This window comes from Devosia sp. CN2-171 (genome assembly GCF_049354815.1).
GTDB lineage: Bacteria > Pseudomonadota > Alphaproteobacteria > Rhizobiales > Devosiaceae > Devosia_A.
Genome location: NZ_CP186479.1, coordinates 1,571,594 through 2,024,084, shown reverse-complemented (window position 1 = coordinate 2,024,084; position 452,491 = coordinate 1,571,594). Strand labels below are relative to the sequence as shown.

The 452,491-nt window shown below is 64.4% G+C and carries 434 protein-coding genes, 4 tRNA genes, 1 pseudogene and 3 riboswitches (2 of these 442 cut by a window edge); of the genes and pseudogenes, 218 read left to right on the top strand and 221 right to left on the bottom strand.

Features of this window, described 5'->3' with window-relative positions:
• The 6 genes from pstA to ACOYW5_RS09990 form a co-directional block, all read left to right on the top strand.
• Positions 1-969, top strand: partial view of a phosphate ABC transporter permease PstA gene (pstA, locus tag ACOYW5_RS10015; protein WP_423069107.1) — the 3' portion only. The gene continues 351 nt to the left of window position 1, outside the view; 969 of the gene's 1,320 nt are visible here — the last part of the coding sequence; its start codon lies off the left edge, out of view; the stop codon is at positions 967-969.
• 12 nt (positions 970-981) lie between these two features.
• On the top strand, positions 982-1,800 hold the full coding sequence (gene pstB, locus ACOYW5_RS10010) for a phosphate ABC transporter ATP-binding protein PstB (protein WP_423069106.1): 819 nt from the start codon (positions 982-984) through the stop codon (positions 1,798-1,800).
• Between the two features lie 109 nt (positions 1,801-1,909).
• On the top strand, positions 1,910-2,608 hold the full coding sequence (phoU, locus tag ACOYW5_RS10005; RefSeq protein ID WP_423069105.1) for a phosphate signaling complex protein PhoU: 699 nt from the start codon (positions 1,910-1,912) through the stop codon (positions 2,606-2,608).
• An 11-nt stretch (positions 2,609-2,619) separates the two neighbouring features.
• Positions 2,620-3,321 (top strand): phosphate regulon transcriptional regulator PhoB, encoded by a 702-nt coding sequence (gene phoB / locus ACOYW5_RS10000; RefSeq protein WP_423069104.1) that lies wholly within the window; start codon positions 2,620-2,622, stop codon positions 3,319-3,321.
• Positions 3,322-4,132: 811 nt separating this feature from the next.
• Positions 4,133-5,344 (top strand): efflux RND transporter periplasmic adaptor subunit, encoded by a 1,212-nt coding sequence (locus tag ACOYW5_RS09995; protein ID WP_423069103.1) that lies wholly within the window; start codon positions 4,133-4,135, stop codon positions 5,342-5,344.
• Between the two features lie 10 nt (positions 5,345-5,354).
• Entirely contained in the window at positions 5,355-7,307 is a 1,953-nt protein-coding gene (locus ACOYW5_RS09990) for a MacB family efflux pump subunit (RefSeq protein WP_423069102.1), read from the top strand.
• On the opposite strand, the gene ACOYW5_RS09985 is transcribed toward ACOYW5_RS09990, so the two are convergent.
• From ACOYW5_RS09985 to ACOYW5_RS09970, 4 genes are all read right to left on the bottom strand, one after another.
• Positions 7,308-8,009 carry a methyltransferase family protein gene (locus tag ACOYW5_RS09985; RefSeq protein ID WP_423069101.1) on the bottom strand — a complete coding sequence of 234 codons (702 nt, stop codon included), beginning with the start codon at positions 8,007-8,009 and terminating at the stop codon, positions 7,308-7,310. It lies immediately after the preceding gene.
• A gap of 119 nt (positions 8,010-8,128) precedes the next feature.
• On the bottom strand, positions 8,129-9,127 hold the full coding sequence (locus tag ACOYW5_RS09980) for an Hsp33 family molecular chaperone (protein WP_423069100.1): 999 nt from the start codon (positions 9,125-9,127) through the stop codon (positions 8,129-8,131).
• A 108-nt stretch (positions 9,128-9,235) separates the two neighbouring features.
• Positions 9,236-10,168 (bottom strand): ornithine carbamoyltransferase, encoded by a 933-nt coding sequence (gene argF, locus ACOYW5_RS09975; protein WP_423069099.1) that lies wholly within the window; start codon positions 10,166-10,168, stop codon positions 9,236-9,238.
• Between the two features lie 75 nt (positions 10,169-10,243).
• Positions 10,244-11,431 (bottom strand): aspartate aminotransferase family protein, encoded by a 1,188-nt coding sequence (locus ACOYW5_RS09970; RefSeq protein ID WP_423069098.1) that lies wholly within the window; start codon positions 11,429-11,431, stop codon positions 10,244-10,246.
• A gap of 405 nt (positions 11,432-11,836) precedes the next feature.
• Between ACOYW5_RS09970 and ACOYW5_RS09965 the strand changes: the two genes are divergently transcribed.
• On the top strand, positions 11,837-12,397 hold the full coding sequence (locus tag ACOYW5_RS09965; protein ID WP_423069097.1) for a GcrA family cell cycle regulator: 561 nt from the start codon (positions 11,837-11,839) through the stop codon (positions 12,395-12,397).
• Positions 12,398-12,456: 59 nt separating this feature from the next.
• Complete coding sequence (locus tag ACOYW5_RS09960) at positions 12,457-13,017, top strand: DUF1697 domain-containing protein (protein WP_423069096.1); 561 nt, start codon at positions 12,457-12,459, stop codon at positions 13,015-13,017.
• A gap of 28 nt (positions 13,018-13,045) precedes the next feature.
• On the opposite strand, the gene ACOYW5_RS09955 is transcribed toward ACOYW5_RS09960, so the two are convergent.
• The 5 genes from ACOYW5_RS09955 to metZ all read right to left on the bottom strand — a co-directional run bounded on the left by ACOYW5_RS09955 (position 13,046) and on the right by metZ (position 17,145).
• On the bottom strand, positions 13,046-13,441 hold the full coding sequence (locus ACOYW5_RS09955) for a hypothetical protein (RefSeq protein ID WP_423069095.1): 396 nt from the start codon (positions 13,439-13,441) through the stop codon (positions 13,046-13,048).
• 13 nt (positions 13,442-13,454) lie between these two features.
• Entirely contained in the window at positions 13,455-14,129 is a 675-nt protein-coding gene (locus ACOYW5_RS09950; protein ID WP_423069094.1) for a dienelactone hydrolase family protein, read from the bottom strand.
• 55 nt (positions 14,130-14,184) lie between these two features.
• Positions 14,185-15,222 (bottom strand): aldo/keto reductase, encoded by a 1,038-nt coding sequence (locus ACOYW5_RS09945; protein ID WP_423069093.1) that lies wholly within the window; start codon positions 15,220-15,222, stop codon positions 14,185-14,187.
• Positions 15,207-15,848, bottom strand: coding sequence for a ThuA domain-containing protein (locus ACOYW5_RS09940; RefSeq protein WP_423069092.1), 642 nt, complete (start codon positions 15,846-15,848; stop codon positions 15,207-15,209). Before ACOYW5_RS09940 ends, ACOYW5_RS09945 begins: the two co-directional genes overlap by 16 nt.
• Positions 15,849-15,936: 88 nt before the next feature.
• Positions 15,937-17,145 carry an O-succinylhomoserine sulfhydrylase gene (gene metZ, locus ACOYW5_RS09935; RefSeq protein WP_423069091.1) on the bottom strand — a complete coding sequence of 403 codons (1,209 nt, stop codon included), beginning with the start codon at positions 17,143-17,145 and terminating at the stop codon, positions 15,937-15,939.
• Between the two features lie 42 nt (positions 17,146-17,187).
• A riboswitch (SAM riboswitch) is annotated at positions 17,188-17,266 on the bottom strand.
• Positions 17,267-17,373: 107 nt separating this feature from the next.
• Between metZ and ACOYW5_RS09930 the strand changes: the two genes are divergently transcribed.
• The 4 genes from ACOYW5_RS09930 (at position 17,374) to ACOYW5_RS09915 (ending at position 21,151) form a co-directional block, all read left to right on the top strand.
• Positions 17,374-18,480 carry a 2'-deoxycytidine 5'-triphosphate deaminase gene (locus ACOYW5_RS09930; protein ID WP_423069090.1) on the top strand — a complete coding sequence of 369 codons (1,107 nt, stop codon included), beginning with the start codon at positions 17,374-17,376 and terminating at the stop codon, positions 18,478-18,480.
• 138 nt (positions 18,481-18,618) lie between these two features.
• Positions 18,619-19,380: a sulfotransferase family 2 domain-containing protein gene (locus ACOYW5_RS09925; RefSeq protein WP_423069089.1), complete on the top strand. Its 762-nt coding sequence runs from the start codon at positions 18,619-18,621 to the stop codon at positions 19,378-19,380.
• A 128-nt stretch (positions 19,381-19,508) separates the two neighbouring features.
• Positions 19,509-20,234, top strand: a complete 726-nt coding sequence (locus tag ACOYW5_RS09920) for an FkbM family methyltransferase (RefSeq protein WP_423069088.1) — start codon at positions 19,509-19,511, stop codon at positions 20,232-20,234.
• Positions 20,231-21,151 carry a glycosyltransferase family 2 protein gene (locus tag ACOYW5_RS09915; RefSeq protein WP_423069087.1) on the top strand — a complete coding sequence of 307 codons (921 nt, stop codon included), beginning with the start codon at positions 20,231-20,233 and terminating at the stop codon, positions 21,149-21,151. The genes ACOYW5_RS09920 and ACOYW5_RS09915 overlap by 4 nt, the downstream gene beginning before the upstream one ends.
• Before the next feature lie 34 nt (positions 21,152-21,185).
• On the opposite strand, the gene ACOYW5_RS09910 is transcribed toward ACOYW5_RS09915, so the two are convergent.
• Positions 21,186-23,519, bottom strand: coding sequence for an Ig-like domain-containing protein (locus ACOYW5_RS09910; RefSeq protein ID WP_423069086.1), 2,334 nt, complete (start codon positions 23,517-23,519; stop codon positions 21,186-21,188).
• 299 nt (positions 23,520-23,818) lie between these two features.
• On the opposite strand from ACOYW5_RS09910, the gene ACOYW5_RS09905 reads away from it, so the two are divergent.
• The 6 genes from ACOYW5_RS09905 (at position 23,819) to ACOYW5_RS09880 (ending at position 28,729) form a co-directional block, all read left to right on the top strand.
• Positions 23,819-23,892: transfer RNA gene (locus tag ACOYW5_RS09905), tRNA-Gly, on the top strand.
• Positions 23,893-24,264: 372 nt separating this feature from the next.
• Positions 24,265-25,086 carry a cytochrome c oxidase subunit II gene (locus ACOYW5_RS09900; RefSeq protein WP_423069085.1) on the top strand — a complete coding sequence of 274 codons (822 nt, stop codon included), beginning with the start codon at positions 24,265-24,267 and terminating at the stop codon, positions 25,084-25,086.
• A 48-nt stretch (positions 25,087-25,134) separates the two neighbouring features.
• Positions 25,135-26,904, top strand: coding sequence for a cytochrome c oxidase subunit I (locus ACOYW5_RS09895; protein WP_423069084.1), 1,770 nt, complete (start codon positions 25,135-25,137; stop codon positions 26,902-26,904).
• Positions 26,901-27,608, top strand: a complete 708-nt coding sequence (locus tag ACOYW5_RS09890; protein ID WP_423069083.1) for a cytochrome c oxidase subunit 3 — start codon at positions 26,901-26,903, stop codon at positions 27,606-27,608. Before ACOYW5_RS09895 ends, ACOYW5_RS09890 begins: the two co-directional genes overlap by 4 nt.
• 17 nt (positions 27,609-27,625) lie before the next feature.
• Positions 27,626-28,333, top strand: a complete 708-nt coding sequence (locus tag ACOYW5_RS09885; RefSeq protein WP_423069082.1) for a heme-copper oxidase subunit III family protein — start codon at positions 27,626-27,628, stop codon at positions 28,331-28,333.
• Between the two features lie 9 nt (positions 28,334-28,342).
• A complete protein-coding gene (locus ACOYW5_RS09880) occupies positions 28,343-28,729 on the top strand; it encodes a cytochrome C oxidase subunit IV family protein (RefSeq protein WP_423069081.1) in 387 nt (128 codons plus the stop codon).
• Here ACOYW5_RS09880 and ACOYW5_RS09875 read toward each other — a convergent pair.
• Both ACOYW5_RS09875 and ACOYW5_RS09870 read right to left on the bottom strand, forming a co-directional pair.
• Entirely contained in the window at positions 28,723-29,091 is a 369-nt protein-coding gene (locus ACOYW5_RS09875; protein ID WP_423069080.1) for a c-type cytochrome, read from the bottom strand. The genes ACOYW5_RS09880 and ACOYW5_RS09875 overlap by 7 nt on opposite strands.
• A 136-nt stretch (positions 29,092-29,227) precedes the next feature.
• Positions 29,228-30,931, bottom strand: coding sequence for a hypothetical protein (locus ACOYW5_RS09870; RefSeq protein ID WP_423069079.1), 1,704 nt, complete (start codon positions 30,929-30,931; stop codon positions 29,228-29,230).
• A gap of 145 nt (positions 30,932-31,076) precedes the next feature.
• On the opposite strand from ACOYW5_RS09870, the gene ACOYW5_RS09865 reads away from it, so the two are divergent.
• Entirely contained in the window at positions 31,077-32,333 is a 1,257-nt protein-coding gene (locus tag ACOYW5_RS09865) for a D-amino acid dehydrogenase (RefSeq protein ID WP_423069078.1), read from the top strand.
• On the opposite strand, the gene ACOYW5_RS09860 is transcribed toward ACOYW5_RS09865, so the two are convergent.
• Complete coding sequence (locus ACOYW5_RS09860) at positions 32,308-32,769, bottom strand: hypothetical protein (RefSeq protein WP_423069077.1); 462 nt, start codon at positions 32,767-32,769, stop codon at positions 32,308-32,310. The genes ACOYW5_RS09865 and ACOYW5_RS09860 overlap by 26 nt on opposite strands.
• Positions 32,770-32,934: 165 nt before the next feature.
• Between ACOYW5_RS09860 and ACOYW5_RS09855 the strand changes: the two genes are divergently transcribed.
• The 5 genes from ACOYW5_RS09855 (at position 32,935) to ACOYW5_RS09835 (ending at position 38,438) form a co-directional block, all read left to right on the top strand.
• Positions 32,935-34,188: a tyrosine-type recombinase/integrase gene (locus ACOYW5_RS09855; RefSeq protein ID WP_423069076.1), complete on the top strand. Its 1,254-nt coding sequence runs from the start codon at positions 32,935-32,937 to the stop codon at positions 34,186-34,188.
• A gap of 122 nt (positions 34,189-34,310) precedes the next feature.
• Complete coding sequence (locus ACOYW5_RS09850) at positions 34,311-35,093, top strand: hypothetical protein (protein ID WP_423069075.1); 783 nt, start codon at positions 34,311-34,313, stop codon at positions 35,091-35,093.
• Entirely contained in the window at positions 35,086-36,789 is a 1,704-nt protein-coding gene (locus tag ACOYW5_RS09845; protein ID WP_423069074.1) for a hypothetical protein, read from the top strand. The genes ACOYW5_RS09850 and ACOYW5_RS09845 overlap by 8 nt, the downstream gene beginning before the upstream one ends.
• Positions 36,790-36,911: 122 nt before the next feature.
• Positions 36,912-37,142 carry a helix-turn-helix domain-containing protein gene (locus tag ACOYW5_RS09840; RefSeq protein ID WP_423069073.1) on the top strand — a complete coding sequence of 77 codons (231 nt, stop codon included), beginning with the start codon at positions 36,912-36,914 and terminating at the stop codon, positions 37,140-37,142.
• A gap of 660 nt (positions 37,143-37,802) precedes the next feature.
• Positions 37,803-38,438 (top strand): hypothetical protein, encoded by a 636-nt coding sequence (locus ACOYW5_RS09835; RefSeq protein WP_423069072.1) that lies wholly within the window; start codon positions 37,803-37,805, stop codon positions 38,436-38,438.
• A gap of 439 nt (positions 38,439-38,877) precedes the next feature.
• Here ACOYW5_RS09835 and ACOYW5_RS09830 read toward each other — a convergent pair whose 3' ends face one another.
• From ACOYW5_RS09830 to ACOYW5_RS09820, 3 genes are all read right to left on the bottom strand, one after another.
• A complete protein-coding gene (locus ACOYW5_RS09830) occupies positions 38,878-39,018 on the bottom strand; it encodes a hypothetical protein (protein WP_423069071.1) in 141 nt (46 codons plus the stop codon).
• A 119-nt stretch (positions 39,019-39,137) separates the two neighbouring features.
• A complete protein-coding gene (locus ACOYW5_RS09825; protein ID WP_423069070.1) occupies positions 39,138-40,556 on the bottom strand; it encodes a 4-hydroxyphenylacetate 3-hydroxylase family protein in 1,419 nt (472 codons plus the stop codon).
• A gap of 3 nt (positions 40,557-40,559) precedes the next feature.
• Positions 40,560-42,167, bottom strand: coding sequence for an AMP-binding protein (locus ACOYW5_RS09820; RefSeq protein WP_423069069.1), 1,608 nt, complete (start codon positions 42,165-42,167; stop codon positions 40,560-40,562).
• A gap of 193 nt (positions 42,168-42,360) precedes the next feature.
• Here ACOYW5_RS09820 and ACOYW5_RS09815 point away from each other — a divergent pair, with 193 nt between their 5' ends.
• The 3 genes from ACOYW5_RS09815 to lepB all read left to right on the top strand — a co-directional run bounded on the left by ACOYW5_RS09815 (position 42,361) and on the right by lepB (position 43,932).
• Positions 42,361-43,146 (top strand): DUF169 domain-containing protein, encoded by a 786-nt coding sequence (locus ACOYW5_RS09815; RefSeq protein WP_423069068.1) that lies wholly within the window; start codon positions 42,361-42,363, stop codon positions 43,144-43,146.
• Positions 43,147-43,156: 10 nt separating this feature from the next.
• Positions 43,157-43,348, top strand: a complete 192-nt coding sequence (locus ACOYW5_RS09810) for a hypothetical protein (RefSeq protein WP_423069067.1) — start codon at positions 43,157-43,159, stop codon at positions 43,346-43,348.
• 62 nt (positions 43,349-43,410) lie between these two features.
• Complete coding sequence (lepB, locus tag ACOYW5_RS09805) at positions 43,411-43,932, top strand: signal peptidase I (protein WP_423069066.1); 522 nt, start codon at positions 43,411-43,413, stop codon at positions 43,930-43,932.
• An 8-nt stretch (positions 43,933-43,940) separates the two neighbouring features.
• Here the strand turns inward: lepB and ACOYW5_RS09800 are convergent, their stop codons facing one another.
• The 14 genes from ACOYW5_RS09800 to ACOYW5_RS09735 form a co-directional block, all read right to left on the bottom strand.
• On the bottom strand, positions 43,941-45,350 hold the full coding sequence (locus ACOYW5_RS09800; RefSeq protein ID WP_423069065.1) for a CUAEP/CCAEP-tail radical SAM (seleno)protein: 1,410 nt from the start codon (positions 45,348-45,350) through the stop codon (positions 43,941-43,943).
• Between the two features lie 18 nt (positions 45,351-45,368).
• Positions 45,369-46,613 (bottom strand): ATP-grasp domain-containing protein, encoded by a 1,245-nt coding sequence (locus ACOYW5_RS09795; RefSeq protein WP_423069064.1) that lies wholly within the window; start codon positions 46,611-46,613, stop codon positions 45,369-45,371.
• Positions 46,614-46,616: 3 nt separating this feature from the next.
• Entirely contained in the window at positions 46,617-47,429 is an 813-nt protein-coding gene (locus tag ACOYW5_RS09790) for a DUF692 domain-containing protein (protein ID WP_423069063.1), read from the bottom strand.
• The gene (locus ACOYW5_RS09785; RefSeq protein WP_423069062.1) at positions 47,430-48,155 is read right to left on the bottom strand and encodes a hypothetical protein; all 726 of its coding nucleotides are present in this window, start codon (positions 48,153-48,155) and stop codon (positions 47,430-47,432) included.
• Between the two features lie 106 nt (positions 48,156-48,261).
• Entirely contained in the window at positions 48,262-48,960 is a 699-nt protein-coding gene (locus tag ACOYW5_RS09780; RefSeq protein WP_423069061.1) for a hypothetical protein, read from the bottom strand.
• An 86-nt stretch (positions 48,961-49,046) separates the two neighbouring features.
• Positions 49,047-50,294: a glycosyltransferase gene (locus ACOYW5_RS09775; protein ID WP_423069060.1), complete on the bottom strand. Its 1,248-nt coding sequence runs from the start codon at positions 50,292-50,294 to the stop codon at positions 49,047-49,049.
• A gap of 4 nt (positions 50,295-50,298) precedes the next feature.
• Complete coding sequence (locus tag ACOYW5_RS09770) at positions 50,299-52,020, bottom strand: hypothetical protein (protein WP_423069059.1); 1,722 nt, start codon at positions 52,018-52,020, stop codon at positions 50,299-50,301.
• Between the two features lie 9 nt (positions 52,021-52,029).
• Positions 52,030-53,580, bottom strand: coding sequence for an AMP-binding protein (locus ACOYW5_RS09765; RefSeq protein ID WP_423069058.1), 1,551 nt, complete (start codon positions 53,578-53,580; stop codon positions 52,030-52,032).
• Positions 53,581-54,289: 709 nt separating this feature from the next.
• Positions 54,290-55,345: a hypothetical protein gene (locus tag ACOYW5_RS09760; RefSeq protein ID WP_423069057.1), complete on the bottom strand. Its 1,056-nt coding sequence runs from the start codon at positions 55,343-55,345 to the stop codon at positions 54,290-54,292.
• Positions 55,346-55,352: 7 nt separating this feature from the next.
• Positions 55,353-55,589: a hypothetical protein gene (locus ACOYW5_RS09755; RefSeq protein ID WP_423069056.1), complete on the bottom strand. Its 237-nt coding sequence runs from the start codon at positions 55,587-55,589 to the stop codon at positions 55,353-55,355.
• A gap of 177 nt (positions 55,590-55,766) precedes the next feature.
• Complete coding sequence (locus ACOYW5_RS09750; protein WP_423069055.1) at positions 55,767-56,378, bottom strand: hypothetical protein; 612 nt, start codon at positions 56,376-56,378, stop codon at positions 55,767-55,769.
• A 239-nt stretch (positions 56,379-56,617) separates the two neighbouring features.
• Positions 56,618-56,863, bottom strand: a complete 246-nt coding sequence (locus ACOYW5_RS09745) for a hypothetical protein (RefSeq protein ID WP_423069054.1) — start codon at positions 56,861-56,863, stop codon at positions 56,618-56,620.
• Positions 56,856-57,872 carry a non-homologous end-joining DNA ligase gene (gene ligD / locus ACOYW5_RS09740; RefSeq protein ID WP_423069053.1) on the bottom strand — a complete coding sequence of 339 codons (1,017 nt, stop codon included), beginning with the start codon at positions 57,870-57,872 and terminating at the stop codon, positions 56,856-56,858. The genes ACOYW5_RS09745 and ligD overlap by 8 nt, the downstream gene beginning before the upstream one ends.
• Positions 57,873-58,019: 147 nt before the next feature.
• Positions 58,020-58,520 carry an SH3 domain-containing protein gene (locus ACOYW5_RS09735; protein WP_423069052.1) on the bottom strand — a complete coding sequence of 167 codons (501 nt, stop codon included), beginning with the start codon at positions 58,518-58,520 and terminating at the stop codon, positions 58,020-58,022.
• Positions 58,521-58,892: 372 nt separating this feature from the next.
• Between ACOYW5_RS09735 and ACOYW5_RS09730 the strand changes: the two genes are divergently transcribed.
• The 4 genes from ACOYW5_RS09730 to ACOYW5_RS09715 all read left to right on the top strand — a co-directional run bounded on the left by ACOYW5_RS09730 (position 58,893) and on the right by ACOYW5_RS09715 (position 60,982).
• Complete coding sequence (locus ACOYW5_RS09730) at positions 58,893-59,372, top strand: hypothetical protein (RefSeq protein WP_423069051.1); 480 nt, start codon at positions 58,893-58,895, stop codon at positions 59,370-59,372.
• Positions 59,373-59,639: 267 nt separating this feature from the next.
• Complete coding sequence (locus ACOYW5_RS09725) at positions 59,640-59,837, top strand: hypothetical protein (protein ID WP_423069050.1); 198 nt, start codon at positions 59,640-59,642, stop codon at positions 59,835-59,837.
• A gap of 22 nt (positions 59,838-59,859) precedes the next feature.
• Positions 59,860-60,168, top strand: a complete 309-nt coding sequence (locus tag ACOYW5_RS09720) for a hypothetical protein (protein WP_423069049.1) — start codon at positions 59,860-59,862, stop codon at positions 60,166-60,168.
• 535 nt (positions 60,169-60,703) lie between these two features.
• Complete coding sequence (locus ACOYW5_RS09715; protein ID WP_423069048.1) at positions 60,704-60,982, top strand: DUF6894 family protein; 279 nt, start codon at positions 60,704-60,706, stop codon at positions 60,980-60,982.
• 813 nt (positions 60,983-61,795) lie between these two features.
• On the opposite strand, the gene ACOYW5_RS09710 is transcribed toward ACOYW5_RS09715, so the two are convergent.
• Positions 61,796-62,488 carry a hypothetical protein gene (locus ACOYW5_RS09710; RefSeq protein WP_423069047.1) on the bottom strand — a complete coding sequence of 231 codons (693 nt, stop codon included), beginning with the start codon at positions 62,486-62,488 and terminating at the stop codon, positions 61,796-61,798.
• A 471-nt stretch (positions 62,489-62,959) separates the two neighbouring features.
• On the opposite strand from ACOYW5_RS09710, the gene ACOYW5_RS09705 reads away from it, so the two are divergent.
• Genes ACOYW5_RS09705 through ACOYW5_RS09690 form a run of 4 tightly spaced genes read left to right on the top strand, consistent with a single transcriptional unit; the run spans position 62,960 to position 66,764 of the window.
• Positions 62,960-64,456: a sensor histidine kinase gene (locus tag ACOYW5_RS09705; RefSeq protein WP_423069046.1), complete on the top strand. Its 1,497-nt coding sequence runs from the start codon at positions 62,960-62,962 to the stop codon at positions 64,454-64,456.
• On the top strand, positions 64,453-64,812 hold the full coding sequence (locus ACOYW5_RS09700; protein ID WP_423069045.1) for a response regulator: 360 nt from the start codon (positions 64,453-64,455) through the stop codon (positions 64,810-64,812). The genes ACOYW5_RS09705 and ACOYW5_RS09700 overlap by 4 nt, the downstream gene beginning before the upstream one ends.
• 29 nt (positions 64,813-64,841) lie before the next feature.
• Entirely contained in the window at positions 64,842-65,192 is a 351-nt protein-coding gene (locus tag ACOYW5_RS09695; RefSeq protein ID WP_423069044.1) for a response regulator, read from the top strand.
• A gap of 12 nt (positions 65,193-65,204) precedes the next feature.
• Positions 65,205-66,764 (top strand): sensor histidine kinase, encoded by a 1,560-nt coding sequence (locus ACOYW5_RS09690; protein ID WP_423069043.1) that lies wholly within the window; start codon positions 65,205-65,207, stop codon positions 66,762-66,764.
• 294 nt (positions 66,765-67,058) lie between these two features.
• Here ACOYW5_RS09690 and ACOYW5_RS09685 read toward each other — a convergent pair whose 3' ends face one another.
• Positions 67,059-67,229, bottom strand: a complete 171-nt coding sequence (locus ACOYW5_RS09685) for a hypothetical protein (protein WP_423069042.1) — start codon at positions 67,227-67,229, stop codon at positions 67,059-67,061.
• A 383-nt stretch (positions 67,230-67,612) separates the two neighbouring features.
• Between ACOYW5_RS09685 and ACOYW5_RS09680 the strand changes: the two genes are divergently transcribed.
• The 3 genes from ACOYW5_RS09680 (at position 67,613) to ACOYW5_RS09670 (ending at position 70,557) form a co-directional block, all read left to right on the top strand.
• On the top strand, positions 67,613-68,395 hold the full coding sequence (locus ACOYW5_RS09680; protein WP_423069041.1) for a hypothetical protein: 783 nt from the start codon (positions 67,613-67,615) through the stop codon (positions 68,393-68,395).
• A 267-nt stretch (positions 68,396-68,662) separates the two neighbouring features.
• Positions 68,663-69,766, top strand: coding sequence for an endonuclease/exonuclease/phosphatase family protein (locus tag ACOYW5_RS09675; RefSeq protein ID WP_423069040.1), 1,104 nt, complete (start codon positions 68,663-68,665; stop codon positions 69,764-69,766).
• Positions 69,767-70,032: 266 nt separating this feature from the next.
• Positions 70,033-70,557, top strand: a complete 525-nt coding sequence (locus tag ACOYW5_RS09670; protein WP_423069039.1) for a CAP domain-containing protein — start codon at positions 70,033-70,035, stop codon at positions 70,555-70,557.
• Positions 70,558-70,634: 77 nt separating this feature from the next.
• Here the strand turns inward: ACOYW5_RS09670 and ACOYW5_RS09665 are convergent, their stop codons facing one another.
• Together ACOYW5_RS09665 and ACOYW5_RS09660 are read right to left on the bottom strand one after the other, a co-directional pair.
• Positions 70,635-71,186 (bottom strand): hypothetical protein, encoded by a 552-nt coding sequence (locus ACOYW5_RS09665; protein ID WP_423069038.1) that lies wholly within the window; start codon positions 71,184-71,186, stop codon positions 70,635-70,637.
• 4 nt (positions 71,187-71,190) lie between these two features.
• Positions 71,191-71,466, bottom strand: a complete 276-nt coding sequence (locus ACOYW5_RS09660) for a hypothetical protein (RefSeq protein WP_423069037.1) — start codon at positions 71,464-71,466, stop codon at positions 71,191-71,193.
• Positions 71,467-71,590: 124 nt separating this feature from the next.
• On the opposite strand from ACOYW5_RS09660, the gene ACOYW5_RS09655 reads away from it, so the two are divergent.
• Both ACOYW5_RS09655 and ACOYW5_RS09650 read left to right on the top strand, forming a co-directional pair.
• Positions 71,591-72,313, top strand: coding sequence for an SOS response-associated peptidase (locus ACOYW5_RS09655; RefSeq protein WP_423069036.1), 723 nt, complete (start codon positions 71,591-71,593; stop codon positions 72,311-72,313).
• Between the two features lie 14 nt (positions 72,314-72,327).
• Positions 72,328-72,756, top strand: coding sequence for a PAS domain-containing protein (locus ACOYW5_RS09650; RefSeq protein ID WP_423069035.1), 429 nt, complete (start codon positions 72,328-72,330; stop codon positions 72,754-72,756).
• Between the two features lie 101 nt (positions 72,757-72,857).
• Here the strand turns inward: ACOYW5_RS09650 and ACOYW5_RS09645 are convergent, their stop codons facing one another.
• The 3 genes from ACOYW5_RS09645 to ACOYW5_RS09635 all read right to left on the bottom strand — a co-directional run bounded on the left by ACOYW5_RS09645 (position 72,858) and on the right by ACOYW5_RS09635 (position 76,162).
• Positions 72,858-73,511: a hypothetical protein gene (locus tag ACOYW5_RS09645; protein ID WP_423069034.1), complete on the bottom strand. Its 654-nt coding sequence runs from the start codon at positions 73,509-73,511 to the stop codon at positions 72,858-72,860.
• A 342-nt stretch (positions 73,512-73,853) separates the two neighbouring features.
• On the bottom strand, positions 73,854-74,372 hold the full coding sequence (locus tag ACOYW5_RS09640) for a hypothetical protein (RefSeq protein ID WP_423069033.1): 519 nt from the start codon (positions 74,370-74,372) through the stop codon (positions 73,854-73,856).
• A 380-nt stretch (positions 74,373-74,752) separates the two neighbouring features.
• Positions 74,753-76,162, bottom strand: coding sequence for a glycosyltransferase family 2 protein (locus ACOYW5_RS09635; protein WP_423069032.1), 1,410 nt, complete (start codon positions 76,160-76,162; stop codon positions 74,753-74,755).
• A gap of 95 nt (positions 76,163-76,257) precedes the next feature.
• On the opposite strand from ACOYW5_RS09635, the gene ACOYW5_RS09630 reads away from it, so the two are divergent.
• Complete coding sequence (locus ACOYW5_RS09630) at positions 76,258-77,139, top strand: transporter substrate-binding domain-containing protein (RefSeq protein WP_423069031.1); 882 nt, start codon at positions 76,258-76,260, stop codon at positions 77,137-77,139.
• On the opposite strand, the gene ACOYW5_RS09625 is transcribed toward ACOYW5_RS09630, so the two are convergent.
• Complete coding sequence (locus ACOYW5_RS09625; protein ID WP_423069030.1) at positions 77,140-77,544, bottom strand: tellurite resistance TerB family protein; 405 nt, start codon at positions 77,542-77,544, stop codon at positions 77,140-77,142.
• Positions 77,545-77,688: 144 nt separating this feature from the next.
• On the opposite strand from ACOYW5_RS09625, the gene ACOYW5_RS09620 reads away from it, so the two are divergent.
• On the top strand, positions 77,689-79,302 hold the full coding sequence (locus ACOYW5_RS09620; RefSeq protein WP_423069029.1) for a lysine--tRNA ligase: 1,614 nt from the start codon (positions 77,689-77,691) through the stop codon (positions 79,300-79,302).
• A gap of 86 nt (positions 79,303-79,388) precedes the next feature.
• On the opposite strand, the gene ACOYW5_RS09615 is transcribed toward ACOYW5_RS09620, so the two are convergent.
• The gene (locus ACOYW5_RS09615) at positions 79,389-80,033 is read right to left on the bottom strand and encodes a S24 family peptidase (protein WP_423069028.1); all 645 of its coding nucleotides are present in this window, start codon (positions 80,031-80,033) and stop codon (positions 79,389-79,391) included.
• A gap of 117 nt (positions 80,034-80,150) precedes the next feature.
• Between ACOYW5_RS09615 and ACOYW5_RS09610 the strand changes: the two genes are divergently transcribed.
• The 3 genes from ACOYW5_RS09610 to ACOYW5_RS09600 are packed head-to-tail and all read left to right on the top strand — an operon-like array spanning position 80,151 to position 82,916.
• Positions 80,151-81,395 (top strand): MgtC/SapB family protein, encoded by a 1,245-nt coding sequence (locus ACOYW5_RS09610; RefSeq protein WP_423069027.1) that lies wholly within the window; start codon positions 80,151-80,153, stop codon positions 81,393-81,395.
• Between the two features lie 49 nt (positions 81,396-81,444).
• Positions 81,445-81,810: a DUF952 domain-containing protein gene (locus ACOYW5_RS09605; protein ID WP_423069026.1), complete on the top strand. Its 366-nt coding sequence runs from the start codon at positions 81,445-81,447 to the stop codon at positions 81,808-81,810.
• Positions 81,807-82,916 carry a quinone-dependent dihydroorotate dehydrogenase gene (locus tag ACOYW5_RS09600; protein ID WP_423069025.1) on the top strand — a complete coding sequence of 370 codons (1,110 nt, stop codon included), beginning with the start codon at positions 81,807-81,809 and terminating at the stop codon, positions 82,914-82,916. The genes ACOYW5_RS09605 and ACOYW5_RS09600 overlap by 4 nt, the downstream gene beginning before the upstream one ends.
• 19 nt (positions 82,917-82,935) lie before the next feature.
• Here the strand turns inward: ACOYW5_RS09600 and ACOYW5_RS09595 are convergent, their stop codons facing one another.
• A complete protein-coding gene (locus tag ACOYW5_RS09595) occupies positions 82,936-83,616 on the bottom strand; it encodes a hypothetical protein (protein WP_423069024.1) in 681 nt (226 codons plus the stop codon).
• Positions 83,617-83,844: 228 nt separating this feature from the next.
• On the opposite strand from ACOYW5_RS09595, the gene ACOYW5_RS09590 reads away from it, so the two are divergent.
• Positions 83,845-86,352 (top strand): ligase-associated DNA damage response DEXH box helicase, encoded by a 2,508-nt coding sequence (locus tag ACOYW5_RS09590; RefSeq protein ID WP_423069023.1) that lies wholly within the window; start codon positions 83,845-83,847, stop codon positions 86,350-86,352.
• A complete protein-coding gene (gene pdeM, locus ACOYW5_RS09585; protein ID WP_423069022.1) occupies positions 86,349-87,080 on the top strand; it encodes a ligase-associated DNA damage response endonuclease PdeM in 732 nt (243 codons plus the stop codon). Before ACOYW5_RS09590 ends, pdeM begins: the two co-directional genes overlap by 4 nt.
• A gap of 3 nt (positions 87,081-87,083) precedes the next feature.
• On the opposite strand, the gene ACOYW5_RS09580 is transcribed toward pdeM, so the two are convergent.
• The 3 genes from ACOYW5_RS09580 to ACOYW5_RS09570 form a co-directional block, all read right to left on the bottom strand.
• Positions 87,084-87,839: a TIGR02186 family protein gene (locus ACOYW5_RS09580; protein WP_423069021.1), complete on the bottom strand. Its 756-nt coding sequence runs from the start codon at positions 87,837-87,839 to the stop codon at positions 87,084-87,086.
• A complete protein-coding gene (locus ACOYW5_RS09575; protein ID WP_423069020.1) occupies positions 87,839-88,771 on the bottom strand; it encodes a sulfite exporter TauE/SafE family protein in 933 nt (310 codons plus the stop codon). The genes ACOYW5_RS09580 and ACOYW5_RS09575 overlap by 1 nt, the downstream gene beginning before the upstream one ends.
• A 265-nt stretch (positions 88,772-89,036) precedes the next feature.
• A complete protein-coding gene (locus ACOYW5_RS09570) occupies positions 89,037-92,783 on the bottom strand; it encodes a peptidoglycan-binding protein (protein WP_423069019.1) in 3,747 nt (1,248 codons plus the stop codon).
• A gap of 201 nt (positions 92,784-92,984) precedes the next feature.
• Here ACOYW5_RS09570 and ACOYW5_RS09565 point away from each other — a divergent pair, with 201 nt between their 5' ends.
• A complete protein-coding gene (locus ACOYW5_RS09565) occupies positions 92,985-93,644 on the top strand; it encodes a response regulator (RefSeq protein ID WP_423069018.1) in 660 nt (219 codons plus the stop codon).
• 84 nt (positions 93,645-93,728) lie between these two features.
• Here the strand turns inward: ACOYW5_RS09565 and ACOYW5_RS09560 are convergent, their stop codons facing one another.
• Positions 93,729-95,345 (bottom strand): PAS-domain containing protein, encoded by a 1,617-nt coding sequence (locus tag ACOYW5_RS09560; RefSeq protein ID WP_423069017.1) that lies wholly within the window; start codon positions 95,343-95,345, stop codon positions 93,729-93,731.
• A 199-nt stretch (positions 95,346-95,544) separates the two neighbouring features.
• Between ACOYW5_RS09560 and mscL the strand changes: the two genes are divergently transcribed.
• Together mscL and ACOYW5_RS09550 are read left to right on the top strand one after the other, a co-directional pair.
• Positions 95,545-95,973 carry a large conductance mechanosensitive channel protein MscL gene (mscL, locus tag ACOYW5_RS09555; protein ID WP_423069016.1) on the top strand — a complete coding sequence of 143 codons (429 nt, stop codon included), beginning with the start codon at positions 95,545-95,547 and terminating at the stop codon, positions 95,971-95,973.
• Between the two features lie 104 nt (positions 95,974-96,077).
• Complete coding sequence (locus tag ACOYW5_RS09550) at positions 96,078-96,398, top strand: hypothetical protein (protein ID WP_423069015.1); 321 nt, start codon at positions 96,078-96,080, stop codon at positions 96,396-96,398.
• Between the two features lie 99 nt (positions 96,399-96,497).
• On the opposite strand, the gene ACOYW5_RS09545 is transcribed toward ACOYW5_RS09550, so the two are convergent.
• Positions 96,498-97,445 (bottom strand): hypothetical protein, encoded by a 948-nt coding sequence (locus tag ACOYW5_RS09545; protein ID WP_423069014.1) that lies wholly within the window; start codon positions 97,443-97,445, stop codon positions 96,498-96,500.
• 241 nt (positions 97,446-97,686) lie between these two features.
• Between ACOYW5_RS09545 and ACOYW5_RS09540 the strand changes: the two genes are divergently transcribed.
• Together ACOYW5_RS09540 and ACOYW5_RS09535 are read left to right on the top strand one after the other, a co-directional pair.
• Positions 97,687-98,325 (top strand): response regulator transcription factor, encoded by a 639-nt coding sequence (locus ACOYW5_RS09540; RefSeq protein WP_423069013.1) that lies wholly within the window; start codon positions 97,687-97,689, stop codon positions 98,323-98,325.
• A 55-nt stretch (positions 98,326-98,380) separates the two neighbouring features.
• A complete protein-coding gene (locus ACOYW5_RS09535; RefSeq protein WP_423069012.1) occupies positions 98,381-99,136 on the top strand; it encodes a class I SAM-dependent methyltransferase in 756 nt (251 codons plus the stop codon).
• Between the two features lie 70 nt (positions 99,137-99,206).
• Here the strand turns inward: ACOYW5_RS09535 and maiA are convergent, their stop codons facing one another.
• Together maiA and ACOYW5_RS09525 are read right to left on the bottom strand one after the other, a co-directional pair.
• On the bottom strand, positions 99,207-99,842 hold the full coding sequence (gene maiA / locus ACOYW5_RS09530) for a maleylacetoacetate isomerase (RefSeq protein ID WP_423069011.1): 636 nt from the start codon (positions 99,840-99,842) through the stop codon (positions 99,207-99,209).
• Between the two features lie 51 nt (positions 99,843-99,893).
• Entirely contained in the window at positions 99,894-100,373 is a 480-nt protein-coding gene (locus tag ACOYW5_RS09525; protein WP_423069010.1) for a flavodoxin family protein, read from the bottom strand.
• A gap of 236 nt (positions 100,374-100,609) precedes the next feature.
• Between ACOYW5_RS09525 and ACOYW5_RS09520 the strand changes: the two genes are divergently transcribed.
• Complete coding sequence (locus ACOYW5_RS09520; protein WP_423069009.1) at positions 100,610-100,807, top strand: hypothetical protein; 198 nt, start codon at positions 100,610-100,612, stop codon at positions 100,805-100,807.
• A 90-nt stretch (positions 100,808-100,897) separates the two neighbouring features.
• On the opposite strand, the gene hemA is transcribed toward ACOYW5_RS09520, so the two are convergent.
• Entirely contained in the window at positions 100,898-102,178 is a 1,281-nt protein-coding gene (gene hemA, locus ACOYW5_RS09515; RefSeq protein WP_423069008.1) for a 5-aminolevulinate synthase, read from the bottom strand.
• A gap of 358 nt (positions 102,179-102,536) precedes the next feature.
• Here hemA and ACOYW5_RS09510 point away from each other — a divergent pair, with 358 nt between their 5' ends.
• Positions 102,537-103,862 carry a hypothetical protein gene (locus ACOYW5_RS09510; RefSeq protein ID WP_423069007.1) on the top strand — a complete coding sequence of 442 codons (1,326 nt, stop codon included), beginning with the start codon at positions 102,537-102,539 and terminating at the stop codon, positions 103,860-103,862.
• Between the two features lie 13 nt (positions 103,863-103,875).
• Here ACOYW5_RS09510 and ACOYW5_RS09505 read toward each other — a convergent pair whose 3' ends face one another.
• A complete protein-coding gene (locus ACOYW5_RS09505; RefSeq protein WP_423069006.1) occupies positions 103,876-104,868 on the bottom strand; it encodes a S1C family serine protease in 993 nt (330 codons plus the stop codon).
• A 172-nt stretch (positions 104,869-105,040) separates the two neighbouring features.
• Between ACOYW5_RS09505 and ACOYW5_RS09500 the strand changes: the two genes are divergently transcribed.
• Positions 105,041-105,625 (top strand): response regulator transcription factor, encoded by a 585-nt coding sequence (locus ACOYW5_RS09500; RefSeq protein ID WP_423069005.1) that lies wholly within the window; start codon positions 105,041-105,043, stop codon positions 105,623-105,625.
• Positions 105,626-105,680: 55 nt separating this feature from the next.
• Here the strand turns inward: ACOYW5_RS09500 and coaA are convergent, their stop codons facing one another.
• The 6 genes from coaA to ACOYW5_RS09470 form a co-directional block, all read right to left on the bottom strand.
• A complete protein-coding gene (gene coaA / locus ACOYW5_RS09495) occupies positions 105,681-106,622 on the bottom strand; it encodes a type I pantothenate kinase (protein WP_423069004.1) in 942 nt (313 codons plus the stop codon).
• On the bottom strand, positions 106,619-107,821 hold the full coding sequence (gene coaBC, locus ACOYW5_RS09490) for a bifunctional phosphopantothenoylcysteine decarboxylase/phosphopantothenate--cysteine ligase CoaBC (RefSeq protein WP_423069003.1): 1,203 nt from the start codon (positions 107,819-107,821) through the stop codon (positions 106,619-106,621). The genes coaA and coaBC overlap by 4 nt, the downstream gene beginning before the upstream one ends.
• Positions 107,822-107,892: 71 nt before the next feature.
• Positions 107,893-109,248, bottom strand: a complete 1,356-nt coding sequence (locus ACOYW5_RS09485) for an aspartate aminotransferase family protein (protein ID WP_423069002.1) — start codon at positions 109,246-109,248, stop codon at positions 107,893-107,895.
• A 103-nt stretch (positions 109,249-109,351) separates the two neighbouring features.
• A complete protein-coding gene (locus tag ACOYW5_RS09480; RefSeq protein ID WP_423069001.1) occupies positions 109,352-109,732 on the bottom strand; it encodes a RidA family protein in 381 nt (126 codons plus the stop codon).
• A gap of 15 nt (positions 109,733-109,747) precedes the next feature.
• Positions 109,748-111,232, bottom strand: a complete 1,485-nt coding sequence (locus ACOYW5_RS09475) for a M81 family metallopeptidase (protein WP_423069000.1) — start codon at positions 111,230-111,232, stop codon at positions 109,748-109,750.
• On the bottom strand, positions 111,229-112,056 hold the full coding sequence (locus ACOYW5_RS09470) for an IclR family transcriptional regulator (protein ID WP_423068999.1): 828 nt from the start codon (positions 112,054-112,056) through the stop codon (positions 111,229-111,231). Before ACOYW5_RS09470 ends, ACOYW5_RS09475 begins: the two co-directional genes overlap by 4 nt.
• A 197-nt stretch (positions 112,057-112,253) precedes the next feature.
• Here ACOYW5_RS09470 and ACOYW5_RS09465 point away from each other — a divergent pair, with 197 nt between their 5' ends.
• Both ACOYW5_RS09465 and ACOYW5_RS09460 read left to right on the top strand, forming a co-directional pair.
• Positions 112,254-113,552 (top strand): amino acid aldolase, encoded by a 1,299-nt coding sequence (locus ACOYW5_RS09465; RefSeq protein WP_423068998.1) that lies wholly within the window; start codon positions 112,254-112,256, stop codon positions 113,550-113,552.
• A gap of 17 nt (positions 113,553-113,569) precedes the next feature.
• Complete coding sequence (locus ACOYW5_RS09460) at positions 113,570-114,346, top strand: IclR family transcriptional regulator (protein WP_423068997.1); 777 nt, start codon at positions 113,570-113,572, stop codon at positions 114,344-114,346.
• 34 nt (positions 114,347-114,380) lie between these two features.
• Here ACOYW5_RS09460 and ACOYW5_RS09455 read toward each other — a convergent pair whose 3' ends face one another.
• From ACOYW5_RS09455 to ACOYW5_RS09415, 9 genes are all read right to left on the bottom strand, one after another.
• Positions 114,381-114,866 carry a hypothetical protein gene (locus ACOYW5_RS09455; protein WP_423068996.1) on the bottom strand — a complete coding sequence of 162 codons (486 nt, stop codon included), beginning with the start codon at positions 114,864-114,866 and terminating at the stop codon, positions 114,381-114,383.
• Entirely contained in the window at positions 114,863-115,324 is a 462-nt protein-coding gene (locus tag ACOYW5_RS09450; RefSeq protein WP_423068995.1) for a hypothetical protein, read from the bottom strand. The genes ACOYW5_RS09455 and ACOYW5_RS09450 overlap by 4 nt, the downstream gene beginning before the upstream one ends.
• Positions 115,321-116,496: an N-acetylglucosamine-6-phosphate deacetylase gene (locus ACOYW5_RS09445; RefSeq protein WP_423068994.1), complete on the bottom strand. Its 1,176-nt coding sequence runs from the start codon at positions 116,494-116,496 to the stop codon at positions 115,321-115,323. The genes ACOYW5_RS09450 and ACOYW5_RS09445 overlap by 4 nt, the downstream gene beginning before the upstream one ends.
• Complete coding sequence (locus tag ACOYW5_RS09440) at positions 116,493-117,254, bottom strand: SDR family NAD(P)-dependent oxidoreductase (RefSeq protein ID WP_423068993.1); 762 nt, start codon at positions 117,252-117,254, stop codon at positions 116,493-116,495. The genes ACOYW5_RS09445 and ACOYW5_RS09440 overlap by 4 nt, the downstream gene beginning before the upstream one ends.
• On the bottom strand, positions 117,251-118,087 hold the full coding sequence (locus tag ACOYW5_RS09435; RefSeq protein ID WP_423068992.1) for an ABC transporter ATP-binding protein: 837 nt from the start codon (positions 118,085-118,087) through the stop codon (positions 117,251-117,253). The genes ACOYW5_RS09440 and ACOYW5_RS09435 overlap by 4 nt, the downstream gene beginning before the upstream one ends.
• Entirely contained in the window at positions 118,084-119,067 is a 984-nt protein-coding gene (locus tag ACOYW5_RS09430; RefSeq protein WP_423068991.1) for an ABC transporter ATP-binding protein, read from the bottom strand. Before ACOYW5_RS09430 ends, ACOYW5_RS09435 begins: the two co-directional genes overlap by 4 nt.
• The gene (locus ACOYW5_RS09425; RefSeq protein WP_423068990.1) at positions 119,064-119,939 is read right to left on the bottom strand and encodes an ABC transporter permease; all 876 of its coding nucleotides are present in this window, start codon (positions 119,937-119,939) and stop codon (positions 119,064-119,066) included. Before ACOYW5_RS09425 ends, ACOYW5_RS09430 begins: the two co-directional genes overlap by 4 nt.
• Before the next feature lie 10 nt (positions 119,940-119,949).
• On the bottom strand, positions 119,950-120,897 hold the full coding sequence (locus tag ACOYW5_RS09420; protein WP_423068989.1) for an ABC transporter permease: 948 nt from the start codon (positions 120,895-120,897) through the stop codon (positions 119,950-119,952).
• 82 nt (positions 120,898-120,979) lie between these two features.
• Positions 120,980-122,503, bottom strand: a complete 1,524-nt coding sequence (locus ACOYW5_RS09415; RefSeq protein WP_423068988.1) for an ABC transporter substrate-binding protein — start codon at positions 122,501-122,503, stop codon at positions 120,980-120,982.
• Between the two features lie 416 nt (positions 122,504-122,919).
• Here ACOYW5_RS09415 and ACOYW5_RS09410 point away from each other — a divergent pair, with 416 nt between their 5' ends.
• The 10 genes from ACOYW5_RS09410 (at position 122,920) to ACOYW5_RS09365 (ending at position 133,994) form a co-directional block, all read left to right on the top strand.
• Positions 122,920-123,969 carry a Gfo/Idh/MocA family protein gene (locus ACOYW5_RS09410; RefSeq protein ID WP_423068987.1) on the top strand — a complete coding sequence of 350 codons (1,050 nt, stop codon included), beginning with the start codon at positions 122,920-122,922 and terminating at the stop codon, positions 123,967-123,969.
• Positions 123,966-125,045, top strand: a complete 1,080-nt coding sequence (locus tag ACOYW5_RS09405) for an NAD-dependent epimerase/dehydratase family protein (protein ID WP_423068986.1) — start codon at positions 123,966-123,968, stop codon at positions 125,043-125,045. Before ACOYW5_RS09410 ends, ACOYW5_RS09405 begins: the two co-directional genes overlap by 4 nt.
• Positions 125,046-125,357: 312 nt before the next feature.
• Positions 125,358-126,557, top strand: a complete 1,200-nt coding sequence (locus tag ACOYW5_RS09400; protein ID WP_423068985.1) for a tyrosine-type recombinase/integrase — start codon at positions 125,358-125,360, stop codon at positions 126,555-126,557.
• On the top strand, positions 126,554-126,820 hold the full coding sequence (locus ACOYW5_RS09395; RefSeq protein ID WP_423068984.1) for a hypothetical protein: 267 nt from the start codon (positions 126,554-126,556) through the stop codon (positions 126,818-126,820). The genes ACOYW5_RS09400 and ACOYW5_RS09395 overlap by 4 nt, the downstream gene beginning before the upstream one ends.
• Complete coding sequence (locus ACOYW5_RS09390; RefSeq protein ID WP_423068983.1) at positions 126,817-127,620, top strand: hypothetical protein; 804 nt, start codon at positions 126,817-126,819, stop codon at positions 127,618-127,620. The genes ACOYW5_RS09395 and ACOYW5_RS09390 overlap by 4 nt, the downstream gene beginning before the upstream one ends.
• A gap of 101 nt (positions 127,621-127,721) precedes the next feature.
• Positions 127,722-128,033: a helix-turn-helix transcriptional regulator gene (locus tag ACOYW5_RS09385; protein WP_423068982.1), complete on the top strand. Its 312-nt coding sequence runs from the start codon at positions 127,722-127,724 to the stop codon at positions 128,031-128,033.
• A gap of 195 nt (positions 128,034-128,228) precedes the next feature.
• Positions 128,229-128,624: a winged helix domain-containing protein gene (locus tag ACOYW5_RS09380; RefSeq protein ID WP_423068981.1), complete on the top strand. Its 396-nt coding sequence runs from the start codon at positions 128,229-128,231 to the stop codon at positions 128,622-128,624.
• Positions 128,625-128,837: 213 nt separating this feature from the next.
• Complete coding sequence (locus ACOYW5_RS09375; RefSeq protein WP_423068980.1) at positions 128,838-129,611, top strand: hypothetical protein; 774 nt, start codon at positions 128,838-128,840, stop codon at positions 129,609-129,611.
• A complete protein-coding gene (locus tag ACOYW5_RS09370; RefSeq protein WP_423068979.1) occupies positions 129,535-129,921 on the top strand; it encodes a hypothetical protein in 387 nt (128 codons plus the stop codon). The genes ACOYW5_RS09375 and ACOYW5_RS09370 overlap by 77 nt, the downstream gene beginning before the upstream one ends.
• 602 nt (positions 129,922-130,523) lie before the next feature.
• Positions 130,524-133,994 carry an AAA family ATPase gene (locus ACOYW5_RS09365; RefSeq protein WP_423068978.1) on the top strand — a complete coding sequence of 1,157 codons (3,471 nt, stop codon included), beginning with the start codon at positions 130,524-130,526 and terminating at the stop codon, positions 133,992-133,994.
• An 11-nt stretch (positions 133,995-134,005) separates the two neighbouring features.
• On the opposite strand, the gene ACOYW5_RS09360 is transcribed toward ACOYW5_RS09365, so the two are convergent.
• From ACOYW5_RS09360 to murA, 12 genes are all read right to left on the bottom strand, one after another.
• Entirely contained in the window at positions 134,006-134,359 is a 354-nt protein-coding gene (locus ACOYW5_RS09360) for a winged helix-turn-helix domain-containing protein (protein ID WP_423068977.1), read from the bottom strand.
• 49 nt (positions 134,360-134,408) lie between these two features.
• Positions 134,409-136,046, bottom strand: a complete 1,638-nt coding sequence (locus ACOYW5_RS09355; protein WP_423068976.1) for an AAA family ATPase — start codon at positions 136,044-136,046, stop codon at positions 134,409-134,411.
• Positions 136,047-136,052: 6 nt separating this feature from the next.
• Positions 136,053-140,075 (bottom strand): Eco57I restriction-modification methylase domain-containing protein, encoded by a 4,023-nt coding sequence (locus ACOYW5_RS09350; RefSeq protein WP_423068975.1) that lies wholly within the window; start codon positions 140,073-140,075, stop codon positions 136,053-136,055.
• Complete coding sequence (locus ACOYW5_RS09345; RefSeq protein WP_423068974.1) at positions 140,039-143,287, bottom strand: helicase-related protein; 3,249 nt, start codon at positions 143,285-143,287, stop codon at positions 140,039-140,041. Before ACOYW5_RS09345 ends, ACOYW5_RS09350 begins: the two co-directional genes overlap by 37 nt.
• A gap of 546 nt (positions 143,288-143,833) precedes the next feature.
• Positions 143,834-143,909 (bottom strand) — tRNA-Phe (locus tag ACOYW5_RS09340).
• Between the two features lie 203 nt (positions 143,910-144,112).
• Positions 144,113-144,322 carry a DNA gyrase inhibitor YacG gene (gene yacG / locus ACOYW5_RS09335; RefSeq protein ID WP_423068973.1) on the bottom strand — a complete coding sequence of 70 codons (210 nt, stop codon included), beginning with the start codon at positions 144,320-144,322 and terminating at the stop codon, positions 144,113-144,115.
• Positions 144,323-144,328: 6 nt separating this feature from the next.
• Positions 144,329-144,967, bottom strand: coding sequence for a Maf-like protein (locus ACOYW5_RS09330; protein WP_423068972.1), 639 nt, complete (start codon positions 144,965-144,967; stop codon positions 144,329-144,331).
• Positions 144,968-144,975: 8 nt separating this feature from the next.
• Positions 144,976-145,194, bottom strand: a complete 219-nt coding sequence (infA, locus tag ACOYW5_RS09325; protein WP_035082742.1) for a translation initiation factor IF-1 — start codon at positions 145,192-145,194, stop codon at positions 144,976-144,978.
• 155 nt (positions 145,195-145,349) lie between these two features.
• Positions 145,350-146,315, bottom strand: a complete 966-nt coding sequence (locus tag ACOYW5_RS09320; protein ID WP_423068971.1) for a UPF0262 family protein — start codon at positions 146,313-146,315, stop codon at positions 145,350-145,352.
• Between the two features lie 2 nt (positions 146,316-146,317).
• Positions 146,318-147,610, bottom strand: coding sequence for a histidinol dehydrogenase (gene hisD, locus ACOYW5_RS09315; RefSeq protein WP_423068970.1), 1,293 nt, complete (start codon positions 147,608-147,610; stop codon positions 146,318-146,320).
• A complete protein-coding gene (locus ACOYW5_RS09310; protein WP_423068969.1) occupies positions 147,611-148,039 on the bottom strand; it encodes a DUF2948 family protein in 429 nt (142 codons plus the stop codon). It lies immediately after the preceding gene.
• Positions 148,040-148,158: 119 nt separating this feature from the next.
• Positions 148,159-149,445, bottom strand: coding sequence for a UDP-N-acetylglucosamine 1-carboxyvinyltransferase (gene murA / locus ACOYW5_RS09305; protein WP_423068968.1), 1,287 nt, complete (start codon positions 149,443-149,445; stop codon positions 148,159-148,161).
• A gap of 410 nt (positions 149,446-149,855) precedes the next feature.
• Between murA and ACOYW5_RS09300 the strand changes: the two genes are divergently transcribed.
• A tRNA-Thr gene (locus ACOYW5_RS09300) sits at positions 149,856-149,930 on the top strand.
• A gap of 200 nt (positions 149,931-150,130) precedes the next feature.
• On the opposite strand, the gene ACOYW5_RS09295 is transcribed toward ACOYW5_RS09300, so the two are convergent.
• From ACOYW5_RS09295 to ACOYW5_RS09285, 3 genes are read right to left on the bottom strand one after another with little or no spacing between them, the layout of a single operon-like run.
• Positions 150,131-150,877 (bottom strand): copper homeostasis protein CutC, encoded by a 747-nt coding sequence (locus tag ACOYW5_RS09295; RefSeq protein WP_423068967.1) that lies wholly within the window; start codon positions 150,875-150,877, stop codon positions 150,131-150,133.
• A complete protein-coding gene (locus ACOYW5_RS09290) occupies positions 150,874-152,316 on the bottom strand; it encodes a M81 family metallopeptidase (protein ID WP_423068966.1) in 1,443 nt (480 codons plus the stop codon). Before ACOYW5_RS09290 ends, ACOYW5_RS09295 begins: the two co-directional genes overlap by 4 nt.
• Positions 152,316-153,467 (bottom strand): MFS transporter, encoded by a 1,152-nt coding sequence (locus ACOYW5_RS09285; protein ID WP_423069438.1) that lies wholly within the window; start codon positions 153,465-153,467, stop codon positions 152,316-152,318. Before ACOYW5_RS09285 ends, ACOYW5_RS09290 begins: the two co-directional genes overlap by 1 nt.
• Before the next feature lie 370 nt (positions 153,468-153,837).
• Between ACOYW5_RS09285 and ACOYW5_RS09280 the strand changes: the two genes are divergently transcribed.
• The 7 genes from ACOYW5_RS09280 (at position 153,838) to ACOYW5_RS09250 (ending at position 162,246) form a co-directional block, all read left to right on the top strand.
• Positions 153,838-154,992, top strand: coding sequence for a Gfo/Idh/MocA family protein (locus ACOYW5_RS09280; RefSeq protein WP_423068965.1), 1,155 nt, complete (start codon positions 153,838-153,840; stop codon positions 154,990-154,992).
• A gap of 10 nt (positions 154,993-155,002) precedes the next feature.
• A complete protein-coding gene (locus ACOYW5_RS09275) occupies positions 155,003-155,890 on the top strand; it encodes a carbohydrate ABC transporter permease (protein WP_423068964.1) in 888 nt (295 codons plus the stop codon).
• Positions 155,891-155,985: 95 nt separating this feature from the next.
• Positions 155,986-156,828: a carbohydrate ABC transporter permease gene (locus ACOYW5_RS09270; RefSeq protein WP_423069437.1), complete on the top strand. Its 843-nt coding sequence runs from the start codon at positions 155,986-155,988 to the stop codon at positions 156,826-156,828.
• A gap of 74 nt (positions 156,829-156,902) precedes the next feature.
• Positions 156,903-158,126: an ABC transporter substrate-binding protein gene (locus tag ACOYW5_RS09265; protein ID WP_423068963.1), complete on the top strand. Its 1,224-nt coding sequence runs from the start codon at positions 156,903-156,905 to the stop codon at positions 158,124-158,126.
• An 80-nt stretch (positions 158,127-158,206) separates the two neighbouring features.
• Positions 158,207-159,286, top strand: coding sequence for an ABC transporter ATP-binding protein (locus ACOYW5_RS09260; RefSeq protein ID WP_423068962.1), 1,080 nt, complete (start codon positions 158,207-158,209; stop codon positions 159,284-159,286).
• A 22-nt stretch (positions 159,287-159,308) separates the two neighbouring features.
• Complete coding sequence (locus ACOYW5_RS09255; RefSeq protein WP_423068961.1) at positions 159,309-160,175, top strand: MurR/RpiR family transcriptional regulator; 867 nt, start codon at positions 159,309-159,311, stop codon at positions 160,173-160,175.
• A gap of 49 nt (positions 160,176-160,224) precedes the next feature.
• The gene (locus ACOYW5_RS09250; protein WP_423068960.1) at positions 160,225-162,246 is read left to right on the top strand and encodes a beta-N-acetylhexosaminidase; all 2,022 of its coding nucleotides are present in this window, start codon (positions 160,225-160,227) and stop codon (positions 162,244-162,246) included.
• Positions 162,247-162,266: 20 nt separating this feature from the next.
• On the opposite strand, the gene ACOYW5_RS09245 is transcribed toward ACOYW5_RS09250, so the two are convergent.
• From ACOYW5_RS09245 to ACOYW5_RS09220, 6 genes are read right to left on the bottom strand one after another with little or no spacing between them, the layout of a single operon-like run.
• Positions 162,267-165,350, bottom strand: a complete 3,084-nt coding sequence (locus ACOYW5_RS09245; protein ID WP_423068959.1) for an alpha-mannosidase — start codon at positions 165,348-165,350, stop codon at positions 162,267-162,269.
• Between the two features lie 11 nt (positions 165,351-165,361).
• Positions 165,362-166,180, bottom strand: coding sequence for a carbohydrate ABC transporter permease (locus ACOYW5_RS09240; RefSeq protein WP_423068958.1), 819 nt, complete (start codon positions 166,178-166,180; stop codon positions 165,362-165,364).
• Positions 166,180-167,118, bottom strand: coding sequence for a carbohydrate ABC transporter permease (locus ACOYW5_RS09235; RefSeq protein WP_423068957.1), 939 nt, complete (start codon positions 167,116-167,118; stop codon positions 166,180-166,182). Before ACOYW5_RS09235 ends, ACOYW5_RS09240 begins: the two co-directional genes overlap by 1 nt.
• 4 nt (positions 167,119-167,122) lie before the next feature.
• Positions 167,123-168,361 carry an ABC transporter substrate-binding protein gene (locus ACOYW5_RS09230; protein ID WP_423068956.1) on the bottom strand — a complete coding sequence of 413 codons (1,239 nt, stop codon included), beginning with the start codon at positions 168,359-168,361 and terminating at the stop codon, positions 167,123-167,125.
• Between the two features lie 12 nt (positions 168,362-168,373).
• Positions 168,374-170,170: an amylo-alpha-1,6-glucosidase gene (locus tag ACOYW5_RS09225; RefSeq protein ID WP_423068955.1), complete on the bottom strand. Its 1,797-nt coding sequence runs from the start codon at positions 170,168-170,170 to the stop codon at positions 168,374-168,376.
• Positions 170,167-171,294: an ROK family protein gene (locus ACOYW5_RS09220; RefSeq protein WP_423068954.1), complete on the bottom strand. Its 1,128-nt coding sequence runs from the start codon at positions 171,292-171,294 to the stop codon at positions 170,167-170,169. Before ACOYW5_RS09220 ends, ACOYW5_RS09225 begins: the two co-directional genes overlap by 4 nt.
• A 228-nt stretch (positions 171,295-171,522) precedes the next feature.
• Between ACOYW5_RS09220 and ACOYW5_RS09215 the strand changes: the two genes are divergently transcribed.
• The 3 genes from ACOYW5_RS09215 (at position 171,523) to ACOYW5_RS09205 (ending at position 175,503) form a co-directional block, all read left to right on the top strand.
• Positions 171,523-172,725 carry an ROK family transcriptional regulator gene (locus ACOYW5_RS09215; protein ID WP_423068953.1) on the top strand — a complete coding sequence of 401 codons (1,203 nt, stop codon included), beginning with the start codon at positions 171,523-171,525 and terminating at the stop codon, positions 172,723-172,725.
• A 204-nt stretch (positions 172,726-172,929) separates the two neighbouring features.
• Positions 172,930-174,024, top strand: a complete 1,095-nt coding sequence (locus ACOYW5_RS09210) for an ABC transporter ATP-binding protein (protein ID WP_423068952.1) — start codon at positions 172,930-172,932, stop codon at positions 174,022-174,024.
• A gap of 222 nt (positions 174,025-174,246) precedes the next feature.
• The gene (locus ACOYW5_RS09205; RefSeq protein WP_423068951.1) at positions 174,247-175,503 is read left to right on the top strand and encodes a glycoside hydrolase family 28 protein; all 1,257 of its coding nucleotides are present in this window, start codon (positions 174,247-174,249) and stop codon (positions 175,501-175,503) included.
• Positions 175,504-175,659: 156 nt separating this feature from the next.
• On the opposite strand, the gene aceA is transcribed toward ACOYW5_RS09205, so the two are convergent.
• Both aceA and ACOYW5_RS09195 read right to left on the bottom strand, forming a co-directional pair.
• A complete protein-coding gene (gene aceA / locus ACOYW5_RS09200; RefSeq protein WP_423068950.1) occupies positions 175,660-176,955 on the bottom strand; it encodes an isocitrate lyase in 1,296 nt (431 codons plus the stop codon).
• A 33-nt stretch (positions 176,956-176,988) separates the two neighbouring features.
• Positions 176,989-177,216 carry a hypothetical protein gene (locus ACOYW5_RS09195; protein WP_423068949.1) on the bottom strand — a complete coding sequence of 76 codons (228 nt, stop codon included), beginning with the start codon at positions 177,214-177,216 and terminating at the stop codon, positions 176,989-176,991.
• Between the two features lie 143 nt (positions 177,217-177,359).
• Between ACOYW5_RS09195 and ACOYW5_RS09190 the strand changes: the two genes are divergently transcribed.
• Together ACOYW5_RS09190 and ACOYW5_RS09185 are read left to right on the top strand one after the other, a co-directional pair.
• Positions 177,360-178,751, top strand: a complete 1,392-nt coding sequence (locus ACOYW5_RS09190; protein WP_423068948.1) for a helix-turn-helix domain-containing protein — start codon at positions 177,360-177,362, stop codon at positions 178,749-178,751.
• Positions 178,752-178,844: 93 nt separating this feature from the next.
• Entirely contained in the window at positions 178,845-179,900 is a 1,056-nt protein-coding gene (locus tag ACOYW5_RS09185) for a Gfo/Idh/MocA family protein (RefSeq protein WP_423068947.1), read from the top strand.
• 27 nt (positions 179,901-179,927) lie between these two features.
• On the opposite strand, the gene ACOYW5_RS09180 is transcribed toward ACOYW5_RS09185, so the two are convergent.
• The 3 genes from ACOYW5_RS09180 to ACOYW5_RS09170 all read right to left on the bottom strand — a co-directional run bounded on the left by ACOYW5_RS09180 (position 179,928) and on the right by ACOYW5_RS09170 (position 182,930).
• On the bottom strand, positions 179,928-180,707 hold the full coding sequence (locus ACOYW5_RS09180; protein WP_423068946.1) for an SDR family oxidoreductase: 780 nt from the start codon (positions 180,705-180,707) through the stop codon (positions 179,928-179,930).
• Between the two features lie 10 nt (positions 180,708-180,717).
• The gene (locus ACOYW5_RS09175; protein WP_423068945.1) at positions 180,718-181,920 is read right to left on the bottom strand and encodes an amidohydrolase/deacetylase family metallohydrolase; all 1,203 of its coding nucleotides are present in this window, start codon (positions 181,918-181,920) and stop codon (positions 180,718-180,720) included.
• Between the two features lie 140 nt (positions 181,921-182,060).
• Entirely contained in the window at positions 182,061-182,930 is an 870-nt protein-coding gene (locus tag ACOYW5_RS09170) for a hypothetical protein (protein ID WP_423068944.1), read from the bottom strand.
• Positions 182,931-183,109: 179 nt separating this feature from the next.
• Here ACOYW5_RS09170 and ACOYW5_RS09165 point away from each other — a divergent pair, with 179 nt between their 5' ends.
• Entirely contained in the window at positions 183,110-183,709 is a 600-nt protein-coding gene (locus tag ACOYW5_RS09165; protein ID WP_423068943.1) for an SH3 domain-containing protein, read from the top strand.
• A gap of 1 nt (position 183,710) precedes the next feature.
• Here the strand turns inward: ACOYW5_RS09165 and ACOYW5_RS09160 are convergent, their stop codons facing one another.
• The 9 genes from ACOYW5_RS09160 to ACOYW5_RS09120 form a co-directional block, all read right to left on the bottom strand.
• On the bottom strand, positions 183,711-184,433 hold the full coding sequence (locus ACOYW5_RS09160; protein WP_423068942.1) for an ABC transporter ATP-binding protein: 723 nt from the start codon (positions 184,431-184,433) through the stop codon (positions 183,711-183,713).
• Positions 184,434-184,436: 3 nt separating this feature from the next.
• Positions 184,437-185,282 carry an ABC transporter ATP-binding protein gene (locus ACOYW5_RS09155; RefSeq protein WP_423068941.1) on the bottom strand — a complete coding sequence of 282 codons (846 nt, stop codon included), beginning with the start codon at positions 185,280-185,282 and terminating at the stop codon, positions 184,437-184,439.
• The gene (locus ACOYW5_RS09150) at positions 185,279-186,178 is read right to left on the bottom strand and encodes an ABC transporter permease (RefSeq protein ID WP_423068940.1); all 900 of its coding nucleotides are present in this window, start codon (positions 186,176-186,178) and stop codon (positions 185,279-185,281) included. Before ACOYW5_RS09150 ends, ACOYW5_RS09155 begins: the two co-directional genes overlap by 4 nt.
• Complete coding sequence (locus tag ACOYW5_RS09145) at positions 186,175-187,218, bottom strand: ABC transporter permease (RefSeq protein ID WP_423068939.1); 1,044 nt, start codon at positions 187,216-187,218, stop codon at positions 186,175-186,177. Before ACOYW5_RS09145 ends, ACOYW5_RS09150 begins: the two co-directional genes overlap by 4 nt.
• A 191-nt stretch (positions 187,219-187,409) precedes the next feature.
• Positions 187,410-189,020, bottom strand: a complete 1,611-nt coding sequence (locus ACOYW5_RS09140; RefSeq protein ID WP_423068938.1) for an ABC transporter substrate-binding protein — start codon at positions 189,018-189,020, stop codon at positions 187,410-187,412.
• A gap of 56 nt (positions 189,021-189,076) precedes the next feature.
• A complete protein-coding gene (locus ACOYW5_RS09135; protein WP_423068937.1) occupies positions 189,077-189,595 on the bottom strand; it encodes a hypothetical protein in 519 nt (172 codons plus the stop codon).
• Positions 189,592-190,200, bottom strand: a complete 609-nt coding sequence (locus ACOYW5_RS09130; RefSeq protein ID WP_423068936.1) for a helix-turn-helix domain-containing protein — start codon at positions 190,198-190,200, stop codon at positions 189,592-189,594. Before ACOYW5_RS09130 ends, ACOYW5_RS09135 begins: the two co-directional genes overlap by 4 nt.
• Positions 190,201-190,340: 140 nt before the next feature.
• Positions 190,341-191,309: an NAD-dependent epimerase/dehydratase family protein gene (locus tag ACOYW5_RS09125; RefSeq protein WP_423068935.1), complete on the bottom strand. Its 969-nt coding sequence runs from the start codon at positions 191,307-191,309 to the stop codon at positions 190,341-190,343.
• Between the two features lie 143 nt (positions 191,310-191,452).
• A complete protein-coding gene (locus tag ACOYW5_RS09120) occupies positions 191,453-192,700 on the bottom strand; it encodes an ROK family transcriptional regulator (protein ID WP_423068934.1) in 1,248 nt (415 codons plus the stop codon).
• Positions 192,701-192,820: 120 nt separating this feature from the next.
• Between ACOYW5_RS09120 and ACOYW5_RS09115 the strand changes: the two genes are divergently transcribed.
• The 8 genes from ACOYW5_RS09115 to ACOYW5_RS09080 all read left to right on the top strand — a co-directional run bounded on the left by ACOYW5_RS09115 (position 192,821) and on the right by ACOYW5_RS09080 (position 200,978).
• Entirely contained in the window at positions 192,821-194,095 is a 1,275-nt protein-coding gene (locus ACOYW5_RS09115; RefSeq protein WP_423068933.1) for an ABC transporter substrate-binding protein, read from the top strand.
• An 87-nt stretch (positions 194,096-194,182) separates the two neighbouring features.
• On the top strand, positions 194,183-195,103 hold the full coding sequence (locus tag ACOYW5_RS09110; protein WP_423068932.1) for a carbohydrate ABC transporter permease: 921 nt from the start codon (positions 194,183-194,185) through the stop codon (positions 195,101-195,103).
• Entirely contained in the window at positions 195,096-196,004 is a 909-nt protein-coding gene (locus ACOYW5_RS09105; RefSeq protein WP_423068931.1) for a carbohydrate ABC transporter permease, read from the top strand. The genes ACOYW5_RS09110 and ACOYW5_RS09105 overlap by 8 nt, the downstream gene beginning before the upstream one ends.
• The gene (locus ACOYW5_RS09100; RefSeq protein ID WP_423068930.1) at positions 196,005-197,111 is read left to right on the top strand and encodes an ABC transporter ATP-binding protein; all 1,107 of its coding nucleotides are present in this window, start codon (positions 196,005-196,007) and stop codon (positions 197,109-197,111) included. It begins immediately after the preceding gene.
• Entirely contained in the window at positions 197,075-197,875 is an 801-nt protein-coding gene (locus ACOYW5_RS09095) for an SDR family NAD(P)-dependent oxidoreductase (RefSeq protein WP_423068929.1), read from the top strand. Before ACOYW5_RS09100 ends, ACOYW5_RS09095 begins: the two co-directional genes overlap by 37 nt.
• Positions 197,876-197,910: 35 nt before the next feature.
• Positions 197,911-198,894 (top strand): sugar phosphate isomerase/epimerase family protein, encoded by a 984-nt coding sequence (locus ACOYW5_RS09090; protein ID WP_423068928.1) that lies wholly within the window; start codon positions 197,911-197,913, stop codon positions 198,892-198,894.
• Between the two features lie 13 nt (positions 198,895-198,907).
• Positions 198,908-199,717, top strand: coding sequence for an SDR family NAD(P)-dependent oxidoreductase (locus ACOYW5_RS09085; protein WP_423068927.1), 810 nt, complete (start codon positions 198,908-198,910; stop codon positions 199,715-199,717).
• A gap of 205 nt (positions 199,718-199,922) precedes the next feature.
• Positions 199,923-200,978: an MraY family glycosyltransferase gene (locus ACOYW5_RS09080; RefSeq protein WP_423068926.1), complete on the top strand. Its 1,056-nt coding sequence runs from the start codon at positions 199,923-199,925 to the stop codon at positions 200,976-200,978.
• Here the strand turns inward: ACOYW5_RS09080 and ACOYW5_RS09075 are convergent.
• Complete coding sequence (locus tag ACOYW5_RS09075; RefSeq protein ID WP_423068925.1) at positions 200,928-201,086, bottom strand: hypothetical protein; 159 nt, start codon at positions 201,084-201,086, stop codon at positions 200,928-200,930. The genes ACOYW5_RS09080 and ACOYW5_RS09075 overlap by 51 nt on opposite strands.
• Before the next feature lie 267 nt (positions 201,087-201,353).
• On the opposite strand from ACOYW5_RS09075, the gene ACOYW5_RS09070 reads away from it, so the two are divergent.
• Positions 201,354-201,872 carry a CAP domain-containing protein gene (locus ACOYW5_RS09070; RefSeq protein WP_423068924.1) on the top strand — a complete coding sequence of 173 codons (519 nt, stop codon included), beginning with the start codon at positions 201,354-201,356 and terminating at the stop codon, positions 201,870-201,872.
• Between the two features lie 72 nt (positions 201,873-201,944).
• Here ACOYW5_RS09070 and glpK read toward each other — a convergent pair whose 3' ends face one another.
• Positions 201,945-203,435 (bottom strand): glycerol kinase GlpK, encoded by a 1,491-nt coding sequence (glpK, locus tag ACOYW5_RS09065; RefSeq protein ID WP_423068923.1) that lies wholly within the window; start codon positions 203,433-203,435, stop codon positions 201,945-201,947.
• Positions 203,432-204,952, bottom strand: coding sequence for a glycerol-3-phosphate dehydrogenase (gene glpD / locus ACOYW5_RS09060; RefSeq protein WP_423068922.1), 1,521 nt, complete (start codon positions 204,950-204,952; stop codon positions 203,432-203,434). The genes glpK and glpD overlap by 4 nt, the downstream gene beginning before the upstream one ends.
• 165 nt (positions 204,953-205,117) lie before the next feature.
• Between glpD and ACOYW5_RS09055 the strand changes: the two genes are divergently transcribed.
• On the top strand, positions 205,118-206,053 hold the full coding sequence (locus ACOYW5_RS09055) for an AEC family transporter (RefSeq protein WP_423068921.1): 936 nt from the start codon (positions 205,118-205,120) through the stop codon (positions 206,051-206,053).
• A gap of 145 nt (positions 206,054-206,198) precedes the next feature.
• On the opposite strand, the gene ACOYW5_RS09050 is transcribed toward ACOYW5_RS09055, so the two are convergent.
• The 3 genes from ACOYW5_RS09050 to ACOYW5_RS09040 are packed head-to-tail and all read right to left on the bottom strand — an operon-like array spanning position 206,199 to position 209,392.
• Positions 206,199-206,999, bottom strand: coding sequence for a transglutaminase family protein (locus tag ACOYW5_RS09050; protein ID WP_423068920.1), 801 nt, complete (start codon positions 206,997-206,999; stop codon positions 206,199-206,201).
• Positions 206,999-207,943 carry an alpha-E domain-containing protein gene (locus ACOYW5_RS09045; RefSeq protein ID WP_423068919.1) on the bottom strand — a complete coding sequence of 315 codons (945 nt, stop codon included), beginning with the start codon at positions 207,941-207,943 and terminating at the stop codon, positions 206,999-207,001. Before ACOYW5_RS09045 ends, ACOYW5_RS09050 begins: the two co-directional genes overlap by 1 nt.
• A gap of 54 nt (positions 207,944-207,997) precedes the next feature.
• Positions 207,998-209,392: a circularly permuted type 2 ATP-grasp protein gene (locus tag ACOYW5_RS09040; RefSeq protein ID WP_423068918.1), complete on the bottom strand. Its 1,395-nt coding sequence runs from the start codon at positions 209,390-209,392 to the stop codon at positions 207,998-208,000.
• A gap of 190 nt (positions 209,393-209,582) precedes the next feature.
• On the opposite strand from ACOYW5_RS09040, the gene ACOYW5_RS09035 reads away from it, so the two are divergent.
• Both ACOYW5_RS09035 and ACOYW5_RS09030 read left to right on the top strand, forming a co-directional pair.
• Entirely contained in the window at positions 209,583-210,512 is a 930-nt protein-coding gene (locus ACOYW5_RS09035) for a 2-hydroxyacid dehydrogenase (RefSeq protein ID WP_423068917.1), read from the top strand.
• 56 nt (positions 210,513-210,568) lie between these two features.
• Positions 210,569-211,351, top strand: coding sequence for an SDR family NAD(P)-dependent oxidoreductase (locus ACOYW5_RS09030; RefSeq protein WP_423068916.1), 783 nt, complete (start codon positions 210,569-210,571; stop codon positions 211,349-211,351).
• Positions 211,352-211,479: 128 nt separating this feature from the next.
• Here ACOYW5_RS09030 and ACOYW5_RS09025 read toward each other — a convergent pair whose 3' ends face one another.
• Positions 211,480-211,881, bottom strand: coding sequence for a DUF1761 domain-containing protein (locus ACOYW5_RS09025; protein ID WP_423068915.1), 402 nt, complete (start codon positions 211,879-211,881; stop codon positions 211,480-211,482).
• 154 nt (positions 211,882-212,035) lie between these two features.
• Here ACOYW5_RS09025 and ACOYW5_RS09020 point away from each other — a divergent pair, with 154 nt between their 5' ends.
• Positions 212,036-213,691 carry an alpha-glucosidase family protein gene (locus ACOYW5_RS09020; RefSeq protein ID WP_423068914.1) on the top strand — a complete coding sequence of 552 codons (1,656 nt, stop codon included), beginning with the start codon at positions 212,036-212,038 and terminating at the stop codon, positions 213,689-213,691.
• Between the two features lie 49 nt (positions 213,692-213,740).
• On the opposite strand, the gene ACOYW5_RS09015 is transcribed toward ACOYW5_RS09020, so the two are convergent.
• The 3 genes from ACOYW5_RS09015 to ACOYW5_RS09005 all read right to left on the bottom strand — a co-directional run bounded on the left by ACOYW5_RS09015 (position 213,741) and on the right by ACOYW5_RS09005 (position 216,596).
• Positions 213,741-214,052, bottom strand: a complete 312-nt coding sequence (locus ACOYW5_RS09015) for a hypothetical protein (protein ID WP_423068913.1) — start codon at positions 214,050-214,052, stop codon at positions 213,741-213,743.
• 104 nt (positions 214,053-214,156) lie between these two features.
• Positions 214,157-215,209 carry an AbrB family transcriptional regulator gene (locus tag ACOYW5_RS09010; RefSeq protein ID WP_423068912.1) on the bottom strand — a complete coding sequence of 351 codons (1,053 nt, stop codon included), beginning with the start codon at positions 215,207-215,209 and terminating at the stop codon, positions 214,157-214,159.
• Positions 215,210-215,435: 226 nt separating this feature from the next.
• Positions 215,436-216,596 (bottom strand): M20 aminoacylase family protein, encoded by a 1,161-nt coding sequence (locus ACOYW5_RS09005; protein ID WP_423068911.1) that lies wholly within the window; start codon positions 216,594-216,596, stop codon positions 215,436-215,438.
• Between the two features lie 209 nt (positions 216,597-216,805).
• Here ACOYW5_RS09005 and ACOYW5_RS09000 point away from each other — a divergent pair, with 209 nt between their 5' ends.
• From ACOYW5_RS09000 to ACOYW5_RS08970, 7 genes are all read left to right on the top strand, one after another.
• Positions 216,806-217,564 carry an electron transfer flavoprotein subunit beta/FixA family protein gene (locus ACOYW5_RS09000; protein WP_423068910.1) on the top strand — a complete coding sequence of 253 codons (759 nt, stop codon included), beginning with the start codon at positions 216,806-216,808 and terminating at the stop codon, positions 217,562-217,564.
• Complete coding sequence (locus ACOYW5_RS08995; RefSeq protein ID WP_423068909.1) at positions 217,564-218,490, top strand: electron transfer flavoprotein subunit alpha/FixB family protein; 927 nt, start codon at positions 217,564-217,566, stop codon at positions 218,488-218,490. The genes ACOYW5_RS09000 and ACOYW5_RS08995 overlap by 1 nt, the downstream gene beginning before the upstream one ends.
• 104 nt (positions 218,491-218,594) lie before the next feature.
• Positions 218,595-219,779 (top strand): aromatic amino acid transaminase, encoded by a 1,185-nt coding sequence (locus ACOYW5_RS08990; protein ID WP_423068908.1) that lies wholly within the window; start codon positions 218,595-218,597, stop codon positions 219,777-219,779.
• Between the two features lie 82 nt (positions 219,780-219,861).
• Positions 219,862-220,515, top strand: a complete 654-nt coding sequence (gene fsa, locus ACOYW5_RS08985) for a fructose-6-phosphate aldolase (RefSeq protein WP_423068907.1) — start codon at positions 219,862-219,864, stop codon at positions 220,513-220,515.
• A gap of 206 nt (positions 220,516-220,721) precedes the next feature.
• Positions 220,722-221,795 (top strand): Mrp/NBP35 family ATP-binding protein, encoded by a 1,074-nt coding sequence (locus ACOYW5_RS08980; protein ID WP_423068906.1) that lies wholly within the window; start codon positions 220,722-220,724, stop codon positions 221,793-221,795.
• 4 nt (positions 221,796-221,799) lie between these two features.
• The gene (locus tag ACOYW5_RS08975; protein WP_423068905.1) at positions 221,800-222,213 is read left to right on the top strand and encodes a GNAT family N-acetyltransferase; all 414 of its coding nucleotides are present in this window, start codon (positions 221,800-221,802) and stop codon (positions 222,211-222,213) included.
• A 144-nt stretch (positions 222,214-222,357) separates the two neighbouring features.
• Positions 222,358-223,665, top strand: coding sequence for a GH1 family beta-glucosidase (locus tag ACOYW5_RS08970; protein WP_423068904.1), 1,308 nt, complete (start codon positions 222,358-222,360; stop codon positions 223,663-223,665).
• Between the two features lie 189 nt (positions 223,666-223,854).
• Here ACOYW5_RS08970 and ACOYW5_RS08965 read toward each other — a convergent pair whose 3' ends face one another.
• From ACOYW5_RS08965 to hisS, 4 genes are read right to left on the bottom strand one after another with little or no spacing between them, the layout of a single operon-like run.
• Entirely contained in the window at positions 223,855-224,607 is a 753-nt protein-coding gene (locus ACOYW5_RS08965; RefSeq protein WP_423068903.1) for a TSUP family transporter, read from the bottom strand.
• Positions 224,604-225,338 carry an ATP phosphoribosyltransferase gene (gene hisG, locus ACOYW5_RS08960; protein WP_423068902.1) on the bottom strand — a complete coding sequence of 245 codons (735 nt, stop codon included), beginning with the start codon at positions 225,336-225,338 and terminating at the stop codon, positions 224,604-224,606. Before hisG ends, ACOYW5_RS08965 begins: the two co-directional genes overlap by 4 nt.
• Positions 225,335-226,420: an ATP phosphoribosyltransferase regulatory subunit gene (locus tag ACOYW5_RS08955; protein WP_423068901.1), complete on the bottom strand. Its 1,086-nt coding sequence runs from the start codon at positions 226,418-226,420 to the stop codon at positions 225,335-225,337. The genes hisG and ACOYW5_RS08955 overlap by 4 nt, the downstream gene beginning before the upstream one ends.
• A complete protein-coding gene (gene hisS, locus ACOYW5_RS08950) occupies positions 226,417-227,943 on the bottom strand; it encodes a histidine--tRNA ligase (protein ID WP_423068900.1) in 1,527 nt (508 codons plus the stop codon). Before hisS ends, ACOYW5_RS08955 begins: the two co-directional genes overlap by 4 nt.
• A 423-nt stretch (positions 227,944-228,366) precedes the next feature.
• On the opposite strand from hisS, the gene ACOYW5_RS08945 reads away from it, so the two are divergent.
• From ACOYW5_RS08945 to ACOYW5_RS08935, 3 genes are all read left to right on the top strand, one after another.
• The gene (locus ACOYW5_RS08945; RefSeq protein ID WP_423068899.1) at positions 228,367-228,585 is read left to right on the top strand and encodes a hypothetical protein; all 219 of its coding nucleotides are present in this window, start codon (positions 228,367-228,369) and stop codon (positions 228,583-228,585) included.
• A gap of 78 nt (positions 228,586-228,663) precedes the next feature.
• Positions 228,664-228,891: a hypothetical protein gene (locus ACOYW5_RS08940; protein ID WP_423068898.1), complete on the top strand. Its 228-nt coding sequence runs from the start codon at positions 228,664-228,666 to the stop codon at positions 228,889-228,891.
• A 78-nt stretch (positions 228,892-228,969) separates the two neighbouring features.
• On the top strand, positions 228,970-229,116 hold the full coding sequence (locus ACOYW5_RS08935; protein WP_423068897.1) for a hypothetical protein: 147 nt from the start codon (positions 228,970-228,972) through the stop codon (positions 229,114-229,116).
• A gap of 131 nt (positions 229,117-229,247) precedes the next feature.
• On the opposite strand, the gene ACOYW5_RS08930 is transcribed toward ACOYW5_RS08935, so the two are convergent.
• On the bottom strand, positions 229,248-229,844 hold the full coding sequence (locus tag ACOYW5_RS08930) for a DNA-3-methyladenine glycosylase I (RefSeq protein WP_423068896.1): 597 nt from the start codon (positions 229,842-229,844) through the stop codon (positions 229,248-229,250).
• Between the two features lie 54 nt (positions 229,845-229,898).
• Here ACOYW5_RS08930 and ACOYW5_RS08925 point away from each other — a divergent pair, with 54 nt between their 5' ends.
• The 3 genes from ACOYW5_RS08925 to ACOYW5_RS08915 all read left to right on the top strand — a co-directional run bounded on the left by ACOYW5_RS08925 (position 229,899) and on the right by ACOYW5_RS08915 (position 233,042).
• A complete protein-coding gene (locus ACOYW5_RS08925; RefSeq protein WP_423068895.1) occupies positions 229,899-230,333 on the top strand; it encodes a response regulator in 435 nt (144 codons plus the stop codon).
• 144 nt (positions 230,334-230,477) lie between these two features.
• A complete protein-coding gene (locus ACOYW5_RS08920; RefSeq protein ID WP_423068894.1) occupies positions 230,478-231,095 on the top strand; it encodes a L,D-transpeptidase in 618 nt (205 codons plus the stop codon).
• 63 nt (positions 231,096-231,158) lie between these two features.
• A complete protein-coding gene (locus ACOYW5_RS08915; protein WP_423068893.1) occupies positions 231,159-233,042 on the top strand; it encodes a pilus assembly protein TadG-related protein in 1,884 nt (627 codons plus the stop codon).
• Positions 233,043-233,199: 157 nt separating this feature from the next.
• Here ACOYW5_RS08915 and ACOYW5_RS08910 read toward each other — a convergent pair whose 3' ends face one another.
• The 5 genes from ACOYW5_RS08910 to ACOYW5_RS08890 all read right to left on the bottom strand — a co-directional run bounded on the left by ACOYW5_RS08910 (position 233,200) and on the right by ACOYW5_RS08890 (position 236,628).
• Positions 233,200-233,409 (bottom strand): hypothetical protein, encoded by a 210-nt coding sequence (locus ACOYW5_RS08910; RefSeq protein WP_423068892.1) that lies wholly within the window; start codon positions 233,407-233,409, stop codon positions 233,200-233,202.
• A 92-nt stretch (positions 233,410-233,501) separates the two neighbouring features.
• Positions 233,502-233,891: a DUF2147 domain-containing protein gene (locus tag ACOYW5_RS08905; protein ID WP_423068891.1), complete on the bottom strand. Its 390-nt coding sequence runs from the start codon at positions 233,889-233,891 to the stop codon at positions 233,502-233,504.
• 93 nt (positions 233,892-233,984) lie between these two features.
• Complete coding sequence (locus ACOYW5_RS08900; protein ID WP_423068890.1) at positions 233,985-234,518, bottom strand: AAA family ATPase; 534 nt, start codon at positions 234,516-234,518, stop codon at positions 233,985-233,987.
• A 155-nt stretch (positions 234,519-234,673) separates the two neighbouring features.
• Positions 234,674-235,870, bottom strand: a complete 1,197-nt coding sequence (locus tag ACOYW5_RS08895) for an MFS transporter (protein ID WP_423068889.1) — start codon at positions 235,868-235,870, stop codon at positions 234,674-234,676.
• A gap of 143 nt (positions 235,871-236,013) precedes the next feature.
• A complete protein-coding gene (locus ACOYW5_RS08890; RefSeq protein WP_423068888.1) occupies positions 236,014-236,628 on the bottom strand; it encodes a TetR/AcrR family transcriptional regulator in 615 nt (204 codons plus the stop codon).
• A 127-nt stretch (positions 236,629-236,755) separates the two neighbouring features.
• On the opposite strand from ACOYW5_RS08890, the gene ACOYW5_RS08885 reads away from it, so the two are divergent.
• From ACOYW5_RS08885 to ACOYW5_RS08875, 3 genes are read left to right on the top strand one after another with little or no spacing between them, the layout of a single operon-like run.
• Positions 236,756-237,496 carry an ABC transporter ATP-binding protein gene (locus tag ACOYW5_RS08885; protein ID WP_423068887.1) on the top strand — a complete coding sequence of 247 codons (741 nt, stop codon included), beginning with the start codon at positions 236,756-236,758 and terminating at the stop codon, positions 237,494-237,496.
• Between the two features lie 5 nt (positions 237,497-237,501).
• Complete coding sequence (locus ACOYW5_RS08880) at positions 237,502-239,886, top strand: FtsX-like permease family protein (protein ID WP_423068886.1); 2,385 nt, start codon at positions 237,502-237,504, stop codon at positions 239,884-239,886.
• Positions 239,887-239,906: 20 nt separating this feature from the next.
• A complete protein-coding gene (locus ACOYW5_RS08875; protein ID WP_423068885.1) occupies positions 239,907-240,044 on the top strand; it encodes a hypothetical protein in 138 nt (45 codons plus the stop codon).
• A gap of 72 nt (positions 240,045-240,116) precedes the next feature.
• On the opposite strand, the gene ACOYW5_RS08870 is transcribed toward ACOYW5_RS08875, so the two are convergent.
• Both ACOYW5_RS08870 and nirK read right to left on the bottom strand, forming a co-directional pair.
• Complete coding sequence (locus tag ACOYW5_RS08870; protein ID WP_423068884.1) at positions 240,117-241,022, bottom strand: SUMF1/EgtB/PvdO family nonheme iron enzyme; 906 nt, start codon at positions 241,020-241,022, stop codon at positions 240,117-240,119.
• Positions 241,023-241,081: 59 nt separating this feature from the next.
• Positions 241,082-242,230, bottom strand: coding sequence for a copper-containing nitrite reductase (gene nirK / locus ACOYW5_RS08865; protein ID WP_423068883.1), 1,149 nt, complete (start codon positions 242,228-242,230; stop codon positions 241,082-241,084).
• 221 nt (positions 242,231-242,451) lie between these two features.
• Between nirK and ACOYW5_RS08860 the strand changes: the two genes are divergently transcribed.
• From ACOYW5_RS08860 to ACOYW5_RS08845, 4 genes are all read left to right on the top strand, one after another.
• Positions 242,452-242,892, top strand: coding sequence for a pseudoazurin (locus ACOYW5_RS08860; protein WP_423068882.1), 441 nt, complete (start codon positions 242,452-242,454; stop codon positions 242,890-242,892).
• 40 nt (positions 242,893-242,932) lie between these two features.
• Positions 242,933-243,385 carry an NnrU family protein gene (locus ACOYW5_RS08855; protein ID WP_423069436.1) on the top strand — a complete coding sequence of 151 codons (453 nt, stop codon included), beginning with the start codon at positions 242,933-242,935 and terminating at the stop codon, positions 243,383-243,385.
• A gap of 207 nt (positions 243,386-243,592) precedes the next feature.
• A complete protein-coding gene (locus ACOYW5_RS08850) occupies positions 243,593-243,934 on the top strand; it encodes a hypothetical protein (protein ID WP_423068881.1) in 342 nt (113 codons plus the stop codon).
• Between the two features lie 212 nt (positions 243,935-244,146).
• Complete coding sequence (locus tag ACOYW5_RS08845; RefSeq protein ID WP_423068880.1) at positions 244,147-244,863, top strand: Crp/Fnr family transcriptional regulator; 717 nt, start codon at positions 244,147-244,149, stop codon at positions 244,861-244,863.
• Here the strand turns inward: ACOYW5_RS08845 and ACOYW5_RS08840 are convergent.
• On the bottom strand, positions 244,829-245,017 hold the full coding sequence (locus ACOYW5_RS08840; RefSeq protein ID WP_423069435.1) for a hydrid cluster protein-associated redox disulfide domain protein: 189 nt from the start codon (positions 245,015-245,017) through the stop codon (positions 244,829-244,831). The genes ACOYW5_RS08845 and ACOYW5_RS08840 overlap by 35 nt on opposite strands.
• Before the next feature lie 170 nt (positions 245,018-245,187).
• On the opposite strand from ACOYW5_RS08840, the gene ACOYW5_RS08835 reads away from it, so the two are divergent.
• On the top strand, positions 245,188-246,408 hold the full coding sequence (locus tag ACOYW5_RS08835) for an NnrS family protein (protein WP_423068879.1): 1,221 nt from the start codon (positions 245,188-245,190) through the stop codon (positions 246,406-246,408).
• Positions 246,409-246,578: 170 nt separating this feature from the next.
• On the opposite strand, the gene ACOYW5_RS08830 is transcribed toward ACOYW5_RS08835, so the two are convergent.
• From ACOYW5_RS08830 to hemN, 5 genes are all read right to left on the bottom strand, one after another.
• On the bottom strand, positions 246,579-248,156 hold the full coding sequence (locus tag ACOYW5_RS08830) for a carboxylesterase/lipase family protein (protein ID WP_423068878.1): 1,578 nt from the start codon (positions 248,154-248,156) through the stop codon (positions 246,579-246,581).
• Between the two features lie 159 nt (positions 248,157-248,315).
• Positions 248,316-249,119 (bottom strand): DUF6544 family protein, encoded by an 804-nt coding sequence (locus ACOYW5_RS08825; RefSeq protein ID WP_423068877.1) that lies wholly within the window; start codon positions 249,117-249,119, stop codon positions 248,316-248,318.
• Positions 249,120-249,161: 42 nt separating this feature from the next.
• Entirely contained in the window at positions 249,162-250,364 is a 1,203-nt protein-coding gene (locus ACOYW5_RS08820; RefSeq protein ID WP_423068876.1) for a hypothetical protein, read from the bottom strand.
• A 41-nt stretch (positions 250,365-250,405) separates the two neighbouring features.
• Positions 250,406-251,053: a helix-turn-helix domain-containing protein gene (locus tag ACOYW5_RS08815; RefSeq protein ID WP_423068875.1), complete on the bottom strand. Its 648-nt coding sequence runs from the start codon at positions 251,051-251,053 to the stop codon at positions 250,406-250,408.
• A 102-nt stretch (positions 251,054-251,155) separates the two neighbouring features.
• Positions 251,156-252,505: an oxygen-independent coproporphyrinogen III oxidase gene (gene hemN / locus ACOYW5_RS08810; protein ID WP_423068874.1), complete on the bottom strand. Its 1,350-nt coding sequence runs from the start codon at positions 252,503-252,505 to the stop codon at positions 251,156-251,158.
• A gap of 120 nt (positions 252,506-252,625) precedes the next feature.
• Here hemN and ACOYW5_RS08805 point away from each other — a divergent pair, with 120 nt between their 5' ends.
• Complete coding sequence (locus ACOYW5_RS08805; protein WP_423068873.1) at positions 252,626-253,324, top strand: Crp/Fnr family transcriptional regulator; 699 nt, start codon at positions 252,626-252,628, stop codon at positions 253,322-253,324.
• Here the strand turns inward: ACOYW5_RS08805 and ccoS are convergent.
• The 8 genes from ccoS to ccoN form a co-directional block, all read right to left on the bottom strand.
• The gene (gene ccoS / locus ACOYW5_RS08800) at positions 253,290-253,466 is read right to left on the bottom strand and encodes a cbb3-type cytochrome oxidase assembly protein CcoS (RefSeq protein WP_423068872.1); all 177 of its coding nucleotides are present in this window, start codon (positions 253,464-253,466) and stop codon (positions 253,290-253,292) included. The genes ACOYW5_RS08805 and ccoS overlap by 35 nt on opposite strands.
• A complete protein-coding gene (locus tag ACOYW5_RS08795) occupies positions 253,463-255,721 on the bottom strand; it encodes a cation-translocating P-type ATPase (RefSeq protein ID WP_423068871.1) in 2,259 nt (752 codons plus the stop codon). Before ACOYW5_RS08795 ends, ccoS begins: the two co-directional genes overlap by 4 nt.
• 2 nt (positions 255,722-255,723) lie before the next feature.
• The gene (locus ACOYW5_RS08790; RefSeq protein WP_423068870.1) at positions 255,724-256,215 is read right to left on the bottom strand and encodes a FixH family protein; all 492 of its coding nucleotides are present in this window, start codon (positions 256,213-256,215) and stop codon (positions 255,724-255,726) included.
• The gene (ccoG, locus tag ACOYW5_RS08785) at positions 256,212-257,801 is read right to left on the bottom strand and encodes a cytochrome c oxidase accessory protein CcoG (RefSeq protein ID WP_423068869.1); all 1,590 of its coding nucleotides are present in this window, start codon (positions 257,799-257,801) and stop codon (positions 256,212-256,214) included. Before ccoG ends, ACOYW5_RS08790 begins: the two co-directional genes overlap by 4 nt.
• A gap of 107 nt (positions 257,802-257,908) precedes the next feature.
• Positions 257,909-258,775 (bottom strand): cytochrome-c oxidase, cbb3-type subunit III, encoded by an 867-nt coding sequence (gene ccoP, locus ACOYW5_RS08780; protein WP_423068868.1) that lies wholly within the window; start codon positions 258,773-258,775, stop codon positions 257,909-257,911.
• A complete protein-coding gene (locus tag ACOYW5_RS08775) occupies positions 258,772-258,957 on the bottom strand; it encodes a cbb3-type cytochrome c oxidase subunit 3 (RefSeq protein WP_423068867.1) in 186 nt (61 codons plus the stop codon). Before ACOYW5_RS08775 ends, ccoP begins: the two co-directional genes overlap by 4 nt.
• A 12-nt stretch (positions 258,958-258,969) precedes the next feature.
• Entirely contained in the window at positions 258,970-259,701 is a 732-nt protein-coding gene (ccoO, locus tag ACOYW5_RS08770; RefSeq protein ID WP_423068866.1) for a cytochrome-c oxidase, cbb3-type subunit II, read from the bottom strand.
• Between the two features lie 11 nt (positions 259,702-259,712).
• Complete coding sequence (ccoN, locus tag ACOYW5_RS08765; RefSeq protein WP_423069434.1) at positions 259,713-261,302, bottom strand: cytochrome-c oxidase, cbb3-type subunit I; 1,590 nt, start codon at positions 261,300-261,302, stop codon at positions 259,713-259,715.
• Positions 261,303-261,460: 158 nt separating this feature from the next.
• On the opposite strand from ccoN, the gene ACOYW5_RS08760 reads away from it, so the two are divergent.
• Entirely contained in the window at positions 261,461-261,898 is a 438-nt protein-coding gene (locus ACOYW5_RS08760; RefSeq protein ID WP_423068865.1) for a hemerythrin domain-containing protein, read from the top strand.
• A gap of 35 nt (positions 261,899-261,933) precedes the next feature.
• Here the strand turns inward: ACOYW5_RS08760 and ACOYW5_RS08755 are convergent, their stop codons facing one another.
• From ACOYW5_RS08755 to ACOYW5_RS08745, 3 genes are all read right to left on the bottom strand, one after another.
• Positions 261,934-262,278, bottom strand: coding sequence for a hypothetical protein (locus ACOYW5_RS08755; protein ID WP_423068864.1), 345 nt, complete (start codon positions 262,276-262,278; stop codon positions 261,934-261,936).
• Between the two features lie 120 nt (positions 262,279-262,398).
• Positions 262,399-263,016 (bottom strand): response regulator FixJ, encoded by a 618-nt coding sequence (fixJ, locus tag ACOYW5_RS08750; RefSeq protein WP_423068863.1) that lies wholly within the window; start codon positions 263,014-263,016, stop codon positions 262,399-262,401.
• Entirely contained in the window at positions 263,003-264,358 is a 1,356-nt protein-coding gene (locus ACOYW5_RS08745) for a two-component system sensor histidine kinase NtrB (RefSeq protein ID WP_423068862.1), read from the bottom strand. The genes fixJ and ACOYW5_RS08745 overlap by 14 nt, the downstream gene beginning before the upstream one ends.
• A gap of 199 nt (positions 264,359-264,557) precedes the next feature.
• Here ACOYW5_RS08745 and ACOYW5_RS08740 point away from each other — a divergent pair, with 199 nt between their 5' ends.
• A complete protein-coding gene (locus ACOYW5_RS08740) occupies positions 264,558-264,719 on the top strand; it encodes a hypothetical protein (RefSeq protein WP_200940474.1) in 162 nt (53 codons plus the stop codon).
• 309 nt (positions 264,720-265,028) lie between these two features.
• On the opposite strand, the gene ACOYW5_RS08735 is transcribed toward ACOYW5_RS08740, so the two are convergent.
• Positions 265,029-265,105, bottom strand: a tRNA-His gene (locus tag ACOYW5_RS08735).
• Positions 265,106-265,439: 334 nt separating this feature from the next.
• On the opposite strand from ACOYW5_RS08735, the gene ACOYW5_RS08730 reads away from it, so the two are divergent.
• From ACOYW5_RS08730 to ACOYW5_RS08715, 4 genes and pseudogenes are all read left to right on the top strand, one after another.
• Complete coding sequence (locus ACOYW5_RS08730; RefSeq protein ID WP_423068861.1) at positions 265,440-268,244, top strand: histidine kinase dimerization/phospho-acceptor domain-containing protein; 2,805 nt, start codon at positions 265,440-265,442, stop codon at positions 268,242-268,244.
• 120 nt (positions 268,245-268,364) lie between these two features.
• Positions 268,365-269,066, top strand: coding sequence for a hypothetical protein (locus ACOYW5_RS08725; RefSeq protein ID WP_423068860.1), 702 nt, complete (start codon positions 268,365-268,367; stop codon positions 269,064-269,066).
• The gene (locus ACOYW5_RS08720; RefSeq protein ID WP_423068859.1) at positions 269,063-269,875 is read left to right on the top strand and encodes an ABC transporter permease subunit; all 813 of its coding nucleotides are present in this window, start codon (positions 269,063-269,065) and stop codon (positions 269,873-269,875) included. The genes ACOYW5_RS08725 and ACOYW5_RS08720 overlap by 4 nt, the downstream gene beginning before the upstream one ends.
• Positions 269,862-270,938: pseudogene (locus ACOYW5_RS08715) on the top strand (ATP-binding cassette domain-containing protein); the annotation flags it as partial. The gene ACOYW5_RS08720 and the pseudogene ACOYW5_RS08715, both read left to right, overlap by 14 nt.
• Positions 270,939-271,442: 504 nt before the next feature.
• Here the strand turns inward: ACOYW5_RS08715 and ACOYW5_RS08710 are convergent.
• The 3 genes from ACOYW5_RS08710 to ACOYW5_RS08700 all read right to left on the bottom strand — a co-directional run bounded on the left by ACOYW5_RS08710 (position 271,443) and on the right by ACOYW5_RS08700 (position 275,321).
• On the bottom strand, positions 271,443-273,095 hold the full coding sequence (locus ACOYW5_RS08710) for an alpha-glucosidase family protein (RefSeq protein ID WP_423069433.1): 1,653 nt from the start codon (positions 273,093-273,095) through the stop codon (positions 271,443-271,445).
• A gap of 241 nt (positions 273,096-273,336) precedes the next feature.
• Entirely contained in the window at positions 273,337-274,977 is a 1,641-nt protein-coding gene (gene groL, locus ACOYW5_RS08705; RefSeq protein ID WP_423068858.1) for a chaperonin GroEL, read from the bottom strand.
• A 56-nt stretch (positions 274,978-275,033) separates the two neighbouring features.
• The gene (locus ACOYW5_RS08700; RefSeq protein ID WP_423068857.1) at positions 275,034-275,321 is read right to left on the bottom strand and encodes a co-chaperone GroES; all 288 of its coding nucleotides are present in this window, start codon (positions 275,319-275,321) and stop codon (positions 275,034-275,036) included.
• 274 nt (positions 275,322-275,595) lie between these two features.
• On the opposite strand from ACOYW5_RS08700, the gene ACOYW5_RS08695 reads away from it, so the two are divergent.
• Positions 275,596-276,747 carry a glycosyltransferase gene (locus ACOYW5_RS08695; protein ID WP_423068856.1) on the top strand — a complete coding sequence of 384 codons (1,152 nt, stop codon included), beginning with the start codon at positions 275,596-275,598 and terminating at the stop codon, positions 276,745-276,747.
• Entirely contained in the window at positions 276,738-276,923 is a 186-nt protein-coding gene (locus tag ACOYW5_RS08690) for a hypothetical protein (RefSeq protein WP_423068855.1), read from the top strand. Before ACOYW5_RS08695 ends, ACOYW5_RS08690 begins: the two co-directional genes overlap by 10 nt.
• Before the next feature lies 1 nt (position 276,924).
• On the opposite strand, the gene ACOYW5_RS08685 is transcribed toward ACOYW5_RS08690, so the two are convergent.
• A complete protein-coding gene (locus tag ACOYW5_RS08685; RefSeq protein WP_423068854.1) occupies positions 276,925-277,734 on the bottom strand; it encodes a helix-turn-helix domain-containing protein in 810 nt (269 codons plus the stop codon).
• A gap of 244 nt (positions 277,735-277,978) precedes the next feature.
• Here ACOYW5_RS08685 and ACOYW5_RS08680 point away from each other — a divergent pair, with 244 nt between their 5' ends.
• From ACOYW5_RS08680 to ACOYW5_RS08640, 9 genes are all read left to right on the top strand, one after another.
• On the top strand, positions 277,979-279,205 hold the full coding sequence (locus ACOYW5_RS08680; RefSeq protein WP_423068853.1) for an EAL domain-containing protein: 1,227 nt from the start codon (positions 277,979-277,981) through the stop codon (positions 279,203-279,205).
• A 16-nt stretch (positions 279,206-279,221) separates the two neighbouring features.
• On the top strand, positions 279,222-280,076 hold the full coding sequence (locus ACOYW5_RS08675; protein WP_423068852.1) for a TIGR01459 family HAD-type hydrolase: 855 nt from the start codon (positions 279,222-279,224) through the stop codon (positions 280,074-280,076).
• Between the two features lie 263 nt (positions 280,077-280,339).
• Positions 280,340-281,311 (top strand): bifunctional riboflavin kinase/FAD synthetase, encoded by a 972-nt coding sequence (locus ACOYW5_RS08670; RefSeq protein ID WP_423068851.1) that lies wholly within the window; start codon positions 280,340-280,342, stop codon positions 281,309-281,311.
• Positions 281,312-281,448: 137 nt separating this feature from the next.
• Positions 281,449-284,415, top strand: a complete 2,967-nt coding sequence (ileS, locus tag ACOYW5_RS08665) for an isoleucine--tRNA ligase (RefSeq protein ID WP_423068850.1) — start codon at positions 281,449-281,451, stop codon at positions 284,413-284,415.
• A 154-nt stretch (positions 284,416-284,569) separates the two neighbouring features.
• Positions 284,570-285,055, top strand: coding sequence for a signal peptidase II (lspA, locus tag ACOYW5_RS08660; RefSeq protein ID WP_423068849.1), 486 nt, complete (start codon positions 284,570-284,572; stop codon positions 285,053-285,055).
• Between the two features lie 150 nt (positions 285,056-285,205).
• Positions 285,206-285,841, top strand: a complete 636-nt coding sequence (locus ACOYW5_RS08655) for a hypothetical protein (protein ID WP_423068848.1) — start codon at positions 285,206-285,208, stop codon at positions 285,839-285,841.
• 103 nt (positions 285,842-285,944) lie between these two features.
• Positions 285,945-287,912, top strand: coding sequence for a pseudouridine synthase (locus tag ACOYW5_RS08650; protein ID WP_423068847.1), 1,968 nt, complete (start codon positions 285,945-285,947; stop codon positions 287,910-287,912).
• Positions 287,913-287,915: 3 nt separating this feature from the next.
• Positions 287,916-288,470: a 16S rRNA (guanine(966)-N(2))-methyltransferase RsmD gene (gene rsmD, locus ACOYW5_RS08645; protein WP_423068846.1), complete on the top strand. Its 555-nt coding sequence runs from the start codon at positions 287,916-287,918 to the stop codon at positions 288,468-288,470.
• 8 nt (positions 288,471-288,478) lie between these two features.
• The gene (locus ACOYW5_RS08640) at positions 288,479-288,913 is read left to right on the top strand and encodes a YdeI/OmpD-associated family protein (RefSeq protein ID WP_423068845.1); all 435 of its coding nucleotides are present in this window, start codon (positions 288,479-288,481) and stop codon (positions 288,911-288,913) included.
• A gap of 2 nt (positions 288,914-288,915) precedes the next feature.
• On the opposite strand, the gene mutL is transcribed toward ACOYW5_RS08640, so the two are convergent.
• Positions 288,916-290,718, bottom strand: a complete 1,803-nt coding sequence (gene mutL / locus ACOYW5_RS08635; protein WP_423068844.1) for a DNA mismatch repair endonuclease MutL — start codon at positions 290,716-290,718, stop codon at positions 288,916-288,918.
• 183 nt (positions 290,719-290,901) lie between these two features.
• Between mutL and ACOYW5_RS08630 the strand changes: the two genes are divergently transcribed.
• The gene (locus ACOYW5_RS08630) at positions 290,902-291,342 is read left to right on the top strand and encodes a nucleoside deaminase (protein ID WP_423068843.1); all 441 of its coding nucleotides are present in this window, start codon (positions 290,902-290,904) and stop codon (positions 291,340-291,342) included.
• On the opposite strand, the gene ACOYW5_RS08625 is transcribed toward ACOYW5_RS08630, so the two are convergent.
• Positions 291,339-292,316: a patatin-like phospholipase family protein gene (locus ACOYW5_RS08625; protein WP_423068842.1), complete on the bottom strand. Its 978-nt coding sequence runs from the start codon at positions 292,314-292,316 to the stop codon at positions 291,339-291,341. The genes ACOYW5_RS08630 and ACOYW5_RS08625 overlap by 4 nt on opposite strands.
• A 40-nt stretch (positions 292,317-292,356) precedes the next feature.
• On the bottom strand, positions 292,357-293,637 hold the full coding sequence (purD, locus tag ACOYW5_RS08620) for a phosphoribosylamine--glycine ligase (RefSeq protein WP_423068841.1): 1,281 nt from the start codon (positions 293,635-293,637) through the stop codon (positions 292,357-292,359).
• Between the two features lie 124 nt (positions 293,638-293,761).
• Here purD and ACOYW5_RS08615 point away from each other — a divergent pair, with 124 nt between their 5' ends.
• From ACOYW5_RS08615 to ACOYW5_RS08605, 3 genes are all read left to right on the top strand, one after another.
• Positions 293,762-295,750, top strand: coding sequence for a DUF5107 domain-containing protein (locus ACOYW5_RS08615; RefSeq protein ID WP_423068840.1), 1,989 nt, complete (start codon positions 293,762-293,764; stop codon positions 295,748-295,750).
• Positions 295,751-296,033: 283 nt separating this feature from the next.
• Positions 296,034-297,446 (top strand): exodeoxyribonuclease VII large subunit, encoded by a 1,413-nt coding sequence (xseA, locus tag ACOYW5_RS08610; protein ID WP_423068839.1) that lies wholly within the window; start codon positions 296,034-296,036, stop codon positions 297,444-297,446.
• 94 nt (positions 297,447-297,540) lie between these two features.
• Complete coding sequence (locus tag ACOYW5_RS08605) at positions 297,541-297,765, top strand: DUF2093 domain-containing protein (RefSeq protein ID WP_423068838.1); 225 nt, start codon at positions 297,541-297,543, stop codon at positions 297,763-297,765.
• Here the strand turns inward: ACOYW5_RS08605 and ACOYW5_RS08600 are convergent.
• Positions 297,762-299,201, bottom strand: a complete 1,440-nt coding sequence (locus ACOYW5_RS08600; RefSeq protein WP_423068837.1) for a glycosyltransferase family 39 protein — start codon at positions 299,199-299,201, stop codon at positions 297,762-297,764. The two genes, ACOYW5_RS08605 and ACOYW5_RS08600, sit on opposite strands and share 4 nt — an antisense overlap.
• Before the next feature lie 129 nt (positions 299,202-299,330).
• Between ACOYW5_RS08600 and ACOYW5_RS08595 the strand changes: the two genes are divergently transcribed.
• A complete protein-coding gene (locus ACOYW5_RS08595) occupies positions 299,331-300,281 on the top strand; it encodes a hypothetical protein (RefSeq protein WP_423068836.1) in 951 nt (316 codons plus the stop codon).
• Here ACOYW5_RS08595 and ACOYW5_RS08590 read toward each other — a convergent pair.
• Genes ACOYW5_RS08590 through ACOYW5_RS08570 form a run of 5 tightly spaced genes read right to left on the bottom strand, consistent with a single transcriptional unit; the run spans position 300,268 to position 304,303 of the window.
• On the bottom strand, positions 300,268-301,053 hold the full coding sequence (locus tag ACOYW5_RS08590) for a hypothetical protein (RefSeq protein ID WP_423068835.1): 786 nt from the start codon (positions 301,051-301,053) through the stop codon (positions 300,268-300,270). The genes ACOYW5_RS08595 and ACOYW5_RS08590 overlap by 14 nt on opposite strands.
• Before the next feature lie 4 nt (positions 301,054-301,057).
• The gene (gene kdsA, locus ACOYW5_RS08585; protein WP_423068834.1) at positions 301,058-301,891 is read right to left on the bottom strand and encodes a 3-deoxy-8-phosphooctulonate synthase; all 834 of its coding nucleotides are present in this window, start codon (positions 301,889-301,891) and stop codon (positions 301,058-301,060) included.
• A complete protein-coding gene (locus ACOYW5_RS08580; protein WP_423068833.1) occupies positions 301,891-302,496 on the bottom strand; it encodes a histidine phosphatase family protein in 606 nt (201 codons plus the stop codon). The genes kdsA and ACOYW5_RS08580 overlap by 1 nt, the downstream gene beginning before the upstream one ends.
• The gene (locus ACOYW5_RS08575) at positions 302,493-303,311 is read right to left on the bottom strand and encodes a 3-deoxy-manno-octulosonate cytidylyltransferase (RefSeq protein ID WP_423068832.1); all 819 of its coding nucleotides are present in this window, start codon (positions 303,309-303,311) and stop codon (positions 302,493-302,495) included. Before ACOYW5_RS08575 ends, ACOYW5_RS08580 begins: the two co-directional genes overlap by 4 nt.
• Positions 303,311-304,303, bottom strand: coding sequence for a KpsF/GutQ family sugar-phosphate isomerase (locus tag ACOYW5_RS08570; protein ID WP_423068831.1), 993 nt, complete (start codon positions 304,301-304,303; stop codon positions 303,311-303,313). Before ACOYW5_RS08570 ends, ACOYW5_RS08575 begins: the two co-directional genes overlap by 1 nt.
• Positions 304,304-304,431: 128 nt before the next feature.
• Between ACOYW5_RS08570 and ACOYW5_RS08565 the strand changes: the two genes are divergently transcribed.
• Positions 304,432-305,685, top strand: coding sequence for a 3-deoxy-D-manno-octulosonic acid transferase (locus tag ACOYW5_RS08565; RefSeq protein WP_423068830.1), 1,254 nt, complete (start codon positions 304,432-304,434; stop codon positions 305,683-305,685).
• 1 nt (position 305,686) lies between these two features.
• Here the strand turns inward: ACOYW5_RS08565 and ACOYW5_RS08560 are convergent, their stop codons facing one another.
• Both ACOYW5_RS08560 and ACOYW5_RS08555 read right to left on the bottom strand, forming a co-directional pair.
• A complete protein-coding gene (locus ACOYW5_RS08560) occupies positions 305,687-305,938 on the bottom strand; it encodes a DUF4170 domain-containing protein (RefSeq protein WP_423068829.1) in 252 nt (83 codons plus the stop codon).
• Positions 305,939-305,941: 3 nt separating this feature from the next.
• Positions 305,942-306,781 (bottom strand): 3'(2'),5'-bisphosphate nucleotidase CysQ, encoded by an 840-nt coding sequence (locus ACOYW5_RS08555; protein ID WP_423068828.1) that lies wholly within the window; start codon positions 306,779-306,781, stop codon positions 305,942-305,944.
• Between the two features lie 299 nt (positions 306,782-307,080).
• Between ACOYW5_RS08555 and ACOYW5_RS08550 the strand changes: the two genes are divergently transcribed.
• On the top strand, positions 307,081-307,608 hold the full coding sequence (locus ACOYW5_RS08550) for a DUF6101 family protein (RefSeq protein ID WP_423068827.1): 528 nt from the start codon (positions 307,081-307,083) through the stop codon (positions 307,606-307,608).
• 191 nt (positions 307,609-307,799) lie between these two features.
• Here ACOYW5_RS08550 and ACOYW5_RS08545 read toward each other — a convergent pair whose 3' ends face one another.
• Both ACOYW5_RS08545 and ubiA read right to left on the bottom strand, forming a co-directional pair.
• On the bottom strand, positions 307,800-307,961 hold the full coding sequence (locus ACOYW5_RS08545) for a hypothetical protein (RefSeq protein ID WP_423068826.1): 162 nt from the start codon (positions 307,959-307,961) through the stop codon (positions 307,800-307,802).
• Positions 307,962-308,056: 95 nt separating this feature from the next.
• Complete coding sequence (ubiA, locus tag ACOYW5_RS08540; protein WP_423068825.1) at positions 308,057-308,992, bottom strand: 4-hydroxybenzoate octaprenyltransferase; 936 nt, start codon at positions 308,990-308,992, stop codon at positions 308,057-308,059.
• Positions 308,993-309,049: 57 nt separating this feature from the next.
• Between ubiA and ACOYW5_RS08535 the strand changes: the two genes are divergently transcribed.
• From ACOYW5_RS08535 to ACOYW5_RS08525, 3 genes are all read left to right on the top strand, one after another.
• Positions 309,050-309,799, top strand: a complete 750-nt coding sequence (locus ACOYW5_RS08535) for a 16S rRNA (uracil(1498)-N(3))-methyltransferase (RefSeq protein WP_423068824.1) — start codon at positions 309,050-309,052, stop codon at positions 309,797-309,799.
• A gap of 83 nt (positions 309,800-309,882) precedes the next feature.
• Complete coding sequence (locus ACOYW5_RS08530; RefSeq protein WP_423068823.1) at positions 309,883-311,247, top strand: glutamate--cysteine ligase; 1,365 nt, start codon at positions 309,883-309,885, stop codon at positions 311,245-311,247.
• Between the two features lie 73 nt (positions 311,248-311,320).
• Complete coding sequence (locus ACOYW5_RS08525) at positions 311,321-312,121, top strand: endonuclease/exonuclease/phosphatase family protein (protein ID WP_423068822.1); 801 nt, start codon at positions 311,321-311,323, stop codon at positions 312,119-312,121.
• 57 nt (positions 312,122-312,178) lie between these two features.
• On the opposite strand, the gene ACOYW5_RS08520 is transcribed toward ACOYW5_RS08525, so the two are convergent.
• Positions 312,179-312,937, bottom strand: coding sequence for an ABC transporter permease (locus ACOYW5_RS08520; protein WP_423068821.1), 759 nt, complete (start codon positions 312,935-312,937; stop codon positions 312,179-312,181).
• A 103-nt stretch (positions 312,938-313,040) separates the two neighbouring features.
• Positions 313,041-314,009, bottom strand: a complete 969-nt coding sequence (locus tag ACOYW5_RS08515; RefSeq protein ID WP_423068820.1) for an ATP-binding cassette domain-containing protein — start codon at positions 314,007-314,009, stop codon at positions 313,041-313,043.
• Between the two features lie 64 nt (positions 314,010-314,073).
• Here ACOYW5_RS08515 and ACOYW5_RS08510 point away from each other — a divergent pair, with 64 nt between their 5' ends.
• Both ACOYW5_RS08510 and ACOYW5_RS08505 read left to right on the top strand, forming a co-directional pair.
• A complete protein-coding gene (locus ACOYW5_RS08510) occupies positions 314,074-314,241 on the top strand; it encodes a hypothetical protein (RefSeq protein WP_423068819.1) in 168 nt (55 codons plus the stop codon).
• A 9-nt stretch (positions 314,242-314,250) separates the two neighbouring features.
• On the top strand, positions 314,251-314,853 hold the full coding sequence (locus ACOYW5_RS08505; RefSeq protein WP_423068818.1) for a MarR family winged helix-turn-helix transcriptional regulator: 603 nt from the start codon (positions 314,251-314,253) through the stop codon (positions 314,851-314,853).
• 197 nt (positions 314,854-315,050) lie between these two features.
• Here ACOYW5_RS08505 and ACOYW5_RS08500 read toward each other — a convergent pair whose 3' ends face one another.
• A complete protein-coding gene (locus ACOYW5_RS08500; protein WP_423068817.1) occupies positions 315,051-315,938 on the bottom strand; it encodes a LysR family transcriptional regulator in 888 nt (295 codons plus the stop codon).
• Between the two features lie 158 nt (positions 315,939-316,096).
• Here ACOYW5_RS08500 and ACOYW5_RS08495 point away from each other — a divergent pair, with 158 nt between their 5' ends.
• On the top strand, positions 316,097-316,369 hold the full coding sequence (locus ACOYW5_RS08495) for a hypothetical protein (protein ID WP_423068816.1): 273 nt from the start codon (positions 316,097-316,099) through the stop codon (positions 316,367-316,369).
• A gap of 110 nt (positions 316,370-316,479) precedes the next feature.
• Here the strand turns inward: ACOYW5_RS08495 and ACOYW5_RS08490 are convergent, their stop codons facing one another.
• Together ACOYW5_RS08490 and ACOYW5_RS08485 are read right to left on the bottom strand one after the other, a co-directional pair.
• Positions 316,480-317,166 (bottom strand): gamma-glutamylcyclotransferase, encoded by a 687-nt coding sequence (locus tag ACOYW5_RS08490; RefSeq protein WP_423068815.1) that lies wholly within the window; start codon positions 317,164-317,166, stop codon positions 316,480-316,482.
• Between the two features lie 27 nt (positions 317,167-317,193).
• Positions 317,194-317,697 carry an invasion associated locus B family protein gene (locus ACOYW5_RS08485; RefSeq protein ID WP_423068814.1) on the bottom strand — a complete coding sequence of 168 codons (504 nt, stop codon included), beginning with the start codon at positions 317,695-317,697 and terminating at the stop codon, positions 317,194-317,196.
• Between the two features lie 359 nt (positions 317,698-318,056).
• Here ACOYW5_RS08485 and coxB point away from each other — a divergent pair, with 359 nt between their 5' ends.
• The 12 genes from coxB (at position 318,057) to ACOYW5_RS08425 (ending at position 330,924) form a co-directional block, all read left to right on the top strand.
• Positions 318,057-318,980 (top strand): cytochrome c oxidase subunit II, encoded by a 924-nt coding sequence (coxB, locus tag ACOYW5_RS08480; RefSeq protein WP_423068813.1) that lies wholly within the window; start codon positions 318,057-318,059, stop codon positions 318,978-318,980.
• Between the two features lie 59 nt (positions 318,981-319,039).
• A complete protein-coding gene (ctaD, locus tag ACOYW5_RS08475) occupies positions 319,040-320,743 on the top strand; it encodes a cytochrome c oxidase subunit I (protein ID WP_423068812.1) in 1,704 nt (567 codons plus the stop codon).
• 57 nt (positions 320,744-320,800) lie between these two features.
• Positions 320,801-321,730: a heme o synthase gene (locus ACOYW5_RS08470; RefSeq protein ID WP_423068811.1), complete on the top strand. Its 930-nt coding sequence runs from the start codon at positions 320,801-320,803 to the stop codon at positions 321,728-321,730.
• The gene (locus ACOYW5_RS08465; RefSeq protein WP_423069542.1) at positions 321,721-321,900 is read left to right on the top strand and encodes a hypothetical protein; all 180 of its coding nucleotides are present in this window, start codon (positions 321,721-321,723) and stop codon (positions 321,898-321,900) included. Before ACOYW5_RS08470 ends, ACOYW5_RS08465 begins: the two co-directional genes overlap by 10 nt.
• Positions 321,900-322,454: a cytochrome c oxidase assembly protein gene (locus tag ACOYW5_RS08460; RefSeq protein WP_423068810.1), complete on the top strand. Its 555-nt coding sequence runs from the start codon at positions 321,900-321,902 to the stop codon at positions 322,452-322,454. Before ACOYW5_RS08465 ends, ACOYW5_RS08460 begins: the two co-directional genes overlap by 1 nt.
• 2 nt (positions 322,455-322,456) lie before the next feature.
• Positions 322,457-323,296, top strand: a complete 840-nt coding sequence (locus tag ACOYW5_RS08455) for a cytochrome c oxidase subunit 3 (RefSeq protein ID WP_423068809.1) — start codon at positions 322,457-322,459, stop codon at positions 323,294-323,296.
• Between the two features lie 150 nt (positions 323,297-323,446).
• Positions 323,447-323,824: a DUF983 domain-containing protein gene (locus ACOYW5_RS08450; protein WP_423068808.1), complete on the top strand. Its 378-nt coding sequence runs from the start codon at positions 323,447-323,449 to the stop codon at positions 323,822-323,824.
• Positions 323,817-324,581 (top strand): SURF1 family protein, encoded by a 765-nt coding sequence (locus ACOYW5_RS08445; RefSeq protein ID WP_423068807.1) that lies wholly within the window; start codon positions 323,817-323,819, stop codon positions 324,579-324,581. Before ACOYW5_RS08450 ends, ACOYW5_RS08445 begins: the two co-directional genes overlap by 8 nt.
• 101 nt (positions 324,582-324,682) lie before the next feature.
• Positions 324,683-326,089: a threonine synthase gene (thrC, locus tag ACOYW5_RS08440; RefSeq protein WP_423068806.1), complete on the top strand. Its 1,407-nt coding sequence runs from the start codon at positions 324,683-324,685 to the stop codon at positions 326,087-326,089.
• Entirely contained in the window at positions 326,086-327,348 is a 1,263-nt protein-coding gene (locus ACOYW5_RS08435) for a M16 family metallopeptidase (RefSeq protein ID WP_423068805.1), read from the top strand. The genes thrC and ACOYW5_RS08435 overlap by 4 nt, the downstream gene beginning before the upstream one ends.
• Positions 327,349-327,365: 17 nt before the next feature.
• Positions 327,366-327,968, top strand: a complete 603-nt coding sequence (locus ACOYW5_RS08430; RefSeq protein ID WP_423068804.1) for a GNAT family N-acetyltransferase — start codon at positions 327,366-327,368, stop codon at positions 327,966-327,968.
• A gap of 73 nt (positions 327,969-328,041) precedes the next feature.
• A complete protein-coding gene (locus ACOYW5_RS08425; RefSeq protein ID WP_423068803.1) occupies positions 328,042-330,924 on the top strand; it encodes an EAL domain-containing protein in 2,883 nt (960 codons plus the stop codon).
• Positions 330,925-330,930: 6 nt separating this feature from the next.
• On the opposite strand, the gene ACOYW5_RS08420 is transcribed toward ACOYW5_RS08425, so the two are convergent.
• Positions 330,931-331,509 (bottom strand): YqgE/AlgH family protein, encoded by a 579-nt coding sequence (locus ACOYW5_RS08420; RefSeq protein WP_423068802.1) that lies wholly within the window; start codon positions 331,507-331,509, stop codon positions 330,931-330,933.
• Between the two features lie 152 nt (positions 331,510-331,661).
• Here ACOYW5_RS08420 and ACOYW5_RS08415 point away from each other — a divergent pair, with 152 nt between their 5' ends.
• The 7 genes from ACOYW5_RS08415 to gcvPB all read left to right on the top strand — a co-directional run bounded on the left by ACOYW5_RS08415 (position 331,662) and on the right by gcvPB (position 338,300).
• Positions 331,662-332,456 (top strand): protein-disulfide reductase DsbD domain-containing protein, encoded by a 795-nt coding sequence (locus ACOYW5_RS08415; RefSeq protein WP_423068801.1) that lies wholly within the window; start codon positions 331,662-331,664, stop codon positions 332,454-332,456.
• Between the two features lie 59 nt (positions 332,457-332,515).
• Positions 332,516-333,013 (top strand): redoxin family protein, encoded by a 498-nt coding sequence (locus ACOYW5_RS08410; RefSeq protein ID WP_423068800.1) that lies wholly within the window; start codon positions 332,516-332,518, stop codon positions 333,011-333,013.
• Complete coding sequence (locus ACOYW5_RS08405) at positions 333,010-333,588, top strand: hypothetical protein (RefSeq protein WP_423068799.1); 579 nt, start codon at positions 333,010-333,012, stop codon at positions 333,586-333,588. Before ACOYW5_RS08410 ends, ACOYW5_RS08405 begins: the two co-directional genes overlap by 4 nt.
• Before the next feature lie 55 nt (positions 333,589-333,643).
• Positions 333,644-333,732, top strand: a riboswitch (glycine riboswitch).
• A 3-nt stretch (positions 333,733-333,735) separates the two neighbouring features.
• Positions 333,736-333,819, top strand: a riboswitch (glycine riboswitch).
• Between the two features lie 65 nt (positions 333,820-333,884).
• Positions 333,885-335,054: a glycine cleavage system aminomethyltransferase GcvT gene (gene gcvT, locus ACOYW5_RS08400; RefSeq protein ID WP_423068798.1), complete on the top strand. Its 1,170-nt coding sequence runs from the start codon at positions 333,885-333,887 to the stop codon at positions 335,052-335,054.
• Complete coding sequence (gcvH, locus tag ACOYW5_RS08395; RefSeq protein WP_423068797.1) at positions 335,051-335,404, top strand: glycine cleavage system protein GcvH; 354 nt, start codon at positions 335,051-335,053, stop codon at positions 335,402-335,404. Before gcvT ends, gcvH begins: the two co-directional genes overlap by 4 nt.
• Before the next feature lie 8 nt (positions 335,405-335,412).
• Positions 335,413-336,765, top strand: a complete 1,353-nt coding sequence (gene gcvPA, locus ACOYW5_RS08390; RefSeq protein WP_423068796.1) for an aminomethyl-transferring glycine dehydrogenase subunit GcvPA — start codon at positions 335,413-335,415, stop codon at positions 336,763-336,765.
• Complete coding sequence (gcvPB, locus tag ACOYW5_RS08385) at positions 336,765-338,300, top strand: aminomethyl-transferring glycine dehydrogenase subunit GcvPB (protein ID WP_423068795.1); 1,536 nt, start codon at positions 336,765-336,767, stop codon at positions 338,298-338,300. Before gcvPA ends, gcvPB begins: the two co-directional genes overlap by 1 nt.
• Before the next feature lie 2 nt (positions 338,301-338,302).
• On the opposite strand, the gene ACOYW5_RS08380 is transcribed toward gcvPB, so the two are convergent.
• Positions 338,303-339,163: an alpha/beta fold hydrolase gene (locus ACOYW5_RS08380; protein WP_423068794.1), complete on the bottom strand. Its 861-nt coding sequence runs from the start codon at positions 339,161-339,163 to the stop codon at positions 338,303-338,305.
• Positions 339,164-339,353: 190 nt separating this feature from the next.
• Here ACOYW5_RS08380 and ACOYW5_RS08375 point away from each other — a divergent pair, with 190 nt between their 5' ends.
• Positions 339,354-339,920 carry a methyltransferase family protein gene (locus tag ACOYW5_RS08375; protein WP_423068793.1) on the top strand — a complete coding sequence of 189 codons (567 nt, stop codon included), beginning with the start codon at positions 339,354-339,356 and terminating at the stop codon, positions 339,918-339,920.
• A 669-nt stretch (positions 339,921-340,589) separates the two neighbouring features.
• Here ACOYW5_RS08375 and ACOYW5_RS08370 read toward each other — a convergent pair.
• The 9 genes from ACOYW5_RS08370 to ACOYW5_RS08330 form a co-directional block, all read right to left on the bottom strand.
• Positions 340,590-341,279 (bottom strand): TIGR02117 family protein, encoded by a 690-nt coding sequence (locus tag ACOYW5_RS08370; RefSeq protein WP_423068792.1) that lies wholly within the window; start codon positions 341,277-341,279, stop codon positions 340,590-340,592.
• A gap of 76 nt (positions 341,280-341,355) precedes the next feature.
• Positions 341,356-341,859, bottom strand: coding sequence for an ATP F0F1 synthase subunit B (locus tag ACOYW5_RS08365; RefSeq protein WP_423068791.1), 504 nt, complete (start codon positions 341,857-341,859; stop codon positions 341,356-341,358).
• A 5-nt stretch (positions 341,860-341,864) separates the two neighbouring features.
• Positions 341,865-342,530 carry a F0F1 ATP synthase subunit B gene (locus ACOYW5_RS08360; protein ID WP_423068790.1) on the bottom strand — a complete coding sequence of 222 codons (666 nt, stop codon included), beginning with the start codon at positions 342,528-342,530 and terminating at the stop codon, positions 341,865-341,867.
• Between the two features lie 82 nt (positions 342,531-342,612).
• The gene (locus tag ACOYW5_RS08355; protein WP_423068789.1) at positions 342,613-342,840 is read right to left on the bottom strand and encodes a F0F1 ATP synthase subunit C; all 228 of its coding nucleotides are present in this window, start codon (positions 342,838-342,840) and stop codon (positions 342,613-342,615) included.
• A gap of 68 nt (positions 342,841-342,908) precedes the next feature.
• Complete coding sequence (locus tag ACOYW5_RS08350; protein ID WP_423068788.1) at positions 342,909-343,664, bottom strand: F0F1 ATP synthase subunit A; 756 nt, start codon at positions 343,662-343,664, stop codon at positions 342,909-342,911.
• 28 nt (positions 343,665-343,692) lie between these two features.
• Positions 343,693-344,082, bottom strand: coding sequence for an AtpZ/AtpI family protein (locus ACOYW5_RS08345; RefSeq protein WP_423068787.1), 390 nt, complete (start codon positions 344,080-344,082; stop codon positions 343,693-343,695).
• 204 nt (positions 344,083-344,286) lie between these two features.
• Positions 344,287-347,742: a chromosome segregation protein SMC gene (smc, locus tag ACOYW5_RS08340; RefSeq protein WP_423068786.1), complete on the bottom strand. Its 3,456-nt coding sequence runs from the start codon at positions 347,740-347,742 to the stop codon at positions 344,287-344,289.
• Positions 347,743-347,766: 24 nt separating this feature from the next.
• Positions 347,767-348,426, bottom strand: a complete 660-nt coding sequence (locus ACOYW5_RS08335; RefSeq protein WP_423068785.1) for a thioredoxin domain-containing protein — start codon at positions 348,424-348,426, stop codon at positions 347,767-347,769.
• Positions 348,427-348,572: 146 nt separating this feature from the next.
• Positions 348,573-349,094 (bottom strand): DUF721 domain-containing protein, encoded by a 522-nt coding sequence (locus ACOYW5_RS08330; protein WP_423068784.1) that lies wholly within the window; start codon positions 349,092-349,094, stop codon positions 348,573-348,575.
• Between the two features lie 64 nt (positions 349,095-349,158).
• Between ACOYW5_RS08330 and ACOYW5_RS08325 the strand changes: the two genes are divergently transcribed.
• A complete protein-coding gene (locus tag ACOYW5_RS08325; protein WP_423068783.1) occupies positions 349,159-350,223 on the top strand; it encodes an A/G-specific adenine glycosylase in 1,065 nt (354 codons plus the stop codon).
• Positions 350,224-350,291: 68 nt separating this feature from the next.
• Here the strand turns inward: ACOYW5_RS08325 and ACOYW5_RS08320 are convergent, their stop codons facing one another.
• The 3 genes from ACOYW5_RS08320 to ACOYW5_RS08310 all read right to left on the bottom strand — a co-directional run bounded on the left by ACOYW5_RS08320 (position 350,292) and on the right by ACOYW5_RS08310 (position 353,567).
• The gene (locus ACOYW5_RS08320) at positions 350,292-351,374 is read right to left on the bottom strand and encodes a site-specific DNA-methyltransferase (RefSeq protein ID WP_423068782.1); all 1,083 of its coding nucleotides are present in this window, start codon (positions 351,372-351,374) and stop codon (positions 350,292-350,294) included.
• A gap of 133 nt (positions 351,375-351,507) precedes the next feature.
• Complete coding sequence (locus ACOYW5_RS08315; RefSeq protein ID WP_423068781.1) at positions 351,508-352,158, bottom strand: ribonuclease HII; 651 nt, start codon at positions 352,156-352,158, stop codon at positions 351,508-351,510.
• Positions 352,159-352,406: 248 nt separating this feature from the next.
• Positions 352,407-353,567 (bottom strand): PA0069 family radical SAM protein, encoded by a 1,161-nt coding sequence (locus tag ACOYW5_RS08310; RefSeq protein WP_423068780.1) that lies wholly within the window; start codon positions 353,565-353,567, stop codon positions 352,407-352,409.
• Between the two features lie 276 nt (positions 353,568-353,843).
• Here ACOYW5_RS08310 and ACOYW5_RS08305 point away from each other — a divergent pair, with 276 nt between their 5' ends.
• Complete coding sequence (locus ACOYW5_RS08305) at positions 353,844-354,266, top strand: VOC family protein (protein ID WP_423068779.1); 423 nt, start codon at positions 353,844-353,846, stop codon at positions 354,264-354,266.
• Here the strand turns inward: ACOYW5_RS08305 and ACOYW5_RS08300 are convergent.
• Positions 354,263-354,655 carry a DoxX family protein gene (locus ACOYW5_RS08300; protein ID WP_423068778.1) on the bottom strand — a complete coding sequence of 131 codons (393 nt, stop codon included), beginning with the start codon at positions 354,653-354,655 and terminating at the stop codon, positions 354,263-354,265. The genes ACOYW5_RS08305 and ACOYW5_RS08300 overlap by 4 nt on opposite strands.
• A 124-nt stretch (positions 354,656-354,779) precedes the next feature.
• Here ACOYW5_RS08300 and ACOYW5_RS08295 point away from each other — a divergent pair, with 124 nt between their 5' ends.
• Positions 354,780-355,664 carry a LysR family transcriptional regulator gene (locus tag ACOYW5_RS08295; RefSeq protein ID WP_423068777.1) on the top strand — a complete coding sequence of 295 codons (885 nt, stop codon included), beginning with the start codon at positions 354,780-354,782 and terminating at the stop codon, positions 355,662-355,664.
• A gap of 9 nt (positions 355,665-355,673) precedes the next feature.
• On the opposite strand, the gene glyS is transcribed toward ACOYW5_RS08295, so the two are convergent.
• From glyS to ACOYW5_RS08250, 9 genes are all read right to left on the bottom strand, one after another.
• Positions 355,674-357,698, bottom strand: a complete 2,025-nt coding sequence (glyS, locus tag ACOYW5_RS08290; protein ID WP_423068776.1) for a glycine--tRNA ligase subunit beta — start codon at positions 357,696-357,698, stop codon at positions 355,674-355,676.
• 457 nt (positions 357,699-358,155) lie between these two features.
• Positions 358,156-360,030 carry a DUF2207 domain-containing protein gene (locus tag ACOYW5_RS08285; RefSeq protein ID WP_423068775.1) on the bottom strand — a complete coding sequence of 625 codons (1,875 nt, stop codon included), beginning with the start codon at positions 360,028-360,030 and terminating at the stop codon, positions 358,156-358,158.
• A 197-nt stretch (positions 360,031-360,227) separates the two neighbouring features.
• The gene (locus ACOYW5_RS08280) at positions 360,228-360,785 is read right to left on the bottom strand and encodes a LemA family protein (protein ID WP_423068774.1); all 558 of its coding nucleotides are present in this window, start codon (positions 360,783-360,785) and stop codon (positions 360,228-360,230) included.
• A 174-nt stretch (positions 360,786-360,959) separates the two neighbouring features.
• Positions 360,960-361,154 (bottom strand): DUF7230 family protein, encoded by a 195-nt coding sequence (locus tag ACOYW5_RS08275; protein WP_423068773.1) that lies wholly within the window; start codon positions 361,152-361,154, stop codon positions 360,960-360,962.
• 4 nt (positions 361,155-361,158) lie between these two features.
• Positions 361,159-361,695 carry a molybdenum cofactor biosynthesis protein B gene (gene moaB / locus ACOYW5_RS08270; protein WP_423068772.1) on the bottom strand — a complete coding sequence of 179 codons (537 nt, stop codon included), beginning with the start codon at positions 361,693-361,695 and terminating at the stop codon, positions 361,159-361,161.
• 3 nt (positions 361,696-361,698) lie between these two features.
• Positions 361,699-363,081, bottom strand: a complete 1,383-nt coding sequence (locus tag ACOYW5_RS08265) for an MFS transporter (RefSeq protein WP_423068771.1) — start codon at positions 363,079-363,081, stop codon at positions 361,699-361,701.
• A 318-nt stretch (positions 363,082-363,399) separates the two neighbouring features.
• Complete coding sequence (locus ACOYW5_RS08260; RefSeq protein WP_423068770.1) at positions 363,400-364,170, bottom strand: nuclear transport factor 2 family protein; 771 nt, start codon at positions 364,168-364,170, stop codon at positions 363,400-363,402.
• Positions 364,171-364,357: 187 nt separating this feature from the next.
• Entirely contained in the window at positions 364,358-364,783 is a 426-nt protein-coding gene (locus ACOYW5_RS08255) for an Rrf2 family transcriptional regulator (protein WP_423068769.1), read from the bottom strand.
• A 281-nt stretch (positions 364,784-365,064) separates the two neighbouring features.
• Positions 365,065-365,958: a LysR family transcriptional regulator gene (locus ACOYW5_RS08250; protein ID WP_423068768.1), complete on the bottom strand. Its 894-nt coding sequence runs from the start codon at positions 365,956-365,958 to the stop codon at positions 365,065-365,067.
• Positions 365,959-366,218: 260 nt separating this feature from the next.
• On the opposite strand from ACOYW5_RS08250, the gene ACOYW5_RS08245 reads away from it, so the two are divergent.
• The 3 genes from ACOYW5_RS08245 (at position 366,219) to ACOYW5_RS08235 (ending at position 368,640) form a co-directional block, all read left to right on the top strand.
• On the top strand, positions 366,219-367,424 hold the full coding sequence (locus ACOYW5_RS08245; RefSeq protein ID WP_423068767.1) for an MFS transporter: 1,206 nt from the start codon (positions 366,219-366,221) through the stop codon (positions 367,422-367,424).
• Positions 367,421-368,164 (top strand): SDR family oxidoreductase, encoded by a 744-nt coding sequence (locus ACOYW5_RS08240; RefSeq protein ID WP_423068766.1) that lies wholly within the window; start codon positions 367,421-367,423, stop codon positions 368,162-368,164. Before ACOYW5_RS08245 ends, ACOYW5_RS08240 begins: the two co-directional genes overlap by 4 nt.
• Positions 368,165-368,289: 125 nt before the next feature.
• Positions 368,290-368,640 carry a cyclophilin-like fold protein gene (locus ACOYW5_RS08235; protein WP_423068765.1) on the top strand — a complete coding sequence of 117 codons (351 nt, stop codon included), beginning with the start codon at positions 368,290-368,292 and terminating at the stop codon, positions 368,638-368,640.
• Between the two features lie 89 nt (positions 368,641-368,729).
• Here ACOYW5_RS08235 and ACOYW5_RS08230 read toward each other — a convergent pair whose 3' ends face one another.
• On the bottom strand, positions 368,730-369,554 hold the full coding sequence (locus ACOYW5_RS08230; RefSeq protein WP_423068764.1) for a uracil-DNA glycosylase: 825 nt from the start codon (positions 369,552-369,554) through the stop codon (positions 368,730-368,732).
• Positions 369,555-369,609: 55 nt separating this feature from the next.
• Here ACOYW5_RS08230 and ACOYW5_RS08225 point away from each other — a divergent pair, with 55 nt between their 5' ends.
• From ACOYW5_RS08225 to ACOYW5_RS08215, 3 genes are all read left to right on the top strand, one after another.
• On the top strand, positions 369,610-371,262 hold the full coding sequence (locus ACOYW5_RS08225; RefSeq protein ID WP_423068763.1) for a 4Fe-4S dicluster domain-containing protein: 1,653 nt from the start codon (positions 369,610-369,612) through the stop codon (positions 371,260-371,262).
• A gap of 107 nt (positions 371,263-371,369) precedes the next feature.
• Positions 371,370-373,115 (top strand): tetratricopeptide repeat protein, encoded by a 1,746-nt coding sequence (locus tag ACOYW5_RS08220; RefSeq protein WP_423068762.1) that lies wholly within the window; start codon positions 371,370-371,372, stop codon positions 373,113-373,115.
• Positions 373,115-373,999 carry a 4-(cytidine 5'-diphospho)-2-C-methyl-D-erythritol kinase gene (locus ACOYW5_RS08215; protein ID WP_423068761.1) on the top strand — a complete coding sequence of 295 codons (885 nt, stop codon included), beginning with the start codon at positions 373,115-373,117 and terminating at the stop codon, positions 373,997-373,999. Before ACOYW5_RS08220 ends, ACOYW5_RS08215 begins: the two co-directional genes overlap by 1 nt.
• Before the next feature lie 12 nt (positions 374,000-374,011).
• Here the strand turns inward: ACOYW5_RS08215 and ACOYW5_RS08210 are convergent, their stop codons facing one another.
• Positions 374,012-374,587, bottom strand: a complete 576-nt coding sequence (locus ACOYW5_RS08210) for a hypothetical protein (protein ID WP_423068760.1) — start codon at positions 374,585-374,587, stop codon at positions 374,012-374,014.
• Positions 374,588-374,666: 79 nt separating this feature from the next.
• Positions 374,667-375,686: a polyprenyl synthetase family protein gene (locus tag ACOYW5_RS08205; RefSeq protein ID WP_423068759.1), complete on the bottom strand. Its 1,020-nt coding sequence runs from the start codon at positions 375,684-375,686 to the stop codon at positions 374,667-374,669.
• Between the two features lie 70 nt (positions 375,687-375,756).
• On the opposite strand from ACOYW5_RS08205, the gene ACOYW5_RS08200 reads away from it, so the two are divergent.
• From ACOYW5_RS08200 to ACOYW5_RS08180, 5 genes are all read left to right on the top strand, one after another.
• Complete coding sequence (locus ACOYW5_RS08200) at positions 375,757-376,539, top strand: tRNA1(Val) (adenine(37)-N6)-methyltransferase (RefSeq protein ID WP_423068758.1); 783 nt, start codon at positions 375,757-375,759, stop codon at positions 376,537-376,539.
• Between the two features lie 55 nt (positions 376,540-376,594).
• On the top strand, positions 376,595-377,419 hold the full coding sequence (locus ACOYW5_RS08195) for a S49 family peptidase (RefSeq protein ID WP_423068757.1): 825 nt from the start codon (positions 376,595-376,597) through the stop codon (positions 377,417-377,419).
• A 3-nt stretch (positions 377,420-377,422) separates the two neighbouring features.
• A complete protein-coding gene (locus tag ACOYW5_RS08190; protein ID WP_423068756.1) occupies positions 377,423-377,638 on the top strand; it encodes a hypothetical protein in 216 nt (71 codons plus the stop codon).
• 61 nt (positions 377,639-377,699) lie between these two features.
• Entirely contained in the window at positions 377,700-378,890 is a 1,191-nt protein-coding gene (locus tag ACOYW5_RS08185; RefSeq protein WP_423068755.1) for a low temperature requirement protein A, read from the top strand.
• 69 nt (positions 378,891-378,959) lie between these two features.
• The gene (locus ACOYW5_RS08180; RefSeq protein ID WP_423068754.1) at positions 378,960-379,883 is read left to right on the top strand and encodes a glycine--tRNA ligase subunit alpha; all 924 of its coding nucleotides are present in this window, start codon (positions 378,960-378,962) and stop codon (positions 379,881-379,883) included.
• 40 nt (positions 379,884-379,923) lie between these two features.
• On the opposite strand, the gene ACOYW5_RS08175 is transcribed toward ACOYW5_RS08180, so the two are convergent.
• From ACOYW5_RS08175 to ispH, 5 genes are all read right to left on the bottom strand, one after another.
• Positions 379,924-380,700 (bottom strand): hypothetical protein, encoded by a 777-nt coding sequence (locus ACOYW5_RS08175; RefSeq protein ID WP_423068753.1) that lies wholly within the window; start codon positions 380,698-380,700, stop codon positions 379,924-379,926.
• 117 nt (positions 380,701-380,817) lie between these two features.
• Positions 380,818-381,144 carry a hypothetical protein gene (locus tag ACOYW5_RS08170; protein WP_423068752.1) on the bottom strand — a complete coding sequence of 109 codons (327 nt, stop codon included), beginning with the start codon at positions 381,142-381,144 and terminating at the stop codon, positions 380,818-380,820.
• 50 nt (positions 381,145-381,194) lie between these two features.
• A complete protein-coding gene (gene rnhA, locus ACOYW5_RS08165) occupies positions 381,195-381,695 on the bottom strand; it encodes a ribonuclease HI (RefSeq protein WP_423068751.1) in 501 nt (166 codons plus the stop codon).
• Positions 381,662-382,189 carry a GNAT family N-acetyltransferase gene (locus ACOYW5_RS08160; RefSeq protein ID WP_423068750.1) on the bottom strand — a complete coding sequence of 176 codons (528 nt, stop codon included), beginning with the start codon at positions 382,187-382,189 and terminating at the stop codon, positions 381,662-381,664. Before ACOYW5_RS08160 ends, rnhA begins: the two co-directional genes overlap by 34 nt.
• The gene (gene ispH, locus ACOYW5_RS08155; RefSeq protein ID WP_423068749.1) at positions 382,186-383,160 is read right to left on the bottom strand and encodes a 4-hydroxy-3-methylbut-2-enyl diphosphate reductase; all 975 of its coding nucleotides are present in this window, start codon (positions 383,158-383,160) and stop codon (positions 382,186-382,188) included. Before ispH ends, ACOYW5_RS08160 begins: the two co-directional genes overlap by 4 nt.
• A gap of 147 nt (positions 383,161-383,307) precedes the next feature.
• Here ispH and ACOYW5_RS08150 point away from each other — a divergent pair, with 147 nt between their 5' ends.
• Both ACOYW5_RS08150 and ACOYW5_RS08145 read left to right on the top strand, forming a co-directional pair.
• On the top strand, positions 383,308-385,560 hold the full coding sequence (locus ACOYW5_RS08150; protein ID WP_423068748.1) for a putative PEP-binding protein: 2,253 nt from the start codon (positions 383,308-383,310) through the stop codon (positions 385,558-385,560).
• Positions 385,561-385,769: 209 nt separating this feature from the next.
• Positions 385,770-386,798 carry a cell wall hydrolase gene (locus ACOYW5_RS08145; RefSeq protein WP_423068747.1) on the top strand — a complete coding sequence of 343 codons (1,029 nt, stop codon included), beginning with the start codon at positions 385,770-385,772 and terminating at the stop codon, positions 386,796-386,798.
• A 1-nt stretch (position 386,799) separates the two neighbouring features.
• Here ACOYW5_RS08145 and ACOYW5_RS08140 read toward each other — a convergent pair whose 3' ends face one another.
• Positions 386,800-388,050, bottom strand: a complete 1,251-nt coding sequence (locus ACOYW5_RS08140) for a sensor histidine kinase (RefSeq protein WP_423068746.1) — start codon at positions 388,048-388,050, stop codon at positions 386,800-386,802.
• Between the two features lie 180 nt (positions 388,051-388,230).
• A complete protein-coding gene (gene pepN / locus ACOYW5_RS08135; protein WP_423068745.1) occupies positions 388,231-390,873 on the bottom strand; it encodes an aminopeptidase N in 2,643 nt (880 codons plus the stop codon).
• Positions 390,874-391,188: 315 nt separating this feature from the next.
• Between pepN and ACOYW5_RS08130 the strand changes: the two genes are divergently transcribed.
• From ACOYW5_RS08130 to ACOYW5_RS08115, 4 genes are all read left to right on the top strand, one after another.
• On the top strand, positions 391,189-393,051 hold the full coding sequence (locus tag ACOYW5_RS08130) for an ABC transporter ATP-binding protein (RefSeq protein WP_423068744.1): 1,863 nt from the start codon (positions 391,189-391,191) through the stop codon (positions 393,049-393,051).
• 179 nt (positions 393,052-393,230) lie between these two features.
• The gene (locus ACOYW5_RS08125; RefSeq protein WP_423068743.1) at positions 393,231-395,096 is read left to right on the top strand and encodes an ABC transporter ATP-binding protein; all 1,866 of its coding nucleotides are present in this window, start codon (positions 393,231-393,233) and stop codon (positions 395,094-395,096) included.
• A 119-nt stretch (positions 395,097-395,215) separates the two neighbouring features.
• Positions 395,216-397,084: an ABC transporter ATP-binding protein gene (locus ACOYW5_RS08120; RefSeq protein ID WP_423068742.1), complete on the top strand. Its 1,869-nt coding sequence runs from the start codon at positions 395,216-395,218 to the stop codon at positions 397,082-397,084.
• A gap of 70 nt (positions 397,085-397,154) precedes the next feature.
• Positions 397,155-397,571, top strand: coding sequence for a cupin domain-containing protein (locus ACOYW5_RS08115; protein WP_423068741.1), 417 nt, complete (start codon positions 397,155-397,157; stop codon positions 397,569-397,571).
• A 121-nt stretch (positions 397,572-397,692) separates the two neighbouring features.
• On the opposite strand, the gene ACOYW5_RS08110 is transcribed toward ACOYW5_RS08115, so the two are convergent.
• The 6 genes from ACOYW5_RS08110 to ACOYW5_RS08085 form a co-directional block, all read right to left on the bottom strand.
• Positions 397,693-398,298 (bottom strand): dihydrofolate reductase family protein, encoded by a 606-nt coding sequence (locus tag ACOYW5_RS08110; protein ID WP_423068740.1) that lies wholly within the window; start codon positions 398,296-398,298, stop codon positions 397,693-397,695.
• 80 nt (positions 398,299-398,378) lie between these two features.
• A complete protein-coding gene (locus tag ACOYW5_RS08105; protein WP_423068739.1) occupies positions 398,379-398,936 on the bottom strand; it encodes a TetR/AcrR family transcriptional regulator in 558 nt (185 codons plus the stop codon).
• Positions 398,920-399,330 (bottom strand): DUF4260 domain-containing protein, encoded by a 411-nt coding sequence (locus tag ACOYW5_RS08100; RefSeq protein WP_423068738.1) that lies wholly within the window; start codon positions 399,328-399,330, stop codon positions 398,920-398,922. Before ACOYW5_RS08100 ends, ACOYW5_RS08105 begins: the two co-directional genes overlap by 17 nt.
• Before the next feature lie 174 nt (positions 399,331-399,504).
• Entirely contained in the window at positions 399,505-399,813 is a 309-nt protein-coding gene (locus tag ACOYW5_RS08095; RefSeq protein ID WP_423068737.1) for a YciI family protein, read from the bottom strand.
• Positions 399,814-399,845: 32 nt separating this feature from the next.
• Positions 399,846-400,592: an ArsR/SmtB family transcription factor gene (locus ACOYW5_RS08090; protein WP_423069432.1), complete on the bottom strand. Its 747-nt coding sequence runs from the start codon at positions 400,590-400,592 to the stop codon at positions 399,846-399,848.
• A 69-nt stretch (positions 400,593-400,661) separates the two neighbouring features.
• Positions 400,662-401,144 carry a methyltransferase family protein gene (locus ACOYW5_RS08085; protein ID WP_423068736.1) on the bottom strand — a complete coding sequence of 161 codons (483 nt, stop codon included), beginning with the start codon at positions 401,142-401,144 and terminating at the stop codon, positions 400,662-400,664.
• 177 nt (positions 401,145-401,321) lie between these two features.
• On the opposite strand from ACOYW5_RS08085, the gene ACOYW5_RS08080 reads away from it, so the two are divergent.
• From ACOYW5_RS08080 to ACOYW5_RS08065, 4 genes are all read left to right on the top strand, one after another.
• Positions 401,322-403,814: a beta-mannosidase gene (locus tag ACOYW5_RS08080; RefSeq protein ID WP_423068735.1), complete on the top strand. Its 2,493-nt coding sequence runs from the start codon at positions 401,322-401,324 to the stop codon at positions 403,812-403,814.
• A 39-nt stretch (positions 403,815-403,853) separates the two neighbouring features.
• The gene (locus ACOYW5_RS08075) at positions 403,854-404,384 is read left to right on the top strand and encodes a DUF6580 family putative transport protein (protein WP_423068734.1); all 531 of its coding nucleotides are present in this window, start codon (positions 403,854-403,856) and stop codon (positions 404,382-404,384) included.
• A 97-nt stretch (positions 404,385-404,481) separates the two neighbouring features.
• Positions 404,482-405,393: a DMT family transporter gene (locus ACOYW5_RS08070; RefSeq protein ID WP_423068733.1), complete on the top strand. Its 912-nt coding sequence runs from the start codon at positions 404,482-404,484 to the stop codon at positions 405,391-405,393.
• A gap of 2 nt (positions 405,394-405,395) precedes the next feature.
• Positions 405,396-406,316: a DMT family transporter gene (locus ACOYW5_RS08065; RefSeq protein ID WP_423068732.1), complete on the top strand. Its 921-nt coding sequence runs from the start codon at positions 405,396-405,398 to the stop codon at positions 406,314-406,316.
• Here ACOYW5_RS08065 and ACOYW5_RS08060 read toward each other — a convergent pair.
• From ACOYW5_RS08060 to ACOYW5_RS08045, 4 genes are read right to left on the bottom strand one after another with little or no spacing between them, the layout of a single operon-like run.
• Positions 406,313-407,167, bottom strand: coding sequence for a metal ABC transporter permease (locus ACOYW5_RS08060; RefSeq protein WP_423068731.1), 855 nt, complete (start codon positions 407,165-407,167; stop codon positions 406,313-406,315). The two genes, ACOYW5_RS08065 and ACOYW5_RS08060, sit on opposite strands and share 4 nt — an antisense overlap.
• The gene (locus ACOYW5_RS08055; protein ID WP_423068730.1) at positions 407,167-408,024 is read right to left on the bottom strand and encodes a metal ABC transporter permease; all 858 of its coding nucleotides are present in this window, start codon (positions 408,022-408,024) and stop codon (positions 407,167-407,169) included. Before ACOYW5_RS08055 ends, ACOYW5_RS08060 begins: the two co-directional genes overlap by 1 nt.
• Positions 408,021-408,920 carry a manganese/iron ABC transporter ATP-binding protein gene (locus tag ACOYW5_RS08050; RefSeq protein ID WP_423069431.1) on the bottom strand — a complete coding sequence of 300 codons (900 nt, stop codon included), beginning with the start codon at positions 408,918-408,920 and terminating at the stop codon, positions 408,021-408,023. Before ACOYW5_RS08050 ends, ACOYW5_RS08055 begins: the two co-directional genes overlap by 4 nt.
• Before the next feature lie 14 nt (positions 408,921-408,934).
• On the bottom strand, positions 408,935-409,777 hold the full coding sequence (locus tag ACOYW5_RS08045; RefSeq protein WP_423069430.1) for a metal ABC transporter substrate-binding protein: 843 nt from the start codon (positions 409,775-409,777) through the stop codon (positions 408,935-408,937).
• Between the two features lie 196 nt (positions 409,778-409,973).
• On the opposite strand from ACOYW5_RS08045, the gene ACOYW5_RS08040 reads away from it, so the two are divergent.
• Both ACOYW5_RS08040 and ACOYW5_RS08035 read left to right on the top strand, forming a co-directional pair.
• Positions 409,974-411,362 carry a M24 family metallopeptidase gene (locus ACOYW5_RS08040; protein WP_423068729.1) on the top strand — a complete coding sequence of 463 codons (1,389 nt, stop codon included), beginning with the start codon at positions 409,974-409,976 and terminating at the stop codon, positions 411,360-411,362.
• A 199-nt stretch (positions 411,363-411,561) separates the two neighbouring features.
• Positions 411,562-411,771 (top strand): cold-shock protein, encoded by a 210-nt coding sequence (locus ACOYW5_RS08035; RefSeq protein WP_423069429.1) that lies wholly within the window; start codon positions 411,562-411,564, stop codon positions 411,769-411,771.
• Between the two features lie 62 nt (positions 411,772-411,833).
• Here ACOYW5_RS08035 and ACOYW5_RS08030 read toward each other — a convergent pair whose 3' ends face one another.
• From ACOYW5_RS08030 to ACOYW5_RS08005, 6 genes are all read right to left on the bottom strand, one after another.
• Positions 411,834-413,114 carry an NAD(P)/FAD-dependent oxidoreductase gene (locus ACOYW5_RS08030; protein ID WP_423068728.1) on the bottom strand — a complete coding sequence of 427 codons (1,281 nt, stop codon included), beginning with the start codon at positions 413,112-413,114 and terminating at the stop codon, positions 411,834-411,836.
• A gap of 106 nt (positions 413,115-413,220) precedes the next feature.
• A complete protein-coding gene (locus tag ACOYW5_RS08025) occupies positions 413,221-413,571 on the bottom strand; it encodes a winged helix-turn-helix transcriptional regulator (RefSeq protein ID WP_423068727.1) in 351 nt (116 codons plus the stop codon).
• On the bottom strand, positions 413,552-414,085 hold the full coding sequence (locus ACOYW5_RS08020; RefSeq protein WP_423068726.1) for a TetR/AcrR family transcriptional regulator: 534 nt from the start codon (positions 414,083-414,085) through the stop codon (positions 413,552-413,554). Before ACOYW5_RS08020 ends, ACOYW5_RS08025 begins: the two co-directional genes overlap by 20 nt.
• Positions 414,086-414,142: 57 nt before the next feature.
• A complete protein-coding gene (locus tag ACOYW5_RS08015) occupies positions 414,143-415,696 on the bottom strand; it encodes a DHA2 family efflux MFS transporter permease subunit (protein ID WP_423068725.1) in 1,554 nt (517 codons plus the stop codon).
• Entirely contained in the window at positions 415,697-416,860 is a 1,164-nt protein-coding gene (locus ACOYW5_RS08010; RefSeq protein ID WP_423068724.1) for an HlyD family secretion protein, read from the bottom strand.
• Between the two features lie 2 nt (positions 416,861-416,862).
• Complete coding sequence (locus ACOYW5_RS08005) at positions 416,863-417,327, bottom strand: MarR family winged helix-turn-helix transcriptional regulator (protein WP_423068723.1); 465 nt, start codon at positions 417,325-417,327, stop codon at positions 416,863-416,865.
• Between the two features lie 202 nt (positions 417,328-417,529).
• Here ACOYW5_RS08005 and dld point away from each other — a divergent pair, with 202 nt between their 5' ends.
• The gene (gene dld / locus ACOYW5_RS08000; protein ID WP_423068722.1) at positions 417,530-419,239 is read left to right on the top strand and encodes a D-lactate dehydrogenase; all 1,710 of its coding nucleotides are present in this window, start codon (positions 417,530-417,532) and stop codon (positions 419,237-419,239) included.
• 112 nt (positions 419,240-419,351) lie between these two features.
• The gene (gene dusA / locus ACOYW5_RS07995; protein ID WP_423068721.1) at positions 419,352-420,359 is read left to right on the top strand and encodes a tRNA dihydrouridine(20/20a) synthase DusA; all 1,008 of its coding nucleotides are present in this window, start codon (positions 419,352-419,354) and stop codon (positions 420,357-420,359) included.
• 6 nt (positions 420,360-420,365) lie between these two features.
• Here the strand turns inward: dusA and ACOYW5_RS07990 are convergent, their stop codons facing one another.
• The 3 genes from ACOYW5_RS07990 to ACOYW5_RS07980 are packed head-to-tail and all read right to left on the bottom strand — an operon-like array spanning position 420,366 to position 422,508.
• Positions 420,366-420,857, bottom strand: coding sequence for a nucleoside deaminase (locus ACOYW5_RS07990; RefSeq protein WP_423068720.1), 492 nt, complete (start codon positions 420,855-420,857; stop codon positions 420,366-420,368).
• Positions 420,858-420,893: 36 nt separating this feature from the next.
• Positions 420,894-421,622, bottom strand: coding sequence for a retropepsin-like aspartic protease family protein (locus ACOYW5_RS07985; protein WP_423068719.1), 729 nt, complete (start codon positions 421,620-421,622; stop codon positions 420,894-420,896).
• Positions 421,623-421,632: 10 nt separating this feature from the next.
• Positions 421,633-422,508, bottom strand: a complete 876-nt coding sequence (locus ACOYW5_RS07980) for a LysR family transcriptional regulator (RefSeq protein WP_423068718.1) — start codon at positions 422,506-422,508, stop codon at positions 421,633-421,635.
• A gap of 137 nt (positions 422,509-422,645) precedes the next feature.
• Between ACOYW5_RS07980 and ACOYW5_RS07975 the strand changes: the two genes are divergently transcribed.
• On the top strand, positions 422,646-423,281 hold the full coding sequence (locus tag ACOYW5_RS07975; RefSeq protein ID WP_423068717.1) for a glutathione binding-like protein: 636 nt from the start codon (positions 422,646-422,648) through the stop codon (positions 423,279-423,281).
• Here ACOYW5_RS07975 and ACOYW5_RS07970 read toward each other — a convergent pair.
• The gene (locus tag ACOYW5_RS07970; protein ID WP_423068716.1) at positions 423,278-424,114 is read right to left on the bottom strand and encodes an adenosylcobinamide-GDP ribazoletransferase; all 837 of its coding nucleotides are present in this window, start codon (positions 424,112-424,114) and stop codon (positions 423,278-423,280) included. The genes ACOYW5_RS07975 and ACOYW5_RS07970 overlap by 4 nt on opposite strands.
• 68 nt (positions 424,115-424,182) lie before the next feature.
• On the opposite strand from ACOYW5_RS07970, the gene cobT reads away from it, so the two are divergent.
• A complete protein-coding gene (cobT, locus tag ACOYW5_RS07965) occupies positions 424,183-425,193 on the top strand; it encodes a nicotinate-nucleotide--dimethylbenzimidazole phosphoribosyltransferase (RefSeq protein ID WP_423068715.1) in 1,011 nt (336 codons plus the stop codon).
• A gap of 61 nt (positions 425,194-425,254) precedes the next feature.
• On the opposite strand, the gene ACOYW5_RS07960 is transcribed toward cobT, so the two are convergent.
• On the bottom strand, positions 425,255-425,674 hold the full coding sequence (locus ACOYW5_RS07960) for a hypothetical protein (protein WP_423068714.1): 420 nt from the start codon (positions 425,672-425,674) through the stop codon (positions 425,255-425,257).
• A 163-nt stretch (positions 425,675-425,837) separates the two neighbouring features.
• On the opposite strand from ACOYW5_RS07960, the gene ACOYW5_RS07955 reads away from it, so the two are divergent.
• Together ACOYW5_RS07955 and ACOYW5_RS07950 are read left to right on the top strand one after the other, a co-directional pair.
• Positions 425,838-426,050 (top strand): nicotinate-nucleotide--dimethylbenzimidazole phosphoribosyltransferase, encoded by a 213-nt coding sequence (locus ACOYW5_RS07955; RefSeq protein ID WP_423068713.1) that lies wholly within the window; start codon positions 425,838-425,840, stop codon positions 426,048-426,050.
• Positions 426,051-426,207: 157 nt separating this feature from the next.
• Entirely contained in the window at positions 426,208-427,263 is a 1,056-nt protein-coding gene (locus ACOYW5_RS07950; protein WP_423068712.1) for a glycosyl hydrolase, read from the top strand.
• 16 nt (positions 427,264-427,279) lie between these two features.
• Here ACOYW5_RS07950 and ACOYW5_RS07945 read toward each other — a convergent pair whose 3' ends face one another.
• Positions 427,280-428,812 carry a sensor histidine kinase gene (locus tag ACOYW5_RS07945; RefSeq protein ID WP_423068711.1) on the bottom strand — a complete coding sequence of 511 codons (1,533 nt, stop codon included), beginning with the start codon at positions 428,810-428,812 and terminating at the stop codon, positions 427,280-427,282.
• Positions 428,813-428,946: 134 nt separating this feature from the next.
• On the opposite strand from ACOYW5_RS07945, the gene ACOYW5_RS07940 reads away from it, so the two are divergent.
• From ACOYW5_RS07940 to ACOYW5_RS07920, 5 genes are all read left to right on the top strand, one after another.
• Positions 428,947-429,591, top strand: coding sequence for a thermonuclease family protein (locus ACOYW5_RS07940; RefSeq protein ID WP_423068710.1), 645 nt, complete (start codon positions 428,947-428,949; stop codon positions 429,589-429,591).
• Positions 429,592-429,699: 108 nt separating this feature from the next.
• Positions 429,700-430,179 carry an Lrp/AsnC family transcriptional regulator gene (locus tag ACOYW5_RS07935; RefSeq protein WP_423068708.1) on the top strand — a complete coding sequence of 160 codons (480 nt, stop codon included), beginning with the start codon at positions 429,700-429,702 and terminating at the stop codon, positions 430,177-430,179.
• Position 430,180: 1 nt separating this feature from the next.
• Positions 430,181-431,062, top strand: coding sequence for an alpha/beta hydrolase family protein (locus ACOYW5_RS07930; RefSeq protein WP_423068707.1), 882 nt, complete (start codon positions 430,181-430,183; stop codon positions 431,060-431,062).
• 107 nt (positions 431,063-431,169) lie between these two features.
• Positions 431,170-432,816 (top strand): GMC family oxidoreductase, encoded by a 1,647-nt coding sequence (locus tag ACOYW5_RS07925; RefSeq protein ID WP_423068706.1) that lies wholly within the window; start codon positions 431,170-431,172, stop codon positions 432,814-432,816.
• Between the two features lie 11 nt (positions 432,817-432,827).
• Positions 432,828-433,598, top strand: a complete 771-nt coding sequence (locus ACOYW5_RS07920; RefSeq protein ID WP_423068705.1) for an SDR family NAD(P)-dependent oxidoreductase — start codon at positions 432,828-432,830, stop codon at positions 433,596-433,598.
• 13 nt (positions 433,599-433,611) lie between these two features.
• On the opposite strand, the gene moaA is transcribed toward ACOYW5_RS07920, so the two are convergent.
• Both moaA and ACOYW5_RS07910 read right to left on the bottom strand, forming a co-directional pair.
• Positions 433,612-434,652 carry a GTP 3',8-cyclase MoaA gene (gene moaA / locus ACOYW5_RS07915; protein WP_423068704.1) on the bottom strand — a complete coding sequence of 347 codons (1,041 nt, stop codon included), beginning with the start codon at positions 434,650-434,652 and terminating at the stop codon, positions 433,612-433,614.
• A gap of 80 nt (positions 434,653-434,732) precedes the next feature.
• Entirely contained in the window at positions 434,733-435,293 is a 561-nt protein-coding gene (locus ACOYW5_RS07910) for a L,D-transpeptidase (RefSeq protein WP_423068703.1), read from the bottom strand.
• Between ACOYW5_RS07910 and ACOYW5_RS07905 the strand changes: the two genes are divergently transcribed.
• The 6 genes from ACOYW5_RS07905 to ACOYW5_RS07880 all read left to right on the top strand — a co-directional run bounded on the left by ACOYW5_RS07905 (position 435,292) and on the right by ACOYW5_RS07880 (position 441,781).
• Positions 435,292-435,501: a hypothetical protein gene (locus ACOYW5_RS07905; RefSeq protein ID WP_423068702.1), complete on the top strand. Its 210-nt coding sequence runs from the start codon at positions 435,292-435,294 to the stop codon at positions 435,499-435,501. The genes ACOYW5_RS07910 and ACOYW5_RS07905 overlap by 2 nt on opposite strands.
• Before the next feature lie 61 nt (positions 435,502-435,562).
• Positions 435,563-436,255: a ribose-5-phosphate isomerase RpiA gene (rpiA, locus tag ACOYW5_RS07900; RefSeq protein ID WP_423068701.1), complete on the top strand. Its 693-nt coding sequence runs from the start codon at positions 435,563-435,565 to the stop codon at positions 436,253-436,255.
• Between the two features lie 55 nt (positions 436,256-436,310).
• Positions 436,311-436,835: a DUF2059 domain-containing protein gene (locus ACOYW5_RS07895; RefSeq protein WP_423068700.1), complete on the top strand. Its 525-nt coding sequence runs from the start codon at positions 436,311-436,313 to the stop codon at positions 436,833-436,835.
• Positions 436,836-436,903: 68 nt separating this feature from the next.
• Positions 436,904-438,280 (top strand): glutathione-disulfide reductase, encoded by a 1,377-nt coding sequence (gene gorA, locus ACOYW5_RS07890; protein WP_423068699.1) that lies wholly within the window; start codon positions 436,904-436,906, stop codon positions 438,278-438,280.
• 64 nt (positions 438,281-438,344) lie between these two features.
• Positions 438,345-439,730: a class II 3-deoxy-7-phosphoheptulonate synthase gene (locus ACOYW5_RS07885; protein WP_423069428.1), complete on the top strand. Its 1,386-nt coding sequence runs from the start codon at positions 438,345-438,347 to the stop codon at positions 439,728-439,730.
• A 122-nt stretch (positions 439,731-439,852) separates the two neighbouring features.
• Entirely contained in the window at positions 439,853-441,781 is a 1,929-nt protein-coding gene (locus tag ACOYW5_RS07880) for a PAS domain-containing protein (RefSeq protein ID WP_423068698.1), read from the top strand.
• Here the strand turns inward: ACOYW5_RS07880 and ACOYW5_RS07875 are convergent.
• Positions 441,741-442,208, bottom strand: coding sequence for a response regulator (locus ACOYW5_RS07875; RefSeq protein ID WP_423068697.1), 468 nt, complete (start codon positions 442,206-442,208; stop codon positions 441,741-441,743). The two genes, ACOYW5_RS07880 and ACOYW5_RS07875, sit on opposite strands and share 41 nt — an antisense overlap.
• A 178-nt stretch (positions 442,209-442,386) precedes the next feature.
• Between ACOYW5_RS07875 and ACOYW5_RS07870 the strand changes: the two genes are divergently transcribed.
• The 3 genes from ACOYW5_RS07870 (at position 442,387) to gltX (ending at position 446,709) form a co-directional block, all read left to right on the top strand.
• Positions 442,387-443,508: a hypothetical protein gene (locus tag ACOYW5_RS07870; protein WP_423068696.1), complete on the top strand. Its 1,122-nt coding sequence runs from the start codon at positions 442,387-442,389 to the stop codon at positions 443,506-443,508.
• 154 nt (positions 443,509-443,662) lie between these two features.
• Positions 443,663-445,378, top strand: coding sequence for an NAD+ synthase (locus ACOYW5_RS07865; protein WP_423068695.1), 1,716 nt, complete (start codon positions 443,663-443,665; stop codon positions 445,376-445,378).
• Positions 445,375-446,709 (top strand): glutamate--tRNA ligase, encoded by a 1,335-nt coding sequence (gene gltX / locus ACOYW5_RS07860; protein ID WP_423068694.1) that lies wholly within the window; start codon positions 445,375-445,377, stop codon positions 446,707-446,709. The genes ACOYW5_RS07865 and gltX overlap by 4 nt, the downstream gene beginning before the upstream one ends.
• Here gltX and ACOYW5_RS07855 read toward each other — a convergent pair.
• Positions 446,654-447,811 carry a DUF2865 domain-containing protein gene (locus ACOYW5_RS07855; protein ID WP_423068693.1) on the bottom strand — a complete coding sequence of 386 codons (1,158 nt, stop codon included), beginning with the start codon at positions 447,809-447,811 and terminating at the stop codon, positions 446,654-446,656. The two genes, gltX and ACOYW5_RS07855, sit on opposite strands and share 56 nt — an antisense overlap.
• A 299-nt stretch (positions 447,812-448,110) precedes the next feature.
• Here ACOYW5_RS07855 and ACOYW5_RS07850 point away from each other — a divergent pair, with 299 nt between their 5' ends.
• The 6 genes from ACOYW5_RS07850 to pip all read left to right on the top strand — a co-directional run.
• On the top strand, positions 448,111-448,578 hold the full coding sequence (locus ACOYW5_RS07850) for a c-type cytochrome (protein WP_423068692.1): 468 nt from the start codon (positions 448,111-448,113) through the stop codon (positions 448,576-448,578).
• Between the two features lie 192 nt (positions 448,579-448,770).
• Complete coding sequence (locus ACOYW5_RS07845) at positions 448,771-449,199, top strand: hypothetical protein (RefSeq protein ID WP_423068691.1); 429 nt, start codon at positions 448,771-448,773, stop codon at positions 449,197-449,199.
• A 211-nt stretch (positions 449,200-449,410) separates the two neighbouring features.
• Entirely contained in the window at positions 449,411-450,829 is a 1,419-nt protein-coding gene (cysS, locus tag ACOYW5_RS07840; RefSeq protein WP_423068690.1) for a cysteine--tRNA ligase, read from the top strand.
• Positions 450,826-451,209 (top strand): VOC family protein, encoded by a 384-nt coding sequence (locus tag ACOYW5_RS07835; RefSeq protein WP_423068689.1) that lies wholly within the window; start codon positions 450,826-450,828, stop codon positions 451,207-451,209. The genes cysS and ACOYW5_RS07835 overlap by 4 nt, the downstream gene beginning before the upstream one ends.
• The gene (locus ACOYW5_RS07830) at positions 451,196-451,702 is read left to right on the top strand and encodes a GFA family protein (RefSeq protein ID WP_423068688.1); all 507 of its coding nucleotides are present in this window, start codon (positions 451,196-451,198) and stop codon (positions 451,700-451,702) included. The genes ACOYW5_RS07835 and ACOYW5_RS07830 overlap by 14 nt, the downstream gene beginning before the upstream one ends.
• On the top strand, positions 451,699-452,491 hold the 5' portion of the coding sequence (gene pip / locus ACOYW5_RS07825; protein ID WP_423068687.1) for a prolyl aminopeptidase. Its footprint extends 167 nt past the window's final position; the window shows 793 of its 960 coding nt (coding positions 1-793); it begins with the start codon at positions 451,699-451,701; the stop codon falls past the right edge of the window. The genes ACOYW5_RS07830 and pip overlap by 4 nt, the downstream gene beginning before the upstream one ends.

Genomic DNA, 452,491 nt, shown 5'->3' with positions numbered 1-452,491 from the left:
GCAATGAAGGAAGTCTCGAAGTTCATCTCCGACGGTAGCCGCGCCGTCCTGCGCCAGATCGTGGTCAGCGATCCCTCCGTGATCGGCACTACGCGCCCGGTCACGCTGCTTGCCACGGCCGATATCGATAGCGCCAACAAGGGCCAGATCGACCTCAACGTCGCCGAGGTCAATCGCAAGGTCTCCGACCAGCAACTCGCCTGGCTCGACCAGCTCAGGGCCGAGGGCGCCATCTCGACGCCGTTCAACTGGGGCCTGCTCACCTTCGGCGCCTCCTCGCGGCCGGAGACCTCCGGCCTCGGCGTCGCGCTCATCGGCTCGTTCTACATGATGGGCATCGTGCTGCTCTGCGCGCTCCCCATCGGCGTCGCCGCCTCGATCTATCTCGAGGAATTCGCCAAGAAGAACCGCTTCACCGACTTCATCGAGGTGAACATCAACAACCTCGCGGCCGTGCCCTCGATCGTCTTCGGTCTCCTCGGCCTTGCGGTGTTCATCAACTTCTTCGGCATGCCGCGTTCGGCGCCGATCGTCGGTGGCCTGGTCCTCACCCTGATGACCCTGCCCACCATCATCATCGCCACCCGCGCCGCGCTGCGCTCGGTGCCCCCCTCGATCCGCTCTGCCGCCCTCGGCATCGGTGCGTCGAAGATGCAGATGGTGTTCGACCACGTCCTGCCGCTGGCGACGCCCGGCATCCTCACCGGCACCATCATCGGCCTCGCCCGTGCGCTCGGTGAGACCGCGCCGCTCCTCCTCATCGGCATGGTGGCCTTCGTCGCCGACGCCCCGACGACGCCCTTCGATCCGGCGACCGCGCTGCCCGTCCAGATCTACATGTGGTCGAACGAGGCCGAACGTGCTTTCGTCGAACGCACTTCGGGCGCCATCATCGTGCTGCTCGCCTTCCTCGCCCTCATGAACATCATCGCCATTCTGCTGCGCCGCCGCTTCGAGCGTCGCTGGTAAGCCAAATCACGGATGAACCACATGACCACCGAAGCCTTCGCTGCCAGCTCCGCTCCCGCCTCGATCCCCAACGCCCCGCCCAAGATGCGCGGCGAGAAGGTCGGCGTCTTCTACGGCGAGAAGCAGGCCCTGTTCGACGTCGATTTGCAGATCGAGCAGTTCAACGTCACCTCGCTGATCGGCCCCTCGGGCTGCGGCAAGTCGACGTTCCTGCGCTCGCTCAACCGCATGAACGACACCATCGACGGCTGCCGCGTCACCGGCAAGATCAGCCTCGACGACGACGACATCTACGATCCCTCGATCGACGTGGTCGAGCTCCGCGCCCGCGTCGGCATGGTGTTCCAGAAGCCCAATCCGTTCCCGAAGTCGATCTACGAGAACGTCGCCTACGGCCCGCGCATCCACGGCATCGCCCGCAACAAGACCGACATGGATGAGATCGTCCATTCGTCGCTGCGCCGCGCTGGCCTCTGGAACGAGGTCAAGGACCGCCTCCAGGAACCGGGCACCGGCCTTTCCGGCGGCCAGCAGCAGCGCCTCTGCATCGCCCGCGCCATCGCGACGCGTCCCGAAGTGCTGCTGATGGACGAGCCGTGCTCGGCACTCGACCCCATCGCTACCGCCGTCATCGAGGAACTGATCGACGAGCTGCGTGAGAACTTCACCATCGTCATCGTCACCCACTCCATGCAGCAGGCCGCCCGCGTCAGCCAGAAGACCGCGTTCTTCCACCTCGGCAAGCTCATCGAGGAAGGCAAGACCGAGGACATCTTCACCAATCCGCGCAACAAGCAGACGCAGGACTACATCACCGGCCGTATCGGCTGACGTCAGGAGCGCTTGCAGGTTTCCGGTTCGGAAGCGCGACCACATATTAACTCGGAGCCATTCGGCGGCTCCCGGCCGGCGAACGGCTCCAGACAAGGACTCGACCACCATGGCGACCACGCTGAACGAGCATATCGTCACCTCCTACGAGGACGAACTGACCAACCTGAACACCGCCATCTCCGAGATGGGCGGCATGGTCGAGCAGGCGATCACCGAAGGCGCCGGCGCGCTGCTGAAGCTGGATCACAAGCAGGCCCAGGATGTCCGCCTCTTCGACAAGAAGATCGACGACATGCAGCAGCGCATCAATGATGCAGCCGTTTCGATCATCGCCCGCCGCCAGCCCATGGCCGCGGACCTGCGCATGGTGGTGACGGCCATCCAAGTGGCCAACGATCTCGAGCGCACCGGCGACATGGCCAAGCAGTTGGCCAAGCGCGCCCTGCAGATCGAGTCGCTCAGCCTCGCGCCGAAATTCTACAACGGCGTCAAGCACATGAAGGAGCTGGTCGCCCGCCAGCTGCAGACCGCTCTCGATGCCTACCTCACCCGCGACAGCAAGGCCGCGGTGGATGTCTGCTCGCGCGACGACGAAGTCGACGCCATCTACAACTCGCTGTTCCGCGAACTCCTCACTTATATGATGGAAGACCCGCGCAACATCACGCAGTGCACCCACCTGCTCTTCTGTGCCAAGAGCCTCGAGCGCGTCGGCGACCACGCGACCAACATCGCCGAAGCCGCCTACTATCTCGAGACCGGCCGGCACCTCGGTGCCGAAGAACAGCAGCGTCAGCCCCGCTAGGATAGACCGAGATGAGCGCAACCATCCTGATCGTCGAAGACGAAGACGATGTCGCCGTGCTGCTGCGCTACAACCTCGAAGCCGAGGGCTTTCGCGTCGCCACCGCCGCATCGGGTGACGAAGCCGTTGAGCGCATCCGCGACGGCGTGCCGGACCTGATCCTGCTCGATTGGATGCTGCCTGGCCTCAGCGGCATCGAACTCTGCCGCCGCTGGCGCGCCCGCGAGGAAACCGCCCGCACCCCGATCATCATGATCACCGCGCGCGGCGAGGAAGAAGAACGCGTCCGTGGCCTCGCCACCGGCGCCGACGACTATGTGGTCAAGCCTTTCTCGATCCCCGAGCTGCTCGCCCGCATCAACGCTCTGCTCCGCCGCTCGAGCCCGCAGCTCGTCACCGCCGTGCTCAAGGCCGGCGACCTCGAGCTCGATCGCACCAGCCATCGCGTCCGTCGCGGCGGCCGCGAAGTGCACCTGGGCCCGACCGAGTACCGCCTGCTCGAGTACCTGATGCGCCACCCGGGCCGGGTCTACTCGCGCGAGCAACTGCTCGACGGCGTCTGGGGCAACGACGTCTATGTCGACGAACGCACCGTCGACGTCCATGTCGGGCGCCTCCGCAAGGCCATCAACCGCCACCGCGACGCCGACCCCATCCGCACCGTCCGCGGCGCCGGCTACGCGTTCGACGAGCGGTTTGCAGCACTGAGCTGAGGGACGGCGCGTCGGGTGCCCTCTCCGCCGTGGCGGCCCTGCCGGCCTAAAGTCGCTCCGCTGGAGCGATCTTGCCTTCGGCTCGACTCGAAGCCCATCAAAGAAGCATCAGTCAGGTCTCCCTCCCCCTTGTGGGGAGGGTAGCGCAGCTCGGCGAAGCCGTAGCGAAGCTGGGGTGGTGGTGAGCCGCACGCACCGCCCTCACGATTCTTATCCTCCCAGCTCCAATCCGTGCGATTCTCTCCCTCGTCCGCTGCACCGAAGCGAGATCATGACGAGTGGTTGGTGCGGTGGAGATTGGGTGATGGTGGAGTCGTTCGCCATCAGGCCGAAAGCACGACGGCATGATCCGGTTCGCCGGGGACGCCGCTAGCACGCGGGAGCCGTCCGATGCGGGATGGCTCGAAGGGACAAGGCTGCCACGCATGAGGCAGCCGCAGAGGCGGGACGGTATCCGGTGGATTCCGGCCGTTTGCAGCCGGCAGGTTCCTCGCGATGCGGCACGGGATGCGCCCGAGCCATCGTGCCATACGCCCAAAACCCCGATCGGCCGGCGAGGCGTGAGCCTCACTTACATTGCGGACTACCCGCGAGGGGCAAACGCCTCGCCGGCACGTCGCTTCATCTCTCGAAGGGAGATGCGTTCTATGAAAACTCCGACGCCTCTGGCGGTCGGACGTATCAGCACGCCCTCCGTTTCCCAACGTTTCCAGCCTGTCCAAGATTTCACCCAGCTTACCAAGCTCTAAGGCGACATCGCTGCCGGCCGTTCTTATGTGTGAGGCGGGCGAATGGGCATTGAGGTGACGTGATGAAGCGCTGGATAAAGTGGATTGTGCTGGTTGTGCTGCTGGGTGGTGCCGCAGCGGGCTGGCTGGTTTATGGCGCGCCCGCCAAGGACGAAGTACCGCGCACGACTCCCGTGGCGCGTGGCGATGTCGAGGAGACCGTGCTCGCCACCGGCACGATCGAAGCGAGCTCGCTGGTCAGCGTCGGTGCCGAGGTCTCCGGCCGCATCAAGATGCTGAACGTCCAGCTCGGCGACGACGTGAAATCCGGTGATGTTATCGCCGAGATCGATTCTCTCAACCAGGAAAACGCGGTCAAGGCCGCCCAGGCCTCGCTCGCCAATATCGAGGCGCAGAAGGGCGTCAAGGCGGCCAGCCTCGCCCAGGCCAAGGTTGCCCTGACGCGTGCCGAAAAGCTCAATCCGGACAAGCTCGTCTCCGACGCCGACTTCCAGGCCGCCCAGCTTGCCGTAGAGACCGCCGAAGGCGACCTCAAGGCCATCGACGCGCAGATCCAGCAGGCACAACTGAGCGTCGAGTCGGCGCAACTGGACCTCGACCGCACGAAGATCGTCGCCCCTTCGGACGGCACCATTGTCGCCGTCTCGGTGGAGGTCGGCCAGTCGGTCAATGCCTCCAATTCCTCCCCGACCATCGTCAAGATCGCCAACCTCGACAAGATGGTGGTGAAGGCCGAGATCTCGGAGGCCGACGTGCCGCGCGTCCAGCCGGGCCAGAAGGTGTATTTCACCATCCTCGGCGACCCCGACACCCGCATCGACGCCACGCTGCGGGCTATCGAGCCGGCCCCCGAATCCATCGCCGATGACTCAACCAGTTCGAGCACATCGACGGCCATCTACTATAACGGCCTGTTCGACGTGGATAACCCGGACCACAAGCTGCGCATCTCGATGACCGCACAGGTCACCATCGTGCTGCAAGACGCCACCAACGTCCTGACCATCCCGGCCTCGCTGCTGAGCCCCAGAATGCGCGACGGCAGCTACATCGTACCTGTCTGGGACCAGACCGCCGAGAAGGTCGAACCGCGCAAGGTTTCGGTCGGCCTCAACAACAAGGTCACCGCCGAGATCACCTCCGGCCTCGACGAAGGCGACCTCGTCGTCACCACCGCAGCGACCACCGCCATTCGCCCGACGGGCGCGGCCCGCCAGGGCGGACCGCAGAACGTCCTCGCCGGCGCCGGCCCGCCGATGATGATGATCCGCTGAGGTTCCGGCTATGACCGAACCGCTTATCTCCATCAAGAAGCTCCGGCGCGAATTCCCGGCCGGCGGCGAGAGCATCACCGTACTCCGGGACATCGACCTCAGCATCGAGGCCGGCGAGATGGTTGCGATCATGGGCCAGTCCGGCTCGGGCAAGTCGACGCTGATGAACGTTCTCGGCTGCCTCGACAACGGCTGGACCGGTGAATACCACCTCGCCGGCCGCGATGTCGCGAAGCTCGCGCCGGACGAAATGGCCGAACTGCGCCGCGAGCATTTCGGCTTCATCTTCCAGCGCTACCAGTTGCTGCCCGATCTCGACGCGCTCGAAAATGTCGAAGTCCCCGCCATTTATGCCGGAGCCAAGCGGACCGAGCGGCGCGAGCGCGCGCATCGCCTGCTCGATCGGCTCGGGCTGGCCGACCGCCTGACGCACCATCCGAACGCCCTTTCCGGCGGCCAGCAGCAGCGCGTCAGCGTGGCGCGCGCGCTGGTCAACGGCGGCAACGTCATCCTCGCCGACGAGCCGACCGGCGCGCTCGACTCCCGCAGCGGCAAGGAACTGCTCGGCCTGCTCAAGGAGCTGCACGCCGAAGGCCATACGATCATCATTGTCACCCACGACGCCGCAATCGCCGCGCAGACCGAGCGCATCGTCGAGATCAGCGACGGCGTCATTATCGCCGACCGGCGCAATGAAGGCGCGTCAGCACCGGCGCGTAAAGCACCAGTGGAGATCAAGCGGGTGCCGCGCTGGCGCGAGGCGCTCGATCGCGGCTTGGAAGCGCTGCAGATGGCGGTGCGCGCGCTGTCGAGCCATCGCCTCCGCACCTTCCTCACCATGCTCGGCATCATCATCGGCATCGCCTCAGTGGTGTCGGTCGTCGCATTGGGGCAGGGAAGCCAACAGACCGTGCTCGATCGCATCAGTTCGATCGGCACCAACACCATCAATGTCCTGCCCGGCGCCAGCGCGGCCGACCGGCGCCGCGATGCCATCCGCACGCTTGTGCCCGCCGATGCCGCCGCCATCGCGGCGGAGGACTATGCCGACAGCGTCACGCCGCAGGTCTCGAGCAATGGCGCGGTGCGCTATCGCAGCGTCTCCGCCAATGCCCAGATCCAGGGCGTCGGCTCGGACTACTTCCGTGTCAACAACCGCTCCTTCGTCGACGGCACGAACTTCGATGCCGACAGCGTCAGCGAGCTCGCGCAGGAGGCGGTCATCGACACCACGGCCCGCGACACGCTCTTCACCGATGGCGAAGAGGCGGTGGGGCAGGTCGTGCTCGTCGGCAATGTCCCGCTCCGGATTATCGGCGTCGTCGAAGCGAGCACCAACAATTTCGGTCCGCAGTCGAACGCAATCAGCATCTGGATGCCCTACACCACGGCTATGTCGCGCATCCTCGGCCAGAGCTGGCTCTCGACCATCACCGTGCGCGTCGCCGACAGCGCCGATGTGACCGAGGCTCAGGCCAAGATCGAAGCTCTCCTGATCCAGCGCCACGGTACAGTCGATTTCAGCCTCCAGAACACCGACACCATCCGCGAAACCATCCAGTCGACCTCTCAGACTCTCTCACTGCTGATCTCGGCCATCGCCGTGATCTCGCTGGTGGTCGGCGGCATCGGGGTGATGAACATCATGCTGGTGTCGGTGCGCGAACGGACCCGCGAGATCGGCGTCCGCATGGCCGTCGGTGCCCGTCAGGGCGATATCCTGCAGCAGTTCCTGATCGAAGCGGTGCTGGTCTGCCTGATAGGCGGCACCATCGGCGTGCTGCTCTCGCTCGGCATCGGCTTCGGCGTCGAGAATCTGGTGAGCGGCATGACCTTCATCTACTCGCCCACGACGATCATCGCCGCCTTCATCGCCTCGACAGTCATCGGTGTCGCCTTCGGCTTCATGCCCGCGCGTTCGGCGGCCCGGCTCGATCCCGTTGTGGCACTGGCGAGCGAGTGATCACCAGACGCCCGGCACCCAGCGGAAGCGGACCTTGCGCATGTACTCGGCATAGCCCGGCAGTTCCTCGCTGAGCGTCTGTTCCTCGGCCAGGGTGCGGAGCGCCAGGGCGACGATGCAAATGAGCGCCGGGATCACCGCAACAGCCGAGCCAAGCGCGAGCGCGGTGCCGATTCCAAGGGCGGCCCCGCCGACATAGCCGGGGTGCCGAACCATCGCATAGGGGCCGCTCTCGACGACCTTATGCCCGCGATCGGTCTGGATGCGAATGGTGAGTTCGAAATGCCGATTCACGCCCTGCGCCCACGCCGTCAGCCAGAAGCCGCCAAGGAACACCAGGTACCCCAACCAGATAATCCCCACCGGCAGTTGCCACCACGAAAACCGAAAATCGAGCCCGGCCACGGGCAGGATCGCCGCCATCGAAGTCAACGTCACCGCGACGAAGGCCAAATCCCAAGGCTTCGTCCCCGCTTGCGGCTTTCGCCTCACGACGAACAGCTCGGGGTCGACCCGCCATATATAGACCATCGCAACCACACAGGCGGCCACGAACAAGGCGAGATACAGCCACGCTTGCGTCCAGCCCAGCTTTCCCGCGGGCCACAACAGCAGCAGCGCCATGACGATAAGGGTGCCAGCAAGCGAACCGAGCGACCTGAATTCGTCCGCGCCGAAGCTATGATGGGTCGTGTCAGCCATGGCGACCTTCCCTGGAAGAGCTTCGATTTTACTCCCGCGGACCCGTCGATGTCACGTCAATGCTGTGACCTGCCAAGCATGAAAAAGGGCCCGAACCTTGCGGTTGGGCCTCTTCTTCCTCAGTGCTGGTGCGACGGGTGGTCGTCGAACTCGTGCGGCTTGAAGTGGTAGTCAGCGGAACAGAACTCGCACACCACCTCGATCTCACCGTCGATCACCATGTCCTCGCGCTCTTCGGGCGAGAAGTTGTCGCGCAGCATCGCTTCGATGCGCTCGGCCGAGCAGGTGCAGCGCTCTTCGAGCGCGATCGGCTCGAACACCCGCACGCCCGGCTCGTTGAACAGCCGGAACAGCAGGCGCTCGGCGCTGAGGTCCGGGTCGGCGAGCTCGTCGTCGGCGACGGTTGAGAGGTACGCCCGCGTCGTCGTCCACTTGTCGTCTTCGACGAAGTCGGGGTCGGCAGTCTCGGGGTTGTCGAAATTGCCGTCGCCCGGCAGATCCGGCATCACCGACTGGCCGTGCGGCGGCAGGAACTGCACCAAGGCGCCACCGGCCCGCCAATGCGGGCCCGCCGTGCCGCGCACCGAATGCTGGGCGACCGCCAGCCGGACCAGCGTCGGGATCTGCTCGGACTGCTGGAAGTAGGTGTGCGCCACGTCTTCGAGCGTGCCGCCATCGAGCGCGACGATACCCTGATAGCGCTCCATGTGCGTGCCTTGGTCGACGGTCATGGCGAGGTGGCCCTTGCCGAGCAGTTGCGCCGGTGAGGTCTCGCCGCGCTGGATCGCCTGCATCACCGCATCGGCGTCGAAGCGCGCGTAGCCGCGCAGGCCATCGGGCGCATCGAGATCGACGACGATCAGATTCACCGGCCCGTCGGTCTGCGTCTGCAGAATGAACCGGCCCTCGAACTTCAGCGACGAGCCGATCAGCGCGGCAAGCACCACGGCTTCGCCGAGCAGGCGCGCGACCGGCTCGGGATAGTTGTGGCGGTTGAGAATATTGTCGAGCGCAGCGCCGAGCCGGACCACGCGGCCGCGGCTGTCGAGCCGGTCGAGGGTGAAGGGCACCACGACATCATCGCCCGATTCCGGACGATCGAGGCCGTAGGTGCTCATGTCAGTCTGCGTCATCATCCAAACCCGATCTCGCGGAGCAACACCGCTCCTCCTTGGGGACCGGGTTCCGCGCCTTACATCATAGTGCGCATCAGATTGGCAGAACGGCTAGATGTTCTGCCGGTCCTGGCCCAGGGCCCAGCACAGGATCGCCTTCTGGGCGTGAAGCCGGTTTTCGGCTTCATCAAAGACCACCGATTGCGGCCCGTCTATGACCTCGTCGGTCACCTCGTCGCCGCGATGGGCCGGCAGGCAGTGCATAAACAGCGCGTCCTTGTCGGCAAGTCCCATCAGATGGGGGTTCACCTGGTAAGGTTTCAAGGCCCTGCGGCGCTCAGCAGCATCGGTGTCGCCCATCGACACCCAAGTGTCGGTGATGATGAGGTTCGCGTCCTTCACCGCCTCCTCGGGATCCTCGATCAGGCGGACCAACGGGCCTGCCTTCCTGATGTCGGCGAGGAGGTCCTTTTCCGGCGCGTATTCCTCCGGCACGGCGATGGTCAGTTCGGCCCCGAACAGTTCGGCAGCGTTCACCCAGCTGGCCAGCACATTGTTGCTGTCGCCGACCCAGGCGACCTTGGCGCCCTTGATGTTGCCGCGGTGCTCTTCGAAGGTCATCACGTCCGCCATAACCTGGCAGGGATGGGCGCGGCGGGTGAGGCCGTTGATCACCGGCACCGTCGCCGCTTCGGCGAGATCGAGCAGATCCTGATGGGTCAGGATGCGGATCATGATTGCGTCGACATAACGCGACATGACGCGAGCCGTGTCGGCCAGCGTCTCTTCGCGGCTGAGCTGCATTTCCTGGCCGGTAAGAAAGATGGTCTCGCCGCCGAGTTGTCGCATGCCGACATCGAAGCTGACGCGGGTGCGGGTCGACTGGCGCTCGAAGATCATCGCCAGCACCTTGTCCTTGAGAAGCTGCGGGCGATCACCCTTCTTGAGGCGGTCCTTGAGTTCGACAGCCTGGCTCAGCATGCCGCGCAGCGTTACGGCGTCGAAATCATCGAGATTGAGAAAGTGGCGAGGGGTAGCGGTCATCGGACCTCTCCTTTGCGAAACGCGCCAGGCGGGAGCTGCTGTCTCCCGCCCTTCAGCTCGCGTTCGTGTAATTGGTCAGGCGGTGGCCTTTTCGGCTTCGATCTCTTCGAAGACGGCGGCAAGCTTTCCCATCGCCTCTTCGATATCGGCTTCGGTGACGACGAGCGGTGGCAACAGCCGGAGCACGTTCTCGTTGGCGGTCATCGCCAGGAGGTGCTGCTCGTCGCGAAGTTTTGCGGCCACGTCGCGCACCGGCGTTGCAATGCGGATGCCGGCGAGGAGGCCCTTGCCACGCAGCTCCAGCACCTGGTCCGGGAAGCGCTGCGCCAGCTGCTGCAGGTGCCATTTCAGCCGCTGGCCCATGCGGTCGACTTCATCGAAGAAGCCCGGCGCCAGCATGCGGTCGAGCACGGCGTTGCCCATGGCACAGGCCAGCGGATTGCCGCCATAAGTCGAGCCATGCGTGCCCGGGACCATCGACTTCGCCACCTCGCCCTTGGCGAGGCAGGCGCCGAGCGGGAAGCCCGCGCCGATGCCCTTGGCGACGGCCATGATGTCGGGCTCGATCCCGGTCCATTCATGGGCGAAGAATTTGCCGGTCCGGCCATAGCCGCACTGCACTTCGTCGAGGATGAGCAGGATGCCGTGCTTGTCGCAGAGCGCCCGCAACCCGCGCATGTAGTCGCCCGTCATCTCGGTGCAGCCGCCCTCGCCCTGTACGGGCTCGATCAGGATGGCGGCGGTCTGCGGCGTGATCGCTGCCTTGACCGCCTCGAGATCGTTCGGGTCGAGGTGCTTGAAGCCGGCGAGCGGGGGGCCGAAGCCTTCGAGATAGTGCTCGTTGCCCGATGCCGCGATCATGCCCATCGTCCGGCCGTGGAAAGAGCCGGTGAAGGCGATGATCTCGTAGCGCTCGGGCTGGCCCTTGGCCCAGAAATAGTGCCGGGCGGTCTTGACCGCGCATTCCACCGCCTCGGTGCCCGAGTTGGTGAAAAAGCACGCGTCGGCGAAGGTGTTCTCGACCAGCCGCTGCCCCAACCGCTCCTGCTCGGGGATGGTGAAGGTGTTGGCCGTGTGCCAGACCTTCTCGGCCGCTGCCTTCAGCGCCGCCACCATATGCGGGTCGCCATGGCCGAGCGCGTTCACTGCGACGCCAGCGTGGAAATCGAGGTACTCGGTGCCGTCCTGCGCGAACAATCGCACGCCCTCGCCCCGCTCGAAAGCGAGGTTGGACCGGGCATACGTGCCGTACAGCGCAGACATTTTCGCACCTTTCAGGGTTCGTGGACGGGACTGTTGCAAAAGCCCCACAGAAACCAAAAACGCGCTGCGGTTGAGCGGCGCGTTCCGGGGCTTTCCGTATGCCCTTGTGGAGTAATTAAGTCAACGGAAACGGCCCTGGCAGGGGGCAAGTGACTGATTTGACTCAGGCTTTGCCGGGTGTCTGACGGCTGCCTGAATCCCGCCGCGTTTTCCCCGTGTAAAACCTCCCCGACTCTTGCACCGGATTCCGCGACCCGTGTAGTATCAAGGCGTTGGGACACGATATCTCGTGTGGCGGACCCATCAGACCTACGACGCGTAGTAGCGTATCAGGCTGTTGTCTCGGCAACGGCACGGTCAAGGAGTCCGTCCACGCCTAAATGGCGGTTAGGAGCATTTGATTTGATGGGCTGGACTGAAGAACGCGTCGAGCTGCTCAAGAAACTATGGCTTGAGGGGCTGAGCGCCAGTCAGATCGCGGGCGTTCTGGGTGAAGGCGTCACCCGCAATGCGGTGATTGGCAAAGTACATCGCCTCAAGCTCTCCGGCCGCGCCAAGCCTGCGACGTCCGCTCCGCGCGTTCGCACGGCCCCGCGGCCGGCGCCCCGTCGCATGTCGTCGCCGGCCAGCACCTCGCGTTCGAGTGGGCTCGGCTCGGTGATGAAGACTCGCAACACCATGAGTTCGGGCGGCGGTGGCGGCGCCATCCAGGGCGCCACGGCGCTCAAGATGGACGAGGAATTCGCGGTCGAGATGGTGATGGCGCCCCAGGCGCAGGAGCTGTTCATCCCGGTCGAGCAGCGGCTGACCCTGCTGCAGCTCAGCGAACACACCTGCAAGTGGCCGATCGGCGACCCGCTGACCCCCGATTTCTACTTCTGCGGCCAGCACTCGGATGACGGCAAGCCCTACTGCGATTTCCATAGCCGCCGCGCCTACCACCAGGTGGACAAGAAGCGCCGCTGAGACAGCGTCAGGAATAACGAGGCCGGGAGAGATCCCGGCCTTTTGTTTTGGAGGAGGCAATGTCGGCCAAGACCACCTATCTCGCCCTGTTGCGTGGCATCAATGTCGGCGGCAAGAACAAGGTGCCAATGGCGGGGCTGAAGAAGCTGCTCGAGGAAATGGGCCTCGAGGACGTCAAGACTTACATCCAGAGCGGCAACGTCATCTTCCGTTCGGCACTGGCGGCGAGGACCATCGGCCGCAAGATCGAGGAGGCGCTGACCTCGACCTTCAAGCTCGATGACGAGCTGATCAAAGTGCTGGTCCTGAGCCGCGATACGCTGAAGGCGGTCGTCGACAAGCGCCCGAAGGGGTTTGGCGACGAGCCCGGCAAGTACCATAGCGACGCGATCTTCCTGATCGGGATCGATCGCGACGAGGCCTTCGCCGTGTTCAAGCCGCGCGATGGCGTCGACAACGTCTGGCCGGGCGAGGGGGTGATCTACTCCCAGCGTCTCAGCGCCGAGCGCACCAAGAGCCGGCTCGGCAAGATCGTGGCATCGCCGCTCTATAAGTCGATGACCATCCGCAGCTGGCAGACGACGCAGAAGCTGATGCAGCTGATGGACGAGGGCGAGTAGCTCGGAGATTGGGCTTGCGGCCAAGGCACTACTGCCCTCGCAATGCCCTCACCGCCTCCTCCAGTACCTCGTGCACATCATGCCGAGCGTCGGCCGTCACGATCCGCACCCGCTGCACGCTGTGCTGGTTGTAGAGGCTGACCATGAAATCCTCGACGCTGAGCTTGCCGTATTCAGCGAGCGGCACCTCCACCGCCTCGGTGACCAGTTCCGCCCGGCCGGCGACCAGCTCCAAGACCAGCGCCAGCGCGGGGTTGGCAGCAGCTAGCTCGGCGCGGAACGCCAGCACATCCCCCGCCGGCTCGTTGCGTGCCGCAAACAGCCGGTCGGCATAGGCGTCGATCAGATAGGCCGCCAGCATCGCCTTCTTGCGCGACAGCATGGCCTGCCGCGCCTCGGCGATCGCCTCTTCGAGATAGGCCAAATGCCGACCGAGCTCAGCCGAGGTGCTTATGGAAGAACTCCAGCGAGCGGGCCGAGGCCTTGGTGCATGAGGCTTCGTCGAACTTCTCCGGACGGTCGCTGTTACAGAAGCCGTGGTCGCCATTGTAGACGTAGATGTTGGCCCCGGGGTGTCTCGCCTTCAGCTGCTCGACCTGCTCCAGTGGGATGCCCTGGTCTTTGTCGCCGAAATGCATCTCGATCGGAATGCGCGGGTCCAGCTCGATGTAATTCGGCACGCCGCCGCCGTAATAGCCCGACGCCGCACAGAGTCCGCTCGCCCGGCTCGCCGCGATCCAGCTCACGCGACCGCCGAAGCAATAGCCGGTAATGCCGACCTTGCCGCCCTCCGCGGCTGATTTCACCGCGGCTTCGACATCCAGCATGGCGTTGTCCATCGAGAACGACTTCATCAGCTCGCCGACGATGGGGAAGTGATCGGGACCGTAATTCTCGCTCTCGAACCCCGGCTGCATGCGGTCGAACATGGACGGTGCGATGGTGAGGTAGCCGTGCTTGGCCCAGCGGTCCGCGACGCTGCGGATCCAGTTATTGAGGCCCCACACTTCCTGGATCAGTACAACGCCACCCCGCACCTTACCCTCGGGCCGGGCGCGATAGGCGTTGAGTTCGAAGCCGTCCGAGGCGGTGAGTTTGAAGCGTTCGCCCATGATGCAGTCTCCTGATGACGTGTTTTGTGCCCCGGCTCGGCGGCCAGTGCTGCAGTTAGATGAGGGCGGGCGTCGCCGGCGGTGGCGCCTTGGGATGGAGGAGGCCCGCTGCCTTGAGGTCGCGCCACAGCGCGTCGGGGATGGCCTCGTGATAGCCGGCAAGGTTGTCGGCGAACTCGGCGGGGTTGGAAAAGCCCGGGATGATCGAGGTCACCGCCGGGTGGCCGAGCGGGAGGTTGAGCGCGGCGCGGATCAGCGTCGTGCCGTGCTTGTCGGTCAGTTCCTTGATCCGCCGGGTTTTCTCGATCATCTCGTCGCTGGCCTGCGCATAGTCGTACATCGCCGTAGGGATCGGCCCGGTGGCGAGGATGCCGCTATTGAGCGGCGCGCCGGCGACGATGGAGACCCGTTCCCGCAGGATGCGCGGGAACAGCGTGTCGATCACCCCTTGGTCGAGCAGCGTGTAGCGGTTGGCGAGGAGGAACACGTCGAACTGCGCGTGGTTCATTAGCTCGTCGATGATCTGCCATTCGTTCACACCCGCGCCAATGGCCCTTACCGCGCCGGACCTGCGCAGCTCCTCGATGGCCTTGAGGCCGCCATTGAGCAGCTGCCGCATGGCTTTGGCGTGGTTCTTCTTCTGGCTGAAGGCCCCGATATCGTGGAGGAACAGGATGTCGATGCGCTCGAGCCCAAGCCTCTGCAGCGAATTCTCGTGGCTCCGCATCACGCCGCGATAGGTGAAGTCGAACTGCGGCCGGAACGGCATGGCGCGCGGGTTCTCGTGCTTCTCCATCGCCCAGGCGCGGTCCGGCACGAGGAGTCGCCCGACCTTGCTCGAGAGCACATACTCGTCGCGCGGCTTGTCGCGCAGGAAGTCGCCGATACGCCGCTCGGAAAGGCCGGAGCCATAGAACGGGGCCGTGTCGAAATAGCGGATGCCGGCGTCCCAGACGGACTGCAGCAGCTTCTGCGCCGCCGCATCGGACGGCGCGCGCTTCAGGTCGCCGATCGGCGCACCGCCAAAGCCGATCCGACTGATTTCAAGGCCGGTCGCGCCGATTGCGCGCTTTGGAATCAACGCGCCGCCCACAGCAGCCCCCGCTTCAGGATCGTCATAATCTCAGGCTTCTCCAGTTCCGCCGGCTTATGGCCAAGCGCCGTATAGAATACCCGGCCGTTGCCATAGGCCGACTTGTAGACCACGGGCATCTCGGCGCCCTTCTTCCAGAAGGCGTGCTCGCCGCTGAACGTGGTGGTGGCCAGCACCTGCACGGTGGGGTCGACATGCATGTAATACTGCTCCGACGTATGCTCGAAGCTCCCGATCCCCGCCATGATCGGATCGTCCGTCACCTTGGGATCGACCCGGTAGGTGATGATGTCACCCGGATGGGTGGCAAAGGTGCAGCCACCGAGAAATCGCATGCGCGCGTTGCCCGGAAACGTCGTGGCGAGTGCGTGGTGGAAACCAGCAAGGCCGGTGCCCGCTTCGATGGCTGCACAGAAGCGGATGGAGTTCTCGCGATCGAGTTCTCCACCGGTGATCTGCGGCACGATCAGGTCGAAGCTCCCGACGTCTTCGGCCCCAAGCGCCGTGTAGTCATCCGTCACCGTGACGCCAAATCCCGCCTCCTCGAGGATCTCGCGCACGACATGAGCGCCCTTCTCGGGCTCGTGCAATTCGAGCCCGCCCCACACGACCAATGCTGTCTTCATTATCTCCGTCCCTGCCGAGAACCGGCTGGGACGGAGTTCAACAAAAGCCGGACGAGGGGGCAAGTCTCAATTGGGCGGAGAGCGCCCGCTAAACCTGGCTCAGCGCGTAGTCCAGATCCTTGATCAGGTCGTCCGCGTCCTCGAGCCCGATCGAGATGCGGAGCAGCCCCGGGGTGATGCCCGCCTCGAGCCGGACCTCCTCGGTAAAGCGCGCGTGCGTGGTAGTCCCCGGGTGCGTGATCAGCGACTTGGCATCGCCGAGATTGTTCGAGATCAGGATCACCGCCAGCGAGTCCGACAGCCTGAACGCCGCGTCGCGCCCGCCCTTCACCTCCAGCGCCACCAGCGTCGAACCGCTCGTCATCTGCCGCTTCGCCAACTCGTATTGCGGGTGCGAGGGGTGGAACGGGTAGGAGATGCGCTCGATCTTTGGATGGTCGGCTAGGAAGTCGGCAACCTTGGCCGCGCTCTCGGTCATCGCCTTGACGCGGATCGGCAGCGTTTCGACGCCCTTGAGCATGATCCAGGCGTTGAACGGCGACAGCGACGGGCCGGTCTGGCGAAGCAGCGTGTGCACATCGCCGTCGATCAGCTCCTTCGAACCGAGCACGATGCCGCCCAGCGCGCGGCCCTGGCCGTCGATATGCTTGGTGGCCGAGTAGGTGACGAGATCGGCACCCAGTTGCAAGGGCTTCTGCAGCATGGCCGTGGCGAACACATTGTCGACGATCAGCTTGGCGCCATGCGCCCTCGCGATCCTGGCCACGGCCGCGATATCGACCAGCTCAAGCGTCGGATTGGTCGGCGTCTCGATGAACACCACCTTGGTATTTTCGCGCATGGCGCGGGCAAAATTCTCGGGATCGCGACCATCGACCAGCGTCGAGCTGACGCCGAAGCGCGGCATCAGGTCTTCGACGACATAACGACAGCCACCGAACAGCGCCCGCGCCGCGACGATATGGTCGCCCGCCCGCACCTGGCTCATCACCGCATTGGTGACCGCCGACATGCCGGTGGCGAAAGCGCGCGCCGCCTCGGCGCCCTCCAAGAGAGCCATGCGATTCTGGAACATTTCCATCGTCGGGTTGGCGAAGCGCGAGTAGTTGTGCGCGCCAGGAATCTTGTTGAGGAACAGGTCCTCGGCATATTGCGAGCTCGGGTACGAATAGCCCGAGTTCATGAAGATGGCTTCACTCGTTTCGTTGAACTCGCTGCGCCTTGTCCCGCCATGGACCAGCTGCGTCGCCGCTGAGAGCTTTTTGGGATCGTTCAGCGGATTGTTCGACTTCGACATGGCATCCTCGAAAACAACAAAAAAACCGGCACGCGTGTTGGCGGCCGGCTCCAAAGGGTCCCTTTAGCGACTTGTTTTAGGTGGCTGCAATCAGACCGGCCAAATCACCACCATGCGCCCTGCGTCACCGCAACAGCGCACAACGGGGATATACGACCCAAGCCGTCTTGGCGTCAACGGCCGAGGTTGCTAGGGACAGTAGGATTGACTGCGGCATCAGGGGCGTAAGTGCAGAGCGAACTTTGGGCCACGGGCGTCTTCCCCGCCCGCTTCATCGAGCGTCTGGCAGCGGCCGGCGGGATCGTCACCGATCGGCCCTTCGATGTCGACCAGGTGCAACCTGCGAGCCTCGACCTGCGGCTCGCCCGCGTCGCCTACCGCATCCGCTCGAGCTTCCTGCCCGGCCCCGAGCATACGGTGGCCGACCGGATCGAGACCCTGACGCTGCACGAACTCGATCTGACCAATGGTGCGGTGCTCGAGCGCGGCTGCGTCTATCTCGTGCCGCTGCTGGAGAGCCTCGATCTGCCCGACAACATCTCGGCCAGCGCCAATCCCAAGAGCTCAACCGGTCGGTTGGACGTTTTTACCCGCGTCATCGGCGATCACGCCCGCGGCTTCGATTCCCTGCCGCAGGGCTATAGTGGGCCGCTCTATCTCGAGATCAGCCCCCGCACATTCCCGGTGCGTGTGCGTATGGGCTCGCGCCTCAGCCAGATGCGCTTCCGTGTTGGTGATAGCCGGCTGAGTGTCCACGAACACCGGACGCTGCACAATATCGAGACGCTGGTGTTCGACGCCAATGCCGAAGTGGGCGAGGGCGTGCTCCTCTCGATCGACCTCAAGGGCGAGGACCGTGGCGGCCTCATCGGCTTCCGCTCGAAACGGCACACCCCGGTCATCGACATGGACATTAAGGACAACCTCGATGTGCTCGATTACTGGGAGCCGCTGATCAATCGCGGCGCCGAGTTCATCCTCGATCCCGACGAGTTCTACATCCTGGTCTCGCGGGAGAGCGTCCACGTACCACCGGCCTATGCGGCCGAGATGGTGCCGTTCGATCCGCTGGTTGGCGAATTCCGTGTCCACTATGCCGGCTTCTTCGACCCCGGCTTCGGCCACTCCGCCGCCGGCGGCACCGGCAGCCGCGCCGTACTCGAAGTCCGCAGCCGCGAGGTGCCGTTCCTCCTGGGCCACGGCCAGACCATCGGCCGGCTGATCTACGAGCGGCTATCGGAAGCGCCCGACCGGCTCTATGGCACCGGCGTCGGCTCCAACTACCAGGCGCAGACGCTGAAGCTGAGCAAACACTTCAAGCCGTTCTCGCTCTAGCGAACAGACGTTCTCGATCGGCGGCGTGGCTGCCTGGGTCGAGGAGTCGACTTTGGTATGTGAAGAAACTATGACTGAAGCCGTAGCGCTTGTTCGCACAATATTCTTCTTTGTCCATAGATGGAGTAGAAATATCTCGTGATCCTGAGCCGTCGGCACAAGTTCATTTTCCTCCATTGTCGGAAGACTGCGGGCAGTTCGATGACGGTGGCTCTGGCCAAGCTACTTGGCGACGACGATGTCCAGATCGGTTGCGTCATCGACGGTGTGGAGGCCGGCGTGCGGCCGCCTAAGTCGGTTGTGCAGGGCGCGATCACATCGCCCCACGTCGTCCCCGGGGTCTACCTCGTTAGCAAGCTGTCATTCTGGCATTACGTCAATGCTTGGAGCAAGCACCGGTATCGTCGCCAGTTCGGCAACAAGGCCACGCATGCGACGGCCACTCAGGTGAAGGCCGCATTCCCGAGGGAGTGGCAGGAGTACACCACCTTCTGCGCCATCCGGAACCCGTGGGACAAGACGGTATCGGACTACTATTGGCGCACCAAGGCGCGGCCGGGCAGCCCCAGTTTTGCCCAGTATGTCGCCGCGCTTGAGAATGGCGACCGGCTCAATGGCATCGTGCCTGAACCCCATTCGAACTGGGGCATCTACACGATCGACGACGAAGTCGCAGTTGACCGGCTGATCAAGTACGAAACGCTGAACGACGACATGAACAATCTCATGAGCGAGCTTGGCGTCCAGTGGGACGGTTGGGTCCCGCACGCCAAGAAACAGTACAAGACGGCGGCCAAGCGTCCAGCTGACTACCGCGTGATGTACACCGATCGCGAGGTCGAGACCGTCGGCCGTCTCTACACCAAGGAAATCAGGCTTGGCGGGTACAGCTTCGAGTGAGCGGCGGTCGACACCACAGCGCGCCGATCAAGCCGAAGTCCCTTTGGGCCGAGCGGCTCTACCTCGAACTCCTGAAACCGTTCTCGCCGCCGGCACGGGCGCGGTCACGCGAACCTCTGTTCCTACGAATGCTGATCGAGGGGCTCGGCAACGGGTCGACGCTTCTGGAGGTTGGCTCCAGCGACGGTTGCGAGGCCGTCGAGGCGTTGCGCGCTGGCGCGGCCACGCGCGTCATTGTCGCCGAGCCCGATCGGAACAACATTGCTGCGGCTCGCGAGGCACTCCGACGGGCGAGACTACCTGATGAGGCCGTGACCTTCGTGAACTGCGGGATCGCCGACACCTCTGGCCCCCGTACGTTCTACTTTCACCCGACGCACTCGAACCTGAACACGGCGCTCGTGCCGCCGGCGGGTGCCCGTTCCGAGGCACTGGACTTTTTTAGCCCCAAGGATTTCGTTACCCAGCAACGGATCGTCCCTCCGATGCTGATCAAGATGGATATTGAAGGCTACGAGGTCGATGTGCTTGGGGCGGCCTCGGACCTGTTGCTGGCAACCCCGGCCGTGAGCATCCTCACAGAGTTGCACCCGGAGCGTTACTCGAGCGAGCGCTCGATGGAGAGAGTGCTCGAAAAGCTGTTTGCGCATGGTTACGTCGCCCGGCTGATCGAGTCGGCGGGCGAGCAACGTCCGGCCGAGTTCTCTGACGCCGGCCTCGTTCCCTACCTGACATCGGGAACACGGGGCCTCTATCGCGATGTCCCTCCGGAATTCGCTCTCCCTTTCTGTTCCCGGTTGCATGGCCCGGCGCGACGTAAGATTGTGCGCTCGGTATTGTTGACCCGAAGATGACTGAAGTTCCAGCTCCCGCTTTCTCCATCTGTATCCCGACCTACAACCGCTCCGGACTTCTGGCCGGCGTGTTCGAGAATCTGGGGGCTCTGCGGGGCCCGGCATTCGAACTCGTGCTCGTGAATGACGGCTCGCCCGATGATACGGTCGCGGTCATCGAGCGGCTGTCGGCCGAGGCATCCTTTCCGGTTCGAGCTGTTCACATCCCCCACGGCGGTCTGGGGCCGGCGCTGAACGCTGCCTTCGACCACGCCGCCGGCGAGTTCATCATCATCATGGACGATGACGACCTGATCCGCCCCGACTGCCTGGAAGTGGCCCTGGATGCCTGGCAGGCCATACCCGCCAATCAGCGCGACCAGTACTGGGGCATCTGCGGATTGTGCGAGTACGAGGATGGTATTTTAGTCGGCAAACGTTTCCCTGACGACCTGCTCGACACCGACTACTTCACCATGCGGATGGTGCGAAATGTCCGTGGTGACAAGAAAGAGGTACTCCGCCGCTCGGCGCTCGGCGACTTCCGCTTCGAGGTGATCGAGCCAGAACGGCGCGCGATCAAGAATATGCTGTGGTTCGGACTGGCACGCACCTACCGGACCCGCTTCGTGAACACCGTTTTTATGTGTAAGGGCCGGCGTCCGGACGGCATCACGGCGAACGGCCGCCGTCAAAAGGTCGACAGTCCCAACCTTACAGCCAAGTACAACCTGAGCCTGTTGCAGTGGTTCCCGCAGGCGCCGTTGTGGCTTCGCTTCCGATTCGCCGTCGACTTCCTGCGTTACCGCCGGCACGCTGGCGAGCCGATCGAATCAGCCCGCAACCAGCTGCCGGCCTGGCTCGCATTGGCTGCCGCCCCGTTCGCGCGCTTGGCTGTACGCCGCGATCTCAAGAGACTCGGACGACCAACGGCTTGATCACTGCCCCTCGTCTGTAGGCATCTCGCGGCCGTCAGGCGATGATGAGGAAGTCGGCCGCCGTCAGTGCCAGGCTCTTGGACAGCGTCGAGATCTGCAGCTGCGCCACGCCGCCAACTCCATCCGGGTCGTAGTAGAGGGCGCCGGTCATGGAATTGTAGATGAGCCGGTCGGTTGCGTCGGCTGCGGCCGTGCCCTTGAAGAAGCTCGAGACGTCGAGATTGCCGAGCGAGAGCGCGGCGAACACGGACTTGCTGAGCGCGATCGTATCGTCAGTAACGTTGAAGTCTGAGATCCTGTCGATGTTGGTGCTGCCCAGCGCGGTGTCGAACACGAATGTATCCTTGCCGCTGCCCCCCGAAAGAGTATCGATTCCCAGCTTGCCGTTGAGCGTATCGTTACCGCTCGATCCGGACAGCACGTTTGCACCACCATTGCCGGTGAGGACGTTCGCCAAAGAGTTGCCCGTGCCGTTTATGCTGCTGCTGCCGGTGAGGGTGAGATTCTCGATGTTCGAGCCCAGGGTGAAGCTGACGCTGCTCTTGACCGTGTCGGTCCCTTCGCCGCTGAGCTCGGTGACCCTGTCCTCGGAGTTGTCGACGACATAGGTATCGTTGCCGGAACCGCCGCTCATGCTGTCCCTGCCGGTCCCGCCATCGAGCGTGTCGTTCCCGGCCAGACCCTTCAGCGTATCATTGCCGCCGAGACCGTTGATCGTATCGGCGCCGCTGGTCCCGTTCAGCGTGTTGGACGAGGACGTGCCGTTGATGGTGGTTGTGGTCGGCGACGGGGCGGCGACCGTCGTGAAGTTGAACGTGGTGGAACTGGAGAGGCCGGCGAAATAATTGGAGGCCGCATCGCGGAACGTGGCGCCGTCGATGGTCACGTAATACGACTGACCTTGCGCCAGATCGGCCGTTGGGTTGATCGTGACGGTGCCACCCGAAATCGAGACCTGCGATGCGTCGGCGGCGGCAATGGCGGCGACAATGACGCCGGCGGCCGTGCGAATGACGATCGAGCCGGTGCCCGCGACCACGGTTTCGTTGAACCTGAGCACGAGGTTGGCGTTCACGGCGACCGAGGACGCGTTATCTGCGGGCGTCGTCGAGGTGAGCGTCGGGGCCGTGGTGTCGGTCGTGCCGCCTGTCGACCCCATCAGGGACGCAGCGGTATAGGTGCCGTCGAGGAACGTGAAGTACTCGACGCCGGAGACCGTATCGAGGCCAAGGGTGCTGCTCAGCAGGAACGTCATTGCCGAGGCGTCGTAGGTGACGACGCAATCGACATAGTTCACCGCGAGCACACAGTAGTCGATGCCGTTGCCGCCGTAGATCGTGTCGTTGCCCGCCGCGCCGGTCAGCGTATCGGCGCCGTCATTGCCCCAGAGCGTATTATTGGCCTGGTTGCCGACTATGGTGTCGTTGCCGCTGCCGCCCTTGGCGTTCTCGATCAGCGAGGCCGTGTTGCCGCCATAGAGGTAGGCATTGGCGATGTTCCCGCGCGCAAACTCCCCCGGATAAAAGGATTGGCCGAGATCGGCCAGTTGCGCCGTGCTGGTCGTGGTCCAGCCACCGGGGCTCAGGTCGACAATAAGGTTCGTTGTGTAGTTCGAGAAATCGTACGTATCGATGCCGTCGCCATCCCACAGGGTCATGAAGATCTTGTTGGCGGTGCTGGCGCCCTTACCGACGCCGTTGACGAACATCTCGCCCGTCGTCGCACTCCACGTATAGGTCGTGTTGCCGGCATTGGTGCTGTAGTTGGCGCCGTAGAGGTACTGCAGCGCCGCTATGTCGTCGAGCATCAGCGTCGTGGGATAGCTGCCCGGCTTGACCGTGTAGCCGGTCAGCGGCGCGCCCGCGAACGAGCGATAGGTCATCACCGAGTACTCGAGCGAATCGTGGTCGGTAGGCAGAGCGGCAAGTCCGTCCTGACCATGATCGAGGCCGAGCGCATGGCCGATCTCGTGAATGAAGGTCAAGTACGAATAGGTGCCCTTGAGCGGGTTTTCATAGCTCGTGTGATTGAGCCAGACGTCGCCGCCCTGCACGACACTGGTCGGCATGTAGGCATAGGCCGTTCCGGCATTGTCTTCCTCGCCAAAACGCAGCGTGCCGTGGACCGTGGCGCTCTCGGTGACCTCGGTAAAGTTGAGCCCGGTATAGGACTCGATCATGTCGAGGATCGCCCGCACCGCCGTCTGCTGCGCGCTGTTCATCGGCTCGAAGCCGGTCTTGCTGTAGCCGTACTGCGACAGCAGCGTCGGGAAGCTGAAGGTGAGGTTGGGATCGGCCCATTTGCTGTTCGACAGCAGTCCGTCGATGTCCGGATTACCCGTCAGGCCTACGCTGGTAGTACTCGGCACGATATCCCCCAAATGCCCTGCACAGCCTGCACCTTGGCATTGCTGCGCGTTCAGCTTCGCATCTGGAACTTAAAGAACGACTAGGAAATACATCGAGTTGTATGGATCGGGCGCATGGTCGGCGTCACCCGCTCCGCTGTTTGGCGTCATCTGCGGTGTCGCCGATGGAGGGGATTCCACCTGTCGGCCGGTAGGTCGCAGCCCTCCGGCCGCCGCCGCGCATGAGCTTCTTTTCAACCGCCTGCTCAGACATCGCGCCGCTTGACGCCCGCCGCGCACTCCGGCAAAACCACCCCGTCGCGGGTGTAGCTCAATGGTAGAGCAGAAGCTTCCCAAGCTTACGACGAGGGTTCGATTCCCTTCACCCGCTCCAATCCCATAGTGATTCTTCGAGTAGCTGCCGCGCCGGGCATAGGTCGGCGGCGGCACCTCCGCGGCCCGATATGACGTCCCGGGGCAAGATGGTCAGCTATGTTGTCATGTAATTCTCTGTCGTGCGGGCATTGGTCGCAGTTGACATCAAATGCTACGCGGCCGAATACTTCCACCTAAGTGCCGGTGCCTTAAGCAAATATGGCTCCGATTCTTTCGGTTCAGAAACCGACAGGGCGATGTTTGCTCCTTGGCGATGCCTGACGCATGGCTGAAGACAGATCGAAACGCTGCCAGCCAACCATGTGCCATGCCCCGCCATCGGGGTGACCGACGTTTCGTCTCGAGCCCCAGGCGGGCAGGGAGCGATGAAATGGTCGTGGCCGTCGTCTTTGTGTTGATCGTCATCGGCTCGGTGGTGTTCCACTTCCTGAGCCCCTGGTGGTGGACGCCGATCGCCTCCAACTGGGGCTATATCGACAACACCATCCTGATCACCTTCTGGATCACCGGCGCCGTCTTCGCCGCCGTAGTGCTGTTCGCCGCCTATTGCCTGTGGAAGTTCCGTCATCGCGAGGGGCACAAGGCGGATTACGAGCCGGAGAACAAGCGGCTCGAGAACTGGCTGATGGGCATCACGGCAGTAGGCGTGGCCGCCATGCTGGCGCCGGGGCTGTTCGTCTGGAACCAGTTCATCAATGTGCCGGCTGAGGCGACCGAGGCCGAAGTGCTCGGCCAGCAATGGCAATGGGCCTTCCGCCTGCCCGGTGCCGACGGCAAGCTCGGTTTGAGCGACACCAAACTGGTCGCTGCGGATAATCCCTACGGCATCCACCCCGACGATCCGAACGGCCGTGACGACGTGCTGATCGAGGCCGACTACCTGCATCTGCCGATCGACAAGCCAGTGAAGGTGCTGCTGCGCTCGACCGATGTGCTGCACGATTTCTACGTCGCCGAGTTCCGCGCCAAGATGGACATCATTCCCGGCTCGGTGACCTATTTCTGGTTCACCCCGACCCGTACCGGCCAGTTCGAAGTGCTCTGCGCCGAGCTCTGCGGCACCGGTCATCCCTACATGCGCGGCGGTGTCGTGGTCGACACGCAGGAAGACTACGACGCCTGGCTCGCGGGCCAATCCACCTACGCCCAGCTCTACGCACCGGAGGTACTCGAGACGGCCCAGTTGCAATAGGACCGCCACTTCCGGCGCGACCTCACATCAGTGCGAGGAGGCACTCTGATGGTCGACGCCACCCACGACGGGCACGATGCCCACGTCGAGTTTCCGGATGCCGAGCTCTATCATCCGACGAGCTGGTGGACGAAGTACGTCTTCTCGCAGGACGCCAAGGTCATCGCCATCCAGTATGCCGGTACGGCGCTGGCCATCGGCTTCGTGGCGCTGGTGCTCAGCTGGCTGATGCGGATGCAGCTGGCTTTCCCCGGCTTCCTCGAGTTCATCGACGCCAATGCCTACTACCAGTTCATCACCGTGCACGGCATGGTGATGGTGATCTACCTGATCACTGCGCTGTTCCTTGGCGGCTTCGGCAACTACCTGATCCCGCTGATGCTCGGCGCCCGGGACATGGTGTTCCCGTACGTCAACATGCTGAGCTACTGGACGTATCTGCTCGCCGTGCTGCTGCTGGTCGCGAGCTTCTTCGCGCCGGGCGGGCCGACCGGCGCGGGGTGGACCCTCTATCCACCGCAGGCGATAATGGCCAATACGCCGGGGCAGGAAGCCGGCATTGTCCTGATGCTGCTGTCGCTGATCGTCTTCGTCATCGGCTTCACCATGGGCGGACTCAATTACATCGTCACCGTGCTGCAGGGCCGGACGCGCGGCATGACACTGATGCGCATGCCGCTGACGGTCTGGGGCATTTTCGTTGCCACTGTCATGGCCATGCTGGCCTTCCCGGCGCTGTTCGTCGCCTGCGTGATGATGCTGCTCGACAAGCTGCTGGGCACCAGCTTCTTCATGCCGGCGCTGGTCGAGATGGGGGAGCAGCTCGCCCATAGCGGCGGCAGCCCGATCCTCTTCCAGCACCTCTTCTGGTTCTTCGGTCATCCCGAGGTCTACATCGTCGCGCTGCCGGCCTTCGGCATCGTCTCGGACCTGATCTCGACCCATGCGCGCAAGAACATCTTCGGCTACCGCATGATGGTCTGGGCCATCGTCATCATCGGCGCGCTGAGCTTCGTCGTCTGGGCCCACCACATGTATGTGAGCGGCATGAACCCCTGGTTCGGGTTCTTCTTCGCGACGACGACGCTGATCATCGCGGTGCCCACCGCCATCAAGGTCTACAACTGGGTGTTGACGCTATGGCGCGGCGACATCCACTTCACCCTGCCCATGCTGTTCGCGCTCGGCTTCCTCGTCACCTTCGTCAATGGCGGGTTGACCGGGCTGTTCCTCGGCAATGTCGTGGTCGATGTGCCGCTGTCCGACACCATGTTCGTCGTCGCCCATTTCCACATGGTGATGGGCGTCGCCCCGATCCTCGTGATCTTCGGCGCCATCTACCACTGGTACCCCAAGATCACCGGCCGGATGATGGACCAGACGATGGGGCTGATCCACTACTGGGTCACCTTCGTCGGCGCCTACCTGATCTTCTTCCCCATGCACTACCTCGGCATCATGGGCGTGCCGCGGCGCTATTTCGAATCCGGCGACATCTCGTTCCAGCCGCCGTCGGCCCATGACCTCAACATCTTCATCACGGTCTGTGCGCTGATCGTCGGGGCGGCGCAGATCCTGTTCGTCATCAATCTCCTCTGGTCGATCCGCTACGGCAAACCCGCCGGAGGCAACCCGTGGAAGGCGACGACGCTCGAGTGGCAGACGCCGGAGACGCCGCCGGCGCACGGCAATTTCGGGCGTGAACTGCCGGTCGTCTATCGCTGGGCCTATGATTACAGCGTGCCGGGCGCAGCCGACGACTTCATCCCGCAGAACCAGCCGGGACCAGTGCCGGCCCACCATGAGGGCAGCAAGTGAGCGTCGTCGTGATGTTCTTCGCCATCCTCGCGGCGCTCGCCGGGTGGTGGTTGGCGCGCCAGCGGCTGTTCGCCAAGCCGTGGCTCGAACAGGGTGTGATCGACGACGGCGTGCCCGAGTTCCGTCTGTCGCATGATCCGGCCAAGCGGGTCGGGCTGGGCTTCCTGCTTGCCGTCATCGGTTCGCTGTTCATGCTGGTGATCGGCGCCTGGTTCATGCGGCGCGACCTCGGCGACTGGCAGCCCGTGCCCATTCCCGGGATACTCTGGATCAATACCGGCGCACTGGTCCTGAGCAGCCTCGTGCTCGAATGGACCCAACGCGCGGTCCGGCGCGACAGCATCGGCGCAGTTCGCACCGGCCTCGCGATCGCCGCGGTTTTCGCGCTCGCCTTCATCGGCGGCCAGCTCTTCGCCTGGCAGCAGCTGGCGGCGTCGGGTTTCGTCGTCGCCGGCAACCCCGCCAACAGCTTCTTCTATCTCGTTACCGGGCTCCATGGCCTCCACATCCTGGGTGGCCTCGTTGCACTGGGCTGGGCAGCGATCAAGGCCAGTCGGGCCACCGACACCCGCACTGTCCGTCTCAATGTTGAGCTGTGCGCCACCTACTGGCTGTTCATGTTGTTCGTCTGGGTGGTGCTGTTCAGCCTGATCGCCGGCTGGGCCGGTCGATTTGTCGATTTCTGTATGGAACTGTTGAGCTAACCGGGGAGCGTCCGCCCATGTCCGACCCTGCCATCTCCCATCCCGCCCCGGACGGCCAGCCCGGCTTTGTCGCCGACTGGTCCTCGGACAAGACCGCCTTCAAGACGGCGTCTTGGGGCAAGGCAATGATCTGGATTTTCCTGCTCTCGGACACCTTCATCTTCAGCTGCTTCCTCATCGCCTACATGACGGTGCGCATGTCGACGTCGGAGCCGTGGCCGAATCCGAGCGAAGTCTTCGCGCTCGAAATCTTCGGCGTCCACATGCCGCTGATCCTCATCGCCATCATGACCTTCGTGCTCATCTCCTCGAGCGGCACCATGGCGATGGCGGTAAATTTCGGTTACCGCCGCGACCGGGTGAAGACAACCGTGCTCATGCTGATAACTGCGGCCCTCGGCGCCACCTTCGTCGGCATGCAGGCCTTCGAGTGGACCAAGCTCATCTCCGAGGGCGTGCGGCCGTGGGAGAACCCTTGGGGCGCGCCGCAGTTCGGCTCGGTGTTCTTCATGATCACCGGCTTTCACGGCACCCACGTTACGATCGGGGTGATCTTCCTGCTGCTGATGGCGCGCAAGGTTTGGCGGGGCGACTTCGACACCGGCAAGAAGGGGTTCTTCACCTCACGCAAGGGGCGCTGGGAGATCGTCGAGATCACCGGCCTCTACTGGCACTTCGTCGACCTCGTCTGGGTCTTCATCTTCGCGCTGTTCTATCTGTGGTGAGAGGCAAAAATGGCTGAGGCACATATGGAAGCAGGTGTGGTCCCGCAAGCGGCGGCCCACGAAGAGGGCCAGCAGCACCCGATCCGGCTCTACCTGCTGGTCTGGTTCTGGCTGTTCGTCCTGAGCGCCTGTTCGTACCTGGTCGACCTGCTGCAGTTCCAGGGTTACCTGCGCTGGGGCCTGATCCTGGCGCTGATGGTTGGCAAGGCCGGACTCATCGTCGCCGTGTTCATGCACATGGTCTGGGAACGGGCGGCACTGGCCTATGCCATCATCGTGCCGCCGGTGCTGGTGCTGGTCTTCGTGGTGCTGATGGCCTTTGAGGCTGACTACACCTTCCTGACCCGCGTCGAGTTCTTCGGCGCGGGCCCGTCAGCGCCGGCGCCGGTTCACTGAGCCGGCGGTGGTGGCGGCACGAAGTCCGGCGAGAAGGTCAGCAGATAGGCGATGACATTCTCTTCGTCCTGCGGGTTGGGCAGGCCGGGGAAGGTCATCTTGGTGCCTTTGACGAAGTCGCGCGGCTTGGCGAGGAAGTGCTGCACGGTCTCCGGCGTCCAGACCAGCCCGCCGGCTCCTGCGTCGATCATGGCCTTCGAATATTTGTAGCCTTCGAGCGTCCCGGCGGTGCGCCCGAAAACGCCGTTCAGGACCGGTCCGACCTTGGTCTTTGCGCCTTCGCCCACGGCGTGGCAGGTCGCACACTTCTTGAACACGATCTCGCCCGCGGCGGGATCGCCCGCAGCAATCGCTGGGCTCATGCCCAATATCACAGTGGCAACGGCTATCGCGGTCCTTAGCATTCACTTGCTCTCCCTTGAGGCCTCGTGTGGCAGACAAACGTCCAGCCGCCGGGCCGGTTGCACCTCGCACTATATCGGAGGCAAGGGCGCGTGGCTAACCGGCGGGAGCGGCCGTCGCCTTGACGACGACCCAGCTGTCGGCGCGGAAACCCCGGCCGTCGACCGGCCACACGGCATTCTCGGGCAGCTGCGGCTGGCCGTTGACGCACGACCATGCGCCACCCGGCGCCATGAGCTGCGGCGCACTCGGATAGCGGGCACAGTAGCCGCGCATTTCGTCGACCGTCGGCGCGAGATCGCAGACCGGCCCGATATAGGACGCGCAGGCAACCACGGCGCCGCCGGCGCACCGCCAGTGCACCCGGTCGCGTGAAGCGTTGTCGGGCACTGAGAGTGCCCGTGTGATTGCCGGGATGACGAGGGGGCCGCGATAGCGCTCATCGACATAGTCCACCGTGCCCACCGAGCTGCAATAGGCGAACGGATCGGTGTAGACCGGGCCGGCGAGGGCCTGCGCCGCCGGGGCAATCGCTGGCTTGGCCGGCAAGGTTGAGGGCGTTGCCGTGGCCGTCGCTTCGGGCGCCGCCGCTTCGGCCACAGTGCTCGCCAGTTCCGGCTCGGGAGGCAGGACGAGTCCCTGCTTCGCCGGCTCGGGCAACGGCGCCGGGGTGGTTGCCGCCACCGCTTGCGGATCGGCCTTCGCACCGGTGTCAGGCGCCGGAGTTACGAGCGCGACAAGTTGGTCGACCCAGCCCTCCCGGTAGGCGAAATAGCCACCCACGGCAATCGTGCCCAGCAACAGCACCGTAACCACGGCAAGCAGCGCGGCAACGAGGCCCCCGCCGCGCCGTGGCTCGGGGGCTGGCTCCCGCGGCATCCAGCGCGAGCGTTCGACTTCCGGTTCGGGCCAGCCTGATGCGGCAACGGCGGCTGGGCGGGCGGCCTCGGCCGGTCGGGGGCGCTCGGGCGGAGGTGCAGGCTGAGGCCTCGGCTCGGGCACTGGCGGAGCTCTCTGAACCTCGACAATCCGGGGGCCGGGCGTGGATCCGGACTGGAATCGCTGCCCGATCGGCGCGTCGGCACGGTCCCAGCGGAAACCGCGCTGCGCCGGGCTCGGCTGCGGCTCCGGCTCGGGTTCCGCGTCGATCACCTGCTCGACCTCGACCGGTTTCTCGCGCTCGGGCCGGATGGCCTCGCCCCAGATATCCGGTTTCGACCGTGGCGGTTCGCGTTCGGCGTCGAGATCCTGCCAGCGCGGCGGTGGGCCGGCCGGGCGCGAGGCCACGGTGACATCGTCGAGGTTCAGCGCCACGGCGCGCCGTGGCGATGCTGCCTGTTCGCGCGGAATGGCGACCGGGTCCATGCGGAGCGCTGCTTCGCGCTCGATCTCGTCGACCCCATCGCCCATATCACCCAGCGACCGGCGCTTGCGCCTCTGCATCCGTCGGCGGCGGACCGCCAGTTCGGCCGCAACGAGCGCGAACACGGCCGCAAGCCCCGACGCCGCCGCCGGCCCCATGAGGCGGTAGTCGAACTGATCGGGCAAGGCGAGGCCGATGGCGACCCAGCCGAGCGCCGCGGCTGCAAGCGGAGCTACGGCGAACCCGGGCACCACCGTCGCCAGCACGCCACCAAGCACCGCCGCCGCGGGCACGCCGTACCAGATGATCTTGCCGATCAGCTCGTCGTTGGGCGTACCCGACCACAGCGCCATGAACGGCGACATCAGGTCGGTCCGCAACGCAGTTGGCGCGAGGAGTGCGAACAACCCCGCCGCGAGGCCCAGCAAAAGAGCCACTATTCTCAAGTCATACCCCCGACGGTCCGTCGCTGGCCCCCGTCGCGAACATGCCTAGAGGGCTGGGCGAGTGCAAGTGCGCAGAGGGCACACCTAACATCACGCTGATCTTGCCTTTCTCCCGCCGCTCGGGAACATGAGCAGCATGAAGATACTCATCCTCGGCGCCGGCGTCATCGGAACGACCACGGCCTACTACCTGAACAAGGCCGGCCACGAGGTCACGGTGATCGATCGGCAACCCGGGGCTGGGCTGGAGACCAGCTACGCCAACGCCGGCGAGCTCTCCTATGGCTACGCCTCACCCTGGGCCGGACCCGGCATTCCGGTGAAGGCCGTCAAGTGGCTGTTGATGACGGATGGGCCGCTGGTGCTGCGGCCCAAGCTCGATCCGCGCATGTGGATCTGGGGCCTGCAACTGCTCGCCAACTGCACCGAGCGGGCCTACGCAGTGAACAAGGGCCGGATGGTCCGGCTTGCCGAGTATTCACGCGACCAGATGATGGCGCTGCGCGCCGAGACCGGCCTCGCGTTCGACGGCCGCCAGCAGGGCACCGTGCAGCTCTTCCGGGAGCAGAAGCAGCTCGACCACGCCGCCGACGATATCGCCGTGCTGAAGCAGTATGGCGTCCCCTACGAGGTGCTGGATCCGGCAGGTTGCATCGCTGCCGAACCGGGCCTCGCCACGGCGACAGTACCCTTCGTCGGCGGTCTGCGACTCAAGAACGACGACACCGGCGACTGCAAGATGTTCACCGAGAGCCTTGCGGCGCTTGCAGCAAGCCAGGGTGTCGCGTTCCAATACGGCACGTCGATCGATCGTGTCGTTGTCGATGGCGGCAAGGTCACCGGCGTTGCGACCTCGCGCGGCGTGCTGACGGCGGACGCTTATATCATGGCGCTGGGCAGCTACTCGCCGCTCATGCTGCGCCCGCTCGGCATCTCGCTCCCGGTCTATCCGATCAAGGGCTATTCGCTGACGGTTCCCATTACCGACGAGTCCGTTGCGCCGCTATCGACGGTGATGGACGAGACCTACAAGGTGGCGACCACGCGCCTCGGTGATCGCATCCGCGTCGGCGGCACGGCCGAGATTGCCGGTTATGACACGGCGCTCCATCCCTCGCGTCGCGGACCGCTGGACCGCTCGCTGCGCGAGCTGTTCCCCCGTGCGGGGGATGCCGGCAAGGCGAGCTTCTGGTGCGGGTTGCGGCCTATGACTCCCGATGGCACCCCGGTGCTGGGTCGCTCCCCCATCGCCAACCTCTACCTCAACACCGGCCATGGCACGCTCGGCTGGACCATGGCCGCCGGTTCGGGACGCGTCATGGCCGATATCGTCGCCGGCTACGCACCCGACATCGAGGTCGGCGACCTCAGTCTTTCCCGATACTCGAGCTGACCGCACGAGTACGACGGGCGAGCCCGAGACGCGCCATACGCGTCTCGCCATGCAGAGTCTTGGCCCAGAAGTAGGGGCGCGTGAGCAGCTCGTGCAGCGCCCGCATGCCGGCGATCGAGTGCAGCACCCAGTAGACCGGCAGCAGCAACTGGATAGCAATCAGGTCCGAGCGGCCGAGGCGTCGCAGGCCGGCCACGACCAGGGCCGCCGGCCCACCATAGCCAATCAGCGTGATGAGGCAGGTGAGGGCGAACCAGACATCGAAGATCAGGCCCTGCAGGAGTGTTGTCGCGATAACCGAGGCGACGAATAATGTGTGCAGCGGTCCCGACAGGATCATGCTGCCGACATAGACCTGAAAACTGGCGAATCCCTTCCACCCCAGATCCCGCAGCAATTCGCGCGGGTGGCTGTTGTGGACGATGAAGGTCTGCATCCAACCTTTTAGGTTCTGTTCGAGGCTGATCGCAGCTGTTCGCCAGTGTACATTTTACAGAACAAAAACAATGGCTTAGACTTCGTCACTGTTTTTGGCTGTTCGTGGCCACCCGCGGACTTTGTTGCGACAGCGTTGCGACAGGACCTCGAAAGGGATGAAGAAATGGGCATCGGATCGGGACTTACGAAGCACAAGCTGCTTCTAACTCAGAAAACAGTTGAGAGCCTACGACCGGCCGCGGACCCCTACAGGGTCGCGGATCAGCGTTGCACGGGTCTGGCGGTCCGTGTCGCTACTAACGGCATCAAGACTTGGGACCTTGCCTTTCGAATAAGCTCAACCAAACTGACCAAGCGGCTGTCGCTTGGACGCGTCACTGATGTCAGTCTCGAGGCTGCGCGGCGTAGGGCGAACGAGCTGACCTCCGCTGGCCGAGCGGGCCGTGACCTCGTTCAAGAAGAGAGGCAGGCGAAAGAGGCGTCAGAGAACCGACTAACGATCGGTCAGCTAGTCGAAACCTACCTCCGCCGGCGAGTCGACGGACGTCTCCGGACTGCGAGAGAGATTCGTTATCGACTCAACCGAACTCTGGCTGGCCTGATGGGACGCTTCGCCGACGAGGTGAGGCGGCGGGATATCAGGCAACTCCTGGACAAGGTCGCTGATCAGGGCACCGAGCGAGAGGCGGAGAAACGGCGACAGACTGTTGGCGCAATGTTCCGGTGGGCGGTTTCTCAGGACATGGTCGAGATAGATCCGACAGCCGGCCTTACCGCCTACGATCCAGGTACTCCAAGCGATCGAGTTCTCTCGTTTGAGGAGATTGGGCCGCTTTGGACGTGGCTACTCTCGCCTCTCGTAAGTCAGCACGTGTCATGCATCCTTCGACTGCAGCTCCTGACCGGGGCTCGATGCGGTGAAGTGAGCGGCATCAGGGTAGAGGAGATCGATCAGGAGAATTGGATCTGGACATTGCCGGCCACGCGATCGAAGAACAAGCGGGCGCGATCAACGCCACTTGTGGGTGAGTGCCGGGCCATTATCGAGTCGTGTTTGGCCGAGGTCAGTCGAGGTCCACTTTTCGCCACCGAGCTTGGAACTGTGGTTAAGTCAGTGAACGTAGGCCAGTACCTGTGGTACCGAAAAGAGCAATTGCCGATCGCCAAATTCACAACGCATGACCTTCGGCGGACCGTAGCAACGGCGCTGGTTGAGATGGGCATTTCTCTTGAGATCGTAGCAGCCGTAATTGGTCATGAGGCAGGAGGGCGCAACACACGGACACTTGTGCGCCACTACATTCGAACTGATCTCGTTGGGCGAAAGAAGCCGGTCCTCGAACTTTGGGACAAGAAGTTGCTGGACGCCGTGGCTGGTAGAACAGAGTCCAACGTTCTGATGTTGCGCCGCGGATAACTAATCGTTTCGGCGGCAAAGCGCCTCAATTTGCTCCGTATTGCAGCGCCTCTGGTTAACAGCGGCCGATGCACCCTCTCGGACAATTCGGTACCGCCCTTGGCGTGCCGGGAGGGCATCCTATGGGCCACATTCGCCTTGGTGTGCTGCCGAGGACCAGAAAATGGCGGGCCGTTGTCAAACTGCTGACGACCGATGCCAGCCTCGCTGACATCGTCGGCGCGAGCGCGGAGGCCGCAGAGAGCTCGCTAACGAACGCAGCTGCCGATGACACACTGTCGCACGCGTTTTGGCTCCTAACCCAACTACCTCAAGCGGCGCGGCTCGAGAACTTTTCGGAGCGACTCTGGGAGTTGGGCCTCAGTGTTTCAGACACGCCGAGCCTCCTTGATATCGGAGCGGCGCTGGCCGGAGCGATCGACGCAAAGTCGGCCGAGGTCCATCGGCGCACGGACCTCGGGGAGATCGCACAACAAGCAGCGGTCGAGACGATCCTGTCACTAGTTGGTCGAGAACTTCCTAGCCTGTTTTCGCCGACGTCCGACGAGGTGCGGAAGGCTATTGCGAAGTTCGCGAACTCGGCAAGTTTCAGTGTCCTGGCTAGAGACTTCTTCTCAAGAATTGCTAGACGCTCGCTCGCATATTATCTCAGCCGCGAACTATCGAACCACATCGGACCCGGCGAGCGCTTTACGTCGTCGGCAGACCGCGCCGAGTTCGACTCAGCGCTTGATCTTCACTGCCGACAGGCCTCCCGCATCATCAAAGAGTTCGCCAGCGGCTGGTATGGGAAGGCGAGCGGCGAAGGCAGGCAGATAGCACCTTGGGACGCCTCGAAATTCGCACACGTTGCCTTTCGGAAGATGCGCCAAGAACTGCGCCGAGGGGATGCTGGCGATGCCTGAGCATCTCATTTTCTGTGGATCAGACGCCGCTGCGGCTCCGCCCTATGCCCTTCGCCTGAACCTGTCCGGGCCTTCACAGAACCTCCAAGTCCGACTTGGGGATCTGGGGCAGAAGTTGGTCAAGGATGTTCCGGACCGACTTGTCGATTTAGTGGACATTGCAGCGTACGTTTATGGAAGCGATCTCGCCTACAGTCGAGGTGGACCAGTGGCTCGCCAGATGGGCGTGGACTGGAGGCGGGACTTTAAGCTCGTTGTCCCGGTGCGCGACCCAGATCATTGGCAGAGTCAGGACATTCGCGAGGGCTTGGAAAGCACGCTGCGCTTTCTCTCCGATGACAACTACCGCTTCGATTTCCAACTTGCCCCAAACGATGGGAAATTCCCGGAGTACCTTTCTTGGGACGAAGCTGATGCGAAGGCATTCCGACCGGACGAGGTCGTACTGTTCTCTGGTGGTCTCGATTCGCTAAGTGGCGTCATCGAGGAGCTGGCGACGACGTCGAAGCGGCTGGCCCTAGTGAGCCACCGGCCCTCCTCAAAAGTGTATGCCCATCAGAAGCTTCTTGTGGCGGCATTGACCGCCGCCTTTCCGGGACGCTTGATGCACATCCCGGTGCTGATCAACCGCATGATCGCACTACCGGTGAGCGAGTACACTCAACGCACTCGTTCGTTTCTCTACGTTTCAATGGCCGCCGCTATTGCCCACATGTTCGACCTTGGTCGAGTGCGATTCTACGAGAACGGGGTGATCAGCATAAACCTGCCGATTTCGGAGCAGGTCATTGGCACTCGCGCGACTAGAACGACCCACCCGCTGACTCTGTCGATGTTCACAAGTCTCATGAGCGCCATCCTGAGTTCACCCGTCGATGTTGAGAATCCTTTCGCCTGGAATACGAAGGCGGAGGTAATTGCCAAAATCGTCAGGCATGGGTTTGGCGAGTTGATCCGACATTCTGTTAGCTGCAGCAAGATACAAGAAATGACCCAGGCGCACACGCACTGTGGTTGCTGCTCCCAGTGCATTGACCGCCGTTTCGGCGTCCTAGCCAGCGGGGCCGAGGAATACGATCCATCCGAACTCTACACGGTCGACCTCCTAATAGGGGCACGAGACCACGGAATTGATCGAACGATGGCAGAGTCTTACGTGCGGGCTCACATTGATATGCACTCAATGTCTGAGCTGGCCTTCGCAGGGAAGTATGGGTCAGAACTCGGTCGCATTTGCCTCGCTTCTCCAGGGCAACCTGCCGATGAGATCGTCCGCAAGGTGATGGATCTTCATCGACGACACGGGAGCGAAGTCGCGGGCGTCGTCGAGCGAGGTCTTCACGCGTTCGGACCTCAGCTTCTACGAGGCGAGGTTCCGCAAACATCGATACTGCGGATGGCTTTAGCTCCTAACGAGGCACGAAGAACCATCCCCGATGCTGCGGGAGTTTGGCTAGCTCGAGAAACGGCCCTAGTGACAAAGCCGCTTTCTCCGGAGATGACAAGAAAGCCGAAGGACATGCCATCTCGCGCTCGAGCCATGAGAGCTATTCTGGAGCTTTACCCTGAAGGGGTCCCCAACACCACCGACCTGCCCAACAAGCTCCTCTGCAACGCGGTTATGAGCAGGATCGGGGGAGGCGGGCTTGGGGTTTCTAGCGACACCATTCTGCGTGCTGCAGGACGACGCAAATAGTGCATTTCGCGCAAATCGCGCATGCCGCATTTGCGGCGTGACCGCGCGGCCGATGCAGACCTATCCATGCTCCAGTCTTCGAATGAAGGCGCGGTCGCCGGAACGCTTCCGGTCAGCGGCGAATGGAGCCAGAAATGACACCCCTTGCCTACAGCATCAATCAGGCCTGCACGGTGGCCTGTGTAGGGCGGACCTCCCTCTACCAATCGATAAAGGAGGGAGACCTTCGAGCCGTCAAACGCGGACGGCGGACCCTCGTCCTGGCCGACGATTTGCGGAACTGGGTGGATCGACTACCTGAACTCAAGAGCGAGGCCAACCTCGCCTTGAATGGAGGGGGCAACCAAACATGACCACCCGCAGAAAGGGAGTTTCCTCGAAAGAGGCAAGGCACGTCCGACTCTATCACTGGGTTCTTCAAACGGAGGCGTGGCGTGACCTCGATACTGTGGCCCACGACGTGTACGTGCTGATTGCGTCTCGGTATGTGGGGCCCGGCTCCAACAACGGACGGATACCGTACTCACTTCTGGAGCTTTCGCAGACGCTACACATCAGCAAGCAGACAGCCATGCGAGCGCTTCATCGCCTCCAGGACCACGGCTTCATCGTCCAGGAGATGCGGGGCAGCTTCAGCCGGAAACTGCGGCACGCATCAGAGTGGCGTTTGACGGAGTTTTCGAGTGACATCGAAAACCGGCCGGCGACGAAGGAGTTCGCCGCATGGAAAAAAACAAAAGCCAGTTCCCTGTCGAGCCCCGGCAGGGTGCTCGCGTGGAACCAAGCGGGTGCCGTCAAGGAACAGTCACTGAACGGAACCCCTCCCTACGGTTCCCCGGCGACACCTGTCGTATCGATGCGTGGTTCCCCTCCGACACCACTCTTAGTATGCCAGGGGGAGGCCCCCCAAACTGGCCTCACGGAGAGCGAGCGACGGCGCGATGCAAACCAAACGGCAAGCGCGTCGGCGCTCGCTCTGCACATACCGCCGAACATTCAGAGGATGAACTAGGATGTCGGTCAAGCGGACTAGTCCAACGTCCTCCAATGCGGTGGTCACGCCGGCCTCCGCGAAGAGCTATCAGCTCAAGCCAATGGAGAAGGTCTCCATAGATTTGCATTTGGATCGACGGTCACGAGCGAAATCCTTGCCGCGACAGGTCGTGGAAACAGTGCGTGGTGCCGCCAGCCTGACAGACGATCATCCAGACAAGGCGGTCGGCGCGAGCCTCACCATGGAGGCCCTGGGTCTTACGCGGGTGGGGGAACTTACCTCAATTCTGCAATATGTGGTCGATCTGACCCAGCGAGACCGAAAGCCCGACGAACATGCCATCAATGAAATGCTCGCCCAGGTTGCCGCGGTTCAACCGGCAGACGGTGTCGAGGCGATGCTCGCCGTTCAGATGGTTGCTGTCCATCGGGCGGCCATGAAGACCGCGAGAGCACTCCGTGGTTCGGAGACAATTCCACAACAGGACAGCAACTCAAACTCGTTCAACAAGCTTGCGAGGACGTTTGTTGGCCAAGTCGATGCCCTGAAGCGCTATCGGTCAAAAGGCGAGCAAAAGGTGATCGTGGAGCACGTTACGGTCAACGACGGCGGCCAGGCCATCGTGGGGCAGGTGGGGGGAGGGGGACGGGCATGAAAAGTGACATCAACCCCATGCAACGTGCGAAGCGCTGTCACGCGAGATGCAAACGGACGAAGCTGCCCTGTAAGGCGCCTGTTGTTACAGGCTGGCTTGTCTGCCGAATGCATGGTGCAGGGGGCGGTGCTCCTGAGGGCAAGGCCAACGGCAACTATCGGCATGGCGGCCGCACCAAGGAAGTCATCGCGACGAGGAGGAGGTTAAGTGCGCTCGCTCGCGAGAGCCGCGAGTTTGTCGCTAAACTCGACTGAGCGGCGAGTTGCGATCCCGTTGCGATAGGTTAGCGCAGACGATCGCGGTTCCACCTAAGAACCTGCATACGCTACAGAATTGGGAGTCCGCTAAAGGGTGGAGCGGGCACTTTCCTCAACGAACGACCGCTTCTGGCCCACAGCGGACGCTCGGCGCGCCTGCCGTGGGACAAAGGATAGGGAGATCATTCGCCCGACCGGGCACCGGGACCGAGGACGAACCACCAGTGCGCCAGGACGCCCGCGCTCCAGCCGAGCAGCGGCCTGATGAAGCAGTAAGGCTCGCCGAAATAGAGGTTGAGGGCGGTCCAAGACGATGCCGTCAACGAAGGCGAACGCATGGATTTGAAATCCAAGCCGGGGCCGGAAACGGAACTGGAACTTGCTCGCACATGGCACCCTCCAAGGTGATTGGTTGAGTGGCCGGCGCCGGATCGCGTACCTATCAGTATCCATCTATGAATTGAGCAACCAGGTCATGCAGCTCGTCCCATCGAGCTTCTCGGAAGCTGTGACTTTTAAGAATAAATGGGGGTCCTGCAAAAAGCTTCTCGTACTGAATTTGTCGCCCGGCGAACTCCGAGCCGACTAGATCCCAAGTGAGCCTTACCAACTTCATGCGAGCCGGAGCCTCCAGTCTAGGAGTATCCCAATACGTGCGAAAGGTACTCAACAGATCGCCATCCTCAAGAACAGAACTGTCGGCGGGCATCTGAAACATGCTACTCCCACTCAACTCCCGAAGCGTATCGACAAGTGATGGGTAGGTTTCCGCACACCAGTTCATCGTCGCGTACATGATACGTCTATTGTAAGCGACAAAGCTCGGGGCCCAGGCCTCCGCGGCATGTGTCTGGCCCAGGATCATCCCCTCAAGCATGGCTTCGGACGCAGCCAACTTGCCGAGTACCTCTCGTACCTGCGGAATATCGCGGATGCCTGAGGCCTCGGTCATCGTGCTGGCCAAACCGACCATAAACCTCAGCTTCTCATGATATCGGACGCTGGATTGATGGTTGCCGAGCACGTGAGCAGGCGTCGCGATGTAGATGTCGCGCGCCAGCTTCGGCTGGTTATGGACAAACACGCGGTTCCAGGGGACCTGGACCTTATCGAGAAGGACTACGCAATCCGTTTCGTCAAACCGGAGGCTTAGCGGGGAATCAAAATGCGCAGTTGAGGCCGACCCAAATGGCTTCCTCGACCAAAGGGAGATACCGGGGGCATTTACAGGCACAGAGAACGTGATGGACTCGGAACGCTGCGCGTCCGCTAAGGGAAGAATGTTACCGATCCAAATCTCATCGGCGAGTATAGCGCCAGTGGCCAACATCTTCATGCCGGATACGACGACGCCAGCACTGTCTTCGCTAACCACCCGACACGTTTGCGCGAGCTGATTGGGGAGGCCATATACCTTGGGGTCACGAACGGCCTGGTGGGGAACCACCGCGTGCGCGAGATACAAATCCGCGTCCCGGAGCGTGCGATAGTAGGTCGATATGTTGTCGGAGAACTCGCCGAACAGGTCAGGCGTCATGGCCATCCCTGTCACGAAACTGGCAACATAGTCCGGAGAGCGGCCGAGCAAGCCCAAGGTCGACTGAGCGATCGCGCGATGGGCGGCGGTTCGCTTTGAAAGGTCGTCGACATTTCTTGCGCTTAAGAAGTAGTCGCTGTAGAAGCCCTCCCGATCGGCAGATTCGGTGAATTTCTCGCGCTTGAGATCGAAGATCGACGCAATTGTTTGAGCAGCATTCCGAAATACCGGATGTTCGCTGACGTCTATGATTTGCTCGCGTCCGAGGAACACTCGGCGCCCATCGTTTAGACCTTTGAGGTACTGAGCGCCTGTTCTTAGCAAAACTCAATCCATGACTGTGGTTACAGCGAGCACGGCTGACTTTGATTGCGGTATGGTCTCCAGCTGTGCACGCAGGTCGGCTCTTAACGCCGCACGGGAGACTTTACCGTTCGCACTTCTCGGTAGGCTACGACGCACAACAAACTTGTCGATGCTGCGAAACTCTTCGTGGGGCCACCTCGCTAGAATAGCTGCTTGGATATGCTGTTCGATGGCCGCATGGGTTAGTTTTGTGTCACTCGGAACATAGAAACAAGCAATCATCGAGACGCCGCCGGGGCCTTGTTGGGCGACCACTGCACACTCGGCCAATCCACCTTGTTCCATCGCCACGGCTTCAACCTCGCCAGGGATGATCCATTCGCCACAGCCCGCCTTTATCAGGTCATCAACTCTCCCGTGGACTTGGAAATATCCCTTCTCATCGCGACTAACCATGTCGCCCGTGCGGATCCAACCCACTCGCCGGAGTTCGAGCGTCCGATTGTGATCATCTAGGTAACCGTCCGTCATAGCGGGGCCTCTGGCGTAGAGTTCCCCGATCTGGCCAACCCCAACGTCGACCCCGTCGGCATCTCGTACCTCGGCCTGGTACCCGGGACAAAGTAACCCCGTCTTACCGGGAACCGCGCTTCCGACGGAGCTTGCTATGAAGATATGTCCGAGCTCCGTCGAACCCAAAGCATCCAGCAAAGGGGTGGCGAGGGCACCCTCCCAATCTCGAAGGAGAGAGGCCGACAGGGGTTCGCCGGCCGAGAGCACCACCCTGGCACTTCGAAGTGGTTCGACCGAACGCGCCAGCATGCTCCTTACAAACTTGGGTTGCGACAGAATCATTGACGGTCCAAGCGCGGCAACGGAATCCATAAAATCCATAGGCGTGAATGGGATGGAGCGCAGCAACGAAGTCGATCCGTTCAGGAGGGAGAAAAGGAGGTTGCCCAACAAACCGTAGCCAAAGGTTAGGCGAGCCGAGCTCATGACTCTCTCGTCCGCTTCGAACGGGACAACGCCGCGTTCGAACGCTCGCAGGCACTCAATCGGGGCGCTGTGCCTGCTTAGCACTAGCTTTGGTGCCCCAGTCGACCCCGAACTCATCAGACAGTACGCGCGATCCTCTCCACCGCCTTGCATTGTGAGCGGCGAGGCCTGCTGCTCATTGTACGCATCGGTCCACCAACCGTTGTCGACCACGACTTGCCCAATCGAAGTGAGTCCTACACTTGACAGCATCGGTGACGTAGTTCTGTCGACAACGATGAAGCGGGGCCGGATCCGGAGGAGAACCTCTGTGAGATCTGCCGAGGCCAACCGCGTACTGATCGGGACAGCTGTCGCCCCGGCCGCAATGATACCTAGAAAGCAGCTCGCAAAGCTGAGCGAGTCTGGCAGGAGAATGGCTACGACGTCGCCATTGCGAATGGCGACTTCCGAGCAAAAGACCCTTACACACGAGGCAAGATGGGCGTACGAAACGTCCTTGCCGTCAGCGTTCAATGCAATCGCGTTGCCACGTCCATGCTCCAGGTGGCGTTGGAGACACCAATAGGCGAGATTCTCACCTGATCGTCGTTCAAATTCGGAGTAGACGCTATCGGAAACGCTGGTCATCGCTGCACCGTGCTGGGCAAATAGAAGTTAGAAGACTATATTGGTCTTGACCATTGCCTAAAATCCCCTAACAATCGAGAGGTAGAGTTGTCTAGTCGCGCCCCTTCTCCTTCTTTAGCTGGCGGCAAGCACTGTCCTCAGCCAAGAAGCACGATCGGGTAGGTTGCAATCTTGCTGTTTGGGGAGTTGGCAATTGGCTAACGACAGTGACACCAACGATCGAACGGTCCCCGCGGTTGAGCAATTCCGCGAGCAGGCAGCTGAGCTTACCGAATTGCTCGGACTGGCCGTTCCGCCAATTGCAATTACATTTCTGGATCACAACGAGACAGGCATACCTCGCCTTCCACTCTCGCCGTCTGAGCCTACCGCAGATGGGCGCAGTGGTATGGTGCCGGCCGGCTGCGTCTTTTGGGTAATGGCGACAACGAAGACGTTCAGCACCATTCCAGAAGACCATGGCAACTGCAGCGTGGGTTCGGTTACTCACGGTCTCATCGGTCTGGCCGAGGCCGCCACGAAAGCGGACGTGCAAGCTGTTTGTGAGGCAGGTTGGGTAACGCTGGCCGCCATGCAAGGCATTACAGTCGTCAAATCCCGCCCTGAGTCGATAGTGTATGGTCCGCTCGCAGAGACCCCGTTGGTGCCTTCGGTTGTCCTTATGCGGCTACACGGCAAACAACAAATGATGCTGCATGACGCGTGGCCCTCGATGAGACTCGAGGGGAAGCCTCAATGTCACATCATTGCGATTGCTCATGAGGGTGGCGAAGTCGCAATGAGTGTCGGCTGCATGCTAAGTCGCGTGCGCACGGGGATGTCCAACAATGAAGTGACGTGTGCAGTTCCAGCGTCTCTGTTGGGTCAAGTCATAGAACAGCTGGAGGTGGCGAGGTCTGCTGATTTGTTGGTTGCTCGGTACGCCGCCCACGACGCCAAGCGGTTCCCGCGAGAAGCGCGCGGGATTGAGAGTCATTGAGGAGGATCGAATGCGCGATGAAATTGAGGCCACCACGTTGCTTCCGAGGGAGGAGTCACCGACGTCTCCCGAACGGCTCGAAGCCGAGCTTCCCGAAGCGTTGAAGCAGATTATCCGCGAACTCGAGGCGATCCCCCTTGAAGCGATTGAGGATGTCGCGGCGCTCGACGAGTTGGAGGCCGGCTGCCTGTCCTGCTCTTAGCGAATAATCCTCCACTTGCGATCAAAAAGGAGGTTGAGGTGCTCAGCCGAATAACTTGTCAGATGCCGTCCCGTGCGATGGAGCCGACGATCGAAAAAGGCGCTTGGATCGCAGCGGACACCGTACACTATTCGAACAACAAGCCGAGAAGGTACGACGTGGCTGTCTTTTGGGCCCCCGACGTCGAACGGGAGATTCTGGACATTGCGCGTGCGAAGGTCAACGACGAGACATCTTCGATCGACGACCTGCTAGCCGCTGCGGCGGATGTTCTCAGATCGCGAAATCAGACCGTTAGGCCGCACCTCCTGTTCGTAAAGCGCATAGTGGGGCTCCCCGGGGAGACAATTCGGCTTTCGGAAGAGGGTCTCGAGATCGATGGCGCCCGTATAGAAATGCCTCGGGATCTCCGCAAGATTTTCGGGGGGTTTCCTAGCTCCGACAAGGTTAGGTACGGGAAGGAGCAACTGCCGATCGCTGACAACGCGGTATTCGTCGTAAGCGACAATGTCGCTGACGGCGTCGATTCACGTCATATTGGTCAGGTCCCGGTTGGGAATCTTCTTGGACGGGTGACGATGTAGTTAGCGATCTATAGCCGATTAAACTGATCGTCAGTGGGCTCGGCGCAGCAGTACCAAGCCTCAGACATGGTAGGTGGCATGGCGGGTTGCATGTGACGCTCACGGCCCGTTGTCGAGCCGTCATGTCCCAGCAGCGACTCTGCCAGGCCAAATATCGCGTCGAATATCGCGGCGCGGTCGCGATGATGGCCCTCCCCAATTTGCACAACCCGCTTCACCTGCATCTGAAGAGAATCCATCCGTGGGTCAGGATGGGTCCAAATGTAGGCGAGTGATGCGTCATCGAAGCGCTCAACACAGTCTCGAACGTCGTCTAGCTCAAGAAGCAGCGACCCCTTGGGCAGGAGGAGCCGGATCGCTAGCTGAACCGGCGCGACACTGTTCACGAGTCCCCATCGTTCGATTGTAGAGAGAAGTTCGATGTAGTCCTCGGCCGTGGTCCAAGGCGTAAAGGGGAGGAACGTTGGAATGAAATGAATCCCCGCCTCCCTTACCGCCTGCAGGGCGTCGAACACATCGTTGCGGGTATGTTGTTTGGCAAGCTTGATTAGCACGCGATCGTCGACGGCCTCGACCGCGCTGGTGATCATCACACATCCGAGGGCGCGAAGCCGGGGCAGAACTGACCGGTGCTTCAGGAGGTGTTCCACCTTGATCACCACGTCAAAGCTGATCTGTGGGAATTCGGCGTGAAGTCGTTCCGCGATTGCCAAAGCGTGACCGGGACCATTGAGAAAGTCAGGATCACCAAAGGATATGTGTTTTGCACCCAACGCGACCTGCTGCCGTATGTCAGCTAGCACTATGTCGGGTTGGACGATTCTGAATTGGCCCTGGTAGACAGGGACTATTGGACAGTGCCGGCAGAGATGCTTGCAGCCCCGCGACGCCTCTGTGTACCCAACGAGTTGCTGCTGTCCGTCGGGTGCGTTGAGCTTCGCGTAAGCACTCAAAGGCGGAAGTTCTCGTCTGCTGGGTATCTGAAACTTCAATTTGTCGAGTCGGATGGATACCGCGGGATCACCGCCCAACGGGATCGCCTGCGCGGACGACGATGTGAGCCGACGATAGAGATCGGAGATCGCCTGCTCGTACTCGCCCCCAACCACGGCCATAGCCCCCTTGCTGCAAAGGTATTCGGCGTTCAGAGGAGCATACAGGCCGAAGCAACAAATATGCGCTTCGGGGTAGGAGCGATGAACGCGGTCCATGACAGGAACTGCCAATCTGGTCGCGGTATGCATGGGCAAATAGAAGCAAACTAACCCCACGCCCTCAAACTGCGCAGGATCGGGTGTCTCGACTGCGAGGTCAAGACATCGCACATCCGCCCCATCCCGCTTTAGCCAACCGGCAAGCGAAGCCACTCCAAACGGTTGATGCCCAATGTCAAAGGTCGAGAGGATCAACACCCTCATTTTCTTGCCCTTCCATCGTCAATCAAAGACTTCAAACACAATGGACGCCTTAGCACTATCAAGCGCAGTCCTGACTGCTTCGTGAGTCGGAGCGCTTGCGATCACGAAGCCAAGGTAGCAATCCTGCTCGGGAAAACCCAAAAGCCTATCGCCAGGCTTCGCCATTACGTGCACATCCCGCACGTTTGGGATGGCTTTGGCCTGATCGACGCCGGTTATCTCTGCCAGGATGCCTCGTTCGGTAACGGGAAGCATCAGGACGCCAGCATATGATGTACGCCCACCGATGCTTCGGCGCTGCGCAGGCAGCCCCAACGTCGATTGGAGCACGAGGTCGTGGTAGTCCACGTCGAGGCAGTAGGTATGTGCTCGGCCACACAACCCTCCGATCGGTCTAGCGCCGATCTCGATGATTGTGCAGACACCGTCTTGGATCCTAACCTCGGCGTGTATGGCGCCACTTGTCAGGCCCAGTGCCTTAACACCCGAAAGCACCTCCGTCGCTACGAGCGTCTGAGTCTCAGGCGTCTCGGCAGAGGGCGTTATGTACAAGACCTCCTCGAAGTACGGACCGTCGCCGATGTCCGGTTTGTCGAAGATGCCGATCAAAAGGAAGCCATCTTCAGATAGGGTCCCATCAACCGCCAGCTCTCGCCCTGGGATGAACCTCTCGATGAGAATTTCTGAAGCGGCCTCAGAACCCGCAAACGGAATGTGACTCTGCGCCACTCGCTGCGTGCGGGGGAAGGCAGCAACCACCTCCTCAGAGTTGTCAGTGCGAACCACACCCTGGCTCATCATCCCCCATCGGGGCTTCAAGACGACAGGAAAGCCCAAGTCGGCCGCGACGTGAACAGCTTCGCCAACGTTCGCGGCGAGGCCGAAGCTCGGCACTCGAAGGCCCGCCTCACTCAAGGCTCGCCTCATTTGGAACTTGTCACGGGAGGCGAGCGCAGCTTGGATCGTTATCGAATACCCTTCGAGTTTGTGAGCCAGCGCCGCCGCGGATACCACCGCTCTCTCATCGTAGGTGATGAAGCCGACCCTTTTGGTGTCATCCAGCAGCAGCTGCATCACGGGCACCATCGCGTCTACATCATAAGGTGAGACATCCACCTGCCGGTCGACTAGATCGCGTTGCCACGTTAGCGTGCCGTCGGCAACCATCCAAATCTCAAGTCCATACTTTCGGGCCGCCCGAAGCGCGTCGCCCGGCGCGGTCGAAACGAAGACGATAACCTCAAGCTTTGCTTCTTGGAGCATTCGCTACCTCCGGGTGAGAATACCTCTCGCCTTTTCGACTTCTGCAACTATGACGGCAAAGGGCGGAAATGCTCGGTCCCATTCAAGGATGACTGCATTTGGTCTGCATCGCAAGCGAAGCCACTCAAGTAATCTCCACACCTCTTGGCTCACCGGATCCGCGTGACTGTCGACAAGGATTTGCTCTTTGCGGCGACTGCCCGCCAAGTGCACCTGCACAACATTCTGGAGCGGGATGCCTTCTAGGAACTCATAAGGGTCGTAACCGTGATTGACTGAGTTTATGTGCAGGTTGTTGAGATCAAGAAGCAGGCCGCACCCAGAGGCTTCACAAACGCGTCGAATGAACTCCCATTCCGTCATGTGTCCTCCCGGGACACTGAAGTAATAGGTAATGTTCTCGAGTATCAGCGTCAGTCCAGTTCTTTGCCGAAACATCTCAACGTTTCTGGCAACGATGTCGACGGATTGGTTCGAAAAACACAGGGGCGCAAGGTGGCCGACGCGCCTGCCAGCGATGCGCGTTAAGGCGAGATGGTCACCTAACCACGCGGCCCCAAGATCACCCACGATTCTTGCGATCCGGTCGACGTACTCGAGATCCAGACTTTCATCGGAACCGACCGAGATGTTGAGGCTATGGCAGATTATGGGAAACTGCGCAGCTAGTGACCCAACCACCTCGCGTGTGAGAAGCCGGGGAACATTGTCGGCCACAATTTCCAGGACATTGATGGAACCGGAATGTTGCCACACATCGGCCGCGAAACTCCGCCGGTAGCTGACACCGACACCGAGCTGTGGAAGGCCGTCCATTTAGCTGCCCTCGGCAGCGATGGGCAGGACGTCGATCAATCCGAGGGAGACCAGGTAGGCAACGGCCATTTCGACTGCTCGATTGAGGCGTGATGGAACTGGCTCCTGCGAACGTGTCAGCTTTTCGGCAATTTGGAGAATGCTATGTTTGCCATCACACAATCGCAGTAAGCTGGCGTGCATTCGACTTAGGCGAACAACCCTAACAAATCCGTCGATTCTGGGTCTGCAAGCGACCAGGCAGTACCAATCGCTGGGCGTGCCCTGCCTCCCGGCGTCGGACACGAAGTGATCGGCGACGCGACCTTGCGCACGACAGGCATGGATGGGACGCGTGCGCAATAAAGCTACGGAATGGAGGGGTGGAGCGTCAGTTTCACGGCGGGGGTCTTCGTCAGCAGCGCGCAGCCGCATGAGTTCTATCCGACCGAAGGATTCTAGGTCGGCGATGTGAATATTCGCGGCCCGAGCCAAGCTCGGGAGCGCGACAACAAATTCACGCAGTTGCTCCAGCGGCTCGGGCGCGCCCTCCTGTTGCTCATGCCGGCGGTCGAAGGTCGCCCAAAGCCGGTCCCATGCCTCCTTTCCGACCTGCCTGAAGAGCACGGGCGTCGTGGCGGCCGCAAAATTCAGGTTCTTGCGTTCGAGTAATTCGGCGAAGTAGCGAACGCCAACGCCGTTTCGCTCGATCATCGCCCGGAGGCGTTGTTGGTGCTCGACGCTCATTGAGTCGACGACGGCATCGGAACTGCCTGCTAGCAGAGCGTCGATCCTCGAGGCATCCGCGAGTAGGTCGACTAGCGCTATTTGAAACGCTCGTTCCGACACGGCGCTAGCCCAGGGATTTCAAACGGGAGGCGATAGCGGCTAAATTGTCGGAAAGCTTTGGGTCGACTGCGTTCGCCAACTCCAGCAGCTGTTCGGAAGCGATTGATGGAGAGAAGCTCGCGACTGCACGGGCAACGGCCAGTTTGGTGCTATTGCCAACAAGCCCGAACATCCGGTTTAGCAGTGGGACGGCGAAGTTACCTGGTAGTTCGCGAAGCATCTCGACCGTTGCGAGCTCAGTGCGCCGCCTGAGCCCGGTCCTGTACCGATCGACTTTGTCACCGTGCCAAACGGTGTCCGACAGTCCCTCAACTGCGTCCGCCTCTTCCTCCGTGGTTTCGAAAACATGGAACGACACGGCCGCATGGTTTGCTGCGTTGCGGATTTGATGGATACATGGCGACTTGAGAAGCCCGACGTCTCCTGCGTTCCCAGTAAACTGAACCGACGGCTCGATGTCGGCACCTTCGCGGAAGATCAATATCTGGATCTGATGCAACAGAACCCCAGCAACCGACCAATGATTGTGCTCGTGTCGGGTGTTCTCATACCCACTGGGCCAAACGAAGATGCGCGCGGAAAGGAGTTCGTCGGTCAGTCGAACGAGCGGAAGGTTCCACAGCTCCGTCGGTGCGCCGAAGCTTCGTACTAGAAACTCACAGCAGGTGGCACGAAACTCGGAACTGGCGATTTGGTTACGCAACCAGTGCTTCGCCTCCTGCGAGGCGGTTTGACTCGGTCGACCACGGAGCATCAAGGCAAGCGCCGCAATTGCCGCTTCGAGCGGCTCTATTGAGCGATCGCGTTCTGTAGCAACCTCTCCCAACTCCCCACAAACTCCTCATATGATCGAACGCTCTTCAACGCTTGATGTCCCGCGGCGGCAACAGCGGTTCGCATCCCAGTGTTTTCGATTACTAAAGACAGTCTCAGGACAAGGTCTTCCAAGTTCCGCGGGTCCTCAACAATGAGGCAAGTATCCCCGTTGCGCAAGATGTTCCTGTACCTCGGAGTGGCCGCAACCTCGGCGGTTGTAACCAAGCATACCCCGCAACTGAGGACTTCATCTGGGACGATCGAGACGTGCTGGGGCGTCTTAAAATCACGCTTCAGATATGCGACTGCGTCACAGGCACGAATGAACGAACCGATATGACGATTGTGTACGGGTGGCATCAGCCACGTGCTGTCCTCAATTCCTTCGGTTCGAATAGCCGCCCTCAAGAGCTCTTCGCCTCGATACCAGCGCGTCATTAGGAGGAGATTGAATTCATGGCCCTGCTGCTTTACTCGACCAAGCGCTTTGACTAGCTCAAATACGCCCTTGGCTTCAAACAGCTTACCGTAGAAACCAATCGTCGGTCGATCGGGCACGAACGGATTAGTGTGCCACCCCAGCTCATCCCCGATTGTACGCGAGGCGCGACCCAAGATCGCATTGATGTCTAGGGGCGCTACGTCGGGATTGAAGACCGAGTCTGGTGGTGCGTAAGGAGCGGGCAGGGTTGCAGTGGCATCGGAGCGCAGTCCCCGCGCGAGAGAACTCTTGGCAATGAATTGTTGGGCCCGGGCAACTAGCTCGACGTAGGCAGGGCGCAGTTGCTTGTGTGCCGCGAGCCTACCAACATCGCTCCCTGCATGAGTTTGAACGTGGGGTACGCCAGTCCAAGCCGACACAAGGTGCGCGGCGACACCGTAAGGTTCAAGGTACGTTGCAAGGATGATCTGGCAACCATGTTCGTGCACTGCCCGCAAACCAAGGGAGGTCAGCTTTGTGACGACGGGATTGTCAGGGGGAATATGGAACTGGCTCGGGTCAAAACGATCGGTGCCGAGTACAATGAGGGCCGAACCCGTCGGATCGCCCGTAGAGGTCTCGTCGATGACGATGCTGCGGAACGGCGCATCGGCCTCCGTGGCGTTTGTGCAAACGGTAACGGAGTGGCCGCGGCCAATGAGACCTTCTGTCAACCAAAACCCGACAGTGCTTACTTGACCTACAATCGGTGGATATTTTCCAATGAGACAGATTTTCATCAGATCAGGCCGCCAAAAACTGCAAAATTTCGTCCGAAACGGTACGCCACGATGATGGCTTCCGAAAAATATGTCCCTCGCCTGGCAACACGACGTTCTTGCCGAATGCACCGAAAGTCATTTGGAGTTCCTTGACGTCGCTCTCGGTGGTCAGAGAATCGTCGGAGCCATACGCAACCAAGACCCTTGTCGCGCTCACAGGGCCGGGAGACAGCAAAGCGGAATCGAGTATCGGCGGCCAATTTGGAACAGCGCCACGGGTAGGCCGAATTACTGGACTTACCAGCGCCGCGACATCAAAAACTGGTTGGTCGCGCATGGCTGTCAGAGACACGTATGCACCGAGACTGCCGGCGAGCAATGCAGCATTCACGCAACCTTCCTTGCGAAGCTGCCCGCGAATGTTCAGGAGGATTTTACCCCACGCCGCCGCCAGACTAGTGTTTGGAAGAAGCCACTCGGTTCCCCCCCCAGGGGACGTCGGGCCGGCGATCCCGAGCACGCGGTACCCAAGTTCGCCTGCCGCTGAGGCTATCCCGTACAGGGCATGCTGGAAAAACAATGTCTGAGGGCCAGCCCGCAGCAGTCGGAATGGGCTGGCAACTAGGACAAGTGCACGATTGCTTTCGGGCGGACCAGCGAGGGGGAAGACCCTGAAATCAGGAGCGGGGCGCGCGCGATGCCTTCGCCGGACCTTGGCCGAACGTGGATCCATCGACTGGTGCTGCCAACCGCTGCTTTGGGCCTTTGCGCAGTGCAAGGATCCTTGGAGTGACCAGCGGAGCATGTCGAAGCTACCAGAAACCTCTCGAAGGACTTTCCCCCTCGCGCCAGAAGCCCTTGCATCTCCGACTATCAGCGACATCCCTGGAGGGCCACGACCTCCCACAGCTGTCACCACGGCGGCGAATGATGAGCTTGTTGGATCGAGCACAAAATCCTGGACGTCGAGGTCGTCGGGGGTCAGTTCCTTTGCTGCACCCTTCGCGACGCAGAGCAGCCGTGTGCGACCATTTTGAAGGAGTTGCACCACGACATCGCCGCTAGCGGTAACCGCCACCGGCAATTTCGAGGTACCGAGGCCTACGTCAAACTGGATGCCGCCGATGTCGGAACGTGCGAGTTCCCCGGAAGCGCCATCTAGCAACGAAATTAGCAGGTCAGCTTTGGGCCATTGAAGCTCTGACCAAGCTGCACATGCCAGCCACCTACCGTCTGCTGATGCGGCGATAGTCGTCCTCTCGACGACCCCGGGCAACGTGGTGACGGACGCTAGGCCGTCCGCGTTCCAACATTCCACACGATGTCCGTCGTTCACTCGGCGAAGCCACATGACTTCCTTGGAAAAAGCGATCTCAACAACATCCTTCGTTCTATGCAGGAGTTCTCCGCTCGGCGAGATGTTGAAGAGTGTCCTTCCGCTAACGAAATAGGCTTCGTTTCCCAGGAATCCAACACCAGTGATAGGGTGTTCCATTCGGCGGAGGGTCAAGCCGAGATCTTGTTTCCAGAGGATGAAGCTTTGGCCATGAAATCCGGCAAGCCTAAGACCATCGTCTGACCACGCCAGGCCAGACATCTCGAAGTGGGCAAATGGGAACGATGTGACCCGATGGGAGCCGAGAATGCTGAGCTCGGGGGCATCCATCTTACCACCCAGCCAGATTGCAGCGACTGAATCACCACACGGCGCCGGTGCAAGCGCAAAGAAGTACGGTGTTATCAACAGCTTCCCTCAACAGTTGTAGGCAAACTCCGTCATCGTCTGACCGTCCACGGCCGATCGCTTAATTTTGCCGGTAGACGTTTTGGGTAGACAGCGAGTGAACTCCACTTTCGTGAGCCATCGCTCGGGCTCGTTGGGCCACTTCTCTCGGACGCTACTTGCGGCCATCTCTGCTGCGTGAACTTGGTTGTTTGTACCCTCATAGACCAAGATCGCTTTTAGGACCGTCAATCCATCCATTCCCGTCGTACCTAGCACGACGCATTCGGAGACTCCTGGAACGAGGGTAAGCAATTGCTCAACGTCGGTCGGATTCACCCATTTGCCGCAACCGAGCTTAATTAGGTCGTCTACCCTGCCTCTTGGGTAAAAACGGCCATGCTCGTCGCGAAAGAATGTGTCTCGCGTCCTCACCCACCCGTCCTGAAACACGTCTTCGCTTGCGGCGCGGTTGTTCCAGTAACAATTGGCCGCGCTTGGTGTTCTAACCCAAAGTTCACCCAAGGTCTCTTCTGTGGGTCGGCCCTCTGGGTCCCGAAGGACAATATCGCATCCTGCAATAGGACCACCTACCGAACCCGGTCTATGATTGCCGGGCGTAGGAACCATAAAGACGTGTCCAACTTCAGTGGTCCCATAGCTGTCGTAGATATCCGTGCCAGTCAGAGCTCGCCACCTGTCAATCAGCGAATTGTGTAGCGGTTCGCCCGCGCTCACACATAGTCGAACGGAGCCCATCGCTTCTCTTGTGGTGTTTACTCCGAGCAGTTCGGCGAGAGCCCGGGGCTGCGAGAAGAACAGCGTCGGCGCATGGGCTAATGCCGCTTCGATCAGCACGGAAGCATTTGGGGCCTCTGGGAACAAAATGACCGCTGCACCTGCACGTAGTGGAAAGGCCAGGTTATTTCCGAGGCCGTATCCGAAATGAAGCTTTGGAACCGCCAGACAAATATCACCGTAGCGATATCCAACGTGTGGCGAAGCGTAGCTGTCATAGGCCAGCAGGAGGTCTTTGTGTCTGTGCGGGATCAGCTTTGGTGCTCCAGTAGATCCCGAGCTGAACAGTCCGTACGCCAACCTGTCAGGCGCATAGATGATCGAGTGGTCGGCGTTGCAGAGTTGCATTTCCCGCTCAAACTCAGCAGGCGCCGACCAACTGGCGATGATGACAGTCTCGACCCCCTCCATCAACAGCAACGGCTTGAAGCGAACTGCACTCCGCTCGTCAACGATGATCACTATCGGCTGAGCAACGCTGACGGCGCCGGCAGCCTCTTCAATATCGACCGAAGTGCTGAGGGGGACGGGAATGCCGCCAGCGGCTATGATTCCGAAAAACGCGATCACAAACGATGGGCAATCAGGAAGGAGCAGGAGAACCCGATCACCAGGCCCCACTCCAATGCGTCCAAAGTAGGACCTACTCCTCGCGACCGAGTCGGCGAGCTTGTCGTAGGACATGCCTCGTCCTTGGAACAAAAGAGCGCTGCGCTCTGGGTGCGCGCGAGCAGACTCGTAGACGAGCTGCTGCGTTAGGTGCGCTTGTGAATAGTCTTGCACGGCTTTCTCCTCACGAGGGAAATTGCGGCCCTTCGTAATCTGTAGGCATCCGGGCCTTCACTCTCCAGAACGACACGCTTTTGCGTTCAGCGGCCAAGGATTTGCCTCCGTGTATTCGGCATGCCGACCAATATCTTGGCTTATGCTGAAAATTGATACCACCCCCGTTTATTTCGTCACCGGGTTGGTCTTGCAGTCGGGATCTGAGATCCCCGCGAATTTCAACTCGTCGCGTACGATCGGTAGGCTCGAGTGAGTCTTGGGGTGTGAAGACAACTCTGGAGCGCAGCAAGCGGTGCAAAGCGGAACATCGCTGAGGGTCCGGCTCTGGCCAACCGCCGAAATTCGTTGCGCGGGAATCTCGCCGTGCCGGAGAGACAACGCTGAGAAGAGTCGCGAAGCTGAACCCACCGCGCATAGCGGACGTTGCGACAGTGTTGCGATGCGGGCCGTGCGACCTTGCAGCCTTCCCGCCACACAGGGGTGTTTGCGAGCAGTGAGGGGAGGGACTAGCCCTTCATTCATTCTCTGCCGCGCAAACTAGGGTTCGAATCCCTTTCTCTCCGCCACTTCTTCCGCCTAAACAGTTGTTATGTAACGTGAATATGGTTCAGCCTCGGAGCTAGCCCTAAAATGCGCCCCACCAGATTCCTGCGCATGTGGGCCGATGGGGCTTTCCGGTCACGCATCTGTGATCACGCCCCCTGAGCTACTGAGCGGCTGGCCGCGCCCTGTCGGTCTTGCCGGTAGATGACGGCGTAGGTATCTCCACTTGTGAGGGGGCTTTGAACACATAGCCGCCCAGCATGGCGGGTTGCGGCGCAATAGCAGCGATGTAGTTGCCCCGGTCGTTGAGAGCTGCCGTCGCAAGGTGCGACCCCGACGATTGGCGATAGAGCGATACGCGCCACGGTATCAGTGTCGGAGAGCCGGCAGCCGGACCCAAAAGCAGGCGGGCTACAGTTCCAGCACCAACATGGCTGCCCACCACATGCTCCAATGGTTCGGCTATCATGCGCGCCAGTTCGTCATCGAAGCCAAGCGAGCTGATGCAGCCCGGCAGGTCGCATTCGGACATGGGGATGACTACTTCGGTGCTGACCGGTGGACTTCTGACCAGCGCAACAATGCTGCCGTTTTCCTCGCGCTGACGGACAGGCGTGTCCAGGCCTCGCTTCGACACGATTCCATACGCCTCAAGTTCGCTTTCCGTGAAGATATGCAGTTTCTCGGGCGGCGTGCGCAGCATCTCTACAATTACGGGATCCTGCACTCCGAAGCTGCGCATCGCTTCGAACAGGGCGGCCACGCTCAACTGAGTGGCAGTTGCACTCTCGCTACCGCCGTACATCTGATGAACACCTAGGAGCCCGCCGGCCGCTATGGTGCGCTTCCCTCCTGCCAAGAATACGAAGGCGCAGGCGGAATAGCATTCGCCCTTGGCCGGCACCGCCGTGACCATCGATCTGGCACGAACAACCCGCGCCACCGCCAGCGCTTCGTTGACCAGCCCGCCAGGGCTCGCGGTCACAAGCTTAATCGCGTGAGGCCGGCTCCCAATCGCGCGCACAAAATCGTCAAATGCGCCGCTCTTCAGGGGGCCATCCATCACCAGCGTGTCGGGCAAATCGCCAGGCAGGTAAAAGGCCCCGATCCTAAGGTCGAACTCTGCGGGTCGCGGGATGGGTTTTGGCGGCTGTTCGGCCAACGCCAGTCCTGCCCAGGCGACTGCGAGTACCGCCAACAGATGGGCCCGGATGCTCAAGCGTTCCTCAGCCGGACTTCAGTATAGCCGCCAGCCGCGAACGAAGAACGCCGAATGCCATCGCATCTACTTCCTCGAGGTCGAAGCCATCGTCATTGGAGCCACCACCCTTACTGACGTTGAGCTGCGACATGTCCGCAGGATCGAGGTAACGATATGTGGAGTATCGGCGCTTGGTCGGAATGTGAAGGACGGCCAATTCGCCATCGTCCGCGAACTGTTCTGCTGTGACTTTCTCTGTCATGTAGCCCTCCCAACGGCGCTTGATTTTAGCGATGACACGACATCCGCACCAGCAGGTATGGCCCACACAGGGCGTTAGGCCATTCTTGCGGATGCATGTCTGCTCAGCCCAAGAAGCGAAACGCTATCGACCCGCTCATCCTTGGATACTCGGCAGCGTAGTTGCCTGGCATCGGCGTCAAGGGAGCCCAGTGCGCTTGAACTCGGCCCAGCCGATCAGTTCCGAGGCCTCGCTATCTTCTGCTTCGACACCCGCGGCCTTTGTCCCTGCAGCTCCGCGTTGCTTAGCCTTCCAGGCTGCCTCACGCCTGCGCTTGGCGGTGGCCTCGGCATCCTGTTCGCGCCAATCGACCACAAGGTCTCGGTTTGCTGCATCCTCGACGAAGTCAGGATCGAACACGTGAAACGTGATGGTGCCGCGGCCGCGCAACTTAATCGTCCTCGTCCCGGCACTGGGTAGCCGGCCATCTTCCAACCACCTCCGCCGCTCGGTAGATGAAATGCTCAGGATGTCCTCGATCTCACGCGGGATGACAGGTCGCCGCTCGATGCCAACTAGCGCCTTGGCCACAATCGCTGATGCTGCGGCAAACTCCTTCTGCGAAGAGGAAGGCATTCGAAGCATCAACTCTCCCGCCTTGACGGTCAGCGACTTGCGGGCCGCCGCCGGAAGTTGCGTTCTCACCTGCATATACAGACCCTTCGAGCGTACCGACGATCCTAGCCGCGCAGCGTAGGGCAGCGTCCAGGAAGCAATCAGGTCGTCGTCAGATAGGAGGCTTTTAGGCATCCACGCTCTTATGCGACTGTGTTACGTGCCCCTTCCGGTTAATCCAGGCCGTGCAAGCGCCGCAGCTCGCGCTGCACCGACTCGGGCAAACTCACCTTAGCGAGAATGTCTCGCACGATTTCTTTCTGCGTCATCGGGTGATCGTCTCGATGCAGGCCTTGTGCACGAGCGATGGACTGCCCGACGGTCTCGCGGACGCTTGGCGCCGATGGTTTGTGCCGAAAACTTCGGTCTGCTCATCAGTGCCACCGATCGGCGTCGCGTGGGTTACGACGTTGCATCTCGTTCTCGTAGACTTCGAGCGCCATCGGGCTTTCGATGATCGCCAGCAGGCGGCCGAGTGCCTCCTTGGCACTTACGCCGCTGTCGGGCGGCAGATAGTCATAGAGTACGTCCGAGACCATCACGACGATGTCGTCGGCGCTTGCCGGTTCGTGGCCCAGCTTCTCTTTCGCCTCGTCGAGATAGCGGTGCATCTCAGGCATCTTTTTCATCCTCCAGGTGGACGTCGGTCGGTGCTTTGTCTTCGCGCAGTCCTTTGAATGACGGATGGCGGATCAAGCCATCAGGAGTGATCTCGGTGAACTCGACTTCGGCCAGAAGCCGTGGCTCTACCCAGCGAGCGGCACGCATCTCAGGGCGTGGCATCCCTCTTATGTCAGGCGCCGTGTCCGTGCGGATCACCTGCAGCACGTCCCACACCTCGCGGCGCATCTTCTCGGTGAAGCCGGTGCCCACTCCGCCGCGATAAACGAGCTGGCCGTTCTCGTAAGTGGCGAGGAACAACGCCCGGACGTTGTCGACGCCATACTCCGGCGGTCGCCAGCCGATGATCACGAACTCCTGCCGTTTTACGCATTTGATCTTCAGCCAGGCCGTCGAGCGGTCGCCGCCGTAGTAGCGGGCAGTTGGCGACTTAGCGATGACGCCCTCGTGCCCGCCCTCGCACATGGCCTGGAACACCGCTTCGCCATCGCCGACGATGTGATCCGAGTAGGCGATGGGCACCTCGGTCGGTACGCTTGCCAGCAGGGCCTCGAGACGCTGCTTGCGCTCGAGCTGCGGCAGCCGGGCGAGGTCCTCGCCGTCCAATTCGAGGAGGTCGAAGGCGTAGAATACCACTGGCTTCTGCCCGTCGAGGCTGTTCTTGAGCAGGGTGAAATTGGTGCGGCCGTGCTCGTCGATGGCACAGATTTCGCCGTCGATAAGCGCTGTGCCCTTGGTAAGCTGCGAAAGCCCTGGCACGACGTATCCGAACTGCCGGGTCCAGTCGTGGCCACCTCGTGAGTACATCTTGACCGTACCGCCGGCGATGGCCGCCTGCGCCCTGTAGCCGTCGAACTTCATCTCGAACAGCCAGCTGTCGCCGGTCGGCACACGCTTCTCGAGCGTGGCCAGTGCAAACGGGCGGAACGTGGGGAGGACGAGCGAGGTAGATTCCGAGTCCGTGCGGCGAAGCCGCTTACCGCTGGGTGGGGCCGCTACGGCCGCCATGGGTTGCTCGTGAACATTGCGATTCAATAGCACTGCGGGAAAACAGTTCCGAATCCTGCACCGCACGCACGTGGCTTTTGTTGACCCCACGAGGAGAAGGAGGTGGCACGGCTAAGGGTTAACCGAGGCGATCCGGGGGGGCGGCCCTTACTGCCCAGACACGTACTTGCGGTTTACCCAGCCCTCATAGCCTTCAGCTCGTACCTTCTGCCAGGAGCCGACAGCGTAAGGCAGGAAGGCGATATCGCATTGATGGCGCGATAGCACTGTCACGACGCGCGAACCCGGCGAAGGAAACGCTCGAACGTTGAGCCGGTCTCCCGCTCCAACGCCGCTGACGCAGTACAGAGCCGGCGAGACCATCGAGATGTACTTCCTGTTGACCCATCCCGCATCGTGCCCATCCTCGATTGGGCACCAAGAGCCCTTGCAGGGACCGGTCACCACTACTCCGCACTCACCATATCTAAGGGTGGTGACCACCTTGCTGTTCGCGTTGCTCTTGGCTCGCACGTTCAGAGCGTCCGTGCTCTTCACATTGACAACGCAATGCTCCTCGCCCTCCACCACCTGGGCAGTCGCAGGAGTGATAACCCCGAACGACAAAAGCGCGACGAAAGCGAACGTGAGAACTCTTAAGTAGGGCATCGGATCTCTCCTGTTGCAAGCATCTGGACGCGCCTAGGAATGAACTGTCCCTGAAATTGATGGACTGCCGTCTATTTTTTGCCCTTAGCCGCTAGTGTGCCGGCTGTGACGACAAAGCGTTCTGGATCGGCCTCGGTTCGCTCTCTGGATCCATACGGACCAAAGTCGCCAGCAACGAGACTTCGAACGTGGCGTTGCAGGACAGGTGGATCTAACACCTTTCCTGCGGCATTTAAGAGGCCGTCTGGACGGGGGCGGGGTTCTTGAAGGTGGCCCTTCGCGGGACCCCGCCCTTCGAACAAACGTCAATGCAGAGCCAGCGGAATTGCAGGTCGATGCGGCCATACTCGACGGCCAGTTTGGAGGTTCAACGTGTTTGCCCGCTCGCTGCTGCTCATCACCGCCCTTCTCCTCGGTATCCTCACCGCACAAGGTGCGGAGTGGTCACGCTACGATGGCCCGGGTGTAAGCATCGACTTGCCCACAAGCACTTTTGGCGTCGCAGATCGATCACCTGGCCGACTTCGGCTCACAGACAGTGCTCGAAGGGCCCAGCTCGAAGTCTTCAGCGGCCGCAATGCACAGGATCTCTCGATTGCCGACTTCAGACGCGAAGTTACAACTGTCGATCCCAACCGCACCATTGTGTACGAGGCGTCGGGTCGCACATGGTTCGTGGTTTCGGGATATATGCCGGATCCGGAAGGCGTAGAGGAGCTAATCTTCTATGCGAAGTTCATGTTCGACGCGACCGGGAACAGGTTTGCGGCTTTCGAGCTCAGCTACCCCAGACGGCTCAAGGAGTCTTTTGACGGAACGCTGACCCGTCTGGAGAAATCCCTTTCGCTCTAGCGACTGAAGTCCCCATACTCAGTGGGCTACGGGTTATCTTTTTGAATTTCGGCGTCTTGTTCGCAAGCGATACCATTGCGTTCTCTGGGAGGAGAAGAGCTGCCGATGGTCGCCTCGATACTGCTCAGGCTGTGGTTTTGGGCGCTGATCACGGCAGCTTTTTCCGCCGCCCTCATGCTGCTGCTTGGCACCCTTTAAGCATGAGTTGAACCGCTCGTGTCACGCACTTGGCTCAAAATTCGCAACACAACCGGAAGGAGGTTTTCAATGTCTCGATTGGTCGACTGGATTGATGGCTGGGAGGTCCGTCTCCGGGATGATCACGGCTATGGCGTCTACGATAGTCACGGCCTTGTTGCCGGTCCCTTCGGCACCGAGAGCGCCGCAATCAAGGCGGCGCTGCTGTTGCCCAAGCCCCGCATGCTGAAAGCCGAAGCCGACCAGATTGGCATCTGGCTCGTCTAGCAAAGTACCTTGTGAATACTAAGTGACGAACGTCGTTGAAATCTTCCTGCCGCTAGACACCCGGACAGGCCGTCCCATTGATCTCGAAGTTATCGAGGGGATCGTCAAAGGTCTCGCTGATCGTTTTGGCGGGGCGACCGCTTACACCCGGGAGCCTGCGGAAGGTCTATGGAAACGAGCCATGTCTATCGAGCGTGACCGCATCATCATGGTCGAAGTGCTCGTCAACGACGTCGATGAAAGTTGGTGGCACGACTATCGTCGGAAGCTCGAGAACGAATTGGAGCAAGATAAGGTGCTCATCCGGATCACGCCTTGCAGAGTGATTTAGGATAGATTCACATGAACGGTAGGCCTGGCCGCGCCTGAAAACGTGGGGAGGGCGATTTGGTTTCGCGCCTAGTACGGGTTCACTGCAGACATTGTGTCGGAGTCGCGCGAGTACGCGTATTTGACCCATGGGCTGGGCGCGGCTTAAGCTAAATGCGGGCGCGGGATGCGCTGCTTACCACAGCCCGCTCCCATCCAAAGTCAGAACTACGGCGAGGCCTTCTATATTTGCCCCATCCGCAGGGCCTCGCCGCTAGCCGACGATGAAGCGCGCTAGACTTCCAACGTGGTAGATACCCCCGGCTAGAAGCGCGACCATCACCAACCACGCGACAATCATCCACCCAACGCCGTACCGCCCCCTGAGCATGATGCTCCTCCCGTGAGCCGGATAGTCGGCTTGTCTGCCTGGCCCCTTAGCATCGGGTCGGACAATATCGTCGCCACCACGGACCGCAAGCGCTTCGTGATCACATGGACCGCCCACTGCAACCAAAGCTCCGCTTCCCGCGTCTTGCCTACTGATGGAGGCTAGCATGCGGTACTACTTTGATATTTTCGATGGGGACCATTGGGCGCGTGACGACATTGGCGTGGATTGTGCCCACGACCGCGGAGCTCGTTACCAGGCAGTGCTTGCCTTAACTGAACTGGCTCGCGAACTCCTGCCATTCGACGGACCCGAGAAGGAACTCACTGTTCGCGTCAGGTTGAACGATGCGGTGGCGTTCTCAGTGCGGCTGACGTTCGACACGTCTTTTGGCCCCGCGCTCACGGATAGCTCGGTAATCGAGAGGTCGGACCCTCGTCACTGAACCGATTGAAAATATCGCGCTATCCGCACAAATATCGCCTGGCAAAGGGCGCTGGCCGTTCATTGTGGGCGCGCTAGTTCGGCTCGCAAATCACAGGTGAGAGGAAGTGCTTCGAGGCAGGTACGGTTCGGCTGGATGGTTGCGGCATGGGCCGCTCTTGTGGCACCGATCGTTCTCGGCGTCTGGGGTGCAACTACGCTAGCCCAACTACTGCTCTAGGCAGTTCCAATCTTGTGGCCACAATCAAAGACCCCGGCTCTCCCCCAGCCGGGGAAATCCAACAAGAACACCTCAGACTGCCCTTTGGGGCGTGCCCAAAAGAATGGCCACTTCGTGGAAGTGGCCTTTGAAGCTTTCTGGACTGGCGTTCTTTGGGGCGCCGTACCGATAGACATTTAATGCTTGGACGTGCCCTGGAGTTCCAACGTCCTCATGTAGGTGGCTCAGACGGCCTCGAGGTCGCAACCGTTGGCCATATCGGCCGCGCGATGTGAACTTCATGTGAAAGCCCCAGCCGAGTGAGTATTCCAGGTCCGCTTCATCTTCCTTCACCATCGTCAATGATCTGACCATTGCGAAGTTGCGCCACTAGGCCTCTAGCGAGCTTCCGAGGTCGCGTTGTCCTCAAGGTCGGGATCGCCGTCGAGAAGGTCCCCGGTGCAGCTGCTCGATCACCTCGAGCAGAGCGGGGCATCAGCCAAAACGCCTTAACGCGACACCACAAGGAAAGGCCCCGAGCGTGAACCGGGGCCTTTTTTAGGGGCAATGGAAGATTCTACCGATGAAGCTCGTCGAGCTTAATTGCGAGAGTGCTTACGTACCTGTGCTGGTAGCGACCACGTACACCGTCACCGTGTCGCCCTCGGCCGTGGCACCCAAGACATCCGCCATCGTTGCACCGCGTGCTTGGACCGCGGCCACGGCTGCCGCGTTGGCTTCCAACGCCTTCCGCACGTTGGTCGCACCTTCGCTCGCGAGCTCTGAGGATACTTCGCTCGCCGCGCAGTCCGAGACAAGAACGACCTTTACGTTTGTGGCGGGCGTAATGACCGCCGCGTCTGCCATGGCCATCTTCGACATCATGCTCTGCAGCCCGCCCGGCTCGCACGCTATTGTATCTTCCGACAGGGCCGCCAACGCAGCTTCGGCCGCGGTTGCCTCTTCAACCGTCACGGTCCCGTCGCCGTTTGCGTCCAACACGATGCTCGCATTGCCGCTGGCCGTGATCGCTGCGTTGGCAGCCGCAACCTCCTCGGCACTGATGGTTCCGTCGCCGTTTGCGTCGACCGTCAAAGAGGCGGAGCCACCACCGCGAAACTCGTTGCCCGAGGCCTGGGCCGCGGCATCGGCCGCCGCCTGCTCTTCCGCCGAAATGTTTCCGTCACCATTGGTATCGACGGTGACCGTGCCTCCAGTGGTCGCATTCACGTCTGTCTGCGCGAAGGCTGCGGGCGTGAAGGCAAATGCGGCGGCGGCAACCAGTGCCAGTATAGAAGTTCGAGTCATTTGTTCTGGACCTTATGTTATGCCGGGTCCTAGCTAACCTCGCCGTGCGCCTTTGGTTGCCCCCGAGAAAGGTCGGAGCCTTGAGGACAGGGGCCAAGGCGTGTCGGTTCGCTAGGATCGACACAGCACCAGGTCGCGTGCAGCAAAGACTCCGGACCTAGTCCTTGGAACCAAGTGTATTTGAGGTCGTTGCAAAGCGTTCGAATGCAGAGGATCGCCCGCATTCGTAGGTTTTGGGGGAGAGAACATGACGCCCGCGCTTTCGCGTCGCGCCTTGGTCGTGGAGGACGAGCCTCTTAGCAGCCCAAGAGGTGACGTCCGAACTCCTTCCGGCACTCCATGAGAGGGTTAGTGGTCTGAGGAACGGTAGAGGCTGGCGTCAGGCCTCCGGCCGTCGAACCGGCGAGAAACTGCGGCATTGGAACCTAATGCCCTGAAGCCAGTTATGGCTGGTTGACGAGGGGGGACAGAATGCTTGGCGCAGCGGAACTTTCGCCGACTCAGGAAAGTCGCGAGACTGCAACCCTTCTCCAGCTCACAGACCGTCTTTATCGCAGCGAACGCCTAGAAGATGTGTATCAGGCGGCCCTCGATGCCATTCGAGAGCTTCTAGGGTGCGAAAGATCCTCCATTCTCCTTTTCGACCAAGACGGGGCCATGCGGTTTGTGGCGTGGCGGGGGCTTTCTGAAGCATACCGGGCAGCGGTCGATGGGCACACGCCATGGCGTCCAGGTGACCGCGATGCCGAACCCATTTTCGTCCAGAACATTGAAGGGACTGCTGAGCCTGAGTGGCTCAAGCGCACTATCAAGAACGAAGGGATTGTCGCGCTTGGGTTCGTCCCGCTGATGGCCAATGGCGAAGTCGTCGGCAAGTTTATGACCTACCTGCCGCACATTCACGAATTCAGCCCTCATCAGTGCGACCTTGCAGTGTCCATTGCCCGACAAGTTGGCTTCAGCCTTGAGCGACATAGAGCAGAACGAGCTCGTAGTCTCGCTGAGCAACAGGTTCGGGAGAGCGATGATCGCTTCCGCCAGATGGCTGAAGACGCGCCAATCATGATTTGGGTGGCGGACAGCCAAGGTCGCTGCCTGCATCTGAACCAGATGCTGCGCGAGTTCTGGGGCGTTTATGACCTCGAGTCGTTCGATTGGTCAGAGACCATGCACCCTGAGGACCGAGAGCAGATTGCCTCGGGTATGACGGCGGCACGCCAATCAAAAACAGGGGCCAGAGTAAAAGGCCGCTATAAACGCCACGACGGCCAATACCGGGTGCTCGAGACCACTGCGAAACCGCAGTTCGGTGCGGATGGCCGATATGAGGGCATGATCGGGGTAAATGTCGATGTGACTGAGCGTGAGGAGGCTGACGCTCGCAAACAGCTCATGATCAACGAGTTGAACCACCGGGTGAAGAACACGCTCGCCGTCGTCCAATCTGTCGCAAGGCAAACCTTCAAGACGCTGCCAACGTCTAGGCCCGAAGTCTCAGCATTCGAGGGTCGGCTGTCAGCTCTGGCTCAGGCGCATAACCTCCTTGCTGCAACTAGCTGGCAGAGTGCATCGCTCGCGGATATCGCCAGAAAGTGCGTGAACGGCGACGCCGGCGCTCGCGTTCGCGTGGCTGGGCCTTCGGTTTACCTCAAGCCCAAAGAGGCCGTGACGACGGCAATGGCGCTACACGAACTCTACACGAATGCTCTGAAGCACGGGGCACTTCGAACTGCCGATGGCACGATTGACATCACATGGGAGTCTGACGATGCGGCAGACCAGTGGCTGAAACTGCGATGGGACGAACAGTGCCAGGGGGCAGTTGAAAAACCTTCGCGCCGTGGCTTCGGATCTCGGATGATCGAGAGTGCCATGAAGGCAGAGTTTCATGCGGACGTGCAAATGGAGTTCAGGCCACGAGGCCTGCTGTGCACCATCGTCGCACATCGAGGGGCCGCAGCGGTATGAGCGCCCTGATTGGAAAACGCGTGCTGATCCTTGAGGATGAGTACCTTCTCGCCATGGAGGCCGCGGAGACGCTTGAGGAACTAGGCGCTGTTGTTGTCGGCCCGGCACACCGCGTCGACGCCGCAAAGGTGTTGGTCCTTGGTGGCAATATCGACGTTGCGCTTCTTGATATGAACATCAACGGGGAGCCGAGCAGTCCGATTGCCGAGCTACTCTCCGCATGTGGCGTTCCCTACGTGTACGCCACGGGTTATGGGGCTGCTGCTGACGTCCCAAAGGGCGTCATGATCGTGGATAAGCCATACACCCGGGAGGAAATCGAGACGGCGCTTACCTCAGTCCTTTTCAACTCATAAGACCAGTGTGGCCTGAGAGGGTGCAGTTCATGAAGATTCTGATCGTCGAGGACGAACCGTTGATACGCATCGGTCTGTCGTCGCTGGCGACGGACTGGGGCTATGAGGCACTGGAGGCGGGCAACGCCGACGAGGCCATAGCTATGATCGAGCAGAACCCGGGGGTGAGGCTCGTCCTAACGGACGTGGACATGCCCGGCACAATGGACGGCATTAGGCTGGCGCACTTCATCCGCCGTCGCTGGCCGCCAATCAAGCTCGTCGTAATCTCGGGCAAGATGGCCGTAAGCGCATCCGAGTTGCCCGAGGGCACTAGGTTTTTCGGCAAGCCCTACCAAGACCATAAGTTGCATGAGGCGATCACCGAACTATTGCTCTAGGGGGAAGGGAAAATGAGTTCAGCTTCCGGCGCGGCCAGTTCGGTCGCTGTCGACCGTAGGAAGCCAGCGTGGCCGCGGAAATGGGAGCAGGCAGACACCGTGGTTGCCTTCGGCAGCCTCCTGGTGGCAACGATTGTGGCCATCTTCGTGCTGTTGTGTTTTCAGGGCTACGACACCACCGTCAACGAAGCCAAGGCCCGCGCCCAGCGGGCAGCTGCCATCGTTGCCGAGGGCGTCGAATGGATTCTGGCTGCCACCAAGGCTCCGTTGGAATATGCCGCGCAACAGCCGGAGGATGGCGCTGCCGTCGACCTCCGGACAGCTTTTGGCAACGCGACGAGGGCTGCATCGGCGCAGCCCGGCGGAGCTCGCCTGGCGGTCTACGACGCGCAAGGGACGTTGCAGCCGGGCCTGCACTGGGAAGGCGCTCCGGGTAGTATCGCTGACCAGGACGACTTCAGGCGCCTCGCTGCGGGTGGGCTCTATGAACTGAGCGCCCAAGAGGGAACGGGCGACCAAGCCACTTTTTCAGTTTCGCGCCGTTTGGGCACTCGGGACTTCGCCGGGGTAGTAAGGGCAACTTTGCCGGCTACGGTACTGTCTGAGTTCTCCATCCCTCAAAATCTGGGACCGAACTCGACCGTCAGCGTCATTCGGCTGGATGGACCCATCGTCGCGAGAAACCCGTCACTTAGTCGCCCGACGAACCTCAGCGGCACCGACGCCATGCGGAAAATCGCGGAAGCCCCGAGCGGGGCCTACGTCTCGGAGGCTTCACCGGTCGATGGCATAGCCAGGATTGTCGGGTTCCAACATGTCGACGGCTTCGACGCCGTGGCGGTCGCGTCAATCTCCACGACCGAGGCGCTCGGCGGCCTGTGGTACTCGATCTGGGTCGTCTCCCTCTTACTGGCGCCGTTTGCCCTTGCCGTGTTGTTTGGTTCGGTGATGACGGCGCGGGCGCTGAGGAAGGCGCAAGCCAGCAGCCGTTCGCTGGGCGCGGCCCTCGAGCATAACGAGCACCTTTTCAAGGAAATCCATCACCGGGTGAAGAACAACCTCCAGTCGGTGAACTCGCTGCTCCAACTGCACCCGATCCCGCCTGCAATCCGCGCGGAGTTCGCAAGGCGCATTTTTGCAATGTCGGCTGTACACGAGCACATTTACACCAGCGGCAATTTCTCCGACGTGCGGGTGCGCGACTACCTGCACACCTTGATTGAGAATATCCGGGGCCAGGCGGGGACTAATATCAGTGTGGAGGAGGATCTGGAGGACGTCGTGGTAGACAAGGATGCCGCCGCGCCGCTGGGCTTGATCCTCAACGAGGTCCTCTCGAACAGCTTCAAGCATGCCTTTCCCGACGGGAAACCCGGAGTGGTACGGGTCTCATTGAAGCAGACGGTCGACAAGCGGGTGCAACTTTCCGTCACCGATAATGGGGTCGGGTTCGACCCTGCTGTGGCCGGAAAAGGCATCGGTCGTAAGCTTATCGCCGGATTTGCCCAGCAACTCGGTGGAGAAGTAACGGTGGCCGCGGAGAACGGCTCGATATTCGTCCTGCTGTTTTGACCGGCGGCTAAACCGCGTGGTGCGGGAGCCTTCACTATCCGCCACACCAAACCGGGTGCGCATGGCCAGGTCCTGTGCTGCCGAGTGACCACGCGGGCCAGGGATGGGCGCCGCCCGCGCTCGCAGTTGCGCCTGTTCCGACGCGGGTCTAGCCTGCCGCCCGAGGCCACTCCTTCGCTTGAAGCGTGGAGGAAACCAAATGGTCCGATCTGTTGCGCTCGTCATCCTGCTGACGCTTGCCACCGGGAGTGCTGTGGCAGCCCCGAAAATGTCGATTGGCGGTGGGGCGCTTAGCTACACATGCTCGAAAGAGAGCGGCCAGACGCCCACCTGTATCTGCTCGGGATATTTCGATTGCAAGGACATGATCGATGATCGTGTGTGCAGGCGCGGAATCACCCAATGTGGGGTCGACAGGAAGACCGGCACCGAAACCTGCTCTTGCACGTGGCGGACATCGATCATGCCAAGATCCGGCACCATTGCGCCGGAACTGAAGATGCAACGCCAGTAGGAGGCGCGAGCCTCCAACTGGCTTCTATGGCAGTACAGCCACCGAAGCCACCGAGCGCGACAGCGAGCCGAATGATCGCGGCCAACTCGAGCCGCCAAGCCCGTTGTGCCTGTCACAATATGAGGCCTGTCACAACGACGGCGCGCGGAAAGTCCCTGTCTGCAAGGGCTTCAGGCCTGCTTGTGACAATGTGACCGATGTGACGGTGCCGCCTTTTCGTCGACGCGGAACGAATCGCTCGAGCGAACAACTTACAAGACGGCCGGTCAGTTGGATCAAGACCTCTTGAGTGCTAGTGTTGCTTGTCTCCATCCCGTTAACTGCGAGGTTGAGCTTGGCCGGGTGGAAGCAACCTAATGAGCTGCTGCAACTACGGGTGACGGAGAGCCTGAAGTGGCTGGACGGTGTGCTTTGGGCGCAAGTGACCATTGGCGGCGCGGCGATAATCGCCAGACTGCTCGGCCTCGCGACATTCGAGTTTGCAGGCTCTGATGTAAACCTCGCAGATGCGTGGGTCATATTTCTCATTTTGACGGCCGCGCACTGGTATTGCGCTGTAATGTTTGCGCGCAGCGTCGCCCAAGCTGCCGATGACTTGCTAAGTGTTGACAAGAAGGAGGTGTTCTTGCGCGTCACCGCCACCGGCGGGCTCTTCGTGAGAGGGATGATCCCAAGGCGAGCCGAGCATTCAGACTCTTTGGATCTGCGCATTCATCCCAGTGACCTCAGTGGATGGGCAGCATTGATTGCCATGCCACTGTTGGTGGCTGCCATCACGCCGTTCGAAATCAACGATTTGTCCCTGGTGCTTTTCTTGGCCGGCCTTTTCCTCGCCCACGCGAACTGGCTGATTGGCTCATACTGGGTTGCCGCCCTTACAGACCTTGATTCATCGCACAGCAGGCTGAGGAACCATCCGTGGATGGGATCGCTGCCGATGTTCCTCTTTTCCGATACCAAAGGCGGCGATGTAGTAAAAGCTAGCCCCGTTGCGCTTTTGCTGGTTGGCTTTCTGCTGATGAGTCAGCTCGTCTTTCTTACAATTGCATCGCCAGCCCTCTTGCTGTGGGCGTTGGTGCAACGCTTCTCTCGCGGGAAGCCGGCGAGCAGAAAATAGGTCGGCTGTTCAACGAACGGCGAACCAGCCATTGCCGTCACTAGCTTCCGTAGTACCCGCGAACGTACGTCCCGTCCTTTCGATAATGGCCCGGCACGTACACGGTCTTCGGGCGACCTGTGGCGGCGCTGACCGTCGTTGCTCACGTCCTGAACCTCATCCGCCAAATAAAACGTAAATGCATCACCGCCTTAGCGCTCGTCATGGCAAGACGACGACGTAACGATCTGTCTGTTTATTTCCATGCACAGACATCGAGGGGCTCACATGACGGCGTGGAAAATAGCGGTTGGACTTCTATTTGCGTTCGTAAGCAGCGCGCATGCGGCGCCGCTCCAGGTGATGTCATGGAACGTCGAGAACCTATTCGACACCGCTGACGACGCAGACAATCCCCAAGACGACACCTATTTGCCATTGGCAGTGAAGCAACAGCGGGGACAGGCCCACATCGATCACTGCAATGAGCTCAATCCAGGCGGAGGATTCTTCCGGGACCAGTGCCTGCAGCTGGATTGGAGCGACGCGGTCTACCAGACAAAGCTGACCCGAATTATAGACGTGCTGTTTTCAATGGGTAGTCTGCCGGACATCTTGGTTCTGCCGGAGACAGAGAACAAGCAGGTTGTCGACGACTTAGTCGCCAAGTTGCCTGCCGGCAGCTTCCCAACCGTTGTCGCTCTAGATTCCAGCGATGAGCCAATCAGTCGTGGCATCGACGTCGCCATCATCTCAAAGCTACCGCTCGTGGGCAGTCCAATTGCTCACAAGGTCAACTTTGCTGGTGACTCTGATGAGTGTGGCGCCACCCGAGACATAGTCGAGGCAACATTCGCACTGCCCAACGGGGATCCGCTCACGGTTCTGGGCGTGCATCTGCCCTCGCAGGGCAATCCGCAGGAATGCCGGATACGCGTGTTTCAGCAGCTCAGCGATATCAGCGCAGGTAAAGGGCCCGGAGCCCTCGTGCTAACGGCCGGTGACTTCAATTTCGACTGCACCGAACTGACGTCTGCGCTCTACGATCGACTGACGCAGCGTGGAAACTGGTACCTTTCGCCGGTTATTACGGCCAGCTGCAACGCGCCTGGCTCGAGCAAATTCCTCGATGGGCTTACGTCCTGGAATACGTGGTCATACCTTGATCAGATACTTGTTTCACCCGGCCTCAGCGCTACGCAACCGTCGGTGATGAACTGGTTCGCAGACCTGGGCAGCTTCCAAACTGTGGTGGTTCACGCTCAGCAGATCATGGTCGACAAACAGGACAAGGGATTCGTCGAGCCGCGGCGGTTTGACCCGAAGACGGGGCTCGGCGTGACCGATCACTGGCCTGTTCTGGTGCGACTTCTAAATCGGCGTGGCTCCTAGGACTACTAACATCCACGCCAACCAGCGAGGTGCGCTAAATGGGTAGTCTTGCAGCGTTTTTTCGGACATCGAGTCGGCTAGCTCGGCGAAGCAATGCCGCGGTGAAACTGTTGCTCGCTGTCGGCTTGGGAACGGCCTGTCTCGGTTACGTAACGCAGTCCGTCGCTGCCCCTCTAAAGGGTGCAGCATCCTGTCAGGACATCGACCTTTCCTTGCAGCCTCAATCTGCGTTTCCAAACACTCCGCGTGGACGGGTCGACTTCAGGATGCAGACATCGAAGATCGAGAATGCAGTGCTCTGCCTCGTGAATGCAGAGCGGGGCAACTTGCCTCCGCTCGTTAGGTACCGGTCCTTGGGTGCGATCGGGATTCCGCTGGCGCGCGCCGCAAGCAAGCACGTAACTGCTGCCATCGCCCTGAAATGGTGGGGTCGCGTGACACCCGGCAAGGACTGTCGCCCCATCAGGGACAATCCGCGCCTATGTGATCCGCATATCAATCCGCAGACAGGCTCAACGCCAGGAAGTCGCGCCGAAGCCGAAGGCTATGGCCGAAACTGCAGAGAGTCTTACGTCGCGGAGAACACCTATGCAGGCTGGGGAGGCAACAAAGCCTCGCCGCGAGCCGCGGTGGAGTGGTGGATGAACAGCCAGCTCCACAAGGCGACTATTCTAGACCCCAAATACCGGGAACTTTACACCATCGTCACCCTGGGAAGCGCGGACCCGGATGCCGGATCGGTGTCTCCGGCCGCGAGCTACGTTCAGATGTTTGGGGTCTGCACCAAATAGGCTACGACACCCCTGTCAGAACGAGTTCCGAACACCCGTTTACAAGCTTCCTGGCTGCCTGTGCCAATCTGACAGGGCTAAGCCCCGCCGCGGATGACGCGCAACCCACCGGCTCCCGCTTGTCGCTGCCGAACGCTCCGATCGGGCGGCGGCTCCGGTGGCGTCGTATCCCACGTGATTGATATCGCCTTCGTCTCGCAACCGGGGCACTGCAGGCGCATCCGTAGGCGCTCGAGAGGGAAGTCCCAGGGCAGCACCATAAGCAGCGAGTGGACATCAATCCTGAACTCGCCAGGACACGACTTCGCCGCCTTTAGCGCAGCGTGGCGCCGTTGACACTTCAGCCAAGCCGTCCAGCCCCCACTGCGGGCGTGCAGCAGGGTTGCCCATTGCTCGACTGGCGGTTCCTCGGGACGCGCGCCGCATAGTGCGTTGCCTTCGACGCCAGCGAGGTTGCACGGCGGGCTGCCGTCTGCAGCCACCATGAAGGCGACTTCGCTCAGCGTCGGGTTACCATAGCGTGCCTTCAGCGCATGAGTCCTCGCCGTTGCCTGTCGGTCACAGCGCCGGCAGACGATGTTGAGTTCAGTCGGCTGGTAGTCATCGATGCGGCGGTCGTCGGTGGCCACGTCGTCACCGCCGTCCGCCTGCAGCTCGCCGAAGGTCGTTACGCACTTCCGGCACTACCTTTTCGGCTTCACTGAAACTGATAATTGGTCGGGGTGAGCCGCACGCTTCGCAGTGCAAAGCCACCGACAGTTCGCGCCAGTCTGCAGCCAAGTCGAAGTTCTCGCCACAAGTGAATTCCACCATCAGGGGATCTAGACGCTGCTCGTGCCCACAACGGCAGGCGATCAAAACGACCATGCCGGCGTCGGCAAACTGACGGGGGGTGCGGGGCGCGGACATGGGTTGAGTCTCCAACGGGAGACATCACGATACCGCATGGAACAAAAAGAGAACAAGCCGCGAGGGATTGTGGTTGATGGCTGGTGCGGCATACTAGGCCGTCCGAGCTTAGGGAGCCTCCGGCGTGTGCAATCTCTATTCCATCACCACCAACCACGAGGCGATGGTGAAGCTACGTGCCGAGTGGGAGAACGCGATCCGCAACGTGCCGCCACTATATGGCGTGTACCCGGACTACCTCGCTCCGATCTGCACGATGGCCGACGACCGTCGAGTGATGAAACTGGCGAGGTGGGGCCTACCATCCCTCAAGGATCCGGCAAGCGACAAGGTCAACAAGGGCACCACCAACGTCCGGCATCCCTGGTTCGATGACTGGAAGGGCTATCTTGGGCCGGAGCATCGTTGCCTGGTGCCGTGGAACAGGTTCTCGGAGCCGACCAAACTCGAGGACGGAAAGACGGGCTGGGCGTGGTTCGCTCTCAACGAGGAGGCGCCGGTCGCTTTCTTCGCGGGTTTGTGGACGCAATGGCATGGCACTCGCCGCAAAGACGAAGGACCGATGGAGCACGATGTGTTCGCCTTCTTCACCACCGCTCCGAACAGGGACGTGAAGCCGATCCACGAGAAGGCCATGCCGGTCATTCTCACCACCAAGGAAGAGTTTGACGTCTGGCTGCGTGCACCATGGAGCGAGGCCAAAGGACTGCAGCGACCTCTTCCCGATGGGTCGTTGACGGTCGTGGCCGAGAAGCCCCTGAAATGGCTGCCGGTACTCGATGGTGAGCCCGAAGGCGGTGATCCGCTAAGGCTGCCGATGCAGCCCCGCCAACCATCCTTGCTCTAGCTGAACAGCCCATCATGATCGATATCACCCGCCCGTTTGATAGACGTATCGACCCCTCTATGCATTCAGTCAGTCTGGCTGATGCGCGTCGCCCGGACTGCCCCCTGATTTACGTAAACAAGGGCTTCGAGAAGCTCACCGGCTATATTCGAGACGAGGTGGTCGGGCGCAACTGCCGCTTCCTGCAGGGTGCACGAACCGATCGAGCACAGATTGACCGGCTGAGCAGGGCAATGGCCTCAGGGGACCCGATAGTGCTGGACCTTTTGAACTATCGAAAGGACGGGAGCGAGTTCTGGAATCGCCTATCTGTTAAGGCCGTTCGGGGGATCAATGACGAGATCACCCACTTCATCGGCATTCAGTCAGACATTTCGCAGTTGCTTGGTCTTCAGGACAACCTGGAGACGTGGGCGCGTGACCTCGCGGGTGGTAGGCAATGAGTCGCCAGTGGGGTCCGCCATCGGGCGTCGATGACGGGATGGTAAAGTGGACCTAGTCGATCGATACCTCATGGGCCGAGCCACACGCCGAGCCCGCGACCTCAGTAGAGACACCCGTCCGGTCCGCAGGGGCTGCCCTCATCCTCGTCGCCGCCACCTCCGCCGCCTACGCCGCCTACGTTGTTTTCTTTGGCGCCGGGTTCAGTACGGAAAATGTTGTCGCCGTTTTGTAGGATGCCGATCAGCGACACGGCGCCCCTCAGGACGTCGGGCGTCCCTGCCGTGCATTGGCGGTCCCCGTGACAGATTATCGAACAATAGTCGCCCTTGCCATTGCAGTTGGGCTTCACACACGAATAGCCGAAGCCTTTCAGGCTGGTGAAGTCGGCCTTTACCCTCGTGCAAACGCCCTGCAGTTGCCCCTCGCTCGGGCTTTCCTGCATCGGCCTTATGTTCGGCCTCTGCGACTGGAGCGCCGTTACTTGCGCTGCACTGCTCGTATCGCTAGAAATCCAACATTCTGAAAAGTCAGATAGGCAAGTGTAGCAACCGTCTCCATCGCAACACTGATTAGCACTTTGGGTGCTGGTTGGTTTATGGTCTTCTATCAAGCATTGCCAAAACATAAACTCAACAACGTCCGTTCCGGTTTCGGCATTGTCGGGGGCAGCGAACGTTGGGCGGGCAGCCATGCCAATAAGCAGCGTCAGGCAGAAAAGGTACTTGAGCCACTGGAAGCGCCGAACTGTCGACATGAATACCCCCACCGAGGTCCGCCGCTCGAACACTGTGAGTCGCAAAGGTCGGGTCGCGTCTCGCTCTTCGATGGGGATGAGTTTACGTCATCGCGCTGGGGTCGTCTCCGGCGACCTAGGTCGCCAGCAACGGTCGATGATCAGCATCGTTTATATCCCCGCACGGGTTCGCCGCAACAGTCCGCCTCTGCACATTGGCGGGGTGAAGTTGAGTGGCCCGCTGGGATCTGTGGTTGCATTTATAGGCCCCTCAGGAGGTCTCGAGACTCGCGCACCAGTTCCCGGACGTGCGCCATTTCGGCGATCGACTCCTTCGTATTTCGCCCATGCCGGAACCGGCCGTTAGCTGGTCCGCTCGGTGCGCCGCTCCTCGCTCCATGGAAGCGGCAGACCTTCCACCCATTCACAGCCGGCGCCCGACAACGGCATCCCGTTCGCTTCGAGGTGGCCGTGCACTGTGCTGCGTTCGGGAATGCTGGCTTCATGTTCATGAGGTTGACTGCCGATTTCATTCGTACCCCTCCCTTGTGAGACATCGCCGAGGATGGCGTTGGAGTTCGCGATGGCGCCCGGCGCCAGGTAGTAGTGCTTGTGCTCGACAACGACCTTCTGCTGCCCACCACCCTTGAGCTTCTTCATCGCCTCGGTTTGCAAGGCAAAGGTGCGGGTGAGCTTGTTCAATGCCTTCGAATGACAGGTGATGCTCTCGTAGTTGCCGGGAGTGCTATTGAGCCGGCGGGCTGCAGCTATGGAAGCGAGATGCACGGCCGCCATTTGGGTCGCCAGCATGGCTTCCGTGGTGTTCCGAGGCTCGAGACCCACAATGAGCTGTAGGGCCTCGTTCGCCGCAGCGTCGTCCACCTTTCGTGTCGGCTGATCTGGTTCCAGACCATGAGACCAAACGAGACGATCGTACCGATCGCGCTGATGAAGCTGTTTAGGTCTATCCCGTCGGCATTCGAGGTGGGTGACTAGCATCTCCGGCCATTGGCTATGCCGCCTCCCTCACGGGCTCGGCACTCGCGCTACAGGCTGTCGCTGGGTCCGTGCGCAAGTACCACGGGCAAGGCGTTGCCGTTGCCGCCACATCATGACCTCGCAGCGGTGCTACTTCCTTGTCATCCGCCATCAGAAAGGCCCCTCAGGTGATCTGGCAACGAAAGAAGGTTGTTGCGACAGTGTTGCGATGAATATCAACTGGCCAACATCATCGCCGCTAAGTTATTGAACAAAAAGACAAATCATAAGCCGTTGACAAGGCGCATCCAGCCTTTCATCCAGCGGGTTCGTTGCGTCAGCCAGGAGCGGAAATGGACCGGCGCCTCTTCGGCCGTGCGGCTGTCGATGATGTCGGTCGCCATGCCGCGGCGTGCGAGCCGGACGCCGAGGTCGGCGTCCTCGGTCACGTTGAACGGATCCCAGCCACCGATCTCGCGCAGGGCCGAGGTGCGGAAGTGATTGCTGGTGCCGCCCAGGGGCATGGGCAGGCCGAGCCGGGCCAGAAGCGGCAGCATCAGGCCGAACTGGCCCGCATACTCTCCGGCAAATAGCGACGTGAGCCAGTTCTCGCCAGCATTGTCGACCACCAGCTCTGCCTGCAGGCAGACGACACCCGCTCGCGCCGCGAAAGTACTTGCAGCGCGGCGCAGCTGACCCGGCTCCGGAATGTCCTCCGCGTCGTAGACGACAACATGCTCGCCACTGACGAAGGGCAGGGCGTAGTTGAGCGCCTTGGGCTTGGTGCGGGGCAGGGCGTCCGGAACGAGCAGCAGCTCGAAGCGTGGATCGTGCAGCTCTCCCGCCACCGCCACCACCGTCTCCGGGCTGCGCTGTTCGACGAGGAACAGCACCTCGAGCTTTTCCGGCGGGTAGTCGATGTCGCGAATGGCGTTGCCGAGCTGGCGCACCATATGCGCCTCATCGCGCAGCGGCAGCAGCACGGTATAAACCGGCAGGTCGGCATCCTCGAGCAACGGCACTTCGTGCCGCTCCGGCTGCCGGTCAAACGCGGCCCAGAGCCGAAACAGACCCGGCACGGCCAAGAGCGCACCGATCAGCGGCACGAACACCGGCTTCACCACCATCGGTGCGATGACAGCGAGCAGCATCAGCCCGACCATCGCCGCGACGAACCCGAACCGGGACGCCTGCGACAGGTCGACATGCGCGCTGGCGCGCGGCCAGCGCCGGAACAGCCGATGCCGCGCCTCGGTCAGCAGCACTTCTTCGCTCGCCGCCGCCAGCTCGGCGCGGATCGCGCTTTCGGGCACGACGCAGAAGCTCCGCCGAAAGTCCGGATGTCGCTGGGCATGCCGGCTGAGTGCGAGGAACTCGGAAAAGCGCGGCGCGCTGTAGATCACTTCGTGATTGAAAAGCTTGGCCCGCACGGTCCGCACTTCGCCCAGCCGCTCGATGCGCTCGATTACCGGGCTGCCCGGCCGCGTATTGGGCACACGGGTCGCAAAGGTGAGTCCTGCCCAGGTGGCGGCCCGCTCCATGACCAGGTCGTGGCCGAGGCCGAAGCGATTGGCGCAATAGTCAAGCGGGTCCACCTCGAGCGCCAGCGCGGTTTCGAGGTGGAGCAGTGCTTCGGTCTCGCCGTCTATTTGCCCGGCAAGTATTGCGTGAAGAAGCGCCCCCGCTCCCGCCACTGCTTCTCACCAAAATGACTTTAAGTACAACGTATAGTCGCCGATCATTAGTGATCACCGGCGCGTGATCGTCAATCGAAATCGAAACCGGGGAGATGAGGCGGCGCGGCCTCGCCATGAGCGGCGAATTGCGCCATAAGCCGGTGACGATCTCCCGGAACGCCATGCGCGCCTTTCTGTCCGCTCTCGCATTGCTGTTTGCTTTGTCGCTGCCGGCCTGGGCCCAGGCGCTGCCCTATCATATCGATCCGGGCGCCCGCGAAATCGTGCCCAACCTGACGGCGGTCCCCTCGATCCGCTTCCTTACAACTGCGGATTTCCCGCCCTTCAACTTCCGCGACGACAAGGGCGAGCTGGTCGGCTTCAACGTCGACCTGGCCCGTGCGCTGTGTTCGGATCTGAAGATCGCCTGCACGTTGCAGACCTGGCCGTGGGACCAGGCGCCACAGGCGCTGGCCGACAACCAGGGCGATGCGCTAATCGCCGGTCTCGCCCTCACGCCGGAGAACGGCGCGCAATTCGATTTCTCGCAGATCTACCTGATGTTCCCCGGGCGCTTCGTCACCCCGGTCGGCGTCGGGGCCAATTTCGACCCGGCGACGCTGGCCGGCAAGCGCGTTGCCGTGCGGCGTGGTTCGACCCATGCCGCCTTCATTCGTCGCTACCTGGCTGACGTCAACGTGGTCGATTACGACAGCGAACTGGCGGCCCTCGATGGGCTCTCGAAGGGAGAGGCGGACGCCTATTTCGGCGACGCGATGCGCGCCTCGTTCTGGCTGAACGAGCATGTCGGCTGCTGCGAATTCGCCGGTGAGCCCTATTTCCGGCCCGACCTCTTCGGCGACGGCCTCGCCATCGCCTTTCCCGCCGGGCACGACGCCGTACGGCAGGCTATCGACTACGGCCTCGCGCGGCTTAAGCGCTCAGGCGTCTACGACGAACTCTACCTTCGGTGGTTCCCGGTCAGCTTCTACTGATCAGGCGCTGCGCATGCGGGCGCGGGCGCTGGCCTCGATGGCGCCGGTGACGAGGCTGTCGACGTGGAGCCGGTCGCGGACCATCTCGAGCAGGCGCAGTTCTTCCTGCGGCAGCTGTACGTCGACCACCGCGATCTCGACGGCCAGCGCATAGGCCGTGTCGTGCAGCCGCTCCGGGATCACGGCCACGGCAGCATCGAGCACACCTTCGAAACCATCGGCATTGGTCTTGTCGACCGCCGCATTGGCGACGGCGGCAAGCCGGCCCGAGTCATAGCCGTCGAACACCGGCGAGCGCGCGATCAGGTGCGAAATGACGTCGAGCTCATGATCGGAAATGCCCTCGTCCGACGAAGCGGTGACAACCATGATGTGGATGAGAGCGTCCTGGAGCGAGAGTGCCATCGGGTTCCTCTGATGGGCGAAAAGTCCCGCATAACTAGGCAGCGGTGTGCCGCTTGGCAAGGCGCGTGACAGCCGTCGCCATTGACGCACCCTGCCTCGTGGTGCATTTGAGCCCCTCTTCCAACCTTTCGCCAGAGGCCTGCCGTGCCCGCGCCGCTTCCGACCCTTGACCCCGTGTTCTTTGAGCCCGCGCAGACGGCGCGCGCCTGGCCGTTCGAGGAAGCCCGGAAACTGGTCAAACGCGTCGAAAAGCTCGGCCTGAAGGAAGTGCTGTTCGAGACCGGCTACGGCCCCTCGGGCCTGCCGCATATAGGCACGTTCGGCGAAGTGGCGCGCACCACCATGGTCCGCACCGCCTTCCGGCTGCTGACGCGCGACCAGATCCCGACCCGGCTGCTCTGCTTCTCCGACGACATGGATGGGATGCGCAAGATCCCTGACAACGTGCCGTCCAAGGAATTCCTCGAGCCCTTCCTGCAGCGGCCGCTGACCGCGGTGCCGGACCCGTGGACCAACGAGTACGCGAGCTTTGGCGACCACAACAACGCCATGCTGCGCCGCTTCCTCGACACCTTCGGTTTCAACTACGAGTTCGCCAGCGCCACCGAGTACTACAAGTCCGGCAAGTTCGACGCGGTGCTGCTGCGCGCGGCCGAGCGCTACGACGACATCATGGGCGTGATGCTGCCGAGCCTCGGCGAGGAGCGCCAGGCGACCTATTCGCCGTTCCTGCCGATCTCGCCGATGTCGGGCCGTGTGCTCTATGTGCCGATGAAGGAAGTGAACGCCAAGGACGGCACGATCACCTTCGCCGACGAGGATGGCCGCGACACCACCGTGCCGGTCACCGGGGGCCATGTGAAGCTCCAGTGGAAGCCGGATTTCGGCATGCGCTGGGCGGCGCTCGGCGTCGACTTCGAGATGTTCGGCAAGGACCACCAGACCAACCAGGGCATCTACGATCGCATCTGCGCGATCCTCGGCGGCACCCCGCCCGAGCACTATGTGTATGAGCTCTTCCTCGACGATGTCGGCCAGAAGATCTCGAAGTCGAAGGGCAATGGCCTGACGATCGATGAGTGGCTGACCTATGCGGGCACGGAGAGCCTAGGGCTCTACATGTTCCAGAAGCCGCGTGTGGCCAAGCGGCTTTATTTCGATGTCATCCCGCGGGCCGTCGACGAGTACTACCAGTTCGTCGAGGCCTACCAGACGCAGGATACCGCCGCTCGCCTCGAGAACCCAGCGTTCCACGTGCACTACGGCCACCCGCCGGCGGCCACGATGCCGATCACGTTTGCACTGCTGCTCAACATCACCTCAGCGTCGAACGCGCACGACAAGGACGTGCTCTGGGGCTTCATCTCCCGCTACGTCCCGGGCGCGACGGCCGCGACGCAACCCGAACTCGACCGGCTCGCCGGCTACGCCGTCGCCTACTTCAACGACATGGTGGCGCCCACCAAGTCGTTCCGCGCGCCCACCGACAAGGAGCGCACCGCGCTGCAGGATCTGAGCGATCAGTTGGCGCCGCACGAGGGCTCACGCGACGCCAAGGCGCTGCAGGACATCGTCTACGCGGTCGGCAACGCCCACCAGTTCGATCCGCTGCGCGATTGGTTCGGCGCCATCTACCAGGTGCTGCTCGGTGCCGAGCAAGGCCCGCGCTTCGGGTCGTTCATCGCGCTCTATGGTGTGGCGGAGACGCGCAAGCTGATTGCCGACGCGCTGGCGGGGAAGCTGCTGAAAGCTGCGTGATTACAAGTACTTATGGCGAAACACAGCGCGGCTGCTGCTAATTCGGCCGCAATTTGGCCGCGCGGATGAACGCATTTTGAACGGGGCTACTGGCTCGCCCAGATGATGCGGCCCATGCCTTCGATGTCCTTGACCTCGATGACGCGGTCCGGATGCGCCGGGTTGAGCGAGTGCAGTTCGACCACCTTGGGCGTCTGCCGGTGCAGCACCTTGACAAGCACCTCGCCGTCCTTGGTCCGTACCACCACGCGATCGCCGCGGCGAGTCTGTGCCGTGGGCGAGACGACGATCACGTCGCCATCGCGATAGAGCGGCAGCATCGAGTCGCCGGAGACTTCGAGCGCATAGCTGCCGTCTTCGGGGGAGGAAGGGAAGGCGACCTCGTCCCAGCCCTGGCCCTGCGGGAACCCGGCCGGATCGAAAAAGCCGCCCGAACCGGCCTGACCGAGACCGAGCAGCGGCACATAGGCGCGCGGCGTCGACTGCGAAGCGGTCTGCACATAGGCGCCGCCACCGGCGAGGAAGTATTCGAAGGTCTCGCTGGTCGCCTCGAGAATCTTGGCTACGCTCTCGGTGGACGGCCAGCGCTCGCGCCCATCCTTGCTGACGCGCTTCGATTTGTTGAAGGCCGTGGCATCGAGGCCGGCAAGCCGCGCCAGCCCGGACACCGACAGTCCGTGCCGTTCGGCGATCGCATCGATCGCGTTCCAGATGTCACGATGCGAGAGCATCCGCGGCCGAGCCTCGCCTTTATAAGGAAACTTGTCCCATAAGGAAACTAGTCCTAGTGTACGGAGCGCTCGCCGACTTGTAAAGCGCGCGCCAGATCGGAGGGCGGGATAGGCATGATGGATCTCGTGACCCGCCTCGCGGTTGCCTTGGCCATCGGCCTGCTTGTCGGGCTCGAGCGAGGCTGGAAGACCCGCGAGGAGGAGGACGGCCAGCGTGCGGCGGGATTTCGCACCTTCGCGCTATCCGGCCTGTTGGGTGGTATCGCCGCGGCCTTGTCCAAGGTCAGCGATCCGATCGTCCTCGCCGCGATCTTCCTCGGCTATCTAGCCGTGTTTGCGGCCTTCCATTGGCTGGAGGCCAAGGCCGAAAAGAGTTTCAGCGTCACCTCGGTCGTTGCCGGCGCACTCACCTTCGTGCTCGGCGCCTACGCCGTGCTCGGCGAATTGACCGTGGCGATCGGTGCCGCCGTGGTCATGACCCTGCTGCTGGCGCTGCGCACCCAGCTCCACCAATGGGTTGCCTCGCTCAAGTGGCAGGAACTGCGCTCGGTGTTGATCCTCCTCGCGATGACCTTCCTGCTGCTGCCGTTCTTGCCGCAGCAGCCTGTCGACCCGTGGGGCGTGCTCAACCTGTTCGAGATCTGGCTGTTCGCCATCATGATCGCTGCCATCTCGTTCGGCGGCTATGTCGCCGTGCGCATCCTCGGCGATCAGCTCGGCGTGCTGGTGGCCGCCGCTGCGGGCGGGCTTGCCTCCTCCACCGCGGCAACGCTGTCGCTCGCTCGGCTCGGCAAGGCGCATCCCGAATCAGCCAAACTCCTGTCCGCCGGCATCCTCATTGCCGGGCTGGTAATGGCGCTGCGCGTCGGGGTCGTCGCGGCAGTGCTCAATCCGGCGCTGGTCCTGCCGCTCGCCGTTCCGATCGGTGCGCTGGCCGTTGGCCTTGCCGTCGCCGCGGCGTTCCTGCTGCTCACCGGCAACCGCGAAAAGCGCTCGCCAAAACTCGAGATTACCAACCCGCTCGAGATCGGCACGGCACTGAAACTCGCCGCCTTCATCGCTGTCGTCACCATCGCTGCCGAATTCGCCCGGCGGTTGATCGGGTCCACCGCCGTGCTCGCCGTGGCGGCGATCTCCGGCATCGCCGATGTCGACGCAGTCACCGTGTCGATGGCGCGCGCGGCCGGCCACATGGGCCTCGATGTCGCAGCTCTTGCCATCATTATTGCGGTCGGGGTCAACACCGTCTCCAAGGCCGTCATCGCGGCCGTCACCGGCGGCCGCGCTATCGGGCTCTATGTCGGAGTTGCCAGCTTCGTGGCGCTCATTGCTACCGGGCTCGGCTGGTTTTTCGTCCGCTGAACGGCACACGCGCTTGCCATCGCGCCGCCGCTCGCCCAAAAGGCTGGGCATGGTCACACCGATGCGCCGCCCTCAGTTCATCTACAAGGTCGCCAGCCGCGAGATCTACGAGGCCTCGCTCGCTGCAGGCAGGTTCGTCGGCCAGCCGATCGACCTCAACGATGGCTACATCCATTTCTCGACCGCAGCCCAGCTCAAGGAAACCATCCGGCTCTACTTCGCCGGGCTCAAGGGCCAGGTGCTGTTCGCCGTGCCGGTCGCACCCTTCGGCGAAGCGATGAAGTGGGAAGCCTCGCGCGGCGGCGACCTGTTCCCGCATCTTCATGCCGAACTGCCGATGTCGAGTGTGACGCAGATGGCCGATCTCGACGTCCCGGCCGACGGCATCGTAATCCTGCCGGAGTGGGTGAAATGATCTTCTCCCGCCTCTCACCGTTGCTTCGGATCCCCGCCCTCTCGGGCCTGACGCGCGAAGCGCTGCTCAAGATGGACCCCGAGATCGCCCACGGCGCGACCATCGCGGCACTGCGGCTTGGTCTCGCGCCGGAGCAGGAGGGCCCGGACGCACCGGAGCTGAAGACGACGCTTTGCGGGCTCGACCTCAAGAACCCGATCGGCATGGCCGCCGGCTTCGACAAGAATGCTGAGGTGCCCAAGCCGCTGGCCCGCATGGGCTTCGGCATGGTCGAGGTCGGCACGGTGACGCCGCGCCCGCAGGTGGGCAATCCCAAGCCGCGGCTGTTCCGGGTCGGACCGGCCGAGGGCGTGATCAACCGCATGGGCTTCAATAACGAGGGGCACGAAGCGGCCTTTGCCCGGCTGAAGGGCGCCCATGTCGGCGCCATCCTCGGCGTGAACATCGGGGCCAACAAGGATTCCGAGGATTTCGTCGCCGATTATGTGGCCGGCGTCACCCGCTTCGCCGAGGTGGCTGACTACCTGACGGTGAACATCTCCTCGCCCAACACGCCCGGGCTCAGGAACCTCCAGGCCGACGAGGCGCTGACCCGGTTGCTGGCGGCGGTGCTGAAGGCGCGCTCCAAAGCCTCGGTCCGCGTGCCGGTGCTGCTGAAGATCGCGCCCGATCTCGACGAACGGCAACTGGACAATATCGCCCGGGTAGTGCTCGCCACCGACCTCGACGGCCTCATCGTCTCCAACACCACCCTCGGCCGCGACCCCGTACTCGGCATGGAGAATGCCACCGAGACCGGCGGGCTTTCGGGCAAGCCCCTGTTCAATCTCGCGACGCAGAAACTTGCCCAGGTGCGGCAGCGTGTCGGGAGGCTGCCGATCATCGGCGTCGGCGGCATCCATTCGCCGGAGAGTGCGGTGGCGAAGTTCGAAGCTGGCGCCGATGCAATCCAGCTCTACTCGGCGCTGGTGTTCGGCGGGCTCAACCTGCTCGACCGCCTGAAGCGGGGGTTGGTCGCTGCGGTGCGCAGTCGCGGGCTGAAGTCGGTGTCGGAGCTGAGCGGCAAGACCACGGCGGAATGGGCGGCGGGGCAGGCGAGGCTGTAGGCATAAGCCACTCTATCGGTCAGCTCTCCGTCACCAGCTCGACAATCATATCCGCCCGACCGCGCGAGCGCTTGACCAGGTCGTAGTTGGCGAGGTCGACGCGTTCCACATGTTCGCGATTGCGCGCCTCGCTGAACAATCCATGTTCGGCGTGGCGCTTCAGCAGCCGGGCCCGCACGGCCTCGCGTGGAACATCAATGAACACCGCCACATCCAGCAGCGGGCGAACCTGCCACCACGGCGCGTTGGACAGCAGCAGGTAGTTCCCCTCGACCACGAGAATGCGGGCGGCAGTCGGGACGACGAAAGCATCTACGACCACGTCCTCGATCTCGCGCGAGTAGCCCGGCCCGCTGATCGGGGTCGTGGCCGCCTTCACGCCGGCGAGAAACTCGGCGAAGGCAGCGCCTTCGAATGTGTGCGGCGCGCCCTTGTCCTTGACTGTGCCGAGGCTTTCGAGCTTCGCGTGGCGCATGTGGAAACCATCCATCGGCACATAGGCGGCGAGGTCGGGGGCGGTGGTGTTCAGCGCTGCGACCAACTGGGTCGCCAGCGTCGACTTGCCGACCCCAGGACCGCCGGCGATACCAACCGCTATCCGGCCCTCGCGCGTCGCCAGCGCCTGCCGGGCCTTTTCGGCAATCGCTACCAGCGCCTCCTCGGGCGTCAGCTTCAGCACCTGCGGTTCGTTATCGTTCATCTCGTCCTCCGGAGAGTGAGGTAGCGGATTTTCCGCGACCAGACGACCCCCTCCCGGCCTCCCCCGCACAGGGGGAGGTGCAGAATCGGGGCTGTGGCTCGGTGGTGCCCGAACACTCGATAGGACACCTCCCCCTTTATGGGGGGAGGATGGGAGGGGGGCGGTCTGCCTCGGCCCTTGCTCCATCCTGCGCGCCACCGCATACTGCGCACAAACCGAGAACATCACTTGTCCCTCCGCCCAGAGATCACTGACTGGTTCGCGCAAAAGGGCTGGGCGCCGCGGCAGCATCAGTTGAGCGTGCTGGAAGCCACGGAGGCAGGCGCCTCGGCGCTGCTGATCGCCCCGACCGGCGCCGGCAAGACGCTGGCCGGGTTCCTGCCCACCATCAACGACCTGATCGAGAACCCCAGGCAGGGCCTCCACACCCTCTATCTCTCGCCGCTCAAGGCGCTGGCGGTGGACGTGCAGCGCAACCTGATGACGCCGATCGAGGAAATGGACTTGTCCGTCAAGGTCGAGGCCCGCACCGGCGACACCCCCTCGCACCGGCGTCAGCGCCAGCGTACCTCGCCGCCGCATATCCTGCTGACGACGCCGGAGCAGCTGGCGCTGCTGCTCTCGCATTCCGATGCCGACCGCATGTTCAAGGGCCTGAAGCGCGTCGTACTCGACGAACTGCACGCCATGGTCACCAACAAGCGCGGCGAGCTGATGTCGCTGGGGCTGGCTCGCCTCGCGACCCTGGCGCCGAACCTCCGCATCACGGCGCTGAGCGCCACGGTGGCGCGCCCGGATCTCCTGCGTGACTGGATCGCGAGCCCGCTGCCCGATGCGGAGGCGCGGCTGCTGATGGGGCAGGGCGGGGCGAAGCCGCATATCGAGATCCTGAAGTCAGAAGCCGTCATTCCCTGGGCCGGGCATTCGTCGGTCTACGCCATCCCCGAGCTCTATGAGGTCATCAAGCAGCACAAGACGACGCTGCTCTTCGTCAACACGCGCTCGCAGGCCGAGATGCTGTTCCAGGAGCTATGGGCGGCCAATGACGAGATGCTGCCCATCGCCATGCATCACGGCTCGCTGGCGGTGGAGCAACGGCGCAAGGTCGAGGCAGCAATGGCCGAGGGCCGGCTGAGCGCCGTGGTCTGCACCTCGACGCTCGATCTCGGCATCGACTGGGGCGATGTCGACCTCGTGGTGCAGATCGGTGCGCCCAAGGGCGCGAGCCGTATGCTGCAGCGCATCGGCCGTGCCAACCACCGGCTGGATGAGCCATCGAAGGCCCTGTTCGTGCCCTCCAATCGCTTCGAGGTGCTCGAATGCGAGGCGGCATTGGAGGCCGTAGAGAACAATTCGCAGGACAGCGAGGATCCCGTCTCGGGCGGGCTCGATGTCTTGGCCCAGCACGTCCTCGGCAGCGCCTGCGCCATGCCGATCGAGCCGTTGGCGTTCTACGAGGAAGTCCGCCGCGCCTGGCCCTATCGCGAGCTGAGCTGGGAGACGTTCGAGCGGGTCATCGATTTCGTCGCCACCGGCGGCTACGCGCTTCGCGCCTACGAGCGCTACGCCAAGCTCAGGAAGATGGACGACGGCCGCTTCCGCATTGCCCATCCGGGGATCGCGCAGCAGTACCGGTTGAATATCGGCACCATCGTCGAGGAGCCGATGGTGAAGGTGCGGCTGGTGCGGGGCCGGGGGTTTACGAAGGGCGCGTCCACCGGCCCGATCGGTCGCTTCGGCCGGGTGCTCGGGGAGATGGAGGAGTACTTCTTCACGACGCTCACCCGCGGCGACACCTTTCTCTTCGGCTCAGAGATCGTGGCCTTTGAGGGCATGTTCGAGAGCGAGGCCTACGTCTCGCGCTCGCAGGGCAAGGACCCGAAAATCCCGTCCTATATGGGCGGCAAGTTCCCGCTCTCGACCTTTCTCGCCGACGGGGTGCGGAAGCTGCTCGCGCACCCTGACGAATGGCACCTGCTGCCCGATCAGGTCAGCGACTGGCTGCGGCTGCAACAGGAAGCCTCCATCCTGCCGTCGCCGGACTCGCTACTCGTCGAGACATTTCCGCGTGGCGCGCAGAACTACCTCGTCTGCTATCCATTCGAGGGGCGGCTGGCGCACCAGACCCTCGGCATGCTGCTGACGCGGCGGCTCGAGCGCGCCCGCGCCCGCCCACTCGGCTTCGTTGCTTCGGACTACGCGTTGGCGGTGTGGGGCCTCGGTGACTTCTCGGGGCTCATCCGCACTGGCCGGCTGTCGCTCGACGAGTTGTTCGACGAGGACATGCTGGGCGACGATCTCGAGGCTTGGCTCGACGAGAGCCAGCTGATGCGCCGCACCTTCCGCAACTGCGCCATCATCGCCGGCCTGATCGAACGCCGGCATCCCGGGCAGAAGGAAAAGACCGGCCGCCAGATCACCGTATCGTCCGACATCATCTACGATGTGCTCTACCAGCACGAGCCCGATCACATCCTGATCCAGGCGACGCGGCGCGATGCGGCGCGGGGCCTCCTCGATATCGAGCGGCTCGGTCACATGTTGGCCCGCATCAAGCGCCACATCGTGCACAAGCCGCTCGACCGAATCTCGCCTTTGGCGGTACCGGTAATGCTCGACATCGGAAAAGTCCCTGTCATGGGCGAGGCGCGCGAAAGCACTATGGCGGAGGCCGCCGAGGAGCTGATCGCCGAGGCCATGGGACTGGGTATCGAGCAAAGGAAGCGGGCGAATTGACTTCTGCCTGGGCCGCGCGGACGGTCCAAACCGACGATGAAGGCGAGCCCGTGCTGCTGACCTTTTCCGGTCATGTCTTCGAGCCTTTGCCCTCGGGCGCCCTGTGGTGGGCCGTCGAGCGGACGCTATTGGTCGCCGATCTTCATCTCGAAAAGCTGAGTTCGTTCGCCAAGCGCGGTGCCCTGCTGCCACCCTACGACACCGGCCTGACGCTGAAGCGGCTTGAGGCGGACATCGAGCGGACCGGAGCCGAGGAAGTCATCGCGCTAGGCGACAGTTTTCACCGCGACGAGGGCACGACGACGCTGCTCGACGCCGACCGCCTGCGGCTCGCGAGCCTGATGGGCAAGGCGCGCTGTACCTGGGTCTCGGGCAACCACGATCCCGCACCGCATTCCCTCGGCGGGGTCTGCGTGCCGGTGCTGGAGCGCGCGGGCCTGACACTGACGCATGAGCCGCGGCAGGGCGCCGGGCTGATCGCCGGGCACCTGCACCCGGCAGCGCATTTGGCGATGAACGGCCGCTCGGTCCGCCGGCCGTGCTTCGTGCATGACGGGCGGATCATGGTGCTGCCGGCCTATGGCGCGGCGACCGGAACGCTGAACATCCTATCTCCCGCGTTCGTTGGCCTGCTGCACTGGCCGACGCTGGAGGTGGCAATGATCGGGCGGGGGCGGGTGTACCCGGTCAGTCCGAAGCGGCTGGTGCGGGGGTATGACGCGTGGTGACGGCTACCGCCGGAACACTACCCCACCCAGCCATCCCGTGAACAGCGCCAGCGCCACACACACGATGCCGTAGAGCAGCGGCTGCTGCCGTGCCGCCTGGCCGAGGAAGCGTTCGAAGCCGATCTTGCGCACCGAGAAGCCTTCGGACTTGTCGGCGACGATCAGGCCGTCCCGGAACAGGTAGGTGTGCGCGAGATAGGAGCCCGGCGGCGCATCGGCGGGGAGTGCCACCTGCCCGAAATAGAAGGTGTTGGACCTGAAGGTCACGCCGCTCTCGTTGAGCTTGAACATGCCCTTGTTTTCCATCAGCCGCACCAGTTGCGGGCCGAAGGCGAGCGAGTCGTACCAGCTCTCGCCCGGCGCTGCCTCCGGCTGCTTCAACAGCGGGATCGACCTTTCAGCCAGTGTGATCGGGTTGGTGATGTCGGCGAGCCGCGCGTCGCTCAGCACCTGGTAGAAGGACGGAAAGCCCGTGAATTCGACCTGCGAGGTGTTCAGCCAGATGCCGAACTGGTTGGTCTTCTGCCGCGCGATCCGGTTCTGCAGCGGTCCGGTGATGGTGATGATGACGTGATAGGGGCCGGTCGGCATCGCCGTGGTGCCGACATCGGGCTCGATTGAGCCGAACAGGGTCAGCGTCTGCCCGGCAAAGCTCGAGGTGATCGACACCTCGTCCTGGCTCACCTGGGTGATGAGCCGCTCCGCCAGCCCGGGCGATGCAGCAAACATCAGCATGGCGGCGAGCAGCAACCGGCGCATCAGATCACCCCCGCCGCGCCGATCACGGCGGTCGAATAGGCGTCGGATGGGGCCATCACGAGGCTGATGCCGAAACGGATGGCGACGGCGAGAACGAGCAGGGCCAAGAGGGCGCGCAGCTGTTCGCCGCGCAGGTATTTGCCCGCCGAGGCGCCGAACTGCGCTCCCACCGTGCCCCCGACCATCAGGCAGAAGGCGAGGAGGATGTCGACGCTCTGGCTCTGCACCGCGTGCAGGATGGTGGTTGCCGCCATCATCGCCACCACCTGCAACAGCGATGTGCCGATCACCATCGAGCCCGGCATGCGCAGGATATAGACCAGCGCCGGCACGAGGATGAAGCCGCCGCCGATACCGAGCAGCGAGCCGACAAAGCCGATGCAGACGCCGAGCGCCAGCACCGGGATCACCGAGATATAGAGCCGCGATTTCTTAAACCGCACGCGCCAGGGCAGTCCGTGGAACCAGTTGTGCTGGTTGGGCAGCTTCTCACGCGTCACGACACCGGCGCGGCGCTTGAGGATGGCGCGGATGGACTCCACCATCATCAGTGAGCCGACGAAGCCGAGGAGGACGAGGAAGCCGACGGAGATGACGAGATCGAGCTGGCCCGCGGCACGCAACACCTGGAAGGTTGCGACACCACCGAAGGCGCCTAGCACGCCTGACAGCACGAGGTAGAGCGCCATATGCAGGTCGATCAGCCCGCGCCGGTAATAACTGAGCGCCCCCGAAGTCGAGGCGGCGACGACCTGCCCGGTCACCGAGGCCACGGCTACCGAGGAGGGCACGCCCGAAAAGATCAGCAGCGGTGTCAGCAGGAAGCCGCCACCCACGCCGAACAGTCCCGACAGGAACCCGACCGCTCCCCCGATCCCCACGAGGAAGAACAGGTTCATCGAAAGCTCGGCGATCGGCAGATAGACCTGCACGTTGGGCGTCCGGTGGGCTCAGGGCATCTCCGGGCTGTAGCGCTCGGGCGCGACGGAAATGCGACGGGTTTTCGCGAAATGCCACCGACCGTTAGCATCAAAATGCAAAGGCGAGGTTAGCCTACCGGATGGGTCGGGAATTGCCGGGTGACCGGCGCTCCATCCCTGCACAAGACCGGGATAGAACTGTGGGCGGACTTATGGCCACCGCCTACCGGATGTCCGGCGAAAGCCGGGCGACTTCTGCCCGATCTTCGTGGGGATGCTAGACCGGCTGGCTGCCGAGGACCGCGAGCAGCCGCGGATTGATCTTGCCGCTTTCGTTCATGCCAGTCTGGCGCTCGAAGCTGCGGATGGCATCGGCGGTCTTCTCGCCGGCGACGCCATCGGGCGTCCCGACGTCGAAGCCGAGCTGGTTGAGAGCCGTTTGCACGCCGGAAACGACACGGGCATCGGTGATCGTCTCGCCCGGGTCGAACTTGGCGTTCCAGGTGCCGATCGGGGCGAAGTTGGCGACGAAATCGATCTGCTGCGACTTGAAGTTGGCCACTTCGTCGATGAGCTTCTGCACTTCGGCCGCCGCGAGCGAGGAGGCGATATCGTCACGGGCCTTCGCCGCATCCTTGTCGCCGCGGTTGGCGGCCAACGAGAACCACTTGAATGAAGCGTTGAGGTCCTGCTTCACGCCCAGCCCGCGGGCATAGAGCATGCCGAGGTTGAACTGGCTGTCCTTCATGCCGCGGTTGGCGGCTTCTTCAAACCACTTGGCGGCGGCGTCGAATTGCTGGGTGCCGAGACCCCCACCGGCATAGAGCGCGGCGAGGTTGTGCATGGCCATGCGGTTACCCGCCTCGGCCGCCTGCTGGTACCACAGCCGCGCCTGGTTGATATCCTTTTCGACACCGCGGCCGTTCTCGTAGAGGTTGCCGAGCCGGTATTGCGCCGGGGCAAAGCCCTGGCTGGCGGCACGCTCGTACCACATGGCCGCGGCCTTGAGATCCTCGGGCACGGCGCGGCCTTCGGTATAGATCGCGGCAACCTCGAACTGGGCCCGCGCGTCGCCATTGGCCGCAGCCTGGAGCAGGGGGGCGGGGCCGACGGCGGCCGGTGGCGGCTCGACCTTGACCGGGCTCTCGAGCGCGCTGGGCAGCGGCTGCACGGCGGCGCTGAGGCTTGCGGGCACATCGGCCAGCGCCACCTGCGTCGCCGCCTGAAACGCCTGAGGCAGCGGCGGCTCCGGTGTGCCGGCAACGAACTTCTGTGCCGGCCCGTTGTTGATGGAGCCGGTCGTCAGCGTATCGAGCACGATGCGCGGCGTGCTGGACTCGATGCCCTGTTGGGCCATCGGCACCGGTACCATGGCCGCGTCGCTGACATCCGCGCCTGCGGTAGTCGAGGCTGAAGCTGCCTCGTCGGGCTTCATGCGCTGGTTGATCAGGTTGATCGTCAGGCAGGCGAGCGCGACGACGCTGGCCGCGAGGAGGATCGGCTGCTTGTGACGCAGCAGGAAGCTCTGGCGCGGCTTGCCGGCGCCATCGGGAGAGGGGCTGGTCTCCTCGGCGCCGAGCGCGATGAGGCTCGGCTCGGGTGCCACGGGCAGCACATGCGGTACCGGCTCCGGGTCCGGCATCCACTGGCTCGGCGGGTCCTTGTCGCCGGCGAGCTGGCGCTCGGCCTTGGGCTTGGACTTGAACAGCGAGAAGCGCGCCGGCTTTTCCGTCTCCGGCTTGACCTTGGGTTCGGGCTTGCCCTTCACCTTGGGCTTGGGCTCCGCCAGCTTGCTGGCCTTGACCTTGGGCTCCGCAGCCGCCTTGAGCGGTCTCTTCGTCTCCGGCTTCGCCGGCAGACCGGCAGCGGGAGCAACCGCCGCCTCGCGATTGGCCTGGAAGCGCGCGAAGGCGCGGCCGATCAGTGAGCCGCTATCGACCGCAGGCAGCATGCCCGGTCGGGTGGCGGCCGCCTGGCGGGCTGCACGCCGATGCGCTTCGATGAAGGTGTTGCGGCTCGGGAGCGGCTGCTCATCCTCGACCGGGCGCGCCGGGGCAGGGACCTCTTCCTGCGCCACGAACACGTCCTCGTCGGGCCGGTCGAGCGACGACTGCGGCTGCGGCGGGCGTTCGGCGAGGCTGGGATCGAACACCGGCCGGACTTCGTTCTCGAGCTCCTCGAGCGATGCCATCACCGGCTTGGCAGGCGGCAGGGTCACCGGCTCCCGCACGGTGGTCGCGGGGCTGGGCCAGGCGAAAGGCTTGTCGTAGAGCGGCGCTTCGGCAGCGGGTGCCGCCGGCATGGCGTCGGCCGGATCGAGCGTCTCGTTAGTGGCTGCCGGTTCGGGCCCGACCGAGAGCGGCGCAAAATAGGCCGAGGCCGGCTTGGCAGGCTTCGCCGGCGGAGCGATCGGTTCGGGCGGAGGAGCAATCGTCGCAACGAGCGCCGGCGCCGGACCGGTTTCGGCCTGCCGCTTCTCGAGCGACGTCTCGAGCCGCTGCAGCCGATCGTTGACTTCGCGGATGGTGGCCGACAGCGCGACGGTCTCGTCGTTCGGCTTCTCCGCCGCTGCCGCCTTCATCACCCGGGCCACGCGCTTCTCGATCTCGGCAAAGCCGGCCTCGTCGAGGCCGCCTGCCACCGGAGCGGCGCGCTTCACCGCTTCCGACGTCCGCTCCGCCACGAGATCGGCGATCTCGGAGAAATCGGGCATCGCCGCCTCGGCGGGGGCGGCATAGAGCTTGGCGAGACCGGTCAGCTGCTCGCCGGTCTGGTCCATGCGCGCCACCAGCTGGCGCACCTGCGCCTCGAGCTGCGCAATGCCCGGATCGGTCGGCCGCTCGGCGACCTGCTCGCTCAGCGTGTCGATCTTGGTCTCGATCGCGGCAAAGCGCGGCTCGAGCGCCATGACGACCGTGTTGCGGAGCGCCTCCATCTCGAGCTTCAGCCCGCCTACGTCGGCGCTGCGTGTCTCGATATCGGAGATGCGGTCGTTGAGCGCGTCGATGAGTTCGATCAGCCCCTGCGGCTGCTGTGGCGACTTGATCGCCTGCGCCACGCGGCCGAGTTCGAGGGTGATCTTTTCGAGTTCGGCCGCCGGCATGGCCGTGCTGCGCTCGATGGCATCGACGCGGTCATAAATGCCGCGCAGGCCATCCTCGATCGCCGTCATCGATTCCTTGAGCCCGTCGCGCGGGCCCTCGACTTTGCCGGCAAACTGCACCTGCAGGTCGGCCAGCCGGCCAACGGTAGCGCTCACATCGTCGAGACGGGCGGTCATGCCGCTCGTATCTGAGCGGTCGGCATAGTGCTTCTGCAGTTCGGCGAGCTTGGTGACGGTCGATGCGACATCGTCGAGCCGGCTGTTCAGCGCCTCGGCATCGACTTTCGGTCCGTCGGCGATGAGCTTGGCGAGCCCCGCGATCTGGCCCTCCAGTCGCTTGACTTGGCCGGTTTCGCCGACCGCGCCCGCCAGCATCTCGACCACATGGCTGAGCTGGCCCATCTGGTCGGCGATCTCGCGCACATTCGCCGTCTGGCCCCGGGCCTGGGTCTTGAGCTCCCCTTCGAGCCGCTCGAGCCGGACCGAGATGCCGCCGACGGCGTCGGCCAATTCGTCGAAACGCGGCACCGGCGCAATGGGCGCCGCCTCCATCGGTGCGATTGGCTGTGGCGTCGGCTGGGCGAAATGCCGCGACCGAATCTGGTGGATGGCCGCTTCCAGCGTATCACGCGGGTTGTCGGCGAGAGGGGCGTCGCGATCGCTGAACTTGTCGATGGCGCGCTGCACTGAGCGCAGGGCTTCGCGATGGCGAGTGTCGGGCTCGACTTCCGCGACCTGGTGGCGAAGGTCGCGCATCCGTTCGGCGAGGCGGTCATAGGCCGGCTCGGGGCGCACCGTGCGGGCGACCTGCGTTTCCACCTGATCGAGGAGCGCTACCAGTTCGCCGCGCAATTCCTGCCACTCGCCCGCCCCGGGCTGGCCGTAGTCCTGCGGTTGGAACGGGGAAGTCGCACGGGCCATCGGTCGAATCCCAAGCACCTGAAACACTTGCATGGCCATGAGCGGCCATAGGCAATCCGGTTACTCTTGGAAAAACATGGTAAAGATCGCGTTAAGTTCGCTCGCATTTTGCGAATCGGGCCATTACGCCCCGCCGCCATAAGTGGGATATAAAAGGCGGCAGGGACTTGATAGGTAGGCCGCGAAGAGTTCAGGTGTTTCATGACCACGCGCCGCATCATCATCGTCGATGACCATCCGCTGTTCCGCGCCGCATTGCGCCAGACGCTTGCCGGCGGCGATCCCTCGATCACTGTCGAAGAGGCCGGCGACCTGAGCGAACTGAGCGCCGCCCTTGAAGGCGAACGCGACTGCGACCTGGTGCTGCTCGATCTCAACATGCCCGGCACGCGCGGCTTTTCCGGGCTGCTACTGCTCCGCGCCCAATACCCCGAAATCCCGGTGATGATCGTCACCGCGGTCGAGGACGGCGGCACGATCCGGCGCGCCTTCGAGCTCGGCGCCTCCGGGTACCTCCACAAATCGGTCGGCCCCGCCGACATCCGCCGCGCCATCGAGACGGTGCTCTCCGGCGAGGTCTACGTGCCCGAAGGCATGGACTTCCCGGCCGAGGATTCGCAGAGCCAGCTGATGCGCCGCCTCGCGACGCTGACGCCGCAGCAGGTGCGCGTGCTGATGATGCTCAGCGACGGGCTGATGAACAAGCAGATCGCCTACGAACTCTCGATCTCCGAAGCGACGGTCAAGGCCCACGTCTCGGCGATCCTGCAAAAGCTCGACGTCGACAGCCGCACCCAGGCGGTGATCGCCGCGAGCAAGATCGAAGACGGGCAGTTTGATGAGCTCCTGAGCGGCGCGTAGCGCAAAATCGCTCCAGTGGAGCGATCTTAGCGAAGTAGGCCATGAGAGCTACGCTCGAATGGCAGGTGGCGGCCAATCCGTGGGCTAAGCCTCGACCCGCTTCATATCCCGCTGCCCGGCCAGCTGGCTGATCGTCGCCCGCAACGCGCCCGGCTTCACCGGCTTCGTCACCACGGCAATGCCCCGCTCCTCGGCGAGTGTCCGCACCGCCGCGCTGCGATCGGCCGTGACCAGCGCTGCCGGCAGGTGGCCGCCGACATTGTGCCGCAGCCACTCCACGGCATCGAGCCCCGAGGTCTGGTCGAGGTGGTAGTCCATCAGCACCAGGTCAGGCAGCCAGCCGAGCAGCAGCCCGTCCTTGTCGATGTCCTTGAGCGAGCGGGCCGAGCGCACATCACAGCCCCAGCCGCCGAGCAGCCCCTCCATCGCATCGAGGATGGCGCGCTCGTTGTCGACGCAGAGGATGCGCAGCCCGGTGAGATTGGTCGCCGGCTCCCGCGCCGGCGCCGGCTCGGGCGCCACCTTCATCGAGCGATGGTGCGGCAGGTAAAGTGAGAAGCGCGAGCCCCGCCCTTCCTTGCTTTCGAGCTCCAGCGTCAGGCCCAGCGCCGATACCAGCCGCTTGACGATCGAAAGCCCCAGTCCCAGCCCCTGCGCCATGCGCGCGCCGTGCTCGAGCCGGCTGAACTCTGCAAAGATCAGTGCGTGCTGGTCCTTGTTGAAGCCGATGCCGGTGTCGATGACGTCGAAGCGCACCCGGGCGCCGCGCAGCCGGGCCCCCACCAGCACGTGGCCGCCGGGGCGGGTGTACTTGATGGCATTGCTGATGAGGTTCTGGATGATGCGCGCCACCAGTTGCCTGTCGCCAAGCACCGCCAGCGAGGTATCGACCAGCTTGAGCGAGATCTCCTTCTTCAGCGCCAGTGGCGCGAACTCGACGTCGATCTTCTTGAGCAGATCCCGCACCTGGAACGGCACCGAGCCGGGCTTCAGCGCGCCGGCATCGATACGCGAGATATCGAGCAGCGCCGACATGATCTCCTCGACCGCCGTCAGCGAGGCTTCGATCGAATGGGCCAGCTCGTCGAGCCCGGTGCCTCCGGCCCGCTCGACCAGCGTCGAGGTGTAAAGCCGGGCCGCATTCAAGGGCTGCAGCAGGTCGTGGCTGGCCGCGGCGAAGAAGCGGGTCTTGTCGCGGTTATTGGCATCGGCCTTGGCGCGCGCCACTTCCAGCTCGGCATTGACCTGGATGAGCGCGGCGGTGCGCTCCGCCACACGCCCCTCGAGCGACTGGTTGATGGTCGCGAGCTCGGTCTCGGCCTGCACCCGCGCCGTCACGTCGGCAAAGCTGATCACCAGCCCGCCATCGGGAAGGCGCGAAGAGTGGAACTCGAGCACCTGGCCCTCGGAGCCGAGCCGCTGGCTGATCGTCGCATGCGACTGGGTGAGGGTCTGGACGCGCAGCGCCGCCAGGTGGATCGCATCGCCGGGGCCGAGGTCGCCGCGCCGGGCGACATAGAGCGCAAGGTCGTAGAGCGGCGTGCCGGCCCTCATCAGTTCCGGGGGCACGGCGAGCAGCTCGCCATAGCGCTGGTTCGACATGACGAGCCGCAGGTCACGGTCGAACACCGCGATGCCCTGCGGGATGTAGTCGATCGCCTGCTTCAGCGTATCGGTTGTGTCGATCAGCGTTTCGACCATTTCGGTTCCGTCTTTTGGCCGGAATATCTGCCTCGGCCGCCGCCCCCGCAAGGCCACACAAAGTCGAGGACTTCGCTTCCGCAGCACCGGTTGTGAGTTGCTTTGTCGCAGGAAACGGGAAAAGTTGAACAACGGGCACGGCTTAGGGCATCCGCCGCAACGGGGAGGCGGCCGGCGCCGGGACGGAAGGGGAAAGACCATGTTCAAGGAATTTCGCGATTTTGCCCTGAAGGGCAACGTCATCGACCTTGCCATTGGCGTCATCATTGGTGCCGCCTTCGGCGCCATCGTTTCGTCGGTCGTCGATGACGTTTTCATGCCGATCATTGGCCTGATCCTGAACGGCATCGATTTCTCCAACCTGTTCGTCCCGCTGTTCCCGCCCGAGGGGGCGACTTACCCGACCGTCGCCGCCGCCAAGGAAGCCGGCGTCGCGACGCTCAACTACGGCCTGTTCATCAACGCCGTGGTGAAGTTCACCATCATCGCTTTCGTGCTGTTCCTCGTGGTCAAGGGCATCAACCGCCTGCGCCGGAAGGAAGCCGAGAAGCCCGCTGCTCCGCCCGCTCCGACGACGGAAGAAAAGCTGCTCACCGAGATCCGCGACGCCATCAAGGCGCAGAAGTAGCTGAACCGGGTTACGCGGCACGGGACAGTTGTTCGGTGCCGCATCGACGCGTCTTCGCGCTCCCGCTATGCTCGCCACGACGGCCATGAGCGCGGGGGCGGGCAGTGAGCGTTATTGAGCAGACCATGGTGACGATCCAGCTGGCCAATGGCGGCTGGGCGCTCCAGAGCATGGATACGATCCGGATCGACGGCTGCCACTGGCTGGTGCCGGTCTGGAACATCTCGGCCGACGGCGTCACCCGGCAGCCACAGCGCATCATCTCGCTGGTCATGGCCGACACCGGCGGCCCCGCTACCGATGGCGACGCCTTCACCGGCCTGCCGATCCCCGACACGCTACTGTTCGATGGACACATCCCACTGGGCGTAGCGCGGCTGTTTGTCGTTCGCGAGAGCCCGGATGTGTGGGTGCCGGTGGGGTAGTGCCAGTTTAGGAAGAATGTCCCAATGACATTGCTAGCGATCCAGCCGGGTGGTGGAGATGTCCCACGTAGACAGGCTTCTTGTGACGTTTCGAGCCTATCAGGCGGGGAAGGTATTGTTGGGGTCGAAGTAGGCCTCGATCATTTTTTGAACGGCGAGGCGCGTTTCCTCCGCCGCTACACGGAGCGTCTCGATGACAGGATGGTGGGCGAGGGCTTCACGATCCGAGAAGGCTATGGCGAAGGTCGGCTGAACCTTTGTTTCGTTCTCAGAGTCTGGGAGCTCGCGGGTTGCGTACCGGAAGTTTTCGAGGACCATGAGGGCGTCATCGCTTGGCGAACCGGCAAACACCAAGGTCGTGCCGGCGGGCATGGGGTAGCCGGTCGTATCCTTCAGCAGGGCTTCCTCGGGTTCTCCGGCTCGGATTAGCGCCTTAACGTCGGTGAGAACCAGCACCTGGTGCTTGTCTTGAATGTCCAGGAAATGCACGCCGTAGAGACCGCCATTCCCGCTTGGGTTCGGCCCGAGCGACTCGATGGCTTCAACGACCTTTTTTCCTGCGAACTCTACCTGTCCCTCTTTGATCGCGTTTCTAAGAGTACCCGGAGCGTCATCCCTCGGGAACGGGAACTGGATTTTGCTAGGCTTGGGGGACCTGTCCTTGGCCATCATGAACAGGGTGTGGTCAAGCGCTGCCCTAAGGTTGTGGACGGCGTCGCCGACGATGAGCGGGAACACTCTCGGGATGGGTTTGTCTTGTTTGACAAACAGGGTCTTCCGGTTGGCTTTGCGTTCGTGCCGCTCCCACAGGACGAATGGCTTTTGAGCGAGGAAAGCATCGCTTTGGGCCGCCATGTCGTTGATGTGATGGTAGGCGCGCTCAAGTTTGAGCGTTGGCCCATATAGTAGCGTTTCGGGAGTGATCACTGCGGAAGTCCCCGGATTTCTGCCTATCGAAGGAGCTTCAACGGCAGCCACCTTCTCGGTGTTGATGGACCTTATCGCATTCGCAGCGGATTGCCTAGGAAAAATATCCTTGACGACCATCAATGCGGCATTTATGCCTATTCGTTGTTACGGGCTCCCGCATACGTAGTTTCTCTAATCGGAGAACGATTACACTTATTGCATGCTGTGCGCCGATATTGGGCGCGTCGGCAGCGGATGAGTACTGGCAAGATCATCGTCGCAATACGCGACGGGACAGTGCCAGATTTTAGCTTGTAGGCCGCGTGACAAGCGAACAGACGTACGACGATCTCTTCACCATTTGTTGCTGGAACATGTCATGACGGAACAATTCTATTATTCGTCGTTTTTGCACCGAGATCGTCTGGTGCACATTCTCGATGCCGATGCAGCAACCTGCGAGGCGTTGAGCGTGCTGTTTCGCCTCGAGGGCTTCCAGACCGCTTTCGCCGTTGATACCCCGAGCTTCCTGATGGCGGCGGAGCGGCGGCGGCCCGATATCGCCATCGTCAATATCCGCATCGGCAAGGAGGACGGCCTCGCCATTCTCAAGCGGATCAAGACCATGCGGACCGGCACGCCCGTCTTCATCCTCGAGGATCGGCCCGAGGTCGATTCCGCCGTGCTTGCCATGAAGGCCGGCGCCTCCGACGTTTTCCCCAAGCCGATCGATTCCGAGCGCCTCGTTCGCGCCGTGCGCGATGCGCTGCGCCATGACGTCCAGCTCGGCACCGTCGCCTATGACGGCCGCCGCAACATCGAGGTACGCGGCTTCGACCAGCTGACGCCGCGCGAACGCGAAGTGCTGCAGCTCATCACCAACGGCCAGTCCAACAAGGAGGCCGGCCGCAAGCTCGGCATCTCGCCGCGCACCATCGAGGTGCACCGGGCGCGCGTGATGGAGAAACTCGGCGCGCGGAACACCGCCGACCTGATGCGGATCGTGCTGACGAGCTAGGTGGCGGCGGCGGCCGGCTCATGGTAGCCAAGCCTCCCTCTGGAGGGAGGAGGCCATGGTGACCTGGACCAAGCACGAGGACATCTGGGACGAGGCCGCTGCAGCGAGCTACGACACCCCGGGGACCGGCATGTTCGCGCCCGAGGTGCTGGAGCCTGCGGTGGAGCGGCTCGCGGCGCTCGCCGAGGGCGGCGCCGCACTGGAGTTCGCCATCGGCACGGGCCGCATCGCCATCCCTCTGCGCCAACGCGGCGTGCCGGTCGCCGGCATTGAGATCGCCTCCGCCATGCTGGCGAAGCTCCGCACCAAGGCGGACGAGGCCGCAATCCCCGTGGTGCTCGGCGACATGACGACGGCCACTGTGCCCGGCCGGTTCTCGCTGGTATTCCTCGTCTTCAACGGCATCTCCAACGTCGAGACCCAGACCGAGCAGATCGAATGCTTCCACAATGCGGCACGGCACCTCGGGCCCGGCGGACGTTTCGTCATCGAACTCTGGGTGCCCGAACTGCCGCAGCGCACCGTGGCCGCCAAAGCCAACGTCGTGCGCGCGGAGGATGGCTACGTGCTGGTCGATACCGTGGACGTGCTGGCCCAGCACGTCGTCTCGCACCACTTCCGCTTCGGCCCCGAGGGCGAGGCCGCGACCCTGTTCCGCTCGGCACATCGCTATGTCTGGCCGGCGGAGCTGGACCTCATGGCTAAGCTGGCGGGGTTCGATCTCGAGACCCGTCATGCCGACTGGCGCGGAAGTCCGTTCGACGCCGCCTCGACCGGCCATGTTTCGGTGTACAGGCTGGCGGGAGGCTGACAGGCAGTCGCTCGGTACGCCCGTGGTTAGGGTGTGCGAATGACGCCAGGGGGCGGCAACGACTGGTAGCCTACCCCGGATAATCCACCTGCGCTTCGGGCGCCGCAGCGGCGAATGCCGGCAGGTCCCTGCAGGCCGCGTCGAGCGCCACGAGCAGCGGATACGGTGTCAGGTCGCATTCGAACCGGCGGGCATTGGCCATCTGCGGCACGAGGCAGGCTTCCGCCAGCCCGGGTGTGTCGGTGAAGGCGAAGCGCGTCGCGATCGAGCGGTTGGCGAGCGCCGTTTCGAGGCTGGCGAAGGCTGTCGCCACCCAGTGCCGGTACCAGGTCGTGATCTTTTCCTCCGGAACCTCCATCTCCCCGGCGAGATACTTCCGGACCCGGTTGTTGTTGAGCGGATGCAGGTCCGCCGCGATCAGCAGTGCGAAGGCGCGGGCCTTGGCGCGCTCGATCGGATTGGCCGGGAGCAGGGCCGGTTCGGGGTGCAACTCCTCGATCAGCGCGATAATCGCCATCGACTGCGCCACGATCTGCCCGTCGATCTCGAGCGCCGGCATCAGCCCCTGTGGATTGACCGCGCGATATTCCGGCGAGGACGCCGAGGGCACCGGCACATACTCATAAGCGATGCGCTTGAGGTTCAGCACGATGCGCACGCGCTGTCCGGCCGAGTTCTGGTAGCGGGAGTGAAGGCGGAGTGTCATGACGAGTGCGCGGTACCGCCGGTATGCGACGGATCGATGACATCGGACCGCTCAACCGGTGGATACACCGCCGGCGATCTGTTTCAGCCAGACTTCCGCCCGCTCGATTTCGCCCGGTTTGAGGGGGCCTTCAGTTCCATGCACCAGGAAATCGCCATTGGGCGCGAGCACGCGATAGCCCTTTTCGTGCAGCGTGCCGACGATTCGGTCGGCTGCATAGCCGCCGACCTGGATGACCCAGCGCAGGGGCACCGGCTGGATGTGATCGGGATCGAGCCGCGTATCGAAGGCCGCGGCGGCCAGAGCAGCCTTGGGCAGGCCGCCGGTGAACTCGGAGATCACCGGCGTCGGCGCAAAGCCGCGGGTCGGCGATCCGACCACCAGCAGGTCGAACGCCGCGGGATCGAACCCGGCGGCGTCACGAGCCTGCAGCAGGGTGACCTCGCCCAGTTCGCGTGCCGACCTGGCAATAGCCTCGGCAATCACGGCCGTGTTGCCGAACACGCTGTCGTAGACGATGGCGATCCGCATCGGGGCCTCCGCTTCCTTCGATAAGCCGCAGACTGGCAGACCGTGAGCGGTGCATCTTGATCGAGATCAAGGCGTGTTCCGCCGCCCGTAGAGGACGCACAGGGCGGTCCTCGGAGACCCCCCGGAAGCGGACGCTCGCGGGCCCGATGGGGACTTTCGTCCCTATCCGGAAACCGCCACTGGGCTTGCCTAGTTTACTCGGCCGGTATGAAACTGTGCGCCGGGTGGAGGGGGCGATGGCTGATTGGATACCGTGGGTCAATCTCGGCCTGAACGTGACCGGGGCGGCCTTGATGGTGCATTTCGGCCTGCCGAAGCCGATCCCGTTTCTTGGGCGCGAGGACAGTGACCCTATCTGGGGCTTGCTGGGCCTGACACTGTTTGCCACCAGCATCGTTGTCCGGATAAGCACGATCCTCTACACGGCCACCTGATGTCCGCTTTAGCGGCGATCCACCCACACGCGACAGAAGGTTTTGGGGCGTCGGGGCGCGTCGGAGTCTGATAGCCCCGGTGTGGCGCGTTCAGCCGCCGGCCGAGCTGAGCGTCAGGTCGCCGCTCGCCAGTTTGTCGACGCTGACCCGTGGCGCCGGCCGCTCGCGCGGCAGCTCGAGGCTCGCCCAGACGCTGACGAGCGCATGGCGCAGCTCGATGATCATCTCGTCCGTGTGGAGCGGCGTCGGCGTGATGCGCAGCCGCTCGGTGCCCTTGGGCACGGTCGGGTAGTTGATCGGCTGGATGTAGATATTGTGCTTTTCGAGCAGCATATCGCTCGCCGCCTTGCAGAGGCGCGCATCGCCGACGATGACCGGCACGATATGCGTATCGGTCTTGAGGATCGGCAGGCCGGCGTCGGCAAGGATGTCCTTGGTCAACTGCGCCTGGCGCTGCTGGCCCGCGCGCTCCGCCGACGAGAGCTTGAGGTGCTCGATCGAGGCGCGCGCCGCGGCGCAGAGGGCCGGGGGCAGGGCGGTGGTGAAGATGAATTCGGGCGCATAGGAGCGCACGGCGTCGATGATGGCGCGGTTGGCGGCGATATAGCCGCCCATGACGCCAAAGCCCTTGGCGAGCGTGCCCTCGATGATATCGATGCGGCCCATCAGACCCTCGCGCTCGGCAATGCCGCCGCCGCGCGGGCCGTACATGCCTACCGCATGCACTTCGTCGATATAGGTGAGGGCGCCGAACTCTTCGGCGAGGTCGCAGATCTCCTTGATCGGCGCAATGTCGCCATCCATCGAGTAGACGGATTCGAACGCGATCAACTTGGGGCGCTTGCGATCGACGGAGGCCAAGAGCTCACGCAGATGCTCGACGTCGTTGTGCCGGAAGATCTTCTTTTCCATGCCCGACTGGCGCACGCCCTGGATCATCGAGGCATGGTTGAGCTGGTCGGAAAAGATCACGCAGTCCGGCAGCAGCCGAGCGATGGTCGAGATCGCCGCTTCGTTCGACACAAAGCCCGAGGTGAAGACGAGCGCGGCTTCCTTGCGATGGAGGTCGGCGAGCGAACGCTCGAGCTCGACCAGCGGGCGATTCGTGCCCGAGATATTGCGTGTGCCGCCGGCGCCGACGCCGAGCTTGGCCGCGGTGTCCTGCATGGCGGCGATGGTCACCGGATGCTGGCCCATGCCGAGATAATCGTTCGAGCACCAGATGGTGATCTCGCGCTGGTTGTCGGAGGCATCACGATAGATTGCGCGTGGGAATCGGCCGGCGATGCGTTCGAGATCGGCGAAGACCCGATACCGCTTCTCTTGCCGCAGCGCGTCAACGGCGTCCTCGAAAAACCCGCGATAATCCATGGTCAAACTCTTCTGCCAAGCCCTGCGGCCAAGGGATAGCTAGTCCCGTGGCCGTTCCATTGACATAGGTCAATTCGCCGCGCGGTGGCCTATACAAGTCATTGGCCGGCCTGTCGCTTGGCACCAAGTCTGGAACCATCCTAAACAATGGCGCCTGTCGTGCCAATCAACCAAGTATCAATACGGAGGGATGCGGTCGCGGCGAGAAAGCGGTACCTTCATGTTCAGAATGTGTTCAGGCACGACATGCGACCCGGGGAGGAACGGGTCGCCCGACGTGGTTGGACCCAATGCCTCCGGTTGACCCGGGCCCGGCGTTGTCTACTATTCGAACCCAGGAACCAGGGGGGATCCGAAAATGAAGAGCTTCTCTTCAACCAGCTTCGCCAATGATCACGCGGAGGTGCTCGACCTCGCACTGGCCGCCGTCAACAAGCATCCGCAGGCGCTGTTCACCGACTTCCAGTGGTTCCTTTACGAGGCCCGCGACACAGTGTTCTTCACCGCCCCGTCGCGCACCAGCTTCACCAAGGACACTATCGGCAACCTCGTTGCCGACATGGTGGCGCTGGCGCCGCAGCTGACTCACGGCTTCGTCGGCGCCCGCCCGGGCCAGCCGTTCCCCAAGCATGTGCTCGATGCCATCACCAATATCGAGGAAGTCGACGAGTTCGACGGCTACCCGGACAAGTGGGTGAGCAAGTCCGTCGATATCTTCGAGCGCGATGACCTGCCGCTGTTCCGCGTCTCGGCGGCCGTGCGCCGCGGTGGTCCGGATGCCGAGGGTCGCGCCTCGATGATCCAGGTGCGTTCGAGCCACGCCCTGCTCGAGGGCTCGGATTCAGCGCTCCTGACGCGCTCCGCTTCGGCCGGCCACGGCATCATGAGCGACAAGTCCAACAAGGTCAGCCTCGGCACCCGCATCAAGGGCAAGCTGCGCGGCTGGTCGATGACCTGGACCTACATCATCCTCGCCAACCTGCTGTCGCCGCCCGAAAAACCCTGGGGCTTCAAGACCCTGGCGATCAAGCGTCACCGCCTGCGCCTCCTCGCCAACCGCATCGGCGTCAGCCAGCGCTCGCTGATGTTTGCGCTCGTGACCTATGCGCTCAACGGCGAGGGCGCCGAAAAGCACATGTCGAAGAAGATCATAGGCGCTGCCTACACCATGCTCGACGGCAAGCGCCATGACGCCGACGACGACTTCTTCCGCGTCCGCGCGCTGCAGGCCAAGTTCAAGGTCCACGAGGATTTCCTCACCTTTGTGCGCGAGCTGGACCGGACCGTGTGCCAGATCGAGCAGAAGGACATCACCAAGTTCCAGGTGATGATGAACTCGATGTTCCACACGCTGCGGGGCATCAACAAGTTCTGGAAGGGCCTGCCGGGCACGCGCTTCTGGCGCTTCAACGGCGGCATGCACATCGTGCTGACCTTGGTGCCGCCGCACCGCACCTATGGCCCGATGACCCACGGCATGATGGAGCCGATCTATTGCGGCGCCTGGCACCCGGCGGCCAACATCTGCACCTTCTGCCCCGGCCGCGAATACGTGACGCTCAACTTCTCGCTCGAACAGCGGCATCTGCCCAATGTCGACAAGGTCGAGCAATTGCTGGCCAAGGTCGAGGCGATGGACATCGTCTCGAGCGGCCGGGTGGTTGTCGAGGACGAGGGGCTGTAGCGGGGCGGCAGCTCTATTGCGCCGGCCGCTGCGTCAGCAGCACGTCGAGCTCCAGCAGGCGGCCCTGCCGCAGGATCTGCAGCTTCACCTGCCGGCCGATGGCCTCGGCATTGAGCATCCGCAGCAGCGGCCCCGGCCCTTCGACAGGCCGGCTGTCGAGCGCCAGCAGCACGTCGCCCTCGCGTACCCCGGCGCGATCCGCCGGGCCGCCCGAAACGATTGAGTGCAGCACCGCCGCCGACTGGCTGCCGACATGAGCGGCATCGGCCACCCGCCGCGGCAGGTTCACCGTATCGGCGGCAACGCCGAGCCAGGCCCGCCTTACCCCGCCATGCTGGAGGATTTCGCCGAGCACGAGCTTCACCGTGTTGCTCGCGACGGCAAAGCAGATGCCCTGCGCGCCGGCGATCATCGCCGTGCTGATGCCGATGACCTCACTGGTGCTGGAGGCCAACGCGCCGCCGGAGTTGCCGGGGTTCAGCGCCGCATCGGTCTGGATCACATCTTCGATCGGCCGCCCCGACGGCGAGCGGAGGCTACGGCCCAGGGCCGAAACGACGCCCGCCGTGACCGTCGACTCGAACCCGAGCGGGTTGCCGATGGCGATGGCAATCTGGCCGCGCCTGAGGCTGGAGCTGTCACCCAGGGTTGCGATGGGGAGGGCGGTGCCGTCGACCTTGAGGATGGCGAGATCGGTATCCGGATCGGCTCCGAGCACGCGTCCGGCCAGCCGGTGCCCATCGGGCAGCGCCAGGTGGACGTCGCGGTGCTTGCCGACCACGTGCGAATTGGTGACCACCAGCCCATCCTGCGACAGCACCACGCCCGAGCCATGGCCCTTGCCATCGGTCGTGACCATGCCCACGGCCGGCCCAAGCGTCTCGGCAACCTGGGAGACGCTGAACGAATAGGCGTCGAGCAGATGTTCATCAGTTAATGGAAGCGGTTGTGCATTAATCATGCTGACGATGTGGGCGCGCTTGCACATGGCGGCGAGACTGCCCATTTGGGGAGCTATCGACTTGTTGCCTCGCGCGCCATCGTCGCAAGCGACGTTCGGCGACGAAGCGGGGCCTTCTTTCAGGCAAGGTTCGTCACCACATTGTATGGACATCGGCTCGCCCCGGTTCCACTCTGCAATGCGTGGGCGTGCTGGGCCGAAACGGGAGTGCTACGCAGTGGTCTACTTCAATCCGAGAGCAGCTTCGGCAAATCCGGGCAGCGCAGTCGCGCCCTCGATGCTGGGCGGGCTTGCACTGGGCGTGGCCTTCGACCTGACCGATCCGGCGCTGGAGCAGGTGCTGCGCGGCCTCGTCGCCGACCGGGCCGATCTGTTCGAAGCCGATACCGGTGAGGCCGCCGTGACGATCACCGATCGCCCGGCATCACTGGGCGGCGCTATCGACACACATCGCGTGCTGCGTATCGGCGCCGACGAGGGCCGTCGCAATGCCATCGACAGCCTCGATCCCGTCCTCGTTCTCGCAGCGGCAACGCTGATCGGCTCCGGCTATGCGCTCGAGCGCGACGCGGGCGAAAGCCGCCCGAAGAGCACGACGACGTTCCCGGCGCTCAGCCAGCGCGAGCGCCAGGTAGCGACGCTGCTGGTCGATGGTGCCTCCAACAAGGTGATCGCCCGGGCGCTCGATATTTCGGTGCACACGGCCAAGTTCCATGTGACCGCCATCCTCGACAAGCTCGGCGCCCGCAACCGCGCCGACGCAGTATCGATCATCCTCCGCGAAGGCCTGATGCCGAGCTGATCTTGCAGTTGGCCGGGGATGACAGCCGGTGTGTGGGGCGCGCACCGTGCCCGCTTCACACCAGCCGCAGAAGCACTTCGCTGAGCCGGTGATCCCCACCCTTCTTCAGCACCAGGTCCGCGCGTGATCGCGTCGGCTCGATGTTTTCGCGCAGGTTCACGAGGTTGATGGACTGCCAGTTGTCCATGCCGAACTTGCCGGCCTCGTCCTTGCTCATGTCGGCATAGCGCTTGAAAAACGAGTTCGGGTTGCGGAACGCCGTCTCGCGCAGCCGGAAGAAGCGCTCCATGTACCAGGCTTCGAGATCGGCCGGGTCGGCATCGACGTAGATGGAGAAATCGACGAAGTCGGAGGCGAACAGCACCGGCTCGCCAGTCTTCCGGCCCACGCCCGGCTGCAGGATGTTCAGCCCCTCGACGATCAGGATATCCGGCTGGTCGATCACCGCATGCTCGCCTGGCACGACGTCGTAGACGAGGTGCGAGTAGATCGGTACCTCGATGTCCCGCCGCCCCGATTTCACATCACCGAGGAAAGCGACGAAGCGGGCGCGGTCGTAGCTCTCGGGGAAACCCTTGCGCCGCATCAGCCCGCGCTCCGTCAGCACGGCATTGGGGTGGAGGAATCCGTCGGTGGTGACGAGATCGACCCGCGGGCTCGACGGCCAGCGCTGCAGCAGGGCGCGGAGGATACGCGCCGTCGTCGATTTACCTACCGCCACCGAACCGACAATACCGATGATGAAGGGCACCTTCGGCTCGACTGTGCCGAGAAAGCGCCGCGACACCGCATGCAGCGACTGGATCGCCTCGACGTGGAGCGAGAGGAGGCGCGTCAGGGGCAGGTAGGCAGTTTCGGCCTCTTCAAGCGAGATCGGATCGCTGAGCGAGCGCAGCCGCTCGATATCCTCGGCGCTGAGCGTCATCGGCTCATCAGCGCGCAGCGCGTTCCACTCGGCGCGCGTGAAGTGGTGGTAGGGCGTGAGTTCGACCGTCACGCCAGCCGGTCCGCGATCAGCTGCGCGAGGCGTTCGGCCACTTCATCCTTGCCCAGCTCCGGCCACTCGTCCGCGCCATTGGCGCTGAGGAGGGTTACCCGGTTGCGATCGCCGCCCATGGTGCCGGTGCCCGTCGATACGTCGTTGGCGACGATGATGTCGGCGCCCTTGCGCTCGAGCTTCTTCCGCCCGTTGGTGATGAGATCCTGCGTCTCCGCCGCAAAGCCGACCACTAGCTTCGGACGCTGGGCGTGGTGTCCGACCGTAGCGAGAATGTCGGGGTTCTCGACCATGTGAAGCACCGGTGGCTCGGTCGCGCCCGGCTGCTTCTTGATCTTCTCGCTCGCTGCCTCGACGACGCGCCAGTCCGCCACGGCGGCGACGAAGACCGCGCCATCAGCGGGCAGGGTGCTCTCGACAGCCGCCAGCATTTCCGCCGCCGTCTCGACATGGGTGGTCAGCACCCCGGCCGGATCGGCGATTGCCACTGGCCCTGTGACGAGTCGCACCTCTGCCCCGAGCCGCACCAGCGCCGCCGCTATGGCGTGCCCCTGCTTTCCCGATGAGCGGTTGGCGATGTAGCGTACCGGATCAATCGGCTCATGCGTCGGCCCCGAGGTGACGATGATCTTCTTGCCGCTGAGCGGCCCGCTGCCGAGCCGCGCGACGACCGCCGCAACGATCTCCACCGGCTCCGCCATCCGCCCTTCGCCGGCCTCGCCAGACTCGGCCATCTCGCCGCGATTGGGGCCGACGAAGCTTACGCCATCGGCGACGAGTGTCGCCCGGTTGCGGCGGGTCGCGGGGTGGTTCCACATCCGTGGGTTCATCGCCGGCGCCATCAGCACGGACTTGTCAGTCGCGAGCAATACGGCGCTGGCGAGATCGTTCGCCGCGCCGTTGGCGAGCTTCGACATCAGGTCCGCCGTAGCGGGCGCGACGACGATCAGATCGGCCTCGCGCGACAGCCGGATGTGGCCGACATCGTGCTCGTCATTGCGGTCGAAGAGATCGGTGAACACCCGGTCGGCGCTGAGCGTCGCGACCGACAGCGGCGTCACGAACTGCTGTGCCGCTGCTGTCATCACGCAGCGCACGCTGGCACCTTCGTCGCGCAGCCGCCGGATCAGCTCCAGCACCTTGTAGGCGGCGATACCGCCACCGATGATCAGCAGGATCTTGCGGGATTGGAGCTTCATGCGCGGGACCCGTTGCCGAGAACAGTGGCCGCCGTCCTACACGAACAGCGTCCCCGCGCCTACCCACTGAGCTATAGCGTCCCCGCGGCCTTCAGCGCCCGCACCGCGTCATTCATCGCCGCAATGCTCTCGTCGATCACGGCCGCATCGTGCTCGCTCGACAGGAACCACGCGCCGCGCTCGAGCGCCCGCACGCCGCGATAGAGCAGGGCGGTGGTAAGCGCGATGTAGGCCGGCTTGTTCATCTGCGCGAGGTCGCGATAGTTGCGCGCCGGCGCCTCGAGCCCGAGCGCGATGTGGAAAACCTGGCCGAAGCCGACCACCTGCGCCGTGACGCCCTGCCGCGCGAACACCTCGCGGAACCCCTCCATTAGCGCCGTGCCGGACGCGCCGATCTTGTCGTAAACAGCCGGCGTCAGTGAGCGCAGCGTTGCCGCCGTCGCCGCCATGGCGACCGGCTGAGCGTTGTAGGTGCCCCCATGAACCACGCCGCCGGTGGTGAACATGTCGATGAGGTCGGCCCGGCCGGCAATCGCCGCCACCGGGAAACCATTCGCGATGGCCTTGCCGAATGTGGAAATGTCGGGGGTCACACCGAACTTCTCCTGCGCGCCGCCGGGGGCGAGGCGGAAGCCGGTGATGACTTCGTCGAAGATCAGGATGGCGCCGTACTTCGTGCAGGCCGCGCGGACCCCTTCGAGATAACCCGCAGCCGGATGGATCGAGCCCTGGTTGCACATGGCCGCTTCCATGATGACGCCAGCGACATCGCGTTCCCTCAGGTGCGCCTCGAGGATTTCGAGGTCGTTCCACGGCAGCACGGTCAGGTCGTCGGCGCTCTCCGGCAACTGGCCCTTGGAGCCGATCACCGGGATCGGCGCGTTCTCCGGGCCAGCCGAGGCGACGGAGGGCGCGGTGGACCACAGCACGTTGTCGAACCAGCCGTGATAGTGCCCCTCGAACTTGATGATCTTGCGCTTGCCGGTGGCCGCGCGGGCGAGGCGGATCGCAGCCTGGTCGACCTCCGAGCCTGACGACCCAAAACGCATGCGCTCGGCTGACGGCACCATTTCGCACACGAGCCTCGCCGCTTCGGCCTCGATCGCCGTCTGGCCGGCGAACAGGATGCCCTTGTCGATCTGCGATTTCACCGCATCGACCAAGGCCTGCGGCTTGTGGCCGAGGATCATCGGGCCCATGCCGAGGTAATAGTCGATCAGCCGGTTGCCATCGACGTCGTAGAGGTAAGGCCCCTCGCCGCGCTCGAACACCAGCGGGGTCGGCGAGATGTTGAGGCGGAAGTTGCTGTTCACACCGCCCGAGATCCACTGCGCGTGCTTGCGGATCGTCTCAGCCGACTTGTCGAAGCGCAAGAGCTCCGCGGCGTCGTCGGCGGCGGAGGGCGTGGAGGTGGTGAGAACAGACAAGACGGACTCCCTGGGTTCTTGACCTGAAGAGGCCTCACGAGACCGTCGAGTGTAAATGCTCGGCGGTTCCGCGACACGGAAAAACCGCCGGACGGCCGAAAACTCAGCTTTTGCGCGCCACCGCGACGCACTCGATCTCGTAACGGAGCGTCGGCGGCAGGCAGTTTGTTATCGTTGTGCGGGCCGGGAAAGGCGCACTGAAGTACTCGGCGTATAGCTTGTTGAACAAGGGCACGTCCTCGCCGTCGCGTACATAGTTGCGGGTCTGCGCAACATGCGCGAGATCGCTGCCGGCGTCCTCGAGAACCTTGCGCAGGTTCTCGATCGAGCGGCGCATTTCGCCCTCGAAGGTGTCCGAAACAATCTTGCCGGCCGCATCCACCGAGGCCTGGCCGGAGACGAAAATCAGGTCGCCGACCTTGGTGGCGGGGCTGAATGGCAGGTGCGAGCGCGGCGTATCCGGCGCGCTTGGGTATTCGATCATGTCGGCTCCGAAGCTCTAGTTCAGGGGATAGACGTTCGCGCGAACCCGCTCGTAAGGCAGGCTCCTAAGGTCGCTGGTGCAGGGACCCGGCGTGGTGACGGTGAAGCTGCGCCTCTGGATCGGGTTGTAGGCGCGCCGATGCGCAACCGCTGCCTTCACCCCGATCACGTGCAGCTCTTCCGGGATGACCCCCTGCGAGCGGAACTGCCCGAGGTCGAAGGGCGGCGTCTTGCGGCTCGACAGCAGGATCTTGATCCCCTGCGCCTCGACCACAGCCGATGGCCCCATGCTGAAATGCACCCCTTGCATGGCCGCGAGGTGGCTGTTGCGATCTTCGAGCGTGAACTCGCCATCGCTGCGGCTGAGGAGTGTCACTTCGAGCTCCACCGGCCCTGGATCGAGCCGGCTGCCCTTGCCGCCAATGCTGAGCCGCGCCGTGCCGCCGATCGGCACCTCCGCCAGGGCCGCAACCGCAGCCGGATCTGCTATTGCCACCGCCGCGTTGGTTATGCCGTGCCTGAGGAATCCTCGCAGTACCGACGTGCAATCGCCCGGCGCGCCGCCGCCGATATTGTCGCTGGGCTCGACGATGATGTTGGGGCCATCGGGCGCACGGTTCGCTTCTTCAAGCGCGTCGTCCAGCGACCATTCCTGCGGCAGGCCGAGTGGCTGCAGTTCGATAGCCAGCGCCTCCAGCCGGTCTAGCGCCGCGGTTGCATCGGCGTCGCTTCCCGTCGTGGTCACCGAGAAGGCGACACCGACATCGGGGACATCCGAGAAGGCGTAGCCGGCGACGACATTGACGGTCCAGATGTCAAGGTTTTCCGCCTCGATCTGCCGCGCCAGCGCCTCGAGATCGCGCATCGGCCGATCCGCCGTGCCTGTCCCGGTCGGTGGCCAGATGATCGGGGCGTTGCGCGCCAGCATGCGTGGCGCGTGCCCTTCCGTGAGCGTGCGAGCCAGAAGATCCGCCGACCGCACCGCCGCGTCGCGCGCGTCGATATGCGGGTTCTCGCGATAGGCGACGAGGCCGTTGGCCCCGGCCGCCATCGCCGCGGTGAACGTGGCGTGCAGGTCGAAGACACCGAAGGTCGGCAGCTTCGTCGCGCCCGGAATGGCGCGGATGCGGGCCAGCAGCTCGCCCTCGGGATCGACGCTTTCAGTGGTCACCATCGCGCCATGCAGCGACAGCCAGATGCCATCGAGGCCACCCTCGGCGAGCGCCGCGTAAATCCCTTCCTCGAGCTCCTTCCAGAACAGCTCGAATACGGAGTGGTCCGTCGTCCCCGAGGGGAGCGCCGAGAAATCGCTGACCGGCACAACCTGCCAGCCCTCGCGATCCGCCACTTCGAGGAAGCCGTCGAGCGTCGAGCCATCGCCGCGCCGCGCCAGGATCTGCGGGCCGCGATTGATCGTGTATTCGCCGAGCCCGGTGATCTCGTCGACGAAGGTGTGGGTCTCGTGGAACAGGCCCGCGAGCACGATGCGGCGTTGACTCATTTGCTGAACCCAGGCGGCGAATAGTGGGCGGGAAGCTGGCCGGTGATCTCGGCGAGGCTGGCGACGAGGAGCTTGCCCAGCCGCTCGATTTCGGCCGGCTCGAACCGGCTCGACGGTCCGGCGATGCTCACCGCCGCGACGGCCTCGCCAGCGCGATTGAAGATCGGCGCCGCTACACAGGCTCCGCCGACCTCGTTCTCCTCGTATTCGGTGGTCCAGCCGATGGTGCGGCAGCGTTCCAGCACCGCCTCCAGCGCCTCGGGATCGGTGATGGTGCGGTTGGTCGCTGCCGGCAGGTGGCCGATCGAATAGACCAGCCGGCGAAAACCTTCCGGCTTGTGCGCCAGCAGCGCCCGTCCACACGCCGTCGAGTGATAGGCCGCCCGCGTGCCCGCATAGGCCGAGACACGCAGCGACTGGCTGCCCTCGAGACTCTCGATGATCATCGCGTCGGCCGGACCGGGCAGGGCCAGGTTCACCGTCTCCCGCGTCGTGGCGCAGAGTCGCACCAGATGCGGGCGCGCGATCTCGGTGATATCCAGCCGCCGCTCGACCGCCTTGCCATAGACGAGGTGCTGGATGCTGAGCCGGTAGGCGCCGGCCTTCGCGTCGCGCTCGGTGAGCCCTACGTCGACCAGCGCGGTGACGAGGTTGAACGCCGTAGTCTTGGCGAGGCCAGTGCGGCTCGCGAGGTCACGGAGCGTCACCCACTCGCCCGCAGCCATGGCGTCGAGCAGGGCCTTGGCCCGCGCCACCGACTGGATGCGCGCCTCGGCCGCCGGGGCGACAAGCTTGGTCTTTGTCGGGCTGATCGCTCTGGGCATTTCTACGCTCGGCTCGATCCATTCCAACAGGTGGAATGATTGCTGGGGCAGGGTTCGACAGCGATACAACATCACGACCGGTTACGGCGCAAGCCTGCTCTTGCTCATCCTGTATCATGCCGTTGACAGCCCACCTGCGGTTGACATTAGATCATCACCGACGGAACGACCGTCGTTCCATATTGTGGAATAGTATGTTGACGTCTGTCCCTCGCCTCGACCTCGCATCGCTGCGCGACGCGCCACTTGATCCGTTGACCAAAGGGCTGCCCTTCGATGCACCGCCGCTGACGGTCGGCGATGTCGGCAAGCAGGGGTGGAATGTGCTGGCAGGTGACCTGCCGCTGCCGCTCGCAGTGATCCGGGAGGATGTGCTGCGCGCGAACAGCGCCTGGATGCGCGATTTCACCGCCGCAAATGACCTCGTCATCGCCCCGCACGGCAAGACCACGATGTCGCCAGCCCTGTTCGACCTGCAGGTCGCCGACGGTGCCTGGGGCATCACGGTGGCGACGGTGCAGCAGCTGCAGGTGTGCCTGAAGTTCGGCGTCAAGCGGGTGATCATCGCCAACCAGCCGATCGGCCGGCAGGCGATCGATGCCTGTTTCCGCGCCCTGCAGCAGCCGGGCTTCGAACTCTACTGCCTCGCCGATGGTCCCGATGGTGTCGCCATGCTGGCCGAAGGGGGGAAGCGCAACCCGCCTCCATCCGACAACCCGCTACGCGTGCTCGTCGAGATCGGCTTCCTCGGCGGGCGTACCGGGGCGCGGACGCGCGAGATTGCCATGGAGGTTGCGCGTGCCGTAGTTGCGGCCGACGGGTTGGCCCTCGGCGGCTTCGAATGCTTCGAGGGCCTGCTTCCGACGCCGCAGGCAGCCGATGGGCTGATCGACGATGTCGCGGCACTGGCCCAATTGGCGCTGGCCGAGAACCTGTTTGCCGCTGGTCAGCCGGTCGTTGTCAGCGCCGGCGGCACCGCCTTCTTCGACCGTGTCGGCGAGCGTTTCAATGCCACCAATTTCAGCCGGCCGGTGGTGAAGGTGCTGCGCTCCGGCTGCTACCTCACCCACGACTCGATTTCCTACGCCGCCGCCTACGAGCGGATCATCAGTGAGACGACCCTGAACTTGCCCGAGGGACGCCTCGAAGCCGCGCTCGAGGTCTGGGCCTATGTACAGTCGCGCCCCGAGGATGGGCGCCTGATCGTCACCATGGGCAAGCGCGACATCAGCTTCGACGCCGGCATGCCGGTGCCGCTGCGCTGGTACCGGCCGGGTCGGATGACCAAGCCCGAGTCGGTGCCCGAAGGGCACAGGATCGTGGCGCTCAACGACCAGCACGGACATATGGAAATGCCCGAAACGAGCCCGTTGCGACCGGGCGACATGGTGGCCTTCGGCATCGGCCATCCCTGCACGACCTTCGACAAGTGGCAGATGCTGCTGCTGGTGGACGAGAACTATCGCGTGACCGAGGCGCTCAAGACCTTCTTCTGAGGATGGAGATTATGGCGATGCAAAAGCTCGATGGCGACTACATGGTGCAGCCGGTGGTCAAGGCGCTGCAGGTGCTCGACTACGTGACCCGGCAGGGCCACATGGTGACCCTCACCGAGATCGTCCACGAGCTGAAGCTGCCCAAGACCACGGTGTTCCGCTACCTCCAGACGCTGTCGGCGACGGGCTTTCTCGAACATGATATCTGGCACGATCGCTACGGCACCGGCGGCAAGTTCCGCGAGCTGGCGCGGGTCGATCACGACCTCCACGGCTTGCGCGAGTTCGCCCAGCCCGAGATGCGCCTGCTCGTCGACACCTTCCACGAGACCGTCAACCTCGCGGTGCTGTCCAACAGCGAAGTCGTCTATATCGACATGCTGGAGCCCTCGAAGCCGCTCCGCGCCAGCGCCCGCATCGGCCACCGCCATCCGGCCCATTCGACCTCGCTCGGCAAGGCGATGCTCGCCTACCTGCCCGATGCACAACTTGTGCTGCAGCGCGACGGCTCGCTCGAACCGATGACCATCAAGACGCTGACCGAAGTCTCGAAACTCCGCCGCCAGGTGGAGGACGTGCGCCGCCGCGGCTACGCCATCGAGATGGGCGAGAACGAAGACGGGCTGATGTGCATCGGCGTCCCGATCCTCGACCGCGCCGGCTATCCGGTAGCAGCAATGAGCCTCTCCGCGCCGGAACGGCGCATGCGGCCGGAGCGGACGAGCGAGGCCGCGGAAGCGCTCAAGGTCGCCGCGAGCCGGATCTCGCGGCAGTTGGGGGCGGAGGCGGCTTAAGCGCGCTTGGGCGCCAAGCGCACTAGCCCGGCGACTAGACCTTGTGCCCCGGCCACCCCATCAGCAGCTTCACATCCTTCTCGGCTTCCTTCGCCTTGGCCGCATCCTTGAACACGCGCATCACGCAACGCGGCTCGGTGCGGCTGATGACGTCGTAGACGAGGTGGTAGCCGGTCTTGTCCATGATCGGGCCGATCCAGCCGGCGCAGTGGTCGCAGTAGCGGCCCATCGGCTCGGCATCGTTGTCCATGACCTTCGATAGGCTGGGGCAGACATTCATCCGCAATTCGAGGCGATCCTCGTTGCGGTCGATGTCCATGTCGCAGTTTTCCTCGATGTTGATGTGCGTCCAGTACTCGTCCATGCCTTCGAGGCCGCGGGTTTCGATGAGCTCGAGGATGTGCTTTTCCTGGTTCTTCGAGATGGCGAGGAAATAGGCCTGCAACTCGGCCTCGCCCTGCGATTCCAGGAACTTGAAGACCTCGTTGTAGAAGCGGGTGAAGTGGTCGGACGGGATCATGAGGGCGCCCCCATGCGGGGGCGGATCACTTGCCGGCAGGCACCGGGGCCGGTGATCGTGGTTTCGAATGCGAAGGGCGAACCCTCGGCCAGCGCTTCGTTGGTGCGGATGGTCTGGTCGCAAAAATGCGACGACGGCGTGCCGACGAGCTTCGCCACATGGTGCCAGGCGGTGCAGCGACGCACGGTCAGCACGATCTCGTTGCGGCCGATGGCGATGTCGTAGTCGCAATCCTCACGAGAGAAGAAGTGTCGCCAGTGTTCGACCAGCTGCGTCGTGTCGCCGGCGACGAGGTCGTCGTGGATCGAGCGATAGACATCGCGCCCGACCTTGCGGAAGATCTCGTCCAGCGCCGCGATGCCATAACGTGCGATGATGAAATCGATCGTAGTGTTGGTCGCACCGTGGAAGTCGAGGTGAACCTCGCCATCTTCGGCGTAGCGCAGTGTCTCGCTCATGCAGATTGCCTCCACAATTCCTTGCCGCCGACCCAGGTCGCCGTGACGGCTAGCGTCGTGCGGTCGAGCACGGCGAAATCTGCCAGCTTGCCGACCTCGAGGCTGCCCAGATCGCGCTCCATCCCCAGCACGCGGGCAGGGACAAGGCTGGTGGCGTTCGCGACCCGGGCCAGGTCCTTGCCCGAGAACTTCAGATAGTTCCGCATGGCTTCGTCGGGCGTCAGCGACGACCCACAGAGCCCGCCACCTTTTTGTTCCCGCACGGCTTTCCCCGGTGCGCTGGTGACGACGTAGCCTGGATAGAACTCGAATGTCGCGCCCGGCGTGCCGGCATATTTCATTGCGTCGGTTTCGAGGAATACCCGGTCGGCAGGCAGTTGTGCCAGCAGCCGCACCAGTTGCGGATCGACATGGATGCCGTCGCAGATCAGCCCCAGCGCCAGCGTCGGCTCGGCGATCAGCGCGTCTGTCAGCGAGACCACATGCACGCCCATATTGCCCGGCGGCTCGGTCGGCATGACATTGTACATATGGGTGACCGCATCGATCCCCCAGCTCACATAACGCGGTATGTCCTCCGCTCGGGCGCGGCTGTGGCCGAAGTGGATCGAGACACCGGCCGCCTTCAGCGTCCTGATAAAGCCCTCGGCGCCCGGTTTCTCCGGCGCCAGCGTCACGGCCTTGAGCCGGCCATCGGTGGCGGCGAGCATGCGCTCGGCCAACTCGATGCTGGGGAGCTGGATATTCTCAGGATTGTGCGCGCCAGGCGAGCCAAAGACCGGGCCTTCGCTGTGCACGCCGAGCGCTCGCGCGCCAGTGGCCTCTCTGGTCTGCGCCGAAAGCCTGTTCAGCGTCGGCCCCATATCCTTCGGTGGCAGGCACGAGATCGAGGGGAGGAAGCCGGTCACGCCGTTCTTCAAGAGGATTTGCGAGTTCGCGGCGACCGCGCCCTGCTCGGTGTCGTTGTAGAGATGCTCGCCATAGCCGTGCTGCAGCAGGTCGATGCTGCCGGGGAACAGGATTGCTCCACTGCCGTCGATCACCTGCCAGCCTTCCCCGACTGCTGTACCTGCGGGCACCAGCCCGGCGATCCGCTCGCCCACCATTAGCAGGTCGCTGGCGACCTCCGCGCTGGGGGTTACTGCCGTGACATTGGTCCAGCGGGTCTTCACGGCTCCGGTTCCCACGACATCTGGTTGGCAAGAATGCCGCCGTCGACATAGAGCATCTGCCCGGTGATGTAGCGGGCGGCTGGCGAGGCGAGGAACACTGCCGCGCCGCCGATATCGTCGGGCATGCCGACGCGGCCGAGCGGGATCTGGCGTTCGAGGGCAGGGCGGACGCCCGGCGCCGCCAGCCCTTTCGCGGACAGCGGCGTCTCGACGATCCCCGGTCCGATGCCGTTGACGCGGATGCCGCGCTCGGCGAGCGTGACCGCAAGGTTGCGGACCAGCATCAGCACCGCGCCTTTCGAAGTGTCGTAGACGACGCTGTTCTTTTCGGCCGCCAGTGAGTTGGTCGAGCCGGTGCAGATGATGCTCGGGTTCTCCTGCCCCAGCGCCAGACCTTTGACGAAGGCTTGCGCGGCGAACAGGTAGCCTTTCACGTTGAGATTGAAGGTGCGGTCGAACACCGCCTCGGTGAGGTCGTCGAAATTGGTGTCGAGGTAGGTGCCGGCGTTGTTGACCAGCGTATCGAGCCGCCCGAGCTTTTCACGCGCCGCGGCGACGAAGCCCTGCGCACCGGCCACCGTCGAGAGATCGGCCTGCACGAAATGGCACTCGGTCAGCTCGCCGAGGCGCTCGGCCGCGCCGCCATCGTCGGCGAGGTGCGAGTTGATCACGAGGCGGGCACCGTCGCGTGCAAAGGCCTCCGCCATGGCATAGCCGATGCCAGTGGTAGAACCTGTTATGGCGACGCACTGGCTCATGCGAGCGCGTTCCCGGCGAGGCCGCTCTCGACGCTGAGGATGGCGCCGACGAGAGCCTGCGTCGCTTCCGCCTGGGGGTTGCGGAACAGGTCGAGCGGCCGGCCGACCTCGACGATCTTGCCTGATGACATGACGTAGACCTTGCTGGTCGTGTAGGCGACCACCGACAGGTCGTGGGCGATGAAGACGAGGCTAAGCCCGAGATCGCGGACGAGGTCCTTGAGGAGGTTCAGCACCTGGGCCTGGATCGAAACGTCGAGGGCCGAGACCGGCTCGTCGGCGATCAGGACGCGCGGGTTGGGCATCAGGGCGCGGGCTATTGCGATGCGCTGGAGCTGCCCGCCGGAGAATTCGTGCGGGAAGCGTTCGAGCGCACTCTTCTGCAGCCCGACCTGGTCGAGCACTTCGAGCACCCGCGCCGCGTGGTCGCCCTCGATCTTGAGGCTCCGCAGCGGCTCGAGCAGGGCCGTGCCGACGCGCATGCGCGGATCGAGCGAGGAGCGCGGGTTCTGCAGCACCACCTGCACCGAGCGGCGGAACAGCTTGCGTTCGGCTTCGGTGCCGGACCAGACATCGGTGCCGTCATAGAGCACGTGCCCGTCGTGTGGCTTCTCGACGCCGGTCAGCATGCGCGTGAGCGTCGTCTTGCCCGAGCCGGATTCGCCGACGAGGCCGACAGCCTCGCCCGGCCGCACGGCGAAATCGATGTTCTGCAACACCTTGAGGATCGGCTTCGGCGCGAACAGCTTTTGCCGGCGCAGCTTATATTCCTGGTTCAGCTGCCGTACTTCGAGCAGCGGCCTGACATCGCTGGGGAACGGGGTGACGGTCATTGCGCGGCCATCTCGTTCGACGCAGCGACCGGGTGCCAGCAAGCCGCTTTCAGCGTGTCGCCAGTCAGCTCGGGCATCTCTGTCCGGCATTTGTCGGTCGCAGCAGGGCAGCGCGGATTGAAGGCGCAGCCGGTGGGCAGGTCGTGCAGAGGCGGCACCATGCCGGGGATGGAGACAAGCCTCGACGTGCCATCGAGCGCGATATTGTCCATGGTCGGCTGGCTGTCGAGCAGGCCGCGCGTGTAGTGGTGGCGCGGGTTGCGGAACACCTCCTGCACCGGCCCCATCTCGACGATGCGGCCGGCGTACATCACCGCCACCGTGTCGCACATGGCGGCGATGATCGGCAGGTCGTGGGTGATCATCAGCAGCGCCGAACCGCGCTCGTTCACGGCGTTGTTGAGGAGCCGCAGCACCTGCTTCTGCACGGTGACATCGAGCGCCGTGGTCGGCTCGTCGGCTATGATCAGCTGCGGATAGCAGGCCAGCGCCATGGCGATCATGATGCGCTGGCGCTGGCCGCCCGAGATCTCGTGCGGGTAGGCGCGCACCAGCTGCTCGGGCCGCGGCAGCTTCATCTGCGTCATCAGCTCGATAGTCTGCTGTTCCGCCACCTTCCTGCTGACGCCGGTGTGCTTGCGGATCACCCAGCTGATCTGGTCACCAACCCGGCGCACCGGGTTGAGCGACGACAGCGGATCCTGGAACACCATCGACAGCGTGCGTCCGCGCCGGTTCGCCAGCGCCTTGTCCGACAGCGTGACGAGGTCGACGCCGTCGTGCAGCACGGAGCCATGCGTGCCCCAGCCCATCGGGAGGAGGCCCATCAGCGCCAGCGCCGTCATCGACTTGCCGGAGCCACTCTCGCCCACGAGCCCCATTCGGCCGCCGGACGGAATGGAGAACGAAACGCCGCGCACGGCGCTGACATCGCCATTGCCGACAACGAGGTCACGGACTTCGATTGCGGGGGCGGTCATGCGCCCCTCCGCTTCAGCTTGGGGTCGAGCACATCGCGGAGGCCATCGCCGAGGAGGTTCAGCCCCAGGACGACGAAGACGATGGCCAGCCCGGGCCAGATGGCGAGCGGCGAGGAGATGCCCACCGTTTGCTGCGCCTCGTTGAGCATCATCCCCCACGAAATCGACGGCCGCGTCACGCCGACACCGAGATAGGAGAGGCCGGCTTCGGTGAGGATCCCGGCGGCGAAGAACAGGGTGAACTGCACGATCATCACGCCGGCGATGTTGGGGATGACGTGGCGCGCGAGGATGAACAGCTTGCCACGACCGTAAAGCTTGGCCGACGTGATGAAATCCTCCTGCAGCACGCCCATCGCCGCCGAGCGGATGACGCGCGTGAAGGAGGGGGTGAAGAACGCTGCGAGCGCGAGGATGGTGGTCAGCGCGCCCGAGCCCATGGTTGCTGCCAGCACGAGCGCCGTCACCATGCCGGGGATCGACAGCATGATGTCGGCGCCGCGCGAGATCATCTCGTCGGCGAACTTGCCGTAGGCCGCCGCGACGAGCCCGGAGATAGTCCCGAGCAGCAGCGCGATCGAGGCGCCACCCGCACCGACGAGGATCGAGGTCCGCGCGCCCACCATCAACTGGGCGATGATATCGCGGCCGAGCCCGTCGGTGCCGAGCCAGTGGTCGGGCGAGAACGGCGGCAGCATGCGGGCCTTGATGTTGGGAATGTTTGGGTTCGACGGCAGCCACACATAGGACACCAGCGCCACGGCGAGGAAGCCGAGCGTCAGCACCAGCCCGACGGCCAGCGAGGCATTGAGATCGAGCCGGCGGCGACGGGATTTCGGCGCAGCGAGCAGAGGGGCAGCGGTGTCGGTCATCTGCGCTCCCTCACGTCGCGTTGCGGATACGTGGGTCGAGGATGCCGTAAAGCAGGTCGACCACGAAATTTACGAAGATGACGAAAACGATGATCAGCATCACCGTCGACTGCACCACGATCACCTCGCGCGCCGCGACATTGGCGAGGATCATGCGGCTGAGCCCGGGCAGAGAGAACACCATCTCGATGATCACGGTGCCGCCGATGAGCTCGGCGATCTGGAGGCCCACGATAGTGACGATGGGGAGGGCTGCATTGCGCAGCCCCACGTTCAGCAGCGCCTGCGTCCGCGTCATGCCGACAGCGCGGGCGGTGCGCACATAGTCCTGATTCATCACGTCGAGCACGGCGGAGCGCACGTAGCGGATCAGCACCGCGGCCATGATCAGGCCGAGCGACAGCACCGGCAGCACCAGCGAGCGGATGGCGCCGACCCAACTCTGCGACCAGTCGATCCAGCCGCCGGTCGGCAGCCAGCCCAGCCGCACGCCGAACAGTACGGAGAGCAGGATGCCAGCCCAGAACACCGGAACGGCGATGCCGATCTGGCTGACCAGCGCCAGGATGGCGCCGGACGGCTTGCCCACATTGCGCGCTGCGATCGTGCCGACCGGAATGGCGATGATGAGGCCGAGGATCAGGCCGGAAAGGGCAAGCGGCACGGAGACGCTCAGCCGGTCGGTCACGAGCTCGGCGACCGCTTCCTTGGTGCGGAAGGACTGGCCGAGATCGCCGGTGAACATCTTGCCGATCCAGTCGAAATACTGGACCGGCAGCGGCCTATCGAGCCCATAGGTATGGGCCAGCGCGTTGATCGCTTCGGCGGTCGCGTCCTTGCCGAGGACGATGGCGGCGACATTGCCGCCGGCGGCGCGAATGAGGAGGAAGATGGCGATCGAGGCGACGAACACCGCGCCGATGAAGAACGCGAGCTTGCGCAGCAGATAGATCGCCATGTCGCCAACTCCCGGGAAAAGTCACGTCACGTCATGCGGGCCGCCAGCGTCGCGCCGCCGGCCCGCGGTTTCAATAGTCAGCTTACCAGTGCAGCTTGCCGATCTCGATGGCGACAAGAACGCGCGGCTCGAGGAAGCCCTTGAGCTCGGCATCAAACAGGCCGACGCCCTTCTTGGCGATCAGCGGCACGATTACGGCATCGTCACGCAGGATCTTGGCGGCTTCCTTCATCTTGGCGAGGTATTCCTCGTCGGTCGGAGCCGCGTCGGCGGCCAGCAGCGCGTCTGTATAGGGCTGGCTGCAGTAGGTGCTCCAGCCGGCCTTGTCCGGGCTCGGGCAGGCCCACTGGGTCGGCTCGGCGTCGCCCGACATCACGGTGATGTCGAACTGCGGCGGACGGCCCTGGAAGATCAGCTGGCTGTAGCGCGCGAGGTCGATCGCGTTGCGGGTAACGTTGAAGCCCGCGCCCTGCATGGACGGGACCATGATGTCGGCCGGCAGCGACAGGTCAGGCACGTCGCTCAGCGAAGCGTATTCGAGCGGGGTCGAGGCAAAGGCCGGGGCCGCGGCCATGGCCGCCTCGTAGTCGAACGGATACGGACAGCTTTCGGCGCTTTCGGCCTCATACCAGGGCTGGTTCGGCAGGGCGAAGGTGCAGGTGTTTTCCGCACCCCAGGCTGCACCGAAGGCGTCGTTGAACGACTGGCGGTCGAGCGTCGCGGCAAGCGCCTTGCGCAGTTCGGGATCGAGCTTCTGGTTGAATACCGCGTAGGTCGGCTCCCCGATCTGCGGGTAGGTGACGAGGGTGAACTTCTTGTCGAGTTCGCGCTTGGTCAACTGTTCCCAGAGATCGATCGTGATCACCGGAACGGCGTCGACTTCGCCCGCTTCAAGCGCGTTGAGGCCGGCGGTGCCGTCGGTCACGATGCGTACGGTGGCGGCGGTGATCGTTGGTTTGGTGCCCCAGTATTCGGGGTTCGCCTCGAACTCGAAGGTCGAGTTGGTGGTGTAGGACTTCAGCACATAGGGGCCCGTACCGATCGGGTTGGTGGCGATCGAGCCGGCAGCGTGTTCGGGCTGGATGAGGCCGGCGATCGACCCCATGCCGCGCCAGAAATTCTGGCTGGGCTGCGACAGCGTCACCTTGACGGTCGAGTCGTCGACCTTCTCGATCGACGTTACGGCATTGTAGGCCGACGAGTTGTTGACGACCGGCGAGGCCTTCATTGTGTTGAGCGAGTAGATCACGTCCTCGACGGTCACCGGGGTGCCATCCGAGAAGTTGGTCTTCCTGATCTTGAACTCGTACGTCAGCTTGTCGTCGGAGATGGTCCAGGACTCGGCGACGCCGGGCTCAACCGAGCCGTCCTTGTTGAAGTAGACCAGCGGCTCGACGACGTTTGCCGGGATCCACAGGCGCAGCGCCGTGAGGCCGCTGGTGACATAGTCCAGCGTGCCCGGATCCTGCCGCGCGATCAGCACGACCTTGTTTTCCGCCGCCCGCGGCGAGGCGGCCAGCGCCTCTGCGCCACCGAAGGTCGAGAGCATGATGGCTGCGGCAGCGATGCCGCCGAGGCCTGGCACCAATGTATGTTTCAGTTGCATGTCGGTCAGTCCCTTCCGATTGTCCCTGGTCGTCTCGCGCACCCTCGCAACAGCCCCGCGCCCGGCGCTGCCTCGATGCGGGATGCGTGTTTCTTTTGCATGCCGTGCGTCTGCACACGTCTTAGGCGTATCGTCGCCAGTGTGCGTTTTCCGGGCAAACGTGACCCATTTCCGGAGGACAGGGAAGAAGTTGGGGTTCCGTCGTATGGAACGAAGAGAACGGGATTCTGGCCTTGACGGGTGTTGCCGGCCTGCCGTCAGGTGAGAGTGGCTACCGCCGTCCGGGTCACGGCGTTGGGGCTGGACATGGAGAAAAGTCACATGCCGCAAGCTGTGTACGGAATTGTCGAGCACGATGGTGGTTGGCCCCCCGCCGCGAGGCAGGACACGCTTCGGCATGGAATGAGGGGCCGGGTATGACTGCGAGTTCGGGCGCCCATGTCGCAGTGGTTGGCTGTGGTGCCGTCAGCAGCATATACTATGCGCCCGCGCTGGCGCGTCTTGTTCAGGATGGTCGAGTGCGCCGGGTGACGGCCTTCGATCCGCATGCTGAGCGGGCCCGGGCTTTCGCCAACCTCGCCGGCGCCGAGCTTGTCGAGACGAGCTTTGAAGATCTCCTGACACGCGGCGCCGATCTCCTGATCGTGGCGTCTCCACCTACCCTCCATGCGGCCCAGTCCATCGCAGCCATGGAAGCCGGAATGGATGTTCTATGCGAGAAGCCCGTGGCCACCAGCGCTGCCGAAGCAACTGCAATGATTGATGCGGCGACGCGCACCGTCAGGCGGTTGTTCGCCGGGCAGGTGCGGCGGCAGTTTCCTGCGACCCGGGCTATCGCCGATGTCGTACACTCGGGCCTGCTTGGCGACATCAGGGAAGTCACCTCCTTTGAGGGCGGGCCTTTCGCCTGGCCCATTGCCGGCCCGTCCTATTTTTCGCGCGCATCTTCGGGCGGCGGTGTTCTCCAGGATATCGGCACCCACTGCCTGGATCTGCTGCAGTGGTGGTTTGGCCAGCCTCGCGGCGTCCATTACGAAGATGATGCATTCGGCGGCGTCGAGGCCAACTGCCTGGCCAGGCTTGATTATGGGTCGTTTCAAGCAACAATGCGGCTCAGCCGAGATTGGGCGCGGCCAAACGTCTACCGCATTGTCGGCTCCAAGGGTTGGCTCACCTGGCCCGTCAACGAAGCCCTCAACTTTGATTTTCATCTGGCAGGCAATACGCGTTCCCAGGTGCTGATGGCCGCAGTTCCGGGTTCAAGTCCGGACGATTTCCAGCAGGCCTTCGTCCAGCAAATTCTGGGGGCGATGCCCGCCGGCACGGGCGGCACTGAATTGCAATCGGTGCTTCCGACGATTTCCCTGATCGAGCGCTGCTACACAGATCGCGTGGCGATGCAGCTTCCCTGGCTGGCCCCGGAAGAAGCCGCTCGCGCTGTCGCGCCGCCAAGGGTGCCACGATGATGGAGCGTCTTGCTATTCTCGGTGCCGGCGGGTTCATCGGTAACCGCGCCGTTGAAATGTTGTATCTCGGCGGCAGGCACGAAGTCCGACCCGTCGTGCGCGCCGCACAATCCCTGGCGCTTGCGAGCCGCTTTCCCCTCGAAGGGCGTGTTGCCGACGGTCGCGACGAGGCAGCACTTGCGGAGGCATTTCAAGGCTGCTCCAGCGTTCTTCATGCTATTGCGGGAGACCTTCAAACCATTGTCGGCTCGATTGAGCCCGTCTATCGAGCTGCGCAGGCGGCTGGTGTGAAGCGGATCGTCTATCTGAGTTCGGCCTCGGTTCACGGGCAAAGCCCCGCCCCCAACACCACCGAGCAGACCCCACTCTCGCGCCGTCAGCCGATCGCCTACAACAATGCCAAGGTCGAGGCCGAGGAACGCTTGCTGTCGCTAAGGCAGCAGGGCGGCGTTGAAGTGGTGATCCTGCGCCCGGGCATCGTCCATGGCCCCCGCTCCTTCTGGGTGGGCGGATTTGCCGATGACCTGCTGGCCGGTCAGGCCTATCTGGTGGATGGTGGAGTTGGCATCTGCAACGGCATCTATGTCGATAACCTGGTCCATGCAGTGGCTCTGGCGATCGCTAGCGACATAGCGGACGGCGAGGCCTACCTGCTCGGAGACAGCGAAACCTATAGTTGGCATGACCTGTTGGCGCCGGTCGGAGAAGTGCTCGGTTATCCCTTAGCGGAGCTGCAACCCCCAGTGGCAGAGGAACCGCGCGGTATACTCCGTCGCCTCCTGAACGATGGAACGCTGAAGGGCATCGCCAGGCGGTTCCCCCGGCCGATAAAGGCAGCCCTGAAGGCTGGCATGCGCGAGATGGCCGTTAGCCGGGCAGGGGCGGCGGGGCAGGGCGCAGCATCGGCGCCACCGGTCGCAAGCCTCGAAATGAGCCTGTTGCACCGCTGCGCCTGGAAATTGCAGCACGCCAAGGCAACCAGGGAACTGGGTTATGAGCCTGTCGTCACCTTCCCCGAAGCCCAACGCCGAACCCTTGCATGGCTCCAGTTTGCCGGCTACCCGGTCAATCGTTGAGTTATCCGGGCCTGCTGGCGACCATGGCCGAGCAGGCCTGACCATCAGCTGGCAGTGTCAGCAGTTTTTTGGGTCTTCTCGCTCATTCGCGGGGATTGGCGAACAGAGAAGTGGTGCCAGGGACCGGCATTGAACTGATCAATATGTAGGGTTCAGGTCGGATCAGGTTGTCTCAAAAAGCAGCGCGCCGCACGAGCGCCCCTTGCTGCCCGTCGTGTTTGAGCTATCATGTCGTATCATAGTGAGTTGAGCGGTTGGTCACCATACTACAGATAGTGGGTGGACCAGAGGGTGGACCAGCGGGGGACCTAGTTGCGCGCAACCAATCGACTAAGTGCCAAAGGTGTGGCCGCCCTAGACAAGGGCAAGTTCGCGGACGGAGCGGGCCTATGGCTGGTGAAGCCGGAAAAGTCACGAGGCAAATGGGTGCTGCGCGTGGTTGTTCACGGCCGGCGCCGCGAGATGGGGCTGGGCGCCTTTCCCGCAGTGTCGCTCTCTGAGGCGAGGTCGATGGCGGACAACGCTCGGCAGCGCGTTCGGCTTGGCCAGGATCCTGTCAAGGAGCGGCAGCACCAGAGACGCGAGGCGATACGTAGCCTACACCTACTCAAGGACGTCGCCCAAGACGCATTCGATAGCAGGAAGTCGTCGCTTAAGGGCGACGGCGCCGCTGGGCGCTGGTTCACACCGCTCAAGCTGCACATCCTGCCCTTGTTGGGGAAACTTCCGGTAGGCGACATCGATCAGATCGACGTGAGGGACTGTCTTCAGCCGATCTGGCACGAGAAGGGCGAGACGGCCAGGAAGGCGCTCAATCGGCTCGCCATCGTTCTACGGCATGCAGCGGCCCTTGGGTTGCCAGTTGACCTCCAAGCCACCGAGAAGGCCCGGGCGCTGCTCGGCCAGTCGCGACACAAGTCGCAGAACATCCCCGCGCTAGACTGGCGTGAGGTGCCTGCCTTCTATGCCTCCCTCAATGAAGGGAGCATCGCCCACCTGGCGCTGCGACTGTTGATCCTCACAGGGGTTCGCTCCAATCCATTGAGGCATCTTCGCACTGAACAGATCCAAGGTGATGTCTGGACCATCCCGGCCGAGGCCATGAAGGGCCGAAAGGATGCCACCAGCGATTTCCGGGTTCCTCTGACTTCTGAAGCTCTGTCGATCGTCGAACAGGCGCGCACTCAGTTCGCGCGCGACGGCTTCCTGTTTCCCAACCTCCGCAAAGGTGTGATTTCCGATGCGACGATGAGCCGGCTGATGGAAAGGCGCGACATGGCAGCACGGCCTCACGGGTTTCGATCATCGCTGCGAGACTGGCTTGCGGAAGCCACCGACGCCCCGCGGGAAATTGCGGAAACAGTTTTAGGCCATGTCGCCGGAGGTAAGGTCGAACTGGCGTACCGGCGCACCGACTTCCTCGAGCAGCGTCGGGCGCTACACACGCGGTGGGAGGCCCACGTCACGGGCAAGACAGGCCAGCTGGTGGCGTTGGCGTCTGGGCAGCGATGATGCAGGCGTCTGGCAATCCTGGCGCTTTACCCGAGACGGCGTCGCAGCTTGTCGCCCTGCACTACGCGACGGATCTCCAGCGCGCGCTGGCGGTCGCTGCATGGGTCGTCCTGAAATACGGTGCGGCGTACATTCCTGTCCTCGATCGACTGGAAATAGAGGTCCGTCAGGAGCGCTTGCTGATGGGGCACCGGGAGCGCGCGCTGGTGCTGCTGCAGTCGGTCCTGCCCCACCCTGAGGCACAGGACGAGCTGCGCAAGTGACCAGACAGATTGACCCCGAGCGGGGCACACCGGTTGGGCTCAGTTTCAGAGACGAGGAATGGGAGGCGCTGGACGCGTTGTCGCCCGATACGATGGCCCTTATGCGAGCTGCATGGTGGCTCGCCACGGATCTTGGCCAAACTACCCCCGCAAGCATCCAGCAATGGCGGCGAGCCTATCAACAGCTGATGTCGGCTATCGCGGGCGATAAAGTGCGCGCTTTCGGCGTTGGCGAAGAGGGGGGTAGACCAGATCGAATACCTCCCACTGAGTTCATGGACCTTGAGCCTGTGCTGCTGGGGTTCGAAGACGTTCCCGAGTGCAGAGGTGCAAGGCTGATCTCCACGCCAGGTTGCTCGCCGGAAGAGTGGGAGGATTCGTTCGACGATCGGATTTGGCACAGGTCGGGCGAGCGTTACTGGCGCATCAAAGTGAGCACCGAGGATCTTCACGCGCGGTGGCATCGCGTCGAGGAAGACTGCACCGCCCACGTCGCACCAAAGCCGATGGCCAGACGCAGACCCGTGGCGGCCAGGACCGAGGCGGCGATGCATGCGCTATGGCCACCGCACGGCATTCCACCCGAAAAGGTGGGTCACAAGGACCGGCACACTCAGATCATCGAGTGGCTGGCACGGGCGACATTGTGGCCACCCGATGGAGCCCCGCCGGAGAAGATTGACGAGATTGAGCAGCTAAAGCTGGTCGAGCTCGAAGCAAAGAAAATGACTTCACCGTCGATGCGAAGGGTGTCGACCGTGCTGAGCGAACTAAAGGCCCGTCGTGAACGGGGCGCGTAGCGTCCTCGCGCAATCTCACGCAATTGCGCCAGATTGCACACGCTAGCCGAACGGCATGAGGCATTTGTCCAAGGCGGTATCAGACCGCTGAGGATCGTACCATGCAAACACAGCTGTCCATTACGGCACTCTCCTTGGCCGATCAGCTTAAGGCGACCACCGGCGCCGAAGACCCCTTGCTCGACGTTCGTCAAGTTGCGGCGGTGCGCCATGAGTCTGTACCGACCATCTGGCGTCGCGTCGCAGAAGGCAGCCTGCCGCGCCCCCTGAAACTGGGCAGGCTGTCCAGGTGGCCCCTGAGCGAGGTGCTGGGCAGCATCGAACGCGCGAAGGCCGCGCGCAGCCTCGTCGCCGGCGGCCCTGCTCGTGCATCGAGTGTGCAGCTCTGGGGGGTTAAGCATGCAAACCCCTAGCAAGCGAACGCCCGCCCCTGGGGAGGAGGCGGGCGCTGAGAAATGGGAAATGACTAGCTGCACATCCCGGTATCCGGATACCGCCCCCCTGTTCCAAGTGCAAGGGGAAGCAGCGTCGCGCTCATTCGCCGCGGCGAACAAGATTGCGCTTTTCCCGAACATCGTTGGTTTCGAGCGTGAGTACAGGGTTGCCCCATGAGCATCTCGAGGTTGGTCGTCTGGTACCGCATCCTGCCTAGTGGCATGCCCAGGAAGGTGAAGGGCCGTGTCGCATGGGCGCTTCTTCAGCTCGCCGCCGCGGGACTACGCGGCTGCACGTCGCAATCTACGCCAGCGCCGCACTGGGCCGCCTACGTGCACCGCCTGCGCGAACAGGGACTGCGAGTAGTGACGATCGAGGAGAAGCACGACGGCCCGTTCGCCGTCCGTCACGCTCGGTATGTGCTCGGCGGTCGGGTCGCCGTCGGATCGACCGTTGCCGAGGTCGTTGGCAATGGCAGCTACCACGCCTCGGCCGCTCCAAAGACAGATGGATCGTACCCAGCGCCCGCGCCGTCCGCTGCCACCGGGGCTCAAAATGAGCGAGACTGAAAACCTGATAAAACCTCATATTCTTTTGCATCGCGGGTGCGCGGGCGGGCGCAGGCGCGCGCGCGAGGGGTTTTCCCGATTTCGGGGTGCGCCGTGAGCAACTCGAGAGGCCGCCCCTGGCTGGCATTCTACCCCTCCGATCATCGCGCAGATCCATCCCTTCGGATGTGCTCACTCGCCGCTCGAGGTCTGTGGCTCGAAATGCTCTGCGTAATGCACGAGGCGGAACCGCGTGGCTCGCTCCGCATCAACGACCGTGGGGTTACCTCCTCGCAATTGGCGCTGCTGGCTGGCGCACCGATGGACGAGGTGGCCGCGCTCCTGAATGAACTGGAGGCGGCCGGCGTTTTCAGTCGAGACGACGAGGGCATCATCTTCAGCCGTCGAATGGTGCGCGACGAAGCCAAGTTCCAGAAGCATCGTAGCAACGGCAAGCGGGGCGGAAACCCGCTCCTGCTGCAAGCGGCCAAGCCGCAGGCGCCGCGGGGGGGTAAGGCGCAACTTAACCCTGGGGTTAACCCCAGGGTTAAGGCCCAGAGACCAGATACCAGATACCAGAGTTCTTCTTCGCTTCGCTCAGAAGAACGCGCGGGCGCGTCGAGCCTGTCTCCCAAGGAGTTCGACGCATTTTGGAACGCCTACCCGAACAAGGTGGCCAAGGCAGCTGCTCGGGAGGCGTTCGCTGCAGCTCGCCGCCGGGTTGACGCCATATCGCTGATGAACGGACTCGCTCGTTATCGCGCCAAGCTCGACGAACGACCTTGGTGCAACCCTGCTACCTGGCTCAACCAGGACCGCTGGTCAGACGAGCCGGCTCCGCCGCTGCCCGGGCCACCACCGAACGCTGCATTCGTTGGACGGCGCAGGACCGCTGCCGACGTTCTCTTCGCACCCACCTTGGAGCGCTTAAATGGGCATGATCGAGACACTGAGCCGTCGGGAAGCCGTTGGCCTGCTGCTGGCCAGCTTCCCCGCTTCGGCGACTGACGGGGGCGTCGTGGCGCTGGCCTATCTCGTAGCAACTGAAGGCTTCAGCGACTTTGCGGTGCGGTCCGCTGTCGAGAGCTATATCAAGGGCGCCGTTCCCAATCAGGAGCGGCGCTTTGCACCGTCGGCCGCGCTGTTTGCAGACACCGCCCGAAAGTTCGAGATCGCTCCGTCGACCGTTGACTTCGTAGTCCGACATCCCGCCGCCCTCGAGCACCAGGACTTCCCCGAGAGCTACCGCCTAGAGATGCAGCGGCGCGTGCAGGAGCTATTTCCCAGCTTAACCTCCGCAATGTCGGAAAGTAGCTAGAATGGCGGGATGCCAGTCGGCTCGCAACCGGCAATCGGCCACCAGTCCTGCTATAGAGGATCAACGCTCCGGCGTCTGGTGGGCGATCGGTCGTATGCCGACGGCTGGATCGTGACCGACCGCCTAGCGCGTGAAGGCAGCGCCATGATGCCATGGCGAAGTGGCGTGTAGCCCAGGGCTTCTATGTGACCAGTTCGGCGCTGCCGCGCACACTGCTGCTCAGAAAATCCGGAAAGCGAGAGCCGTTAAGGTCACCCCGCGACATCCCAGCTCTCCATAGATATTCTCCCTCCGCCACAAATCGTCGAGATCCCAGCCTCGGCACGTCGAAGATCACATCACTGCCCCCATGATCAACTGGGCCTGATGTCTACTAGTCGTTGCCACGCACAGGCAAAATAGACATTCTATTCCAATTTCACGGAGGTAGCGGATTGCCAACACATGTTACGGCGCGGCTTGCTTGGCACAATGATGGTTGGAATGGTGCGATCTGTCGTCGACCCGATCTCAACAGCTATTGTGTAGGATGTAAGTCTTTTCCGGGGGACGTCATTTCCAGGGAGCGCAAGCTTGACCTTGAGAAGATCCACGCCGGCAAAATGGGCAACACTATCGATGGATATGTCCCACCCTGCAGCTACAGCTACAATGCGTTTGGCTTGGAGGAGGCTCCTTCTGCTTCCAATCCTCCCGAGTTCTTTTTCGGCGGAGCCGGGCGGGCCGAGTGGACCCTGCCCCCAGCGACGGTGAGCATTTGGCCTTACGAGGCAATGTATGCCGCTGAGGTCAAGGCCGAGGGATTTCTCGACAACAACACACGTCGAAAGCTCACCCTAGAATTCTTCAAACCCATCCAGGACGACGTCGGCAACAACCTTATTTTCTACTATGCAAACTATTCCAACCCGCTCTCGGAGGATGATGCGCCGCGCTACGCTATCATTGGCGCATCGCGCATCGTCAAGCTCGGTGCGGAGCTGCTCTACGCTAATCCGTCCGAGGACGTTCAGAGGAAATTCGCGGGCGGTATGGTGTGGGCGCGCGATGTCACGTCGGCCTACCCAGATGAAGGGGTGAGGCTGCCCTATCATCGGTATCTCGATGAGCCTGAAACACTCGCGGAAATCGCCGTGTTTCCCGAAAACAGCAACCTATGCAAATACGGCTCGAAGCATGTGTCGGACGATGAGGCAATCGGATTGCTCGAGCAGCTTCTCGCCAAGGTGCGCGTTCTCATTGAGATGAATGACCAGAGCGAGGATTGGAGCGTCAGAGAAGCTTGGCTGCTGAAGACGATCGCTGAACTCTGGAAGCATCGAGGACTTTATCCCGGTCTGCTGCGCGCACTCGAGGCGGCCGGCGCCACGGCTCTGATCGATCGTGCCAAGAAACTGGCGATGGAAAAGGGATCAGCCGAGGCCCATGCGCAGGCGTTCGCCTTCCTCGACGTGGGAACGAGCAACAACATCAGCGCGGGACTAGACATGGCGGAGCGAAGCCGCATCGCCCGCAACTGGAAACTGCAGGCGGACGATGCGCGCTTGTTGCTGCGTGATGTCCTCCCTCGCTTCGATCTGTCAGCGGAGGCGATGTCTGCGATCGCGTCGGATGGGCGCGATGTGTGTGGCCTCGCCGTATCCGGTGGCGAAATTGCCGCAAACCCTTATGTGCTCTGTGAATCGTTTTGCGGCGAGTCACCTGATGATCGCTTAGCGTGGAGCAGGATTGACCGGGGCGTGCTACCCGCTCCCGAGGTTGGCGGAAAGCCGCTCTCCGATATGGAGCTGAACGATGCCCGACGCTTTCGGGCGCTTTGCGTCGATCAGCTGCGTCAGGAACCGAGCCACACATTTCGTTTCGCCAAGGACGTACTTGTCGAGATCGCTCAGCGCATGGGCCGGCTCCCCGCATGGAAACAGGCAGAATTCCATTTGCGCTATTTCGAGGTGGATGCAGAGTTTCTTGGCGGTGCGCTAACGCTCAATGAGCTCGAACCCGGACTCGCCATCTATCTGAAGCATATCTACGAAGATGAGCGAGACATCGAAGGGATCCTGGCCGCGATGGCCACGCGGCCGGATATTGACCTCCGCCGACCGGTGACCGCCGACGACTGGACGAGCTGGGTTTACAAGTCTGGGAGCGTACTGGCGAGGAAGGCAGCGCAGGCCTATGTCGAGGCGACGGACGAGCAGGCCGAAATCTGTGAGCGGCTATTTCGCCGTCCCTTGGCCATCGTGACCGGCGCGGCGGGTACCGGAAAGACGACGGTGATCGAGGCCCTGGTGCGCGGCGTGAGGCGCGCTGAGGGAGAGGGAGCGAGTATCAAGGTACTGGCGCCTACCGGCAAGGCTGCCGACCGCGCGCGCGAAGTGTTCGAGAAGGCAGACCTGCCGCGAGTCGAGACCGTGACGATCCACTCGTTCCTCGCATCGAACGGGTGGCTAAATGAGAACTTGACCCTCAAGCGATTTGGCGGGAAGCGGGCGACGATCGGAACGCTGATCGTCGATGAGACGTCGATGCTCGATCTGGAACTGGCGGCGACGCTCTTCCGGGCCATCGATTGGAACGGGGTTCGCCGGCTGATCTTGGTTGGCGACGCCGGGCAGTTGCCACCCATCGGCCGGGGTCGGATCTTTGCGGACCTGATAAAGTGGCTGGGCAAGTCGTATCCCGACAACCTCGGGCGGCTGCAAAAGAACCTCCGTCAACTGCTCAATGCAGCGGAAGGGCGCGGCAGCGCGATCGTGGCGCTCTCCGAACTGTTTGTTGTCGACGATGAGGACAAGGACGACACCACATCGGAGAACCGCGCGACGCGGCCGGACCAAGAAGAGTTGATCGGACGCATCCACGCCGGTGGTGAGGTCGACAAAGATCTCGACGTCATCTTCTGGAATGAGCCAGCCGAGCTGGCCGCGACGCTGATCGAAGCGATGGAAAAGCTTATGCGCGGGCCGTCTGGCGATCCGACAGTACCGGCTTACAAGGTCTGGCAGGAGGTGCTGAAGGACGACCCGACGGCATTTCAGATTTTGACACCGCACCGCGCCGAGTTGCACGGCGTCGAGGCATTGAATGAGGCGTGCCAGAAGCACGTTTCGGAGTTTGTGATCGCGAAGGTGGGCGCGGTCGACGGCATCACGCTGAATGACAAAGTTATCCAGTATCGAAACCGGCCGAAATCAAACCCGCTTTGGGCCTATGATTCCGCCAAGCGCGAGAGTGTGCAGGTCGAAGTCTTCAATGGAGAAATCGGGACCGTTGGTACCATCGGGTTTGACAGTAAGGTGTGGACTACGCTCAAGACCGGCTACGGCCCTAGGCTCAAGCGCTTCGCGGTCAAGTTCTCAAGAAAGCCAGGACTGACTGTGGGTTATGGTTCCGATGTCCCGCATGGGGGCGCCCGGTACAAACTCACGGAGAGCGTGGAAGGAAACCTCGAGCTCGCTTACGCCGTCAGCGTTCACAAAGCTCAGGGCAGCGAGTTTGGGCACACGTTCGTGGTCGTGCCAGCAAGCGGAAAACGCCCCGTCTCAGCGGAGCTCATCTACACGGCGCTCACGCGAGCCAATCGACACTGCACCCTGCTTATTGAGCGGGACATCAACAGCCTCCTCGACGCACGGCGCCGCGAGAACGCCCAGACGCCCCAAATCAACTCAAGCTTGTTCGAGCTGCATGTCGCCAAGGCAGCCATTCAGAGCCGCGGCGGGTGGTACGAAGCCGGAAAGATCCATGAGGCCCTTAGCGGTGACATGCTCCGTTCTAAATCGGAGGTGATCATCGCCAACATGCTTCATGAACGTGGGATACCGTTTCGGTATGAGCTTCCACTATTCGCTGGAGACGGCACCCTCCGGCTGCCCGATTTCACGGTGACCTGGGCAGGGAAGACGTACTTCTGGGAGCACTTGGGCCGTCTGGACCTTACGGAATACGCAAGTGAGTGGGCAAAGAAGAAGGCCTGGTACGAGCGTTGGTTTCCGGGTCAACTCCTCACGACGGAAGAGGGCCCACATCTGAGTTCCGACAGCCAAGGCGTCATACACGAGCTAGTAGCGTAGCGGCCGAGCGATCACGTCCAATCATCAAGCGTGTCACCGAATGCCTCGTCGAACATCTCATTCCAGCGTTCCTGTTCGTGCAGGATGTGGATGCCCTTGTCGGTGATGCGGTGTAGCCCGTGGCCGCAATTCTCGACTGCACCTTGGCTGTATAGCGAGTTGCTGCGAGATGGGCTGAGGGCGTTGTTGACGAGGTTCTCCCACTTGGCCTCGTTGGGCCGCGTGATCGATCCGGCTCGGTCTGCTTGCGATAGTTCCAACTCCTGGCTCAACACTTCTTTCAGCCGCGCATTTGAGAAGACCGACTTGGTTTGCATCAGCTTAAGGATGTAAAATTGAATCCTGGCTTCGTTAGTGCGTTTCATCGTTCACCCCATTGGTAGCGTGCTGGCCCAAGGTTGTGACATCCAGGCACTAACCTACCTGAGCCTTTCTCTTCTTGATTTCGGCGGTTGGTAAGACCTTGAGGGCGAAGAGCAACTTGTCGACTACCTCGATAGCACCCGTGACTTCACTTGGGGTCACCTCTGGTGTCCCTCCATGCGAGAGGGGGTTGAGGAGGATCGTGGTGTACATCCGAATGGAATCGATGACCGCAGAGTAGTGCCCTTCAGTGTCGAAGCTTCCGACCGCGTCGAGGAACTTCGACGCGGGAAGTACTTCTGGCGGTGCCACGTAAGGGGTCTGGACCTTCTTGACGGCGCAGAATTCTCGCAGAGCAAACTCTGTTGCCAAGCGAGCGGCATTTCCCGCAGCGTGGAGATGACCCTCTTTGAGGAAACGGCGGGCTTGCGCGAGAATTTGACCTGACGCGCTCGAATCCACATCAGTGGCGATCGGTGCGAAAGTGTGGTCTTGAGGTTGATGCAGCTGCCAGTAGGTCCAAAACTTGTCAGCTTGACCGATCCGTTGATACTGCCGGGCAATATCGAACCAGACCCTATCGTGCGTTAGGATAATGATTTGCCAATCCTTAAATTGATCAGCAAGAACATCGAGTAGCGGGACCCTGTTCGCCTGATCAAGACCGATGAGCACATCATCTAGAACCATGATCCGCGGCATGTCGTTGTGGGTTTGGGCCTCCGCCAGCTTTCTGCCGGCAAAGTAAATTGCCAGCGCCAGCGCGGAGAGTCGCGCCTCGTTGAGAAACAGCTGAGGATGATCAACCGGTTCGCCGTGAAAAGTTATCTCAGGAACGACAGAGCGATCGGTATACGTACGAGACTCCTTTGACGCGGCGTTGTTGTAAGCAATCCGCTTGGGAACAAGTTTCGTGACTTGGATGTCGTCGTACCGAAGGCCCTTTAGGATTGGGTTGATGAGCGGCAAGATCGCATCCACGGCTTCGGCAAGGCCGTCGTTGAATTTGCGACTGTCCTCGTCGATCTCGTCACGTTGAGCCTTGCGGATCTGTCCGAGTCTTAGCTTCCCGTCGAGCCGCAACCAGATCTCGCCGAGCCTCTCACCGGTGACCGTCGAATAGTCACGCAACAACTGATCTACGCAGATGTCGAAGAGATTTATTTCTTCGTCGCCATGATCGTAGTTCGTTCGCAGCAGCGAACGATAGTCCAATATCGCCTTCGCGAGGGCAGCATTGACGATGCGCTCGTCAGCAGGGCCAGGGTTGGTGTCTGTAGGATGCCCCGTAGGCGACCATGTCGCCGGCGATTTGCCGTCGTCGTAGGCTATGCGAACGTATCCTTCGCCCTTGCCCGCTACAGGAGTGAACCGGTTGGCTTGGTCTTTCAATTCTTGTGCAAGATCGTTGGGCGAGCGGGCATAGGCGAACAATCCATCCAGGGCCTGGAAGATCGTCGACTTACCCACGCCATTCTCACCGAATAGAAACAGGTTCTTCCCGTCGAGTTCGATGACAACCGGTGTTGGGCCCGGAAAGGCCCGAAAGTCGCAGATCTCGACTGTCTTTATTCGCGGCCTTTTAGCTTGTTCCGCTGCCGCTGCCGCTGCCGGCGCTGCCACTGGCGCAACCTCGCTCGCTGGCGCGGCCTCCAGTAGACCGCCGCCCTTTAGACTATCTGGAAGCATGCCCGACTATCCCTTTCCCTCGATAATCCTAACCACATCGAGTGTCTGAAGGTCGGAGAGCATGACGCGAAGTGGTCGACCTCGACCGAGCTGTTCACGAACGAAGCCTTCGGCGGCGGTGACCAGCTGGTCGCCCTCAAGATTGGAGAGCGCTGCCAAGTTGGCCTCAGATGATGCGTCGAACAGCGTCAATCCACGCGCATGAAGGTCATTGGGGAAATAGAGCTCGTAGACCAGACCGTTGAGGAGCTGTTCGAGCGCAGGGTTCGGAGCAACGGAAAGGGCTGCCGCAAGTGCGTCGATGGTTTGCTGCCGCCCTTCCGAAGTGCGTGCGATGGGGACATGCTGCATCACCTCGGAGAAGGCACGAAGATAGCCTCCTCGCATGGCAGTAGAGACCTGGCGATAGTACCATTCGATCAGGTTGCTGTTGAGGACGGCGACCAGCCAGCGCTCTGAGGTCGGGATGAAGTAGCAGGTGTTCGCTCCGTATGCGCCAGATTCGTCCCAAGCGAAGCTTTGATGTTCGTAGATGTCGGGATAGACGATTTTGGTGGACTCGAATTCTCGCCAGTAAGCAATGTTGTCCTGGATCTCGTACCAACTGTACGACCCCGCTTTTCGCCCTGGCCACTCGCCATCTGTCCAGTCGCTGGGCTTTGGTTCTAGAGAACCCCTGAACTGCGACAGGTGCCGCTTGATCGCCGGATAGGCGTCAATATCGATACCGCGCCGGGTAAAGATGAGCCACATATCCTGCGCTTCCACACGCCAGCGCTTGATGTCGCGGCCACGCAGGAACGGCTTGATGACTTCATCGCTCCTGGGATCGGCGACGATCAGTTCGGCCCGCGTAGCACCGTCGATAACGAACGCGCCATTATAGCCAGTCAGGACGCCGCGATAGAAGCGCCCCTCGACATAGTCGCCGAGCGGCACGCCGGAGGCGCGGATGCGGGCGAGCAGGTCACGCTTGACGGTCGGCTCGATTTGCCAGCCGCTTTTTCCCAGCGCCGTCTGCGGCATGTCGAAGCCGTTTGTCTCAACCATAGCGGGGAACTCTTCTATGGGCGCGTCTTCTCCTAGATCCTGCCAGTTGAGCGCGCGGAACCGGTCCTCTGGTTTAGGGCCAACATGGTCGCGTCGCGTAGCGACGAGGATTGTAGGATAGGCAATTGCGTCGAATACATCGGCGTCGCCAAAATCGATCAGTGCCTCAAGCTTTGCATTGACATTGAACCAGTGCCGCAGGTTCTCGCCGAATTTGGCGCGGAACCATCTGTTCGAGGTGATGTAACTGAAGGTGCCGCCGGGCCTGAGCAGACGGATGCCGCGCTCCACGAAATAGACAAGCAGGTCCGCGGTGCCCGCATAGCTACCCAACGGATCGCCGCGTCTGTCCTTGCCGCCGTAGATTTTCTCGAGCGCAAGCTTCTGGTCAGTTATCTTTTCGTGCCGCACATAAGGTGGGTTACCGATGACGATGTCGAAGCCATCGTGAAGCTGGAACATCCAAAGCGGATCGAAGAAGGGTGCGCTGGCATTCTGGTCGAACGGGTTCCAAGCGGCCGCCCGTCGGGCATCCTCGTGGGGCAATGAGTGCTCGGTTTCAAGTATGCCGGAGAGTTCATCGCGATAGGCCTGGATGAGGTCACGATACTTGCGCTTGGTCGCAATCGTCCGCGCCCCGAAATGGCGCTGCGTTGCACCCTCGATCGCTCGTTCCAGCTCGTCGATACGCGGATTTGCGAAGAGATCGCTCATCGCAGGTCGTTCGAGTGGTATCAGGCTATTGGCAGCCACCAACTTCGTCTCGAGGTTCGGCAGGGGCTTGATCCCGAGGTTGCGGCGGCCTTCATGCGGCTTCTGCTCGACCGCAATGCTGATGAAGAAGCGCAGCTTGGCAATCAGGATTGCGATCGGCTGAATGTCCGATCCGTAGAGGCACTTTTCGATGAGGTGCAGCTTGCGGACATAGTCTGCGAGATCGTTGTCGGCGAACTCCTCGTCGAATGCGGCCAAGGCGTCTTCGGCCTCACTTAACTCAACCTCCCGCCGAGTTACATCATACTTGCGAGCGTTTGCGGCCCGTTGTTCGAGGGGTTCGCGCAGAACCGCTTTCCACCGCGCATTGTCGGGATCCAGCCGCTGCAACACCTGCATCAGCGCTTGCAACATCCCCATCGGAAACGCCCCCGACCCGCAGGCCGGATCCAGCACCTTCAAGTCCTCGATCGCCGCTATCAACGCCCTACGCTCCCTTTCGGAGAACTCTGGCGTGGGCAGGGTGGGATCAAGCAGGGCATGCGCGCGAGCCAGGGAGACGTCCTCACCGGCGTCACGAGCGATACTGGCCGGCCGCTCTAGCGCCAACTCACCGGGACCGGGTCCAAGGTCCAGCACGTCCGTCGACGGGCGCATGCCGCCCTTAGCCATATCAGGACGCAGGACGGCAGCGAACTGGTGCGCCAGCGTTTCACGCACCATGTAGTCTACAACGTAACGCGGCGTGTAGAAGGCACCGGACTTCTTTCGTGCTGTGGTGCTGGTTTCCTCGTTATACGAAGCCAGCAGGTTCTCGAACACCTTGCCGAGCAGTTCGGGGTCCAGCGCGACTTCCTCTTCAACCGAAGTATTTTCTTCGACCGTGAAGACATAGTCCTCGAACAGGGTGAACAGCCCGCGCGCGGTGTAGCTCCGGCCCGCTGTCTCATAGACGGCGTTGAGATCGACCTCGCGCGATCCCCCGAAGAAGATTTCGTTCGGAACATGAATCGGGTTCTTTGGATGATCCGAAAAGCCATCCACGCGCAGCCGTTTGCCATCACTGATTTTCGCGAGGCCCGGATCGCGCGCCAGGTCGCGCTCCGTCAATTCCCGGTCGAGACACTCGAACAAGCCGCCGTTGAGAAAGGGCACCTTGCGGAACAGCTCGAGCGCAGCATCGGGATCGGCGAACAGGTCCTGGTAACGGTAGACGCTATGGATCAGATGGTGCCCATCCTGCCCACCGCCGGCATTCCTTGCTCTCCATCTGCGGCCCTCGCCCATTTCCGTGTTGAGCGTGGCGAAGAAGAGATTCTGCAGAACGGCGCGATAGTAATTTCCCTCGTCCTGCTCAAGGCCGGGATCGGTCTTGAGGAGCGGCCTTATCTGCTCAAGCCGGAACAAGGCATGCGGAATCAGCCCACGCTCCTTTATGAACCAGCAGAATATCACCCGCGTAAGCAAGCGAATGAGCGGCACTTCGGTCTTGCTACCCGCGCCCTCAGGGAAGGTGACGAGGCCGCGCGCCCAAAAGAACCAGTGACTCAGTTCCTTGTAGAATGTCTCATTGAGCGTCTTGGTGGAGAGCGCGGCCTGCCAGCCCGCATATAACTCGTCAAAGTTGGCCGGGCGCGGGCGCATCACCTGATAGTCCAGCTTACCCAGGATGCTGAGATGGCCCCGATGCGGGTGAGCGATCGCGATGTTGAGGATGATCGAAATCCGCCCCGTCTGCACGTCCCGGCCAGCATCGCGCTTGTTCTGGCGACGCTCGCTCGCAGCAAGAGACACGCAGGTCCCGTAGCGAAACAGGATGATGACGGGCATCGGGAACAACGCGTTGACGGCCCTAGTAATGCCCGCGAGCTGGGCACGCTTCCACTCCTCGCCATCCAACCGGATGGCGAGGAAGACGAAGCTGTCGACGATCGAGCGCCCGTACCGCTCGCCCAGATCGATGGCGCTCTGATTTCGACCCAACATCGGGATTTCATCGTTGGTGAGCTGGAAGAGGAAGCGGATTTCGCGCCAGAGGTCGAAATGTGCTTCACGGCGCTCCAGCCTGCCGTCCTGGTCGATCTCCCGGGCGAAAGTCTCCGGGCTACCATCCAGCGCGATAGTTTTAGGACTGCGGTAGCCGAGCGCATCGAGCAGGCCGCGCCCGGCCAGCTCGAGCGGCTGATTGGCAAACGCGCGGAGGGCTCTGTCTATGGCGGCAGTGTCACTCATGAGGTCGCGGCTGCCGGTCGGATAATCAGCCAAGTGATCAGGTCATACTCGGAGTTGGCCCGCGCCTGTGACGCCTCATCCGGAACTTTGGTGCTACGCATGCCGGCTAGCGAGGAGAGAGTCCGCGAAGCTGTGGTTGCACCAACGGATGTGACCGCGGTCGCGATCAGAGCGTCATATCGCTCCATATTCTCGCCCTGTTCAGTCTCGTCGTCGAAGATATTGCACAGCGCTTCGAAGGGCTCCGTATGCCCCAGGCTCAGCGCACGCCAGGCTTCTAGAATGGGTTTGGGTTGGCCGAAGCCGATCCGCACCGTTCCGTCATCTCTCACATAAACAAGATAGAATGGATCAAGGGGGTTGATCTTGGCCTGTTCCGGGTTGGGATCGGGCGGGCGTCGCCTCAAACAGAAGATCACGCCGGGATCTACCCTAGTGCCCTCGCACTCATTGGGGACGATCGCATGAAGCCCTAGTGGCGCGTCGTGCAGCGCCTGCTCATGTGTGCGAGCGAAGCCGAGCAGGTCGGCGCGAAAATCATCCAGCGCGAAATCAGACAGTGATACGCCGCCGCCAGCGTCCTCAAGGTCGAAGACTTCGTTTTTCAGGCGGAGCAACTGTTCGTCACGCCAACGTGCGTCGCTCTCGGCCCCGACGCGCGTGTTGAGTAGATCATCTTCGCCGGTTGCCGAGAGATCGACCAGCGCCATTCGCGCTTCCACGCGATCCTTGAGACGCAGGTACTTGTTGAGATCCTCGGTCGGCCAGAAGTTGACCATGCGAATCGAGGTGTTTCGGCTGCCGATCCGGTCGATCCGCCCGAAGCGCTGAATCAGGCGAACTGGGTTCCAGTGGATGTCCACATTCACCAGCAGATCAGCATCCTGAAGATTTTGTCCCTCGGAAATGCAATCTGTTGCGATGAGAAGGTCGATCTCACCGCTGATCTCGGCGCCGCGCATTGACGAGCGGCGCTTGGCGCGCGGCGCGAAGTTCACCAGCACATCTTGAAAGCGGGGGCGGCCGAGGGTCGTTTTGCAGCCGTCGCCTGTCACGAGTGCGGCCTCAAGCCCACATTCGCGCGCTAGGGGGAGCAACTCGTCATAGAGGTAGCGCGCTGTGTCGGTGAAGGCTGTGAACAAGATGATTTTGCGATTGGTCTCGCCGTCGCGATTGGTGGTCGGCTCGGTTGCCTTGGCGCGGATAATGTCCTTGATCCGATCAAGTTTGGCATCACGATCGGGCGTGACCTTCCGCGCTTCGAGCGCAAGAGCGGAGATTCGCTCTCGGTCGCGCGTCAGTGCTGCCCTCCAAGCAGCCCGGTCGATATGGGTTAGGTTGTATTTAAGCGCACCACCAACCTCAAAGGCTTCTTCCAACTCCTCGTCCACTTCGATCTCGTCGGGGACCGGCGCATCGATCACTGCTGTCGTATCGAAGCTCTCGATGTCGTGGAGCCGCTGGTCGATCCGGGAAACCATCCGGTCCATCGTCAGGCGGAACGAACTTACCGAACTTTCCAGTCGCTTGAGGAAGCCGACCTTCATCATTGCGATCAGGTACTTTTCGCGATTGGCCTGATCGAAATTTCCGCCCTTATCGTACTGCGCGCGATACTTTGGCAGTACGAAGGTCAGCGGGTTGTAGAGCGCAAGCTCCAGCTTGCTGATCGCGCCATCAACATCCTCAAACGCTGGGAAGCCGCGTTCACTGTCGATACTTGCGAAAATAGACTCTGGGATCGCTCGCTTGGGGAAGCCGCCGATCTTCTCCATTGAGGCGGCATAGTGCCGCTCAACATGTTTGCGCGAGCGCGCGATCGTAACACCATCCAGCAGGCCGAAAAGGGCTGCTGGCAGCTTAGTCAGTAGCTCGCCTGCGTTGCGACTTCCGCTTTTTGCCCAATCAGCAAAATGACGGCGCGAACTGCCAATTAACGCACCCAAGTTCGGGACACCTAGCTCGGCGAACCCGTGGCCGTTGTCGGCCGAGATTAGGTCCAGCTGGGCCTTGAGGTCACTTAGGTCGTTGTTCACTGGAGTGGCCGAGAGCAGCAGGACTTTCGTCTTGAGCCCCGCTTTGATGACATCGTCCATCAGTCGTTCGTAGCGGCTCCGCCGCCCCCCGGCGCTCTTGTTTCGCGACGCGCTTCGGAAATTGTGGGACTCGTCGATGACGACTAGATCGTAGTTCCCCCATTCGATCCGCGCGAGGTCGACGTCACCAACCTTCCCTCGCTCGCGCGAAAGGTCCGTGTGAGACAGAACAGTGTAGCCAAACCTGTCCTCGCGCAGCGGGTTCATCTCGCTGTTGTTGGCGGCGAGATAGTCCGTCCAGTTCTCGCGCAGCTTCTTCGGGCAAAGCACCAGCACGTTCTTATTGCGTTTCTCGAACCACTTGATCACGGCAAGGGCGGTGAAGGTCTTTCCCAAGCCAACGCTGTCGGCGAGGACGCATCCGCCATGCTTCTCGATCTTGGCAAGCACTGCGCGAAGACCATCGCGCTGGAAATCGAACAGTGTGCGCCAGATAGCCGTCTGCTCGAACGCCGTCTGCTGGATCAGCGCTTCCTCGGCTGCTTGCTCGATCAGGAAGTCGCCAAATAGGTGGAGTAGCGTCTTGAAATAAACGAACTCCGGCGCCGCATGAGAATAATTGGCCTCCAGCGTACGCAGCACTTCTTGCCGGACATCTTCGGTTAGGCTCGTGTCACTCCACAATTCGTCGAACCAGGTCAGTAGGTCTGCTCGGTCGCGATCGCTATCGACAATCAGGTTGAGCTCGATGTTGGATGAATTGCCCAACCCGAGTCCGTTGATCGTGAAGTTCGAGCTGCCGACCAAGGCGTGTTCGCGCCGGCCATCGTTCACATGTATCAGTTTGCCGTGAAGCAGCCCTGCGCGTTTGACCGAGCGAATCTCAACACGATCTCTGATCCATTGTGCGCAGCGAAGTGCCGCCGCCCGGTGACGGACCTGATCGGTAAGTCGCAGCCCAGACTCGCCAAGCGAGAACGCAGGCGGCACCAGACCCGCATTGTCTGCATCCTTCAGGAACCTTGGCTCGCCAAAAAGGAAGCGCAACTGCGAGACCTGGTCCAGCGTCACTCGGAGGCGATCGTAGGCGAAGGCTGTGAAGTAGGCCGAAACAACTGAAAGCTGACTGCCGGCAACCGCGCGATCGCTAATGAACTCGTGGACCTCGCCCCTGTCGCGATTGTCTCTAATGCCAGAACGAGTGCTCACGCGCTTCCCCCTAAATCGGCCCGATTGATGGCATGAACGGAATTGTAGTGGAAAGCGCATTCTTGAGTGCTGTGGCGATCACAGTCAGGCCATCATCTTCCTCGTCCCCGGGTTTTCTTCTGACCGTAAAGCTCTAGCCCGAGATCGATCGCCTCGTTGGAGCTGCGCCTTAGCAGCTCCAGCTCGGCGGGACTTAGGATTTCGGGAGCCGAGGACGCGGGAGATACCGGACCTGGCACGGTTTTCGGGGGCAAGCTTGAGGTGAATCCGATCGTCATCATCGAACCTCTTTGGGTCGATTAAAGTGGCTAAGACAAATCAGCGTTCCACAGGCGTTGACAAGGATATGAGCTGCACAGCGGCGAACGCCCACCCTACATGAAGATCAATACGGAAGACGCCGACGGTCTCGAGACCACCGCGTGGCTCAGACCGCAATCTCGCCCTAGGCATTCAGCAGAACGGCTGCAGGGTGGACTAAAAGGTGGACCAGTTGCAGTGGTCGCCTGCTAATGCGCTGAAATACTTCGTAATATTTGCAAGAAGTGGTGCCCGGGACCGGAATCGAACCAGTGACACGCGGATTTTCAATCCGCTGCTCTACCAACTGAGCTACCCGGGCAACCGTGGCGCCCGAGGGCGCTGAAGTCGGGCGGTTTATAGGGGGCATTGCCGGGGTTCGCAAGCGCTTTTGGCGGTAGCGGCGAAGGTTGTGGAAGGCAGGTGGAACGCGGCCCTCGCGAGCCCGCAGCACCCCTGGTTTGATCCCAGTTTGCCCGAAGGCAGCGCCGGCTGTCGAGGGCGGATCAGGCCGGCTGCGCTGACCTACTCGTCTTCGTCGCCGGTGTCCGCATCCGGCAGCTTGGCTTCCTCCTCGTCATCCCGCGCGGGGATGACATAGCCGCCCGAAAGCCAGCGGTTGAGGTCGATATCCTGGCAGCGCGCTGAGCAGAACGGGTGGAACTGCTGGCTCGAGGGTTTGCCGCAGATCGGGCAGGGCACCGTCTTCTTGAGCTTGATGATCTCTGCGGTCATGAGGTCTCAGACCGCCGACAGGCTCGACTGGTTGAGCCAGTTGAAGTGGACCGGGTAGCCCTCGCCGGCGAGCAGCGACACCGTCTCGTTGAGCGGTAGCCCGACCACGGCGGAATAGGAGCCCTGGAGCTTCAGCACGAACGCCCCGGCGATCCCCTGGATGGCATAGCCGCCGGCCTTGTCGCGCCACTCGGCGCTGGCGAGGTAGCTCTCGATCTCACGCGCCGACAGCCGCTTGAAGCGGATGCGCGTTTCGACGAGGCGCTTCCGCATGGCGCCGGAGGTGGTGAGCATGGTCACCGCGGTGAACACGCGGTGCGACCGGCCCGAGAGCGTGCGAAGGCACTCGGACGCCTCCTCCATGGTCTCGGCCTTGGGCAGTACGCGGCGCCCGACAGCGACCACGGTATCGGCCGCCAGGACAAGCGCGTTGCCGGCAATGCCCGAGGTGCGCGCCTTGTGCTGCGCCGCGATCGCCTTCTGGTCGGCAAGGCGCTGCGCGAGCTTGCGCGGCAGCTCGTTCTTTTCCGGCGTTTCGTCGATATGGGCAGGAACCAGGTGCTCGGGTTCGATCCCGATCTGGTTGAGGAGCGCCAACCGCCGCGGAGAAGCGGACGCGAGGATAAGCTCGGGACGGCTGGCCATCTTTGCCCTTACTTGAAGCGGTAGGTGATCCGGCCCTTGGTCAGATCGTAGGGCGTCATTTCGCACAGCACCTTGTCGCCGGCGAGAACGCGGATGCGGTTCTTGCGCATGCGCCCGGCGGTGTGGGCGATGATCTCGTGCTCGTTTTCGAGCTTCACGCGAAAGGTCGCGTTTGGCAGCAGTTCTGTCACCACGCCCGGAAACTCGAGCACTTCTTCCTTAGCCATTCTCTCTCCTGAGACGGCCCCACGAAACACGCTACTGACAATGTCGGGGGCTGGATTGGGCGGCAGCTATACTTGAAGCCGCTCGCTTTGTGAACCACCCGCAAAAACGGGCAGTGCGAAACATATGGTGACGTGCCGGCGCAGTTTCCAGCCGCCTAAGCCGCCTTCGGCGCGCCGGCCACCAGCTTGTCGAGCCGCTCGCGCACGCGCTGCTGCAGCGTATCGCGCAGCGTGCGGTAGGCGCTCAGCACCGCCTCGCGATTGCCTTCCGTCTCGGTGGGGTCGGGCATCGGCCAGTGTTCGACCGCGCCTGTCTCGAGGCCGCGCCGCTCCACCGCCTCCGGTGCATCGCCCGAGAGCGTGATGACGAGGTCGAAATGGTTGGCCACCAGCTCGTCCATGGTGTGCGGCGTGTGCACGCTCATGTCGATGCCGATCTCCTCCATCACCTCCTCGACGAAGCCGTCGGCCTTGCCCGAACGCACCCCCGCCGACCGCACGATCAGCCGGCCGGGAAACAGCCGCCGCGCCAGCGCCGCGGCAATGGGCGAGCGCACGGAGTTCATCGAGCAGACGAAGAGCACCGTCGGCAGGTTCGATTCGCGCTCGTCGATCCGGCTCGCGAACGGCTGCACCGCGCAGATCAGCGTGAACAGCCTGCGCGCCGTGTTGAGGTCCATCTCGAGCTTGTTGTCGAGCCGGGTGCGCAGCAGCTCCGCCGCTTCGTTGTGGAGGCCGCGCCGCGCCATGTCGACGGTTTCGATCTGGTTCGACGAGCCCGTCTTGATCGCGTCGTAGTAGCTCTCGCGGATGCGGAAATAGTCGCGGATCAGCCGCCGGAACGGGGTGAGCGACAGGTAGTGCGCCGCGATCGGCTCGTAGGTATCCGGGTTGCGCACATCGAGCAGGATGTAGTTGCCGGTGATCGAGACGTGCAGCGCGTACGGGCCGGTGGCCTTCACGCGTGCCGGCTTGAACACGTTCTCCTCGACGAGGTCGAAGATGGCGATCCGCCACTCATGCACCTCGTCCGGGTTGGTCGAGGTGATGGTGTTGGGGTCGAGCGTAACGGCGACGAGGTGATCGGTCTTGGGATCGAACAGTCGCGCTGAGAGCGTCATCGCTACCGATTGAGCCTTATCGATACGGAGCGCCCATGCGCCTCGAGGCCCTCCGTCTCGGCCAGCGTCACCGCTGCCGGCGCCAGTGCGGCCAGCGAGGACGGATCGCACCCAAGCACCGACGTCCGCTTCATGAAATCGATCACTCCCAGCCCCGAAGCATAACGCGCCGACCGGGCGGTCGGCAGTACGTGGTTGGAGCCTCCGACATAGTCGCCGATCGCTTCGGGCGTGTGATGTCCGAGAAAGATCGCACCAGCATTGCGGATTTTGGGGAGCAACGCCTGGGGATCATCGAGTGCGAGCTCGACATGTTCCGACGCGATCCGGTTCGCCAGTTCCACCGCCTCGGCGAGCGAGGCGACCGTGATCACCGCCCCGAATTCTTCCCACCCCGCGCGCGTGATCTCGGCCCGTGGCAGCAACTCGATCTGGCGCCACACCTCGTCCTCGACGAGGTCGGCCAGCCGATGGTCGGTCGTCACGAGGATCGACTGCGCCCCGCCACCATGCTCGGCCTGCGCCAAGAGGTCAGCCGCCACCCAGGCCGGATTGGCCGAGCTATCGGCGATAACAAGCACTTCGGAAGGGCCGGCGATTGAGTCGATGCCGACGGTGCCGAACACCTGGCGCTTGGCGGCAGCGACATAGGCATTGCCGGGGCCGATGATCTTGCTCACCGGCTTGATGGTCTGGGTGCCGTAGGCCAACGCCGCGATGGCCTGTGCTCCGCCGAGACGGTAGACCTCCGTAACGCCGGCCATCTTGGCGGCGGCGAGCACTGCCGTACTGACGACCCCGCCGGGAGACGGCACGGTCAGCGCGATGCGGTCGACGCCGGCGATGCGCGCGGGTATCGCCCCCATCAGCACGCTAGAGGGATAGTTGGCGGTGCCGCCGGGCACATAGATGCCGACGGCTTCCATCGGCGTCCAGATGGTGCCGAGGGTGACGCCGAGAGCATCCTGATAGACGTGATCGAGGGGCTTTTGCTTTTCGTGATGGGCGACGATGCGGTCGTGCGCGAACTGGAGCGCGGCCCTCACCTCGCCGGAGATGGCGGCGTCGGCGGCCTCGATCTCGTCGCTGGAGAAAGCCAGCGTTGCTGCAGTAAGCGGCAGCTTGTCGAAGCGCTCTGTGTATTCGATCACGGCTTCGTCGCCGCGCGTGCGCACGGCAGAGAGAATGGAGGCGACGGCGACCCCGACCTCCTCGGAGACTTCGCGCTTGGAGTTGAGCAGGGTTTCGAAATCGCGGGCGAAACCGGCATCCCGGCTGTCGAGACGAACCGGCATTTACGACGCGTGCTCGGGCTTGGCCTTGGCCGCCCAGGCCGAGCCTAGATCAGCCAGCCGCGCTTCCAGCACCTCGACCTCGAGCCGCACCGTACCGCCGCCGGCAAAGGCGAGCTCGACATGCCCCGACGGAGCTTCCGTCTCGGCAAAGCGAATGGTCAGGAGCTCGAGCGCCCCGTCGACCGCATTGGTGTCGATCCCCGCGACCTTGGCCGAAATCACATGGTCGAAATGCAGCGCCGCGCGCTTCCGCACCCCGGTCTTGCCGGCCGAGCCGGCTTCCCAGGCGTAGCGGTTCATCAATAGCGCAAAGCGCTTGTCGGCCTTGGCGAAGCCCATGTCGCCCACCCGCACGATCGCGTCCTGCGTGGTGGCGGAGATGACGTCGAGGTCTTCGCTGTCAAGCGCGATAAGCTTGAGATCGGTCATGGATGTGAGGGTCCGAGTACGTTGGATTTACCCACGAAAGTGGGAGCCCGGACCCCGATCTACAAGTTTGAGGGGCAGGGGGCAATGCGGCTTGCACCGCATCACCCGGCTTGTTGCCGTCAGCCCGTGACGCGTTCGATCTCTGCGCCAACCGCGGACAGCTTGTCCTCGAGCCGCTCGAAACCCCGGTCGAGGTGGTAGATGCGGTTCACCATGGTCTCGCCCCGCGCCGCGAGCCCGGCGATCACCAGCGACACCGAGGCGCGGAGGTCCGTCGCCATCACCTGCGCGCCCTTCAGCTGGCCGACGCCGGTAACCGTCGCCACCTGGCCGTCGACCTTGATGTCGGCGCCGAAGCGGGCGAGTTCAGCCACATGCATGTAGCGGTTCTCGAAGATCGTCTCGCGGATGGTCGAGGTGCCGTTGGCCATGGTCATCAGCGCCATGAACTGGGCCTGCAGGTCCGTCGGGAAGCCCGGGAAAGGCTGGGTTTCGACGTCCACCGCCTGGATGCCGTTGCCGTTGCGATAGACCCGGATGCCACCCTCTTCGGGCGTGATCCGCACGCCGGCTGCGCTTAGCGTATCGAGCGCTGCCTGCAGGTGCTTGGGGTGCGCGTTCTTCAGCAGCACATTGCCACCGGCCATCGCGGTTGCCATGGCATAGGTGCCCGTCTCGATACGATCGGCGACGACGGTATGCGTCGCGCCATGCAGCTCATCGACACCCTCGATAGTGAGGGTGCGCGTGCCGATGCCGGAAATCTTGGCGCCCATCTTCACGAGGCACTCGGCAACGTCGGTGATCTCGGGCTCCATCGCGGCATTCTCGATCACGGTAGTGCCGCGAGCGAGCGTCGCCGCCATCATCAGCACATGCGTCGCGCCGACCGTGACCTTGGGGAACACCACATGCCCGCCGCGCAACCCGCCCTTCGGCGCCTTGGCGACGACATAGCCTTCGTCGATCTCGATCTCGGCGCCCAGTTCCTTGAGGCCGTAGAGGAATAGGTCGACCGGCCGCGTGCCGATGGCGCAGCCGCCCGGCAGCGACACCCGCGCCTCATGCGCCCGCGCCAAGAGCGGCCCGATCACCCAGAAGCTCGCGCGCATGGTCGAAACCAGCTCGTATGGAGCCGTGGTATCGACGATCTCGGCGGCTTCGAGCGTCATCCGCTGGCCATCGAGCGTCGGCGCCTTGCGGCCGTGCACGGCAACATCGACACCGTGATTCTCGAGGATCTTCTCGAGCTGCGTCACGTCCGCGAGGCGCGGCACGTTCTCCAGGATCAGAGGATCCTTGGTAAGGAGCGAGGCGATCATCAGCGGCAGCGCCGCGTTCTTGGCGCCCGAAATCGGAATCTCGCCAACGAGTTCGTTGCCGCCAACCAGCCGAATGCGATCCATGAATTTTGTTCCCGACTCTGGGCCGCAACGGCCCGTGCCCTAGCTATCCGATTGCCGTTCCGGCTTCAACGAAGGCTGCCCGCCATCATTGTCCGGCTGTTCAGTATCAGATTGTGGTTTACCGCCCGTTGCCGGCTGACCCGCCGACCTCGCCCGCGCCTGTTGCTTGCGCCGCTTGAGGTTTTCGCGGAGCTTTGCGGCTAATCTTTGCTCGCGCGTTTCCTGCGCCATCGGCACTCCGCCACCGCCTGCGCCGGGCCCATTTGGCCTTCTGGCGCAAGTTTCTTCTAGCAGAGGGCGGCTGATTTGCCTGTATCCGCTTTGCAGCTTTTTTGCCTTGCGCGACCCGGCACCCTGTGGCAGTAACCGCGCCACGCCGCCGGGCCCCTCGCCCGGACCGCCAGCGTAATGCTGCAGTAGCTCAGTGGTAGAGCACTCCCTTGGTAAGGGAGAGGTCGAGAGTTCAATCCTCTCTTGCAGCACCATTCTACCTAAACGATTTCAGCAATTTGCGGCGTCAACTGGCGCCGAACCCGGCTTGTCACACGCTAGCACAGCACGATGTGGCCCAGCAAATCCAACAGCTTAGCCCGAGCCCTTCGGACCGTGCTGGACGAACATCACCGCGCGTTGTTCCAAGCCGAGCACAACGTCCTGCCTGACAAGATGGTCAGAGTGTTTGCCCCTACGATCCGCCTAACGAGGCTATCGTGGCGCGCACCGATGCTTCGTCGGTGATCGTCAGCGAGAACTCCCGCTCGATTGCGGTGCGGCCCATGCCGATGGCGGGGTTGCGGAAGCGCATGGGGCTGTCGACGACGCGGGGCGCTGCGAAATGGAATTCGTCGGCCTGGGTACGCCGATAGACCTCGGCGATATTGCTGCGGTTGAGGCCGCCGCAGGCGATGACGCGGATGCGGCCACGGGCGGCGGCCACGGTCCGGGCCAGCGTGTCGATGCCCTCGGTGGCCATTTTGTGCCGGCCGCCGGTCATCACACGGTCCACTCCGCAGCGGACCAGGGCCTCGATCGATTCCTCATAATCGCGGGTCATGTCGAAGGCGCGGTGGTTGGTGACCTGCATGGGACGCGCGGCTTCGACGAGGGCGCGGGTGCGGGCCTCGTCGATCGTTCCCTCGGCGGTGAGGCAGCCGATGACGATCCCCGCGACGCCCATGGACTTGAGCATCGCAACGTCGGCGAGCATCGCGGCGAACTCGATATCGGAATAGAGAAAATCGCCGCCGCGCGGCCGGACCATGACGAAGAACGGGATCCGGGCCACGTCCTGGGCGGCGCGCACCATGCCCATGCTCGGGGTCAGCCCGCCTTCGAGGAGGCCGGCGCACAGTTCGACCCGATCTGCGCCTGCGTTCTGCGCGGCGACGAGCCCATCGGCACCTTCGACGGCGATTTCGACCAACGCTGTCATCGGACGCGAGCTGCCCGGGCCGAGGCGACGGCGCTCGGCGCCCAATCGAAGCCGGTGTCGAAAGGATAGGTGGGGCGCACCTTGCGCAGGCGTGGCAGGCGTTCGACGAACTGGTCGACGACGCCGGGGGAGAGGGCCATGAGGCTGGGGTTGGCGATCGGTGCCAGCTCCGGCGAGAGATAGCCGGACTTGACCACGAGGATCTTCGCCGCCCCGGGGGCGAGGCCGAGCCGGGTGAAATCGGCGATGTTGTGGAACGGCCGGCGGCGGGCCGTAACCACCAGCTTGATACCGCCGATGCGCAGCACGGCTTCGCGCAGGCGTTCTTCGCCGACATCGAGGAGGAAGACGACTTCGGCCTGGACGCGTACGGGGGCGCTGGCGGGATCGAGGCTGCCGCCGATGTCGAGCGACAGGCTGGCGCCGATGCCCGCGGCATAGGCGAGAGCGGTCGCCAGCCGATCGGCGATGCCGGCGAAGACGACGCCGTCGGCGCCCTGGCGGAGCAGTTCGGCGAGGACGTCGGCGCGGTCGCCCACGCCGCCGCCGGTCGGGTTGTCGCCCGATTCGGCGATGATAGCGGGGCCGGTCTTCGCGGCGATGGCGAGCGCCACGCATTCTTCGATAGTGCCGGTGCGGGTGCCGAAGACGAACTGGTCGCGGGCGCTCCAATAGTCCTGCGCGAGGGCTTCGGCGGCGCGCTCGAGTGCCGGCAGGTCGGTGCCGGTCATGATGGCGGCGGCGGTGGCGCGGGGCTCATCGGCCCAGACATAGCCCACCATCAGAGAGGCGTCCCAGATGGCTTCGGCCGCATCGATCGAGGGGAGCTGGGCATAGAGGCTCCGGGCGGGTTCGTCTTCCGTGCTGGTGCGCTCGCCGGGAAGGACGACGGGGACCGGAGCCCAGGCGATCACCGGGCGGACGCCGGTTTGCAGGCTGCGCACCAGCATGGTGACCGCGCGGCGCATGGTCGCTTCGACGTCGATATGCGGTGCGGTGCGGTAGGTGGAGAACATGTCGAGCGCGTCGATGATGGCCTGGCTGACATTGCCGTGGAGGTCGTAGCTCGCCGATATCGGGATCTCGGGGCCGACTAGGGCCCGGACGGCGGTGATGAAGTCGCCCTCGGCGTCTTCCATGCCCTCGACATACATGGCGCCGTGCATTGCGAGGTAGACGCCATCGAGCGGGCCGGCTGCAGCGATGCCGGAGAGGATCTCGGCCTTGAAAGCCTCATAAGTCCCGCGTTCGACCGGGCCGCCGGCGATGGCTCGGGCATGGAGGGTTGGGACGAATTCGGCCGGGTAGTCGCCCAGGAAGGAGAAATAGGCATCGTCGGTGAGGTTCGCGCCGCGCAGGATGCGGAACTCCGCTTCGTGGACGAGGACCGGATTGTAGGTGCTGCACTCGGTGTGAACACCGCCGACGGCGATACGCATCAGGCTTCTCCTTGTGCGAGGAGGTGCGGTTCGGCGGCCTTGCGGGTAAGGCGGCCGGAGAGGGCGAGGCTCACGAGGAGGATAGGCAGCAGCGCCGCGATGCCGAAGCGCAGGTCGACGTGCTGGCCGATGAAGCCGATGAGCGGCGGGCCGACGAGGAAGCCGAGGAGCGCGATGAAAGAGAGGGTCGCGACGCTGGTCGACGAGCGGGCCGGATCAAGATCAGCTGCAGCGGTGACGGCGAGCGGGAACCCCACCGAAGCGCCCAGGCCGACGATCGCGAGGCCGAAGAGCGCGAAGGGCAGGCTTGGGGCCAGCGTCAGAACGCCGATGCCCACGATGGCAAAAACCACGCTTGCGCGGGCGAGCACGACGGCGCCGAGCCGTGACTTGGCCCAATCGCCCCAGAACCGGCCCGCTGCAACGAACAGCGCGAAGACCGCGTAGCCGATGCCGGCTTCGCTGCCGACGCCGAGCACGTCGCGCAGGAACACAGCGGACCAGTCGGCCATGGCGCCCTCGGTCATGGTGACGCCGAAGACGAAAAGGCAGATGCCGAGGAGGGCCCAGTCCGGCAGGCGGAAGCCGACCGGCGGCTTCACTCCGGGCACAGATGCCGCGCTGTCGGGGCCGTAGTCCGGCACCAGCCGGCCGACCAGCGGCCCGACGACGAGCGTGACGGCGGCGACATCAAGGATGGCCCAGCGGGCCTCAACGCCGGCCGCGGCGAGGGCGGAGCCGATGATGCTGCCGGTCATGATGCCGAGCGACCAGAAGCCGTGCGCCTTGTTCATGATGAGGCGGCCTGTCGCTTTCTCGACCTTGTCGGCTTCGACGTTGAGCCCAAGCTCGACAAAGGAGATCGTCGAGCCGCAGAGCATCAGCGCGACGAACAGCAGCACCGGGTTTGTGGCCAAGCCAGGAAGGCTGACGGCGATGGCATAGAGCATGAAGCCGAAGATGATGGCGGCCCGGGCGCCGATGCGGCCGACGAGCGGGCCAGCGAAGGGCAGGGTGAGCAGCGTACCGGCGGGCAGCCCGAGCAGCACCATGGCGAGGCCGGCCGGACCGAGGCCCAGTGCTTGCTGCACGTCGGGGATGCGCGGCAGCCAACTGCCGAAGGCAATCGGTTGCAGGAAAAAGACGAGCATGGTCACGCGAGTTTGGGAGAGAGGTGCCATTCGCTCCAGCCTTGTATACGGAGCCCATCAGCCGACGCCCCCCGATGTCATTGATTTTCATCGGCGACTTGGTTCGCGTCGTCAAGAGGTAAGTCCACATGCATACCAATTCGATAGAGCTAAACCCCGTTTGACATCGAATGGAACAAACATTCTGCCTAATTCCAAGGCTGGAAGGGCTCAAAACGCGCAGAATCTGGAGCATTCGCGACGGTCTAGATTGGTATTGAAAGTGGGTCGTCACCGTGTTGACATGTGGTCGCGTTTCTGGTCACCATGAAAATGGTTTACAGCTGTTCCAAGCGGTGGGACGGTCAGTCGGTGGGGGCACGGGCAGTCCATGAGGGTCGGAATTGTTGGCCTCGGTTATCGGCTGGCCTATCTGGCGCGGGTGTTTACCGCCGAGCACGCCGATTTCTCCGTAGTGGGCTATGTCGACCCCGCACCTGCCGGCCTTCCCTACACGCAGCAGCATGGTATCCCGGTCGGCAAGCCGTACCCGTCGCTTGACGCGATGCTCGATGCCGAGCAGCTCGACCTGTTGATGGTCGGTTCGCCCAATCACCTGCACCTCGAGCACATCCGCATGGGCATGGAGCGCGGGCTCAAGGTGTTCACCGAGAAGCCGGTGGTCACCACCGTCGACGAGACGCTGGAGCTTGCAGGGCTGATCGCCAAGCACGGCTCGGACAATCTGATGGTCGGGCTCGTGCTGCGTTATGCGCCGCTCTACAAGGACCTCCGGCAGGCACAGGCCGATGGGCTGCTGGGTGAGGTTGTCTCGATCGAGGCTTCGGAACACATCCCGCCCTATCACGGCGCCTTCTTCATGCGCGATTGGCGGCGCTACGAGCGCTACTCGGGCAGCTTCATGCTCGAGAAGTGCTGCCACGACCTCGACCTTTACAACGGCGTGATCGGTCATCGCCCCAAGAACGTCGTGAGCTTCGGCGGGCGCAAGATCTTCATCCCCGAGAATGCCCCGGAGTCCCACGGGATCAACGACCTCGAGGTCTATCACCGCAAACCCAGCGGCTGGATGGGCTCGGACAAGGTGTTCGACAGCGATGGCGACATCATCGATTTCCAGACCGCCATGGTCGAGTACGAAAACGGCTCCGTGCTGTCGTTCCATACCAACCTGAGCGTCCCCGACGATTTTCGGCGTTTCGCCGTGATCGGCGCCAAGGGGCAGGCGGAAGGCGATTTCGTCCGCAACTACTTCAAGGTGACGGACTCGCGCACGTCAAATCGCCTGATCGACACCACCTACACGGGCACTGAACTGTCGGTGCACTACGGCGCCGACGAGCAGATGGCGCGCGATATCTGCGCGCACCTCTACGACGGAGCGCCCCTGCCGGTTTCGGTCGTCGATGCGCTTGAGGCCGGGCTCCTGGCGCTCACCATGGATGAGGCGCGAAAAACCCGCTCCGTCATCGACATGACGCCGATCTGGCAGCAATTCGACTCCGCCCTCCGGCGAGCGAACTGAGGACAGGGCGATGACCGCAAACCGAAGCGCCGTTTATTTCGCCCTCCTGCTGCTCCTGCCCGCCGTCGCTTACATCCTGTTCATCGTCGCCTATCCACTGGTCGACACGGTCATCCTGTCGTTCACCAACGCGGCGCTCAGGCCCAAGGTCGATTGGGTCGGCTGGGCCAACTACCAGAAGATATTCGCCAACTCCCGGTTCACCGAAATCATCATCCGCACCATCGTGTGGACGATCTGCTCGGTCGGCCTGAAGATGATCATCGGCACCTGCGGCGCGGTGCTGCTCAATGCCACGATCCCCGGCCAGGCCATCTTCCGCATCCTCACCATGCCGCCATGGGTCGTGCCGATGGCCATCGGCATCTACATGTGGGGCTGGATGTACAATGGCCAGTTCGGAATGATCTCCGGATTGCTCCAGAACTTCGGCATCACCGACGGCCCATACGCCTTCCTCGGCTATCCGACTCCGGCATTCTGGTCGACCATCGTCACTGACGTCTGGATCGGCGTTCCGATCGTGACCATCTACCTGCTCGCCGCCATCCAGTCGGTTCCCAAGGACCTCTACGAAGCCGCCTGGGCCGACGGGGCCGGGCGCTTCTATCGGTTCCGCCGCATCACCCTTCCGCTGATCCTGCCGGCGATGCTCACCATGTCGCTGCTCTCGCTGATCGCGACGTTCAACTCGTTCGACATCATCTGGATCCTGACGCAGGGCGGGCCGTCCGGCAGCACCACGACCATGATCATCGATACGTTCCAGACCGGTATCCGCTCGTCCAAGTACGGCGAAGGCGCGGCCCGGGCGGTGATGATCTGCATCTTTGTATCGATCTTCTGCCTCGTCTATTTCCGCGCTGTACGGCGCCTCTCGCAGGGAGCCGCGCAATGACCGACCTGTCGCGCGCCGCCGCCGCTCCCGAGGCACCCGCTGCCACTGCTTCCGCCACCAGGGCTCGCCGCGTACGCGTCGCAGCGGCGCGACCCATGATCGATCGCTACCGCTGGTACGAGATGGTGGGCCTCTATGCAGGCATCGCGGTGTTTCTCTTCTTCGTGCTTGCGCCATTCATCGAGGGCTTCCTCGTTTCGCTGAAGCCGCTGGCCCAGCTGTTCTCGACGCCCTACAGCATCATCCCCAAGAACGGCTCGTTCGACGCCTACATCAACATGTGGACGAGCGTCCCGGGCCTCGCGCGGTACATCTTCAATTCGCTGCTGATCTCGACCATCGAGACCGCCATCGTGGTCATCGTCGCGGTGCCGGCCGCCTATGCTTTCGCCCGCTTCTCCTTCCCGGCGAGCGGTGTGCTGCTTGCGGCCTTCCTTGCGGTCAACATGTTCTCGGGCGCCGTGCTGCTGATCCCGCTATTCCGCCTGATGCGGACGATCGGGCTGCTCAACACGTACTGGGCGCAGATCATTCCTGGCGCCGCGTTCCTCATCCCATCATCGATCTGGCTGCTGCGCACCTACCTGCTCCGCATTCCGCGCGAGCTCGACGAAGCGGCCTGGGTCGACGGCGCCTCGCGGCTCTACACCATGCGCCGTGTCATCCTGCCGCTCGCCATGCCGGGCATCGTGGTGGTCTCGATTATGACGTTCATCGGCGCCTATGCGCAGCAGTTCATCTTCGCGCTGACCTTCAACTCCAAGACTGAGTACATGCCGCTTCCGATCGGCCTCTTCGGCTTTTTCGGCAAGCAGGAGGTGCAGTGGAACGAGCTGATGGCAGCCAGTTTCGTCGGAATCCTGCCGGTCATGATCATCATCGTGTTCCTGCAGCGATACCTCGTCGCCGGTCTCACCGCTGGGGCGATCAAGCAGTGACAAGTTTCCTGGCCGGTCCTTGGGGGGCCGGTCCGGGCAGGGCGCCCCAGGGCGTGCAACAAGGGAGACTACGAATGAACAAGACCAAAGGCCTTATTCTGGCGTCGCTGGTTGCTCTTTCGGGCACCACAAGCTTCGCCGGCGTCGCCGCCGCCGAAGAGATCAATCTCCTCCTCTGCGGTGACACGGTGACACCCGTTTACACCGCACTCTTCGAAGAGTGGAACGCCGCCAATCCTGATTACCCCGTCGCGACCGAACTGGTCGGCTGGGGCCAGTGCCAGGACAAGGTGACCACCCTGGCTGTCGCCGGCACGCCGGTGGATATTGCCTATGTCGGTTCGCGTACCCTCAAGCAGTTCGCCCTCAACGACCTCATCGTCCCAGTGCCGATGACCGATGAAGAGAAGGCCGGCTACTATAACTACGTGCCCGAGACCGTGACTTTCGACGGCACCCAGTGGGGCATTCCGGTCGCCTTCTCCACCAAGGCCTTCTTCTGGAACAAGGACCTGTTCAAGGCCGCCGGTCTCGATCCGGAAACCCCGCCCAAGACCTGGGAAGAAGAGATCGCCTTCGCCAAGCAGATCACTGAGAACACCGACGCTGCCGGCTTCGGCATGATCGCCAAGACCTTCGACGGCACCGTGCACTGGTTCCTGCACTGGGTTTACACCAATGGCGGTCAGGTCATCGACGCAGACGGCAATATCGTGCTCGACAGCCCGCAGAACCTGGCTGCCCTGACTGCCTTCAAGGATATCGTGCCCTATTCCGAGGAAGGCCCGACCGCCTACGAACAGAACGAAGTCCGCGCCATCTGGCTCGATGGCGGCCTGGCCATGATGCACTGCTCGGTAAGCTGCGCCGGCCGCGGCACCGAAGCCGGTATCAACTGGGGTGTTGCCCCGCTGCCGGTCGGCCCCGAGGCCAAGGGCCCCGGCACGCTGCTGATCACCGACTCGCTGGCGGTGTTCAAAGGCACCGGCCAGGAAGAAAAGGCTATCGAGTTCGGCAAGTTCCTGACCTCGCCGGAGAACCAGCTTAAGTACGAGCTGTCCGAAGGCGGCCTCACCCCGCTGCGCCCGTCCGCAGAAGTCGATGCCCTCGTCGCCAGCACTCCCCATTGGAAGCCGTTCATCGACGGCATCGAATTCGGTGGTCCCGAGCCGCTGCTGACCGACTATGTCGGTTTCCAGAACGTCATGATCGAAATGGTCCAGTCCGTCGTGACCGGCACTGCCGAGCCTGCCGCCGCCCTCACCAAGGCAGCCGCCGACCTCGAGCAGTACAAGTAAGTCCTTCCCGGCCGCCGCGACTTCGGTTGCGGCGGCAATCACTCATCGGGCCGCGCGTCGGCCCCATGGAGACCCCCTGGATGAGTCGGCTCACCCTCTCTCGCCTCAAGAAATCCTTCGCCGAAATCGAGATCATCAAGGGCATCGACCTCGAGGTGAACGAAGGCGAGTTCGTCGTCTTTGTCGGCCCCTCCGGTTGCGGCAAGTCCACGCTGTTGCGCATGATAGCGGGGCTCGAGGACGTGACGGAGGGCGAGATCATTATCGGGGGCAAGCCCGTGAAGGACCTGCCGCCGGTCAAGCGCGGCATCGCCATGGTGTTCCAGTCCTATGCGCTCTACCCACACATGAGCGTGTTCGAGAACATCGCCTTCCCGCTCCGCGTCGAGAAGCTTCCTCATGATCAGGTGAATGCGCGCGTGCAGCAGGCAGCCAAGGTGCTGCAGCTCGAAACGCGCCTGCAGCAGCGGCCCGGCACTCTTTCCGGCGGCCAGCGCCAGCGCGTCGCCATCGGCCGCGCCATCGTGCGGCAGCCCAAGATATTCCTCTTCGACGAGCCGCTCAGCAACCTCGACGCCGCGCTCCGCTCCGAGATGCGCATCGAGTTGATGGAGCTGCACAAGCGCCTCGGCTCCACCATGATCTACGTCACCCACGACCAGGTCGAGGCCATGACCATGGCCGACAAGATCGTGGTGCTGAACGCCGGCGAGATCGAGCAGGTGGGTTCTCCATTGGAGCTCTACCACAAGCCCGACAACCTGTTCGTCGCCGGCTTCATCGGCTCGCCGAAGATGAACTTCATAAGTGGCAAGGTGGCCGCGGCCGAGGGCGGCGAGGTGGTTGTCGACCTCCACGGCCTCGGACGGATCGCGCTGAAGCGCCAGGGGGCCGGCGATCTTGTCGGCAGCGAGGTTACGCTGGGCATCCGACCCGAGCATCTTGCCAAGGATGGTGGTCCGTTCAGCTTCTCGGTGACGCCGAAGATCGTGGAGCGGCTGGGCATCCACACGGTGACCTATTCGACCCTGCCTTCGGGCGAGAACTTCACCGGTCTGTTTGAAGGCGATCCACACGTCGCCGAGGGCGAACCGTTCTCGATCGGTATTGACCCGGCGCAATGCCACCTGTTTGACGAACAGGGCAAGGCTGTCGCTTGAACCGGGGGCGTGGGGAGGAACGATGCTGGACCTGGTGGGATATCTGCAGGCCGAGAGCGAGACCTTTACCCGCTCCGAGCAGCAGCTGGCCAAGGTCATCCTGACCGATATCGCGGCGGCGCTGCGCTTCTCGATCATCGAGCTCGCCGCGGCCGCCGATGTGTCGGCCCCGACGGTGACGCGCTTCTGCCGGCGGATCGGCTGCGACAGCTTCTCCGAGTTCAAGGTGCGGTTGGCGCAGAGCCGCTCGGTGGTGAAGCGTTACGTCACCGCGCCCGAGGGGCCGGCTACCACCACCGAGATTGCGCACAACATCGTCAACTATGCCCAGGCGGCATTGTTCACCATGGTGGGAAGCCTCGACGTCGACCGCGTCGAGCAGGCTGCTGCCAGTCTTGCCGGGGCCGAGTACATCCTCGCCTTCGGGTCGGGTGGTACGTCGTCGCTGGTCGCCAACGAGCTCGAGACACGGCTGTTCCGGCTGGGCCTGAGGATTACGGCCTCGATCGACCACCAGGCGCAGATAATGCGCACTGCGGGGGCGCCGCGCGGCACGGTGATCATCGCCTCGTCGGTCAGCGGCCGCAACCAGCCGCTGGCGCAGGCTCTGCATGCGGGGCGCGACTACGGGATGACGCGGATCGTGATCACCCGCCCGGATTCGCTGGTCGCGCGGGAGGCGGACATCCTGCTCGGCATCGACGTGCGCGAGGCCGACGACATCCTTCGCCCCTCGCCGACCCGGTACGCCTACCTCGCCATGATCGACATCATCGCGCAGACGGTGGCGACGCGGAGGCAGCAAGCCGCCGTGCCGGCGCTCGCGCGCATCAAGCATCAGCTGATGGTCAACCGCGACGGCGACGATACCCAGCCGCTCGGGGATTGACCGCGCCACTTCGACCGGCGCGCCGCGCCATTCACCTCGGGACCAGACCATGACCAGCCTCACCGCCCTCTCGCTTGCCACCACATGGAAGCCGGCCAAGGACGATGCGCCACTCGCCTACACCCTGCGGCTGACCAATTCCGGCACGACGCCGGTTGCCGACTTCAGGCTCTGCGTCAGCGGTCCGGCCCGCATCGATCCCACGGCCGAGATCGAAGGCGGCACGTTCGATTCGCGTATCTCGAACCATTCCGAATTCGGACCTCCGGCAGGGTTCGTGCTGGAGCCGGGGGCGACGTGGACGATCACCGCGCGCGGCCTCAGCTATCCGCTGCGGCATTGGAGCGACGGGGCCAACACCGCCTATGTGGCGCTGGGCGACGGCACCATCGTGCCGGTGCTGACGACCCCGACCCAGGCTATCGGCGACAACGCCCAGCTGCTGAAAGGCGCGGCGCGCTTCCCGGTGCCGGCGCCCGGCAAGTCGCCGGTGCCGGTGTCGATCGTGCCGTGGCCGAAAGCGGTGGCGGTGACCGGAGCGCGGCTGGCGCCCGCCGGTCTCGACCTGCAACCTGTCGGCGAAGCCGCGACGGGGGCCGCGGCGGCATTCACGGCCTTGGTCGAGGATCTGTTCCCGGTCGAGGGGCTGGTGCGCCCTGCGGCCGAAGCCGGCTATCCAGTCCGGCTCATCGCGCGGCAAGGGCTCGGCGTTGAGGCCTATGAACTCGCGTTTGCGGCGGATTCCGTGGAAGTGCGGGCTGCCACGCAGACCGGGTTCCTCTATGGCCTCATCACCCTCGGCCAGATTCTCCGCGGCGCAACGCAGCATCCGGCGGCCTTCACCTTCCCGACCGGCGGCATGATCACGGACGAGCCGGCGATGCGCTGGCGCGGCACGCATCTCGACGTTGCGCGCCAGTTCTATTCGAGTGCCGAGGTGTCCCGCTTTCTCAAGATCCTGGCCTGGAACAAGCTCAACCGCTTCCATTGGCACCTGAGCGACGACGAGGCCTGGCGCGTCGAAATCGATGCATATCCCACCCTCACCACGATCGGAGCCTGGCGCGGCCATGGCCTCCCCATCCCGGCGCTGCTCGGCTCGAGCGGCGAGCCATCCGGCGGCTACTACACCAAGGCCGCGGTCCGCGAGATTGTGGCCCTGGGCGACAGCCTCGGCATCGCCACGGTCCCCGAGATCGACGTTCCCGGCCATTGCTTCGCCATGCTGCAGGCGATCCCGGAGCTGCGCGACCCCGGCGAGCACGGCGAGTACTATTCGGTGCAGGCGTTCCCGAACAACTGCATCAACCCGGCCAACGAAGCGATCTACCCGATCATCGAGACAATCTTCGACGAGCTCATCGAGCTCTTCCCGTCCAAGCTCTTCCACATCGGCGCCGATGAAGTGCCGCTCGGCGCCTGGTCCGGCTCGCCGCTGGCACTCGCAAAGCTCGCGCAGGTCGGAGGCGAGGCGCTGGCGGCATCGCATGCCAAGCGCCTTAACCAGGTCACCAATCACGGCGGCGCCGACCACATCGAGGGCACCGGCGCCGCGGTGCTGCAAGCCGAGTTCCTCGGGCGCATCCAGAAGTTCCTCGCCTCGCGCGGTTGCGTAACCGGTGGCTGGGAGGAGGCGGCGCATGGCGACCTGATCGACAAGTCGAAGTCGTATCTGGTGGGCTGGCGCACGGTGGAAGTCGCGGCGGCGCTCGCCGGACAGGGCTACGACATGGTGGTCGCGCCGGGCCAGCGCTACTATCTCGACATGTCCAACGGCCTGGCATGGTCCGAGCCCGGCGCGGGCTGGGCCGGCTGGTCAGGGCCGGAGGAGACCTATGAGTTCGACCCGGCGCAGGGCTGGACCGACGAGCAGAAGAAGCACCTGCTCGGCATCCAGGCCTGCATCTGGTCCGAACCGATGACCGACCGGGCCATCTTCGACCGGCTGGTTTTCCCGCGGCTCTCCGCCATTGCCGAAGCCGGCTGGACGCCACATGCAAGCAAGTCGTGGAAGCGCTTCAGCGCGTTGGTCGGGCAGATGCCAATCCTGTACGGCCATTGGGCGGAGTAAGATTTGCGCGCTGCCTAGACTCAATCGAGGAGGAGGGTGAAGATCTCGAATGGCTCCAAGGCTAGCGTCAGCTCCGATGCATTGGTGGCAAGGGTCGTGTTCGGCGCCTCGAGCAGGTTGGCCGTCCGGATGCGCTTCCAGGTGCGGCCGAAGCGGAGGGTGGCAGATTGGCGCCGGCCCTCGGTTTCCCACAGGCGAATGACGATCGCATCGCCATCCTCGGCCTGCTTGATCGCGTCGATGCTGGCGCCGCCGCTCGCGACCTCGACCAGCGAGACCGCGTGGCCATCACCCGTGCCGCCGGCGATCAGCCGGAGCGGAACGTTGAAGCTCTCGGCCTCGGCGTGCACGGCGCGCTTGTCGCCGTCGTGGAGGAACAGGGCGTAGCGCAAGCGGTGCTCGCCCTGGTCGGCCTCGGGCCACGGGAAGATCGGCGACTTGATCAGCGTCAGCCGTACGACATTGCCGCGCGCGTCGTAGCCGTACTTGCTGTCGTTGAGGAGCGCGACGCCGAAGCCCGGTTCGGAGAAATCGACCCAGCGATGCATGCTGGTTTCGAAGCGCGCTTGATCCCACGAGGTGTTGCGATGGGTGGGCCGGCTGACGTGGCCGAACTGGATTTCAGCTCTGGTGCTGTCGGCGCGGACGGCAAGGGGGAAGGCCGCCTTCAGCAGGGTCTGGTGTTCATGCCAATCGACGAAACAGTCGATGTCGAGCCGAGTTGCCCCGACTTCGAGCGCCAGCACCTGGGTGATTGTCGAACGCTCGTAGCGCCAGGTGAGGCGGATGGCGGCACGATACGGGCCGGTTTCGACCACCTCGCGCGAGACCAGCTGATCGACCGACCACACCTGATCCTCGAATGAGGCATCGATGTCCCAGGCATCGAAATCCAGCGGAACATCGCGGTGGGCGAAGAGAGCGTTGGCGGTCACGCCGGGGGCGATGGCCTCGCGCCCGGTGCGCTTGTCGCGGACCGAGACGATGCGGCCGAGATCGTCGAGCTCGACACGCAGGCGGCTGTTCTCGAGGCGGGTTGGCGAGACGGACAGTTCGGCGCTGGTCGGGAGCGGGGTTGCGCTGCTGATGAGCGTTACGCTTCGGCCGCCCGCAGCTGGGGCAGCCACGGGGACCCAATGCTCCTCGGAGCCGTCGGCCCGCTCGACCCTCTGTGCCCCGATGGTGGTCGTGCCATCAAGGACGACCTCTCCCTCGGGCACCGAGACGAAGCCGGTGCGCGGGCGGTCGAGCGCGTTGAGGACGAAGTGTTCGCCCGGACCGGCGAGTGGCGCGGCCAGCTCAGCCGCCAGTGCGTGTGACTCGGCGAAGAACCGCGCATAGTCGCGGTCGCTGTCCTCGTAGACCGCGCCGATCGAGGAGCCGGGCAGGATGTCGTGGAACTGGTTGAGCAGCACGATCTGCCACAGCTCCCACAGCTTCGCCTTGGGGTAGGGAACGCCGCGCTCGGCGGCGAGGACTGCCAACAGCTCGAGCTCGCGCAGCGTGATCTCGCCGCGGCGGTTGTTGCGCTTGTTCTTGGCGACGGAGGTGAGCGTGCCGCGGTGGTATTCGAGATAGAGCTCGCCGACCCAGGTCGGGAACGCCTCGGGCTCCGCTTCGAAGCGCGCGCTGAGGCGCGCAAAGAACGGGCCCATTTTGTCGTGGACGAGCCGCGGACAGCCGGGGATGCCGCGCTCCATGCGGCGGACGTTCTCAAGCATCGCGCGGGTCGGCCCGCCGCCGCCATCGCCATGGCCGTAGACGAGGAACAGCTCGTCGAGCGACCCCTTCTGGCTGAAACGCTTCCAGGTGCCCAGTACATGGCTCGGCACGAGGTCGGGGCAGTAGGTGGTGTTGATGCCGTCGTATTCGTATTTCTGGGTGGTGAGGAAGTAGGCAGGCACTTTCGTGCCGTTGATACCCTGCCAGTGGAACACCTCGTAGGGCATGCGGTTGGTGTCGTTCCAGCTGAGCTTGTGGGTGACGAACATATCGAGCCCCGACAGGCTCATCAGCTGGGGCAGGGCGGCGCTGTAGCCGAACGTATCGGGCAGCCAGACAATGCGTGGCGTCACGCCGAACTTCTGTTGATGGTAGCGGACCCCATGCAAGATGTGGCGCACCAGCGCCTCGCCGCCGGTGATGTTGACGTCGGGCTCGAGCCAGAGCGCCCCCTCGAGTTCGAACTGGCCGCCGGCGATTTTCTCCCGCATGCGCTCAAACAGCTCGGGGTAGTCCGCCTCGAGATAGTCGAGCAGCAGGCCCTGGTTGTACATGAACCGGTAGTCCGGATACTGGTCCATCAGGCTCAGCGCCGTGGCAAAGCTGCGCGCCATCTTCTGCCGCGTCTCGCGCACCCGCCACAGCCAGGCGACGTCGATATGGGTGTGGCCGGTCGCGACGATGGTCGGCATCGCCTCGGCATCCGCCTCGGCGTAGATGCGATCGGCCACCGGCTCGGCGGCGCGCAGGCTCTCCGCGAAGCGCTCGGGATCGCCCTCGCGCAGATCGACCAGCTTCAGTGCCGCATCGATATGGCCGAGAATGCGGGTGCGCCGCGCGTCGTCGTACTTCAGCAGCCGGGCGACATCGAGCGGCACCTTGAGGTCGAAATAGAGCTTTTCGGCCAGCGCATCGTGCACCTGCAACCGGCAGGCGAAACCGAGCTGGCGCCGGTCCTCGATCGTGCCGGCCTCGATGACGATCTCGAACCGCTCGCCTGCCACGGCGGCTTCGCTGAGCAGGAACTCCCGGTGGTTGCCGTCTGCCCCCTGCGCGATGCGGCCGTTGACGCGCACCAGGCATTGCGGATCGGAGCGGCCCATCACCGACCCGAACTGCGCCTCGATCCGGCAGAACAGTCGCTGCCTCGCCGCTTCCTCCGGCACGGTGGCGGTGCCGGCGAACCAGTAGTAGCCATCCGGCTCACCCCAGACCAGGTCGCGGTCGACCGGCGCCCACCCGTCGCGCGGCTCGCTCAGCGCGCTCGCCCGATCGCCGTTCTCCGCACGCCGGAAGCGCAGGGGCACCTCGGCATCGAGGCTCGTGAAGATGCGCTCGCGCAGGGTGGCGAGCAGGCGGTCGTAGGTCGCGATCGAGCGCATATAGGGCCGGGTTATTCCTTGGTGGCGCCGGACATCAGGCCGTTCATCAGCGTCTTCTGCAGCGCGATGAAGATCGCCAGCATCGGCAGGATCGATAGCACGGTCATCGAGAGCAGGCGCGGCCAGTTGATCGAGAAGCGACCGATGGAATTGGCGATGGCGAGCTGCACCGTCCACTGCTCCTGCTGGGTGACGATGAGGAACGGCCAGAGATAGTCATTCCAGCGCCACACGAGGTTGAAGGCGAGCAGCGTGCCGATGGCAGGCAGGCAGAGTGGGACGATGATGCGCAGCAGGATCCGCCATTCGGGCGTCCCCTCGATGCGGGCCGCCTCGAGCAGGTTATCCGGGATGCCGGTGATGTACTGGCGCATCAGGAACACGCCGGTCGGGGTCGCCGCGGGTGCAATGATCAGCCCCCACAGGGTGTTGAGCAGGCCCAGGTCGCGCAGCACCAGGAACACCGGGATCAGGACGATCTGCAGTGGCACCATCACGGCGGACATGATCACCAGGAAGATGACCGTGTCGCCCTTGAAGCGGAACTTGGCGAGGGCATATCCGGCCATCACGCTCATCGTCACCGAGAGCAGCGCCGAACTGATCGAAACGATGGCCGAGTTGAGGAAGTAGTTGCCGAAATTGGCGCGGCTCACCGTCTTCTCGAAGTTCTCGAGCGTGAAGGTCTGAGGCCACAGCGAGGGCGGCCACTGGAAGATCTCGGCCTGCGGCTTCAGTGCCGACAACAGCAGCCAGAGCGGAGGCAAGACAAAGAGGATCAGCACGGCGGCTAAGGCGGCGATGCGTCCGGGCGAGCGAAGCAGGGTCATCAGCGCCTCCGCGCAATTCGCAGCTGGATGATGGTCAGCACCATCAGGATGATGAACAGCACGCCCGATTGTGCGGCCGCGATGCCGGCCTGATTGGGCTTCTTGAAAGCCGTCTCGTAGATGTTCTGAACCAGGAACACCGTGGCCCGGCCCGGTCCGCCCGTCGTCAGCGAGACCACGATCTCGTAGACCTGGAAGGCGCCGATGACGCCGAGTACGACGACGACCACGACCGAGGGCTGGAGCAGGGGCAGCGTGATATTGGTGAAGGTCCGCCAGCGGCTGGTACCGTCGATCGCGGCTGCCTCGTAGAGATCGCGAGGGATCGCGGTCAGGCCGGCGATCAGGATCATCATGTTGAACCCGGCGCCGCCCCAGACCCAGGCAACGACGACCGCCGCCTGGGCGAGTTGGTCCTGCTCCAGCCACGGCACTGCCGGGATGCCGATCAGCGACAGGCCGTAGTTGACGAGGCCGCTGTTGCGCGCAAACAGCCAGGCCCAGATGACACCGATGATCAGGCCGGAGATCATCGAAGGGAAGAAGACAATGGTGCGCATGACCGCGTTGAACCGTGTCTGCGGAGCAAGCAGGAGCGCGAGGCCGAGTGCTGCCGCCAGCTGCAGCGGTACAGCTACGACAACGAAGACGACGGTCCGGATCAGCGACAGGACGAAGTCCTTGTCGCCGAGCAGTTGCAGATAGTTGTCGAGCCCGACGAAGACAGGCGTCGATTCCGGCACCTGCGCGACGACCACGAGGCCGCGCCGGAACAAGCTCATCCACAGGCCCTGCACCAGCGGATAGAGCGTGAATGCGAAAAGCAGGGCGACCGTTGGCAGCAGCAGAAGATAGGGCCAGCTGGTCTGGCCCATGAGGCGAAGAAACCCCGTCGACCTGTACTGTTCCCGCAACTGCGTCTGATCGCCCGTGCTCATGTCGTTACTGCCCCGCCGTGATGGCAGCTTCGGCGGCTGCGCGCAGGCTGGCAATGGCCTCCTCAGGCGTCACCTGGCCGGCGACGACCTGGGTGACGCTGTTCTTGACGGCGTCCCAGACGCCGGCCTGCATTTCCGGCCACGCCTGGTCGGTCGCGGCATAGCGCGGCGAGTTCTCGAGGTCGGCCTGGAAGCCCTTCACGGCTGCGGCGGCATCTTCGCTCGAATAGGCAACGGCCGGCGCCAGCTTGTTGGCCGGGAGCAGGCCGAAGATCTTGGCGTATTCGGCCTGGACGTCCGGCGAGGTGATCCAGGTCACGAATGCCGTGGCTTCATCGAGATGCTTGGATGTGTTGAAGGCGACGAGGTAGTTGCCACCGACGTTGGACGACGACACGGTGCCCTTGGGCGTCGGGCCGGCCTGCCACTTGAACGTGGCGTTGTCATTGAAGCTGCCGATCTGCCAGCTGCCCGACATGTAGGCGACGGCCTGCTGGTTCACGAACATGTCGTACGGCTTGTCCGAGCTCGAACCCGACCAGAGCCCCGGCGGCATGTAGTCTTCGGTGATCTTGACGAATTGCTTGAGCACCGTGACCCAGCTCGCATCGTCCATCGCCACCTTGATCGGCGCGTCTTCGGAGTAGATGTGGTTGCCGTACTGGAACTGGTAGGTCAGATAGCGGTGGGCCGAAACGTCCCATACCAGCGGGAAGCGAACGCTGGCCTTCTCGGAGACCTGCTTCAGTACCGGAAGCACTTCGTCCCAGGTGGCGCCCGGCTGCGGCAGGGCAACGCCGGCCTTGGTAAAGGCATCGACATTGTAGAAGATGCCGACCGCGGTGACGTCGAGCGGCGCGGCGATCACCTTGTCGCCGAGCTTTGCGCCATCGGCCCAACCCTTGACGAACTGGTCGATCCACTCCTTGCCGTTCACCTCGGCCCAATCGACGAGGAACGGGCGGACAACCGGCTCCATCGAGGACGTCAGCGACACGTCAGGCATGATGCCCGACGCGGCATACTGCCGGAATTTCTCGGACATGCCGTCATAGGGCGTGATCTGCAGGTCGAAAGTCGTTTCGGGGTGCAGCTTGGTGTACTGGTCAAGCAGACCGCGGAGCGCCTGCTCCTGTTCGTCGCCGTCGACATACCAGCCCAGTTGTAGTTCGGAAGCGATGACGGGCGTTGCGAGCGCCGTCGCCGCCACCAGGGCCAATGCTGAGTGCCTGATGAAGTTCATTTGTGGTCCTCCTTATGCTCCGTCCAGGACGAGAGCGTTTGACGCGGGCTTGTCGTCGTCCCCTGCGAGGAGCACGTCGCGGTAGGTGACCGCGACATGCGCCGGCAGACCGCTCCAGCCCTGGAGCAGCGATCCCCGCCCAAAGGGCGGCGAATAGTATTCGACGGGTCCGGCCCAGCCATTGGCGAGACACATCTCCCACCAGCGCGTCAGCGCATAGCGGGCGCCAGGAAGGCCGCGTCGCAGCCGTTCCTCGGCATAGACGCCATCGAGATAGGGCCAGTCGGAACCGTTGTGGTAGCGGAAGGCGAACGCGGATTTAGCGCGCACGTCCTTGGGCCGCTTGAAGGGGGGATAGGCGCAGAGTACGCCCCAGTCGCCATAGGGCTGCTCGGTGTTGCTGCGGCTTTCGAGCCGCTTGGCCACGGCCTCGAGCACCTCCAGCGCGCGCTTGTCCGAGGTGGCGCGGTAGCGCAGCAGCGTCAGGGAATCGAGCGTGAGGTGATCCTCGGCGAAGCCATCCGAGTTGACGAAGTCGGCATAGTTTCCGGTCTTCATCCATAGCGCCCGGTCGAGGTTGAGCCGGGCCAGCTCGGCTTGGAACTGCGCCTTGCCCGAGAGCTCGGGATCGATGGTCTTGCCCAGCCTTGCCACGGCATCGAGCGCGCCGAGCCAAAGGCCGATGTCGTATGAGACATAGCCCTCGCGATAGACATTGTCGGCCCAGTCGCGATCGTGGTTCGGCTTCTTGGGCAGCCCGTCGGGGCCGGAAGCCGCGAAGTAGCGCTCCAGAATGGCGGTAACCGTGAGCCAGTGGCGCTTGGCCTCTTCGAGGTCGCCGGTGGCAGCGACATAGTCGCCGAGCGTCAGGACGAAGAAGAGCGGGCTGTCGAAGTGGTCGCTCCACCAATCGCCCTGCCGGAGGTGTTCGCCGGCATAGACCCTGTCGCCGCGGCGGAACTTGTCCCATGCGATCGCCTGCGCCTGGCCCGACAGGATCACGCCGCTCGGTGCTTCGCCATCGGGCTGGATGCCAACCGCCAGGAGGCGGATCTGCTCGCGTACGATTTCAGGCGCCAGTTGCAGCAGCGGCTGCAGGGTCCAGTATCCGTCGCGGTAATAGGTGCGGGCCGGGGCGCTGTAAGCCTGCCCGGCGGCTAGGCCGGCGAACTTGCCGTGCTCGTCCTGCCTGATGCTGGAGAGGGCGGCATGCGTTCCCTGGATCACCATGGAGCGCAGCACTGGATCGGCCTCGGGCAGGCGGTCGCACCGCTGGACGTAGGCATCGGCCTCAGCGACGATGGTTTCGACCGAAAGCGAAAGCGCCGCCTCCGCCTCGCCACGTGAAGCGCCGACGCTCAGCACCAGGTCATCGCCGCGCTGCTCGATGATGAGGCTGCCCCAGGCGAGTTCGAAGCTTCGCCGGTCGCCGTTGCGGGAGGCTCGGGCGGTCGCGTCCCCCGCTTCCGGCGTGTGCCACCATGCCGCGCGCTTGGCCGCGACCACCCGATTTCCTCTGACGCCGCGGATCACCATCGCGGGGGCAGTTTGAGCGACGTAGACGCCACCGGCTTTCCCGATGACCCGGTTTGGGCCGTAGACGAAGGGCCCGGTGAGCTGGGAGAAACTCACCGTGCCCAACGTCCCGGCACCCCAGAGCGCGAGGGAAATGCGCCCGTTGGGTTCGCAATCAGCCTGCAGTCGCGGGGCCATGATCGGGAGGAGCACCGGCTCCCTGGAAGCAACGAGACCGTCGGGCTGCGCCGTCATCACGTTGCTGCCGTGTTGATAGCGGGCCGAAATGGTCATGCCGCCGCTCCCTTTTCCGCGCCGGTGCCCGACCCCTCGATCAGGCCCAGCCTCGCCTGGTGGCACGCAAAGGCCACGGCGCCGATAACGCCCGCCCGGTCACCAAGCGCGCTCGGCACCACATCGCAGGCGGTTGGCACGAGGCGCGCCGTCAGCGCGCCGATCTTCTCGGCCAGGCCCGGCCGCGCCCCGATGCCGCCGCCGACCACGACGATGCCCGGGTCGAGCAGCGCGATCACGGTGGCGACACCCAGTGCGATGCTGCGCGTAGTGTCCTCGATAACTGCGGCAGCACTTCTGTCACCGGCCTCGGCGCGATCAAAGATTTCGCGCACATCGACGTCCTTGCCGGTGGCGCGGGCGTAGGAGCGGCGGATGCCGTCCGTGCCGACCGCCGCCTCGAAGGCGCCGCCGGGATTGGCCGCAGCTTCGGCGAATGGGTCGGAACCAAAGGGGATGAAGGCGATCTCGCCGGCGCCGCCGCCCTTGCCGTGCAGCAGGTGGCCGTCGACGATCAGGCCCATGCCGATGCCTGTACCGATGGCGAGGAAGGCGAGAGAGTGGGCGCCACGCTCGCGGCCGCATCCGTCGGTCAACTCACCATAGGCGGACAGGTTACCGTCGTTGTCGACGGTGACCCCGGTGCCGAGCCTGTCCTGCAGGGTCTTCGCCAGCGGCGTGTTGCCGTCGAAGCTGACATTGGGCGACAGCACGACCCGCCCATCAGGCGCCACAACGCCCGGAACCCCAATGGTCACGTGCTCGACGGTATCCATGGGGACACCGGCTCGCGCCGCAAGACTGCGTGCCATGTCGGCCATCTGCGCCAGCACATGGTCGGGTGCGTCGGTAACGGTTGGGAGGTCGAACTCGGCGAGGATTTCGCCGGCTGCGTTGCCGATGGCGCCACGGAGCTTGGTTCCCCCGAGGTCGAGGCCGATTACCAGCCCGCGCTTGCTCGAGGCGACGTACTCGCCGCCGCGCAGCTCGATCCAGCCGGCCTCCCGCAGGAGGCGTGTAGCCTCGGTCGCGGCCCCGCCCTCAAATGCCGGCGCGGCAACCTGACCGGCCTTGAGCCGGGCGGTGACCAGATCGATAGCATCGAGCAAGAGCCGGTCGGACATCTCTCGTCCAATTGTTCGTTAACATGACGAATGAATGACGGACTGTTCCGTTTGTCAAGCGGATAGAACGTTTGTTCCGGAGCCGGATTCGGTCATTCAGACGGTGTTCATAGTTTGTTCATGAGGTGTCAGCTTGGCCCGTTCATCATGGGAGGGGTGCTGACTTGACAGGTGGGGCGAATGCGCACAGTTAGGTCGGTGACTTAACAAATAATGGGCGGCGTCTCTTTGGACGATCTGGTCGCGCCAACCCGGGTGCTTCGGCAGCTTTCGGTGCAGGCGGTGATGGACGTGCTGCTGCGGGAAGGCTCGGCCTCGCGGGCCGGGCTGTCGCGCGTCACCGGCCTCTCCAAGCAGACCATGTCGGAAGTCATCCGCGTGCTCACCGAGCGCGGCTGGGTGCGTGAGAGCGGTATGATTTCGGGCGGTGTCGGCCGCTCGGCGGTGCGCTACGAGGTCGACGCAACGGCCGGCTACGTGCTCGGTGTGGATCTCGGCTCGAGCACGATCCGCGCCACCATCGCCAACATCGCCGGCGCCATCGTGCAGCATGGCGAGGTGGCCGCCGACCCCCAGGGTGGCATGCAACTGATCGGGCAGATCGGCGCGCTCAAGGCCTCGATCCTCGGCGATGCCGGGCTCTCCGCCGACAAGCTTCTGCAGGCGACGGTCGCGATCCCGGGCGTCATGAACCCGCGCACCGGTCGATTGAGCCTGGCACCAAACCTCGACGACATGGGCACCATCGATGTGGCCTCGGCCATACGCCAAGTGCTTGATGTCAAAGTCACTTTCGAGAACGACGTGAATGCCGGCGCAATCGGCGAGTATTGGGAATCGCACCGCTCGAGCGAAGGCCACTACGGCTTCATCTCGATCGGTACGGGCGTCGGCCTAGGCATCCTCGTCGACGGCAAGCTGCTCCGCGGCGCCGCCCAGGCGGCCGGCGAAGTGGGCTATCTGCCGCTCGGCTCGGACCCGTTCGCGCCGCTCAGCGTCGAGCGTGGCGCACTGGAGAATGCACTCGGCGCGTCCGGCATTTCGACCCGCTACCTCATGGCCGGCGGCCCGCCCGGCACGACCGTGCGCGACATCTTCGACCGCTACAACGAAGGCCAGCGCGCCGCGATCGTGACCATCGAGGAAACCGCTCGGCTGGCCGCGCTGCTGGTCGCGACGGTCACCGCAGTAATCGATCCCGAGGAGATCGTGATGGGCGGCAATATCGGCGGCCGCCCCGAACTGGTCGAGCTCGTCCGCAAGATCCTCCCCACCTGCACCCGCCGTCCGGTGCCGATCGAGCCCGGCCGACTCGGTCCCCTCGCAACGGTCGTCGGCGCCGCCGCGATAGCGCTCGGTGAGCTGCACAACTCGCTGTTCAGCCCGCGTGAACTACCCAACAAGCGCGACATGCCCAGCGGCCGCCGCTAGCTGTAGGATAGAGCCCTCGACGCCCTAAAACCGGGTAAAGCCGGCGCTTGGGCCATGAACTTCTGCCAGTTTCGACCGAGAAGCCGTCAGCCGGGAGGAACGTCAGATTCGGCGAGTTTGTTCGTCATATTGACGAATGAAGTGGATGGCCGCACTATGGACACCCGGCAAGGCCCGAGGCGGGCGGCACAGGACAGGTGAGCGATGGCATCATTGCAGCTGGCTGGGGTGACCAAGGACTTTGGTGATCTCCAGATTATCAAGGGGGTCGACCTCGAGGTCACGGACGGCGAATTCGTCGTGTTTGTCGGACCCTCGGGTTGCGGAAAGTCGACGCTGCTGCGGTTGATCTCCGGCCTCGAAAAGGTCTCGGGCGGCAAGATCGCCATTGGCGGGCGGGACGTGCAGGCGCTTGGGCCGGCCGAGCGGGGCATCGCGATGGTGTTCCAGTCCTACGCGCTCTATCCGCACATGACGGTCGAGAAGAACCTCAGCTTCGGGCTCGAGAACCTGAAGCTGCCCAAGGCCGAAATCGACAGCAAGGTTCAGGAGGCGGCGCGCATCCTCGCCATTGAACCGTATCTCAAGCGCCGGCCGAAGGAGCTTTCCGGCGGGCAGCGGCAGCGCGTTGCCATCGGCCGGGCGATCGTGCGCAACCCCGATGTGTTCCTGTTCGACGAGCCGCTCAGCAATCTTGATGCCGCGCTGCGCGTACAGACCCGCGCCGAGATCAGCCGGCTGCACAAGCGGCTGGGCGCGACGATGATCTATGTGACGCACGACCAGATCGAGGCCATGACCATGGCCGACCGCATCGCCGTGCTGAACGCCGGGCGGCTCGAGCAGTTCGGCGATCCGGTCGAGCTGTTCCGGCGGCCGGCCAACAAGTTCGTCGCGACCTTCATCGGTTCGCCGCGGATGAACGTCTATCCGGGCACGCTGATCGGGCGGAGCGAGGGGGGCGTCACAGTGAGCGTGCCGGGGTTCGGCGAGATCAATGTGGCGGCCGATGCCGGGGCGCTGCAGCTGGGCGCCGCGATCGAACTTGGCATTCGGCCGCAGCATTTGCGGCTCTCGGGCGAGGGGGCAAGTGTCTCGTTCCTCGTCGATTATGCCGAGAGCATCGGGACGGAGACCTATGTCTACGGCAAGCTCGACGGGGCTGAGCCGGAGGCGATCCTGCACGTGCCCGAGCACATGCATTTCGAGGCAGGGCAGAAGGTTCCGCTCAAGGCGCCGGTCGAGTTCCTGCATCTGTTCGATGCGGGCACTGGGGAGACGCTGAAGCCGGTGGGGTGACGGGCTCGCAACCGGATCGTAAGGCCACGCTGCATTGGCCGGGATGACATCGAGTTCTCGGTGGTCACGGAGGAAGACGGCCCCCCCTCCTCCCCCACAAGGGGGGAGGTGCCCTGCCGGTGCACTTGGCACGATTGAGCCACAGCCTTGACTCTTCACCTCCCCCTTCATGGGGGAGGACGGGAGGCGGCCGTCTCGGACTGCAGCAATCAGGACCTACACATGCCCACCATCTCCGCCTCTACCACTGACCAAACTGCCGAAATCCAAGCCGCGATCGACGCGGCCTCCGGCGGGGGCAAGGTCGTGCTTGCGGCCGGCGAGCACCCCAGCGGAGCGCTGCGATTGCGTGACGGGATCGAGCTTCATCTCGAGGCCTGCGCCGTGCTGCGGCTGACGGCGGACTACGGCGCGCTGGCCGGCAATATCGTCAGCGTTATCGCGGAGGGCTCGGATCGCGGGTTGATCGTGGCGCAGGGGGTGAGCGGCATCGCCATCACCGGCGCGGGCGAGATTGCGGCACCGGGGCGGGCCTATATCGCTGGCGACGACCCGGAGGTGGGGACCTGGGTGCCGGCGACGCTGCGGCCGCGGGTGCTAGTGCTCGAGGATTGCACGGATGTCGAGATATCGGGCGTCCGGATCACGGACTCGCCGATGTGGACGATGCACCTGGTCAATTGCCGCGACGTGCGGGTCAAGGGCGTGAAGGTCGAGAACGACCGGCGGTTGCCCAACACCGACGGGTTGGTGATCGACAGTTGCCATGACGTGCTGGTCGAGGGCGTCGACATCTCGACCGCCGACGACGGGGTGTGCCTCAAAACGACGCGACGTGCGACGGGGATCGGCACGTGCGAGCGCGTGACGGTGCGGAACTGCCGCGTCTCGAGTCAGAGCTGCGCGTTGAAGATCGGCACCGAGAGTTTTGGCGACGTCACCGACATCGTGTTCGAGGATTGCGCCGTGCTCGATTCCAACCGCGGGCTCGGCATCTTTTCGCGCGATGGCGGCGCCATCCGCAATGTGCGCTTCTCCCGCATCAGCCTCGAATGCCACGAGACGCCTGACGGCTACTGGGGCTCGGGCGAGGGGTTGACGGTGACCGTTGTCGACCGGCGCGCGGAACTGCCGGCGGGCGCGGTCCAGGGCCTCGTCGTCGAGGACATCACCGGGGTGATGGAGGGGACGCTCAACCTCGTCTCCACGGCCGCGCCGATCGCCGACGTGACGCTGAGGCGGATCGCACTCAGGCAGGTAGCAGGCGAACTCGGTACCGCCCGGCGCTACGATCTGCGACCGACGCCTGCCGATCTGGCCCCGGCAGCTGGCGCCGCAGGGCGGGCCAACGCCTGGACCAAGGGCGCCGACGGGGTGGTTGTTGGGCTCGTGGACTATCCGGGCGGCGCGATGCCCGGCGTATTTGCCTCGCGGGTCGAGGGGCTGGCGATGGACGGGGTAGTGGTGCAGCGGGCTTAGGGCGCGAACAGCGACAACGATCGCTTGGCGCTAAAGCAGCTTCCAGCCGGACCACTGCCTTCCGCCAGCATTGTCCCAGGCTTCAGCCGCCCGCGTTTGGTATTCGAACGCTGCACCAACTGTCGAGCGCCGGGCTGAACCCGGCGCCCGCGCGCTTCAGTGGAACTGCGCCCGTTCGGTGGAGTCCGCCATGGCGGTGGTGGCGCTGCGGCCCTCGCTGATGGTCATCGCCACGGCGTCGAAATAGCTCGTGCCCACTTCGCGCTGGTGCCGGGTGGCGGAGAAGCCATGCGCTTCAGCCGCGAACTCGGCCTGCTGCAGCTTCGAATAGGCCGCCATGCCGTCCTCGGCGTAGCCGCGGGCGAGCTCGAATGTTGTGAGGCTGAGGTTGTGGAACCCGGCGAGGGTGATGAACTGGTACTTGTAGCCCATGGCGCCCAGTTCGCGCTGGAACACCCGCATTGCCGCCTCGTCCATGTGTCGCGCCCAGTTGAACGAAGGCGAGCAGTTATAGGCGAGCATCTGTTCGGGGTGCACATTGCGCACTGCCTCGGCGAACTTCTTCGCTTCGGCGAGATCCGGCTTCGAAGTCTCGCACCAGATCAGGTCGGCATAGGGCGCGTAGGCGATGCCGCGGGAGATGGCGGCGTCGATGCCGCCATTGAGCCGATAAAAACCTTCGGGCGTGCGCTCGCCGGTAACGAACGGCGCGTCGTACTCATCGATATCCGAGGTGATCAGCCGGGCCGCCTCGGCGTCGGTGCGGGCCATGATCAGCGTGGGAACGCCCATCACGTCGGCGGCGAGGCGGGCGGCATTGAGGGTGCGGATGAACTGGCTGGTCGGCACCAGCACCTTGCCGCCAAGATGGCCGCACTTCTTTTCCGACGCCAGTTGGTCCTCGAAATGCACTGCTGCGGCGCCCGCCTCGATCATCGCCTTCATCAGCTCGAAGACGTTGAGCGCGCCGCCGAAGCCGGCCTCGGCATCGGCGATGATGGGGACGAAGAAATCGAGATCGGTGGTGGCGACGCCATCGGCCTGTTCCATCATCTGGATCTGGTCGGCGCGTTGCAGGGCCTTGTTGATGCGCTTGACCACCGAGGGCACGCTGTCGACGGGGTAGAGGCTCTGGTCGGGGTACATGTTGCCCGACGAGTTGGCATCGGCGGCAACCTGCCAGCCGCTGAGGTAGATTGCCTTGAGCCCGGCCTTCACCTGCTGCACTGCCTGGTTGCCGGTAAAGGTACCCAGCGTCGGGACGAAGTCCTCGCTGTGCAGCAACTCCCACAGCCGGCGAGCGCCGTTCTCGGCGAGGCTGTGGCGGATGGGGAGCGAGCCGGCGAGGCGCCGGACCTCGGCCACGGTGTAGCTGCGGGCGATGTTGCGCCACCGGTCGGGGGCGTAGTCGGGCGCCGGGAAGGCGTCGGGGGTAGCGGGTTTGTCGAGCATGGGATCCTCCTGAGTTGATTTCCGGATGTCGGCTTAAGCCGGCACCCGCCGCGAAAACGTCGCCGCGACCAGCGCTTGCCCGCGGAACAGCTCCGAGACGCTCTCGCCGCTCACCAGCGAGAACTTGTGCTGGCCGATGCGGCCGGCGATGGCGAAGCCCTGGCGGTCGAGGCCCTGGGCCTTGAACTGCCGCATCGCCTCGCCGGTCGATGGGGCGATGATGGTGACGAATTCCTCGGTTTCGGTGTTGGTCGGGTTCATTGCATCCTCCTCGGTTGCGTTGTCTGTAAATATTTGACACATTGGCGCGGAGAGCAACGACTGACTGCAAAACGGCCGGAAAACCAGTCAAAATGCTGTAAAGCGTCGCGGTCGTTTCTGTAAACGTTGTAAAGGAGGAGTGCGTGGAGGAACTACAGATTGGCGGACGGATCGGACGGTTGCGGCGCCAGCGAGCCATCTCGCAGGCCGACCTCGCGACCTCGATCGGCATCTCGGGCAGCTATCTCAACCTGATCGAGCACAACCGGCGGAAGATCACCGTGCCGCTATTGCTGAAGATCGCCGGCTATTTCGGCGTCGAGCCGGGAGAACTGGCGGACAGCGACGAGGGTAGGCTGGTCGGCGACCTGATGGAGATGTTCGGCGACGACGTCTTCGCCGACAGCGATGTCACCAATATCGAGGTGCGCGACCTCGCGCATGCCAACCCGATGGCGGCGCGCGCCATGCTGCAGCTCTATCGGCGCTTTCGCGCCGAGGGACAGGCGGCCCCAGCCCGGGCCGAAGACGAGCCGGAACATTTCCACCTCGCCACCGACCGCATCTCCGATTTCCTGCAGGAGCACGCCAACTACTTTCCCACCATCGAGGAAGCCGCCGAGCGCATCCGCGCCGACATCGACAGCAGCGCCGACGATTTCGCCTATGGTCTCAGGACCTACCTGTTCAACGTCTTCGGCACCGAGTTGAGGCTCGCCTCGCTGCCGCAGGGCATTGCCCGGACCTATGACCGGACTCGCAACCAACTGCTGATCTCGGACATCTTGCCAGCCGAATCGGCCACGTTCCTCATCGCGCACCAGCTCGGACAGATGGCGGCCAATGCCGAGATCGGGGCGCTGGTGGCCGAGTTGCCCGAGGGCGATGCGCCCGCCCTGGGGCGCAACGTGCTGGCCGCTTATTTCGCCGCGGCGCTGATCATGCCCTATGGCCCGTTCCAGCGCGCCTGCCGCGACTATCGCTACGATATCGAACGGCTGGGCCGACGCTTCGGGGCCAGCTTTGAGCAGGTGGCGCACCGTATGACGACGCTGCAGCGGCCCGGCGCGCTGGGCATCCCGCTGCACCTCATTCGCACCGACATCGCCGGCAATATCTCGAAGCGCTTCTCGCTCTCGGGCATCCATATCCCGCGCCACTCCGGCGCCTGTCCGCGCTGGAACGTCTACTCGGCCTTCCTCAGCCCCGAACGGGTCAACGTGCAAATCTCGCAGATGCCGGATGGCGAGCGCTATTTCTGCATCGCGCGCGCCTTCTCGAAGGGTGACCACCGCTACAACGCGCCGCTGCGGCACTTCTCCATCGGGCTCGGCTGTTCGATCCTCCATGCCCGCGAGCTGATCTATTCGGACGGCATCGACCTCAACAACACCGCTCAGATCGTCCCCATCGGCGTGGGGTGCCGGATCTGCCCGCGCATGGAATGCGGCCAGCGCGCCCATCCACCGGCGGATCATCGGTTCAGGCTGGACGATGCGGTGCGACCGGAGAGCATCTACGGCAAGATGATGTAGGCGGCGCTGCGTTGCGCATTTGTTGTCCCGGCCCGGTCGGTCTATTGCTTTGTCGCGCCGTCGCTTCGCGGTGCCATTGAGGGATAACGTACCGTGCCAATTCGCGTTCTCACTGCCGGTCTGGGCAATATGGGCCGCAGCCACGCGCTGGCCTATCATCGGCATCCGGGCTTCGACCTGGTCGGGTTGGTGAACCGCTCGGCGCCGCGCGGGCTGTCCGAGGAACTCGCGGGCTACACGATCCTGCCGTCCTATTACGAGGCGCTGGCCGAGCTGAAACCGGATCTGGTCTCGATCAACACCTATTCCGACTCGCACGCCGATTACGCCGTGAAGGCGATCGAGCAGGGGGCGCACGTCTTCATCGAGAAGCCGCTCGCGACCAACGTCGCCGATGCCGAGCGCGTCGTCGCGGCGGCGAAGGCCAATGATCGCAAGCTCGTCGTCGGCTACATTCTCCGCCACCACCCCTCGTGGATCACGCTGATATCGGAGGCCCGCAAGCTCGGTGGCCCCTATGTGTTCCGCATGAACCTCAACCAGCAGTCGAGCGGGGTGACATGGGCGACGCACAAGGCGCTGATGGAGACGACGTCGCCGATTGTCGATTGCGGCGTGCACTATGTCGATGTCTGGTGCCAGATCACCGACGCCAAGCCGGTGGAAGTGCGCGGCATGGGCGTGCGCCTCTCCAACGAAGTGTCGCCGGACATGTACAATTACGGCCACATGCAGGTGCTGTTCGACGATGGTTCGGTCGGCTGGTACGAGGCCGGCTGGGGGCCGATGATGTCGGAGGTCGCTTTCTTCGTGAAGGACGTGATCTCGCCCAACGGCGCCGTCTCGATCGTCGTCAAGGACGAGGGTGCCAAGTCCGACGACCACGAGGTGCACAGCCGCACCTCGACGATCCGCGTCCACCATGCCGCTGAAACGCCGGGCGGTGGCTTTGCCCAGCCCGATGACATGCTGTCAATGGAAGGTGAGCCGGGGCACCAGGCGCTCTGCGATCGCGAGCAGGATTTCGTCTATCGCGCCATCACCGAGAATATCGATCTGAGCCGCCACATGAACGACGCCGTCCAGTCGCTACGCATCTGCATCGCCGGCGACGAAAGCGTCCGCACCGGATTGCCCGTGAAGCTTTAGGGGCTAGGTCCAGCGGGGGGTGGCTGCCTAAAAATCCTCGAGCGTCAGTTCGCGCGCCATCACGATATTGCCGGCTGTCAGCCCGCAATCGACCGGGATCGTCGCCCCGGTGACCGCGCTGGCCCCGTCCGAGGCGAGAAAAGCGATGACGCGGGCCACTTCGTAGGGCTCGACGATGCGGCCGAGCGGGTACCAGCGCTCGAGCGTCTTCAGCACGTCCGGGTCCTTGGCCTTGCGCTCGTCCCAGATCGGCGTGCGCACCGTGCCGGGCATCACCACGTTGCAGCGGATGCCATAGCGGCCATATTCGAGCGCGATCGCCTTGGTCATGGCGATCATGCCCGCCTTGCCGGCGCTATAGGCGGGGTGGCCGAGAGCGCTGAGCCCGTTGACCGAGGCGACGTTGACGATATTGCCCGAGCGCCGCTCGACCATCCGCGGCAGCACCGAGTGGGCGCAGGTGAAGGCGCTGTTGAGGTTGGCATCGACATCCGCCGCCCATTCCGCCGCGCTGGTGGTGGCCACCGTGCCGCGGTTCGCGCCGCCGGCATTGTTGATCAGCACGTCGATATCGCCGAACGCAGCAAAAGCCGCCTCGACCGCCGGAGCATCGGTAATCTCGACCACCGCCGGCTTTACTGTGATGCCGTCCTTGCCGAGCGTATCAACCAGCTCCAGCACCTTGTCGCTGCGATCCATGGCGGCGATGATCGCCCCTTCCTCGCCGAAGAAGCGGCAGAGCCACTGGCCGATACCACCGGCCGCGCCGGTGATCGCGATGGTCTTGCCCGCGAATTGTCCGCTCATGGCGTAGCTCCTAGTGCGAGTGATGGCCGCCGATGAGGAAAGTCTCCTCGAACGGCCGGCGGCTGACTTCCATGCTCCTGCCGTCGAGATAGACGGCGACGGGCTGCAGCAGCGTCGAGCCCTGGCGCTGGGTGCCGACCACGTCGGTGAACACATAGTCGCTCTTGTACTCGCGCAGCACCGCGATATCGGCCGGCGCGCCGACGCCGAGGTGCCCGAGGTCGGGGCGGCGGATGGCGAGGGCAGGGCGGCTGGTCGACATGCCGATGACCTCGGCCACCGATAGCCCGCAATTCAGCAGCTTGCTCATCGTATGCAGCAGGTCGTAGCCCGGGCCCTCGACCGCGATCACGTGCACGTCCGACGAGATTAGGTCCGGCTTGAACCCGTCCTTCAGCGCCGCCTCGGCCGTGTCGTAGCCGAAGGCGCCCATGCCATGCGCGATGTCGAACAGCACGCCGCGTTCGCGCGCCTTCCACACGGCGTCGATCACCTTGCCATCCGGCCCAATCGCCGAATTCGGCTCGGGGCGGTAGCAATGGGTGAGGATGTCCCCCGGCCGCAGCATGTCGACGACGTCCGAATAGCTCGGCGGCGGATGGCCGATATGGGTCATCAGCGGCAGGTCGACGGCGTTCGAGGCTTCGAGCGCCAGCTCCAGCGCCCCCAGCCCGAGATCACCGGTGACGATGCCGCCGATGCGCACCTTCACGCCGATGATGCGATCGCGGTTCGCCTCGATCTTTTCGACGCACCGATGCACCGGCAGCATGGCGCGCGCCGTGGCTTCGCCGATCGACACGTCCTTGTCGAAGCCGAAGATGCCGGGGAAGGAAATGTTGAGGAACGCCAGGATCTTGTACGGCGACTGGATCATCACGTAGTCGCGGAAGCCGTCGTAGTTGCCGGCCCCGGCGCTGCCCGCATCGATCAGCGTGGTACAGGCCGAACGCCGCGCTATGAACCCCGGATCGACGCTGAGCGAAGTCGCCTTGTGGTAGACATGGGTGTGGATGTCGATGAGCCCCGGCGCGACGATCGACCCGCTGACATCACTGACCTTGGCCCCATCAGGATCGATCGAGGGTCCGACCGCGGCGATCTTGCCGCCCTTGATCGCGACATCGAGATGGCCATCGACGCCGTTGCGCTCGTCGATGACGCGACCGCCCTTCAAGACGAGGTCGTAGGCGGGCTTGCCGGGGGTCGGCATGGTGACACTCCGTGAACTGGTACGGGCGCCACCATTTTGCATCCGCGCGGATTCTTCAAGCGACGGTGACATGCGCAGATGGTAGCAGGCGGCTCGATGCGGAGTGAGTGGCAGGCGCGTGACGCGCCTGCCACATGCCCTCAGCCTTCGGTAAGCTGCCACACGATGCGCGCCTTGAGCGGCGCGCTCACTTGCCCGGAATTATGCGACGCGGCGCCTGCCGCATCGAACTCCGCGACGCCGGACCATTTCCCGTCCCGGCCAGCCGGCTGGTCGAACAGTTCGATCTTCTGCAGCGCCTCGGTGAGCGGCACCGATCGCTCGTCGGTGAATGCGCCCGGCCCCAGCGTCACCGGCACGTCCAGCTTGGCCGCAGGCAGGCGCAGGCTCATGTTGCCGGTCGCATGGTCGAGAGTGACTTCGACCATGCAGGCGTAGTCCATCAGCCCGAAGTCGTCCTGCGGCAGGGTGAGATTGCCGTCGCGCGTGAACCGGTACGCGCGGGCAGGCTCCGGCGGCGGAATGTAGACCCCACTGAGAATGTCCTGCACCACGAGGGTACCGGACGCGCAGGTTCCGGCACGGTCGGCGGCAAAATTACGGAACCGGCCCGGTTGCTGCCCCGTCATCTCCGCGAAGATGTTGGCATTGCCTTCATTGGCCTTGGCAAAATCCAGCATGGCTGCGGCAAGGCAGCCCTGGTCTTCTCCGCAGGCCTCGATCTTCGCCTCGAGCCCGGCCATGGCTGGCGGCGTGCCCGGGGCGGTCGCGGCCACGATGGGATATCCGTCGTTTCCGACGTCGACGAGCGCGAAGTCCAGTTCGAGCGAGCGCCAGGCCTCGATGGCCGCCCACTCCACCTGGTTCGGGAAATCGACGCGATTTGAGCCGGTGAGCTCGATGCGGACGTGGAGCCTGGCACGCGGCGCTCCCGCAAAGGGATCGTCAATAGCGGCGGCGGGCAGGCAGGCGGCAAAAACTCCAATTGCAGCAAACAGTAAGCGCATCAACAGACCTCAATGAGGCCCCCCGGCCGCGGCTTATAGCCAAAGGGCCGCGCCGCGGCTAGACGGCCATCGCCCGTGCCACATTGAAACGCCCGGCCTATTCGGCGGACGCTCCGCTCATCCCCGGCCCGGCCATTCGCTTTAGACTTCGACACCCTTATCCGCCGAGTTGGAGAACTGCCATGCATCGCTTCCTCGTGAGGGCGCTTGGCCCGTTGTTCCTGGCCGTCGCGCTCATGGGCCCTCCCGCCAGCGCGCAGGACATCCAGCCCTTCGTCATGGTGCCTGATGGTCCGGGTGGTGGCGGTAGCGGCGGCAACAACGCGGTCGCGACGACGAGCGTCAATGTGCGCGCGGGTCCGGGTACGAGCTATCCGGTGGTCGACGTCCTGCGCGCCGGCCAGGCTGTCCGGATTTCGCGCTGCACCGGCGGCTGGTGTGCCATCGATCAGCGCGGTCCCAGTGGCTGGGTTTCGCAGAACTTCCTCGCCGAAACCGGCCGCCCCGGTGGCGGTGGCGCGGCTCGCCGCGAGGTCTGCTTCTACGAGGATACCCGCTTCCGCGGCCGCAGCTTCTGCGCGCGGCCGGGCGACACCGATCGCAACCTTGGCGCATGGAACAACCGGATCGCCTCGATCAGCGTTCCCGGAGGGCTGACGGTCGAGGTGTGCACAGACAGGGACCGTCGCGATTGCCGCAACTTCGATCGCGATGCCGCGACTTTGCCTTGGTGGCTCGACCAGAACATCTCGTCGTACTGGATATTCTGGCAAGAACAGTAGCTTAGGCGGCGGCGATAAGGGCGCGGGTGTAGTCGTCGGCGATGGCGCCGGAGCGCAGCTGCTCGCGCGTCAGCAGCTCGACCGGCCGGGCGTTGCGCATCACCATCAGCCGCTCGCACATGTAGCTGATGACAGCGAGGTCATGGCTGACGATCACGAAGGTGAGGCCGAGCTCCTTCCGTAACCTGTTGAGTAGGTTGAGGATTTCGGCCTGAATCGAGACATCGAGGGCGCTGGTGGGCTCGTCGAGCAACAGCAGCTTGGGCGACAGCGCCAGGGCGCGCGCGATGGCGACGCGCTGGCGCTGGCCGCCACTCAGCTCGTGTGGAAAGCGGAACTGGAACTTCGGGCCGCCGAGGCCGACGAGGTCAAGCAGTTCCTCGGTGCGCTTCTCGGGATCCGGTAAGCCATTGATCCGCATGGGTTCTGCGATCTGCTGGCCGATGACATAACGTGGGTGCAGCGACGAATAGGGGTCCTGGAACACCATCTGGACGATCTTGGCCAGCTGCTTGCGCGGCGTCTTCCGCACGTCGAGCCCGTCGACCTTGATCGTGCCTGACCATGAGCCGTTGAGGCCCATCACCGTGCGGAGGATGGTCGATTTGCCTGAGCCGGACTCGCCGACAAGGCCAAAACTCTCCCCGGACCGGACTAGAAATCCGGTGTCCAGGACGGCGATCTTCCCCGAAAAGTCTACGCTCAGGTCACGAACTTCCAGCATGCTTTACGCCTCCGCCCAGCTGGCCTGCCGGTTCAGCACCGGCAGCGGTTCGAGGGAGCCATCGATCTGGGGCAGGCACGAAAGTAATCCCCGCGTGTAGGGGTGCTGGGCTTCGCTCAGCCGGCTCGCCTCGATCGTTTCGACGATCCGGCCGGCGTACATGACGATCACCCGGTCGCAGAATTTCGACACCAGGTTGAGGTCGTGGCTGATGAAGATCAGTCCCATGCCGCGCCGGGTGACGAGTTCGTCGAGGATGGAGAGCACCTGCGTACGCACGGTGACGTCGAGCGCCGAGGTCGGCTCGTCGGCGATCAAGAGGTCCGGCTCGCGCACCACCATCATGCCGATCATGACGCGTTGCCCCATGCCGCCCGAGAGTTCGTGCGGGTAGAGACCGAAGACCTGCTCGGGGTCGCGGATGTGGACGGATTCAAGAACGGAGATGGCGCGCGCCTTGGCTTCGCGTCCACCGACCTTGCGGTCGCCGATCCGGATGGCTTCGACGATCTGCCTGCCGACCGTCATCACCGGGTTCAGCGAGAATTTCGGGTCCTGCAGGATCATGCCCATGCGCCCGCCGCGCAGCGACCGGCGGAGTTTTGGGGACGCGGACTTGAGGTCGATGCCGTCGAAGTTCATGCGGTCGACGCTGACCTTGGCGTAAGGCGGAAGGACGCCGAGCAAGGAGCGGCCGGTGAGGCTCTTGCCCGAACCGCTCTCGCCGACGATGCCGAGCTTCTCGCGCCCGAGCGACAGCGACACGCCGCGCACCGCGTCGTTGTAGCCGCCGTCATCGTTGCGGAAGGCGATGTGGAGGTTCTCGATCTCGACCAGCGGGGCGGTCATTTGCGCTGCCTCAGATGCGGGTCGAGCAGGTCGCGCAAGGCGTCGCCGAGGAGGTTGAAGCCGAGCGAGACGGTGAAGATCGCGGCGCCGGGGATGGTGGCGATCCACCACTGGTCGAATATGAACTTGCGGCCGGTCGAGATCATCGCGCCCCATTCCGGCAGCGGTGGTTGCGCGCCGAGCCCGATGAAGCCGAGGCCGGCGGCGGTCAGGATGATGCCGGCCATGTCGAAGGTCATGCGCACGATCACCGACGAAAGGCACATCGGGATGACATGGAAGACGATGATGCGGAACTCGCTGGCACCGGCGAGGCGCGCCGCGTTCACATAGTCCGAGTTGCGCACCACCAGCGCTTCGGCGCGGGCGAGCCGCGCATAGGGCGGCCAGGCAGTAAGGGTGATGGCGATGGCGGCATTGACGATGCCGGGCCCGAGTGCCGCCACGAAGGCAAGTGCGAGGAGGAGCTTGGGCACAGCGAGGAAGATGTCGGTGAGGCGCATGAACACCACGTCGACCCAGCCGCCGACGGTGCCGGCGACCGCCCCGATGATCAGCCCGATCGGCGCCGAGGTGACGATGACCAGCGCGACGATCAGCAGCGTCAGGCGCGAGCCGTAGATCAGGCGCGAGTAGATATCGCGGCCCAGCTCGTCGGCGCCGAACCAGTATTGGGCATTCGGCGCAGCAAGGCGCGACGCGAGATCGGGGAGGTAGGGGTCGTGCGTTGCGAGCCACGGCGCGAAGGCGGCGGTGAACAGCAGCAACAGGACGATCAGCAGCCCGACGACGCCGAGCGGGTTGCGCATGAAGCGGCGGGCGAACAGCCTGAACTCGGCCCATCTGGCAGCGCGGATGGCGTGGCGCGGATCGGCCACGATTGGCGTGTCGCTCATCGGCGGAGCTCCCGTGATCTGGGGTCGAGGACGCGGTAGAGCACGTCGCTCAGCATGTTGAGGAGCACGAACACGATGCCGACGAGCAGCGTACCGCCCAGCACGGCATTCATGTCGGCTGCGAACAGCGACGAATAGATGTAGTTGCCGATGCCCGGCCACGAGAAGATCGTCTCGACCAGCACTGAACCCTCGAGCAGCCCGCCATACGAGAGCGCGATCACCGTCACGAGCGGGATCGCGGCGTTGCGCAGCGCGTGTCCGGCGACGACGCGGAACTCGCTGGCGCCCTTGAGCCGGGCAGTCAGCACGTACTCGCGGCTCAACTGGTCGAGCATCACCGAGCGCGTCATGCGCGAGATATAGGCGAGGCTGTAATAACCGAGCAGCAGCGCCGGCAGGGTCATGTGGCTGATGGCGTTGCCAAAAATCTCCCACTCGCCCGCGATGGCACTATCGATGAGGATCGAGCCGGTGACGCGGTCGACGATGCCGACATAGAACACATCGAGTTGGCCCGGGCCGGAGACCCAGTCGAGCAGGTAGTAGAAGACGAAAAGCCCGACGAGGCCGAGCCAGAAGATCGGCACCGAATAGCCGACAAGGCCGACGACGCGCAGCACATGGTCGGGCCATTTCTCGTGCCAATAGGCCGAGGCGACGCCCATCGGCACGCCCAGCGCCACGCCGATGGCAAGGCCGATGGTGGCGAGCTCGAGTGTCGCGGGGAAGAAATTGATGAGGTCGGTCAGCACCGGGCGGGAAGTCGAGAACGAGGTGCCGAAGTCGCCGCTAAGGAGCTTGCCGAGATACTCCCAGAACTGCTGCCACAGCGGCTTATCGAGCCCGAGCTCGAGGTAAACCTTCTGGTACACCTCCGGCGTCGCCTTCTCGCCCACGATCGACAGCACCGGATCGATCGGCAGCACCCGGCCAATGAAAAAGGTGAGCGCTGCCAGGCCGACCAGCGTGATGGCGACGGTGAGCAGCCACGAGCCGATATCGATGAGGAGGCGGAGGGGGCGATTGATCGCAGTCAAATGATGGCCTTCGCTGGGTATGGGGCCATTCCACCCCCCTCCCAACCTCCACCGCAAGGGGGGAGGTGCCGATTTGTGCTTGTGGCGCGCAATGCGCCCAAGCCACCGGCCGTCACCCTCCCCCTTGCGGGGAGGGTTGGGAAGGGGGGTGCGTCAGGCAGTGAGCCGGGGCTTGCGCTCCGGCCCCACGATCATTCCTTGCTCACGCCGCCGTAGCGGTCGTCCGAGAAGGTGATGCCGAGGACGACGCCCTTGACGTTCGAGCGCATGGCAACCTTGCGGCTGTCCTGGAACATGAACACGAACGGCGAGGTGTCGGTGTCGAGGCGCTGGGCTTCGTCGTAGAGCGCCTTGCGCTTTTCGACGTCCTGCTCCTGCACGGCGGCGGCGACGAGGTCTGAGACCTTGCCCGAGTTCCAGCCGAAGCGGTCGGCGAGGTTACCCTTGGTGCCATCCGGATCCGACGGATCATGGTTGCCGAACGCCTTGGCGTTCGAGTGCGGATCGGGATAGTCCGGACCCCAGAGGCCGAACCAGATGTCGAGATCGTGCGAGCGGTAGCGGTCGAGCCACGGGCCGCCATCGACGACCTGCAGGTCGAGCTCGACGCCGATCTGGCTGAGCGTCGCCTGCACGGCCTGGGCGTAGTCGGGATAGGGCGGCACGTTCCAGACGACGGTCGCGAGCTTGATCGGCGTTGCAACGCCGGACTCGGCGATCAGCGCCTTGGCCTTCTCGAGATCGAGCGAGTAGGGGTTGTAGTTGATGCCGCCGCCCAGGAACCCGTCCGGGATCATGGTCTGGTGCACCTTGATGGTGCCCTTGCCGATGGTGTCGGCGATGCCCTGGTAGTCGACGGCCCACTTGATGGCTTCGACGACCTTCGGGTTGCTCAGCGCCGGGTTACGCACGTTGAGGCCGAAATAGTACATCGTCGAGGACACGCCCTCGAGCACCTGGATGTCCGGGTTGCCGGCAATGGCGCCGATATCGTCCGGTCCGAGCTTGTTGGCGATATCGATGTCGCCCTTTTCCAGCGCGAGACGCTGCGTCGCCGATTCCGGCATGTGCTGCAGGAACACGCGATCGACGCCCGGGGCGGTGCCCCAGTAGTTCTCGTTGCGGCTCAAGAGGATCGAGACCTTGGGGTCCCACTTGGTCAGCACATACGGGCCAGAACCAGCCGAGTTCTCGGACTTGAGCCAGGCATTGCCGTAGTCGTTGGTGCCGGCCTCGGTCTTGCCTTCGTGCTGCTTGACGATGGTCGAGTCGACGATGCCGCCGGTGAACGACGAGAGCACGTAGAGCACGAAGCTCGGGGCGTACTTCTGGTCGACAATCAGCTGCAGGGTCTGCGGGTCGAGTGCCTTGATATTCTCCGCCACGTTGTCCTTGTTCAGGCCGAACTGGGTGAGAATGAACGAGATGCGGCTATCGAGCAGGATGACGCGCTGCAGCGAGTATTCGGCGTCGGCGGCCGTCACCGGATTGCCCGAGGCGAACTTGGCGTTCGGGTTCATCTTGAAGGTGAAGGTCTTGCCGTCTTCCGAGACGGTCCAGCTCTCGGCGAGGACGCCGGTGATCTTGGTCGGATCGGCCGGATCGAAGCTGACCAGCGGCTGATAAATCTGCTGGCTGGCGAGCACGCCACCGACTTCCGACACTTCGGCCGGATCGAGCGTGATGATGTCGTCGATCGCGTCCGCGATGACGAGGGTATTCTTGGGCGTTTCGGCGATCGCACCGGACGCGGACATTACCGCGCCGACGGCGACCGCCATAAGCGTCTTGAATAAACGCATGGCAGTCTCCCTGGTTGAAGTCTTCCGGCGCATGAAGCCGGTTGCAGTCGCAGGCGTCATCTCTCGCTTATCCCCTCTTGGGTCAGTTTACTGATCCCATGGAAGGTGAAGGTCAGCGCAGCGATGGGTAGAAGGGTTTCGATCTCGGCGAGGGCGGCCGGCGTGAAGATGCCGGCATCGCCGAGCACGGCCACGACGCCGCGGGTTTCGCCCCCGATCACGATGGGGAAGCACGAGCAGGCGCCGTAGCCCATGGCGACAAGCCCGTCGGTCTCGGGCAGGAACGCCGCCATGCCGGCGACGCTGTCGCCGATCACGGGCAGCATCGCGCCGAGGATGGTGTTGTTCCAGACGTCGTCGGCCACCGGATCGACGTTGCCGACCGGGAAATCGACCGGATTGGACGTGCCGATGCGGTGGGTCGCCCTCTTGTCCGGCGCGACTGCAATGAAGGTCGCGGTGCGTACGCCGGAGACGGCGGTGAAGAGCGCCGACAGCACGGCGAACAGGTCCGTCGGACCCGAAGCGAGTGCGGTTTTCAGCTGTGCCGCGAGAGTAGGATCGATCGCGCTCATTCAGGGAACAGCCGCATCGTGCCGACCCAGAGTTCGAGCGCTGTCTCGTTGCCGACATTGGTGCCGCGATGCGGCTTGCGGCTGTCGAAGTGCAGTGTGTCGCCGGGGCCCAGCCGGTATTCGATGCCGTCCACCTCGTAGAGCATCTGCCCGGCGACGAGATAGACGAAGTCCTCGCCCTCGTGGCTCATCATCTCCGAGGCATGGCCGGGCGGCACATGCGACAGGCAGGCATTGAGCTGCGCCTCGGGGAAACCGCGCTCGAGGAACTCGTAGTACCGCGAGGTGCCGCCGACATTGTAGGTCTGGCGCTGGCCGGAATGGCTGACGACGCTATGCTCGCGCGCCGGGACTTTCGAGACGAACTGGTCGACGGTCGTCTCCAGCGCCTTCGCCAGGTTGTAGAGCGAGGCCAGGGACGGGGTAGAGATGCCGCGCTCGATCTGGCTGATGAAACCGACGGTGAGGCTGGCTTCGTCCGCTACCTGCTGCTGGGTCTTGCCCAGCGCCTTGCGACGGGCCTTCAGCCGCGATCCGAGGCTCGGATCGATCGGTGTGGCCAACTCGGCCGGCTCGGTACGCTTCGCAAACTTCAGGACTGACACGGAGGCTCTCTTGATTTTAGCGACACTAAAGAAGCGGGTGAGGGAGTCAACGGGGAGTGTGGGGTAAGGCGGCGGTGAGTTGGGCTAGACGGTCCCCACCCACTGGCCGGTGGAGGTGGCGCCGCCAGTGACCGAACCGGTTATCCCTGCGCCAGCTCCCATTCGATCGTCCGCCGCAGCGCCTGTTCCTCCGGCACGATCTCGCGGTAGCCCAGTTCATCCCGGATGCGCTGGGAATCGAGCGTCAGGGGATAGCTGAGGTCGCTCGACTCGGCCCGGTCGGCCAGCGCGCCGTTCGCCTCCGCGTCGACCAGCGTGATCTCGCTGTCGATGCCCATCAGTGTCAGGATGGTGCGGGCCCAGTCGGCCTGGGTGCGGACGAACGGCTGCGACACGTTGTAGATCCGCCCGGCCGCCTCTGGCGACACCGCCGCCAGCGCCAGCGCTTCGGCCACGTCGTCGATATAGGCGTAGGAATTGAGCCAGCCCGCGCCGCGCCGGTCGAGCCTGAACGGCTCGCCTTTCTTCGCGCGCTTGATGGCCCAGGCGAAGCGGTGCTGCTTGTCGTCAGGCCCGAAAATCATCGGCAGGCGCATCACCGTGGCTTCCGGCGCGCCTTGGGCGAGGGCGAACTCCTCGATCGGGATCTTGTCGTAATTCTCGAACAGGTCGTCCTCGACCCCAGCTGGCCGGCGCAGGTTGCCGCGATAGGGGTAGCGGAGCGTCCGCAGCGGCGAATCTTCGGTTGCCGGATCGGGCCGGATCTCCGGGGTTTCCTTCTTCAAGAGCCCGCCATAGTTCGAATAGACATCGGTCGAACTGACGAGGATGTAGCGCGCGCCTGCCTTGCCGGCGGCCTCGATCACCGGCTCGGCGTTCTTGAGGCTCAAGGCGAAAATATCGATGACCGCAGTGACGCCATTGGCCTTCAGCAGTTCGGCGATGCGCTCGCTGTCCATGCGGTCCGCCGCCTCGAATTTCACGCCGTCGGCCAGCGCCACCGGGCTCTGCCCGCGCGCCACGACAACCACATCATGCCCGCGCTCGCTGAGGCGTCTGGCAGTGGCCGTGCCGAGAAATCCCGTGCCTGAGATGATCGCGATCGTCATGCGCCGACTCCTTTTCACTGGGGAGGCGGAGACTGGTCGAGCCAGCCGTCACGATCAACCCCGAAGGACGGGCAGGGGACAAAAGAGCGCCTTCAGCAAAAGTTGCAGACTCTTGCGGTTCGAGAGCGCGCCGATGCAACGTCTCAGTGCGGCAGGTTGAGCGGCTCGCCGTGATTGCGCAGCACCATGCCCACGGCGCCCATGCAGGCCCCGTTGTCGGAGAAGGCGCTCGGTCTGAGGATCGTACGGGAATAGTCCGGCACATCGGATGGCTTGACGAGGCTGAAGCGTTCGAAGCTTTCGGCCAGCGGCGTCATCAGCAATTCGCCTGCCGCCGCGAGGCGTCCGTTGACGATGACCAATGGCGGGTTGAACACCGAGCCGATCAGCCCGAGCCCACGCCCCCCGGCCTCACCGGCCTGCTGGATCAGCCTGCGGCAGGTCTCATCGCCGCCGAGCGCCAGCTCGACGACGTCATGGATGCGCAGCGGCCGCCCGACATGGCGCTGCGCCTCGACCAGCGAGTCGCGGAAGCTGGCATAGACCTCGAGGCAGCCGCGGTTACCGCAGCGGCAGAGGGGCCCAAGCGGATCGATCACGACATGGCCGAATTCGCCCGCGCCGCCCGCCAGCCCGCGCATGACCTTGCCGCCGACGACGATGGCACCGCCGACGCCGAGATCGAGCGTATAGACGATGAAATCCTCGTGGCCCTGCGCGGCGCCCCAGGTCATCTCCGCGATGGCGAGGCAGTTGCTCTCGTTGTCGGCAAAGATCGGCGCGTCGAACATCGGGCCGAACAGTTCGTGGAGGTTGACGCCGGCCCACATGGGCAGGCCGCCGCGCATCACCTGGCCAGTCATCGGGTTCACCGGGCCGCCGACGGCAAGGCCGACGCCGAGCAGGCCAGCTTCCGATTGCCACTGGTCGGCATAGGCCTCGGCCACCAGCTGGCGGATCAGTTCGAGCGCCGTCGCCGGGGCGTAATCGGGCTCGATGACGATCGATTTGTCGGAGAGCACTCGGTGCGACACGTCGGCGATGATCACCTGCAGCTCGCTCTGGCCGATCAGGATGCCGATGCAGGTGCCCGCTTCCGGATTGAGCGTCAGCGTCGTCGCCGGCCGGCCGACATTGCCGTCGAGCTCGGTGCCGGTTTCAAGCACCATGTTGGCTCGCCGCAGTTCGGCGAGCGCGGTCGATACGGTCGATTTGGCGAGCCCCGTCAGGCGCACCAGCTGTGATGCGCTCATGCTTCCGCGCGCGCTGAGGGTACGAATGATACGTCCCGCCGGCGTGCCTAAGGCCCCATGCGCAAGTAGCGATTTCAGCTCGATCTTATTCACCGGCGCCCTCCCCAGGCGCGTTGACAAGCCGAATAAGTTCACCATAGAACTAATACGACGGTGCCGTGGAGGATGTGCACCGACGAAGAGAAAGCGCAAGTGCCTGGACAGGGGCCGACCGCAAGAGTCGGCACCGGGCAGATGTGCTTCAAGGGAGAGATAATTATGACGTTCACGACCAAGGTCGCGGCTGCCGCGACCACGATGCTTGTTGCCGCGCTGCTTTCGAGCACCGCGATGGCCGCCCCCAAGGTGCTGATGCTGCACCAGTGGGCGTCCGGCAACGATGCCGCCTCCATTGCCAAGCTCGGTGAGATGTTCACCGCTGCCGGCGGCACCTGGGAACAGACCGCTATTGCCGGTCACACTGCCAATACCCTCGCCAAGCTCCGCGCCGACGTCGTCGCCGGCAACGCCCCTGCCGCCGTGCAGCTGAAGGGCCCGGAAATTGCCGAGTGGAACGCCACTGGCGGCACTGCCGACATGGACGCACTCGCTACCGCCGAGGGCTGGGATGCCGTCGTCGCGCCCGAACTGCTGCCGGTGATGAAGCCGGAAGGTAAGTGGGTCGCGGCCCCGATGAACATCCACCGGATCAACTGGATCTGGGGCAACAAGGCCGCCATGGAAGGCGTGGGCGTCACCGAGCTGCCCAAGACCTGGGCCGACTTCAACGCCGCCTGCGACAAGGCCGTTGCCGGTGGCAAGATCTGCCTTGCGCACCTCTCGGCCGACTGGACCGATGCGACCACGTTCGAGACGGTCGTTTACGGCATGGACAAGGACCTCTACACCAAGGCCTTCGTCGACGGCGATGTCGAAGCCCTCCGTTCGGAAGGCATGATCAAGGCGTTCGACCAGATGCGCCTGATGGTCACCAAGTACATGGATCCGGCCATCGCCGGCCGTGACTACGACACCGCCTCCAACATGATGGTCAACGGCGATGCGCTGTTCTTCATCATGGGCGACTGGGAACTGGGCGCGATCAAGTCGGTGGGCCATGAGCCCGGCGGCGACATCCTGTGCGGCCAGTCCCCGACCGACTGGGCCGGCGACGGCTTCATCCTGAACTCGGACTCGGTCGTGTTCTTCAATCAGAAGGACCCGGACTACCAGGAAGGCCAGAAGCTGCTCGCCAGCCTGATCCTGTCGCCCGAGTTCCAGAAGGTGTTCAACATCACCAAGGGCTCGATCCCGGCCCGCCTCGACGTCGACCTGGCGGACGGTTTCAACGTCTGCCAGCAGCAGAGCCAGGCGGCTCTGAAGGGTTCGATCGAGGGCGGCACGCTGGTCCGTTCGATGGCGCACAACATGACCGTGCTCCAGAAGTATCGCGGCGCGATGATGGACACCATCACCGAGTTCGTGAACACACCTGAGATGACCTCGGAAGAAGCGGCCAACATCATGGCCGACGCCGTCGAAGCTCAGATGTAATTTCTGACCAGGATTGCCGGCCGCGGCGCCTTCGGGTGCCGCGGCCGGTTCCCTTGGCGGCAGGTTTTGGAGGGTATTCCGTTGGCTATGGCAGGTCAGTCCGTTTCGACTGGCACGAGTACGTGGGACCGCATCAAGAAGTGGACACCCATATTCATCATCGCGCCGTCTATCGTTGCGTCGTTCGTCTACGTCTTCGTCTTTGCCGGCTGGACGTTCTACATCTCGCTCAGCGACTCGACGCTGCTGCCCAGCTACGGCTTCAAGGGGCTTGAGAACTACGTCTCGCTCTGGACCAACCGCCGCTGGAGCGTTGCCTATACCAACCTGCTGTTCTTCTCGCTCTTTTACGTCACCATCTCGATGGCATTCGGCTTGCTGCTGGCCGTCCTGATCGACCAGAGAGTGCGTGCCGAGTCATTCTGGCGTACGATTTTCCTCTATCCGCTCGCGGTCAGCTTCATCGCCACCGGTACTGTGTGGCAGTGGCTCTACAACCCCGGCAGCGGCATTCAGTTTCTGGTCAATTCGATGGGCTGGACCGACTTCCAGTTCGCGTTGACCTCCGACCGCAAGAACGCCATCTGGGCGATCATCATCACCGGCATCTGGGGCTCCGCCGGCTTCTCGATGGCCCTGTTCCTCGCCGGCCTGCGATCGGTCGATCCCGACATCATCAAGGCCGCGCAGATCGACGGCGCCAGCTGGTTCCGGACCTATCGCAAAGTGATCCTGCCAACGATCGGGCCGATCTTCATAGCCGTCGCGGTGGTGCTGCTGCAGTTCGCCATCAAGACCTTCGATCTGGCGGTCGCCCTGACCAACTCGGGCCCGGGCATCTCGACGACCTTCCCGGCCACGTATGTGTACGACTTCATGTTCCAGCGCGGAGAGATTGGAGAAGGCGCGGCTGCGGCCATGATGGTGCTGGCGGCTCTCGCGATCGTCCTCGTTCCCTATTCACTCTACCTCGTGTGGCGCAAGCGCATGGAGGCGAACAATGGCTGATGCTGTCTTCACCAGTGCCGGTGTAGAAGACAAGGAAGCGGCTGTTGCCAGTCGCCGGCGCCTGATCTCTCGGATCGTGATCTACGGCCTGCTCGGGCTGATCTCGATCGTCTACATCGTCCCATTCCTCGTCGTGTTCCTCAATTCGTTCCGGACCAACGCCGAGATCGGTGCCATGGGCCTCATCTCGCTGCCGCAGAGCTTCCGGCTCGATGCGTGGCCGCAGGCTTGGAGCGACTTCTGTATCGGCGGCCAGTGCGATGGCGTGGCGCGCTACTTCTGGAACTCGGTGGCGATGGTCATACCGGCCACCATCATCTCCACAGCCCTCGGTGCCATCAACGGCTACATTCTGTCGAAGTGGAAGTTCCCGGGGTCCGAAATCGTCTTCGGCTTCATGCTGCTCGGCGTGTTCATGCCCGGCCAGATCGCGCTGCTGCCCTGGGCCTTCACCCTCGGCCAGCTCGGGCTGTCGAACTCGGTCTATGGCCTCGTCCTTGTGCACTGCATCCAGGGCTTGAGCTTCACCACGCTGTTCTTCCGCAACTACTACGTGTCGATCCCCGACGACCTGCTGAAGGCTGCCCGCATCGACGGCGCCGGTTTCTGGCGCATCTTCTGGAAGATCATGATCCCGCTGTCCCCGCCGATCATCATCGTGACGGTCATCTGGCAGTTCACCGGCATCTGGAACGAATACCTGTTCGGCGTGGTGCTGAACTCGGGCGCCAACCAGCCCATCACCGCGGCCCTGGTCGCCCTCTCGATGAGCGGCACCACGGTTCGCACCTATGATGTCATGAGTGCGGCCGTGCTGATCGGCGCGCTGCCCCCACTCCTCGTCTACTTCTTCGGCGGAAAATATTTTGTCCGCGGCCTTACCCAGGGAGCAATCAAGTAAATGGCGTCCTTGACCATCAGGAACCTGCGTAAGAGCTTCGGCACCGTCGAAGTGCTGAAGGGTGTCGACCTCGAGGCCAACACCGGCGAATTCATCGCCCTCGTTGGCCCTTCGGGCTGTGGCAAGTCCACACTGCTCGCCATGATCGCCGGTCTCGAGACCGTCACGTCGGGCGAGATCTACATCGGCGACCGGCTGGTGAATTCGGTGCAGCCCAAGGACCGCGACATCGCCATGGTGTTCCAGTCCTACGCGCTCTACCCGACAATGACCGTCAAGGAGAACATGGCTTTCGGCATGGAGAGCCGTGGGGTGCCCAAGGCGGAGCAGGAGGCGACGATCGCCCGTGTTGCCGCGCTCCTCCAGATCGAGCCGTTCCTGAAGCGCAAGCCCGGCCAGCTCTCGGGCGGCCAGCGGCAGCGCGTCGCAATGGGTCGCGCGCTGGTGCGTGACCCGGCGCTGTTCCTGTTCGACGAGCCGTTGTCGAACCTCGATGCGAAGCTGCGCGTCGACATGCGCACCGAAATGAAAAAGCTGCACCAGCGCGTCGGCAAGACCACCGTGTACGTGACGCACGACCAGGTGGAAGCCATGACGCTTGCCTCGCGCATCGCCGTGATGCACCACGGCGAAGTGCAGCAGTTCGCCGACCCGGACACCATCTACAATCGCCCGGCCAATATCTTCGTTGCCGGGTTCATGGGCTCGCCGTCGATGAACTTCATCAACGCCGAGATCACGACCAGCGGTGGCGCCCCGTCGGTGACGTTCCCACTGGTCGATGGTGGTGTCGCCAATCTGCCACTCTACAACGGCGTGGCGCAGCGGGCGACCGACAAGAAAGTCATCCTCGGCATCCGTCCCGAGCACCTCAGCCGCCAGTCGACCAGCACTGCCGGCAAGCCGGGCATCGCCACGATGTCGGCGCAGGTGGAAGTGGTGGAGCCGACCGGCGCTGAGACCATGGCGGTGATGAAGTTCGGCGACCTCGAGGTTGTCGGCCGCTTCTCGCCGGACGAGGCGCCCAAGACCGGCGAGAACATGCCGCTGGCGGTCGACATGACCCGCGCGTGCCTCTTCGATCCGGCCACGACGCGACTGATCTAGGGGCGACCAAAATCAGCAAGTTCGCCAAGTACCCCAGTCTCGAGGGGCGGGTCGTGTTCGTCACCGGCGGTGCCTCGGGCATCGGTGCCGATATCGTCCGCGCCTTCGCCGGGCAGGGCAGCAAAGTCGGCTTCGTCGATATCCTCGACCAGGATGGCCGCGAGCTCGCCGAGGAGACGGGCGCCCACTTCATCAACTGCGACATCACCGATGTCGCGGGGCTGCGTGCCGCCATCGACGTGATCAAGAACCGGCTCGGCAATATCACCGTGCTGGTCAACAACGCTGCCAATGACGACCGGCACGAGATCGACGATGTCACCGAGGAATACTGGGACGCCTCGCTCGACCTGAACCTCCGCCCGCAATTCTTTGCCGCCCAGGCGGTGCGCGAGCAGATGAAGGCCGAGGGCGGCGGCGCGATCATCAATTTCTCCTCGATCGCCTGGCGCGGCGGCGCCTCGAACATGCCGGTCTATGCCACGGCAAAGGCCGCCATCATTGGCCTGACGCGCGCCCTCGGCCGTGGCTTCGGCACGGACAATATCCGCGTCAACGCCATCGAGCCGGGCGCTGTCATCACCGACCGGCAGCGGCGATTGTGGTTCAAGGATCAGGCCTCGATCGATGGTGTCGTCTCGCGCCAGACCATCCAGCAGGTGCTGCTCGGCGACGAGATCGCCCGCACGGTGCTGTTCCTCGCATCCGACGACAGTCGAATGATCACCAAGCAGTCGATTACTGTAGATGCTGGATTGCGCTAGTTCTGACGCCCCCGACTCGAAGCGACGGTGACACGATGAAGATCACGACCGGCCTCAACCCTTACGGCCTCACCTACTATCTCGGCCTGCAGGGCGCGGGTACGCCGAGGCACAACCCGAATGGCGCGGGCCTCGAGGGCTTCATCCGCCTGACCCAGGAGCTCGGCGGCAAGGCTATCGAGCTTTGGGAAGGCTGGCTCAAGGACATGTCCGACGCCGAGCTGGCTTCGCTCCGCGCGCGCCTCGACGATCTCGGCTGGAAGCGCGTGTTGAGCTCGGGCCTGCAGCATGGCGACATGGACCTCTTGGTCCGCTGCGCCAAGGCGCTCGACGCAAAGTTCATCCGCGTCGCGCTGACCCCGATCCTCTGCGGCGACCGTGCCGCGGCCGGCCCGCGCTGGCATGAACTGATCGCCTCGGTGAACCAGAAGCTCGAGGCCGCCGTGCCCAAGCTCGAAGCCGCCGGCGTGGTGCTGCTGATCGAGAACCACCAGGATTTCACGTCTCGCGAGCTGGTCGGCTTCTGCGAGGAATACGGCCCGCACGTGCGGATCGTCTTCGACATGGCCAACACCTTCCCGGTGGCCGAGTCGCCACTCGACTTCGCCCGCGTGATCGCGCCCTATGTGCGGCACTGCCACGTCAAGGACTATCGCGCCGTGATCGAGCCCGATGGCTTCCGCCTCGTGCGTTGCCCCTCGGGCGACGGCTGCGTTCCGCACAAGGAAATGTTCGACATCCTCGCCAAGCACAATGACGAGATGATTGCCTGCATCGAAATCGGCGCGCTCGATGACCGGCACGTCAAGCTCTACACGCCCGAGTGGTGGCACGGCTACGCGCCCAAGCAGGCCGAAGACCTCGCCGCGTGCCTCCTCGCGCTGCAGAGGAACCGGTTCGAGCCTGGTGAGGAATGGCGCACGCCGTGGCAGCGCAACGCTGACCACGAACTCATCGAATACGAGCTGGGGCAGTACCGGAAAAGCGCCGCGAACCTCAAAGCTATTGGACTAATGTGATTGGAGGCCCGCCGTGGCAAAGGATCTTTCTGGCAAAATCGCTTTCGTGACAGGCTCGGGCCGCGGCCTGGGCAGCGTGATGGCGAAAAAGCTCGCCGCACGCGGCGCTGACGTCGTCGTCCACGACCTGACCTGGGAGTCAGCCGCCCAGTATGGCGAGGCCGACAATCTCGGCTTCATGATCAAGACGATCGAAGGTCTCGGCGTGCGCTCGATGGGCGTCACCGGCAATATCGGCGACCGCGACGCGGTGGCCAACATGCGCAAGGAGATCGAGGAAAAGTTCGGCCCGGTCGAAATCCTCGTCAACTGCGCTGGCGGCGACATCGGCGCGGCGGGTGGCAAGCCGGTGCCCAACAACATCCTCGGCATCACCTACGAGGATCTGATGGTACTCACCAACAACAACCTGATCGGCACCATGCTGGTGACGCAGGCCTTTGTGCCGCAGATGGTCGAGCGCCAGCACGGCATCGTCGTCAATATCGCCTCGGTTGCTGCCCATATCGGCGTGAGCGGCGGCGGCATTTACGCCACCCTCAAGGCCGCCGTCACCCACTACACCCGCTGCCTCGCCGAGGAGGTGAAGGAACACGGCGTCCGCGTCAACGTGGTGAGCCCGGGCCCGTCCAAGACCGCCCGTTTCCAGGCCACCCGCACGGTCGATCCGGACAAGATGAACTCCAACAAGGTCTCGATGGACCGCTACGCCGAACCCGAGGAAATCGCCGACGCGGTGGTGTTCCTGTGCTCGCCGGAAGCCAAGTTCATCCACGGGCAACTGCTCCGTGTGGACGGCGGGCTGCAGCTTTACGCGGGCTGAGGCCTGACTGAGACAGACGACCCCCTCCCATCCTCCCCCAAAAAGGGGGAGCTGCCTGCCGGCGCTTTAGGCACGATCGAAGAGGGAGCCTCTTCTCTTCACCTCCCCCTTTATGGGGAGGCCGGGAGGGGGCCGTCTCTCTCGGCCATCCCTTGTCCCCGCGACCGCCTCCCGCTAACCCTGTGACTCCCGTCCCGGAGCCACGATGCCCACTCTCGGCCTGATCCTCGCCGCCATCGCCGCGGTCGCGTCCTTCCTCACCGCCTGGTGGATCATGCGGCGCGCCGAGCGCCTCGGGCTGGTGCAGGAGCCGAACGCCCGCTCCTCGCACGCCACGCCCACCCCCACGGGCGGGGGGCTCGGCATCGCGGTCGGCGGCACCATTGCCGGCCTCCTCTGCGCGCTGGTGCTGCCGTTTCTCGGCGTGCCGGTGATCATGGCGTCGATCCTCATCGCCTATATCGGCTACACCGACGACCGCCGCCCGCTCGCCGCCCGCTGGCGCTTGGGCGCGCAGGTGCTGCTGATGGGCGCCGTCGTCGCGGTGCTGCCGCTCGGTGTGGTGATGGCGCTGACCGGCCTGCCGGAATCGGTGATCATGATCCTCCTCGCGCTTGGCGGAGCGCTGTGGATCAACCTCTACAACTTCATGGACGGCATCGACGGCCTCGCCGCCTCGGAGGCTATTTTCCTCATGCTCGGCGGCGCCCTCATCGCAGTTGCGTTCGAGCCTGGTATCACCGAGGACCCACGCCTGTGGTGGATGGTCGGGCTCGCCTCCGCCTCCCTCGGCTTCCTGCTGCTGAACTGGCCGCCGGCGAAGCTGTTCATGGGCGATGTCGGCAGCACATATCTCGGGCTGATGACGGCGTTCTTCGCGCTCACCACCATCACCAGCTTCTGGCTGAGCCTCTGGCAATGGCTGATCCTCGCGGCGCTGTTCCTCGCCGACAGCCTCACCACACTCGTCCGTCGCGTCATCCGGCGTGAGCGCTTCTGGGAGGCACACAAGCGCCATGCCTATCAGGCGCTGCAACGCCGCTTCGGCTCGCACCGCAAGGTGACGCTGCTCTATGTCGCGATCGACGTGGTGATCCTGTTGCCGCTCGCCTGGGTCGCCGGGCGCGCGCCGGAATGGGCGCCTGCCATCGCCGTGGCAGTCTTGGTGGTATTGGTGCTGGCAGCCCTCAGGGCTGGCGCCGGCGCGCCGCTAAAGCCAGAGGCTGAGGAAGTAAGCGCCGGCGCCAAGAATGGCCAGTGAGGCCGCGGCCGAGGCGACCAGCATGTTCCGCGCATAGCTCAGCTGCCGCGCCAGCTCGTGCCGGGTAACGGCGCGGACGTCGAAATGCTCGATCTCGTTGTCGATCATGGGCTAGCCCCTCCGCTATCGCCCAAGGGTGCGCGCGTCCGGGGAAACCGGCCAGCGCCATGCAAAATCATGCTTAATTAGATTCAAATGCCGTGTAGGCTCACCCGGAGCGTGATCAGGAAAAGTTGCAGACCTTTCCGGTTCGAGAGCGCGACAAAAACAAGAACCTTGCTCGCAGAAGCGTGTAATCGGCCAATTGCAGCGGCCTTGGCGTTGCCAAAATTGGCGCGCTCATGCCGCCGCCCCACGTTCGGATAGTCTCGCCTGATGCTTCGCCTGCGTTCCGGTTTCATGATCCTCGCTACGGCGATGCTGTTGGCGGGTTGCAGTTCGGTCGTTGCGCCGGCCCCCGGCCGGAACAGCACGGCCCCCGCGCCCATGCAGCTGAGCCAGGGCACGATCCTCGCGGCCATCAACGGCACCCGCGCCGCCAACGGCAAGCCGCCGCTGCGCTACAACGTGAAGCTCGAAGCCGCCGCCCGCTCGCAGGCCAACCTCATGGCCGCCAAGGACACGCTCTCGCACGATCTCGGCGTGACCCTGCGCCAGCGCGTCACCACCGCCGGCTACGATCTGGCAGTAGGCGAGAACGTCGCCGGCGGGCAATCGACGCTCGACCAGGCGATTTCGGGCTGGCTGGCGTCTCCGGCCCACCGCGACACGCTGCTCTCGACCAAGTTCCAGGAGTTCGGGCTGGCCGTCGCGACGGTGCCGGCGAACAGGAAAAGCAAGTACCGGGTGTACTGGGCGTTCATCGCCGGCGGGCCGTATGAGGCGTGGCACTGAGGGCTGGATGGCGGCGAAGCCGCTCTTCATCCTCCCCTGCGAAGCGGGGGAGGATGAAGGAGAGGCCAGCTCTCAGCTCGTCGACAGCGTCCGCCGCACCGCATCCCGCCACCCCTTCAGTTTCCGCTTCCGCTCCGCGTCGTCCATATGCGGGTTGAACTGCCGGTCGAGCGCCCAGCGGGCGGCGAACCCCTGCTGGTCCGGCCACACGCCGGCTTTGTAGCCGGCAAGCCAGGCGGCCCCGAGGGCCGTCGTCTCGAGGATGGTTGGGCGATCGACCGGCGTATTGAGGATGTCGGCGAGGAACTGCATGGTCCAGTCCGAGGCGACCATGCCGCCATCGACGCGCAGCACTGTATCGTTAGCGCCCTTCCAGTCCTTTCGCATCGCATCGACGAGGTCGCGCGTCTGGTAGCTGACGGATTCGAGCGCCGCGCGCGCCAGCTCCGCCGGCCCGGTATTGCGGGTGAGCCCGGTGAGCGAGCCGCGCGCTGCGGAGTCCCACCACGGCGCACCGAGGCCGACGAAGGCCGGGACGAGGTAGACGTTCTGCGTCGGATCCGCCTTGGCCGCGAGCAGGCCGGCATCGGAGGATTTCTCGAACGCCTTCAGCATGTCGCGCAGCCACTGGATCGATGCACCGGCAATGAAGATGGCGCCCTCGAGCGCATAAGTCGTCTCGCCGTTCAGGCGGTAGGCGACCGTGGTGAGCAGCCGGTTCTTCGAGCGCACCATGTCCTTGCCGGTGTTGAGCAGGGCAAAGCAGCCGGTGCCATAGGTCGATTTCAGCATGCCGGGACTGAAGCAGGCCTGCCCGATGGTCGCCGCCTGCTGGTCGCCCGCCGCGCCGTAGATCGGGATCGGCGTCCCGAACACTTCGGGGTCGGTGGTGCCGAAGTCGTCGGCGTTCTCCTTCACCTCGGGCAGCATCGAGCGCGGGATGCGGAAGAGCTTGAGCAGTTCGTCGTCCCATTCGCCGGTCTTGATGTTGAGCAGCAGCGTGCGGCTGGCATTGGTGATGTCAGTGGCGTGGCTCTTGCCGCCCGTCAGCCGCCAGATCAGGAAGCAGTCGACGGTGCCGAAGGCGAGTTCGCCCTTTTCCGCGCGCTTCCTCGCCCCCGGCACGTTGTCGAGGATCCAGGCGAGCTTGGTCGCGCTGAAATACGGGTCGAGCAACAGGCCGGTCTTCTTCGAGATCATCGGCTCGTGACCGGCCGACTTCAGCTTTTCGCAGAGCTTGGCCGTGCGCCGGTCCTGCCAGACGATGGCGTTGTAGATGGCCTTGCCGGTCGCCCGGTCCCAGACGATCGTCGTTTCGCGCTGGTTGGTAATGCCGATTGCGGCGATGTCCTGGGCCTTGAGGTTGGCCCGCTTCAGCGCCGTCTTGACGCTCCACAATGCCGTCGCCCAGATTTCCTCCGGCACATGCTCGACCCAGCCATCCTGCGGGAAATGCTGGGTGAACTCCATCTTGCCTAGCCCGGCGATCTGTTGCTGGCCGTCGAACACGATGGCGCGGCTCGAAGTCGTGCCCTGGTCGATGGCGAGGATATTGCCCGTCACGTCGAGATTCCCTCTTTTGCGAGGCGTTTGGCCATGTAGTCGGCCAGTGCCGCCTTCTCTTCCGCATTGAACCTAAGGCCCTGCTTGCTGCGCCGCCAGAGCACGTCGTCGGCGGTGCGCGCCCATTCGTGGTCCATCAGGTAATCGACCTCGACTTGGGTCAGCGTGCCGCCGAACAGGGTGCCGAATTCGCTCGCCGTTTGGCGGTTGCCGAGAATGGTTGGCACCAGCGTGCCATAGGCCCGCGTCATGCGCCGCAGCACGGGCAGTCCGAGCTTGGGATATCTCGACATGTGCCCGCGCAGCGTGGCTTCGAAGGCGGTGGGCGGAAAGTCGCCGCCGGGCAGCGTGCCGTCGCGCGTCCATTTCGGGCCCTTCGCTCCGATCAGCGCATCGATCTTGTCGACCACCTGCTCGCTGAGCCGTCGGTGCGTGGTGAGCTTGCCACCGAAGATGTTGATGAGCGGCGCCTCGCCCTCATCGCCCTCGGTCTTCAGCACATAGTCGCGCGTCGCTTCCTGCGCGGCGCTGGCGCCATCGTCGAACAGCGGGCGGACGCCCGAGTAGGTCCAGACGATGTCGGCGCGCGTGATCTGGCGGGCGAAATACTCGTTGGCGGCGGCGAGCAGGTAGTCCGTTTCCTCGTCGCTGATCTTCACGCCGGTGGGATCGCCGGCGAAATCCTGGTCCGTGGTGCCGATCAGGGTGAAATCGTGCTCGTAGGGAATAGCGAAGAAGATGCGGCCATCGGCATTCTGGAAGAAGTAGCAGCGGTCGTGGTCGAACAGCTTGTTGACGACGATGTGGCTGCCTTTGACCAGCCGCACATTGTGCGCGTCGTTCTTGCCCAGCGTTTCGGCGATCACATGATCGACCCACGGGCCGCCGGCATTGACCAGCAGCCGGGCCGAGGCGGTGCTGCGCTTGCCCGCCTTGTCCTGCATCTCGATGACCCACAACCCGTTCTCGCGCCGCGCCGAGGTGACCTTGGTCTGCACGTTGATGCTCGCGCCCTTGTCGGCCGCGTCGCGCGCGTTGAGCACCACGAGCCGGGCATCATCGACCCAGCCGTCCGAGTATTCGAATGCCACCTTGTGCCCCGGCTTCAGCGGCTTGCCCGCCGCGTCCTGCATCAGGTCGAGCGTCTTGGTCGCGGGCAACAGCTTACGGCCGCCGAGATGGTCGTAGACGAACAGGCCGAGCCGCAGCAGCCACGCCGGCCTGAGGTTCTTCTCGTAGGGTAGCACGAAGCGCAGCGGCCAGATGATGTGCGGCGCCGACGCCCACAGCACTTCGCGCTCGATCAGCGACTCCCGCACCAGCCGGAACTCGTAGTGTTCGAGATAGCGCAACCCGCCATGCACGAGCTTGGTCGCCGCCGATGACGTGCCCGAGGCCAGGTCGTGCATTTCGGCCAGCATCACCGAATGCCCACGCCCCTGCGCGTCTCGCGCTATGCCCGTCCCGTTCACGCCGCCGCCGATGATGAAGATATCCACGGGCGTGGTGGTGGTCATACGGTCGTCCCCGGTCGTGATGCTTGCGGCGATCTAGGAGAGAATGCGGCAGCTGATCAACGTCATAATGCGCGGAAATTCTTGCGTGAACTACATGTGGTGCCGCTCCATTGACCGGCGGACCGATCGCGTGCACTAGCAGGGGACACCTGTTCGGCCCTGCCCATGCTCGCCATCCTCAACGTCGTCCTGCCGGTCTTCGCGATCATGGCGCTGGGCAACCTCGCGGTCCGGTTCCGGATGTTTCCGTCCGAGGGCGTGCGCGGGCTGGTGATGTTCGTCAACAATTTCGCGACGCCCTGCCTCTTGTTCAACGCCATGGCGACGGCGGATTTCTCGACCGCCTTCCGCTGGGACGTGATCGTGCCCTTCTACGTTGGCGCCATCACGGTGTTCATCCTCGGCATCCTGCTCGCCGCGAAAGTGTTCAGGAACAAGCCGGGTGAAAGCGTAGCGTCGGGCTTTTCGGCCTTCTTCACCAACACCGTGCTGATCGGCATTCCGGTGATGCAGCGCGCCTATGGCGAGGATGCGCTGCTTACCGCCTTCTCGATCATCGCCTTTCACGCCTCGGTGCTGATCACCTTGGGCATGCTGACCATGGAACTCGTCCGCCGCGACGGCGCGCCGCTGCACAAGGCGCTCGGCGTGGCGGCGGTCCGCATCGTCTCCAACCCGCTGCTCTGGGGCATCGTCCTCGGCGCAGCGGCCAATTTCGCCAAGCTGGAGATGATCGAGCCGGTCGATGCCTTCATCACCATGATGGCGGCGGCGGTGACGCCCGCCGCGCTGTTCGGCCTCGGCGGTGCACTCAATGACTACAAGCTGAGCGAGAACTGGGCCCAGTCATTGTCGCTCTCGCTGCTGAAGCTGCTGGTGCAGCCCTTTATCGCCTGGGTGCTGATGGTCCACATCCTGCACGTCGACCACGAGTTCGCCCGCTACGGCGTGCTGCTTGCCGCCATGCCCACCGGCATCAACGCCTACGTGTTCGCGACTTACTACAATCGCGGCGTGAACGTCGCGACGAACACGGTGCTGATCTCGACGGTGCTGAGCGTCCTGACGGTCAGCGGCTGGCTGTATCTGCTGGGGATATAGCGCCTGACTGAGGCAGACGACCCCCTCCCATCCTCCCCCATAAAGGGGGAGGTGCCTGCCGGCGCTTGAGGCTGGATCGAAGACACAGCTCGACTCTTCACCTCCCCTTTGTGGGGGAGGCCGGGGGGCCTCTCTCTCGGCAACCCTACTGCGCCGCCTCGATGGTCATCGACAGCACCTTCGGCTCGCCTACCGCCGGCACCGCCCGCACGGCCATGGTCGACACAGCATCGAGCCCCACCGCAATGCGCACATGCCGGTCCGTCGGGCAGACATCCAGCACCGGGTCGAAGCCGATCCAGCCCAGCCCATCGTCAAACGCCTCGGCCCAGGCATGCAGCGTCGGCGTCTCGCTATCGGCGGCCAGATACCCCGAAACGTAGCGGGCCGGAATTTCGAGCGCCCGCGCTGCGCCGATGAAGGCATGCGCGAAGTCCGAGGCGGGCGGACGGGCCGCCTGCGCCTGAGTCTGCGACTGGCTCTGACCGTCCTGCGATTGCGACTGCTCGGCACTGCCGACCACCTCGCCGACGCGGGCCATCAGCGCGTGCAGCAGTGCGATGCGATCCTGCCCGCTTTTCGGCGCCGTGCGGAACTTGCTGGTGATCGCGCCGATTGGCTTGGTCAGCCCCGTCGGACGCCGGTAGAGGGCAGGGGGAATGTCGCCCTGCTGCCGGCCGATCACCCCGTTGCGGTCGATCGTCTCGACGACACCACTGACCGAGATGGTGAGTTCGGCGTCTGGCCTGGTCTGGCTGACGAGATGCGCCCGATTGCCGAACGCATCTATGAACGCTGCGGCGCGGTCGAACCCCGGCATCTCCACGGTCCATTCGCGGACGGTCTGTGTCGGCCCGGTCTGCGGCGTCAGCAGCACATGCTGAACGCTGCGGGCGATGCCGCTGCCGAGGGCGAGGCTGAGTCTATGTCGGATGGCGATCTGCATCAGTAGAAGTTGTAGCTCTCGGCGAGGGCGTCGGTGATGTTGTTGTTGCGGTTGATGAATTCGGTCAGGAACTCATGCAGCCCGTTCTCGAAGATGCGATCGACGCTGGTCGCTTCGAGCAGCTCGGCCACCGAGTCTACCGCATCGTGCCCCTTGGTGCGCGTGCCGTAGATCTCTTCCAGCATATCCACCGTGCGGTTGATCCAGTCGACGCAGAACACCAGCGAACGCGGCATTTCGGGCCGAAGGATCAGGTAATCCGCAATATTCCAGGCCTTGTAGCGGTCATGGTAGACGTGCCGGTAGCTGCGATGCGCCGATGCGGCGCGGAGGATCATCGTCCACTGCGCGATATCGACATCGCCGCCTACCATCGTCGCCCGCGGCAGCAGCACGTAGTATTTCATGTCGAGGATGCGCGCCGTGTTGTCGGCCCGCTCGACGAAATTGCCGATCTGGCTGAAGGCATAACCCTCGTCGCGGAGGAAGGTGGAGAGCAACGCCCCGCGATAGCGGTGGCTCACCTGCTTGATCCAGAACAGCAGTTCCTGGAGCTTGGCGCCCGAGATGTCGCGCGGGCGGATGGCCGAGAATTCGAGCCATGCGGCGTTGATCGATTCCCACATTTCCGTGGTGAGCGCCGTGCGGACCGAGCGCGCATTGGTGCGTGCCGCGAGCAGGCACGATTTCACCGACGAGTAGTTGTCCTCGTCGAAGATCATGTAGTCGGCGACGCTCTTGACGTCGGCGATCTGGTACTTGTCGTTGAACCCTTCATCGACCTCGGCCGCCTGCATCATCGAGACCAGGTGCTCGGAGGCGCCACCCTCGCGCCGCGAGGTTAGGCTCATGCGGTAGCCGACCTCGAACATGCGCGCCATGTTCTCGGCCCGCTCGATATAGCGGGAGAGCCAGAAGAGGTTTTGCGCGGTTCTACCGAGCATGGTACACCTCGGAGTTCGGCGCTTGGGGGGAGGGCAACAAGCTCTGTCTCATCCTCAATCCTCCAGCACCCAGGTGTCCTTCGTCCCGCCGCCCTGCGACGAGTTCACCACCAACGAGCCCTTCTTCAACGCCACACGCGTCAGCCCTCCGGGCGTGATCCGGATGTCGTCGCCGCACAGCACATACGGCCGCAAGTCGACATGCCGCGGCGCGATGCCCTTGTCGACGAAGGTCGGGCAGGTCGAAAGCGCCAGCGTCGGTTGCACGATGTAGTTGTCCGGCCGCGCCAGGATCTTGCGCCTGAACTCCTCGCGCATCGCCTTGGTCGAGGTTGGGCCGATCAGCATGCCGTAGCCGCCCGAGCCGTGCACTTCCTTCACCACCAGCTCTTCAAGATGCTCGAGCACATAGGCCCGCTCGTCGTCATTGGTGCAATTGTAGGTGGGGACGTTCTTGAGGAGCGCCTTCTCGCCGAGATAGAACTCGATGATCTCCGGCACATAAACATAGACCGCCTTGTCGTCGGCGATACCGGTGCCCGGCGCATTCACCAGCGTGACATTGCCGGCGCGATAGGCATCGAACAGCCCCGGCACGCCCAGCATCGAATCCGGCCGGAAGGTCAGCGGATCGAGGAAATCGTCGTCGATGCGGCGGTAGATCACGTCGACCCGCTCGGGGCCGGTGGTCGTCCGCATATAGACCTTGCCGTTCTCGACGAAGAGATCCTGCCCTTCGCAGAGCATGGCACCCATCTGGTCGGCGAGGAACGAGTGCTCGAAATAGGCCGAGTTGTGGATGCCCGGCGTCAGCACGACAAGATTGGGCGAGCCGTGGATGCCGCCCGGCGCCACGCTCTCCATCGTCCGCCGCAGCGTCTCGGGATAGGTCTCGACCGGGGCGACCTTGTAGCGCTGGAACAGCTCCGGCGCGAGCTGCAGCATCGCCTCGCGATTCTCCAGCATGTAGCTGACGCCCGATGGCGTGCGCAGGTTGTCTTCGAGCACGTACCAGTCGTCCGGACCGGTCCGAACCAGGTCCACGCCGATGATATGCGAATAGACCCCGCGCGCCGGATCGAGCCCCATCATCTCCGGGCAGAAGGCCGAGTTCTGCAGGATCAATTTCTCCGGCACCCGCCCGGCCTTCAGGATCTCCTGGCGGTGGTAGATGTCATAGAGAAAGGCGTTGAGCGCCCGCACGCGCTGCTCGATGCCCTTCGAAAGCTTGCGCCATTCGATCGCCGAGACGATGCGCGGGATGATGTCGAAGGGGATGAGCTTCTCGGTCCCCTCGTTGCTGCCATAGACAGCAAAGGTAATACCCAGCCGGCGAAACAGACTCTCGGCGTCAGCCGACATCAGGCCCAGGGCTTGCGGCGGCTGGTCCTTCAGCCACTCCTGCAAAATGAGATAAGGGTCGCGGATCGAGCTGTCCGCGTTATGCATTTCGTCAAACGGCGTTGCGGACATTAACTCCCAAGGGCTTACGGCCTATCCCACTCGCCACCATTGGTACACTTTTGTTGAAGGGCGACAAGCCGGGTTCGCGCGCAATAAAGCGGCAGCAGTGCCACCAATGTCGCCTTCACCCTCGCGCAAAACTACCATACAACACGCGCCAACAGGGGTAGGGACGATGCCGGAAGAGATTCTCCAGACGCACAAGCTGCATGACCGTTGTGAGAAGGCGCTCGCCGAGCGCTTCACCGTGCACAAGCTGCACACGGCGGCGGACAAGGACGCGCTGATCAAGGAGATCGGCGGACGGGTGCGCGCTGTCGCAGGTGGCAACGTCAATGGCGAGCTGATGGACAAGCTCCCCAAGCTCGAGATCATCGCCAATTTCGGCGTCGGCTACGACTCGATCGACACCAAGGCCGCCAAGGCGCGCAATATCCGCGTCACCAACACGCCTAACGTCCTCAACGACGCCGTGGCCGAGCTCACCATCGGCATGATGATCGCGCTGGCCCGCCGCATCCCGCAGGCCGATCAGTTCGTACGCCAGGGCAAGTGGGCCAAGGTCGGCTACCGCCTGCAGAGCGAGCTCACCGGCAAGACCGTCGGCATCCTCGGCCTAGGCCGCATCGGCAAGGAAATCGCCAACCGCGCCCAGGCCATGAAGATGCGCGTCGTCTATCATGGCCGGAAGAAGCAGGCCGACGAGCCCTATGTCTTCTACGACAACCTCACCGACATGGCGCGCGACAGTGACTGGCTGGTGATCATCGCGCCGGGCGGCAAGGGCACCGAAAAGATCGTCTCGCGCGAAGTGTTGGAAGCGCTGGGTCCCGAGGGCTACTTGGTCAACGTGGCGCGCGGCACGCTGATCGACGAAGCGGCCATGCTCGAAATGCTCAAGAACTGGAAGATCGCCGGCGCCGCCCTCGACGTGTTCGAGAAAGAGCCGGCCATGGATCCAGCGTTCTGGGAGCTCGACAACGTCGTACTCTCGCCCCACCAGGGCAGCGCCACCCACCAGACCCGCGACAAGATGGGCGACCTCGTCGTCGCCAACCTCGTCGCCCATTTCGACGGCGAGCCGCTGATCAGCGCTGTCGTGTAATTGCAGCGGGTGCCCTCGGGAGAGAGGGCGCCCACGCCGTATTGGAGGAAACCACTTTGCAGATTGAACTGAGCAACAAGGTCGCCATCGTCACCGGTGCCGGCCGCGGCATTGGCCGTCAGATTGCGCGCACCCTCGCCAAGGAGGGCGCGACCGTCATCATCCTCGATTTCAAGCAGGACCTGCTCGACGACGCCGCGGTCGAATGGACCGAAGCCGGCTGGCCCGGCACCCGCGTCTTCTGCGACGTGCGCGAAGCGGCGCAAGTCACCGCTGCAGTCAATGCCATCGAGCAGCAGTATGGCCGCGTCGATATCCTCGTGAACAATGCCGGCGTCGCTGCCGGCGCGCGCGTCGACAAGCTGCCCGAAGCGGTGTGGGATGCCAACTTCGACACCAACACCAAGGGCGTGTTCCTGATGTGCCAGGCGGTGTCGCCGATCATGCAACGCCAGGCCTCCGGCCGCATCATCAACGCGGCGAGCTTTGCCGCCATCATCCCGTCGATCGGCAGCGCCGCCTATGCGGCGAGCAAGTCGGCCGTGGTGCAGTTCACGCGCGTGCTGGCCGGCGAACTCGGCCCGTTCAACGTAACGGTGAACTCCTACTCCCCGGGCATGATCCCGACCCAGATGAACGGCTACGCCAACCTGCCCGACGCCCGCGCCCAGCGCCTGCTCGACACCCTGACTCTCCGCCGCTGGGGAGACGCGCAGGACGTCGCCAACCTCGTCTGCTTCCTGGCGTCGGACTTGGCGGCGTATATCACTGGGGCGTCGATCGACGTCTCGGGCGGCAAGTTCGCCACGCAGATTCCGTCGGTGGCTTACGAGGGGTAGGCACCGGACTCGCGCCAAACTCGGTGTCATCCCTGCGAAGGCAGGGATCCATCTCACCGCCCGCGCCAGCTGAGGGTTGGTCCCCTCTTTCGCAGAAATGACAGCCAGTGGGTCTTGCTGGGCCCAATCTACCGCCAGACCGCCAGCAGCGCCCCCATCAGCACCAGCGCGATCAGGTTGTTGCCGAGGTTGATGGCGATCAGCTTCAGCGAACGGTTCTCGTAGCCCCAAAGCGACACCAGGAGCGTCGCCTGGAAGCCCAGCCACACCCACAACCCGGCCAGCGCTCCGTTGAGCCAGTCGGTAATCCCGGCACCGACGATGATATTGGCCAGCGCGAAGGCCATGATCAGCGACGCGATGATGTCGACGACCATCGCCTTGCCCAGACCTGCCTGCATCTTCTCCGGCGTGATCCCGGTGAGCGCCTGCCAAGGCTTCAGCAACACCGGCGGCGAATACCAGCCGAAGCCGACCGCCATGCGGATAATGGCGGCAACGAGCACGGCCAACCAGTTGATAGGCAGCATTTTGCGAACTCCCCAGGCGCCCCTCGCGCTGGGACGAATTCTACCGCCGAAGCAATCTGCGCCGCAATCGACGCGCGACCGCCATTCCGCCAAAGCGGTTGCCTTTCCACGAGCCCGCCGCGACACTGCCCGCAACTTTGCGGCGGAGGTTTCGATGACGGATTGGTGGCGTGGCGCGGTGATCTACCAGGTCTATCCGCGCTCGTTTCAGGATACGAACGGCGATGGCGTCGGTGATCTCGCCGGTATCATGCGGCGGCTCGATCACATCGCCAGCCTCGGCGTCGATGCGATCTGGCTCAGCCCCATCAACCAGTCGCCGCAGCGCGACATGGGCTACGATGTCTCCGACTACAAGGAAGTCGATCGCCTGTTCGGTCGCCTCGAAGACTTCGACGACCTGATCAAGCGCGCCCATGCGCTGGGGCTGAAAGTCATCATCGACCAGGTGCTGTCGCACTCGTCCGACCAGCACCCTTGGTTCCGCGAAAGCCGGCTGAGCCGCACCAATTCGCGCGCCGACTGGTATGTCTGGGCCGACCCCAAGAAGGACGGCTCGCCGCCCAACAACTGGCCATCGGTGTTCGGCGGCAGGGCCTGGGAGTGGAACCCCTCCCGCGGCCAGTACTACTTCCACAATTTCCTGATCGAGCAGCCCGACCTCAACTTCCACAATCCGGCCGTGCAGGATGCGCTGCTCGACGTGATGCGCTTCTGGCTCGAGCGCGGCGTCGATGGCTTCCGCCTCGACACGGTCAACTACTACTTCCACGACAAGCTCTTGCGGAACAATCCGCCGGCCCGCCGCCCCAAGCACCTGCCTTACGCGGTGAACCCCTACGACATGCAGGAGCACCGCTACGGCAAGAGCCAGCCCGAGAACGTCGCGTTCTTGAAGCGCGTGCGAAAGCTGCTCGACGAGTTCCCCGGCTCGACCACGGTCGGCGAGATCGGCGACAGCCACAAGGGCCTGCAGCTGATGGAGGAATACACCTCCGGCGGCGACAAGCTGCACATGGCCTACACCTTCGACATGCTCGGGCCGGAGTTCACCGCGGAGCATTTTCGGAGCAAGCAGCAGAAGTTCTTCACCGGCGCCCCGAACGGCTGGCCGTGCTGGGCCTTCTCCAACCACGACGTCATGCGCCACATGTCGCGCTGGGCCCCGTATTCGGCAAGCCCGGCTGCGCTGTCGCGGCAGGCGGCGGCAATGCTGCTGAGCTTCAAGGGCTCGGTCTGCCTCTACCAGGGCGAGGAACTGGGCTTGCCCGAGGCCGACATCCTGTTCGAGGAACTGACCGATCCGCCGGGCATCCGCTTCTGGCCCGAGTACAAGGGTCGCGACGGCTGCCGCACGCCGATACCATGGGAAGAGGGGGAAGCGCCGAACGGCTTCTCGACGGTCAAACCCTGGCTGCCGGTAAAGCCGGAGCACTCGGCGCTCAACGTCGCGTCGCAGAATTCCGATCCGGCTTCGACCCTCAACTTCTACCGGGCGATGATCGCCTTCCGCAAAGCCCACCCGGTGCTGCTCGACGGCGATATCGAGTTTCTGAAGGCCGGCGAACCGCTACTGGCGTTCCGCCGCCAGGCGAGCAAGACCAGTAACGAGACCATGACCTGCCTCTTCAACCTCTGGGGCGAGCCGATCACGGTGACGTTGACGGGCGGCGAGGGGCTGGAGCCGCTCGAGCTGTCGCAGGGCGCTGAGCGCAGGAAGACGAAGCTGAAGCTCGCGGCCAACGGGTTCGCGTTCTTCGATACGGCCGAGATGAAGGTGGCTTTCGGGGGGCGGAAGAAGAAGGCCTAGGCTGGACGGGTCCTGATCCTCCGCTGCGAAGCGGGGGAGGATCAGAGTCTCAATCCACCCGGCGATAGTCGTCCGGGTCGTAGTACTCGTTCCGCCATGTCCCATCGAGGTTCTGCACGAACGCCTCGAGGCAGCCGTCGCCGAGCAGGCGGACAGAGCGTGCCTCGATGCCGTGGCGGCGCTTGAGTTCCATCTTGTAGATCTGCTCGTCCATCTGCGGATCGTTGACGCCGCTGCCGAACCCGACGTGGAACTCTATCTTGAGGCCGGCCGGGCCCCTGTCGACATTACAGCGTTCGCGGGCCAGCGCCGGTGTCGCGGCGAGTGCGAGTGCGATCGCGGCAAGGGGCAAGAGGCGCATGGCAAATCTCCGCGGAGCGCTTTCAGGAAAGTTGCAGACTTTTCCGGTTCGAAAGCGCGATAGATCAAGTCGAGCCAGCACTTGCGCCGACAATTGCGGCGCCGCTACGGCAAATCCTTGTCGCGCACCAGCATGGCGACCACCGGAATCGCGACCGTCAGCATGAGCAGCCGGCTGACATGATGCGCCGCAATGAAGGCGGTATCGAACCCGAGCGCGATGCCGAGCGCCCCCATGCCCTCGAGCGCCCCCGGCGACAGCCCGAGCCAGATCTGCCCGAACGGCATATCGACGAACGGCGTCACAACGAAGGCGATGATGGTGACGATGGCCACGGTCAGCGCCGTACCGGCGAGCCCGCCGATCGCCGCCTTCTTGAACTCATCCATGGTGATGCCGGAAAAGCGCGAACCGATCAGCGCCCCGACCATTATGAACACGCCGACGAGGAACAGGGGCGGGATCTGCCCCTCGAACAGCCCCGCGAACTTGGCACTGATCGAGGTCGCCATGGCGCCGAGTGCGAAGCCCGCCGGAATGCGCAGCCGCGTGAAGATGTAGCCGACGATGCCGCAGGCGATGGCCACCGAGACCAGCGTTGTCAGCTCCATCGGCGGCGCCGAGCTGCCGCCTTCGTACTGCCCGATCGGCAGGAACAGCGCTCCGATCGGCACGCAGATGGTGAGCAGCAGGATGCGGATCACCTGGATGATGACGATCTGCCTCGTGTCGCCGACGCCGGCCGCCGCGATCGACATCACGAAGCTCAAGTGTCCCGGGAACGAGCTGAGGTAAGCCGTGCCGCGATCGAGCCCGAAGAGTTTTCGCAAGAGGTACCCGGTCAGCGTGATGATCAGGATGAGTTCGAGGACGAGCGCCGCCAGCGTCACCGGCCACTGCACCATCAGCGCCAGCGAATCGCGCGCCACGCTCGCCCCCATCGAGAGGCCGGTGAGTGTGAATGCGACATCGCGCAGCCAGTTCGGCAGCATCACCCTGACGCCACCGAGCGCCGCGATGGCAACCAGCAGCGCTCCGCCCATCAGCCACGCGGCAGGCAGGTTCAGCAGCGCCGCGACGCCGCCGCCAGCTGCCGAGATCAGCAATGTCAGGATCGTCCGCCGGGCAATCTCGCCGGCATGAAGGGCGGAAGTCATCGACGGGATTCGGTTGGTGGGAGCGGCAGTATCGGACGGATGTGGGCAGGGGGAAAGTGGGCCGTTCGTTGAAGGCCGATGTCAGCCGCCCCACCCTCATCCGGGCTTCGCCCACCTTCTCCCATCAAGGGAGAAGGCCCGACTGCGATTGCTGTGGAGGACCCTTCTCCCCTTGTGGGAGAAGGTGCCCGAAGGGCGGATGAGGGGTAGGCCCCACGCGCTGAACTCATCCCCGCGAAGCGTTCTCTACCAGCTTCACCAGGTAGCTCACCCCTACCGGGATGATCTCGTCGTTGAAATTGTACGTATCGGAATGCAGCTCGCCGCTGTCGCCGTTGCCGAGGAAGGCATAGGCGCCCGGCCGGGCCCGCAGCATGTAGGAAAAATCCTCGCCGCCCATCTTCGGATCGACATTGGCGTCGACCCGGTCGGGGCCCGCGACCTGCTCGGCCACCCCCACGGCATAGGCCGCCTGAGCCTCGGCATTCTCGGTCACCGGATAGCCGCGGTGGTAGTTGATGTCGGCCGTGCCGCCGAAGGCTTCGACGATGCCCTTGGTCACGGTGTGCAACTGCACCTCGACGAGGTCACGCACCTCTTCGTTGAGCGAACGGACTGTGCCGGTGAGCTTCACCGAGCGCGGGATGATGTTGAACGCCTCGCCGCCCTGCAGCATGGTCACGCTCAGCACCGCCGAGCGGATCGGGTCGACGTCGCGCGACACGATCGTGTGCAGCGCCATGATCAGCTGCGCGCTGATCATCACCGGATCGATCGTATTCTGCGGCCAGGCAGCATGCCCGCCCTTGCCCTCGATGACGATCTCGAATTTGTCGCTCGCCGCCATCAGCGGACCGGCGCGCAGAGCGATACTGCCGGCGGCCTGTCCGGGCATGTTGTGAAGGCCGAACACCTGTTCGACGCCGAACGTGTCCATCACGCCCGCTTCGACCATGGCCTTGCCGCCCGCGCCGCCCTCTTCGGCCGGCTGGAAGATCAGCACTGCCTTGCCGTCGAAGTTGCGCGTCTCGGCCAGATATTTCGCGGCGCCGAGCAGCATCGCAGTATGCCCGTCATGGCCGCAGGCATGCATCCGGCCGGCGTTCTGGCTGGCATAGGCAACGCCCGTGCGCTCGTTGATCGGCAGCGCATCCATGTCGGCGCGCAGCCCGATGGTCGGCCCGGGGCCGCGTCCGTTGATCACCGCCACCATGCCGGTCTGCGCAATGCCGGTCTGGAGTTCATCGACGCCGAAACTCCGCAGCAGCTCCGCGACTTTCCCCGACGTGCGCGGCAGGTCGTAGCCGAGTTCAGGGTGCGTATGAAAATCTCGGCGCCATTCGGCGACTTCGTCGGCGAATTCCGCGATGCGGTTGATGACGGGCATAAGGTAACCTGGGTCCGTAAAGCCGCACTGTGCCGGGGTGGACAGCACGGCGTCAACCCGCGGGAACGCAAACATGGCCCACCAAACATGCGGACAGAGGTCAGGTACACCTTTCTCACTGAGACCATCCATCAGGTCAGAATTTCCCCGCCCAACCTTGCTCGGATCGGGCATTTCTGCAAAAGACCGGGCACTTTCGGAGGGAACCGATGAAAATCCTCGTTGCCGTCAAGCGCGTCGTCGATCACGCCGTGCGCGTTCGTGTCCGCCCCGATGGTTCTGGCGTCGAGACCGACAATGTGCGCATGTCGATGAACCCGTTCGACAAGCACGCCGTCGAGGCTGCCGTGCAGCTCGCCGAGGCCGGGCACGCGACCGAGATCGTCGTCGTCTCGATCGGCCCCAAGCAGAGCAACGACGTGATCCTCACCGCTCTGGCCATGGGCGCCCACCGCGGCATCCTCATCGAAGCCGATGGCCGGGTGGAGACCCTGGCGGTCGCCAAGCTCCTGAAGGCGGTTGTCGCCGAGGAAAAGCCGGATCTGGTGCTGCTCGGCAAGCAGGCTGTGGACGACGATTCCAACCAGGTCGGCCAGATGCTGGCGGGCCTCCTTGATTGGCCGCAGGCGACGTTTGCGTCCGAGATCAAGGTGGTGGACGGCGGCCTCGAAGTCACCCGCGAGGTCGACTACGGCCGCGCCACCATCGGCGTTTCGCTACCCGCCATTGTCACCGCCGATCTCCGCCTCAACACCCCGCGCAACGCCGCGCTGCCGATGGTGATGAAGGCCCGCTCCAAGCCCTTGGCCGTGCGCCCCGTCGCCGAGTTCGGCATCGATGTCGCGCCGCGACTGAAGGTCGAAAAGACCAACCCGCCCGCCGAACGTCCGGGTGGCCGCACCGTCGCTTCTGTCACGGAGCTGACGAGCGCTATCAAGTCCGAACTCTCCGAACTGGAGGCGCGCTGATGACTGTCCTCGTTCTCGCCGAACACGATCTCGGCAAGCTCTCTGCCGCCACGGCCCGCATCGTCGCCGCCGCTGAAAAGCTCGGGCCCGTCGACCTGCTGGTCGCGGGGCAGGGGGTCGCCACCGTTGCTGCCGAAGCGGCGCAGCTTGCCGGCGTCGAAAAGGTGCTGGTCGCCGACAGCGCCGAACTCGCCTCGCTCTCGGCCGAAGCCGTGGCGAAGCTCCTCGCTGAGCTCGCCGAACCCTACGCCCACATCGTCGCCGCCTCTGCTTCCACCGGCCGTGACGCCATCCCGCGCCTCGCGGCGAAGCTTGACCTGATGCCGATCACCGACGTGATCGCTATCTACGGCCCGACCCGTTTCGATCGTCCGATCTACGCCGGTAACGCCATCGAGACGGTGTCGTCGGGCGAGGCCAAGCACCTCCTCACTATCCGCGCCTCGGCCTTCCGCCCGGCCGTCACCGGCAACAACGCGCCGGTGCACGCGGTGAACCCGGCTGTCACCGCGGTGGCGAAGTTTATCGCCGCGCACCGCACCGAGAGCGAGCTGCCGGAACTCTCGACCGCCCAGATCGTCGTCGCCGGCGGCGTCAGCTTCGGTTCGGCCGATAAATTCGCGCTGGTGGCAGGCCTTGCGAAAGTCCTCGGTGCTGCGGTCGGCGCTACCCGCGCCGCGGTCGATGCGGGCTACGCACCGAACGACTGGCAGGTCGGCCAGACCGGCAAGATCATCGCCCCCGATCTCTATATCGGCATCGGCATTTCCGGTGCGCTGCAGCACCTCGCCGGCATCCAGGGCGCCAGGAAGATCATCGCCATCAACAAGGACCCCGAAGCCCCGCTGATGAAAATCGCGGACATCGCGCTCGTGGGCGATCTGTTCGAGGTGGTGCCGCAGCTGATCGAGGGGCTGAAACGGTAGCCTCTTCATACTCCCCCGCGCAGCGGGGGAGTATGAGGGCCCGTTGCAATTCCGCCCATCCCGCCTATAAACACCCCCGCATTTATCTCCCCGGAACCCCGTGAATGTTTGAGACCCTCAAGAAGGCCACGCTCGACAAGATTTTCGTGCTGATGGCCGAGTACGCCGCCGATCCCCGTGACGGTAAGATCGACCTTGGCGTGGGCGTCTACAAAGACCCGGGTAACAACACCCCGATCATGTCGGCGGTGAAGAAGGCCGAGCAGCGCATCCTCGATACAGCCAAGACCAAGACCTACAAGGGCGTGGTCGGCAACAAGGAGTTCTCGTCCGCCATTGTCGACCTCGCGCTTGGTGGCGTGGTCGACAAGTCGCGCATCCGCACTGTCAACGGCGCGGGCGGCACCGGTGCGCTGATGATCCTGCTGCAGGTGCTCGGCCGCGCGCGTCCAGGTGGGCGTATCTTCATCTCCGAGCCAACCTGGCCCAACCACATTCCGCTCGCCGAGAATGCCGGGCTGGAAGTGAACTACTACCCCTATTTCAACACCACCACGCGCGGCGTCGATTTCGACGCCATGCTGAAGGTCCTCGACGACCTCACGAGCGACGACATCGTCTTGCTGCACGGCTGCTGCCACAACCCGACCGGCGCCAACCTGACGAACGCCCAGTGGGACAAGGTGGTCGAGAGCCTCAAGCGCACCGGCGCCTTCCCGCTGGTCGATCTCGCCTATCTCGGCTTCGGCGATGGCCTAGAAGCCGACGCCTATGGCGTGCGCAAGGTCGCCTCGAGCCTGCCCGAGTCGCTGATCGCCTTCTCGGCATCGAAGAATTTTGGCCTCTATCGCGAGCGCGCCGGCGTCGCCATCGCCATCGCGAAGGACAGCGAGACCGCCGACGTCGTCTCCTCGCAGATGCAGAACATCATCCGCGGCACCATCAGCCAGACCCCGGATCATGGCGCCGAAGTCGTCCGCGTCATCCTCGAAGACAAGGAGCTGCGCGCCGAATGGGAAGCCGAGCTCACCGAGATGCGCGAGCGCATGAAGCGCCTGCGCGTCAAGCTCGCCGATGCCATCCGCCAGCGCTCGAACTCCAAGGACTTCGACTTCATCGCCGAGCATTCCGGCATGTTCTCGCTGCTCGGCTTGCCCGAGGATGTGGTCACGAAACTGAAGCTCGACGATGCGATCTACATGATCAACGACAGCCGCATCAACGTCGCCGGTATTCCCGAGGATCGCGTTGGCGAGCTGGCCGACAAACTGCTGGCCGCGGTGCGCTAAATCAAGCTGGCGCGGCTTGTTCTGCGCCGGATTTCGACTACCTATTGAGTAGAGAAAACACACCTCCTGGAGGGGAACAAAAATGAAGTTCTTCGTCGATACCGCTGAGATCAAGGATATCCGCGACCTCTACGCAACCGGCCTTCTGGACGGGGTGACGACGAACCCCTCGCTCGTCGCCAAGTCGGGCCGCGACTTTAAGGAAGTCATCAAGGAAATCTGCTCGATCGTGCCGGGTCCGGTCTCGGCCGAAGTCGCCGCCACCGACTACGAGGGCATGGTCGCCGAGGGCCGCGTCCTCGCCAAGATCGCCGACAATGTCGTGGTCAAGGTGCCGCTGACCATCGATGGCCTCAAGGCCACCAAGACCTTCCATTCGGAAGGCATCAAGATCAACGTCACGCTCTGCTTCTCGCCCAACCAGGCGCTGCTGGCGGCCAAGGTCGGCGCGACCTACATCTCGCCCTTCCTCGGCCGGCTGGACGACATCAATCTCGACGGGGTCGAACTGATAGAGAACATCCGGACCATCTACGACAATTACGCCTTCTCGACCGAGATCCTCGCGGCCTCGATCCGCTCGCCCAACCACGTCACCGAAGTGGCGCTGGCGGGAGCCGATGTCGCGACCATCCCGCCGGCCCTGATCTACAAGCTTGCCGACCACCCGCTGACCAAGTCGGGGCTCGAGCAGTTCGTGAAGGACTGGAAGGCCACGGGCCAGAGCATTCTCTGACCAATTGGCTGGAAGGGCCGGTTCGCTTGGCCGCCCCCTCCACCGCCTTCGGCGGTCCCCCTCCCCCGTGAACGAGGGAGGATCATCGCACCGCTGGTGGCCCCAGGCTGCTGTGGCACAACCTCTCCGTGGTCCTCCCCTGCGCAGTGGGGGAGGGGGACCAGCGAAGCTGGTGGAGGGGGCGGCCACACACATGGAAGCCGGCAATGCCCAATGAATCCATCGCCGCCGCGGTAAAGTCCGCTCTCGCTGCCGTCGAAATCCCCGGTGGCGGCGCGCTCGCCGGCTATGGCGGCCTCAGCGAGATCATCGTCACGTCCGGCGCGGTCGCCTTTGCGATTTCCGTTGCGCCCGGCATGGAGGCCGCTTTCGGCCCGGCCCGCGAACAGGCCCAGGCCGCGGCGCAGAAGGTCGCTGAGGGCCGCAAGGTCATGGTGTCGTTGACCTCCGATCGCGCCCAGGCGGCGGCCGGCCAGCCCAAGGCCCGGCCCGGCCCGCCGCAGCGCGAGGCGGTGACGGGCGTCCGCCACATCGTCGCCGTCGGCTCGGGCAAGGGCGGCGTCGGCAAATCCACCGTCGCGGTCAACCTCGCGCTCGGTTTCGCCGCCGAAGGCCTCCGCACCGGTATCCTCGATGCCGATCTCTATGGCCCGTCGATCCCGAAACTCCTCGGTCTCGAAGGCCAGCCGGCCGTGCGCGACGACGGCATCTTCACCCCGCACGAAGCCTTCGGGTTGAAGGCCATGTCGATCGGCTCCATGCTGACTGCCAACCAGGCCGTGGTCTGGCGCGGCCCTATGGCGACGTCGGCGCTGCGCCAACTGCTGCGCGAGACCGATTGGGGCGGGCTCGACGTGCTCGTCGTCGACCTGCCGCCCGGCACCGGCGATATCCAGATTTCGCTGGTCCAGCAGGTCCCACTGCTCGGCGCAGTGATCGTCTCGACCCCGCAGGATCTGGCGCTAATCGATGCCCACAAGGCAATGGACATGCTGGCCCGGACCGGCGTTCCCATCCTCGGCCTCGTCGAGAACATGAGCTACTTCGTCGCCCCCGACACCGGCACGCGCTACGACATCTTCGGCCACGGCGGCGCGCGAGGCGCGGCCAAGACCTTCGGCGTCCCGTTCCTCGGCGAAGTCCCGCTCGTGATGGCCATCCGCGAAACCTCCGACGCTGGCCGCCCGGTGGTGGCCACCAATCCCGACGGCCCCGAGGCGCAGGCCTTCCGCGCCATCGTGCGCACACTCCTCGCGACGCATCCTCAGCTTCGGGCCTGAGCGGATGCTCGCGTTCACGCTTGCCACTGAAGCCGACCTCGACGCGATCATTGGTATCGCGCCCGCCGGCGCCGAACGCCGTGCCGCCATTGCCGCGCATGTCGCAGCGAGCGAGTGTCACATCGCGTGGCAGGACGGCGTTGCAGTCGGCTACCTGGTGCTCACGCGCACGTTCTTTCACTCGCCCTTCATCGAACTGCTGGTGGTCACGCCGGCCCTTCGTCGCACCGGCATTGGCCGGGGGCTCGTCGAGCACTGCATCGGACTTACCCCGCCGGGCGAGAAGCTCTGGACCTCGACCAACAAGTCCAACGCAGCGATGCGCAATCTCTTGCCGCAGCTGGGCTTTGTGGAGAGCGGCGGGATCGACAATCTCGATCCGGGCGACCCCGAACTGGTCTTCGTCCGGCTACCCTAGGCACCGTCAGTCGTGAACCGTGCCGGGGGTGACATCCTCCCCCTCCATTGCTATGCAATCGATTACATTGATCCTCATGTCGTGAATCGGCCGGGTGGATCGACCACAACGAGCGCCAAGCGCCACCCGATTCGAGGAGAGACCATGTTCGAGATCACCCGCGAGGACCTCGGCCCGAACTTCACCTTCGGCGCCGCCACCGCCGCCTACCAGATCGAGGGCGGCCAGATCGACGGCCGCGGCTCCTCGATCTGGGACACCTTCTCGGCCACCCCCGGCAACGTGAAGCGCGCCGACAATGGCTCTGTCGCCACCGACCACTACAACCGCTGGCCCGAGGACCTCGATCTCGTCCGCGACGGCGGTTTCGAGGCCTACCGCTTCTCTCTCGCCTGGCCGCGCCTCATCCCCGAGGGCATCGGCGCGATAAACCCCAAGGGCCTCGCATTCTACGATCGCCTCATCGACGGCATGCTCGAACGCGGCATCAAGCCCTATGCCACGCTCTACCACTGGGATCTGCCGAGCGCCCTCATGGACAAGGGCGGCTGGATGAACCGCGATATCGCCGGCTGGTTCGGTGAGTACGCCGCTCTGGTCGGCCGCCATTTCGGCGATCGCCTGCATGCCACGGCGACCATCAACGAGCCCTGGTGCGTCGCCTTCCTCAGCCACTTCCTAGGCATCCACGCGCCCGGCTATCGCGACGTCCGCGCCGCCGCCCGCGCCATGCACCACGTTCTGCTCGCCCACGGCACCGCCATCGATGCCCTGCGCGCCGAGGGCGCCAAAAACCTCGGCATCGTGCTCAATCTCGAAAAGGCCGAACCTGCCTCCGACAGCGCCGAGGATCAGCTCGCCTTCGACTATGGCGATGCCCTGTTCAACCGCTGGTATCTCGATGGCCTGTTCAAGGGCCGCTACCCCGAGCTACTGACCAACAGGCTGGCGCAGTACCTGCCCGACGGTTTCGAGAAGGACATGGAGGTCGTCTCCCGCCCGCTCGACTGGCTCGGCATCAACTACTACACGCGCGGGCTCTACAAGTATGACGCGACGCGGCCGGTCTTCCCCTACACCGGTATCAAGGGCGACCTGCCCAAGTCCGATCTCGGCTGGGAAATCTACCCCAAGGGCCTCGAGGACCTGCTGGTGCGCGTCAGCCGCGAATACACCAAGCTCCCGCTCTACATCACCGAAACCGGCATGAGCGAAACCGACGACACGCGCCGGGTGAAGTTCTACGACAGCCACCTCCGCGCTGTGGCCAACGCCCAGGCACAGGGCGCCGACGTGCGCGGCTTCTTCGCCTGGTCACTGCTCGACAATTACGAATGGGCCGAAGGCTACACCTCCCGCTTCGGCATCGTGCACGTCGACTACGAGACCCAGAAGCGCACGCCCAAGGGGAGCTACCGAGCATTCCAGGGGATGCTGCACAATACGCGGTGATCGAACGGTGGGTGGTTGGGGCCACCCCCCCACCACGCTTCGCGTGGTCCCCCTCCCCACAAGGGAGAGGGAAACCCGACTGCAATCCCGGAGCTAGCGGCTGTCCGCTTTCCCTTCCCCTTGTGGGAAGGGGGGACCGGCGAAGCCGGTGGGTGGGGGGTGCGCCACAGCCTCGATGTCTGTGTGCCGCTACCGAAACACCAGCAGCCGAACCGCCAGCAGGATCGACACCACCACCACCAGCGGCCGGATGAGTCGCGCGCCGAACCGGATCCCGGTCAGCGCCCCGAGGTATCCCCCGATCACCTGCCCGATGATCATCACCCCCGCCACCGGCCACACCACGTCGCCCGACGGAATGAACAGCGCCAGTGCCCCGAGGTTGGAGGTGAGGTTCAGCGCCTTGGTGTTGCCGGCCGCCCGCGTCACCCCCAGCCCGAACAGCGTGACGAAGCCGAGCGTCAGGAACGAGCCGGTCCCCGGGCCGAGGATGCCGTCATAGTAGCCGATGACGAACCCCATCACCGGCGCGAAGAGCGCGAAGGACAGCCGCGCATGGCTGTCCTCGTCCGTCAGCTTCGGCGCGAAGGCGAAATAGATGGCGATGGCGATCAGCGCCACCGGCACCGCGTAGCTCAGGAGCCTCGTGTCGACCTGCTTCACCGACAGGGCGCCGAGGAAGGCACCGGCAAAGGTCAGCGGAATGGCGACACCCAGCGCCTTGAACGACACGAACCCGCGCCGCCAGTAGGTAGCCGCGGCGATGGCCGTGCCAACCACCGATTGCACCTTGTTGGTGCCGAATGCGGCGACCGGGGGTATCCCTACGGCGAGCAGCGCGGGCAGGGCAATCAGCCCGCCCCCACCCGCAATGGCATCAACGAACCCCGCCAGCAAGCCGACGAATCCCAAGGCGACAAGCGTCAGCAGGTCGAAGGTCAAAGGAGGGTCGATATCCCCGGCGGCACCCCACCCATGATCGACAGCAGCGCCTCGAGCTGCGCCTTGCGCAGCGGCGTCCAGTCGGCCGTGCGCGACACGATCAGGTTCGCTTCCGACTGCATGATCAGCCCGTCCTCGAGCACGCGCAGCTGGTTGGCCGCAAGCGTCGAGCCCGACGAGGTGATATCGACGATGAGGTCGGCCGAACCCGCCGCTGGAGCGGCTTCCGTGGCGCCGGCGCTCTCGACGATCCGGTACTCGGCGATGCCGTATTTGGCGAAATGCCGCCGCGTCAGGTTCACATACTTGGTTGCAACGCGCAGCCAGCGGCCATGCCGGGCGCGGAAATCGGACGCGACGTCGGCGAGATCGCTCATCTGCTGCACGTCGATCCACGAATCGGGGATCGCCACCACCACATTGGCCTCGCCGAACCCGAGGCCGCGCACGAACAGCACGTTCTCCTCGCCGTTCTCTGATGCTTCGTGGATCAGGTCAGACCCGGTGACGCCGATATCGACGCCGCCGAGGATCAGCTCGCGCGCGATCTCGGCCGCCGGATAAAAGCGCACCGTCACCTGCGGCTGGTTCTTGATCGAGCCGATATAGCTGCGCGCGCCGCCCGGGCGGGCGATGGTCAGCCGCGAGGTCGAGAACGCCTTGCGGGTCAATTCTTCCAGCCGGCCCTTGCTCGGCACGGCGAGGGTCAATCCGCCGGGAAGCCCGTTCATTGCGTTGCCTCCCGTTCCAGCCGGTCCACCCAGAGCGCACAGCCCGAGGCCTTTACCGGCTCCGGCGCACCGAGCCGCTCCAGCATGCGGTCATATTCGCCGCCCGAGGCCAGCACTTCGCCATCGGTGCCCGTCATCTCGAACACGATGCCGGTGTAATAGTCGAGCCGCGGCGAAAAGCTCGCATCGAAGATCACATCGGCGCCCGGCGACAGCGCCTGCAGCGCCGCTGCGTGATTGCGGACTTGGTACAGCGGCTCGTCGAAATCGAACCCGACTTCCTTGCACATCTCGGAAATGCGGTCGAAGGCCGTGTTGGCGCTCTCCGCGACCGCCAGATAGCTCTGCAGCAGCGCGACCGTATCCGGATCGATCGGCGCCGCGTCGAGCGCCTGCTTTTCGAGATAGCGGTCGGCGATCTCTTCGGGCGTGCGGCTGCCGATGAGGCTGAGCCCGCCCGAAAGCATCGCGTCGGTGACTATCTCGATCACCGTGTCGCGGCTGTCCGGGGCAGGGCCTTCGATCTTTTCTTCGGGGTTCGCCAGCCGATCCATCAGCCGCGCCAACGCCTCGGGATGCCCGAAGCGGTGCCGGATGCGGCTGCGCCAGGCGAGCGGCACGTTGGACGCCTCGAGGAAGGACTCAAACAGCCCCACGCCGCCGAGGCGCACATTGGGCGAGGTGATGTCGTAGATGGCGAGCGCCCAGCGCGCAAAGGTCAGCACCTGGTCGAGCGCATTATCCGCATCGGGCTGGCCGAGCAGCTCGAGCCCGGCCTGCTCGAACTCCACCGGGGTCGAATTCTGCTGCCGGAAGATCGGGCCGAGATAGGTGAAGGCCGAAGCCACCCCCATCATGCCGTCCTCGATATATTGCTGCGCGATCGGCAGGGTGAAATCCGGGCGGAGGCAGTACTCGAGCCCATTATTGGTCGTGGTCAGCAGCAGGTTCCGTCCGAACTCCTCGCCCGCAAGGTCGAAATACGGCCCGGCCGGCAGCAGCAGCGGCACCTCGGCGCGCGTCACCGTGCGCGACTCAACCAGCCGCACCAGAGCGGCATATCGCTCCGACGCTGTCTTCACTTGTTGGCCTTGAGGTAGGCGGCCACGGCGGGCAGCGCGGAAATGGCGGCGACGATCGACTCGAGATCCCAATCGCATTCGAACTGACCCGGACGCGCCGCCTTGTACTCGGCATTGTCCTTGATCCCGGCTGCGGCTTCCTTGCCGACGATCAGGTCCTTGATCTGCACCTTGTTGTTCTCGCGCTCCTGGCTGCCCTCGATGATCACGGCCGGGGAATTGCGCTTGTCGGCATAGGCGACCTGCTTGCCGAAATTCTTGGTGTTGCCCATGAACATCTCGGCCCGGATCCCGGCCTTGCGCAGGGCAGACGTGATCGCCTGATAACGCGCCGTCTGCTCCTTATCCATCACGAGGACGACCACCGGACCAACTGGCTCGGTTGCGCCAAGGTTGCCCGTGAGCTTCAGCGCATTGGCGAGGCGGGAGACGCCGATGGAAAAGCCCGTCGCCGGCACCGGCTCGGCGCGGAAGCGCGACACCAGCCCGTCATAACGGCCACCGCCGCCGACCGACCCGAACACCACGTCCTGACCTTTTTCGTTCTGGACTTTGAAGGTCAGTTCGATCTCGAAGACAGGGCCGGTGTAGTACTCGAGGCCGCGGACGACGGAGGGGTCGATCTTGATGCGCTCCGCTCCCATATCCGAGTAACCAGCCGCGTCGAACAGTCGATTCATGGCTTCGAGTTCGTCACAGCCAGCCGCTAGAGTCGGGTTGGCCTCATTTCCGCGCCGCATATTGTCGATTGTAATGCCGTTGGCAGCGCCGCCGGCGCCAGACCCATGCTCGCCCCACCCGGTAAGATTCAAGATCCGGTCGATATGGCTCGGCGGTAGGTTCGCGCCATGGGTGAAGTCGCCACTTTCGTCCTTGCGACCATCGCCAAGTAGCGCCCGGACGCCACCGAGGCCGAGACGATCAAGCTTGTCGACGGCGCGCATGATGATCAGCCAACGATCGTCGTCTTCGACCTCAAGCAACTCGCGAAGGCCGTCGAATACCTTCCGGTTGTTCACCTTCACCACGTACTTCCCGGCCAGGCCGAGCGCATCCATGGTGTCCGCCATCATCATGCACATCTCGGCATCGGCCTCTGGGCCGGCGGCCCCGACCGTATCCGCATCGAACTGCATGAATTGCCGGAATCGCCCCGGCCCCGGCTTCTCGTTGCGGAAGACGTAGCCCGCCCGGTACGAGCGATAAGGCCGGGCGAGGTCGTTGAAATTCTCGGCGAAGTGCCGGGCCAGCGGCGCGGTGAGATCGTAGCGGAGGCTCAGCCACTGCTCGTCGTCGTCCTGCAGCGAGAAGACGCCGGCGTTCGGCCGGTCAGTATCGGGCAGGAACTTGCCCAGCGTCTCGGTGTATTCGAACAGCGGCGTCTCGACCGGATCGAAGCCATAGCGCTCGTACACCGTGCGGATCTTGCGCACCATCTCGTCGACGGCCGCGATCTCGGCGGGCAAACGGTCCTCGAAGCCGCGCGGCAGCCGCGGCGCGATGAGCTTCTTCTTGTCGGTCATGATCGGTATTTGGGTGAGCCCGGAATCTGAGGCTGTCTCGTAACGGAAACCCCCCTTTGACTCAAGGAAGGTGGGTGTGTCGATGCGGCAACAGTGCCTTACAGGGTGCGTCAGCCTGTCGCAATAGGGGTTGGCGCCGAACGGAATCAGGCGTATCAGCCCACTCGTTCAACGCCAGCAACAGAGGAGGCGTGCATATGACCATGTTCAATCACGTCTCGGGCCCTGGCGTTCTTCCAGCCGGAATCGCTCGCGCCTAGTGCGCCGATCCCTCCCCGGGATCATTCCATCCGGCCTTACCTAGCCTCCGCCTGCACATCGTAACCGGCTTCGCCATGGCACGCCTTCGCGCGTGTCGATTCCGTCGCCGCCCATTCGTCTTTCAACCAGAGGACCGGGCCGCTTTGCGCCCGGATTGCCACCATGACTCTCGAACTCCGCACGAACACCCGTCGCTCCCACACCGGTATCGCCGGCGCATTGGTCTCAGCCATTGTCACGAGACTTGCCAGCGCCCAGCTGGCGCGCGCTGAACGCCGGCAACAGTCGCGCGGGTCACCGCCACTGTCGCAGCACCTCAGGCGCGACGTCGGGCTGATGCCCGAAGTGCTCGAGCCCAGGAGCCACTGGGACTTTCCGTAGGCGAGCCGCCTGGCGGCTCGTCCTCCCGAGGCGAAGCCCACCGGGCTTCGTCCTCTCAGATCATTTCGTGAGGGAAAAATGATCACCCTTCTGCGCGACTACAGTGAAGGTCGCATCGTCGAGGCGTTCGACGCCGAGGTAGAGCGAGGGCTCAACCTCTTCGACCGAGTCCGGCTGTTCATGCTGAAACGCAAGGCCAACGCGATGCTCAAACGCACCATTGGCCCGCACCCCATCGGCCGCCCGGCGAACCTGTCGCCGCATCTGCTGAAGGATATCGGCCTGCCGCCTGACTTCCGCTGCTGACTCGCGCTCCCCCTCGGGGGAGCGCATCCACCGCAAATCAACTCAAGGAGCCGGCGCTCACCGCGTCCGGACACGACCATGCGTTTGCAAAATTTCCTGCCCCTCCGGCGCCGCACACGTCCGGCTCCGGAGCCCACCGTCAACCGGAACCGCACCGAGTGGCCGCTACCCGACGATCGGCTCTCTACGGTCGCCCTGTTGGCGCTGCTGCTGTACCGGCCGTAGGGCCTTCATCCTCCCCTGCGCAGCGGGGGAGGGGGACCAGCAAAGCTGGTGGAGGGGGCGAGGCTGGACTCGGTTCGTGTGATCGCCCCCTCCACCGCCTCCGGCGGCCCCCTCCTCGTAAACGGGGGAGGCTAAGGCCGCTTCAACCCCGCCCGCGCCGCTTCGCTCTCCGCCCGGCAGAAGCACCCGTCGACATGATCGTTCACCAGCCCCATCGCCTGCATGAACGCATAGACCGTGGTCGGCCCGACGAACGAGAAGCCGCGCTTGCGCAGATCCTTGCTCAGCGCCTTGGAAGCCTCGGTCTGTGCCGGAATGCTCCCCGCCATGATCGGCCCCGCCACCGGCTCGGGCTCGAACCCCCAGATGTAATGGGCCAACGAGCCGAACTCGCGGATGATCTCCTGCGCGCGCTTGGCATTGTTGATGGTCGAGGCGATCTTGCCGCGATGCCGGATGATGCCTGCGTCGAGCACCAGCCGCTCGATATCGGCCTCGCCCATCGCCGCCACCTTGTCGATGTCGAAACCCAGGAACGCCGCGCGAAAATTCTCGCGCTTGCGCAGGATGGTGATCCACGCCAGCCCCGACTGGAACCCCTCGAGGCAGAGCTTTTCGAACAGCCGGTTGTCGTCCGTCACCGGCCGGCCCCACTCCTCGTCGTGGTAGCCGATATAGAGCGGATCGCTTCCGGCCCAGAAGCAGCGGGTGAGGGGCGGCGTTGACATGCGGGTCTCCAGGTAAATAGTGGCGCCTACGCGAATCGGCTGGGGGGCTGGGCCGTGATCGTTCCGCAGGATTTGAAGGCATTGATCGTCGACGACAATGCCCATGCGCGTGCCGCCATGGCTGCCACGTTGCGCAAGCTTGGTCTTGCTGAAATTGACGAGCACACCGGCGCCGCCTCCGCCACCGGCGCCATCCTCGGCACGCGCTACGATATCGTATTCCTGGATTGGTACATGCCGGAAATGACCGGCGGCGCGCTGCTCGAGATCCTCGGCAGCCCGTATTTCCCGGCCGGCAAACGACCGCCGGTGGTGATGGTCACCGCCTATCCCAATCGCGACACCTTCGCCCGGGCCCGCGAACTCGGCGTCGGCGAAATCCTCGTAAAGCCTTTCACCGTGGCACAGGTCGCCACCGCACTCGGCAAGCTGGTCCCCGGCGGATGGGACCTCGAGGAAGAGCAGGGCGCCGCGCAGGTTTTGCTGTAGACGGTCGCGCTGCCCGAGCTCATCTGTCCCGTTGCGCACCGCAAATCACCCAAACTTTACTATAACGCTTCACGACCCTTTCGATATTCTCTCCGATACTGCCCGCCGCCCCAGCTCCCCGGGGCGTAAACTGATGAGTGTGCCATGCTGCGTAAGTCTCGCGCGGTGCTTGCCGCAACCGCTGTTGTTCTGGCGTCTACCGTCTTCGTCGATACGGCCCAGGCCGCCCAGCGCTTCTTCCTGTTCGATCGACTGGATTCGATGAGCGACGCCAAGCCGCGGTCCGAGGTTCGGATGAAGAGCGGCAAGATCAAGCTCGCGCCCCAGTTCCGCCGCCAGGTCGTCGCCTATGCCGGCAACCAGAAGCCCGGCACCATCATCGTCAACACCGGCGAGAAGTTCCTCTATCTGGTGCTCCCCAACGGCAAGGCCATGCGCTACGGCATCGGCACCGCCCGTGACGGTTTCGAGTGGAGCGGCAGCCACCGGGTGACGCGCAAGGCCGAGTGGCCCGGCTGGACCCCGCCGCCCGAAATGCGCCGGCGCCAGCCCAATCTCCCGGCCCACATGGCTGGCGGCATCAACAACCCGCTCGGCGCCCGCGCCATCTATATCGGCTCGACGCTCTACCGCATCCACGGCACCAACGAGCCCTGGACCATCGGCCAGAACGTGTCGTCGGGCTGCATCCGCATGGTCAATGCCGACGTGGAAGATCTGTACGAACGCGTAAAAATTGGCGCGAAGGTGATTGTTCTTTAGTTAGGATTTTCGACGACACTGACCCCCGGATTTCTGGGGGTTTTGGTCGCTATGCGCGGTCTGGTGGATCTTCTCATACGGTTCCGCGACGATGAGCGCGGTGTCTTCGCGGTGATTTTCGGCGTCATGGCGATTGCCATTGTCGCCTTCGCCGGCGCCGCGGTCGACTACACGCATGTCGAAACGGTGCGTGCCCGGGCGCAGGTGGCTCTCGATTCCGCCGCCCTTGGCCTGCAGCCGACCATCTTCGACACGCCCGCGCCCACCTCGGAAGCTCTGAAGGCGAGCGCACTCTCCCTGCTCAACGAACGGCTGGGCGATGCCAGCGCTGTAACCAATGTCGACGTCGCAACCTCCAGCACCGGCGACGGTACGCTGCACCTAGAGGCCACCGTCACCGTCAGCACCGCCTTCGTGCAACTGGTCGGCATCCCCTCGATGACCACCCGCATCGTCTCGGAGGCAACCCGCAAGCGCCTCAACCTCGAAGTCGCCATGGTGCTCGATAACTCGGGCTCGATGGGTCAGCTGAGCCGCATGACCAACCTGAAGAAGGCGGCCCTTTGCGCGATGAACGTCCTGTTCAACGCATTGGATGAATGCACGGACGCCAAGGTTACGGCAACCAACGACCTGGCGCCGACCGAGCCGAACATCTGGATCGGCATCGTTCCCTTCACCGGCTTCGTCAATGTCGGCACCGGCAACAAGACCGCGACCTGGATGGACACGGCCGGTCTCTCCAGCATCGCCAACGACAATTTTGACAACGACGACAACGAGGCGACGCCGTACACTGGCGCCGTCAATCGTTTCGCTCTCTACACCGCGATGGGGGTGAGTTGGCGCGGTTGTGTCGAAGCGCGGCCCTACCCGTACGACACGAACGACACCGAACCGACCTCAGCCACGCCCGACACGCTCTTCGTGCCGCAGTTCGCGCCGGATACGCCGGATTCGGGCGGGTACCAGAATTCGTACAAGAGCGACAGGCCGAACGCCTGCACCAACAAGGACGCCGGCACCTGGGTCGAGACGAGCGAGAAAACCAACTGCAGCACTCAGACCTATAGCAGCTGCGGCAACACTCCCACTGTCACACGGACCCAGACCTCATGGAGTGGCGCGTCGGTGTCTCCTGCTGCCAGCACTGCGCCGGCCTCCATGCCAGACAAGAACGGCGTGGAGATCACGGCGGATTGCTCCACTACCACCAGCAGCGTCCGGACCAGCAAGAATCCCAACCGCTACCGTCTGACCAGCACCAAGACCTGCTCCTATCAATTCTCCGACCGCGTGTTGCAGGAGCGCTTGTGCAAGTACACCGGCAGCGCCAGCGGCGGCTCGCCCAACGATGACTGTCCGACCAATGCGCTGACCCCGCTCACTGCGACCAAGTCGACGGTGAAGACTGCAATCGACGCAATGTCCCCGCAGGGCTACACCAACATCCACCAGGGTGCGATCTGGGGCTTTCACATGCTGACGCCCACCGCACCACTGACCCAGGCCAAGCCTCCCGAGGCGGCGACGTCGAAGGTGATGATCCTGATGACGGACGGCGAGAACACCGTCGACAACTACGGCTCGACAATGAACCTGGCCGATACCTTCCAGGCTTATGGCTGGCCGGGCGCGCCTTCCCAGAATGGCGGCACGTCCTACAACGGACGCATATTCAGCACCGACTATCCCCTGCCCTCGAACGACGACGAGGTAACGGCCGCGATGGATAGCCGGGCGCTCGAGTCGTGCGCGAATGCCAAGCTGGCCGGCATCTCGATCTACACGATCGGCCTCAATGCCCCGAACCAGAAGACCATCGACCTGCTGACGAACTGCGCCACTACAAGCTCAATGGCCTACTTCCCCACGCAGTCGAGCGAACTCACCGCTGTGTTCAAGGAAATCGCCGACGAACTCGCCAATCTGCGACTGTCGGAATAACCGGTTGGGTCACTGAAGGTCGGTGGTAAGCTACGACTGGCCTCACCTGTCATCCCAGCGAAAGCGGGGACCCAACGGGCAGGCTGCGCCGGCGGAGAAATGAATCCCTGCCTTCGCAGGGATGACACCGGCGGTAATTGAAAGAAAGAAGCCGTGGCTAGTTCGCCAAGACGAACCGCTTGCCGCCCGGAAAGGCGGCGAGCGCCGCTTCCTGTTCGCGCTCGGTGAGGCCTTCGAAGCTGACCGTCATGATCGCCTCGGGCTCGTCCTTGGGCGCGATGTGGGGAACGGGGCGCGACGCGGGGCGCAGTCTCGCCGCCAGCGCCAGCCTCGCGCGAGCGCTCGCTTCAGTCGACGTCAAACGCACCACACGACGCTCCATCCGGCTTGTCCCTCCTTGGGGCAGCGCAACAACGCGATAGAGACGGCGCAGGTTGCCGGTGTTAGGCACTTTTCCGATCATATCCGCGTCAACTCGAACTTCTGGCACAGGGCGCCCTTGCACCCGTTGATGGTGATGGTGTCGCCGTCGACCAGGGTCAGCGTGCCTTTGACGACTTCGCCCATGTACTCGGCACTGCCGCGCCACTTGTTCTCGAGCGCGCGCTTGGCTCCCATCAGCACGTAGCTGTTGAGATAGGGCAGGTTCTCCGCGGTTCTGGCGTCGTCGCGCAGCCACACCAGCTTGGCGCACACCTGCGTGCCGTCACCGCAGAGCGTCACCTCAAAGCGGGATTCCCCGCTGACGGTCTCCCAGGTGCCGGCTGGCGACTGGGCCGCGAAGGCGGGCGTCAGCGACAGAGCAGCGGTGGCGAAGGCAAAAGCGGCGATCGACGAACGAATGATCATTTCGGCCCCCCGGGGCATTGATGAAGGAAGTGTTGACGTCCGTTTCACACCATTCGCCTTGAACCCACGGCCAACCCCCCATTCAGTTGGCGTTCATCCGATTTCCGCCCGAACCAGTGCCATCCGCTCCTCGAGCGGCAGCGGCGGTATCCGCACCAGCTCGAACCCCAGCCGTTCGTACGCGGCGACATGGAACGCCTCGAACCGCTGCGAGTCCGCCAGCGAGATCCGCCGCGCGTCGGTGGGCGTGATGAAGCCGAGCAGCTCGACGAACAGCACCCGCCGCTCGAACTCACGCCGCTCCATGCTCTCGGCGATCGCCCGCTCCAGCAGCGCCGGAATGGGGTGACCGAGATACTCGGCCAGCGCCAGGGTGCAGACCAGCGAACGGTCCGACACCCGCACCTCGCCCAGCGCCGGCCGCGCCACCCGCTGCACCTGCAGCTGCGCAATGGTCTCAGTGAACTCCAGCCGCATCCACGGCTCGGCGACGCCGAGCCCATGCTGCAGCGCAATGACATCGGTCGCCGCCTCCTCGACGACGTCGATCCCGTCGACTTCGAGCTGCCGGAGGATAAGCGTCTTGCCGGCGCCCGGAGCGCCGGTGAGGATGATTTCGCGGGCCATGCCTCGCTCCTGATGTGATTGGAGGACGCCGCGCACAGACCTGTGGCGGCGGCAGGATCGGTCAGTCAGGGGGATTGCGCTGCAGCGCGTGGCGATGGCCAACGCGAGGAGGTGCAACGGTGAGAATGCGCCCACCGCCCTGTGGCGTCAACGGTTCAGGCGATGGCTCGCCGCTCCACCACATGATGCGCAACTACCATCACCACCGCGCCAGCTGCAGCCAGTCCTCCTGCCACCCAGAACAGGCTGAGATAGGTGTCGGGCGTTGCGAGGGCGCCGAACAGGCCGGCGGCGAGCAGGGCCGACACCACCAGCGTCACATCGAGCAGCGATGTCGAGAGCCCGACGCGGCCGCTGATCGCTTCCTGCATATAGCTGATCGGAATGCTGACCAGCACTGCGATGGCAACGGCGCAGGGGATCTGCAGCCAGAACACATCGGTCACGCTCCGGGCCTGCGTCATCAGCACCATGTAGAGCGCAAAGATCAGCGCCCCCGCGGCGATCAGCGTCGGCTTGCGGAAGCGCTGCCCGGCGAGGCCCCACAGCAGCATCAGCGGAATCTCGATCAGCGCCCTGATGCCCGATGCGATCCCGACATCCCCCGTCGTGCCGCCAAAATTGCCGATCATCGCCAGCGGCGTCACCGTGCCGCTGACCCGGATGGCGACATTGATCAGCACGACGCCGCCAATGCCGATCAGCATCGGCGTCGCGATCGCGTTCGCCGGAGCCGTTGCATGGCTTGTCACCGGTTTCATGATCCGCGCCTCCTCGCTGCCGAGCAGCACCAGCGAAATCGCGGCGCAGCAGAGATAGCCCACTGCCGCGAGGAGATAGATGTCGAACACCTGGTAAACCGCGGCGATCCAGCCTGCGAGCGGCGGCACCAGCACCCAGGATGCGGCATAGACCGAGCGCAGCGCGGTGATCCGGAACTCCGAGCGGGCATGGTCGCGCTGGTCGAAATAGACCCGCGCATAGGCAAAGGTCTGGCTGAACGCAGTATTGCCCAGCGGCAGCAGCAGGCAGTAGGAGATCGCAAAGCCGACCGGGCTGCGCAGCAGGTAAACCAGCCCGAAGCCGACCGCCCCAAGCAGTGCCGCAACCACGATCAGCACGCGCCGGTCCCCGATCCGGTCCGACAGCCACCCCAGCAGCACCGAAGCGACCAGCCCCGCCAGCGACGCGGCCGTGAGGATCAGCGCGAAGTCGCCATGGCTGATCTTGAGCGCCTCGATGGCGACGATCGCATCATAGGGCGCCGTCGATGCGAGACTGATGCCGATGGCAAACAGGCTCGCCGACATCAGCACCGGCATCGGCAGGCGCCGCGGCGTGGTTTGGTCCATGAATATCTCCCCCGCGCATCCATAGCCAGAATCTCGAGCCCGGCCAATCCGATAGCCGGCTCGGCCCTCAGGCCGAACGTTCCATTTCGAGGAGAATTGCTATGGGACACGCTAATTTGGCCCTAGCGGATATTTCGACGGTCCTAGACGTGACCAGAGGCGTTGCCAGGGAACAGCCGCAAGAAACCATCGCTCGCAAGCGCGGTGAAGGCACGATCGATGTCGGCGGGATCTTCCTTGGCACCGCGATCCATCCACCAGCTGAGAACCGACATGAACGCGCCAACGATGAACTGCACCGCCAGTTCGGTATCGTGGGGATGCCCAGCTTTCGCCGCCCGTGCACTGAGGTCCGCGCGGACGAGTTCGCACACGTACAGCCGGAACGCTTCCATGATGATCGGGCCGGCCCGGCCACGCTTGAGGGCGCGGTAGAGGTCCTTTCGCTCGCTGAGGTGCTCGGTCATAAAGCGGCTGAAGCTGAGGAGCTGGCCGTCGGGACCATCGGACTTGTGCCGCGTGGCGTGGTCCTTAAGCAGCATGTCGCGGAAATGCACCGTGCCGCTGCGCAGCAGATCGTCCTTGTCGGTGAAGTGCGCATAGAACGTCGAGCGGCCGACATTGGCCGCCTCGGCAATGTCCATGACGCTGATCTCGTCATAGTCCCGCTCGACGATGAGCTGGATCAGTGCCTGGTGCAACGCCTGCCGCGTCCGCAGCGCCCGCCTGTCGACATTGCCATGCCCTGCGAAATTCACGTGGAGCGGGTTTTTCCGGGCATTTTGGTTCGGATGTTCCGAACTGGACATCGACATCTCTCTGTTCATTGCGTTCCGAGACAAGTGTTCAATATCACACATGTGTCCCGTAGTCAGGAGGCAGTTGATGAAGCTGGATCAAGACGACCGCGCGCCCGGCGGCAGGGTTCCACTGATCGTGATGAGCCGGGTCGGCAAGACCTATGAAACGCCGGCCGGCACGTTCACCGCATTGTCGGGCATCGACCTCGACATAGATCGCGGCGACTTTCTCGCCGTCGTCGGCAAGTCCGGCAGCGGCAAGTCGACGCTGATCAACCTGCTGACCGGCATCGATCGCGCCAGTACCGGCAGCATCACGGTCGCCGGCGTATCGATCACCGGCAAATCCGAAACCGCGCTGGCGGCGTGGCGCGGACGCAATGTCGGCATCGTCTTTCAGTTCTTCCAGCTCCTGCCGACGCTCACAGTTGCCGAAAATGTCATGCTGCCGATGGACCTCTGCGGCACCTATGTCGGTAAGCGTCGCGAGCGAGCCATGGAGCTGCTGGGGCGGGTAGGCATCGGCGACCAGGCCGACAAGTTTCCCTCGGCGCTGTCCGGTGGACAGCAGCAGCGAGCGGCCATCGCCCGTGCCCTCGCCAATGATCCGCCGTTGCTGGTCGCCGACGAGCCCACCGGCAATCTCGACTCGCGGACCGCCGACGACGTGCTTGGGCTCTTCGCCGATCTCAGCGCCAGGGGCACCACGGTCGTCATCGTCACGCATGAGCGCGACATCGCCGCCCGCGTCGATCGCAACATCGTGCTGCGCGACGGGGTCGTCGACAGCGATACCGCCGGTCGTCGCGTCCGGGCCGCGGAGTAGAGACCATGCGTTGGATCAAGCTCTGGCGAGATATTCAGGCGGAAAGCGGCCGGGGGCTGCTGATGCTCACGGCGATCGCCTTCGCGCTCTTTGCGGTGACCGCCATGCTGGGTGCGTACGGCATCGTCACCCGCGAAGTACGCACCAACTATCTGAGCACGAACCCCGCGCATGTGACCATCGACGTCAGCGCAGTGACGCCGGAAGTGCTGGCCTTCGCCAGGGAGTTTCCGGGGGTCGCCACGGCCGAGGCTCGCTCCGTCATCGAGGCGCGAGCCGATGTCGGCGGCGAGTGGATGCGGATGCTGGTCTTTGTCGTCGATGACTTCGACACCATGCAGATGAACCTCTTCCGTCCCGAAGCCGGCGCATGGCCGCCGCCGGACGGGACGATGCTCGTTGAGCGTCTCGCGGCGGATACGCTCGCGGCGGGCATCGGCGACAGTGTCAGCATTCGAACGCCGTCTGGACGGGTTGCCGGCGTGCCGGTCACGGGCACCGTCCACGATACGACGCTGGCGCCGGCGTGGCAGGAGCAATCCGGCTACGGCTATATGAGCCTTGCGACGTGGTCGGCGCTCGGAGAACCGGCGGCGGTCAAAGAGCTGCGCATCAAGTTCGACGGCAGCCCGACACAGGCGCAGATCGACGGCAAGGCGCTGGAGCTGGCCGAGGCTCTCAAGGCCCGTGGATTCGACGTGCATGACGTGAAGGCGCCGCCGGCCGGGCAGCACCCGCATCAGGGTCAGATCAGTAGCGCGCTGCTGATGTTCCTTGGCCTCGCCATCCTGGCCTTCGTCCTGGCGGCCATTCTCGTGGCGGCAGTACTTGCCGCAACCCTCGCCCGGCAGGCCCGAGAAATTGCAGTGATGAAGGCTGTCGGCGCCAGAGGCGGCCAGATCGCCGGCCTCTACCTCGTCGCTCTCCTTGCCCTTGGAGCGCTGGCGCTGCTTGTCAGCTTGCCGTTGGGTGCGTGGGCGGCCGGCGGGCTCTCCGTCGTCATGGCGAATACCATGAACTTTCTCGTCCTCGACAGCTCGTTCCCGCTCTGGATTTTCGGGGTGGTGATCGCGGCGGGGCTGCTGATGCCGATCATCGCGGCCCTGCCTGCGGTCGTTCGCGCCAGCAACGTCACCGTGCGGGAGGCGCTGTCCTCGACCGGCGTCGCCTCGCGCTTTGGCGCCCAATCATCGGGGCGCGTATCAGGTCGCGTCGGTGGCCTCGGCCTCGTCTGGCTGCTGGCGGCGCGAAACACCTTTCGCCGGCGCGGCCGGCTCTTTCTTTCGCTGGCGCTGCTCGCCACCGGCGGAGCCCTGTTCGTCACCGCACTGAGCGCAAGGGACGGATGGCGCGAGATCGCCGCCAGCGCTCTGACCAGCCGCCACTACGACGTCGAGTTTCGGCTGTCGGCGCCGGTCGAGGAAACGCGCATCGAGCAGGCGCTCGCCGCCTCGGGCGCCGTGACGCGGCACGAAGTCTGGGGCATTGCCGAGACGGCCTACGCCAACGCCGATCAGCTCAGCATCATGCGAACCTATCCCGATCGCGGGCACGGCAGTTTTTCGATCATCGGCGTTCCGCCGGCCACCGACCTCGTTTCCATGCCACTGATCCAGGGCCGCTGGCTTCAAGCGGGCGACACCGACGCCCTGGTTCTCACCCAACAGAATTACCGGGGGCCCTCAGCGCCAAAGCTTGGCGACAGGGTCACGCTCGAGGTGGACGGCAAGGCCCGCAACTGGACGCTGGCGGGCGTGGTCCGGGAGATAGGCGGCGGCGGTGCTTATGTGAACAAGTCCGCCTTCCAAGCGATCGCCGGCGCCACGGGCGGACAGATGGTGCGGACCGTGCTCTCGCCGGATTTCCCGGGCGGCCCGGAGGCGGCGCTGTCCGCAGTCGAGACCGCGCTGGCGGAAGCAGAGATCCAGATCGAGCGGGCGATGCCGATCGACACGCTCTATCTCGCCCTTGTCGGCCACGTCGAAGTGCCGGTGACCATGCTGATTGCGGCCGCCGTGTTGTTGGCGCTGATCGGCGGCCTCGGCCTTGCCTCGATGATGACGGTCAACGTGCTCGAGCGCACCCGCGAGATCGGGGTGATGAAGGCCGTCGGGGCGACCCCCGCGACAGTGCTCATCATCATCGCCGGCGAAGGCCTCTTCACCGCCGGCCTGAGCTGGCTCGCAGCGATGGTCCTGGCGCTGCCGCTCATCGCCCTGATCGGCCTTTCCGGCACCGTGATGTTCGGCACCGCTCTGCCCTTCGTTGTCTCCGCCATGGCCGCCGGCATCTGGCTCGCCGCCGTGCTCATCATCGCACTCGTTGCCAGCGCTGTTCCGGCCTGGCGCGCGTCGCGCCTCGTCGTTCGTCAGGCGCTCGCCTACACCTGATCTGGGCACAAGAGAAAACCATGCGTCGCAGCACTCGCCTAATCCTGACCATCGCCGTCATCGCGGTTGCCATTGGCCTCGTCGGCTGGGCTGCCCATAGCCTCGATCTCGTCGGTATGATCGCCAGAGTCCATGCCCCGCCACAGCATGGCGGCTAGCCGACCAACCCACCCGGACTTCGTCTCGCGGCGCCGGCGCAGTAAGGGCGCTGGTCGCATGGGTCGCCGTCGTCAGCTGCTTTGGTGGAACAGCCCGAGCGCGAAGTCGAACGGGGCGCGCCACCACTCGCGCTGCCGCACCAGCCGGAAACCAAGGTTGTCCGGAGGAGCGCCGATGGTGCAGCCACCGCCTTGCGCGTCGCGGACAAAGACGTTCATCGGGGTGCGGTGCCTGCCTTCCAGAAGGCGGACCCCGCACGAATCGAGATACGTGAGCGTTTCGTCGGCCGGACCCAATATCGTGCGGCTTCCGCAGGTTGCTGTCCACTCCCACACAGTTTCCGCCAGGTCGGCGACGCCATACTCATTCTCGCCGAAGGTCCCGATAGGGCTGGGGGTGGCGAGGGCATTCGAGCCGAGCTTCGCTTCGCGCTCGTAGAAGGCGAGCCAGCGTTCGGCCGGGTCCTTGGCGTCGGTTTCGATATCGAGTGCGTGGTCGCGCGCCTTGCTGCCCGCGGCGAATGCCCATTCGCCGATCGTCGGCAGGCGCCAGGTTTGACCGGTCTTTTCGCTGAGCCACTTGGCGTACTCATTGGCGTCGTTGAAGCTCACGCCGGTCACCGGAACATCGGCCAGGCCCCGGCGGCGCGGTTCCGCCTTCTTGCAGCCACGGTCGGCAACGCACCGGTCATAGTCCGACGCGCTGACTTGATACTTCATGATCTCGATAGGCGCCGGGTTGTCGATGCTGACAAGGGGACCGTCGACTGTGGCAGTGCCGCGCACGAACTCCCCGGGAGCACGGTAGGTGTAGGCACGGGGTGCAATTGTCACTGTAATCGGAGCCAAGCTCGAGGTCGTGACGACTGGAAGCCGTATGGCCCCCGTCTGCATCCCGATCGTCGCCAGCAGTCCAGCAAGCAGGACGATGGGCACCAGCAGTGCGGTCTTATCTTGGTGCGCGACTGTGTGCGTCATGATTGCACCTTCGAGAATGCGGTGGCCCGTGCATGTCGAGCCACCGCCGTTTCGGACGCTTAGCCGTCGATCGGCGTGGGCGCCTGAACCTGGGTCATCAGATCGTCGTTCCACTCGCCACCAACCTTGAAGTGGGCGGTGGCGCCGAGTTCAACGGCCTCGATGAGGTTGTGGTTGACGTAGGCGTAGACGCCCGGCTGGAGGAACGTGTAGAGCGCCGCGCCAGCACAGCCCCCTGGGATGTGCCAGGTCTCGAGGTCGACTTCCGGTGCGTTGCGGAACTTGCCCGTGGCCCACACATAGTCGCCGTGACCACCGATCAGATGTGGCCGGGTGTCACGATTGGCCTGCGAGTGAACGATGAGCACCGTCTCGCCGACATTGGCGGTCATCGCGTTCTCACCGGTCAACGCACCTACGGCGCCGTTGAAGACTTCGTGCGTCGGCGTCAGCGTCTTCATCACCTCGAGCATGTCGGCGTAGCCGTCACCAGCCGACTCGTAGGTCTTGAAGTTGCCGTCGGCGTCCTTCGGAACGTAGAAGTCCTGCTCACCGACATAGTAGACGTAGTCGTACTTGAGCGGCTTGCCCGCGCCGTCCTTCAGCCCGTCACGCGGCAGCACCATGATGGCGCCGTTCATGCCCGACACGACATGCCACGGGATCATCGGACCTCCCGGTGCGCAGTGGTAGACGAATACGCCCGCCCGGGTGGCCTTGAAGCGCAGCTTCACCTGCTCGCCGGGGTTGATCAGCGTAAGCCCGCCGCCACCGAGCGCGCCCGTCGCCGCGTGGAAGTCAATATTGTGCTGCATCTGGTTGGTGTCGGGATTGATCAGTGTCAGTTCGACATAGTCGTCCTGGTGCACCACCATCAGCGGACCGGGGACCGAGCCGTTGAAGGTCATGGCCGGCACGGTTGTGCCATACTCGTCGATGACGAGCTGCTTTTCTTCGATGACCAGCTCAAACTCGACAACCTGGGGGCCGACGGTTGCGACCTGCTCATGCGGATGCACGAACGGCGGGTTCAGCAACTCGACCCGTTTGCGCGGAAGTGCCGACAGGTCAGGAGCAGGGCCGGTCGTCACTCCGGCTTCCTCGGCCTGGGCCGGCACCGAAGCAAGCACTGCACCGAAAACGCCGGCAAACGCGGCGGCGCCGAGCAGCGTGCGGCGCGATACTTCTACTTTATCCTGACCGTCCATTTTGGGTCTCCACCGTTTAAGGGCACCCGTGCGCCCGGTTCGACTGTGGAATATGCCCGCCGCTGACCCTCTTCTTTGATCCGCCTCAAATTGTGGGTGCGGCGTTTTGTACAGCGCCAGAAGTCATTTGTTTGATCCTCATCAAAGAGAACTTGTCGGCAATCGAGGAAATAGCCGCGAAAGGACATGAAGACCGTGTCCTCGTTTTACGGAGAACCACTATGCGTACCCTCAAGACCCTCGCTGCCGCGGCGCTGCTGGTCCTCGCTGCCGCTCCGGCGATGGCCGCGAACTTCGAAGTCCGCATGCTGAACAAGGGCGAGGGCGGCGCGATGGTCTTCGAGCCGGCCCTGACCAAGGTAGCAGTGGGTGACACCGTTACATTCATTCCCACCGACAAGGGACACAACGCCGAGGCGATCAAGGACCTGCTGCCTGCCGGCGCCGAGGCTTTCAAGGGCGCGATGGGGAAGGAGATCGTCGTCACCTTCACCGCGCCGGGGGCATATGGTGTCAAATGCGCACCGCATCTCGGCATGGGCATGGTGGCCCTGGTCGTCGTTGGAGATGACCCAATCGACGCGGAAGCCATCAAGGCGGTGAAACTGCCCAAGAAGGCGCAGGAGCGCATGACGGCCATCACTGATCAGCTTGCCCTCTAGGACACGCTTATGAGGCGGATCCGCGTGGTCCGCCTCGCTCCTGGCCCTTGCCTGGGTCATCGGCGCCGCTGCCAATGCGCCCTACCTCGAGTTGTGGCCGCGGGCGGACTGGCAGAGTCTGGTGCCGGCAATCGGGATGCTGGTCGCGTCAGTCCTGGCGGTCTTTGCGCTCACCATGCCCAATCCGCTCTCGCTGGGAGCGAAGAGGGGCTTTGATCCGGACCATCCCGGAGCGGCCGGCTTCGTCCGCCACCCGCTCCTCTGGGCCATGCTGGTCTGGTCGATTTCGCACCTGCTCCTGAATGGCGATCTCTCGCACGTCATGACCTTCGGGCTGTTTGCGCTGCTGTCGGGGGGCAGGATGGCGATGCTCGATCGGCGGTCGCGAAGAGCGCTCGGCGATGGGGTCTGGCAACAGCTTGCCTCGAAGACGTCCAACATCCCGCTGGCGAGCCTTGCGCAGGGGTGCGCCCGAGACTGTCACCAACGGTAGGGCTGCGGTTCGGCGCAGGATTGGTCCTCTATGCCATCCTGGTCGTCAGCCATGGAGTGATCGCCGGCGTGCCGCTGCTATAGCCAACGAGTTTGAGGCGGCGCAAAGAGCGTCGGCTCCCCGGGCCAGTGTGCGCTGGTCTTTGCGCTACCTCAAAATTCCCGGCGCAAGTTGCGATACGCCGGAAGGACGAGAGCAGGAGTCGATATGGCCAGCCTTCCGATCAGCGTCACTTCCTGGGGTGCGACCACGGAGATCGAAACCAGACGTCCCCTTTGCCCAACGGCATCCGAGCTACAGGCTTGGGTCAGCCTCCCGGCACTGGTGGACGATGTCGCGTCGCCGGAACCCGAGCAAGTCCTTGCAAGCGCGACCCGCCTCGAGGCCATCTCCCGTCGGCACCCGACATGGCTCGATACCTATCAGGCCACCCTGGTGTGCGTGGCTCGCCTCGCGAAGGGCAAGACGAGGCAACTGCTGCTCGCAACCGTTCTCCGGCTCGACCTGTCCCCGGAGCGACGGCGCGAACTCGAGGCGTTAGCCAGCTGAAAGAGCGCGTCCTTGCGCCGGCGCAAAATCCTCGCTTGCGGTAGCCTGCTCCACGGCCTGTCGGGACATTTTTCTGAAGGTGCCCCGGCGTCCGCACCGCGCTTGATCCTCCTCAAATCGCCCGTGCGTGTGATGTGCAATCTGCAGTTGCCATCAAACACCTGCCCGGAACCATTGTCGTGAAATGACCGCTCGATTTGAGGAAAGCTGACATGCAAACGCAAACGCCGATCAACCGCGCTGCGGTCCAGGGCCTCGCGCTGTTTGAGCAACTGGAGCCCGGCCAGATCGACGACGTGCTGAGATCGGCGGGCAGCCCTCGCTATGCCCCCGGGGACGCGGTGTTCGAGCAGGGCCAGACTGCGACCCAGTTCTTCGTGCTGCTGCATGGCCGCCTGCGGGTGACCCAGGTCACCAGCGAGGGCCAGCAGGTGGTCGTCCGAATGGTCAATCCCGGCGACCTGTTTGGCATTGCCAAGGCATTGCGCAGGTTGGACTATCCCGGGACAGCGACCGCCGTTTCGGAGAGCGTCGTGCTCTCCTGGCCCATGAGCCTCTGGAACGACTTCCTGGAGCAATACCCGTCCCTGGCCGTCAGCGCGATGCAGACGATGGGCAGCCGGCTGCTCGAGGCCCAGCAACGCCTGCGGGAACTGTCGACCGAGGAGGTCGAGCGGCGCGTCGCCCACGCGGTTCTCCGTCTCGTGAACCAGTCGGGCAGGAAAGAGGAAGAGGGGGTCCGTATCGACTTCCCTATCTCCAAGCAGGACATCGCCGAGATGACCGGCACCACTCTCCACACCGTCTCCCGCATCCTCACCGCCTGGGAGGCAGCCGGGCTGGTGGTGGGCGGTCGACAGAAGCTGCTGGTACGGGACCCGCACCAGCTCGTCCTCATCGGTGACGGGCTGAAACCTGGCTATCTCTGAGCCTGGCCAGTTCGATGTCGGCCGCCAACCCAGCCAGCAGCAGGGCATGTTCCTCCGCCGCGTCGACCAAGGTGTGGAACGGCGCTATCGGACATCCGACGCAGTGCATGCGGCGGTCCAGGAATACCCTGATGGTCGACGGCCACCTTGACATGATCTCTGCGAGACTCAGGTCGTCAATGTCGGTTCCAGGCATCGCGGCGTCTCCGGCTTCTCCTGTCACCAAACGTTACGCAGGCGCCGAGCGACTTCCTTGCGCGACAGCAAAGACCGGGGAGGTTTGGACTGGCATTCATCGCTGGCCACCAAAGGAGCGGCAGGACCATGAACTTCGGCTTGGGCAATGTCGTCAGCAAGGCTCGCAAACCAGTTCCGCGGGGCATCGCCAGAAGCGGGCCGCCGGTGCTGTCCTATGGCTTCCGTCCGTTTTTCCTGCTGGCGGGGATCTTTGCCATTGCAGCGATGGTTGGCTGGATCGGAGCCTTGACCGCCGGCTGGGAGATCGGTGGCGACTACGGCATGCTCAACTGGCATGCTCACGAGATGCTGTTCGGCTACACCAGCGCCGCGCTGGCAGGCTACATGCTGACGGCAATTCCCAATTGGACCGGCCGCCTGCCGGTGTCAGGCTTGCCCTTGCTCGGGTTGGTTGCTGTGTGGCTTGCGGGTCGACTGGTCATGGCAGTTCCGGGCGTCATTGGCCTGCCGCTGTCGATGCTGGCCGAGGCCTGCTTCTTGCCGCTGATGGCTGCGATAGCGGCGATCGAGATCATCGCGGGAAAGAACTGGAAGAACCTCAAGATCCTTGCCGGCCTGAGCGCCCTTTCGCTGGTCAACATCGCGTTTCATGTGTCGGTGGCGTTCAACGGCGCGGCGCTTGAGGCGTCCCGGGCAGGGGTCGCCATCTATGTGATGCTGATTGCCGTCGTCGGCGGCCGCATCGTTCCGAGCTTCACGAGGAACTGGCTGGCAAAGGCAGGCTCATCTCGACTGCCGGCCCCGTTTGGCCGCTTCGATGTCGTTGCGATGGTATGGCTGCTGGTGACCCTGGCGCTGTGGGTCGCCTTTCCCGAGACCATCGTCACGGCCTGCGCAGCGGTGGGGGCTGCCTTTCTCCATGCTGTCCGGCTGGCCCGCTGGCACGGCCGGCGCACGGTTGACGAGCCCCTGTTGCTGGCCCTTCACGTCGGCTACGCATTCATCCCCCTCGGGATGCTGTCGGTTGCTCTCGCCTCCCTCGGCTGGATCGCCAATGCCTCGGCGCTTCACGTCCTGACGGTGGGGGCCATCGCGGGAATGACGTTTGCGGTAATGACCCGCGCGAGCCTCGGGCATACCGCGCGAGCGCTCACCGCTTCGCCGCGCACTTCGGTTGCCTACCTTGCGCTGACGCTTTCAGCAGTGCTGCGTCCATTTGCCGAGCTCATCCCATCGCAATACCACCTGCTGCTCTCCCTGAGCGGTGCGTGCTGGCTCATTGCATTCGGGTTGTTCATCCTCGAATTCGGGCCGATGCTCGTGTCACCAAGGCTCAAAGCCGGATGAGGCAGTAGGCAGCATGCCGGGCCTCACGGCCCCTTCCTGGCCGTACTCGATGAATATTCCATTGGTGATCTGGCTGCCGTACCCGGACCGCTACGCTCGCTTCTCGGCCTCGCCCCAGCCTAGTTCGCGCTCCCACTGAAGACATCAACGACCCTGGAGCTTGCGCGGTTCTAGCGAACGCCCTCCCAGAGGTGTCCCTCTGCCGCCATCGGATCCTCGACGACAGTCGACGGCACATCGAAGTGCATTGTCGCCCGTCGCGCCGTGTCGAATTCCGGCCAGCCGGCATCCCCGGTGGCGGCAAAGCGCGTCCACGCCTTATGCATCTCATCAGCAAGCTGTTGCGGCGGCCCGGCACCGAGAAGTTGCTCGGTTTGGGCCCCGAGGGTATTGAACACGAACGGGATTTCGATGGCATGACCGGCACCCAGCCGCCCGTCGAACTGAGGCGAGCGCCAGGCGAACTCGTACATGAAGGTCCTTGCCTTGCCATGGGTCGAGTGCGCTTCGGCAAGTCTCAGTGCGGGGATTCGCCAATACCAGTCCGTCATCACCGCCGCGAACAGGTCGCCCGTACTCGCGCCCGGATACCGTTCCCTGTAGGCGGCGAGAGCGGCCGCCACCGGCAACCCCGTCGCCATGATTGTCCCCGCAAGGGCCTCTTCACCGGTCGCGTCGATTGCGCCGCCGGGTACCAGAAACAGTCGCCACTCCTCGGTGTTCGATCCTGAGAGGATGTCGACATACGCACCGATGCCGGCCGAGATCGCGTCGATCGGCCGGACCGGGATCAGGTCACCATCGATGACTGGTTCCCACGGTAGCCCATCGAGCATGATCTCTCCCCAGAACTCCGGGTCCGGATTTGAGAGAAGCTCGCCCCGCAGCGCTTCCTGCGCCTTCAGCATCCGCTCGATCGGAACGGCGGCGATGGCCTCGCGGCTTGCGTCGGTCCCGAGTAGCTCAGCCAGCCGTCGACCGATGCGTTCGGCGGTCCCCGGCGTGCTGACATGATGACCGCCGCCGCTTTCGATGATCGCCCGCCGGAAAAGCCCCTTGGCACGCGGCATCGAAAGGAGCGTTCCAACGCTTAGCCCGCCGGCGGACTCGCCGAATATCGTGACGTTGCCTGGATCGCCGCCGAACGCGGCGATGTTCTGCTGCACCCATTCGAGGGCCGCAATCTGGTCGAGCAGACCCAGGTTGGAGATTCCGTCGTTCAGGAAGAGGAAGCCCTCGGCACCGACGCGGTAGTTGATGGAAACGAAGACGACGCCATCGCGGGCGAAGCTGGTTCCGTCGTACCAGGGAGAGGCGCCTGTGGCGTGGTACTCGTACATGCCGCCAGGTATCCAGACCATGACAGGCAGGCCCGCCTCGCCTAGCGCCGGCGACCAGATGTTCAGCGTCAGGCAGTTGTCGCCCGGTCCCGGCACCTCCGGCGGCAACAGGGCCGCGACCATGGGCGGGTAGGGCGGCTGCGGTGGCTTTGGACCGAACGCGGTGGCGTCTCGAGTACCGTCCCAACTTTCGGAGGCTCGGGGAGGTCGCAGGCGGTTTTGCCCGATCGGGGGTGCTGCAAAGGGGACACCCTTGAAGATATGGATGCCGCCCTCAGTCGCGCCGCGGAGCTGCCCGTCCGGAGTTGTGACGGTGGGGCGGGCATCGTCGGAAATCGCTCGAGCCGGCCACAGTCCTGCTGCCAGTCCTGAACCGGCAGAACCAATCAGAAAACGACGTCGCCTCATAGCGGCCTCCATCTGGCGCCCCACAAGATGGTTGGGAGCGTAGCAGGCCGGCTTCCCTGGCAGGTTGATCATGATCAAAATCTGCAGACGTCTTGCCCGAACGTGGTGCAGAGGCTCGTCCCTACATCTAGGGCGCTCCCTGGACTTCAGAAGTTGAACTCACTGCTCGGGTTCGTAGGCAACGATCTCGCCTTTCCAGTACGTAAAAGGCCCCTCGGGCAGCACCCAGCTGACTTCGCCGTAGCTCGGGATGCGATAGCGTCCGAACTGCTTGTATTTGCTGAACTGTCCTCTCCACAACGTGGGCACGATCTTGCTGCCCACGGTCATCGGGCGGTCCGCGGCCTCCAGGCTGATTATATCGCCCGAGGCATCGAAGAACAGCCGAACGCTTGCCGGCCCCGTCTGGGAGGTGCCGCTCACCTCGACCAGGCCATCCTCGATCTGCCGCCACCGCAGTTGCGTGTTATTGAGGATCGCATCTGGATGAACCGGCAGCTCGGACAGATAGCGCTGCAGTTCCCCCTTGTCGAAATCGGCACCGAGGCCCTTCGCCACAGGCAGGACACCGGCCAGGCGGGCCTCCAACAGCCCGGAGCCGTCGACGACGCTGTCGATTACGGCCACAGGCAAACCAAACATGCTGCCGCGGCCGACCCAGACGAGGTCCGTTCGACGCGTTGCCAGCCACTGGTCTGCATCGATATTGGTGGGCGGTCGACGCTGGTCCGTGACCAGCATGGCGCGATGGCGGAGGTGGACAAACGCAGGCCCACCGATGCTGCCTCCCGCCCGCATCGCATAGGCACGCACGATGTCGGGAAGCTCTACCGCAGCCGCAGCCGGCTCGCGGGCGGCGATAACCCGCTCGCGCAGCCCGGCAATCATCGTCTCGAAGTTCCGGCTTTCGAACCAGACATAGGCCGCCAAGCCGGCCAGGCCGACAATCAACATAAGCAGCATGGCGCGACCCCATTTCATTTGGCGCAGGCCTCAATAGGCTTTTTAGGGATCGCTCGCCGACACAAGCAGCGATTCCGGGTGATCATATGGCGCGGCGTCGACATCTGCCGCCTCGTCAGCATGGGGGTGGGCCGGATCTGGGCTGTGCGTCGTCATCTGTTCAGTCGGCGCCCGGCCTTCGGGACCGTAGATCGCCGTGTGGAGACCCCAGTAGCTGCCTGCGATGATCACCAGGGCAGCGGCCAGTCCGACAGGCACGCTCCTGAAGCTCCGCTTGAGGGCAGGCAGGAAGTGCATCTCACGCGTCGGATCGATGGCGATAATGACGATGATGGCCATGATCAGTGCGTGGCCAACGAGGTCCATTCTGCCGAACGGGTAGACCGCGGCGTTGAAGATCACGAACAGGCTGATCGCCGACAGCCGACGAACCAGTGGGGTCCAGAGCAGGCCAAAGCCCATGGTGAACTCCGCGACGCCAGCCATCGGAATGAATACGTCGCGCGACATCCCGAAGGTCAGGAACGGCTTCTCGTCGACCAGCGGATAGAACCACTCCGGATAGGCGAACTTCTCGAGGCTCGACCACATCAACGCTATCGCCACACCCCAACGCAGGAGCTCAAACCGGTGCTTCCGCCACTCGGGATTGTTCGAGCTTTCGAGAACGAGATAGCCCGCAATCGCAACGCCCAACGCCAGGTAGTCGAGCAGGTGGAAGATGTCGTAGTCGCGCAGGGCCAGGACCCAAAGGAGGATGATGCCCGCAGCCGAAAACGGCTGGGTCTTCCGCGAGAAGACGCCAAACGCGATCAGCAGCTGCAGCCACGACACCCACTCGGCCGGCGTCTTCAGATCAGGCGTGAGATAGACACCACCGACCGCGAAGATCGCGACGAAGAAGGCGCCGATCACCGCGCGGACGAAATCGTCCGACCGGTTCCAGAGCGGTCCCGAGACCTTGTCGATGCCGGCGAGCGTCGCTTCGCCGAGCCGAGTGCGCTCGACGAGGCGCGTTCCGATGAAGAATACCAGGACCAGCCCGATGGCGAGCCAGAACCAGGTGTTGGTCAGCGTCGACATGATCGGCTGCGGCGCTGCGCCGACAATGTAGGGCGCAAACCACTTGACGTGAGCCTCGGCGGGGGTCGCGGCCAGAGGCAGGACTATGGCGGCCGTTCCGGCCGCAGCGAGCAGCGGCCGGAGACGAGCCAGCTGGTACTTTGCCGCAAGCAAGATACTCATTTGTCTCTCGAATGGTTGGAGGTCGCGGGGCTGGTGACGGTTCAGTCACACATGTCCTGCAACGCAGTGAGATCGAGGATTTCGATTTCGCTGATGGAGCGGAGCCGGATCACGCCCTGGTCTTTCAGGACGCGGAGAATGCGGGACACGGTCTCGAAGGTGATGCCTAGATAGTCGGCGATGTCGTAGCGCTGCATCGGCAGATGCACGAGTTTCTCGTCACCCTGACGTTCAGCCAGATCGAGGATCAGGGCTGCCATGCGCTCATTCGCGGTCCTGCGTCCGAGCACCATCAGGTGGCTCTGTGTGCGAGCGAGGCTCTTGAGCGCCAGCAGCAGCATACTGCCGGTGGGCTGCTCGCTGCAGCTGGTGCGGAGCACGCGAACGCCGGCGCCGTCGACGCTCTCGGCGTAGGATTGGTGCTCGGGGTCTGCCTCGAAGCCGAAGACCTCGCCAGCCGTGTGAAAGGCGCTGATCAGCCGCCGGCCATCGGCCGTCATGCGGCAGATGCGAACAGTGCCAAACTCGACCAGGTAGAGGGGGCCCGCTGCCTCGCCCTGCGCATAGATAACGGCATCAGCCCGATAGAAGGTGATCGCCGCGGGCTGCATCGCAGTCAACAGGGCGGAGACCCCGGCGTCCGCAGCATTGGTCGGCTGGTTGACGCGGAAAGTCGGCTGGATGTGCATTTTTGCTGCCCTTGATTGCAATGATCAGAAGGTAGCCGTTCCCCCGATTTCCGAAATTCCGGTCCGAGTCTTAGGGGGTTTACTTAGGGCAGATGTGGCGGGCTAGACGGCCACGGAATGCCGGCCAACTCCAGACGCGAGGTAGGTATCGAAGGTCGCCGCGACCGACCGGACAAAGGGCCGGCCGAGTTCGGTGATGGAGAACGTGTGGCCGTCGAACCAGACGACGCCATCTTGGTCGCCTTGCGCCGCGTAGATCATCTCTGTGACAACCGGCGCCGCCATGTGCTTGAACCGGTTCCGGAGTTCATCAACGGAAACGGCGAAGTCGCACATCAGCCGCTCTATGACCCAGCCACGCATCCGGTCCTCGTCGCTCAGCGGCAGGCCTTTGGCGATGGCGAGCCCCCGCTGGCGTATGGCGCGCATATACTCGCCCGTGGCGGTGATGTTCTGGACATAGCCGTGGGGCAGGTTGCCGATCGAAGACGCTCCAAGCCCGATAAGGGCGGGGGCCTCGTCGGTCGTATAGCCCTGGAAGTTGCGGTGGAGCTTTCCTGATTTGCACGCGACAGCCAAACCATCCGAGGGTTTGGCAAAGTGATCGATACCGATGGCCACATAGCCGGCGGCGCAGATGCGCTCCGCGGCGGCGGTGGACTGGCGCAGTCTCTCGGCAGGATCCGGAAGCGCCGCCTCATCGATCATGCGCTGGTGGGTCTTCATCCACGGCACGTGCGCATAGCCGAACAAGGCGAGGCGGTCGGGATTCATCGACAGGGCCTGATCGACCGTTGCCACGACGCTCGCAACGGTCTGGTGCGGCAAGCCGTACAGGACGTCGAGGTTCACCGACGTCACGCCCCGCTGCCGCATTCCATCCACAACGGCTCTCGTCTGCTCATAGGTCTGGATGCGGTTGATGGCGTGCTGCACTTTCGGGTTGAAGTCCTGGACGCCGACGCTGATGCGCGTCACGCCTGCTTGCGCGAACGCGTCGTAGCGGTCGTCTGTCATGTCGTTGGGGTCGATCTCGATGCTGAACTCGAGCTTGCGGCTGACGTCGAAACCCTGTCGAACGCGAGACGCGAGCTCGATCAGGTCCTTGGGCTGCAACATCGAAGGCGAGCCGCCCCCCAGGTGCAAAGCGACAGCTTGCCCGCGGCCATCCAGCAGGCCGGCGACGGTTTCCATCTCCCTGAATACGGAAGGGAGGTAGGCGGCGATCGGGTCGTAGCGGAGCACTTGCTTGGTATGGCAACCACAAAACCAGCACAGCCGGTCGCAGAATGGGATGTGGACGTAGAGTGAAAGTGCTGTCGCCGGTGGCAGCGACTTGAGCCAGCCGGCATAGGTGAGGTCGTCCACCCCCGCGTGAAAATGGGGAGCGGTGGGATAGCTCGTGTAGCGGGGGACCGGCTTCGCGTACCGGGCTAGCATCGTGTCGGACATTGGCACCTCTCGCCCCTAGGTCGCAGAGCCTCCCCATGCCGTCCTTGATCCTGATCAAATGGCACTCGCCTCAGCGTGCGATGACGGGTCATGCGACGACCAAAGCCAATTTCCGTGGGAGTGAGTTCGGAGCCGGTGCCGTCGGCCTGCCTGGACTGCCGCGCTCGGCATGAGGGCATCTGCGCCGTCCTCAGCCCGTCCGAGCTTCGGCACCTCGCTCGCAACGCCCGGCACACGCGCCACGACGCGGGCGAGGGACTGGCCCTCGAAAGCGGCGAGATCAACGGCTACGCCAATGTCACCAACGGTGCAGTCAAGCTGTCGCGGGTGTTGCGCGATGGCAGGCAGCAACTGGTCGGACTGCAGTTCGCTCCGGACCTGATGGGGCGTCTGTTCCGGGCTGAGAGCCCCCTGAGCGCCGAGGCCGCGTCAGACGTCGAGCTCTGCCGCTTTCCGCGGGGCGTGCTCGAGGCATTGGTTGCGTCGAGCTCGAACCTGAAGCAGCGACTGCTCGATCAATCGCTGCACGACCTGGACGAAGCGCGGGAGTGGATGGTGACCCTGGGTCGCAAGAGCGCTGCCGAGAGGGTTGCCAGCTTGCTGCTGTTGGTCGCCAAACGAAGCGGAAGAGGCAGTGCCGACAGCGTTGCTTTCGATATGCCCATCGGACGAGCCGACATGGCGGACTTTTTGGGCCTGACCATCGAGACCGTATCGCGCCAGGTCAGCAAGTTGCGGCACAGCGGCGTGATTGCGGTCTCGGGCCACCGCCATGTCAAAGTACTCAGCCTTCGCGCTTTGAAGGACCGTGCCGGATAACGCGTTCGTCGTCCTCGAATATCCGTTCGCTCGCCCCATCCAGATCCTCGTACTGTCCCGACCGTAAGGCCCAGAAGAATGCGGCAAGAGCGAACAGCCCCATGGCGACCGCAATCGGGATAAGAACGGCCAATCCACTCATGCGGTCTTCTCCTCCAGCTCGGCGAGGTTGGTGTCGGTCGTCTTCTCCTGGCTTGGCCGGTTGGCGTCAAAGCGCAGGCGAAGGGCGTTTGCCACCACGATCAGCGATGACGAGGACATCGCAACGGCGGCGATCAGCGGTGTTACCTGTCCGGCGATCGCCAGCGGTACGGCGATTGCGTTGTACCCGATAGCGAGCACCAGGTTCTGGGACACAAGGCGTGCAGCACGCCGGGCAGTGCGCACGGCAAATGGCACGGCGCCGAGATCATTGCTCGTGAACACGAAGTCCGCCGCGCTGCGCCCGATATCGGCCGCCGAGGTCGGCGCCATCGAGACGTAGGCGGCCCGGAGCGCCGGTGCATCGTTGATCCCGTCACCGACCATCAGGGTCCGGCCCGCCGAGACGGCCGCGACCTTCTGCTCGGGACGTCGCGAACCCAGTGCGTGGTCAATCCCGACAGCCGCGGCAACCGCATCGACAGGTCCCTGGCGGTCGCCGGACAACAGCCGGGACGGCAGCCCCATGCCGGCAAGGGCCTTGATCGCATCGGCGGCGCCGGGGCGCACGATGTCGTTGAAGCGATACCAGGCCCGGGCCTTGCCATTGGCGGTAAGCCAGACCTCCGTGAACGGCGTGCCCGCCTCCGATGGCATCCCACACCAGTCCCCACTACCCAGGCGCCACGTGACGCCGCCGGTCATACCTTCGACGCCCCGGCCTGGCTCCTCCCGGACCTGGCCGGCGAATGCTGTCCCGGCACCGAGATACGCCGCCAGGGCCTTCGACAATGGATGGTTGCTGCTTCCAGCCAGAGCCGCTGCCACGTCCTTCGCTTGCCCATCCTTGGCCTGGCTGTCGATGAGTTGCGGCTGTCCGATGGTGAGCGTGCCGGTCTTGTCGAAGGCGACCGAGTCGACTTCGGCTGCCCGTTCGAGTGCCGCCCCGTCCTTCATCAGGATTCCCCGTTCGAACATCTTCCCGGCCGCGACGACATGGACGATCGGCACGGCCAGGGCGAGAGCACATGGGCAGGTAATGATGAGGACAGCTACGGCGTTGAGCAGGGCCGCGTGCCAATCACCGCCGAGCAGGCCCCAGCCGAGGAAAGTGGTGATCGCGATGGTGTGAACCACCGGCGCGTAGACTGCGGCCGCCCTGTCGGCGATACGGCGCGGCCTCGTTTTTGCGCCTTCAGCGGCTTCCATCATCGCCGCCATGCGGGCGAGGAAGGAATCGGTGGACGCGCGTGTGGCCTGCAATCGGAGCGGGCCGCCAAGATTGCTGGCACCTGCAACCACCTCGCCACCGATCTCGATGACATGTGGCGCCGTCTCGCCCGTGATGATGGAGTAGTCGAACACCGCCCCTTCGGTGGCAACGACGCTATCGACAGGTACGCGCTCCCCCCCTCGGACCTCGAGGGTCATGCCGGGAGCGATTTCATCCAGCCTCACGTATTCGCGCCGGCCATCTTCGTGCACCTGTGTCGCGCCACGCGGCTGCAGCCGCGCGAGATTGGTGATGGCGCTGCGAGCCCGCTCGCGCATGAGATGGTCGAGCGTGCGCCCGGCGAGGAGGAAGAACAGCAACGTTGCCGAGGCATCGAAATAGGCGTGTTCGCCGGAGTTCAGCGTTTCGAACAGGCTCAACGCCGTCGCGAGGATGACGCCGATGGAGATCGGCACGTCCATGTTGGTCTTGCCGACGCGCAGGGCCCGCCAGGCTGAACGGAAAAAGATTCGGCCGGAGTAGGCGATTGCCGGCATCGCGATGATCGCCGAGATCCAGTGGAAGAGGTCGCGCGTCGCATCATTGGCACCCGACCAGATCGAGACCGAAAACAGCATGATGTTGCCGGCGGCGAAGCCTGCGACGCCCAGAGCCTTCACCAGTTCGCGGAGCACGGGATCGCCGTCGCTCTCCTGGCCGGGGTCGAGCACATAGGTGTGGTAGCCGCTCTTGTTGATGGCGGGCGCCAGCTCGGCCGCATCGCCCTGCGCCGGATCGAAGACGATCCGGACGCGGCGGCGGGTGAGGTTGACCCGGGCGGAGTGCACCATGGGGAGCGCCGCCAGTCCTGTTTCGATCGACCGGATGCAGGCGGCGCAATGAGCGTCGGGAACAGCGAACTCGAGTTGGCGGGTTCCGTCGCCGAGGCGGCGGCTCAAGGCCAGCAGCGCTTCGCTGTCGGCCTCGATGCTGCTGGTCTTGGCATCAAGGATGGCGTGCTCGCCGGGGATGCAGCAGGTCATGCTCAATCTCCCGCGACGCTGAAGCGCTCATGGAGTTCGAATGACCCCTTGGCCGTCTCATCTGCCTGTACAAGGGCGTCCCAGACGCCGGCGGCCAACCGCAGCGACGCGGCGTAGCTGCCGTCCGGCGCACGTTCGAACACCACGGCCTGGTCGTCATGCCCACCCACCGGACGGTTGACCTTGAGGGTGACGGAGCCGAGGTCGATCGGGTTGCCGGCGCCATCGCTGACGACGAGCTTGGCGAGCCCGGGCGAATAAGTGAACACTGCCTGCCAGCCCGCCGCTTGCTGGGCTTGGTGGGCGAGGCGCTTTTCCTCGAACTCCTGGCTCGCGACATAGGAGTTGGTGACCACCAGGCCCGTCCAGCTGGTCGAGGCGACGATCGCCATCCCGACATTGACGGCGATGATGACACCGAAAAAACCGATGACGAGGAGCCACATATGGCGGCCGGTGAAGGCGTGCGGATCGGCAGGTCGGGTCGCGGTCACTTCGCGTTCTCCGGGACTTCGAAGGTGGTTTCGGTGTTCGAGCGTGCATGGCCGTCGGGTGTCTCGACGACGATGTGGAACTTCGCCTGCGAAGCCGGCCGGGCGCCGGGCGGCACGCGGACATAGAGCCGGAGCGGCAGTACCTTGTCCGGCTCGAGTTCGAGGTTGAGCACCTGGGCGGTATCCTCGCCGCCATCAACAAGCGAGAGCTGGGCACCGGGCAGGCCCTCGAGCCGGAGTTCGACGGTACGCAGGGCCGGCGTCATGTTGAGAATCTTGACCTCGTAGCCGTTCCGGATGGAACCGTCTCTCAGCTCGACATAGAGCGGATTGCGGTCGTGCAGCACGTTGAGCGACAGCGGCGAACGCAGCGCCAGCGCGGTCAGCATGGCGAGCCCGATGGCCGACCAGCCGACGAAATAGACGATGGTCCGAGGCCGGATGATCGACCGCCAGTCGGTGTGCTTGATGGCGTCGTTCAGCCTGCCGGTGATCTGGTCGCGAATCCGTGTCGGCTGGATCACCTTGCCGCTGCCGGTGGCCAGCGCCATGTTCTGGTTGTAGTCGCTGAGGGTCGCGTAGGAGATGAGACCGGGCTCCTTTCCGAGCCTTGTCATCACGTCATCACACGCGTCGATGCAGAGGGCACAGGTGATGCACTCGAGCTGCTGGCCGTCCCGGATGTCGATTCCCATTGGGCAGACAACAACGCACGCGTTGCAGTCCACGCAGTCGCCAACCGGCTTGCCTTCCGCGATAGCCCGCTTGGCGTGCCGGGTCCGCGGCTCGCCGCGCCAGTCGTTGTAGGTGACGGTAAGCGAGTTTTCGTCGAGCATCGCGCCCTGGATGCGCGGCCAGGGGCACATGTACGTGCAGACCTGCTCCCGCATCAGTCCGCCAAACGTATAGGTCGTGGCGGTAAGCAACCCGATCGTCGCATAGGCGACCAGCGGCGCCTGGAGCGTCGCGATGTCTCCGAGCAACGTGGGGGCGTCGGCGAAGTAGAATACCCAGGCGCCGCCCGTCAGCACGCCGATCACCAGCCAGGTGACGTGCTTGATCATCCGCTTGGTCAGCTTCGAGGCGCTCCACGGCGCGGCGTCCAGCTTGATCCGGGCGTTGCGATCGCCCTCGATGAAGCGCTCGACGACCAGGAACAGATCGACCCAGACCGTCTGGGGGCAGGCATAGCCGCACCAGGCGCGGCCGACCGTCGAGGTGATGAGGAACAGGCCGATCCCGGCCATCACCAGCATGCCGGCGACGTAGTAGAACTCCTGCGGCCATATCTCGATGAAGAAGAAGTAGAAGCGCTTGTTGGCGAGGTCGACGAGGACGGCCTGGTCGGGCGCGAACGGCCCGCGGTCCCAGCGCAGCCACGGGGTGACGTAGTAGATGGTGAGCGTCACCAGCATCACCAGCCACTTGAACTTCCGGAAGTATCCGCTGGCCCGTTTGGGGAAGATTTTCTTGCGGGGGGCGTAAAGCGGCGGCCGCCGTCCAGCCGAGTTCACGGCATCGACGTCGTAGCGCTCTGTTGCTGGCCGCTCAGCCGATGGGCGTGTGTTGTCTATCAGGGTCGTCATTGAGCGGTTCTCTCACGGACGTCCGGCGAGGGGCTTGATCTGGGTCAATTTCCGCGGACGAGAAGGAGGGCGCTTGCGGCCGCCCTCCTCCTGCCCGCGGCGATGGCTTACTGGCCACCACCGAGTCCGTGGACGTAGACAGCCAGTTGCTTGACTGCGGATTCCCCCAGCCTTGGTTGCCAGGCGGGCATGACGCCATGGCGGGGCCGCTCGATCTGAGCCTTGATCCCCGCAAGCGTGCCCTCATAGAGCCAGATCTGATCGTTGAGCGACGGGCCGCCGGCATCGGGCATCCCCTCGCCACCACCGCTATGGCAGGCCGCGCAGTTATCGGCGAACAGCTGGTTGCCCTCGGGACTGGCCGCACCGCCCTCGATTCCGGACAGCGATGCGACCTGCTTTGCGAGAAGGTCGATCTCCTCGGCAGCGAGCATCCCATCCGCGCCGAAGTTCGGCATGACGTTGTAGTGCGTCTCCGGATCGGTCGGCGAACGTGCGCCATGCGAGATCGTCGCGTAGATTTGCTCGATGTTGCCGCCCCAGACCCATTCGTCGTCATTGAGATTAGGGTAGCCGACGCTGCCCGTCGCTCCGGTGCCGTGGCACTGCGAGCAGTAGACCTTGAAGATCGACTTCCCGCCGGCACGGGCAAATCGGGCCAGGTCCTCGTTGGCGAGGATTTCTGCCACCGGGGTGTCGACGATCTTGGTAACCAGATCGCCCTGCGCCACCTTGGCGGCGACCAGTTCGGCGTCGAGGTTGGCGCGGCTGGAATAGCCAAGAACGCCGGTCGTGGCCGACGAGATCATCGGCCAGGCAGGGAAGGCGACGGTGTAACCGATCGCGAAGACGATTGAGCCGTAAAAGGTCCACAACCACCAGCGGGGCAGCGGGTTGTTCAGTTCCTTGATGCCGTCCCACTCGTGACCGGTGGTTTCGACGCCGGTGACCTGGTCGATCTCCTTGTCGCTCATTTCTGTTCCCCCCGCGCCATTGGCTGCGCATCGTCGAGTGGGATGCGGGCGGCCGCCATGGCGTTTGCCTTGGCGCCCGGACGCACGAGGAAGAACACGACCACGAGGAAGATCGCCATCATGTAGAGGAGGCCCCAGCTGTCGGCGAAGTGCCGGAGCATGTCGTAGTGTGCGGTTGGCATGAGCTGGCTCGCTTAACGATAGTTGGCTTTGGCGTCGTAGGTGGTGAAGTCGACCAGCGTGCCGAGCATCTGGAGATAGGCGACGAGCGCATCCATCTCCGTGATCTGCATGGGGTCGCCGTCGAAGTCCTCGGCCCTCACATTGGTGTAACGGGTAAGGAGTCCCGAGGTGTCGGCATCCGGCGTTGCCTGGGCGATCAGGTCGGCCTGGGCGCTCTGGATGGCCTCCTCGCTGTACGGCACGCCGACGATGGCGTTGGCCTTGAGGTTGCCCGCGATGTTGCTGGTGTCGAGGGTGGTTTCGGCCAGGAAGCCGTATTTGGGCATGATCGATTCCGGCACCAGCGATTGCGGACTGGTGAGGTGCTCGACATGCCATTCGTCCGAGTACCGGCCGCCGACGCGGGCAAGGTCGGGCCCGGTGCGCTTTGAGCCCCACTGGAACGGGTGGTCGTACATCGACTCCGCCGCCAGCGAGTACTGGCCGTAGCGCTCGACCTCGTCGCGGAACGGACGGATCATCTGGCTATGACAGACATAGCAACCCTCGCGGACATAGATGTCGCGCCCGGCGAGCTCGAGGGGTGTGTAGGGACGCATCCCTTCGACCTTCTCGATGGTGTTCTGCAGGTAGAACAGCGGCGCGACTTCGACGATGCCACCGATGCACACCACGACCAGCGAGAGGCTGAGGAGCAGGGAGGCGTTGCGTTCGATGACGCCGTGTTTGCCAATAAGATCCATTTGGCGAGCTCCTATTCTGCCGGCTGCAAGACGGGCGCGGTTGCGATCGGACGCTCGTCGCGGACCCGGCCGCGGATGGTCATCCAGATGTTGAAGGCCATCACCAGGCCGCCGGCGAGGTAGAGCAGGCCGCCGAACGCGCGGGCGATGTAGTAGGGGTGGAGCGCTGCCACGGTCTCGGCGAACGAGTAGACGAGGAAGCCCTGGTCATCGTACTCGCGCCACATCAGGCCCTGCATGATGCCCGAGACCCACATGACGGCGGCGTAGACGACGATGCCGGTGGTGGCGAGCCAGAAGTGCCAGTTGACCATGCGCAGCGAGTAGAGCTGCTTGCGTCCCCAGAGGCGCGGCACCATGAAGTAGACCGCCGCGAACGAGATCATGCCGACCCAGCCGAGCGCACCCGAGTGCACGTGGCCGATGGTCCAGTCGGTATAGTGGCTGAGCCCGTTCACCGACTTGATCGACATGACCGGACCTTCGAAGGTCGACATGCCGTAGAAGGCGACGGCAATCACCATCATGCGGATGATCGGGTCGGTGCGCATCTTGTCCCATGCACCACGCAGGGTCATGAGGCCATTGATCATACCGCCCCAGCTGGGCATCCAGAGCATGATGGAGAACACCATGCCGAGGGTCTGCGCCCAGTCGGGCAGGGCGGTGTAGTGGAGGTGATGCGGGCCGGCCCAGATGTAGAGGAAGATCAGAGCCCAGAAGTGGATGATCGACAGGCGGTAGCTGTAGACCGGCCGCTCGGCCTGCTTGGGCATGTAGTAGTACATCATGCCCAGGAAGCCGGCGGTGAGGAAGAAGCCCACCGCGTTGTGGCCGTACCACCACTGGGTCAGCGCATCCTGCACGCCCGAGAACAGCGAGTAGCTCTTGGAGCCGAGCAGGCTCACCGGCACGCTCAGGTTGTTGACGACATGCAGCAGCGCGATGGTGACGATGAAGGCAAGGTAGAACCAGTTTGCCACATAGATATGCGGCTCCTTGCGCTTGATGATCGTGCCGAGGAACAGGATCAGGTAGGCGACCCAGACGATGGTCAGCCAGATGTCGGTGTACCATTCGGGCTCGGCATACTCCCGGCTCTCGGTGATGCCGAGCAGATAGCCGGTTGCCGCCATGACGATGAACAGCTGGTAGCCCCAGAAAACGAACCAGGCGAGGCTGTCGTTGATGAGACGGGCCCTCGAGGTGCGCTGCACCACGTAGAAACTCGTCGTCATCAAGGCGGTGCCGCCGAAGGCGAAGACGACGGCCGACGTGTGCAGCGGCCGCATCCGGCCGAAGTTGAACCAGGGGCCGAAATTGAGTTCGGGCCATGCCAGCTGCAGCGCAATGACCACGCCGACGAGGAAGCCCACGCATCCCCAGAATACCGTGAGAATGGAGCCGATCCGGATGGGCGCATCGAAGTAGCCGTTCGAATCCGTGCCGTCCGCCGAGATTGCTGGTGCCGGCCCGTGCTGGCGAAGCAAAACCACCGCGCCCAGTCCGAGGACGGCGGCGATGATACCCATATGGGCGCTGAAGGCCGCGTCCTGCCCCAGCCCGGACAGTACAAGTGTAAAGAACGCCCCGCCCGCCAGCGTGATGATCCATGGCAGATTTTGCAACGTCGCCCCCGTGCGCTCATTTCAGTCGTCGCAACCTAGGGGGCGAGGAGGGCGGCAACTTTGATCCAGATCAAGACTACGCGACTCGTCTTCGAGGAAGCTCGTCTTCTTGAGGGGGGAGTGTCTGGACGATGACTCGCGATCGACTCTCGGCGGAACTCCGGGAGGTCTTCGACCAGCAAATGAGCCTTTGCGACTCACTCGAGCGCATCGCGGACTCGCTACCGCATCGGCTTGACCGACCGCACTGCCAGCAGATCGCCAACCTGATATGCCCTCTCATCAAGCGCGCGCACGCCTCGGAAGAAGCGTTGATGTTTCCCCACCTGAGTGCGTTGGGTGGCGACGGCTGCCAGGTCGTAGAACGTTTGCGGCTCGAGCACATCGAGGACGAGTGCTTTGCGGAGGAAGTGCAGTTTGAGCTGCAGCAGATCGCGACCGGCCAACCGGTCTTGGCGCCAGAGGCGACCGGATACATGCTGCGCGGCTTCTTCGAAGGTCTGCGCCGCCATGTGCGGCATGAACTGGAACTCATGGCCGCCCTGCGTGCAGGGAACACGTTGAACTAGCCCGCTCTATTCGCACGATGGCGCGGTTCGCCGCTCTAGACGTGGACGCGGATGGCTTCGCGGACCGCAGCTGACATCGAGTTGCCTATCGCAGGCATCTCGACGATCCGGGAAACCCACTCGACGAGCCAGGGGAACGGGCGGGCCGCCAGCAAGACAACCGGAGCGGCTTTCACGCAAAAGGCGATGCTCTCATAGTCAGGGCCGGAGAGCGCCTTCTGGTCGAGGACCGTGCAGTCGAAGCCTTGAGATGCGACCCACGAAAAGTCGGGGAGCGCTTCCTTGGCAGTGACTTGGTATCCCTCCGCTTCGAGCGCAAAGACCAGCGATGCTCGAAGATCACCGTTTGGTGCAATAACGAGAATGCGGCCGGAGGCCATGGCGCGGCGGGTCCTTGTGAATGCGCCTCGATAGGAGACGCCTCTCACTATGCCGCCGACCGAACTGCCGCCTTGAGGTAAATCAAACGGCCAAAAGTCAGCGGTCCGCCAGGCAGAGCCTCAAGCCTCGATCTCTATGTCCATGATCATCCGGACGAGCTCCGGAAGGCTCTTGGCTTGCATCTTGCCCATCAGCCCTGCACGGTAGACCTCCACGGTCCGCGGGCTGATGCCCAGCTCAAAGGCAATGGTCTTGTTGGCTTGCCCGGCAACTACGCCCTTCAGGACCTGCCGTTCGCGGTCGCTCAATGACGCAACTCGTTGCTTGACGATCTCGAGGGCGGCTCCGCTCTGTACGCGCTCGGCGGCGCGGCTTGCGGCCCGCGAAATCGACTCGATGATCACGTCGTCGCTGAACGGCTTCTCAATGAAGTCGATTGCGCCGCTTTTCATGGCCTCGACAGCCATTTGAACATCGCCGTGACCGGTAATGACGATCGCCGGCAACAGCGCGTCCGTGTCGCGTAAGCGTCGAAGGAGTTCGACGCCATCCATATCCGGCATCCGGAGGTCGGTTATCAGGCAGCCGTTCTTGATCTGGGGCGCAATGGCGAGGAACGCCGTGGCGCTTTCGTGTACGCGTACCGCGAAGCCCGCCCCTGAAAGCAAGAACGCCAGGGAGTTGCGCACGGCCTCTTCGTCATCGACGATGTGGACAACGGTGTCAGCTGTACTCACCAGAGGCCTCCGTGAACGTGGGGAGCGAAAAACTGAATGTGGCGCCGCCTGATGCGTTCTTGGCCACCGTGAGTTCCCCACCGTGAGATTCGATGATGCGCCGGGAGATCGACAGCCCTATACCCATGCCGTTGGCTTTAGTTGTGACGAACGGCTGGAATAACTGAGGCGCGACCTCGTCGGAAATCCCCGGCCCGGTGTCTTCGACTTCGACTTGCAGCCAGTCCGGCGACATGTGGCGCGTGCGGACGATGAGTTGCTTTTCGGGGCTGTCGCGCATGGCCTCCATGGCGTTGCGCATCAGGTTGATCAGGACCTGCTGAATCTGCACCCGGTCCGCCACCACGATGCTGCTGTCTGATGCGAAGTCGAACACCGACTTGACGCCGCGCTCACGGGACCCGACCAGGGCCAGTGCTCCCGCCTCCTCGACCAGATGGTTGATGTCCTCGGGCCCCTTTTCGGTCTCGCCGCGGGTCACGAACTCGCGCAGGTGCCGAATGATGTCGCCGGCACGCAGCGCCTGCTTGGCTGTCTCGTCGAGGGCCCCACGCATGCGTATGGCATATTCCTCGTCGATCTTGTCCAGCATGCGCCGACATCCCTGGACGTAGTTGGCAATCGCCGACAGGGGCTGGTTGAGTTCGTGGGCGAGCGTCGAGGCCATCTCGCCAAGCTCGTTCAGCCGGGCCAGCCGGGCCAGTTCGCTCCGCGCTTGATCGAGCATCGCCTGCGACTCTTCACGCTCGGTGAGGTCGCGGATGAAGCCTGTGAAGTAGACACGGTCCCCCTGCCGCATTTCGCCGACGGCGAGCTTCATGGGAAACGTCGACCCGTCCTTGCGACGCCCCACCACCACGCGATCGATACCGATGATCCGCTTCTCCCCGGTCCTGAGGTACCTCGCGAGATAGGCATCGTGCTGTTCGCGATAGGGAGCCGGCATCAGCATGCTGACGTTTTGGCCGATCGCCTCCTCTGGCGAATAGCCGAACTGCCGGACCGCGGAAGCGTTGAACGACTGCATGATGCCGTCCGGGTCGATGACCACCGTTGCATCCAGCACGGTATCCAGGATGGACTGGAGGTGGGCCTCTTTTTCGCGCAGGGTTTCCTCAGTGTGGTGCCTCGTCCTGCGCAGTGCGAGGGCCGAACGCAGCAACCAGTAGATGGCGCCCAAGCCCAGAGCGGCCAGGACCGCTGAGCCGATAGTGCGCAGCCCCGGCGAGAGCACTGGTTCCGGCGCAAGAGCCATGCCGGCAGCGAGGACAAGGCAAATAGCCGCGACGCCGGCGACGATGAGGTCCTGTCGATCGGTGGTATGGGAGGGCAGCCTGTCCATGAATCGTGTGTAGCCGCTGGCATCTAGGGATACAACAACCGGCAGCGTGGGCGTTGCAGGGGATTGTGCCTACCCGTCCCGCAAGATGCACGGCGCGGAGAGTTCCTCGCTCGATTTTGCGGTAGATCAATATGGGCACCGCCAGCCTGTGAAGGTGTTGCTACGGAGCGAAACGTTCGCCTTTCCAAGGAGGATCATCATGGAACGCATTCATATTACGCAGCACAGCTCTCTGGGCGCGGCGTGGTTTGCCGGCTGGCTCTTCACCATCGGATATCTGAAGCTGGACTTTCTGATGGGCCTGCTCGGGCTGGTCATCTGGCCGTACTTCCTAGGGTCGCACTTCGTGCCTGCGGTCTGACCGACCTTGTCGCATCCATCGGAACGACGGCAAAGCCAGGCACGCCAGGACGGCGAGGCGAACGCGTTTGTCTGCGCCGGCTCCCATAGGGCAGCTCGCAGGATTTTCAGGAAGCTGGCATCAAGCCGAGGCTCATCGTCCAGAAGATCAAGCGTATGACCGGCGAACAGTCGAGCAGGCATTCGGCACGCTAGCGCCGAACAGCCAAAGGGACCTGCGTGGTCCCTTCTTGTGCCGTTTGTTGCACCTGGGGGTGCGGACCCAAAGTGCGAGAATCTCGTTCATGTGTCCGCATAATTGCCGGGAGTTTGGTACCGCCTCCCCGGATCGAACGGGGGACCTCTAGATCCACAATCTAGCGCTCTAACCAACTGAGCTAAGGCGGCCCGGCAAGCGCGGCGGACCATAGTTTCAGACGCCACGCCTTGCAAGCGTCGATTTTCGCGTTTTGCTGACGATTTATCGACCCCTCGCGCGAGCTATTGTCGTCGCCCGGCGCGACCCCTGGTCGTCGCTTGCGCCACCCCTGGTCGCCGCCTCGCTGCTTAACCATCGGCAGCGATTGGAGCGGGGGTTTCGGCTCCGGATGTAGACCGCGCGGGGGCCTCGGGATATTTAGAGAAGATTAAGTTCCGAGTACGCTTTGTGTCTAATTGGCACAAAGCTTGATGAGAGTAGTGCGTGGACCCCGCGTGGATCAGAACCCCGACCGCCCGCCTGGTGCTCCTGCACTGGGCCGATGCGCGTCCCGCCTGGTTGTGGTCGCAGGATGGCGAAACGCTGCTCTGGCGAAACGACGCCGCTCGCTTCTTCCACGGCCGCATTAAGAAGCACGGCGTAAAGCTAGCCCCCGATGCCGTGCCCATAAAGGGCCAGATCGCGCGTCTGATCCGCCTCGGCTCCATGGGCCGTCCGAGTCTCAGCCGCATCCAGTTCCTCGCCGGCGAGCGTCCGATCTCGACCACCTGCACCTGCACCCCGCTCGAGCTCGGTGATGGCGCGATTGGCCTGCTGATCGTCGGCGTCGATCCGATCGAGCCCGAACTGCTGGAAGCCCGCGACCATGCCGTGCCGCCGGCCACCGACCTGTTCCCGCGCGGCTCCGAGATCCTCGTCGTCAACGAGGACGGCCAGATCACCGACGGCACACGTCACGCGCTCGAGCACTATGCACCGCTGATCGAGAGCGACGGCCTGCCCGAGGCAGCCGACGGCGGAAGGGTGGAACTGGCGGGCGAGTCGCTGCGCCTCTCGCGCTTCACCGCCAGCCCGCACGACGCCATGCTGTTGCTGTTCGAACCCAGCGCCGCCGAAGACGCGCAGCCTGCCGCGCGCAGCATCGCCGAAATCCGCGCGGATGAGGGCGAGGCCGCCAGCGACGACGCCCCGACCGAATCCGCCGAAGCACTCGACGAACCGATGCTGCCCCTCGGCCTGCCGCCTGCCGAGCACGCTGACGACGAACCCGTGCTCGCCGAGGAAGAAAACTGGGTCGAGCCGATTTCGCCCGCCGGCGACGCCGACGGCACGCTGTCCTCGCTCTTCGACCGCTTGGCCGATGACGAAACGCTCTTTACGCCGCTCACCGCCAGCGACGAGCACTTCGCCGGCCCGCCGCCCGAACCGGTGTCAGAACTCGTCCGCACCGTCGATCTGGACGTTGAACCCGTACCCGAAACGGTGGCGATCGAACCGATCTTATCCGAAGCGTCACCCGACGAAGTCGAACCGGCAGCAGCAGAACTGCCGCCCGAACCTCAGCTCGCTGCCGAACCTACTGCGCCCACCGAACCCGACGTCATCGCCGCGCTGATCGACTATGCCGACGAGGAGCCCGAAGTCGCGCCGACCACCTGGCGCGTCATCGGTCGCGGCTTCACGGCCGCGAGCCTCACCGAGCCCAAGCAGGCCGAACCCGCTACCGACGTTGCGGCGGCCATCGCCGAAGCTCCGCTTCCCACCGAACCGGCCCCGGCCGAGCCCGCCTCCACCCCGCCCGACGCCGAAGCCGTCGAGCGCGTCTCGCGCTACAATTTCGACGAGCTGAGCCGCATCCTCACCGACCGGGTGAACGGGCAGGGGGCTACCCCACGCCCCGAGGAGCCCGAGCCGGCCCACGCCCCGGCCGAAGGTGCGCTGATCAATCTCACCGGCGAGACCTTCATCCTCAATCGCCTGCCGCTCGGCATCCTCGTCTTCCGCGACCAGCAGGTGCTCTTCGCCAATCGCGCGCTGACCGATCTCACCGGTTACGACAGCATCGAGAGCCTGCGCGCCGCCGGCCTCACCGCCATCTTCCCGTCTGAGGAAGCGGTTGGCCCGGTCACCCGCCTCGTCAAACGTGACGGCTCGCTCTCCGCCGTCAACGCCCGGCTGCAGTCGATCACCTGGCACGGCCGCCCGGCGCTGATGCTCTCGGCCAGCGCCGCCGAAACCCGCCTCGGCCACGAGGCTGCGGTCCGCTCCTTCGCCGAGCTCGCCGCCGAGATCAGCGACGACGGCTTCCTCGCCGCCGATCGCGCCGGCATCGTCACTTTCGTGTCGCTCCACGGCCGGATCGTCCTTGGCCTCACCGAGAACGAGATTGTCGGCCGCCCGCTCGCCGTCTTTATCGATCCGGGCCAGCTGGGCGAACTCAAGACCTTCCTCGAGCGCCCGGCCCGTTTCGCCGAAACCGCCCGCCCGGCCATCCTCTTTACCGGCGCCAACAGCAACGTCCGCCTCAGCCTGTTCGCCGAGGGCCAGGCCGGCATTGTCGCCGGCTATTTCGCCTTGCTGCGCAAGCACCCGGCGCCGCTCACCACCGCCGCGCCGCCGCAGTCCCCGGCGGCCGAGGATGTCGAGCCCTCGATGCTGCGTCGCGTCAGCCAGAGCGTGCGCCGGCCGCTCAATGCGGTGATCGGCTTTGCCGACCTGATCCGCGACGGCGCCGAGGCCCAGCGCACCACCGAGTACGCGCTCGACATCAAGACCGCCGGCACCGAGATCGCCAACCTCGTGGACGAGCTCGATGAATACGCCCGCCTGCGCGAAGGCCGCTACCCGGCCGAGCCGGACGATCTCGATCTCGCCAGCCTGCTCGAAAGCTGCCTCGCCCGGGTTAGGAAGCAAGCCGGCGAGGCCCGCGTCCTCGTCCGCAGCGCCGTCTCCGAGCGGCTGCCGCGCATCACCGCCGATCGTGCCTCGCTCACGCAGGGAATCCTCAATCTCCTCGCCAGCGCCATCGACCAAACGCCGGTCGGAGGCTCGGTGATCCTCTCGGCCCAGCGCGAGGACGATGGCGCCGTCATCGTCAACGTCCGCGACGGCGGCGAAACCCGCCGCGACCTCGGCGAGCGCTTCGTCGTCTTCCGCGATGGGCTGGGGAAAGATGGCGAAGTGCTGCTCCCGGTCCGCTCCAGCGTCGGCCTCGCCCTGACCCGCTCGCTGCTGGCGGTGAACGCCTTGAAGCTCTCCGTCGACCCCTTGGTCGGCGTCGGCAACATGTTCTCCCTGCTCATCCCCGCCGACCTCGTTCGCGAATAGCGGACGCTCGATCGTTCCCCCATAGGCTTTCCACGCGATTCCGCGCACGCCAATTGGAAATCCTCCAGCCGTTCGATAAGCTTAGCGCCGTTGGGGTGGTTCGGCTGGGGGCGCCGGAGCATGCGAGAATTTCTCCTCACGCGGCTGGCGGCGTTTATCGGCACGGTGCTCGGCACCGCGCTGCTGCTTTTTGTCGTCCTCGATCTGCTGCCCGGCTCCGCCCTTCCGCCCGCCGAGCGCGTGCTGTCGCTGGTCGGTACCGCCGACACCTGGCTGCGTCTCGCCGTCACTCTGCCGCTGACCGCGCTGGCGCTCGCCACCGCGGCGGTCGGCGGCTACGCGCTCCACCGCGTCGCCGGAGGCCCGGTCCAGCGTGCCATTGCCACCATCCTCGCCGTCCTGCCGCCCTTCTGGCTCGGCCTGCTGCTGTCGCTGCTGCTCGGCGGCATCCTGAAGCTGCTGCCCGCCGGCGGCTTCGTGCCGTGGAACAATCCTGTCGGCGCTCTGGCCTCGCTGCTGCTGCCGGCCGTCGCGCTCGGCTTGCCCTATGCCGGCCAGATCGCCCTGCGGCTGGCTGAGGGCGAGCCGCTTGCCCTGCCGACCATCCTCGGCCGCTGCTTTGTCGCACTGCTGCTCGCGGCCTGCCTCGTCGAGAGCGTCTTCTATCTCCCGGGCCTCGGCCGCCTCGTTCTCGGCGCCGCCCAGCAGCACGATCTGCCAACGCTGCGCAGCGGCCTCTTCGCCCTCGTTCTCGTCGCCTCATCAGGTGGCTTGATCGTGGCCCTGTCGCGCCTCGGCTTCGAGCCGGAGCTCCGGCGATGACCATCGAAGCCGCTTATGCCCCACCGAGGAGTCCGCCCTTCGACTGGCAGCTGCTCGCCGGCCTCGTCGTCGTCGCGCTCGCAGTCCTGCCGGCGCTGCTGTCGCTGTTCTGGACTCCGTACGGCAACGCCGCGTTCGCAACCCTCGCCGAACCCGATGCGACCCACTGGCTCGGCACGGACGCGGCTGGCCGTGATGTCCTCTCGTCGCTGATGTCGGCTGCACTCGCCAGCCTGTTGCTCGCCGGCTTCGCGACACTCGTCTGCCTCCTGATCGGCGCTCCCATCGGCGCCTTCATCGCCTTGCGTTACGAGGGCGAGGTGCCGTCCGTCCCGACACTGAGCCTGCCGGCCGCCGCCTTGGCCTTCGCTCTCGTCGTCTCGGGTCTCGGCGCTCCCGGCAACCTCACCGTCATCCTTGCCATCGTCCTGCCCGGGCTGCCCGCGGCAGTGCAACTGGTGGTGGCAGCAGTGCGCCCTCTCTGGCGCCTCGATTTCGTCACCTCGGCCCGGCTCGCCGGCCTCAGTTCCTTCTCGACCGCGCAGCGCCATGTCGTGCCGCGCCTGCTGCCGCAGCTCGTCGCCATCGCCTTCGAACTCCTCGCCGCAGCACTGCTCATCGAGGTGACGCTCGCCTTCGCCGGCCTCGGCACCCTGCCGCCCGGCACCAGCCTCGGTCTGCTGCTTCGCGACGGGCAGCAGTTCCTGACGATCCGGCCTTTGCTGGTTATCGTCCCCGGTGTCGTCACCGTCGCCGCCGCACTCGCCTTGCTCGTCGTCGCCGCGAGGTGCCGCAATGGCGCTCGTTGAGCTCAAGCAGGCCGGCGTCGAAACCGGCCCCGGCCGCCGCTTCGGCTATATCGACCTCGTGATCGAGCCCGGCACCGCCCTTGCCATCGTCGGCCGCTCCGGCTCGGGCAAATCACTCCTCGCGCGCGCATTGGCAGGGCAGGGGCCCTTCCGCGGCATGGCCGTATTATCGGCCAAGCTGGCCCTGCTCGACGCAGCGTCTACCGCCTCGACTCTCGCCGCCGAACTCGAGCGCGGCGCCAAACTCATCATCGCCGACGAACCCGGCGCCGCCCATGCCCCGGCCATCCAGCGCGAGCTGCTGACCGCACTGCAACTGGCGCAGCGCGATCGTGGCATTGGCGTTCTCATCTTCACCAGCGACTACCGCCTACCCCTCAGCATGGGCCTCGAGACCGCGATCCTCGCCGATGGCCAGCTGGTGGAGCGGGGGGCTCCCGACGACCTGGTGATCCACCCACGGCACGAGGCCACCCGCGAGCACACCCACGCCGCCCGCCCGCGCACCCGTACCATGGCCCGCCCGCCGGTCGGGGTGACGCTGCTCGAATTCGAGGGCGTCACCAAGCATCTGGCTGACCCGCGCGATCGTCCCTGGGCGAAGCGCACGCCGAAAGTGACGCTGCAGCGGATCGACCTCAACATCCGGCGCGGCGAAGCCATCGGCCTCCTCGGCCCGGCCGGCTCGGGCAAGTCGCTGCTGCTGCGCCTCGCCGCCGGCATCGGCCGCACCACCGCCGGCGGTTTCGCCTACGAGCAGCAGCGCTATCGCGGCTCGGACATGCCGAGGGACGTGCGATCGCGTATTGCCGTGCTGCTCCCCGATCCGCACGCCGCCTTCAACCCCGCTCTGCCCGTCGGCCTGACGCTCACCGAGCCGCTGCGCGTCGAGGAACAATTGCTGATCGACGAACAGGCCGAGGGTCTTGTCGAGGCCGTGCGCGTCGTCGGCCTCTCGCCCGATGTGCTCGACCGGCTGCCTGTTGCGTTCACCCCATTCGACCTGCAGCGCCTGGCGCTCGCCCGCGCCCTTGTCGGCCGGCCCACGCTCCTGATGCTCGATGATCCGACCGCCCGGCTCGATCCCGTGGGCGCTGCCCAGTTCATCCAGCTCTTCAACCGTGTCCGGTCCGACTACGGCCTCACCATTTTCTGGGCCAGCCGCAGCTTCGATATCCTGCGCCAGGTCGCCGACCGCATCGCCGTGCTCGATGGCGGCAGCATTGTCGAAGTTGCCCGGCCCGGAGAACTCTTCGCCTCGAGCACGCACCCGACCACGCGCGCACTGCTCATCCAGCGCTATCCCGAACCACCCCCGCCCATGCCACCCGCCACGGTAGCCGAGGCCAAGCCGGACGAGCCACCCGTGGCGCACCAGTCGGAGCCCGTCACGCCAGTCGAAGAACCACTTGCCGGGCCGGAAGCAGCGGAGCCTGCTGCTCCCGAGCCCGAGCCCGAGCCCGAGCCCGAGCCCGAGCCCGAGCCCGAGCCCGAGCCCGAGCCCGAGCCCGAGCCCGAGCCCGAGCCCGAGCCCGAGCCCGAGCCCGAGCCCGATTTGGCTATGCCGTCAGCCGACGACCACACCGATGAAGGTACCGAAGGGCGGCAGGCTGAGCTCGTTCCCGACGGGAGCGGGGACGGAGCCGGGAGCGTCGACCCCGCGGACGGTGACGGGGAGGGTGAGGACGATCGGGCTCTGCGTCATGTTGAAGGCGCATAGCATCGTCTCGCCCTCCGCCTCGCGGGTGAACATCAGCACGCCCTCCGGCGCCTCGAGCGTCTTGATCGTCCCCTTGCTCAGCGCCTTGTGGTCGCGCCGGAACTTCAGCGTCGAGCGGTAGTGGTGGAGCAGCGAGTCGTTGCGCTTCTCCTGGATGTCCGGCGCCTTGAGCAGATGGTCGCCCGGCACCGGCAGCCACGCGCGCGGTGCGGTCGAGAAACCGCCCAGATGCGCCGCAGCCTGCCACACCATAGGCGTGCGGCACCCATCGCGCCCCTTGAACTGCGGCCAGAACTCGATGCCGTAGGGATCAACCAGATCCTCGAAGGACAGCTCCGCCTCGGTCAGCCCTAGCTCCTCGCCCTGATAGAGGCAGACCGAGCCGCGCATGGTCAGCAGCATCGTTGAAGTCAGCTTGCCGAACGCCTCGCGATCGCCGCTGCTCAGCCACCGGCTCACATGCCGGACCACGTCGTGGTTCGAGAAGGCGAGGCAGATCCAGCCGTTCGGCGCATCCTTCTCGGTCAGGTCGATCGATTTCCGGAAATGTCCGGCATCGAACGAGCCGCCCAGGTAGTCGAAGGTGTAGGCCATGTGCAGCTTGTCGTTGCCCGAGGTGTACTGGGCCATGACTTCGAGCTGATGCTGGCTGTCGCCGATTTCGCCGACCGTGGTGCGCCCCGGATACTCGTCCACGAGCGCGCGCAGCCGCTTCAGGAACTCGAGATTCTCAGGCTGGCTCTTGTCGTAGAGGTGCTCCTGGAAATTGTAGGGGTTCACCGCCGGCGCCGTCGACGCGTTGAAATCCTCCGGCTTCACCACAGGATTGGATTCGAGCCCCAGCGAGCAGAAGTAGAAGTTCACCGTGTCGAGCCGGAACCCGTCCACGCCGCGCTCCAGCCAGAACCGCATGTCGGCCAGCACGGCGTCCTGCACGTCCGCGTTGTGGAAGTTGAGGTCGGGCTGCGAAGTGAGGAAGTTGTGCAGGTAATACTGCATGCGCCGGCTGTCCCAGTTCCAGGCGGAACCGCCGAAGATCGAGAGCCAGTTATTGGGCGGCGTCCCGTCGGGCTTGGGATCGGCCCAGACATACCAGTCGTGCCGCGCATTGGTCCGGTTCTGCCGGCTCTCCGAGAACCACGGATGTTTGTCCGAGGTATGTGAGATGACTTGGTCGATGATCACCTTCAGCCCGCGCGAGTGCGCCTTCTCTATCAGCCGGTCGAAATCCCCGAGCGTGCCGAAAATCGGATCGACGTCGCGATAGTTCGAGACGTCATAGCCAAAGTCCTTCATCGGCGAGGTAAAGAACGGGCTCAGCCAGATCGCGTCGACGCCGAGATCGGCAACATAATCGAGCCGCTCGGTAATCCCGACGAGATCGCCGATCCCATCGCCGTTGTGGTCCTGAAACGAACGCGGATAGATCTGGTAGATCACCGCCCCCCGCCACCAGTCCCGGTCGAGCGGCTGATCGGGCACGGACTTCTGCTCCGTCATCGGCGGAACAGCCATCATCGGCGGCACAACGCTCATTGGGGGCTCCTTGGGCTAGATAGGCCTGAGCTTTGGCGCGAGGGCAGGGGCGGAGTCAATCGACGGCGGACGCATAGCCCTCCATCGCTGTCCCCGCCATTGGGTATGGGGACCCACCCCCAAAACGAAAGGGCGGCCCGTGTGGACCGCCCTCCCGTTCGTGACCTTCGCGAAAAGGTCGAATGCTGTTTGGCTGGTGCCGGACTTAGAAGTCCATGCCGCCCATGCCGCCCATGCCGCCGCCGCCCGGCATTGCCGGAGCTGCGTCCTTCGGCACCTCGGCGATCATCGCCTCGGTGGTGATGAGCAGCGAAGCGACCGAGGCCGCGTCCTGGAGGGCGGTGCGAACCACCTTCACCGGATCGACCACGCCCATGGCGATCAGGTCGCCATATTCGCCGGTCTGCGCGTTGTAGCCAAAGTTCGGGTTCGAGCTCTCGAGGATCTTGCCCACAACCACCGAGCCTTCATCGCCGGCATTGTTGACGATCTGACGGATCGGCTCCTGCAGGGCGCGACGGACGAGGTTGATACCGGCCTGCTGGTCGGCATTGGCACCCTTGACGGTGAGTGCGTTCGAAGCGCGCAGCAGCGCAACGCCGCCGCCCGGGACGATGCCTTCTTCAACCGCGGCGCGGGTCGCGTTCAGCGCGTCGTCGACGCGGTCCTTGCGCTCCTTCACCTCGACTTCGGTCGAGCCGCCGACCTTGATCACCGCAACACCGCCGGCGAGCTTGGCCAGGCGTTCCTGCAGCTTCTCCTTGTCGTAGTCGGACGTCGTCTCTTCGATCTGAGCCTTGATCTGGGCAACGCGGCCCTCGATGTCCGACTTCTGGCCCGAACCGTCGACGATCGTGGTGTTCTCCTTGGAGATTTCCACGCGCTTGGCAGTGCCGAGCATGTCGAGAGTGACGTTCTCAAGCTTGATGCCAAGTTCTTCGGAGATCACCGAACCGCCGGTGAGGACGGCGATGTCCTCGAGCATGGCCTTGCGGCGATCGCCGAAGCCCGGAGCCTTGACGGCCGCGACCTTGAGGCCGCCACGGAGACGGTTGACGACGAGGGTGGCGAGAGCCTCGCCCTCGATGTCTTCGGCAATGATCAGCAGCGGGCGCTGGCTCTGCACGACGGCTTCGAGGATCGGCAGCATCGACTGCAGGTTCGAAAGCTTCTTCTCGTGCAGCAGGATCACCGGGTCCTCGAGGACGGCGGTCATCTTCTCGGCATTGGTCACGAAGTACGGCGAGAGGTAGCCGCGGTCGAACTGCATGCCCTCGACGACGTCTAGCTCGGTCTCGGCGGTCTTGGCTTCCTCGACGGTGATCACACCCTCGTTGCCGACCTTCTGCATCGCGTTGGCGATCATGTCGCCGATCGCGGTCTCGCCGTTGGCCGAAATGGTGCCGACCTGGGCAACTTCGGAGTTCGACGAAATGGTCTTCTTGGCCTTACCGAGGTTCTCGACAACTTCGGTCACGGCAAGATCGATACCGCGCTTCAGATCCATCGGGTTCATGCCGGCGGCAACCAGCTTGATGCCTTCGTTGACGATGGCCTGGCCGAGCACGGTCGCGGTCGTGGTGCCGTCACCGGCAATGTCGTTGGTCTTCGAAGCCACGGCGCGCAGCATCTGTGCGCCCATGTTCTCGAACTTGTCCTCGAGCTCGATTTCCTTGGCGACGGTGACGCCGTCCTTGGTGATGCGCGGGGCACCGAACGACTTGTCGATCACGACGTTACGGCCCTTCGGACCGAGCGTGACCTTCACCGCGTTGGCGAGGATGTTGACGCCGCGAACCATCTTGTCGCGGGCATCGGTGGAGAACTTTACGTCCTTGGCAGCCATGAGAGGCGCTCCTTAGAAAATGACGGGGATCGGTCGATCGGCGCGGGAGCGCTGGATCAGCCGATGATCCCCATGATGTCGGACTCTTTCATGATCAGCAGGTCCTTGCCGTCGAGCTTCACCTCGGTGCCGCTCCACTTGCCGAACAGCACGCGATCACCGGCCTTCACGTCCAGCGGGACGATCTTGCCGCTCTCGTCGCGGGCGCCCGGACCGACCGACTCGATCACGCCCTCGGAGGGCTTTTCCTTGGCAGTATCGGGAATGATGATGCCGCCAGCGGATTTCTCTTCGCTGTCGACGCGCCGAACGACCACGCGGTCGTGCAGGGGACGGAAAGCCATTTTTGCTCCTATCAGCCTCAGTAATTTCGCTGCTGTTAGCACTCACCCGAGAGGAGTGCTAGACAGCTGCCGGGGATATAGGAGGGGGCTCGGAGGGTGTCAAGCTGGGCGCCAGCCATAATCTGGCAATGTGGCAGGCATGCGAACCCTGCATGCAACGGCTTCGGCCACCGGGCGTTCCGGTGCCCGACAGAAACCGTAAACCTGCGCGATGTTAAGTTGCCAAGCGCGTATCTTGGCGGTACCTGACAGCCGAAATTGCCCCGGAGCAGACGTGAGCGTCGTCCAGTTCGATACCTATTCCAAGCGCACGCCCGAAGCCTGGGTTGCCCCGCAGCTTGCCATCATCGTCCCCACCTTCAATGAGCGCGACAATGTAGCGCTCCTCTATGAGAAGGTGACGGCGGCGCTCAGCGGCATCCCGTTCGAGTTCATCGTCGTCGACGACAACTCTCCCGACGGCACCGCTGAAGTCGTTCGCGGCATGGCCCAGCAGTATCGCAACGTGCGCGCCATCCGCCGTATCGGCCGACGTGGGCTCAGCTCGGCCGTGATCGAGGGCATCCTCGCCAGCTCTGCTCCGTACTTCGCCGTCATCGACGCCGATCTGCAGCACGACGAGGCGATCCTGCCGCAGATGCTCGAGAAGGCGATTGCCGGCGACGATGTCGTGGTTGGTACCCGGTACACGGCCGAAGGCAGCGTCGGCGACGGGCTGTCCAAGACCCGCGAAGCCGGCTCCAAGCTTGCCACGCGCCTGTCCAGCCTGCTCACTGGCGAAGCGCTGTCCGACCCGATGAGCGGCTTCTTCCTGATGCGCCGCGAACTGTTCGACCAGCTCGCCCCGTCGCTCAGCGAGGAAGGCTTCAAGATCCTTCTCGACATCATCGTCTCGGCCCATCGCTCGCACGCCCTCGGTGGCCGCGAGCTGAGGATCGGCGAGGTGCCCTACACCTTCCGGCCGCGCCATGCCGGCGAGAGCAAGATGAGCTCCCTCGTCGTGGTCCAGTTCCTGGGGCTGATCGTTTCGAAGCTCAGCCGCGGTCTGCTGCCGACCAGCTTCCTGATGTTCGGCCTCATTGGCGGCTTCGGCGTGATCGTCCACATGGGCACGCTCTGGCTCGCACATGAGCGGGCCGGCCTCGACTTTGTCTGGGCTCAGATCCTCGCGGTCGTGGTGGCGATGACCTTCAATTTCGTCGTCAACAACGAGTTGACCTACGCCAACAAGAAGCTGCGCGGCTGGCGCTGGCTGACCGGTCTCTTGACCTTCTACGCCGTCTGCTCCATTGGCGCATTGGCCAACGTCTCGGTCGCGAGCTGGATCTACGCCTTCGACGGGCAGTTCTACGTCGCCGGCCTGCTCGGCGTGCTGATGAGCGTGGTCTTCAACTACTCGGTTACAAAGGTGTTCACATGGCGGTAAGCGCAGAACTCGAAATCAAGCTCCGCCGTACCGGTGGCGTCGGCCCCAACACCAAGTGGGACTGGTCGCTGGTCGACGCCGAAGGCACCGTGGTGAAGAAGGGCTCCGCCCTCGGCGAAGAGGCCCGCGCCTTTGCGACGGCAAAGAAGGCCCGCGAGAAGCTGGCTAAGGGCTGACCTAAGCCGCGCCCTTCGTCCCTTCCATCTCCGCCCACGCCTGGCGCTTGCGATAGATCGTCGAGGGGCTTAGCTCCAGCGCCTGGGCGGCGAGCGCGATATTGCCGCCAAAACTGTCGATGGCGTCTTCGATGATGCGCTGCTCCTGCTGCCACATCGGCAGCACTGCGGGGCGCATGCCCGCCGGAGCGTCGGGTTGCGCAGGCGCCTCGCTGTCCTCGAACATGGCGACGATCCGGCGCGCCACGCCCTCGAGATGCTCGGCGCTGCCGGGCAGATCACGGGCAAGGAAATCGAGCACGGTCTGCAGCTGGTTCGAGGCGTCGAGCAGCCCGGCGAGCCGTTCGCGGTCGGCCGGGCCACGGAAGGCACCGGCGATAGGGCGGCTATGCCGGAGTGCCAGCTCGCCGAGCCGCGCTGCGAGGGCCGGGCCGTTGACCGGACGCGTGATGTGTTCGTGCGCCCCCGCCTGTAGCGCCGCCAGCGTCGCCGACACCGATCCGCCATCCGAGAGTGCAACCACCAGCGCCCCGGGCGCCAGCCGCACGAGGCGCGCCATTGCATGTTCTGCGTCAGAGGCGAGGTCGGCCAGCGTCGCGAGGTCGGCGAGCAGCAGATCGTAGCGCGCGAGCCGCAGCTGTTCCACCGCGCGCCGCCCGCCATTCGCCACGACGATCTCCGGCGCCACGATGAAGCTTGCGTCCAACAGCTCGATCAACGCGTCGCAACCTGCCGCGTCGTGGTCGACGAGCAGAATCCGGGCAGCGTTATCCGGGATCCGCGCAGCGGTATCCGGGCCGGGAGCAGACATTTGCATCCTTGCGAGCAGGCTTGTGCTGAATGGAGTGTTGACGATCTCGGTAAACAAACCGTTCGCTTGCCGCTTCGCCAGGCGCGCCGACCGCCGAATGCCGTGTGTTTGCCACAGCTCAGGCACGTCCGCGCCTTTCTGCTGACCCGGCGCAATGCTAAGAACCTTTTGTCGAATCCCGACATCTGGGAGGGACTCCCGAGCACCGGGAGCAATCCCGAGCATCTGGGAGCACGAGCGGACCGTGCAGGGCCTTGTCTACATCTTCATTGCGCTGGCCACGCTCGGCGTCGCGGCGGCTGCCTATTTTGGGCTGACCTTTTCGCCTATCGAGGCCTTCGTCACTGCCGTAGCCTTTGGCGCCGTCGCCATCATGCTGATGGAGCGGCAACTGCACCGGCGTTCCGAAGCGCGGCTCGAGCGCGCCGTAGAGGATCTGGCCCGCCTCCTTTCCACCGACGCCAAGGCCGGGCAGGTGCTGAGCCAGCGCGTCAACGCCATCGCCGATACCAATGTCGGCAGCCGGCTCGACGGCATCGAGGCCGATATTTCGGTGCTTGGCACCGTCACCCGCCAGCTCGCCGAAGCGCTGGCCGAATTCGAGGAGGCCCGCCGCTCCGATGGCGGCTCGCTCCCATCGTACCGCCAGTCCGAGCCGGAACCCGTCCCCAGCGAGGACGACTATATCGAGCCGCTGATTCCCGAGGCCGAGCTGCGCGCTGCGCTCGACCAGAATCGCCTCGTCTTCCATATCGAGCCCGTGGTCACGCTCCCCTCGCGCAAGCCGATCGGCTACGACCTCGTCCCGCGCCTCATGCAGGACGCCGGCGGCCTCGCCGATGCGCCCGATTTCATGCCCCGGCGCGGCGGCGAAGATCTGATCCGCCGCATCGAGGCGCTGGCGCTCGAGGAGGCCGTGACCATCGCGCGTCGCGCCAAGACCTCCGGCCAGCCGATCCGCCTGTTCGTCCCGCTGAGCCGCTCCACCATCGCCGACCGCAAGTCGCTCGACCTCGTGCTCGCGACGCTCGTCGCCAACCAGGCCGTCACCTCGTCGCTGTCCTTTGCCATCGCCCAGCCCCAGTTCAAGGCGCTGACGCCGATCGAGAAGCGGGCCTTGACCGAGTTCCACAAGGCCGGTGCGGGCTTCGCCCTCGTCGGCGCCACTTCGCTGCGCTTCGATTTCGCCGAGCTCGAGGGCCTCGGCTTCACCACGGCGCGCTTCGATGCGAGCCAGTTCCTGAACCGGCCCGAGAGTTTTACCGATTTCCACACCGCCGACATCGCCCCCTATGCCAAGCGCTTCGAGATCGAGCTCTGCGCCACCGGGGTGCTCGATGAGCAGCAGCTCCTGAGCCTGTTCGAGGACGGCATAGCCCTGGTCCAGGGCCCCCATATCGGCCGCCCCGGCCCGGTTCGCGCCGATCTCGTCATCGAGCGCCCGCGCGAGCCCGAACGCCGCCAGGCCTGAGAACCACGGAACCAAGATGCAAGAACTCAGGGGACTGGGCGCCATCGCCGCCCGCTACGATGCGGTTTTGAGCGATATCTGGGGCGTCGTGCACAACGGTGTCCGCGCCCATCCGCTGGCCGTGGAGGCCCTCGTTGCCTACCGCCGGCAGGGCGGCCGCGTCGTCCTCATCTCCAACGCCCCGCGTCCCAAGGGTCCGATCATCGCGATGATGGACGGGTTCGGGGTGCCGCGCGAAGCCTATGACGAGGTGGTCACCTCGGGCGATGCGACCCGCGTCATCCTCGCGCGTTATCGCGGCCAGACCGTCCACTATGTCGGCCCACCGCGCGACAATGACAGCCTGTTCGAAGGCCTCGACATCACTCTCGGATCGGCCCAGGAGGCCAGGGCCGTCGTCGTCACCGACCTCGATACCGACGACGACACGCCGGACATGTACAACGACCGCATCACCGTGTGGTTGAGCCGCAACCTGCCGCTGATCGCTGCCAACCCCGATCGCGTCGTCGAGCATGGCGACCGCCTGATCTATTGCGGCGGCGCGCTCGCCGATCTCTACGAAGCCCGCGGCGGCATGATCATCATGGTCGGAAAGCCGTACAAGCCGATCTACACCGAAGCTCTCCGCCTCGCCGAAGAGGCCGCCGGCACACCCCTCGACCGCACCCGCATCCTCGCCATCGGCGACTCCGTCCGCACCGACGCCATCGGCGCCGCCGGGGCAGGGCTCGACCTGCTCTTCGTCACCGGCTCCATCCACGCCGCCGAACTCGACGCTTTCGGCAACCCGGACCCGGATGCCGTGCGGCGGCTGGTGGAGCCGAGCGGCGCGAATGTTGCGGGGTTCATGCCGAGATTGGCCTGGTAGGATGAGGGGCGGCGGCGTAGCCGCTTTTTCATCCTCCCCTGCGAAACGGGGGAGGGGGACCCGCGAAGCTGGTGGAGGGGGCAACCCCAAACACCGGCGCTTTCTGCCGCCCCTCCACCGCTTTCGGCGGTCCCACTCCCCGTGAACGGCGGAGGATGAAGAGCCCCTTCTGCGCTCCCCGCATACCCGCTCCCCCCTTCGTCGCCTTGCCATCACGCCCCTTTCTTGCCATATCGCCATCACCTCTACGGGCGGGTGGGAACTTGACCTTCATTCGGCTGGCGGGCCTCGACCGGGTCCCTGACAATCTCAAGGGCGCCATGGTCGCGGTCGGCAATTTCGACGGCTGCCACCGCGGCCATCAGCACGTCTTCCGCGGGCTGATCGAGCGTGCCAGGGCGGCCGGCGTTCCGGCGCTCATGCTCACCTTCGAACCGCACCCGCGCGATATCTTCGCGCCCGAGCCCTTCATGTTCCGGCTGACCTACGCGGACCAGAAGGCGGAGATCGCCGAAGCGCTGGGCCTCGACGGCATCGTCGTGATGCCGTTCTCGCGCGAGTTCAGCCAGATCGAAGCCGAGGATTTCGTCACCCGCTTTCTGGTCGGCGCGCTGAACGTGCGTGGCGTCGAAGTCGGCGCCGATTTCCACTTCGGCTTCCAGCGCAAGGGCACGCCGGCCTTCCTCAGGGACGCCGGCCAGCGCCACGGGTTCGATGTCGAAATCCTCGCCATGCTCGACGAGGGTGACGACCACATCTCCTCGAGCCGCATTCGCGCCCTGCTCGCCGAAGGCCATGCCGACGCGGCCGCCCAGCTCCTCGGCTACCACTGGTTCTTCTCCGGCACGATCGTCACCGGCGACCAGCGGGGCAGGGAACTCGGCTTCCCCACCGCCAACATGGCCACCCCCACCGGCTTTGGCCTCTTGCAAGGCGTCTACGCCGTGCGCGCTAAACTTGGCGACCGCCTGCTCGATGGCGTCGCCAGCTACGGCAAGCCGATGTTCAACAACGAGCGGCCGCCCTTCGAAACCTGGATCTTCGATTTCGACGAGGACATCTACGGCGAAACCCTCGAAGTCGCCCTCCTGGGCACGGTCCGCGGCCAGGTGAAGTTCCGCGGCCTCGACGAACTCATCGCCGCGGTGAACAACGACGCCTCGCAGGCCCGGCACATCTTGCAGGCAACGCTGCCGGTGTCGGAACTAGATCGAAAGCTCGGGTTCTTTCGGTAGGGCTGGTGGCGTAGCCGCCTCTTCATCCTCCCCCGCTGCGCAGGGGAGGATGAAGGAGAGGCCTGTGTCCGGCCCATTTCCCCTTTCACCCGCCGCCCCCGCTTGCTAAAAGCCCGCAGCTTCCAAGGTACCTTCTGATGAACGATACTGCGACCAGCGGCGCCGAGACCGACTATTCCGCGACGCTCTTCCTGCCCGAAACCGAGTTTCCGATGCGCGCCGGGCTCCCCGCCCGCGAGCCCGACTGGCTGAAGCGCTGGGAAGACATGGATATTTACGCCCGTCAGCGCGCTGCCGGGCAGGGCAAGCCCCTATTCACCCTGCATGACGGCCCGCCCTACGCCAACGGCAACATCCATATCGGTCACGCGCTCAACAAAATCCTCAAGGACCTAGTGAGCCGCAGTAAGACCATGCTCGGCTACAACTCGGCCTACGTGCCGGGCTGGGACTGCCATGGCCTCCCCATCGAGTGGAAGGTCGAGGAGCAGTACCGCAGTAAGGGCAAGAACAAGGACGACGTCGAGATCAACGAGTTCCGCAACGAGTGCCGGAGCTTCGCGCAGTACTGGGTCGATACCCAGCGCGAGGAGTTCAAGCGGCTCGGCGTGGTCGGCGATTGGTCCAACCCCTACCTGACGATGAGCTTCGACGCCGAAGCCCAGATCGCGCGCGAGCTGATGAAGGTCGCCGCGTCCGGCCAGCTCTATCGCGGGTCGAAGCCCGTCATGTGGTCGGTGGTCGAACGCACCGCACTGGCCGAAGCCGAGATCGAGTACCAGGACTACGAGAGCGACGCGATCTGGGTGAAATTCCCGATCCACTCGGCCAACGGCGCTTACGGCACCGGCTCGTTCGAGGATTTCGGCTCGTCCTACGTAGTCATCTGGACCACCACCCCGTGGACCATCCCGGCCAACCGCGCCATCTCCTATTCTTCGAAGATCAGCTACGGCCTATACGAGGTCACCGCCGCGCCCGAAGGCAATTGGGCCAGCAAGGGCGAGAAATACGTCCTCGCCGACAAGCTCGCCGAGGAAACGCTGGCAAAGGCCAAGGTCGAGAGCTTCGTCCGCCTGCACGATGTCGATTGCAGTAAGATCGTCTCGACCAATCACCCGCTGCGCGGTCTCGCCGGCGGCTATGAGTTCGAAGTGCCGCTGCTCGATGGCGAGCACGTCACCGACGACACCGGTACTGGCTTCGTCCACACCGCACCTGGCCACGGCCTCGATGACTTCGGCATCTGGATGGATTCGGGCCGCGCCCTCGCTGCGCGCGGCATCGACACGTCAATCCCGTTCATGATCGACGATGCCGGCTTCTACACCGCGGCGGCCCCCGGTTTCGATGGCGCCCGCGTCATCGATGACGCCGGCAAGAAGGGCGACGCCAACAACCGCGTCATCGCCGCGCTCGCCGAGCGCAACGCGATGGTCGCGCGCGGCCGGCTGAAGCACCAGTATCCGCACAGCTGGCGTTCGAAGAAACCGATCATCTACCGCAACACCCCGCAGTGGTTCGTCTACATGGACCGCGACATCATGGGCAAAAAGGGCGACACCCTGCGCGCCCGCTCGCTCGCTGCTATCGACGCTACTAAGTTCTACCCGCAGGCCGGCCAGAACCGCCTGCGCTCGATGATCGCTGACCGCCCCGATTGGGTGCTCAGCCGCCAGCGCGCCTGGGGCGTACCGATCGCCGTGTTCTACAATGAAGCGACCGACACCATCCTCAAGGACGAGGTCGTCAACGAGCGCATCGGCCTGGCCTTCGAGGAAGAGGGCGCCGACGCCTGGTTCAAGGACGGCGCCAAGGAGCGCTTCCTCGCCGGTGCCACGCATGAGGGCAAGCCGGTGAACCCGGCCGAGTGGCAGAAGATCGACGACATACTCGATGTCTGGTTCGAATCCGGCACGACGCACAGCTGGGTCCTGGGCAATCCGCAGAAATGGCCGGATATGCAGTTCCCGGCCGGCATGTATCTCGAGGGCTCCGACCAGCACCGCGGCTGGTTCCACTCCTCGCTGCTTGAGAGCTGCGCCACCAACGGTTTCGCCCCCTACGCGAGCGTGTTGACGCACGGCTTCACCCTCGATGGCGAGGGCAAGAAGATGTCGAAATCGCTGGGCAACACCACCGCCCCGCAGGACGTCATCAAGCAGTACGGCGCCGATATTCTCCGCCTCTGGGTCGCCCAGTCCGACTATTCGGACGACCTGCGCATCGGCAAGGAGATCATCAACTCCACCGTCGACAGCTATCGCAAGCTGCGCAACACCATCCGCTGGCTCATCGGCAACCTCGCCCACCGCAAGGCCGACGAGACCGTCGACCATCGCGACATGCCTGAACTCGAGCGGCTGATCCTCAGTAAGCTCAAGAGCCTCGATACGCTCGTGCGCGAGGCCTACGAGAGCTACGACTACAAGCGCATCGTCGCCGCGCTCTCGAACTTCATGAACATCGATCTCTCGGCGTTCTACTTCGACATCCGCAAGGACGCGCTCTACTGCGATCCTATCTCCTCGGTCCGCCGCCGCGCCAGCCTCACCGTGCTCGACCATGTGTTCGACACGCTGACCGCCTGGCTCGCGCCCATCCTCGTCTTCACCATGGAAGAGGCTTGGCTCGAGCGGCACCCCGGCGCCGATTCCTCGGTGCACCTCCGCCAGTTCCCGGACCTGCCGGAGAGCTGGACCGACGAGAAGCTCGAACAGAAGTGGGAAGCGATCCGCGAAGTCCGCAAGGTCGTCACCGGCGCCCTCGAAATCGCCCGCCGCGACAAGGTCATCGGCGCCTCGCTCGAAGCCGCGCCGGCGGTCTACATCGCCGACGACAAGCTCGCCGCCGCCGTACGCGGCTCCGACCTCGCCGAAATCTCGATTACCTCTGACATCGAAGTGATCGAAGCCGAAGGCCCGACCGACGCCTTCCGCCTCGACGAAGTCCGCGGCGTCGCCGTGGTGTTCAAGAAAGCCGAAGGCAACCGCTGCGCCCGCTCCTGGCGGATTCTGCCGGAGGTCGGCACTGACGCGGAGTATCCGGACCTGTCGCTGCGCGACGCCCAGGCCATGCGCGAACGCAAGGCGGCAGGGCTCTGAGCTTGACCGTTACCAGACGGCCCCCTCCCATCCTCCCCCCTTATGGGGGAGGTGCTCCGCTGGTGGGTGGGCCCGATCCAGCCACAAGCTCGACTCTTCACCTCCCCCTTTATGGGGGAAGCCGGGAGGGGGCCGTCTCTATCGGCTTACCCACATGCCAGCCCTGACCCGCCCCTACCTCATCCCGTCCCTCCTCGTCGGCCTCCTCGCCTTCGCTCTCGATCGCGGCCACAAGTTCCTCCAGATCGATATGCTCGGCTGGCGCGGTGGCGAGATCGTCCCGGTCACCAGCTTTTTCGACTACGTCCTCGTCTGGAATCCCGGCGTCTCCTACGGCCTGCTCAACGATTTGCCGGTCTGGGCGCTCGGCGCCATCGCCATCGTCGCCATCGCGGCGCTGGCGCTCTGGTGGTCCCGCGCTGCCGATCCGCTGGTCCGCTTTGGGCTGATGCTCGCCATCGGCGGTGCCGTCTCCAATGCCCTCGATCGGCTACTCTATGGCGCCGTTGCCGATTTCTTTCACTTTCACTGGCAGGCTTGGAGCTTCTACATCTTCAACATCGCCGACGTGGCGATCACATCAGGAGTGTTGCTGCTGCTCCTCGATTTCGTCGGGATCGGCAGGCCGAAGAAGGCCTGATCGCAAAGGCGCCTCAATCTGGCCTTAGGGCCCGGTTGCCTGGGCAACGAAAGCGATAACAATTCCGAGCGAATTGTTCGTAGGCTTATGATGGTCTATAAGGCCCACCTCGCTGCGGGTGGGCCGACGTGGGGAATAAGGGAAGTCTCAATGCTGAGTGGTAAGACCGGGCGGCGGCCCAGTTTCAGTGCCGTGTCCCGGGGCGGATTGCTGGTTCTTGGCCTCGTCGTCAGCGCTGGACTCAGCGCCTGCACCACGACCGAAGGCACGAACGCGCTCAGCGACATCGGCACCTTCGAGCGTGAAGTCGCCGTCGAAACGCTCAAGGGCATGGGCATGATGGACCGCGAACTGAAGGACGAGAACATCGTCCCGCGCGGCCCGCTGGTGATTCCAAAGTCCGCCGCCGTGCTGCCGCCTCCCCCCGATCCCAAGGCCGACAAGGTCGCCTCGCTTCTCCCCGAGGATTCCAAGACCGTCCAGATCGACACCACCAATCTGTCCGAGGCCGACCTGACCCGCCTACGCAACGCGCGCGTTGTCGACCTCCGCACTATCGACGGTCGCCCGCTCACCGAGGCCGAAGCCCGCCAGCTCACGGCCCGCATGAAGGCCGCCAAGCTGCAGAGCGGCCCGCGTCCGCTTTATCTGCCGCCGGAAGAGTATTTCACCACCGTCAAGGGCAAGGACACTGTGTGTCTGGCTGCCAATGGCGAGCTCGTCCCGCTCTCCGACAAGGCTTGCCCGCCCGAAGTGCGTAAGGCACTACAGGCTCAGGCCCAGTAATATCCGAAGCGGCCCTTCGCGGGCCGCTTTCGCCTATCAACTCGAAAGATGCGCTGACCCCCCGGGCAATCCCGTCTGGCCCCGGTCCCGCAGGAGTTAGTCAATGTCCGATATTTCAGCCGTCCCGCTGGACGGCGATCGCCTTGCCAAGGTCATCGCCCGTTCCGGCCTCTGCTCCCGTCGCGATGCCGAGGGCTGGATCAAGGACGGTCGCGTCACCGTCAACGGCAAGAAGGTCCTGACCCCGGCCTTCAACGTTTCCCCCAACGACAAGATCAAGGTCGACGGTGAGCCGCTCGCCGCCCGGCAGGGCACGCGCGTCTGGCTTTATCACAAGCCCGCCGGCCTCGTGGTCACCGAGAAGGATCCGGAGGGCCGCCCGACCATCTTCGAAGCGCTCGACGAAAAGGGCCTGCCGCGCGTCGTCTCTATCGGCCGGCTCGACATCAACACCGAAGGCCTGCTGCTCGTCACCAATGATGGCGGCCTGAAGCGCGTGCTCGAACTGCCCGCTACCGGCTGGCTCCGTCGCTATCGCGTCCGCGCCTTCGGCTCGGTCACGCAGGAGCAGCTCAACACCCTCAAGGACGGCATCGAGATCGAGGGCATCCAGTATGGCCCGATCGACGCCGTCCTCGAGCGCACCCAGGGCTCGAACTCCTGGCTGGTGCTCGGCCTGCGCGAGGGCAAGAACCGCGAGGTCAAGAACGTCCTCGGCGCGCTCGGCCTGCAGGTCAACCGCCTGATCCGTGTCAGCTACGGCCCGTTCCAGCTCGGCGACCTCGCCGAGGGCCAGGTCGAAGTGGTTGCCGCCCGCGTGCTGCGCGAGCAGCTCGGCAAGCGTCTCGCCTCGGAAGCCAACGCCGATTTCGAGAGCGAGATGCCGGAAGGCACCCGGCCCCAGCCGGTGAAGAAGGCTGTTAACCCCAAGCTGCGCGCCGCCGCTCCCGGCAAGGAGCTGAGGAAGGATTCGCCGCGCAAGTCGCGCGAAAACAAGTTCCGCTTCGAGGACGACGACACCGAAGCCGCGCAAGCTGCTGCCTTCGCCGAACGTCCGCGTCAGGATCGCCCCGGCCGCTTCGACAAGCGGCCGGTAAAGGCGCCGAGCCGTCCGCGTCCGGTCGATCCGAGTGAAATCCGCACGATCCATTTCGAGGATGGCCGCGAAGCCGAAATCCGCGTCAAGCCGCCCCGTCCCGATCGCGGCGAGGGCGAGCGCCCTAAGCGCGGCTGGGACCCCGAGGACAGCTCGGCCAAGGATTTTGGCCGTCCCGCCCACCAGGCGGAGCGCCCTGCGCGGGGCCCCCGTCCCCCGGGCGCCACGCGTCCCGATGGCGATCGTCCCAAGCGCAGCTTCGGCGACAAGCCCGGCTACGGCGACAAGAAGTTCGGCGACAAGAAATTTGGCGACAAGCCGCGTGGCAAGTTCGGCGACAAGCCGCGCGGCGATTTCGGTGACCGGCCGAAGCGCGACTTCGGCGACCGTCCGCCCCGCAGCGATGGTGACCGTCCTGCCCGCAGCGGCAGCTTCGGCAAGAAGCCCTATGCGCCGCGCAGCGACGAGGCCGGTGATCGTCCCCGCGGCGATCGCCCCTTTGGCGATCGTCCGCCCCGCAAGTTCGGCGACAAGCCCTTCGGCGCGCGGCCCCCGCGCGGTGGCGATCGTCCCTCGGGCGGCTCTGGCCGTCCCGCCGGCGGTGGCTTCGGCAAGAAGCCCTATTCGCCCCGCAACGCCGAAGCCGGGGACCGTCCGGCCCGCGCGCCCGGCGCCAAGCCTTATGGCACCCGTCCGCCTCGCGAGGGCGGCGACCGCAAGCCCTATGCGGGTAGGTCGGACGGTGACCGCAAGCCTTACTCCGGCAAGCCCGCTGGCGACCGGAAGCCATATTCTGGCAAGCCGGGTGGCGGTGGCAAGCCCTACGCCGGCAAGCCCGGTGGCAGCCGTCCTGCCGGTGGTGGCCGTCCTTCGGGCGGCGGTGGGCGTCCCCCGGGCGGTTCTGGCCGTCCCCCGGGCGGTTCTGGCCGTCCCGCTGGCGACCGCCCGCGTGGCCCCAAGAAGCCGCGCGAGTAAGCCTTGCGCATCGTCGCCGGCAAGTTTCGCGGCAAGGCCCTGCTGTCGCCCACGGATGACAGCATCCGCCCCACCTCCGATCGGGCCCGCGAATCGGTGTTCAACATCCTCGCGAGCCGCATCGGCGTGCATCTCGATGGGTTGAAAGTGCTCGACCTCTTCGCCGGCACCGGCGCTCTCGGCCTCGAAGCTATCTCGCGCGGTGCCTCGGGGGCCGTGTTCGTCGATACCGGCGCCGAGTCCCGCGGCATCATTCGCGACCACATCGAAGCCTTCGGCATCGCCGGCATCGCCAAGCTCCTCCGCCGCGACGCCACGGCCTTGGGGCCGGCCGGCACCATGGGTCCGTTCAACCTGGTCTTCCTCGATCCGCCCTATGGCAAGGGCCTGGGCGAGAAGGCACTGGTCTCGCTGCTCGCCGGCAACTGGCTGGCCAAAGGCGCCACAATCGTGCTCGAGGAGAGTGCCGAGGAAGAGATCGAGCTGCCCGCCGGCTTCCTGCTCGACGATCGCCGCGAGTATGGTGCGGCGGCCGTGCATTTTATCCGCACCGTGTGAGGCAAACCATGAAGTTCGGCGCCACCGTCATGCCCTCCGGCAACGCCACCGCGGTCGAAGTTCCGGCCGAAGTGATGCAGGCACTCGGTCCGGAGGCGCGGCCACCAGTCGCCATCACCATCAACGGTGTCACCTGGCGCAGCCGTATCGCCGTCAAGAACGGCCAGCGCCTCATCGGCATCAGCGCCGCCCATCGCGAAGCCGCCGGTATCAACGAAGGCGAAGAGATCGAGCTGGATGTTGTCCTCGACACCGCCCCGCGCGAGGTCGAAGAACCCGACGACCTCAAGTCCGCACTCGATCTGCGCCCCGCTGCCCGCACCGCCGTCGACAAGCTGCCCTTCGGCCTCAAGGGCAAGAACGTCCGCGATATCGAGGCGGCCAAGACCGCCGAAGTCCGCGCGCGCCGCATCGCCAAGCTGGTCGAGACCCTCGGCGGCTAAGCCTAGCGCGTCCGCCCGAACAACCGCTCGATATCCGCCTTCTTCAGCTCGACATAAGTCGGGCGCCCGTGGATGCATTGACCCGAATGCGGCGTCACTTCCATCTCGCGCAGCAGCGCGTTCATTTCCTCGAGCTTCAGTCGCCGCCCGGATCGTACCGAGCCGTGGCAGGCCATTCGCCCGATGATCGCCTCGAGCCGGTCGGCCAGCGCCGCCGTCGAATCCCACTCCGCCAGCCCGTCGGCCAGATCCTGCACCAGCCCGGCCACATCTGGCTGCCCCAGCAGTGCCGGCGTCTCGCGCACCGCCACTGCCCGCGCCCCGAACCGCTCGATCGCCAGCCCGAGCTTTTCCAGCACCGGCGCCGCCTCCTCGAGCCGCGCGCAATCGTCCTCCGGAAGTTCCACCACCACCGGGATCAGCTGCAACTGGCTCGCCACCGGCCCCGAGGCCATCTGCGCCTTGAACCGCTCATACACCAGCCGCTCATGCGCCGCATGCTGGTCCACCAGCAACAGGCTGTCCCCATTCTGCGCCACGATGAAATTGTCGAACATCTGCGCCTTGGCAGTGCCGAGCGGGTAGTCCTCCACCCTTTCTGCAACAGGCTCATTGTACCGCGCACTCGGTTCATCGAAGGCCGCAAAGCGCAGGGCGGCCTCAGTCGGGTATCCTCCCCCGCGGGGCGGGGGAGGATACCCAGCGTAGCTGGGGGAGGGGGCGGCCAAACCCTCGGACGTCACCACCCCCCCAAACTCCGGCACCCGAAACGCCCCCACCACGTCCTCCGCGACACCCGAGCTTGCCCGATGCCCGGCCGCCGTCAGCGCATCCCCGATCGCCCGGATCACCGCCCCCCGCACCCCCCCGGGATCGCGAAACCTGAGCTCCGCCTTCGCCGGATGCACGTTCACATCCACCTCTGCCGGATCGACCGCGAGAAAGATCGCCACCACCGGAAACCGGTCGCGAAACACGAAGTCCGAATAGGCCGCCCGGATCGCCCCGACCAGCACCTTGTCCCGCACCGAGCGCCCGTTGACGAAGAAGTACTGGCTCAGCGAATTGGCCCGCGTGTAGGTCGGCAACCCAGCGAGCCCCGTCACCACCATGCCGTGCCGGATCGTCGCGAGCGTCACGGCGTTCTCGCCGAAGTCCGCCCCCAGCACATCGCCGAGCCGCGCCCTGAGCGCGCCTTCGCCGAGTTGCCCCGGCCAGTTCGCGCTCGTCCGGTCCGCCCCATCGAGGGTGAACTGCACCCCCGGATTGGCCATCGCCAGCCGCTTCACGATATCGGTGATCGCCGCCGCTTCGGCCCGCTCGGATTTGAGGAATTTCCGCCGCGCCGGCACGTTGGCGAACAGCTCCCGCACCTCGACGATCGTGCCCCGGTTCATCGCCAGCGGCACCGGCCGCGCCTTGATCCCGTGCCGGACCGCCAGCTTGAGCCCGCTCGCATCCTCGGCCCGCCGCGACGAGATCGTCAGCTCCGCCACCGACCCGATCGAGGCCAGCGCCTCGCCACGAAACCCCAGCGTCCGGATGTCGTCGAGCCCGTCATCGGCCAGCTTCGACGTCGCATGCCGCTCGACGGACAACAGCAGGTCCGCCTCGTCCATCCCCACGCCGTCATCCTCGATGCGGATCAGGCTCTGCCCGCCGCCGGCGGTGGTGATCGCAACCCGGCTGGCCCCCGCATCGATGGCGTTCTCAACCAGCTCCTTCACCACGCTCGCCGGCCGCTCCACCACCTCGCCCGCGGCAATGCGGTTGATCAGGTCTTCGGGCAGCTGGCGGATGGGCAAGGGCGATTCTCCTGGGGAGACAATATAGGGATCGAGCCGCTGCCATGACACCCGGATTCACCCCAACCACAGGTTGTCATCCCTGCGTAGGCAGGGATCCAACTCACCACCCGCGCCAGCTGAAGCTTGGATCCCTGCCTGCGCAGGGATGACATCGGGTGGCTGGGGAGGCTAAGGAAAGCCATGCCCACCCAAATGGACCAAGCCCTCGATCTCGCCGCCGAAGCCGCCGCTGCCGGCGAGGCTCCGGTCGGCGCCGTCATCGTCGAAGGCACCCGCGTTCTCGCTGCCGAGCGCAACCGCATGCGCGAGCTGAACGACCCCACCGCGCACGCCGAATTCCTCGCCATCCGCACTGCGCTCGCCGCCCGCGGCACCGGCCGCCTGGATGGCTGCGACCTCTACGTCACGCTCGAGCCCTGCGCCATGTGCGCCGGCGCCATCGCCCACACCCGCCTCCGCCGCGTCTACTATGGTGCCGAAGACTTGAAGGCCGGCGCCGTCGACAACGGCATCCGCCTGTTCGAAAGCCCGAACTGCCACCACCGCCCGGAGGTCATCGGCGGGTTGGGGGCAAGCCGGTCAGGAGAGCTGCTGAAGGCGTTCTTCCAGGGCCTGCGCTAGCGATCTTCAGCCCGCGTCGAGGTGCCCTCGCGCCGGATGAAGGCCTCCACCCGGCCTTCGAGCGCGCGCTTGAAGTTGTCCTTGTCCTTTTCGACATGCGCGATGATTTCGCGCACGCGCCAGAACTCGAGCGCTCCGAAGGCGCTGAGATGCGGCCGCACGTAGACATCGGGCGGGTAGGCCGCCATCATATGCGCGGTCAGCGAGTGCATCATGATCTGGGCCGAGCCGAACCACACGTCGATCACATTGTGGTTGGTCTTGGTCATCTGCTCTGACGGATCGCCGTTGACGTCGATGCCGACCAGAATGTCGGTGTCCGCCGCCGCCTGGTCGAGGGGCAGAGGGTTCACCACCCCGCCATCGACGAGCAGGTGGTTGGCGAACGGCACCGGCTTGAACAGCCCGGGAATGGCGAGCGAGCCGGCAATGGCCGAGCGGATCGCGCCGTCCGAAAACACCGCCTGGTGCCAGGACTGGAAGTCCGTGGCGACCACGTAGAACTTGGTGCTGAGGTCCTTGAACTCATGCGGGAAGTCGTCGGGGAGGAAGGCATCTACCACCCGGCGCGCATCGAGCTGCACGTTGAAGCCGGCCTGGAAGAAGTTGCCGAGGTTGCGCACCTGCGCGCCCCACAGCCGACCGGCGATCACCCGCATCGTCGACAGCACCGAAATCGAGTGCTCGCGCAGCTCCGCGCCGCTCATGCCGCTGGCCCAGCCGGCGCCAATCAGCGCACCGATCGATGTTCCGGCGATGACATGCGGCCTGAGCCCCATCTCGTCCATCGCCTCGATATAGGGGATATGCGTCAGCCCGCGGGCAGAGCCGCCGCCGAGTGCCACGCCGATGCGAGGCTCTCGCCCCAGCGATTGCGGATTCTCCCGAAACACACCGCGCAACCGATCGACAATGTCCTGCCCCCGCCGCTGCAGCGGTGTCGGCGAGATCGGCGCTGAAAAATCATGTGCCACGATAGGAAAGAGGATACGCTTGAACCTCTTTCCAACTCGTTCAGGCCGGTTTCAGTTCCCTCGCAACGGCGCGCCAGCCAATGTCGCGCCGGCAGAAGCCCTCGGGCCAATCGATCCGGTCGATCGCGTCATAGGCACGGTCGCGCGCTTCCGCCACCGTCGCGCCCAGCACCGTGACGTTCAGCACCCGCCCGCCATTGGCGATCAGCCTGCCGTCGCGACGGATCGTCCCGGCATGGAAGACCCGTAGCCTGGCGCCATCGAGCCCGTCCACGCCCTTGATCTCGCTGCCCGTTTCCGGCTTCACCGGATAGCCCTTGGCGGCCAGCACCACGGTCAGCGACACCTCGTCGCTGAACTCCGGCTTCACGTCCTTCAGCGTTCCTCGCGCGGTCGCCTCGAGCAGGTCGAGCACATCGGATTTGAGCCGCAGCATCAGCACTTGGCACTCCGGGTCGCCGAACCGCACATTGTATTCGATCAGCTTGGGCCCATCCGCCGTAACCATGACGCCGGCGAAGAGCACACCGGTGAACGGCGTGCCGCGCTCGGCCATGCGCCGGATCGAGGGCAGGATGATCTCCTGCTCCACGCGCGCCGTCATGTCCGGCGTCATCACCGGCGCCGGCGAATAGGCGCCCATGCCGCCGGTGTTCGGACCGCGATCGCCATCCCACACCCGTTTGTGGTCCTGCGCGCTCGGCAGCATCACGACGCTGGTCCCGTCGCAGAGCGCGAAGATCGAGGCTTCCTCGCCCTCGAGGAACTCCTCGATGACGACGGTCGAGCCGCTCTCGCCGAATGCCCCGGAGAAGCAGTCTCGCACCGCGTCCGCCGCTTCCTCCATGGTCATCGCTACGGTGACGCCCTTGCCGGCGGCGAGCCCGTCGGCCTTGATCACGATCGGCGCGCCCTGGTCATGCACATAGGCCAGCGCCTCAATCTCGTTGTCGAACCGCGCATAGGCCGCTGTCGGCACCTTGGCCTCGTCGCACAGCGCCTTGGTGAAGGCCTTCGAGCCCTCGAGCTGTGCCGCCGCCTTCGATGGCCCGAAGCACAAGAGCCCCCCCGCGCGCACGTCGTCACCGAGCCCCGCCACCGCCGGCGCGTCGGGCCCGATCACCACGAAATCTATCGCCTCGGCCTTGGCGAACCCGATCACCGCCGCATGGTCGGTGATGTCCACCGGCACATTCTCGGCAAACGTCTCCGTCCCGCCATTCCCCGGCATCACGAACAGCTTCTCGCACCGCGGCGATTTGGCGATGGCCCAAGCCAGGGCATGTTCGCGTCCACCGGAGCCAATCACCAGAATACGCATCGAGGAGTTCCTTGTTCCGCGGCCCGTCTAGCACGCATGCCAACCCCTCGCCAGATGCCCCAAAAGCCGCCTTGCCCTTGCCGCGCAGTTCTAGCAATCCTCCCCCACCATTTCGGAGACCAGCATGGGCAAGACCACCATCACCCCCACAACGCGCCGCATGCCCATGTCCCGCCTCGGCCAACCCAGCGGCCTGCCGCGTTTTCGCTGGCAGCAGCCGATCGCCGATACCAACACCCCGCCCAACCGCGGCCTCTCGCCCGAGGAGGACAGCCATGGCTTTCAGTGGGGCAAGGATTCGATCCTCCCCTACCGCGTCTTCGATGATTACGACCGCCATCTCGTCGAGGCCGACATGGAGCTCATCGCCATCACCAACGGCCGGCTCGAGGTCACTGTCGCCCCGCAGCTCGGCGGCCGCCTGATGTCGCTGCGCGACCTGAAGCTCGGGCGCGATCTCGTCTTCACCAATCCCGTCTTCCAGCCGGCTAACCTCGCCTCGCTCAACGCCTGGTTCTCCGGCGGCATCGAGTGGAACGGCCTCATCCCCGGCCACACGCCCTTCACCACCGCCCGCATCTTCGCCGGCATTGTCGAGACCGAGCGCGGCCCGATCCTCCGCCTCTACGAGTTCGATCGCATCGTCGAAGCCACCTGGCAGATCGATCTCTTCCTCCCCGAGGACGATGGCCGCCTCTATGTCCACGGCCGCACCGTCAACGCCGCCGACACCGCCAAGCTCGCCTATTGGTGGACCAATGTTGCGGCGCCCATGAGCAAGGGCATGCGCGTCATCAGCCCGGCGGACTACTCGATCGAGCACGTGCTGCCCGGCAATGAACTCGCCCGCTTCTCTTTCCCGGATCCTGCCCGCTTCGACGGCTCGTATCCCGAGAACTGGCGCGATTCGACCTCGGTCTTCTTCCGCGCGCCCGCCGCCCGCCGCCGCTATATCGCCGCGCTCGGCGCGGATGGCTTCGGCCTCGCGCAGACCTCCACCTCGACGCTCGTCGGCCGCAAGTTCTTCTATTTCGGCATGGCCCCGGGCGGCCAGCAGTGGATGAACTATCTCGCCCGCCCGGGCGAAGGCGACTACATCGAGATCCAGTCCGGCGTCACCCCGACCCAGAACCAGCGCTTCGAACTCCCCGCCCGCAGCGAGCTCGAATGGACCGAGGTCTACGGCGCCCTCTTCGTCGATCCGGTGAACGCGCAGGACCCGAACTACCGCACTGCCGTCGCCACCACTTCCGCCGCCATCGACATCCGCTTCCCCGAGGCTGAACTCGCCGATGTCGACACCTTCCTCGCTGCCGCCGCGCGGAAGCCGGTAGCGCAGCGCCTCTCCTCCGGCTCGGTCTGGGGCGCCCGCCAGGAACAGCTTATCCATGGCCCGCTGGCCGAAGGCCTCGATTTCTCCGTCCCGTTCCCCGGCGACGCTTGGGACGACCTCGTCACCACCGGCCGCTTCTCTGATACCGCTCTCGCCATGGTGCCTGACGACATCGCCGTCTCCGACCTCTGGGTCGATGCTCTGGAGCGCAGCCGCGCCGGGCAGGGCGATACCTGGCTCCACGCCCTCCTCCTCGGGATCGCCGCGCTCGACCGTGAGGACCGCTCCAAAACCACCGCCCTGTTCGACCAGTCGATCGCGCTGAAACCCACCTGGCTCGGCCTCCGCCAGCGCGCCCTTATCGCCGCCGATCCTGCAGCTGCCGAACGCGACTACCTCGCCGCCTGGGCCACCGGCGAAGCCCCGCCAGCCCTCGCAGCCGAAATCGTCGCCCACCTCGTCAAGCACAACCGCCTCACCGAGCTCGAAGCTTTCGCCTCATCGCTGCCCGAAGCCGCCCTCACCGACGAGCGCGTCCACCTCGGCCGCGCCCGCGTCGCCGCCCAGCAGGGCGATCTCGACCTCCTCGAAAAGCTCCTCGACCGCCGCTTCGCCACCATCCGCGAAGGCGAAATGCTCCTCGACCAGCTGTGGGGTAGCCTGCAGAGGGGCCGCCTCGCCGAGGCGTTGGGCCGCGAACCAACCCCCGCTGAGTTGGCCGAGCGCCTGAAACAGCACCCAGTCCCGGCCCACCTGAATTTCAGGATGAAGTCGGAATAGTCGCGCCGGAGCAGCAGTCGGGCATCCTCCCCCGCGGGGCGGGGGAGGGGGACCAGCGAAGCTGGTAGAGGGGGCGGCCCAACCCTCAGTCGTCATCCGCATTGGTGGGCACCTGCTAACCCCACCGGCTGTCATCCCAGCGAAAGCTGGGACCCACCATCAGCTGGCGCCGGAGGAAACTTGGGTCCCTGCCTTCGCAGGAATGACACCTGTGTGTGTGGTCGCGTCACAGCAAAACCTTCCCACCCTTGACGGACTCACCCCAATCCCGCACCTCTCACCCATGCCCGCGCTGCTGACCAACGCCCCCGAATTCACCGTCTCCGAGCTCGCCGGCGCCGTGAAGCGTGCCGTCGAGGACGAATTCGGCAATGTGCGCGTGCGCGGCGAAATCTCCGGCTTCCGCGGTGTCCACTCCTCAGGCCACGCCTATTTCACCCTGAAAGACGAGAACGCCTCGATCGACGCGGTCGTGTGGAAAAGCTCGTGGCCGCGCCTTACCTTCAAGCCCGAGGAGGGCATGGAGGTCATCGTCACCGGGCGGATGACCACCTTCCCGCGCTCGTCGAAGTACCAGATCGTCATCGAGCAGATCGAGCCGGCCGGCGCCGGGGCGCTGATGGCGCTGCTCGAAGCCCGCCGCAAGGCGCTGGCCGCGGAGGGGCTGTTCGCCGCCGAACGCAAGCGCGAACTGCCCTACCTGCCGCGCACCATCGGCGTCATCACTTCGCCCACCGGCGCCGTGATCCGTGACATCCTTCACCGCATCAGCGACCGCTTTCCCAGCCACGTCATCGTCTGGCCGGTCCGCGTGCAGGGCGAAACCGCCGCGGCCGAAGTCACCGCCGCCATCACCGGCTTCAATGCCCTGCGCCCGGACGGCTCGATCCCGCGTCCAGACGTCCTCATCGTCGCCCGTGGCGGTGGCTCGATCGAGGACCTCTGGGGTTTCAACGAAGAGATCGTTGTCCGCGCCGTCGCCGCGAGCCGCATCCCGATCATCACCGCCGTCGGCCACGAGACCGACACGACGCTGGTCGACTACGCCTCCGACCACCGCGCCCCCACGCCCACCGCCGCCGCCGAAGCCGCCGTCCCCGTCCGCGCCGACCTCATCGGCTATGTCGATGAAATCGGCGCCCGCCAGCGCCACGCCATGCGCCGCACCGCGTCCAACTATCGCGATCGCCTGCGCGCCGCGACCGCCGGCCTGCCGCGCCCGCTCGATCTCGTCGCCTCCGCCCGCCAACGCCTCGATCACGCCGCCTCGAACCTCGCCGCTGCGCTCCGCCACACCGGCCAGCGCAAGCGCATCGCCTTCGAGCGCGTCTCCGGCCGCCTCTCGCCCAACACGCTGCGCGGCGAAGTCCGCAACCTCCGCGCCCGCCTTACCCCCGCCGCCAGCCGCCTCGCTCCCGCGCTCACCCGCATTATCGACGACCGCAAGAAGCGGCTCGAGTCGGCGTCGAAGCTCCTCGATGCCGTGAGCTACAAGAACATCCTCGACCGCGGCTTTGCCGTCGTCACCGATTTCGACGGCCGCATCGTCAAGCACACCGCGCAGGTAAAGCCCGGCGACCCGCTCCACGTCCAGGTCGCCGACGGCACCATCGGCGTCACCGTCGGCGGCGCCCCCGGCACCCGCAAACGCATCAAGCCCCCACCCGGCGAAGACAACCAGGGCAGCCTGTTCTGAAATTCGCCTCAAAACCCGTTCAGCTTCCGTCAATGACCCGTTCAGGAAGCCGCTGTTTCCAAGTCAGCTGAACTGACCTATATCTGGTGCCGCGATGAACATTTTCGACAAAAGCTTCAGCCCGTCAGAGGCCCATGTCCGGTATCTCGATGCCGACTATGTCGTTCTGCGGCCGGGCAGTTTTGTCCGCTGCGCTATCACTGGTTCGCCCATCCCGCTCGACGAGCTGACCTACTGGAACGTCGATCGGCAGGAAGCCTACGCCAACGCGGAAGCCGCCTACGAAGCCCACAAACGCTACGGCATCCCAGCGCGCTAGGGTCGAAACCCCTTACCGATCAGCATCTTGAGCGACAGCGCCACGCGCCCGGCCTTCATCAGGTCGATCTGCTCCGCCACCCCGACCGACTCGAAAGGCCACGTCCTCTCGTCAATGCGCGCCGGCGTATCGATGACGATTCCCGTCCAGCCGGCATAGCGTTCCGGCCGGTTCAACCAACTGAATTGCCGCGCGTCATCGCAGAGGCACAGCACCGGAATCTGTTTGCCGAACAGCGCGTTGAGCTGCCCAGCCCGGATCCAGTTCGAGCTGGCGATGAAAGTCTGCGGCCCCAGTAATCCCCGCGCCTCCAAATCGGGCTTAAGCTGCTGCCACGAAATCAACCCGTCGGTAGGATCGCCAATTGGCTGGAACAGCGCGTCGAAAGCCCCCCACCTTGCCTGAATGGCTCCAACGCCTGTCAGACCAAGAAGTGCAAGAGCTGTTGCGGTCGCCACAATTCTGGCAGCCCGCCTCACCCGCGGCCCTGCATCAGCCAGCAATTCGCCCGCGAGCGGAATCGCAAACAGCCACCCCGGCATCTGCCAATGCGCGAGACCACGGCTGAACACCGTGAGGACAGTAAAGATTACGACCGGCAGCATCGCGAGGCACACGAGCATCCAGCGCCCGGTGTCCCTCGGTCCGCGGCGAATGGCGCGGACCGAGGCCCAGGCCAGCGGCACGAAAATCCACGGCAAGAGATATCCCGCCTGAATCGCCAATGATTCCAATGGCCCGAACAACCTGAGATCACCGCCGACTCCGCTGCGGCCGGATTGGAATCCGAACGACACCCAGCCATTCCCGGCGTTCCACACAATCACCGGCAGGAAGCACACCGCCGCGATCGCCGCGGCCAGCCACGGCCCGGGGCTCATCAAATGCTTCCGACCCGCCCCCGTCGTAGCGAGAAACAGCAGCACCCCCAGGATCAGCAGCGCGCCGTGATACTTGGCCAGCAGCGTCAGCCCGGCCAGCAGTCCCACGAGCGCCCATAGCCCAAGCTGCCGCCCGGCATCGGCGGCAAACACGATCCGCATCACCAGGGCCGTCGCCAGCGCCGCCGCGATCAGCGGTCCATCCGGCAGGATCATGGTCAGGTGCACGACGCCAAACACCGGCGCCAGCGTGAACAGGATCAGCGCCCACAATCCCGCCCGCCCACCGAACAGCACCGCGCCGAGCCGGTACATCAGCCACGACGATAACGCACCAAGTGCGATGAACGGCAGCCGCAGTACCACCAGCGCCTCGCTGCCAGTGAGCTTCGCCCAGCCGCCCACCAGCCACAGGTGCAGCGGCGGGTGGTCGAAATAGCTCAGCGCGAATTGTCGAGCTACGCCAATGGAATAGGCCTCGTCCACCCCTGCGGGCAGCACCGCCGCCAGCGCGATCCGCAGCACCGTCGCGACGCCGATGATCGCGAGCGCCATGCGCCCCAGGTCTTTGATTTGCGGGTCGGACCCGCTAAGGGAAGGCGCGGTCGCGTGCATGAAACGGGCGTTCCTCGCCTGCCTTGTGTGCTCCGGCTGCGCTACCAGTCAAACGATCCGGACGCAACGTTGAGCAGCCCCAACGATCCGCGCGAAGTCACCGACTACCGCTTCGAGCCATCGCAGCTTGCGGTCGCGTCGCGCCGCCCCGGCATCAGCGCTTTCATGCGCATCCGCGACGGCGCCTTCTCGCTCGAAGCCGCCATCCGCAGCCATATCGAGCACTTTGACGAGATCGTCGCAGTCCACAACCGCTCGACCGATGCCACGCCGGAGATCCTCGGGCGCCTCGCGACGGAGTTCGGCGAGCGTCTCCGGGTCTATCACTACGTCCCGCCGGTCTATCCCCCCGGCAGCGCAGGCCACGCCAACGAGCCGGCAGACTCGCCGCTAAGCCTTGTAAACTATTACAATTTCGCGCTCACCCGCACCCGCTTCACCCACGTCACCAAGCTCGACGACGACCACATCGCCATGGGCGCAGCGATCGCAAAGCTCGTCGCCGACGTCCGCGGCAGCCGGGCGGCGCAGCGCGAAATGGCCTGCTTCTCGGGTCTTAACCTCGCTCGCGACGAAGCCGGCAAAGTCGGCATCCTCCGCCGCGAACCCTATTCCGGCTCCGGTGACATCGGCATTTTCCCAGTGACATCGGAGACCTACTTCGTCCACGACCGCCGCTTCGAAGTATTGCAGCTGCCCGGCATGCGCCGCCGCTTCCACTCCTTCGTCTACTGGCACCTAAAATACCTGAAACCCGAGTTCGGCTTCGCCAACTACGACCTTGAGACCAACCCCCAGAGCCGCTACGCCAAACGGCTTGAGGCCCATCGCGCCGATCGCGAGGTGATCGAGCCGAGCGACCTAGCACGTTCGGAGAACCGGTTGAATCTGCTGAGATTTACAGAACGCCAGAGGATCGTGGCCGCTCGCGGTCGGGAGGCATCGCGCATCTTCGCCGGCCGCAATATCGCCGAGATGGCACCCGCCGACCGGGAGCTACTGAACTTTATCCAGTCGTGACGCCGTAGCGCGCCATCAGCTCCGCCATCATCGAGCCGGGCGGTGGGGGGACGTTGCGGAACGGCTTCAGCTTCTCGTTCCACAGGTGGATGGTCAGCGTTCGCTCGGTCACCACATCGGCGAGCTTCAGCGACGGGTCCCAGAGCAGTTCTGCCTGCCGAGGGCGCAGCGGATAGAACACGTCGATCGGCTGCGCGGCTGCCCATAAGCCGTGTACTTCCGCCAGTGCCGTGATCGACTTGGGCCCGAACGTGCCATGCGGCAGTTCCGCCGGCTCGATCCGCTGTCCGGTGAGCTGGCGCAGCAATGCTTTCGGCGCGCGATGGAAAGGTAGCCACCTTGGCACCCGGCCGCTCGCAGCGGTATCGAGCCAATCCACCAGCATCGGCGAGTCCGGCGCGAGCTTCAGGATCGCGCCATTGAGAAATCTGTCGGACTCGTGCCCTGCAACGAACGGCCCATCCACCGTGATTGGCCGCCAGCAGACGACGTCCGCATCCACCCACATCCCGAGCGACCGCCGCTGCAGCTCCATGCGGAACATGTTGGAGAACAGCGCGTAGGAGCCGTTTGAGTAGCGGTTCGCGTCGGCCATCGTCCGTGGCAGCACCGCCTCGGCGTCCCGTACCTCGACCCCCTGGGGGACGCCCGCAACCGGGCCGTAGGTGTAGAGCGCGATCGGATGGCCCTGCGCCACGAACGACGTAAGGCTCAGCCGCTCGATCAGCCCGAGCCGGTCGCCGATCCAGAGGCTGACGATCTGCTGCAGCATGCGCTCAGCGCGCCTTGGTGATGGCGTCGAGTGCCTTGAGTTCCGCCACCAGCTTTTCGATCTTGTCCAGCGGGATCATGTTGGCACCATCGGACGGCGCATTGTCCGGGTCCTCGTGCGTCTCGATGAACACGCCCGCGACGCCCACCGCCACCGCCGCCCGCGCCAGCACCGGCGCGTATTGCCGTTCACCACCCGAGGTTTCGCCGCGTCCGCCCGGCTGCTGCACCGAGTGGGTCGCATCGAAGATCACCGGCTTGCCCGTCTCGGCCATGATCGGAAGGCCGCGCATATCGACGACCAGCGTGTTGTAGCCAAAGCTCGTGCCCCGCTCGGTCAGCAGCACGCCCGAGGCGCCGGCGCTGTCGAGTTTTTTCGCCACGTTCTTCATGTCCCAAGGCGCGAGGAACTGGCCCTTCTTGACGTTCACCACCGCGCCGGTCGCGGCTGCCGCGACGAGCAAATCGGTCTGCCGGCTGAGGAACGCCGGAATCTGCAGGATATCGGCGACCTCGGCGACGGTGGCGCATTGCTCGCGCTCATGCACATCCGTGGTGATCGGCAGGCCAGTCGCGGCCTTCACATCGGCGAGAATCTGCAGCGCTTCGTCCATGCCGAGCCCGCGAAAACTGCTGGCGCTGGTGCGGTTGGCCTTGTCGAACGAGGACTTGTAAACCAGCGGGATGCCCTGCCGTTCGCCGAGTTTGGCAAGGAAGTCCGCCGTCTTCAGCGCATGCTCGCGGCTCTCGATCACGCAGGGCCCGAGAATGAAGGCGAGCGGCAGCTTGCTGCCGAACTCGACCCTTTTGCCTCCCGCTGCCTCGACAAAAACCTGCATCAGAACAATCCCTTGTCGCCCGGTCCGCCCGGTCTCTGGTTCCAACCAATGAGCCGCGCCTTGGCCCCGTAGAGATCGATGACGCCGTAGCTGCCGGTGCGGAGCTTCTGCGCCCCGTCCTCGCCCATGAGCCCCAGCGCCGCAAGCGCAAATCGCGCCGCGCCGTTGCTGGTGACGAGGAGGATGGTGCCGTCGGCCGTGCGCGCGAACTCCCGCCAGGCCGCGATCCGCCTGTCGGCCCCGACATCCCAGCCGGGCGGGGCGACCAGCGACTGCTCCCACCGCTCGAGCGCCTCGGCCCCAATGCGGGCGATCACCGCGTCCTCGGTGAGGTTCTCATCCGCCCCATGGTCAATCTCGTTAAGGAAATCGGCCGTCTCCGGCTCCTTGTCGACGATCTCGCTCGCCGTCTGCCGAGTGCGGATCAGCGGGCTGCTCAGCACCCGGTCGAACTGCACCCGGTTCTTCGCAAAGTGCCAGCCCAGCGCGCGCGCCTGTTCCACCCCGGCCGCCGTCAGCGGCAGGTCGGTACGTGCACCCACGCGGCGCGGCTCTTCGCCGGTTTCGAATGTATTGCCATGCCGGACGATGACCAGCCGGGTCATGCGCGCCAGTCGACGAAGGGGTCGCCGTGTTCTTCGATGAGCTTTTCGGCTCGCTCCACATCGGCCGGGCTATCCACCCCGCTCATCGTGATGCGGGCCGGCGGCACCAGCACCGCCCGAATATCCAGCCCCAGCTCGATCAGCCGCAATTGCTCCAGCCCCTCGAGCACCTCGTAGTGCGAAGGCGCCGCCGCCTCGAAAGCCTCGAGCGCCGGCGTGCGGTAGCAATAAAGCCCGATATGCTGCAGCACCGGCGACAGCGGCACCTTCTCGCGCAAATCCTGCTCCTTGCGCATGAACGGCAGCACGGTCTTCGAGAACCACAGCGCCCGCCCGTCGGCAGCGCGGATGCAGGTCGTGCCACTTGCCGGCGTGGTCCTCTTGTGCGCCACCAGCGCGTCGAGCCGCGGCCAGTCGAGCTGCACCACCGGCGTCGTCACATCGGCCCGCGAGTTGCGCGCCGTGCGGACGATGTCGACGATATGGTCCGGCGCGGTGAATGGCGCATCACCCTGGAGGTTCACCACGAGGCCCGCCGCGCGCCCGCTGACCCGCAACGCCGCCAGCGCACGGCCTGAGCCCGAGGTGATGTCGGGCGAGGTCATCACCGTCTCGACGCCGAGTTCCCGGCCCTTGTCGAGAATGTGCTCGTCATCGGTCGCGATCACCACTTCGACATCGCCGAGCTTCCGCGCCGCGACCATGGCGATGCCGGCAACCCGCTCGATGAGCAGGCGCCCGGCGATGGGATGCAGCGGCTTCCCCGGCAGCCGGGTCGAGCCATAGCGGGCGGGAATAACGATGAGGTCGGCCACTAGGCGAGCCCGACGCGCAGGCAATCGTGGAGGTGGACGATGCCGACCGGCGTCTGCCCATCGAGGGCAAAGATCGCGGTGATCCGCGGCGTCAGCGCCGTCATCAGCCGCAGGGCCTCGCTGAGCAGAGCATCCGGGCCGATCACGCGCGGGCTGGTGGTCATCACCTCGACTGCGGTCTGTCGCAGCAGCCCATCTGCCATGTGCCGACGCAGGTCGCCGTCAGTGATGATGCCGAGCAACTTGCCATCGGCATCGATCACGCCGGTGCAGCCAAACCCCTTCGACGTCATCTCGATGATCGCCGCGCCAACCGTCGCGCCGGCGCCGACCAGCGGCAGCTCCGCATCCTTGTGCATCACTTCGTCCACCGTGAGCAGTGCGCTGCCGAGCGCTCCGCCGGGGTGGAACACATGGAAATCCGCGGCCTTGAAGCCGCGCCGGCGCAGCAGCACCACGGCGAGCGCATCGCCCAGCGCCGTCATCATCGTCGTCGAAGTGGTGGGCGCCGCGGTGATATCGCAGGCCTCGGGCACGTCGGGCAGGGTGACGACAATGTTCGCCGCCTTGCCCAGCCGCGAGTCCGGCCGCGCGGTGACCAGCGCCAGCGGGATGCCGAAGCGCGCGCAATAATCCCCCAGCGGCGCGAGCTCGGCCGTATCGCCTGATTTCGACAGCATCAGCACCACGTCGGCGCTGGTGATCATGCCGAGATCACCGTGGCTCGCATCGGCGCCATGCACGAACTGCGAGGGCGTGCCGGTCGAAGCCAGTGTCGCGGCGATCTTGCGGGCAATATGCGCGCTCTTGCCGACGCCTGAGAGCACCACCCGGCCCGGCGCCTTCTGGATCAGTTCGACCAGCGCGACGAACGCGCCGTCGAGCCCGGCCGCCAGGGCTTCGAGCCCGTCGGTTTCGAGGCGGATCGCCGCCCGGGCCTCGTCGAGGCTCAGTTGCTGCAGTCTGGCGTCGTTGGCGATGGGGTATCGCACCTTTGGGCCCGGTCCGCTTCTCGGTGGGGACATGCCGGCTGGATTAGCAGCAATTGTTGAAACCCTGCAAGGTTGTGCGCCGCCGCCCGTCAGGCTAGTCACGATCCCGCATCGAGGACGCTGCCGCCGTGAACCGCAAAGTACCCCTCAGCTGGAAGGCCTATGGCGCGCTGGTGTACGGCGCCTCCTGGCTCCACTACGCGATGCTGTCCCGCTTCGGGCCCGGCGACGAAGGTGGCGCCGAATGGTTCGAGAAACGGCTGAACCCGCCGCTGCCGAAGCCCGCGGCCGGACATCGCATCTGGATCCACGCCGTCTCGGCCGGCGAGTCCAAAGTCGCCGAACTGCTGAGCCAGCGCCTCCTGGCGCGCCAGCCGAACCTGTCGGTCGTCCTCTCCGCCACCACCTATTCCGGCTATGCCCGCGTCCGTGCCATCGCGGGGGAAGAGGCGAGCTTCATCATGCCGCTCGATACGCTCGAGGCGCAGCGCCGGGTGTTCGATACCATCCGCCCGGACCTGCTGATCCTCGTTGAGTCCGAGTTCTGGCCCGCCCAGTTCGCCGCGGCCGAAGAGGCCGGCGTGCCGGTGCTGGTGGTCAACGCCACCATGTCGCCGCGCAGCTTCGCCCGCCATCAGCGCAATACCGCAGTCGCCCGCCGCACCATCGCCAAAGCAGCGCATATCTACGCGCAGGACGAGACGATCGCCGGCCGCTACGCCGCGCTCGGCGCGCCGCGTGACCGCATCGAGGTGTTGGGCAACCTGAAGCTGGTGCCGACGCGCAGCATCGCCGCCACCGCCAAGGACGATCCGCCGTTGGTGGTGTTCGGCAACGTGCATCGCGACGAGATCGATGCGCTCGCGCCGGCTATCAAAGCGCTGCGCACACGCCGGCCCGAGGTCCGCATCCTGCTCGTGCCGCGCTATCCCGGCAAAACCCCCGGCGAGGTGCTGAGCGCCGCGTTCGGCGCCGACCTGCGCATCATCGACAGCATCGACGAGCTGGACACCGGCGGCATGCTCGTCTGGCTCGACCAGATGGGAACGCTCGCATCGGCCTATGCCCGCGCAACCATTGGTGTGGTCTGCGGCACATTCTCGGCGGTCGGCGGGCACGACCTGAGCGAGCCGCTGCACCTAGGGGCCGCAAGTGTCTACGGCCCGCACGTAGAGCGGCAGAAGCCGCTGCACGAAGCCTTGTCCGAGCTAGGTTGTGCGACCCAGGTCATGGACGCGGCGGAACTGCCCGAGGTGGTCACGGCCCTGCTGAACGACAAACCGCGGCGCGACCGGATGATCACGGCGTTCCGACAGGTGTCGGACAACGCGGCGGCGCGGCTTGATGTGTTGGCCAATGAGTTGGGGGCGCGGCTGCGCTAATCTACTCGCCGTCCTCATCCGGGTTCAGCAGCCGGTGCAAATGCACGACGAAATACCGCATCTCGGCATTGTCGACCGTCAGTTGCGCCTTCTGTTTCCACACCGCATGGGCGGCGGCATAGTTCGGATAGAGCCCTACGAGGTCGACGGAATCGAGGTCCTTGAAGATGATGTCTTCGCCCTTTTCCAATTCGCCGCCGACGACGAGGTGCAAGAGCTGCTGCTTGGGTTCGGCCTTCTTGGCTTTGCTCACGGCTTAACGACGCTCCAGATCGACTTCCTGCGGTTGCGGGCAGCCATAAACCTTGACCAGCGCCGCGTGCAACGGCGCTTTTAGCGAAGGCTCGCCCAGCGCCGCAAGCGCGCCGTGCCGGATTTCCGGCCGATTGAAGCGCAGGGCACCTATGCAGACGTCCTCAAAGCCCACATTGGCCTCCTTGAGGATGCATGCGGCGCCCGCAATGTCCCAGTCCTGCGCGCCGCGGCGCGTCACGGCCGCATCGAGATGCCCGGTCGCCACCTGTACCAGCCGATAGGCAAGCGAAGGGTAGGCGGGCCCGCGCGTATATTCGAGCGCCGTGTTCTGCAGTTCCTGGTGCACCGCCCCCGGCGCCGGGATCAGCGGCGCGGTGCGGCCCGGATGGCGCTGGCGCACCAGCGGCTGACCGTTGAAGCGTGCGCCTTCGCCGAGTGCCGCATCATACATCTCGTCGCGCGCCGGGGCGTAAACGACGCCGGCAATCGCAATGCCGTCCTCGACCACCGCCAGCGACACCGTCCAGCTGTCCTCGCCCCGGATGAAGCCGCGCGTGCCGTCGATCGGATCGACCACGAACACGCGCCGACGCGTCAGGCGCTCGGGATTGTCGACGCTCTCCTCGCTCAGCCAGCCGTAATCAGGCCGCGCCGCGAGCAGCGCGTTGCCGAGGAATCCATCGAGCACGATGTCCGCCTCGCTCACCGGCGAGGCGTTTTCCTTGGTCCAGGTCTTGAGGTCGGTGCGGAAATATCCGGCGGCGATGATCCCGGCGTTGACGGCAACCGAGCGCAGCAGTTCGCGGTCTTCGGCGGCAGTGGTCGCAGTCTTTGTCGTCATCGGTTTTCCGGCAGCAAGGCTGCGGTCTTCTAGGCGCAACGGGCGGCGGGAACAAGACCCGCGCTGTATCGGCAGGCCGGCGGGAAGCTCGTTTTCCTAACGCCGTGGCAACACAAGTTAAGCGGTTGGAACAACTTGCACTTAAGACTGCGTTACACCCGGTGACACCCCGCTAACCCTTCGCAAAACAACCTAAACTTAACCCAGTTTCTTAAGCGGGCAGGCAAGGGGCCGGGCTAGATTGGGGGTAACAAGGGAGCACCAAAGCAAGCTCTCGAAAGTTGACAGGAAGGTAGTCCATGCAGGGTCATGTTGGGATCGACGGTTCGTCCGTCGTGCTTCTGTTTGGCGACGGCCGCTCGCCGCGCACCCGTCCGCTGACCCCGCGCCATTTCGGCCCGGCCAATGACAACGGCCCCAAGGATCCGGTGAAGACCGTGACCGTGCGCAAGACGCTCGAAAAGAGCGGCGTCGAAATCAAGATCAAGGTGCCGGTCGAGGAATTCATCGGCGTCGCCGTGTCCACCACCATCTCCGAGGACGGGGTGCTGCGGAGCGCCATCGAGCTCGTCCATGGCGATCCGGATCTCAACTACCGCGTGTTCGAAGAGATCGGGAACACCAACATCGTCGCCGAATGGCAGAACTGGGGCAAGAAGCTCCGCCTGCCACTCTACATCAAGGCCGGTGACGGTAACCTCTTGCCCTATTCGCAGACCGTCGATGGCGTGGCGCTGGGTGGCACGCACGAGCGTCGCCGGCTCGCCGCCGAAGCCGCGCGTCGTCCGCGCTTCCTCAATCGTCGCAAGCCCGGCGAAACCGCCTGAGATTGCAACTTTTCGGCCGCGTTGGCCGTTAACACATCATAAACCGGCGGCGATCCCATGCACGCTTGACCTGCCGGGAAGAAGACTCGTAGCGACCTCCAAACTCATGCGAGCCCAGGGCCGACCCGAAAGGGTCGGCCCTGCTTCTTTTGTAAGGCCCGGCCGATCCGAAACGGTCGGCCTGCTTCTTTTCAACATCGGGAACGAACCGCACCACTAGGCGCACGCCGCGGCAGGCGGGCGTCCTCCATCATTTCGAGCGCGAGATAGGCAGCGCGCTCCCAGCCGATCTCGGCTTCCTGCGGCAGGCGGCAGGTACACCAGGGTGTGGTCACAAGCTTGAGCTTTGCCATTTCATCTCTCCTCGCACCCCGCGGCGAGGGAAATAGTCCCAAGCCTCGCGGTGCAGAAGACGGCAAGTGGTGGAAACATTGTGCAGGATTCTGCACTATCCGATGAGGCCCACCAGCAGCGACAGCGTCAGCGCCAGCCCGACCCAGTGATTGGCCCGGAAGCGCACCAGCGCATTGGCCGGGTCGCGCATATCGAGCGTCTGGATCTGCCACACGAGAATGCCCACCGGCACAAGCATCGCCACAAGGAACGGCCACCCGGCGCCGGCCGCAAGTGCCGCCGCGACCCACAGCACCACCGTCGCCGCGTAGAACAGCGCCACGATCAGCCGGGCGCGCCGGCCGAACAGCCGCGCCGTCGACCGCACGCCGATCAGCGCATCGTCCTCGACATCCTGCAGCGCGTAGATCGTGTCGTAGCCGATGGTCCACAGGATCGAGCCGGCATAGAGCAGCAGCGGCGGCAGGGCGAGCGAGCCGGTCTGCGAGGTCCAGCCGATCAGCGCGCCCCAGTTGAAGGCAAGGCCGAGGAACAGCTGCGGCCACCAGGTGACGCGCTTCATGAACGGGTAGATCGCGACGAGGACCAGCGAGGCGACGCCCAGCACCACGGTGAGCCCGTTGAATTGCAACAGGATCAGCAGCCCGACCAGCGACTGCGCGATCAGGAATAATGCCGCCTGGCGCTTGGTCACCTGCCCCGACGGGATCGGCCGCGAGCGGGTGCGCGCCACTTTCATGTCGATGTCGGTATCAACGATGTCGTTGAATGTGCAGCCCGCGCCACGCATCGCCACCGAGCCGATGAGGAACAGGATCAGCGCCCGGACGTCGAAGCCAAGTGTAGGATTTGCGACCGTCGCCAGCGCCAGCCCGAAGCCGCAGGGCCAGAACAGCAGCAGCAGGGGGATGGGCCGGTCCCACCGCGCCAGCCGCGCATAGGGCTTCAGCCACTCGGGTGCGTAGCGATCGACCCAGTTGCCGCGCTGGGCATCAGCGACGGTGCCTGCTGCTTTCTCGGGGGTTTGCATCGAACCTCGGCTATGAACTAATGACCATCCGGCCAAACTTCAGTCACGCGTACCACGATGCCCAGATCGCACAAGACCCTGCCGCGCCTGTTTGTCGAGGTGCCGCTCGCCACTGGCGCGAGCCTGGAGCTGAGCCGCGAGCACACCAACTATCTGCTCAACGTGCTGCGCATGAAGAGGCCGGACGCGCTGGTCGTCTTCAATGGCGTCGACGGCGCCTGGATGGCCCGCATCGCTGACGATCACAGGAAGGGCGTCACGCTCGAGATCGCCGTACAGACCCAGCACCAAACGCCGAAATCGGACCTCTGGTTCGGCTTTGCGCCGCTGAAGACCGGCCGTCTCGACTACCTCGTGCAGAAGGCGACCGAGATGGGGGCAGGGGTCATCCAGCCCGTCATCACCCAGTTCACCCAGGTCAGCCGACTCCGCACCGACAAGCTGCTCGCCAACGTGATCGAAGCCGCCGAACAGTGCGAAGTGCTCAGCATCCCGACGCTCGGGCATGAAGTCGGGCTGACGGGCCTCCTCGCCGACTGGCAGCAGAAGCAGGGCCTGCGCCGCCTGATCTTCTGCGACGAAAGCGCCTCGTCACACACGCCGGTTGACCAGCTCGGCGACCTCGACGGCCTGCCGATCGGCCTGTTGGTCGGCCCGGAGGGCGGCTTCTCCGACGCCGAACGGGAACTGCTGCTCGCGCAATCCTTCGTTCTACCGATCAGCCTGGGCCCGCGGATACTCCGCGCCGACACAGCCGCCGTGGCTGCTCTCGCGGTCGTGCAGGCAACCATCGGTGATTGGCGATAATAGCCATTGCTTTAAGTGAAACCGCCGCTATTTTCGCCGCCGTCCGGTCATAACCGGGTTGCCCGCCGATCTAGAGAGTTTCCATGTCCGGTGAAGAGAATGCCCCGCTGATCGAATCGCGGGCCGACCTGATCGAGGTCATGGCGGCGGGGGGCAAGCCCAAGTCCGAGTGGCGCATCGGCACCGAGCACGAGAAGCACGTCTATCGCAAAGCCCCAATCCGCCCCGTGCCCTACGAGGGCGATGACGGCATCCACGCCCTGCTCGATGGCATCGAAGCGCGCACCGGCTGGCATCCGTTCTTCGATCGCGGCAACCCGATCGGGCTGCGCAACCTCGGCGCCGTAGGCGGCATCTCGCTCGAGCCCGGCGGGCAGTTCGAACTTTCGGGTGCCCCGCAGCTGACCATCCACGACGCCGCGCTCGAACTCGACTCGCATCTCGAGGATTGCCGCACCATCGGCGGCCCGCTGAACATCCACTTCCTCGGCCTCGGCGTGACGCCTGTCTGGCGCGTGGCCGATATCCCGGCCATGCCCAAGTCGCGCTACGGCATCATGACGCCGTACATGAATAAGGTCGGCACGCTCGGCACCTCGATGATGTACCGCTCGTGTACGGTGCAGTCGAACCTCGACTTCTCCGACGAAGCCGACATGGTCAAGAAGCTGCGCGTCTCGGTGGCGCTGCAGCCGATCGTCACCGCGCTCTTTGCCAACTCGCCCTTCGTCGACGGCAAGCCCTCGAGCTATCTGAGCTTCCGCTCGCATATCTGGCTCAACACCGATCGGGCCCGCACCGGCATGCTGCCCTTCGCCTTCGAAGACGGCTTCGGCTTCGAACGCTACGCCGACTACGCGCTCGACGTGCCGATGTACTTCGTCATCCGCAAGGGTGAGTACATCAACGTCGCCGGCGAAAGTTTTCGCGACTTCCTTACTGGCAAGCTGCCGCAGTTGCCGGGCACCAAGCCGACGCTGAAGGACTGGGAGAACCACCTCTCGACCCTGTTTCCGGAAGTTCGCCTCAAGCAGTTCCTCGAGCAGCGCGGTGCCGACATGGGCGATCGCGGCCATGTCCTCGCGCTCTCGGCCTTGTGGGCCGGCCTGCTTTACGATTCCGAGTCGCTCGATGCGGCCTGGGACATCGTCAGCGACTGGACCAACGAGGAGCGCGAAACGCTCCGCAATGACGTCCCGCGCGCCGCCATCCACACGCCGTTCCGCAACGGCACGGTCGGCGACATCGCCCGGCTTGTCGTCGATCTCGCCGACGATGGCCTCCGCCGCCGCAAGAACCTCCGGACCGGCGAGGACGAGACCATCTACCTCGCCCCACTCAAGGAGACGCTCGACCTCGGCAAGACCCAGGCCGAGCGCTGGATCGACCGCTACAACGGCGCCTGGGGCTGCGACCTGAGCCACATCTACGACGAAGCCGAGATCTAGGCGGCACCACTGGTCCTGATGCGACCGGCCGGATATGGCTAGGCCGAATCCTTGAGGGCAGGGCGGCGCTGCGATGAAGATTGTGAGCCTCAACGGCTGGGGCGGGAAGCTCCTCGAACCGCTCTTGGCCTACCTGAGCGCCGATCCGCCGGATGTCCTCTGCCTGCAGGAAGTCGTCCACAGCCCGGCAACCAACGCCGACTGGCTGACCTATCGCGACGGCGATCACGTGCTGCCGCAGCGCCCCAACTTCTTCCGCGATGTCGCTTCAGTGCTCCCCGACCACGTCGGGACGTTCTGTCCCGCATCGCAGGGCGTGTTGTGGGACGGGGATGCCGTGGTGCCCTCGCAATTTGGGCTCGCGACCTTCGTCCGCAACGCGCTGCCCCTGACGGCGCAGGCGCAGGGCTTCGTCCACAAGGCGTTCTCCCCGCACGGCTATGGCGAGCACCCACGGCCGCGTAACGCCCACGTCGTCCGGGTCTATGACTACGCCCGCGACCGCATGGTCTGCATCGCCCACCTGCACGGCCTCCGTGACCTCAACGGCAAGCTGGATACGCCCGAGCGGCTGGCGCAGGCGGAGCGCCTGCGCGACCTGGTGCTGACCGTGGCCCAACCCCATGATCCGCTGATTGTCTGCGGCGATTTCAACGTCGAACCCGACAGCGCCACGTTCGCCGTGCTGGGCGAGATCGGCCTCGTCGACCTGGTCACGACGCGCGGCTTTCCCGGCACGCGCACCTCGCACTACCGTAAACCCGGACGCTTTGCCGACTACATGCTGGTGAACCGCCACGTGGCGGTGGAGAGCTTCACAGTGTTGACCGAGCCGGAAGTCTCCGACCACTGCCTGCTGGTGCTGGAAATCTAGAGTTCTTGCACCGGCCGGGCGGTGATCCTCCCCCGCTACGGGGAGAGGATCGATAAGCTACTTTGTCTGTGCCACCACCACGCGGCTGCCCACCCATGCTCCGAACACCACCAGCAGCACGGCCAGTACCAGCCCGATCAACACGATCGGGTCGCCGAAATGGTCGAGGAACACCGCCCGTAGCGCTTCGACGATGTGCTTGAACGGATTGAAGTTCGAGACCACCTGCAGCCAGGCGGGTGCCATCGTCATCGGCAGCAGGATGCCCGATAGCAGCAGGATCGGCAGGGCCAGCGTGTTCACCATCGGCGCCAGCGCATCCTCGCTCTTGGTCGCGATGCCGATGGCATTGGAGATGAACGAGAAGGCCGCGCCCAACAACGCCACAAGCACCAGCCCGACAGCCAGCGCCGCCAGCGGCACACGCAGTCCCATCAGATAGGCGCAGCCGATCAGGACGATCGCCTGCACCACGATCACCAGCACGTCGCGCAGCGCCCGCCCGGCGATGATCGACGCCCGCGCTGCCGGCGAGACGAGCTGGCGGTCGATCACGCCCGAACGCCACTCGGCAATGATGCCGAAGCCCACGAACAGCCCGCCGAAGATGCCAAGCTGTACCAGCAGCCCCGGCACGAACACCTGCCAGGCATCGCCTTGAAATCCGGAAGTCGCCGCCACCGTCTGCAGCAGCGGCCCGAACAGGACGAGGTAGAGAATCGGCTGCAGCAGCCCGATCAGCACCCACATCGGCTGCCGCAGCGACAGGCCAAGCGCGCGCACGAAGATGATCCAGGTATCGCGGAAAAAGGTCATGTCAGATCTCCATCAAGCGGGATCAGGAAAAGTTGCTGACGTTTCCGGTTCGATCCCGCGGCGTAACGGAACTAAGAGAAATCTTGCTCAGCAAGATTTCGCTCTAGTCGCGCAGCGAGCGGCCGGTCAGGGTCAGGAAGACGTCGTCGAGTGTCGGGCGGTTGACGTCGACGCCGATGGCATCGATGCCCGCCTTGGTAAGATCGCCCAGAAGCACGGGCAGGGCAGTTGCACCGTCCCGCACATGGAACCGCACCACATTGGCCTCGGTTACCGGTGCATCGGCCCCGTTGAGCTTGCCCGCGATCCCCGCCGACGACACCGCGTCGGCCTCGTTGCGCAGCGTCAGCGTGATCGTGTCGCCCGAAACGCGCTTCTTCAGCTCGGCCGGAGCGCCCTCGGCGACGATCGCACCATTGTCGATGATGAGGATGCGGTCCGACAGCGAATCGGCCTCGTCCATGTAGTGCGTAGTGAGGAACACCGTGGTCCCGAGCTCGTCGCGGAGCTTGCGGATGTGATTCCACAGGTTCGCCCGGCTCTGCGGATCGAGGCCCGTCGAGGGCTCGTCGAGAAAGACCAGCCGCGGCTCGTGGATGAGCCCCATGACGATATCGAGCCGCCGCCGCTGCCCGCCCGACAGCGAGCCGCAGGTCCGTTCCCATATCTCGGCAAGGTCGAGCGCCGCGAGGAGCTCGCGTCCACGTTGGCCCGCCACCGTCTTGTCGATGCCATAGAGCCGCGCATGGCTGACGATCTCCTCGCCAACTTTCGCTTCCGGCGAGGTCGAGCCAGCCTGGCTGACATAGCCGATGCGGCGGCGCACCTCGACCGGATCGCGACGCAAGTCAGCCCCGACAACGGTCGCCGAACCGTCGGTCGGCGTCAGCAGCGTGCAGAGCATCTTGAGCGTGGTCGTCTTGCCCGCGCCATTGGGGCCGAGGAAGCCGACGATCTCGCCTTCGCGCACGTTAAGGTCGATGCCGCGCACCGCCTCGATGGTCTTGCCCTTGGCGCCGCGCGCCTTGAAGGTGCGCTTGAGACCCCTGGCCTCGATGATGTCAGTGGTCACTTCGACCTCTCCATATTCTCTGTCCATGCCAACTAATGCCCGCCGTCTCAGGGGGGTGTAAGGATTGACGCGCGCGCCGTTTGCGCCGACCCGGGAGACGTCGCTACTGAATGCCGAAGCCATCGCCATATCGTTTCTCCTGCCTGTCGGTGACAGGCATATCCCCGGCGTGCTGACACCTGTTGTCAGCATTCCGATTCAAAATCTGGACTTGGCGCTCATCCTGTCGTAAATTTATCTCATGAGTCAAGATATCAAACAGGTAAGACAAATTCCGCAAGCGGATTTCGCTCTCCGCTTCAAGGAGGCAGTGCGCGCCAACCAGACGGCGACTGACCTTTTCGACGAGACCCTGTGCCAGTTCCTCGGCATCAACCGGACGGACGGGCGCTGCATGGATTTGATCGACCGGCGGGGCAGGGTGAGCGCCGGACAGCTTGCCATCGACAGTGGCCTCACCACCGGGGCAGTCACTGCCGTTATCGACCGGCTCGAAGCCGCTGGCTACGTGCAACGCATCCGCGACACCCTCGATCGCCGCAAGATCTGGGTCGAACTGACCGACGACATGAAGGCCATCACGGAGCGCATCTTCGGGCACTACCGTGAGACCGGGCCGATGATGATGGCCCGCTTCACCCCTGACCAGTTGCAGGCAATCTTCGAGTTCCTCGAAATCGGCAGCTTCCTGAACATCGAAATGGCGGCAGCGCTGCGTGAGAACTTCGACCCCAAGGCAACGACGCCAACCGCCCGCCTGATCCAGGCGCGAGCGTTCGAGCGCGCCGTGCAGGCCAACCGGACGAGGTTGGCGGAAGAGCTGAGGCGGAAGCTGGAGGGGTAGGGGCGGTCGGAAGGAGACACAGGCCGTCATCCCGACGACTGGTGGGCCGGGCAATAGAAGTGCTCACCAGCTCGGTGTCATCCCTGCGAAGGGCATCCAACTATCAGCTGACGCAGGCTGCGAGATGGACCCTGCCTTCGCAGGGATGACAGCCTATGGGTGAGGGGCCACCGGGACTGACAGCCAAGCTCGGGGAGTTACTCCGCCGCGATCTGCAGACTGTCCTTGCCGTCGAGGTTGCCCATCGAGGCGACGATGTGGCTGGCCAGCGCATCATAGATGCCGCCATAGGCATGGCTGGCGCGCATGATGGCGATCTCGGCATCGCGCAAGCGAGGCAGGTCCTTGTCCTCGGCGATGACGCGCATGCCGGGCTGCAGCGCGCTCTCGGGCAGGAAGCCGACGGCGAGGTCGGTCAGCACGGCGCTGGCGATGGCAGTGGCGTTCGACGAGGTGTAGGCGATGCGGTACTCGCGGCCGATGCGGTTGAGGACCTCCACCGCGTTATCCTTCCAGCAGCAGGTCATGCCGCCGGCAATCGGAAGCGGTTCGGTCGCGAGCGCCTGTCCGCCATGGGAGGCAACCCAGAACATCCGCTCGGTGCGGAACAGCTCGCCATACTCGTGGTTGGTGCCCTGGGTGAAGACGACGAGGTCGTAGCGCCCCTTCTTCATCCCCTCGAGCAGTTCCTCGGACGGCTGGCAGCGCACGTCGACCACGATCTTGGGGTGGGTGCGCTGAAAGCTGGAGAGGATCACCGGCAGCAGGCGCACTGCGTAATCGTCGGGCACCCCGAAGCGGATCGAGCCCTTGAGGTCGCCATCCGAGAACACATCCATGATCTCGGCGTTGATGCGCAGCATGCGCCGGGCCCGCGCGTAGAGCGCCGTGCCGTGCTCGGTGAGCGTGACGCTGCGGCCGTCGCGGGCCAGCAGCTCCTGGCCGAGCCGCTCCTCGAGCCGCTTGATCTGCATGGATACGGCCGACTGCGTCTTGTTCACGCGGCGCGCCGCCTCGGTGAAGCTGCCGCAATCGGCAATGGCGCAGAAGCTCTGCAACTGGTCGAGATCGAGCGGGGTGGTCATCCGGCGTCCCATCACGAATTTTGATGAACTGGATGAAATCTATTTGTTGGACGAATGGAAGGCAAGAGCGCATATCGATCGTCATCGGCAATCAGCGATGATTGCTCACCCCCGCCGGGCTCCCCCTGTCCGGCATTGATGACTTCAGGAGAACGACCATGGTCCACTTGCTTTCGAGCGAGCGGCCTTCGCTGGCTGCCGCGTCTATCAGCCCCGTGCGTGCTTTCGCGAACTGGTTCGCCAAAGCCCGGGCTCGCCGCGCCCAGCGTGTCGCCCTCGAGTCACTGCTCGAATACGACGTGCACCGCCTCGAGGATCTCGGCATCAACCGCCAGGACCTGTTCGAGGCGCTCGACACGCCCAGCAAGCGTCCCGGCTACCAGCTGCAGCAGCGGCGCGCCGAGAGCTCCCGGATTTGGCTGAACCCGTAAGTTCGGCCTACGCCTTGGCCGGTCTTTGATTGTGCCATCTTCGGGGCCGGCCCACCCGCCGGCCTTTGTTCCTGATGAACTGCCGGACCCCTGGGTCCGGCTTTTTTGTTTCAGGCCGTCGCGTCCAGGCGCTCCGCGACCATTTCCTGCAGCCGCCACAGGTGGGAATCGACGATCCCCATCCGCTCGAGATGCTCGACCGTGTTGTAGAGATACTCGACCATAGAGCCCCGCCCGCCGACCGCCTTGCTCAGCACATCGGCAACCTGGCCCTCGTCGAGGCCGGTGACATAGCGATCGCTGTTTCTATCCATGCAGAAGGTGAAGGCGCGCACCGGCCCGCCCTCTGTCATCACCGTGACCCAGCGCGGCGGAAATGGCGAGGGCTTGAAGCCCATCTCGCGCCGGCAGAGCAGCTCGACGTTCTCGGCTTCCAGGCCCGGCGGCAGCCGATAGAGTGCGCCCTTGCAGGCGCCGCCCCGATCGAGCGCCAGCATCAGTCCCGGGTTCTTCGCCGAGCCGCGAAACCTGGTGTTCCAGCCGAGGCAGAACGCCCGGTGCCAGCCGCGCAGCAGCCCGGTCCGGATTTCGACGAACTCGCAGGCCGGCTTCCAGATCAGCGAACCATAGGCAAACACCCAAACCTGGCCCGGATCATCGGCCCCGGCGAGAATATCGTGGGTGAACTGCCGGAAATCCTCCTCGGTCGCCGCGGCCATCGGCACCGGCGGTCCGGCCTCGTCCTCGCTCGTCACCAGCAGCGCCATCCGGGCCACATGGGCCTCGTTCAGTCGCATTTGCCGGGGCGGTCGGGGCATTGGATCCTAGGGTAGTTGCGCGAAACCGTCGCCAAATCCGGCCAATGAGACCGGGATGCCGATGCCTTCTTCGGGTGTCTTGAACACGAAGAAGATCGCGCTCTTGCCGGTAGTAAGCTTGTTGATGAGCTCGTCGTCCAGCACCACTTCGGCAACGCAGCCATTCGGCAGGCAGCGCACGAACGCGACGCGGCCGATATTGGCGCCGTCGATATTGAGTCCCAGCCCGTTGGGCAATAGTACCCCGAGCGGGGCGAGGACGCGCAGCAGTCGCGCCTGCTTGTCGGCGGTCTTCAGAACGATCACGCTCAGCCCGACATTGGGCTGGTCCTCGGCCGAGACGTTCTGGATCAGCGCGCACTGCTCGAAGCTCGCGCCAGGCGGCGTGTCGCAGCTCATCTGCCAGTCGCCGTACTGCGCCTTGACCACACCCTGCGCCAGCCCCGGCGATACGAGACCCGCGGCCACGAGGCCCGCCATGGCCAGCACCTTGAGCATCCTGCCAATCATGGGCCGCACCAATCCAGTCTCTCTATATGTCTCATTGCGAATCCGCGTACCGCACGGCTCTATACCTTAGTCGATGAGCCCCGGTCGGCTGTCAACACGCCGGGCTGCCGGGCGCGGCGGGATACACGCCTTCCAATCAAGGCATGGGTGAGGCGGCGGCGGCCGCATAGCACCGGTGCGTTTTGACGCACTGCGCGGCGAGAGGCATGAATTGCCTTGGGAAGGCCGATGTGGTTTAGACACATTCCAAGTTTCAGCGCTCCGAGGTTGAGTCGGGGCGGCGTTTGTCTATGCCGCGTTTCCCCCTCTCAACCCGCGCTCGAATACCGGACCAGACCGATCTCAAGGGGGTTTCTTAGGTGACCGGCAAACTACTGAGTTCGATCGGCTCGCTGGGAGCCGCCGCCCTTGCTCTCCTGCCTATGGCAGCACTGGCGCAGGAGCAGGGTCACCCCGTTCCGGGCCAGATCGGCTTGCAGCCGTCAGTGACGCCGATCATGGATTCCATCCATGTCTTCCACGACGGCCCTCTCCTCTGGTCCGCAGTGCTGATTGCGGTGCTGGTGCTGGTCCTGCTGGTCGTCGTGATCGTGCGCTTCAACGCCAAGTCGAACCCGACGCCCTCCAAGACCACCCATAACACGCTGATCGAAGTCATCTGGACCGTCGTGCCGGTGCTGATCCTCGTGATCATCGCCATACCGTCCTTTGCGGTGCTGACCGACCAGCTGACCATTCCCGATGGCCAGCGCAAGTATCTGGGCGCAAACATCTTCTCGCTCGGCGACGTGGAGGTTCCGGCCCCCGAACTCACCATCAAGGCCACTGGTGTGCAGTGGTCATGGGACTATGAGTATGTCGATCAGGGCAAGGGCTTCTCGTCCTTCATGCTGCCCGAAACCAGCAAGAACGGTATCGACCGTCCGACGCTGAAGCCGAACCAGCCGCGCCTCCTCGCGGTTGACTACGAGCTGGTCGTCCCCGTCGACACCACCGTGCGCGTGCAGGTTACGGCCGATCCGACCGGCGTCATCCACGCCTTCGCGGTGCCGTCCTTCGGCATCAAGATCGACGCCGTCCCCGGCAAGCTCAACGAAACCTGGTTCAATGCCCGCAAGACGGGCCTCTACTACGGCCAGTGCTCGGAATTGTGCGGCAAGGACCACGCCTTCATGCCGATCGCGGTTCGCGTGGTGACGAAGGAAGAGTTTGCGGCCTGGATGGCGGCCTTCGAGGCCGGCTCGCTCGACGACGCCAACGCCACCCTGCCGGCAATCAGCTAAGGACCCGTGCGCGGGTCCACGACCCGGCGCAGCGATGAATGATAAAGGGATCGCTCTAAATGGCCGATACTCACGCTCTGGAAGCCCATGACGATCACGCGCACGGCCACGCCGCCGCAGCGCATGACCATGGCCATCCGACCGGCTGGCGGCGTTACGTCTACTCGACCAACCACAAGGACATCGGCACGATGTACCTCATCTTCGCGATCTTCGCGGGGGTGATCGGTGCGCTGCTCTCGGGCGCCATGCGCCTCGAGCTGATGGAGCCCGGTATCCAGATTTTCCACGGCCTCGCGGCTATGGTCTACGGTGCCGAGGGCGACGCTGCGCTCGATGCCGGCAAGCACATGTTCAACGTGTTTACCACGGCGCACGCGCTGATCATGATCTTCTTCATGGTCATGCCCGCGATGATCGGCGGCTACGGCAACTGGTTCGTGCCGCTGATGATCGGCGCGCCGGACATGGCCTTCCCGCGCATGAACAATATCTCGTTCTGGTTGCTGGTGCCGGCCTTCCTGCTGCTTGTCCTGTCGATGTTCTTCGAAGGTCCCGCAGGCGCCATGGGCACCGGCGGCGGCTGGACCATCTACCCGCCGCTCTCGACCTCGGGCCAGCCCGGCCCGGCCATGGATTTCGCCATCCTGTCGCTCCACATCGCCGGTGCCTCCTCGATCCTTGGCGCGATCAACTTCATCACCACCATCTTCAACATGCGCGCTCCGGGCATGACGCTGCACAAGATGCCGCTGTTCCCGTGGTCCGTGCTGGTGACCGCCTTCCTGCTGCTGTTGAGCCTGCCGGTCCTCGCCGGTGGCATCACCATGCTGCTGACCGACCGCAACTTCGGTACCACCTTCTTCGATCCGCAGGGCGGCGGCGACCCGGTCCTGTTCCAGCACCTGTTCTGGTTCTTCGGTCACCCCGAGGTGTACATCCTGATCCTGCCGGGCTTCGGCATCATCAGCCACATCGTCTCGACCTTCTCGCGCAAGCCGGTCTTCGGCTACCTCGCCATGGTCTACGCCATGGTCGCCATCGGCGGCGTCGGCTTCATCGTGTGGGCGCACCACATGTATACGGTTGGCATGAGCCTCGACGTGCAGCGCTACTTCGTGGCGGCGACGATGGTCATTGCGGTGCCCACGGGCGTCAAGATCTTCAGCTGGATCGCCACCATGTGGGGCGGCTCGATCACCTTCCGCACGCCCATGCTCTGGGCCATCGGCTTCATCTTCCTGTTCACCGTCGGTGGCGTGACAGGCGTGGTGCTGGCCAATGCTGGTGCGGACCGTGCGCTGCACGACACCTATTATGTGGTGGCGCACTTCCACTACGTGCTGTCGCTGGGTGCCGTGTTCGCGATCTTCGCGGCGTGGTACTACTGGTACCCGAAGATGTTCGGCATCATGTACAACGAGACGCTGGCCAACGCCCATTTCTGGATCACCTTCGTGGGCGTGAACCTGATTTTCTTCCCGCAGCACTTCCTCGGGCTTGCCGGCATGCCGCGCCGCTACATCGACTACCCCGATGCCTTCGCGCTGTGGAATATGGTCTCCTCGATCGGCTACTACATCACCTTCGTGGGCCTGCTCGTGTTCCTCTATCTGCTGTTCGAGGCCGCCCGTAAGAAGCGTCCGACGACAGCTAACCCCTGGGGCGAAGGTGCGACGACGCTGGAGTGGACCCTGTCCTCGCCTCCGCCGTTCCACCAGTTCGAGACGCTGCCGCGCATCGATACGAAGTCCGACCACTAAGCTACGACTGCCCGCGGGGCCCCTGGGTCCCGCGGCTTTGAGGAAAGCAGGCAGACATTGGCCTACGTGCACCATAGTCATGATGTTCACGTCCCCGCCCATGAGGCGCGGGTCGAGGACTATCTGGCTCTGCTGAAGCCGCGGGTCATGTCGCTTGTCGTCTTCACCGCCTTCGTCGGCCTGTTGGTGGCGCCGGGGGGTATCAACCCCTTCGTCGGCGCCGTTGCCGTTCTCTGCATCGCCATTGGGGCAGGGGCCTCCGGCGCGCTCAACATGTGGTACGACGCCGATATCGACGCCATCATGAGCCGTACTGCCAACCGCCCGATCCCGGCGGGCCGCATCGAGCGCGATCATGCCCTGGCGCTTGGCCTCGTGCTCTCCGCCTTCTCGGTCTGCCTCCTCGGCCTCGCGACCAACTGGCTTGCCGCCAGCCTCCTCGCTTTCACCATCTTCTTTTATGCCGTGATCTACACGATGTGGCTGAAGCGTTCGACGCCGCAGAATATCGTCATCGGTGGTGCTGCCGGCGCCTTTCCCCCGATGATCGGCTGGGCCGCCGTGACCGGCACGATCAGCATCGACTCGGTCGTCCTGTTCCTCATCATCTTCCTCTGGACCCCGCCGCATTTCTGGGCGCTGGCGCTCTACAAGCAGAGCGACTACGGCGCCGCCGGCATCCCGATGCTCCCAAACGTCGCGGGCGAGCAGGCGACGAAGGTCCAGATCCTCGTCTATTCGCTGCTGCTGGTCGCTTCGACCCTGGTCCCGAGCGTCACCGGCTTCATGGGTCCGATCTATTCGACCGTAGCGGTCGTCACCGGTGCCTATTTCGTCTGGCTCGCCTGGGTCCTGTTCCGCACGACCGAGACCGTCGCGATGAAGAAGGCGGGCCGGTCCCTGTTTACCTATTCGCTGAGCTATCTCGCCGTGATCTTCCTCGCCCTGCTCACCGATCATGCGGCGGAGCTGCTAGGATGGCTGTGATGGTAGAACCGACCAAGACTCCCGCGCCGCGCGATGAGGAGGCGGAATTCGCCGCCCGCCGCCGCAAGCGCTCCATCGCGCTTGGCCTCGCGCTCGGTGCCCTCGTCATCATCTTCTACGTGCTGACCATCGTGAAGCTGGGTCCGGCAGTGTTCGACCGGGCGCTTTGATGACCGACGCCTCGCTCCCCCACAACGATGGCCGCAACCGCCGCGTCGCGCTGACGCTGGCGCTGGTAGTCGTTGCCATGGTGGGCGCCGCCTACGCATCGGTGCCGCTCTACCGGCTGTTCTGCCAACTGACCGGCCTCGACGGCACGACCCAGGTCTCCGACGGCAATCCCAAGGGCGTCATCGCCCGGGAGATGACGGTACGCTTCGATGCCAATGTCGAGAGCGGGCTGCCCTGGACGATAACGCCGGCCAAGCCTATCACCGACAAGATCGGCGCCACCGAGACGGTGGTGTTCACGGCGCACAACAGTTCTGACAAGCCGATCACCGGCCAGGCGATCTTCAACGTGACGCCCGAGCAGACCGGCATCTTCTTCAACAAGATCGAGTGCTTCTGCTTTACCGAGCAGACGCTGCAGCCCGGCGAGACCGTCGAGATGCCGATCGTGTTCTTCGTCGATCCCGACATTGCCGAGGAAAAGAACCTCGACACTGTCCGTGACATCACCCTGTCCTATACATTCTACGCCGTTACGAGCGAGGGAACCTGACCATGGCTGCGCACGCCAAGCCCAACCACGACTATCACCTGGTAAACCCCAGTCCCTGGCCCGTCGTCGGCTCGATTTCCGCCTTCGTCATGGCCCTCGGCGCCATCCTGTGGTTCCACGATATGCTGCCGCCATGGCTGCTGATCGCCGGCTTCGTCGGCGTGCTCTACACGATGTATGCGTGGTGGAGCGACGTCATCAAGGAAGGCAAGGCCGGTGACCACACGCCGGTGGTGATGATGCATCACCGCTACGGCATGATCCTGTTCATAGCGTCCGAGGTGATGTTCTTCGTCGCCTGGTTCTGGGCCTATTTCGACGGCTTCTTCAACCAGGAAGCGCCCGAGCAGTACGCCCGCATCGCCGCCATGGGCCCGACCTGGCCGCCGACCGGCGTCGAGCTCTTCAGCCCCTGGCACCTGCCGCTGTTCAACACGTTGATCCTGTTGACCTCGGGCACCGCCGTCACCTGGGCCCACCATGCGCTGCTTCACAAGGACAAGCGCGGTCTCGTCTGGGGCCTCGTCATCACCATCGCGCTCGGCGCGCTCTTCACCGTGGTGCAGGCGCTCGAGTATTCCGAGGCCGGCTTCCAGTTCTCGGGCAACCTCTACGGCGCCACCTTCTTCATGGCGACCGGCTTCCACGGTTTCCACGTGCTGGTCGGTACGATCTTCCTGATCGTCTGCCTCATCCGCGCCATGCGCGACAGTTTCACGCCCGAACACCACCTCGGCTTCGAATTCGCCGCCTGGTACTGGCACTTCGTCGACGTGGTCTGGCTGTTCCTCTTCGCCTCGATCTACGTCTGGGGCAGCTGGGGCGTCGCCATCCACCACTGAGTGGCTGGACAGGGAAATTTGACAAAGGGCGCGGCGGAAGCTGCGCCCTTTGTGTTTGGTCCCATCCTCCCCAGTGAACGGGTGAGGATGCTGCCCCCTGCGCCCGAATGCCCCCGCGACTCTCGTGCCTACTGTGCTAAGAACCCCGCCATGACCGAGCCAGCCGAACGCCTGCCATCGCCCTTCGTCACCGGCCTTGCCTGCCGCTGCCCGCGTTGCGGGGAGGGGGCGCTGTTCAGCGGCTTCCTCAAGCCAGTGAAGCAGTGTGAGAGCTGCGGTGCCGACCTCGCCTTCGCCGAGGGCACCGAGGGCCCGGCGGTGTTCATCATCCTGATCGTCGGCTTCGTCATCGTCGGCGCCGCGGCTACGGTCGAGGGCCTGTTCCATCCGCCACCGTTCGTCCACCTGCTGCTTTGGCTGCCGGCGACGGTCATCTTGTCGCTGGCGCTTATGCGGCCGCTCAAGGCGACCATGATCGCGCTGCAGTATCATAACCAGGCCGGCGAAGGCCGCAGCAATAATGGCTGATAGGGCGCATCCGGCCGCGTCGGGACGCGGCCTGTTCTGGGGCTTCATCGTCCTGATGCTGGCCCTGATGGTCCTGTTCGTGACGCTCGGCATATGGCAGGTCGAGCGGCTGGGTGAGAAGGAACGGCTGATCGCCGATGTCGCCGTGCGCATGAATCTGCCGCCGGCCGAACTGCCACCTGTGACCGAATGGGCCGCCTTCGATCCCGAGGCGTGGAACTACAAGCCGGTTCAGGCCGCCGGCATCTGGCTGCCCGAGCAGACGGTGCGGGTCTTCACCAGCCTCGTCGACCAGCGCGGGCAATATGGTGGCCCCGGCTACTGGGTGCTAACGCCGCTGCAGCTGAACGCGGGCGGTACGGTCTTCGTCAATCGCGGCTTCGTTCCGCAGGATGCGGCAGACGCGTTCATCCACGGCGGTGCGCTCGATGTCGGGCTGGTCAGCCTCACCGGCGTCGCGCGCGCCTCAGAAGAGGCCGGCAGCTTCACGCCCGAGCCCGATGCGGCCAAGCGCATCGAGTGGGTGCGCAACACAGCGCGGCTCGCGGCGCTCTCCGGTGAGGTGCCGCTGCCGGTGGCGCCGATCTATATCGACCTGCCCGCCGTGGGGCCGGGCGCCCTGCCGCAGGGCGGCGAAACGGTGGTGAGTTTCCCCAATAATCACCTGGGCTACGCCATCACCTGGTTCGGTTTTGCCGTGCTGGTGCCGTTCATGCTGTTCTTCTGGGCCCGCCTGCAGAAGCGCCCCCGGGCATGAAACTTGCGGCGCAGCCGCAGTTTCAATAGGGTGCCCCGCAACCCAATCACGGCGTGCTTCAGCAGGGCACGCGCAGCAAAAAGACGGGGCGCTTCCCCTACATGCAGTTCGTATCTACGCGCGGCGGGGCGGCCGTGCCCGGCTTTTCAGACGCAGTTCTTGCAGGTCTAGCAAGTGACGGCGGGCTTTATGTCCCCGAGCATTGGCCGGTCCTCAGCCATGGCGAGATCGCGGCCTTTGCCAACCGGCCCTATGCCGAGGTGGCTTTCGACATCATTTCCCGTTTCGTCGAAGGCGAAATCCCTGAGGTTGAGCTCAGGCGCATCATCGACGAGGCCTACGCCACTTTCCGGCATCCTTCGGTAGCGCCGCTCGTCGAGCTCGAGCCCGGCCATTTCGTGCTCGAACTGTTCCACGGCCCGACGCTCGCCTTTAAGGACGTGGCGATGCAGTTCCTGGCTCGGGTGATGGACCACATCCTCGCCCAGCGCGGCGCCCGCGCCACCATTGTCGGCGCCACTTCCGGCGATACCGGTTCGGCCGCCATCGAGGCCTTCCGCGGCCGCGATACGACCGACATCTTCATCCTCCATCCCGAGGGTCGCACCTCCGAGGTGCAGCGCCGGCAGATGACGACGGTGCTGGACGCCAACGTCCACAACATAGCGCTGCGCGGCACGTTCGATGATTGCCAGGACATCGTGAAGGGCCTGTTTAACAACGCCCGCTTCCGCGACGGGGTGAGCCTATCCGGCGTGAACTCGATCAACTGGGGCCGGATCGTCGCCCAGATCGTCTACTACTTCACCTCCGCCGTCGCATTGGGTGCTCCGCATCGTGAGGTGACCTTCACCGTCCCCACCGGCAATTTCGGCGACATCTTCGCCGGCTACTGCGCCCGGCGCATGGGCCTGCCGATCAGGACGCTGGCGATCGCCACGAACTCCAACGACATCCTCGCCCGCACGCTCGAGACCGGCCGCTATGAGGTGACCGGCGTCCACCCGACCATCAGCCCGTCCATGGACATCCAGGTCAGCTCCAACTTCGAGCGGCTGCTGTTCGAGTCGGCCGACCGCGACGCGGGTGCGGTGAGAATCATGATGGCCGGCCTGAAGCAGTCGGGTGGCTTTTCGATCCCCGACAAAGCGCTTGCCGCAATCCGCAAGCAGTTCGTCGCCGGCCGCACCAGCGAAGCCGAGACTTCGGCCACGATCGCCGCGGTTCGCAAGGATTCGGGCTACCTGCTTGACCCTCACACCGCGGTTGCCGTCCATGTCGCACGCGCATTAGTCGGCGGGGCAACGCCAGTCATCACGCTATCAACCGCCCATCCCGCGAAATTTCCCACCGCCGTCAAGGCTGCCACGGGCATTGAACCGGGGCTACCGGCGTGGTTGTCTGACCTTTATCAACGGGAAGAACGCCTTACCGTGCTGGACAATGACCAGTCGCAGGTGGAGCAGTTCATTTCGGCACGAACCCGCGTGCTGGAGGAGCACAAGTGACGGTCCGGAGTACGACGCTTCCCAACGGCATGACCGTTCTCACCGACGACATGCCGCACCTCGAAAGCGCGTCCCTGGGCATCTGGGTCAAGGCCGGTTCCCGCAGCGAGACCGAAGCCGAGCACGGCATCAGCCACGTGCTCGAGCACATGGCCTTCAAGGGCACGACGAGCCGCGACGCGCTCGAGATCGCTTCGACCATCGAGAATGTCGGCGGCGACCTCAACGCTGCGACCTCCGTCGAGCACACCGGCTACTTCGCCCGCGTGCTGAAGGAGGACGTGGCGCTCGCGGCGGACATCCTGTCCGACATCCTGCAGAATTCGCAGTTCGAGCAGCAGGAGCTCGATCGCGAGCAGCAGGTGATCGTGCAGGAGATCGGCGCGGCCCGCGACAATCCCGACGATCACGTCTTCGACCTGTTCCAGCAGGCAGCCTTTCCCGATCAGCCAATTGGCCGCACCATCCTCGGCACCGTCGAGTCGGTGAACAGCTTCGGCCCGGACTCGATCCGCGGCTACATGGAGCGCAACTATGTCGGCGACCAGATGGTGCTCTGCGCCGCTGGCAATGTCGAACACGACGCCCTGGTCGATATCGCCAATAACCGCTTCCACGACCTCAAGCCCACCGGCGCCCCGGTGCCGCAGAAGGCCGCTTATGTCGGTGGCGAGCAGCGCCTCGTTTCCGACCATGAGCAGGCGCATATCGTTCTGGGTATGGAAGGCCGGGCTTACAATTCCGACGGCTTTTATGCCGTGCAGATCCTCGCCTCGATCCTCGGCGGCGGCATGAGCTCGCGCCTGTTCCAAGAAGTGCGCGAGAAGCGTGGCCTCTGCTACTCGGTATATGCCTTCCACTGGGCCTTCGCCGATAGCGGCATCTTCGGCGTCGCCGCCTCGACCGGCGAGGAAGAGGTCGCCGAACTGGTGCCCGTGGTGCTCGACGAGCTGCGCAAGGCCACCGAGACCGTAACCGACGAGGAAGTCATCCGCGTTCGCAACCAGATCCGCGCCGGCCTCCTCATGTCGCTCGAGAGCCCGTCCTCCCGCGCCGGCCAACTCGCCCGCCAGCAGATCCTCTGGGGCCGCACCATCCCGCTGCAGGAAACGGTCGACCGCATCAACCGTATCACCGCCGATCGCGTGAAGCAGGTCGCGCGCCAGATCTTCGAATCCGGCAAGGTTTCGCTCGCCGGCATCGGTCCGGTGGCGCGGCTTCCCGACTATCGCGACATCGCGGCACAGCTCAAGAATTGAGCCATGGCGGTGGCACGATGATGCTCACCTGGTTTGCACGCGAAGATACTCCCGTGCTCATCGGCGAGCGCGTCTACCTCCGCGCTCCACGCGCCGGCGATTACACCGCCTGGCGCGATCTGAGGCGAGCCAGCCGCGAGTTTCTGAAGCCCTTCGAGCCGCGCTGGACCGAGTCGGATCTCAGCCAGCGCGTCTATGCCTCGCGCCTCAAGCGCGGCCGCGAGGAAGCGCGGGCGGGCACCGACTACTCGTTCTTCATCTTCACCCGCAGCGAGGACCGGCTGGTCGGCGGCATCACGCTCTCCAATGTGCGGCGTCGCGCCGCCCAGTTCGTCAACCTCGGCTACTGGATGGGCCACGCCTTCGCCGGCAAGGGCTTCATGACCGAGGCGGTGAGCCTCGTTATCCCCTACTGCTTTGAAACGCTTGGGCTTCACCGCATCCACGCCGCCTTCCTGCCCGACAACCGGGCCAGCCGGCGCGTCCTTGAAAAAAACGGATTCCGGGAAGAGGGCTACGCCGAGCACTACCTCCAGATCGATGGCAAGTGGGCTGACCACGTGATGTTCGGCCTGACCCGTGAGCGCTACGACGCCGCCATCCGGCGTGGCCGGCCGTGAAAGCTTGTTCGAACGGGGAAACCCCGATACCTAGTTCCCCCATCATGACTTCGGCAGGGCCAGTTTTCAGCTAATGCGTCACATCCTCCGTCTCGCGATGTGCCTGGCTGTGGCGCTGCTTGGGACGCTTCCCACCGCTGCCTTCGACGTCATCACAGCCCCCGAGAACGTCAACGCCGTGAATCTCACCGGCGTCGTCGATATCGTTCCCGGCGATGCCGGCAAGGTGCAGCTGTCGACGGCTGCGGGCGAGGACGGCATCATCCGCCGCATCGAAGTGCTGGCCTCGGTCGGCGGGAGCAATCCCAACTGGGCCCTGTTCGCGCTGCGCAATGATTCCGACGTGCAGCTCGAGCGCCTGCTCGTCGCTCCCTATTTCCGCCTGCCAGGCTCGGGCGTCTTCCGCCCCGATCTCGGTGCTGAGCGCATCAAGGTGCTCACGCCCTCGGCCGGCCTGCGGCCCACGCGCCTCACCGACCGCGAAGCGGACGTGTTCGAAGTCGTCATCGACCCCGGCGCCACCGTCACTTTCGTCGCCGAGCTGTCGAACGGCTCGCTCCCCGAACTCTACCTGTGGAAGCCCGACGCCTACCGCGACTACGTGAACTCGTTCACCCTGTTCCGCGGCGTGGTGCTCGGCGTTGCCGCACTGGCCGCGGTGTTCCTCACCGTCATGTTCGTGGTGCGGGGCAGGGGCGTCTTCCCCGCGACTGCCGCCTTCTCCTGGGCGGTGCTGATCTACCTGCTCGTTGATTTCGGCGTGCTCGGGCCATTGCTGGGCATCTCGAACGGCTCGGTGCAACCCTTCCGCGCCGCGGCCGAAGCGGGCATAGCCACGACACTCTTCGGCTTCCTCTTCATCTATCTCAACCTTCACCGATGGCACTTGCGCTTCATCCATCTGGCGCTCGCTCTGGTGGTCGTGTTCCTGGCCCTGTTCGGCTTCGCCTTCTTCCAGCCCTCCATCGCCGCGACCGTGGCGCGACTGGTGCTGGCGCTGCTCGGCATCACCGGCTTCTTCCTCATCCTGCTGCTGGCACTCCGCGGCTACGACCGTGCCGTGCTGCTGGTGCCGACCTGGATCATCTACATCGCCTGGCTGTTCTATGCCTGGCTGGTGGTGACGGGGCAGGTCTCGAACGATGTGGCCCAGCCCGCCGTCGCCGGCGGCCTCGTGCTCATCGTCATGCTGCTCGGTTTCACCGCGGTGCAGCATGCCTTCTCCGAAGGTCAGGTGACCATCGGCACGCTCAGTGAAGTCGAGCGTCGCGCCCTCGCGCTGACCGGTTCGGGTGATTTCGTCTTTGACTGGAACATCGAGCGCGACCGCATCTCGGTCTCCGATGAACTCGGCACCCGCCTCGGCGAACGGCGTGGTGCACTGCGCGGCTCGATCAAGCGCTGGCTCGATCGTATCCACGCCGAGGACCGCGACCGTTTCCGCACCGCCTTCGATACACTCGTCGAACTGCGTCGCGGCAAGGTCAGTACCGATGTGCGCCTCACCGCACACGATGGCAGCTTCCGAACCTTCCGCATGCGGGTGAAGCCGGTGCTGGGTGGCGATGGCCAGGTCAACCGCATCGTCGGCACCCTGCAGGATGTCAACGAGGATCGCGCCAGCCGCGAGCGCTTGCTGCACGACGCCGTGCACGACAGCCTCACGGGCCTCCCCAACAAGCAGCTTTTCCTCGACCGGCTCGAGCGCGCGCTGGTCCGCGCCCGCCTGCCCAACGGCATCAAGCCGGCAGTCTTCTTGATCGATATCGACCGCTTCACCGAGCTTGAGGAGCGCGTTGGTCATTCGGCCGCGGATTCGGTGCTGCTCGCCATCTCGCGCCGCGTCGCCCGCGTCATGCGGCCGCTCGATACAGTGGCGCGGCTCGGTGGCGACCAGTTCGGCGTGATTCTCGCTTCCGAGCAGGCGGCCGGTAAGATTGCCGAGACCGCCGAGCAGATCCGCAAGGCGCTGAAATCGCCGTTCAACTTCGGCGAGCGCGACCTTAGCCTCACTGCCTCGATCGGCGTCACCATCTACGACGGCAACCCGGTCTCGTCGCCCGACGTGCTGCGCGATGCCGAGCTGGCCATGTACTACGCCAAGCGCCTCGGCGGCGATCGCATCGAGGCTTTCCGTGCCTCGGCCCGCTCAATCGCCGCATACTCCAAAGCCGGCGAGGAGGACCTCGATCGCGGCCTGCGCCATGGCGAGCTGAGCGTGCTGTTCCAGCCTATCATGGACATCCACGCCGGCACTATCGCCGGCTGTGAAGCCCTGATGCGCTGGAACCACCCGCAACGCGGTGTGGTGGCGCCCGAAGAGTTCGTGCCGCTCGCCGAGCGCACCGGCTTGATCGAGCGCCTCGGCCGGGTCGCCTTCGAGCAGGCCGCCGGACAGGCCCGTGAATGGGCCGCCTCGCTGCCGCTGCCCGAGGACTTCTTCGTTTCAGTCAATCTGTCGCCGAGCCAGCTCGCCACCGAGTCGCTGCTCAACGACATGCGCGCACTCGTCTCGGACCATCGGCAGATCGCCCGCCATATCAAGCTCGAGATCACCGAGAGCCAGGTGATGAGCAATCCCGAGCACTCGGCCTATGTGCTGAACGCGCTGCGCCAGCTCGGCCTGCGCCTCGCGCTCGACGACTTTGGCACCGGCCACTCCTCGTTGAGCTACCTGCACCGCTTCCCCTTCGACACCATCAAGATCCCGGCCGCCTTCGTGCAGCTCAGCGACGACAGCGGCATGAGCCACACGCAGGTGCCGATCATCCGCGCCATCATCACGCTTGCCAGCGAGCTCGACCTCAGCGTCATCGCCGAGGGCGTCGAGACGATCGAGGAGATCGAGCGTCTGCAGCAGCTCAACTGCCAATACGCCCAGGGCTTCGCCTTTGGCGCCGCCATGACCGGCCAGGACTTGGGCAAGCGCCTGCAGAGCCAGTTCAGCGGGAAGTAGGCCGGGTCACCCGTGCCCGGCCGACGCGCTCAGCGAGGCGCGGGTGATCCCCAGCCTTCCCAGCGCCGCGTCGTAGCGGTTCTCGATCGGCAGGCCGAACAGGAGCTCCCGCGAAAACGGCACAGTGAGCCAGCCATTGCCCTGCAGCTCGGTCTCGAGCTGGCCTGGGCTCCAGCCGCAATAGCCCAGCGCGAACAGCGCCTCGCTCGGCGCCTCGTTGAAGGCCATGGCCTTGAGCACATCGAGCGTGGCGGTAAGGAAAATGTCGTCGGTGACCTCGTAGGAATTGCCGACGCGGAAATAGTCCGATGAGTGGAGCACGAAGCCGCGGCCGCGCTGCACCGGTCCGCCGCGCAGCACCTGGCGGTTCTTCACCCGGTCGGGCAGGCGGATCAGCTCGTCCTTGTTGCCTAGCTCCAGCTCTTCGAGGATGTCGGTGAAGCGCATGTCTTCGAGGGTCTGGTTGATCACCAGTCCCATTGCGCCCTCCTCGCCGTGACCCACGAGGTAGATGACGGTCTCGCGAAAACGTTCATCGCCCATATCGGGCATGGCGACGAGAAACTGGCCCCTGAGCGAGTCCATGCGAAATCTCCACTTCGGCACCGCCGGACCAGATTACTCTAGCCCTGACCCGGCGCGCTGCCTAGTTACGGTTCACGATGCCCTGATCCGGCTTTCTATTTCCCCGGGGCTCGGCTATCCGGAAACCCATGCGTGTACCGGCACTTCTGCTTATGGCCAGTCTGAGTTTTCCAGCCCATGCCGGCGAGACGGCCTGGCAGGAGCTGGCGCCCGGCACGCGGGCCCGGCTGATTTCCTCCGATGTGCTCACGGCCGACGGCACGACGACCATCGCGCTTGAAATCGAGATGCCGCAGTCGAGCAACACCTATTGGCGCGTACCGGGCGAGACGGGCATCCCCACGGTGTTCGATTTCGCCGGCTCGAGCGGTGTCGCCGGCAACGAAATGCTCTGGCCCTATCCAACCATCGAGACCAAGACAGGTTACGTCGACTACGTTTATCGCGGCCCGGTGGTCCTGCCGGTGGAGCTTAAGCTCGATGGCCAAAAGGCCGATCTCAAGGCCGCCGTGACCATGGGCGTCTGCTCCGATATCTGCGTGCCGGTGATGGCCTCGTTCGACCTGCCGCTGGTCTTTGCCACGCCGGACCGCTCACAGGGCCTGCGCATCACCCAGGCCCTGGCCGAAACGCCGCTCGACTGGGACGGACCGGGCGATCCGGTCCTCGCCGTGAGCTACGACGCCGAGGCGGACGCGCTGGCTGTTTTGCTTAGCCCGGAGGTCGACCCGCTGTCGCTCATCGCCGATGCCGGGCTCGAGGGGCAACTCTTTGGGGCGCCGCAAAAAAGCCCGGAACCAAACCTAGTCCTCGTGCCACTGCTCGGGGGAGATCAAGGTCGCAGCATGGAGGGCAAACCCGTGCGGCTGACGTTCATGACCGAAATGGGTCCGTTCTCGGTGGAACGACGGGTTTCTCCCGCCGGATCGACGACTGCGGGCAATTGATCTAGGGTCCGTCCTCCCGTATGCCGGGTGGCACAAAATTTCAGGGGAGCCAGTCCACAATGACGATCGCGCGCGGCGACAGGATTCCGTCCGTCCCCATCAAGCTCGTTGGGGCAGGGGACACCATCGACACGACGTCGGACGCCGTTCTTGGCCAGGGGCTCGTGGTTTTCTTTGGGGTCCCGGGTGCCTTTACCCCGACGTGCGACACCTCGCATTTGCCAGGCTTCATCGCTAACACCGCTAAGTTCAAGGCGCTGGGCGTCAGCAAGATCGTCTGCGGTACGGTCAACGACCATCACGTTACCAAGGCCTGGGCCGAGCGCTCCGATGCGATCGGCAAGATCGAGTTCATAGCCGACGGGGAGGGTAATCTCGCCGACGCGCTCGGGCTCTCCAAGCAGATGGCCGGCATGGGCAAGCGCTTCGCCCGCTTCGCCATGATCATCGAGGACGGCGTGGTGCGAGACCTGTTCGTGCAGGACGTTACCGGCGTCACCGTCAGCGGCGCACCCGCAATCCTCATGGCCCTTCAGTCTGCGCAGGTGACCGCATGATGATCACTGCCTCGACCGTGGCTCGCCTCATCGGCACCGGCGCGATTACCCTCGCCCTCTCAGCCTGCTCGATGGGCAACATGTTCGCTCCCGCCGCAGCCGGCCCCTCGCCCATGGCGACGGCCAATCCGACGGCGGCGGAGCTGCAGACGGGCACCAACAACGCGCTGCCTGCCATCGCCACCGAATGCCCGCCGATCAAGGTGAAGCCCGGCAGCGAGGCGCTGTTCTATTACGGCAAGGGCAAGGTCGGTAACGCCAGGGACCTCAACTACCAGGCCATCATCGACAAGCAGTCGCGCAACTGCGTGGTCTCGAACGGGCTGATCACCGTCAAGATGGGCATGGTAGGCCGCCTGCTGCTCGGCCCGGCCGGCAACCAGACCAATGTCAACGTGCCGGTCCGCTTCACCGTCGAGCGCGACGGCGTCGCCCTCTTCTCCGAGAAATACGAGATCCCGGTCACCATCACCCCGCCGAACCAGTCGGAGGAGTTCGTTAAGGTGGTCGAGAACGTCGCCGTGCCCTACACAGGCGGCGAACAGATCGTCTTCTACGTCGGCTTCGACAGCTAGCCTGTTGAGCCGCATCGACGCGCATTGACATAGCCGGGGAAACCCGGCTTTGTTGTTTTCGACTGCGGGAGAGACCAGCCTCCCGTTGGCGCCGAAGGAGCAACCGCCCCGGAAACTCTCAGGCAAAAGGACCGCAGTCGAACTGAACTCTGGAAAGCAGGCGATTTCGCCTCACCGAAGGAGCAACCTGCCCATAGGCGGCAGGGAAATCTCTCAGGTTAGCGGACAGAGGGGGCGCGGAACGCGAGGGGGCGGTAGCTTCTTTTCGTCGTCGTGCACTCAACCCCTGGTGTCCCATGGCTGATCAAGCCGAAGCCGATCTCAAGACCGTAGTCCTCAACGACAAGCACATCGCGCTCGGCGGGCGCATGGTGCCGTTCTCCGGCTATTCTCTCCCCGTGCAGTACCCGGCCGGTATCATCGCCGAGCACAAGTGGACGCGGGAGCACGCCGGTTTGTTCGATGTATCCCACATGGGTCCGAGCTTTCTGGTGCTCGACCAGAAGTCCGGCGATGGCGAGGCCGACCACGCCGCCGTGGCCGCAGTCGTCGAGCCCCTGATCTGCGGCGACATCGGTGGCCTGAAGCCGGGCCAGGTGCGCTATACTTTGCTGCTCAACGATGAGGGCGGCACCTACGACGACCTGATGATAGCCCGCCCTGCAGCCGAGGGCTGGGGCGGCGCTCTGTACATCGTCGTCAATGCCGGCACGAAGGAAGCCGACTTCCAGCGCATCGCCGCTGCCGCGCTCGGCAAGGCAACGCTCAGCCGCTCGGACCATTGCGCGCTGCTGGCGCTGCAGGGGCCGGAGGCCGCTGCCGTGGTCGATGCCATCGTTCCCGCCGCGGCCGAACTCGGCTTCATGCACTACGCCTCGTTCGACTGGCGCGACACCAAGCTGGTGATCTCACGCTCCGGTTACACGGGCGAGGACGGCTTCGAAATCCTCGTCGATCCCGAACACGCCGCAGCCCTGTGGGACACGCTGCTGGCCGATGCCCGGGTGAAGCCGATCGGGCTCGGTGCCCGCGACAGCCTCCGTCTCGAGGCCGGACTGCCGCTCTATGGCCACGACCTCGACGAGACCATTTCGCCGGTGGAGGCGGGCCTGAACTTCGCCATCTCCAAGCGCCGCCGCGAAGCCGCCGATTTCCCCGGGGCGCAGCGCATTCTCGCCGAGCTCGGCGGGGTCTTGGAGCGTGTTCGCGTCGGCCTGTTCGTCGAAGGCGCACCGGCCCGCGAGGGCGCGCCGATTCTCGACCAGTACGGCGCCGAGATCGGCATCGTCACCTCCGGCGGCTTCGCCCCGACCCTCAGTCGCGCAATCGCCATCGGCTTCGTGCCGCCCGACCACGCCGCCCCCGGCACCAAACTGCAGGTGATGGTGCGCGGCAAGACCCAGGCGGCGGAAGCCGTCGCCACCCCATTCGTTCCCCATCGCTACGTCCGGAAGGCCAACAAATGACCAAGTTCAGCAAGGACCACGAGTACATCACGCCCGACGGCACCGTGGGCGTCACCCCCTACGCTCAGGAGCAACTGGGCGACATCGTCTATGTCGAGCTCCCCAAGGTCGGCCAGAAGCTCAAGGCCGGCGACGAGGCGGCGGTGGTCGAATCGGTGAAAGCGGCCTCCGAAATCTACTCGCCGGTCTCTGGCACCGTGACGGCGGTGAACGATGCGCTGTCCGGCGATCCGGGGCTGATCAACTCCTCCCCCGAGGGCGACGGCTGGATCTTCAAGCTGACGCTCGACGATGCGAGCGAACTCGACGCCCTGATGGACGCCGACGCCTACGCCAAGCTGACGGCCTGAGGACATCGATGCGCTATCTCCCCCATTCCGAGCACGAGCGGGCCGACATGCTCGCCGTCATCGGCGCCAGGGCGGCCGAGGACCTGTTCTCCCGCGTTCCCGGCCACGCTCTGCTGCGCGAGCCGGTGAACCTTCCCAGCCATTCACCGGAGTTCCTTGTCGAAGCTCACATGAAGGGTCTCGCAGCACAGAACCATGCTGCCGGTGATGGCCCGTTCTTCATCGGTGCCGGCGCCTATCGCCACCACGTGCCGGCGAGCGTCGATCATCTGATCCAGCGCTCGGAATGGCTGACCGCCTACACGCCCTATCAGCCGGAGGTCTCGCAGGGGACGCTCCAGATGTTGTTCGAGTTCCAGACCCAAGTCGCGCATTTGACCGGCATGGAGGTTGCCAACGCCTCGATGTACGACGGCTCGACCGCGACGGCCGAAGCCGTGCTGATGGCGCGGCGGCTGACGCGACGGAACCGCATAGTGCTCTCCGGCGGGCTGCACCCGCACTATCGCGATGTAGTCCGTACCTATCTCGGCGATGGCCCCGATCTCGTTTGCCTGCCAGCGTCGCCGGAAGGGCAGGGCGACATCCTCAACCAGATCGACGGCGACACCGCCGCGATCGTGGTCCAGACGCCGGACTTCTACGGCCATCTGCGCAACCTGCGCGCTGCTGCCGACGCCGCCCATGCGGCTGGTGCGCTGCTGATCGTCGTGGTGACGGAGGTCGTGTCGCTCGGCCTGATCGAGGCGCCGGGTGCACTTGGGGCCGATATCGTCGTCGCCGAAGGCCAGTCGATCGGCAACAGCCTCAATTTCGGCGGGCCCTATGTCGGGCTGATGGCAACGAAGAAGGAGTTCATCCGGCAGATGCCCGGGCGGCTCTGCGGCGAGACCGTCGACGCCGACGGCAACCGTGGTTTCGTGCTGACGCTCTCGACCCGCGAGCAGCATATCCGGCGTGAGAAAGCGACGTCTAACATCTGCACCAACGCGGGGCTCTGTGCCCTCGCCTTCTCGATCCATATGTCGCTGCTGGGCGAGGCTGGGCTGAAGAAGCTGGCCCGGCTCAACCACCACAATGCGATCAGGCTGGCGCGGATGGTGGGCACGGTGCCGGGTGTCGAACTGCTCAACAAGACCTTCTTCAACGAGATGACTATCCGCCTGCCCGTGCCAGCCGCCCCAGTGGTCGAGATGCTGGCGCAGGCGGGCGTCCTCGCCGGCGTGCCGGTCAGCCGGCTCGAGCCGGACAATCCCGCTTGCGCGAACCTGATTGTTCTCGCCGCCACCGAACTCACCACCCACACCGATATCGAGATGCTCGCCGAGTGCCTCGATTCCGCGCTGAACGGAGAAGGCTGATGGCCATGAACAACCAGGGCCGGCCGACCGGTATCGGCACCTCCGACTTTGCCTCGGTGTCCGGCTCCTCGCTGCTTCCCAACGAGCCGCTGCTGTTCGAGATCGGCGATCGCGAGCACTCGGGTGTCGATCTGCCCGACGTCGAGATCGACGGCGGGTTCCTCGGCGGTTTCGAGCGCAAGTCCGAGATCGACCTCGCGGGGCTCACCGAGCCCGAAACGCTGCGCCACTATGTGCGGCTGAGCCGGCTCAACTACTCGATCGACAGCGGCATGTACCCGCTGGGTTCGTGCACGATGAAGCACAATCCGCGCCTCAACGAGAAGATGGCGCGGCTGCCGGGCTTTGCCGACATCCACCCGCTGCAGCCGGTTTCGACGGTGAAGGGTGCGCTGGAGCTAATGAACCAGATAGGCCACTGGCTGATGACGCTGACCAACACTGCTGCGGTGTGCCTGACGCCAAAGGCCGGCGCCCATGGCGAGATGGCTGGCATGATGGCCATCCGCGCCGCACAGGAAGCGCGGGGACAGGGGCGTCGCAAGGTAGTGTTGGTGCCCGAGAGCGCCCACGGCACGAACCCGGCGACGGCGGCTTTCCTAGGCTACTCCGTGAAGGCCGTTCCGGCGCGGGACGATGGCACGGTGGACGTCGAGGCGGTGAAGGCGGCGCTGTCGCCGGACGTCGCGGCGATCATGCTGACCAACCCCAACACCTGCGGCCTGTTCGAGCCCGAGGTGATCGAGATCGCGGCGGCCATCCACGAGGCGGGTGCGTTCTTCTACTGCGACGGTGCGAATTTCAACGCGATCATGGGTGTGGTGCGGCCGGGCGACCTCGGCATCGACGCCATGCACATCAACCTGCACAAGACCTTCTCGACCCCGCACGGTGGTGGCGGTCCGGGCGCCGGTCCGGTGGTGCTGTCCGAGGCTCTGGCGCCGTTCGCACCGGTGCCGTTCGTGCGGGCCGGCGAGCTAGTCGAGCACGCCGAGGGCCAGCACCTTGGCCGCATCACCGCCTTCAACGGCCAGATGGGCATGTATGTGCGGGCGCTGACCTACATGCTGAGCCATGGCGGCGATGGGCTGGCGCAGGCGGCCAAGGATGCGGTGCTCAACGCCAACTACATCAAGGCGCGGCTCGAGCGGGCCTTCTCCGTACCGTTCCCCGGCCAGCCCTGCATGCACGAGGCGCTGTTCGACGACAGCTTCCTCGACGGCACCGGCGTCTCGACGCTCGACTTCGCCAAGGCCCTGATCGACGAGGGCTTCCACCCCATGACCATGTACTTCCCGTTGGTGGTGCATGGCGCCATGCTGGTGGAACCCACCGAAAGCGAGAGCAAGCAGACGCTCGATCGCTTCTGCGACGTGATGCTGGAGCTGGCGGCCGATGCCAGGGCCGGCAACAGCGCCCGCTTCACCGGGGCACCGACCAAGGCACCGCGTCGCCGTCTCGACGAGACGCGCGCAGCACGGACGCCGGTGCTGACGTGGGAACGGCCCGACGATCTGCCGCAGGCAGCCGAGTAACGCTAGGCCGACTGGCGCAGCACCGCCGGTTTGGCGAGGCGGTTGTCGGCGACATCGGCGGCAAACTGGGCAAGAAGCCGGTTGAAGGTGTCGGGCCGGTCCCAGAAGGGGGCGTGCCCGGCATTGGGGATGACGTGGCAGGTGTTGCCCCACAGCGTGCGGTAGTCGAGCGCAGCGATGTAGTTTAGCCGCGCCACCGGTTCTGCCTCGCCGTTGACCATGGCGATCGGCACACTCGCCTGTTCGACAGCGCGCTTCTGGTCGACGCCTTCGCCGCGCAAGAGGCTGCGAGAGACGGCGGTGCGGACCCGGCCGTCGGCCCGGCGGATCGCCTCGAGGAAGGCGCCATCGCCGTGGCCGTGGTAGCAGAGCTCGTAGAAGCGGAGCGCCTCGCGCTCGCTGAACTGCTCCTTGGTGGCGAGCAGCAGGTCGATGTTGGTCTTGAAGCCGCGCAGCAGGCCGAGCGGTCCCGGCGGGATCGGAGGTGCGCCGGCGACCATAAGGCCGGCGACCAACGGATTCGTCGCCATAAGCTCGATGGCTACATGCCCGCCGAGCGACCAGCCGAAGACGACGGCGCGCTCAATGTCCCGGGCGGCCAGCACCTCATCGACCGTGCGGGCTAGGGCGGGGATGGTGTAATCCTCGGCCGGATGCCGGGCGTTCGTCGACTCGCCATGCCCCGGCAGGTCGAGCGCCAGCATGCGATGGCTGCGCGACAGGGGGCTAGCGAGCTGCTTGGCGAACACCGTACGCGACGCGCCCGAGCCGTGGATAAGGACGATGGGCATGCCGCGTCCGTCGCTCTCGCTCAGGCGGATCGCGCTGGTCTGGGTCCTGACTGTGATGTCGTAGATCGGCATGGCGGCGGTCCTCGCCGCCTTCTTACGCCCGCACTTCCTACGACCTCGTCAAACGGCTCGGTGAACGAATGGCTACTCAAAAGCCTCCAATTTGAAGTATCGTCATGCACAGGCGCGCATTGTGCCGCGCTTGTGCGAGCTGGGCTGCGCACATAGCCTGATCCCGCAAGTAGCGTCTCGGAGACTACCGGTGGAACTCGTACTCGACTTCGTTGTGTCCGTGCTGAGCGTGCTGGTGGTTCTCCAGTATGGACGCTCCCTCCGCACCCACTTCAAGTCGCCCAAGATGCCGACCGGCACGGTGGTGATCTCGGTGGTGGTGACGGCAACGGCAGCGGTGTTCCTCACGCTCGTCTGGATCGAGACGCAGCCGATCTTTGCGCAGTTGATCGGCCTGGCGGTCGAGTGCTTTGGGTTGTGGCTGTTCTGGATGGCGATCCGCGCCTCGCGCGAGGCGAGGCTCAAGATGGCCTTCGATGTCGCCAATCCGCATGGGCTGGTGACGACCGGGCCTTACCGCTATCTGCGCCATCCTTTCTACACCTCGTACCTGGTGTTCTGGATCGGCTGGGCCATCGCCACCTGGTCGGCATGGTCCCTGATCCCGCTGCTGGCGATCACGGTGATCTATGTCATCGCGGCGCTCGGCGAAGAGCGGAAGTTCTCGCGCACGGAGATGGCCGAGGCCTATGAGGATTACCGCCGGCAAACCGGGTTCTTCTGGCCGAGGCTGCCCGGGGTGGTGGCGAAGGGGTAGGCGGCAGACACCGGGTCGCGCTCGGCGAGGGCGGTTTAGTGCGTCACTGAAGCAGACGGCCCCCTCCCATCCTCCCCCATAAAGGGGAGGTGCCCTGCCGGTGCTCGAGGCAAGATCGAGGATAGAAACTCGACTCTTCACCTCCCCCTTATGGGGGAGACCGGGAGGGGGCCGTCTCTATCAGTCGACGTGCTGATGCATCCGGCGGCCATTGGCCCCGGAGGATGTCAAAGAGCGAAGCGACGTGCCGGCGAGGCGTTTGCCCCTCGCGGGTAGTCCGCAATGTAAGTGAGGCTCACGCCTCGCCGGCCGATCGGGGTTTTGGGCGTATGGCACGATGGCTCGGGCGCATCCCGTGCCGCATCGCGAGGAACCTGCCGGCTGACGAACGGCCGGAATCCACCGGATACCGTCCCGCCTCTGCGGCTGCCTCATGCGTGGCAGCCTTGTCCCCTGAACCATCCTCGCATTCGGATGGCTCGCGCGTACTAGCGGCGTCCCCGGCGAACCGGATCATGCCGTCGTGCTCTCGGCCTGATGGCGAACGACTCCCCCATCACCCAATCTCCACTGCACCAACCACTCGTCATGATCTCGCTTCGGTGCAGCGGACGGGCGGGAGAGTCGCACAGCTTGGAGCGAGGAGGATAAGATTTGTGCCGCCGGTGCTCACGATGAAGGCGGCAGACTGTTGAACAGGCTCAGCGTGCTGGTGAGTGAGATCGGCAGCGGTGTCCAGATCCCGGTCGTGAGGCCGGCACGGCGGAGCATGCGGGCGGTCCACGTGTTGCAGCCCAGGATGGCAGTGAAGCTGCCCTCGCCCTCAAAGAAGCGATCACTGGCGGTGAGGGCATAGCCCTCGATCGGCAGGACGTGGCCGTCGCGGCGGGTGAAGCTGTCGGAGATCGCCGACAGCATGTGGCCATAGCCCGCCTCGGAGATATCGAGTGCCATCACTGCCGGGTCTGCAGCGGGCAGGGGGCCTAAGACATCGACATGCATGACCGAACCATCGAGGGTCAGTGCCTTGAAGGTCGGCCCCGGTTTCATGTCTGCAAAGCTTGGCGTCTCCAGGTAGAACGAACGCGCACCCCAGCCGAACAGCAGCCAGCGCGCGTTGGGGTGCGTGATGGGCAGCCCTGCGCTGGCGAGGAACGGAAAGGCGGCGAGCGTCCCTGGCTCGAGCGGCACCGCGATGTCCGTGTGGATGGGGTTCGAGACGATGTAGATGCGACGGGTGGCTGGACCACCGTCTGACGGCCCGGAAGGGCTCGGAACCAAGGCTCCGACGACGGCAAGCAGAATGGGGATGCAGACAAGGAGCAGCGTGCCCAACGCGATCCGCTTCACGATCCGCATGCAATGCCCCCGCCAGCCCAAAAGAAAATGCCCGCTTTAGGCGGGCATCTCAATGGTCGATGGGGCGTCGCACTGCTCAATTGAGCCGCGCAGCTACGTCCTTGATGGCCTGGTCGACGAGGGCGTTGCCTTTGGTGGCGACCTGCTTTTCGAGCAGCACGCGGGCGGCTTCGACTGCGAGGTCGGCCGAACGGGCGCGGACTTCGGCGACGGCCTGGGCTTCCGCCTGGGCGATCTTGTCGGTGACCGACTTCTCGCGACGGGCAACCATGGCTTCGAGCGAGGCCTTGGCGTCGGCGGTCAGGCGGAATGCCTCTTCGCGGGCGGCGGTGACGATGCCCTCGGCTTCCTTCTCGGCTTCCTCGCGACGGCGCGCGTAGTCGTCGAGCAGGGCCTTGGCTTCGGCGCGCAGCGCCTCGGCTTCGGCGAGATCGGCTTCGATCTTCTTGATCCGCTCATCGAGCGCCTTGGCGATCGTAGTGTGAACGCCGAAGTAGATGGCGATGCCGATGAAGATAACGAGCGCGACAGTCGCCCAGATGGTGGCGCCGGTGGTGGCGTCGTATCCGAAGCTCCACATGGGCCTTACTCCTTCGAAACCGCGGCGACCGCGGCTTTGGCTTCCGCAGCGGTAGCGCTGCCGGAGATCTTGGCGACGAGTGCCTGTGCCGTCTCGGCCGCGATGCTGCCCACATTGGCGAGAGCGACGGTCTTGTCGGCGAGGATACGGGCCTCGGCCTCGGACACGCGCTTGCTCAACTGGGCCTCGACGTCGGCACGGCGGCCTTCGATGTCGGCCTTGATACCGGCGCGGGTTTCTTCGGCGATGGCGTGGGCGTTCTTGCGCGCCTCGGCCAGGGCCGACTCATAGGCTGCCGCCGCCTTCTCAGTCTCCTGGCGGAGCCGTTCGGCTTCCTTCAGGTCGCCCTCGATGCGGGTGCGGCGCGTTTCGATGATCGAGCCAATGCGGGGCAGCGCCACGCGGCTCATCAGCAGGTAGAGGGCACCGAACGTGATGGCCAGCCACAGCAGCTGGCTACCGAAGCCAGCCGGATCGAAGGGCGGAAACACCTCCGAGTGCGCCTCGGTCGATGCATGCGTCTCGCCCGTCGCGCCATGCGCGTCGGCCGGTGCGGCATGCTCGCTTTCGGCAGCATGCTCCTCGGCAGGCGCTACGACCTCGCCTTGCTGGAGCGCGTCGCCGCTTTCGGCCTGCGCCACGATAATGATGTCTTGGGTCAAACCCGCCATCTCGAAACCCTTTGAGGCCGGAAAAGCCCCGGATCGAAACCCGGAGCCAGTGGTCGTCGGCTCTAAGCCGTCTGACGCGAAATCAGACTGCGAACAGCAGCAGAAGCGCGATCAGGAACGAGAAAATGCCCAGAGCTTCGGTCACGGCGAAGCCGAAGATCAGGTTCGAGAACTGGCCCTGAGCGGCGGCCGGGTTGCGCAGTGCACCCGACAGAAAGCTCCCGAAAATGTTGCCCACGCCGATGGCGGCGCCGGCCATACCGATCGCCGCGATACCCGCGCCGATAAACTTAGCTGCTTCAGCTTCCATTTGTAGTCTGCTCCATTTTGCGACCGATTGACGGCGCTTGCCGCCGTCTCACTGTGAACCGGCCTAGATCAATGCGACGGATGGATCGCATCATTGATGTACATCGAGGTCAGCACTGCAAAGACGTAGGCCTGCAGGGCCGCCACGAGGAGTTCGAGCGCCGTGATCGCCACGGTCATCACCAGCGGCAGCAGCGCACCGAGCCAGCCGAGGAAGCCGAGGCCACCCAGCGTCACGATGAAGCCGGCGAACACCTTCAGCGTGATGTGACCCGCGAGGATGTTGGCGAAGAGACGAACCGAGAGCGAAATCGGCCGCGAAAGGAACGAGACGAACTCGATCAGCACCACCAGCGGCAGGATGTAGCCCGGGATGCCCGACGGCACGAACAGCTTGAGGAACTTGAAGCCGTTCTTCCAGAACCCGTAGATGATGACCACGGCGAACACCAAGGCGGCCAGCGCGAAGGTGATGATGATGTGGCTGGTGACGGTAAAGAAGAACGGGATCATGCCGAACAGGTTTGCGACGAGCACGAACATGAACAGCGAGAAGACGAACGGGAAGAACTTCATGCCGGCCTTGCCGGCCGAGTCCGAGACCATCTTGGCGACGAACTCGTAGAGCATCTCGGAGACGAGTTGCACCCGGTTGGGCACGAGGCTGCGCTTCTGCGTCGAGAGGATGAGGAAGAGACCGATCACACCAACCGTCAGCGCCATGAACAGGGCCGAGTTGGTGAAGGAGAGGCCGCCCTCGCCGGAGGAGACGATATCGGTCAGCAAGAACTGGTGGATCGGGTCGACTTTATTCGGATCGGCCAACTGCTGTTCCCTTTAGGCTAGAGCGCCTTCACTCGTCTTCTTCGTCGTCCGGCACGCGCATGGCGGCCGTAGGCGGCGGAGCCGCCCGATTCATTTCCGCCGCCGAGCGCACCACATTGAGCACGCCTGCCGCGAAACCAACCAGCACCATCACCAGCAACAGCCAGGGACTGGTCTTCAGCCACAGATCGAGCAGGTATCCGATACCCGCGCCGACCAGGATGGCCGCAATGAACTCCGATCCAAGCCGCAAGCCACGGCTCATTCCGGTCATGTTCCGGTTGGCCGCGGCAATTTCCGCGTCACCCGGTTCATCGCTCTCGCTCTGCGCCCGCTTGATCCGGGCAGCGAGATCGGTCGTGAGTGGCCCCGGTTTTCCATCACTGGAAGGGCGCTTGGTGCCGCGTGATTCTGCCATCCCGCTCTCCCCTGCGCCGCCGAACCTTAACAGGAACTGGAGCCCCTCGAAGTCGCGGGCAACATAGTGGCGGCCCCAAGTGGTGTCAAGGCTGCGGACTACGACCTAAGTGATTGAAATAACGTGAGTTTATCGCGTCATGAACAGGTGTGACATTGAGTCATGTCGACTCTGGCCGCCATGATTGGGGCGAGCGTGGGGCACCTACACCGCCTGCCGCACCACTTCCACGGCGCCGGTGAGGTCGACCGACACCAATTGGCTCACGCCGCGCTCGGCCATGGTGACCCCGAACAGCCGGTCGACGCGCGCCATAGTGATGGGATTGTGTGTGATGACGAGGAAGCGCGTTTCGGTGCGCTGGCGCATCGTATCGAGCAGATTGCAGAAGCGCTCGACATTGGCATCGTCGAGCGGCGCATCGACCTCGTCGAGCACGCAGATCGGCGCCGGATTGGTGAGGAACACCGCAAAGATCAGCGACATGGCGGTGAGCGCCTGCTCGCCGCCGGAGAGCAGGGTCATCGTCGTCGGCTTCTTGCCGGGCGGCCGGGCGATGATCTCGAGGCCGGCCTCGAGCGGATCGTCGCTCTCGACGAACTGCAGTTCCGCGGTGCCGCCGCCAAACAGCGAGGTGAACAGCTCCTGGAAGTGGGCGTTGACCTTCTCGAAGGCTTCATTGAGGCGCTGGCGGCCTTCGCGGTTGAGGCTCTGGATGCCGCCGCGGAGCTTGGCGATGGCGGCGATCAGGTCGTCGCGATCGGTGACCATGAGGTCGAGCTTTTCGCGGACCTCCTCCGATTCCTTCTCGGCGCCGAGGTTGACCCCGCCCAGCCGCTCGCGTTCGGCTTTCAGGCGATCGACCTGTGCGGCCACCTGCGATTCCTGCGGCAGGGCGTGTTCGGGGCGTATTCCGGCGAGGCTGGCGGTCTGCGCCGCCTCGATGTTGAGCGTCTCATGCACCTGCCGCTCGATCTGGTGGCGCTGTGCGATGAGGCCGGTGATGCGCTCCTCGACGCGGGCCAGTTCGGCGCGGAAACCCGAGAGCGCATCGTGGGCGAGGCGTTGCGCGCGATCGGCTTCGCGGTGGCGATTCTCGCCGACGCTGAGCGCATCGGTGGTGCCCTTGTGGGCTTCGCGGGCTTTGCCGATCTGCGCATCGAGCTCGCGCCGGCGCTCGGCGAAATCCTCGGGGGATGCGGAGAGGGCGGTGATCTGCTCGCGGACTTCGCCGGTGCGGGTATCGAGAGTCGCGAGCTGGGCGGCGGCGCTGTCGCGGCGGCGGGTCCAGGCGGCGACGTCGCCGGCGATCTGGCCGAGGCGCGAGGCCCGCATGCGGGCGGCGGTCTCGAAGCCGCCGAGCTTGACACGCGCGTCGTCGGCCTTGGTGCGCAGGTCGGCGAGCTGTGCCTGGCGGGTGGAATAGAGCGTTGCGGCTTCTGTTTCGTCACCGGCTTCGGCGACGAGGCGCTCGGCTTCGGTGACGGCGGTTGCCGCGTCGGCGCGGCCGGTTTCGAGGCGGGTGCGGGTCTCCTCGAGCGCGGTCAGACGCGCGGTAAGATCGCCGATGGCGCGCTGGGCTTTGTCGAGTTCGGCTTGCGCCGCGGCGATATCGCGCTGCGCGGTGCGCCACGCTTCGCGCTTGCTGCGCTCGTCGGTGCGAGCGGTGTTCAGCGCTTCGGTGAGGGTGGTCGCATCGGCGCGGCGGCTATTGCGCGTGGCCCGGGCTTCGGCGATCTCGGCTTCGAGCTCGGCGAGCCGGTTGCGCTGCGCCAGCTTTTCCGCGGCAGCGGTCGGCGCGTCGGCGGCGGCAACGAGCCCGTCCCAGCGCCACAGTGCGCCCTGCTTGGTGACAAGGCGCTGGCCGGGCCTGAGTTGCGAGGCGAGGCGCACACCGTCGGCGGCATCGATGATGCCGATTTGCGCCAGCCGGCGGGCGAGAAGGGGGCTGCCGGAGACGAACTGGGACAACGCCACGGCGCCGGCCGGCAGCGTGGGATCGTCGCTCGCCATTGCGCCGGCCCAGTGCAGCGGCGCCTTGGCATCGGACGAAGCGTCGAGGTCGTCGCCGAGCGCGGCGCCCAGCGCCGTCTCGTAGCCGGGGGCAACCTTGAGCTGGTCGACGATCGCCGGCCACTTGCTGGCGCCGCTGTTGAGGATGCGCGTCAGCGTCTGCGCCTCCGCCTCAAGCCGGTTGAGCGCCGCCTCGATCTGCTGCAGCTCTGGGCGGATCGCGTCGGCAGCGGCCTGCGCTGCACTGGCCGCGGCTTCAGCGGCGACTGCATCGCCTTCGGCGGAACTGGCGCGAGCCTGCGCCTGCTCCAACGCGTCGCGCTTTGCGGTAAGAGTGGCGTCGGAAGCGAGGGTGCGGGCGAGTTGTTCGGCCTCGCGCGCGACATCGGCGATCTGCGTTTCGAGCCGCTGCGCCCGGGTGCGGGCCTCGCCGACACTGCGTTCGGCAGCGGCGCGGCGGGCGCGGAGTTGCGCCAGCGCCTCGGCCGCACCGCGCGCATCTGCATCGGCCTTGGCGACTTCCGCCTGCATCGCCTCGGCAGCCGCACGAGCCGCTTCAAGAGCCTGCTGCTCGCCGGCGGCATCGGCTTCGAGCTGCGTCCGTTCCGCAGCGGTGGCTTTCAGCGCCTCGTCGCTTTCGCCGACGAGGGCGCGCTCGCGCACGGCGTCCTGCTCGATCTGCTTGAGGCGCTCGTTCAGTTCGTTGAGCCGGGCAGCGGCGCGCCTGGCCTCGTTGTCGAGCTGTTCGGCAAGGATGGTGAGCCGCTGCAACGCGGCACCGGCCGCGGCCTCGGCTTCGCGCAGTGGCGCAAGCGCCTTGTCGGCGAGGAACACCACCTTCTGGGCTTCGAGTTCGACGTGCTGCGCGTCGGCGAGGTCGCGGACGAGCTTGGCCTGGGCCGCCTCGGCATTCTTCTCGTTGAAGCGGGCGGCGATCCAGCGGATGTGGAACAGCGTTGCCTCGGCCTTGCGGATATCGCCGCTCAGCGCCCGGTAGCGCACGGCCAGGCGGGCCTGCCGACGCAGCGTTTCGAGCTGCTGCTCGACCTGCGCGATGATGTCGTCGACGCGCTCGAGGTTCTGCTCGGCGGCGCGAAGGCGCAGCTCGGCTTCATGCCGGCGCGAATGGAGACCGGAAATACCGGCCGCCTCTTCGAGCAGCGCGCGACGCTGCTGCGGCTTGGCCGCGATCAGCTCGCCGATCTGGCCCTGGCGGACGAGGGCAGGGGAGTGAGCGCCAGTCGAGGCATCGGCGAAGAGAAGCTGCACATCGCGGGCGCGGACTTCCCGGCCGTTGACGCGATAGACCGAGCCTTCCTCGCGCTCGATGCGGCGGGTGACTTCCAGCACGTCGGCATTGTTGAGCGGCGCCGGAGCGGTGCGGTCGGAGTTATCGAGAACAAGCGTGACTTCGGCCGTGTTGCGGCCGGGTCGACTGCCGGAGCCGGCAAAGATCACGTCGTCCATGCCCGAGGCGCGCATCGCCTTGTACGAGCTTTCGCCCATCACCCAGCGCAGCGCCTCGACGAGGTTGGACTTGCCGCAGCCGTTGGGCCCGACAACGCCGGAAAGACCGGGCTCCAGATGGAGCTCGGTGGGATCGCAGAACGATTTGAAACCGGTGAGCTTGAGGCGCGTGAACTTCATCGCGCGCCCCGAAGAGCGCGACGCTTAGGCGAGCAGCGGATCGATTTCGGCCTTGAGAGCCTCAAGCGAGCTTTCCCCGGTCAGCATCTTGCCGTTGATGTAGAAAGTCGGCGTGCCCTGGAGCTTGAACTCGTCGAGCGCCTGCTTCTGCACCGCTTCGAGTCCGGCATAGAGGTCCTGATTCTTCAAGGCAGCGTCGTAGCTTTCCTTGGTGAAACCGAGCTGCTGGGCGATTGCGAAGATCGCATCGTTCGGCGTGTTTGACGCGGCCCAGGTGTCCTGGGTCTTGAAGAAGGTGTCGACGACCTCGTGATACTTCTCCGGGCCGGCGGCCTCGGCGAGCATGAACACCACCGCATCGAGCACGTTGCGGATGAACGGGCGGCCGATGAACTGGATCTTGTTGGTGTCGATATATTCCGCCTTGAGCTGCGGGTAGACATCGAGCGCGAAGGCCTTGCAGTGCGGGCAGGTCGGCGACAGGTACTCGATCAGCGTCACCTTTGACTCGGGATTGCCGAGCGGATGATCCTTGTAGCCGCCAGCCGGTGCGAGCAGCTTGGCCGCATCGAACTGCTGCGCCATCGCGCTGGTGGCGCCGAACAGCAGCGTCAGGCCCGTGCCCGAAGCGGCTGCGACCATGGCGGCGCCCGAGCCGATGAGAATATTGCGACGGTTGGCCACGAGTTTGTCTCCGTTTTTGGTTGCCGCTCGTATATCGCGCTGAGCTTACGGGCGGCAAGTTCAACCCGCGATGAACGGTTTCACCGCGTGATGAACAGTTGGTGAGGGCTTGCATCCTCCCCCGTGAACGGGGGAGGATGAAGAGGCTACCGCATCTTCTTCTTCGCCATCGCCTGCCCCAACTCCCGCAAGGCCTCACGCACCCCCGGATCCTCGACTCTCTCGACGACCCGGCTGATCCGCGCCCGCGTGACCTCGGGTAGGGCAGGGATGGTCTCCGGAACCGTATCCTCGATCGGGAACGGCGTGGCGCTGATGCGGACCTGGCCGATGAGTAGGTAGCCGAAATAGCGGTTGATGGCCGCGGCGACGCGCTGGCCCTCGTGTTGCAGGGCAAGTGCATGGCCTGGATGGCAGCTGAGGTGCAAAACCGCGCCTTCGGCGCCCTTCTCGCCGCGTGGCCAACTGAGCTTGTCGGGGCGGGTCACCTTGTCGTAGGGCGCCGGGGCCATGGCCGGCCAGTTGCTGACGAGGTCGCGGCTGGCGAAGCCGCGCTTCTTCAGCGCGGGATCGATGGCGTTGCCCAGCGCTTCACCGACGCCGACGGCGCGATTGAGCCGGCGGGGCTGCACGTCGTCCTTGCCCTTGGGTTCGGCTTTGTCGGCCACTGGTAACAACTTCCTGCTGCAGCTTGCGCCGAGGGTACGGGCGCGGCATCTGTTGCCGCCTATCATGTCAAATGCCGCAGCCCAGCAAAACCCCGTGCCGCTCGATGTGGAGGCGGTTCTCGCCTGGTACGATCGCCACGCGCGCACCTTGCCCTGGCGTGTGAGCCCGGCCGACCGGGCGCGCGGCGTGCGGCCCGATCCCTATCGGGTTTGGCTCAGCGAGATCATGCTGCAGCAGACGACGGTCGCCGCGGTGGGGCGTTACTACGCGCGCTTCCTGCACCTGTGGCCGACGGTGGCGCACTTGGCCGCGGCGCCGCTGGAGGCGGTGCTCGTCGAATGGGCGGGGCTCGGTTACTACGCGCGGGCCCGGAACCTTCATGCCTGCGCGGTGGCGGTGGCAGAGCGGTTCGGCGGCGCGTTCCCGACAGCGTCGGAAGAGTTGCTGACCCTGCCGGGGGTCGGTCCCTACACGGCTGCTGCGATTGCCGCGATCACCGCGGATGAGCGCATCGCCGTGGTTGACGGCAATGTCGATCGCGTCGTGGCGCGCTACCTGGCCCTCGATGTGCCGGTGCGCGATGCCAAGGATCTGGTGCGCGCGACCGTGCAACAGGCGGTTCCGGCACGGGCCGGTGACTTTGCGCAGGCGCTGATGGACCTCGGAGCGACGATCTGCGCCCCGCGCAATGCCGCCTGCATCCTCTGCCCGGTGGAACCCGGCTGTCGTGGTGCAAAGCTCGAGCCGCTGGCGTATCCCGTGAAGGCAGAGAAGGCGGATCGGCCGACCCGTTATGGGCACGCCTTCGTCATGCGCGATGCCGACGGCGACGTGTATCTGAGGACGCGAGCCGACAAGGGCCTGCTCGCCAAGATGACCGAGACGCCGGTGTCGGAGTGGACCGGCGACAAGCGGCCGTTCGCTCCGCCGCTACCGTTCGACTGGAGTCATCGTGGGCAGATCGTGCATGTGTTCACGCACTTCCGGCTGGAGCTTGAAGTGTGGACGGCGGACATTACCGAAACCAGCGCGCTCGCCGACGGCTGGTGGGCCGATCCGCGCGAACTCGATGCCGAGGCACTGCCGAGTGTGTTCCGCAAGGTGCTTGTGGCGGCCGGCGTAGAGTAGCCACAAAAACAAACCGCCGGCACTTCTGCGCCGGCGGTGATGTTAGCCTGGTTGATTGGAGGTCAGGATCAGGCTGAAAGGCGGTCCATTTCGGCGCGCACTTGGGTGCGGTAATCGTCGATGGGGGCGAGGCGGCTGCCTTGTCGGGCATGCCAGAAGGTCCAGCCATTGCAGGCTTCGGCACCCTGGACGAGTGCGCCGACACGGTGGATCGAACCCATGTGCTGGCCGGAGACCAGCGAGCCATCGGCGCGCACCATGGCGCTGAAGCGCTGGCGTTCGTCGTAGAGTTCGGTGCCCGGCGCGATCAGGCCCATCTCGACCAGCGACCCGAAGGCGACGCGCGGTGCCTGGCGCTTGGAGACGGCCGTCTCGATGGTTTCCGCGCTGAGCGGCTTGATCGTGGCGATGCGCTTCAGGGCGCCGGCGATGTAGGTGTCCTCGCGCTCGATGCCGATGAAGTGGCGGCCGAGCTTCTTCGCCACGGCGCCGGTGGTGCCGGTGCCAAAGAAGGGGTCGAGCACGACGTCGCCCGGCTTGGTGGTGGCGCTGATCACGCGATAGAGCAGGGCCTCGGGCTTCTGCGTGGGGTGCAGTTTCTCGTCGTCGTCGCCCTTGAGGCGCTCGGCGCCGGTGCAGATCGGGAACAGCCAATCGGAGCGCATCTGCACATCGTCATTTGCGAGCTTCAGCTGCTCGTAGTTGAAGGTGACGCGGGACTCGCGGTCCTTGGCGGCCCAGATCAGCGTCTCGTGCGCATTGGTGAAACGCGTGCCGCGGAAGTTCGGCATCGGGTTCGACTTGCGCCAGATGATGTCGTTGAGCATCCAGAAATCGAGATCCTGGAGTGCCGCGCCGACGCGGAAAATGTTGTGATAGGAGCCGATGACCCAGATGGCGCCATCGGGCTTGAGGATGCGCCGCGCCGCCTTCAACCAGGCTCGCGTGAACACATCGTAGTGGGCAAAGCTGTCGAACTTGTCCCAGTCGTCATCGACGCCCGCGACCTTGGATTGGTCGGGACGCGTCAGCCCCTGCTCCAGCTGGAGATTGTAGGGCGGATCCGCAAAAATCAGGTCAACCGAGCCGGCCGGCAAGGCATTCATGTGTGCAACACAGTCGCCCACAAGGATGGTGTCGATGGGGAGCATGCTCCCCTCCGCATTGGCGGAATCCGCCATACGCGCGGTACGCAACATTACTCGAACCCTGACGCAGTACTAACGGGATCGGTTGTAAGGCGTTAGGGTTAAAGGGGATTTAAGCGCCGAGGTTAGCGAGAGGTTAAGCCGCGACTACGTGGTCGGTCACGACGATCCCGGCGTCCTTCAGGCGTTGGGCCTCGATGCAGGGCGCGTAGTCCATGCGATGGTGGCGGCCGGGCCCGTGCTCGGTCAGGGCTTGCAGGTGCACCGGCGCGGCATAGCCTTTGTGGCTGTCGAAGCCGAACTGCGGCTCCTCGCAATGCATGATCTGGCACATGCGATCCCGGGTGACCTTGGCGATGATCGAAGCTGCGGCGATGGAGACGGACTTGCCGTCGCCGCCGACAATGGCCTGGCCGGCACAGGGCAGGTTCTTGGGCACGATGTTGCCATCGACGAGGACGTGGTCGGCCCGGACGGTGAGGCCGAGGACGGCCTGTCGCATGCCGTAGAGCGAGGCCTGGAGGATGTTCATCCGGGCGATCACCGAAGGCGGCATCACGGAGATCGAGACGATGGCCTTGGCCATGATCTCCTCGTAGAGCTCCTCGCGCTCGGCGGCGGTGAGTTGCTTTGAATCGTTGAGGCCCGAGGGAACGCGGCGGTGGTTCAGGATCACGGCCGAGACGACTACCGGCCCGGCCAACGGTCCGCGGCCGGCCTCATCGACACCGCACACGATCGTTGCCCCGCGCTTGATCGCAGCACGCTCGAACTTGAGCGTGGGCAAAGGAGGGATGATCGGAGTGGTGGGCGATTCGGCACGCATGCCTCTAGCATCGACAGCAATGCTGGCGAGGCAAGGGCGAAGTTGGGGTCGGGTCGGTAGTCTTGCCACACATTTCGCCACCCACCCGCTGTCATCCCAGCGAAGGCTGGGATCCAAGCTTCAGCTGATGCGGGCTGTGCAATGGGTCCCTGCTTTCGCAGGGATGACAGCCGGTGAGGGAGCGCCGATCGTGCCACAGGCACACGGCGTCAGAACAAACTCATCTGCCCGTCATCCACCTTCGGATGCTCGAACAGGTCGATCCGCAGCGGCGGGATGGTCTTGTTCAGGCCGTAGCGCGCCTTGGCCCGTTCGAGCCGCTGGCGCAGGAGCTCGGCATACGGCCCCTCGCCGACGAAGCGGGTGTGGAAGTTCGGGTCGTTGTCCTTGCCGCCGCGCGCATCGCGGATGAGGCCCATGACGTGGCTGACCCGATCGGGGAAATGCCGCAGCAGCCACTCGCGGAAGATGTCGCGCACCTCGAGCGGCAAGCGGACGAGGATGGCGCTGGCATCGCGCGCGCCCTGGGCGGCAGCGGCATCGAGGATGCGCTCGAGCTCCATGTCGTTGATCGCCGGGATCATCGGCGCGGCCATGACGGTGGTCGGAACGCCGGCCTCGGAGAGCAGGCGCACCGCCTCCAGCCGCTTCTCGGGCGTCGAGGCGCGCGGCTCCATCTTGCGGGAAAGCTTGTGGTCCATGCTGGTGATCGACAGGGCCACGCGGACGAGGTTGAGCTCGGCCAGCGGCTTGAGGATATCGAGATCGCGCACCACCAGCGCCGACTTGGTGGTGATGGTCACCGGGTGCTTGGTTTCCAGCAGCAACTGCAGGATGCCGCGCGTCAGCTTGTGCTTGCGCTCGGCAGGCTGGTACGGGTCGGTGTTGGTGCCCATGGCGATGGGCTTGGGCTTGTAGCGCTTGTCGGCCAGCTCGCGCCGCAGCAGCTCGACCGCGTTGGTCTTCACATAGATGTCGCGCTCGAACTCCAGCCCCGGCGAGTGTCCGAGATAGGCATGCGTCGGCCGCGCGAAGCAATACGAGCACCCATGCTCGCAGCCGCGATAGGCGTTGATCGAGCGATCGAACCCGATGTCAGGGCTCTCGTTGCGGGCGATGATGGTGCGGGCGCGCTCGACATGCTCGATGGTCTCGAACGGCTTCAGATCCTCGACGTTGTAAATCCCCTGACCCCAGCCGTCATCGACCTCCTCGCGGCTTTCCTTGTCATAGCGGCTGCCCTTGTTGGTCTGCGCGCCGCGGCCGCGATTGAGCGCGGGATCGACGAAGCGTCGCGCGATCAGATCAGCATCACGGGTGCCGCTGAGCTTCTCCAGCTGTTCGAACGAAGGCGCGACACGCATTGCCATGGGGCATCTCCAACGGTCCGGACAGCGACTCGCCACCCAGGTAACGTTCCGTTACGACTATCAGTTGCGTGAGAACAGAACAAGAACAAAGTGGCGGGGATATGTCTCCAACGGGTTGACCCGACGAGCTCGGCTGCTAGGTTTCATGGGTCAGAAAAGGTGAGGCAGGTGCGGTTGGCCCCGTCCCGCTGCGGCGGTCCTGGCCTTCGCTTCGGCGATAGTCCCGTGGCCTTCAACGCCCTCCACAGTGGAGCGGCGAAACGAAAGGTCATGGTAATGCTGCCATCTGTCTCGGTTATCACCCTCGGCACCGCCGACCTCGCGCGCTCGCGGCGCTTCTATGTCGAGGGCTTCGGCTGGAAGCCGGTCTATGAGAGCGACGTCATCATCTTCTACCAGCTCAACGGCCTTGTGCTGGGCACGTTCCTGACGGCGGAACTGGAGGCGGACATGAATCGCACCGGACTGTTGACGCCCGGTGCGTTCTCGCTGGCCCACAATGTGCGCACGGAGGCCGAGGTGGCGCCCCTGATCGAGCGGCTCGCATCGGCCGGCGGACGCGTGTTGCGACCGGCCGATGCGCCACCGCATGGCGGCGTCCGCGGCTATATCGCCGATCCGGACGACCATGCCTGGGAGATTGCCTGGAACCCCGGCTTCGCCATGGATGCCGAGGGCAATGTCACCTTCGGACTTTAGAGCCCGAACAGGCCCCAGCGACCCCAAAGCACAAAGGCCGGGAGAACCAGGAGGACGAGGTTCATCGGCAACACCATGGTGCCGTCGCCGCGACGCTGGTGGAAGCCGAGCGCAAGAATCTGCAACACAACCGAGCCGAGCGCCGCGAGCGGCGTCAGGAAGGTGAGGATGCCGGTGGCGAGCGGCAGGATCAGGCCGAGGCCAGCTGCCGCGTCGACGGCGCCGATGGAGCGCACGAAGCCTGGCGTATGATCGCCGGGCCATTTCATCATCTTTGCGAGGTCGGGTATCGGCCGCGTCAGCTTCATGAAGCCGGCCATGAGGTAGAGCAGGCCCGCGATGATCGCTGCGGCCCAGAGCCAAAAGTCGAGAGAAGTGAGGAAGTCCATCTTGATGTTTTCCGAAGAGGGCAGCCCTCTGCCGCCGCATTGGCGCGGAAGATGACGGCGAGTGCTTCGTCCCACAATCGGGGTATGGCTGGAATGATCGTGCAGATTGCTGCATAATCGACGGATGATCCTCGATGGCATCGATGTGTTCGTCCGGGTTGTGCAGGAGGGCAGCTTCTCGGCTGCCGCACGGCAGTTGGGCATGCCCACCACCACGGTCTCGGCAAAGATCGCGCGGCTCGAGGAGCGGCTGGGGGTTACCCTGATCCAGCGCTCGACCCGGCGCATGCATGTCACCGAGGCCGGGGCGGCTTATTTTGCGCACTGCGTGCAGGCGCTCGATGCGCTCGAAGCCGGGGAAAGCCAGCTTGCCGCGACAGGCAGCGAGCCCTCGGGGCTGCTCCGGGTAACCGCGCCCTCCGATATCGCCAGCACGGCGCTGCCACCGCTCTGCGAGCGCTTTCTCGCGGCGTACCCGAAGGTGGATCTCGATCTGGTGGTAACCAACCGGCAGATTGACCTGATCGCTGAAGGCGTCGATCTGGCGGTGCGGGCCGGTCCGATGCGCGATTCCACCATGCTGAGCCGCAAGTTCGTTTCGGGCAGGCTCGGGCTCTGGGCCTCGGCGGCGTATCTCGAACGGCGCGGTACGCCACGCAGCCTCGCCGATCTCGCCGACCACGAGATGATCGCCTTTTCGCGAATGCCTGAGGCCTTCACGCTGTTCGCCGGCACTGAGAAGTTCATGCTGCCGACGCAGACCCGTATTCGCGCCGACGACATGCAGACCATCCGCACCTTCGTGCTGCGCGGCGCGGGCATCGGCATACTGCCCGATTTCAACGCGGTGATGCCGGATAGCCCGCTGGTCCGCGTGCTGCCGCAGTTCTCGACCGAACCGGGCGGCGTGTACTTCGTCTACCCAGCGCAACGGTTCATGACCGTGAACGTGCGGGCCTTCATGGACATGGCGCGGGCGATGATGGCGGAGCACCCGGGAGCGGAGTAGGGCGGAAGTCTAACCCGCGACCTTCGAGAAATCCGCCACGAGCCGCATCGTGTCGCGTAGCTTTGCCAGCAGGTTGAGCCGGTTCGTCCGCACGGCCGGATCGGCGTCGTTCACCATTACCGCCTCGAAGAACGCGTCAACCGGCTGGCGCAGCGTGGCGAGGGCGGCGATGGCGGCGTGGTAGTCGTTGGCGGCGACTTTGGCGGCCACGGCGGCGTCGGCCTTCATGATGGCGTCGGCGAGCGCGATCTCGGTGTCGAGCTTGAGCTGCTCCTCGATCACCGGCGCGTCGTACTTCCTGCCGTCCTTCTTCTCCTCGGCGCTGAGGATATTGGCGGCGCGGCGATAGCCGGCGAGAAGGTTCACGCCATCTTCGGAGCCGAGAAGCTTGCCCAGCGCATCGACGCGGCGGGTGATCTCGAGGATGTCGTTGCTGTCCCTGGAGATGACCGCGTCGACGAGGTCGTGGCGCGCCCCGGCGTCGCGCAGCGATACCTTGAGCCGATCGTGGAAAAAGCTGAGGAGGTCCGGCTCAACTTCGAGCGGGAAGGTCAGCTTGTTGTCGGTGATGATGCGGATCACACCGAGCGCCGCGCGGCGCAGGGCGAACGGGTCACGCGAGCCGGTGGGCTTTTCGTCGATTGCCCAGAAGCCGGTGAGGGTGTCGAGCTTGTCGGCCAGCGCCACAGCAATGGCGACGGGCTCGCCCGGCACAAGATCGGTGGGACCGAGCGGCTTGTAGTGGTCGGCGATGGCGTTGGCGACGGCGTTCGGTTCGCCCTGGGCCAGCGCATAGTAGCGGCCCATGATGCCCTGCAGTTCGGGGAACTCGCCGACCATGCCGGTGGTGAGGTCGGCCTTGGCGAGCATCGCGGCGCGCTTGGCCTGCCCGACATTGGCGCCGACTTTGCCCGCGATCTCACCCGCCAGCTTCACCAGCCGCTCCACGCGCTGGAACTGGGTTCCGAGCTTGGCGTGAAACACGCTCTCCTCGAGCTTGGGCAGGCCATGCTCGAGCGGCAGGGAGAGGTCGGTCTTGTAGAAGAAGCGGGCGTCCGACAGGCGGGCGCGGATGACCCGCTCGTTGCCGGCGACGATCGTCTTGCCGCCGTCCTCGGCGATCTGGTTCGAGGTGATGATGAAATAGGGCGCGAGCTTGCCCGACGCATCGCGCAGGCAGAAGCACTTCTGGTTGGCGCGGATGGTGGCGATGATCACTTCCTCGGGCACTTCGAGAAAGGCGGGATCGAACGAACCGAGCATCACCACCGGCCACTCGACGAGGCCGGCGACTTCTTCGAGCAGGCCTTCGTCGTGGATGACTGTAAGGCCCTGCGCGAAGGCGAGCTGGTCGGCGTCGGTCTTGATGATGTCCTTGCGGCGGTCGATGTCGAGGACGACCTTGGCCTTTTCCAGCGCCTGCACGTAATCGTCGAAGCGTTTCACCCGGATGGCGTCGGGCGCGAGGAAGCGGTGGCCATAGGTGGTCTGCCCGCTGGCGACGGTGTTCGAGTTGAACGGCACGACGACGGGCTCGTCGTTCTCGGTGCCGAATGTGGCGGTGATGGCGCGGAGCGGCCGGACCCAAGTGAGCCCGCCGTTCCCCCACTGCATGGATTTGGGCCAATCGAAGCCGGTGATCACCTTGGGGAGGAGGCTCGAGAGAATCTCGGTGGCCTCGGCGCCCTTCCTGTCGATATGGGCAACGTAGAACTCGCCCTTCTTGGGGTCGGACTCGATCTTGGCCTGGTCGATCGAAGTCAGGCCCGCTGCCTTGAGGAACCCATCGATGGCCTGCTGCGGCGAGCCGACGCGCGGGCCCTTCTTCTCCTCGCGCGTGTCGGGCGAACGGGCCGGCAGGCCAGTGACGGTGAGCGCGAGGCGGCGCGGTGTGACGAAGGCCTTGGCGCTCTCGTAGACGAGGCCGGCGTCGACCAGGGCGTTGGTGACGGCCTTCTTCAGGTCCTCGGCTGCCTTCCGCTGCATGCGCGCGGGGATTTCTTCCGAGAACAGTTCGACGAGGAGTTCAGGCATCTGGGCACCGGGGATTAAGGCGCCGGAGGACTAGCAAGGGCGGGGGGGATTGTCCATTGCGGGCAGCCGCAATCGCCCCGGCCGCCCTTCGGCTCCGGGTAATGGGTGGACGGGGACCGGCGCGGTTTTGGGCCACGCGGTTAGTCCGCAAATGAAACGGCCGTCGCCGCGCCGATCCAGATCGGGATGAGTAGGATCGGTGGAATCCAAGGAGCGTGCCCCCATCGCACCTCTCGTCTGCATTACTGCATCGGAGCCCGGATGGGTGGTCGGTTGTCGGTCCCACAAACCCGCCATGGCACGACTGCCATGGCTCCCGATGTCCACTCACCGTTCGTTCGTCGCGACCGCCGCCCGTGACTGGACCAGCGCAGTTTACGATGGGGCGGATGGTGGGGGGATGAGATTTCTTCTCGTGCAGGTTACGGAGCTTCCAGAACGTCCTGCCCTCGGCGAGCTACCACCCGCCGCCGCCACCCCCACCACCGCCACCACCCGAACCACCACCACCGCCCCCACCGGAGAAGCCGGAGCCAGAGGAGCTCGATGGCTGCGCCGCGATCATCGCGGCGCTCATGCCTGATGCGACAGAGGACACAGCGTTGGAGATGCCGCCGCTGGAGTTCGACCAGTTGCTGCCGGAGTAGAAGCCGGGCGAGTAGCCGCCCCGCGCATCGGCGACCGCGTTGCGGGACAGCTCGCCCTCGAAGTGCTGCGACCACGGCTTTTCGACGCCGAGCGCTATGGCATAGGGCAGGATGCGCTCGAAGCGCTCGACCGTCATCGGCGGCTCGCCGACGATGTTGAGCCGGTTCTTCTCGGCCGTGTCCATGTACATCTTGAAGCCGTCGAGCTCATCCATGACCTTGCGGCCCTGGATGGTCGGCGCGCGCATCAGGACGGCGAAGACGACATTGACGACAATGATCGAGGCGGCGCCGATCAGCGGCAGATCAAGCTGGATATCGCTGAGCAACGAGGCGGCCGCGCCGAACAGGTTGCTTCCAAAGATGACCGCCCAGACGCCGATGATGATCTTGGCAATGATCGGGGTGGACCAGAAACCGCGCAGGATTCCGGCAAGCACGCCGACGAAGATCGCGCCCACGGCGGCGAAGACCAGCGTTATCGGGTCAATGAGGTCGAACACCACCATGCCGAGCAGCAACAGTGCCGACAGGGCGAAGCCGGTGACGACGTAGCCGGTATTGTTCTTGTAGTAGACCTGCCGGTTCTCGCCCTCGATCGCCGCGACGAACTGGCCGCGCGTTTCGTTGAGCTTGGGACCGGTGCTGGTGTTGACTGTGACGCTGCGCTGCGAGTTGAAATAGTTGAACAGCACCCGCTCGGCGCCGCCCAGATCGTCCGGCGGTTCCTTGCCGGTAGCGGTGACGGTCAGCACCTTGCCGGGATTGTCGATCTTGACGAGGCCCTTGACCCCGAGATCGAAGATCGAGGCGGTGAAGGCGGTCCACCCGCCCTTGGCCCAGCCCATGCCGTCGACATATTCGGCGAGCGCCGGCGAGAAGCCCTTGGGCGGGTGGAAGAGCGGGATGATGGTGCCCTTCTTCGGGTCGCGACCGACTGAGACCCAGGCCCAGAGGTTGTAGAGCAGCACGATGGCTACGGCGATCACCGGCGCGACGACATCGCGGTGGTCGCTGATCCAGTTGAGGAGGCCGACAGTGCCGGTGGCCTCGACGAGGATGCCCTTCTGGAACGAGGCGGCGACGCTCATGCCCTCGCCGGAACTGAGCGGGCGGTTGGAGCGGAAGATGGCGGTGTTGTCCGACGTCCGGGTGATCGTCACGTTCTGCTCGGTCGAGCCGGTGGGGCCGACATAGCCGACCAGCCGGTCGATCTTGGCGCCGGGCGGCAGCTTGATCGAGGCAACCGCGGCATCGATGGGGAAATCCCAGTAGTTGCCGGTGGCGTTCCAGTAGAGCTCGTCGTGGTCGTCGAAGCTGCGCCCCATCCGGCTCATGGTGTAGCGGATGGTGTAGCGGTGGCGGCCGGTGTTGAGGAACACGTCGGCATCGCCGATACGGATGCGCTTGAAGCCAGCGGCGAGGTTTTCGATCGAGTAGGGCTCGGTGCGGCCGTCGCGCTGGACCGACGTGACGGTGAGGGTCGAGCGGAGGCGTGACTTGTCCGGATTGATGAGGATCAGCGGAATGTCGCGGAAGATGCCGCGCCGGATGTCATAGCCCTCGGCGTTGACCTCGATGGTCTCGATGACGTCGACCGAGCCGTCGGTATTGAGGGTGATGGCTGAGGCGAAGGAGGTGATGGCTTCGCGAGCGGCGGCGGGGAGGGTGATTAGGAGGAGCAACAGCGCCAGCACAACGCCAAGATGCTTTGCGATCGCCGATAGAGACGGCCCCCTCCCGGCCTCCCCCATGAAGGGGGAGGTGAAGAATCGAGGCTGTGGCTCGATGGTGCCAAGTGCACTGAAAGGCACCTCCCCCATAATGGGGGAGGATGGGAGGGGGCCGTCTGCTTGCATCTTTGGCACCCTGTCCCGAACGGCTAGAACTTCACCTGCGGCACGGCCCGGTCCGCCTCGTTTTCGAGCTCGAAATACTCGGCTTTCTCGAACTTGAAGGCGTTGGCGACGACGTTGGAGGGGAAGCTCTCGACGGCAGTATTCAGGTTGCGCACCGAGCCGTTGTAGTAGCGGCGGGCGAGCTGGATCTCGTCTTCGACGTTCTGCAGCGCGCTCTGGAACTCGAGGAACGTCGTGTTGGCCTTGAGGTCCGGATAGGCCTCGGCAATGGCGAGGAGCTTGCCCAGTGCCCCGGACAGTGCGCCTTCTAGGGCACTCCGCTCGGCGGGACCTGCATTGGCGCCGGCCGTGGCCGCGGCGCGGGCCTGGGTCACGGCTTCGAGCGTTTCGCGCTCGTGGCCCATGTAGCCTTTCACCGTTTCCAACAGGTTGGGGATCATATCGGTGCGGCGCTTGAGCTGCACGTCGATGCCCGACCAGCCCTCTTCCTTGAGCTGCCGTTTCGAGACGAGGTCGTTGTAGACGAAGATCGCGTAGCCGACGGCCGCGACGATGATGGCAAGAATGATCAGGCCGGTCATGGAGCCCTCCGCTGCGCTGGGATGCCGCGAGAGTGTCATTGCGGCCATGCGCCTTCAACTGAATTGCGCGGTTTGAACCAGTAATGAACGTGTTTCTGGAAGGGCTTCCAGCCGTTGGTTCAAGGCACAAATGAACCGAAAAGCAGTGAATAGTCCAGATTAACCGAAGTGAAGTTACACAGGGCCATCTTCGGTTTCGTCGATGCCGAGCAGCGGGTCGCGCTTATGCTTCTGCCGGCGCGTGTAGGCCTTGGGGTCGTCCTCGACTTTTGGCTGGAACTGGCTTGCCTGCAGGGACTTGGCCGCCAGGTTTCGCGGCGCCACCTGCTTGCGCGTCAGCTTGACGGTGATCTTTTCGTCCTTGGCCATGCAATCAGCGCTCGGCGAGCCGGGGCATGAGTTCGACGAAGTTGCAGGGCTTGTGCCGGTTGTCGAGTTGCGAGCGGAGGATTCCCTCCCACCCGTCGCGGCAGGCGCCGCGCGAACCAGGCAGGCAGAAGACGAACGTTTCGCCGATCAGCCCTCCCGTCGCCCGCGACTGCAGCGTCGAGGTGCCGACAGTGGTGGCGGAATACTGATGGAAGAGCACCGAGAACCCGTCGATCCGCTTCTGGAACAGCGGCTCGAGCGCTTCGGGCGTCACGTCGCGGCCGGTAAAGCCGGTGCCGCCGGTGGTAATGATCGCGTCGACCTCCGGATTCACCACCCACTCCATGACCTTGGCGCGGATCTTGTGGATGTCATCCCGCACCACGGCGCGCTCGAAGCAGCTGTGCCCGTCGGCTTCCATCATCGACTTGAGCAGTGCGCCGCCAGTATCGGTTTCGAGCGTACGCGTGTCGGAGACGGCGAGCACCGCGATCGATAGCGGGGTGAAGTCTCGCGACTGATCGAGCTCGCTCTTGAACATCTGTTACTCCGGCTTTGGCTTGTCCGATTTTTCGGAATCGCCGGGAGCATCGGGCTTGGGATGGTCGGGCGCAAGCACTACCGGCTCGATCGGGTCGGGCACGATGATCTCGGCCTCGCCGGTCGGCGCAGTCGTCGTGACTGGCCGCCCGGGCTTTTCGTCCGTGCGCGGATCGAGCGTCACGGTGCCCGGCGACACGCCCTTTTCGGCGCTCATCGCCCGGAAACGGACGCGGCCGGTGGCGTCGCGCACCGGGCGGACCTTCATGCGCATGAACGCTGTGACCGCCAGCGCGCCGTGGAAGGTTGCCGTGACGATGAACAGGCCGACCGGCGCGATGGTGTTCATCACCCAGCTGGCGACAATCGGGCCAATGGCGAGGCCGATGCCGAGGATCAGCAGCATGCCGCCGGCGACACGGCCGAACTCGCCCTCCTTGGCGAAGTCGTTGGCGTGGGCCACAGCCACGGCATAGAGCGGATAGGCGCCTAGGCCGTAGAAGCCGAACAGGATGAACATCAGCGTGCCGCTGCCGGGATTGATCAGCACCGTCAGCAGCCCAATCAGCGCGGCAAAGCCGCTGAGGCCGACGATCACGATGCGCCGGTCGATCCGGTCGCTCAGCCGTCCGAACGGGGTCTGGGCAATGGCGCCGACAATGGCCGTGACCGAGAACAGATAGGCGATGGTCGAGGGATCGAGCTTCTGGGCGAAGCCGTAGACCGGCGCCAGCGTGCCGAACGTGCCATTGGCCATGCCGCAGGCGAAGGCCGCGATGACGGCAAGCGGCGAGGTCTTGTAGAGCAGCACCACATCGAGACGCGCCGACGAGATCGGCCGCGGCTGCGGCGTCGAGGTCAAGGCCGAGGGCAGCAGGGCGCAGATGAAGGCGATGGCGCCCACGACAAACGGGATGTGGCCGAAGGTGCCGGTGACCGCCATGGCCAGCTGGCCGACGGTCGAAGCGGCCATGTTGATGGTCGAGTAGACCGAAAAGATGGTGCCGCGGCTCTTGTTGTCCGCCACCTCGTTGAGCCAGCTCTCGACGATCATCGCGGCGCCGGCAAAGCAGAAGCCGGAGAAGGCGCGGAGCACGATCCAGCCGATATCCTGGACCCAGAGCAGGTTGAGCAGGATCGTGACCGTGCCGATCGCCGCCATGATCGAATAGGCGCGGATATGGCCGACGCGTTTGACCAGCAGCGGCACGGTGATCGAGCCGGCGACGAACCCGACCGACCAGCCGGTGCCGATAAGGCCCAGCGCCGTCAGCGAAAACCCTTCCTCGGCGCCGCGCACCGAGAGCAGCAGGCCCTGCAGCCCGCCTCCGAACATCAGGAGAGCCGAGCCGATGAACAGGGCGTAGATCTTGAAGGCGGAGGACATGGCGCTTTCTGCGTTGGTGAGCCCGAGGCGCTTGCCTACGAAGTCGGACCAAATTCAGGCAGCACAATCAAGCACCAAGAATATTCTTGGGTGGATAGTCTTAAGTAGGGGTCAAGAAGGGCGAGGCTTGGCCGCCGACACCGAACGTCCTCTTCGACGTCCCGCGCGAGGCATCCGACCCGCGGCAGCGCCATGTCCGCCACTCAGGGTGGGCACATGCGGACGCCGTGTTCTCCAACGAGAACACTCTCCAGGCAGTCCTGTAGGTCCTGGCGGCAGTCCTAGAAAGAGGGCGCCCGCAGGCGCCCCAATTCACGATCAGAATCCGAACTTGCCGTTCTGGTTCTTCCATTCGCTCTGCGGGGGAATGGTCTCGAGCGTGTCCCAGTGTTCGGCGATCTTGCCATTCTCGACGCGAAACAGGTCGTAGAAGGATGTCGGCTTGCCGCCGAAGCTGCCCTCGCTGACCACCAATACGAAGTTTCCGTCGCCCAGCACCTTGTGGACTGTGTCGTACTTCATGGTGATGCCGGCCTTGGCCAGGGCCTCGAGCGCGGAGCCCAGGCCGGAGAGGCCGTTGGCGATCTGCGGGTTGTGCTGGATGTAATTGTCGCCGTCGAAGTAGCCGGCGAGCTTGTCTAGCTTGCCGTTGACGAGGATGTCGTCGACGAACTGCGCAACCAGGGCCTTGTTTGCTTCTGTTTTGTCGACGTCGGAGGCAGTGCTCACGCCGTCGATCATGGTGTTGCCGCTCGGATTGGCCGAGGCTGGCGTCTCCTGCAGGTTGTCCCAATGCTCGACGATCTTGCCGTTCTCGAAGCGGAAGATGTCGAACCCGATCTTGGGTCCGAAGAAATCGTAGGCGGTATGGGAGAAGACGTAGTCACCATCCTCGAACACGCGGACGGTATTGACCTTCGCGGAGTTCGGCGGAAGGGCGGCTAGCAGGGCGCCAAAGCCGGCGAGCCCGTCGGCGGCCCCCAGATTGTGCTGCGTGTAGTGGTCGGGATCGATGACGGCCACCGGTTCTCCGGCGCCGGTCTCGATGGCCTTGAGGAGGTCAACGACCTGCTGTTCCTGAGTGCTCATCGGTTGCTCCTGTGCGAATGAGGCGGTGATCGGCAGGACTGCTGCTGAAGCGAGCAAAGCTGCCAGGGCGACTGCGGGGAGAGTTCCGTTTGTCATGTGTGTATCCACGTTGGTCACATAGATACGTATCTAATATGGATACACATTCTTGTAAAGCGGCATCCGTTCCGCAGGTACGCTCGGTGGATCAGGCTACCTTGTTGCGCTCGGCGATGTCGGCGGCGAGGTCTGCAATGGTGGTTTTGCCGAGCTGCGCCTGAAGCGCCCGTTCCGCCTCTACCATGCGACCCCTCAGGACCACGTCGATGTTGCGGCCAACCGGACACTTTGGGTTGGGCGCCTCATGCAGGGCAAAGACCTGCTGCTCCTCATCAATCGCCCTGTACACGTCCAGCAAGCTGATCTCGCTCGCCTCGTGAGCAAGCAAAGCACCCCCGCCGGCGCCAAGTTGCGACCTGGTCAGGCCTGCCTTTGCAAGTTGCGTCAGGAGACGACGAATAAAGGTCGGATTGGTGTTCACGCTCGCAGCTATGAGTTCAGACGTCGCTGGCTCCCCGGCCTGGTAAGCTAGGAAGGTCAGAATATGCGTAGCAACTGCGAAACGGGTGTTCATCGGCCAAATCCAAAAGTGTGCTCAAGATAGGAACACACAGGGCGCCTGGCAACAGCTTAGGAATGTGGCGACGAGCGAAAAGTCCGCTATGGGCCCGAAGCGGCAATCAGCAATGGTCCGCTTCCCGGCTTCCCGGCTTCCCGGCTTCCCGGCAGCCCGGTTAGCCGCGAGCAGCACCCGAGCGGTGCGGTCGAGCAACTGCCCGGCCCGGCCGACGAAGGTCTTGCCCTGCAGTTCCTCCTGCTCCCGGGGACCTTCGCCAAGAGTATGATCTCGGCTTCCTATGCGCCAACGCGCAATGCATCAACGATCACCGAAAAGGCGGGCGAGTTCTGCCGGCGGCTGGGGTAGTAGAGGTAGTACCCGGCGAACATCGGAGACCAATCGTCGAGGGCCTGGACCAACCGTCCCGATGCAAGCTCCCGCTCAACCAGATTCTCGGGCAGGTACGCGATGCCATAGCCCGCTACCGCCGCGTCGATCTGCGCGTAGGACGTGTTGAAGATGAACTGGCCATCGACCCGGACTCGAAGTTCGCGTCCGCCCTTGGCGAACTCCCAGACGTAGAGGCCACCCGATCTGATCTGCCGCTGATTGATGCAGTTATGGCCGACCAGTTCCCCCGGATGCACCGGAGCCGGATGAGCGGCGAAATACTGAGGCGAAGCGACTGCGACGAGGCGCCAGTCAGGACCAATGCGGACGGCGATCATGTCCTTGTCGACGCTCTCACCCAGTCGCACTCCCGCATCGAACCGGTCCTCGACGATGTTTCGAAAGCCATTGTCGCTGTTGAGTTCGACTTTGATGTCGGGGTAGTCGCGCATCACGGGTCGCAGCTTCGGCCACACCACGCTTTCGAGGGCATGATCGGACAAGGTGATCCTGATCGTTCCGGACGGCTTGTCCCGGATTTCCATCAGCGCATCGATGTCGGTTTCAAGGTCTTCTATTCGGGGGGCCAACGCGCGGAAGAGCCGATCGCCTGCTTCGGTCGGCGCGACACTGCGGGTGGTCCGGGTCAACAGGCGCAGACCAAGTCGAGCTTCGAGCTGCTTGATGGTGTGGCTCAACGTCGGTTGCGACGTGCCGAGCCTGGCAGCCGCCTTGGTGAAGCTGCGCTCCTCGGCCACCGCCAAGAACCAGAGCATCTCTGTCAAATCCTTACGATCCATCCGGCACCTCCTCTGTCATCTATATCAGAAGCCGATAGGTCCAAGAGAATTACCGTGGCTAATCGCGGCAGTCCTGCGGGCTTATGTTCCGCGCCATGGCAACCAGCGAACCTAGTCGGCACGGTCGCGAAACGATGACGCCCCACGCCCTGTGGGAGCGGGCGTTGGTCGGCGGACTTGATGCCCAGCTGGACTGGCTGGCGATTTCCGCAGTGGCGGCGATAGCCACCCCGGTAAGCCACCAACGGCGGAGTATCAGAATGGACGCACGGCCAAAGGCGGCTGTAACAGGCCCACCGAACACGACGTCCTGGAGCGCGGTGATCTGCATGTCGCTGCTCACCTTCGTGTTGATTGCGTCGGAGTTCCTGCCGGTCAGCCTTCTGACGCCCATTGCGACGGACTTGGCGATCACTGAAGGGCAAGCCGGGCAGGCGATTGCTGTCTCCGGCTTCTTCGCCGTGATCACCAGCCTCTTCGGCAACTCGCTGCTGTCCCGGCTCGACCGCCGGACAGTCGTGCTCCTCTACACCGGCGTACTCTTCCTCTCAGGCCTGGCCGTAACGTTCGCGCCAAACTACCTGGTCTTCATGATCGGTCGCGCCCTCGTGGGCGTGTCGATTGGCGGCTTCTGGTCCTTGTCCACCGCGATACTCGCCCGGCTGGCAACAGCAGCGGACCTGCCGAAGGCCCTCGCGATGCTGCAAGGTGGCACCGCCTTTGCAGCGGTCATCGCCGCGCCCCTCGGCAGCTTCCTTGGCGGCCTTGTTGGCTGGCGAGGCGCATTCTTCATCGTAGTCCCCATCGGCCTCGTCGGGTTCATCTGGCAACTGGTCGTGCTTCCCTCGATGGCGCCCGGGCGGCATGTCTCGGTGGGAGGCATGGTGGGCCTTATGCGGACCCCGATTGTCGCCGTTGGGATGGCCGCAACGGCGCTTGCCTTCATGGGGCAGTTCTCCCTCTCGACGTACCTCCGCCCATTCCTCGAGGCGGTAACCGGTCTCGGGGTGAACGTGCTCTCACTGGTATTGCTTGGCCTCGGGCTTGGCGGCCTCGCGGGAACGATAGGCTCGGGGTTCCTGCTCAGATCTCACCTCAAGGCGGCGCTCATCGTCCTGCCGTGTGTTCTAGCCGTACTCTCGGTACTCCTGATCTTGCTAGGTCACCATGCCGCAGCGACGGCGGCGCTGCTCATCCTGTGGGGTCTCTTTTCGACCCCCATTCCCGTAGCGTGGGGCACGTGGATGACGCGGGTCATTCCGCGCGACCTTGAAGCAGGCGGCGGTCTGCAAGTCGCCTTGGTCCAAGTTGCCATCACCCTTGGGGCCTTCTCCGGCGGTCTGCTGTTTGACGTGGCGGGTTGGTGGAGCTCGTTCGCCCTCGCAGCCGTGCTCCTGACAGCCGCAACGCTCCTCGCAGCCAGCGCCGCCTCTCATCTCCAGTCAAACACCAGAGTATCGACATGATCGAAGACAAAGTCATTATCGTCACCGGCGCATCGTCCGGCATCGGCGAGGCAACCGCGCGACTGCTTGCCCGCCAAGGTGCAAACATCGTCCTGGGAGCGCGGCGTGATGACAAGCTCAAGCAGATCGCGGTCGAGATCGAAACCAATGGAGGCCGTGCCATCTACCGGCAACTCGACGTGACCAGCCAGGCGGACAACGACGCCATCGTCAAGCTGGCCAAGGATACGTTTGGCCGCATCGACGCGATCTTCCTGAACGCCGGGCTCATGCCCAACTCCCCATTGTCCGCCATGCGGACGCACGAGTGGCATCAGATGGTCGATGTCAACATCAAGGGTGTCCTCAACGGCGTGGCAGCTGTGCTTCCGGCCTTCACCGAGCAGAAGTCCGGTCATGTGATCGCCAACTCATCGGTGGCCGGGCTGAAGGCGTATCCCGGCGGCGCGGTTTATGGGGGCACAAAGTGGTTCGTGAAGGACTTCATGGAAGTGCTGCGCATGGAAGCCGCTCAGGAAGGCACGAACATCCGCGCCACCACCATCTACCCTGCCGCGATCAACACGGAGCTGCTCGGCACCATCTCCCACGCCGGGATGGCGGACGCGATGCAGAAGACCTACGACAAGTACGGCATCGCCCCCGAGCGGATTGCAAACGTCGTTGCCTTCGCCATCGACCAGCCGGAAGACACGACCATCAACGAATTCACTGTCGGTCCGGCCAACCAGCCATGGTGAAGAGCATGAAGGGCGAACCTGCTGCCCCAGCCATCTCGCGCCGGTCACTGGTCGCTGGGCTGCTTGTCGCGCCGCTCCTGCCATCGGTAGGTTCCGGCCAGGAGGATCAACAGGGAGCTACGCCCATGAAGGTGCACATTGCATTCGGCGACGAGAGCTTCACTGTTGCCCTTGAGGACCACGCTTCTGCCCGCGAGTTCGCCAGCCGGCTGCCCCTCGACCTCACGATCTCGGACTATGCCGACAACGAGAAGATCGCCTACCTGCCGAACAAGCTGACCGAGCTGACGCGCGGCCCGTTCCCGAACGCCCTGCCGGGCGATCTCTGCTACTACGTGCCGTGGGGCAATCTCGCCTTCTTTCATGGCAGCTACGAAAGCACGCGGGATTTGGTACGCCTCGGCAGACTTGATGGGGACGTAACGCCGCTGCTGACCCGCGGAGAGTTCTCACTCCGGATCGAGCTCGCGTCATAACTCTCGGCTTTGGGCCGGAAGCAGTCGTTCCCAGAGTTTGGTTCGCGCCAGTGCTGCTTACCTGGCGGCGGTGCGATCCCGCGCTGCTCTCAACTCCCGCCCTCGATTGCCTGCTTGAGGCTGAGCATGTCGCGCCAGGCGAGGGCTTTGCTCGCCGGGGTGCGGAGGAGGTAGGCCGGGTGCAGGGTTGCCAGCGCGCGGGTGGCGTGGCTGTTGATCGTCAGGTCGCGCCACTGGCCGCGCATCCGGGTGATACCGTTCTGGGTCTGGAACAGGGACTTGGTCGGCACGTTGCCGAGCGTCACGAGGAACTTCGGCGCGACCAGTTCGATCTGGCGCAGGAGGAACGGCGTGCAGAGGGCCATTTCCTCGGGCGAGGGATCGCGATTGCCGGGCGGACGCCAAGGTACCATGTTGGCGATGTAGACCTTGGTGCGGTCGAGCCCGATCGAGGCCAGCATGCGGTCGAGCAACTGCCCGGCCCGGCCAACAAAGGGTTTGCCCTGCAGGTCCTCCTGCTCGCCGGGGCCTTCGCCCACCAGCATGATCTCGGCTTCCGGATTGCCATCGGCGAAGACCAGTTGGGTCGCACGCTTCTTGAGCGTGCAGCCCTCATAGGCGTCCATTGCCGCGCGCAGCGCTTCGAGGGTGGGAGCGGCGGCCGCGAGCGCGGTGGTCTCGGAGGGATCGGACGTCAGCGACAGGGCAACCGGCGCTGCCGCCTGTGCCGGGGCTGAGCCGGACACAGGTGAGGCCGATGGAGGAGCAGCAGCGGGACGGGCGCGTGATGGTGCAACCGACGCGGCGAAACGATCGACCGGTTCTTCGCCCACGGCGAAATCGACACCCACGGCCCGATACCAGTCGAGGGCCGCGCGGGCTTCGGCGTCATTTAGCGGTCGATTTCCGGACATCGGTTCTGTTATGTCACAGCCCGCCCTAGCCCGCCACTGCGATTGGACTTCGACCTTGGCCGACGCCGGAAACCGCGAGATTCTCGAGACCGACGTATTGATCGTCGGGGCCGGTCCTGCGGGCCTGAGCGCGGCCATCCGGCTGAAGCAGGTGGCGCCCGATCTCGCTGTGACAGTGGTGGAAAAGTCGGCCGAACTCGGCGGCCACATCATCTCGGGCGCGGTGATGAATCCGGTCGGGCTCGATGCGCTGCTGCCGGGCTGGCGCGACATGGGTGCGCCGGTGGGCCCGGATGTGACGCGCGATACCTTCCACTTCCTCACGGGCAGCAACGACATTCCATTGCCCAGCCTGATGATCCCGCCGCAGATGAAGACGCCGGGTGCGGTGATCGTCAGCCTCGGCGACCTGGTGAAGTGGCTCGGCGAGCAGGCCCAGGCGCTGGGCGTCGATATCTTCCCGATGACGGCGGCGGTCGACGTGCTGACCGGCGCAGGCGGGCGGGTCGAGGGCATCATCACCGGCGATCTTGGCGTCGGCGCCGATGGTCAGCCGAAGTCGATCTATGCTGCGGGTATCGCACTCAAGGCCAAGTACACCCTGATCGGCGAAGGCGCGCGCGGATCGCTGGCCAAGGCGCTGATCCAGCAGTTTGGGCTCGATGACGGGCACGATCCGCAGCTCTATGGGCTCGGTATCAAGGAAGTCTGGGAGATTGAACCGGAGCGGCACGAGGCCGGACGGGTCGACCACTATCTCGGCTATCCGCTCGACGACGCGACCTCGGGTGGCGGCTTCGCCTACCACGCCGCAGGCAACAAGCTCTATCTCGGGCTCGTCGTGCACTTGGGCTATGCGAACCCCACACTTTCGCCTTTCGGTGAGTTCCAGCGCTTCAAGCAGCATCCGTCGATCGCCAAGCTGCTGGAGGGTGGCCGGCGCATCAGCTACGGGGCGCGGGCGTTGACCTCGGGCGGGCTGCAGTCGATTCCCGACCTGGCTTTCCCCGGCGGGGCGCTGATCGGTTGCGCCGCCGGGTTCATGAACGTGCCGGCGCTGAAGGCTATCCACAATGCAATCCGCTCGGGCATGGCGACGGCCGAGCAGGTCGCTGTCGCGATCGGCGCGGGCAGGGCGCACGACAGGCTCGAGGGGCTCAACGAGGCCGTGCTGACGACGGGCATCGGCGCCGAACTGAAGCCGGTCCGGAACGTGAAGCCGTTCTGGTCGCGGTTCGGCACGCTGGTCGGCGTGCTGTTCGGCGGCTTCGACATGTGGTGTGAGGCGCTGTTCCGGTTCTCGCCCTTCGGCACCTTGCGGCATGGCAAGGCCGACTTCGAGAAGCTGACCCCCCTCACCGAGGTTGAGCAGAAGCAGTATGACCGGCCGGACGGCAAGACGACGTTCGATCGCGCTGCATCGGTTCACCTCGCCAGTCTCAGCCACGACGAGGACCAGCCGACCCACCTGCGGCTGGCGGACCCCGCCGTGCCGGTGCGCGAGAACCTGGCGCGCTATGGCGAACCGGCGCCGCTCTATTGCCCAGCGGGGGTCTACGAGATGGCGGAGGAGGGCGGCGAGCCGGTGTTCCGCATTCACGCCGCCAACTGCGTGCACTGCAAGACCTGTGATATCAAGGATCCGGCGCAGAACATCACCTGGGTGCCGCCCGAGGGTGGCTCGGGTCCGAACTACTCTGGAATGTGAGCGCAAACTCACGCCATTGTGCCTGCCTCTTGCGGCGCAGTCCCAAAATCGACCATGTTTCCGCGGTTAGTCGCTGCTGACCTGTCCTCTCGGAGTTATCGAGCCTCGTGACCCACAAAGCCCGCCTTGTGTCCGGTGCCCTGCTTGCCGTCCTGCTCGCCACGACCGCTGTTACGGCGCTCGAATCCGGCAGCGCGATGCCATTGATGAACGACAGCGTCACCGGCAGCTACCTGGCGGGACGCCAGGCGCTCGCCGATCTCAGGACATCGGATGCAGCGCGCTACTTCCGCGCCGCGGCACTGGCCGATTGGGACAATGTGATCGTCGTCGACCGCAGCTTCATCGCCGAAGCCGCTGACGGCAACATTCCCGATGCCGCGCGCGTCGCCAAGCACCTGCTCGAACTAAGCGCTCCGAACGACCTGGCGAGCCTCGTCATTGGCGCCGAAGCCGTGAAGGAGCGCCGCTACCGCGCAGCGGCCCAGGAACTCGAATCCGTTGGTGGCGATACCTTTGCCGGGATCACCGGCGGCATTCTGCGCGCCTGGGCGCTGATCGGCGACGGCAAGCGCGACGAGGCCGACAAGGTGCTGGACGAGCTGGGGCAGGGCGGGCTCGAGGACTTTCTCGTCTTCCATCGTGCCGTGATGGCCGACGTCGAAGGCCGCACGGCGGATGCGCTGGTCCTTGCCAAGCAGGCCTACGAGTCCGATCCGCAGGTGGCGCGGATCGTCGAGGCCTATGCCCGCATGCTCGGCAATGCCGGCCGCTTCGACGAAGCCGAGAAGGTGATCGCCGATTTCGAGGCGCAGGGCCTGAGCCATCCGCTGGTTGATGCCGTGAAGGCCAAGATCGATCTGAAGCAGCGCCCCGGCGTGTTCGCCGCCGACGTACAGGCCGGCGCCGCCGAAATGTTCCATTCGGTCGGCGTGGCGCTCGCCCGCGAGGGCAGCCCGGATATCTCCGCCGCCTTCCTGCAGCTCGGCATGTATCTTGATCCGCGCGCGGACGTGATCGACCTCGTCTATGGCCAGTTGCTCGATGGGGCCAAGCAGCACGAAGCCGCCAACGCGATCTACGACAAGATTTCCGCCGACTCGCCGATGAAGCCGATGGCCGTGGTGCGGATCGCGGAGAATCTCGATGACCTCGGCGATCGCGACGAGGCGCTGCGGCGGCTCGGCAATATCGTGCAGCAGAACCCGAAGGACCTCGAGGCGCTCTCGGTGCTGGGCGACATGCAGCGTGCCGGAGAGAAATACGCCGAGGCGGCCGACACCTATTCCAAGGCCCTGGCCGTGGCCGGCGGCGACGCGCCGGGCGACTGGCGCTTCTACTATGTCCGCGGCATCTCGTATGAGCGGAACAAGGAATGGGCCAAGGCCGAGCCGGATTTCAAGCGCGCGCTCGAACTCAACCCGAACCAGCCGCAGGTGCTGAACTATCTCGGCTACAGCTGGGTGGACCAGGGCATCAACCTGATGCCTGCCCTCGACATGATCCAGAAGGCCGTCGCCGCCTCGCCCAACGACGGCTACATCATCGACAGCCTGGGCTGGGCCTTCTACCGCCTTGGCCGCTTCGAGGAAGCCGTGCAACAGCTCGAACTCGCGGTGCAGCTGCGCTCGACCGATCCAGAGATCAATGACCATCTCGGCGATGCCTATTGGCGCGCCGGCCGCCAGCTCGAGGCGAAGTTCCAGTGGAACATTGCCGCGTCGGTGGATGAGGAAGGCAATGTGAAGGCCCGGGTGGCCAAGAAACTGGCCGAAGGGCTCGATGCCGTGGAAGCCGCGCCCGACGCCGGGCCGGTCGCCGAAGGCGAAGCCGCGACTCCCGCCACCAACTAATGGCGGACGCTGACGCCGCCGTCTTGTCCGAGGCGGCCCCCGCCAAGGTCAACCTGGCCCTGCACGTTACCGGACGACGTGCCGATGGCTATCACGAGCTCGAAAGCCTCGTGGTCTTCGTCGACGTGGCCGACGAGATCACGGTGCGGCCGGCCAAGGTCGACCGGCTCAAGGTCGGCGGACCTTTTGCGGCGGCGACGGGTAACTCCGAGTCCAATCTCGTCATGCGCGCGGTCCGTGCCTTTCGAGACCGCTGGCCGGATCGGCTGCCCGATGGTCTCGATATCGGGCTGACCAAGAACCTGCCGGTTGCCGCTGGCATTGGCGGCGGCTCGGCCGATGCGGCGGCCATGCTGCGCCTCCTGGCGCGGACCGGCGATGGCGATTTCCCTGTCGCCGAGCTGCAGAAGATCGCCCTGGCATTAGGCGCCGACGTGCCGATGTGCCTGTTGTCGCGGCCCTCGGAGGTGCGCGGGGTCGGGGAGATCATTCACACCCTGCGCGGCTTCCCGCCGACGCACCTGGTGCTGGTCAATCCGCTCGTACCGGTGGCGACGGCGGATGTCTTCCGGCGGTTGGAAAGTCGCACGAACCCGCCGATGCCGGCCCTGCCGCAGCCGCTGACGCGGCCCGCTCAGCTTGGCCTGTGGCTGGCCGAGACGCGCAACGACCTGGAGCCGGCCGCCGTGGCGCTTGTGCCGGCGATCGGGGAGCTGTTGCGAGAAATGCGGGTGCTGGATGGCTGTGCGCTCGCCCGCATGTCGGGCTCGGGCGGCACGGTATTCGGCCTCTTTGGCTCGGCCGCCCAGGCGCACCAGGCGGCGCACGAAATGCGGGCGCGCTATCCGGACTACTGGGTGGCTGCGGCTCCGGCTATCGGCTGATCCAACCGCCGGTCAGCCGCCGAGCCCGACCCAGACCGGCAGCGACGCCGAGGCAGGGGCATCGCGCATGAACAGGGTGCAGCGCAGGTGCCCTTCGACGATGAAGTTGCCGCCCACTCCGACAGCGATGGGCGCGGCATCGGTGGTGGGCGGTGTTCCCCGGGGCACCCTGTCGGCCGCTACGCGCGGGTCGGTGGGATTGTACGTTCCCCCAGGACCGGTGTTGCGCGGCCAGATCATATAGTCGCGGAATCGAAGCGGCACGTCACAGCGCGGCGTGTTGAAGAACTTGTCGACGAAGGCTTCAGCGAGTTGCGCCTTGCTCCAGGTGCTGAGCAGGAACGATCGATGCTGGTCCAGCAGCGGCATGGAGCCGGCGTGCGACACTGAAACGGCATCGGCGAGAACCTGATGGTGCAGCGTCGGCAGGTTCTCGAACGCCACCTCGTCGAGCGCCAGTCTGACGACGTCGGCCAGGGGAGCATGATCCTCATACATCTTCCCGATCCGGGACGAGACGATCTCTGAATAAGCCCAGCGCGCCTTGACCTCTAGGTTCGACGCGATACGACCCGGAACGAGCGGCAATCCATTCCCTGCAGCAAAGACGACCCAATGAGTCAACTTTGCCGCAAAATAGTCACGAAGGCAATCGGCGAACGCCGGCTCAGTAGGCCCGGCTGGCCGTGAACTCGGCGACGCCGGCGAGGATGGTCTTCATCTCGCTGGCGGGGAGCGGCTTCAGCGCGTCGATGGCGCGGCCGACATGGGCGTCGGCGCGGGCGATAGTGCGGTTCAGCGTGTCGTAGCGATCAAAGATCGTGCGCACCTGGCGAACCTGCTCGGCGCCGGTATCGGCCTTGCCCAGCACGCTGACGATGATCTCGCGCTCGGCGGCGGTTGCCTGCTTGAGGGCGAGGATCACAGGCAGGGTCATCTTTCCTTCGCGTAGGTCGTCGCCGGTATTCTTGCCCAGCGTTCCGGTCTCGCCGCGATAGTCGAGCACATCGTCGACCAGCTGGAAGGCGAAGCCGAGTTCGCGCCCATAGTCCCTGAGCGCGCGGCGGCCAGCCTCGTTTGCACCGCCGGCCATGGCGCCGACCTCGGTCGCCGCTTCGAACAGCGTCGCGGTCTTGGCGCCGATCACTTCGTCATAGTCGTTGGCGGTCGCCGAGAGGTCGCGCGCCTTGGCGAGCTGCAGCACTTCGCCTTCGGCGATGATCGTCGCGGCCTTGGAGATGACCTTGAGCGCATCGATGTTGCCGGTGTCGACCATCATCATGAATGCCTGGCCGAGCAGGAAATCGCCGACCAGGACGCTCGCCTGGTTGCCCCATTTCATCCGCGCTGCGGCGCGCCCGCGGCGCATATTGCTCTCGTCGACGACATCGTCGTGGAGCAGGGTAGCATTGTGCATGAACTCGACTGCGGCGGCGAAGTTGACCTCGCTGCCATTGGCCCGGCCGAACAGTCGCGATGCGGCGATCGTCAGCATGGGCCGCAGCCGCTTGCCGCCGGAATCGATCAGGTAGCGCGCTACTTCCGGCACGAGCTCGACATGCGAGTCGGCCTTGGCGAGGATCATGGCATTGACGAGGTCCATGCCCGGGCGCGTCGCTTCGACTAGTCGGTCGAGTGCGCCGGCGGTGCTGATCGCCTCGTTTGCCGCTGCCGCCGAAAGAGCCATAAAATCCTCGGTTTGCGGTCCGTCTGCGCGGCCTTATAGTCGGACGCAAGCGAACGGTCGCGATGGTGCGATGTCCCTAGACGAACCAACCGATCTTGTAAAACAACAAACGCTGACGCGCGACGCCTTTTTGGGCGGCCGCCTCACCGTGACGCAGCCCGAACGCGGCTTTCGCGCCGGGCTCGACTCCGTGCTGCTCGGTAGCGCGGTGGCGGAAGGCGCGCGGACGCTGCTCGATCTCGGCGCTGGCGTGGGCACGGCGGCGCTGGTGGCGCTGGCCGATATTCCGGCGCTCACCGCCACTTTGGTCGAGGCTGATCCGGCCATGCTGGCCCTCGCTGGCCTAAACGCCCGGGCAAACGGAATGGGCGATCGCGCCAAGCTGATCGGCCTCGACCTCACGGCGTCGGGACGGGTGCGCGCCGCCGCGGGACTGCCCTCGGATCACTTTACGTCGATCATCGCCAACCCGCCCTTTTTCGATCCCGCGCGCGGTTCGGCGCCATCGCCGGCTCGCGCCGACGCACGGCATATGGACGAGACGACGCTCGACACCTGGGTGAAGACCGCCGCGACTCATGCAGCACCGGATGGCGAGGTGATCTTCGTTCACACCGCCGAGGCGCTGCCGCCGCTGCTCGTCGCCTTCACGCAGCGCTTCGGCGCCGTGACCGCGCTGCCGTTGCTGCCGCGAGAGGGACAGCCGGCCAGTCGCATATTGGTGCGCGGCATCAAGGGCTCGCGCGCCCCGTTCCGGCTGCTGGCGTCGCGGCCCTTGCACGAAGCCGATGGCCGGGCATTCCGGCCCGAGTTCGATGCGATCTTCCGTGGGACGGCCCGCCTCATCTGGTAAATATCCGCCTCGTCACATACATGTGCCCGACCATTTCTGAAGTACGAGGCAAGCGATGGGCCTGCGTTCCTGGCTGAAGCGCAAGATGGGGCAGAGCGGGCCCACCATCCCGGTGGTACGCCTGCACGGCGTCATCGCGGCGGACCAGCGTCCGGGCCGGCTGAACATCGAAATGGCGGCCCCGCTGCTGAAACGGGCCTTTGCCATCAAGACTGCCCCGGTGGTCGCCATCATCATCAATTCGCCCGGCGGCTCGGCGGTACAATCCCGCCTCATCTCCAAGCGCATCCGCGATCTTGCCGACGAGCACGGCAAGAAGGTGCTGGTCTTCGTCGAGGATGCGGCCGCTTCGGGCGGCTATTTCATCGCGACGGCCGGTGACGAAATCATCGCCGATCCATCCTCCATCGTGGGCTCGATCGGTGTAATCTTTGCCGGGTTCGGTTTCGTCGAGACGCTGAACAAGCTCGGCGTCGATCGTCGGGTGCACACGTCCGGGCGTAACAAGTCGACGCTCGATCCGTTCCTGCCCGAAAAGCCGGAGGATGTGGAGCGCATCAAGGCCATGGAGTCCGACATCCACCAGGTGTTCATCGACTGGGTGAAGGCGCGGCGCGGCGACCGGCTGAAGGCTCCGGACGATACGCTGTTCACCGGCGAGTTCTGGAGCGGCCTTCGTGGGCTCGACCTCGGGCTTATCGATGGGCTGGGCGACATCCACGAAGTGCTGCGCACCCGCTATGGCGACAAGCTCGACCTCCTCGCGATCGCGCCCAGGCGCGGATTGTTCAGCTTGCCGCGTCTCGGCATTACGGCATTCGCAGGCGATGTGGCGGCGCAGATGGAAGACCGCATCGCCTGGTCACGACTGGGGCTATAGCCGATGACTGCCGTAATCATCCGCATTCTGATCTTCGTTGCGGTCTTCCTCGCCATCGCCTGGGGCGTGCGCAAGATCTGGCGCGACTGGAAGGGCGAGTTCAAGGCGGTGGACAAAGCCCGCCACGAACGCGACCTGCGCGAGCGGGCGCAGCCTGGGGTGGTGACGCTCAAGCGCGACAAGGACGGTAAGTTCAGGCCGCCTGAGGACCAGGCTTAATTTCCCCACGACAGCCGCTCGCCCGCCGCGCTAGCGTCAGGTGCGAACCGGGAGCGGTATCATGAGCAATGGCCTCTTGCGCGAACGGCGGGCCGGTCGGCACGCCGAGGTTACCTCGGTCGAACTGTTCTTCGACCTTGTCTTCGTCATCGCCGTCACGCAGGTATCGCACAGCCTGCTCGAGCATCTCACCTGGGTGGGTGCCCTGCAGTCGGCGATGCTGCTGCTCACCATCTGGTGGGCCTGGATCGATACGGCCTGGATCACCAACTGGCTCGATCCGCAAAAGCCGCTGGTGCGCCTGCTCCTCTTCACCCTGATGGGCATCGGGCTCGTTATCTCGAGTTCGCTACCCGAGGCGTTCGGTGAGCGTGGCCTCGCGTTTGCCATGGCCTTCGTCGTGTTCCAGCTCGGCCGTACCGCCTTCATGTTGTGGGCGGTGCGAGACGACGAATCGCTGACCCGCAACTTCGTCCGCATCGCCATCTGGTACGGCGCTTCGGCTGTGTTCTGGCTCGCCGGCGGCTTCGCCGAGGGCGAGTTGCGCCTTTACCTGTGGCTGGTTGCCGTCGTCCTCGACGCGAGCTCGGCGATTGCCAACTTCTGGGTGCCGGGCCTTGGCCGCTCCGACACACACGAGTGGACCATCGACGGCGGACTGATGGCCGACCGCAACGGCCTCTTCATCCTGATCGCGCTCGGCGAGTCCATCCTCGTCACCGGTACCGCCTTCACGCAGCTCGAGTGGAACTGGCCGTTGATCATCGCCATGACGGTGTCGTTGCTCCAGTCGATCGCCATGTGGTGGATCTATTTCGGCCAGCACGCCCGTGCTGCGGAGGCGGCCATCGCCCGCCACGACGACCCTGGTGGCCTCGCTCGCTTCGCCTATACCTACGTGCCCATCCTCCTGGTCGCCGGCATCGTCGTCTCGGCCGTCGGCGATGAGATCGTGCTGTCTCACCCCGAGGGACATATCGAGACGGCGGTGCAGTTAGTGCTGATTGGCGGCCCGGCGCTGTTTCTGGTCGGTGCGGTGTTATTCAAGCGTGCGGTGTTCCACTACTGGTCGATACCGCGTCTCTGCGGGCTTGTCGCGACCCTCGCGCTCTATCCGTTCGCATCCGGCATGACACCGCTGCTGCTATCGGCTGCCACGACTGCCATCATGGTCGCCTTGGCCACCTGGGAGGTTGTCGACATTGCACGCCACCCCGAGCGCTTCCCCGCCATGCACGAGCAGGCCGAGTGAATGGCCACGATTGACCCGATGCGCACGCCCCACTAGGTTCCGCGCAAATTCCAAGCCGGACATTTGTCGATGACCTCTCTGCCTGCCCATATGGACCCCCGGAACTCGTTCCAGGGGCTTATCCTGACGCTGCAGCGCTATTGGGCCGAGCAGGGTTGCGTGATCCTGCAGCCATACGACATGCAGATGGGTGCCGGCACGTTCCACACCGCGACGACGCTGCGCGCGCTCGGGCCGAAGCCGTGGAAGGCCGCCTATGTGCAGCCCTCGCGCCGGCCCAAGGATGGGCGCTATGGCGAGAACCCGAACCGGCTGCAGCACTACTACCAGTTCCAGGTGATCCTGAAGCCGTCGCCCGACAACATCCAGGACCTCTACCTGCGCTCGCTCGACGAAATCGGGCTCGATCGCAAGCTGCATGACATCCGCTTCGTCGAGGACGACTGGGAGAGCCCGACGCTGGGCGCCTGGGGCCTCGGCTGGGAGTGCTGGTGCGACGGCATGGAAGTCAGCCAGTTCACCTATTTCCAGCAGGTCGCCGGCTTCGAGACCATGCCGGTGCCGGGCGAGATCACCTATGGTCTCGAGCGCCTCGCCATGTATGTGCAGGGCGTCGAGAATGTCTACGACCTGAATTTCAACGGTGGCACCGGCGAGGACAAGGTCACCTATGGCGACGTGTTTCTGCAGAACGAGCAGGAATTCTCGAAGTACAACTTCGAAGCCGCCGATACCGAGATGCTGTTCCGGCATTTCGAGGATGCCGAGAAGGAATGCCGCGCAATCCTGCAGAAGGGCGCAGTCGGCAACCGCCAGACCATGGCGGTCCCGGCCTACGAGCAGGTCGTAAAGGCCTCGCACAACTTCAACCTGCTCGACGCGCGCGGCGTGATCTCCGTGCAGGAGCGCCAGAGCTACATCCTGCGCATCCGCGAACTGGCGAAGGAATGCGGCGCCGCCTGGTTGCAGACGGCAGGCGGCGGGGCCGAGTAAGGCCGGCCCGCCTCAGGCGGCGGGCCTTAGGAACCGTTCGTCAGGCCCCGGAAGCAGCGGGAATGGCGCGCTGCTCGACGTAATGCCCGTAGAGCGTCGTCAAAATGCTGACGCCCACCAGCATCTTGATCCAGCCGGTCGCGAGCGTCCAAAGCAGGGCCAGGAAGCCGCCGATCGGGCCGGCCAGCATCAGTATCATCGCCGGGATGTCGATGACGAAGGCCGCAACGGCCGAGATGATGCCGAGGATGATGATTGCTGTATTTGCGCCGTTCGTCGCGGCCCAGGCTTGACCAAGCGTTAGCGGCTTGCCGACAGCGGATGCCGGCAGGATTGGGCCGAGCCGGTAGCCGATGATCAGCGCCAGAGCGACGCCGACGACACCGGTGATGATGCCGCCCACGATGCCCAGAAGCGGCACCGTGATGATGCCGACGATGGCGGTGACGAGGAACATGATCACGAAGGCGATGACGCCCACGAGTAGCGAATAGCCTGCATAAGAGAGCAGGCGCGAGCTGTTGAATTCGGGGAACTGGCCTGCCGGCACTTCATCGAGCAGCACGTAGCGATGCCAGGCAACCGCTATCCAGACGAAGGCGACGATCGCGAGAACGAGCGTGAGGAGGCCGGCGGGAGCCGCCGAGAGCGCCGCCGCCGCCGACGCGCCGTCCACGGTGGTCGGCGGCGGGAACAGCAGGCCCAGCAGAAGGCTAGGGATGGCGTAGATGAGGTAGAGCAGGCCCGTGATCTTCAGCGCCGTGCGCCAGTCGTTGAGCACAAGCCGCACGGAGTGCAGAAAAATATCGACGCCCACGAAAAGCTCCCAAAGTGTTCGTGACGACCCAAGGTGGGCCCGAGGCTAGCCCAGGCACGGGAGTCGCGGAAGCTTGGCCGGCAAAATACTGTGTATGTAGAGGGGGCGCCGGCCGCCTCAGCTGCAGGTAACGTCCCGCCCGGCAGGGCCGGTAAGCTTGAATACAGTCCGTCCGGTATCGTCGGTGCCGAAAACGCCGCGAAGTTCCATGTCTCTCAACGGACCGGAGAGCGGATTGATGTCGCTGCCGGCCGAGGCGACTTGCCCGCTCGCACTGTTGCCGGTCGCATCCTTGAACGAATAATCGCCGGCAACAAACAGCGTCAGCTCACCCAACGAAACGCCACCCGCATCGACGCAGGCATAAACCCCCGGCGGCGGAAACTGCGCCAGCGCAGAGGTGGCGAGGAGGATCAAGGCGGTGGCCAGGGCGTAGGGGCGCATAGGGCGATCTTACCCTTGCCAGGCCGCCGCTGCACCGAGTTCTTGCCGACCTAAACCGGCGGCAGCAACTCGTCCTTGCGGCCTTTGCGCTTGAACGGGGTCATGCCTTCGTTGGCGAGCTGGTCGGCGCGTTCGTTCATCTCGTCGCCGTTATGGCCTTTGACCCAGTGCCAGTTGATCTTGTGGCGCTGGGTGGCGGCGTCGAGAGCCTGCCAGAGTTCGACGTTCTTGACCGGCTTTTTGTCGGCGGTGCGCCAGCCGTTCTTCTTCCAGCCGTGGATCCACTTTGTCAGCCCGTCCTTGACGTAGTTGCTGTCGGTGTGGAGTTCGACCTCGCAGGGGCGCTTCAGCGCCGTGAGTGCCTCGATGGCGGCAGTCAGTTCCATCTGGTTGTTGGTGGTCAGCGGTGCGCCGCCCTTCAACTCCTTGACGGTGTCGCCGTATTGCAGCACCGCGCCCCAGCCGCCGGGGCCGGGATTGCCCGAACAGGCGCCATCGGTGTGGATGATGACTGAGTTCACGCCGCCACCGGCCGATCGTAGCGGTACCATTCGCAATAGTGGCCGTCGTCGTTGCTGCCCGTGTGGGTGTAGATGCCGCCGAGCTTGCGCAGCACCTTCAGCGAATTGTCGTTGCGTACATCGGCGAGCCCGATGAAATGGTCGCGCTCGGTCGCGCGCCAGTACCAGTCGCGCAGCGCGCTGGCGGCCTCGAAGACGTAGCCGTTGCCCCAGAACTCGGGATAGAGGGAATAGCCGATCTCGGGCGTCTCTTCGGGCCCGTAGACGCCGAAGCCGCAGCGGCCGACGAGCACGCCGTCGGACTTTCGCGTGACCCGGAGCTTGCCCATCTGCTGGCGTTCGAACAGTTCGATCCAGTGTGCGAGCGCACCCTGCATCTCCGCTTCGGTCCACGGCCGGCCGTGTTCGGTGAGGTATTTCGCGACGGTCGGATCGCCGTGCAGGCGATAGAGGTCGTCGATCTGGTCCAGCCGCCAGCCGGAGAGCACCAGCCGGTCGGTTTCGAGAAGGGTCAGGTCGGTCATGCGGCCGGCGCGGCTCCCGTCGCTACGCGCAACTCGCGCGGCAGGTTGAAGACGATGCGCTCGCGCTGCTCGCCGCTGGCGGAAACGGAAATGTCGAAGCGCCTGGCGAAGGCCTCGATGACTTCATCGACCAGCGCTTCGGGGGCCGAGGCGCCAGCCGTGATGCCGAGGGTCCTGATCCCCTCGAACCGGCTCCAGTCGATTTTATCGGCACGCTCGACCAGCGAGGCATTGGCGCAGCCGTTGCGCTGGGCCACTTCGACGAGGCGAACTGAGTTGGACGATTCCGGCGCGCCCACGACGATCATCGCTTCCACATTGGGCGCGACGCGCTTGACTGCTTCCTGCCGGTTGGTGGTCGCGTAGCAGATGTCTTCCTTGTGCGGCAGGCTGATCCCGGGGAAGCGCCGGCGCAGCACTTCGACGATGGCCGAGGTGTCGTCGACGCTGAGGGTCGTCTGCGTGACATAGGCGAGCTTTTCGGGATCGCGCGGGGTGAATGCCTCGGCGTCCTCGACCGTCTGGATCAGCGTGATCGCTTCGTCGGGCAACTGGCCCATGGTGCCGATCACTTCGACATGGCCGGCATGGCCGATGAGGATGATCTCGCGGCCGGCCTCGAAATGCCGGTTGGCTTCGATATGCACCTTGCTCACCAGCGGGCACGTAGCATCGAGGAAAAACATGTTGCGCGCCTTGGCGCCGGCCGGCACCGACTTGGGCACGCCATGTGCGGAGAACACCACGGGGGCCTCGGTATCGGGGATTTCGCCGAGCTCTTCGACGAACACCGCCCCCTTCTGCTTCAGGCCGTCCACCACGTATTTATTGTGCACGATCGCATGCCGGACATAGACCGGCGCGCCATAGCGCTCGAGCGCCAGTTCGACGATCTGGATGGCGCGATCGACGCCGGCGCAGAATCCGCGCGGCGCACACAGCGTTATGTCCAAGTGCGGCCTTGTTTCCATACCAGAGCAGATGCTTTCAACGATGGTGCAAGTCAAGTGCGGCAGCCGGCCGCCCCGGGCTGCGGCCAAACGTGCCGCAAGGCACCCGTTGCGGTGCAACGCACTGAGCGGCAATATGATTCGCAATGTTGGTGGGAAGGTGTCCCGGTGACCCTCGCTCTGGAAATGTTCGCAATCGCGCCCGCGACGGGTAAGGCGAACCTTTCCGCTGCCCAGGATGGGTTGCTGGTAGGCAAGGCACTTTGGCTGAGCCGGGCCGCCGCGGCAGGGCTCGCCGTCGCGCCAACCATCGTCATCAGCCGCGCCGCATGGAACGCATTGCAGGAAGAGCGGAAGGCCGATGACGATCGGCTGCTCATCCACTGGGTGGCGACGTTGTTCCGCCTCGTCGGCCGCGATGGGCGCCCACCGCCGCTGGTGGTGCGAACCTCGGCCGGATCACATAGCGCCGGTTTGATGCCGGCCAGACCGGGCCTCAGCCCGCCCTCGAGCGAGACCGAGTCGGTTGACCCAACTCGTCCGCTGGCGGGCGCCATCGCCGATGCGTTCGCGTCCTATGCCGCGTTCGATCCGCGTCCCGAACGGCAGATCGTGATCGTGCAGGCCATGGCCGATGGTGACATCCGCCAGCTGATGACGCGCGACGCCCAGACCGGAGCCCTTGGGCCCGCACCGGTGAATGGCGCGCCGTTTGGGCCGTTGCCCGCCTCGGCCAGCCGTTTCGTCGAGACGCTCGATGCGGCAGCCGGCCAGCACCTGGCGTGCACCGTGTCGGTCGAGGGGGAGGTCATCCGGCTGTTGTCCGCCCGGGTGTCGCCCGCCTCGGCCGGTGCCGAACTTGAGGCCGCCGTCGATCGCGTGCAGCGGAAGACCTGGTCGCAGCGTGAGGCGGTGGCGCATATCGAGCCGGCGCGTCTGCAGCAGATGCTGCATCCGCGGCTGCGCTCGCCCGATGCTGCGACCATCCTCGCAACCGGCCTCGGCGTCTCGCCCGGCGCGGCAAGCGGCGTGATCGTTTTCAACGCAGAGGACGCGGCGCGGATGAAGGCGCGGGGGCGGCACTGCATTCTCGTCGTCACCGAGACGGGCCCTACCGATATTGAGGGCATGAAGGCGGCGACAGGCATCCTCACCGCGCGCGGCGGTATGACTTCACATGCGGGCGTGGTGGCCCGCATCACCGGCAAGCCCTGCGTCGCGGGTGTGCGGACGCTCAGCGTCAACCAGGCCGAACTGACCTGCAAGATCGGCAAGCGCGAGTTTCGGCAGGGCGATCGCATCACCATCGATGGCTCGGACGGCTCGGTCTATCTCGGCGCCCTCCCGCTTGCCCAGCCGCATATCGGCGGCGCCATGGGCAAGCTGCTGGGCTGGTCGGACGCCTCGCGCCGCGTGCAGGTGCGCGCCAATGCCGAGACGGTCGAGGCGGTGAACACGGCCAAGAGCTTCGGCGCCGAGGGCATCGGGCTGGCGCGTTCCGAGCACATGTTCTTCTCGCGCGAGCGCCTCGTCGCGCTGCGGCGGCTGATCCTCTCGGAGGATGCCGACGACCGGGCGGCGGCACTGACCGGTCTCGTCGAATATCAGACCGTCGATTATTCCGAGATCTTCACGGCGATGAACGGCAAGCCGGTGACGGTGCGGCTTTTCGATCCGCCGCTGCACGAATTCCTGCCGCGCACCGACGAGGATATCGAGGAGACGGCGCAGTCGCTCGGGCTCGAGGTCCGCGCCCTAAAGCTGCGGCTCGACCGCATCGCCGAGACCAACCCGATGCTCGGGCATCGCGGCGTGCGGCTTGCCATTACCTATCCCGAAATCCTCAAGATGCAGATCGAAGCGTTGTGCGCCGGCGTACGCGCGGCCTCGCTGCGGCAATCGGAGCCGGTGACGCTCGAGGTTATGGTGCCCTTCGTATCGACCGTTTCAGAGGTGGTGGAGATCAAGCGCCAGACCTACGCCATTGTCGAGCAGGCGCAGTTGCCGGCGGCGGCGCGCGAACGCTTCAGCTTCGGCACGATGATCGAGCTGCCGCGCGCCTGCCTGAGGGCAGGGGAGATCGCCGAGCATGTCGACTTCTTCTCGTTCGGCACGAACGACCTGACCCAGACCACCTACGGCATCTCGCGCGACGATGCTCCGGCGTTCCTCTCGGCCTATCAGCGCAAGGGGCTCTACGACTTCGATCCGTTCGTGACGCTCGACCAGAAGGGCGTCGGCGAGATGATCACCATCGCCATCGAGCGCGGCCGGCGCGCCAACCCGAGCCTCAAGATCGGCATCTGCGGCGAGCACGCGGGTGATCCGGAGTCGCTGTCCTTCTTCGCCCGGCTCGACGTCGACTATGTGAGCTGCAGCCCGTATCGGGTGCCGGTGGCCAGGCTGACCCTTGCGCAATAGCGCCGCAAACTAAGTCAACTTAGCTGCCCCATTTCGCCCGAACATGGCCCTGCCGCGGCCACGTCCGGTCCCATCTGGCGCCAAAATCAGGCTGTTTACCTCCGGCTAACCCTAAACCCGCATTATCGCGACGTCCGGCATTTGCGTCACAGTTTAATTGAAATGCCGGAGCGTCGTGTTGCGTACCGCGTGGATAGTAAAGCGTTCTGATGGCCCACTACCGGACCACCCCCTTGCGCCGGGCTCGTCATGAGTTCGTCGTGCTCAAGGCCTGCGCAGGTTTTGCGCTCGCCGCTTTCGCCATTGCCGGACTGACCGGCGCCGCGCACGCTCCCGACAGGGGGTCGCATGCAGCCTACGAGGCGAATCTCAGCAAACCGACCATCACCCGGTCCGGCACCGATGTGATTATCACGGGCTCGATCGACGACATCTTCCTGTCGCAGAGCTTTGTCGGCCCGAACCGTGCGCTGAAGCAGGATCGCGCGCGGCCCGAAGTCGCCCTGACCGAGGTGACCCGCGGCTTCGAGGGCATCCGCGCCCAGATCGCCGCGGCTCGCGGCAAGATGATCCCGGCGGGCACAGGCACGGAAACAGCCAAGGCCGATCCCGCGGTCACCACCACTCCGCCCTCGATGCCGGTGGCGCTCGCTGCGGTCGATCCCAGCCTCACGACGACGCCCGCCCTCGATGCCATCGAAGGCTTCGCCGGCAGCGGCGCGCCGACCCCGCTGTCCATGTCGGAAAAGCTCGCCTATGCGCGCGCCGACCTGCCGGCCACCGTGTTCGACGGCTCGGTCACCGACAAGAAGGGCAAGAAGGTCTCCGACAAGGAACTCTGGTGCATGGCGACCGCCATCTACTTCGAGGCCCGTGGCGAGACCTATCGCGGTCAGGTCGCGGTGGGGCAGGTGGTGATGAACCGCGTCGCCCATAAGCTTTATCCCGACACCATCTGCGGCGTCGTCTACCAGAACCAGAGTAAGCGCAACGCCTGCCAGTTCTCCTTCGCCTGCGACGGCATCCCCGAAAAGGTCAGCGAGAAGAAGGCCTGGGACCAGGCGATGCAGATCGCCAAGGACGTGATATCAGGCAAGGAATACCTGACCGCGGTCGGCTACTCGACCCACTATCACGCCACCTACGTCTACCCGCACTGGGCCCCGCGCATGAAGAAGAACACCAAGATCGGCATGCATGTGTTCTACCAGTTCAAGCGCGGCTGGAAGTTCGGCTAACTCAAGCCGCCTTCACACTCTCATCGGCCGGTAGTGGCAGGCTGACCGCAACGGTCGTCCCCAGCCCCTGTCGGCTGTCGATGGCGAGGTGTCCGCCGCTGAGTTCGGCAATGGCGCGCGAAATGGCGATGCCGAGCCCAGCGCCTTCGCGGTCGCGCGTCAGGGCGGCGTCGCCGAACACGAATGGCTGTGAGAGTGTCGCAAGGCGCTCAGCCGACATGCCGATGCCCGTATCGGTAATCTCGAGCACGACGCCATCGGCCGCGGCATAGGCGGCGAGGGTGACTTTGCCGCCGCGGGGGGTGAAGCGCACGCCGTTCTCGACGAGGTTGGAGACCATGCGCTCGAGCGCGAAGCGATCGGCCAGCAGCACGGCATTGCACGGGCCGCCGAGCCCGAAGGTAACGCCGGCGGCCTGCGCCTGCCCGGTGTAGCGGCGGAACACCGCCAGCAGCAGGTCATCGGCCGTGAAGCGGTCGCGCCGCAGCTCGCGGCGGCCGCCCTCGAGTTCGGCAAGTTCGAGGATGGAGCCGAAAAAGCCGAGCAGGCGTTCGCCGGACGATTTCACCGCCTCGACATAGCCTAGATACTTGGCGTCACCGAGCGGGCCGAACGGCTGCTGCCGCATCATGTCGGCAAAGCCGATGATGTGGTTGAGCGGGGTGCGAATGTCGTGGCTGAGATGGGCGAGGAAGGTGGTCTTGGACCGGCTCGCGGCCTCCGCTCGGAGCTTTTCCTCGTGATAGCGGCGCGCCAGCAGGCGCTGCTCTTCGCGGATCGAGGTGAGGAGCTGCGTGGTGCGGCGGCTCTCCGTGACATCCATCACCAGCGTGACGAAGCCGGAGCCTTCGAGCGGGCGCTCCTCGATGAGGAGAGTTGAGCCGTCTTCGCGATGCAGCTCGAGCAGGCGGTTCTCCCAGTCTTCGCGGACCGATTGCATGTAGCCGCCCTGGGCCAGCGTCTTGACCACGTCGTGATAGGCGGCACCGGCATCGAGAGATTCGACCCGGAGCCGCTCGGCGAAGCGGGAGTTGCTGGCGATGAGGCGGGCATCGGCGCCCCAGCAGGCGACGCCGAAGGGGAGGGTTTCGATCAGGGTGGCATAGCCCGCGCCGGCGTCGCGACCGCTGATGCGCGCGAGCAGCTTCTCCAGTACGCTGATGGTGGTGCGCCGCAGCCAACTGCGACGCGCCACTGCATCCGGCGCACGGAATCGCTTCGCATCGTCGCCGGATTGCTCCGTCGGCCGCATCAAGTTCTCCGCCTATGTGATTGGGACGACCCAGTGATTTGCCCAGTGACGAGACTTTGAATCCGCTTCGCCGTCACTGTCCAGAGGGGTGTCCGGACATGGTGACGGCGAAGCCCAAAATCACGAGTCGGCTGAATCACTTAGCCGCAGAAGAAAAATTCTTCTAACGGTAAGGTTCCGTTAACCGCTCAGCGTCCGCTCGAGAATGTCGGCGGTGTTACGGCTGAGCGAGCCGGATTCCTGCAGCGATTTCAGTGCTTTTTCGGCTTCAGTGCGACGTACGGATTCGTAGCTGCGCCATACGCGGAAGGCCGTAAGCACCCGCGCTGCAACCTGCGGGTTGCGCTTGTCGACATCGCCCACGAACTCGGCGAGGAACCGGAAGCCGGCACCATCTGCGCGTCCGAACTGCGTCGGGTTGTTCATCCCGAACGTCGCCGTGAGTGCCCGCAGGCGGTTCGGGTTGTTCTGCGGGAAGTCCGGTGCGGCGAGGATTGCCTTCATGCGGTCCACGACATCAGGCTCGGGCGCGGTAGCGACGACCGTAAGCCACTTGTCGAGAACCAGGGGGTCGGCGGTGAAGCGCGCGCGGAAGTCTTCGACCAGCGCCTCGGCATCCGGTGTCCAGGCCCAGACGACAGCGTAGAGTGCCGCCAGCCGGTCGGTCATGTTGAGGGCGCGATCGTACTGCTCGCGCGCCAGTGTGGCCGCACCCTCGGCGCTTCCGAGCACCAGCACCTGCAGCGCGGTGTTCTTCATCGACCGGCGGCCGGTCTGCTGGAAATCGGGCGAGTAGGCGAGGCGGCTGTCGTTGGTGAGATAGACCTTTTCGAGCGTTGGCGCGAGGCGTCCGACGACTGCGGCGAGCAGCTGCTTGCGGATCGAATGGATGCGATCGGGGTCGACGTTGCTGGCGATTTCGCGCGCCACTGCCAGATCGTTCGGCAGGGTGATTGCCAGTGCCTTGTAGGCCGGGTCGAGCTCCTTTGAGTTCAGCGTGTCCTCGAGTGCGTCGCCCAGCGCGCCGACCTGCGCATCGGTCCAGGGCTTGCCGGCGACGGCGTCGACGACGAGCTTCATGGCCACGTCCTGCAGAGCCTGCCAGCGGTTGAACGGATCGCCGTCATGCCGGGCGAGGAACAGCTGATCGGCGTCCGTTGCATTGGTGGTGAGCTTCACCGGCGCCGAGAAGCCGCGCAGCAGCGAGGGCACCGGCTTGTTCGGTACGCCGCTGAAGGTGACGGTGGCCTTGGCCTTGTCGAAGACGATCAGGTCGTCGCGCACCTCGGCACCGGAGACCGCGCCCCAGCTCATCGGGCTGCCATTGGGGCCGATGAGGCCGAACTGGATTGGCAGGACCAGGGGTTGCATATCCGCCTGGCCCGGGGTCGGAGGGTTAGTCTGCGTGAGTTCGAGCGTGTAGGTCTGGCTTGCCGCGTCGTAGCGGTCGGTGATGTCGAGCTCGGGCGTGCCGGCCTGCAGGTACCACTGCTGGAAGTGCTGCAGGTCCTGGCCCGAGGCGTCCTCGAACACCTTGATGAAGGCTTCGATGGTCGTCGCCTCGCCGTCATGGCGCTCGAAATAGAGATCCATCGCCTTGCGGAAGCCGGCCTCGCCGAGGAGCGTTGCCAGCATGCGGACAACTTCGGCGCCCTTCTCGTAGACCGTCGCCGTATAGAAGTTGTTGATCTCCTTGTAGCGATCCGGTCGCGGCGGATGGGCGAGCGGGCCGCCATCCTCGGGGAATTGCGTCTGGCGCAACTGGCGCACGTCCTCGATGCGGTTCACCGGGCGCGAGCGCTCGTCCATCGAGAACTCCTGGTCGCGATAGACCGTGAGCCCTTCCTTGAGACACAGCTGAAACCAGTCGCGGCAGGTGATGCGGTCGCCGGTCCAGTTGTGGAAATACTCGTGCGCGATGACGCTCTCGATGTTGATGTAGTCGGCGTCGGTCGCGGTTTCGGGCTTCGCGAACACCAGCTTGTCGTTGAAGATGTTGAGGCCCTTGTTCTCCATGGCGCCGAAATTGAAGTCGGACACGGCGACAATGTTGAAGATGTCGAGGTCGTATTCGCGGCCGAAGCGGCGCTCGTCCCAGGCCATCGAGCGCTTCAGCGAATCCATGGCGTAGAAGCACTCGTCTTCCTTGCCGTGCGTGCAGTAGATGCCGAGCGCGACCTTGCGACCTGACGACGTGGTGAAGCTGTCGTGGATCGAGCCGAGATCGCCGGCGACCATGGCGAAGAGATAGGCCGGCTTCGGGAACGGATCTTCCCATACGGCGAAGTGCTGGCCGTTGGTGAGGTCGCCCTGTTCGACGAGGTTGCCGTTGGCGAGCAGCACCGGCGCGAGCATTTTGTCGGCCTGCATGCGCACCTTGAACAGCGAGAGCACGTCGGGCCGGTCGTAGTAGTAGGTGATGCGGCGGAAGCCTTCTGGCTCGCACTGCGTGCACCAGGTGCCGCTCGAACGATAGAATCCCATCAGCTTGATGTTCTTTTCGGGCTCGACCGCGACTTCGGTCTCGAGCACGAAGCGCTTGGTCGGCGGCTGGTGGACGGTGAGGCCGTCGGCGGTGGCCTCGTAGGCGGTGAGCGCAAGCGGCAACCCGTCGATGGCGATCGAGCGCAGCGTCAGCGTTTCGGCGCCATCGAGGACGAGCGGTGTGCCCGGTGCGGTGGCCGCCCGCGGGGCCAGCGTAAGGAATGTCCGGATGATCGAGGTCTCGGGCGCGATCCGTACATCCAGCTCGATTTTCTCGATCGCGTAAGGGGTCTCCGCGTAGTCCTTGAGGAAGATCGTCTCTTCGTTCTCGCCGCGCATTAAATGCTCCGCAACATCAACTCGTTAACCAACTGTGGCAGGCTCGCAACAGCCGAATCCAACCCTTAGTGTATTCTATGCGGCTGACAACCAGCCATTTGGACACGATCCCTACCGAATTGGGCGGTAGTGGGATCGGTGCCGGGTTGGGCCGCCAGCGCGCACCTCCGAAGGGTTCATCTGCCCGTCGCGTGCGCAATTCAAAGCGATAATGAGGGTTGGCCCTCAGTTGGCAAGAGCCGCTTGACCTCAACCTATGTTGAGGCCGTAGCCGTGCCGCCGCTGAACGTGGTCGACAGGTGAGGGAGACGGCAAATGATTGGTCCTGTGTTCAAGTGGTTTGAGGACCAGCTAAACCCCTATCCGCTGGAGGAACCGCAGCAGCCGCCCAAGGGCCTGGTCGCCTTCTGCCTGCACTATTGCAAGGGCGCCAAGCGCTGGCTGATCGCCATGGCCCTGCTGGGGGCAGGCGTCGCGCTGGGCGAGATCATGCTGTTCAGCTTCATGGGCTCGATCATCGACTGGCTCGGCACCGCCGACCGGGCGACGTTCCTTCAGACGGAAGGGTGGAAGCTCGCCCTGATGGCGGCGGTCCTGCTGCTGATCCTGCCGACGCTGCAGATCCTCGATACCTTCATCATCCACCAGACGCTGATCGGCAATCTGCCGCAGCGCATCCGCTGGATGGCGCACCGCTATCTGCTGCGCCAGTCGATGAGCTACTTCCAGGACGAGTTCGCCGGCCGCATCGGCGCCAAGCTGATGCAGACGGCGCTCGCCGTGCGCGAAGTGGTGATGAAGCTGCTCGACGTCACGGTGTTCGTGGTCGTCTACTTCGCCGGCGCCGTGGTGCTGGCGGCGATGAGCGACCTCTGGCTAGCGGTGCCGTTCCTCGTCTGGCTGGCGCTCTATGTGTCGCTGCTCGTCTACTGGGTGCCCAAGCTCGGCAAGGTCGCCGAGCTACAGGCCGACGCCCGCTCGCTGATGACCGGTCGCATCGTCGACAGCTACACCAACATCGCGACGGTGAAGCTCTTCTCGCACTCGCACCGCGAGGAAGCCTATGCGCACGAGGCCATGGATCAGTTCATGGGCACCGTTCACAAGCAGATGCGGATGTTCGCACTGTTGCAGATCGTCATCCCGCTGATGAACAACGTGCTGCTGTTCGCGGTGATGGCAGTGGGCATCAACCAGTGGCTGGGAGGCACGATGACCCCCGGTGCCATCGCCGTAGCTACGGCGTTGGTGCTGCGCTTCCAGGGCATGAGCCAGTGGGTCATGTGGGAGATGTCGCAGCTGTTCGAGAATATCGGCATCGTGCGCGACGGCATCAACTCGATCTCGCTGCCGCGGGTGGTCGCCGACCAGCCGGGCGCGAAGCCGCTCGGCCCGGTCAAGGGCGACATCAAGTTCGATGATGTCAGCTTCCATTACGGCAAGAAATCCGGCGTGATCGAGCACCTGAGCCTCGAGATCAAGCCGGGCGAAAAGATCGGCCTTGTCGGCCGCTCCGGTGCCGGAAAATCGACCATCGTCAACCTGCTGCTCCGCTTCTACGACCGCGAGGGCGGGGTGATCTCGATCGACGGCACCGATATCGGCGCCGTGCAGCAGGATACGCTGCGTGAGCAGATCGGCGTTGTGACGCAGGATACGTCGCTCCTGCATCGCTCGGTGCGCGAGAATATCCTCTACGGCCGCCCAGAAGCGAGCGAGGAGGAAATGCTCGCGGCTGCCCGGCTCGCCGAGGCGGATGGCTTTATCCAGGGTCTCGTCGATCTCAAGGGCCGCAAGGGCTACGACGCCCATGTCGGCGAGCGTGGCGTCAAGCTCAGCGGTGGCCAGCGCCAGCGCATCGCCATCGCCCGCGTGCTGCTGAAGAACGCGCCGATCCTGGTGCTCGACGAAGCGACTTCGGCCCTCGACTCCGAGGTCGAGGCTGCGATCCAGAGCCAGCTCAACCGGCTGATGGACGGCAAGACCGTGATCGCCATCGCGCACCGCCTCTCGACCATCGCCGCCATGGACCGGCTGGTGGTGATCGAGCAGGGCAACATCATCGAGCAGGGCACGCATTCCGAGCTCATCGCGCTCAACGGTACCTACGCCAAGCTCTGGAACCGCCAGTCCGGCGGCTTCCTCGAGCCGGACGTACAGGAGGAGGCGGCGGAGTAAGCCGCTTCACAACAGTTCAACCATCCCAAGGAGGGACAGATGGATACGCCCAACAACCTCATTACCGCCCGCACCCCGGCACCCCAATCGCTTCGTTCGAAACTGAAACGAAAACAATCCATTAGAGCCCTGAGCTGACTCATATAGTCGGATAGAGGGCTCGGACAGATGAGTTCAAAATGCTCAACCGAGTCTTGGCCTGGTTCGACAGCCGCTACAAACCCGTAGCGCTGGCCGAAAACACGGAACCCCCCAGCGGGGTTACGCAGTTCACTTTCTATTTCATCAAGCAGTTCAAGGCGGCGTTCGCGCTGCGCATGGTGCTGGTTGCGGTCGGCTCCGTTGCCGACGCCATGATGCCAATCTTCGTCGGCGTCGTCGTGGGTCTCCTCGCCACCACCCCGCCGGGGCAGATGTTCGAGCTGCACTGGCAGACCTTCGTCTGGATGATCCTGACGATCGCGGTCATCCGCCCGATCACCTTCCTCCTGGACACGCTCGTTCGTAACCACTCGATCGTGCCCAACCTCGTCGACATCGTCCGCTGGCAAAGCCACTGGCACGTAATCCGCCAGAGCTGGAGTTATTTCCAGAACGACTTTGCCGGTCGCATCGCCAACAAGATCATGCAGGCCGGGGAATCGATCGAGACCTCGGTCAACATGACGATCGACGCCGTGTGGTACGCCGGCATCTTCGTCATCGTCGCGGTGGTGGTGCTGGCCCGGCTCGACTGGGTGCTGCTGGTGCCGATCGCGGTCTGGCTGATCCTCTATGGAATCCTGTTTACGATCGTCATGCCGATGATCGCCAAGCATTCCGAGGATCTGTCGGAGGCGAAGTCGGTGATGACCGGCCGCATCGTCGACAGCTACACCAACATCCACACGCTGAAGACGTTCTCGACCGATGGGCACGAGGACGCCTATGTGGCGGAGTCGGTGAACGAGCACGCGGTGGAGTTCCGCAAGTTGATGCGGGTCTTCACCTACATGTGGTCGACCCTGTTCCTGCTCAATGCTGGCCTTGTGATCTCGATTGCCTGGATCGCGCTGGCCGGCTGGAACGCGGGCACGATGAACGCCGCCGCCGTGGCGACGGCCATCCCGTTCGCGCTCCAGATCATGAATATGAGCGGCTGGATCCTCGATGTAGGCTCCAACATCTTCCGCCAGATCGGCACGACCCGGGACTCGATGATCACCATCGCCCAGCCGATCGCCATGATCGACAAGCCGGCCGCTCCCGCCCTCGTGGTGAGAGAGGGGGCCATCGACTTCCAGAACGTCAGCTTCAACTACTGGCGCGGCAAGGAAGGCACGGTGATGGAGAACTTCAACCTTCACATCAAGCCGGGCGAGAAGGTGGGTCTGGTTGGCCGCTCGGGTGCCGGCAAGTCGACCCTGGTCAACCTGATGCTGCGTCTGTTCGATGTGGAATCCGGTGCGATCAAGATCGACGGACAGGACGTTCGGGACGTAACGCAGGAAAGCGTGCGCGCCGCGATCGGCCTTGTCAGCCAGGATACTTCGCTGCTGCACCGCTCGGTGCGCGAGAACATCAAGTACGGCCGCCAGACCGCGACCGACGAAGCGATGATCCTCGCGGCTGAGCAGGCGAAGGTGGCTGACGTCATCGCCGGGCTGATGGATCCGAAGCAGCGGCGGGGCTACGACGCCCATGTCGGCGAACGGGGCGTAAAACTCTCGGGCGGGCAGCGCCAGCGCGTCGCCATTGCCCGGGTGCTGCTGAAGAACGCCCCGATCCTGGTGCTCGACGAAGCGACCTCGGCGCTCGATAGCGAAGTCGAGGCGGCGATCCAGGACCAGCTCGTGTCGCTGATGGCGGGCAAGACCGTGATCGCCATCGCCCACCGGCTCTCGACCATTGCGGCCATGGACCGGCTCGTGGTGCTCGAGAAGGGCCAGATCGTCGAGGAGGGCACACACGCCGAACTGCTGGCTCGCGGCGGGCACTACGCCCAGCTGTGGGAACGCCAGTCCGGCGGCTTCCTCGACATGAAGGCCGAAGAGGCGGCGCAGTGAAAAAGGGGGCGGGCCGAAGGGTCCGCCCCTCTGCTTTGTGCGAGGCGCTCGCCCAATCCTTTCCCAGATTTCACGTTCCCTTGCTTTGAACTAAGCTATTGAGTGTTCGCGCGAACACCATGAAGCTCCTCGAACCTATACACCGCATCTTCGAGACCTGGATCGATCCGTTCGGCAAGGACGGCGACCTCCGGCCCCCTGCGCTGACGCTGCGCTTCTTCTGGTTCTACATCCGGCAGGCGAGGCTCGCCTTCGTTGCGCTGCTGGTGCTCGGCGGGCTGGTGGCGCTGGTCGAAGCGGCGCTGTTCTATTTCGTCGGCCGGCTGATCGACATGCTCACCGCGCTGCCTGCGGGTTTGGGCTGGAATGGGCTGATCGCGGCCAACGGACCAGAACTCGCGTGGATGCTGGTGGTGACGCTGGGTATCCGCTTCCTCATATCGTGGCTCTCGGCCGCCGTCGAAGAGCAGACGATCACGCTCGGCTTCTACAATCTCGTGCGCTGGCAGGCCTATGCGCATGTGATCCGGCAAAACCTCAGCTTCTTCCAGAACGACTTCGCCGGCGCCATCGCCAGCAAGGTCTGGCAGTCGGGCGCTGCGGTCGGTGACTTCATGGTGTCGCTGCTGCAGGTGGTCTGGAACATCGTGATCTTCACCGCTGCAACTACCCTGCTGATGGGCCAGCTCGACTGGCGGCTGGCCGTGGCCATGATCGTCTGGATCGGCGTCTTCGCTATCCTTGCCCGCCACTTTGTGCCCCGCATGCGGGGGCTTGCCGCCGCTGCCGCGGAGCAGGGCTCGTCCCTTACCGGCAAGATCGTCGACAGCTTCTCCAACATCCAGATGCTGAAACTCTTCGGCACCGCTGAGGGTGACGATCGCTTTGTTCGCAAGGGGTTCGACGATTATCTTTCAGCGATGCGCAAGCTGGCGCGGACGTTGGTGGGCGTGCGCTCGACCATGGCCATGCTGTCGGGACTGGCGCTGGCAGGCATCACGGCGCTGGCCGTGCACCTCTGGACCGAAGGGGTAATCACCGTCGGCGGCGTGGCGCTGACCACGGGTGTGGTGCTGCGGCTCTATGCCATGCTGGGCCGGCTGATGAACCAGCTCAACGGCATGATGCGCAACTACGGCACGGCGCAGAACTCGGCAGAGATCATCTCCAAGCCGCTCGGCCTCGTCGATGCGCCGGACGCCAGGCCGCTCGTCGTGACCGAGGCGGGGGTCCGTTTCGACCACGTGAGCTTCAAGTACGACAACTCGATGCCTGTGATCGATGACCTGTCGCTGATCATCAGGCCGGGTGAGCGCGTCGGGCTGATCGGCCGCTCGGGGGCGGGCAAGTCGACGCTGGTCAACCTGCTGCTCCGCTTCTACGATCTGAGGGGCGGCAGCATCTCGATCGACGGGCAGGATATCGCCAGGGTTACGCAGGAATCGCTGCGGGCCAATATCGGCGTCGTGACCCAGGATACCGCGCTGCTGCACCGCTCGATCCGCGCCAACCTGACCTACGGCAGGCCAGACGCCACCGACGATGAAATGATGAACGCGGCCGCCATGGCCGAGGCCGATGAGTTCATCGAGCAGCTCATCGACCAGCGCGGCAGGGCCGGCTACGACGCTTATGTCGGCGAGCGCGGCGTAAAGCTGAGCGGCGGCCAGCGCCAGCGCGTCGCTATTGCCCGCGTGCTGCTGAAGAACGCCCCGATCCTCGTGCTCGACGAAGCGACCTCGGCGCTGGATAGCGAAGTGGAGGCAGCGATCCAGGCGCAACTCAAGACTCTGATGCAGGGCAAGACCGTCCTCGCCATCGCCCATCGGCTCTCGACCATTGCCGAGATGGACCGGCTGATCGTGCTCGATAAGGGCCGGATCGTCGAGGAGGGCACGCATGCGCAGCTACTGGCGCACGGCGGTCTCTATGCCTCGCTCTGGGCGCGGCAGTCGGGCGGGTTCATCGACAGCGAGGCGGCGGAGTAGGGGACTCTCAATAATTCTTCTCAGGGTCGACCCCGTTCGCTAGATTTCGGGCACACCAAGGGAGGAAACGGTGGACATCACGTTGAATGGAACCAAGGCGGCGATCGTCAAAGGCATTCCCGCCCATACCGCAAAGCAGGGATCTGATTACGCGACGGGCGTGAGCGCGGAAACGGTGGGCGCGAATTCGATATTCCTGGGAGTTGTTACACTGCCACCGGGAAGGCGAACCAAGGCGCATTTGCACCAGTATCACGAGACGGCGATGTACATGATCGAAGGGGACGAGATTGACATGTACTCGGGCGCAAATCTGGAACACCACGAGACGATGCATGTGGGGGACTACGTCTATATTCCCGCCAACGTCATGCATGTTGGCGTGAATCGGAGTGCCGTTCCGGCAGTCTTTGTGGGTACCCGCAACGAGGCAACGGTGAACGAGAGCGTCGTGCTGCATCCGGAACTGGATTCGGTCATCCCCTGAGGCGATGTCAGATTGTCGCCAGGATTGTCTCCCGTCCCGTCTCGAGCGCCTCGTCCACATCGCCACCGAGATTGAAGGCGCTGCCGCGACGGATTAGGGCGGTGCTTCGCTGTCTATCCGCCTACCTCGGTACTCGATACCGCAGATGCGTCACGCCCTCGCCCTCTAGCACGCGTACCGGCTCGAGCTCGCGCAGGCCGAAACCCAGCCCGTCGAACAGCCGGCGGCCCTCGCCGAGCAAGACCGGCACGACGTGGATCATCATCTCGTCGAGCAGCCCGGCCTTGATCGCCATCGGGACGATTGTGCTGGCACCGTGCACCATAACGTTGCGTTCGCCTGCCGCGGCCTTGGCCTCGCGCATGGTGAGGGCGAGATCGTCGACATAATGCACGTTCGGCCACTTCGCCGCCCAGTCGGGCGCCGGGTGGCGGCTGAGAATGTAGATTTCGACGCCGTCATGGTGGTCGCCGTTCCAGCCGCCGGCTGCCTCGAACGTGCCGCGCCCAGCGATCACGGCGCCGGTCGCCATCAGCTCGTCAAAGACCTGCTTGTTGACGCCGGTGAGCCGGGCGACCGCGGCATCGAGGTCGCCGGCTTCGACGTCCGGGAACACCCAGTCGTGAAGGCGCAGACCGCCATCGCCCATGCCGTTGGATGGGCTCACGTTCGGCCCGGTGATGAAGCCATCCACTGACATCGACATGTAGAGAACGCTCTTGCCCATCGCCCAATCCTTCTTGGTTCGTGCGGCCAACGCCACCTCACCTTCCCGACGAGTGAACGCCGACCAAATCGACAAGGATGCTAGGCGATTTCGCCGAGGATCGTCTCCAGCCCGGTCTCGAACGCCTCGTCCACATCGCCACCGAGATTGAAGGCGCTGCCGATTTCCATCAGCACGAAGCCGTGGAGGAACGGCACGATAGTGCGCGACACCGACAGCACGCGATCTTCGGGCACGCCGGCCGCCTGCAACTCCTCGAACAGCGGCTGCGCCGAGAACAGGCAGGCGGCGCGGATCTCTGGGTCGATGAAGGCATTGCCGGAATAGATCACCCGGTAGCGGTGCGGCGCCGCCTTGCCGAACGCCCGATAGGCGCGCGCCATGGCCTTGAGGCGCGACTTGTGGTCGGAGCCGACCATCTCGCGCCGGATGTAGGCTTCGAGTTCGTGCAGAACCTCGATCTCCACCGCCTTGAGCAGCGCGGCGCGGTCCGCGAAGTGCTTGTAGAGCGAGGGTGGCTTGATGCCCGCCGCGCTGGCAACAGCGCCCACTGTCAACGCATCTGGCCCGGAGACTTCGACAAGCCCCCGGGCGATGGTCTGCAGTGCTTCGCGCGAGGTCTTAGCCGGCGTTGGCAAGCTTTTTCGCCTTCCCAATCATGCCCAGGTGGGTCTGGTGGTCGAAGCCGGGATACTTGAGTCCGTAGCCGAGCGCACGGTCCATGGCGATATGAGCGGCCCAGATCAGCCCGATCTCGACGAAGAGGTGCAGGCCGCCGAACCAGCCGATGGCGCCAAGGATCGCGGGCACTGTGTAGGTATGCGCGAGATTGTAGATCTTCGCCCCGGTCTTCTCGCCGGCATAGAAGCCGAGGAAAGACAGGTCGGGCGCGAGCAGCAGCACCGCGAACAACCACCAGTTCCCGCCGAGGAACCAGTATGCGGTGACGGCCGCAGCGAGGCCGACAAGCCCCTCGAGACGAAGCTGCCGGATGACGAATTTGGGGGCGAAGCCCGGAGTGCTGGCTGGCATGATGAACCTCAATGGCTAACGTATGTAGCCATGATAGCTACAGACAATAGCTATGAAAGTCAACAGCGACGTTGCGGCACGACACCTGCCACCATCACCGGTGCCACCAGGTGCAGCGGCATGGTTTCCGCGTTCAGGAGGAGGGCGGCGTCGCGCGGGCGCCGCCCAATCGCACTACATCGGCATCAGTTCGGCGACCTCGACCGAGCCGCCTGCCGCATAGATCGGGCAGCCCTTGGCGAGCGAGATGGCGTCGTCGAGGCTCTTGGCCTCGAGGATGGAATAGCCGGTCAGCGCATTGCCGTCGGTGCTGGTCACGCGTCCGTCGGCGCCGATGGTTTTGCTCGGTCCGGCCGGGTTGCCCATGTCGGCAACGGCGCCGCCCATGCCCTTGTACCAGGCGATCCATTTGGCCATCGAAGCTTCGAGGTCTGCGGGTGAGGAAGCGGGCGATCCATGAAAGCCCAGGATGTACTTGGCCATCTTTCGTTTCCCTGTTTTGCCGCTGCTTACGATCACATGCTGGTCGGCAGGTTCAGCGGTTTGCCTGTCTCGAGCAGCGTCTTGAGACCTGCCACGACCACCGGCCAGCCGGTGTCGATACCGGCATTGGCCTTCTCGTAATCGTGGTGGGTGATGGTGAACTTGACGACCTCGCCCATCGGCTCGATCGCGAAGGTGACGAGCGTCGGCTGCGAGTTCTCGGCCCAGCTCGGAATGAAGGTCGAGACGATCTTCTTGAGTGGATCGATCTCGATCACTTCGCCGTCGAGCATCACCTGGCCGTCGCCGGTGAGGTAGCGGAAGGCGCCGCCGCGCTTGAGGTCGCTGTCGATGCGCGTGCCATAGTAGTACAGCGCGGTTTGCTCGGGTTTGGTGAGGGCGTCCCAAAGTGCCTCCGGTGTCGTCCGGATGTAGGTCTCGAGCACGAAGTTTGGTTTGTCGGCCATTGGAACTGAACTCTCCAAGCTGTTCTTCAGATCGAGCGCGAAGCGCGCGAACGGTTTCTGGTACGGCGCGATCCAGCGATCGGCGACTTCCTGGATCGGGGAGGCGTTCAGATAGTGGTACTTGAACCGCCCCTCCTTGCGGCTCGTCACCAGCTTTGCCTCTTCGAGCACCTTGAGGTGCTTCATCACCCCGAACCGCGTCATTCCGAGCCCCTGTTCGAGCTCGGTCAGGGTCTGTCCGGCTTTGTCCCTCAAGCTATCGAGCAACTGTCGCCGGGTCGGATCGGCCAAGGCTTTGAAGACGGCATCCACAGGAAGCACGATAGGTGACCAAATGGTCACGTGTCAAGGGTGCGTGATCCGACAGCGCAACGGAACCGGCTAGAGCCAGCGGCGCGTTCGGTTCAGCAAGGCTTCGTAGGTGGGCCCGAACTTGCGGCGCAGGTAGGCCTCTTCGCGTACGACGATGAGGCGGTCGAGCGCCAGCCAGAGCACCGGCGTGGCGATGACGCCCCATTCCAGCGAGAACACCAGGCTGACGCCAAGCAGAGCGAGCACCATCCCCAGATACATCGGGTTGCGCGTGAACCGGTACGGCCCCGACGTGACGATCTTGAGTGCGGGCTGTGTGGGAATGACGTTGGTCCCCTCCCGCTCGAACAGTCGCCTTGCCGTTGCCGCCAGCCAGATGCCGCCGGCGACCAGCAGCACGCCGATGATCACCTGCAGGTTGAAGCCAACCGGGGCCGCCAGGAACTGCAGCGGCAGCAGCCAATCGAGAATGATCGCCAGTACCAGCGCAGCGAGCGGCAGAAGCGGTGGCAGCACCGGCACCTGCGGATTGTCGACCTCGAGATTGGTCATCATCATTTCCTCCATCCCATCCATAGAATCTGGGCTTGCGCGACCGAAAGGACAAGGCACGAGGCGGATTTGCGGCGTTGGACCCAATGGATGGGATTGGCAGCCACCGGGGCAGGGGCTAGAACCCGCCTGGCCGTGCAATCGACTACTCGGCCCGTTCGATCGGAGGTTCCCCAAATGGCGAAGACCAAGACCGCGGCCGCTGCCGCAGCAACCGGCTATGGCGAGCTTAGCCTTGCCGGCCAGTTCCAGCTCACTTCGCCCAGGAACAAGCTGAAGCTGCCGATCGCCCTGCCGGGCGACGTGCACACGGCGCTGCTCGAGGCCAAGGAAATCCCCGACCCCTATTTCGCCCGGAACGAGGTCGAGGTGATGTGGGTCAACAAGACCCCGTGGACGATGGAGCGGAAGTTCGAGGCGACGCCGGAAGAGATCGGCGGCTTCCTGACGCTGACGCTCGACAATGTCGACACGATCGCCGCGATCATCCTCAACGGCGAGAAGATCGCCGACACGCAGAACCAGTTCATCCGCTACGACATCGATGTGACCGGCAAGGTGAAGGCCGGCACCAACACACTGCGCCTCGAATTCGCCGTGACCCGCGACGTGGCGAAGGCCCGCTCTGACGCGCACCCGTTCCCGATCCCCTTCACCTACAACTACCTGTCAAACGGCCTCGAAGGCGTGCATATGAACTTCGTGCGCAAGGCCGCCTGCCATGCTGGCTGGGACTGGGGCATCTGCCTGATGCCATCAGGTGTCTATGGCCGCATGGTCATCCGGCGCTCGAAACTGGCGCGCCAGGAGAGCGTTACGGTCGAGCAGGCGCATGGCAAGAAATCGGTCGAACTCTCGATCACGACTCGTGTTTTTGCCTTCGGTGAGGGTTCGGTTGAACTGATGCATGAGATCGACGGGCAGAAGCTTGCCGACAAGGTCGTGGTGCGGCCGGGCGAGAACACCTTTGTCCACAACGTCACCATCAAGAACCCAAAACTCTGGTGGCCGAACGGGCAGGGCGAGCAGCCGCTCTACGAACTCTGGACCACGCTCGATGGCGAAGTGACCAAGCGCAAGCTCGGCCTTCGCAAGCTCGAGTGGCTGGTCGAGAAGGACGAGATCGACCATTCGTTCAAGGTTCGGATCAACGGCCGCGACATCTCGATGTTTGGCGCCAACTGGATCCCCGCCGATGCCATCCCGTCGCGCATCACGCCGGACACCGTGCGCGACCTGCTCGAGAGCGCCAGGGCCGTGAACATGAACATGCTGCGCATCTGGGGCGGCGGGCAGTATGAGCCCGACTACTTCTACGAGATGTGCGACGAGCTCGGCATCCTCATCTGGCACGATTTCATGTTCGCCTGCATGAGCTATCCCTCCGATCGCGCCTTCCTCGCCGACGTGCGCACCGAGATCACCCAGCAGGTCCGGCGCCTGCAGCACCACGCCTCGATCGCCATCTGGTGCGGCGACAACGAGGTGATCGGCTCGCTGCACTGGTACCCCGAGACCAAGGCTGCGCCTGAGCGCTATGTCGCCAACTACGACCGGCTCAACTCCATGCTCGGCTACATCGTCGAGGATGAGGACCCGAGCCGCCGCTTCTGGCCGAGCTCGCCATCGCTGGGCTACATGGATTTCTCCGATGGCTGGCACCTCGATACGCGCGGCGACACGCACTACTGGAGCGTCTGGCACGAGGCCAAGGACTTTTCGGCCTACCGCAGCGTGAACCCGCGCTTCGCCTCCGAGTTCGGCTTCCAGAGCTTCACCTCGATGAACGTCATCGAGACCTTCACCAAGCCCGAGGATCGCAACCCGACCTCGCCGGTGATGGAAGCCCACCAGCGCAACACCGGCGGCAACTCGCGCATCCTCGAAACGATGACGCGCTATTTCCGCTTCCCCGAAAACTTCGAGAAGATGGTGTTCCTGAGCCAGGTCCAGCAGGGCCTCGCCATCAAGACCGCCATCGAATACTGGCGCTCCACCAAGCCGCGTTGCATGGGCACGCTCTACTGGCAGATCAACGACATCTATCCGGTCGCCAGCTGGTCGAGCCTCGACTATGGCGGCCAGTGGAAGCTGCTCCACTACATGGCGAAGCGCTTCTTTGCCCCGATCAACGTGGTTGCCGTGCCGGATGGCGACACCATCCTCCTCAAGGCGATCAATGACACGGCAGACAAGGCCGAGATCGCGGTCGAAGTGCAGGCGGTCGATGCGGCTGGCAGGGCGCGGGTGATCGCGACCGCCAAGGCGAAGACCAACCCGGACAAGGCGGTCGTCGCCACCAAGGTGAGCCTCGCCGACCTCGGGCCGAACGAGTTCCTGTTCTTCAGCTGGACCGCGGAAGACGGGAAGCTCCTCGGCGAGAACGACTACTTCCCCAAGGCCTACAAAGCCTACGAGATCGGCGAAGCCAAGGTGACGGCGAAATGGTCCGGTGGTGACAAGACGCCGGTGCTGACGCTGACAGCAGACAAGCCCGCCATGTTCGTGACCGCCACCGTGGATGTCCCCGGCTACTTCTCCGACAATGCCGTGACGCTGTTGCCGGGCCGCGAGGTGCAGCTGAGCTTCACGCCGCGCAAAGGGGCAGCGGTGAGCAAGGACGCGCTAGCGAAGTCGCTGAAGGTCAGCCACCTGCGCGAGACGTACTGACGATTGACCGATGACGGCGGCGGCGAGACAATTGCAGGCATGACCACCAGCGAACGCCTTGCCCTCGGCCTCATCGTCATAGGCGTGCTGAGCCGGCTGATTCCGCATCCGCCCAACGTCACGGCGGTAGTCGGCGTGAGCCTGCTCGGTGCCTACGCCATTCGCAGCCCGTGGCTCGCCGCGCTCATTCCGGTAGCGGTGATGGCGCTCGCCGACCTCGTGCTCGGCTGGCACAGCTCCGCGCTGTTCACCTATGCCGGCATGCTGGGCGGCGCGTTGATCGGCCGCGGCCTCCTGCACCGGCTGTCGCTGCTGCGGTTGGGCTCGGCTGCATTCCTCGCCAGCCTGCTGTTCTTCCTCGTTTCGAACTTCGGGGTCTATCTCGGCGGCTATTACGGCTACGGCCTCGACGGGCTCATCGCCTGCTATGTCGCGGCCATCCCGTTCTGGGGCCTGAGCCTTATCGGTGACCTCGGTTCGACCGCGATCCTCTTCGGGCTGTTCGTCCTCGCGGGCCGCTGGACGGAGGGGCAGGGCCGAGCCCTGTCACCGGGCGAGCCGAGACTTTAGTCCACACTGGACCGATTGGTCCCGCTCCGGCATTGACAGCGTGCGGCCTCGCCCGTTTGCTGAGGCAGCCGCTGCTGTCTCGCGGCCCGGACTTGTCATGAACTCCACCATCGCCCCTGTCGAGGAGCGCCGCAATTTCGGCATCGGCCTGCTGCTGTTCTCGCAGCTGTTCTTTGCCACCCTCGATACGTCGGCCAAGTATCTCGGCTTCATCGGGCTGCCGCTGACGCAGATCGTCTTTATCCGCTACGCCATCCACGTGGCGCTGGCGATCGCGCTGTTCCTCCCGTTCCAGCGCAACCTGTTCGTTTCGCGCAACTGGAAGCTGCAGCTGATGCGCGGGCTCTGCCTGCTCGGGGTCACGGCTGCCAATTTCGGCGCCATGCGCTTCCTGCCGCTCACCGTGACGGGCGCCCTGATGTTCACCATGCCGCTGATGGTCACGGCTCTGTCCGGTCCGTTCCTCGGCGAGACGATCGGCTGGCGCCGTTGGGGGGCCGTCGGCGCCGGTTTCATCGGTATCCTGATCATCGTCCGGCCGGGCACCGAGGCCTTCCATCCGGCCTCGCTGCTCTGCCTTTCCGGCGCGCTGTGCGCGGCATTCTACAGCATCATTACGCGCAAGCTCGCCGGGGTGGATTCGGCCGCGACGCAGCAGGTCTATTCCGGCCTCATCGCGCTCACCTGCATCACCCCCTTCGCCTTCAACGGCTGGGTCTGGCCGACCGACGGGGCAGGGTGGTTCGCCTTCGTCGCCATCGGCGTCACCGGAATGATCGCGCACCAGCTCAACACCATCGCGCACCGTTTCGCGCCACCGTCGACACTGGCGCCGTTCAGCTACACCGAGCTGCTGCTGCTGGCGCTCGCGAGCTGGCTGATCTTCTCGGAGCCACCGGATGCCTGGTTCTACCTTGGCGCACCGATCATCATCGGCTCGGGCATCTACATCTGGTTCCGCGAGCGCCAGCTCAACCGGCCCATCACGGTAGATCCGGTGGAGGACTGAGCGTGGCCGCCACCATCAAGCCGATCGAGGATCGCCGCCTGCTTGGCATCAGCCTGATGCTCGGAGCGTATTTCTGCTACACGGTGATCGACAGCTGCGCCAAGCTGATGACACAGGCCGGCCTGCCCACCATGGAGGTCGTGTTCGTCCGCTATGCCGGCCAGTTCATCCTGGTGCTGGCGTTCTTTCTGCCGCAACGGGGCCTCAGGACGCTTGCGACGACGCGCAATCTGACGGTCGAGGTGGCCAGAGGCCTATGCCTGCTCGGCTCGACCATCGCCAACTTCCTCGCCCTCGTTTATTTGCCGCTCACGGTGACCTCGGCGATCTCGTTCACGATGCCGCTAATCCTGTGCGCCTTGTCGATTCCGCTGCTCGGGGAAACCGTTGGATGGCGGCGCTGGGCCGCCATCGGCGTCGGCTTCCTTGGGGTGCTGGTCATTGTCCAGCCAGGCACCGAGGCGTTCCATCCAGCGGTGATCCTGTCACTGATTACCGCCCTGTTCGCCGCGCTCTACAACCTGCTGACCCGCAAGCTCGCGGGGGTCGATTCGACCACCACCCAGCAGTTCTACGCCGCTACCGTGGCCACGGTCTGCATCGCCCCGTTCTCGCTCGGCGGCTGGGTGTGGCCGCAGGACGCGATGACCTGGGCGCTGTTCGTCGGCATCGGCGCAGCGGCGCTGGTCGGGCACCTGCTCGTCACCACCGCCCACCGCTTTGCGGCGGCCTCCGTGCTCGCCCCCTTCGGCTACCTGCACATCATCTTCATGACCGCCGCGAGCTGGCTCATCTTCAACCAGCCGCCCGATGTGTGGATCTTCGTCGGCGCCCCCATCGTCATCGCCTCCGGCCTCTACATCTGGCTGCGCGAGCGCAAGCTGGCGAAGAAGGTCGTCACCGAGGTGTTGGTCGAGGACTAGACTGCAGGCGGCAGGGCTCGCCGCCTGAGCAGCCCATTCCCCGGCGCGAACAGCAGCGCCAGGAGGAACACCGTGGCCTGGATCAGCACAATGCACGGGCCCGTCGCGCCGTTGATGGCGTAGCTGATCAGCGTGCCGAGGATGCCGGCCCCAACCGCTACCGTAACCGCGATCGCGAGCATCGCCTCGAACCGCTTGGCCAGCAGGAAGCCGATGGCGCCCGGCGCGATCAGCATGGCGACGACGAGGATGATGCCCACCGCCTTGAGCGAGGCGACGATGGTGATCGAGAGCAGGGCCAGCAGCCCGTAGTGCAGCAGCCGGACCGGCAGGCCGATGGCGCGGGCGTGCTGGGGATCGAAGGCGTAGAGCAGGAAGTCGCGGCGCTTGGCGAGGACGATGACCAGCGTGCCGAGCGCAATGATCGCGGTCTCGATCAAGTCGCCCCAGGTGACACCCAGCATGTCGCCGAAGAGGATGTGGCTCAGGTGCTGGTCGGTCTCGATGCGCGAGAACATCACAAGGCCAACCGCGAACATGCCGGTGAAGACGATGCCCATGGCAGTGTCTTCCTTGATGCGGCTGTTGTCCTTGAGGTAGCCCGTGCTGATGGCCGAAAACAGTCCGGCTACGAAGGCGCCGATGGCGATCGGCAGACCGATCACGTAGGCGACGACGATCCCCGGCAAGACGGCGTGCGAAATAGCGTCGCCCATCAGCGACCATCCCTTGAGCACGAGGAAGCACGAGAGCACCGCCGATACTGCACCGACGAGGATCGCAACGAGCAGCGCCCGTTGCATGAAGTCGTAGCTGAGCGGCTCGACAACGAAGGTGGTGAACCACTCCATCATTCGGCTCCCGCTTCACGCAGTGCCCGGCGACGGGCAGCAAGCCGGCCGTGCTTGGGGGCAAAGAAGAAGGCGAGGAGGAAGAGCAGCGTCTGTAGCGAGACGATGACGCCGCCGGTCGCGCCGTCGAGGAAGAAGCTGATATAGGCGCCCACGGCGGCGGTGGCCGAGCCGAGGATCACGGCGATGATCAAGAGGTTCCGGAATCGGTCGGTCAGCAGGTACGCCGTAGCGCCTGGCGTCACCACCATGGCGATGACGAGGATGGCGCCGACTGTCTGTAGCGCGGCAACCGTGCAGGCGGCCAGCAGCGCGAAGAACAGCACCTGCAGCAGGCGCGGGTTGAGCCCCACGGTGCGGGCATGGCTCTCGTCGAAGAACACCAGCATCAGGTCCTTCCACTTGAGGATGAGGATAGCCAGCGACACCAGCGAGATGATCACCACCTGGATGACATCGCCGTCGGAGATGCCGAGGATATTGCCCATGATAATCGCCTGGACGTCGACGGCGGTGGGGTTGAGCGAGACGATCAGCAGGCCGAGCGCGAAGAAGGAGGTGAAGATGATGCCGATGACCGCATCTTCTCGCAGCTTTGTCCGGGCCCGGACGATCACCATCGATGCCGCGGCGAGGCCACCGGCGACGAAGGCACCGGCCGAATAGGGGAGGCCCAGCAGGTAAGCCAGTGCCACGCCCGGCACCACGGCGTGCCCGAGCGCGTCGCCGATCAGTGACCAGCCCTTGAGCATCAGGTAGGCGGAGAGGAAGGCGCACACCGCACCCACGAGTGCCGAGACCCACATGGCCTTGACCATGTAGTCGTAGCTGAACGGGACGAGCAGTTCCTCGATCATTGCTCGTCCTTCGGCTTGCTCGGCGAAGCGGGCTTGCTGCCGCCGTTCTCGCCGTAGAACACCACCGGCCGCTCGTCGTCGGTCAGCACCGTGACGCGGCGCTGGTCCTTGTCGTCGTGCAGGTCTTCACCGGCCAACTGGAAATGCCGCAGCACGCCGCCGAAGGCCTTCTCGAGATTGGCCTGGGTGAACACCTCGGCGGTCGGGCCGAAGGCGAGCACGGTGCGGTTGACCAAGACGACCTGGTCGCAGAAATCCGGCACGCTGCCGAGGTTGTGGGTGGAAACCAGCATCAGGTGGCCCTGCGCCCGCAACTCGCCCATCAGCGTGATGATGGCGGACTCGGTCTGAACGTCGACGCCGGTGAACGGTTCGTCGAGCAGGATAATGCGGCCTTCCTGGGCGAGCGCGCGCGCGAGGAAGACGCGCTTCTTCTGGCCGCCGGAAAGCTCGCCGATCTGGCGCTTGCGATAGTCGCTCATGCCCACCCGGGCGAGCGACTGTTCGACCAGTTCGCGATCGCGCGGCGAGGGCATGCGGAAAAAGCCCATGTGGCCCTGCCGGCCCATCATCACCACGTCCTCGACCAGCACCGGGAAGTTCCAGTCGACCTCCTCGGCCTGGGGCACGTAGGCGACGATGTTGCGCTTCAGCGCCTCGCGCACCGGCAGTCCGGCGATGCGCACCTCGCCAGAGATAGGCTGCACGAACCCCATGATCGCCTTGAACAGCGTCGACTTGCCGCTGCCGTTGACGCCGACGAGACCGGCAATAGTGCCGGCCCCGAGCCCGAAACTGGCATCGCGCAGCGCCACGTTGCCGTTGGGATAGGCGACGGTGACGTGCTCGACCTCGAGACTCGGCCGTGGAGCCGGGTTCCACGACTCATGCGGCACGTTGGGGGTGAGGGTCACTTGCCGAACCCTTTGGCGATGGTATCGACCGTGACTTCCAGCAGTTTGAGGTAAGTCGGCGTCGGGCCATCCGCCTCGCTGAGCGAGTCGACGTAGAGGATGCCGCCATAGGCCGCGCCAGTCTCCTTGGCGACCTGCTTCGCCGGCTTGTCCGACACCGTGCTTTCCGAGAACACCACCGGGATCTTGTTGGCGCGAACGGCGTCGATGACCTTGCGCACCTGTTGCGGTGTGCCCTGCTGGTCCGCATTGATCGGCCAGAGGTAGAGCTCCTTCATGTCGTAGTCGCGGGCGAGGTAGCTGAAGGCGCCCTCGCTGGTGACGAGCCAGCGCTGCTCCGCCGGGATTTGTTCGAGCCTGGCGCGGAGAGGCGCGTCGAGTGCCTTGATCTGCTCGGAATAGGCCGCGGCATTCGCATCGTAGGTTGCGGCGTTGGCCGGATCGTACTGGACCAGTGCCTTGCGGATGTTCTCGACATAGATCAGCGCGTTGTTCGGCGACATCCAGGCATGGGGGTTAGGCTTGCCGGTGTAGGGCCCCTCGCCGATGCTCATTGGCTCGACCCCGTCGCTCACCACCACCTGCGGCACATCCTTCACGTTCTCGAAGAACTTCACGAACCACTGCTCTAGGTTCATTCCGTTCCAGAGGACGAGATCGGCGCCCTGGGCCCGGACGATATCGCGCGGCCCCGGCTGGTAGCCGTGGATTTCGGCGCCCGGCTTGGTGATCGACTCGACGTCGGCCGCGTCGCCGGCAACGTTGCGGGCGATGTCGGCGATGATGGTGAAGGTCGTGACGACCTTGAACTTGTCCTGGGCGAGTGCGGCAATCGGCATCGTCCCGGCGATCAGGGCAACCGCCAGGAAGGCAAAATGGCGTCTAGAAAGCATCTGTCCGGCAATCCTAGTTGCGAATGGTTCTTATTAGCAGTTGAAGTTTGCCCATTGTCAACACCCCTTGCCCCGGCGATTGCTTTCGGCACCGGTTTCCGAGACGATTGGGTAAAACGAGTCCCGGAACCAGGGCCTTCCTATGCCTGCCTTCAAGTTGATCGACGCCACGCTTCCGGACTTCGGCATTCCGAAAACACGTCCGGAGCTCGACCGTTCCGTTTATGTGGCCCGTTTCAACGCTTTGAGCAGGGCGCGGCGCGCCGCCGGCCTCGATGCGCTGGTGGTCTACGCCGACCGCGAGCACGCAGCGAACCTCGCCTACATCACCGGCTTCGATCCGCGTTTCGAAGAAGCGCTGCTGATCATCGCGCCGGACCTGACGCCGACCCTGCTTGCCGGCCCGGAAAACCTGGGGCGCGCAATGGCTGCCGCCATCGAGGTGGAAGCGCGTCTCTACCCGCCGTTCGGCCTCATGGGGCAGGATCGCACCAAGACGCCGGCGCTCGCTGAGGTGCTGCGCAACGCCGGCATCGCGGCCAACCAGCGGATCGGTGTGCTCGGCTGGAAGTATTTCGGGCCCAACGAGGCCGCCAAGCCCGAGTCCTGGCTCGAGACCCCGAGCTACATCGCCGATACCTTGCGCCAGATCGCCGGGCCTGAGGGCAGGGTAGTCAATGCCAATGCGCTGCTGATGCATCCGGTCACCGGCCTGCGTGCCAAGAACGAGATCGTCCAGATCGCCCAGTTCGAGTTTGGCGCTGTCGCATGCTCAGAAGCCGTCAAGGCGCTGATCGCCAATGTCCGGCCCGGCATGAGCGGCTTCGATGCCGTGCAGCACATGCGGCTCGGCGTGCTCCCGCACTCGTGCCACACGATGTTCTCATCCGGTGACGACCTGGTCGGCCTCAACAGCCCAACCGGCCGCGTGCTCAGGAAGGGCGACCCGATGACCACTGCGGTGGGCTATTGGGGCGGGCTGTCGAGCCGCATGGGCTGGCTGGCCGAGGATGCAGGCGATCTGCCGGCGAACGTCCGCGATTATGTCGAGCGCCTCGCAGGGCCGTATTTCGCCTGCGCCGCCGAGTGGTACGAAACCATCGGCATCGGCGTCACCGGCGGCGAGCTCGATGCGCTGGCCCGTCGGCATCTCGATACACCGTTCTTCAAGCTGGTGCTGAACCCAGGCCACCTGATCCATATCGATGAGTGGATGAACACGCAGGTCTATCCGGGCTCGACCGAGCCATTCGGTTCCGGCCAGTGCGTACAGGTCGACATCATCCCGGCGGCGGGTGCGCCCTACTACGGCGCCAATATCGAGGATGGGATAGCCTTGCTCGATGCGCAGGGCAGGGATGAGTTGAAATCCTCGTTCCCCGACGTATGGGGGCGGATCCAGGCGCGCCGCGCCTTCATGGCCGATGTGCTGGGAATCAGGCTTAAGCCCGAGGTTCTGCCGCTTTCCAACCTCGCCGGAGCGATGCCGCCGTTCTGGCTGGCGCCAAACCGTATCGTTAGCAAAGCGTGACGTCGCGTTATTGCAGGTGCTTGCCAAGCGCCGCGGCGCTCTCTATCCGTTCTGCATCGACATTTGGCTGATTTCCGGCCGTATGCCCCCGCTCTCCGGTCAGGCGCACGAAGGGACTTCCAATTTCGACTGACCGGATAGACGGACACACGTTGGTCGCGTTCTGTCCACCACATAACTGCGCATGAGGGACTACCCGATGGAAAAGGGCACCGTCAAATTCTACAATGATCAGAAGGGCTACGGCTTCATTCAGCCGGACAACGGCGGCAAGGACGTGTTCGTCCACGCCACCGCCCTGCAGCGTTCGGGGCTCAACGCCCTGAGCGAAGGCCAGAAGGTCTCGTTCGAGACCGGCGAAGATCGTCGCACCGGCAAGGTTGCCGTGACCGAGATTCAGGAAGCCTGATCAGCGAACGGATTGATGTGGAAGGCCGGGCCTCGCGAGGGAGCCCGGCCTTTCTTTTTGCACTAGCGCGGCTTGCGGCCGCTGCCGGCCTCGCCCCAGGTGATCAGTCGCGCGCTGCGGTGACCGGTGAGGTAGATCCACAACCAGCTGATCGCCACCGAGATGCGGTTCTTGAGCCCGATCAGGAAGTAGATGTGGGCCAGCCCCCATGTCCACCAGCCGATCCAGCCAGTGAGTTGTAGCCAGCCGAAATCGATGAGCGCGGCGCTTTTGCCCACCGTCGCGATATCGCCGAGGTGCTTGTAGCGGAACGGGCCGATGGTCCGTCCGTCCAGCCGTGCCCGGATGACGCTCGCGGCGTACTTGCCGCCCTGCTTGGCAGCATCGCCGATGCCCGGCACCGGTTTGCCGTTTGGCCCTGCCACCGTCACGGTATCGCCGATGGCGAAGATCTCGGGATGGCCCGGCACGGTGAGATCGGGTTCGACCTTGATGCGGCCCGCCCGGTCCGCCTCGACGCCGAGCCATTTTGCGGCGGGCGAAGCAAGTACCCCGGCCGCCCAGATGATCGTTCCTGCATTGAGTTCGCCCGCCTCGAAATGCACCGCATCAGCGGTGACGTTGGTGACGGGACGACCGAGCATGACCTCGACGCCGAGCTTTTCGAGCGCCGATTTGGCATAGGACGAGAGGCTTTCACGAAAGTTGGCGAGGACACGTGGCCCCGCCTCGATAAGTACCACACGCGCCTCTTCTGGCCTGATCGTCCGAAACTCATTCCTGAGCGTCGTGCGTGCGAGTTCGATGATCGCGCCGGCCAGTTCCACTCCCGTGGCGCCTGCCCCGATAATCGCGAACGTCAGCAGCGCTTTGCGCCGCTCGGGATCGGTCTCTCGCTCGGCCGCCTCGAAGGCGAGCAACAGGCGCCGCCGCATCGCCGTTGCGTCCTCGAGCGTCTTGAGCCCGGGGGCAAAGGGCTCCCAATCGTCGTGGCCGAAATAGGCGTGCTGCGCACCGGTGGCGATGATCAGGCTATCGTAAGGGATGCGGCCGCCGTCCTCGAGTTCGACCAGCCGGTTAGCTGTGTCGATGCCCGTGACATTGCCGAGCAGCGTCGTCACCTCCTGCCGATGCTTGAGCAGCATGCGGATCGGCCAGGCGATCTCCGATGGGCTGAGCGCGGTAGTCGCGACCTGATAGAGCAGCGGCTGGAACAGGTGGTGGTTGCGCCGGTCGACGATGGTGATGTCGACATCGGCGCCCTTCAGCTTCTGGATCGCTGCCAGCCCGCCAAAGCCGCCGCCGATGACGACGACGCGATGTCTCTGAGCCTCGTTGGTCATTGTCGAACCCCGTTTTGCGCCCGCGACTTATGTGGGGTTTCGACGGTCATCGTCCAACGGTTCCGGGAGCACGGGTGGCATGCGCTGGGGGCGCGGCGCTAGAGGGTCAAGCGTCGGGCCCGTCGAACTCCCGCCGGGCTGCTTCGATGCTGTCGCGGTTGCGGACGGCGAATGCGCCGAGCGGCCGGACGCTGTCGGCAAAACTGACGCCAAGCTCGGTGAGTTCGTACTCGACGCGCGGCGGAATGGTGGCGAACGCCATGCGTGTAGCAAAGCCGTCGCGCTGCAGGTTGCGCAGGGTGAGCGTCAGCTGCTTCTGCGAGATGCCGTTCACTTCCCGAGCGATTTCGTTGAACCGGTAGCGGCCGGACCGAAGCACGGTCAGTACATCGACCGTCCAGCGTGCGCCGGCGAGGTCGAGCAACTCGTGGACCATCTCAAACTGGGTTGCTTCCATGACGCTCTCCTTCAACTGCGGGATATCCTTCAAACAGGACGCGTGCCGCCATGCGTCCAAAAGCCTGACCGACGCCGGCCCGGATTGCCTCGACATTACCGAAGCCCTGCGAACTGCCGACGCGCCGCATGATGGCGACGACATAGAGCCGGCCGAGCGACGGCAGGCGACGCTGCTCGGTCATCACGAAGCGTAGCACCTTGGGGGCGGCAGGGTCGGCGAGGCTGGCTTCGATCATCTGCTCGGCCGCTCCGCCGCCAAGTGGCGTCGCGGGCAGGCAGTGCTTGGCGACGACGCTCGCAACGAGCGCCAGCTTCGAACCGAAATGGTAGAGCACCGCGGATTTGCCGACGCCGCTGAGCCTCGCGACATCCTCGATGCGGGCACGGTCGTAGCCTTTGTCGAAGAACACCTCGAGCGCTGCATCGATCATCTGCTCGCGCCGGCCTTCGTAGCGGCGAAAGTTGGGGCCACGCGGCCCGCTGTCGGTGATAGGCGGTGCCAGTTCAGTCATAGTCGCCTCGTGCGGGAGGACGCGGTCGCCCTTGGGCGGCCGCAGTAGTTCGACGTGTCACTCGCCCATGGCGTGGGCGCGTTCCTCGGCCGTCATCGGCTTTGCCGCCTGCGGCTTGCGCAGCAGGAAGACGATCGGCAGTGACACGAAGGTCAGGATCATCATCAGCTTGAAGTCATCGAGGAAGGCGAGCATCGCCGCCTGCTGGGTGATGAGCCCGTTGAGCGTGCCGACGACATTCGCGAACCCGCCATAGGCCGCCGCGAAGTCGCGGAGCGGGCCGGAATCCAGCGTGATCCGTTCGGCCAGCTCGCCATAGTTCACCACCTGCATCTGCGCGAGGATCGTCGTCACGACCGAGATGCCGACGCCCTGGCCGACATTGCGGATCAGGCTGAACATCGCGGTCGCATCGACCCGGTACTTCGCGTTGATGGTGGCGAAGGCCAGCGAGTTGAGCGGCACGAACACGAAGCCCATGCCGACCCCCTGGATGAAGCCAGAGATCAGGATCGGGCCCGAGCCCATGACGATATCGAACTCGGTCATCATGTAGAGCGAGTAGCCCATGACGATCGTGCCGAAGGCGACGAGGAGGCGCGGATCGAAGCGGGACACCAGCCGGCCGACGAGGATCATCGAGACCATCGTGCCGATGCCGCGTGGACCCATCAACAGGCCCGTCTCGATCACCGGAAAACCCATCAGGTTCTGCAGCATCGGCGGCAGCAGGGCGAGGCCCGAGAACAGGGTGATGCCGGTGATGAAGATCAGCACGAGGCCGGTGACGAGGTTCCGATCCTTGAACATTCCCATGTCCATGAACGGGTTCTCTGCCGTGAGGCAATGCACCGCGAACACCCACAGGCCCGAGATGGCGAGCAGCAGGTAGAGCCAGATTTCTGGCGAATCGAACCAGCCGGCGCCCTGGCCGCGGTCGAGCAGAAGCTGGAGCGACGCAACCGCGATGGCCAGCATGCCGAAGCCGAAGAAGTCGAACTTGCGGATCTTGATCGGCGTGTTCGGCATCAGCGCGGCGAGCATGAAGAAGGCCACGATGCCGACGGGCAGATTGACGAGGAAGACGGCGCGCCAGTTGAACGTCTCCGTCAGCCAGCCACCCAGCGTCGGCCCGATGATTGGCCCGAACATGATGCCGGCGCCGAAGATCGCCATGGCCTGCCCGAGCAGTTCGCGCGGGTTGATGTCCATCATCGTTGCCTGGGCGAGCGGCACCAGCATGGCGCCACAAATGCCCTGGATGATGCGGAACAGTACCATTTGCTCGAGATTGGTCGCGATACCGCAAAGCAGCGAGGCGGCGGTGAAGCCGACGACCGCGCCGAGGAGCAGGTTGCGCCGGCCGAGGCGGTCGGAGAACCAGCCCGTCAGCGGCGTCGCGATGGCCGAAGCGACGATGTAGGAGGTCAGGACCCAGTTGATCTCGTCCTGCGACGCGCCGAGGCTCGCCCGCATATGCGGCAGGGCGACGTTGGCGATCGTGGTGTCGAGCACCTGCATGATCACCGCTACCATGATCGCGGTGGTCAAAAGGCCCTTGTTCTTCACCACCACATTGGGGGCGGAGATGGCAGGAACGGCTGTGGCCATTTAGTTCGCCTCAGCGGTTTCCGGCACTGTGCCTTCGGGCTTGGTGTCGACGTTGACCACGGCGCTCATGCCGGCGACGAGGGCTTCGCCATCCGTTGAGTCGACGACGATTTTCACGGGTACGCGCTGCGTGACCTTCACCCAGTTGCCGGTGGCGTTTTGGGCCGGGATCAGCGCGAACTCGGCGCCGGTCGCAGCACCGATCGAGTCGATATGTCCCTCCAGCTTCTTGCCCGGGAACGCGTCGACGGTGATTTCGACCGGCTGTCCGTTCCTCAGCGTACTGAGCTGGGTTTCCTTGAAGTTGGCCTCTACCCAGATGTCGTTGCTCTCGACAAGCGTCGCGATGGTCGAGCCTGTGTTGACGAACTGGCCGACATTGAGGCTGGCGACCTGAGCGACCATGCCATCGGCAGGCGCGAGGATTGTCGTCTTGTCGAGGTTGCGCTGTGCATTGTCGCGCGCTGCGAGGGCCGCACGCACGGCCGGGTGTTCGTCCGTCGCGATGTCAGGGTTGCCGGCGAGCGCCGCGACCGAGTTGGCCACGTCCTGCTCTTCGAGCGCGACGTTCGACTGCGCCTGCTGCAGCGCCAGCCGCGAGTCGTCGAGGCTCGATTCCGCCGTGATGCCCTGCTCGCGCAGGTTCGACGTGCGGTCCCATTCCTTCTGCCGGATCTCGAGAGCGTCCCTGGCTGCCTGGAGCTTGGCGAGCGCAATCGAGTGCGCCACACGCAGCTGCTCGACGTTGACGCGAGCCGAGGCGAGCGCCGCATCGGCCTGCGCCAGCGCGATGGTATAGGACTGGGGATCGATCGTGAACAGAATGTCGCCGGCCTTGACCAGCTGGTTGTCCTTCACTGCCACCGAAGCAATGCGGCCCGCGACGTCCGAGGAGATCGAGACCTTGTTCTGCTGCAGGTAGGCGTTGTCGGTTTCGACATAGCGCCCGCCGGTCAGCCAGAAATAGCCACCGCCCGCTGCGAGCACGACAGGAACGGCGAGCATGATCGCGAGGCGACGGCCCGAGCGCTTCTTTTTCGGAGCTTCAGGAGCCTCAGGCGCGGCGGCTGCCGCGGCCGGAGCAACGGCAGGCCTGGCTTCTAGGGCGGGCGGCTCGACCGGCTTGGCCTCGCCGGGGGCAGGGGGGGTGACGCGGGCGTTCATGATCAGACTTCCTCGAGTTCGGCCGCCTGGCCGATAAGATTGGCGCGCATCGTGCTGAGCACCTTGATGACGATTTCGCGGTCCGCTGGGGGCACGCCCTCGAGCGCCGCCTCATACATGGCGAGCCCGATCTTGCGGACGCTTTGGACCACCCCGATGCCTTCGGGCGTGACGCGTGCCAGCTTGGCCCGGCTATCGGTCGGGTCGGCGTAGCGCTCGATCAGCCCGCGCTTCTCCAGCCGGTCGAGGATCCCCGAAATGGTCATCGGGTCCGTGTCGACGGCGTCCGCCAATGCCTTCTGCGTGATGCCCTCGTAGGCGGTGACATGCGCCAGGGCGCGCCACTGCGGGAGAGTGATCTCCTGCATGCTCGCTTCCCCCTCGAAGCGCCGCTTCATCAGCCGCGCCACTTCGTGGATCAGGTAGCCCAGCGGGGCCTGCGTCTTGTAGTCCTGTTTCAAATTCATAAGCGCACATATAATAAGTGCACTTATCAAGTCAACGCGGAGAAACATTAGAAGGCTAACGATTTATGCATGGCGGGTATGCCGCCGCTACTAAAGGGTGACGGGTGCAACACCGGCGCGCTGTCTCGACCAGTCGACACGCACCTGCTTTCCGCCTATCTCTGGCACCGCTGCCTCGACCATTTCAGTAGTCGTTTTCCCCATGCCCACGGCCTCTTCCTCGATCAGCGGTGACACGCTGTTGGCGCAACTCAAGAGCATCGTCGGCGACGCCTATGTGCTGACCGAAGAGCGCAACACCCGGCGGTACCGCAAGGGCTATCGCTATGGCGACGGCCATGCCTTGGCCGTGGTGCGGCCGGGCACGCTGGTCGAGCAGTGGCGCGTGTTCAAGGCTATCGTCGAGGCAGAATACGTGGTCATTACGCAGGCCGCCAACACCGGCCTAAACGGCGGCTCCAGCCCCTTCGGCGATGACTACGATCGCCCGGTCGTCATCATCAACACCATGCGCATCGGCCGCATCGACCTGCTCAAGGGCGGCGAGCAGGTGCTCTGCCATGCCGGTGCGACGCTGCATAAACTGGAGAAACTGATCCGTCCGCTCGGCCGCGAACCGCATTCGGTAATCGGCTCGACCACGATTGGTGCCTCCGTCGTCGGCGGCGTCTGCAACAATTCCGGCGGGGCGCTGATCCGCCGGGGTCCGGCCTACACCGAGCTGGCGCTCTACGCGCGGGTCGGCGAGGACGGCTCGGTCTCGCTGATCAATCACCTCGGCATCGATCTCGGCAACGACCCCGAGACGATCCTGTCGCGCCTCGATCGCGGCGAGTACGCCGAGACCGACGTCAGCCACACGACCGGCAGGCTCGCCTCCGACCCCGACTATGCAACACTGGTGCGCGACATCGATGCACCGACGCCCGGCCGCTACAATAACGATCCGCGCCTGCTGCACGAAGTGGCCGGCAGCGCCGGAAAGCTCTGCGTCTTCGCGGTGCGGCTCGATACGTTCCCGAGCTCCGGCCCGTCGCGCGTCTTCTACATCGGCTCGAACGACTACCGCGAACTGACCGAGCTCCGCCGGCACATCCTCGGGACCTTCGAAAACGCGCCCGTCGCCGGCGAGTATATCCAGCGCGAGGCCTACACGCTGGCCGAGGAATACGGCAAGGACCTCTACCTCTTCCTAAAGTACGCCGGCACGGAGCGCATCCCGACGGCCTTCACCCTGAAGAGCCGGTTCGACGCCATCACCGGCAAGCTCGGGCTCGGCACCAATCTCTCCGACAAGCTGCTGCAGCTGATCGTCGGCATTCTGCCCAACCACCTGCCCAAGCGAATGAACGCTTTCCGTGACCACTACGAGCATCACCTGCTGCTTCGCATGGATGGCGCTGGCATCGACGAGGCGCGGGCGCACCTCAAGTCCATCTTCCCGTCAGCCAGCGGCGATTTCTTCGAGTGCGATGACGAGGAAGCGGCGGCTGCCTTCCGCCACCGCTACGCCGTAGGCGGCGGCACCGTCCGCTATCGTGCGACGCATCCCGACACGGTCGAGAACATCGTCGCCCTCGACATGGCCCTGCCGCGCAACACGCTGGACTGGCGCGAAACGCTACCGCCCGGCGTCGAGGCGAACATCGTCCGCCGCATCCCCTGCGGCCACTTCCTCTGCCAGGTGTTCCACTACGAATATGCGGTGAAGAAGGGGGCCGACTGGATGGCCATCGAGCACCAGATCATCGCCCACCTCAGCGGCCGCGGGATCGAGTTCCCGTCCGAGCACAATGTCGGTCACCTCTATCAGGCCAAGCCCGTATTGGCGGATTTCTACCGCTCGCTCGATCCGACCAACACGATGAACCCGGGCATCGGGCGGACGTCGAAGAAGAAGAACTGGGCCTGAGCCGCCGCTCACATCTCGGCACGGCGGTTGCCCGAAACGCCGTTGCGTCCTATATCGCGGCGACTGATCCATCGTTTCGACCGGCCCGATGCTCCACGACCAGACCTCAGCGATGAGCACTCCCGCGTCCCGCCTTGCCGAGGCGCGCCGGTTCTCGATCGCGCCGATGATGGATTGGACCGATCGCCATTGCCGCTATCTCCACCGTCTGCTCACCAAGCGCGCGCTGCTGTTCACCGAGATGGTGACCAGCCCCGCCGTGATCCACGGGCCCCGGGATCGCCTGCTTGGATACGACGAAGTCGAGCATCCCGTCGCCGTGCAACTGGGCGGCTCCGATCCGCGTGAGCTGGCCGAGGCTACGCGCATTGCGGCGTCGTATGGCTACGACGAGATCAACCTCAATGTCGGCTGCCCGTCCGACCGAGTGCAGTCCGGCCGCTTCGGCGCCTGCCTGATGGCCGAGCCGACGCTCGTCGCCGACTGCGTCCGCACCATGCGCGACGCCACCGACAAGCCGGTGACGGTCAAGTGCCGCATCGGCATCGACGACCAGGACACCGAGCACAGCCTCGATCGCTTCGCCGACGCCATGGTCGCGGCCGGGGTGGATGCGCTCTACGTCCATGCCCGCAAGGCCTGGCTCAAGGGCCTCAGCCCCAAGGAAAACCGCGACATCCCGCCGCTCGACTACCCGCGGGTCTACCGCCTTGCCGAGCGGCTGAAGCCGATGCAGGTGATGATCAACGGCGGCATCAAGACGATCAGGGATGCCGAGGCGCATATGGCGCACATGTCTGGCGTGATGCTCGGCCGCGTCGCCTACCACGAGCCGATGCTGCTGGCCCTCGTCGACGAGCGCTTCTTCGGTGAGGCAGCGAAGCCGGTCGAGCTGCGCGACGTGATGCTGGCCATGGCCGAATATGCCGAGCGCGAGATTTCGCGTGGCGCGAGGCTCAACAACATCACCCGCCACATGCTCGGGCTGGCCAATGCCCGGGCGGGGGCCCGCACCTTCCGCCAGATCCTCAGCGTCGACGCAGCGAAGCGCGGCGCTGGCCCGGAGGTGATTATGCAGGCGTTCGACGCGCTCGAGCCGGAGCTGCAGCTGGCGATCTAGCCGGCGCTAGTGCTTGTCTTTCCAGAAGTCCGCCTGCAGCTGCGCGGCTTCGTCGGCCAGCAGCGGCCCTACGATCTCGGTCGGCCTTTGCCCCGCTTCGAACACCACGTGGCAGGGCAGGTCGAGGGTCGGGTTCTCCTCGTGAGCGCCGGTCTGGGCCTTGAGGTCGCGTTCGGTCTGGCCGAAGACGACGCGGCCGATGCCGGCCCAGTAGATGGCGCCGGAGCACATCGCGCAGGGCTCGGCCGAGGTATAGAGCGTCGTCTCCTGCAGTTGCTCGAGGCTCAGGTTCTTCGCCGCCCACGAGGCCAGCAGCTTCTCGGCATGTGCGGTGCGATCGCCGCCCTCGGACGTGTAGCCGTTCCCCTGTTCGCGCAGCACCTTGCCGTCCTTGTCGGCCAGCACCGAGCCGAACGGGTGGTCGCCGCCGTCGCGCGAGCGCTTGGCGACCGCAAAGGATTGGCGCAGCAGGGCTTCGTCGTAGGGGCGTTGCGGCATCTCGAACTCCGTTATTCGCGGAGGACTATTACCCGATCAATCCACCAGTTCCAGCGAATTGCCGGTGACCGAATAGCGGCTGAGCGTGCCGAGATAGCTCATGCCGAGGAGGCTCGTATCGAGCATGCCGGCTTCGGCGACGAAGGCCCGGACATTGTTGCGCACGATGCCGCCCACGTCGATCCGGTCGAGCGTCACGGCCGCGGCATTGCCGGTGCCGTTGGCGGTGGATACCCGCACGTCGTAGCGCAGGGCATCGGTCGAGAGCCCGATCTTTTCGGCATCTTCGTGCGTCAACACGACGGCCGAAGCGCCGGTATCGAAGATGGTGCGGATTTCCGCGCCGTTGATTCCCGCATTGATGATGAAGTGCCCGTCGCGCCCGCCGCGGAACGAAGCCGTGCCCCGATCCTCGTCGACCACAGCGACGCCGGGAACCAGTTCACCGAAGACACGCGAGGCGACCAGCGAGATATCGTCGCGAAAAGTATAGCCAACGAGCACCACTCCGAAGATGCCGGCCCACAACGCCAGGTTGCCGGCCATCTCGGAGAATCGGTGGCGCCGCGAGAAGACGCCACCGGCGATGACGACGAGGATGACCAGCAGCGGCACCAGTTGTCCCGTCTGCTCCTGCGTCAGCCCGACCAGTGTGCCGGCGTCGGCGCTGACGAGCAGCGCAATGCCGATGGCTATGACGATGGCGACGCCGATGAACAGCATGAAAATCCCTACGCGTGCGGTGATCCCGATAATGGGGAGCAATCAGGCCAATTCAAGCCAAACGCTCACCACGCATCAGTGAACTTTTCGCAATGAGCCCGTCGCCGACGATGCTGAAAAACGCTCGCACCCGCGCTGTCTTCCGCAAATCGGTATGTGTCACAATCCAGAGTTCGCGAGCCAGTTCGGCTATCGGCTCGTCGATCACCCGGCACAGTCCCGGCTCGGGATCACCGAGATAGCAGGGCAAGAGCACCAGCCCGATGCCGGCCTTGGCGGCGGTGAACTGGTTGATGAGACTGCTGGCTCGATAGACGACGCGTGTCCGCGCGATCCGTTCGTTGATCCAGTCCGCCGCGGCGATGCCGCTGGCATCTTCACCCCAGCCGACGAAGTCGAACGCGGCAAGATCGACCGGACCATCTCCTACCAGCGAGGGCGCGCCGTATAGGGTCCAGCCGATATCCGCGAGCTTGCGCCCGAACAGGTCTGGTTCCTTCGGCCGCGTGACGCGCAAGGCGATATCGGCCTCCCGTCGACTGAGGCTCAGGATGCGATTGTCGACCACCAGGTCGACCACTATGCCGGGGTGAGCGGTGCGGAACCGCGCCAGCTCGGCCGTGAGCACGCTGTAGGCAAGCGTTTCCGAGGACGTAACGCGAAGCGATCCGACCAGCCGTTGATCCTGACCGCTGACGTCGCGGCTCAGAGCGTCGGCTTCGGTTTCCACCCGCTCGGCGGTCGACGCCACGCGCTCACCCGCGGCCGTCGGCTGGTACACACCACCGGGCAGACGCTCGAACAGCCTCACGCCGAGCTTATCCTCCAGCGCATTGAGCCGCCGGAAGGCGGTCGAGTGGTTCACGGCAAGTGCCGCTGCTCCGCCGCCAAGGCTGCCTGCCCGGGCAATGGCGAGCACCAGCTTCATGTCGTTCCAGTTCTCCATGCGACATGAGTAGCACGTCACCCGTTTGCAGTCATGCAAGCGACGCAGGCGAAATCGCTGTTGGCTTTTCGTGATCGCCGTCGCTAGCTCTGTGGGCCTCGATAACCCGTGAGGCAAGAATGCAGCTCTACTACAACCCCTATGGATGTTCCCTGGCCCCGGCCATCATCGCTGCCGAAGCCGGCATCGCGCTCGACTTCGTGCATGTCGATATCTTCGGCACTCCCCATACCCTGGCCGATGGCACCAACTACCTGGCGGCCAACCCCCGCAACTATGTGCCGCTGCTCATCCGCGACGACGGCACCGAAATCAGCGAGGTCGCCACTATCCTCAAGACGCTGGCCGACCTGAACCCGGCCGCCGGCCTTGCGCCTGCCATTGGGACCGAGGAGCGGCTGGTTCTCGATCAGTGGCTGAACTTCATCGCCACGGAATTGCACAAGAGCTACTCGCCCTGGCTGTTCCACCCCGAAGTAGGCGAGGCGGCCCAGGACTATGCCAAGGCGCTCGTCGCGCGTCGTTACGCCCTCGTCGAAAAGCAGCTCGAGGGCCGGTCCTGGCTACTCGGCGACGACTTCTCGGTAGCGGACGCCTATCTCTACGTGACGGTGAACTGGGCCGCTGCCGCCGAGACGCCGCTCGATGCCTTCCCGTTGATCCGTGCCTGGTTCGAGCGGATGAAGGCCCGGCCGCGGGTTCGTGACGCGGTCCGTCAGCACTCGAGAGGACCGGCGGTCGTCGCCGCCGCCTAGGCGAACACCAGGAAAACCGCCAGAGCGGCGATCTCGATCAGGGCGGCCAGCGCCCCGATCAGGTCGCCGGTCTGCCCGCCGATCAGCTTGCGACAGCCCCACACCCAGGCCATGGCGACGAGGCCAGCTGCGATGAGCGCAAGCACCACGGCGACGAAGCTGGTGAACGGCGCCGCGATGATCACCGCCACCACGGCCGCAAAACCGGCGCCGATCGCAAAGCTGCGCTTGCCTACGCGCCCAGCAGAGGCCGACGCGCCGCCCTCGCGGGCATTGGGCAGCGCCACGCTGAGCCACAGTGAGCCCGAACGGCCGATAGCCGTCGCAGCCAGCCAGATGCCGGCAGCGGCAACCGGATTGTACGTCGCCACCGCGCCGATCGCCGTCACCCGCAGCAGCAGATAGAGGCACAGCGCCGCGACCCCGTAGGTGCCGTGCCGGCTGTCCTTCATGATTTCGAGCCGCCGCTCGATCGTCGCCCCGCCGAAGAGGCCATCCGCGGCATCGGCAAGCGCATCGTCGGCCATGGCGCCAGTCGCAACCAGCATCGCCGCAACGCCGATCGCCGCCGCGAAGTAGCTCGGCATCGTGGCCCAGGCGCAGAGCATCATCAGCAGCGCCGGCAGGAAGCCGATGGCGAGGCTGGCGAAGGGCAGGCTCATCGCCATGCGGTCGAGATTCGGGGCAGTGAAGGGACGATCTCCGGTCGGCAGGCGCGAGAAGAAGCGCAGCGACATGACGATGTCGTCGCCAAAGCGCGGCTCGGGGGCAGGCGGCGGAACCGCGGTTCCGTTGTCCTGCCGGGGGCGTGCGCGGGGGACGTCCTCGTTCAATTGCAAATGCCAGCCGTTTGGTCCAGAAGCGTGCCTCCCTTACCACCCTTGGCCGGAGTCGTCATCCGATGCCCTCGCCCTTCGCCGACATCATCGACCTGCTGCACATCTCGCCCTCCGGCGACGAAAGGGCAGTGGCAGCGATCCGCGAGCGCGATCGGCAACTGACCAAGCCGCCCGGCTCGCTCGGTGAGCTCGAGGCGCTGGTCGAGTTCCTCGGCCGTTGGCAGGGCAAGGCGAGCCCGACGCTCGACAACCCGATGGTGGCGATCTTTGCCGGCAATCACGGCGTCACCGACCAGGGCGTCTCGGCCTTCCCGCGCGAAGTGACGGCCCAGATGGTCGCCAACTTCACCGCCGGCGGTGCCGCCATCAGCCAGATCTGCCAGCTGCACGAGCTGAACCTGCGCGTCTTCGAACTGGCCCTCGAACTGCCCACCGGCGACATTACCCAGACCACCGCGATGGACGATCGCATGTGCGCCGCCACCATCGCTTACGGCATGGAGGCAGTGGCCGGTAAGCCCGACCTTCTCGCCATCGGCGAAATGGGCATCGGCAACACCACCGTCGCCGCCGCGATCTACACCGCACTCTACGGCGGCACCGGTGCCGATTGGGTCGGTCGCGGCACCGGCGTCGATGATGCAGGGTTGCAGCGCAAGGCCGATGCGGTCGACCGCGCCATCGTGCTGCACAAGGACGCACTCGACGATCCGCTCGCCATCCTCGCCCGCCTCGGCGGCCGCGAGATCGCCGCCATGCTCGGCGCCATCATCGCCTCACGCCAGCAGAAGATCCCGGTCATCGTCGACGGCTTCGTCGCCACCGCCGCCGCCGCAATCGCTCACGCGGCCAACCCCACTGCTATCGATCACTGCATCTTCGGCCACGTCTCGGCCGAGCACGCTCATGTTCGAGTGCTCGCAGCGATGGGCAAGCGCCCGCTGCTCGACCTCGGTATGCGCCTTGGGGAGGGAAGCGGCGCCGCGCTCGCCGCCGTGCTGGTGAAGACTGCCCTGCACCTGCACAAGAACATGGCGACGTTTGCCAGCGCTGGAGTCAGCGACAAGGGGTGATCGTGCTCTCTTGTTCGGTGATGACGATAGTTTAGGTGAGGTGAAGCGGAGCCCTCTCCCCCTACAGATACTGCGTGTAGCAGTTGTAGACGCACCGGTTGAAAAGGCCCCGGCGCTTCAGGTAGCAGCTGGTCTCTATCGTGAACCCCGGGTCGCCCCCAGTGCCCCGGATGTGCTCGGTTGTCATTGTCTGGCTTGGACATCTGGCGAGGATGATCGGGGCAATGCCCTCGGGAACTGGCGGATCGCGGTCCCGCTCGGTCTCCTTCATCCTGACCTTGTGCCGGGCTGCCCAGGCGTCGAGGTCGGCGAGGATCCGGAGCCACGTCGCATCCACGACATTGCCATCCGCGTCGAACATGTCGGGATGCTCGCGCACCATGAACGCCCGGGCCCGCCGCTCGATCGCCGCGAACTCACGCTTCTGCGCCTCGCTCCGGCGCGTCACCTTCACCTTGGTTCTGAATTCGGTGGTCGTCATCATTGCCTCCACAACGAATGCACCCCGCGCCGGTAGCAGCGCGTCCCGCCGCCCAAGCGTCAACCGAAGACCAGTTGACCACCGAACGGATGGTTAAGGTCCGTTAGCAATTCGTCGGAAACAGCTATTGCAGAACGCCACCCAGCCCCCGCTCGCGATGTGATTGCAACAACGCTGCATCTTCGGCCACGTCTCGGCCGAGCACGCGCACGACCGGGTGCTCGAAGCGATGGGCAAGCGCCCGTTGCTCAACCTCGGCATGCGGTTGGCCGAGGGAAGCGGGGCGGCACTCGCAGCCGTGCTCGCCAAGACCCCACTCCACCTGCACAAGCACATGGCCAGGTTCGGTAGCGCCGGGGTCAGCGACAAGTGCTGATCGCGCCTGGTTGCGTCGCTATAGCGTCATGGCGACGCCAAAGAGTTTCCCCCCGCGCCGTCGTCGCGGTAATCTGCCATCCCGTGCCACGCTCTCGTTGCCGGTCGCCTCGCGTTCGACGCATTGGTGGCTCTCACTGCAGACGGAGTGAAACTTGATGCGGTCTAGACGGTCGATCCTGCAAGGCGGAGCTGCCCTGGTCCTCGCCGGCCTGCCATTTGGGTCGTCGATCGGACAGGATGCCCTGCGCTCGGCAAAGGCCGGGTCCGAGGGTGTCGCGACCCGTTCGAGTAGCTCAGGCGATGGCGTGACCATCTCGCTCTTCGCCGGCGACCTTCGTGACTTCGAAGCTGTCGCGGCATGGGAGCGCCACTTCGGCCCGGTTCGCTCGGTGACGATCAACGCCGAATCGTCCACCGACTGGAACCGCACCACGGCCAGCGTGACGTCGTGGATCGTGCCGAAATTCATGTCTCGGTCGGACCTGGTTCCAATAGTCGGGCTACCGCTGCTCCCCTACGGAACGCCGGTGAGAAACGGTGCCAGGTGGGATCTCAGGCTCGGCGCCGAACACTGGGGCGACGAACCCGGGTGGCTCTACAAGCTGTTCCAGCCGATTCTCTCATCCCTGCTGCAGCTACCGCACGACCACATCGACGTGCGGCTCGGCTGGGAGCAGAACGTGCCCTCCCAGGCCTGGAACGCCAAAGCCGCCGAGACTGAATATGCCGCTTACTGGCGGAATCTCGTGGCCTATGCCCGGTCGCTGGATGGTGGCGAGCGATTCAGGTGGCACTGGTGCCCCGCAATCACGGCATGGCCGTGCTGCGATACGTTCAAGACCTATCCCGGGGATGACGTGGTCGACGTGATCGGGTTCGACCTGTACGACCGGGAGGTGGCCGACCCGGCACAGGATACGCCAGAGGCGCGCTGGGACCTCTCCTTCAATGGCGCGAAATCCGGCAACAATTTCGGGCTCGGGCAGCTTGCCGCCTTTGCGCGCGAGCACGGGAAACGCATGATAGGCCACGAGGTCGGGGCCGGTGAAAAGGGCGACAACCCATACTTTGCGCGCGAGCTGGTGACCTTTGCCGCCAACGCGGAGGTCGACCTCTATTGGTGGAACCATGACACCGGCGGCTACAATGCCAGGCTCACGGAAGGCCAGTTGCCCAAAACCGCTAGGGTGCTGAGGACAGCGACCTCCTGAGCAAGGCGGTGTGCCCTTATCCTGCCTCAGAGTAAATCCTGAGGCGCGAGTGCTTTTCTACCACCGGGGCCAGCGCGTCCATGACGCGGGCCCGCGGGAAGGTGGCGATCACTTCGGTCCCGAACCGCAGCTTCGAAAACAGGTCGAACCGGCCCTGGTGCAGGTCCATGATGCGCTGGACGATGGGCAGGCCGAGGCCGGCGCCTTGTTCGGCGGTCTTCTGCGCCAGCGACCCCTGACCGAACGAGGAGAGGACGGTGGCAATTTCGTTCTCGGGGATTCCGGGGCCGTTGTCGCGGACGCTCAGCAACTGCCCGCCATCGCCCGAACGCGTGACCATCAGGTGGACCTTGCCGGCCTGCGGGGTGAACTTGATGGCGTTCGACAGAAGGTTGAGCACCACCTGCCGGATGGCGCGCTCGTCGCCCCAGAGCTTGGGCAGGTTGTTGGCATAACTGACCGTAAACTCGATGCCCTTGCTCTTGGCCCGGATTTCAACCATCCGGCGACAATCTTCGGCGATATCGACCAGCGACACGGCCTCTTCATTCAGCTCGTACTTGCCGGCCTCGATGCGCGAGAGGTCGAGCAACTCGTTGATCAGGTTGAGCAGGTGCTGGCCAGAGCTGTGGATGTCGCCAGCATATTCCTTGTATTGCGGCACGGCATGCGCCCCGAGCAGCTCGGATTTCAGCACCTCGGAAAAGCCGATGATGGCGTTGAGCGGCGTACGCAGCTCATGGCTCATCGTGGCGAGGAACTGCGATTTGGCGATATTGGCCTGCTCGGCGTGGCGGCGGGCTTCGTCGCTCATCTCGCGCGCTTCCTCGAGTTCGTTGATCAGCGCGTCCTTCTCGAACTGGTGCTCGATCGTCTCGAGCTCGGAGCTGTGCAACTGGCGGGCGAGGTAGACGAAGAAGATCTCGCCACCGACCACCACGGCAGCGAGAGCCCAGTTGAGCGTGCCGCCGGCAAGGATGAGGCTCACCGTTACGGCGGCAGCTGGGGGCAGGGTGCTGGCCAGCGTCGCGGCGGGGAGCGTGCGGGTCAGCACCGCATTGGCGGCAATACCGACCAGCGCCATGGCGAACATCACCACGAGCAGCGGCACGTGATCGGCCGGCAGCAGCCAAAGCAGCGACAGCAGCGACCAGCAGACACCGTTCACCGCCTCGGCTGCGACGAAGCTCGCCGTCCAGCGCGCCGCATTGAAGCGGGACGGCGGCTCGCCCTTGAAGCGCCGGCAGAGCAGGACGACGACCAGATTGGCGACGATCACCAGCGCCGCCCAGCCTGCCGCCGCCAGCGGCGATACCCAGAGGCTTGCGAGCAGCGCGAGGATCAGCACCAGCGCCGGCACAGCGAGGAGCCCGCTCAGCCGCGAGTTGGCATATTCGTCGATGAGTTCGAAATCGTAGGAAGCGCGGGTGCCGGAACTCGAGGTGAGTCGCTGCCGGGCGTCATCCACGGCGCGCTGCGAGTTACGACGAAGCTCGCGGCCCATATGGGCGCGCACGTCTTCTCCGTGCATCGCGGGCTTCAAAGACATTACTCGCGTACTCAACTACACAACTGACCGAGCTAGAAACGCGCTCGCTACGCTTGCGCAAAAACCTACGCTCGGCATGGTTAAGTTTGGGTGAAATCCGGGGGACGCGATTGTCGAAAAGCGAGGGCAAAAGAATGCGCCCACCGATCGTCAATCCGGCCATGCCGGCCTGGGGCAATGGCCGGCGAAACCCGCTGGTTCGGCGCAGCCGGATCAACTGGCGCACATGGCTCATCGTTATCGTGCTGCTCGGCGCGTTGGGCGTCTATGCGGCCTTGCCGGAGGCTCCATTCGCGCTCGGCGAGGCGCCGCTCACCGGTCCGGTCGAACGCGTCGCCGATGGCGATACGATCGAGATCGGCGGACAGCGCATCCGCCTCACCGGGCTCGATGCACCGGAGTGGAATCAGACCTGCAGCCGGGCCGATGGCGCCGACTGGCCCTGCGGCCGTGCCGCCACCGACCGGATGCGCGACCTGACCCGGGGCGCGATGCTTTCCTGCAAGGGCGAAGGGCACGATCGCTACGGGCGGCTGCTTGCAACCTGCCGCGCCGGCGACGCCGATATCGCCGAATCGCTGGTTCGTGATGGCCTCGCCGTGGCCTCCGGCAGCTACATTCGGACCGAATCCGAAGCGCGCCGCGCCGGCCGCGGCATCTGGCAGGGCCGGTTCGACCGGCCCGCTGATTGGCGGGCTACAAAAACGGCCGAACCGCAGGGGAATCCGAGCCGTTTCGAGCGCTTCCTCGCCTGGCTGGCGGGCCTGTTCTCCAGTTGACAGACGGAAGATATTTTCGTCATATGCCGCCTTCTTTGACCATCTTTGCGCCGCACGGCATATTTTACCGGTTTGTGCGCAATCTGATTTCTGGGGGCTGCTATCGCTTTGGACAAGATCGACCGCAAGATTCTGGCGCTCCTGCAGAAGGACGCGACGACCCCTGTTGCCGAAATCGGCCGCAAGGTGGGCCTGTCCACCACCCCGTGCTGGCGCAGAATCCAGAAGATGGAAGAGGACGGAATCATCAAGGCGCGCGTCGCCGTGCTCGATCCGGTCAAGATCAATGCCGGCGTAACGGTGTTCGTCTCGGTGCGGACCAACGAGCACAACGAAGCCTGGATGCGGAAATTCGCGGCGGTGGTCGAGGATTTCACCGAAGTGGTGGAATTCTACCGCATGAGCGGTGAGGTCGATTATCTGCTGCGCGTCGTCGTGCCCGACATCGGCGCCTACGATTCCTTCTACAAGAAGCTGATCAGCAAGATCGCGCTCACCGACGTGAGCTCGTCCTTCGCCATGGGCCAGATCAAGTACACGACCGCCCTGCCGCTCGAGTTTGCCATCGTCACCGACGACGACAAGTAACATGGCGGTCACCCGCGAGAGGCTGCGCGAGCTGATCGGGCTCGACGAGCCGCCCGTTGCTTTGCGCGCGTCGGTGATCGAGGGGCGCGGCGACTATGTCGTCGAGCACCTGACGCTGAGCCTTGGCGACACCGAGGTGCGCGGCATCCTCACCCGGCCGGCGCATGCCGCCGGCCGGTTGCCGGCGATTCTATACGGCCACTCGCACGGTGGTGCCTACCACATCGGTGCCGACGAGCTGCTGGAGGGGCGCGAGTATCTGCTCGATCCGCTCGGACCGGCCTTCGCACGTGCCGGCTACGTGACGCTGTGCATCGACATGCCGGTGTTTGGCGCGCGGGCGACCGTGTCGGAGGCTTATGCCTCGAAGGCCCTGCTCTGGCACGGCAAGGGCCTCTTCGGACAAATGCTCTGCGATCATGCCGCGGCGCTGACCTTTCTCGCCTCACGCCCCGATGTGGATGCGTCGCGCCTCGGAGCTTTCGGCATCTCGATGGGCTGCACGCTGAGCTACTGGCTTGCGGCGATGGACGAGCGCATCGCCGCCGTGGCGCACCTCTGCTGCTTTGCCGATCTGCGCACCATGATCGAGCTCGGTGCCCACGATGGGCACGGCGTCTATCTCGTGGTGCCGGGGCTTCTGAACGAGGCCGATGCCGGCGCCATCGGCGCCCTTGTCGCCCCACGCCCGCAATTGATCTGCATCGGCGAAGCCGACGGCCTTACGCCGGCCCTCGCGGTCGAGCGAGCCTGGGCGGAGACGAGTGCCGCCTATGCCGGCGTGCCCGACCGGCTGGAGCTTGTATCCGAACCCGGGGTGGGGCACCGCGAGACCGAGCGCATGCGCGCAGCGACGTTGGCCTTCTTCGCCCGGCACCTCTAGGCCCTTCCAAAGCATCGACTTTTGCCCCGCTCTGGCTATTGTGGCTGCAGCGGGCACACACGCCCCGTCGGCACTAGGGAATGCCGGCAGCTCTGGAGGGGGCGTCAATGCGGGAGGAATTCGATCACATCGTGATCGGAGGCGGAGCGTCCGGCTGTGTTGCTGCGGCACGGCTGGTGACGGATGGCGACCACAGGGTGCTGCTCCTCGAGGCCGGATACTCGCACCATCATCCGCTGCTCGACATGCCGCCGGGGATCTTCAAGCTGATCAACGGCTCCAAGTACATGACCTACCACCACACTGTTCCGCAGCAGCACCTGAACGGTCGCGTCCACGACATCCCGCAGGGCAACGTTCTTGGCGGCGGCACCTCGGTGAACGCGCAGGTCTATATGCGCGGCCGGCCCTCGGACTACGACGAGTGGGACCAGATCCTGCGCGGCAGCAACGATGGCGCGCCCTGGGACTGGAGCACCGTGCTTCGCCATTTCCGCCGTATCGAAGGCAACAATCGCATCGCCAACGACTACCACGGCAATGACGGGCCGCTGCTGGTCTCCGATCCCGGCCACATCGATGATGTGTCGCGCTGGTTCGTGCAGAGCGTGCAGCTGAAGGGCGAGCCCTTCACCAACGATTTCAACGGGCAAGCCCAGCGCGGCGTCGGCTTCTACCAGTTCATGAATCGCAAGGGTAAGCGCTCGAGCGCTGCCTATGCCTATGTCGAGCCGCTGAAAAACGATCCGCGCCTGACCGTGCGCCTCCAGGCCGCAGTGCTGCGGATCAATATCGAGAAGGGCAAGGCGGTCAGCGTCACCTACAAGGACGCTGTCGGCGCCGAGCACACGGTCTATTCCAAGGGTGACATCGTCCTCAGTGCCGGGGCGCTGGTAACGCCCAAGCTGCTGATGCTCTCGGGCCTGGGCCCGGCGGAGCAGCTCAAGACGCACGGTATCGACGTCCTCGCCGACCTGCCGGGCGTAGGTCAGAACCTCATCGACCACCCCGAAGTGCCGGTCATCTCGGTCGCCAACGGACCATACGGCTACTTCCGACAGGGCGTCGGCTGGCGGATGCTGAAGAACGGGCTCAACTTCAAGCTGTTCGGCAACGGCCCCATCCTCTCGGCCGGCTTCGAAGCGGGCGCCTTCATCAACCCCGTCGATCCCGATGCACCGCCCTCGATCCAGGCCTTCTGCGTGCCGATCGTCTATCTCGACCGCGACCTGCTGAAAGTGTTCGACGACACCTATGGCGTGACCATCACCACCGTGCTGGTGAAGCCGAAATCGCGCGGCTATGTCGAGCTACGCTCCGCCAATCCCGCCGACATGCCGCTGGTCTCGCCGCATCTGCTCCAGGATCCCGACGACCTGGCGATGATGGTCGCCGGCCAGCGCTACTTCCGCGACGTGCTGCTCTCCGGACCGCTCGGCAAGCGGGTCGAGAAGGTGATCGCGCCTGCAGGACCGGACCTCAGCGACGAGGTGATGGCTGATCACTGCCGCCGCTTCGTCAAAACGAACTACCATCCGGCCAGCACTGCCAGGATGGGCGCCGACGGCGACCGCATGGCCGTGCTCGATGCGCGGATGCGGGTGCGCGGGATCGACAACCTGCGCGTTTCCGACATGTCGGCTGTGCCCAATATCAACGCCGGTAACACCACGGCGCCTGCCATGATGCTGGGCGATCGCTGTGTCGACTTCATCCTCGGGCTCGATCGGCCCGATGCAGCAACGGTTCATTGAGGGAGGGTAGAGTGACGGTCTTCGATCTGTTTCGACTGGACGGCAAGACGGCGCTGGTCACCGGCGCCACCCGCGGTATCGGACTCGGTATCGTCGAGGCGCTGGTGGACGCCGGCGCGCATGTAATTCTCTCGTCCAAGGTCCCCAAGCCCGACGTCCTCGCCCGCTTCCGCGACGCCGGGCACAAGGTCGACTACATCCAGGGCGATGTGCAGGAGCCAGCCGTGCCGGCGCACTTGATCGAAGAGGCCGTCCGACTCGGCGGCGGCAGGCTCGACATCCTCGTCAACAACGCCGGTGTGGCCCAGCACGGCGAAACCGAAACCTTCCCGGCTGAACAGTATCGCCGGCTGATGGATATCAATGTCGACAGTGTCTTCCGCGCCTGCCAGGCGGCACTCACGCCGATGCGGAAGCAGCAGAGCGGAGTCATCCTCAATATCGGCTCGATCTCCGGCCTGGTCTCGAACATCCCGCAGCGGCAGGCGGCCTACAACGCCAGCAAGGCCGCAGTGCACATGCTGACCAAGAGCCTCGCCTCGGACTATGCCGAAGAGGGCATCCGGGTGAACGCAATCGCGCCCGGCTACATCACCACCGATATGACCAATGGCGGACTCGCCGACCCCGTCTGGGGCCCGGTCTGGCGCGACATGACCCCGATGAAGCGGCCGGGGTCGGCGATGGATATCGGTGCAGCGGCGCTCTACCTCTGCAGCGCGGCGAGCGGATACGTGACCGGCGAGGTGCTGGTGGTGGATGGGGGGTATACGGTTCGGTGAGGCCGCGGGCGGTCTAGCCCCCGGTCACACTCATATGCCGGCCCAGCGCCGGGGTCGTGTGAGCCCGGTCGAGCACGAAGTCGTGCCCCTTGGGCTTCAATAGCATCGCCCGATCCAGAGCCGCGTCGAGCGCCACCGAACCGCCGCCGCGGATCGCGCCGCGCAGGTCGACCATGTCGTCCTGCCCGAGGCACATATAGAGCTGGCCGGTCGCCGTCAGCCGCACACGGTTGCAGCTTTCGCAGAAGTTGTGGCTCATCGGCGTGATGAAGCCGATCAGGCCGCCCGTCTCGGCGACATAGTCGTAGCGCGCCGGCCCACCGGTGCGGTGATCGGTCGGCTCGAGTGTGTAGCGCGCCTTGAGGCGCTCGCGCATCTCGCGCAGCGGCAGATAGCTGTCGACCCGGTCGATACCCACTTCGCCCAGCGGCATGCCCTCGATCAGCGTCAGTCCGAAGCCACGGCCGTGCGCCCAATGCAGCATCGGCTCGATCTCGTCCTCATTGACGCCGCGCATGGCGACCATGTTGATCTTGATCTTCAGTCCGGCTTCGTCGGCCGCATCGAGTCCGTCGAGCACGTCGGCGATGCGTCCGCGGCGGGTGATTTCGGCGAAGCGCTTCTCGTCGAGCGTATCGAGCGAGACGTTGAGCCGCTTGACCCCCGCCCGCGCCAGCCCCTCGGCATGAGGCCGAAGCTGGCTGCCATTGGTGGTGAGGGTGACTTCCTCGAGCCCATGCCCGATATGCCCGCCGATCTTTTCGACCAGCTCCATGATGTCGCGTCGCACCAGCGGCTCGCCGCCGGTGAGCCGAACCTTCTTCACGCCGCGCGAGACGAAGGCGGTGACGATCTGGTCGATCTCCTCAAAGCTCAGCACGTCCTTCTTGGGCAGGAAGGTCATGTGCTCGCTCATGCAATAGACGCAGCGGAAATCGCAGCGGTCCGTCACCGACACCCGCAGATAGGTGATCTGGCGGCCATAACGGTCGATCAGCGGCCGGGCGGTGGAGCGGGGCGCGATATCGGGCTGTTCGAGCAATGTCACGGACATACCCCTTCATACTGCCGACGCGCGCAATAAAAAAGGGCCGGTCGCGCGGACCGGCCCTGCAATTCATGGGGAGCGGCGCGTTACTGGTGCACGATGACCAGGGCGCCAACCTTCACGCGCGAGTAGAGGTCGGTGACATCCTCGTTGGTGAGGCGGATGCAACCGGACGAAACGGCCTGACCGATGGTCCAGGGTTCCGAAGTGCCGTGGATGCGGTAGAGCGTCGAGCCGATATAGAGCGCGCGGGCACCAAGCGGATTGTCCGGGCCACCGGGCATATAGGCCGGCAGGTCCGGAACGCGCTTGCGCATCTGCGCCGGCGGCGTCCAACCTGGCCACTCGGCCACGCGGGTGATGCGGTGCTGGCCCGACCAGCGGAAGCCGTCACGGCCGACGCCGATGCCGTACTTCATCGCCTTGCCGTCCTCGAGCACGAGGTAGAGGCGACGCTCCGAGGTCTCGACGATGATGGTGCCGGGCTTGTACTTGGTGTCGTAGTCGACGATCGTCTTGGCGATCGGGCTGCCGCGCTTGTTGCGGGCCTTCACCGTTGTGGCGTCTTCCCACGCATTGGTGTCGGCATTGTAGACGCGCGCCGCTGCGGCCGGGGCCACCAGCGACAAGCTCAGGATCGCCGCCATGGCGGCAATCGCAATTCTGCTTCTGGACATGTTCTTCAAACTGCGCCTCTTGACGGAAATGGCCGCGATACTGCGCGCCAGTCGAGCCATGGTTGATAAAGGGTTCCATACGCCCAACAAACGGGCGATGCCACGATTCGGACAAACTGCTAACAATCGCGCCACATTGTGTTGCCGCGATGCGACATTTCCATTCACCTCTGCGTGAAATGGAGCAGTTGACACGAAGTAGTCGGTCCTCTTAGTGCGCCGGCAACAGGGAGGGCCTCATGAGCAATGATCCGAAGTGGCTTGCGGCCAAGGCTGCCATGGCAGAGGTCCGGAGCGGCATGCGCCTGGGTTTGGGCACGGGTTCGACCGCCAAGCACTTCGTCGACCTGATCGGCGAAGCCGTTGCCGGTGGCCTCGACGTCCTGTGCGTGCCGACCTCCGAGGTAACGGCCTCGCAGGCCCGCGGCCTCAACATACCGCTGACCGATCTCGAGACGACGCCCGAACTCGATCTCACCGTCGACGGCGCCGACGAAGTCGGACCCGGCCTCGCACTGATCAAGGGCGCGGGCGGTGCCTTGCTGCGCGAAAAGATCGTCGCGGCGGTATCGGCGCGGATGGTGGTGATCGCCGATGCGAGCAAGCGCGTCGACATGCTCGGCCGCTTCCCGCTGCCCATCGAAGTGAACCACTTCGGCATCGGCGCCACGACTATCGCAATCGGCAAGCTGATGACCGCGTTTGGTGCCGAGGGCGGACTCAAGCGACGGCTCCGCCAGGACGGCACGCCCTTCGTCACCGATGGCGGCCACGCCATCCTCGATGCTTCTTTTGGCCGTATTCCTCGGCCAGAAGCGCTGGCAACCGCCTTGGTCGACATACCGGGCGTGGTTGAGCACGGGCTGTTCATCGGCCTCTGCAAGCGGGCCTACGTGGCCGGCCCGGCCGGTGTCGACGTTATGGACGGCTGATGGCCGCTCTTGTAGGGCTAGTAGGGGAAATTCTAACCAGATGGGCACCAAGCTGATGAAGTCCACTTCCAGGCGCGCGCTGACAATTGCCGCTGCGCTGCTTTCGCTGATCCTTTCCGCCTTCGCCGCTCTGCCGGCGATGAGCCAGCAGTCGGCCGAGATCTCGCCCGAGGCGCTGGCGCTAGCACGCAAGTATGTCGACCTGACCGATACCGGCGGTCTCTACGAGGGTACGATCGTCCAGGCCGGCATCCGCACCTACCAGCAGTTGCTGCCCCAGAACCCGGAAATCGCCGGGCCGCTGGACAAGGCGATCGAGAAGGTGCTCAGCGACTACAAGGGCCGCAAGAGCGAGCTGTTCGACCAGTTCGCGCGCGTCTACGCGGTGTTCTTCACCGTCGAGGAGCTGCAGCAGATCGTCGATTTCTACAGCTCGCCGACCGGCCAGAGGCTGGCCAAGTCGAACGCATCGACCAGCGGTACCATCAACCGCATCATGGACGTATTCGCCTCGAACCTGAACACCGAGTTCTTCGCCGCCGTGCGCGCCGAGCTCAAGGCCCAAGGTATCGACACCTGAGGTTTTGACACCTATCTGATCAAGGGCCCCGTCATCGCACGGGGCCTTTTTGCGTTCGGGGACTTTCGATGAGCGACACCTACGATCTCATAGTGATCGGCGCCGGTTCGGGCGGCGTGCGTGCGGCGCGGATTTCGGCGGCCTATGGCGCCCGTGTCGCCATCATCGAGGAGTATCGTGTCGGCGGCACCTGTGTGATCCGTGGCTGCGTCCCCAAGAAACTGTTCGTCTACGCTTCGCGCTACAAGGACCTGTTCGAGATCGCCCCGAGCTTCGGCTGGGATGTCGGCGCGCCCACCTTCGACTGGGCGACGCTCGTGGCCAACAAGGACAAGGAGATCGCGCGACTCGAGGCGGCCTATGTCGCCGGCCTCGAAAAGCCGGGTGCCGAGATCATCCGCGACCGCGCCGTGCTGACCGGACCGAACAGCGTGAAGCTGCTGAAATCCGGCCGCGAACTGACGGCCACGACCATCCTGGTCGCTACCGGCGCGCATCCGTTCATTCCCGATATCCCCGGCAAGGAGCTGGGGATCAGCTCGAACGAGGCTTTCCATCTCAAGAAGCTCCCGCACTCCATCCTCATCGAGGGCGGCGGCTTCATCTCGGCCGAGTTCGCGACGATCTTCTCGGGGCTGGGCGTGCACACGACCATCGTCTATCGCGGCGACCGGCTGCTGCGTGGCTTTGACGAGGATTTGCGGGTTGGGCTCGAAGCCGGCCTCGAGGCGCGCGGGGTCAAGATCATCCACCAGACCAACGTGCTCGGCATGCGCCCGACCGGTGACGACATCTCTGTCAGCTTCTCCGATGGTGTCGATGCCCCGTTCGGCGCCGTGATGTTCGCCACTGGTCGCTCGCCGAACACCGCGGGGCTCGGCCTCGAGGCCGCCGGTGTCGAACTGGCCTGGGACGGGGCCGTGAAGGTGGATTCGTATTCACGCTCCACCGTCCCCTCGATCTACGCCGTCGGTGATGTCACCAATCGGGCCCAGCTGACGCCGATCGCCATCCGCGAGGGCCACGCCTTTGCCGATACGGTGTTCGGCGACAAGCCGACCGCTGTCGATCATTCGCTGATCGGCGAGGCAGTGTTCGCCGAGCCCGAAGTCGGCACTGTCGGCCTCACCGAGCACGATGCCGCGACGCATGGCAACATCGACGTGTACGTCACCCGCTTCCGGCCGATGATCAACACGCTGTCGCTCAAGTCTGAGCGCATGATGATGAAGCTGATCACCCGGGCCGATGGCGGCGAGGTGCTTGGCGTTCACGTCCTGGGCCCCGGCGCTGCCGAGATCATCCAGATGGCGGCGATTCCGATGGGCATGAAGGCCAGCAAGGCCGATTTCGACCGCACAATCGCCATGCACCCGACGGCCGCGGAAGAACTCGTGACCTTCAAGAAGCCCAGCTACGTCTACCGGGATGGGGTGAAGCAGTAGCGCAACCCGCTTCACACAGCCGCAATCCCCTGATAGGACGCGCGCCACCGGGAGGTAGTGCGTGATGCCGACGACTTGGACGCCGCAGAGCTGGAGAGAAAAGCCGATTACGCAGGTTCCTGTGTATCCGGACCCGGCCAAGCTCGAGGCGGCTGAGGCTCAGCTCAAGAAGTTTCCGCCGCTGGTGTTTGCCGGCGAGGCGCGCGAACTGAAGCATCAGCTGGCCGATGTGGCCGCAGGCCGGGCTTTCCTGCTCCAGGGCGGCGATTGCGCCGAGAGCTTTGCCGAGCACGGCGCCGATCACATCCGCGACTTCTTCCGCGTCTTCCTGCAGATGGCGATCGTCCTGACGCACGGGGCGGCCAAGCCCGTGGTGAAGGTCGGCCGCATCGCCGGCCAGTTCGCCAAGCCCCGTTCGTCCGACAGCGAGACCATCGATGGCGTGACGCTGCCGTCCTATCGCGGCGACATCATCAACGACATCGGCTTCACCGAAGCCTCGCGCATTCCCGATCCGGAGCGCCTGCTGCTCGCTTATCGTCAGTCGGCAGCGACGCTGAACCTGCTGCGCGCCTTCGCCTCCGGCGGTTATGCCGACCTGACCCGCGTCCATGAATGGACCATGGGCTTCATGAAGGACACCACGGCTTATCCGCGCTTCGAGGAGATCGCGGCCAAGATCGACGACGCGATCGACTTCATGCGCGCGCTTGGCCTCACCTCCGAAAACACCCCGTCGCTGCGCGAGACCAAGTTCTACACCAGCCATGAAGCGCTGCTGCTCGGCTACGAGGAGGCGTTGACCCGCCGGGACTCGATCACCGGCGACTATTACGCCACGTCCGGCCACATGCTGTGGATCGGCGACCGGACCCGCCAGGTCGATGCCGCCCATGTCGAGTACTTCTCGGGCATCCGCAACCCGATCGGGGTCAAGTGCGGCCCGAGCCTTGAGGCCGACGACCTGCTGAGGATCATCGACAAGCTGAACCCCGGCAACGAGGCCGGCCGCATCACGCTCATCGGTCGTTTCGGCTCGGACAAGATCGCCGACCATCTGCCGCGCCTCATCGAGGCGGTCGAACGCGAGGGCAGGGTGGTCGTGTGGTGCTCGGACCCGATGCACGGCAATACGATCAAGGCGTCGAACGGTTACAAGACCCGGCCCTTCGAGCGCGTGCTGAGCGAAGTGAAGAGCTTCTTCGACATTCACCGCACCCTCGGCACCCATGCTGGCGGCATCCACATCGAGATGACCGGCGACGACGTGACCGAATGCACCGGTGGTGGCGTCGCCGCTATAACCGAGGCCGGGCTGCAGGACCGCTACCACACCTACTGCGACCCGCGCCTCAACGCCTCGCAGTCACTCGAACTCGCCTTCCTCGTCGCCGAGGAACTGCGCACGCAGCGCCCGGCGCGGGCGGATCGGGTCGTGGCCGCCGAATAGTTCGGCGATACATTATTTTGTGTGTCGCCGAACTTTTTTTGACGATACCTAGTTGTCACGATCAGGCGACGCAGGTGTCGCCCTGCGCGCGTCAGTCGCTTTGGGAATGGTTATCGGGGTACATGCCGAACACGCTTTTCCCAGCCGCTGACCCTGAAACACGCGCCTCGCTCGCCAAGAACGCTACCCTCAATATTCTCAACAGCTTCAATTGGGGCTCAACCAGCATAGGCCCTATCGCAAGCTGGCCCGAAAGCCTTCGTGGCGCGGTGCGCACCATCATACTGTCGGACGTGCCGATGGTCCTGCTGGCCGGCAAGAAGGACGGCATCCTGATCTACAACGATGGCTACGCCGTCTTTGCAGGCGAGCGCCACCCGTCCATCTTCGGCCAGCCGGTGCTGACGGCGTGGCCCGAGGTCGCCGACTTCAACGCCGAAAACATGCGCCGCGGCTTCGGCGGCGAATCCTGGCAACTGACCGGCCAGGAACTCCTGCTTGATCGCGGCGGCGGGCCAACTCCGGCCTATATCGACCTCAGCTACAGCCCGGTCGCCGGAGACGATGGTAAGCCCGTCGCGGTACTCGCGATCGTCCAGGAAGTGACGAACAGCGTGAAGGCCGGCCAAGCGCTTGAGGAGTACCGGGAAAAGCTCGACCTGGCGCTCAGGGCGTCGGGCATGGTCGGCACCTGGGATTGGGATATCGTGAACAACGTGGTGACGGCGGACGAGAGGTTCGCGGCGCTCTACCACGTCAGCCCAGGCCGCGCCGCCGTAGGTCTGCCGATCGAGGAGTTCATGGGTGCGATCCATCCCGAGGACCGGCAGCGTGCTCTGTCCGAGATCAGCGCCTCCCTGAAAGACGCCGGACCTGTTCGGTTCGAGTACCGCATTCTGAACACCGACGGTTCGGTAACCTGGGTTGTCGCGTCCGGTCGTGTCATTACCGATGGCGATGGCATGGCGGTGCGGTTGCCCGGTGTAGTTGTGGACATCACTGAGGAACGGCGGATCGGCCAGCAGCTGGCGGAAAGCGAACAGCGTTTCCGCACGCTCGCCGACACCATGCCGCAAATGGTGTGGTCGACCCTGCCGGATGGATACCACGACTATTACAATGCCCGCTGGTACGAATATACCGGGGTCCCGGAAGGCTCGACGGACGGCGAGGGTTGGAACGACATGTTCCACCCGGAGGATCAGGAGCGCGCCTGGAGTGTCTGGCAGCATTCCCTGGAGACGGGCGAGCCCTACTACATCGAATATCGTCTGCGGCACCACTCGGGCGAGTATCGCTGGGTGCTTGGTCGCGCTCTGCCCATTCGAGATGCCTCAGGCCGCATCGTCCGGTGGTTCGGCACCTGCACCGATATCCACGAGTCAAAACTCGCACAAGAGGAGCGCGAAGTTGTGGCCCAGGAGTTGAGCCACCGCATCAAGAACATCTTCGCGGTGATCGGCGGGATTGTCAGTCTGGGTGCTCGCTCGCACCCTGAGGCAAAAGGGTTCGCCGACAGCCTGCGCGAACGCATCTTCGCGCTCGGCAAGGCGCATGATTTCGTCCGGCCACATTCGCGCAGTTCCATGCCGCGCTCGAACCCCGCCAGCCTTCACGCCCTGATCCGTGAGCTTCTGCAGCCCTACCGGCTGGGCGATGTCGAGCGCGTGCACTTTGCGGGCGAGGACGCGCCAATCGATGATGGGGCGGCAACACCATTGGCGCTGCTGTTCCACGAACTCGCGACCAACGCGGCGAAGTACGGGGCTTTGTCTCGACCCGATGGGCGCATCGACATCACGACCAGCATCGACGGCAGCGACTACCTCGTAACCTGGTCGGAGCACGGTGGCCCCCGGCCCGATCCAAAGGCCACCGGCTTCGGTTCGCGACTGATCTCGCTAAGCGTGGAGGGTCAACTCAGGGGCAACATGGAGCGGATGTTTGAGGAGGACGGGCTGCGCATGGAGCTGACGCTGCCGCTGGCTTCTCTCAATCGCAAGGCGGAACTCACGCAAACGCAGACCGTTCCGGTGAACCAAACAGCCTGAGACGAGGGGGCGGCATTGCTGTTGCCGGTCGCTTGTTGCGCAAAGCCACCGCATACTCGACCGCCTGCCGCAGTTCAGCCGTCTCGACGGGCTTGGGGATAACCCCCACCGTTCCGGGTACACCGTCGCCGAGCTGGCCCGGGTTGGCCGTCATATACACAACGGTTACGCCGAGGTCGGCAAGCGCCTTGCCGACCTCGATCCCGGTCGGCCCGTCCACGAGGTTGATGTCGACGAACGCCAGTTCCGCCTGCTCGGCGAGCGCCAGGGCTTTGCGGCTATCGGCAGCGATCCCGACCGGCTGGTGACCCAGGTCGTAAAGCAGGTTTTCAAATTCGATGGCGACGAAAATCTCGTCTTCCACCACCAGAACCTTCGAACTCATCATATCACCTAAAGCACTATCATCTCTGTCCTGCCAACTCATCAGCCCCAGCCATGGTTGCAGGCGCGGTGCACATGTGAGGGATGAAACCTGTGCATTGTTATCAAACCGTGTGGTTCGAAGGGTTTGGCGGCGAGTCCTCGCATCATGCCAGCGGCATTTAGCGGAACATTAACCCTAACAGGGCATAAACGACGCAAGTAGTGTTGCGGAGTTTGTCATGTCCCGTCTGGCCACCAGCCTAGTTGTTCTCGCCGCAGCCGCAGGCAGCGCGCCGGCATTCGCTGCCGATTGGAACTCCGCCTCGCCTGAGGACATCTATCGCGGCGCTTACTCGGTAGAGCCCCAGGACTGGACCGAACTGGGGGACGACAGCGACGGCATCCACATGGAGACCGGCCTTCGTTACTGGTACTCGATGGGCAGCCAGACTCATCATGTGGGCTCGGCGGGCGATTTCGAGGAATCGGACACTGCACACACCCTCGAGGGCCACATCCGCATCGAGGACGACGCGACCAGCACCTACGGCAAGGCCTGGGCCGGCTACACGGCAGCGATCAACGGGACATACTCCGACCCATACGGCAGCGCTGATGTCGTCGACGGCGTGCTGGGCTATGCCGGTGCCGATTTCGGCTGGAACGCCATCAGCGACAACAAGGGCAACGGGGCCGGCTTCTTCATCGGCTACAACTACTGGAACAACTCGCCGCGCACTGCGCGAGCCAACTACGCCGAAGTCGAGACCATCGACTACGATGACCAGACGGGCGTCTGGTCGATCGGTGGCGCCAGCGTCGACGATCGCATCGAGCTCAACATGCTGCGCCTCGGCATTAGCGGTAAGGCCAAGATCAGCGACTATTTCGACATCAGCGCCGAAGTGGCAGCTGTGCCGTTCGCCACCATTTCCGGAGTCATCGGCGGTCATGCCATCATGGGCTCGGACGAGCCGGGCCAGTATCCAGGCTGTTCGGACCCCGATCCGGCACTCTGCGCGCCCTACTTCTTCAAGACCTCGCCCACCGAGGTCAACGGCTGGGGCTACGGCGCGATGGGCGAGCTGATGGCTGGCATCACCCCGGCCGAGAACATCACGTTCCGCATTGGCGGCCGCGCCTGGTATGTCGGCGGCACTTACGATGCCACCTATTCGGGCGCCGAGGTTACACCGCCGATCTACCAGGAGATCGAGGATCCCGATAATCCGGGTACCTTCATCCCGGCTGATCCTCCTTACTCGGAGCCGAGCGTGGCGACTGAGGACTTTATCGAGACCGCCAACCCGTTCTCGCTCTTCCGCTACGGCCTGCTCGCCGAGCTGACCTACAAGTTCTGACAAGGCTCGCATTGCCGCAACCGGCTGTCCGCTTGCCCCGTTGGGGGTGAGCGGATAAGTCTTGCCGCGCCCGGAGCGCGATTAGGAAAAGTTGCAGACTTTTCCGGTTCGATCGCGCGACCGCGCATGTCCTCATTGCGGCTCGGATGTCACTGTGACTGATCGCCTTCGCATCGCCCTCGCGCAGCTCAATCCGACCGTCGGGGCGATCCGCCAGAACCTCGAGCAGGCCAAGCGAACGCTCGCCGATGTAGCGGGACAGGGTGCGGATATCCTGCTCTTCCCCGAGCTGTTCCTCACCGGCTATTTCCCCGACGACCTGCTGTTCAAGCCGCGCTTCGTCGCCGACGCCATGGCCGCCGCGCATGAATTTGCCGGCGCGACCGCCGGCACCAGCGTTACCGCCATCATGCCCTCGGTCTGGCAGGAGGACGGCAAGCTCTTCAATGCCGCGCTGGTTTGCGAGAACGGCGCCATCATCGCCCGCCGCTACAAGCGCGAGCTGCCCAATGACGACGTGTTCTACGAGAAGCGCTATTTCGAGCGGGCCGAGCTACAGGAGCCGGTAACCATCAAGGGGGTCTCGATCGGCATCCCGATCTGCGAGGACATCTGGCACCCGGACGTCTGCGCCCATCTCGTCGACCACGGCGCACGCATTCTCCTCTGCCCAAACGGTTCGCCCTATTGGCGCAACAAGCAGGCGACCCGCTACAAGCTTGTCACCGACCGCGTCGCCGAGGACAATGTCCCGCTGCTCTATCTCAACCAGGTGGGCGGGCAGGACGAGCTGGTCTACGACGGCGCCAGCTTCGCCATCGAGCCCGGCGGCCGGCTTGTCGTCCAGGCGCGCAGCTTCGAGCCCGAGATCATGATGTCGAACTGGGCCAGCACCCCCGACGGCTGGCGCTGCACCGATCCGCACGTGGCCCCGCTCTCGAGCGTCGATGAAGCGCCGTGGCGCGCTTGCGTGCTCGGCCTCCGCGACTACGTTAACAAGAACGGCTTCAAGACCGTGCTGCTCGGCCTCTCGGGTGGCATCGACAGCGCCATCGTTGCCGCCATGGCCGTCGACGCGCTGGGCGCGGATCGCGTCCACTGCCTGATGCTGCCCTATCGCTATACCAGCAAGGAAAGCCTCGCCGATGCCGAGGACTGCGCCCGCCGCCTGGGTGTGAAGTACGACGTGGTCTCGATCGGCGATCCGGTGGAAGCGGCGCTCGCCGAACTGCAGCCGGTCTTCGGCAACCGCCCGATGGACACCACCGAAGAGAACATCCAGTCGCGCATGCGCGGCGTGTATCTAATGGCCGTGTCGAACAAGCTCGGCGGCTTGCTGCTGACCACCGGCAACAAGTCGGAGATGGCGGTCGGCTACGCCACTATCTACGGCGACATGAATGGCGGCTTCAATCCGATCAAGGACATGCTGAAGATGCGTGTCTACGAGCTGGCCGACTGGCGTAACCACAACCGCCCGGCCGATTGCCTCGGCCCGGATGGCGAGGTGATCACCCAGAACATCATCGACAAGGCGCCCTCGGCAGAGCTGCGCCCCAACCAGACCGACCAGGACTCGCTGCCGCCGTACCCGATCCTCGATGAGATCCTGCACGGACTCATCGAACTGGAGCTCTCGGTCGCCGAAGTCGTCGCCCGCGCCGAAGGTCGTTTCGACCGCGACCTCGTCAAGCGCATCGAAAAGCTGCTCTACATCGCCGAATACAAGCGCCGCCAGTCGGCCCCCGGCGTGAAGATCACCCGCAAGGCCTTCGGTTTGGGACGGCGGTATCCGATCACCAATGGATATCGCGATGTGGTGGAGCAGGTGGAGCAGACCGCGAAGCTCGACAGCAAGGGGCTGGAATGACGGCAATGCCCACCGTCCGCTACGCCCCATCCCCCACTGGCCGTCTGCATCTCGGCAACGCGCGCCCGGCGCTGATCAACTGGCTTTTCGCCAAGGCCAATGCTGGCCGCTACGTCCTTCGCCTCGACGATACCGATACGGCCCGCTCCACCGAAGCGTTTGCCCGCGCCATCGAGGAGGATCTGAGCTGGCTCGGCGTCATCCCGGATTTCAAGGTCCGCCAGTCCGACCGCACCGCGCTCTATGACACCGCCCGCGACAAGCTGATTGCCGCCGGCCGGCTCTATCCGGCCTACGAGACCGAAGAGGAGCTGGACAGCAAGCGCGCCCGTGCTCGCCTGCTTGGCCGCCCGCCGATCTACGATCGCGCGGCCTTGAACCTCACGCCGGAGCAGATCGCGAAATACGACGCCGAGGGCCGTAAGCCCCATTGGCGGTTCAGGCTCGATGGCCGGCCGGTGCAGTTCGACGACCTGATCAAAGGCCCGCAGACAGTCAACACGGCCTCGATGTCCGATCCCGTGCTGATCCGCGCCGATGGTTCGTACCTCTATACGCTCCCCTCCGTCGTCGACGACATCGACCTCGGGATCACTCACGTGATCCGTGGCGAGGACCATGTCAGCAACACCGGCACCCAGATCGAGATTTTCGAGGCGCTCGGCGGCAAGGTGCCGACCTTTGCACACCACAACCTGCTGACCGGTGCCGAGGGCGAGGGCCTGTCGAAGCGGATCGGCTCGCTCTCCTTGGGCGAGTTGCACGAGGCCGGCTACGAGCCGATGGCCGTCGCTATCGAGGCCGTGCTGACCGGCACCAGCCTGCCGCTCGAACCGCACGCAAACCTCGACGAGCTGGCGGGCGTCTTCTCGCTCTCGGCCGTCTCGCATGGTTCCGCCCGCTTCGATCCGGCGGAACTGGCAAGCCTCAACACCCGCATTCTACACCAGATGCCCTACGAGACCGCGCGCCCGCGCCTGGAGCCGCTCGGCCTGGCCTCCGAGCCGCTGTGGCTAGCGTTGCGCGGCAATCTCTCCGTGTTTGGCGACATCGTCGATCTCGCGACGCTGGTGCGGGGGCCGGTGACGCCGGTCATCGCCGCCGAAGACCATGACTACCTGGCCGCGGCGCGCGACCTCTTGCCGGCAGAACCGTGGGACGAAACGACCTGGTCGAAATGGACCGATGCGCTCAAGGCCGCCACCGGCCGCAAGGGCAGGGCGCTGTTCCATCCCCTGCGCCTCGCCCTCACCGGGCGCGAGCAGGGGCCGGAACTCAAGTCCCTGCTGCCGCTGCTAGGGCGTACGGAGTCTCTGGTCCGACTATCCTGACGCGCTTGGTGCCGAACATCACCACCCGGACCGGCTGACCAACGGCCGGCGCGACCACGGCGACTGGCGTCGGCGCCGCTTCACCCGGTGCCGGCGGGCGGCGACGCGGCAGCGGCACATCGACATAGGTGGCGAGGTCGGCGACCGTCGTCACCGGCGCGGCCACCACCGTGGACATGATGCGCCGCTGGTCACGGATGGGCAGCGGGAAGGTGGCGCCGCGGAATGTCACCATGGCGCGCGTCGCTCCTCCACCCAGGTCAGCCACCGTGATCGCGCCCTGCTCCTGCGTCGAGGTGCACTTGCTGGTCGTGTCGAACTCGGTCCGGAACTTGAACGCAGTCGGCAGGTTCGAATAGGGCTCGCCCCACTCGTTGATCATCTGCGCCGGCTCCTGCCCCGGATTGTCGTAATAGTAGAGGTCGACGTCGAGCCCCGGACACATGGTGCGGCATTGCTCGGCATCATTGGCCACGTAGTCGACCAGCGTCGAATAGCTGATTGGCCAGTAGAAGCCGTCGGTCTTGCGCACGCAGAGCGTCCGCACGGTGTGATAGTCGCCGTAGGGGTCGAACTCCTCGCCACGCACGCCGCCTTCGCCATCGAACGTGTCGGTGAAGCCGCCGAACAGCCGCTCGAAAAGGTTGCCGCGATCGCTGTTGGTGATGGTGACGCGCGAACGACCGTCGCAATCGAAGCGCGACATCTCCTGCAGCAACGCCTCGCGCTGCTGGGCCACTGCCTCGCCGGTATCGACGCTCTGCGACATCTGCTTGAGGTCTTCGCGCGCCCCCAGCACCGCCCGCGCGATCTGCCGGCACTCGGCGTTAAGCTGCCGGCCGGCCTTGGCATCGTCGTTGCAGCCCTGCCGAACGTAGGAGCTCTCGGCCTTCTGCACGGCCCGCTGCAGTTGCTTCAGCTGGTTGCCCTGCGAGTTCTGGAAGTCGGAATTGCGATCGAGTTGCGCCAGCATGCCCTGCAGCCGCGCGCAGCTGTCGGCCTGGGCGTAGGCAGTCGTGACATCGAGCAGGAGACCGGCCCATGCGGTAAAGGCCAGCAGGGCAAAGCGTACGAGGAGAAGTAAGGGTCTGACGCTCGTCATTAACTCGAACCGGATCACTGGCTTCTCGCTACCCGGCCTTTGCGCCGAAACCGAGACGGGGCATGCGAGATTCGTCCTCTTAGCATGGCTGCCGCCGCGGTTAACGTCCAATGATGAGCGGCGGGCCACTCTGGCCGCGTGGTAACGCACGAGTGAAAAAGCCGAGCGGGTTTGTGGGAATATTTTGGCTGCCCCGGTGTTGGAAACGCAGCTACGCTCCTCTGGTCGCCTGCCGCGCTAGGGATTTCGTGGCAGGTAGCGCCATCAGGCCCCCATTCCGAGGACCTCAGGAGAACTCAATGCCGACGAACAAGCTTGCAGCCTTCGCGCTGGCCACGGCCGTTGCCGCGGTAGCGACCTTCGCCTTTGCCCAGGACGTGACCCCCGACCCATCGCTCGCCTCCCTCTCGCCCGAAGAGATGGTCGCCAAGCGCCAGGCCGTGATGAAGGAGGATGGTGGCATCCTCAAAGGCGCCGGCGCCTTGAGCGGCGCCGAGGCCGTCACGGCAGCGGAACACCTCATCCAGAACTTTACCAATCTCACCGTGCTCTTTCCCGGGGGCTCCATGGTTGGCGACACCGGAGCGCTCCCGGTGATCTGGGAGAAGAACGCCGATTTCCAGGCTATCTTCGCCACTGCAATCGCCAGCGCGACCAGCATGAAGGCCGCGGCCGAGGCTGGCGATGCCGACGCTTACATGGCAGCGATCAAGGCCACGGGCGGTGTCTGCGGCCAGTGCCACCAGACCTACCGCAAGCCGTCCTGAGGCGCACACAAGAGACATGTTCACAGGCGGTCCGCAAACGGGCCGCCTGCTGCATTTCTGCCTGATAGAGAGCGCAGGGAGTGTGGTAACAGGTGGCTGCGCGCCACCCGCGACTCCCATTCTCCCCGTAAAAGCGGGGATCACTGCCCACCTAGTCCCCGCGAAGCGGGGATCTCTGCCTGGAGTTTCCTTTTGCGAGTCAGTGTTCTTTTCGTCGCCATGACGGCCGCCGCTCTTTTCGCCGCCCCGTCGATGGCCCAGACCCCGGCCGATCTCACCCAGTTCACATCGTCCTGCCAGGGTGGCCAGGCATTCCTGTTGGGCGAGGTGCCGGCGGGCGTCGATTCCGCCTCCATCCTCACGCCGCTCTGCGGTTGCCTCACCACCGCGTTCGCGGAGCTGCCGCAGAAGGATGTCGACATGCTTGCCGCTGACCTCCGCGGCGAAGGCACCGACGCGGCGCATACCGCGCACGGCGATTATGCCGGGCTCACCGAGCGTGCCCGCGGGGGCCTTACCACCTGCTTCGCCTCGCCCGATGTCGCCGCCGCGATGGCGGCCGCGCAGCCGCCCGCCGACCCGGCTCCCGCCGATCCGATGGCGCCCGCAACGCCGCAATAACCGAGATGGGCAGGGGCGCTCCGGCGCCCCTTGCTTTTTGGCGAGCTTGCAGCCATTTTGCCGGCCATGAAAACCGCAACCGCGAACTGCATTTCGGTCTGCATTATTATCCGCTAGGCATCTGCTGGCGGCGCGGTTCTCTTCATCCTGAATTCTCTAGTCCCGAAGAACCCCGCCGTGAGCGCACCTCTGTGCGTAAAGGGAAGAGACTTTGGGCGAGATGACGGAACTGCGCCTCTACAACACGCTGACCCGGACGAAGGAGGTGTTCACCCCCATCGATCCGAAGAACGTGCGCATGTATGTGTGCGGCCCGACCGTCTATGACTATGCCCATATCGGCAACGCTCGGCCGGTGATCGTCTTCGACTTGGTGTTCCGCCTGCTGCGCCATCTCTACGGCGCCGAGCACGTCACCTATGTCCGCAACATCACTGACGTCGACGACAAGATCAACGCCCGCGCCGTCCGTGATTATCCCGGCCTGCCGCTCAACGAAGCGATCCGCAAGGTCACCGAGAAAACGGCCGAGCAGTACTTCAAGGACACTCTCGCCCTCGGCACGCTCGAGCCCACGCACCAGCCGCGCGCCACCGACAACATCCCCGGCATGCAGACGCTGATCACTTCGCTCATCGGATCGCGGCACGCCTACGAAGCCGCCGGGGAAGTGCTGTTCGCCGTCGACTCCATGCCCGACTATGGCCAGTTGAGCGGCCGCAACCTCGAAGACAACGTCGCCGGTGCCCGCGTCGCGGTCGAAGCGCACAAGAAGAACCCGGCCGATTTCGTGCTCTGGAAGCAGTCCTCACCGGAAGAACCCGGCTGGGATTCGCCGTGGGGCAGGGGCCGTCCCGGCTGGCATATCGAGTGCTCGGCCATGAGCGAGCGCTATCTCGGCAAGGTCTTCGATATCCACGCCGGCGGCCTCGACCTCATCTTCCCGCACCATGAGAACGAGATTGCCCAGTCCCGCTGCGCCCATGGCACGCCGGTGATGGCCACCTACTGGCTCCACAACGGCTTTTTGCAGGTCGAAGGCCAGAAGATGTCGAAGAGCCTCGGCAACTTCATCACCATGCACGAGCTGCTGGAGACGGAGAAATTTGGCGGGCGGAAGTGGCCCGGCGAAGTGCTGCGGCTGGCGATGCTGATGACGCACTATCGCGAGCCGATCGACTTTTCGGTGAAGCGACTTGAGGAAGCCGAGAGCAAGCTGCGCGACTGGCAGCGAGCGGCTTCCACTGCCGAGCGCGACTCCGTGTTGCCTCCCCATCCGGGAGTGGTTGCCGAACTGCTGGACGATCTCAACTTCCACAAGGTCTCGGTCGTCCTCGATGGGTTGTCGCGCGACGCCCGCAAGGGCGACGAGACTGCCGCCGACCTGCTGGGCGCCAGTCTCGAGTTCCTCGGCTTCGGCATCGACTCGTTGCTGCAACCGTCGTCGCTGTCGATCGATGCCACGGTCGACATCGAAGAAGCCGTCGCCACCCGCCTCGCCGCCCTCAACGCCCGCGACTTCGCAAAGGCTGACACCATCCGTGCGCAATTGCTGACACAGGGTGTCCAACTCATGGACTACAAGGACGAGGCCGGACAGCGGCAGACCAAATGGGAGCTGAAGCCATGACCACCCTCGATCACGTTGCGCTTTCGACCGCCGACTACGCCACCTCGCTCGCCTTCTACGAGAAGGCACTGGCGCCGCTCGGCATCACGGTGCTGATGAAGTTCGAGGGCGACGAGGGCAACACCGCCGGCTTCGGCTCCGACAATCCGTTCCTCTGGGTCGGCGACGGCGGCAAACTGACCGGTGGCCGCATGCACCTTGCCTTCGGTGCGCCCAATCGCGCCGCTGTCGATGCCTTTTACGCTGCCGCGATCGCTGCCGGCGGCAAGGACAATGGTGGTCCGGGCCTGCGCCCGCACTACCACGCCACCTACTACGCTGCCTTCGTCTACGATCCGGACGGGCACAACATCGAAGCCGTCTGTCATGCCCCAGAGTGAGACGCGTGAACCTACCTTCACCGGCGGCTGCCAGTGCGGCGCCGTGCGCTTTGCCGTCGGCCGGCTCGGCCGCGGCTCCATCTGCCATTGCCGCATGTGCCAGAAGGCCTTCGGCAGCTTCTTCGGGCCGCTGATCACATCGTTTGACGTCATCTGGACGCGTGGCGCACCGAAGTATTTCGCGAGCTCGGACAAGATCCAGCGCGGCTTCTGCGCCGAGTGCGGCACGCCGCTGACCTACGAGGAAACCGGACGCCCACCCGAGCAGCAGGTCGAGATCGCCATCGGCGCTTTCGATGATCCGACCGTCGCGGCGCCCGTGATCCAGGTGAATATGGCGGACAAGCTGCCCTTCTTCGACGGGTTGGCGGCGCTGCCGGTCCGCACCGAGTATTCGGCCGGCTGGCATGAATTCATGGCAAGCCTCGTCAGCCACCAGCATCCCGACCACGATACCGACACCTGGCCGCCCAAGGACGGTTTCCCCGCGTGAGCGCTCTCCGCACCTACTATCCCGAGATCGAGCCTTACGCTTCCGGCCACCTCGATGTCGGCAACCGCCACGCGATCTATTGGGAACGCGTCGGCACGCCGGGCGCGAAACCGGCCGTGTTCCTCCATGGCGGACCGGGCGGTGGGCTCTCGCCCAACCAGCGTCGCGTCTTCGATCCGGCCCGCTACGATGTGTTGCTGTTCGATCAGCGCGGCTGCGGCCAGTCGCGCCCGTTCGCCGAACTCGAGCACAACACCACCTGGGACCTTGTCGCCGATATCGAACGGCTGCGCGAAATGGTCGGCATCGAGCAATGGCTGGTCTTCGGCGGCTCCTGGGGCTCGTCGCTGGCGCTGGCCTATGCAGAGAAGCACCCCGAGCGTGTCACCGAGCTGGTGCTGCGCGGCATCTTCACCCTGCGCCGCTGGGAACTGCTCTGGTACTACCAGCACGGCGCTTCGCTGCTCTTCCCAGACAAATGGGAGCGCTTCGTCGCTCCGATCCCGCCCGCCGAGCGCCACGACATGATCGGTGCCTACCGCAAGCGCCTGATCAGCGCCGATCGCGACATCCGCGTCGCTGCGGCACGCGAGTGGGCCCGTTGGGAAGGCGAGACCATCACCCTGCTGCCCGATCCCGGCGTCAGCGATGCCTTCTACGGCGAGGACTACGCGCTCGCCTTCGCCCGCATCGAGAACCACTATTTCGTCAATGCCGGCTGGATGGACGAAGGCCAGCTGATCCGTGATGCAGGCAAGCTCCGCGACATCCCCGGCGTCATCGTCCAGG

Excerpts from the sequence above, each read along its gene's own strand:
- hemN (WP_423068874.1), bottom strand. The coding sequence starts at position 252,505 with ATGTCCGACACGATGCTAGCCCGGTACGCGAAGCCGGTCCCCCGCTAC.
- ACOYW5_RS09505 (WP_423069006.1), bottom strand. The coding sequence starts at position 104,868 with ATGGGCAGTCTCGCCGCCATGTGCAAGCGCGCCCACATCGTCAGCATG.
- ACOYW5_RS07830 (WP_423068688.1), top strand. The coding sequence starts at position 451,196 with ATGCCCCAGAGTGAGACGCGTGAACCTACCTTCACCGGCGGCTGCCAG.
- ACOYW5_RS09000 (WP_423068910.1), top strand. The coding sequence starts at position 216,806 with ATGAAAATCCTCGTTGCCGTCAAGCGCGTCGTCGATCACGCCGTGCGC.
- ACOYW5_RS08215 (WP_423068761.1), top strand. The coding sequence starts at position 373,115 with ATGGCGGACGCTGACGCCGCCGTCTTGTCCGAGGCGGCCCCCGCCAAG.
- dld (WP_423068722.1), top strand. The coding sequence starts at position 417,530 with ATGCCCACGGCCTCTTCCTCGATCAGCGGTGACACGCTGTTGGCGCAA.
- pstB (WP_423069106.1), top strand. The coding sequence starts at position 982 with ATGAACCACATGACCACCGAAGCCTTCGCTGCCAGCTCCGCTCCCGCC.
- ACOYW5_RS08685 (WP_423068854.1), bottom strand. The coding sequence starts at position 277,734 with ATGTCTGCTCCCGGCCCGGATACCGCTGCGCGGATCCCGGATAACGCT.
- ACOYW5_RS09160 (WP_423068942.1), bottom strand. The coding sequence starts at position 184,433 with ATGCTGGAAGTTCGTGACCTGAGCGTAGACTTTTCGGGGAAGATCGCC.
- ACOYW5_RS08835 (WP_423068879.1), top strand. The coding sequence starts at position 245,188 with ATGAACTTCGGCTTGGGCAATGTCGTCAGCAAGGCTCGCAAACCAGTT.
- ACOYW5_RS08405 (WP_423068799.1), top strand. The coding sequence starts at position 333,010 with ATGATGATCACTGCCTCGACCGTGGCTCGCCTCATCGGCACCGGCGCG.
- ACOYW5_RS09650 (WP_423069035.1), top strand. The coding sequence starts at position 72,328 with ATGATCGATATCACCCGCCCGTTTGATAGACGTATCGACCCCTCTATG.
- ccoO (WP_423068866.1), bottom strand. The coding sequence starts at position 259,701 with ATGGATCTTATTGGCAAACACGGCGTCATCGAACGCAACGCCTCCCTG.
- ACOYW5_RS07850 (WP_423068692.1), top strand. The coding sequence starts at position 448,111 with ATGCCGACGAACAAGCTTGCAGCCTTCGCGCTGGCCACGGCCGTTGCC.
- ACOYW5_RS08870 (WP_423068884.1), bottom strand. The coding sequence starts at position 241,022 with ATGACGCACACAGTCGCGCACCAAGATAAGACCGCACTGCTGGTGCCC.
- ACOYW5_RS09080 (WP_423068926.1), top strand. The coding sequence starts at position 199,923 with ATGCCCACTCTCGGCCTGATCCTCGCCGCCATCGCCGCGGTCGCGTCC.
- ACOYW5_RS09165 (WP_423068943.1), top strand. The coding sequence starts at position 183,110 with ATGCATCGCTTCCTCGTGAGGGCGCTTGGCCCGTTGTTCCTGGCCGTC.
- gcvPA (WP_423068796.1), top strand. The coding sequence starts at position 335,413 with ATGCGCTATCTCCCCCATTCCGAGCACGAGCGGGCCGACATGCTCGCC.
- ACOYW5_RS09715 (WP_423069048.1), top strand. The coding sequence starts at position 60,704 with ATGCGGTACTACTTTGATATTTTCGATGGGGACCATTGGGCGCGTGAC.
- ACOYW5_RS09545 (WP_423069014.1), bottom strand. The coding sequence starts at position 97,445 with ATGGTCGTCAAGGATATTTTTCCTAGGCAATCCGCTGCGAATGCGATA.
- ACOYW5_RS09700 (WP_423069045.1), top strand. The coding sequence starts at position 64,453 with ATGAGCGCCCTGATTGGAAAACGCGTGCTGATCCTTGAGGATGAGTAC.
- ACOYW5_RS09110 (WP_423068932.1), top strand. The coding sequence starts at position 194,183 with ATGGCAGGTCAGTCCGTTTCGACTGGCACGAGTACGTGGGACCGCATC.
- ACOYW5_RS09380 (WP_423068981.1), top strand. The coding sequence starts at position 128,229 with ATGAGCATCTCGAGGTTGGTCGTCTGGTACCGCATCCTGCCTAGTGGC.
- ACOYW5_RS08325 (WP_423068783.1), top strand. The coding sequence starts at position 349,159 with ATGTCAAATGCCGCAGCCCAGCAAAACCCCGTGCCGCTCGATGTGGAG.
- ACOYW5_RS07870 (WP_423068696.1), top strand. The coding sequence starts at position 442,387 with ATGTCCCGTCTGGCCACCAGCCTAGTTGTTCTCGCCGCAGCCGCAGGC.
- ACOYW5_RS08025 (WP_423068727.1), bottom strand. The coding sequence starts at position 413,571 with ATGGAAGCAACCCAGTTTGAGATGGTCCACGAGTTGCTCGACCTCGCC.
- lepB (WP_423069066.1), top strand. The coding sequence starts at position 43,411 with ATGCCGTCCCGTGCGATGGAGCCGACGATCGAAAAAGGCGCTTGGATC.
- ACOYW5_RS08980 (WP_423068906.1), top strand. The coding sequence starts at position 220,722 with ATGCCCAATGAATCCATCGCCGCCGCGGTAAAGTCCGCTCTCGCTGCC.
- ACOYW5_RS09435 (WP_423068992.1), bottom strand. The coding sequence starts at position 118,087 with ATGACCGTCACCCCGTTCCCCAGCGATGTCAGGCCGCTGCTCGAAGTA.
- ACOYW5_RS09035 (WP_423068917.1), top strand. The coding sequence starts at position 209,583 with ATGCCGGAAGAGATTCTCCAGACGCACAAGCTGCATGACCGTTGTGAG.
- ACOYW5_RS08080 (WP_423068735.1), top strand. The coding sequence starts at position 401,322 with ATGGCGAAGACCAAGACCGCGGCCGCTGCCGCAGCAACCGGCTATGGC.
- ACOYW5_RS09425 (WP_423068990.1), bottom strand. The coding sequence starts at position 119,939 with ATGACCGACACCGCTGCCCCTCTGCTCGCTGCGCCGAAATCCCGTCGC.
- ACOYW5_RS09995 (WP_423069103.1), top strand. The coding sequence starts at position 4,133 with ATGAAGCGCTGGATAAAGTGGATTGTGCTGGTTGTGCTGCTGGGTGGT.
- ACOYW5_RS09140 (WP_423068938.1), bottom strand. The coding sequence starts at position 189,020 with ATGCGTTTATTCAAGACGCTTATGGCGGTCGCCGTCGGCGCGGTAATG.
- ACOYW5_RS08690 (WP_423068855.1), top strand. The coding sequence starts at position 276,738 with ATGGCGGTAAGCGCAGAACTCGAAATCAAGCTCCGCCGTACCGGTGGC.
- ACOYW5_RS09950 (WP_423069094.1), bottom strand. The coding sequence starts at position 14,129 with ATGGGCGAACGCTTCAAACTCACCGCCTCGGACGGCTTCGAACTCAAC.
- ACOYW5_RS08430 (WP_423068804.1), top strand. The coding sequence starts at position 327,366 with ATGATGCTCACCTGGTTTGCACGCGAAGATACTCCCGTGCTCATCGGC.
- ACOYW5_RS08975 (WP_423068905.1), top strand. The coding sequence starts at position 221,800 with ATGCTCGCGTTCACGCTTGCCACTGAAGCCGACCTCGACGCGATCATT.
- ACOYW5_RS09855 (WP_423069076.1), top strand. The coding sequence starts at position 32,935 with ATGGGCATCGGATCGGGACTTACGAAGCACAAGCTGCTTCTAACTCAG.
- ACOYW5_RS08300 (WP_423068778.1), bottom strand. The coding sequence starts at position 354,655 with ATGGACTTCCTCACTTCTCTCGACTTTTGGCTCTGGGCCGCAGCGATC.
- ACOYW5_RS08360 (WP_423068790.1), bottom strand. The coding sequence starts at position 342,530 with ATGGCGGGTTTGACCCAAGACATCATTATCGTGGCGCAGGCCGAAAGC.
- cobT (WP_423068715.1), top strand. The coding sequence starts at position 424,183 with ATGCCCTCGCCCTTCGCCGACATCATCGACCTGCTGCACATCTCGCCC.
- ACOYW5_RS08990 (WP_423068908.1), top strand. The coding sequence starts at position 218,595 with ATGTTTGAGACCCTCAAGAAGGCCACGCTCGACAAGATTTTCGTGCTG.
- ACOYW5_RS08075 (WP_423068734.1), top strand. The coding sequence starts at position 403,854 with ATGACCACCAGCGAACGCCTTGCCCTCGGCCTCATCGTCATAGGCGTG.
- ACOYW5_RS09875 (WP_423069080.1), bottom strand. The coding sequence starts at position 29,091 with ATGAGCCCAGCGATTGCTGCGGGCGATCCCGCCGCGGGCGAGATCGTG.
- ACOYW5_RS08495 (WP_423068816.1), top strand. The coding sequence starts at position 316,097 with ATGGTCCACTTGCTTTCGAGCGAGCGGCCTTCGCTGGCTGCCGCGTCT.
- maiA (WP_423069011.1), bottom strand. The coding sequence starts at position 99,842 with ATGACACTCCGCCTTCACTCCCGCTACCAGAACTCGGCCGGACAGCGC.
- ACOYW5_RS07925 (WP_423068706.1), top strand. The coding sequence starts at position 431,170 with ATGCGGGAGGAATTCGATCACATCGTGATCGGAGGCGGAGCGTCCGGC.
- ACOYW5_RS09735 (WP_423069052.1), bottom strand. The coding sequence starts at position 58,520 with ATGCCCTACTTAAGAGTTCTCACGTTCGCTTTCGTCGCGCTTTTGTCG.
- ACOYW5_RS08255 (WP_423068769.1), bottom strand. The coding sequence starts at position 364,783 with ATGAACACCCGTTTCGCAGTTGCTACGCATATTCTGACCTTCCTAGCT.
- ileS (WP_423068850.1), top strand. The coding sequence starts at position 281,449 with ATGAACGATACTGCGACCAGCGGCGCCGAGACCGACTATTCCGCGACG.
- ACOYW5_RS08190 (WP_423068756.1), top strand. The coding sequence starts at position 377,423 with ATGACTGCCGTAATCATCCGCATTCTGATCTTCGTTGCGGTCTTCCTC.
- ACOYW5_RS08410 (WP_423068800.1), top strand. The coding sequence starts at position 332,516 with ATGACGATCGCGCGCGGCGACAGGATTCCGTCCGTCCCCATCAAGCTC.
- moaA (WP_423068704.1), bottom strand. The coding sequence starts at position 434,652 with ATGTCCGTGACATTGCTCGAACAGCCCGATATCGCGCCCCGCTCCACC.
- ACOYW5_RS08795 (WP_423068871.1), bottom strand. The coding sequence starts at position 255,721 with ATGACCTGCTGCATCCCCGGCGAGCACGCCATCCTTGATGCCAAGACC.
- ACOYW5_RS08125 (WP_423068743.1), top strand. The coding sequence starts at position 393,231 with ATGCTCAACCGAGTCTTGGCCTGGTTCGACAGCCGCTACAAACCCGTA.
- ACOYW5_RS08265 (WP_423068771.1), bottom strand. The coding sequence starts at position 363,081 with ATGTCCTCCGCCTTCAAGATCTACGCCCTGTTCATCGGCTCGGCTCTC.
- ACOYW5_RS09125 (WP_423068935.1), bottom strand. The coding sequence starts at position 191,309 with ATGACGATCGCGATCATCTCAGGCACGGGATTTCTCGGCACGGCCACT.
- ACOYW5_RS08445 (WP_423068807.1), top strand. The coding sequence starts at position 323,817 with ATGGCTGATAGGGCGCATCCGGCCGCGTCGGGACGCGGCCTGTTCTGG.
- ACOYW5_RS08885 (WP_423068887.1), top strand. The coding sequence starts at position 236,756 with ATGAAGCTGGATCAAGACGACCGCGCGCCCGGCGGCAGGGTTCCACTG.
- ACOYW5_RS09800 (WP_423069065.1), bottom strand. The coding sequence starts at position 45,350 with ATGAGGGTGTTGATCCTCTCGACCTTTGACATTGGGCATCAACCGTTT.
- ACOYW5_RS09255 (WP_423068961.1), top strand. The coding sequence starts at position 159,309 with ATGCTGGACCTGGTGGGATATCTGCAGGCCGAGAGCGAGACCTTTACC.
- ACOYW5_RS08100 (WP_423068738.1), bottom strand. The coding sequence starts at position 399,330 with ATGCCAGCCAGCACTCCGGGCTTCGCCCCCAAATTCGTCATCCGGCAG.
- ACOYW5_RS09115 (WP_423068933.1), top strand. The coding sequence starts at position 192,821 with ATGACGTTCACGACCAAGGTCGCGGCTGCCGCGACCACGATGCTTGTT.
- ACOYW5_RS08710 (WP_423069433.1), bottom strand. The coding sequence starts at position 273,095 with ATGACGGAGCAGAAGTCCGTGCCCGATCAGCCGCTCGACCGGGACTGG.
- ACOYW5_RS07905 (WP_423068702.1), top strand. The coding sequence starts at position 435,292 with ATGGCGGCAATCGCAATTCTGCTTCTGGACATGTTCTTCAAACTGCGC.
- ACOYW5_RS08820 (WP_423068876.1), bottom strand. The coding sequence starts at position 250,364 with ATGAGTATCTTGCTTGCGGCAAAGTACCAGCTGGCTCGTCTCCGGCCG.
- ACOYW5_RS09070 (WP_423068924.1), top strand. The coding sequence starts at position 201,354 with ATGCTTCGCCTGCGTTCCGGTTTCATGATCCTCGCTACGGCGATGCTG.
- ACOYW5_RS08815 (WP_423068875.1), bottom strand. The coding sequence starts at position 251,053 with ATGCACATCCAGCCGACTTTCCGCGTCAACCAGCCGACCAATGCTGCG.
- ACOYW5_RS09865 (WP_423069078.1), top strand. The coding sequence starts at position 31,077 with ATGAAGATACTCATCCTCGGCGCCGGCGTCATCGGAACGACCACGGCC.
- ACOYW5_RS09915 (WP_423069087.1), top strand. The coding sequence starts at position 20,231 with ATGACTGAAGTTCCAGCTCCCGCTTTCTCCATCTGTATCCCGACCTAC.
- hisG (WP_423068902.1), bottom strand. The coding sequence starts at position 225,338 with ATGAACGGGCTTCCCGGCGGATTGACCCTCGCCGTGCCGAGCAAGGGC.
- ACOYW5_RS08545 (WP_423068826.1), bottom strand. The coding sequence starts at position 307,961 with ATGGCAAAGCTCAAGCTTGTGACCACACCCTGGTGTACCTGCCGCCTG.
- ACOYW5_RS09785 (WP_423069062.1), bottom strand. The coding sequence starts at position 48,155 with ATGAGCGTCGAGCACCAACAACGCCTCCGGGCGATGATCGAGCGAAAC.
- ACOYW5_RS07960 (WP_423068714.1), bottom strand. The coding sequence starts at position 425,674 with ATGACGACCACCGAATTCAGAACCAAGGTGAAGGTGACGCGCCGGAGC.
- ACOYW5_RS09520 (WP_423069009.1), top strand. The coding sequence starts at position 100,610 with ATGGCTGATTGGATACCGTGGGTCAATCTCGGCCTGAACGTGACCGGG.
- ACOYW5_RS09175 (WP_423068945.1), bottom strand. The coding sequence starts at position 181,920 with ATGCCGACCCCCGGCAAGCCCGCCTACGACCTCGTCTTGAAGGGCGGT.
- ccoG (WP_423068869.1), bottom strand. The coding sequence starts at position 257,801 with ATGACGACCCTGATAGACAACACACGCCCATCGGCTGAGCGGCCAGCA.
- ACOYW5_RS09775 (WP_423069060.1), bottom strand. The coding sequence starts at position 50,294 with ATGAAAATCTGTCTCATTGGAAAATATCCACCGATTGTAGGTCAAGTA.
- ACOYW5_RS09285 (WP_423069438.1), bottom strand. The coding sequence starts at position 153,467 with ATGCTCGTCTTTTTCCTGCAACCGATTGCCTTCGGCAGTTGGCTGCCG.
- ACOYW5_RS08185 (WP_423068755.1), top strand. The coding sequence starts at position 377,700 with ATGAGCAATGGCCTCTTGCGCGAACGGCGGGCCGGTCGGCACGCCGAG.
- ACOYW5_RS09580 (WP_423069021.1), bottom strand. The coding sequence starts at position 87,839 with ATGCGCCGGTTGCTGCTCGCCGCCATGCTGATGTTTGCTGCATCGCCC.
- ACOYW5_RS09630 (WP_423069031.1), top strand. The coding sequence starts at position 76,258 with ATGAGGCGGCGCGGCCTCGCCATGAGCGGCGAATTGCGCCATAAGCCG.
- ACOYW5_RS09900 (WP_423069085.1), top strand. The coding sequence starts at position 24,265 with ATGGTCGTGGCCGTCGTCTTTGTGTTGATCGTCATCGGCTCGGTGGTG.
- glyS (WP_423068776.1), bottom strand. The coding sequence starts at position 357,698 with ATGCCTGAACTCCTCGTCGAACTGTTCTCGGAAGAAATCCCCGCGCGC.
- ACOYW5_RS07880 (WP_423068698.1), top strand. The coding sequence starts at position 439,853 with ATGCCGAACACGCTTTTCCCAGCCGCTGACCCTGAAACACGCGCCTCG.
- ACOYW5_RS09100 (WP_423068930.1), top strand. The coding sequence starts at position 196,005 with ATGGCGTCCTTGACCATCAGGAACCTGCGTAAGAGCTTCGGCACCGTC.
- ACOYW5_RS08310 (WP_423068780.1), bottom strand. The coding sequence starts at position 353,567 with ATGGCAATGCGTGTCGCGCCTTCGTTCGAACAGCTGGAGAAGCTCAGC.
- mscL (WP_423069016.1), top strand. The coding sequence starts at position 95,545 with ATGTTCAAGGAATTTCGCGATTTTGCCCTGAAGGGCAACGTCATCGAC.
- ACOYW5_RS08525 (WP_423068822.1), top strand. The coding sequence starts at position 311,321 with ATGAAGATTGTGAGCCTCAACGGCTGGGGCGGGAAGCTCCTCGAACCG.
- ACOYW5_RS09265 (WP_423068963.1), top strand. The coding sequence starts at position 156,903 with ATGAACAAGACCAAAGGCCTTATTCTGGCGTCGCTGGTTGCTCTTTCG.
- ispH (WP_423068749.1), bottom strand. The coding sequence starts at position 383,160 with ATGGAAACAAGGCCGCACTTGGACATAACGCTGTGTGCGCCGCGCGGA.
- ACOYW5_RS08085 (WP_423068736.1), bottom strand. The coding sequence starts at position 401,144 with ATGACCAATCTCGAGGTCGACAATCCGCAGGTGCCGGTGCTGCCACCG.
- lspA (WP_423068849.1), top strand. The coding sequence starts at position 284,570 with ATGCCAGCCCTGACCCGCCCCTACCTCATCCCGTCCCTCCTCGTCGGC.
- ACOYW5_RS09440 (WP_423068993.1), bottom strand. The coding sequence starts at position 117,254 with ATGAGCCAGTGCGTCGCCATAACAGGTTCTACCACTGGCATCGGCTAT.
- ACOYW5_RS07835 (WP_423068689.1), top strand. The coding sequence starts at position 450,826 with ATGACCACCCTCGATCACGTTGCGCTTTCGACCGCCGACTACGCCACC.
- ACOYW5_RS09675 (WP_423069040.1), top strand. The coding sequence starts at position 68,663 with ATGACGGCGTGGAAAATAGCGGTTGGACTTCTATTTGCGTTCGTAAGC.
- rnhA (WP_423068751.1), bottom strand. The coding sequence starts at position 381,695 with ATGGTACCGCTACGATCGGCCGGTGGCGGCGTGAACTCAGTCATCATC.
- ACOYW5_RS09015 (WP_423068913.1), bottom strand. The coding sequence starts at position 214,052 with ATGCGCCTCTTGCCCCTTGCCGCGATCGCACTCGCACTCGCCGCGACA.
- ACOYW5_RS08365 (WP_423068791.1), bottom strand. The coding sequence starts at position 341,859 with ATGTGGAGCTTCGGATACGACGCCACCACCGGCGCCACCATCTGGGCG.
- gcvPB (WP_423068795.1), top strand. The coding sequence starts at position 336,765 with ATGGCCATGAACAACCAGGGCCGGCCGACCGGTATCGGCACCTCCGAC.
- ACOYW5_RS09415 (WP_423068988.1), bottom strand. The coding sequence starts at position 122,503 with ATGCAACTGAAACATACATTGGTGCCAGGCCTCGGCGGCATCGCTGCC.
- ACOYW5_RS08485 (WP_423068814.1), bottom strand. The coding sequence starts at position 317,697 with ATGATTGGCAGGATGCTCAAGGTGCTGGCCATGGCGGGCCTCGTGGCC.
- ACOYW5_RS08605 (WP_423068838.1), top strand. The coding sequence starts at position 297,541 with ATGAACATTTTCGACAAAAGCTTCAGCCCGTCAGAGGCCCATGTCCGG.
- ACOYW5_RS09820 (WP_423069069.1), bottom strand. The coding sequence starts at position 42,167 with ATGACCAGCGTTTCCGATAGCGTCTACTCCGAATTTGAACGACGATCA.
- ACOYW5_RS08180 (WP_423068754.1), top strand. The coding sequence starts at position 378,960 with ATGACCTCTCTGCCTGCCCATATGGACCCCCGGAACTCGTTCCAGGGG.
- nirK (WP_423068883.1), bottom strand. The coding sequence starts at position 242,230 with ATGGACGGTCAGGATAAAGTAGAAGTATCGCGCCGCACGCTGCTCGGC.
- ACOYW5_RS08140 (WP_423068746.1), bottom strand. The coding sequence starts at position 388,050 with ATGCGGCCGACGGAGCAATCCGGCGACGATGCGAAGCGATTCCGTGCG.
- ACOYW5_RS09410 (WP_423068987.1), top strand. The coding sequence starts at position 122,920 with ATGACTGCGAGTTCGGGCGCCCATGTCGCAGTGGTTGGCTGTGGTGCC.
- ACOYW5_RS09245 (WP_423068959.1), bottom strand. The coding sequence starts at position 165,350 with ATGCGCTCGATCGCGACCTACGACCGCCTGCTCGCCACCCTGCGCGAG.
- ACOYW5_RS09045 (WP_423068919.1), bottom strand. The coding sequence starts at position 207,943 with ATGCTCGGTAGAACCGCGCAAAACCTCTTCTGGCTCTCCCGCTATATC.
- xseA (WP_423068839.1), top strand. The coding sequence starts at position 296,034 with ATGCCCGCGCTGCTGACCAACGCCCCCGAATTCACCGTCTCCGAGCTC.
- ACOYW5_RS08260 (WP_423068770.1), bottom strand. The coding sequence starts at position 364,170 with ATGAGCACTCAGGAACAGCAGGTCGTTGACCTCCTCAAGGCCATCGAG.
- phoU (WP_423069105.1), top strand. The coding sequence starts at position 1,910 with ATGGCGACCACGCTGAACGAGCATATCGTCACCTCCTACGAGGACGAA.
- ACOYW5_RS09705 (WP_423069046.1), top strand. The coding sequence starts at position 62,960 with ATGCTTGGCGCAGCGGAACTTTCGCCGACTCAGGAAAGTCGCGAGACT.
- ACOYW5_RS09470 (WP_423068999.1), bottom strand. The coding sequence starts at position 112,056 with ATGCCCAGAGCGATCAGCCCGACAAAGACCAAGCTTGTCGCCCCGGCG.
- ACOYW5_RS09895 (WP_423069084.1), top strand. The coding sequence starts at position 25,135 with ATGGTCGACGCCACCCACGACGGGCACGATGCCCACGTCGAGTTTCCG.
- ACOYW5_RS09270 (WP_423069437.1), top strand. The coding sequence starts at position 155,986 with ATGATCGATCGCTACCGCTGGTACGAGATGGTGGGCCTCTATGCAGGC.
- ACOYW5_RS09600 (WP_423069025.1), top strand. The coding sequence starts at position 81,807 with ATGATCTTCTCCCGCCTCTCACCGTTGCTTCGGATCCCCGCCCTCTCG.
- kdsA (WP_423068834.1), bottom strand. The coding sequence starts at position 301,891 with ATGCAGGTTTTTGTCGAGGCAGCGGGAGGCAAAAGGGTCGAGTTCGGC.
- ACOYW5_RS08505 (WP_423068818.1), top strand. The coding sequence starts at position 314,251 with ATGAGTCAAGATATCAAACAGGTAAGACAAATTCCGCAAGCGGATTTC.
- ACOYW5_RS08700 (WP_423068857.1), bottom strand. The coding sequence starts at position 275,321 with ATGGCTTTCCGTCCCCTGCACGACCGCGTGGTCGTTCGGCGCGTCGAC.
- smc (WP_423068786.1), bottom strand. The coding sequence starts at position 347,742 with ATGAAGTTCACGCGCCTCAAGCTCACCGGTTTCAAATCGTTCTGCGAT.
- ACOYW5_RS08425 (WP_423068803.1), top strand. The coding sequence starts at position 328,042 with ATGCGTCACATCCTCCGTCTCGCGATGTGCCTGGCTGTGGCGCTGCTT.
- ACOYW5_RS09120 (WP_423068934.1), bottom strand. The coding sequence starts at position 192,700 with ATGGTGAACTTATTCGGCTTGTCAACGCGCCTGGGGAGGGCGCCGGTG.
- ACOYW5_RS08740 (WP_200940474.1), top strand. The coding sequence starts at position 264,558 with ATGGAACGCATTCATATTACGCAGCACAGCTCTCTGGGCGCGGCGTGG.
- ACOYW5_RS09685 (WP_423069042.1), bottom strand. The coding sequence starts at position 67,229 with ATGATCGATGTCCGCCACGTGCAAGAGCAGGTTTCGGTGCCGGTCTTC.
- ACOYW5_RS08720 (WP_423068859.1), top strand. The coding sequence starts at position 269,063 with ATGACCATCGAAGCCGCTTATGCCCCACCGAGGAGTCCGCCCTTCGAC.
- ACOYW5_RS09260 (WP_423068962.1), top strand. The coding sequence starts at position 158,207 with ATGAGTCGGCTCACCCTCTCTCGCCTCAAGAAATCCTTCGCCGAAATC.
- ACOYW5_RS09850 (WP_423069075.1), top strand. The coding sequence starts at position 34,311 with ATGGGCCACATTCGCCTTGGTGTGCTGCCGAGGACCAGAAAATGGCGG.
- ACOYW5_RS08675 (WP_423068852.1), top strand. The coding sequence starts at position 279,222 with ATGCAAGAACTCAGGGGACTGGGCGCCATCGCCGCCCGCTACGATGCG.
- ACOYW5_RS08745 (WP_423068862.1), bottom strand. The coding sequence starts at position 264,358 with ATGGACAGGCTGCCCTCCCATACCACCGATCGACAGGACCTCATCGTC.
- aceA (WP_423068950.1), bottom strand. The coding sequence starts at position 176,955 with ATGCTCGACAAACCCGCTACCCCCGACGCCTTCCCGGCGCCCGACTAC.
- ACOYW5_RS09625 (WP_423069030.1), bottom strand. The coding sequence starts at position 77,544 with ATGGCACTCTCGCTCCAGGACGCTCTCATCCACATCATGGTTGTCACC.
- metZ (WP_423069091.1), bottom strand. The coding sequence starts at position 17,145 with ATGTCGAAGTCGAACAATCCGCTGAACGATCCCAAAAAGCTCTCAGCG.
- ACOYW5_RS08020 (WP_423068726.1), bottom strand. The coding sequence starts at position 414,085 with ATGACTGAACTGGCACCGCCTATCACCGACAGCGGGCCGCGTGGCCCC.
- ACOYW5_RS09710 (WP_423069047.1), bottom strand. The coding sequence starts at position 62,488 with ATGACTCGAACTTCTATACTGGCACTGGTTGCCGCCGCCGCATTTGCC.
- fsa (WP_423068907.1), top strand. The coding sequence starts at position 219,862 with ATGAAGTTCTTCGTCGATACCGCTGAGATCAAGGATATCCGCGACCTC.
- murA (WP_423068968.1), bottom strand. The coding sequence starts at position 149,445 with ATGGATCGCATTCGGCTGGTTGGCGGCAACGAACTCGTTGGCGAGATT.
- gcvT (WP_423068798.1), top strand. The coding sequence starts at position 333,885 with ATGGCTGATCAAGCCGAAGCCGATCTCAAGACCGTAGTCCTCAACGAC.
- ACOYW5_RS08615 (WP_423068840.1), top strand. The coding sequence starts at position 293,762 with ATGGGCAAGACCACCATCACCCCCACAACGCGCCGCATGCCCATGTCC.
- ACOYW5_RS08200 (WP_423068758.1), top strand. The coding sequence starts at position 375,757 with ATGTCCCTAGACGAACCAACCGATCTTGTAAAACAACAAACGCTGACG.
- ACOYW5_RS09420 (WP_423068989.1), bottom strand. The coding sequence starts at position 120,897 with ATGGCGATCTATCTGCTGCGCAAGCTCGCGTTCTTCATCGGCGCGGTG.
- ACOYW5_RS09320 (WP_423068971.1), bottom strand. The coding sequence starts at position 146,315 with ATGACGCTCTCAGCGCGACTGTTCGATCCCAAGACCGATCACCTCGTC.
- ACOYW5_RS08935 (WP_423068897.1), top strand. The coding sequence starts at position 228,970 with ATGCGTTTGCAAAATTTCCTGCCCCTCCGGCGCCGCACACGTCCGGCT.
- argF (WP_423069099.1), bottom strand. The coding sequence starts at position 10,168 with ATGACCGCTACCCCTCGCCACTTTCTCAATCTCGATGATTTCGACGCC.
- ACOYW5_RS07885 (WP_423069428.1), top strand. The coding sequence starts at position 438,345 with ATGCCGACGACTTGGACGCCGCAGAGCTGGAGAGAAAAGCCGATTACG.
- ACOYW5_RS08035 (WP_423069429.1), top strand. The coding sequence starts at position 411,562 with ATGGAAAAGGGCACCGTCAAATTCTACAATGATCAGAAGGGCTACGGC.
- ACOYW5_RS09745 (WP_423069054.1), bottom strand. The coding sequence starts at position 56,863 with ATGCCTGAGATGCACCGCTATCTCGACGAGGCGAAAGAGAAGCTGGGC.
- ACOYW5_RS08775 (WP_423068867.1), bottom strand. The coding sequence starts at position 258,957 with ATGCCAACCGCACACTACGACATGCTCCGGCACTTCGCCGACAGCTGG.
- ACOYW5_RS08550 (WP_423068827.1), top strand. The coding sequence starts at position 307,081 with ATGCAGGGTCATGTTGGGATCGACGGTTCGTCCGTCGTGCTTCTGTTT.
- ACOYW5_RS09965 (WP_423069097.1), top strand. The coding sequence starts at position 11,837 with ATGGGCTGGACTGAAGAACGCGTCGAGCTGCTCAAGAAACTATGGCTT.
- ACOYW5_RS09375 (WP_423068980.1), top strand. The coding sequence starts at position 128,838 with ATGCACGAGGCGGAACCGCGTGGCTCGCTCCGCATCAACGACCGTGGG.
- ACOYW5_RS09790 (WP_423069063.1), bottom strand. The coding sequence starts at position 47,429 with ATGGACGGCCTTCCACAGCTCGGTGTCGGTGTCAGCTACCGGCGGAGT.
- pepN (WP_423068745.1), bottom strand. The coding sequence starts at position 390,873 with ATGCGCGGCGAGAACGAAGAGACGATCTTCCTCAAGGACTACGCGGAG.
- ACOYW5_RS08840 (WP_423069435.1), bottom strand. The coding sequence starts at position 245,017 with ATGTCAAGGTGGCCGTCGACCATCAGGGTATTCCTGGACCGCCGCATG.
- ACOYW5_RS09460 (WP_423068997.1), top strand. The coding sequence starts at position 113,570 with ATGCAAAAGCTCGATGGCGACTACATGGTGCAGCCGGTGGTCAAGGCG.
- ACOYW5_RS09385 (WP_423068982.1), top strand. The coding sequence starts at position 127,722 with ATGCAAACACAGCTGTCCATTACGGCACTCTCCTTGGCCGATCAGCTT.
- ACOYW5_RS09880 (WP_423069081.1), top strand. The coding sequence starts at position 28,343 with ATGGCTGAGGCACATATGGAAGCAGGTGTGGTCCCGCAAGCGGCGGCC.
- ACOYW5_RS09455 (WP_423068996.1), bottom strand. The coding sequence starts at position 114,866 with ATGATCCCGTCCGACCACTTCACCCGCTTCTACAACGAGGTCTTCAAG.
- groL (WP_423068858.1), bottom strand. The coding sequence starts at position 274,977 with ATGGCTGCCAAGGACGTAAAGTTCTCCACCGATGCCCGCGACAAGATG.
- ACOYW5_RS09940 (WP_423069092.1), bottom strand. The coding sequence starts at position 15,848 with ATGAAGACAGCATTGGTCGTGTGGGGCGGGCTCGAATTGCACGAGCCC.
- ACOYW5_RS09810 (WP_423069067.1), top strand. The coding sequence starts at position 43,157 with ATGCGCGATGAAATTGAGGCCACCACGTTGCTTCCGAGGGAGGAGTCA.
- ACOYW5_RS08895 (WP_423068889.1), bottom strand. The coding sequence starts at position 235,870 with ATGGACCAAACCACGCCGCGGCGCCTGCCGATGCCGGTGCTGATGTCG.
- ACOYW5_RS08880 (WP_423068886.1), top strand. The coding sequence starts at position 237,502 with ATGCGTTGGATCAAGCTCTGGCGAGATATTCAGGCGGAAAGCGGCCGG.
- ACOYW5_RS08345 (WP_423068787.1), bottom strand. The coding sequence starts at position 344,082 with ATGGCAGAATCACGCGGCACCAAGCGCCCTTCCAGTGATGGAAAACCG.
- ACOYW5_RS09330 (WP_423068972.1), bottom strand. The coding sequence starts at position 144,967 with ATGGCCAGCCGTCCCGAGCTTATCCTCGCGTCCGCTTCTCCGCGGCGG.
- ACOYW5_RS08380 (WP_423068794.1), bottom strand. The coding sequence starts at position 339,163 with ATGCCGATCTACGACATCACAGTCAGGACCCAGACCAGCGCGATCCGC.
- ACOYW5_RS09235 (WP_423068957.1), bottom strand. The coding sequence starts at position 167,118 with ATGAGCACGGGCGATCAGACGCAGTTGCGGGAACAGTACAGGTCGACG.
- ACOYW5_RS08630 (WP_423068843.1), top strand. The coding sequence starts at position 290,902 with ATGCCCACCCAAATGGACCAAGCCCTCGATCTCGCCGCCGAAGCCGCC.
- ACOYW5_RS09365 (WP_423068978.1), top strand. The coding sequence starts at position 130,524 with ATGGGCAACACTATCGATGGATATGTCCCACCCTGCAGCTACAGCTAC.
- ACOYW5_RS08030 (WP_423068728.1), bottom strand. The coding sequence starts at position 413,114 with ATGACCAACGAGGCTCAGAGACATCGCGTCGTCGTCATCGGCGGCGGC.
- ACOYW5_RS08015 (WP_423068725.1), bottom strand. The coding sequence starts at position 415,696 with ATGGCCACAGCCGTTCCTGCCATCTCCGCCCCCAATGTGGTGGTGAAG.
- ACOYW5_RS09275 (WP_423068964.1), top strand. The coding sequence starts at position 155,003 with ATGACCGCAAACCGAAGCGCCGTTTATTTCGCCCTCCTGCTGCTCCTG.
- ACOYW5_RS09670 (WP_423069039.1), top strand. The coding sequence starts at position 70,033 with ATGCAGACATCGAAGATCGAGAATGCAGTGCTCTGCCTCGTGAATGCA.
- ACOYW5_RS08370 (WP_423068792.1), bottom strand. The coding sequence starts at position 341,279 with ATGCGGATCGTGAAGCGGATCGCGTTGGGCACGCTGCTCCTTGTCTGC.
- ubiA (WP_423068825.1), bottom strand. The coding sequence starts at position 308,992 with ATGCAAACCCCCGAGAAAGCAGCAGGCACCGTCGCTGATGCCCAGCGC.
- ACOYW5_RS08160 (WP_423068750.1), bottom strand. The coding sequence starts at position 382,189 with ATGACCGACCTGACCCTTCTCGAAACCGACCGGCTGGTGCTCTCCGGC.
- ACOYW5_RS08195 (WP_423068757.1), top strand. The coding sequence starts at position 376,595 with ATGGGCCTGCGTTCCTGGCTGAAGCGCAAGATGGGGCAGAGCGGGCCC.
- ACOYW5_RS09980 (WP_423069100.1), bottom strand. The coding sequence starts at position 9,127 with ATGAGCACCTACGGCCTCGATCGTCCGGAATCGGGCGATGATGTCGTG.
- yacG (WP_423068973.1), bottom strand. The coding sequence starts at position 144,322 with ATGACCGCAGAGATCATCAAGCTCAAGAAGACGGTGCCCTGCCCGATC.
- ACOYW5_RS08250 (WP_423068768.1), bottom strand. The coding sequence starts at position 365,958 with ATGGATCGTAAGGATTTGACAGAGATGCTCTGGTTCTTGGCGGTGGCC.
- ACOYW5_RS09220 (WP_423068954.1), bottom strand. The coding sequence starts at position 171,294 with ATGTCCGACCGGCTCTTGCTCGATGCTATCGATCTGGTCACCGCCCGG.
- gorA (WP_423068699.1), top strand. The coding sequence starts at position 436,904 with ATGAGCGACACCTACGATCTCATAGTGATCGGCGCCGGTTCGGGCGGC.
- ACOYW5_RS08490 (WP_423068815.1), bottom strand. The coding sequence starts at position 317,166 with ATGCGACTGAACGAGGCCCATGTGGCCCGGATGGCGCTGCTGGTGACG.
- ACOYW5_RS09535 (WP_423069012.1), top strand. The coding sequence starts at position 98,381 with ATGGTGACCTGGACCAAGCACGAGGACATCTGGGACGAGGCCGCTGCA.
- ACOYW5_RS08465 (WP_423069542.1), top strand. The coding sequence starts at position 321,721 with ATGGCTGTGATGGTAGAACCGACCAAGACTCCCGCGCCGCGCGATGAG.
- ACOYW5_RS08460 (WP_423068810.1), top strand. The coding sequence starts at position 321,900 with ATGACCGACGCCTCGCTCCCCCACAACGATGGCCGCAACCGCCGCGTC.
- ACOYW5_RS08970 (WP_423068904.1), top strand. The coding sequence starts at position 222,358 with ATGTTCGAGATCACCCGCGAGGACCTCGGCCCGAACTTCACCTTCGGC.
- ACOYW5_RS08305 (WP_423068779.1), top strand. The coding sequence starts at position 353,844 with ATGCTGCCATCTGTCTCGGTTATCACCCTCGGCACCGCCGACCTCGCG.
- ACOYW5_RS08240 (WP_423068766.1), top strand. The coding sequence starts at position 367,421 with ATGATCGAAGACAAAGTCATTATCGTCACCGGCGCATCGTCCGGCATC.
- ACOYW5_RS09885 (WP_423069082.1), top strand. The coding sequence starts at position 27,626 with ATGTCCGACCCTGCCATCTCCCATCCCGCCCCGGACGGCCAGCCCGGC.
- ACOYW5_RS09225 (WP_423068955.1), bottom strand. The coding sequence starts at position 170,170 with ATGACCATTTCGGCCCGCTATCAACACGGCAGCAACGTGATGACGGCG.
- ACOYW5_RS09615 (WP_423069028.1), bottom strand. The coding sequence starts at position 80,033 with ATGCTCTCGCATCGTGACATCTGGAACGCGATCGATGCGATCGCCGAA.
- ACOYW5_RS09540 (WP_423069013.1), top strand. The coding sequence starts at position 97,687 with ATGACGGAACAATTCTATTATTCGTCGTTTTTGCACCGAGATCGTCTG.
- ligD (WP_423069053.1), bottom strand. The coding sequence starts at position 57,872 with ATGGCGGCCGTAGCGGCCCCACCCAGCGGTAAGCGGCTTCGCCGCACG.
- ACOYW5_RS09020 (WP_423068914.1), top strand. The coding sequence starts at position 212,036 with ATGACGGATTGGTGGCGTGGCGCGGTGATCTACCAGGTCTATCCGCGC.
- ACOYW5_RS08245 (WP_423068767.1), top strand. The coding sequence starts at position 366,219 with ATGGACGCACGGCCAAAGGCGGCTGTAACAGGCCCACCGAACACGACG.
- ACOYW5_RS08235 (WP_423068765.1), top strand. The coding sequence starts at position 368,290 with ATGAAGGTGCACATTGCATTCGGCGACGAGAGCTTCACTGTTGCCCTT.
- ACOYW5_RS08655 (WP_423068848.1), top strand. The coding sequence starts at position 285,206 with ATGCTGAGTGGTAAGACCGGGCGGCGGCCCAGTTTCAGTGCCGTGTCC.
- ACOYW5_RS08040 (WP_423068729.1), top strand. The coding sequence starts at position 409,974 with ATGCCTGCCTTCAAGTTGATCGACGCCACGCTTCCGGACTTCGGCATT.
- hisS (WP_423068900.1), bottom strand. The coding sequence starts at position 227,943 with ATGACCGACAAGAAGAAGCTCATCGCGCCGCGGCTGCCGCGCGGCTTC.
- ACOYW5_RS09370 (WP_423068979.1), top strand. The coding sequence starts at position 129,535 with ATGGGCATGATCGAGACACTGAGCCGTCGGGAAGCCGTTGGCCTGCTG.
- ACOYW5_RS08455 (WP_423068809.1), top strand. The coding sequence starts at position 322,457 with ATGGCTGCGCACGCCAAGCCCAACCACGACTATCACCTGGTAAACCCC.
- ACOYW5_RS07980 (WP_423068718.1), bottom strand. The coding sequence starts at position 422,508 with ATGAAGCTGGTGCTCGCCATTGCCCGGGCAGGCAGCCTTGGCGGCGGA.
- ACOYW5_RS09645 (WP_423069034.1), bottom strand. The coding sequence starts at position 73,511 with ATGTCGACAGTTCGGCGCTTCCAGTGGCTCAAGTACCTTTTCTGCCTG.
- hisD (WP_423068970.1), bottom strand. The coding sequence starts at position 147,610 with ATGCCGGTTCGTCTCGACAGCCGGGATGCCGGTTTCGCCCGCGATTTC.
- ACOYW5_RS08905 (WP_423068891.1), bottom strand. The coding sequence starts at position 233,891 with ATGATCATTCGTTCGTCGATCGCCGCTTTTGCCTTCGCCACCGCTGCT.
- ACOYW5_RS08920 (WP_423068894.1), top strand. The coding sequence starts at position 230,478 with ATGCTGCGTAAGTCTCGCGCGGTGCTTGCCGCAACCGCTGTTGTTCTG.
- ACOYW5_RS08120 (WP_423068742.1), top strand. The coding sequence starts at position 395,216 with ATGAAGCTCCTCGAACCTATACACCGCATCTTCGAGACCTGGATCGAT.
- ACOYW5_RS09510 (WP_423069007.1), top strand. The coding sequence starts at position 102,537 with ATGAAGAGCTTCTCTTCAACCAGCTTCGCCAATGATCACGCGGAGGTG.
- ACOYW5_RS08725 (WP_423068860.1), top strand. The coding sequence starts at position 268,365 with ATGCGAGAATTTCTCCTCACGCGGCTGGCGGCGTTTATCGGCACGGTG.
- ACOYW5_RS08640 (WP_423068845.1), top strand. The coding sequence starts at position 288,479 with ATGAAGTTCGGCGCCACCGTCATGCCCTCCGGCAACGCCACCGCGGTC.
- ACOYW5_RS09395 (WP_423068984.1), top strand. The coding sequence starts at position 126,554 with ATGATGCAGGCGTCTGGCAATCCTGGCGCTTTACCCGAGACGGCGTCG.
- ACOYW5_RS08500 (WP_423068817.1), bottom strand. The coding sequence starts at position 315,938 with ATGACCACCCCGCTCGATCTCGACCAGTTGCAGAGCTTCTGCGCCATT.
- ACOYW5_RS09595 (WP_423069024.1), bottom strand. The coding sequence starts at position 83,616 with ATGAACGATAACGAACCGCAGGTGCTGAAGCTGACGCCCGAGGAGGCG.
- ACOYW5_RS08995 (WP_423068909.1), top strand. The coding sequence starts at position 217,564 with ATGACTGTCCTCGTTCTCGCCGAACACGATCTCGGCAAGCTCTCTGCC.
- ACOYW5_RS08045 (WP_423069430.1), bottom strand. The coding sequence starts at position 409,777 with ATGCCGATTGCCGCACTCGCCCAGGACAAGTTCAAGGTCGTCACGACC.
- ACOYW5_RS08110 (WP_423068740.1), bottom strand. The coding sequence starts at position 398,298 with ATGGGCAAGAGCGTTCTCTACATGTCGATGTCAGTGGATGGCTTCATC.
- ccoS (WP_423068872.1), bottom strand. The coding sequence starts at position 253,466 with ATGAGTGGATTGGCCGTTCTTATCCCGATTGCGGTCGCCATGGGGCTG.
- ACOYW5_RS08130 (WP_423068744.1), top strand. The coding sequence starts at position 391,189 with ATGATTGGTCCTGTGTTCAAGTGGTTTGAGGACCAGCTAAACCCCTAT.
- ACOYW5_RS09860 (WP_423069077.1), bottom strand. The coding sequence starts at position 32,769 with ATGCAGACCTTCATCGTCCACAACAGCCACCCGCGCGAATTGCTGCGG.
- ACOYW5_RS09135 (WP_423068937.1), bottom strand. The coding sequence starts at position 189,595 with ATGAGCGCGATCGATCCTACTCTCGCGGCACAGCTGAAAACCGCACTC.
- ACOYW5_RS07875 (WP_423068697.1), bottom strand. The coding sequence starts at position 442,208 with ATGAGTTGGCAGGACAGAGATGATAGTGCTTTAGGTGATATGATGAGT.
- ACOYW5_RS08590 (WP_423068835.1), bottom strand. The coding sequence starts at position 301,053 with ATGCTGCAGCAGATCGTCAGCCTCTGGATCGGCGACCGGCTCGGGCTG.
- ACOYW5_RS08535 (WP_423068824.1), top strand. The coding sequence starts at position 309,050 with ATGCCCAGATCGCACAAGACCCTGCCGCGCCTGTTTGTCGAGGTGCCG.
- ACOYW5_RS09960 (WP_423069096.1), top strand. The coding sequence starts at position 12,457 with ATGTCGGCCAAGACCACCTATCTCGCCCTGTTGCGTGGCATCAATGTC.
- ACOYW5_RS08275 (WP_423068773.1), bottom strand. The coding sequence starts at position 361,154 with ATGGCCAAGGACGAAAAGATCACCGTCAAGCTGACGCGCAAGCAGGTG.
- ACOYW5_RS09450 (WP_423068995.1), bottom strand. The coding sequence starts at position 115,324 with ATGAGCGAGACACTGCGCTACGCCGAAGATGGCGAGGTTCACCTCGAC.
- ACOYW5_RS07895 (WP_423068700.1), top strand. The coding sequence starts at position 436,311 with ATGAAGTCCACTTCCAGGCGCGCGCTGACAATTGCCGCTGCGCTGCTT.
- ACOYW5_RS09155 (WP_423068941.1), bottom strand. The coding sequence starts at position 185,282 with ATGACCGCCCCGCTGGTCGAGATCGAGAACCTCCACATCGCCTTCCGC.
- ACOYW5_RS08945 (WP_423068899.1), top strand. The coding sequence starts at position 228,367 with ATGACTCTCGAACTCCGCACGAACACCCGTCGCTCCCACACCGGTATC.
- hemA (WP_423069008.1), bottom strand. The coding sequence starts at position 102,178 with ATGGATTATCGCGGGTTTTTCGAGGACGCCGTTGACGCGCTGCGGCAA.
- ACOYW5_RS07930 (WP_423068707.1), top strand. The coding sequence starts at position 430,181 with ATGGCGGTCACCCGCGAGAGGCTGCGCGAGCTGATCGGGCTCGACGAG.
- ACOYW5_RS07975 (WP_423068717.1), top strand. The coding sequence starts at position 422,646 with ATGCAGCTCTACTACAACCCCTATGGATGTTCCCTGGCCCCGGCCATC.
- ACOYW5_RS09050 (WP_423068920.1), bottom strand. The coding sequence starts at position 206,999 with ATGCAGATCGCCATCCGACATAGACTCAGCCTCGCCCTCGGCAGCGGC.
- ACOYW5_RS08930 (WP_423068896.1), bottom strand. The coding sequence starts at position 229,844 with ATGTCAACGCCGCCCCTCACCCGCTGCTTCTGGGCCGGAAGCGATCCG.
- ACOYW5_RS09920 (WP_423069088.1), top strand. The coding sequence starts at position 19,509 with ATGCTGATCGAGGGGCTCGGCAACGGGTCGACGCTTCTGGAGGTTGGC.
- ACOYW5_RS08900 (WP_423068890.1), bottom strand. The coding sequence starts at position 234,518 with ATGGCCCGCGAAATCATCCTCACCGGCGCTCCGGGCGCCGGCAAGACG.
- ACOYW5_RS09210 (WP_423068952.1), top strand. The coding sequence starts at position 172,930 with ATGGCATCATTGCAGCTGGCTGGGGTGACCAAGGACTTTGGTGATCTC.
- ACOYW5_RS09835 (WP_423069072.1), top strand. The coding sequence starts at position 37,803 with ATGTCGGTCAAGCGGACTAGTCCAACGTCCTCCAATGCGGTGGTCACG.
- ACOYW5_RS08170 (WP_423068752.1), bottom strand. The coding sequence starts at position 381,144 with ATGCGCCCCTACGCCCTGGCCACCGCCTTGATCCTCCTCGCCACCTCT.
- purD (WP_423068841.1), bottom strand. The coding sequence starts at position 293,637 with ATGCGTATTCTGGTGATTGGCTCCGGTGGACGCGAACATGCCCTGGCT.
- ACOYW5_RS09990 (WP_423069102.1), top strand. The coding sequence starts at position 5,355 with ATGACCGAACCGCTTATCTCCATCAAGAAGCTCCGGCGCGAATTCCCG.
- ACOYW5_RS08145 (WP_423068747.1), top strand. The coding sequence starts at position 385,770 with ATGGCCCACTACCGGACCACCCCCTTGCGCCGGGCTCGTCATGAGTTC.
- ACOYW5_RS09005 (WP_423068911.1), bottom strand. The coding sequence starts at position 216,596 with ATGCCCGTCATCAACCGCATCGCGGAATTCGCCGACGAAGTCGCCGAA.
- ACOYW5_RS09355 (WP_423068976.1), bottom strand. The coding sequence starts at position 136,046 with ATGCTTCCAGATAGTCTAAAGGGCGGCGGTCTACTGGAGGCCGCGCCA.
- ACOYW5_RS09985 (WP_423069101.1), bottom strand. The coding sequence starts at position 8,009 with ATGGCTGACACGACCCATCATAGCTTCGGCGCGGACGAATTCAGGTCG.
- ACOYW5_RS08280 (WP_423068774.1), bottom strand. The coding sequence starts at position 360,785 with ATGACCGGCCTGATCATTCTTGCCATCATCGTCGCGGCCGTCGGCTAC.
- ACOYW5_RS09040 (WP_423068918.1), bottom strand. The coding sequence starts at position 209,392 with ATGCATAACGCGGACAGCTCGATCCGCGACCCTTATCTCATTTTGCAG.
- phoB (WP_423069104.1), top strand. The coding sequence starts at position 2,620 with ATGAGCGCAACCATCCTGATCGTCGAAGACGAAGACGATGTCGCCGTG.
- ACOYW5_RS08850 (WP_423068881.1), top strand. The coding sequence starts at position 243,593 with ATGGCCAGCCTTCCGATCAGCGTCACTTCCTGGGGTGCGACCACGGAG.
- ACOYW5_RS08875 (WP_423068885.1), top strand. The coding sequence starts at position 239,907 with ATGCGTCGCAGCACTCGCCTAATCCTGACCATCGCCGTCATCGCGGTT.
- ACOYW5_RS07950 (WP_423068712.1), top strand. The coding sequence starts at position 426,208 with ATGCGGTCTAGACGGTCGATCCTGCAAGGCGGAGCTGCCCTGGTCCTC.
- ACOYW5_RS09360 (WP_423068977.1), bottom strand. The coding sequence starts at position 134,359 with ATGAAACGCACTAACGAAGCCAGGATTCAATTTTACATCCTTAAGCTG.
- ACOYW5_RS08095 (WP_423068737.1), bottom strand. The coding sequence starts at position 399,813 with ATGGCCAAGTACATCCTGGGCTTTCATGGATCGCCCGCTTCCTCACCC.
- ACOYW5_RS09025 (WP_423068915.1), bottom strand. The coding sequence starts at position 211,881 with ATGCTGCCTATCAACTGGTTGGCCGTGCTCGTTGCCGCCATTATCCGC.
- ACOYW5_RS09405 (WP_423068986.1), top strand. The coding sequence starts at position 123,966 with ATGATGGAGCGTCTTGCTATTCTCGGTGCCGGCGGGTTCATCGGTAAC.
- ACOYW5_RS09230 (WP_423068956.1), bottom strand. The coding sequence starts at position 168,361 with ATGAACTTCATCAGGCACTCAGCATTGGCCCTGGTGGCGGCGACGGCG.
- ACOYW5_RS07940 (WP_423068710.1), top strand. The coding sequence starts at position 428,947 with ATGCGCCCACCGATCGTCAATCCGGCCATGCCGGCCTGGGGCAATGGC.
- ACOYW5_RS08230 (WP_423068764.1), bottom strand. The coding sequence starts at position 369,554 with ATGTCCGGAAATCGACCGCTAAATGACGCCGAAGCCCGCGCGGCCCTC.
- ACOYW5_RS08010 (WP_423068724.1), bottom strand. The coding sequence starts at position 416,860 with ATGAACGCCCGCGTCACCCCCCCTGCCCCCGGCGAGGCCAAGCCGGTC.
- thrC (WP_423068806.1), top strand. The coding sequence starts at position 324,683 with ATGCAGTTCGTATCTACGCGCGGCGGGGCGGCCGTGCCCGGCTTTTCA.
- ACOYW5_RS09725 (WP_423069050.1), top strand. The coding sequence starts at position 59,640 with ATGTCTCGATTGGTCGACTGGATTGATGGCTGGGAGGTCCGTCTCCGG.
- ACOYW5_RS09180 (WP_423068946.1), bottom strand. The coding sequence starts at position 180,707 with ATGAGCGGACAATTCGCGGGCAAGACCATCGCGATCACCGGCGCGGCC.
- ACOYW5_RS08555 (WP_423068828.1), bottom strand. The coding sequence starts at position 306,781 with ATGACGACAAAGACTGCGACCACTGCCGCCGAAGACCGCGAACTGCTG.
- ACOYW5_RS09240 (WP_423068958.1), bottom strand. The coding sequence starts at position 166,180 with ATGACCCTGCTTCGCTCGCCCGGACGCATCGCCGCCTTAGCCGCCGTG.
- ACOYW5_RS08755 (WP_423068864.1), bottom strand. The coding sequence starts at position 262,278 with ATGGCCTCCGGCCGCATTCTCGTTATTGCACCAAACGGTGATCTTCGA.
- ACOYW5_RS09205 (WP_423068951.1), top strand. The coding sequence starts at position 174,247 with ATGCCCACCATCTCCGCCTCTACCACTGACCAAACTGCCGAAATCCAA.
- ACOYW5_RS08055 (WP_423068730.1), bottom strand. The coding sequence starts at position 408,024 with ATGATCGAGGAACTGCTCGTCCCGTTCAGCTACGACTACATGGTCAAG.
- ACOYW5_RS09310 (WP_423068969.1), bottom strand. The coding sequence starts at position 148,039 with ATGACCGATCTCAAGCTTATCGCGCTTGACAGCGAAGACCTCGACGTC.
- ACOYW5_RS08845 (WP_423068880.1), top strand. The coding sequence starts at position 244,147 with ATGCAAACGCAAACGCCGATCAACCGCGCTGCGGTCCAGGGCCTCGCG.
- ACOYW5_RS08420 (WP_423068802.1), bottom strand. The coding sequence starts at position 331,509 with ATGGACTCGCTCAGGGGCCAGTTTCTCGTCGCCATGCCCGATATGGGC.
- ccoP (WP_423068868.1), bottom strand. The coding sequence starts at position 258,775 with ATGAGCGACAAGGAGATCGACCAGGTCACCGGCGTCGAAACCACCGGT.
- ACOYW5_RS09475 (WP_423069000.1), bottom strand. The coding sequence starts at position 111,232 with ATGAGTCAACGCCGCATCGTGCTCGCGGGCCTGTTCCACGAGACCCAC.
- ACOYW5_RS08070 (WP_423068733.1), top strand. The coding sequence starts at position 404,482 with ATGAACTCCACCATCGCCCCTGTCGAGGAGCGCCGCAATTTCGGCATC.
- ACOYW5_RS08320 (WP_423068782.1), bottom strand. The coding sequence starts at position 351,374 with ATGCTCCCCATCGACACCATCCTTGTGGGCGACTGTGTTGCACACATG.
- ACOYW5_RS09250 (WP_423068960.1), top strand. The coding sequence starts at position 160,225 with ATGACCAGCCTCACCGCCCTCTCGCTTGCCACCACATGGAAGCCGGCC.
- ACOYW5_RS07855 (WP_423068693.1), bottom strand. The coding sequence starts at position 447,811 with ATGACGAGCGTCAGACCCTTACTTCTCCTCGTACGCTTTGCCCTGCTG.
- ACOYW5_RS09970 (WP_423069098.1), bottom strand. The coding sequence starts at position 11,431 with ATGTCTGCGCTGTACGGCACGTATGCCCGGTCCAACCTCGCTTTCGAG.
- moaB (WP_423068772.1), bottom strand. The coding sequence starts at position 361,695 with ATGTTCAAGAGCGAGCTCGATCAGTCGCGAGACTTCACCCCGCTATCG.
- ACOYW5_RS08860 (WP_423068882.1), top strand. The coding sequence starts at position 242,452 with ATGCGTACCCTCAAGACCCTCGCTGCCGCGGCGCTGCTGGTCCTCGCT.
- glpD (WP_423068922.1), bottom strand. The coding sequence starts at position 204,952 with ATGACCACCACCACGCCCGTGGATATCTTCATCATCGGCGGCGGCGTG.
- ACOYW5_RS07990 (WP_423068720.1), bottom strand. The coding sequence starts at position 420,857 with ATGCCGCAACGCCCCTACGACGAAGCCCTGCTGCGCCAATCCTTTGCG.
- coaBC (WP_423069003.1), bottom strand. The coding sequence starts at position 107,821 with ATGAAGCTCCAATCCCGCAAGATCCTGCTGATCATCGGTGGCGGTATC.
- ACOYW5_RS08650 (WP_423068847.1), top strand. The coding sequence starts at position 285,945 with ATGTCCGATATTTCAGCCGTCCCGCTGGACGGCGATCGCCTTGCCAAG.
- ACOYW5_RS08205 (WP_423068759.1), bottom strand. The coding sequence starts at position 375,686 with ATGGCTCTTTCGGCGGCAGCGGCAAACGAGGCGATCAGCACCGCCGGC.
- ACOYW5_RS09610 (WP_423069027.1), top strand. The coding sequence starts at position 80,151 with ATGGATCTCGTGACCCGCCTCGCGGTTGCCTTGGCCATCGGCCTGCTT.
- ACOYW5_RS09290 (WP_423068966.1), bottom strand. The coding sequence starts at position 152,316 with ATGCGTATCGCCGTCGGCGGTGTTCACACCGAGTGCAGCACCTACAAT.
- ACOYW5_RS09840 (WP_423069073.1), top strand. The coding sequence starts at position 36,912 with ATGGAGCCAGAAATGACACCCCTTGCCTACAGCATCAATCAGGCCTGC.
- ACOYW5_RS09105 (WP_423068931.1), top strand. The coding sequence starts at position 195,096 with ATGGCTGATGCTGTCTTCACCAGTGCCGGTGTAGAAGACAAGGAAGCG.
- ACOYW5_RS09090 (WP_423068928.1), top strand. The coding sequence starts at position 197,911 with ATGAAGATCACGACCGGCCTCAACCCTTACGGCCTCACCTACTATCTC.
- ACOYW5_RS09525 (WP_423069010.1), bottom strand. The coding sequence starts at position 100,373 with ATGCGGATCGCCATCGTCTACGACAGCGTGTTCGGCAACACGGCCGTG.
- ACOYW5_RS08530 (WP_423068823.1), top strand. The coding sequence starts at position 309,883 with ATGTCCGGTGAAGAGAATGCCCCGCTGATCGAATCGCGGGCCGACCTG.
- ACOYW5_RS09195 (WP_423068949.1), bottom strand. The coding sequence starts at position 177,216 with ATGAACCCGACCAACACCGAAACCGAGGAATTCGTCACCATCATCGCC.
- ACOYW5_RS08415 (WP_423068801.1), top strand. The coding sequence starts at position 331,662 with ATGGCCAGTCTGAGTTTTCCAGCCCATGCCGGCGAGACGGCCTGGCAG.
- ACOYW5_RS09570 (WP_423069019.1), bottom strand. The coding sequence starts at position 92,783 with ATGGCCCGTGCGACTTCCCCGTTCCAACCGCAGGACTACGGCCAGCCC.
- gcvH (WP_423068797.1), top strand. The coding sequence starts at position 335,051 with ATGACCAAGTTCAGCAAGGACCACGAGTACATCACGCCCGACGGCACC.
- ACOYW5_RS08450 (WP_423068808.1), top strand. The coding sequence starts at position 323,447 with ATGACCGAGCCAGCCGAACGCCTGCCATCGCCCTTCGTCACCGGCCTT.
- ACOYW5_RS09055 (WP_423068921.1), top strand. The coding sequence starts at position 205,118 with ATGCTCGCCATCCTCAACGTCGTCCTGCCGGTCTTCGCGATCATGGCG.
- ACOYW5_RS09750 (WP_423069055.1), bottom strand. The coding sequence starts at position 56,378 with ATGCCTAAAAGCCTCCTATCTGACGACGACCTGATTGCTTCCTGGACG.
- rpiA (WP_423068701.1), top strand. The coding sequence starts at position 435,563 with ATGAGCAATGATCCGAAGTGGCTTGCGGCCAAGGCTGCCATGGCAGAG.
- ctaD (WP_423068812.1), top strand. The coding sequence starts at position 319,040 with ATGGCCGATACTCACGCTCTGGAAGCCCATGACGATCACGCGCACGGC.
- ACOYW5_RS09690 (WP_423069043.1), top strand. The coding sequence starts at position 65,205 with ATGAGTTCAGCTTCCGGCGCGGCCAGTTCGGTCGCTGTCGACCGTAGG.
- ACOYW5_RS09660 (WP_423069037.1), bottom strand. The coding sequence starts at position 71,466 with ATGTCCGCGCCCCGCACCCCCCGTCAGTTTGCCGACGCCGGCATGGTC.
- ACOYW5_RS08830 (WP_423068878.1), bottom strand. The coding sequence starts at position 248,156 with ATGAGGCGACGTCGTTTTCTGATTGGTTCTGCCGGTTCAGGACTGGCA.
- ACOYW5_RS09795 (WP_423069064.1), bottom strand. The coding sequence starts at position 46,613 with ATGCTCCAAGAAGCAAAGCTTGAGGTTATCGTCTTCGTTTCGACCGCG.
- ACOYW5_RS08060 (WP_423068731.1), bottom strand. The coding sequence starts at position 407,167 with ATGGAGTGGTTCACCACCTTCGTTGTCGAGCCGCTCAGCTACGACTTC.
- ACOYW5_RS09605 (WP_423069026.1), top strand. The coding sequence starts at position 81,445 with ATGGTCACACCGATGCGCCGCCCTCAGTTCATCTACAAGGTCGCCAGC.
- ACOYW5_RS09695 (WP_423069044.1), top strand. The coding sequence starts at position 64,842 with ATGAAGATTCTGATCGTCGAGGACGAACCGTTGATACGCATCGGTCTG.
- ACOYW5_RS08295 (WP_423068777.1), top strand. The coding sequence starts at position 354,780 with ATGATCCTCGATGGCATCGATGTGTTCGTCCGGGTTGTGCAGGAGGGC.
- ACOYW5_RS08940 (WP_423068898.1), top strand. The coding sequence starts at position 228,664 with ATGATCACCCTTCTGCGCGACTACAGTGAAGGTCGCATCGTCGAGGCG.
- ACOYW5_RS08760 (WP_423068865.1), top strand. The coding sequence starts at position 261,461 with ATGACTCGCGATCGACTCTCGGCGGAACTCCGGGAGGTCTTCGACCAG.
- ACOYW5_RS09480 (WP_423069001.1), bottom strand. The coding sequence starts at position 109,732 with ATGATCGAATACCCAAGCGCGCCGGATACGCCGCGCTCGCACCTGCCA.
- ACOYW5_RS09075 (WP_423068925.1), bottom strand. The coding sequence starts at position 201,086 with ATGATCGACAACGAGATCGAGCATTTCGACGTCCGCGCCGTTACCCGG.
- ACOYW5_RS08355 (WP_423068789.1), bottom strand. The coding sequence starts at position 342,840 with ATGGAAGCTGAAGCAGCTAAGTTTATCGGCGCGGGTATCGCGGCGATC.
- ACOYW5_RS09150 (WP_423068940.1), bottom strand. The coding sequence starts at position 186,178 with ATGAGCGACACGCCAATCGTGGCCGATCCGCGCCACGCCATCCGCGCT.
- ACOYW5_RS09755 (WP_423069056.1), bottom strand. The coding sequence starts at position 55,589 with ATGACAGAGAAAGTCACAGCAGAACAGTTCGCGGACGATGGCGAATTG.
- ACOYW5_RS08005 (WP_423068723.1), bottom strand. The coding sequence starts at position 417,327 with ATGAATTTGAAACAGGACTACAAGACGCAGGCCCCGCTGGGCTACCTG.
- ACOYW5_RS09010 (WP_423068912.1), bottom strand. The coding sequence starts at position 215,209 with ATGACTTCCGCCCTTCATGCCGGCGAGATTGCCCGGCGGACGATCCTG.
- dusA (WP_423068721.1), top strand. The coding sequence starts at position 419,352 with ATGAGCACTCCCGCGTCCCGCCTTGCCGAGGCGCGCCGGTTCTCGATC.
- ACOYW5_RS08825 (WP_423068877.1), bottom strand. The coding sequence starts at position 249,119 with ATGCTGCTTATGTTGATTGTCGGCCTGGCCGGCTTGGCGGCCTATGTC.
- ACOYW5_RS09295 (WP_423068967.1), bottom strand. The coding sequence starts at position 150,877 with ATGACAGCGTTGGTCGAAATCGCCGTCGAAGGTGCCGATGGGCTCGTC.
- ACOYW5_RS09280 (WP_423068965.1), top strand. The coding sequence starts at position 153,838 with ATGAGGGTCGGAATTGTTGGCCTCGGTTATCGGCTGGCCTATCTGGCG.
- ACOYW5_RS09565 (WP_423069018.1), top strand. The coding sequence starts at position 92,985 with ATGACCACGCGCCGCATCATCATCGTCGATGACCATCCGCTGTTCCGC.
- ACOYW5_RS09845 (WP_423069074.1), top strand. The coding sequence starts at position 35,086 with ATGCCTGAGCATCTCATTTTCTGTGGATCAGACGCCGCTGCGGCTCCG.
- ACOYW5_RS09560 (WP_423069017.1), bottom strand. The coding sequence starts at position 95,345 with ATGGTCGAAACGCTGATCGACACAACCGATACGCTGAAGCAGGCGATC.
- gltX (WP_423068694.1), top strand. The coding sequence starts at position 445,375 with ATGACGGCAATGCCCACCGTCCGCTACGCCCCATCCCCCACTGGCCGT.
- ACOYW5_RS08600 (WP_423068837.1), bottom strand. The coding sequence starts at position 299,201 with ATGGCGCTCGCGATCATCGGCGTCGCGACGGTGCTGCGGATCGCGCTG.
- ACOYW5_RS08520 (WP_423068821.1), bottom strand. The coding sequence starts at position 312,937 with ATGACCTTTTTCCGCGATACCTGGATCATCTTCGTGCGCGCGCTTGGC.
- ACOYW5_RS08580 (WP_423068833.1), bottom strand. The coding sequence starts at position 302,496 with ATGACCCGGCTGGTCATCGTCCGGCATGGCAATACATTCGAAACCGGC.
- ACOYW5_RS09430 (WP_423068991.1), bottom strand. The coding sequence starts at position 119,067 with ATGACCGCCCCCGCAATCGAAGTCCGTGACCTCGTTGTCGGCAATGGC.
- ACOYW5_RS07910 (WP_423068703.1), bottom strand. The coding sequence starts at position 435,293 with ATGGCGGCGATCCTGAGCTTGTCGCTGGTGGCCCCGGCCGCAGCGGCG.
- infA (WP_035082742.1), bottom strand. The coding sequence starts at position 145,194 with ATGGCTAAGGAAGAAGTGCTCGAGTTTCCGGGCGTGGTGACAGAACTG.
- ACOYW5_RS07945 (WP_423068711.1), bottom strand. The coding sequence starts at position 428,812 with ATGTCTTTGAAGCCCGCGATGCACGGAGAAGACGTGCGCGCCCATATG.